This window comes from Halolamina litorea, from assembly GCF_026616205.1.
GTDB lineage: Archaea > Halobacteriota > Halobacteria > Halobacteriales > Haloferacaceae > Halolamina > Halolamina litorea.
Genome location: NZ_JANHGR010000002.1, coordinates 167,851 through 602,422 on the forward strand (window position 1 = coordinate 167,851; position 434,572 = coordinate 602,422).

The following is a 434,572-nucleotide window of genomic DNA, read 5'->3' on the forward strand; positions in this document are numbered from 1 at the left end:
TCCCGAGCTACGACGCCGCGCTCCCGGCGTGGCTGGCGGTCGCGTTCACGGAGATCGGGGCCTACATGCGCGCACGCGGCCAGAACTACTGGTTCGACGGGGGAGCCCACCCGTCGTTCGTCGCCGCGCTGGACGCGGGGCTGCGCGAGCGCGGCGAGGAACTCGGCCCGACGGTCCGCTCGACCCTGCTGTACGCAGACTACCTCACCACGGTCCTCGGCGACGAGTACTACGCGCTGGCCACCCGGGCCCGCCACGCCCTCACCGAGGAGGTGTCGGCGCTGTTCGACGACGTGGACGTGCTGGCCTCGACCGGCGTTCCCGCACTCCCGCCCGAGTGGGGGAAGGGCCACGAACTGGACGTGCTGACGGCGATGTCGAACACGAGCCCGTTCAACCTCACCGGCCACCCCGCGGCCAGCCTCCCGTGTGGGACCGTCGAGGAGCTGCCGGTCAGCCTCCAACTGGTCGCTCCGAAGTTCGAGGAGGAACGGCTGTTCCACGTCGCGTCGGCGTGGGAAGCGATCTACGGCGGCTTCGAGTAGGCGATCCCCGGGGAACGGCGGCGCCGTCGGCCCCCGCTCGCCGCGGTGGTGGTGGGCGCATAAACGTCGTGTGAATCCGTGGCACCATACTGCTCTTACTCGGCTGTCTCGGTCACCCGCTCGACCGCTTCCGGCCGGAACAGACAGAGCGCCCCGAGCATCCCGACCATGACGGCGCCGGCCAGCGAGCGGCCGCCGGCACCGACGAACGGCGTCAGCCCCAGCGCGGCCATCCCGGCGGCGACGACCAGCGCCAGCGCGCCGAAGGCTCGCGTCGACACGGAGACGTAGCTCCCGACGACCTGCGCGGCGCCGAACAGTGCCAGCATCGCGAGCGGAACGAGCACCTCGGCATCGAGTGGTTCGGGACCGACCACGGCGAGGAGCGCCCCACCCCCGACGGCGACGACGAGGGTCAGCAGGCCCGACGGGCGCTCGTCCAGTCGACGGTCGAGCAGCCGGTAGCCGACCAGCGCGCCGATCAGTCCCAGCAGCGCGAGCAGTCCCGGCTCCATCGCCCCGACGTTCACCCATCGGCGGCTTGAGGGTTCCGCGTCGCCGCGACGGAAAGTCACTTGAGCGCCGGAACCGCACCCACGCACATGGACACACTCGCCGAGGTAGTCGTCGTCGACTACGGGCTCGGCAACCTCCGCAGCGTCACCAAGGGGCTCGAACGCGCGGGGGCGTCGGTCACCATCACCGACGACCCCGACCGCTTCGCCGACGCCGACGGCGTCGTGCTCCCCGGCGTCGGCGCGTTCCGCGAGGGGATGGAGAACGCCGACCCCTACCGCGAGGCGCTCGCCGACGTGGCCGCATCCGACACGCCGCTGTTCGGCATCTGTCTCGGCATGCAGATGCTCCTCTCCGGTAGCGAGGAGGCCGAACACGCCGGTCAGGGGGCCGTCGAGGGGCTGGACCTGATCCCCGGCACGAACGTCCGCTTCCGCGGCGACCAGAAGGTGCCCCACATGGGCTGGAACGAACTCCGAGTCACCCGGAAACACCCGCTCGTGACCGGCGTCGAAGGGGGCCGCGGCGGCTCCGTCGACGGCGAGCACGCCTACTTCGTCCACTCCTACTACGCCGACCCCGACGACGCCGGCGCCGTCGTCGCTGAAACCGAGTACGGCGCCACCTTCCCCGCCGTCATCGCAAACGAGGACGGCACCGTCTTCGGCACGCAGTTCCACCCCGAGAAGAGCGGCGAGACCGGCCTGACGATCCTGAAGAACTTCGTTGACCTCTGCTGAGCGCCGGGCCGGGTCCGGCGCCGGTGTCAGTTCAGGTCCGCCCGAGTGAACAGCGCCGTCCCGACTACCAGCGGCACCACCGTCCACACCACCAGTAGCGCGGCGAACACCCACGGCTGGACGTAGACTGGAGCGGGCGGGCTGACGGTTGCCGCGATCCCCGGGTAGTCGGCGTTCGTCGCGTGGATCGTCTCCATGACGAGCGCGCTGTAGGCGCCCGAGGGGCTGAGCCCCTGCAGGAACACGAACCACGCCGGCATCGACTCACCCGGCGGCGCGCCGACGACCACGAGGTGGAGTCCCTGCGGAACGAGGTCCCAGAGCAGCGTCAGCCCGAGGTACGCCGTGATCCCGACGGTCATCGCCCGCGACCGGCTGGCCGTCGCCGCCGAGATGCCGACGGCGATGCCGACGAACGCGACCCCCAGTACGGCTGTCAGGGCGGTCACGCCGAGGAACGGCGCCAGAGGGAGGCCGCCGTAGAGCACCCACCCCACGACGCCGGCCACCAGGAAGCCAGCGACAACCCCCACCGCGACGACGGCCGCACGGCCGAGGAACTTCCCGGCGACGACCGTCCGGCGGTTCGGCTCCAGTCCGAGCAGGAGCCGCAGGCTCCCGGACTCGCGCTCGCCGGCGAGTGCGAGGTAGGCGGCGACCAGCGCGACGATCGGGACCAGGATCGCCGCGAACTCGCTGGCGGCCCCGAGCCCTTGCAGGGGGTCGCCGCCGAGCATCGGCACCAGCAGCGGTACGCCCATCGTGGCGGCGACGAGGGCGGAGACGAAGGCGATCAGCACCCAGAGGAGCCGGGAGCGCCGGGCGTCGTCGAACTCCTTCCGGGCGACGACGAGTGCGTTCATCGGGGCACCTCCGTGGCCCCGTCGGCTTCGGGGTGGACGTACGCCCGGAACAGGTCCTCGAGGGACGCCTGACGCGCCTCGAAGTCGAGCAGTTCGCTCTCGCTCTCCCGAATCGCGTCGAGGACTCGGAGCTTCGCCGCGGGCACGGTACAGGTAGCGGTGATCTCGTTCCCGTCGACGGCGACGGCGGAGACGCCGTCGATCGAACGCAGGTCCACGTCGGCGGGCGGCGCGTCGACGGTGACGGTGACCGTCGCGCCGGTCCCGAGGGCGTCGCGGAGGCCGTCGATGGTGTCGGTGGCGACCAGCCGACCGCGGCTGAGGATGCCGACCCGGTCACAGACCGCCTCGACCTGACTCAGCACGTGGCTGGAGAAGAACACGGTGCCGCCCGCCGCGGCGTGGTCCCGGGTGATCTCACGGATGTCCCGGATCCCGTCGGGATCGAGGCCCGACGAGGGCTCGTCGAGAATCAACAGCTCCGGGTCGCCCACCAGGGCCATCCCGAGGGCGAGGCGCTGGCTCATCCCCTTCGAGTAGCCCCCGGCCCGCCGCTCGGCGGCCGTCGAGTCGAGGCCCACGCGCCGGAGCAGGTCGTCCGGGTCGTCGTCGGCGCCCTTCAACTCGATGGCGTACTGGAGGTGTTCGCGTCCGGTGAGTCGGTCGTAGAGGCTGTAGCCGTCGGGGAGCACGCCGACCCGATCGTGGACCGCGTCGGCCTCGCTCTGGGCGTCGTAGCCCAACACCGTCGCCGTCCCAGCCGTCGGGCGCACGTAGTCGAGCAACACGTCGATGGTCGTCGACTTCCCGGCGCCGTTGGGGCCGAGGAAGCCGAACACCTCGCCCGCCTCGACGGTCAGGTCGAGGTCGTCGACAGCGTACACGTCGTGCCCGTAGCGCTTGGTCAGTCCCTCGACCTCGATAGCGGCCATTACCCACCACCTCGCGTCGCTCTCCGGTCCATACCTCACGGCTGGCCCGCGACGGGAAATAGCTTATCAATATTCTTATATTTTGACAGTGACGTTACTCAAAATCCGTTGAGTAGGCGTCCGGGAGCGAGACCGTGCCGTCGTCGTCGATCCTCGCGGTCAGTGTCCCGCCGTCGTGGTGGAGCGTGATCTTCAGGGCGAGCGGATCGCGCTCGACGACGTGCCGCTCGGCGTCGCCGATGAACGCCGGGAGTCGCCAGAGCGGGAGGTCCGTCACGTCGATACCTCGCTCCCAGTAGAACGCGATCACCGCCGGGTGGCCGAACAGCGCGAGTTCGACCGGGCCGTACACGCGGAGTTCACAGCGGTCACACGTCGCTACACACGCGTACTCCCCGTCCGGGCCGGCGTCGATGGTGGCCGTCGTCGTGCCGCTACAGGTCGGGCAGGTCCCGGCGACCGCCGTGTCGTACTCCCGAAGCACCCGGCGGTTGCACGAGCGCAGCGTCTCCATCGACGACCGCCCCTCGGCTTCGGCGGGCAGCAGGTCGTAGGTCACGACGGTCGTTCCACAGTCCGCACAGGCGACCGAGAGGTGGCGCTCCCGGTACGCGGCCGAGAGCGTCGTCTCCCCACACTCGGGGCAGTGGCCGTCGACGGTCGTCGGCTCGAAGGAGGGCTCCTCGGCGTAGATGCCGGACCTGATCGCCCGGACGACGCGCTCGCCGGCGCTCGTCGGGGCGTACTCGCCGTCGGACTCCGTGACGAACACGTCGGCCAGTTCCTCGAGGTGGTAGGAAAACTGGGAGCTACTGTCGATCGCCGTCCGATCGTGGAGTTCGGTAAAGGAGAGCCCGGGCTCGTCGTTCTCGACGGCCTCGACGAGCACCCGGAGGATCTCGATCCGGTGTTCGCTGCCGAGTGCGGTGAACGCGGTCCCTGTCACGGTCGCTTGTGGGTTCGTCGGCCCGCGGTTAAACGGCGCGGTGGGGCCGCGGCCCGACTCAGTCCTCGCCCGAACGTAGCGCCTCGGCGTCGATCTCGCCGGCGTCGAGTTCGGCTTCGATCTCGCGGGCCGCTTGGACCATGTTCGCCGTCTTCCCGTAGGCGACCTCGCGGGGCAGCAGCTTCAGGCCGCAGTCGGGGCTGACGGTGAGTCGTTCCGGGGGCACGACCTTCAGCCCCTGCTTGATGTTCTCCTTGATCTCCTCGACGGACTCGACCTCGGCGACGTGGGCGTCGGTGACGCCGAGTGCGAGGTCGGGCTCGAACTCGGGGTCGGTGAACACGTCGATCTGTTCGTAGTCGCCGTTGGCGAGCTCCACGTCGAACTCGTCGATGGGGAAGTCGTTGACCTCCGGATAGATCCGGGAGTAGTCGCCGTAACAGACGTGGAGCCCCACTCGCACGTCCTCGGGGATGTCCGCGACGATCCGTTCCAGACACTCCCCGACGACGGCGTGGTCGTCGGGCGTCGTCGCCAGCGCGGGCTCGTCGATCTGGATGTAGCGGGCGCCCGCCTCGACCAGTTTCGTGACCTCCTCGTTGACCAACTCCGCGAGGTCGTAGGCGAGTTCGGCCTCGTCGCCGTAGGCCTCGTCGAAGCTCCACGACGCCAGCGTGTAGGGCCCGGTGATCGGCACCTTCACGGGCCGGTTGGCGACGCCGGCGGTGAACTCGTACTCGTCGACCAGCCACGGCTCGTCGTACTCGAGTTCCTCGACGACGCTCGGCTTGTCGAAGTAGTTGTGGCCCCACACCTTCACCGGGCCGTTGAACTCGTAGCCCTCGATGCGTTCGGCGAAGAACTCCACCATCTCCTCGCGGCGCATCTCGCCGTCGACGACGGCGTCCAGCCCCGCACGCTCGTGTTCGTGGGTGATGAGTCGGCTGGCGTCGTCGGCGGCCTCCGCCCAGTCGTCGTCGTCGAAGTCGTGGTCGTGGTCCGCGTGGAGGTCGCTCGCGCGGTTCAGCCACGTCGGCTTCGGGTAGGAGCCGACGACAGTCGTGAGCAGGAAGTGTTCGTTCTCGTGGTCGTCGGGCTGGAACTGCGAGCGCGTGTCGGTCATCGCGCCACCTCCGGGTCCGCGGCGGTCGCAAGCGTCCGCAGTTTGGCCACGCACTTGTTCACCGGCAGGTGGAACAGCTCCGTGTTCGGCGTGAGGTAGGCCGCGTCGATCCCGCTGCTGGCCGCCTCGCGGAACGCCTCGACCCGGTCCCCGACGGCCGCGGGCTCCTCGACCCGCGTGTTCTGGCCGTCGACGACGCCCAGGGAGACCCGGTCGGTCGTCCCGTGCTCGCGGACGAGGTCCGTCGCCGCTTCCTCGGCGGTGACGAGGTCGTAGCCGAGCGCGTCGGCGTCCGTGTCGAGCAAGTGGCCGTGGAGCGCCTCGTCGAACGTGCCCCAGTAGCCCTGCACCACGACCTCGGCGTCAACGGCGCCGACGACGGCGTCGATGGCGTCGCGCACCCGCTCGTGCTCGCCGCTCTCGGGGGCGTCGGTCACGAGACTCGGCTCCAACAGGTACAGCGTCTCGACGGCGTCGGGGAACGCCGCGGCCTCGCCGGCGAGGAACTCGGCGACGGCGTCGAGGAACGTCGCCCGGTCGCCGTAGTACTCGTCGGTCGCGAGCGCCGACAGCGAGTAGGGACCGGGCAGCACCGCCTGCAGGTCGTCGGTCAGCCCCGCCGCCTTCCGGAGGTCCGCGGCCACGTCGCCGCTCTCGGTCAGTTCGTCGGTCACCACCGGCTCGCGGTAGAAGTTGTTGTTGTCGTAGTAGCGGACGATGCCCTCCGTCCGGACGCTCTCGTGGACACAGAGCGGATGGGCGAGGAAGTCGTCCCAGCGTGCCTGTCCTTCGACGACGCGGTCGAGGCCGGCGTCGTGCTGGTCGTCGATCAGCCGTTCGCGGGCGGCGTCGTACGTCTCGGTCAGTTCCGGGGGCTCCTCGCCGCCGATCAGGTCCTCCTTCTGGTGGCCCTTCAGGTCCGCGAGCCGATCCCGCTGGGCGTCGGGCAGCGGAAAGAGGCCGAGCGTCGACGCGATTCGTTGCATGTGGTCGAAAGGCAGGGAACGACTCGTAATAATATTTGCCTTCGCCCGTATTCTCCTCGGTTATCCTATATCGGAGGGCTAAACCCTCTCGTTGGGGCTTGTAAGTGGCTAAAACAGCGTATACTGGGGAAATCCTCCGAACCGTGGTTTGAAGTCCTCACGGTGGAGTGTGTCGGTATGGACGAGAGCGACGACGGCACGATCGGCGTCGAGTTGACCCCCGAGATGCCGGTTCGGTCGGTGGCGGACCTCGCGGTGCGTGCGGAGGAGGTCGGCTTCGACACCGTGTTCGTCTCCGCACACTACAACAACCGCGACCCGTTTCTCGCGCTCTCGCGGGTGGCGTCGGCGACGGAGTCGGTGCGGTTGGGGCCGGGCGTCGTCAACCCCTACGAGACCCACCCCGTATCGCTTGCTTCGAACGTCGCGACGCTCGACGAACTCGCCGACGGGCGGGCGGTGTTCGGTATCGGCGCGGGCGACCCCTCGACGCTCGCCAACCTCGGCATCGAACGGGAGCGCCCGCTCCGGCGCGTGTTGGAGACGGTCCGCGTCTCGAAACGGCTCTGGCGCGGCGAGCGCGTCGACCACGACGGCACGTTCACGGCGGTCGACGCCGGCCTCAACTACGAGGTCGGCCCCATCCCGGCCTACGTCGGTGGACAGGGCCCGCACATGATCCGGATGGCGGCGAAACACGCCGACGGCGTTTTGGTAAACGCCTCCCACCCGGACGACTTCGCGTGGGCCGCCGAGCAGGTCGAGACAGGCCTCGCCGACCGCCCCGACGACCACGGCCCCTTCGACTTCGCGGCGTTCGCCAGCGTGAGCGTCGCCGCCGACGCCGACGCGGCCCGCGAGGCCGCCCGGCCGCCCGTCGCGTTCGTCACTGCGGGGGCGGCCCCGCCGGTACTGGACCGACACGGGATCGACCACGACCGCGCCGAGGCCGTCGGCGACGCCATCACCGCCGGGGAGTTCTCGACGGCGTTCGACGCCGTGACCCCCGCCATGATCGACGCGTTCTGTGTCGCCGGCACGCCCGACACCGTCGCCGAGCGCATCGAGGCGGTGCTCGACTACGCCGACAGCTTCGTCGCCGGCTCGCCGCTAGGGCCCGACCGCGAGGCGGCCATCGAGATGCTCGGCTCGGTGTTCGACCGGGTGCGGGCATGAGCCGTCCGCCCGGCGCGAACGCCGAACTGGCGCTCCTGCTCGAACTCTCGGGGACGCCCAAACCGGGGAACGTCGACCGCCAGCGGGAGTACGCCGACCTCACGTTCGAGCAGTTCCTCGCCGGCGCGGTCGGGGCCCGCGCGGGTCTCGACGACGCGGCCGACGGCGCGGCCGTCGGCGACGCCTTCGAGACGGCGGTCGCAGGGATGGCCCGACAGGACGGTGGGAACACCCAGTTCGGCGCGTTGTTGCTGCTGACGCCGCTGGTCCGGGCGGCCGCGACCGACCGCCTCACGCCCGACGGCGCGGCCGCGGTGGTGGACGAAACGACCGTCGACGACGCCGCGGGGTTCTACCGCGCGTTCGACCACGTGGACGTGTTCGTCGACGAGCCACCGGACTCGATGGACGACCTCGACGTTCGCCGGGGGAGCGACGCGGTCCCCGCCCTCCGCGAGCGGGGGCTCACGCTCGCCGACGTGATGGCCGCGAGCGCGCCGGCCGACGGCGTCGCCGCCGAGTGGACGGCGGGCTTCGAGCGGACGTTCGCCGCCGCGGCGTCGCTCCTCGACGCCGACGGGCCCCTCAGCGAGCGGGTACCGACGGTCTTTCTCGACCTGCTCGCGGCCGAACCGGACAGCCTGATCGCCAAACGGCACGGGGAGAGCGTGGCCGCCGAGGTCACCGAGCGCGCCGCCGAACTCCAGGGGGCCGACCCCGAGGCCGTCACCGAGTGGGCCGACGAACTCGTCGCCGACGGTATCAACCCCGGCACCACGGCCGACGTGACTGCCGCGGCGCTGTTCGTCGCACTCGAACGAGGGCTGGCGGTATGAGCGCCGACTGGCCGGTCGAACTGCGCGGCGTCACCGAGAGCGTCGTCGCCACGCTCGGCCCGAACGGCCGCTGGAACGCCGCCGCGCTCGGCCTCCACGCCGGCTCACCGGTGACCGCGAAGACGTGGGGGAACACCCGGACCCGCAGGAACTTCCACCGACAGGGCGGCGGCGTCGTCCAGTTCACGCGCGATCCGGAGCTGTTCACCGAGGCCGCACTCACCGTTCACGAGGGTGACGAGCCGGTGTTCGACGGCGTCGACGCCTGGGTCGAGGTCGACGTCGAGCGCGTCGCCGCCGGCGAAGAGGACGGAACGGAGTGGGAGGAGTGGCGGCTGACCCCCGTCGACGCCGGCGTCGAGCGACGGGTCGTCCCGACGACGAACCGCGGGTTCGCCGCGGTCGTCGAGGCGACCGTCGCGGCCTCGCGGCTCGGCGTCGAGGCCTTCGATCAGGCGGAACTCAGATCGCGCCTCGACTACTTCACCGAGGTCGTGCGGACCTGTGGCGGCGAGGCGGAACGGGACGCCATTGACCGCGTGCTCGAACTCACGGAGGAGGCACGATGACCACACCACCGCACCCGGGGCGCCGATGACCGCCGTCACCGTCTCCGTCGGGGCGCGGCTCCACTTCGGGTTCACGAACCTCTCGCTGGCACACGAGCGCCTCTACGGGAGTCTCGGGGTCGCCCTGGAACGCCCCCGGGTCACGGTGACTGCACGACCGGCCGAGACGGTCGCGTGTTCGTACGACCCGGCACGACCAGCCGTGGCGCGGATCGTCGACCTGTTGGACGTTCCCGGAGCCAGCGTCAGCGTCGAGGAGACGCTGCCACGCCACGTCGGCCTCGGGAGCGGCACCCAGACCGCGCTGGCGACGCTCTCGGCGGTCGCCCGCGCGTACGACCGTGACCCGGCCGTCCGTGAGCGCGCGCCGGCGCTGGATCGCGGGGGCCGCAGCGGCGTCGGCGTCGCGACGTTCGAACGCGGGGGGTTCGTCCTCGACGGCGGCCACCCGACGGCGGCGTTCACCCCCACCCGCCCCGACCGCGGCGAGTGGTCGGTGCCGCCGATCACCAGCCAGCGGTCGATCCCCGACCACTGGCGGTTCCTGCTCGTGATCCCCGACGTTTCGCCCGGGACGAGCGGTGACGCTGAGGACACGAGCATGCGTGCGACGGTCGAACGCGCCGATCCCGGTATCGCCGACCGCATCGCGGGGGTCGTCGTCCGACGTGTCCTCCCGGCGCTGGCTGACGGCGACGCGACGGGGTTCGGTGCCGCCGTCGACGAGGTCGGCCGACTGAACGGCGAGTGGTACGCCGACGAGCAGGGGGGTGTCTATCGGGCGTCGATCGGTGCCGTCGTCCGCGCGTTGCGGGACGCCGACGCCGTCGCTGGCGCGGGTCAGTCCTCGTGGGGGCCGACCGTCTACGGCGTCACTACCGCTGCAGAGGCGGGCGCCGCGCGGCGGGCGGGCCAGCGAGCCCTCGACGCGGCCGGCGTCGACGGCCGCGTCTCAGTCGTCCGCCCCCGGAACGCCGGGGCCACGGTGGAGTGATCCAGGACGGCCTCGCGGCTGGATCACGTATCGCCAGCCCCGATTCGGGGCGTCCGTTACGACGACGCCGTCGCTCGTGGGCGTGTGAAAACGGGTTGTCGCCTTCCGGCGACGGGAAAACCGTTAGTTGCGGACGACGTTCGTCGCGCGGGGGCCCTTGTCGGCCTGTTCAATGTCGAATTCTACCTCCTCACCCTCCTCCAGGTCGGGGCCACCGACGTCTTCCATGTGGAAGAACACGTCGTCGTCCGCGTCCTCAGTCGAGATGAAACCGTAGCCGCCTGTGTCGTTGAAGAAATCAACCGTACCGTTTGCCATTGCATACAAACGTACAGCCTATCACGGGATAACGCTTGCGAGGGTCGTGGTACCACGGGGGTTCGTAGACGAATGTCCGCCCGTACCTCCGCACTCGGGCGATTCGCCTACGCGTCCTCGGCGTGAACCGTCAGGACGGGCACCGGACAGTTCTCGACGACTTCCTCGGCGACGCTCCCCAGTAGCCGGCGGGAGACACCCTCGCGTGCGTGGGTTCCCATCACGACGAGGTCGGCCGCCACGGCCTCGGCCTCGGCGATGATCTCGTCGCCGGGAGTTCCCTCGTGGAGGTCCGTCAGGAGTTCGACGCCGTGGGCCGCGGCGCGCTCCTCGGCGTCGGCGAACGCGCGGGCCGCGGCGTCCTCACCGACCTGCCGGAGCGCGTCCCGGACCTCGTCCTTCGAGACGACGAGCGGGTTCGTGGACGTGTCTACGACGTAGCAGACGTGGACGGTGGCGTCGTGGACCGACGCCAGTTCGAGTGCGTGTTCGAGCGCGGCGGTCGCGTGCTCGCCGCCGTCGGTCGGGACGAGGATTCGGTCGTACATTCAGCCCAACACCCCGAAGCCGTACTGCGTGTACGGCCAGAAGTAGTGCAGGCCGACGCCGACGAGGATCGCGGGGATCGTCGTGTAGATGCTGGCGACGATGGCCGCCTTGAGGTCGATGGCCATCAGCGGGAACAGCGCGTCGCCGTCCTGGCTGATCGCGTTCGCCGCTAACGCGGAGAACGGGAACGCCTGCTCGACCGCGTAGAGTTGGGCGAAGACGATGTGGGCCGCACAGCCGGGGATCAGCCCGAACAGGGCGCCGAGCACCGGCGTCATCACGCCCGCCGACTGGGCGAGCGCCTGAATGTCGAGGGCGAAGATCGCCATCCCGTACTCGTAGACCAGGTAGCCGGCGATGACCCAGACGGTGACCATCGAGGTCTCCATCGCGGTGTGCTGGAACGTCTTGTAGAGGCTCGCGAAGCCGTCCCGAACCCGGCCGGCGTCGCCGTCGCCGATGTAGTGTCGCCCCACGAAGTAGAGGTAGAACGACAGCGTGGTGCCAAGCAGGCCGGCGACGGTGAACAGCCCGTCGTAGGTGAGCGCGACCTCCCAGATCGGCTCGGCTTCGTCCAAGCCGATCGACGCACCCTGCGAGAGGTACATGATCCCGGCGATCAGCGCACCCGTCAGCATCACCCACCAGAGGACGTGGATCCCGTGGCTGACGCGCTCCATCAGTGCCGATTCCGGCAGGTAGCTCGGCAGCCTGCTGCCGCCGTGGTCGTGGCTGTGGTCGTGGCCGTCCGGGCTCTCGTACTCGGGGACGCTCGGACCGCCTTTCGCGACGCTGGTCGTACTGAAGCCGCCGTCGGTCATCGGCCGGCTGAGCCGGGCGACGGCGCTGTCGACGCGGCCGACGCCGAGGCCCCAGAGGTCGATCGAGTAGCCGAACGCCACCGAGGCGACGAACGCGAGGCCGTAGGCGTAGACCGCGGCCTCCGGCGCCAGCGCGAGAATGATGAACGCGGAGTCGCCCGCGGTCGCCCCGAGCGCGGCGACGACGGTGCCGAAGCTGACGGTGCCACGGATGTACAGCGGCATCGCGATGATGGCGCCGCCACAGCCCGGCGTCAGCCCGAGCAGCCCGCCGACCAGCGGCTGGGCGCGTTCGTGTTCCTCGAGCAACTGCGTGAGCTTCCCGTCGAAGCGGTACTGGACCAGACTGAACAGCAGGATGGTCGCGCCGACGAACCCCGAGACCTGTACGAACCCCTCGCGCCAGGAACCGATCAGGATGTTAAGCGCCTCCTGGACGACCGGGCCGAACGTCCCCGCCGGGAGCTGGAGCGGTATCACAGCGAACCACCGTCGTTCCGGTTCAGCGCACAACAGCGCGCTGACCGCATGTGTCCGTTACGCATGGTGTTGTCTATCGTAGCCTGTGGACCCGAACCATATAGTTGTTCTCTTCGCACTCTATTTTTAGACGCATCAAATTCTTTCCCCCTCGTGGGGAACTGTTTAGGCGGCGCTCGTCCCAGCGAGGGTATGGACGCAGGGTTCGACGCGACGCTTCGGGCCGACGGGGTGGCGTTCAGTCAGCGCGACGCCGAGTTGCTCCGGACCGTCGACGACGCGGGGTCGCTCAACGCCGCCGCCGAGGAGTTGGGCCGGTCCTACTCCCGGGCCCACGACCGACTCACCGAACTTGAGGGTGCGTTCGGCTCGCTCGTCGAGCGTCGCCGGGGTGGCAGCGGCGGCGGCGGCAGCACGCTGACCGACCGCGCTCACGAGCTGTTGGCGGCGTTCGACCGCCTGCGGACGGGCTACAGCGCCATCGCCGAGACCGGTGAAACGGTGCTCGAGGGCGTCGTCGTCGGCCGCGACGGTGAACTCGGAACCGTCGAAACTGCCGCCGGCACCGTCCGGGCGCTCGTCCCGGGCGACGCAGAAACCGTCGAGGTGGTGCTCCGCACCGACGCCGTGACGCTCCACGACCCCGCGGACGCGCCGGCGGGCAGCGAGACCAGCGCACGGAACCGGTTCTCGGGCGAGGTCGTCGATATCGACCGCGGCGAATCGGTCTGTCTGGTCTCGGTCGCGGTCGGCGCCGAGGAGCCGCTCTCGGCGCTGGTGACCGAGGAGAGCCGGGAACGGCTCGGCCTCGAACCCGGCCGCGAGGTGGTGGCGTCGTTCAAGGCGACGGCGACACGCGCGACACCACGGTAACGAGCAACCGTGGTGGTGTAAGCGACACCACGGTAACGACCAACCGTGGTGGTGTAAGCGACACCACGGTGAGGGGCAACCGTGGTGGTGCAAGCGCTTCTCGACGGGCGACACGGCGCTACACGCGACCCGACGGTCTCCGTTTGTCTCCCCTTACTCCGAGTAGTCCCGTCTGAACAATACGGCCGGCCGCCGTGGTCCGTTCATGTCCAGCCGAGCGATCCTTACCGTCGGAATCGCCGCGGTCGTCCTCCTCAGCAGCAGCGTCGTCGTCGCCACCATCGCCGGCCCGGCGGCGGGTGAACCGAACCCACAGACACAGATGAACGCCCAGGAACAGCCCACCGACCCGCTGTCGAGCGGCACCATCGAGGTCACGGCGAGCGCCGAGCGCACGGCGTCGCCCGACGCCGCCACGATCAGACTGGCCGTGATTGCCCGGGCTGAGTCCGCCGACGCCGCCCGGGAGGGCGTCGCGGAGAACGCCTCCCGGATGCGGGCGGCGCTCCGTGAGGCCGGCGTCGATGACGACGCCGTCCGGACCACCTACTACGACCTCGGGGAGGAGTACGAGCGGACCGAGAACGGCTCCCGGGTCGCCGGCTACCGGGCCGCACAGGGCTTCGCCGTCGAGGTCGTCGCCGACGACCTCGGCAACCGGACCGGGGCGATCCTCGACGCCGCGGTGGGCAACGGCGCTACCCGCGTCGACGGCGTCCAGTTCACGCTGAGCGAGGAGACCAGACGCGACCTCAGACAGGAGGCGCTCGGGGCCGCGATGGCCAACGCCGACCGGGACGCGAGCACGCTCGCCGACGCGGCCAACCGTACGATCGCGGGGGTCTACTCCGTCTCGACGATGGATGCCGACGTACGGCCGGTTCGGGCGGACGTTCAGTTCGAGGCCGCCACGGAGGGGACCAGCTTCGAGCCCGGCCCCGTCACCGTCTCGGCGACCGTTTCGGTGACCTACCGACTCGACTGATCCCCGACGCGTTTTTCCCCGCCCCTCGCAACGGGTGGAGTATGCAGGTCGTCACGCTCGGGCCAGCCGGGACCTACTCGCACCGTGCCGCGAGTTCGATTGCCGCCGACGGCCCGGTGGTGTTCCGGGAGTCGGTGACGGAGATCGTCGCGGCCGTCGCCGACGGGGAGTTCGAGCGGGGCGTCGTCCCCGTCGAGAACAGCATCGAGGGCTCGGTCGACGAGAGCCTCGACGCGCTGGCGGACCGCGAGGTCAGCGTCGTGCAGGAGATCGTCTCGCCGATCCGGCACGCGCTGCTGGCACAGGGCCCGGAGTTCGAGGTCGTCGCCTCCCACCCGCAGGCGCTGGCACAGTGCCGTGAGTACCTGACCGAACACTATCCCGACGTGGCCCAGGAGGCCGTGGCGTCGACGGCCCGCGGGGTCGAACGCGCCCGCGAGGATCCCTCGGTGGCGGCGATCGGGCACCCGGCCAACGCCAACGACGACGGCGACACGCTCCAGCGCATCGCCGAGAACATTCAGGACCGGGACTCGAACGCCACGCGCTTCCTCGTCGTCGCCCCCGAGAGCGAGCGCTCGACGGCGGGCGGGAAGACCAGTCTCGTCGTCTATCCCGGCGCGAACTACCCCGGCCTCCTGCTCGAACTGCTGGAGGCCTTTGCCACCCGGGACATCAACCTCTCGCGGGTGGAGTCCCGCCCGAGCGGTCGCCGACTCGGGGACTACTGCTTCCACTTCGACATCGAGGCCGGCCTCTACGAGGCCCGGACCGAGGAGGCCCTGAGCGAGATCGAAGCCGTCTGTGCCGACGGCTGGGTCCGACGGCTCGGCTCCTACGACACCCGCCACGTCGTCGAGTGATCGGCCCGCCGTCGACGCCCGCTCGTCGGCGATCCCGGTCCCCTCGGCGGATCTCTCGACGTGGCAACAATCCTTAACAGCTCGGCGACCCTCCGTTCGAACATGACTGATCGACGAGACCCGTTCAAGGAGATCGAGGAGCTGTTCGAACAGCTGAACGACGGCTTCGCGGACATGAGCCGGGAGTTCGGTGAGGAGTTCGGCGACGACCTCGCCGCGAACGTCGGCGGCCGAGCGATCCACGTCGACGTGGCCGACGCCGGCGACGAGATCGTCGTCGTCGCCGACGTGCCCGGCTTCGACGTCGAGGACATCGATGTCTCTGTCACCGACCGCCAACTCAGTATCGCGGCCGAGCACAGCGAGACGACCGAGGACGAGGAGACGGAGTACTACCGCCGCGAGCGCAGCCAGCGGGCGGTCAGTCGGACCGTCCCACTCCCCACCGACGTGGAGGAGCGCGAGGCAAACGCGAGCTACGAGAACGGCGTCCTCACGGTCACGCTCCCGAAGGCCGACGAGGACGGCGGCATCGATATCGAAGTCAGCTAACGGCGACGGGATAGCACGGCTCAGTACGTCTTTATGCCCTCAGCGAGCGTCTCTGTCTTCTGGTGAAGAACTAATGCGTACTGACACCTTCGACGACATCGACCGCCTCTTCGACCGAATGCAGCGCGTCGCCGGCTTCGAGCAGTCCGGGGGCTGGCACGGGGACGGGTCGATGCGGGTGGATCTCTCGGAGCACGACGACGACCTCGTGGTCGTCGCCGACCTCCCCGGGTTCGACCGTGAGGAGATCGACCTCTCCGTCGACGACGACCGCCTGGTCATCGGCGCCAGCCACGACGAGATGGCCGACGACGAGGGCGAGAGCTACCTCCGGCGGGAGCGCCGGTCCAGCGCCATCCGGCGCACCATCGCCCTCCCCACGACCGTCGACGCCGAGGCGGCGCACGCCAGCTACACCAACGGTGTGCTGACGGTCACGCTGCCCAAGAAGATGGCCGACGACGGCCACCGGATCGACATCGACTGACGCGGTCCGCCTCTGACAGCCCCTTGGCCCCGCCCTTCCTCACCCCTCCTCGCTGATCAGTTGTCGGTGAACCGCGCGACGGCGTAGTCGCTGGCGATCGAGAAGGCGAAGAAGAGCACCGGCACCGAGAGCGTCACGAACGGGTCGACGCCGTCCGTCGCGGCGCCGTAGACGAGCAACACCACCAACACCGCGAACGCGCGAAGCAGACGGGTCTGGAGCGGTTTCCCGACGATATCCATACCGGTCCCTCGTTCCTCGCGCCGAAGAACCCCGCGGTCGGTATCGTTTTGTCGCCCATCGCCGAAGGCCGGGCCGTGTCAGTTCCACTCACTCGGCGTGTGGTCGCGGCCGCGTTCGGAGCGGTCGCGGTCTGGCGCGCGCTGAGCGGCGTCGCCGCCATCGTCCGGTGGCTCTGGGTGGGTGAGTTCCTCGGCAACGGCTCGATGTCGCTGCTGTTGATCACGGTGCTCGTCGGCCCCATCGTCGGCGCCGTCGCGGGCGACGCCGCCCTCCGACGGGGGTTCTGGTCGCGCTCCCGGGCGGCGAACCGCCGACGGACCGCGGCGCTGGTCGGCCTCCTCCTCGGGCCGTTCGCCGCGACCACGGCGGTTCGGTGGCTCCTCGACGGAACCACGTCGCTGCCGCTCCACGGTCTCGTGACGCTCTCGGTGACGGCGTTCGTGCTGCTCGCGGCGTTCGGTTCAGGCCGCGACCAGCGAGAAGACGGCGACGGCAGCCCCGACAGCCAGCGCCGGGACGGCGGCGCCGATGGGGAGGTAGCCCGCGAGCGCACCCAGCGTGACGGGCACCATCGCCAGCAGACAGACGAGCCCAAGCCCGAACGCCAGTAGGGGGGCACCGTCACGGACGGTTTCTGACACCTCGGGGGAGCCGCTTGCGCTGGCCATACTTGTGAGAGTAGCGGACGGTTCGGTGCAAAAGGGCTTCGGTCGGGTGGTCCCCGTGCCAATGCGGGCCACGGAGTCCGAACGGCCGCTGATCGCCGTCGTTGCCGGCCGCGCCAGTCAGAACTGATGGGTATTTTTACGGCGGGACCGGCACTCACGGGTATGGACTACGACCCGCAGGAGATCGAGGAGCGCTGGCGGCAGCGCTGGCGGGAGAGCGGCCGCTACGAGGCCGATCCCGTGCCGGAGGAAGAGGGTGAGGACGCCACCTTCGTCACCGTCCCCTACCCCTACCCCAGCGGTGGGATGCACATCGGCCACGCCCGCACGTACACGGTGCCGGACGCCTACGCGCGCTACCGACGCCAGCAGGGCGACAACGTCCTGTTCCCGATGGCGTGGCACGTCACTGGCACGCCGATCATCGGCGCCGTCGAGCGCCTGAAGAAGGGCGAGGAGGAACAGCTCTCGGTGCTGCAGGACACCTACAACGTCCCCGACGAGGACCTGAGCGACCTCGAGACGCCGATGGGGTTTGCGGAGTACTTCATCGAGGAACACTACAAGAAGGGGATGCAGTCGCTGGGGCTCTCCGTCGACTGGCGCCGGGAGTTCACCACGAACGACGAGCGCTACTCGCAGTTCATCAGCTGGCAGTACCAGACGCTCAAGGAGCGGGGGCTGGTCGAGAAGGGGCTCCACCCGGTTAACTACTGCACCGAGGAGGAACAGCCAGTCACCACCCACGACCTGCTGGAGGGTGAGGACGCCGAGTTCCAGGAGTACACGCTGGTCCGCTTCCGCGGTGACAGCCCCGACGACGGCGAGGCCGTGTTCCCGATGGCCACCCTCCGCCCCGAGACGGTTCGGGGCGTGACAAACGCCTACGTCAATCCCGAGGCGACGTACGTCCGCGCGAGCGTCGACGGCGAGACGTGGGTCATCTCGGCCGACGCCGCCGAGAAGTTCGACCTGCAGGACCGCGAGGTCGAGATCGAGGCCGAGTTCGCCGGCAGCGATATCGTCGGCACGAGCGTCGAGAACCCCATCACGGGCGAGGACGTGCTGGTCCTGCCCGCCGGCTTCGTCGACGCCGACAACGCCACGGGCGTCGTGATGTCCGTCCCGGCGCACTCGCCGGACGACTACGTCGCGCTGGGGGAACTCAAAGAGCGCGCCGACGACCTGACGGAGTACGGGATCGACCCCGACGCCGTCCGGGCCATCGAGCCGATCCCGATCCTCTCCGTCGAGGGCTACGGCGAGGTGCCGGCCCGCGACGCCGTCGACTCCCGCGGGATCACGTCGAGCGACGACCCCGAACTGGAGGAGGCGACGAACGACCTCTACAACGCCGAGTTCCACTCCGGCGTGATGAACGACGAGTACGGCGAGTTCGCCGGCGAAGTCGTCGAGGACGTGCGCGAGCGCTTCCGCGAGGCCCACGCCGGCGACGCCTTCGACACGATGCAGGAGTTCTCCGAGGAGGTCGTCTGTCGCTGTGGCGGCGACGTGGAGGTGGCCTATCAGGACACCTGGTTCCTGCGCTACAACGACGAGGACTGGATGGCCAAGACCCGGAAGGCCATCGCCAACCTCGACGCCATCCCCGAGAACACCCGCGGCGAGTACGAACACACCGTCGGCTGGCTGAACGAGTGGCCCTGCATCCGGAACTACGGACTGGGCACGCGCCTGCCGTGGGACACGGACTTCGTCATCGAGCCGCTGTCGGACTCGACGCTGTACATGTCCTACTACACGGTCGCCCCGCACATTCAGGACGTGCCCGTCGAGGACCTGGACAAGGAGTTCTTCGACGCGATGTTCTACGGCGCCGAGGCCGTCGACGACGCCGACGAGCGCGCGCTGGAACTGGGTGAGGAGTGGGACTACTGGTACCCCGTCGACTACCGGTTCTCGGGCAACGACCTGATCACGAACCACTTGACGTTCTACCTCTACCACCACGCCGAGTTCTTCCCCGAGCCGAAGTGGCCACAGGGCATCGTCGTCATGGGGATGGGCCTGCTGGAGGGCCAGAAGATGTCCTCCTCGAAGGGCCACGTCGTGCTGCCCGGTGAAGCCATCTCCGAGTTCGGCGCCGACACGGTGCGGTTCTTCCTGCTGAACGCCTCCGAGCCGTGGCAGGACTACGACTGGCGCGAGGACGCCGTCGAGAGCACGCACAACCAACTGCGGCGGTTCTACAACCGCAGCCAGGAGCTGATCGAGGGGCCCGCCGGCGACGAGGAGGCCACGAACGACGTGGACCGCTGGCTGCTCTCGAAGCTCCAGTCAACCATCGAGACGGCGACCGAGGCGATGGAGGGCTCGGAGACCCGGACCGCCACGCAGGCGGCGTTCTACGGCTTCGACGAGCACCTGAAGTGGTACCGTCGCCGCGCCGACCTCGACCGGCCGGGCGCCCGCTGGACGCTCCGGCACGTCCTCGAAACCCGACTGCGCCTGCTGGCGCCGTTCACGCCGTTCCTGGCGAACGAACTCCACGAGGAGCTGACGGGTACGGCCGCCGAGGACGCGCCGTGGCCCGAGGTCGACGAGGGCCTGCAGGCCCCCGACCTGGAACTGCAGGAGGCTCGTGTCCAGACGCTCGTCGACGACATCAACGAGGTCGCCGACGTGACCGACACCGACCCCGAGGTCGTCCGCATCTACGCCGCCGCCGACTGGAAGCGGCAGGTGTTCGACGCCGTCCGCGAGGTCGGCGCCGACGTGGGTGCGGTGATGAGCGAGGTCATGAGCGACCCCGACCTGCGCGAGCGCGGGAACGAGGTCAACCAGATCGCACAGGACGCCGTCGAGTTCGCCCGCGACTACGACGAGGAGGAACTCGCGGACCTGCTCGCGATGGACGAGCGTGCCGCCTACGAGAACGCCGCGCCGTTCCTCGGCCGCGAGTTCGGCGCCGAGGTCGAAGTGTACGCGGAGGACGACGAGGACGTGGTCGACCCCGCGGACCGCGCGGGCAACGCCATCCCGTTCCGGCCGGCGATCCACCTCGAGTAAACCGCCGCGGCGCCGCTTTTTCCGTTCTTTCGACGCTTCCCACTACCCGCCAGCCTCAGCGCACGCCCCAGAAGAACGCCAGCCCGAGCGTCGTCACCACCGCCAGCAGCAACTGCAGCGGCGCACCCACCCGGACGTAGTCGCCGAACGTGTAGCCGCCGGGGCCGTACACCATGAGGTTCGTCTGGTAGCCGATCGGCGTCGTGAACGCGCTGGAGCCCGCGAACATCACACCGAGCAGGAACGTCAGTTCGTTGGCGCCGACGCGGGCGGCGGCGTCGACGGCGACGGGGATCATCAACACCACGCTCGCCGGCGGCGTGATGAGGTTGGCGAGCACCCCCGTCAGGAGGTACACCAGTCCGAGCACGACCAGCAGCGGGAGGGCGCTCGCGCTCGCGACCAACAGCCCCGCGAGCAGTTGGTCGCCGCCGGTGCGCTGCATCGCCAGCCCCAGCGGGATCACCCCCGCGAGCAGGAAGATGACGTTCCAACTCACGGCGCCGTAGGCCTCGCTCGGCCGCAGACAGTCGGTCGCCACCATCACCACCACCCCGGCCAGCGCCGCGATGACGACGGGGAGCAGGTCGAGCGCCGCGACGCCGATGACGGCGATCAGGATGCCGAGCGCGAGCGGCGTCTTCGGGTCGAGTGGCTCCGGTTCCTCCTCGGGGGGCCGCAGTTCGTCGGGGAACTGCGTGAGCACCACGTCGCCGCGCTCGCCGAGGTGTGCGACCGCCGCGGAGGTGGTCTGGAGCAGTAGCGTGTCGCCGGCCCCCAGGGTCACCTCGCTCAGCCCCTCCCGGAGCACGCCGTCGCTACGCCGCACCGCCAGCACCGTCGTCTCGAAGCGCTCGGGGAGTTCCGTCTCGGCGACGGTCCGGCCGACCAGCCGGGACTCCGCGGGGAGCACCACCTCCGCCAGCGCGCCGGGGTGGGCAGTCTCGCTCAGGTCGGCTTCGGTGACCTCCTCACGGCTCAGTTGTCGGAGGTCGAACCCCTCGCCGACGCGGTTGACGGTCTGTCGGCTGGCCTGGACCGTCAGCACGTCGTCGGCCTCGATGCGCTGGTCGCTCCGCGGGGCGAGGTACGCCTCGCCGTTGCGGGTCAGTTGGAGGAAGTGGAACCCGTCGCCCTCGGTGGCCACGTCGACCATCGCCGTCGCCTCCCGGACGGTCATCCCCACGAGCGGGGAGTCCTCCCGAACCCGAAGGCGGGCGAGGTGGTCCTCCAAGTCGAACGCCTCGGTCAGGTCAGAGGCGGGGTCGACCCGCGCCGGGGTGAGCCACCGGCCGACCGTGAGGAGGTAGGCCGTGCCGACCATCAACACGACGACGCCGAGTTTCGTGAACTCGAACATCGACAGGGGCGCCCCGAGGAGTTCGGCGGCGAGGTCGCTGGCGAGGACGTTCGTCGCCGTCCCAACGAGCGTGAGGGTGCCGCCGAGCATGGCGGCGTAGGAGAGCGGCAGGAGGAGCTTCGAGGGCGAGATGCCGTTCCGGTCGGCCAGCCCGGTGATCATCGGGATCAGCACGGCGACGACCGGCGTGTTGTTGATGACCCCTGCGGCGAGGCCGGTCGAGCCAACCGTCGCCCCGAGGATACGCCGTTCGTCGCCGCCGGTCAGCCGTTCGAGGTAGCCGCCGGCACGGCTGACGATTCCCGTCCGCTGGACGCCCTCGCTGAGCATGTACATGGCGACGATGGTGAGCGTCGCCGGACTCGAGAACCCGGAGAGCGCCTCGGTGGCGCCGATGCCGGTCCAGGGTTCGAACACCACCAACGACACCAGTACGCCGATGGCGGTGATGTCGTTGGGCAGCCACTCGGTGATAAAGAGGACCAGGGCGGCGACGATGAGCCCGAACACGAGCAGCGTTCCGGGGGTGATCGGCGCCATTTGCGCTCGCTTCGCTCGCCCCCACTAAATACCCGTCCACCGGGACCGGCGGGGTCCCGCGGCGAACCGGCCGATCAGGCCAGTCCGAGCAGGTCGAAGCTGGTGCCGTTCCCCTCGGCCTCGGCGTGCTCGTAGACGACGTGGGCGGCGGCGACGTCCTGGATCGCCAGCCCGGTCGAGTCGAAGACGGTCACGCCGTCCTCGGTGGTGCGGCCGGCCTTGTCGCCGACGATGATCTCGCCGATCTCGCCGTAGATGTCGTCGTCGTCGAGGATCCCCTGGCTCCACGGGACGTTGATCTCGCCGGAGTGGGTACACTGGGCGTAGTCGTCGATGACCAGCTTCGCGTTCTGGAGGATCTCGTCGGCGATCTCGTGTTTCCCCTCGGCGTCGGCGCCCATCCCGTTGATGTGGGTGTGCTCGCCCACGTCGTCGGGGCCGACGATCGGGTCACGAACGGGCGTGACCGTCGAGAGCACGTCACAGTGGCCGGCCTCGCTGATCGAGCCCTCGCGCACGTCGAAGCGGTCCTCGAAGGCATCGATGAAGGCGGCGACGCGGGCGTCGTCGAGGTCCGAGACGACGACCTCCTCGATATCCCGGACCTCGGAGATGGCCTCCAGTTGGGTGTAGGCCTGCACGCCCGCGCCGACGATCCCGAGCGAGGAGGCGTCGGGGTGGGCGAGTCGGTGAGTGGCGACGGCGGCGGCCGCGCCGGTGCGCTGCATCGTGAGTTCGGTACCGTCCATGATCGACAGGGGGAACGCGTTCTCCGGCTCGGAGTAGATCATCGTCCCCATCACGGTCGGCAGGTCGAACTGCTCCTCGTTGTCGGTGTGGACGTTGACCCACTTGATCCCGGCGGCGTCCCAGTCGCCGGCGTCGAGGTAGGCCGGCATCGATCGGAAGTCGCCGTTGTACTGGGGCAGGTCGATGTAGGACTTCGCGGGCATCTTCGCGTCGCCCCGCTCGTAGGCGGCAAAGGCCTCCTCGATGGCCGGGATCAGCTCCGACATCGAGGTGTTGTGGTGAACGTCCTCGCTATTGAGAAGCAGCGTTTCCATGGCCACGCGTACCGTTGGGGGCCCCTTAACTGTGTCACAATCACCGTCGAGCGGCGTCGTGTCAGCCCTCGAAACCGCCGGCCATCAGTGCGTCGTCGACGCTCGCGTCGTCGTGGATCACGGCTGACACCGCCGCCGCGATCTGTTCTGGGTCCTCGTGCTGGAAGATGCTCCGGCCCATCGAGACGCCGCTCGCGCCGGCGTCCATCGCGCCGCGGACCATCTCGACGGTCTGGCGGTTCGTCCCCTTGCTGCCGCCGGCGATCAGCACCGGCAGGTCGGTCGACTCGACGACGTGCTCGAAGCTCTCGGCGTCGCCGGAGTAGCCCGTCTTTACGAGGTCGGCACCGAGCTCCTCGCCGAGTCGGACCGCGTGGCCGAGCGCCTCGGGGTCGGTGCTGTCGACGCCCTCCCCGCGGGCGTAGGTCATCGCCAGCACGGGCACGCCGTACTCGCGTGCGTCCTTCGTGACCTCGGCGAGTTGCTCGATCTGTTTCGGTTCGTGCTGATTGCCGACGTTGAGGTGGAGAGAGACGGCGTCGGCGCCGGCCTGCACGGCCTCCTTGACGGTCCCGGTGACGCGCTTGTCGTCGGCGTCGGGGCCGATGCTGGTCGAGGCGTTCAGGTGCACGACGTAGCCCGCGCCGTTCTTGTTCGGGTGGACGCGTGGGGCGATCCCTTTCTGGGTCAGGACGGCGTCGGCGCCGCCGCGGGTGACGGCGTCGATGGTCGATTCGATGTCGGCCAGCCCCTGGACGGCCCCGAGGGTGATCCCGTGGTCCATCGGGACCATCAGGATCTTCCCGTCGGTGGAGAGGCGGTCGAGTCGTGCGGCTCTGCCGGCGTCGGTGGGTGTGTGTCGGGTCATGAGTCGGTGTGTCGCGTGCCGGCAGCGTTCGGCCGGCTGGTGGGTGTGGTAATCTGTGGCAACCGGGGGCTTGAGCGTTGCGCTCCTTCTCGCCCTATTGGCCTTCCGCTTCCGGTGATTCACGGGCGCCACGCAGCGCCCCCTGCTTCAGTTCGTGAGCCTTCTCCCGCAGGTCGCCGGCCACGTCGGCGGTGGCGCGGTCGTTCTCGACGCCGTCGGCGATGATGTCGACCAGCGCGGAGCCGACGATGATGCCGTCGGCGCCCGCCGAGACGACCCGCGCGGCGTGGTCGCCGCTGGAGATGCCGAACCCGACTGCCTTCGGCACGTCCCAGTCGGCGATCCGGGCGAGGCTCTCCGCGGTCTGGTCGGACACGTCAGCCTGAGCGCCCGTGACGCCCATGCGGGCCTGCACGTACACGTAGCCCGAGACCTGCTCGCGGATCGTGTCGAGGCGGGCCTCGGTCGTCGTCGGCGCGACGATGAACACGAGGTCGAGGTCGAACTCGTCGCAGGCCGCGCGCAGGTCGTCGGCCTCCTCGGCGGGCAGGTCCGGGATGACGAAGCCGTCGATGCCGACCTCGGCGGCGCGCTTCACGAACGGGCGCGGGCCGGGGGCCTCGTAGTCGCCCTCGCCCGCCTTGGTGCCGGAATCGGCGCCGTAGCGGAACAGGAGGTTGTAGTAGGTCATGCAGACCAGCGGCACGTCCACGTCGAGGTCCTCGACGAACTCGAAGTACGCCTCGGGGGTGATACCGCCCGACAGCGAGCGGACGACCGCCTTCTGGATCGTCGGCCCCTCGGCGATCGGCTCCGAGAAGGGCAGGCCGAGTTCGATGCAATCGGCGCCGCCCTCGACGAGGGCTTCGACGTACTGCTTCGAGGACGCGATGTCGGGGTCGCCGACGGCGAGATAGGGAATGAACGCCGGGTCGTCCGTCGCGAACGCCTCGGGGAGTCGGCTCATAGCCCCCCCGCGAACTCGCTCATGTCCGGCGCGTTCGGGATGTCGCGCTTGTCGGTCTCCTCGATGACGGTTTCGAGGTCCTTGTCGCCGCGACCGGAGAGGTTGACGACGATCCGGTCGCCGAGCGCCTCGCGGGCACCCTCGTCGGGGTCCGCGTCGGGGCCGAGTTGTTCCTCGAGGTACGCCAGCGCGTGGGAACTCTCCAATGCGGGGATGATCCCCTCCTCCTGGGAGAGCCGGTGGAACGCTTCGAGCGCGGCGTCGTCGCCGACGTTGACGGCGCCGACGCGGTCCTCGTCGACGAGATAGGCCAGTTCGGGCCCGACACCGGCGTAGTCGAGGCCGGCCGAGACGGAGTGGGACTCGACGATCTGGCCCCACTCGTCCTGTAGCACCTTCGTGCGGGCGCCGTGGAGGACGCCCTGCCCGCCCGTCGAGAGCGAGGCGGAGTTGGGTGCGACGCCCTCCTCCTCGTCGACGGCGAGCGAGGAGCCCCCGGCCTCGACGGCCAGCAGGCTCACGTTCTCGTCGTCGACGAACCGCGCGAACGCGCCCATCGTGTTCGAGCCGCCGCCGGCACAGGCGACGACCGAGTCCGGGAGCGTGCCGAACTGCTCCTCGGACTGCTTGCGCGCCTCCTCGCTGATGACCGACTGGAACTCCCGAACCATCTCCGGGAACGGCGCGGGGCCGACGACGCTGCCGACGACGTAGTGGGTGTCGTCGACGTTGGTCGCCCAGTCCCGCATCGTCTCGCTGATGGCCTCCTTGAGGGTGCCTCGCCCCGCCGTGACGGGGTTGAGCTCGGCGCCGTTGATGCGCATGCGGAAGACGTTGGGCCGCTGGCGGCCGATGTCGGTCTCTCCCATGTAGATCTCACAGGGCATGTCGAGGTGGGCCGCCGCCATCGCCGTCGCGGTGCCGTGCTGGCCCGCGCCGGTCTCGGCGACGATGCGCTCCTTGCCCATGTACTTCGCCAGCAGCACCTGCCCCAGCGCGTTGTTGAGCTTGTGGGCGCCGCCGTGGACGAGGTCCTCGCGTTTGAGGTAGACCTCCCGCCCGTAGCGTTCCGAGAGGTGTTCGGCGTGCTGGAGCGGCGTCGGCCGGCCGCCGAACTGTCGCAGACGCTCGCGGAACTCGTCCACGAAGCCGTCCTCGTTCTCCAGCACGTAGCGCTCGTAGGCGTCCCGCAGCTCCTCGATTGCGGGCATCAGCGCCTCGGGCACGTACTGGCCCCCGTACTCCCCGAACTTCCCGTCCGCGGCTGAATCAGAACTCATGCGTTGACAAAATCGCTCGTGTTCTCCCGTGGGTCGCCGTCCATGATAGCGGTGCCGATGAGCAGGCCGTCGGCGCCCGCCTCGCGCATCCGCCGGACCTCCGCGGCCGACGAGATACCCGATTCCGCGAGCAGCGTCGCCGACTCGGGCACGGCAGGCGCGACCGCCTCGAACGTCCCGAGGTCGGTCTCCAGCGCGGCCAGATCGCGGTTGTTGATCCCGATGATCTCCGCGCCGGCGTCGACGGCCGCCGCGACCTCGTCCTCGCTGTGGACTTCGACCAGTACCCCCATCCCGCGCTCCCGGGCGGCGTCGATCATCGGCGCCAGGTCGTCGCCGAGGAAGCGGGCGATCAGCAGCACCACGTCGGCCTCGACGGCGTCCAACTGGGACTCCGTCAGGAGGAAGTCCTTGCGCAGGACGGGCACGTCGACGGCCTCGCGGACGCGCTCGTAGTTCTCGACGCTCCCCCCGAAGTGCTCGGGTTCGGTGAGCACCGAGAGCGCGGCGGCGCCGCCGGCGACCATCTCCCGAGCCAGTTCGACCGGGTCGCCCTCGTTGGTCCCCTCCGTCGTGGGGCTGGTGGGCTTGACCTCGGCGACGACCGGGTTCCGGCCGTCGGCCTTGGCGGCGTCGAAGGCCGCCGGGAGCGACCGAGCGTCGTCCACGGCCACCCGCGACGACCCGCCGGGGCGCTCCCGGGCGGCGTCGAGGATGGACTGCACCGCGGGCGCCACCTCGTTGCTGCTGTTCATAGTTGTACACTAATGTACGGAACTGTTCAAAAGGCTTGCGACCCCGGGCCACACGATCGCCCGTCGCCGCCGGGTTCAAGGCCGCGAGCCACCTTCCTCCGGGCGATGGAAGACGCCGGTATCTACTCCCGCGAGTCGACGGTCCTCGGCCGCCCCCTCCAGATCGCGGTCGCCAGCGGACAGGTGATCGACGTGTCGTTCCCCGACCGGGTGCCCGACGATGCGGAGTCGGACCACGAGATCCTCGCCCGCCTGTTCGCCTACCTCGACGGCGAGCGCGACGACTTCGCGGAGGTCGAGGTGGCGATAACGGTCCCGACCGACCAGCGTGCGGTGCTCAAGGCGGTCTGCCAGATCCCCTACGGCGAGACCGGCACTGCGCGGCAGGTGGCCATGATGGCGAACCTCGACCCCGACGACGAGGACGACGCCCAGACCGTCAGGAGCGCGATCCGGGCCAACCCGGTCCCGATCCTCGTCCCCGACCACCGCGTCGAGGACGTGCCCGGGGCGACGCCGGACGACGTGGCGGCAACGCTCCGAGACCTCGAGCGGTAGGCGAGAACGGCGACGGAACCGGTGAGAACGGCGGCGACCGCGAGAACGAGGCCGATCAGTCGAGTCGGATCAGGAAGTACACGACGGCGATGGCGAACAGCGCCTGCCCAGCGGTCGCGACCGGGCCGATGTCGAAGTTCACGCCGCTCCCGTAGGCCGCCGCGGCCGCGAGGAACAGCGCGGTGTTGCCGACGGCGTTGATCCGCGGGCCGGTGTGGACCGCCATCGAGCGGTAGCCGGCGACGATCGCCACCGCGAGGAAGGCGAGCGCCAGCAGTTCCTCCATCGTTCCGGCCCCGGACCGGACGCGATACCCCCCGTAGACGACGAGCGCGACGCCGGCGAACCCCGTCAGCGCCGTGCCAGCCTGCACGAGTCGATCCCCCATATCGACTGAATCGACGGAGGGCGGCTACTTAATGTCGACGGCGGGGGCTCCCGACGGTCGAGTGGAACGAACCACACGCTTTTGGCCGATGGCGCGGAACCCCGACCGAATGGAGTTCACGGCCATCCCGGGCGTCGGGGAGAAGACGGCCGCCTCGCTGGCCGAACTCGACGACGCCGAGGCGGCGTTGCGAAGCGGCGACGTGGCGGCCATCGCCCGCGCGCCGTCGATCACCGAGGGCCGCGCGGCGGCTATCGCCCGCGCCGCCGTCCGTCGGGAGCACGACGACGACGGGGGGTTCCTCGCCACCGACCGCGCCGACGAGATATACGACCAAGCGCTCTCGCTGCTGCAGGCCCGTGCCGTCACCGACTACGGCGCCAAGCGCCTCCAGACGTTCTTCCCGAGCAGCGCCGCCTCCCGGATCGAGGAGGTCCGGGGCTTCGCGGCCGCTGCGACCGAACGCGACCCCGACCCCGACCTGCTCGACGCGCTCGCCGGCGTCGAACCGCTCGAACCGGCGGAGGGGATCCGTGTCCGAGAGCGCTGTCTCGCCACCAACGACGCCGAGCGCTACGCCGAGGCCAAGGCCGCCCTGCCCGAACTCCCCGTCGAGGTCATCGACGAACGCCGGGAACTCGGCGAACTCGGGCGCTCGTACTCGACGGTGTACGTCCTCGACGCGGAGTTCGCGGGCATCGACGTGGACGGCGACGTGCGCGTGGTCCCCGACGCGCTCGAACGGCCCGCGGAGTTCGTCCCCGAGCGCACGCTCACCTTCTTCGCCGACAACCGCGAGCGCCTCCTCGCCGCCGCAGCGGTCCACGAGACGGCTGGCACGAAACCGAGCGGCGACCTCGATTCGCTCCGCGCGGCGCTCGACCGCGTCGACGAGGACGGCGGCATCGTCGGCGACGAGGAACTCGAACGGCTCTCGGTGGCCGTCGACGACCTCGACGCCGCCGTCAGCACGGCCGAATCGGTCGGCAACGACCACCTCCGGGACGCTATCGGCGAACAGGACGTGACCATCGAGGGCACGGACTTCCTCTCGTTGGTCGAACAGGGCGCCCGCGTCGACTCCCTCCTGTCGCGGGAACTCGCTGACGACTACGACGAGGCGGTCCGGCTGGCCCGCGAGCACGTCGTCGACAGCCTCGACCTCGACTCGGGGGAGGCGGAGTTCGTCGAGCGGGTCTTCGGCGGCGAGCCCTCGTTCCCGCTCGAACACAACGAGGAGGCCGTCTCTCGGCTCAGCACCGAACTCGCCGCCGACCGGGACCGCCGGGCGAACCGACTGGAGACCGAACTGGCCGCGGAACTCCGGGACCTCCGCGAGCCAGCCGAATCGATGGTCGAGGAGGCGCTCGAACTCGACGTGGAGTTGGCGGTCGCGCGCTTCGCCGACGACTTCGACTGCACGATGCCGACCTTCGCGGGCGAGGGGTTCGAGATCGAGGGCGGGCGCTCGCCGCTGCTGGACGTGGACTTCGACGAGGTCGACCCCGTCGACTACGGCGTCGAGGGCGTCACCCTCCTCTCGGGGGTCAACTCCGGCGGGAAGACCTCGACGCTCGACCTGGTGGGGTTGATCGTCGTCCTCGCCCACATGGGCCTGCCAGTCCCGGCCGAGCGCGCCCGCGTGAGCCGTGTCTCGGAACTGCACTACTACGCCAAGTCACAGGGCACTCTCGACGCCGGCGCCTTCGAGAGCACGCTCCGGGAGTTCGGTGACCTCGTGGCGGGCGCGTCGGGGCGCCTCGTGCTGGTCGACGAACTGGAGTCCATCACCGAACCCGGCGCCTCCGCGAAGATCATCGCCGGGATTCTCGAAGAACTGGACGAACAGGGCGCGAGCGCGGTGTTCGTCTCCCACCTCGCCGACGGCATCCGTGAGGCCGCGAGCTTCGAGGTGGCCGTCGACGGCATCGAGGCGGTGGGGCTGGTCGACGGCGAACTCCGGGTCGACCGCTCGCCCAAGAAGAACCACCTCGCGCGGTCGACGCCCGAACTCATCGTCGAGAAGCTCGCCGGGGAGTCCGACGGCGGCTTCTACCGTGATCTGTTGGAGAAGTTCTGACCGTCGGAACGCTAAAACGGCTCTTTGTCTTTAGCTAACTACTTTGTCAAACGGGAGCCAAGCCGTGATTGCGATCCCCCGTTTCGGCCCTCCACTAACCCGCTGTCGTCCCCGACTTCGGCCCTCCCTCGTGCCCGTTCCGGGCACACCTCACTTCTCGACGGTGAACTGCGCGAACGTCTCGCCGCCGACGGTGCGTAGCTCCCCGGACAGCCCGCCTTCCTGCGGTTCCAGTACTGCGAACGACTGCCTCGCCCCCCGCGGGTCCGCGTGGCTCCCGGGGTTCAACAGCGTCACTTCGCCGGCCGCCTCGACGCGGGGCCGGTGGGTGTGGCCCGAAACCACGAGGTCCGCCCCGCGCTCCCGGCCGAACATGCCCAGTCCCGTGTCCCCGCCGCGCCGACGGTGGGTGGCCGCGATCCGGACGCCCTCGTACTCCAGTACGGTCGCCTCCGGCAAGCGTTCGGTTACGGCCGGACTGTCGGCGTTCCCGTGGACCGCGCGGAAGTCGTCGGTCCCGTCGTAGAACGAGTCGAGCACCGCCTCGGTCGTGAAGTCGCCGGCGTGGAGCACGAGATCGGCGTTTTCGACAGCGTCGGCAGCAGCACCGACGAGCGAACTCCCGTCGAGGGCGTGGGTGTCGGAGAGGACGACGAGCATGGTCGCCCGTCGGCGCGCGGCCGGGAAAAGCGACGCGGGCCGGCGTCGCCGCGAGCGACGGCGTGGCAAACCGATAAGTCACTCCCTCGTGACGGTCTGTCCATGGCTGGCAGCACTGGGGTCGTGTTGGCGGCGTTGGTCGCCAACGGCGCCATCGCGATCCTCAAGTTCATCGGCTTTCTGCTCACGGGGAGTCCCTCCATGCTCTCCGAGACGTATCACTCCATCTCCGACACCGGCAACCAGGTGTTCCTCCTCATCGGCATCCGCTACTCCGACAAGAGCGCGAGCCGCGAGCACCCCTTCGGCTACGGGAAGGCCCAGTTCTTCTACGCCTTCCTCGTCTCGGTGTTGCTGTTCGGGATCGCCGGCTGGGAGAGTCTTCGCCACGGGATCCACGCGATCCGGACCGCCGGCCAAACGGAGATCAGCACGTTCACCGTCCCCGTCGTCGGCGCCGAACTCGAGACGTTCTGGCTCAACGTCGCGGTGCTCTCGGCGGCGATCGTCTTCGAGACGTGGGCGCTCGCGAAGGCGAACGCGGAGCTTCAGAGCCAGATCGACCAGTTCGGCTGGTCGGGCATCCGCGAGGCGTTCGGCAAGACCAGCGACGTGACCACCCTCACCGCGTTCACCGAGGACGCCATCGCGCTCGGCGGCGCGGGGATCGCGCTGATCGGCGTCGTGCTCACGCGCTACACCGGCGACGGCATCTACGACGCCATCTCGGCGGGGGTCATCGGGCTCCTACTCATGGGCTTCGCGCTCGCGCTGGCGTGGGAGAACAAGCGCCTCCTGCTCGGCGAGAGCCTCCCGGAGGACGTCGAACGGGAGCTCCAGAACATCGTCACCAGCCACCCCAGCGTCGTCCACGCCGACCAGTTCCGAACCGTCTTCTTCGGCCCGCAGAAGGCGATGCTGACCGCACAGGTCAGCTTCGACCCCTCGCTCGCGACCGGCGACATCGACGACTCCATCTCCGAGATCGAGCGAAAGCTCGAGGAGGCCGACAGCCGGGTCAGTCTGGTCTACATCGAGCCGGAGCTCTGAGCGCCGACCGCGAGTTCTAAGGCGGGCGCCCGGTAACGACCGCCCGTGCCGCGGTTCGACTACCCCTGTCCCGACTGTCACGCCGCCAGCAGCCTCCACGACGCCGGCTGCCGGTTCGAGGGAACCGAGTGGCAGACCGTCGAGCGTGCCTACGTCGACGTGCTCGCGCCGCTTACTGCCGGCGCCCGCAACGAGGACGACCTCCGTGACCTTGCCCCCGTGTGGGACGCGCTGCATCAGGCCGCCCTCTCACACCTCCGCCGGGCCGGCCGGGTCCAGCCCGACACCAACGGCCGACTCGAACTCCTGACAGCCGACGAGTACCGCGAACAGGTCTCCGAGCCGACGACGGACCCGATGCGGACGATCTACCGCCGGGGCTCCTACCCCGGCTGCCACGACAACGCCGTCTTCGCCATGGTCGCGTGGTACGAGATGGTCGGGCTGACGTGGCCCGAGACCCGCGAGAAGGTGATCGAGTGGCTCGAGGAGTCCGGAACGTGGGCCCGCGGCGGCTTCGAGGAGACGAGCCCCGCCGAACTGGTCGACAGTAAGCGCCACGTCTACGAGGCCGGATACGGCTGGAAGGAGAAGGCCCAAGCCGCCAAACATGTCATCGAGCGTCACGCCTGAGTCCGGTTCTGGGGCCGTGGGGCGACGACGACCCGACTCCCCACCCGACCGCACCACTCTCTCTCCGATCGACTGAACCGCCCCTCCGAGTGCGCCCACAAGCTTAGGGTGACTGGGGTGTCCATTCCTGTATGGCCGTTCCGGAGGGTGCGACCGCCGAGATCCGCGGGCGGCGGCGGGCGATCGCCGTCGTCATCGGCATCGTCTTCGTCGATCTGCTCGGCTTCGGCGTCGTCATCCCGATCCTCCCCTACTACGTCCGCAGTTTCGCCGTCAGCGACGCCGTCATCGGCTTGTTGGCGGCCTCGTACTCCCTGATGCAGTTCCTCGCGGCGCCGACGCTCGGCCGCCTCTCCGACGAGCGCGGTCGGCGCCCCGTCATCCTGCTCTCGCTCGTCGGGAGCACGGTCGCGTGGACCGTCTTCGGCGTCGCCGGCGAGGTGGGCGCCATCGCCGGCACCGCGGCGGGGCTGGCGGCGCTGTTCTCCTCGCGGATGCTCGCCGGCGCGATGGGCGGCAACATCGCCGCCGCGAACGCGTACATCGCCGACGTGACGCCGGCGGAGCGCCGGGCGGGCGCGCTGGGTCTGCTGGGGGCGTCTTTCAGCCTCGGCTTCATTTTCGGCCCGGCGCTCGGGGGGTTGGCTGCCAGCGACGCCGTCGTCCGCGCCGCCGACGCCGTGCTTCCCGATCTCGTCCCGACGACGCAGTACTCGCTGCCGAGTTTCCTCGCGGCGGGGCTCTCGCTGGTGGCACTGGTGCTCGCGCTGCGGTTCCTCAAGGAACCCGACCGGCTCCGGGGGGCCGGCGAGCGCCGGACCCTGATCGACACCTTCCGGGACGCGCTCGCGGACTCGTCGCTCCGGGGGCTCGTCATCGCGTTCTTCCTCTTCTCGCTCGCGTTCTCGGGCGTGCAGGTGATGTTCATCCCCTTCGCGGCCGACGTCTACGGCTACGACGCCACGCAGGTCGCGCTGTTCCTGAGCTACCTCGGGGTCCTCGGCGCGGTGAATCAGGGCGTGCTCGTCGGGCGGCTGAGCCGTGTCGTCAGGCCCGCCCGCCTCGCCGTCGTCGGCGCCGCCCTGCTCGCGTCCGCACTCGCGATGCTGCCGTTCTCCCCGGAGTTGGGCCGGTTGCTGCTGCCGTGGGTCGATCTGGTGGCGCCGGAGTTGGCGTGGCTGCTGGTCGCCGGCGCGGTGCTCTCGCTGGGGAACGGGCTGCTTGGCGTCTCGCTGTCGACGCTGGTCTCGACCGGCGCCAGCGACGAGCGACAGGGGAGCGCGTTCGGCGTCACCCAGGGGGCGGGCAGTCTCGGCCGGACCGTCGGCCCGCCGCTCATGGGCGTGCTCTACGTCGCCACCTACTGGTCGCCGTTCGTCGTCGGCGCGCTGGTCGTGCTCCCGGTGCTCGGCCTGCTGGCACAGCGGGCTCGGTAGCGCGGCCGCAGGACCGGCGTGACATCGCCCCCGCGGTTTATGTCGGTTCCGTCGGTATCGGGAGTAATGAACTGGGGGCTCGGCTACGTCGTCCTCGCTGCCCTCAGCGGCCTCACGACCCTCGCACTCGCCGTCTACGCCGTGCGACGCGACGAACCGGGAGCGACGTACTTCGCGGCGATGATGGCCGGGGCGTCCATCTGGGCGCTCCCCTACGCGGCCTCGCTGTTGGTCCCCGACCCCGCCGTCCACGTCCTCTTCGAACTCCCCGTCGAGGTGGGAAAGGCGGTGCTCGTCCCCTCGTGGCTGCTGTTCGCGCTCGCCTACACCGGCCGCGGGGGATACATCAGTCGCCGGCTGATCGCCGGGATATTCGCCCTCCCGGCGGCGACGATGGCGCTGATCGTCACCAACGACAGCCACGGCCTCGTCTGGTCGAACTACCGGGTCGTCGAACAGTTGGGGATCTCGATCAGTTGGTACGACCCCGGCGTTTGGCACTGGATACACGTCGGCTACGGCTGGCTGCTCGTCGGCATCGGCGTCGCGCTCATCTTCGAGTTGGTGCTCTCCCGGGACTCGCTCTACCGGGATCAGGCGGTCGCGCTCGTGGTCGGCACGCTCGTCGCCACGGTCACGCAGGCCAAGGCCGCGCTGTTCGTCGGCCCCTATCCGGGACTGGACCTCACTCCCGTCGGCCTCGGCATCACCGGGCTCTCCTTCGGTTACGCGCTGTTTCGCTACCAGCTGTTCGGCGTCTCCCCAGCGGTGGGTCGGCTCGGTGCCCGTGCGGCCCTCGACGACGTCGGCGTCGGCGTCGCCATCATCACCCGCAACGGCGACGTGGCCGAACTCAACGCCGCCGCCGAGGCCGCTCTCGGCACCGATACCGACGGCGCGGTCGGCGACCCCCTCGATAGCTTCCTCCCCGTCGACCGCTTCGACCCCGCGGACCCGCCCGAGACCGTCGAGATCACCGACGACGAGCGCCGCAGCTACGAGGTGACGGTCAGCCCCGTCGACGACCAGCACAGCGAGCCGCTGGGCTACACGGTCGTGCTCTCGGACGTGACCGTCCGGGAGCGCCAGCGCCAGCGCGTGGAGGTGCTCAACCGCGTACTCCGGCACAACCTCCGGAACGACCTCACGGTCGTCCTCGGCTACGCGGGGACGCTCGCCGACCGACTCGACGGGGAGGAGCGGGAGATGGCCGAGATGATCGAGGAGAACGCCCGCGGGCTGGCCGATCTGGGGGAGAACGCCCGGCAGGTCGAGGCGTTCCTCGACGCCGAGGAGACGACGTTCGACGCCGCGGCGGCGGTCCGATCGGTGGTCGCTGACCTCGGCACCGAGTGGCCGGACGCGACCGTCGAGACGGCGATTCCCGACTCGCTAGCGCTCCAAGGGGTCGAGCGGGCCTTTGAGGCCATCGTCGAGAACCTCCTCGAGAACGCGCTGGAGCACGGCGACGACCCGGTTCGGGTCTCCTTGATCGCCGAAGACGGCGTCGCCCGCCTCGTCGTCGCCGACGCCGGGCCCGGGATCCCCGACCACGAGGTCGCCGTGCTCCGTTCCGGCGGGGAGACGGCGCTCGAACACGGCAGCGGGCTCGGCCTCTGGGCGGTCCACTGGGGGGCGACGCTCCTCGGCGCCACGACGGAGATCGAGACACCCGAGGGCGGCGGGACGCGGATCGAGGTCCGGTTCCCGATGGACGCCGATTAAGCGACCTCCGAGAGTGTGTCGAGGCCGTCGACGGTGACGACGCCCGACTCGGCCCCCGAGTCGACGTGGATCGGGAGGAACCCCGCCTCCCGCGCCGGCCGGGCGTCGTGCTCCAGCGAGTCGCCCACGTAGACGTACGCCTCGCCGGCGAGGCGCTCCCGGGCGGCGTCGAAGATCGCCGCGTCGGGCTTGTGAGCCTCGATCTCGTAGCTCGAGAGGAACGCGTCGAAGCGCTCGAACAGCCCCGCCGTTTCGAGTTTCCGGCGCTGGACCGACGTGACGCCGTTGGTCAGCACGCCCAGTGCCGTCTCGTCTCCGTCGAACGCGTCGAGCGCTGCGTGCGCACCCGCTGCGGGCGTCGACGCTGCCACCTCGGCATCGACGTAGGCGGCGGCGAGCTCGTCGGGATCGGCGTCGAGAGCCGTCGCCTCGACGGCGGCCGCCATCCCGGCTCGGTAGGGATCCGGCTCGAAACAGTCGAACGCCTCGAAGAACGCCTCGCCGTAGGCTGCCTGTGCCTCGGCGGTCGGATCGGCGTCACCAGACCACGTCGCGTTCTGGGTGCTCGCGGAGCGTTGCTCCGTGACGCCGACGGCGTCGCAGGCTCGCTCGAACAGGTCGTCGTACTCACAGTCGAGGGTGAGGAGGGTCCCGTCGCAGTCGAAGTAGACGGCGCGCATGCTCGTGGGTCGGCTGGCCGGCTGAAAAAAGCGGGGCGGGTGTGGGGCGGTCTCTCGCGGTTAGTCGCTCTGGATACGCGGCGCGAGCATGAACGTCACGTTGCCCAGCCCCTCGGCGAACTCGTAGTGAAGCTTCACCGGGAACTCCTCGCCGAGTTCGACGCGGACCTCGGCGTCGGAGGCGATGGCCTTGTTCATGTCCTTCAGGTAGTCGAGGCTGAACAGCGAGTCGGCGGGACCGGCGGTGAGGTCGATCAGGTCCGCAGCATCGAGATGCAGGTCCACGTCGTCGGTGTCGCCCTCGGCCTCGATGTGGAACGTCTCCTCGGCCTCGTCGACGCGCAGGCGGATGTGGTCGCTCACCATGTCCGCGGCGGTGATCCCGCGGTTGAGCTGTGCCCCTTCGAGCACGATCTCGGCGGGGAGGTCGAGGTCCGGGATGTCCGGCTCCTGTCGGATCGAGTCGGGGTCGATGAGCGCCAGCGTGTAGGAGAGCCCTTCGACCTCGATGTGGAGTTTGCGGGTCTCCTCGTCGAGTTCGAGGTGGATCAGGTCGTCGGCGTTGGCCATCCCCGCGACCTCCTCGAGTCGCGTGAGGTTGACGCCGATGACGCCGCCGTCGGCCTCGTAGGACTCGAACGCGGCCGCTTCGAGGGTGAGGTCGACCATGCCGACGTTCGCCGGATCGACGGCTCGGATCGACAGCTCCTCCTCGTTCAGCCGGATCTTGCACTCCTCGACCAGCACGCTCACGGCGTCGAGGGAGTCCCGGAGCGTCGACGCGCTCACGATGGCCTTGAACATGTCCGTTGGTTCCCCCCGCCACTCAAAAAGCCTCCCGATTCCGGGTGCCCCGAAGCGCCGTCGGTGCGGGGCAGGACCCGTCTCCGGACCGACTCCGCAAGCGGTATGGGCCGCTGCCGAGAGTTCCGAACGATGGACCCACGCATCCGCGAACACGCCGAGACCATCGTCGAACACTCCACCGGCATCGAGGCCGGCGACGACGTGATCGTCTACCTCCCCGGGGACGCCGAGGACCTCGCCGTTGCCCTCCACGAACTGCTTGGCGAGAAGGGTGCCAACCCCCTCCTGCTCACCTACTCCGAGCGCGCCGACCGCGCGTTCCTCCGCAACAGCGACGAGTTCGACACGCCCGAACACGAACTCGCGCTCTACGAGAACGCCGACGCGACGATCATCGCCCGCAGCGGCCCCAACCCCAGCGAGAAAGCCGACGTGCCCCCCGAGCAGACTGCGGCGTACAACCGCGCCCACGACCCCGTCAAGAAGGCCCGCCTCGATACGACGTGGTGTCTCACCCAGTACCCGAGTTCGGGCTACGCCCAACTCGCGGGCATGAGCACCGAGGCCTACGAGAACTTCGTCTACGACGCCGTCTCGCTGGACTGGGAGGCACAGCGCGAGTTCCAGCAGAACCTCGTCGAGATCCTCGACGACGCAAGCGAGGTCCGCATCCGCGCCGGCGAGGAGACCGACCTCACGATGTCCATCGAGGGCAACACCGCGGCCAACGACTACGGCGAGGCGAACCTCCCCGGCGGCGAGGTGTTCACCGCCCCCGAGAAGTACAGCGTCGAGGGTGAGGTCCACTTCGACATGCCACTCTACCGGCAGGGCCGCGAGGTCGAGGGCGTCCGCCTCACCTTCGAGGACGGCAAGGTCACCGAGTTCTCCGCCGAGCGCAACGAGGACGTGCTGCAGGGCGTCTTTGACACCGACGAGGGTGCACGCTACCTCGGCGAGCTCGGCATCGGGATGAACGACGCCATCGACCAGTTCACCTACAACATGCTGTTCGACGAGAAGATGGGCGAGACGGTCCACATGGCGGTCGGCAGCGCCTACCCGATGTGTGTCGGCGAGGGCAACGAACTCAACGACAGCGCCGAACACGTCGACATGATCCTCGACATGAGCGAGGACTCCGTCATCGAGGTCGACGGCGAGGTCGTTCAGGAGAACGGCGAGTTCATCTTCGAGTAGCCGGGCCGACACCCCCGAACGCCCTGCGGGGCTACCGCTCCGGCCTGCCCGCGCAACGTACAAAGGTAAAGTGTGTTTGCCCCGCACACCCCGGTATGAGCGACCAGGAGATCGACGACATCGATAAAGCGATCCTGTACGCACTCCAGGAGGACGCTCGAAACATGTCCTCCGGGGACATCGCCGAGCGGACCGGTACCTCGGACAGCACCGTCCGCAAGCGCATCCAGCGTCTCGAAGCCGACGGCCCGATCAAGGGGTACAGCGCCAACGTCGACTATCAGAAATCGGGCTACCCCCTCCGGATGTTGCTGTACTGTACCGCGGCCATCCCCGAACGGGCCGACCTCATCCCCGCCATCCTGGACATCGAGGGGGTCGTCTCGGTTCAGGAGTTGGTCACGGGCGAACAGAACCTCCTCGTCACCGCCGTCGGCGAGACGGACGACGACATCACGCCCGTCGCTCAGGAACTCCTCGATATGGGGCTCACCGTCGCCGACGAGGTCCTCGTTCGAAGCCACGAGACGACGCCCTTCGGCAAGTTCGACGCCGAGGCCCACGCCGACGAGGAGTCCTAAGGAAACACCGTACTCGGCCGCGAAACGGCCGACTCCCCGGTCGATGTCGCTTCTCTCTCCTCTGGACCCGTGCGTCGTCGACGACGCAACCACGGCTCAGACTCGTCCCGCCCAGACACGGCTGTCGGAGTCACAGGCACGCTCGTCCGATGACACGCCGCGGGATGGCCCGACTGACCCTCGAACGGAACCAGATTGTTCACCAATCGCCAAATCTCGAACGGATTGGGAACATAGACAGATTTATCGTTGCTTCTGTTCTCCAAGTCGAGTAAGTACGACCGAATCAGGATTACGGGGCGCGTCCCGGATGCCGGGAGCGGTCGTCCGACGCACTGAACGATGCCAGGAACCAGTTCGAACCCGACGGTCGGAGCACGCCCGGACACGACGGTCGAATCGCCGTTCGTGCCCGTTGCACTAACGTGGGGAGTGTGGTCGCTGTTCGCCGCGAGCATCGCTGTCCTCGTCGCCAACCTCCGGGCCGGTTGGACGTGGGAACTCCCCGGCCTGGTCGCCGTCGACGGGCTGACCGCCCTCATGTGGGTGGTGGTCACCTTCTTCAGCGGGATCGTTCACAGCTACTCGCGCCGGTACATGGCCGGCAGCAGCCACGAAACGCGGTTCTTCCTCGTCATGTCCGGGTTCACCGCGGCCGTGATGGCGCTCGTCGCGGCCGATCACGTCGTCCTGTTCGTGTCGCTCTGGGCGGCGATGGGGCTGTTGATGGCGGAACTCATCGGTATCAACAAGGGGTGGAACCAGGCGCGGGCGGCTGCGACGGTCGCACGCAAGTACTTCCTCGCCAGTAGCGCGCTACTGGGCGTCGCGCTGCTCGCGTTGTGGCGGGCGACCGGCGCGTCGACGGTTTCCGGCATCGGCGCGGCCGCCGACACGCTCGGCGGGCCAGTGTGGCTGGTCGCCGTGAGCGCGCTCGTGCTTGCCGCGATGATCCAGTCCGCGCTCATCCCGTTCCACGGCTGGCTGCTCTCCTCGATGACCGGCCCGACGCCGGCGTCCGCGCTGATGCACGCGGGGTTCGTGAACGCGGGCGGCATCCTGCTGACTCGCTTCGCCCCGGTCGTGACGGTCGACTCCGGACTCATGCTCGCCGTCGTCGCCGTCGGCGCGGCGAGTGCCGCCGGCGGGAAGCTCCTGAAGTCGGTCCAGACGGACATCAAGGGCAAACTCGGCTGTTCGACGGTCGGCCAGATGGGGTTCATGATCATGCAGGCCGGCCTCGGCTTCTTCGGGGCTGCGGTCACCCACCTCGTCCTGCACGGCTTCTACAAGGCCTATCAGTTCCTCAGTTCGGGCGAACAGGTCCACCGCACGAGCCCCAGCGGGGCCACAGCGGACACCGTCGGGCGCCTGACGAGCGCCGTCGGCGTCACCGTCGCGGTGCTGACCGGGATCGGTGGCGGTGTCGTGTTCACGGTCCTGACGGGGAAGGGGGCGAACGTCGACAGCGGCCTCCTGTTGACCTTCTTCGTCGTCTTCACCACGCTCCACGCGGCCCGCAGCGCGGTCCAGCACACCTCGCTCCCGCCGCTCGTCCGCTACGGCGCCGTGCCGGTGGTGTTCTTCCCGGCCATCGTCATCTACGCCGTCGTCTACGAGGGCGTCTCGGGGCTCCTGACGGTTAGCACGGCGACGACCGAACTGACCCTGCTCCACGGCCTCATCGCCGTCGGCTTCGTCTCCGTCTACGTCGCCATCGAGACGGGCGTCCACGAACAGAGCCGGCGACTCTACGTGGCACTGCTGAACGCCACCCAACCGGCGTCGGACACCCTACTGACTTCCACGGAGGAGTACAATGAGTACTGAACCAGCTATCCGCGACAGCATCGAGGAGGCAGCGACCACCGTCGGCTCCCTGTGGCCCATCCACTCGTTCGTGACGGCCAACCCCCTCGCGGGGTTCGAGGACCGACCGTTCGGGGAGGCCGTCGAGCGGGCCGCGAGCCTGTTGGGCGGGCGTGGCTACCCCAGCGCCGAGACGTTCGCGGCGGCGCTCGAACGCGGGCAGATCGACCGCGGGACCCTCGAAGCGGAACTCGCCGAGGCGGGCTACGAGGACGACCCCGAGACCCTCCTCGACCGTATCGACGACGCGGCCGACGCCGGGCGGGGCGACGGGGACGCCGCCACGGACCACGTCGACCGCGTGCTGACGAAGTGGCTGTCGGCCTTCCTCGACGAGGGGAGCGCCCACTGGTCGATGCCGAACCGCGAGGCGGGGTTCTACACCGCCTTCCGGGGCATGGCCCAGTACGACAGCGACATCCCCGACGAGGGTGTCGTCGCCGACCTACCCGACTCGCCGACAGCGGCTATCGCGACGGTCATGCAGTCGTTCCCCGAGGGCCAGTGGGCCCCCATCTTCGAGACCCAATTGGCGGCCCTCCCCGGCTGGACCGGGTTCATCAAGCAGCGCGCCGAGGACGATGGCGCGTGGCAGTCCACCCACCCGATCACGCTGGAGGGGTACCTCGCGGCGCGTCTCGCACTGGTGGACGCCGTCGACGCCCCAATCGAGCCGAACGAGGACACTGCCGACGACGTCCACCCGGCGGACGAACTCGCACAGGCGTTCCTGCGTGCGTGGGAAGCGACCTACCGCGACGACCTCGTCGGGACCGTGGCCGAAGAGAGCCGGTCGATGGCCGACGGCGACCCGTCGGGCCGCCCGGACGCCCAGTTGGTCTTCTGTATCGACACCCGCTCGGAGATCATCCGTCGCCACGTCGAGGCGACAGGCGACTACGAGACCCACGGCTACGCCGGCTTCTTCGGCGTCCCGATGGAGTACCAGGGGTACGACGCCGACACCGCAGTCGCTGCCTGCCCACCGATCGTCGACCCACAACACCACATCTCCGAGTTCCCGACCGACGACGACACACGGGCACGCCACGACCGCTGGTCCGGTATCCGTGCGGCCGCCGACAACGTCATCGAGATACTGGAGGCCAACGCCGCCACCGCCTACGGCTACGTCGAGACCGCCGGGGCCGGCTACGCGCTCTCGCTCGCGGCCCGGACGCTCGTCCCCGGACGCGTTCACGACCTGCTCGACGCGGCCGACGAGAACGTGCCCGACGAACACGAGTTCTGTGACCCGCTCGTCCACCACCAGTACAGCTACTCCGGCGACCTCCCGGTGGGACTGACCGACGAGGAGAAAGTCGAGTACGCGGCGACCGCCTTCGAGTTGATGGGCTGGGAGACGTTCGGCCGCCTCGTCGTCTTCACCGGCCACGGAAGCGAGACGGCGAACAACCCCTACGAATCCAGCCTCGACTGCGGTGCCTGTGCGGGCAACCCGGGCGGCCCGAGTGCCCGCGTCCTCGCGAAGATCTGCAACGACGAGGCCGTCAAAGCTGAACTCCGCGACCGCGGGTTCGACATCCCCGAGGACACGGTGTTCGTCGCCGGCCAACACAACACGACCACCGACGAAGTCGAGCTGTTCGCCGACGGCGTGCCAGAGAGCCACGCCGAGGACCTCACACAGCTTCGCGCGGACCTCACGACGGCCCGTGAGAACGCGGCCGCCGAGCGCGCCGAGTCGATGGGGGCCGACGGCTCGACTGGCGTCCGCGAGACCGAACGCCGTGCGGCCGACTGGGCCGAGACGCGCCCCGAGTGGGGGCTGGCGGGCAACGCCGGATTCGTCGTGGGTCCCCGCGAGTTGACGCGCGGCTACGACCTCGACGGGCGCGCGTTCCTCCACTCCTACGACTGGTCGACTGACCCCGACGGGGACGCACTCGAGGCGATCCTCACCGGCCCGATGGTCGTCACCCAGTGGATCAACGCCCAGTACTACTTCTCGACGGTCGACAACGCCGTCTACGGCGGCGGGTCGAAGGTGACACAGAACCCCGTCGGCAACGTCGGCGTCTATCAGGGCAACGGCGGCGACCTGATGGCCGGGCTCCCGCTCCAGTCAGTGATGGCCGCCGACGGCGAGCCGTACCACCAGCCGCTCCGCCTCTCGACGGTCGTCCACGCGCCGGTCGAGCGGGTCACCGAGGTCCTGGCCGGCCACGAGCAACTGGTCGAGGTTCTGGACAACGACTGGCTCTCGCTGACCGTCGTGGACCCCACGCAGGACCACCGCGCCTTCCACTACGCGGAGTCCCTGGAGTGGACGCCAGCGTCCGACCCGCCCGAGGACTCCCCGGCGATGCCGAACGCTCGCCCCGTCGCGGACGACTGACCCCTCCCGAACGGCGCCGACGGCGTCGACGCGTCGGCGACGGCTACTCCTCGTTGATCGCCAACTCGAACTGCTGGTTCTCGACGACCGCGTTCAGCACGACCGAGGTGTTCGACTCCCGCACGTCGTCGTCGGTCAGGATCCGCTTGATCCGCTCGTTCATCTCGTCGGTGTCCTCGAACTTCCCGACGGCGACGATGTCGTGGTCGCCGGTCACCTCGTACACCGACACCATCCCGCGGAGCCCCGAGAGCCGGTCGGTGATCTCAGGCAGCGCCGCACCCTCGACTTTGAGTTGGAGCACCGCGGTCACGTCGTAGCCCAGTTCGTGGTAGTTCACGTCGGGACTGTACCCCTCGATCACGCCCTGCTCCTCCAGGTCCTGTAGGTGGTTCGAGACGGTCGTCACCGACACGTCGAGCTCCTCGCCGAGGCTCCGCAGGCTCGCGCGGCCGTTCCCGAGTAGCGAGTTGATGAGGCGTGCATCGAGGTTTTCGTACGTCATGGTACCCACTCCGTCGGTGAGGTGCAAGAACTTTACGAACATCCAATTCTGCCATTTGCTCTTCGGCAAGATTGGGTTAGGAGGGGAATATTCTTGTAGTATCAGCCTCTCGACCCCGGTAGAGCATGACGGACGAACCAGTCACGGACGGCGGACTCAGCGAGGAGGAGAGCGAGGTACTCGACCGTATCGAGCGCGAGGACATCGACTTCCTCCGACTGCAGTTCACGGACATCCTCGGGACGGTCAAGAACGTCTCCGTACCCGCGGACCAGGCCGAGAAAGCGTTCACCGAGGGTATCTACTTCGACGGCTCCTCCATCGAGGGGTTCGTCCGCATTCAGGAGTCGGACATGCGCCTGAAGCCCGACGCGAGCACGTTCGCGGTGCTGCCGTGGCGCGACACCTCCGCGCGACTCATCTGTGACGTGTTCAATACGAGCACGGGCGAGGCGTTCAAGGGCGACCCGCGTGCGGTGCTGCAGGACGCCCTCGACCGCGCCGACGAGATGGGCTACGAGGTCAACGCCGCGCCCGAGCCCGAGTTCTTCCTGTTCGAGGAGGACGAGGAGGGCCGCGCGACGACGAAGACCAACGACGCCGGCGGCTACTTCGACGTGGCGCCGAAGGACCTCGCCAGCGACGTGCGCCGGGACATCATCTACGGGCTTGAGGAGATGGGCTTCGACATCGAGGCCTCCCACCACGAGGTCGCCGAGGGCCAACACGAGATCAACTTCGAGTACGACGACGCGCTCTCGACGGCCGACAACGTCGCCACGTTCCGCACGGTCGTCCGGGCCATCGCCGCCCAGCACGACCTCCACGCGACGTTCATGCCCAAGCCCATCGCGAAGGTCAACGGCTCGGGGATGCACGTCCACCTCTCGCTGTTCACCGACGACGGCGAGAACGTCTTCCACGACGAGGGCGACGAGTTCAACCTCTCGGAGACGGCCAAGCAGTTCACCGCCGGGATCCTCAACCACGCGCCGGCGCTGGCGGCCGTCACCAACCCCACCGTCAACAGCTACAAGCGACTGGTGCCCGGCTACGAGGCGCCCGTCTACGTGGCGTGGTCCGACCGCAACCGCTCGGCGCTGATCCGCAAGCCGGCCGCGCGCGTCCCCGCCGCCTCCCGTATCGAGGCGCGCTTCCCCGACCCGTCGTGTAACCCCTACCTCGCCTTCGCGGTGCTGATCCACGCGGGCCTCGACGGGATCGAGAGCGGCGCGGACTGCCCCGACCCGATCCGCGAGAACATCTACGAGTTCGACGAGGAGAAACGCGAGGAGTACGGCATCGACACGCTGCCGACCAATCTCGGCGAGGCCATCGACGCCCTGGAAGCGGACGAGATGGTGTACGACGCCCTCGGTCCCCACGTCGGCCCCAAGTTCGTCGAAGCCAAGCGCGCGGAGTTCGCCGACTACCTGGTCGACGTCTCCGACTGGGAACTCGACCGCTACCTCGAGACGTTCTGAGTCGCCGCAATCGCGCTCTTTTTCGGGTCAGGTGAAGTAGTCCGTAGTATGACCCTTCTCGTCCCGTTCGACGGGTCGACGTTAGCAGAGGCGGCACTCTCCCGCGCTGTGCAGTTCGCCGAGGCGTTCGACGAGACGGTGTTGGCCGTCGCAGTCGTGCCCCAGGGCAACACGAACTACGCCCGCGAACACGGCTGGATCGACCCCGGCGACCCCTTCGACGCCGACGCCATCGCGGCGACACTCGGCGATCAGGTCGCGGCGCTGGCGCCCGAGGCGTCGTTCCGCGCCGAGCCCGTCTCCCGCGGCGCGCGGGCCGGTTCGATCGCTCGCGTGATCCGACGGCTCGCCCGGACCGAGGACGCGCCGATGGTGTTCGTCGGCAGCGAGAACGCCGGCAGGCTGGTGACGAACCTCACGAGCGTCGGCGGCAACGTCGCCGCCGACCGGCAATACGACGTGGTGATCGTCAGGAACACCGCGCCGGTATCCGGGACGGCGTAGCGGCGCCGGGACCGCCGTGGCCGTCGCGGGCCCCGTTCGACCCCCGTCCGAGCCTCGCCACTCACGAGCGGAGCGACGGCGAAAACGAGTTACGCGACACCGGCCGCGGTTCAGCGGAAGCGCTCGGCGAAGCCGCCGGCCGTCTTCGCGGCGCCGATGACGCCGCCGAACATGACGAACAGCACGTAGAGCCCGAGCGTCGAGGTGAACGTGATCAGCATCGCGGCGACGGCGGCCCAGCCGTCGAGCCAGTAGAACGCGCCGAGGCTCAGCGCGACGCCGTAGAGCAAGACGAGATACGGCCCCCAGCCGCGTGCCTTCCCGCGGCGCATCCGCGAGCGGACGTACGCCTTCAGGTCGGCTTCGAGTTGGGGCCGGTCGACGGTCCGCTGCTCCACGTCCTCCTCGAAGCCGGCGAGCTCGGACCGGAGCTCCTCGACCTCGTCCGCGAGTTCGGCCACGTCGGGCGCGCCGCGGGGTTCGCGCTCTCCCATATGTCGGGAGGCTGGCTCCCAGTCCCCTTGGAACTGCCGGTCGGACGTCGCCGCGGCGTGGGGGTCTCCGGCAGTCGCGGGGGGCTGGCCCGCGCCGGCACCGACGGCCGCGCCGCCGGTCTCGGCGCCCGGCATCCGGTGGTCCGCGAGCACGACGTTGATGACCGCGCCCAGGATCACCACGGCCCCCGCAAGGTAGAGCCAGGTCACCAGCAGGATCACCCCGCCGACGACGCCGTAGGCAGAGGTGCTGGCGACGCCGGCGTACAGTTGGAAGCCGGCCTGCATCACGGTCCAACTCACGGCGGCGACGACGGCGCCGGGAAGCACCTCCCGGACGGTGACGGCAGTGTCGGGGAAGCGGTAGAAGATGGGGAGGAACGCCGCGGTCAGCACAGCCGGCAACGCGAGCACGCCGAGCGCCTCGACGACGACGCCGAGGTCCAGCGCCGCGAAGGCGCCGGCGAGCACGAACATGAGCGTCATCGAGGCGCCGATACCGACGACGACGACGGCGGAGTCGATCAGCTGATCGAGCAGCGTGTCCTCCCGCTCGGTGCCGTACACGTCGCCGAAGGCGGTGTCGAGCGCGCGGAACACCTTCAGGGTCCCCCAGAGCAGGAAGGCGACTCCGACGATCGTCGCGCCGCCGCGCCCCTCGTCGGCGGTCAGTGCCGTCGTCAGCACGTCCTGCCCGCTCGGGGTGAGAAAGTCCCCGGTCGACTCCAGTACGACCGCCGCCAGCTCCTCGCCGCCGAGCGTGGTGGCGACGACCAGCGCGAGCACCGCCGCCGGGATCAGCGAGACGAACGCGTAGTACGCCACCGCCGCCGCGAGGAACGTGAGGTCCTGTTCCTTCGAGACGACGGCGACGCGCTTGACCGTCCAGATGGCGGTACGGAGGCGTGACTTCACTGTCCGGCGATACACGCGGGCGCTACAAGAACCTCGGGGCCGTGACGGGACCGGCGCTCGCTCCCCGCTCGACCGCTCCGTGATCACCGCCGGCCGACGACGGAGGGCGTCGACAGCACGGGCCACGGCCGGTCACCCCGCCTCGGGACCGAACCCCGCCGCGACGCAGCAGCGCCAAGTAGCCGCGGGCCGAACCCGTCGTTCCACTTATGAATGTTCCCTCCTAACACGGACCATGGCCATCGCCCGTCACGGGAGCGGTCCCGGCGCCCTCCTCAGCGCCTACGCCTCGCAGGTCCACCCGGTGTTCATGCTGCCGCCGGTTGCGACGGCGCTGTTCGGCGCGGCGCTCGCGGGACCCTTCGACCCGCCGACCGCGCTCGTCGCCGCCGGCGCGGCCTTCTTCGCCGTCTACACCGCCCACGTGAAGGACGGCTACGTCGACTTCCACCACCGTGGCGAGGACGACGACCATCCGCTGACCGTCCGGGGCTGTCACATCGGCCTCGCCGGCGCCACAGCGGGGTTCCTCGTCTGTCTCGTCGTGCTCGCACTCCTCGCCAGCCCCGTCGCCGTCGCGTTCGCGGCGCCGATGTGGGTCATCGGCTACCTCCACGCGCCGCAGTTCGACACCAACCCCGTGACGACGACGCTGGGCTACCCCGTCGGTATCGGGCTCTGTCTGCTCACGGGATACGCGGCTCAGACCGGTGGGCTCGCCGCGCGACCGCTCGCGCTCGCGGCGGTGCTCGTGACGGTCCTCGCGGGCGTGAAGATCATCGACGACGCGCAGGACTACGACTACGACCGCTCCATCGAGAAACACACCGTCGCCGTCGTACTCGGCCCCGAGCGATCACGGTCGCTGGCGGTCGCACTGCTCGGCGTCGGCCTGTTCGCGGTGGTCCCGCTCACCATCGTCGGGACGCTCCCGCCGGCCGCGCCCGCCGCGAGTCTGGTTTTCGGCGCCGTCGCCGCCATCGCGGTGCGCCGGGACCCCCGGACGGCGACGATGCTCCTCGTCCGCGGCGCGTACCTGTTCCTCGCGGTACTCCTGATCGCGGTCTTCTTCGAACCGCTCGCGGGCGTGCCGCTGCCGGACATCACCGTCCTCGGGCCGTACACCTACCTCGCCACGGAGGTCGTCTTCGGCGCCGCCGCGGTCGCGCTGCTGGTCCGGGCGGGCGACGGTGCGCTCCGCCGGGCCGCTCGCACGATCCCAGCGCTCTACCCCATCGCGTACGTCTGGGACTGGTACACGCTGGAAGTGGGTGTGTTCGCCATCCCGATGCGGACCGGGATCGAACTGCTCGGAATCCCGCTGGAGGAGCACATCTTCATGATCGTGGTGCCGGCGCTGGTGCTGGGGATCCACGAGACGGTCAACCCGTGGGAGGACTGAACGCTACTCGGTCGTGACCGTCGTCACTCCCGTTCGCTCGCCGCGGGTGGTTCCGCCGCTTCCCGGATCTCGCTCACGTCCGCGTCGGTCTTGAAACAGGTCCCGCCGTAGTGCGCCCTGCTCGCCGAGAAGCCGGCGTCCCGCAGGTCGTCGAGGAACGTCTCCAGCTTGTTCGCCGGTGCGCCCCACTGCTTGCAGAGGCGGTGTTGGTCGTAGTGGCTCGGCGTGTCGAGTTCGCCGCTCAGCGTCTCCAGCAGTTCGCTGGCACGCTGCCACTCGCCCATGTTCGGCCGGACTTCGGCGGCGGCGGCGTCGACGAACTCGCTGTCGGCGACGGGGCCGAGCCAGATCGGTCCGGCCGCCGAACAGCGCGCCGAGCCGCAGTTCGGGCAGTCATCGGGGGGATGGGCGATCCGGCCGTACTCGTGCTCGCGGTAGAGACAGTCCTCGCAGTGGTAGACGAAGCCGAGCCACTGCAGCGCCTTGTCCGCGGCCGTCGCCCGGTGGGTCACTTCGAGGTACGTCCGGGCGTAGTGCCGCGTCGCGTGCGAACAGATCGGCTCCACCGCCACGTCCCGGCGGGCGGCGACACGTGCCATCGCGCCGATGAGGACCCGGAGGCCCATCTCGCGGTGGAAGTCGGTGTTCCGGGGGACCGTGTCGTACTTTCGTACCCCCGAGTCGAAGTGGGCGCCACAGAGCGGCGCCGTATCGGTCGCGGTCACACAGAGCAGCTTCCGGGTGCCGGCGACGGCGGCGTCGGCAAACGGCATCGGCGTCCCGAACGGGTCAAGATCGACCACGTCGAAGCGCTCCTGATGCATGAGGACGTTCGCGTCGGCCTCGACGGCCTCGCCGGGCAGGTCGTTCAGGGCGAGGTTCTCGCGGGCCAGTTCGACGGCGTCGGGGTCCACGTCGGCGGCGGTCACGTCGTAGCCGACCTTCGCCGCCCGGGCTGCACGCACGCCGGTGGCGCTCGTGGCGTCGAGGTACGAGAACGTGCGCTCGTCGGCGTCGGCGCCGAGCGCGTCGCCGTTCCGCGCCAGCCCGCTCCCGCCGAGGTTCGCCGCGCCGCCGTCGGTCCGCTCGGCGAACGCCCGCAGCACCGCGACGGTCACGTCGCGGTTCAGCTCCATCTCGGGGTTGAAGAAGACCGCGTCGCCGGCGCCCTCGCTGCTCGCGTCCCGCGGATCGGGCGCCTCGACGGTCACGTCGCCCTCGCTCACGCGCATGGGGAAATCTGGTCGGCCGGTCCGGAAAGCGGTTGCGTTCGGGGCGACGCCGCTTTGGGCCCGGGGTGCCAAGCGGTCCCATGGACGTGTTCGTCTACGGCACGCTGACCGAGCCGGAGCGGGTCGCCTCGCTCGTCGATTCGTACGCCTTCCTCGGCTCGGCGGTGCTCTCGGGCCTGCACCCCGTCCAGGGGGCGTACCCGACGCTCGCCCCCGGCGGCCAGACCGGCGGGCGACTGCTCCGCACCGACGACACCGACGCGCTCGACGCCTACGAGGGCGTCGACGACGGGCTCTACGTGCGCGTATCGGTCCCGGTCGTCTCGCCGGACGACGACGCGGGACTCCCGGAGGAGGCGGCCGTCTACGTCGGTCGACCGGACAGACTCGGCGTCGCCGACGAGGTGGACTGGCCGGCAGTCGGCGGCGGGGGCGACACGGTTGACACCGACTTCCCGGCCCGCGTGAGCGAGTACGTCCGAGCCAACGGTGTTCGTGTTCGACCACAGTAAGGTTCTCGAATACGGGCGCTTCGTCGCTCCTCTCCCCACTCTTCACTTACACCGTGGTCTGCGTATCCTTATACCGGTCCGTGGCCAAGGGGAGAGTGCACGCAGGTGACGCGCGTGCTCCCCCTTTCCCCCTTTCCCCGCTCGCACCGAAACTCCTTAGCCGCGGCCGGCGGATTCCCGGGGGTATGCTCTCACTCGCCGACGTGGAGGCGGCCCGCGACCGGGTCGACGAGGTGGCCCGCCTGACGCCCCTCGAGTTCTCCCACAGTTTCTCTCGGATGACCGGCGCCGACGTGCGGCCGAAACTGGAGAACTTCCAGCGCACCGGCTCGTTCAAGATCCGGGGGGCGATCAACCGGATCGCCACGCTCACCGAGGCCGAGAAGGAAGCCGGTGTCATCACCGCCAGCGCGGGCAACCACGCACAGGGCGTCGCACTCGCGGCGACGCGGGCGGGCGTCGACGCCAAGATCGTCATGCCCGAACACGCGCCGATCGCCAAGGTCGAAGCCACTCGGGCCTACGGCGGCGAGGTCGTGCTGTACGGGGCGGACTACAACGACGCACAGGACCGCGCCCACGAACTCGAGGCGTCGGAGGGTCGAACCTACGTCCACGCCTTCGACGACGAGTACGTGATGGCCGGCCAGGGGACGATCGGCCTCGAAATCGTCGAACAGTGTCCCGAGGTCGACACCGTCGTCGTCCCGATCGGCGGCGGCGGCCTGATCTCCGGTATCTCGACGGCGCTGAAGGAGTCACTCGACGACGTTCGCGTGATCGGTGTGCAGGCCGAGGGCGCCTCCAGCGTCGCCGACTCGCTGAAGAAGGGCGTCAGGCAGGAGATCGAGTCCGTTGACACCATCGCCGACGGGATCGCCACCCGCTCGGTCGGCGAGCGACCGTGGGAGATCATCCAGCAGCGCGTCGACGAGGTGGTGACCGTGAGCGACAACGAGATCGCGCTCGCGCTGACCTACCTGCTCGAACGGTCGAAGACCATGGTCGAGGGGGCTGGCGCGGTCGCGATGGCGGCCGTGCTCTCCGAGGCGTTCGAGTACGCGGACGACGAGGTCATCGTGCCCGCGCTCTGTGGCGGGAACATCGACCTCAACGACCTCACCACGGTGGTGATGCGCGGGCTGGTCCAGATGGGCCGCTACATCAAGATCCGCACCGAACTCAAGGACAACCCCGGCTCCCTCCAGCGGCTCGTCGGGATCGTCGCCGAGCAGAACGCGAACATCTACGGCATCAGCCACGACCGGACCTCCCGGGACATCGCGATGAACGCCGCCGAGGTCGTGATGGACTTAGAGACCCAGGGTCACGACCACGTCGACGAACTCATCGCCGCGCTCGAAGCCCACGGTTACGAAGTCGAGACGCTCGTCTAGGCGCGTTCGATCTCGTACTCCACGGTGAGGAAGGTCGCTCCGGCGAGCCACATCTCGTGAGTCGCCCGAAGGTCGGCGTCGTCGTCCCCCTCGGCCGGCCACACCTCGAACGTTTGCCCGGCCGGGGCCTCGAACGCTCCCAGCGGCGTCCGGAGGTACAGCCCCGGATCGCCCGCGGACTCAGTCGTCAGGCGGATCCCGGTTCGGTCGTCATCGTCGCTGGCGTCGATGGCCAGATGCTCCGGCCGCAACACGGTATCGACGCCGCCGACGGGGACTGGCACCGAGATGTTCACGAACCCCTCGCCGTCGCGGTGGTGGGTCGCGTAGAGCGCGACGAACACGGCCTCGGCCGTTTCGGGGTCAGTGCGGACCCACGCCCGAACGTCCTCACGGGCCGGTTCGTCGGGGTCGGCGTCGATCGTGACCGATCCCGGCTCTGCGACATCCAGAAACCGACTCTCCAGCCGATGCCAGTCCTCCTCGCCCGGGCCGGGCAGGTTCAACTGCTCGACCCGGCTCGTTAGGTGGCTCGCGGCGGCGGCGCCGGTCCGAAACGGTCGGTGCCACGTCGCCCGGTAGCGCATCTCGTAGTCGGCGGTCCGTTCGTAGAAGCGCCGCACCTCGGGGTGGAGTCGCGTCGGATCGAACGATTCGCCGGCGAAGTGGGCGGTGTCGTCGACCTCGCCGGCTGGCTCGTCGCCGGTGTGGATGCCGCGCCGTTCGACGAAGTTCGGGCCGACGTACCAGTCGGCGGTGATCGGTGAGAGCGGGACCTCGCTCCCGCGCCTCCGGGCGCGGGCGAGACCGACCGCGAGGAGGGCCAACAGGAGTGCCGCCGCCCCGGCGAGGGTTCGGCGGGCGCGGGTCGTTCGCGTCACGTCGTCAGGTGCGGCGCCATCGCACTTCAAGCGTCGCCCCGCAGCGGGTCGGGAGGAATTAAGGTCCGGCCGCGCCGAGCCCCGGGCGTGAAAGAGACCATCCACACCGACGACGCTCCCGAAGCAGTGGGCGCCTACAGCCAGGCGACGACCAACGGCGACGTGCTGTTCACGGCGGGTCAGATCCCGCTAACACCCGACGGCGAACTCCTCGACGACGAGGACATCGCCACGCAGGCCGAACAGTCGCTCTCGAACGTGCAGGCCATCGTCGAGGAGGCCGGCGCGTCGATGGGCGACGTGCTCAAGACGACGGTGTTCCTCGCGGACATCGACGATTTCGACGAGATGAACGAGACGTACGCGGGCTTCTTCGACGACGAGCCGCCGGCCCGGAGCGCCGTGCAGGCCGGCGCGCTCCCGAAGGGCGTCGGCGTCGAGATCGAGGCCGTCGTCAGCCTCGAGTGAGGTGCGGCCCCGCGTCAAGTCGGCGCTGCTGTGGGGTGCGGTCGGGCTACTGGCGTTCCTCGCGGCGGTGCAGGGCTACCAACTGCTGGCCGGGCCGCTCCCGGTCTCGATCCCCGCGGTCGCCGCCGTCGCGGTCGGCGTCGGCGCATTGACGGCCGCTACGGCGTACCTGACCGAGTACCGGCTCCAACAGAAAGGAAGGACTTAACCCCGACAGGGCGGTACGTTCGGGCGAGCCAGGATGGCCGAACGGTAAGGCGCACGCCTGGAAAGCGTGTTCCCTTCCGGGATTCTGGGTTCAAATCCCAGTCCTGGCGTTTCTGTCGATCCGCTACCTTCGAAGCCACCGCTCCGGCGACCGCGAACGTGACCGCGGAGCGAGCATGACCACTTGTGACCGCACCGCAGCGACGGTGTCGGCGCGAAACGCGAGCGGCTCCGTCCGCGAGCAGGCGCGAGGGATGGGCGACCATACGGGAGCGAATCGGCTGGGGAGGGCGTGGGCTGTACGGGGCGGTGTGGCACAATGGGCCAACGGTAGTCCTGCTGTCGCCGTCCCAAACACTCGAAAAACCGCTCAAAAACGACCGATCGAACTTACTTCTCGATGATGCTCTCCTCAACCTTCTCGCCGAAGTGCCGGCCGCCCGCCTCGTAGTAGATCAGCACTTCGTCGCCCGGCTCCAGATCGGTCACGGCCTTCCGGCCCTCCTTCGTCGGCACCTTCACCGTCTCGGCGTTCTGGAGCAGCGTCTCAACCACGTCGGGGCCGTCCTCGGTCTCGACTTCGGCCTGCACGCGGAACATCGGGCGCTTCTCGATTTTCACACGGCCGACGATGGCTTCGCGGGTGTGGCCCGCCGTGTCGGCGATTTGCACGCGGTCGCCCGACTGCAGTTCCGCGAGGTACTTCGTCTCGCCCTCGGGGGTGCGGACGTAGGCGTGAACAGCGCCGGCGTTCACGCGGAACGGTCGCGAGGCGACGTACGGCGAGTCGGCGGTTTCGCCGTGGACGAAGAAGAGACCGCGGGAGAGCGAGCCGACGAGCATCCCCTCGTCGTCCTCCAGAAGCGACCCGGTGTCGATGCAGACCCGGTCGGCGCCGCCGGTCTCCTCGACGCGCTGGATCTCGGCGTAGCGCATGTCGAGTCGTTCGCGTTCGCTGCGGTCCCGAACCTCGACGGTCTGGCGGATCACGTCCGGATCGTCGGTGTCGAGCAGCACGTCGTCGACGCCGATCTCGAGCGTCTCGAAGGCCGTCGCGGCGGCGTCGGCGTCGTCGACGCCGGCCACGAGGTTCGTCTCGTCGCCGACGCGGGCGATGAGGTTCTCGAGCGGGATGATGTCCCAGTCCTCGGTGGCGACGATGGTGTACTCGGCGTCGCGGGCGGCGGTTTCCGCGAACTCCTCGTAGTCCTCGTCGAACACGCGAACGTACGACCCCTGTGCGCGGTTGTCCGAGCGGCGCAGGGTGGTGAGGTCGGCGGAGCCAGAGAAGTCAGAAGGGAGGTCGACGGTACCGTCGCCCTCGCCCCCCTTGCCGACGACGTAGATGTCCGGATCGGTGTCGCGGCTCGCGTCGACGATCTCCTCGCCGGGTTCGCCGGCGTCCTTGAACGCGGCGACGTTCACGCTCCCCAGTTCGCGGACCCGGCCCACGTCGGCCTCGTCGACCAGCACCCAGTCGACGCCGGCCTCGAGCCCAGCGGTGATCCGTCGTTTCCGTGCCTCCCAGTCGCCGACGGTGTCGTCGGCTTTCAGCCAGACCGAACGCGTCATGTCCGGACTCTCAGAGGCAGGCGGCTTGAACGTGGCGGATGGTGTAAAGCGCGCAGGAACTACTCCGGCAGTCGCCCCGCCCGGCCGAGGGCGAGCAGGGCGACGACTACGACCCCGACAGCGAGCGCCAGGCCACGGAACGTCGTCTCGTAGGGGACGCCCGCCTCGGCGAGCGTCCCGACGAACCACGAGCCGGGGGCCTGTGCGAGCATCATGACGCCGCTGTACACCGCGTAGGCGCTGGCGCGGTTGTGCGACGGCAGCGTGTCGAGCAGATAGGTGTCCATCGCGGGGAAGAGGCTGTGGACGGTGTAGCCGAGCACCGCCGACAGCACGAGCAGCGGGGCGGTACCCGGCACGAACGTCAGCACCAACACGAGCACGACGAACGTCGCGGCGACGCCGAGCATGTACTCACGCTGTGGCAGTCGGTCGGCGAGCCAGCCGCTGATGGCGAACGCGGGCACGCCGGCGGCGAACACCAGCGTGAGGGAGTTCCGCGCGAGCGCTGACGGGACGCCGCGGGACTCCATGAACAGTTCGTAGAAGTTGAACACGCCCTGCCACGCGAAGCCGAGTGTGCCCATCACGGCGACGCCGAGCAGTACCGTCCGGTACTCCGCCCGCGCGGCACCGACGAGGTCACGGTCGTCGGCCCCGGCGTCGGGGAAGTCGACGCCCCGCGAGAGCACGAACGTGACCGCGGTGATCAACAGCCCGCTCACCGCCAGTCCGAGGAACACGACCCGCCACGCCTCGTCGGGCAGTCCCAGCGCGGTCAGTAGCGGCGTCCAGTCGACGGTCCGACCGAGTACGACCGTCACGACCGGCGCGGCGACGGCCGCGGCGACCTGGTTGGCGGTGCCGTGGATGCCGAGCATCCGCCCGACGCGGGCGGGGAACAGTTCGCTGATGAGTGTGTTGCCGGTGACGAAGTAGAGCCCGGAGGCCAGCCCCGCGAGCCCCGCGCCGAGGATCAGTAGCCCGACGCTGGTCGCCGCCGCGGCGACGGCGGCGCCGACGGCGAGGACGAGCCCCGCGGCCAGTACGACCGTCAGCCGCGAGACTTTGGTGAGCAGGTAGCCGGTCGGGATTCGGGGGAGGGCGCTGCCGATCCACGCTGCGGAGGCGACGAGACCCGCCGTCCCCTCGCCGACGCCGAAGGTGGCGATGAAGACGCTCACCAGCGGCGCGATAACGACCCGCACGAAGTTGACGAGGAACGCCTGCCCGCAGAGCGCACCGAACAGCCGGGAACGTGACACACGAGTCGGTTGGCTGTGGGGTGGTTCAAGGGTTCCGACTCCGTGCGGGGCCTTTTAGGGTTCGCTCCCCAAGCGGGGGCATGGAAAGCACTCGCAAGGGCCTGCGCGGCGGCGACCTCTACAAGGACACCTACGAACGCCTCAACTGTGCCGAGTGTGAGAAGGCGCTCGCGACGGAGAACTCCCCGGACGAGGTGTTCAACGTGCGGAAATGTCCCGACTGTGGGAGGGAGTGGAAGGAACTGCCCTGACTTGCCGGCTCGCTCGCCGTAACGGCGTACGCGCCATACCGGCAACCCGTTCTGTTTCGTCGACGCGACCGACTACGCCTCGATGATCTCGTCTTCTTCGAACTCCGGCACCGTCAGCGACCCGTCCAGCGACACGACCGCGTCGCCGCCGACCTGCACCGTCCGGCCGTCGACGCGCACGCCGACGTAGCCCGGACGGTCGAGGAAGTGCCCCTGCTCGAAGGTCATGCGCTCGGGGAACTCGTCGTCGAACGCCGCGAAGTGATCGAGGTACGCGCCACAGGCACCCGAGGCCGTCCCGGTCACGGGGTCCTCGTCGACGCCGAGGCCGGGGACGAACGCCCGCCCGTGGAGGGTGGAGTCCTGACTGCGGCCGACGGCGTCGAAGGTGAACACGTAGACGCCCTCGGTGTCGTGCTTGTCGGCCAGCGCCTCGACGGCGTCCATGTCGGGGTCCATCGACGAGAGGTGCTGGAGGAAGTTCACCGGGAGCATGAGGAACGGTAGCCCGGTCGAGGCGTACGCCGGCGGGAGGTCGGCGCCCACGTCCCGGAACGCGTCGGGGTCGATCCCGAGGGCCTCGCCGGCCTCCTCGTAGTCGAACTCGACCTCGAAGATTTGGGGGGCGTTCTGGGTCATCCACACTGCGCCCGTCTCGGTCACATCGATGTCCAGCACGCCCACCGGCGTCTCGAGGGTGTAGCTGCCGGCGTCGATGACGCCGTCGTCGAACAGGGCGCCGTGGGCGGCGATGGTCGCGTGACCACAGAGGTCGACTTCCTGTGTTGGGGTGAAGTACCGGACCTTCCGGTCGGCCTCCTCGGAGGGGAAGAGGAAGGCCGTCTCCGAGACCGATAGCTCGCGGGCGACCGCCTGCATCTGCTGTTCGCTCAGTCCGTCGGCGTCGGGCACTACCCCGGCGGCGTTGCCCGTCAACGGCTCCGTGGTGAAGGCATCGACGAGCAGCGTCCGGTAGCTCTCCATGCCCGAATCTCGGGCCGGCCCGGTTTAGTCGTGGCGGGGTGGCTCAGAGTCCGGCGAACACCACGGCGAGGGTCAGGGCGACGCCGAGGACGACGAACGCGACCCCCTCTATCGTCGGGGAGCCCGGTTCGATGGGTTCGCGTTCGGGGGGGCGCTCCCCGTCGTCGCCGAGGTCGTCGAGGCTGATCGCCCACTCCTCGTCGTCGTCGTTCGCGGCCGCGCCGCGGGAGTCGCTCATCGGTCGAACGGAGGGCGGCGCAGCGGAAAGCAGTTGTGGGTGTGACCCACCCCGTTTCGGTTACGTCGTCGCCGTCACCTCGCGTTCGCGTCGCGGCCGGGACGGGACCCGATTCCGTCACGGTACCGACGACTCCCCGCCGCGAACGGTCACCGTCGGTGTGCGCTGTGGGTCCCGGTATCACCTCGCCGAAACCTCTTTGTCCCGGAGCCACCCACTGTGATGCGTGACACGGGGAGTCGACGAGGAGAAGCGCGCGACGCTCAAGCGGTTCGCTGCCGCCGGCGCCGCCGCTCCCTTCGCCGCGCTGGGTGGCGAGCGCGGTGGCGACGCCGGCAGCGACACCCGCAACGCCATCGCCGGCTACGTCGCCGCCACCCCGGGCGCCCACTTCTCGAAACTCCGCGACGACCTGCAGTTGGGGACCGGTGAGACCCAACACCACGTCGAACGACTGCTCTCGGAGGGCACCATCGTCTCCCGACGGGACGGTGACTACCGCCGGTTCTTCCCGGCCGAGCGCTTCTCGGAGTTCGAACAGCGCGCACTCGGCTACCTCCGGCGTTCGACGCCGCGCGGGATGGTCATCGCGCTCCTCCGTGACCCCGACGCCACCGGCGCCGACCTCGCCGACGAACTCGGCGTCTCCCGAGCCACCGTCAGCAGCCACGCCGCCGCGCTCGACTCGGCCGGCTTGCTCTCCCGGGAGGACGGCTACACGCTCGCCGAACCGGAGACGCTGTTGACCCTGCTGGTCCGGTACGCCGACTCCTTCGACGCGGGCGCCGACGCGCTGGCCGCCGACGCCGCCGCGCTGATCAGCTACGACCCCTAACGAACCCGAGGCGTCCGAACGACTAAGGAGACTCACACCTATTCCCACGTATGCCAGACAACCTCGTACTCTGGCTGCTGCTCGTCGTTCCGATCGCGGCACAAGTGCCGCTGCTGTGGTTCATGATGGACCGAATCGAGATCGACGAAGCACCCGACGTGACCGGCGCGGACATCTGGGGCGGCGAGGACGACGACGGCGCGGCCTACCGACGGGAGCTCGGCGACAGCGGGCCGGCGACCGCCCGCTCTGAGTCGGCGACTGACGGGACGCTGCGCTGTCGGAACTGTGGAACGGAGAACGAACCGGCGTACCGCTACTGTCAGGGCTGCGCCCGGCGACTCTGACCTACTCGGCGGGCGTGACCTTCCACGTCGTCCCCGAGGAGTAGCCCCACTTCTCGATGTCGAGGCCGTGGTCGGCCGACAGCAGCGCCCGCATGTTCGCCCCGACCTCCTTGGCGGTCATGTCCAGGTCCTCGGCGACCAGCCGCGACTTGAAGTACGTCTGTTCGACGGCTGCCTCCCGCAGGTGGTTCAGGATACGGGCCTGTTTCTCCGAGAGGTCGACCGGCGCCGCCGACACGCCTGCGTGACTCATAGTTCTGTACTGTATCCGTTCCCCCTTCAGGCGTTTGGTACGTCGGATTAATCCCGGCGCTGTCGTGCGGTTTCGCCTCCAAAACGGGCCGTGGATCGCCCCCTGAGAGCCCGCCCCGGTACGGTCGGCTAACGCCCGCGCCGGCGCCGCGTCGACGCCCCGGAGAAGCCCCTTCAGAAGCTACTTACCCGCGCCCCGGCCAATCACGGCCATGAGCGACCCCGCCGACGGGAGCGACGCCGCCGAGTCAGCGGCGGGGGAAGACGCCGCGCCGGCCCTCGACCCCGACGCCGTCGAGGTCAGCGTCGTCCTCCCGGCGTACAACGAGGAGGCGACCATCGAGAACACGGTCCGGACCACCCTCGACACGCTCGGCGCGTTCCTCCGACCCGGTACGTTCGAAGTCATCGTCGCCGAGGACGGCTGCGACGACCGCACCCCCGAGATCGCCGACCGGCTGACAGCCGAACTGCCGGCGGTCCGGCACTTCCACAGCGACGAGCGACTGGGCCGCGGCGGCGCCCTCGAACGGGCGTTCGAGGCCGCCAACGGCGAGACGCTGGTCTACTTCGACACCGACCTCGCGACCGATATGAAGCACCTGGAGGAGCTGGTGAACACCGTCCGCACCGGCGAGGCTGACGTGGCGACTGGTTCGCGCTGGATGCCCGAGAACGTCGCCGACCGCCCCGCGAAGCGCGGCATCCCCTCACGGGGGTACAACGGCGCCGTCCGACTGTTCCTCCGGACGGGCCTCCGTGACCACCAGTGTGGGTTCAAAGCCGTCTCCCGGGAGGTCTTCGAGACCGTCCACGAGGACGTCGAGGACCGTCACTGGTTCTGGGACACTGAACTGCTCGTCCGCGCCCAGCGGGCGGGCTTCGAGGTGAAGGAGTTCCCCGTCGACTGGGAGCCGAAAGCCGACTCGAAAGTCGACCTCGTCCGGGACGTGTTCGGCATGGGGAGCCAGATCCTCCGGACGTGGTGGCAGCTTTCCGTACAGCCCCGGCTGAGTCGCCGGGTGACGCTGGCCGCGAGCGCGCTGTTGGTGTTCGTCGCGCTGGCGCTCTCGACGCAGTACCTCGACTTCGGGGAGGTGATCGAACAGATCAGCCGGACCGACCCCACGCTGCTCGCCGCCGCCACCGCCGTCTACGTCGTCTCGTGGCCGCTCAGGGGGCTCCGCTACCGAGACATCCTCGCGGAGTTGGGCTTCGACGAACGGATCGGCTTCCTGACCGGCGCGGTGTTCATCTCCCAGACCGGCAACCTCGTGTTCCCGGCCCGGGCCGGCGACGCGGTCCGAGCCTACGTGGTGAAAGCCCGGCGCGGCATCCCCTACCCCTCGGGGCTGGCGTCGCTGGCGGCCGAGCGGGTGTTCGACCTACTCACGATCACGCTGCTGGCCGGCGCGGTGCTGCTCGGCTACGCGGCCACGGGCGACCTCGCCCGGGTGGCTCAGTCGATCACCGGCGCCTCGCGGAGCGGCCGCTACGCCGTTATCGTCGCCGTCGGCGTCGCCGTCGTCGCCATCGCCGCGGTCGCGGGCATCGTGCTCTCGGCGCGTTCGGACACCAACCGCGTTCGCGCCATCGTCACGCGGTTCTCCTCTGACTCCTACGCCGACTTCGTCGCGGGCGTGCTGGAGCGCTTCGTCGGCGACGTCCAGCAGGTCGGCGGGAACCCCGCGGCGTTCGGCCGCGTCGGCGCCTCCAGCCTCGTCATCTGGACGCTCGACGTGCTCACGGCCGTGCTCGTGTTGCAGGCGTTCGACCCCGGGCTCACGACTGCGACGCTCGTGACGGTCTGTTTCTTCGCCGTCTCGGTGGGGAACCTCGCGAAGGTGATCCCGCTGACCCCCGGCGGCGTCGGGCTGTACGAGGCGGCGTTCACGCTGCTCGTCGCCGGCCTCACGCCCGTCACCACTGCCGTCGCGCTCGGCGCGGCCATCGTCGACCACTTCCTGAAAAACGCCGTCACCGTCGTCGGCGGCGTGATCTCGATGCTCGCGCTCAACGTCTCGCTCACGACCGCGGTCGAGGAGGCCGAGGACGTGGAGGACGCCGAGGAGCCGACCGCTCAGTAACGGTCAGTCTCGGTAGCGATCGGTCACGAACGGCCCCATCGCCGCCGCCGTCGCCGCCGCCAGCGCGTCGTCCCGATCCACCACGCCGGCCGAGAGCGCCCCCGCGGCGCCCTGCTTTTTGGCAACGTCGTCCTCGCCGAGCACGTCGTCCATCACCGGCCCGAGTTCCTCACCAGCGCGGACGCGGTCACCGATCCCTTCCGGGAGCCGGAACGCCGATCCCGAGCCCAGCCCGACCCGCTCGCCGTCAGTCACGGCGGCCCACATGATCAGGAACAGCCCGTCGGCGCCCTCGACCTCGGCGACGCCGCCCTCCAGCCCGACCGCGAGGTCGTACTCGCCGGCCGCGAGCGCGTTCGCCGCACGGTTCTTCGCTCCCTCGACGGTCTCGGCGCGACCGCGCGGCTGTTCGCTCACTCCGGAGTCGACCGGGACGGCCTCGATATCGGCGTCGAGGGTCGCCTCGACGGCCCGTTCGACCGCGCGGCGCTTCACCGGGTTCCCGCTCCCGACGGCGATTCGCATGGCCGAGAGGGGCGCCCCGGCGGGCCTATCGGTTTCGGTCGGCTCGTCGGAACGGCACGGTTTTGTTGGAAATGGTCGAAGTCGGGCCGATGGACGAGGGGTAGTCGCTCAAACGGATGGTGTTCGCCGCCCAGCAGACCGTCGTCGCCGTCGGCGTGCTGGTCCTCTACTGGGGCGACCCGCTGTTGATGGGCGGGTGCCTCCTGTTGCTCGCCGTCTCGCTCGTCTGGTCGGTCGTGGAACTCCGTTCCTGACTTACTCGACTCCAACACCGTGCAGAACCGCCGCCAGTCGCTCCACGCCGTCGAGCAGGGTCGGGCTGGGCTGATTGAGAAGCGAGTCGTCGACAACGTGAACCTCCGCATCCGGCGCCCAGCCACGCTCCCGGAACTCCTCGGGGTCGGCCCGATCACCCTTCCCGCAGGGGTGCAGGATCACGAAATCGGGCTCCGCGGCGGCGACTTCCTCCCGAGTCACCTCCCCCGAGCGCTCGCCCGGATCGGCGAACGGGTAGTCGCCGCCAGCGGCGTCGACGGCCTCGGGCACCCAGTTCCCGGCGGCCATCGGCGGGTCGGCCCACTCCTCGCAGTAGACCGTCGGCCGGGGTTCGTCGGCGACGGCCGCGCGCACGGCTCCCAGCCGCTCGCGGGCGCTTGCGGCCAGTTCCGCGCCAGCGTCGGCGTACCCGACCGCGCGCCCGAGGTCCGCGAACCCGTCGACAGCATCGTCGAGTGTCTCGGGTTCGCTGTGGTGGACCGCCAGCCCGCGCTCGCGGAGTTCGTCACGGGTGTCGCGTTGGAGCGGGTCGCTGGTGAGCACGAGGTCCGGCGAGAGGGCGTCGACGGCGTCGTAATCCGTATTGAGCCAGCCGCCCACGCGTTCCGGATCGGTCCCCGAACCCGGGTCGCAGTGGACGGTCACCCCGACCAGTTCGTCGGCGCCGCCCATCGCCGCCAGCGTGGCGGTCGCGCTCGGCGCGAGCGAGACGAGTCGCATTAGCGGGAGTGAGAGAGCGCCGGGGAAATACCCCGCGCCGGAGCCCGAACCGGTTTGGTCCCTCGCCCCCAGCGTCCGACCGTGTTCGACTCGTTCACCCTCGTCGCCGCCACGGCCGACCTCGACGACGAGCCGACGGCCCGCGGCGTCGCCGACCTCGTGGAGTTCCGGATGGACCTCGCGGCCGACCCGGTCCGACAGTTGGCGGCCTACGACGGCGAGCTGCCGCTGCTGGTGACCAACCGCCCGGCGTGGGAGGGCGGCGAGGTCGACGGGAGCGACGCCGATGCCGAGACCGCCCGCCTCGACGCGCTGGAGGCAGCACTCGGAAACGACGCTGTCGCGGCCGTCGACATCGAACTGGCGGCGCTCCGGCGCGAGGAACGCGCGGTCCGGGTGGCCGAAGAAGCAGAGGCGCTCGGCGTCGACGTCGTCGTCTCGGTTCACGATTTCGCCGGCACGCCCTCGGAGCGCGCGATGGTCTCGCTGCTCTCGGCGGCCGCGTCGGCCGGCGACGTGGGAAAGCTCGCAGTCACCGCCGAGGACCGCGGGGACGCGCTCTCGCTGCTGTCGGCGACAAACACCGCCGACGCCGCCGGCGAGCGCGTGGCGACGATGGCGATGGGCGAGGCCGGCCGGCACACCCGTGCGGTCGCGCCGGTCTACGGCTCCAAGATCGGCTACGCCCCCGTCGACGCCGCCGAAGCGACCGCTCCCGGACAGTACGACCTCGCGACGCTCGACGAACTGGTCGGCGAGCTATCCTCGCGGTAGCAGAGGGGACCGCTTTTGCGCGCCGGGGCCCCACCCCCGGCCATGCCGACGATCTCTGAGAAACGCGTCTTCGACGACGCGGCGGCGCCGACGCCGGTGTTCGTCGCCGCCGAGCAGGGGCTGGTGGTCGCGCGGCTCTCGGCCGACGCCGTCGGGGAGTTCTCGCTCGAACGGCGCTGTACGGCCCGCGACCTCGCGCTCGGCCCGGAGGGAACGCTCGTGCTCGCCACCGACGAGGCGACGCTGGTCGCGTCCGACGCCGATCCGTCCCGATTCCACGAGACCGGGTTCGGCCCGGCGACGGCGGTCGGCGTCGTCGAGGGCCCTGATCGTGCCGTCGTCGCTGCGGACGAGAACGGCCTGCTCGCGCGACTCCCGCTCCCGGCGGGTGCCGGCCCCGACCCGACCGCGAGCGACTGGGAAGACCTCGCCACCGTCGACGACGTGCGAGCGATCGACGGTCGACTCGTCGCGGCCGGCGACGGCGTCCACCGTGTCACCGCTACGGGACCCGTCGACGCCGGCCTCGACGACGCACGGGACGTGGCCGCCCGCGGTGCCCCGCTGGCGGCAGTCGGCTCGGGCCTCTACGAACTCGGCAACGGCTGGATGCTCGCCCGCGAGGGCGTCCACGAGACGGTCGCGACCGACGGCGAACGCGCGAACGCCGTCGGCGAGGTCGGAACCGTCCTCGGCCGCCAGCACGGCGGCGGCGAGTGGGCCGAACTGGACCTCCCGACTGACGACCGGATCGTCGACTTCGCGTACACCGACGAGGCCGTCGTCGCCGCCACCGAGTCGGGATCGCTGCTCGCCGACGCCGGCGACGGCTGGCGCTCGCGCATGATCGGCGTCACGGGGGTTCGGGCCGCCGCGGCGGGGCCCGCGCCGACGCCGGACGCCGAGTAAAACTCGGCCGCTATCGGGGCCAACGGAAACGTGTTTACCGGCGCGGGCGCGAGCCACCTCCATGATACTCCCGGGCTCGCACTCCCAGTCGCTGGCGGCACGACTGGCGGAGGCGACCGACCACGCGCTCGCGAGGGTGAGCTACGACCAGTTCCCCGACGGGGAGCGCTGCACCGCGCTCTCGGAGGCCGACGCCGAGGCGCTGACCGACGAGCCGGCGGTCGTCGTCGGCTCGACGCTCACCGCCGACGCCCACCTCGAACTGCTCCAACTCCAGGACGCCGCCCGCGAGGCCGGCGCGAGCGAGGTGATCACGGTCCTGCCCTACATGGGCTACGGCCGACAGGACCGTGCGTTCAAGCCCGGCCAGCCGGTCTCGGCCCGGGCGGTCGCCCGCGCGCTCTCGCCGGGCACCGACCGCGTGGTCCTCGTCTCGCCCCACGAGCCCGACGTGGCGGAGTTCTTCGACGCCCCCTGCGAGGTCGTCGAGGGAGCGCCCAGACTCGCCGAGCCGCTCCCGGAGGACCTCGACGACCCGGTCTTCGTCGCGCCAGACGACGGCGCCGTCGAGATCGCCGAGTCCGCCCGCGACGCCTACGGCCGCGGCGACGCCGACTACTTCGAGAAGGTACGGGACTACGACACCGGCGAGGTGACGGTCTCCCCCGGCAACGCCGACGTGGCCGACCGCGATGTGGTGCTCGTCGACGACATCGTCGCCACCGGCTCGACGATGAGCGAGGCGATCGCCGCGCTCCACGACCGCGAGGTCGGCCGCGTGTTCGTCGTCTGTGTCCACCCGATGCTGGTCGGCAACGCCCGAACCAAACTGGAGCAGGCCGGCCTCGCCGGCATCTGGGGCACCGACACGGTCGAACGCGACGTGTCGGCGATCTCGGTCGCGCCCGTCCTCACGGACCTGATCTGAATGCCTGCCGACGGCGGCGATGGCGACGACGACGCCGCGAACCCCGACGACCCCGAGTTCCCGGACCCCGACTCGGCGCTCGTCCTCGAACCGAACTGCGAGCGCTGCCCGGCGCTCGTCGAGTGTCGGAACCGGATCGCGTGGGGGAACGGCCCTTCTGACGCGGACGTGCTCGTCGTCGGCGAGGCACCCGGTGCGGGGACGCCCGACGCGGAGTCGGGTGAACCCGACGCCGGCCGACCGTCGCCGGCGTCCGACGCCTGGCGTGGCGGGAACTGGACCGGCCTCGCCTACACGGCCAGCCACTCCGGCCGCCGCATCCGCGAGACGATGGCCGCCGTGGGCCGCGAAGACGCGTTCTACACGAACGCCGTGAAGTGCTTCCCAGCCGACCTCGAGGACCCCTCGACCAACCGCGAACCGACCGCGGCGGAGCGCGAGAACTGCCGTGACCACCTCCGTGCCGAGATCGAGCACATCGAACCGGACGCCGTCGTCGCTACCGGGAAACACGCCACAGCGTCGATGCTCGCCTTCGAGGACCGGTCGCTCGACGGCTTCGTGGACGGCGTCTTGGAGCCGATCCGGATCGATTCGCTCGACCTGACGCTCGTGCCGGTCCTCCATCCGGCCTACCGGGACGTGTGGCTCTCGCGACTGGGCTACGACCGCGAGGCGTACCTCGACGACCTCCGGGCGGTCCTCGACGCGGCCGTCGACGGCTAGGCCCCCATCTTCATGGCCCGACGGGCCCAACCGCCGCGTATGGCCGAAGACTGCGTGTTCTGTGGTATCGTGACCGGCGACATCCCCGGTCGGATCGTCAAGGAGACCGACCACGCCATCGCCTTCCTCGACGCCAACCCGCTCGCGGCGGGTCACACCCTCGTGATCCCCAAGCGCCACTACGCCCGACTCAACGACGTACCCGGCGACGAGGCCGCGGAACTGTTCGGCGCGGTCCACGAACTCGCCGCTACGATCGAGGACGCCACCGACGCCGACGCGGTCTCGATCGGCATCAACGACGGCGAGGCCGCCGGACAGGAGGTCCCCCACACGCACGTCCACCTCGTCCCGCGCTTCGAGGGCGACGGCGGCGGCCCGTTCCACGCGATTAACCCCCAAAACGACCAGCCGACCGACGACGAACTCGACGCGGTCGCCGACGCGATCCGCGACGCCTGACCGACTTCGATTCACCGATCGACACAGAGTTTTTCACTCGAAGCGAGAGAAACCAACCGCATGCCAGTCACGACTGTGGCGTTCGTCGGCGCGACCGGCGGCGCGGGGACGACCCGGAGCTGTCTCGAACTCGCTACCGTGCTCGCCGCCGCCGGCGACGACGTGGCCGTCATCGACGCAGCCTACGACACGCAGGGGATCGCCCGCCACCTCTCGGGGCGGCTCGAGCCCGATGCCACCGCGCTCACGACCGACGCCGTCGACGAACCGCTCGCCGCAGGGCTCGTCGACTACGACCCCGATCCCGACCGCGCCGCGCTCGATCTGGAGGACCTTCCCGAATCGGGCCGGGTCGCGTGTCTCCCTGCACGAGCACCGTTCGAGCGCCTCGCCCGCGCGAAGACCTCCGAGGCCGCACAGGCCCTCGAACGCCGGATCGACGAGGCGGCGGGGGAGTTCGACCGCGTACTGATCGATACGCCGCCGCTCGGGTCGAACCCCGCGGTCGCCGCCGTCACGACCGCCGAGCGGGTGGCCGTCGTCACTCCGGCGACGGAGCGCGGCGTCGACGCCGCACAGATGACCCGCGGTCGGCTGCAGGACGTGGGAACGAGCGCTGATGCCGTCGTCGCCGTCGACCGGGCGGGCGAGGTAGCGATCCCCGAAAGCGACGCCGACGCCGTGATCCTGCGGTTCGACGCGGAGGCTCCGGCAGCCCTCGAAACCGACGCGGGGGCCGAGGCGCTCGCGAGGGTCGCCGACGCCGTCCTCGACCGTGAGCTAGACCTGCCGCTCGCCGAGGTCGGGATCGTCGAAACGGTCACCTCGCTCGGCGACCGTTAGAAGAACTCGTCGGCGTCGCCGATGGCGTCCGACAGTGGGTCGGCCCCGCCCGCCGGGCTTCCCACGTCGGCGACGGCGGCCGACAGTCCCGGGTCGGCGTCGTGGCTCTCGATGTAGCTCCCGAGCGCGAACTCCGCCTCGGTCGCGCCCGTCAGTTCCAGCGCGTCTGCCCGCGGGAGGTCGCCGGCCTGCCAGTCCCGAACGATCTCACGGGCCATCGGCGAGAGCGGCGTCACGCCAGAGACCCCACAGCGGTGCAGCGCCTTCGCGGCCGTGACGGGCGCGATCCCGGCCTCGCGGGCGCTCTCGCCCACGCTCGTCCCCGCCGCGTGGGTCTCGACGACCGTCGCCGCCGCCTCGGGCGTACAGGGAAGCGCGTCGACGTGGCTTCGCAACCGCTCGACGAGGTCGGCACCCGTCTCGTCGACGGCGGCGACGCCGCGGGCCTCCTGTTCGGCGGTCACCTCGATCCCGGCGGCGATCTCCGAGAGCGTCATACACGACGGTTCTTTCTGGGATAGTTTAAGACTTTTCTCCGCTGAATCATCTTCGGAAGCGATTCGGTGTGGAACGTACCGGTTACCGGTACGTTCGACCGACGGGATCGGGGTCGGAACTTCGGGAACCACCCGGGTTTATGTATCCGATCGGGACCGAGTTCCGAGTATGAGCACGACCCGCTCCACGGGCTGCCCCGAGTGTGACGGCCGACTGACCGCCGACGGCGACGAGACCGTCTGTTCGAGCTGCGGGCTGATCGTCTCCACCGACCGACTCGACCGCGGCCCCGAGTGGCGGAGCTTCGACGACGACGACCGCAACCCCGCGCGCTGTGGCGCGCCGTTGACTCGTTCCCGACACGACCGCGGGCTCTCGACGGAGATCGGCCGCAGCGGCCGTGGCAAGAGCCGCAAGTGGTCGCGCCTGCGCCGTCAGCACCGGCGCACCCAGATCCGATCGAAGCGCGAGCGTAACCAAGTGTACGGCTTCACCGAGATCCGCCGGCTGATGGGCGCGCTCTCGCTTCCCGACCGTATCCGCGACCAGTCGTGTGCGCTGTTCAAGTCCGCACAGGGTGAGGACCTGCTGCGCGGCCGCTCGATCGAGGGCTTCGCCAGCGCCGCGGTGTACGCCGCCTGCCGGGTCGCGGGCATCTCGCGCACGACCGCGGAGATCGTCGACGCCGCGAAGGCGACCGCCGACGAGCACCAAGCCGCCTACGACGCGCTGAACCGCGAACTCGGCCTGCCCGTCGCCGCCGCGGACCCGGCGGAGTTCCTCGCACGGTTCGTCAGCGAACTCGACCTCGGGCAGGCGGTCCGCCGGCGCGCCCGCGACCTGGCCGAGGAGGCGGTCGAGTCGGGCCACGCCAACGGACGCAACCCCGGCGGCGTCGCTGCGGGCGCGCTCTATCTGGCGGCCAAACAGGAGGGGACGGCGGTCACACAGGACGAGGCTGCTGCGGTCGCCGACGTGACCGCGGTGACGGTTCGGACGACGTATCAGGCGCTGCGGGACTGACGACTCCCTTCGCCGCGTTCGACCCGAGCCGCCACCGCTCGGAACGCCGCCGCCGACTCGCTGTCCGGCGCGGCGTCGACGACCGGTTGCTCCTCGGTCACGGACCGCCCCACGCGCGGGTCCGCTGGTACCGATTCGACAGGCGCCCCGAGTGCGGACCTGACGGTCGGGATCGGTGGATCGTCGACCACTCGATTCAGTGTGACTCCTGCCAGCGGCGCGTCGAGTTCCCGGGCCAACCCCCGAGTCCGGAGCGCGTCGGCCAGTGCGAACGGCTCCGGTGCGGTGACGATCACGGCGACGTCGGCGACCGCCAGCGGGACACCCACGTCCGCTCGCAGTCCCGCCGGGCAGTCGATCACGACGGTTCCGTGATCCAGTTCGACCGGCGCGAGCGCCGTTCCAAGCGCCGAGACATCGGCCGCACGGGCGCCGGCCAGCGAGCGACCACAGGGGAGAAGGGTGACCGGCCCGCCGCGGACGGCCTCGCGGGGGTCGGCGCGCCCGGCGAGGACGTCGTGTAGCGTCGGCCCTGTCCCGGCCGGGAGGTTCGCCATCGAGAGGTCGCCGTCGACGACGGCGGCGTCGAGTACGGCCGCGAGGTTGTAGGCGACAGTCGACTTCCCGACGCCGCCTTTCCCCCCGGCGACGGCGACGATCACGACAGCCTCGCGAGCGCCTCGGTCGGCGGCGTCGCCGCGTCGGCGCGATCAGCCAGCCGTTCGGCGGCCGCCGCGATCGCGCGGAGTACCCGGGCGTCCGCATGGAGGCCGGCAGCGAGCGACTCGACGCCCGTGAGTCCGCCACTCGCTTCGAGCAGGGACGCCGCGGCTGGGACGCCGACGGCGCCGAGCGCTTCCGCCGTCTCGACTCGCTCCCGGTACACCGAGAGTGGGTTGGCCTCTTCCGGAATCGCCGGAGTAGGGCCGTCCGCAGCGCCCCCCGGCGGCGTGGTTCGAGTGGCGGCGGTCGTGTCGTTGGTGCCGGTCTTGTCGGTCGTGTCGGGTCCGTCGGATTCGCCACCGCTTCTCAGTACGTCGCTCGGTGGTCGGTGATCGCCGAGGGATCTGGCCGCGTCCGTCGCCGTCGCGCTCGCCCCGTCTCCCGGGGCGCCGATCGCTTCGAGCGAAACCGGTGGTGTCGCCGCCGGTGCGGGGCAGGCGTAGCCGAGCGCGGTTGTCCCCCCGGCTGGAACGACCGTGGTCACCTCCTCACGCTCCCAGCCGGCCTCCGGTACGCCGTGTCGACGTGGTGGCAGTACGGGGCCGTCGAGTCGGTTCGCCAGACGCACTCGCCGGTCGCTCGCCCGCTCGTTACGGAGCTGGACCGTCACGAGGGTCACCCCCGCCGTGGCGGTTTGTGTCCAGTCGAGATCCATCTCCGGGTGTGGTGCGCCCTCCGCCAAAAGAGGTGGCTCACACCAGTACGACGGGATCGTCCAGTGCCGCCACAGCCGCCTCGACGTCGCCGTCGAACCGTCCGGTGGCGTCGACGACCGGCGCCCGGAGGTCCGCGACCCGCGCGGCCGCCAGTGCCGCCGTGATCGGGTCGCCGTCGACTCCGAGTGGGTCGAGCGAGAGCGAGGCCGATCCGGGGACGGCCTCGACGGCGGCCGCGAACCGTTCGCTGACGGCAGTCGCCAGCGCCCGCCGGGCGTCCCGCCGGCGGTTCGCAACCCGGTCCTGTAGCCGCAGTCGCCGCTCGCGGGCCGCGCGGGCGTCGCGTGCTCGCCGCCGGGCGGCGTCGTGGGCCTGTTCGGCGGCGATCCGCTCGGTCTCGGCTTCCGAAAGTTGGCGCGTGGCGTCGTCGAGTGCGGCCGCTGCCTCGGCGGTGTCAGCGCCCAACTCCCGGCGGCTCTCCAGTCGACCCCGTGCGGCCGCGACACGCTCTCGCAGCCGGTCAACTTCGGTGCCGGCGTCGGCGAGTCGTCGCCGCGACGCCGCCGTGTCGACCGTCTCGACACGAACACGCTGCAGGTCCCGTTGGGCTGTTGCGAGTGCGCGCTCGGCCGGTGGGTGGTGGCCCCGCGAGCGTGCGGCGTCGACGATCCGATCGAGTGCCGGCGTGCCGTCGTCGGGCCGACGAAGCGACTCCCACCACCGGCGCGGTTCGGGACAGTCGACCGTGAGCGCCGGGTGGTCCCCCGTAACCGCCATCTCCACCGCGTCGGGACCGATCGGTTGGTCCCGTAGGTCCGCCCCCTGCCCCTCGGCGAGGACGGTCCCGTCGTAAACGATCCGCATCAGAGCTCCCGACTCTGCATCGCCGCTGGCTCGGGGTGGTCGGTCCCGGCGGCGAACTTCGTGTAGGGGGTGCTCGGCTGGTCGCGGTCCTCGTAGGCTTCCGCGGCTGCTCGGACCGAGTCGGGGACTGCGGCGTACTCGTTGAGTGGGGCGGTCCGTTCTACCTGCACGTCGTCGCCGTGTTTCTCCCGCAGGCGCAACGCCAGAAACGCCCCGAACTCGGTTTCGGCCAGCAGCGCGGCCCGGCCGAACCGGCGTACGACGGCCGTCTCGTGGCTCCGACAGACGTTCCGCAGGCTCGTCCGTGCCTCACGGGAGTAGGTCGCGACCAGCAGCATTTGGTTGCTGCTGAGTGCTGAGAAAATTAAGGCTTGCGTGTCCGAACGTTCCGCTCGCCGTGCTCGTCGATCTCGACGACGGCGTCCATCAGGCTCGTGATGATCTCGACGGTCTGTTCGTCGTGTGCGTCCGGGTCCATGTGGAAATGTGCCAGCGCGTCGTTGCTGGCCATCCGGCCGCCGATGATGTGGAGGAACTCGTAGGCGGTTTCGAGTTCCACGTACTGCAACAGCGCGGTCAGCGAGTCGAAACAGACCGTGGTCCGGTTGCCGTTGCCCTTCCAGTCGTTCAGGAACTCGGTGATCCGGATACCCAGCCCCGTCAGGTCGTTCGGGCTGGCGACCGTTTCGACGGGCGTCTCGGGCAGTGACGGCTCGGTCGCGCCGCCAGTGTCGGCGGCGACCGAACGCGTCGAGTCCTCGACGCTCACCATCCCCACGTTGGCGGGGCGGCCGCTGGCACGCTTCCGCCAGCGCTGGAGCTGTTTGTCGGGCGATTTGGTGTAGGAGACCCACAGCACGTTGGTCTCGGCGGCCGCGTCCGGCTGGAGCAACTCCGTACAGTCGCTCCCGTCGGCAAACGATGGTGACAGAAGCAGCACGCTGTTCGAGTCGGTCAGGCGATCAGTCGGCTCGTCGGCTGTCTGCGTTCCTGTCACGGCCGTTTCCTCGTGAGAACCGACGATGGGAACTATCAAAGGCTTTTCGGCTTCGTGGGTTCCCGACCCGCTCACAGCGCCACGACGTCGAACGTCGCCGTCTCGGCGTCGGCGTGTTCGCGGACCCGCTCCTTGGCCGTCTCGGCGTCGGCGGCGACGACGACGACGCCGTCGGCGGGCTCCTCGCCGTGGGCCCGGTAGGGTCGGCGCTCGTCGGCCTCGAACTCCGTCGCGTAGCTCTGCAGCACGGACTGGACCCGCCGCTGGGTGGTCGTCAGGTCGGCCTCGCCGTGCTCGAACGCCCGCAGCGCCTCCTCGACGTTACGCAGCGCGGAGATGTGGTCCACGTCGGTTGTCGGTGGCGCGCCCGGGACCATAACGGTTGCCGAGAACGGCTGGCGCCGTCGGTCCCGATCAGGTCGTCCGGAGGTGGCCCTGTACGGGCTCGTACAGCTCGCCCTTCTTCCGCAGGCTCTCGATCTCGCGTTCGGCCTTGTCCTCGTCCATCCCGACCTCGCCGGCGCGGTCGAGGACCTCCTCGACGGGTGCCCCTTCGTCGTACTCCTCCTCGATGTCGCTGATGAGCGCCTTGACGCTCTTGATCCGGTCACGCTGGGTCTTGCTGGTCCCCGTCTCGACAACGTCGGCGTCGAACTCCCCGGTCTCGGGGTCGACACCGATGTTCTCCAGACAGTCCCGCACGACCTCGATGACCCGATCGGCGTCCTTCTCCTCGACGCGGTCCGAGAGCCGCACCCGCGCGGAGGCCTCCGCCAGCCGCACGAGCGCCTCCAGCTTCCGGGCGGTGACGGGGACGGGGGCGTCCTCGTCGGCGCCCTTCGACCGCAAGTCGACGTAGAAGTCCTGAATCGCCGCCTCGGCCTCCTCGGTCATCGTCGGGTAGACGTTGCGCTTGGCGTAGGCGATGTACTTCCGCAGGAGTTCGGCGTCGATGTCCGGGGCGACCTCCTGGGTGACGCTCTCGACCTCCTCGGCGGTGAACTCCGAGTTCGGCACCTTCTCGCGCTGGGTGTGGAGTTCGCCTGCGTAGTTCGTCTGCAGGATGTGTTCGGCCAGCCGGCTGTCGTGGTCGGGGTCGGGCTGGTCGGTGACGGTGAAGATCAGGTCGAACCGGGAGATCAGCGCCGGTTCGAGGTCGATCTGCTCGCCGATGGGCTCGTACTGGTCGAAGCGGCCGTACTTCGGGTTCGCGGCGCCGAGCAGCGAACAGCGGCTCTTCAGGGTGGCGTTGATCCCGGCCTTCGAGACCGAGATCTTCTGCTGTTCGAGCCCCTCGTGCATCGCCGAGCGGTCCGAACTGTCCATCTTGTCGAGTTCGTCCACCGCGGCGATGCCCTTGTCGGCGAGGACGAGCGCGCCGGCCTCCAGCGTCCACTGCTGGCCGTCGCCGAAGTCGTCGCGGACCGCGGCGGCGGTCAGACCGGCCGCGGACGAACCCTTCCCTGAGGTGTACACGGATCGCGGCGCGACCTGTTCGACGTACGAAATCATCTGGGACTTACCCGTACCGGGGTCCCCGATCAGCAGCAAGTGGAGATCGCCACGGATCCGTGACCCGTCCGGGAGGTGTTTGGTGACGCCGGAGAACAGCTGGAGCACCATCGCGAGCTTCTCCTGGTCGTAGCCGTAGATCGCCGGCGCGATGGAGCCGACCATCTTCTCGTAGATCTCGGGGTCGTTCGAGAGTTCGACGATCTCGGCGATGTCCTCGTCGGTGATCTCCATCTCCTCGAACTCCTCGTCCTCCATCTCGACGGTGACGCCGTCCATGTAGAGGTCGAACAGCGCGGTCTTCTCCTGGCCCTGCGTGACCTGCTCGATGTGGAGGACGCCCGTGACGGTGACGTGGTCGCCGGCGGTGACGTTTCCGGTGATGTCGTCCTCGATGTCCACGTCGATGCTCTGGGGCGTCTCACCGCCACGAAGCCCCTCGGGGCTCTCTTGTACCCGGAGCTTCTGGGAGTCGACGAACTCCGACTGATCGTGGTTGACCGCGAATGGGCCCTGTCGCTCACAGCCCTGACACTCGTGGGGCTCCTGGAACGCGCCGTCGGTCTGGGGGATGTAGCTCATCGTTCCACAGCGCTGGCACTCGAAGGCCGCTTCGGTCACTTTGGGCCGCACGTCAGTCGCCTTCCGCACGATCCCCTGTACCGCGACCAGCGAACCGATGTGGTCGTCCTGGACGCGCAGGTCGCGGATGTCGACGGTCTGTTCGGTCGGGAGCCCGCGCAGGCGGACGTGGGCCTGCCCGAGACTCACGTCGGCCGGGAGGTCGTAGAGCCGCAGCGCCTCCTCGGCGTACTCCTGCATCTGGTCGGGCTTCGCGAGGTAATCCTCCGCGAGATCGCGGTCGAACGTGAACAGGTCGTTGTAGTCGACGTAGAGCGACCGGCGCTCGTTGGGGTACTCCTGGGCGAGGCGCCCCACCTCGTCCCGGTAGTAGTTCCGGTAGAACTGGATGAACCGCTCGGTGAGTTCCTGTTGCCCCGTCTGAGCCATCGTAGAACACCTATTGCCTTCATGGGTTAAGAGATGTCGCCTCCGCGAGAGCCCGTCGAAATCGTGATGGCTTATCAACGTTTGGGTTCCGGAGAAAGGCTTAACTACCCGGGGTCCATGGTGACTATTATCATGGCGATCAGCGGGGACGACATCCGACGACGAACCGGCTTCGAACGCCTGCTCTCGTGGTTCGACACGGACGACGAGGAAGTCGAAAACCGAGCCGCCTATCGCACGGTCGAGGACGAGTTCCTCTACTGACCGGCGTCGGCACCGCCTCGACCGAGGGCCGACAGCCCGGCTACTCGGTCCAGCCCGCTTCTCTCACCCCCAGATCGTCACGTCCGAGCCGCGCTCCTCCATCATCTCCGCCGCACGGCCGGCCCAGCCCGTGACGTGGAACCCCGTCGCCACCACGAGTGCCATCCAGACGTAGGTGGCGCCGATGCTGACGTAGGCTCCCAGCGGCCCCCAGCCGAGGACCACGCCGAGCAGGTAGGTCAGCCCCAACTGGAGCCCGAACACGCCGCTCGTCCGCGCGACGAACGGGATACGCGTCTCGCTTGCGCCCTGTAGCCCGCCCGAGAGCACGGAGAACACCACCAGCGCCGCCCCGCAGATCCCGTACACCTGTGCGAACGCGACGGCGTAGTCGACCGTCTCGGGGTTGCTCGTGAACAGCGAGACGAACGCGTCGGCGGCGAACACGAGGCCGACGCCGATGCTGCCGACGCTGACCAGTCCCAGCCCCGCGACGGCCCACCCCCCGAAGCGCGCGCCCTCGGCGTCACCCTCCCCCAGCCGCTGGCCGACGACGACGCTCGCGGCGACGTTGTACCCCCGGGAGAGCGGCCCCGTCACCTGCTGGTACATCCGGCGGCCGATCTGGAAGCCGGCGTTGACCGGCTGGCCGAAGCCGAGCAGGATGGCGTTGAACGGGAACTCCGCGATCGTCGAGGCGAACCCCTCGGCGACCTTCGGCGCGCTGACGGCCACCAACTGCCGGGCGATCACGAAGTCAGTCGGCCACGAGAACGAGGCGCTCGACCGCCCCGTGGCGATCGCCAGACAGAGCATCACGGCGGTGAACACGTTCGCGACCGCGGTGGCGACGCCGACGCCGACGATCTCCAGTCGGGGGATCCCCAGCGGCGCGTAGCCGAAGCCGAGCGCGACGCTCCCGACGATGTTCATGCCGTTGGCGACGACGTTGACGTACATCGGCGTCCGGGTGTCGCCGGTGCCCTGCAGCGCCCGCGCGGCGATGAGTGCGACGTGGCGCGCGGGGGCGGTGGCGAAGATGATCGCGAGGTACGTCGAGCCGAGATCGACCACCCGATCGAGGTTCTCGACGCTCTGACCCGCGCCGAACACCCGGATCGCGGGCTCGCTCAGGAACGCACCCAGCAGCATGAACGGCACGCCCAGCAGCGCACCGAGCAGGATCCCCTGCGTGATCGCCTCGTCGCGGTTGGCGTCGGCGTCGGCGCCGCTGTCCTGCGAGGAGAGCGCGATTGTGCCGCCCCCGAGGCCGAGGCCGATCCGAAGCGGCATCCGGGCGTAGAGGTCCGCCAGCCCGATGGCGACGACGCTCGCGGGGTTGAACGTCGCGGTGACGATGACGTCGACGGTCCGCATCAGCGTTCGGAACGTCTGCTCGGCCATCACCGGCCACGCCAGCGCGATCACCCGCTTCCAGACCGCATGGACGCGGGGCCAGTCCATGCCCAGTGCTCTCACGGCACGGGCTTGACGATGGCGGAAGCGGGGCGGGCAGTCGGTGGCGTTTTGCCCCGGCGCGCTGAACGCTCTCGCGTGCCCGACGAGGACTGGCGCGATACGCTCGCCGACGCGGGGGAACTCACCCCGCAGGTAGTGACCGCCATCCTCGACGCCCACGGCGACCGGGGGTCTCGGGCCATCGAGGCCGTCTCTGAGGGCCGTGTCAAGGAGTACCGTGACTTCACCGTCGTCGTCGGCCACGAGGACGAGTACGTCGTCGAGGACGGCTCCTGTACCTGCGCGGACTCGGCGTACAACCTCGACAGGGAGGCGGGCGAGCGCTGTTGGCACGCCCTCGCGGTCGACATCGCCCGACGCGTCGGTGCCGTCGACCACCACGATATGTGGTACTCCGAGGTCCGGGAGTTCATCTGAGGCGCCGAGCGCGGAGTTACGCGGCCGTCCGGGAGTCAGAAACGTTTAGAGCGTCGGCTATCTAGGTTCCTGTATGCCGGACTGTCCGCTCGCCGACGACTGCCCCAGTTTCAACGAGCGAATCGATGGGATGGGCTGTCAGCACTACGGCGACAAAGGGGGTGCCGAGTGGTGCAACCATTACGATATGCCCATCAACGAGCTCAAGGAGCAGCCGGTCAAGCCCGGCGAGGAAGTCGTCGTCGAGGTCACGGACATCCACGAGAGCGGTGCCGGCGTGGGCCGCACCGAAGACGGGTTCATCGTCATGGTCGACGGACTCCTGCCCGAGTGTCGGGCCCGGGTCCGCATCGACCAGGTGATGTCGAACCACGCGAAGGCGGTCAAGGTCATCGAGAAGATGCCCCTCGAACCGGAGGCCGACGAAGACGAGGCGGCCGACGACGGTGACGACGCCGCCGACGCCGAGGCGGAGGAAGACGAAGACGACGACGACGGGCGCGGCCGACCCACCCGGGACCGCGAGCGACTCGGCTCCCGAGACAACTTCTGGGGCGGCGACGGCGCCTGAGCCGGGCGGACCGGGCGTACCTACTTTGTGCTGCAGTGTAACCCGTCTCGTGATGCCTGAAGAACAGCTTTTCAAGGCCGAGGAGGTCCTGCCCCGTGCGGAGATCGCCGACGCGCTCGTCGCCGCCGCCGAACAGATCGAGACGGGAACCGTCGAGTTGGAGAGCGAGACGGCGTCACACACGGTCGCCGTCCCGGAGAGCCCGCGCTTCGAGGTCGAACTCGAGCGGCTCACCGACTCCGAGACCGGGGAGGCGCGCTACGAACTCGAGTACGAGGTCCGGTGGACCCAGTGATCCACCCCGAACTGTAGGTTTTTCAGCGCCCAGCGCCCACGAGGTCCCATGAACGACGGCGACGCGGCGGGCGAGGGGAGCGCTGGGGGCGGTGGGGGCACCGCCGACACGGACCCCGAGTCGGACGGCACCGTCACGGCCGACGAACTGCTCGCACGGGCGGGGTTCGACGCCGCGAACAACGTCCTCACACACCGACAGGCGGAGGTACTCGCGCTCCGGGAGCGCGGGCTCCGCCAGTCCGACATCGCCGACCGACTCGGCACCTCACGCGCCAACGTCTCCAGCGTCGAAGCCAGCGCCCGCGAGAACGTCCGGAAGGCCCGCGAGACGGTCTCGTTCGCGGAGGCGCTCTCCGCACCGGTCCGGGTCCGGGTCGCCGCCAACACGGACCTCTACGACGTGCCCGAGCAGGTGTACGAGGCCTGCGACGAGGCGGGCGTGAAGGTGGGCTACGCCGCCCCGGAGCTGATGAAGATCGTCGGCGACGCCGCCGGCGACGCCGTCCACGGGCGCGAAGTGCGCGAGGAACTCCTGGTCGGCGTCACCAGCGACGGACAGGTGCGGGTGCGCCGCACCCACGACGACTAGAACGACCCTTCTTCGGACAGCAGCGAGACTAACTCCCGCACGCGCTGGGCCTCGCCTTTCGGCACCACCAACACGCGGTCGTCGTAGGCGACGACGGCGAGCCCCGAGACGCCGACCAGCGAGACGTGTTTGTCGTCGCTCACTACGACGTTGTCCGCGGCGTCAATGGTCAGGTGGTCGCCGGCCGTGACGTTGCCGTCGCCGTCCGGCTCCAGCACGCGGTCGAGGGCGTCCCACGACCCCAAGTCGTCCCACGCGAACGCGGCGTCCACCACCGCAACCTCGTCGGCGCGTTCGAGTACCGCGTAGTCCACCGACACCGGGTCGACGGCGTCGAACCCCGCCGCCGGGTCGCCCGCGTCCAACGCTTCGACCAGCGGCCCCAGCGGCGACTCCGCGGCGGCGTCGAGGAACGCCGCGGGGGTCCACGCGAACATGCCGCTGTTCCAGCGATAGCCCGCCTCGACGTACTCCCGGGCGGTCTCCGCGTCGGGTTTCTCGTGGAACGCCCCGACCTCGTGGAAGTCGTCGCCGGCGGCCGTCCGCGCGGTGCCCGGCTCGATGTAGCCGTAGCCAGTCTCGGGCCGTTCCGGCGCGACCCCGAAGGTGACGAGGCGATCCGTCTCGCGGGCCACCCGTGCGCCTGCAGCCATGGTCCCGCGGAACGCGTCGTCGTCGCCGACGTAGTGGTCGCTGGGGAGTGCGACGATCACGGCGTCGTCACCGTACGCCTCGCGGAGCCGGTGGGTCGCGTAGGTCAGCGCCGGCCCGGTGTCCTTGCCGTCCGGCTCGACCAGCACGTCAGCCCCGGGAGCGTGGTCGCCGATCTCGTCGGCGAACCGGGGCCGGGTGGCGACGACGACCTCGTCGGCGAAATCGGCGCGCTCGACGGTCCGGGCGAGCAGGGACTCCTCGCCACCGATCGGGAGGAACTGTTTGGGGCGGTCGGCGCGGCTGGCCGGGTAGAGCCGGGAGCCGATGCCGCCCGCGAGCACGAGTGCGACGGTGGTCTCGTCGCCGCTCACCACGTCTCGACGACCCCCTCGCGGATGTCCTCCGCACAGCCCCGGCAGTCGGGGTGGTCGGCGTCGAAACAGGCCGGCCGCCCCTTCCCGTCGATCCGGGCCGCGCGGCGCTCGGCGTAGCGCCGGCAGACGATCTTCGCCCGGCCGTGCTCGTCGCTCGGCAGGTCGAACTCCGCTGGCGCCCGCCCCTCGCGGTAGGCCTCGCGGGCCTCCTCGAACTGCTTGCCCGCGCTCCGGAGTTTGGTCCGGATGAACCGTTCGAGCCGCTCGTCCATAGTCGACCGTGGGAGCGCCGCCCCCAAAGAGGCGTCGGGCGTCGTTGGCCGAACGGCTCCAGCGGCCCGACCGCCGCCGTCTCCCGCGGGGGCGTCGCAGTCTGGCGGTTTTCAGTTCCGCCGCGCCGGCGGAACGTTAAATACTGTTAGGAACCAATCCCCGTGTGCCTCCCGACGAAACACAGGCGGAGGCAGGCAACCCATGAGCGAGTTAGAGACACACGCAGCGGAGATCACCGAACAGTTCTCGGACCATCTCGACGTAACCGAGGCCGACGTACAGGAGCGACTGGAGACGCTCGTCAACGAGTACCGCGTCCCCCTGGAGGAGGCGCGCCGGAGCGTCGTCAGCCACTACCTTGACGAGGCCGACCTCGAACGCGACGAACTCGGCAGCGGCGACAGCGAACTCACCCTGCTGGGCGACATCGACGAGGACGAACAGTGGGTCGACCTCGAAGTCAAGGTCGCCGACCTCTGGGAGCCCGGCCACGAGTCCATCGCGCAGGTGGGCCTGCTGGGCGACGAGAGCGGGACGATGAAGTTCGTCGCCTTCGACACCTCGGACCTCCCCGAACTTGAGGAAGGCACGAGCTACGCCCTCTCGAACGTCGTCACCGACGAGTACGAGGGGAGCTTCTCGGTCAAACTCAACAAGACCACGACGATCACCGAACTCGACGAGGAGATCGAGGTCGGCGACGACGCCATCACCGTCGAGGGCGCGCTCGTCGACGTACAGTCGGGCTCGGGCCTGATCAAGCGCTGTCCCGAGGACGACTGCACGCGCGTGCTCCAGAACGGCCGCTGTTCGGAGCACGGGCAGGTCGACGGCGAGTTCGACCTCCGGATCAAGGCCGTCCTCGACGACGGCAACGAGGTCCGCGAGGTCATCTTCGACAAGGAGACCACCGAGGAACTGACCGGGATCGACCTCGAGGAAGCCAAACAGATGGCCACCGACGCCCTCGACACGACCGTCGTCGTCGAGGAGATGCAGGGCGACCTGCTGGGCCACTACTTCGAAGTCTCTGGCCCCGTCTTCGGACGCTACGTGCTCGTCGACGAGTTCGAGCGCCTCGACACGCCGGCCGATCCGGAGAGCGTGCTGATCAAAGCGAGGTCGATCTAAATGTCCAACAACGCCCCCATGCGCGAAGTCGCCCGCCGCGTCTTCGCCGCCGAGTTCAACGACGCCAGCCATACGTTCAAGGAGTCCGACGACGAGCGCGCCCCAGCCTACCAACTCCTCCCGACGGGGGAGAAGGCCAACCGCGTGTTCTTCGTCGGCACCCTGACCGAGAAGGAGGACATCGGCGAGGACAACGAGTACTGGCGCGGTCGTATCGTCGACCCGACGGGGACGTTCTTCGTCTACGCCGGCCAGTACCAGCCCGAGGCCGCCTCCACGCTGCGTGATCTCGAACCGCCCGCCTACGTCGCCGTCGTCGGCAAACCCCGAACCTACGAGACCGACGACGGCACGGTGAACGTCTCGGTTCGCCCCGAGTCGATCACCGTCGTCGACGCCGCGACCCGGGACCGCTGGGTCGTCGAAACCGCCGAGCGAACGGTCGAGCGCGTCGCCGCATTCGACGACGAAGGGAACGAGTACGCCCGGATGGCCGCGGACCGCTACGACGACCTCGACCCCGACAACTACCGCGAGTCCGCCATCGAGGCGCTCCGGAGCATGGACGGCGCCGAGGCCGCCGACGAGGAAGAGGCCGAACCGACGCCGTAGTCGGCTTCGCCCCCTCACCAGCGGACCGGCCGACCCCGGACTCGCCTTTTTGACGACCGAGGCGCTAAGTAGCAGCGCACGCGAACGGTTCGCATGACCGGACGCTCTACCCACCGATCGCCCGTCGACCAGCCGCGGCCGGAGGGTCGATGCGCGTAGCCGTCGTCGGCGGCGGCGCCGTCGGCGTCACCGCGGCCCACGACCTCGCGGCCGCCGGCGTCGACGTGCGCCTCTACGAGCGCGATTCGGAACTGGGCGACGACCGCACCAGCCCCCGCGAGCAGGTCGAGGGAAGTTCCCACCGTGCGGCCGGGTTGCTCGCGCCCCGCCCCACCGACGCCGTGGGCGCCGAAATCGCCACGCGCTCGCTCGACCGCTTCGAGTGGCTGGCTGACCGTGATCACCGCTTCTCCGTCGAGCCGACGCCGCAGGTCACGCTCGTCGGCGCCGACGCCGAGGACAAACAGGCCGCGCTCCGCGAACAGGTCGCCGAGGCCCGCGAGCAGGGCGTCGACGTGGGCTGTCACGAGCCTGCCGAGATCGCCGACCGCTTCCCCGAGGTGGACTTCTCGGGTGTCGGCCTCGCGGCCGTGACCGAGCGCGCGGCGTACGTGACACCCGGGCCGGGCGCGTACGTCGCGGCCATGGCCGACCAAGCGCGCGAGGCCGGTGTCGACTGCTGGACGGGCGTCGAAGCCAGTCTCTCCCACGAGGGGGATGGCCCCCGTGTCGACAACGAGCGCTTCGACGCCGTGATCGTCGCCGCCGGCGGCTGGAGCAAGCGCGTGCTGGCGCCGACGGGCATCCAACTGCCGATCAAGCCATACCGCGTACAGGCGCTCGTCTCCGAGGCCGACTACGCCGGGCCGATGGTCCACGACGCCGAGGCGGGGGTCTACTTCCGCCCCCACCCCTCGGGGCTGCTGGCCGGCGACGGAACGGTCCCCGAGGAGATCGACCCCGACGGCTGGGAGCCCACCGGCGACGATTGGTTCGTCGAGGGCGCACTCGACGCCGTGCGCAGCCGAACCGGCCACGACGCCGACGCCGACGCCGCGTGGGCCGGGATCGCCACGGCGACCCCCGATCGGGAGCCGCTGCTCGGGGCCGTCGAGTCGGACCTCTACGTCGCCACGGGCTGGCAGGGCCACGGGTTCCTGCGTGCGCCGGGGACGGGCGAGGCGATCGCCGACCTCGTCCTCGGGGAGCGCGACCCGATCGAACGCTACGACCCCGGCCGGTTCACCGGGGTCCCCGAGTTCGCCGTCGAAGAAGGGATGTCGATCTGAGCTACGCGTCGCCCGCGTCGTCGGGGTCGTCCTCCGCTTCCGCCTCGTCGGCAGAGATCGGCACCTCGGTGCCGCTCGCGTCCTTGGGGATTCTGACTTCGAGGGTCCCGTTGTCGGTGAGCGTCGCGTCGGCGCCCTCGGCGTCGACCAGCGCGTCCGGCGGCAGTTTCGCGCGCCCTGACAGCGCCAGCCCGCGGCCGGGGAACCGCGTCTCGAAATCCTCGTGGAACGCCCGGAAGCGGTCCGCACGCACCTGTACCTCGCCGTCTACGAAGCGCACCTGCACGTCCGAGGGTTCGACGCCGGGGGCGTCGAAGACGACGAGGTAGGCGTCCTCGCTCTCGAGCAGGTCGTAGGGCAGGGGTTTCCGCTCTTGCATCCGGCTCACGCCGCGACCCACCCGCTCCATCACCGCGTCGACGGCCGAGCCGCCGATGTCACTCAGGTCCGTCATAGTTCGATCTCTTCGAGGCTCCCGCCGCCACAGAGGGGGCAGGAGAGGTCCTCGACGCTGTGGTCGTCGGCGATGTCGTACGTGTAGTGGTTCTCGAACATGTCCAGCTCGCAGTCGTCGCTCGTACACTTGACCTCCTTCGTGGCGGGCATCGTACCCCGACGTTGGAGCGCCGGCGGCTTAAACGGGGCGGGCACCGGAGTCGACGCGGGTGGTTCACCCACAAAGTCGAAGCCCCTGCCCGCCGAAAACCGGGGTATGGCCAAGCCGCGGATGGTGTACGACGACGACTGTGGGTTCTGTACGTGGTGTGCGGCGCTGGGCGTCCGGTTCGGCGACGTGGAGCCGGTCGGCTTCGCGGAACTCTCGCCCGACCAGAAAGCCCGACTGCCCGAGGGCTGGCAGGAGTCGGCGCACCTACTGACCGATGACGCGGTCTACTCCGGCGGGGCGGCGATCCAGGGCGTGTTGGTCAGGATGAGCGTCGTCTTCGTCGGCGCGTTCTGGCTACTGGAGAAAGTACCGGGCTACGACCGCCTTCGGGAGCGGCTCTACCGCTGGGCTGCCGACCGGCGTGACTGGTGGGGGAGGCTCGTCAGTCGGGACGGCCTATAGCTCGTCGCGCACTTCCGCGAGCACGCTCCGACAGGTCGCGCGGTCACGGAGCGGCGCCCCGGCGAGGTACTCCGAGAGCAGTTCTCGGACCAGCAGCAGCGACTCGCGGTCGAGACACAGCGCGTCCTCGCTTTCGAGTCGTGTGAGCAGCTCCACGGCGGTTTCGCTCTCCGCTTCCATCCCCGCGTCGTCGCCGACTGGCGCCGTCGACGGGCCGGCGTCGGCCCCGCCCTCGGCGCGCCGATCGAGATACTGCAGCAGCGCGGTGTGGAGGACCCACTGTTCCTCGTCGCCGAGATCGAGGCGGGCGCCATCGTCGTGTTTCGGGTCAGCCATCGGCCTTGTCCTCTGTCCGGCATCCACACGGGTATAGTTACGCATGGGGTAACTGTCAGGTCCGCTGCTCGGCGAGGCGGTCCCGGAGAGCGGTCGCCATCGTCCGGGCGCGTCGGGCGACGGCGTGAGATGGGTCCCGGTTCCCGCGCTGGAGGTGCAGCGACCGGAGGTACGAGAGGCCGTTGCAGAGGACGTACGCCTCCCGACGCCGGTCGAACCCCGCCGGCAGCGGGCGGACCGACTCGTACGCCTCCCGGAAGACGCGCTCGGGCACCCCGTGGTCGGCACCGGGACCGAAGACGGGCATGACCGTCCGGAGGTAGTCCCAGCCGGCCGGCGCCGCCAGCGCGTGTTCGAAGTCGATGACCGCCGCGATTTCGTCCCCCTCGCCGCCGAGCGCGACGTGCACGCCGTCGCCGCTGCTGCGGACGGCGACGTGCACTTGATCGGCGCCCTTGCCGATCGCGACGTGTTCCCCGAAGTAGTTCCCGTGACAGAGCACCGCGTCACCGGCCGTGTCGAACAGGTCGCGCTCCTCGCGGGCCCACGCGAGCACCTCGCCCGCGAGGCCGCCGTAGCCCACTTCCGCCAGATAGCGCGCCCGGTCTTCGAGCATCGCGAGCAGGGTGTCGCTCCAGCGCGGATCGCTGTCGATCGGTGGCGTCGCGGGGTCGTCGACGGCGCTCGCGGGCTGGAGGGCCCCCGTCCAGCCGATCTCCGCCGTCTCGGCGTGTAGCGTCGCCAGTCCCCGGCCCAACGCCCGGATACGCGCTTCGTCCCGCGGCGGCGCGTCCTCGGGGACGGCGTCCATCCAGCGCGCGACGAGGTGGTCGTCGCCGACCGCGAGGGGTTCGGGGACGGGGACGCTCGTGGCCTCGCCGACGTACTGCATCGCCGCGGCCTCGGCGCCGAGGTCCGCTTCGGGGTGCGTTTCGACCTTGCAGACCGCCCGCTCGCCCTTGAGGCGCACCTCGTAGGTGGCGTGTGGGCGGACGCGGTGCAGTTCGCGGACGATCTCGTAGTCGGTGGTGTGTGTCGTCAGGGCGTCGTGGATCGCTGTTTCGGACATGATGGCGCCGCGTGACGGGCGGCGGCCGGCCGGAACGGTGCTGCGGCTCCGGCCGGGAGAAGACGTGTGAACGGTCGGTGAACGGTTTGAAAAACGTACCGACCTACTCGAAGGCCGCGATCCCCGTCGCTGACGGCGACCGCGGCAGGGCTCGAACCGACCTACTCGAAGGCCGCGATCCCCGTCAGATCCTCGCCCAGGATGAGTGTGTGGATGTCGTGGGTGCCCTCGTAGGTGTACACCGTCTCCATGTTCGCCATGTGGCGCATCGGCGAGTGGTCGGCGACGATACCGTTGCCGCCGAGCATCTCGCGGGCGACCGGCGCCTGCTCGCGGGCCACCCGGACGTTGTTGCGCTTGGCCATCGAGACGTGCTGGGGCCGGAGGTCGCCGCGCTCTTTCAGGTCCGCCAGACGGTAGGCGAGCAACTGCGCGGTCGTGATCTGGGTCGCCATCTCCGCCAGTTTCTGCTGCTGGAGTTGGAAGCGCCCGATCGGGCCGCCGAACTGCTCGCGGTCGATGGCGTACTCCCGTGCGGTCTCGAAGCAGTCCCGCGCGGCGCCGACGGCGCCCCACGCGATGCCGTAGCGCGCTTGGGTCAGACAGGAGAGCGGCCCCTTCATCCCGGTGACGCCCGGCAGCACGGCGTCCTCGGGTACGTGGGCGTTCTGGAGCGCGATCTCGCCGGTGATCGACGCCCGCAGCGAGAGCTTCTCGTCGATCTTGTTCGTGGTCACGCCGTCGGTGTCGGTCTCGACGAGGAACCCGCGGACCGGGTTCCCCTCCGCCGAGCGGTCCTTCGCCCAGACGACCGCCACGTCGGCGATCGGGGAGTTGGTGATCCACGTCTTCGAGCCGTTGAGCACGTACTCGTCGCCCTCCTTCACCGCGTACGTCTCCATCGCGCTGGGGTTCGAGCCGTGTTCGGGCTCGGTCAGGCCGAAACAGCCCACCGCCTCGCCGGCGCCGAGTTTCGGCAGCCAGCGTTCCTTCTGGGCCTCGCTCCCGAACGCGTGGATCGGGTACATGACCAGCGCGCCCTGCACGGAGGCCATCGAGCGCAGCCCCGAGTCGGCCGCTTCGAGTTCCTGCATCAACAGGCCGTAGGCCGTCTCGGAGACGTTCGGTGAGCCGTACCCGTCGAGGTTGGGCGCGTAGAAGCCCAGCTCGCCCATCTTCGGGATCAGATCCGTCGGGAAGGTCCCGTCGAGCCAGTGCTGGCCGATGTCGCCCCGGACCTCCGAGTCGACGAAGTCACGCGCGGTGTCGCGGATGAGTCGTTCCTCCTCGCCGAGGTCCGCCTCGAGTCCGACGTAGTCGAGCATGGCGGCCGTGTGTCCGGAGTCGGCAAAAGCGGTTCGCTATCCGTGGTCACACACGGCGGCGCGTACTGCGAGTCCCGCCGCCGGTCAGGCGCTCGCTTCGGCGTCGAGGTCGTCGGCGACCCCTCGTGCGTACCGCGTGAAGTTCTCGAACAGCCGCTTGGCCTCACACGCCGCCTCGTAGTTCGCTGGCGTGATGTCGGCCAGCACGGCATCGACGCGCTCGTCGCCGATCTGATCGCGCTTGCCCTCGGTCACTTCCTCGGCGGTCGCCACGTCGTACTCGGGGTGGAACTGCACGCCCCACGCGTGGCCCGCGCGGAACGCGTGGACGCCGTACTCGTTCTCCGCGAGCAGTTCGGCCTCGGATGGGAGGTCGACGACGGCGTCGCCGTGGGTGGTGAAGGCGGTGAATTCGTCGCCGAGGTCCCCGAGCAGTTCGTCGTCGGCCGCTTCGGGCCGGCGCTCGATCGCGTTGTAGCCGATCTCGAAATCGTCCATCCCCGCCACGCGGCCGCCGAGGGCTTCGGCGAGCACCTGGTGGCCGTAACAGACCCCGAGGATCGGAACGCCGCGCTCGTGGGCCTCGGCGACCCAGTCGATCAGCGCCGGGATCCACGCCTCGTCCCAGTAGACCGACGAGCGGGAGCCGGTGATGACGACACCGTCGAAGGCGTGGTCGGCGGGCAGTTCGCCCTCGGTGGCGTCGAACTCGGCGAGGTCGGCGTCGAGTTCCCGCCGGAAGTTCCGGCTGGTGTTCTCGTCGCCGTGGGCGGCGTTGAGGAGCGCGAAACGGAGTCTGCTCATACCGGAAGCTTGGGGCGGGCGCGGAAAGAAGCTTCGCGGGCTCAGGCGTTGCCGTCCTCGGAGACGAGCCGCCACGCATCGCCCTCCTCGGCGAGGTAGCCCCGGTGGACCATCTCGTCGAGTACCTCCTCCAGCCGGTCGGGCTGGGCGATCTCCATCTCGATCCGGTCGATCCCGTGGTGCTCGGCGAGCAGCGCGCGGATCGCCTCCTCGTCGAAGACCTCGGCCCCGTCCTCCTGGGCCATCGCACCCGAGAGCAGGTCGACCATGTCCTCGATGAAGTTCCACGGGTAGACGACCCACGTCCACTCCGCCAGTCGCTCGCCGACGTAGTCCGGGTCGAACTCGGAAGTGTCGAGCAGTTGGAGCGTGGCGGTCCGGACCGAGCCGGCACCGCGCTCGCGGACGTACTCGTCGGCGCGCTTGATCGAGCCGCCGGTGTCGGCGATGTCGTCGATGATCAGCACGTCCTTGCCCTCGACGCTTCCCTCGGGCATCGGGTAGCGCACCTCGGCGCTGTCGGACTTCTGTGCGGCGCCGACGTAGTGTTCCATCTTCAGGCTCGTCAGGTCGTCGAGGCCGAGGAAGTCACAGATACACCGGCCGGCGAACCAGCCGCCGCGGGCCAGCGCGACGACTACGTCCGGCTCGAAGGAGTCCTCGCGCACGTCGTCGGCCACGTCCCGACACAGCCCGTAGATGTACTCCCAGTCGGTGATCGTACAGTCGAAATCCTCGGGGAGATCACTCATCGCTCGGCGAATCGGGCGGGCCGCAGTTAAGGGTTCAGAAGCCCGCACGAGGGGCGTGTCAGCGCGGACGACCGGACCGGCCGGAGTCGACCCCGCCCTTTTTGCGTCGGCGTGGGAACCCCCTAACAGATGTTGGAGTTGGAACACGGCTTCCGGGTCGTCGACGTCCATACCCGGTTGGACCCCGACGAGGAGGCCGTTGCCGTCCGCGGGCGCCAGGTCTCGCCCGAGCGGCTGGAGCGGGAGATGCACCAAGCGGGTGTCGAGCGCGCGGCGGCCTCGCCCGGGCGGACCCCCCGCGGGGAGGGCTACCTCCGCGCGAACAACGCCGTCGCGCGGCTGAGCATCGACCGCCCGATCATCGCGTTCGCCCGACTCGGCGGCCCGCGGAGCGTCAAGCGCGTCGTCGGCCCGCTGGTCAACGCCGTCTCGCGCCCGCGGTCCCACCACACCACCGCCGGCGACGTGGAGCAGTACGCCTACGACGACCGCTACCACGGTTTCACGCTGGACCCCGCCCACGACGGGCTCCCCACGGAGCCAGTCCTCGACGAACTCGCCGCGACCGACGACCCCGTGGTCGTCCACGGCGGCGAGCAGTACCCCCCGAGTGCCGTCGCCGAGACGCTCCTCGACCGGGGGTTCCCGGTCGTGTTGAGTTCCTTCGGTGGCTACCCGCTCAACGAGGACCTGATGCGCTCGGCGCTCGACCTGCTTGGCGAGTACGACGACCTCTACCTCGACACGGCGTACGTCCCTGACCGGGACGTGCTGGAAAAGGGGCTGCTCGAACACCCCGACCGGATCCTGTTCGGCAGCGGCGCGCCGTCGGTCCACCCGAACGTCGGCGTCATGGAGATCCTCACCCTCGACGTGCCCGAGGATGCGATGCGCCGGGCGTTCACGAAGAACCCCGCGCGGGTGGTCCCCGGGCTGTTGCCGGACCTGTGAGTCTCTGAGGCGGCTGACTATCGCCGCCATCCACTTCCGACACCGGCGGCTGCCCGTCGCCGCCATCCACTTCCGACACCGGCGGCTGCCCGTCGCCGCCATCCACTTCCGACACCGGCGGCTGCCCGTCGCCGCCATCCACTTCCGACACCGGCGGCTGCCCGTCGCCGCCTCCTACTTTCGCCAATCGTACACGGCAACCGCCCGCTCGCGCTCCAAGGAGAGTCCGTTCGGGTTTCGTGCGGGCGTCCGGTCCCGGGCCCGCGCCGTGAGGCCGTCTGCGCTCCCACGGGCCATCCCGGTCACGACGCCCCGGCCGTTGCTGAACCACGACGTCGGCGTCCCGTCGCCCCCCAACACCGCCCGTGCGGCGTCGGCGGCGTCGGCGGCCGCGTGTGAGAGGGTCCGGCGCGCGACGGTCGGCCGCGGGCCGTAGTTCTTCGTCAGCCGGTAGCTGAGCGAGCGGTACTTCCAACTCCGGTCGTGTTCGTCCGGCCCGTGGGGCTGTGGGCCCCCGGGTGCGGCGTCCTCGCTCCGTGTCGCCGCCATCGAATCGAGCCACGCGACCTCGTTTCCGGCGCCCGCGAGTCGGTGGGCGGCGTCCCGTGCGCCCCCGACAGCGAGGTACTCGTCGAAGCCGTCGAGGGTGTGACGCAGCGTCGCCGCCCGGAACGCGACGTTGTCCCCGCTGAAGTAGGTCACCTCGCGACCGGCGATCGTTCGGCGTTCCGGCTCCGTGGCCGAGTCCCCGCGTTCGCCGTGGCTGATGGGGCCGCTGACCGCACTCGCCGCCGCGAGCCCGTCCCGGATCGCGTCGGCCCAGCCCTCGGCGATCCGGAGGTCGAACCCGAGCAGGGCGATCGCGTCGCCGCTGGCGACGGCGGTCCCGGCGTTGCGGGCGACGTTGATACAGCGGTCGGCGATCTCCACCAGCACGTCCACGTCGTCGCGCTCTCGCACCATCCCGGTGGTGCCGTCCGCCGAGGGGCCGTTGACGACGACCACCTCCGCGCCGGGCGCCCGGGCCGCCAGCGAGTCGAGGCTGGCCGCGAGGCGGTCCCGGCCGTTGAGCGTCGGGACCACTACCGAGAGATCCATACCCGACTCTCACCGGGGCGAAACTTAAAACGTGGTCGGCCGCGCCTGCCGAACCCTTACGTCCTACCGGCGCGAGCGGCCGAACGTGATACCTGAGTCTCACGTCGACATCTTCGAGTCCGAATCGTTCGCGCACTTCTCGACGATCGGTCCCGACGGCGTCCCGCACGTCACCCCCGTCTGGGTCGACCACGAGGACCGTGAGTACGTGCTGGTCAACACCGCCCGCGGCCGCCGAAAGGAGAAGAACGTCCGGCACAACCCCAAAGTCGGCCTCTCGGTCACCGACCCCGACGACGGCTACCGCTACGTCGCCGTCCGCGGCGAGGCCGAGATGACCGAGGAGGGCGCCAAGGACCATATCGACAAACTCGCCCAGCGCTACTTCGGACAGGAGGAGTACCCACACCACGGTGAGGAGTCCGGCCCGCGCGTGCTCATCAAGATCCCGACCGAGCGAATCATGACGAGCGGCTGACTAGTCGACGCCCCTCGATGGGTCCCTGACGGCCTGCACGGCCAGCGCCGACCGCCCTGTCGGCGTCGCCGCCCCCGGTTCGGCAAGCAGTACGGTTTTAGTGTTCGGCCCGTGACTGCCGATAGCGTGAAAGGGAAGGAGTGGTACCAGGCCGACGATGTCGCCGAGGAGTACGACGCAAAGCGGTTCTCCCGCGGCGGCCGCCTGATCGACCGCCGGGAGAAGCAGGCAGTACTCGATGCGATCGGCCCCGTCGAGGACCGGAGCGTACTGGAGATCGCCTGCGGTACCGGCCGGTTTACCGTGATGATGGCCGAACGCGGCGCGGATATCGTCGGACTGGACATCTCCGAGGCGATGCTGGCCCAGGGGCGGGCGAAGGCCCACAAGGCCGGCGTCGACGACCACGTGGAGTTCATGCGCGGCGACGCCGCGCGGCTCCCCTTCCCCGACGATCACTTCGACACGGTGGTGGCGATGCGCTTCTTCCACCTCGCACCCACCCCGCGGAAGTTCATGGCCGAGATGGCCCGCGTCTCGAAGGAACAGGTCTTTTTCGACACGTTCAACGACTTCAGCACGCGGGTGCTCTACAACCGGCTGCTGCCGATGGGCTCACACCTCTACGGCCGCGACGAGGTCCACGATCTGCTCGACTCCGCGGGCCTCGAACTGGCCGACGCGGAACACGACTTCGTCCTGCCCTACGGCTTCTACCGCAAGATACCCGACGCGATGGCCGGGCAGTTCCGCCGCCTCGACACCGCCATCGGCGGCTCCTCGCTCGGGGAGAAGCTCTGCTCGGTCTCCTGGTGGAACGCCCGCGTCGAGTAGCTACTCCTCGAGTATCTCGCCGACCGCGAAGTTCGACTTCACTTCCGAGACCTCGATCTTCACCCGCTCGCCCACTTCCGCGCCGGGGACGATGATCACGTAGCCGCGCTCGACGCGAGCGATGCCGTCGCCCTGTTTGCCGATGTCCTCGACTTCGACGTAGCGGACCTCGCCGCGCTCGACCGGCGGCTGTGGCTCGCCATCGGCCGCCCGCTGGCTCGTCGTCGACTGCGTCGCCCCGTCGCCGTCGCCGCCGTTCGTGTCGCCGTTGATCAGGGCCACTCGGTAGGTATCCCCGGAGGAGAGCGACCCGCGCTCGATCTCGCGTTTCGGTACCTCGACGACGTACCGCTCGCCTTCTTCCCGGACCGTCGCACTGAACAGACAGAGGAGTTCGTCGGAGATTTCCATAGCTAAGACTCGGATACGACCAGTCGGCCCTGCGTAATATGTGTACCGCTCTCACGGGGCTCGTGAACGCCGCTGTCCCCCGACTACCGCCCGACCGGCGTCCCGTCGGGCCGCTTGGCGCCCTCGGAGTCGTGGACGACGACGTCGCCGTCGCCGACGCTCGCGGGCTCGTACTGCTCGCGGAGCGCGATGGCCTCCTCCAGTTCCCGGATCGCCCGCTCTTTCAGCGCGGCCGCGAGCTCCTCGGCCTCCTCGCGGGGGATGTCGCGACCCAACCCCTCACACTCGTGGGCCCGAACGAGACCCTCGCTGTCGACGGGTTCCCCGGCGGGCTCGGCGGTGCCGTCGAGGGCGACGCTGAAGGGGTAGGTCTCACAGATAAGCGGCCGGCTCTCGTGGACCGTACACGCCCCGAGCCCGTCCTCCTCGGCGTAGAACGCGCAGTCGCCGCAGGCGTCGTTCTGCAGCGCCCACTCGAACGTCTCGCCCTCGGGACCGTCCTCGCCCTCCGAGAGGCCGTAGGGCATCGGGCGGGCCACGTCGCGCCACTCCCGTTCCTCCCCCGCGCCGTCGCCGGCCTCCTGCAGCCGACGGACCTCGTCGGGAAACACTGTCGCCGTGTGGGGTTCCGTTTCGCCCGACTCGGTCTCCTCCCGCGTACAGCAGGCGCCACAGCGCGTACACTCGAAGCCGATCGACTCGATCGCGTCTGCCAACTCGGCCTCGTCGAGCGCGCGCGCCCGGTCGAGTTCCTGCGTCAGGGACACGGTCGGACTCGGCGCCCGGTTCGGAAAACGTCGTCGCCGCGTCGCGGCCCCCCCGGATCCACGGCCGCGAGCAGGTAACGCGCGGCGACCCTCGAGACGATGGTGGTCTCGCGGCCGTTCCCGGCTACGATCGCCCGACGCGACCGTGTGCTGGGTCCCACGTCACCGACCCTTCGACGGCCAGCTTCTCGACGTGAGCCAGCACGGTCGCCCGCGCGAGGTCCCGGACGCCGGTGAGGTCCTTCTCGTAGGCGGCGTCGAGCACGGCGTCGATGTCGGCGGCGCCGCCCCGGACCGCCGAACGCACCGATCGCTCCCGCCGGAGTCTGTGAGCGATCAGCCGTTCGAGGCTCTCTCGCGGCGTGGGGCCGTCGCTGCCCGTCCCCGCCACCATCGTCGGCCCGTGGCCGGGAAGCAGTCGATCGGGGTTCCGCGCCCACAGTCGCCTGAGCGCGGTGAGGTACGCCCGCAGGTCGCCCTCGGGCGCGCCGACGACGACGCTCCCCTCGGCGACGGCGAGGTCCCCGGAGATCACGCCCCCGTCGGGGAGTTCGAACGCGACGTGATCGACCGCGTGTCCGGGTGTGTCGAGCACCGTCACCGCGCCGGCGCCGGTGGTGATCTCGCTCTCCTCCCCGATCCGTCGGTCGGCGTCGACGCCCGTCGCGGCGGCGAAGCGGTCGGGTCGGCGAGCGAGTAGTTCGGCGCCCGTTTCCGCGGCGTAGTCGGCGACGGCGCCGACGTGGTCCGGGTGGGTGTGTGTCAGCGCGATCGTGCCGATTTCGCGTTCGTCGACGAGCGCGTCGAGTTCGGCAGTTCGGCCCGCAGGGTCGACCAGGAGCGCCGGGTCGTCGCCGACGAGGTAGGCGTTGGTCGCCCCCGTCGGTGCTCGGGTCTCGACAGGGACGGAGACGCGCTCGACCGGCGTTCGACCGCTCATCAGTCCGCGCGGCCGCTCGGCTCGAACGTCCGGGTCACGTCGACCTCGGCGTCGCCGACGGTAGCGAACCGGGAGAGGTCCACCTCAGCCACCTCGTCGACCTCCGCGACCGACTCGTAGGGCCGGGAGACGACGATGTCGCCCGCTCGGCCGCTGCTGACGCCCGGGATCGTCGTCAGTTCGTCCATCGACGCCGCGTTCACGTCGAGCGGGTAGGGGACGCCCGTCACCGAGCGGTAGCCGTGGTCGACGATGGCCACGTCGATGGCCCGACCCAGTTCGCGTTCGCCGGGGATGCCGACCAGCAGCGGGTAGGTACCCAACTGCCGGCCGAACGTCTTGCCGTCCTGATGGTACTCCAGATGGACGTTCGGCAGGACGGTGCCGGGCGGCGCGACGCGCTGGAGCATCGGGTTGTCGACCTGCTCCCGGACGGCCTTCTTGTAGTCCTGGAACTGCGCCTTGTGTTCCTTGGCGATATCCGCCCCCGTGTCACCCATCTCGGTGCCGGCGAAGGCCATCACCTGCCGGATGTTGATCCGGCGGAGCATCAGCCCCTCGTCGTACACCTGCCGCAAAAAGCGGCGGTTGTGGTCGTACGTCTCCGGCCGTTCCCCTTGGAGGCCGTGGACGAGGTTGATTCCCGGCAGCAGCTTCGGCAGGCGGTTCTCGGCGGGCCGCCAGCCGCCGGCTTCGTTGACGATCCGGACCGCCTCCAGACACTCCTCGGCGGTGACGAGGAGGTTGTTCTGCTCCTGCACCACGGGATCGGCGCTTTCGAGGCCGAACGCGGCGGTGTCGCCGGGCGTGTTGTGCTCGGCGATGATCTCGATGGCCTCCTTCGAGGCCTCGGGGTAGTCCGTGATCGTCACGGGGTTCATGTTGTCGAGGTGGAGCGTCCCGAGGTCGGGCGCCACCTCGCGGATGCCGCCGTAGAGCTCCTGCAGCGCGTCGGGGTTGGGGGCCTCGCCGTCGCCGCCGAACGCGAGGATGTCGGCCTGTCGGCCGAGTCGGAAGTGCTCGACGCCGTGATCGGAGAGCCGGTCGACCTCCTCGACGACGGAGCCGGGGGTCCGGAACGCGGGGTTACCGTACAGCGGCTCCGTACAGAACGAACAGCGGTACGCACAGCCCCGCGAGGTCTCGAGTTCGGCGATGAGGTAGTCGGGGTGGTTGGGGTGCTGTTCGACGACGAACGCGCCCTTGGAGGCCCAGCGGTCCAGTTCCTCGTTGTCCCGCATCCGGTTGTTGAACCCTTCGAGCCCGGAGTCGACGAGGTCGTAGGCGGCGGCCTCGATGTCGCCCTTGGCGACGAACTCGTAGTCGAGGTCCTTGCGCTCCATGTCCTGTGCGCCGGCGTTCTCCTCGCCGACGCCGAAGCGGACGGGGCCGCCCAGCAGGGTGACGCCGTCGGCGGTCCACGCCAACTCCTTCACCTCGTCTGGCTCGGCGGGGGTGCCGCCGACGTACTTCCCGGGGACGGTCATGCCGCCGACGTAGACGAACAGATCGGCGTCGGCCACGTCGCCCCACTTCATCCGGTCCTCCCGGAGTTCGTCGATGGTGTGGTAGGTGATCGACTCTTCGGGGACGCCGGCGTCGACGAGCGCGCCGGCGGTGAATCGGGGGTACGTCGAGATGTAGGGGGGTACCCCGAAGTGGGCCGGCTCGTCGACGTAGCCGTCGACGATGGTGACGGAGAGCGAACCGGGGTCGGTCATGGACGGGCTTGTCGGTGGAGGGGTAAAACGCGTGTGGTGCGGGTCGTGAGCGGTTCAGACACAGCAACAGTCCTCAGACGTAGATGTACCCCTCGCGCTCGTCGTACCGACCTCGCTCCACCGCGAACCCCGACTCGACCGCCCGCAGTGCCGCCGCCGCAGCGACGACGGCGTCCAGCGCGTCGCCGCCGGTGTTCTCGACGACGGTCTCGCGGTCCGCGTCGTCGACGGTCAGGTCCGCCGCCGCGAGCAGGCCATCGAGGTTCCGCCGTCGAGCCTCCCGTTCCGCCTCACTCGCGCCCTTGTAGTTGCGTCGCTGGAGTCCAAGCCGACCCAGCACGCCCGCCGGATAGGTCTCAAGCAGCGTCAGCGGCGCCTCGAACGACTGCTCCTGCATCGGCGCCACCGTGGCGACCGCCTCCCCGCCGTCACTCCCGCGGACCAGCGGCGCCAGCACGTCCCGGACGCCGTAGTACGTGATCGTGCTCCCGATGAAGCCGTACGGCGAACTCGCCCCGACGGGACCGTCGGTCTCGCGTTTCAGGAACGCCCGCTCGCCGCCGGTCGCCTCCCGGGTTCGCTGTTTCCCCCAATCCTCGAACCCATCGGGGTCCGCACAGTCGGCCGGCGGGAACGAATCGAGGAACGCCCCCCAGTCCGCTGGCGGGTCGTCGACGGCGTCGAGGAGCGTCGACGGCAGCCCGAAGGAGAAGTCGAGCCCCACGGCGGCGGGCTCGCGCTCGCGGAGCCAGTCGACGAGGCCGGCGTGGGTTTCTGCTTGGCCGGACACGTCGCCGTCGAGGACCGACTTCGCGGTCCCGAGCGTCCCGATGTCGAGTCCGTCGTCGGTCAGTCGGCCGCCGGCGATCCAGACGTTCCGTTCGGCGTCCGTCGCGCCGCTGAAGTCGACGCCGTAGACGAACTCGGGAGTCATAGATCTCCTTCGGCCCGCCCGCGAAAAGGGGTACCGCCCGCGTCAGTCCGCGCTCGCCGCGGTCGTGCCGTCGTCGGCGCCGACCGAGGCCAGTTCGCCCTGCGAATCGAGGGCTTCCTCCAGCAGTTCGGCCACGTCGACGATCTCGAGGTCGTCCTCGAAGCCGCCGGTCTTGCGGCCGTCCTCGAACATCGTCGTACACATCGGGCAGGCAACGACGAACTTCTCGATCTCGCCGGCCGCGGCGGTGTCCTCGACGCCCTCGCGGAGGCGCTCCTCGCTGGGTTTGGGCTCGTCGTCGAACTCCATCCAGAGGCCGCCGCCGCCGCCGCCACAGCAGAACGAGTCGTCGCGGCTGCGGGGCATCTCGTGGAGCTCACAGCCCGTCGCCTCGATCAGGCTGCGGGGTGCCTCGTACTCGCCGTTGTACCGGCCGAGGTGACACGGGTCGTGATAGGTGACGGTGTAGTCGAGGTTCGCACCCGAGAGGTCGAGCCGGCCGGCGTCGACGAGGTCCGAGACGACCTGCGTCCAGTGGAACACGCCGATCTCGCCGTCGGCGTTCCACTCCTCGTCGTAGTCAAAGGGCATCACGGGGTCGTCGGCGAACTCCGCGAAGTCGAGTTCCGGGTACTCGTTCTTGATCGTGTTGAACGAGTGGGGGTCCGTACAGACGATCTGGTCGAACTCACACTCCTCGAAGGACTCGACGTGGTGGCCCGCCAGTTCGAGGTAGAGGAACTCCTCGCCGGTCCGGCGGATGTCGTTGCCGTCGTACTTCTCGTCGTCGAACAGGATGCCGAAGCTCACGTCGGCGGCCTCGAAGACCCGGGCCAGTGCCCGGGCGACCTTCTTGTTCCGGTCGTCGAAGCTCGGGTAGTCGCCGACGTACCAGAGGTAGTCGACTTCCTCCTCGCGGGCGTCGGTGACCTCGAAGTCGAGGTCGTCGGACCAGTCGCCGCGCTTGCGGTTGGGGTCGCCGAACGTGTTGCCCTTCTGCATCACGTCCTGATACACGTCCTGCATCTCGCTGTTCACTTGGCCGGTGTCGACGAGCTGGCGGTTCATCTTCGTGAAGCTCGTCAGGTGCTCGATGTCGACGGGGCAGGCGTCCATGCAGGCCATACAGGAGAGACAGGACTCCATCGTGCCCGCGTCGATGACCGACTCGCCGCCGTCGGCGACGATGTCGATCTCCTCGCCGCCGGCGTCGAGGTCCTCGCGGTAGCTCTTCAGGTCGAGGATCACGTCGCGCGGGTCGAGGTCCCGTCCGGAGGCGTTGGCCGGACAGACCGACGAACAGCGCCCACACTTCGTACAGGCGTCCTGATCCAGCGTCTCGCTCCAGGTGAAGGAGTCGATGGACTCGGCGCCAGTGTCGGCGTCGAGGTCCGCCGGAACCGAGGGGAGGCGGGCGCCTGCCTTGTCGTCGCTGACGACGACGTTGGCGAAACTGGAGATCATGTGGAACGGCTTGGCGTAGGGGACGAACGCCACGAAGCCGAACGCGATCAGCGAGTGGGACCACCAGCCCCACCAGTAGAGCGACTCGGCGCCGGCGGCGTCGATACCGACCGCTTGGACGACCATCCCGACGAAGTAGCCGACGAAGCTCACCGTCTCGAACTCGGGGAAGCCAGTCGCGCGGATGCGCAGGCCTTCGAGCACGTAGCCGCCGACGCCCAGCACGAACAGCGTCCAGACGAAGGCGTCGTCCTCCAGACTCGTGTGTTTGCCCCAGAGCCGGCCGTCACGCTCGCCGTAGCGCCGGTAGATGGCCATACCGACGCCGACGACGAACAGCAGCCCCATCGCGTCCATCACCAGCGAGTAGGCGAGGTAGAACTCCCCCTCGAAGAAGGAGGTGCCCATCACGGTGCGGTAGACGTCGATGTCGAACCCGAGGATGGTCGTCCCGATCAGCAGCGTGAGGAACCCCCAGAGGATGAAGGCGTGCATCACGCCGGCGTAGCGGTCGCGGTCGAACTGCTTGCGGTTCGAGAGCACCGTTCCGGCGGCGTCGACGACGCGGCCCGGCAGGTCGTCGAGCCGCGGGAACGGGTCCTCCTTGGCCCGCGCGTAGCGCTGGAAACGCTCGTAGACGCCGACGGCGAACACCAGGATCGCCGCCGCCGCGAGGAAGTAGAAGGCCGCCTTCCCCGTCGGCGATATCGTCCAGAACGTCTCGCGCGTCTGTGCGATCATACCTCAGTAGCTGCGCCGCCGCCGGCAAAATGCTGCCGACTGCCGACGACCGACAGCGGGCGAACGGTGAAGTGCTCGCCGGCCGACATCCGGGCCGTGCCCCTCCACCCCCGCCGCGCGGCCGCCCCGCTACTCGCCGCGCTGTTCCCGCTCCTCTGGCTCCTGAACCGCGAACGATCTCTCGGCGCGGCAGGGATCGCACCGGACCTCCTGCGCACCGCGCTCCTCGTCGTCGCCGCCGTCGTCGTCGCCGTCACGGTCGCCGCCGTTCTCACACCGCGACTCCCCGAGCCGTCGTCGCTCCCCGGCCCCCTCCGACCGATCGTCGCCCCCGCCGACGCCGTGCTGGCCATCGTCGGAACCCTCACGGCTGCACTCGGTCTGTTCGTCCTCCTCGGCATTCTCCTCCCGTCGCCGCTCGACCCCGTCGCCGTCGCTCTGGGCGTCCTGCTCGGCTGGCCGCTCTCCCTCACGTGGAGCCTCACGGTGGTCGTCGGGAACGCCCTGCTCCCGGCGTCCGCGTACTTCCCCGCCGAACTGCTGGCCACCGTCCTCGGCACGGCCCTCTCGGCGCTGTGGCTGTTCGTGCTCGCTGGCTGGCTCGCCCGGCTCGTCGGTCGGGAGGCCGTTCAGAGGAACGTGTAGGCCGCCAACCCAACAGCCAGCGCCAGCGCCGGCGCGTCGACGCCGCCGACGGCCAGCCGGGGGAGCGTCGCGTTCCACGAGAAACAGCGCGCCGAGAGCGCCGTCGCCAGTCGGTCGGAACGGGCGAACGCTCGCCGGAGTCCCGCGGCGCCGACGCTCGTGAGTCGCTCCTGCGTCGGCCGCTGGTCGCCGAGCCGCGCTTTCTCGGCGTCGCGGATCGCCGCGAGGTCCTGTCGGAGCAACGGGAGAAAGCGGAACACCAGCCCCACGCCGGCGCCGAGCAGCCGCCCCGGCTTCCCCGGGATCGCCCACTGGACCGCCGCGCGGGACTCCCGCGCCGACGTGGTCCGCACGCAGCCCGCGGCGACGGCGACGATCAGGAGGGTTCGATAGCTCGCCAACAGCGGATCGACGGCGGCCCCCAAATCGATCCAGGGCGGCCCGAGCGTCACCAGTTCGAACAGCACCGCCGCGGCCAGCAGCGGGAGGAGGTAGCGGAAATCGTGGAGCACCGATCCGGGGTGGAGCCGTGCGCTCCAGAGCGCTGCGGCAGTCACGCCCGTCAGAACCGTCAGCCCACGCGGGTCGGTGTGGGCGAACGCTGCGGCGGCGAAGGCGAGTTGCACGCCGAGCTTGGTTCGCGGGTCGAGTCGGTGTGCGAGCGTGTCGCCAGGGGCGTAGCCGAGCATCGGTCAGGCCCGCTCGAAGCCGTCGGGCACGCGAATGCCGTACTCGGGGAGGTCGTCGACCGCCTCGGCCGGATCGGCGTCGACGACGACCACGCCGTCGTCGAGACAGACCACGCGCTCGGCGTCGCCCAGCAGGTCCCGGAGGTCGTGGGTGACGACGATCAGGCCGGTCCCGTCGGCGTGGAGGTCGCGCAGGCGGTCGAGCAGTCGGTCGCGCGCGGGTGCGTCGAGCCCGGTGAACGGCTCGTCCAGCACGAGATAGGCGGGCTCCATCGCCAGCGCGCCCGCCACCGCGAGGCGCTCGCGCTCGCCGCCCGAGAGCGTCTCGATCCGGTCGTCCTCGCGGCCGTCGAGGCCGACGGCCGAGAGCGCCCGTTCCGCCCGGCGGTCGATCTCGCCGTGGCCGAGGCCGAGGTTCTCCGGGCCGAAGCGTACGTCGCCGCCGACGGTCGCCGCGACGAACTGGTCGCGGGGGTCCTGAAACGCCATCCCGACGGTCGTGCGGGCTGCCACGGGGTCATCGCTCGCGTCGACGCCGTCGACGAGGACGCGGCCCGAGTCGGGTTCGAGCAGGCCGTTCAGGTGCCGGACGAGCGTCGACTTTCCGGAGCCGTTCGAGCCACAGAGCACGAGGAACTGGCCGTCCGGTACCGTGAGCGAGACGCCGTCGACGGCGGGGTCGGCGCGCTCGTCGCCATCGCCGTCGCCGTACCGGTGGGTCACCGAGTCGAGTTCGAGCACGTCAGGTCGCGCTGATTTCGTCCGATCGAACAATCCCCACGGCGGCGGCGACCTTCACCGCTTCAGCGGGAACGAACGCGAGGCCGGCGCCGACGACGGCGGCGACGAGGCTCGTGTCGAGGTAGTACCAGTAGACCGGAACGCCGAAGCCGTAGATGACGACCACGCCGGCGGCCATCGCGCCCACCAGCCGCGCGAGCGAGGCGCCCTCGGGATCGACGAGGCCGTCGGTGCCGTGGATCAGCGCGCCGATCAGGGCGGCGGCGACGGGGTAGGAGAGCAGGTAGCCGCCCGTCGGGCCGAACAGTTGGCCGAGGCCGGCGGCGCCGCCCGAGAAGACGGGAGCGCCGAGCACGCCGGCCAGCAGGTAGAGCGCCATCGCGAAGCCGCCCCACGCCGGGCCGAGGAAGATGCCGGCGAGGAACACGCCGAGCACCTGTGCGGTGACCGGGACCGCGGGGTTCAGCGGGTTCGGGAACGAGACGAACGCGAACGCCCCCATCAGCGCCGCCAGCAGCGCCGCGCGGGCGAGGTTCGCGGCCACGTCGTCGCCGACGAGGTCCACGGAGTCGGATGCGGTTGCCATACACGACCGTTCCCGTAAACCGACCTTAACGCTACGGTTTACAGATGGGCCCACCCACACCCTTATTCGGCCGTAGCCCCTCGTACCGGGCCGATGGACGAGCAAACCGAGGAGCTACGGGACCTGTTCGTCGAGACCACCGGCGAGGAGTCGGTGACGGAGGGGCAGACCGCCGAGCGCGGCGACCTCGCCGACGCGACGACGCCCGAGGACGCCGACGAACGGGTCCGCGAACTGATCGCCCGGATGCGTGAGCGCTACGCGTTCGAGTCGGGGCTGGATGACGAGGCGCTGGGCCGGGTCGTGACGGGCTTCTACGCCGACGAGAGCGACGCCGAGATCGCCGACGCGGTCGACGCGGACGAAGCGACGGTGTTCCTCGCCCGGGCCGACCTCCATCTGATCCGCGATTCGGACCGCGACGCGCCGTTCCCGCTCGACGACCTCCGGGCGCTGATCGTCGACGACGTGCCCATGGACGAGCGGGCCGACCGCCTCGACGTTCGCGGAAGCGACGCTTCCGCGAGCCAGACAGAAGCGGACGCTTCTGTCGCTGCCGACGCCGAGGCGACCGTCGAACACTACTCACAGGTGGTCGAGGCCGACCGCCGTTCGACCCGCGCGAACGACCGCTTCACCGACGAGTTCGCCGACCTCCTCACCGACGCCGACCTCCGGGAGAGCCACACCGGCGACGCCCACCAGTCCGGGTTGGAGGAGGCCGCCGAGGACATCGAGACGAACACCCAACTGTAGCCGCTTTTCAAGTACGATGGCGGGACCAGCCCGCCCGTGTCCGACACCGTCGCCGCAAGCGACCTCGGCCGCGCCGCGTACTGCCCGCGACAGCTCTACTACGCCCGCAACCGCGACGACCGGGAGCCACCCGTCGAGGTGATCGAGCGCCGCGAAATCGCCTTCCGCTACCCCGACCTCCGCGGGGCGAGCGACGACGTACTCGGGGACCTCCCGCTCGCAGTTACCCCCGCGGAGTACCGCGAGAACCTCGACCGCCTCGCCGCCGGCGACCTGTGGGGCCGACTCGTCGATCCCGCCGAGCGGAACGCGCTCCTGACGGGGAAGGACTGCCGCGGCGTCGCGCACAAACTGCTCGCCGGTAGCGACGCCGCCGGTTCGTCCCGGGGCGGCGCCGATCGGGCCGATGGCGACCCCCCGATACCCGTCCTCGTCTCCGGAGGTGTGCCGCCGCCCGAGGGCGTCTGGGAGCCACAGTCGGTTCGCGCGGTCGCGCTGGCGAAGGCGCTCGCGTGGGAGCGCGGCCGCGAGGTCCCCCGCGCCGTCGTCGAGTACCCCGCGGTCGGCGTGGTCCGCTCGGTCCGTCTCACTGTTCGGAAGAAAGCCCGCTACCGCGAAACCCTCCGGACGGTCCGCAGCCTCGACGGCCCGCCCTCCCGCATCCACGATGACCAGAAGTGCGGCGCCTGTGAGTACCGGGACAGTTGCGGGACGAAAACGCGCTCGCTCAAGTCGCTGCTGGGGTTCTGAGCCTCGGTCAGTGCTCGTCGAGCCACGCCTCGACCTCGTCGGCGCCCTCACCGCGACGGTGAATCTCGCCGCTGCCGGGGTCGACGACGGTGCTCTCGCCGCCCGGGAGGACGCCGCCGTCGACGACGGCGCCGACGCCCTCGCGGATCGACTCGTCGAGGTCGTCGAGGTCCGTGACGTTCGCCTCGCCGCTGGGGTTCGCGCTGGTCGCGGTGATCGGCGCGAACTCCTCCAACAGGTCGAGTGCGAGGTCGTGGTCGGGGATGCGGATGCCGACGCGGTCCCGCCCGGCCGTGAGCACGTCCGGGACGTGGCCCTGCCGCTCGAGCACGACCGTCACCGGGCCGGGGAGGAACGCCCGCATGAACTCCTCCTCGCGTTCGGTGGCGACCACGTGTTCGAGCGCCGCGTCCACGTCGGGAACCGCCATCGAGAGCGGTTCGTCACGGGAGCGGCCCTTGAGGTCGTACACCCGCTCGACGGCGTCGGCGGCGATGGCGTCGGCGCCGAGGCCGTAGACGGTGTCGGTCGGGTAGACCGCCAGTTCGCCCATCGCGAGCATACTGGTGGCCTGAATCATGTCGTCGCGCATACCCGGGCTGGGTGACGCGGGCGAAAAAAGCGCGCGGTCGGAGCCGGAACCGGCGACCCACCGACGCGGTTGACAGTCACCGCGTCGTCGGTCCTACAGCTCGTCGAGCGCAGCCTCGATCTCGTCGTAGTCGGGGAAGTCGGGCCACTCGGTGGCGACCCAGGCGTACTGGATCGTCCGGTCCCCGTCGATCAGGAAGACGGCGGGTCGGTGCTCGGTGATCCCGGCCATCCCGTCGAGGTCGTGTTCGATCCCGTACTGCTCGGCGACGCCGGCGCCGGGGTCGGAGAACAGTCGCGCGTCGACGCCACGCTCGTCGAGGAGGGTGGCGTGTTCGTACGGCGTCGAGATCGACAGGCCGACCACGTCGAGGTCGTCGGTCCAGCCGCGGTCGTCGATCTCGTTCCAGACGTAGGTGGCCGGGAACGCGCCGTCCATCGGGTGGGCGACCAGCAGCACCGGCCCGTCGTCGGTCAGGGAGGCGAGCGAGCGGTCCTCCCAGAACTCCTCGTTAACGAGCGGGCGGGTGAAGTCGGGCGCGGTCTCGCCGACGTCGGGGTGGTCGGCTGCGGGCAGGTCGACGACGTCGAACTCCATCAGGCCTCACCCCCGTAGGTCTTCTCGAGGTACTCGACGATGTTGCCCGACTCGGACATGGTGAGCCCCGTGTTCTCGTCGACGATGGCCGGGACCGAGCGCTTGCCGCTGATGCGCTTGACCACGTTCCGATCGGAGTGCATCGGCTCGACGAACCGCGACTGGTAATCGAGGTCGTACTCGTCGAGTTTGGTAACCACCCGCTCACAGAACGGACAGGCTTGCAGGCGGTAGAGCGTGATCGCTGGCTCGGACATGGGCCGTCGTTGGCGGCCCCGGCGCCTAAAGCCGTCGGCGACGGCACAGCTCGCGGGGCGGCGACGGCTCCTCGATGGCACAGACGGCCGAAAACGTGACGTATGCGGCCGGGAGGGGAACGCTTAATCCGGCCCCCGAACAAGCGAGAGTGGAAATGGGCTTGCTTCCCCCGGTCGCTTCCGCCCTTAGCAGGGGCGTTCTGCAGACTGCCTCGCGCGATGCCGACCCGCTCACCACCGCGTTGGGCGTCGCTCTCCTGATCATACTCATCGGGTTCTCCGCGTTCTTCTCCTCCTCGGAGATCGCGATGTTCTCGCTGGCGAGCCACCGCATCGACGCACTCGTCGAGGAGGGCGTCCCAGGGGCGTCGCGGGTCAAGGAACTAACCGACGACCCTCACCGGCTGCTGGTGACGATCCTCGTCGGCAACAACATCGCCAACATCGCCATGTCCTCCATCGCGACGTGGCTGTTCGGCTTCTACATGACGCAGGGACAGGCCGTGCTCGCGGCGACGTTCGGTATCACGACGGTTGTGTTGCTGTTCGGCGAGAGCGCGCCGAAGTCCTACGCCGTCGAGAACACCGAGTCGTGGGCGCTCCGGATCGCCCGGCCGCTGCGCTACAGCGAGCGCCTGCTGCTCCCGCTGATCGTCGTCTTCGACTACCTCACGCGCATGATCAACCGCGTTACCGGCGGTGGCTCGGCCATCGAGGACTCCTACGTCACCCGCGACGAGATCCAGAACATGATCCAGACCGGGGAGCGCGAAGGGGTCATCGACGAGGAGGAGCGCGAGATGCTCCAGCGCATCTTCCGGTTCAACCAGACGATCGCCAAGGAGGTCATGACCCCCCGGCTGGACATGACCGCGGTCCCGAAGGACGCCACCGTCGAGGAGGCCATCGAGGAGTGTGTCCAGTCGGACCACGAGCGCGTGCCAGTGTACGAGGGCAACCTCGACAACATCATCGGCGTCGTCAACATCCGGAACCTCGTGCGGGCAGCCCACTACGGCGAGGGCGAACCCACGCTCGCTGACCTCGTCCAGCCGACGCTGCACGTCCCCGAGTCGAAGAACGTCGACGAACTGCTCCAGGAGATCCAGGACAACCGCCTCCGGATGGTGATCGTCATCGACGAGTTCGGCACCACGGAGGGGCTGATCACGATGGAGGACATGGTCGAGGAGATCGTCGGCGACATCCTCGAGGGCGACGAGGAGGAGGCCATCGAGTTCGTCGACGACGACACCGCCATCGTTCGCGGCGAGGTCAACATCGACGAGGTCAACGAGGCGCTCGGCCTCGACCTGCCCGAAGGCGAGGAGTTCGAGACGCTCGCGGGGTTCATCTTCAACCGCGCCGGCCGACTGGTCGAGGAGGGCGAGGAGATCACCTACGACGGCGTCCGCATCCAGGTCGAGGACGTGGACACCACCCGGATCAAGCGCGCTCGGGTGACCATCACCGAGGAGCACTACGCGACCAGCGACCCCGATAACGACACCGACGAGGAGTCCGTCGACGCCGACGCCGACGCGGAGTAGTCTCTAGACTTTTATCGGTTCTCGACGTACGTCTGTTCGTGTCTTCGACCTTTCCCTCGCCCTCGGCGGTACTGGCGGCCGTCGAGGATCTCGGCCCGCCCGGCTCCCCGGTGACGGCCACGGAGGTGGCCGAGCGGCTCGACTGTGGAGCCGACCCGGCCCGCTCGCGGCTCGACGCGCTCGCCGTGGACGGCTCGTTAGCCCGTCGGACCGTCGACGGAACGCCTGTCTGGTGGCGCCCCCAGCGCTCTGCCTCCGACGAAGCGGGCTTCTCACGGGACCGTGAACGTCTCGACTTCGTCGTCGAGAACTCCCCGCTCGTCCTGTTCGGCCTCGATACGGGCCTCCGATACACGTGGGTCGAGAACCCGCACCCGGACTTCGAGGAGGCGTCCGTCGTCGGCAAACGCGACGAGGACCTGCTCCCCCCGGCGGCCGCCCGAGCGGTGTCCGCGCCCAAGCGCCGAGCACTCGAGACTGGCGAACGGGTCCGCGAGGAGGTAAGCTACGAACTCCCGAGCGGTCCGGTCACCTACGACCTGACGATCGAGCCGTTCCGGGACGAAGCCGGCGATATCGCCGGGCTCGCGTGTCTCTCCTTCGACGTGACTGAACGCAAGCAGAACGAGCGCGAACTGGAGCGTCGCACCGCGGAGTTGGAGGCGCTGAACCGGCTGATCCGTCACGACATTCGGAACGATATGGCGGTAATGCTCGGCTGGGCGGAGACGCTCGAAGACCACGTCGACGACGAGGGCCGGCAGTCACTCGACCGGATACTCCGGAGTGGGCGACACGTCGTCGACCTGACCGAGGGCGCCCGTGACGCCATCGAGGCGCTGGTCGGCGGGAGTGACGCCGATCTCGAACCGACCCCGCTCTCCCAGACGCTCCACACCGAGATCGATCTCCTCAGGGAAGCGTATCCGGCCCTGACCGTCGAAGTCGACGACGTCCCCGACGTGTCGGTCCACGCCGACGCGATGCTCGGCTCCGCGTTCAAGAACGTCCTCGACAACGCCGTCCGGCACTCAGACCGGGACCACCCCACCGTCGAGGTCGGCTGTTCGCTCGACCCGTCGCTCGTCGAACTCCGGATCAGCGACGACGGCCCGGGGATCCCGGACGACCGGAAGGAGTCGGTGTTCGAGAAAGGCAACCGAGGGGAGCACAGCACCGGCACCGGGATCGGCCTCTACGTCGTCCGAACGCTCGTCGACCGCTACGGCGGCGACGTATGGATCGAGGACAACGAGCCGCGGGGAGCGACGTTCGTGGTCAGGCTCCCGCGAGCGGACTGATCGGTCTGGTCCTCTTCGTTGGCTCCCACGCGACCTCGCCCCTTCGTCAGGGACTCAGTCGCTGTCGATCCCTCGGGAACAGAACGGCTTCACGGATGTTCTCCAGCCCGAGCATCGTCATCACCAGCCGCTCGGCGCCCATCCCCCACCCGGCGTGGGGCGGCATGCCGTACTTGAACATCTTCGTGTAGTACTCGAACTGCTCGGGGTCGAGCCCCTGCTGTTCGAACCCTTCGACCAGCTTCTCGTGGCGGTGCTCGCGCTGCCCACCCGAGACCAGCTCCATCCGGGGGTGCATCATGTCGAACCCCGTCGAGAGCGTCTCGTCGTCGTCCTCGTCCATGATGTAGAACGGCTTGACCTCGCTGGGCCAACTGGTGATGAAGTAGAACGTCCCCACGTCCTCGCCGAGCGCGCGCTCGGCCTCCGTCGAGAGGTCGTCGCCGAAGACGAGCTGTTCGTCGAGCGCGCCGGTGGCGTTGACCCGCTCGATCGCCTCCTCGTAGCTCAGCCGCGGGAAGTCGCCCGCCGGCACCTCGAACGTCTCGGCGAGGCCCAGCGCGTCCAGCTGCTCCTCGCAGTTCTCGGCGACGGCCTCGTAGACGGCGACGACGATCTCCTCGGCGGCGTCCATCGCTTCGTGCTGGTCGGCGAAGGCAGACTCGAAGTCGATCGAGGTCGCCTCGTTCAGGTGTCGCGGCGTGTTGTGCTCCTCGGCGCGGAAGATCGGCCCGATCTCGAACACCGTCTCCAGCCCGGAGCCGGCCATCAGCTGCTTGAACAGCTGCGGGCTCTGGTTCATGAACGCCTCCCTCCCGAAGTAGGTGATCGGGAACAGCTCCGTGCCGCCCTCGGTGCCGGTGGCGACGATCTTCGGCGTCGTGATCTCGGTGGCGTTCAGGTCGCGGAACGCCTCCCGAGCCGCCCGCAGCACCTCGGCGCGGATCTCGAAGATCGCCTTGACCTCGGGCTTGCGTAGGTCGAGCGTGCGGTTGTCCAACCGGGTCGGGAGTTCGGCGTCGACCTTCCCGGAGGGGTCGAGCGGCAGTTCGGGGTCGGCCTCGGAGATGACCTCGATCGACTCGGGAACGAGTTCGAACCCTGTCGGCGCGCGCGGCTCCTCTTTCACGTCGCCGGTGACGCTGACGACGGACTCGCGGTGGACGCCGAGGCCGGTCTCGACGAGGTCCTCGTCCATCTCGTCTTTCTCCAGTTTGATCTGGAGTTTGCCGCTCGTGTCCCGGAGGATGAGGAACGCGATACCGCCGAGGTCACGGATCTCGTGGACCCAGCCGGCAACCGTCGCCGACTCGCCGGCCGTTACGTCCGCCGCGTACGTTCGGTTCTGCATACACGTCAGTAGTCCCGCATAGTGCTTAAACGCCGTGTTCGGTGGGGGAAGCGGCTAGCTGTGGGGGAACACGAGCCGATACCGGGGGAGGATGCGGCTGCGGTCGACCGGGTTCGGTCCGCGTCAGGCCTCTTTCGCGCCCCGAACCGTCTCGGCGACGGCGTCGACGCCCTCGTCGTGGAGCAGGTCGCCGACGACGACGGTATCGGCGTGTTCGGCCATCCCGCGGGCGCTCTCGTAGTCGCCGATCCCGCCGCCGTAGAACAGCGTCGCGTCCTCGACTTCCTCGGCCGCGGCGGCGACGACCTCCGGGTCGCCGTAGGTGCCGGAGTACTCCAGATAGACGATGTCTTGGCCGAACATGCGCTCGGCGACGCCGGCGTAGGAGGCGACCTCCTCGGCGCTCAGGTCACAGTCGGCCTCGGTGTAGGTCGCCACGGAGGCCTCGGGGTTCAGGACGATGTAGGCCTCGGTGTGGGTGTTGGCCCAGTCGAGGTCGTCGTCGATCCGGGCCCACTCCTTGTGGGCGCCGGTGATCCAGAACGGGTCGCCCGCATTGAGCACCGTGGGGACGAGGTAGCCGTCGAGGGCGTCGTGCTCGATGACGACGCCGGGGTTCGAGGGCTCCTGGTAGATGGGCACGTCGTGGGCGGCGCAGGCGTCGACGACGCGCTGCATCTTCTCGCTGGTCATGTCCATCGTGCCGCCGATCTCGAGGGCGTCGGTGCCCGTCGCGGCCACGTCTTCGAACGTCTCGCCGTCCAGCAGTTCCTTGTCGGGGTCCACCTTCAGGACGTGGTCCCACGATGCCCACGGGCCGGTCATGGAGTGCGAATCTTCGGTGCTCGGGTAAAAAGGGCGCGGACCGCGGCTTGGTCCGTGGAACCAGGTGCGGTTCGTGGTTCGGGCCGCGTCCGCTTACGTCTCGATCACGGTGCCGCTCGCGCCGACCGCGTAGGCCTTCGTACCCCGGACGACTGCATGGAGGTTCTCGTCGGTCGGCGCCTTCGCCGCCGCCCAGTCGCTCCCCTCGAACACCGCGCCGCCGGCGCCGACGGCGACCCGCTTCCCCTCGGTCGTCACGCCGTTCAGTCGCGCGTCGCCGAGGTTCGTCTCGTCCCACATCTCGCCGTTGTAGGTCCGGACCGTCCCGCGGCCGCCGACGACCGTGACGTCGTCGCTCCCGTCGCTCGCGAGGTCGTGGTAGGTCGCATCGGCGTCCTCGATGCCGATCTCGTTCCAGGTCTCACCGTCGTCGGTGGCGAAGACGGCCCCGTTGGTGTCGATCAGGTGACCCGCCTGCGCGCCCCGCACGTCGACCGCCGGGATGGCCGACCCGCTTCCGGGGGTCGTGTCGCTCCACGTCTCGCCGCCGTCGGTCGAACGGTAGACGTGGCCCGACTGATCGGTCACGAACACGGTCGCCTCGCCGGCGTCGCCGGCCACCGCGAGGCCGTCGAAGTTGCCGGTCCGGTCGCCCGGCGCGGAGCGGTCCGTCGCGCCGTCGCCCGAGCCGAACAGCAGTTCGCCGGCCTCGACGTCGTAGACCCCCAGCGCGCCGCTGGCGCCCGCGAACCACAGCGCCCGGCCGTCGCCGGTCGCGTCGGCGGCGTAGAGGTCGTTCCCGTTCCCGCTGGGGCCGTCTTCGAGCACGGTCGCCCAACTGCCGTCGCTCCCGCGCTCCAGTACGCGGCCGTTGGTCCCGACCGCGAACGGGGCGCCGGCCGTGAGCGCCACGTCGTGGAGGTCCGCCGTCGTGTCCGTGTCGGCCGTCGTCCAACCGCCACCGGAGAGCAGGCCGTCGCCGAACAGGCTGGCGGCGCCGCCGACCGTCGCCACGCCCCCGATCCCCGCGACCGCCTGCCGTCGGCTGATCTCGATCTCGTCCATGGCTGATCGAACGCTCGATTCCCGGAAGAAAATGGCGGCCGTTCGGTCCCGGACCAGTTCGCTTATCCAGACGCCGACCACGACTGTGGGGTATGCGATCGAACTACGTGCCCTCCCGCGCGGTGCTCGCCGGCGGCGCCGCGACGGTCCTCTGGATCGGCACCGTACTGGCCGTCCACACCGCCGGCTCGGCGTCGATCGTCGAGGCGCTCAACAACGTCGAGGACGTTTCGGGCTGGCTCATGGTCGGGGGCGTCCCCGGCGGCTTCGTGACCGGCGCCGTCGCCGACGACTACGCGCCGCTGCTGAAGGAGGGCTTCATGGCCTCCGTCGGCGGCGCGGCGGCGCTGGTGACGGCCATCGGTTGCTACGGGATCGCGCTCTCGATCTCGCGGGGCTACGGCGCTGACTCGCTGCTCTCCTTTATGTTCACGGGGCCGACGACGTTCACGTTCTTCCTCCTGACGCCGCTGTTGGCGATGGAAGGCGTGCTCGGGGCGCTGGTGGCGGATGCGGTCCGTGGGCGACTCAGGAAGCGCGGCGTGGTGTAGTTCAGAAGCGACTTCCCATCGACGCTGCCCGGTCCCATACTTCGTCCCGGTTCCCGACCTCAGCAATCCTGATTCGCCCCGCTCGTCGCTCGAAGCCACAATCGGGGCATTCGTAGTAGACCGCCCAACCGTCTCCCTCGGATTTCGTTCCGAACCAGAGTCGACAGCCACAGTCCGGGCAGCCTGCCGAATCGTGTCGAACCATCTGCATGGTCGGTCTTTCCCGCGCCTTCATACCTGAGTTCCGGGCAGCCGTTCTGACGTGTGGGTTTTTCTGTCGGCCAACAGGAGGTGTGCGTAATGGGTTACGACGGGCCGGACATCTACCGGGCGCCGTTCGGGAACGACGCCGCGCTGGAGAACTTCGAGCGGACGGTTCTCGGGGGCATCGACGCCGCCGATATCGACGCGACCGTGGATCGGGAACTGACGGGGACGGTCCGACTCTGGGGGACGAAAGCGTCCGTCGAGAGTTCGTGGCGGAACGTGGACCCCGGCGACTTCCTCATCTTCTACCGCGACGGCAAGTACGAGTACGCTGCCGAAGTTCTCGATACGGAGCGGAACGAGGGGCTCGGGCGCGAAACCTGGCCGAACCACGAGGAAGGTTCCCCGTGGGTCTGCATCATCTATCTCGACGAACCGACCGAACTCGGCGTCGATTCCGCGGAGATCCACGACCTCGCGGGCTACAACATGACCCACACGATGGGGTTCAGCCCGCTCAACGACATGGGGATCGGCGGTATTCGTGGCCGCTGGGGCTCTGTTGAGGCGTTCGCTACCGGGGACAGCCCTATCGTGGCCGACAACGAGGAACCGTCGACGGTACCGGACCTCGACGTTCGATCGACGCCCGACGTGTCCATCCCGAAGTCGGTGCTCGACGACCTCTACTTCCCGGGTGAGGAAGCAGCTGAGATCGCCGATCAGGTTAGCGCCGCGGTCAACGCCGGGAAACACGTGGTCTTCACCGGCCCACCCGGGACAGGCAAAACCGAGATCGCGCGTCGCGTCGCCGACCACCTCGTGAATACCCATCCGACGCACTACTCCGGCGCCGAGATGACGACGGCGACGGCCGACTGGTCGACGTTCGAGACCGTCGGCGGCTACATGCCCGAAGAGGATGGCGACGGCGACCTCTCGTTCGTCCCGGGCCAGGTGCTCAGGCGGTTCAAACGAGACGGCGTCCAGCGGAACGAACCGCTGATCGTCGACGAGATCAACCGCGCGGACATCGACAAATCGTTCGGCCAACTGTTCACCCTGCTCTCCGGTCAAGGCGTCACGCTCCCGTACACCCGCGACGGCGAGGAGATCGAGATCGTTCCCGGTACCGAGTCCGACGGCACCCACGACGCCAACGAGTACGTCATGCCGGCCTCGTGGCGGCTGTTCGCCACCATGAACAGCTACGACAAGGCATCGCTCTACGAGATGTCCTACGCGTTCATGCGTCGGTTCGCGTTCGTTCACGTCGACGCGCCGGACCTCTCGACCGGCGCGCCGGCGGACCTCGTTCGACCCTATGCGTCGGTTTGGGGGATCGAGACCGAAGAGCGAACGCTCGCCGACGTTGGTCGTATCTGGCGGGTCATGAACACGACCGTCGACGGCCGGAAGATCGGTCCCGCGATCGTCGAGGACATGCTCCGCCACGTCTCCTACTCAGAGCTCACGCACGAGGCCGCACTCACCCGTGCAGTCGCGGACTACCTCTTCCCGCAGTTGGAGGGTGTCGCTCGACGGGAAGCCATCGTCTCGGAACTGCTCGGGCTCGACTGTCTCGACGAGGGCAGACTGGCACGGCTCGCAGGGGACGTGCTGCAGGTCAGGATCGCCGACGCACGATGAAGCGCGAGGCACTCATCGAAGGACTGTCGACGGAGATCCTCGCGTACGTGATGCACGGATCGTTCCCGGAACAACAGATCGTCGGCGAACTCCGCCCTGACGGTCTCGATGGGCGGTTCGAGGACTACGAGAGCCTGATCCGCCTCCACTTCGTACTCCGACCCGACGTGGTCCGGTTCGTCGAACGGCTTCCCCAGCGACTCCGCAGCATCAAGACCGAGACCGAGAACGTCTCCCGAACGACCCGGGGGCAGGTGGACGGACGGATCGACTGGAGCCGAACCGTCCGGGAGCGCTACGCGAGGAACCCGAACGACCGGTCGCTGTTCGTCTGTGAGAGTCGCTCGGAGGACTACGACACCGACGAGAACGTCGTTCTCAAGCGGCTGCTTGCGCTGATCAACGACACACTCGCCGACTGTGCGGACCTGTTCGAGCGGGAGTACGACTGGGTGACCGACCGTTGGCAGGAGAACCTCAACCTCGTCGACGCTCTCCGGAGTATCGTCAAGCGGAACGTCCACGTCACTCGTATCCGCGAGCCGGCGGCGTACGAACCGACCGACCGGATGCTCCAGCGGACGGCCTCTTCTCGGGGCGATGTCTATCGCGAGGCAGCCCGACTGCTCGGCGAGTACCGCCGAAGTCTCGCGGCCGACGAGGGCGCGATCGCGGACTTGCTCGAACGGACCGCCGTCACGCCCGACGACGACGAGACGCTCCTGGAACTGTACGTGCTGTTCCAGTACGTCTCGGCTATCGAGTCCCTCGACGACGAGGCGTTTACGATCCGGACGATCGAGTCGGGGTCACAGGAAGTCGCTCGGCTCGAACGGGACGACGCCGAACTGATCCTCTACCACGACAGCTCTGCCCGCGACCGGGGCCTCTCGTTCGTCCCTGAGGAGTTCGAGCGATCCCGTGGAGAGCTTTCCCGCGCTGGTCTCGTCCAGCGGGAGGCGCAGTCGGTCGCGGAGACCTACTTCGAGGACCGCGAACTTCGCCGTTCGACCGGCCGCCCGGACGTGATCGTGCTGGAAATCCGAGAGGGCGGTAGCCGGGAGTACCTCGTGACCGAGGTCAAGAACTCCACCAACTACGACACCGTCAGGTCGGGGATCAAGGAGACGCTGGAGTACCTCGCGTTCCTCCGGCAGAACGACGACCTGGTGTTCGACGACGACCGTCCGTTCGGCAGCGGCTGGAACGGCGTGCTCGTGATTCAGGACCTCGACGGCGAGGAGACCGCCGATCTCGACGATCAAGAATCGATCCGGATACTCCAAGCGTCCGAGGTCGAGGACCGGCTCACCCGAGTGTTGAAAAACGTCCTCTGAACAGCGTTCGTCTCCCTAATCCGCCTTCGCCTGCCAGTCCCGCACCGAGCCCGCACTCACTCCGTCCACGTTCTCCGCGAGGTCGTCGGGGTCGGCCTCCTTCAGCCCCTCGACGTCCTCGACGCCGGCCGCCGACAGCTTCTCGGCGGTCTTCTCGCCGATCCCCTCGACGGTCTCCAGTTCGGAGCCGGCCTCCCGGGCCTGGAACTCCCGGTAGTTGCAGATCGGACAGCCCAGATCCCACGGCTCGTCGTCGTCGCCGTGGACTTCGAGGTGCGGGAGGTCGTGTTCCTCACAGATCTCGTCGGTGACCTCGATCTCGCCGCGGCGGGGCAGCGGGAGCGAGTAGTCACAGTCGGGGTAGCGCGTACAGCCCACGAGCCGCGAGCCCGAGCGTAGTTGCTTGATCGCCAGTTCGCCGCCCTCTTCCTCGCCGCACTCGGGACAGGCGCCGATGACCCGGTCCTCCTCCTCGTCGGCTTCCTCGGCCTTACAGAGCGGGCAGCCGTGGACGAACGTCTTGCGCCCGGCGAGCATCTTCACCTCGTTCAGGCCGTGGTCCTCACACACCTCGTCGAGGATCAGCGGCTTGCCCGTCGAGGGCAGCGGCAGCGTGTACTCACAGTCGGGATAGCCGTCACAGCCGACGAAGTAGCTGCCGTAGCGGGATTTCCGCACCAGCAGGTCCTCGCCACATTCCGGACAGGGGCCGATGATCTTGTCGGCCTTCATCGACTTCCGCAGGTGGTCGCCCACGTCCTCGCGGGATTCTCGGAGTTCCTCGAAGACGACTTCGAGCATCTCGCGGGACTCCTCGGTCACCTCGTCGAACCCCTTCTCGCCGGCGGCGATGGCGCGCATGTCGGCCTCCAACTGCGCGGTCATCTCCTCGCTGACGATGCGGTCGGCGAACTCCTCGGCGGCCTCGACGACCGCACGGGCCAGTTGGGTCGGTCGGGGGGGGTCGCCCTCGACGTAGTTCCGGTCGTAGAGCTTTTCGATGGTGTTGTGCCGGGTGGACTTCGTCCCGACGCCCATCTCCTCCATCGTCTCGATCAGGCGCGACTGGCCGTAGCGACGGGGCGGCTGGGTCTGCTTGGCGTCGAGGTGGACGTTGCTGACCGCCAGTTCCTCGCCGGTCTCCACGTCGGGAACCACGGTCTCGTCGGCCGAGGAGTAGGGGTAGACCGAGTGGTACCCCTCCTCCAGCAGGCGCTTGCCGTTGGCCTTCAGCGAGAGGCCACGCTCGCCGCCCGAGGGGAGGTCGACCTCCCCATCAACACCCGCCACCACGCGCAGGTGTTCCCACGTCGCCGCGGGCGCACAGGTGGCGAAGAAGCGCCGAACGACCAGTTCGTACACCTCCCACTCGTCGTCGTCGAGGTCGGTCGGCATCTCGCCGGTCGGGTGGATCGGCGGGTGGTCGGTGGTCTCCTCGTCGCCCTCGGTCGGGGTGATCTCGTCCTGTTCGAGCAGTTCCTCGACGCTGTCGCCGAAGAACGTCTCTGAGAACGACTTCAGTAGCTCCTCGGGGTCGAGGTCGTCGGGGTAGACGGTGTTGTCCGTCCGCGGGTAGGTCATGTAGCCCGCGGTGTAGAGGTCCTCGGCGATGCTCATCGCGCGCTGAGCCGAGTAGCCGAGCGAACTCGCCGCGCGGATGAACTGCGTCGTGTTGAACGGCGCCGGTGGCTCGTCGGTCCGGGTCCGGCGGTTGACCTCCTCGACGGCCGCCGATTCGGCGTCGGCGAGTGCTTCGTTGGCGTTCTCCGCGGCGGCTTCCTCCCAGATGCGCCGGGCTTCGGTGCCGTCGTCGTCGAGGTAGAAGTACTGGGCCTCGAAGCCGGCGCCGGCCTCCTTCGTCAGGTCGGCGAACAGCTCCCAGTAGTCGTCGGGGTCGAACGCCTCGATCTCGCGCTCGCGGTCGACCAACAGCTTCAGCGTCGGCCCCTGCACCCGGCCGACGGAGATGAAGTCCTCGCCGAGTTGGCCCGCCGAGAGCGAGAGGAACCGCGTGAGTGCGGCGCCCCAGACGAGGTCGACGGTCTGTCGGGCCTCGCCGGCGGCGGCGAGGTCGAAGTCGAGTTCGCCGGTGTTGTTGAACGCCTCGGTCACCTCGCGCTCGGTGATCGAGGAGAAGCGCGCCCGCTCGATGGGCACCGACTCGTCCACGCCGCGGACGATGTCGAACGCCTCCTTCCCGATCAGTTCGCCCTCGCGGTCGTAGTCCGTGGCGATGACCACGCGGTCGGCGTCGCGGGAGAGGCGGCGGAGCGCGGCGACGATGGCCTCCTGAGTCGGTTCGGTGTCGATCGGGGCGCGGATCAGTTCGTGGGGCTCGACGTCCCGCCAGTCGTCGTACTCCGGCGGGAAGTCGACGCCGACGACGTGGCCCGAGAGGCCGATCACCCGCTTGCCCCCCCAGCCGTAGACGTTGACGCCGTTGACCCGGTCGGCGTCGGCGGTCCCGTCGCTGAGGATGTCGGCGATACGACGGGCCGCATTGTCCTTCTCGGTGACGATGAGTTCCATTCAGTACCGGAACTAGGCCGTTCCGGGGCCTAAACGTTTCGCGGTCCCCGATCGCAAGGCAGTTGCCCGCAGGCGCGAAGCCCCAGTATGAGCGATGACGACCTCTCGCGGCGGACACTCCTGAGCCGTGCGGGCGTCGCCGCGGCGGCGACGACGGCCCTCGCGGGCTGTTCGGGCGGGGAATCGACCGAGACCGAGGACTTCGACGGCGAGATCGTCGAGGTCGGCCCCGACGCGCGCAATATCTTCTCCCCGGGAACGGGTGACCCGCTCCGGATCCCGGCCGGCACCGCGGTCCGCTGGGTCTGGCGCTCGGCCAACCACAACGTCGCCGTCCGTGACCAGCCCGACGACGCCGAGTGGGGTGGCGACCCCGACATCCACCACTCCGGGCACACCTACGACTTCACCTTCGAGGTCCCCGGCGAGTACCACTACGTCTGTGAACCCCACGAGGGGATGGGGATGGTCGGCGACGTGATCGTCGAATCCAGCGAGTAACCGCCCGACGGCGAAGCCGAACTGAGCGGACCGACAGCCGTTGCGACCGGACCGATAAACCTCATAACGAGATATCGAACGCCGTTCGGACGGGTGTTCTGCGGCCGGAGGGACTTTCTCGGCGGCTCGCGTCACGTCTCCATGGAGCGACCCTCGCTCGGCCCCGTCGACCGGGAGTCCTACTGGGGCTGGGTGGCGTCGGCGCTGTTCCTGTTGCTCCCGGTCGATCTGTTCACGACGCTGCTCTGTGCGGCGGTCGTCGGCCCCGACGCCGAGTCGAACCCGTGGATGGCGTGGCTGCTGGCCCAACCGCCGTCGCTGCTGGTCGCCGTCCACGTCGCCGTCGGCGTCGCCGCCGTCGCCGGCTTCGCCGCCTACGAGGCCGTCTCGCGGCGGTCGGAGCGGTTCGGCGCCGTCATGCTCCGGGCGGCGCGGCTCTATCTGGTGCTCCTGACCACCGCAGGGTTCCTGATCTTCCTCAACAACCTCGGGGTGTTGCTGTTCCGCCGCAGTTTCCTGCCGGCGCTTGGCTGATCAGTGTTTTCGGAGTCGCCAGCGGTCGAGCAACAGCGACACTTCGCCGTTCTCGACCCGGAACTCGGCGGGCTCGCGCCGCCCCTCGCTGGTGACGTACTCGTAGCGATAGACCGTGTCCGCCCGCCGCGACTCCGCCTCGACGGGCTCTTGGGGTAACAGCGGCAGTTCGCTTTCGTTCAACGGGTGCTCGAAACTCGCCTGCAGGGCGTTCCCCGCCCGCTCGACGCTCGCGCTCATCACGCCCTCGTAGGCGCTGTACTTCCCACAGAGCCGGGCGTGGCGCCGACGCCGGCGGAAGAACGGAAGCGACTCGGGGTCCTCGCCGAGCGCCGCCGCCAGCACGCCCTCGCCGACGACGCCGAGCGGGAACGCCGGCGACGTGTTCGAGGCCAGCGCGACGCCGAGCCCCTCGTTGGGGAGGAAGCCGAGGTACGCCGAGGAGACCGTCAGCGACCCGGAGTGACCGAGCAGCGTGCGGTCGCCGAGGAACCCCTCGTCGCGGAACCAGCCGTAGCCGTACTCCCGGTCGTCGGTGCCGCCGTCGACGGCGCGGCCCGGTACGTCGACGTAGCCGACGTGGGCCCGGGCGAGCGTGTTCGCGTCGAGCAAGTGCGCTCCGTCGACCTCCCCGCCGTTCAGGTGCAGTCGGAGGTACCGCGTGAGGTCGGCGACCGAGGAGAGCACGCCGCCGGTGGCCTGGCCCAACTCCCGGGTCGGCAGCGACGACGCCACGAGCTCGCCGTCGTCGGTCCGGCGGTACTGGGTCATGTGGTCGTCGGCCATCGAGAACTCGTGGTCGTCGAACGTCGAGCGATCCATCCCCAGGGGCTCGAAGACGTGTTCGGTCACGTACTCGTCGAACGGCCGGCCGGTCAGGGTCTCGATGGCCTCGCCGAGCAGCGCGTAGCCCGCGTTGCAGTACGCGAAGCGCTCGCCCGGCGGGTCGGTGCGCTCGCCGTCGGCGCCGTCGACGTGCGCGAAGAAGTCCTCGTCGTCGCCCAGCGGGATCCCCGGGTCGGGCAGGCGCAGTCGGCGCGCGAGCAGCGTCTCGCTCACGCCGAGGGAGGGGAGTCCCGAGGAGTGGGTCAGCAGGTGATGCAGCGTCGGCTCCGGCCGGTCGAACTGGACGGGAACGTACGCGGAGATCGCGTCGTCGAGCGAGCAGATCCCGCTCTCGGCCAACTGCAGCAGGGCGACGCCGGCGAAGGATTTCGTACAGGAGGCGATCCCGTAGAGCGTCTCGGGGGTCGCCGGCCGGTTCCCCGCGAGGTCGCGGGAGCCGAAGCCGTCGGCGAAGACGACCCCGTCGGCGTCGGTCACGGCGACGCTCAGCCCGGGGAGGCCCTCCTCGCGCACGACCCGGCGACAGAGGCGGGCGATCTCGCGGTCGGCGGCGTCGTCGATAGGCATACCCCCGCTCGGGGGGCCGGGTCGAAGAATGTGGGGGTCGCCGCCTCCCGTAGCTCTTTGGCTCGGCGACACACAGCAACGGCCATGCCCGAGACCGACGACGACCTGTTCACGATGACGTGGGAGGAGGCCGAACACGCCTTCGAGGACGCCGACGCCGCGCTACTCGGCACCGGCAGCATCGAACAGCACTCCGTCCACCTGCCCGTCTCGGTGGACACCCTCCGCGCCGAACACCTGACCGAGGAACTCGTCGACGCCGCCGACGACGCCGGCCTGCAGTTCGTCCGCCTCCCCACGCTCCCCTACGGGATGAGCGAGCACCACATGAACTTCCCCGGGACGATCACGCTCGACCCGGCCACCTACGAGGACGCCATCGTCGACATCGGCGAGAGCCTCGCGCGCCACGGCGTCGAACGGTTCGTGATCGTGAACTGCCACGGCGGCAACCGCGAACCCCTCTCGCAGGCCGCCGACCGACTCGTCCGTACCCACGACCTCGCGACCCACTTCGTCCACTGGACTGACTTCGCCCGCGAGCACCTGAAGGGCGTGTTCGGCGAGGGCTGGGGCCACGCCGGCGACCACGAGACCAGCGTGATCGAACACTACCGGCCGGACCTCGTCAAGCAGGAGAAAAAGGAGCCACAGAACGCCAAGGCGATGCCCGAGACGGTGAGTTACGGCTACTTCGACCGTGTGACCGACCTCGGTGGGCTGGGCGACCCGACCAACTCCGACGCCGAGGCAATGGCCGCGGCGGTCGACCACGGCACCGAGCAGATCCTTGAGGCGCTCACGCGCGACATCGACGCCGGTTGGTAGGTACGTCGGAGCGGCGCAAGCTATCGCCGCTTGGCGATCTCGCGGACGACCAGCACCCCCACGACGGCGACACCGACCAGCAGCGCTGCGGCGCCGGCCGAGAGGCGACCCCCAGTCGCGGCCCCGTAGAGGGCGACGACGGTGAACCCCGCGACCATCGCGCCGGTGAACAGCAGCGCGAGCAGCATCAGCGCCTCCCGAACCGTCTCCGGTGGGCTCACCATCGGCTCAGACGTGCTCCTCGAGGAAGGCGGCGATGCGCTCGAACTCCTCGATCAGGTTCTCGCGGTCGGTCGTGTGGTGTCCCTCGTCCTCGAAGATGCAGGTCTCGACGGGGATCCCGCGGGCCTCGACGGCCTCGGCGATCTGTTCGGCCTCGCCGACGGGCACGCGGGGGTCGTTCGCGCCGTGCTGGATGAACAGCGGACACTGGATCCTGTCCACGTCGTGGATCGGCGAGATCCGTTCGAGCAGTTCGGGGTCGTCGAGGCTGCCGTACTCGGCGGCGCGGTGGCTGCGGCGCCACTCGCCGGTGTTCTCGAGGAACGTCTGGAAGTCGGCGATGCCGACGAAGTCCACCGCGGCGGCCCAGAGGTCGGGGTACTGCGTGATCGCCGAGAGCACCATGAAGCCGCCGTAGGAGCGACCGTAGACGACGAGGCTATCGGTGTCGGCGGCGGGCTGGTCTTCCAGCCACTCGGTGGCGTACTTGATGTCCTTCACGGAGTCGAGGCGCTGCTCCTGATCGTCGAGATGGGTGTACTCCTTGCCGTAGCCCGAAGAGCCCCGGACGTTGGGTTCGAGCACCGCGTAGCCCTGGTTCAGGAAGTACTGCTTGGTCGGGTAGAACCACGGCTGTCGCTGGTGTTCCGGACCGCCGTGGATGTCGACCATCACGGGCACTTCGCCGTCGCTGCCGTCCGCGTCGACGCCCGGCGGGAGCGTCCAGTAAGCGGGGATCTCGCGACCGTCGAACGTCTCGTAGCGGATCGTCTCCGAACGGAGGAACTGCTCCTCCGGAATGCCCAGCGTGCCGGGAGTGGTCCAGCGTTCGGTCTCGCCCGATACGGCGTCCATCGCGTAGATCGAGTGTGGGTGGTCGTCGGCGCTGAACGCGAGCGCCGCGCGCTCGCCGCCGGGCCCGAGTTCGACGCCGGCGACGACGCCCTCGGGGAGGTCGGGTTCGACCGTCTCGACGATCTCGGTCCCGTCGGCGGTGAGGGTGCCGACGTGGGTCTCCGAGTAGCCGTCGACGTTCAGCGTGTACGCCGCCCGGCCGCTCCCGGCGTCGATCCGGAGCGAGTCGACGTTCCACTCGTCCGGTCCCTGTTCGATCGTCTCCACCGTGTCCGCCCCGTCGCCCCCTTGCGCTGTGGCGTTGATCCGGCCGACGTAGGCCGTCTCGGCGCCGTAGTCGGTCACGACGTAGAGGTCGCCGTCGGGACCGAACGCGACGTGGTGGTAGCGTGCCTCCTCGCCGGTGTCGGTGAGTCGCTCGGCCTCGCCGGTGTCGATATCCAGCCAGTAGAGCACCTGGTCGGAACTGGAGTTCGACTCCTGCAGGATCAGCGCGTCGCCGTCGGGGTGCCACGCGGCGACGCCGACGAAGCCGCCCGGCCCCTCCCAGACCAGCTTTGGGGTCGGGTCGGCACGCCCCTGCACGTACACGTCGAAGGTGTCGCCCTGCCGGCGGTTCGCGGCGAAGGCGAAGCGCTCGCCGTCGGGGCCCCAGCCGCCCCAGAGGTGTTTGGCCTCGGGGTCGTTCGTGAGCGGCACCTCCTCGCCGGTGTCGAGGTCGTAGCGGTAGAGTTGATCGCGCTCGTTGCTCCCCTCGTCCATCCCGAACATCAACTCCTCCCGGGTCGGCGAGGCGTCGACGAACGAGACGCGTTCATCGTGGGCGGTCAGGCGCTCGGGCCACGCGCCCGGCTCCGAGAGCCGGTAGACCTGCGGCGTGCCGGTCGTGTCCGAGAGGAAGGCGAGGTCCCCGCCGACGGTGAACGTCGGCGTGTCGGTGCTGTCGATGCTGAGGTAGCGGGCGACGCCGTACTCCATAGCGGGTGTGGTAGCGGTTCGGCCAAAGGCGTTCGGGCACGGGCCGGCGCTGCCGGGTCGGCGACGCCGTTCACTCGGTGACGCCGCGCAGCGTCTCGGCCACCGCCGTCGGCGCCGCGAGGAACGGCGCGTGGCCGGTCTCGAGGGAGTGGACCGCGTCGCAGCCGACCGCCTCGTACATCGACCGCTGGAACGCCACCGGTAGCGCTCGGTCCTCGGTACACTCGATGTAGACCCGCGGGACCGCCCCGTAGCGCTGCTCGCTGAGGGAGACGGGGACGTGCCGCGGCGCCGCCGGCTCCGGGCGGAGCCGCGACCGGGCGAACGCGGCGTCGCGCTCGCTGCAGTCCTGGTAGAAGGTGTCGTCGGCGCCCGCCCCCTCGAACGTGACGACGCCGCGCTCGTCGTCGACGACGATGTGCTCGGGCACGGCCGAGTCGAACGCGCCGGCGTCGAGGTCGGTGAGCGACTGCCCGTCGCCCGGGAGGAACGCGGCGAGGTAGACGACGGCCGCGACGGCGTCGGCGTGGCGCTCGGCGACCTGAGTCACGACGTGGCCGCCCATGCTGTGCCCGACGAGTACGACTTCCCCGACGGCGGCGTCGACGGCCGTCCCGACCCGATCAACGTAGCGCTCGAAGGTGGCCGCCTCGACCCCTGCCGGGTCGCTGCCGTGGGCAGGGAGTTCCACCGCGACGGCCTCGTGTTCCTCCCGCAGCGCCGGGAGGACGCGCGCCCAGCACCACGCGCCGTGCCACGAGCCGTGCACCAGGACGAACGTCTTTGTATGGGTCACGTTGTCGTCCTCCAAGGTCGGTTCGCGCCCGTATTCAACGTTGGGGGACGCCGTCGGCGGGGCGGCCGGCGTTCGCTCGAGGACGCCACCGGACGGCGACCGAGAACCCCCCTGATTCGACCGCAACGGCGGGGTTTATCGGCTCCCGAACCGACCCCCGTAGCGTGAGTGGTAACGATTCCCGCGTCGACATGACGACCGGCGCGATCACCCCGAAGCTGTTCGCCCTCTCGTGGCCGTTGGTACTCGGCAACCTCGTCCAGACCGCGTACAACCTCGCGGACATGTTCTGGGTCGGCCGCGTCAACGCCGAGGCCGTCGCCGCCGTCTCGTTGATGTTCCCGACCTCGTGGATGTTCGTCTCCGTCGCCATGGGGATCACCGCAGCGTCCGTCGCGCTGGTCTCTCAGTACGTCGGGGCCGGGAAACAGCGGGAGGCCGACCACGCGGTGGGACAGACGGTCCTGCTGACGGTCGGGATGGGGCTGGCGCTCGCGGCTGTCGGCTTCCTCGTTCGGGAGCCACTCGTCAGCCTCGTCGGCGCGCGCGGGCTGGTCTACGACTACTCGTTGGCCTACCTCGAGCCGATCCTGCTGGCGATCCCCTTCACGTTCCTCTTTTTCGCCTTCCGTGCGGTCCTCCGAGCCGCCGGCGACGTGCGGACGGCGATGTGGCTGGTGGTCATCTCCGCCGGCGTCAACGTCGTCCTCGACCCGATCCTCATCCTCGGCTGGGGGCCGGCCCCGGAACTGGGCGTTCAGGGCGCCGGGATCGCGACGCTGATCTCGCGGATACTCGTCGCGCTGGTGGGACTCGGCGTGTTGCTCCACGGCGGCTGGGGGGTCAAACTCCGCGTCCCCGACCTCGCCCCCGACCGCGAGGTGCTGACGGATCTGGTCCGGATCGGCGCCCCCGGCTCCGGCGACGGGCTCGCGCGGTCGTTCGCGGCGGTGTTCTTCGCCGCACTCGTCGCCCGGTTCGGCCCGATCGCGACGGCGGCCTACGGCATCGGCATCCGGCTGATGTCGGTCTCCTGGACCGTCTCCGGCGCCGTCGGGCAGGCGACGGCCACCGGCGTCGGCCAGAACCTCGGGGCGAAAACCCCGGAGCGCGCCGAGGAGGTGGCGTGGAAGGCGACCGGCGCCACGATGGCGTTCCTGTTCGCCGCCGGCGCACTGGTGTTCGTCTTCCCCGCCGCCGCCGTTGGCGTGTTCATCGACGAACAGGCGGTGATCGACGAGGGCGTGACCCTGCTCCGGATCGTCTCGCCGTTCTGGGCGTTCATGGGCGGGCTGATGGTCGTTCAGGGGGCGTTCCGGGGTGCCGGCCAGACCACGCAGGCGATGGTGCTCTCGCTGGCCTCGCGGTGGGTGTTCCGCGTCCCCGTCGCGTGGCTGCTCGCGTACTACCTCTCGTGGGGCGTTGACGGCCTCTGGTGGGCGCTGGTGTTCTCCGGGATCGTGACGTTCGTCATCGGCGCCGCGTGGTTCAACCGTGGTCACTGGCGGGAGGGTGTCGTCGACACGGAACCAGACGTGGACGACCCAGAGATGCCCGACTCGGCCGCCGTCGCCGGCGAGGACTGAGCCGGCGCGTCGCGTCTCTGCCCAGGATTTTTCTCTCGGGGGATCGATCCGCGCGTGTGCGCCCTCCAACACGACGCCAACTCTCCGTTATCCTCGCACTCCTGCTGGTCACGGTCCCCATCTGGGCCCCGCCTCTCGACGTGACCGGTCCCGACTACCGCTACGTGGTCGCCGAACTCTCCGCCGAGCAGGACGGTGAACTGGCCGTCGACCTCCCGGACGGCGGCTACATCGCCGATATCGAGGACCTCGACTGCGTCGACCGTTCGTTCGACTTCCCCCGGCGATGCCTCTACGACGGCGGCGCCATCGACGGCAACGTGACTGGGGTGAACCCCGGAATCGTCGGCGTCACCGGGCCGTCGGCCGGCGACGAACTCACCCGCCGGTCGGGCGCCGGGTACGTCGTGCTCGGCGACACCGTCTACCGCCGATCCGCGACGTTCGTCGCCGCCAACGAGTCGGTCGGTATGACGGTCGAACTCGGCGTCGACCGCGTCGACGCGGCGACGGCGCTCGAGGACGTGGCGCGGGACCGGCAGTACGTCTCGGACGCGGCCCAGCGGGCGATCCGGGAGGGATCGATCACCACGAACGAACCGATGGCGGACGCGAACGCGGTGCTCGCCGTCGACGACGGCTACTACGTCGTCTACCGGGACGGTCGCCCGACGTCGCTCTCGGAGAAGCCGGGGGTCGAGCGTGCGCTCGAAGCCCTCTCGGTCGTCGCGGGTGCGGGGCTCCTGCTCCGGCGGGGCTAAGCGCGTTCGAGGGGGTTCGACCCTCGTCCGGGCCGGCCGAGCCGACTCAGTCCTCAGCCGGCGGCTGCTGCTCGGAGAAGCGGCGCATCGCCGCGAACCCGCGTTCCAGGTCCGCCAGCAGGTCGTCGACGGCCTCGACGCCGACGGACATTCGCACGAGCGTGTCCGTGATGCCCAGTTCCTCGCGTTCCGCTTTCGGGATGGGCTCGTGGGTCATCCCGGCCGGTAGCTCGACGAGGGACTCGACGCCGCCGAGCGACACCGCGAGCGTGAACGTCGAGAGCGCCTCGAGGAACGCCGCGGCGTCGTCCATGTCGCCCTCGAGTTCGAAGGAGAGCACCCCGCCGTAGCCCGCCATCTGCTGCTTCGCGAGTTCGTGCTGCGGGTGGCTCTCCAGCCCGGGGTAGTGGACTGTTTCGACCAGCGGGTGCCCCTCGAGGAACGTCGCGATCTCGCTGGCGTTGGCCTCGTGCTGTCGCATCCGCATCGGGAGGGTCTTGCTCCCGCGGAGGGTGAGGTAGGCGTCGAACGGCGCCATCGCGTTGCCCAGGAGGACGCGCTGGAGGTGGTAACACTCCGCCGCGAGATCGTCGTCGTCCAGCACGAGCGCGCCGCCGATGGAGTCGGAGTGGCCGTTGAGGTACTTCGTCGTGCTGTGGGCGACGACGTCCGCACCCAACTCCAACGGGTTCTGGAGGAACGGCGAGAGGAACGTGTTGTCGACACCCAACAGCGCGTCGCCCGCGTGGGCGATGTCGGCGATGGCGTCGAGGTCACAGAGCCGGAGCAGCGGGTTCGTCGGCGTCTCCATGTACACCAGCTTCGTCTCGGGTCGCATCGCGTCGGCGACGTTCCCGGCGTCGGTGGCGTCGACGAAGGACACGTCGACGCCGAGGCGGTCGCGGAACAGCGATTCGAGCATCCGTCGAGTGCCGGCGTAGAGGTCGTCGAACGCGACGATGTGGTCGCCCGGCGTCACCGTCGCGAAAAAGAGCGTCGAGATGGCAGCGGTGCCGGAGGCGAACGCGAGCCCGTGGGCGCCACCTTCCAGCGCCGCGAGCCGCTTCTCGGCGGCGTGGCGCGTCGGGTTCGAGAGCCGGCCGTAGAGGAACTCGCCCTCCTCGGGGTCGGCCTCGTCGAGTTTGAACTCCGAATCGATGCCGGGGACGGCGTACGTCGAGGTCAGGTGGATCGGCGAGACCACGTCGCCGACGTCGGAACTCGCCGGGTCCTCGCCCCACGAGACAGCCCGAGTCGCAAAGCGGTGATCGTCTCGTTCTCCCATGTTTCCGCTTCTGGCTGTATCTCGAATAAACCTTCCCGTAAGGCGGTAATACGCCCGTATAAGCGAAATAACCGGAGCGTATGACCGGTCAGGACTCCAGCTCCGTTCGAAGCAGTTCGTTCACCTGCCCCGGGTCGGCCGAGCCGCCGGTCTTGCTCATCACCTGCCCGACGAGGAAGTTCAGCGCGCCGTCGTCGCCGGACTCGTAGTCGGCGACCGCGTCGGGGTTCTCCTCGATGGCTTCGACGACGGCCTGTTCGACCTCGCCGCCGCTTGCCTTCCCGAGGTCCTCGGCCTCGATGATCTCGTCGGGGCTCTCGCCCTCGTCGAGCATCCGCCGTAGGACGACTTCCTCGGCGTTCTTCGCGGTGAGTTCGTCCTCGGCGACGAGGCGGATCAGGTGCTCGATCTCGTCGAGTCGGTCCGTCACGTCCGCGATCTCCATGTCGCGGTAGTTGAGTTCGCCGAGGAGGTTGTCGGCGACCCACGTCGCCACGAGGTCCGGGTCGAACTCCGCGGCCAACTCCTCGTAGAGGTCGGCGACGGACTTCCGGGAGGTGAGCTTCGAGGCGGCCTCCTCGCTGAGACCGTACTCCTCGCCGAAGCGCTCGCGGCGGGCGTCGGGCAGTTCCGGGATCGGGATGCGCTCCTTCCAGTCCGCCACCTGCAGGGGCGGCAGGTCGGCCTCCCGGAAGTAGCGGTAGTCCTTCTCCGCCTCCTTCGAGCGCATCGAGACGGTGACGCCGCGGTTCTCGTCCCAGTGGCGAGTCTCCTGTTCGACCTCGCGGCCGCGCTTGACCGCGTTCTTCTGGCGGGTGACCTCGTACGCCAGCGCCTGTTCGGCGCCCTTGTGGCTGGAGATGTTCTTGACCTCGGTGCGGTTGGCCTCGCCCAGCACGTCCTCGTCGATGGCGCCGTCCTCGCCGACCTCGTCGGCCGGCACGAGCGAGATGTTGGCGTCGACGCGGAGGCTGCCGTCCCGGGTGGCGTCGAAGACGCCGAGGTACTCGAGTACCTCCTCCAGTTTGGCGAGGAACGCGCGGGTCTCGGCCGGCGAGCGGAAGTCCGGCCGGGTGACGATCTCCATCAGCGGCGTGCCGGCGCGGTTGTAGTTCACCAGCGTGTAGTCGGCGGTGTCGATGTTGCCGCCCTGGTGCTGGATGCTGCCGGGGTCCTCCTCCAGGTGGGCCCGGCGGATGCTGATGGTGTTGCGCTCGCCCTCGACGCGGACTTCGAGTTCGCCGTCGGCACAGATCGGCGCGTCGTACTGGGTGAGTTGGAACCCCTTCGGCAGGTCGGGGTAGAAGTAGTTCTTCCGGTGGAACGTCGTCTCCTCGGGGATGTCGGCGTCGAGGGCCTTACCGATCTTGACGGCGGACTCGACGGCGCCCTCGTTGAGCACCGGCAGCGCGCCGGGCAGCCCCAGACAGACGGGGCAGGTTCGGCTGTTGGGCTCCTCGTCGTCGTCGGCGTCAGTCGAGCAGTTACAGAAGATCTTCGTGTCCGTCTCCAGCTGAACGTGGACCTCCAGCCCGATGACGGCCGCGAGTTCCCGGTCCGCGAGCGCCTGACTCATTACGAATCGATTCCCGTGGTTCGTGGTTAAGCGTGTCGGGACTCAAGCGCCGCAACGGGTGACCGTTCCCGTGGCGCCACTCAGTACACCAGTTCCCCGGAGATGAACTTCCGGGTGCGCTCGTCGGTGGGGTCCTCGAAGATGGTCTCCGTCGGGCCGACCTCGGTGAACCCGTCGCCGAGCAGCACGCCGACGCGGTCGGCGACGCGCTCGGCTTGGTGCATGTCGTGGGTGGCGACGACGACGCCGATACCGCGGTCGCGGGCCGCCGCGATGGCCTCCTCGATCAGCCCGGTGTTCCGGGGGTCGAGGTCGGACGTGGGCTCGTCGAGCAGCAGGAACTCCGGTTCGTACGCGAGCGCTCGCGCGAAGGAGACCCGCTGGGCCTCGCCCCCAGAGAGGGAGTCGGCTTCCTGATCCAGTTTGTCGCGCAGGCCGACCACGTCCAACGCCTCCTCGACGGCCGGCGGCGTCGGCGACGAGCGAACGACCGAACGGAGTTGCTCCCGTGCCCGCTCGGGCCACGACCGTCGGACCCGCAGGCCGTACTCGACGTTGCGTGCGACGGTGCCGTCGAACAGGCTGGCCTCTTGAAACACCATCCCGACCCGCCGGCGGAGCGCCAGCCGCTCGGCCTCGTCGACGCGCCACGCGCCCTCGCCGTCGAGTTCGACCTCGCCCTCGCTCGGTTCGAGGAACAGGGCCATGATCCGGAGCAGGGTCGTCTTCCCGACACCCGAGGGGCCGATGATTCCCACCACCTCGCCCGGCTCAACGGAGAGCGAGGCACCCTCGACGACGGGCTCGGCGTCGTAGCTGTGTGTGACGTTCGAGAGCCGGATCATCGGTTCACCGCCTCCGTGTCGCCGAGTCGGACGACGACGGCGTTGACCGTCAGCACCAGCCCTACGAGCACCGCCCCGAGCACCATCGCGGTGTCGTAGCGTCCCTGTCGGGCTTCGAGTTGGATCGCGGTCGTCAGCGTCCGGGTCTTGGAGATGCCGTCGGCGCCGGTGATGTTCCCGCCGACGATGAGCACCGAGCCGACCTCGCTGATCGCGCGGCCGAACCCCGCGAGGACGGCCGTGGCGATGCCGTAGCGGGCCTCCTTTATCACGACCAGCGCCACGTCGAGACGCGTCCCGCCGAGCGCGCGGGCGGCGTCCCGGACGTTCTCGTCGACGCCCGTGATGGCCGCGAGGCTGATGGCGGTGATCGGCGGCGTCGCCAGCACGAACTGCGAGATGATCATCGCCTCCTTCGTGAAGATGAGGTTCAGCGCACCCAGCGGCCCTTGGTTCGAGACCGCAAAGAGGACGAGCAGGCCGACGACGACGCTCGGAAAGCCCATCCCGGTGTTGATGACCGACTTCACGAACTGCTTGCCCGGGAACTCGGTAAAGCCCATGAGGATGGCGACGGGGATGCTGAACAGCGTACTCAGGGCTACCGCGATCACGCTCACGTACAGCGAGACGTAGATGATGCTCCGCACGTACCCGTCCGAGAAGGGGAGGTCGAGTAGCGGGAGTAGCTGTACCGGATCGGGCAACACGCTTACTCGCTATCGGAGTCGCTACTCCAACCTTCCGGAACGTACTGCTGGAAGTCCGGGTCCTCCGAGAGCGCCCGCGGGTAGAACAGCTGTTCGCCGTTCATCTCGTAGTTCGAGATGGCGTCCTGCGCGCCGGGGCTGGTGATCCAGCCGATGTACGCCATCGCGAGGTCGTAGTTCGCGTCCTCGTGGACGGCGGGGTTGACCGCCATGATCCCGTAGGGGTTGGCGAGAACCTCCGGCCCGCCCTCGATCGGCCCCTGTACCAGAATGGTGAGGTCGATCTCCGAGCGCTGGGAGATGTACGTCCCGCGGTCGGAAAGCGTGTAGGCGCCCTGCTGGTTCGCGTTGTTGAGCGCCTCGCCCATCCCGGCGCCGATCTCCTGGTACCAGTCGCCACCGGGCTCGACGCCCGCGGCGTCCCAGAGGTTCAGTTCCTTCGTGTGCGTCCCGGAGCTGTCGCCACGGGAGACGAACGTCGCCTCGGCCTCGGCGATGGTGGTCAGCGCCGCTGTCGCCGACTCCATCCCTTCGATCCCGGCCGGGTCGTCGTCGGGCCCGACGATGACGAAGTCGTTGAACATCAGGTCCCGGCGGTTGATCCCGTAGCCGTTGCGCATGAACTCGTCCTCGAGCCCGCGTGCGTGGACCATCACGATGTCCGAGTCACCGTTGCGCGCCGTCTCCAGCGCCGCGCCTGTCCCCTGCGCGACGGCGTCGACGGTCACGCCGTACATCTCCTCGAACTGCGGGTGGATCTCGTCGAGCAGGCCCGTGTCGTAGGTACTCGTCGTCGTCGTGAGCGTGAGCGTCTCGCCGCTGACGCCCGCGCCGCCCTCGCCCTCGGTCCCGGCCCCCGTGAGCTGTGTGCAGCCGGCGGTGCTCGCGATGGCGGCGAGTCCGACGCCCTGCAAGTACGTCCTCCGTTGCATCACTCTCGGCATAACGCCCTCGACGGAAAAGGGTTCCTCTCCCTGACACGCGTTTCGCCGGCGGCCCCCGTTGCCGGTAACGAATCCGCGGGAAGTCGGGTTGTTGAATCCGGTTGCGTTCACGAGCGAGCGGATTCCTGACGATCCGTTATCGCTCCCGCGACGTGCCGGCACGCGAACGGGAAATCCTTTAAAGCACGTGTGTGAACCAATAGCCGACTACTGATGCCACTCGATCCCGTCAGTTCGGTGTGCCGTCCGTCGGTGGGGTGGTCGCCGTGACCGGTTCGGGGCTGCTCGTGCCGGTCGCGGAGTCGGCCAGCCTCCGGGACACCGTCACGTACGCGGTGGAACAGGCGCTCGAGGGCGCCGACGAGGGCGGATCGCCGGCGTCGATCCACTTCGTCTACCCGCTCCCCGAGCGCGTCTCGTTCGGCGACCGCACCCGGCGGACCGACGACGCCAGAGCGCTGCTCGAGCGTGTCGGTTCGTGGGCCGATGCGGACGCCGGTGACGAGGAACTCGTGGTGGAGACCGCGCTGCTCGCCACCCACGAGTACCTCTCGACGCCCGACGACTACGCCGACGCGCTCGTCCGCTACGCCCAGCGCGAGGGCCTCACCCGTGCGGTGTTCGATCCGGGGTACGACCCCATCGGCTCGACGCCGCTGCTCCCGTCGCTCGAAGCGGAGGTCCGCCGTGCCGGCCTCGACGTCGACGAGGCGCCGGTCACGGCCGAACAGCAGGAGGCACAACTGGTCCGGCGCGGGACGCTCACCCAGTTCTTCGCGCTCTTCGGCACGTCCTACCTGTTCTACCTGCTGCTGGCGGGTTCGCTCAAACCGTTCGAACTCGCGACCGGCGCGATCACCGCCGGCATCGTCGCCGTCTCGCTGTGGCGCGTCTCGCTGACCTCGCCGGTCGACCCGAGTCGCTCGATCGGCCGCATCGCGCGGTTCGCGCTGTACGTCCCGTTCCTGCTCTGGGAAGTCATCAAGGCGAACTTCGAGATCGCCTACATCGTGCTCCACCCGGACCTCCCGATCGACCCGGAGGTCGTCGAACTCGACGCCGCCGTCTGGTCGGCGCTCCCGGTGACGACGCTCGCAAACAGCATCACGCTCACGCCGGGGACGCTCACCGTCGACGTGGAGCGGAGCCACCTCGTGGTCCACAGCCTCACCGGCGGCGCCCGCGAGGAACTGTTCGCCGGCACGCTCGAACGCGCGGTCCGGTTCGTCTTCTACGGCCGCGCCGCCGCCCGCATCCCGAGCCCGCTGGAGCGCCGGCAGGCCGAGGAACAGGCCGCGGAGGCCGCCGAGGAAGCCGCAGACACCGATACGGAGGAGACCGAATGATCGAACAGATACTACTGGGCGCCGCGACGGCGTTCGTGCTCGTCTCGCTGGTCGGCGTCTACCGGACCGTCACCGGGCCGACGATGCCCGACCGCGTCATCGCCATCAACTTCATCGGCTCGAACGTCGTGATCGTGATCGCGCTGATCGCCGCCGCCATCGGCGAGCCGGGCGCCCTCGACATCGCGCTGGTGTACGCCCTGCTGAACTTCCTGCTCAGCATCTCGATCTCGAAGTTCCAGGTCGACAGCGAGGAGGGGGTCCTATGACGCCACGCGAGATCCTCGTGTTGGTGCTCGCCGTCGGCGGCGTCTTCTTCGCCGTCGTCGCCGCGGTCGGGCTGATCCGGCTGCCGGACGTGTACTCGCGAGCCCACAGCTCCTCGAAGAGCGAGACGCTGGGCGCCGTCCTGGCGCTGAGCGCCGTCGCCGTCAGCTACGGGATCGGCCTCGAGGCGCTCAAAGTCGTCTTCCTGCTGACGTTCATGTTCCTGACCAACCCCACTGCCGCCCACGCGATCACCCGGGCGGCCCGCGAGCGGGGCATCGAGCCGTGGACCACGGAGGACGACCGATGACGGTCGCGCTCGAAATCGCGCTGTTGGCGCTGGTCGTCAGCGCCGCCGTCGCCACCGCCGTGCTGCGAAGCGTGTTGAGTTCCGTCGTCGCCTTCGGTGCCTACAGCCTCGGTATCGCGATCATCTGGGTGTTCCTCCGTGCTCCCGACGTGGGGCTCACCGAGGCCGCCGTCGGTGCCGGCATCATGACCGTCCTGTTCCTGCTCACTATCGTGAAAACCGACCTCCCGACCGTCGAACGGACCTTCGAACGGATCGACCTCCGGGCCGCCGGAGTCGCACTCGCGCTCGTGCTCGCGCTGTCGACAACCCTGTTCGCCCTCCCCGCGGTGGGCGACGCGGGCTCGGCGGTCGCGAGCGACGACGTGACGAACTACTACCTCGACAACGCCTACGAGGAGACCGAGGTCAAAAACGCCGTGACCGCCGTGCTCGCGGCCTACCGTGGCTTCGACACGATGGGTGAGGCCGTCGTGGTCTACTCGGCGGGCGTGGGACTGCTCGTCGTCCTCAACCGGGAGGTGTTCGGATGAGCGACGCGCCGGAGTCGACCGGCCGCCAGTCGACCTACGTCGGGAGCCCCATCATCATGGCCACCGTCCGGGTGGTGATGCCGTTCGTGTTCACGTTCGGCCTGTTCGTGATGTTCCACGGGGCCGACTCCTCCGGGGGCGGCTTCCAGGGCGGCGTCATCGTCGGCACCGTCGTGTTGATGCTCGGCATCGCGTTCGGCATCGACCCGACCCGCGAGTGGATCGGGCCGCGACTGCCGGTCGTACTGGTCGGCGTCGGTGTGCTCGCGTTCCTCTTTACGGGGTTCGGGAGCGTGCTGCTCGGCGCCGGCTTCCTCGAGTACTCGGTCTACCACGACCTCGGCATCCCCCACGCGACGAAGTACGGGATCGAGTTCGTGGAACTGGCCATCGGCGTCATCGTGGCCGGCATCGTCACCGGCCTGTTTTTCACCATCGCCGCGGGAGTCGGGGGTGACACCGAATGATCGACCTGCTCGCGTCCCGGAGCTACTTCCTCGTCGCGTTCCTGCTGTCGGGGATCGGGACGTACATGCTGATCGGCAACGGGAACCTGATCAAGAAGGTGATCGGGATGAACGTGTTCCAGACGGGGATCTTCCTCTTTTTCATCGCCTCGGCGTTCGTCAAGGGAGGGAGCCCCCCGTTGCTGACCGCACCCGAACCCTACGTCAGCCCGCTGCCACACGTGCTGATCCTGACGGCCATCGTCGTCGGGGTCAGCCTCACCGCGGTGGCGCTGGGGCTGATCGTCCGCATCTACGACGTGTACGGCTCGCTGGACGCCGCAGAGATCGAGGTGGTCGCCGATGAGTGACCTCCCCGCCATGCTGGTGGCGTTCCCGATGCTGTTCTCGGTGCTCGTCCTGCTGGCCGGGCTGGTCCGGCAGGACAGCGGCTGGCCGGTCGCGGCCGTCGGCGCCGCTGTCCAAGTCGTCGCGGCCGCCGTTCTCGCCAACCGCGCCTTCGAGGAGACCGTCACCTACGTCGTCGGCGGCTTCTCGGCACCGTTCGGCATCGAACTGGTCGTCGACGGCCTCTCGGCGACGATGGCCGTCCTCGTCGCCGTCGTCGCCCTCGCGGTGCTCGCGTACTCCCGTGTCGCTGGCCCGCGCTCGAACGCGTTCTACGCCGTCTACCTCCTGCTCGTCGGTGGGCTGACGGGCATGAGCATCACGGGGGACATCTTCAACATGTACGTGTTCCTCGAGATCACGGGGCTTGCGGCCTACGCGCTGGTCGCAAGCGGCGAGGGCGGCCGCTCGGCGCTGGCCGCGCTCAAGTACCTGATCGTGGGCACCATCGGCGCCAGCCTGTTCCTGCTCGGGATCGGCTACGCCTACGTCGCCACGGGGACCCTGAACATGGCCGACCTCTCGGCGCAGTTGCTCGAAGTCGGCTACGGCGACCCGCTCGTGCAGGCCTCCTTCGCCCTGCTGGTGATCGGCCTGTTCGTCAAGGTCGCCGTCTTCCCGCTGCACGCGTGGCAGCCGGACGCCTACGCCGGCGCGCCCGACTCCGTGAGCGCGTTCATCTCGGCGCTGGTGTCGACGGTCGCCGCCTACGCGCTGATCCGGATCGTGTTCACGGTGTTCACGATCGACTTCCTGCAGGCCAACCCCGAGGCACGCTCGCTGCTCGCTGCCGGCGCGGTGGTGAGCATCGTCTTCGGGAGCGTCCTCGCGGTCTCCCAGACGGAGATCAAACGGATGCTCGCGTACTCCTCGGTGTCCCAGTTCGGCCTCGTCGTCGGCGCCGTCGCCGTCGCGAACGAGACGGCGCTGCTCGGCGCGACGATCCACCTCGTCGGCCACGCCGTGATGAAGGGGGGACTCTTCCTCGCTGCGGGGCTGATCGCGACCGCCACGGGCGCCCGGACCGTCGACGACTACGCGGGGCTCGTCCAGCGGCTCCCCCTCGGGGCGGGTGCGTTCGGCGCGCTCGTGCTGGGGATGGTCGGCGTCCCGCCGGCGGTCGGCTTCGTCGGCAAGTGGTACGTCGCCCTCGGCGCCGTCGAGGCCGAGTCGTGGCCGCTCGCGGTCGTGATCCTCGCGAGCACGCTGCTGACGCTCGCGTACTTCGCGCGCATCCTCGAACGGATGTTCTTCCGTGAGCCCGCGAGCACCGACGCCGGGTCGGCGCAGGTCTCGCTCGGCATGAAGGCCACCGTCGTCGTCGCCGCGCTCGCGGCGGTCGTCCTCGGGATGCTCGCCTTCGAGTACGGACAGCTCCTCGAACCAACCGTCGCCGAACTACTCGCATAATGGAATCACTCAGACCTCTCGCGGCAGTGCTCGTCACGGCAGCCGCCATCATCCCGATCCTCGCGTCGCGCGGGCGGCCGAACCTCCGGGAGGGATGGACGCTGCTCGCAGCAGTCACGAACCTCGTCATCGTCGCCAGCATGGTGCCGGGCGTCCTGAACGGGACGACCTACGAGACGACGATCGGGACGTTCGTCCCCGGCGTGGAGTTCAGCCTGCAGGCCGACGCCCTCGGCGTGCTGTTCGGCCTGCTCGCCAGCCTGCTCTGGCTGGTCACGAGCTTCTACAGCATCGGGTACATGCGCGGCCTCGACGAGCACGACCAGACCCGCTACTTCGCGGCGTTCGCGGCCAGCGTCGCCTCGGCGGTCGGGATCGCCTTCGCGGCGAACCTGTTGATGCTGTTCGTGTTCTACGAACTGCTCACCGTCGCCACCTATCCGCTGGTCAGTCACGACGAGACCGACGAGGCCCGCGCGGCCGGTCGGAAGTACCTCACCTACACCTTCGGGGGCGGCGTCGCCGTCCTCGCGGGGTCGGTGATGGTCTACTGGCTGACCGGCACCACCGCGTTCACGCCCGGTGGCATCGCCGCCCTCGCCGGCGCCGATCCGCTGTACGCCCGCGTCGCGTTCGGCCTGCTGATCACCGGCTTCGGCGTCAAGGCGGCGCTGATGCCGCTGCACTCCTGGCTGCCCGACGCGATGGTTGCGCCGACGCCCGTCTCCGGCCTGCTCCACGCGGTCGCGGTCGTGAAGTCCGGCATCTTCGGGATCGCTCGCGTCATCCTCGACACCTACGGGCCCGAGACCGTCGCTCAGATCGGTATGGGCATCCCGCTGGCGGCGCTCGCCGCGTTCACGCTGGTGACCGCGAGCGTCATCGCGCTCCGGCAGGACAACCTCAAGCGCCGGCTCGCGTTCTCGACGGTGAGCCAGCTCTCCTACATCGTGCTCGGCCTGGCCGTCGGCGCCGCCGCGGCGCCCGGGGCGGCCGCCCGCTACGCGCTGATCGGCGGGCTGTTGCACATCCCCGCCCACGCGTTCATGAAGCTCACCCTGTTCTTCTGTGCGGGGGCGATCCACGTCGAGACCCACACCGACGACATCAGCGACATGGCCGGCATCGGCAAGCGGATGCCGCTGACGATGACCGCCTTCGGCGTCGCCGCGCTGGGGATGGCCGGCATCCCGGTCATCGCCGGCTTCGTCAGCAAGTACTTCCTGCTGATCGGCACCGTCTCGGCGGGATACCTCGCCTTCACGGGCGCGCTGTTGCTCTCGGGCATCCTCAACATCGCGTACTTCTGGCCGGTCGTCTACGCCGCCTTCTTCGAGTCGAAGGAGGGGACCGACGCCAAGCCGCTGATCGAGAACCCGATCGGCGGCCGCCTCTTCGGCGACGACGCCGAGGAACTGGCGACCGACGGCGGGCACGTCGACGATGACGATACCGACGACGCTGACGACCACGACGAACACGGTTACGCCGACGACCACGAGGGCGACCACGGCGACCACCACGGCCACGGCGGCGACTGGGACGTCCGCGGCTGGGCCGGGCAGGAGTCGACGTGGTTCATGCTCGGGCCCATCCTCTTTGCGGCCTCGGGCTCGATCCTCCTCGGCGTCGTTCCCGACGCCGCGGTGTTCCTCAGGATCGTCCGTGAGGTCGTCTTCGCGGTCACGGGGGTGCGGGTCTGATGGAGCCCATCGTCCCGCCCTTTGTCCCGGTGATCGTCGCCGCGCTCCTGCTGCCGTTCCTCGGCCGGAAGGCCGGCCACGCGTTCGCGGGCCTCGCCACCTTCGCGGTGGTCCCGTACGTCTGGCTCGTGGACTCAGGTGCCCACTTCACGGAGTTCGACCTGTTCGGCTTCGAGACGGTGATCTTCAACGTGGACCCGTTCTCGACGCTGATGGGGCTGATCTTCGCGTTCATCGGCGCCGCGGGGGTGCTCTACTCCTACTACAGCGACGCAGAGGCGATCCAGACGGCGTTCGCGCTCTCCTACGTCGCGAGCAGTCTCGGCGCCGTCTTCGGCGGTGACTGGCTCACGCTGATCTTCTTCTGGGAGCTGATGGCCGTCACCAGCACGCTGTTGGTCTGGCACTACGGCGGCAAGGCGGTGCGGGCCGGCTTCCGCTACGCCATCCTGCACGGCATCGGCGGCACGCTGCTGCTCGGTGCGGTGATCTGGCACTACGCGGAAGTGGGCTCGTTCCTCTTCAGCGACGCCAGCGGCCTCGCCGGTCCCGTCGCGCCGGTGCTCGGCGCCATCGGCGTCGGCGTCAACGTCGGCTTCATCGGCCTCCACGCGTGGCTGCCCGACACCTACCCGCGACCGCACATCGCGGCCAGCGTCTTCCTCTGTGTCTACACGACCAAGACCGGCGTCTACGGGATGTACCGCGTCTTCCCCGACGACGGCAACATCGCCGTCGCCTACATGGGCGGCCTGATGGCCGTCTTCGGGGCAACGATGGCGCTGTTCCAGAACGACATGCGCCGCCTGCTCTCCTACCACATCCAGTCGCAGGTGGGCTACATGGTCGCCGGCGTCGGCATCGGCGGCGCACTGGCACAGGCCGGCGCGTTCGCCCACGTGTTCAACCACATCCTCTACAAGGGGCTGCTGTTCATGGCCGCCGGCGTGGTGATCTACCGCACCGGCGAGTCGAGCCTGAAGAAGCTCGGCGGGCTCGCAAAGGAGATGCCGATCACCGCGGGGACGTTCACCGTGGCGGCGCTGTCGATCGCCGGCTTCCCCGGCTTCAACGGCTTCGTGAGCAAGGGAATCGTGATCTCGGCGAGCCACTACGACTTCGTGAAGGGCCCCCTCGTCATCGGGGACTTCTACACGCTCGAACTGCTGCTCCTGATCGGCGGCGTCGGGACGTTCATGTCGTTCATCAAGTTCGGCTACTACGCCTTCTTCCACGGCGAGTACGACGGCGAGGTGAAGGACGCCAACCGCGGCCAGTCGGTCGCGATGATCTCGGTCGCGGCGCTCTGTGTGTTCTACGGGATCTCCGACGGCTCGCTGTTCAGCCTGCTTCCCTACGACGTGACCGACGAGGCCGTCGTCTCCCACGTCTACCACACCTACACCGTCCCTCACTTGATCGAGGGGGTCGCCCTCGCCGTACTGGGGCTGATCGGCTTCCGTCTCGTCAAAAAGCCCCTCTCCGGGCTCGGGAAGGTGCCCGACGTGGACAAGCTCTACAACCCGGCGACGTTCTACGGCACGCGCTATCTGGTCGTGGGCGTCACCGAACTCTACGCCCGCGTCGACGACGCCGCGGTCGCGCTGGCCAAGCGCTCGGTCAGCACCGCAAAGAACCCCGAAGCCGCCCTCGCCGCGGCGACGGGTCGGGAGTCGATCCGGACCAAGGCTGGCATCGAGCGCAGCCTCATGCTCGTCCTGCTGGCGCTGGTCGCGGCGGTCGCGCTGCTGCTCTCGTAGCCCCCTTCGGCTCTTTCTCGGCCCTTTCCCCTCCCGACGACGCTCCCGCTCAGTCGGCGGCTTGCCCGCCGTCGATGGGGAGCGTGTGGCCGGTGATGTAGGAGGCGTCGTCAGAACAGAGGAACGCCACGGCGCCGGCCATCTCCTCGGGGTCGGCGATGCGGTCCATCGGCACCTCGCGCATCGCCGAGGTGTCGTAGTCGGCCAGCAGCGTCCGGACAACGGTCTTGAGCAGCCTCACGACCCGCCCGACCCGATCCCGGAGCGAGGAGCCACCGCCGCCGACGACTCCCGACTGGATGTTGGTCCGCGTCGGGCCGGGTGCGATGGCGTTCACCCGGACGCCCCGCGTGGCGTACTCGAGGGCGACGGACTTCGTCAGGCCGACGACGCCGTGTTTGCTCGCCGAATAGCTTGAGAGGCCGCCCATGCCGACGAGTCCGGCCTCGGAGGCCGTGTTGACGATGGCGCCGCCGCCGTTCTCGACCATGACCGGCAGTTCGGCCTTCATGCACGCCCAGACGCCCTTGAGGTTGATGTCGACGATGCGGTCCCACTGGGCCTCCTCGATGCCGGTCGTCTCAACGAAGCCCGTGAGGATGCCCGCGTTGTTGTGTGCGATGTCGAGGCCGCCGTAGCTTTCGACCGCCACGTCGACCATCTGCTCGACCGAGGCCGTATCGGACACGTCGACTTCGACGAACGTCGCTGCCCCGCCGGCGTCCTCGATCAGGTCGACCGTCTCGCGGCCGCCATCGGCGTCGATGTCGGCGACGACGACGTTCGCGCCCTCCTCAGCCAACCGCAGGGCCGACGCGCGGCCGATACCCGAGGACGCCCCGGTTACGACCGCCGTCCGCCCGTCGAACCGTTCCATGTCGTCTACATGACTCGTCCGTCGACATAGGCCTTCCCACGGGCTCCTCGCGGCGCCGACGACACCCGCTCCCGACAGCGCCCGTCAGTCCCCGCGAGGGAGTTCGACCGTGACCACCGTCCCCTCGGGTTCGCGCTCGGCGAAGTTGAGGCTCCCCCCCGAGTGGCTCACGACCAGGTAGACCAACCAGAGCCCCAGCCCCTGACCGTGGTTGACGACGGTCTCTGCGTCCGCGTCCGCGAGCACCTCGCTCTCCATCTCCGGGATGCCGGGGCCGTCGTCCGCGACGTGCACGCGGACGGCCTCCTCCCCGGCCTCGACGGTGACCTCGACGGTCGGCGACGCGCTGTCGTTGTGGATGATGGCGTTCCGGACCAGTTCCGCCAGCGCCGTCGACAGTTGGGGCACCGCCTCGACGGATACGGAACCGGGCCCCGACAGCGTCACGCTCGCGGCGGGGTACTGCTCGCGGACGTCGGCGACGGTCGACCCGAGCAGCCCCATCAGGTCCGTCGTCGTCGGCTCGGGGTCCTGCCTGAGGAAGTTCGTGATCACGTGTTCCTTCTCCATGTTCCGCAGGAGCGTCAGGCCCGTCCGTTCGATGGTGTCGGCGTAGGCGGCCACCGACGGATCTCCCTCCTCCCGGACCGAGTCAGCGAGGCCGTTCACGACGTTCATCTTGTTCCGGACGTTGTGTCTGAGGTACCGGTCCAGGATCTGGAGCTGCCGGTCCCGGACCTGCGCGTCGGTCACGTCCTGCTGGAACCCGATGTAGTTGACCACGGTTCCGTCCTCGTCGCGCACCGGGGCGACGTCGAGTCGGTTCCAGAACGCGGAGCCGTCGGCGCGGTAGTTCCGGATCGTCACCGAGACGGGCTCCTCGGCCTCGATCTTCCGGCGGAGCCTGGCGACTGTTTCCGGGTCCGTGTCCTCACCCTGTAGGAACCGACAGTTCCGGCCGATCGCTTCCTCCCGGCCGTACCCTGTCAGTTCGACGAACTGGTCGTTGACGTAGATCAGGGGGTTGTCCTCCTGTGCCGGGTCGGTCAGCGCGATCCCGACCGGCGCCTCGTCGACGGCGTTTTTCATCCGGAGCAACTGCCGTTCACGCTCCTTGCGGTCGGTGATCTCCTGGACCGTCCCCCGGATGCGAACCACCTCCCCGTCTTCACGCTGGGGCTCCCCGCGGGTGCGGATCCATCGCTGCTCGCCGTCGTCGCCGACGAGTCGGAGTTCGAGGTCGTAGGGGACGCCCTCCTCGACCGCCCGCTCGAAGGCGGCCTCTATCACCGGCCGGTCCTCCGGGTGGTAGCACTCGATGCTCCGCTCGGGGGTGAGGTCCGCGTCATCGGGGAGGCCGTGGATCCGCTTGACCTCCCGTGTCCCCCAGTGTTCCTCGGCACGAAGGTCGTACTCCCACGCGCCGACGTTCGCGATGTCCCCCGCCTTCCGGAACAGGTCGATCTGCCGTTCGAGTTCCTGCGCTTGGGTGCGCCGTACGGTGATGTCCTCGATCACGGCGACGACGTATGCGATCCCGTCGGACTCGTCCCGGATCGGCGCCATGTTCACCGACACCCACATGTCGTCGTGGTCCGGGCGCGAGACGACGTGCTCGAACCCGTAGACGGGGCTGTCGGTTTCGCGGACGCGCTTGAACGGGAGTTCCTCGGTCGGCACCGGGGTCCCGTCCGCCGACAGGGCCGTCCAGCGGTCGTTGTCGTACTTCCGGCCGATGAGGTCCGTCGGATCGAGGCCGACCACCTCCCCGGCGCGCGTGTTCGCTCGGATCACCGTGCCGTCGGGTTCGAGCACCAGCTTCGCCAGCGGGCTCGACTCGAACACCAGTTCCGTCAGCTTCCGTTCGGCCTCCAGATCCCGTGAGAACTCCCGCATCCGGAGGAGGTTCTCGATGCGGGCGGCGAGTTCGGCCTTCTGCATCGGGACGCGGAACAGGGAGTCGACGTGCTCTCGGAGCCCCGACTCGCTCGGCGCCGTCGAGGGGCCGCCCTCCAACAGCAGCGCCACCGGGGCGAACACCGGCGACTGTTCCGTGCGCCACTCCTCGAAGCGCTCGCCGGACCGTTCCACGGCGGCGGCGTCGATGATGCAGAGGTCCGTTCCGTCTGGAACGGGCCCCGAGAACTCGACGACCTCACAGTCGGTCAGGAGCTTCGTCAGCAGCTCCCGGTTCCGGTCGCGCGCGATGTCGAGGGCGATCCTCGGAGGCGACGACGTACGGCTCGGATCCATCGGTGCTACTCGCTCGGCGGGTCGTCGGCACCGGCGCCGACGGGTTCGGCGATCCCGGTCAGGATCCCGTGATAGCCGGCGAGTGGCTCACCCACCGATAGCCCGGTCCCGGACCTGATCTCGAGGCCCCGCATCGAGTTCTCGAAGTCGCTGTAGCGCTTCTTCAGGACGCCGATGGCCTTCTCGAGGCGCCCGTCGGTTTCGAGGTAGCGCAGGAAGACGATGTTGTCCGCCAGGTAGCTGATCTGGTGAGCCGTCGGCGAGAACTCGCCCGTCACGTACTGCACCTCCTCGATGAGTACGACGGTCACGCCCATCCGCTTGAGGTAGCGACAGAGCGCGTGCAGCTCCCGGGTGAGCGCCGCCGCCGAGTCGTCGCCCCGCAGTCCCTGTCGGTAGCCCACGATGCCGTCGAGCATGACGAACTCGACGCCGCGGTCCTCGACTGCCTCCCTGACGTCGGCGGCGAACTCGTCGGGGCTCCGGGTGAGCGCCTCGACTTCCTCGACCTCGAGGCCGCCGTCGGCGACGTAGCCCTCGACGTCCATGCCCAGGTTCGCCGCGCGGTAGAGGTAGTCGGGGCGGAGTTCCTCGAAGAGGTAGACGATCCCCCGCTGTCCACGCTCGGCGGCCGCCCGGACGAACTGTGTGCCCGTCGTCGTCTTCCCGACGCCGGAGGGCCCCGAGACGACCGTCACGGAGCCGCGCTCGATCCCCCCGCCGAGCAGTTCGTCGAGTTCGGGGATGTCTGACGGGAGCTGTGTCCGCTCGTAGTCCCGGTAGTGGTCGCCCGGCACGAGCTTGGGATACACCCGTCCGCCGGTACCGGGGTGGATGCGGAAGGTGTGTCTCCCGGCGGCGAACTCGGACCCTCGGTACTTCGTCACCTCGAGGGTCCGTTGGTTGGTCGTTCGCTCCACGTCGATGACGCTGTTCCCGAGGAACTGGAGGTCGTCCTCCTCGTCGGTGCCGGGCGATTGGGCGGTACAGACCGTCGTGACGCCGCGGTCGGTGAGGGCGTTGAACAGCGCGGAGATCTTCCGACGGAACTGGAAGCCGTCGGGGAGCAGCGACCGGAGCTCCGACAGCGGGTCGATGACGAGCCGGTCGACGTCGCTCGTCTCGAGTTCCCCCGCGACCCGGTCCAGCAAGTCCTCCCCGTCGACCTGTTCGGTGGGGAAGACGGTGTAGGACTCGTCGGCGAAGAACTGCTCGCCGCTCGGGCTGAGGTCGAGCACGCGGACGTCCGAGAGGTCGATGCCGAGCGCGGCCGCGTTGCGTCGGAGCTCGTGCTCCCGCTCCTCGAAGCCAACGTAGAGGCCGTCCCCGCCCGCGGCGAGGAACTGCAGGGCGAGGATCGTCTTCCCGGTTCCGTGTCCCCCGTAGACGATGGTGGTCTGTCCTTCCGGAACCCCCCCGTACAACACGTCGTCGAGCCCCGGCGTGCCGGACGGGATCTTCGAAAGATCCTCCGCGTTCATGGGGTGTCTCTCTACCGGATTAGCATAAATTGCCGGGCCATTCGGACCCGACCCCCCGGACCGGGGTAGTTCGCTATCCTCGCATGCGGTTTATCGATCGCCCCGTCCCCGTCCGTGGCTTTATACAGGTGGCCTCGGTAATCCGCCCATGAGCAACCGAGCCGACGACCTCGAGTCGCAAGTCGCGGACCTCCAAGCAACCGTCGACGGGCTGACCGAGGAACTCGTCGAGACCAAAGAGCGGGTCCGCCAACTCGAGCAGACGACCAAGGAACTCGAGGCGGAGGCCGAGGCGGCGAAGAACCAGTCCCAGCAGCGCGTGACGGCGACCCAGAGCCAAGGCGAGAGTCGGAGTACGGCACAGGAGCAGGCCGACGCCCGCGGCACCGACGAGCGACGTGACGCCGAGTTCGTCGCCAACCGCGACACCACCGAGGAGGCCGCTCAGGAGGCAGAGCCGGCCGCCACCGAGACCGAGGAGGACTCCGACGACGACGACGGCGACGACATCATCGTCGCGTAAGGTCGCATGCACATTCAGGAACTCGTTCTGGACGATTTCAAGAGCTTCGGGCGTGAGACCCACATCCCGTTCTACGAGGACTTCACCGTCATCACCGGGCCCAACGGCTCGGGGAAGTCGAACATCATCGACGGGGTGCTGTTCGCGCTGGGGCTCGCCCGTACGCGTGGCATCCGCGCGGAGAAGCTCACGGACCTGATCTACAACCCCGGCGGCGAGGGAACGACGACCGGCGGCCCCCGAGAGGCGTCGGTGACGGTCGTGCTGGACAACTCCGACGGCACCCTCACCCGCTCGCAGGTCACCACCGCCGCCGGCAGCGACAACGTCGGCGACGTGGAGGAGATCACGGTCAAACGCCGCGTGAAAGAGACCGACGACAACTACTACTCCTACTACTACCTCAACGGCCGCTCCACGAACCTCTCGGACATTCAGGACCTGCTGGCGCAGGCCGGCATCACCCCCGAGGGCTACAACGTCGTCATGCAGGGCGACGTGACCGAGATCATCAACATGACTCCCTACCAGCGGCGGGGGATCATCGACGAGATCGCCGGCGTCGCCGAGTTCGACGCGAAGAAGGAGTCGGCCCGCGAGGAACTCGAAGTCGTCGAGGAGCGCGTCGACGAGGCAGACCTCCGGATCGAGGAGAAGGAGGACCGACTCGACCAGTTGGCCGACGAGCGCGAGACAGCCCTCGAGTACCAGGAGCTCCGCGACGAGCGCGAGGAGTACGAGGGCTACCTCAGAGCCGCCGAACTGGAGGAGAAGCGCGCGGACCTCGAACGGACCGAGTCGAAGATCGACGACGCCGAGGCCGACCTCGAAGGGAAGCGGGCCGCCCTCGACGAGGCCGAGGGGAAACTCACCCGGCTCGAGGACGACCTCGACGAACTCGACTCGGAGATCGAGCGGACCGGCGAGGACGAACAGCTCCGGGTCAAAAGCGAGATCGAGGAGGTCAAAGGCGAGATCGCCCGGCTGGAGGACCGCATCGAGGCCAGCCAGGAGCGCATCGACGAGGCCGACGCCGAGCGCCGCAGCGCGTTCGTCGACATCGACCGCAAGGAAGAGGAGATCGAGGAACTGGACGACGAGATCCGGAGCCTGAAAGTCGAGAAAGCCAACGTCAAAAGCGAGATCGTCTCGAAGGAGACCGACCTCGCCGAGGTCGAAGCCGAGATCGAGAACGTCGACACCGCCTTCGACGAACTCAAAGCCGACCTCCAGACCGCGAAGGACGAACTGGAGTCCCTGCGCGAGGCGAAAAACGAGAAACAGCGCGAGAAGGACCGCCTGCTCGACGAGGCCCGTCGGCGCTCGAACCGCGTCAGCGACGCCGAGGACGAGCTACAGGAGGTCCGCGACTCGCTGCCGGACCTCAAAGCGCGGGTCTCGAACCTCCACTCGGAACTGAACAAAGCCGAGAAAAACGAGTCGACGGCCGACGGGATGGTCGAGGACCTCAAGGAGCGCAAGCAGGAACTCAAAGGCGACCTCTCGACGGTCGACGAGAAGCTCCGGACCCGGCGCAACGAGTACGCCGAACTGGAGGCCAAAGCGGGCGACACCGGCGACACCTCGTGGCCCCGCGCGGTCACGTCGATCAAGAACGCCGGCAAGCGCGGCGTCCACGGTCCCGTGGGCGAACTCGCCTCCGTCCCTCGGGAGTACGCCGAAGCCTGTGAGACCGCCGCCGGCGGCCGCCTCGCCAACGTCGTCGTCGACGACGACGGCGTCGGTTCGGAGTGTATCGACTACCTGAAGTCCCGGAACGCGGGCCGGGCGACGTTCCTCCCGATGACGGAGATGGACGACCGCAGCCTGCCCCGCGAGCCGAACGACCCCGGCGTCGTCGGCTTCGCCCGTGACCTCGTGGACTACGAGGACCGCTACTCGGGTATCTTCTCCTACGTCCTCGGCTCCACGCTGGTCGTCGAGGACATGGACACCGCCCGGCACCTGATGGGCCAGTACCGAATGGTCACGCTCTCGGGCGATCTGGTGGAGAAGTCCGGCGCCATGACCGGCGGCTCCGGCGGCGGGTCGCGGTACAGCTTCAGCAAGTCCGGCGGCGGCCGACTCGAACGGCTGGCCGAGGAGATCCACGACCTCGAGGACGAGCGCCGTTCGATCCAGAGCGACCTCGACGGCGTCGAGGACGACCTCACCGACGCCCGCGAACGCAAGACGGCGGCGACCGAGAAGGTGCGTTCGATCGAGACCGACATCGCGAGCGCCGAGGACGACGTGGCCGACGCCGAGGCCCGGATCGAGGAACTGGAGGACGAACTCGCCGACCTCCGGGAGGAGCGCGAGGAAGTCGACGCGGAGATGACGGAACTGGACGCCGAGATCGCCGACCTCGACGCCGAGATCGAGGAGACGGAGGCCGAGATCGCCGAGATCGAGGCCGAGATGGCCGACTCGGAGATCCCCGAACTCTCCGCGCGCGCCGACGAGATCCGCGAGGAGATCGAGGCGTTGGAGGACCGCAGCGACGACCTCGACGCCGACCTCGCCGACCGCCGCCGCGAACAGGAGTACGCCGAGGACGCCCTCGACGACCTCCACGAGACCGTCGAGTCCGCCCAGAACCGCAAGGCAGAACTCGAAGACGACATCGCCGAGTTCGAGGCCGCCATCGAGGAGCAGCAGGACCTGCTGGCGGAGAAACGCGAGACGGTCGAGGAGCTCGAAGAGCAGCTCGCGGACCTCAAAGCCGAGCGTGAGGAGCTCAAAGCCGAGGTACGGGACGCCAGATCGACGCGTGACGAGCGCAAGGACGCCGCGGACAAGGTCGAGTCCCGCCTCGACTCGCTGAAACGCAGCGCGGTCGCGCTGAGCGAGGAGATCTCCGACCTCAGCAGCAAAGTCGGCGACTACGACCCCAAGGAGATCCCCGACCACGACGAGGTCGAGTCGGAGATCGAGCGCCTGACCGCCGCCATGGAGGCGTTGGAGCCGGTCAACATGCTCGCCATCGACGACTACGACGAGGTCGAGGACGACCTCGAAGAACTCCGCGAACAGCGCCGCGTGCTCGTCGAGGAGCGCGACGGGATCGAGGAGCGCATCGAGGGGTTCGAACAGCGCAAGGTCGAGACGTTCATGGAGGCGTTCGAGGCCATCGACGAGCAGTTCCAGCACATCTTCTCGCGGCTCTCGGACGGCTCGGGCGAACTGGTACTCGAGAACCCCGAGGACCCCTTCGAGGAGGGGCTGACGATGAAGGCCCAGCCCGCGGACAAGCCGGTCCAGCGGCTGGACGCCATGAGCGGCGGGGAGAAGTCCCTGACCGCGCTGGCGTTCATCTTCGCGATCCAGCGCCACAACCCCGCGCCGTTCTACGCGCTCGACGAGGTGGACGCGTTCCTCGACGCCGTCAACGCCGAGCGCGTCGGGGAGATGGTCGACGACCTCGCGGGCGACGCGCAGTTCGTCGTCGTCAGCCACCGCTCGGCGCTGCTCGACCGCTCCGAGCGCGCCATCGGCGTCACGATGCAGGAGAACAACGTCTCGGCGGTCACGGGGATCGACCTCGCGGGCGGCGAGAACCCCGAGGCAGAGGTGGCGACTGATGACTAGTGGGGACCGATGAGCGAGGACGAGGAGTTCTCGTTCAGCCTCTCGCCCGACCGCCCCGAGACCGGCGACCCGGGCGTCGACGACGGCCTGCTCAGCGAGGAGGCGACGGACGACGACGCCGACGAGAGCGAGGGCGAAGTCGAACCCGTCGAAGTGCTCGTCAACCTCGCCGAGGCCGGCGAAATCGACCCGTGGGACATCGACATCGTCGCCGTCACCGACGCGTTTCTCGAGGAACTGGACTCGGCTGACCTCCGGGCCTCGGGTCGGGCGCTGTTCTACGCCTCGGTCCTACTGCGGATGAAGTCCGACGCCATGCTCGGGGAGAACGAACCCGACGAGCCGGAGCCGGACCCGTGGGAGTTGGCGATGGAGGGCGATGCGCCCCCGCCCGGCGAGGACGCCGGCTTCGACCCCGTCGATCAGTTGGAAGCGGAGATGGACCGCCGGCTGGAGCGCAAATCCACCCGCGGCACCCCCGAGACGCTGGACGAACTGGTCAGGGAACTCCGGGACGCCGAGCGCGGGACGTGGTGGAAGGAGTCCCGCAGCTACGACACGACTGACTCGCCGGGCGGGTTCGAGCGCGGCCCGCAGACGCTCGACTACCACGCCGGCGACGACTTCCGGCGCGACGCCGAGCCGACCGAGGCGGACGTGACCGACACCACTCACAGCGAGGACATCGACGCCGTCATCGCCGACGTGGACGCCGCCCTGACCGACCAGTACGACCGCGGCCGCGATGAGGTGCTGTTCGCGGAGGTCCGCGATGCCGGCGGCCGGCCGGTGATGACGTACCTCGCCCTGCTGTTCCTCTCGAACCGCGGCGACGCGCGACTCTCCCAGGACGACCTGTTCGGCGACCTCTGGGTACAGGACCCCGAAGCCGTCGATCCGGCGGGGCCGGGCGGTGCCGGTATCGTCGAGGCGGCGGACGGGGCCGAGACCGGGGCTGGGGCTGCGGGCACCGGGGCGGAGTCGACGGAACCACCGGAGGGCGACGACGGGAGCGACGACGCCTGAGCCGTCCGAAACGCCTAACCGAACCCCGGGAGAACGACCGGTATGGCTGCTCCAGCGAACATCGTCGGCGAGGCGCTCGACTTCCTCGTCTCGAACCCCCTGTTTACCGTGGTGCTGGCGGGGATGCTGGGGTTCGTTTTCTTCATGTATCTGTTAGTGCGCCGGACGCTGTTGGGACTGCGCGAAGGCTACGACAGCGGGAAGAGTCGATGACCGAGGACGGATGGTAGACCCGGCGACCATCGGGACGGCCGTCGTCGCTGCCCTCGCCAGCCTGTTCATGGCGTGGGCCATCGGCGCCGGCTCCTCGGGGTCGACGCCCTTCGCCCCCGCGGTCGGCGCCAACGCCATCTCGGTGATGCGCGCGGGGCTGGTGGTCGGGGTCCTGGGCTTTGCCGGCGCGGTGTTGCAGGGCCAGAGCGTCACCGAGGCGGTCGGCTCGGAACTCATCGGCGGCGTCTCCATTTCGGCGCTGGCGGCGACGGTCGGCCTGCTGACCGCGGCCATCCTCGTCGCGCTGGGCGTGTTCAAGGGCTACCCCATCGCCACCGCGTTCACGGTCACCGGCGCCGTCGTCGGCGTCGGCCTCGCGATGGGCGGCACGCCCGCGTGGGCGAAGTACCGACAGATCGTGACGCTGTGGGTGCTCACGCCGTTCATCGGCGGCGGGATCGCCTACGTCACCGCGCGACTGCTCCGCGCCGACTGGGTCCCCGAACGCACGCTCGTCCCCGCACTCGCGGGGCTTGTCGGCGCCATCGTCGCCAACATCCAGTTCGCGCTGCTGGGCGGGAGCGGGGGCGGCGGCTCCATCGCCGGCGAGATCGCGCGCCCGATCGGCGAGGGGCTCGCCCTTCGGGCCGGCGCGACCCTCGCCATCGCCGCGCTCGTCGCCACGACCGTCGCCGCCGACGCCAGCCGGGACGAGGAGGGCGCCCAGCGCCGGTTCCTGCTCGCTCTCGGCGGGCTGGTCGCGTTCTCCGCGGGCGGCTCGCAGGTCGGGCTGGCCATCGGCCCGCTCGTGCCGCTGCTCGACACGTTCGACTCCATCCCGGTGTTCGCGCTCCTGTTCGGCGGCGGTATCGGCCTGCTGGCCGGCTCGTGGACGGGCGCACCCCGGATGATCAAGGCACTCTCGCAGGACTACTCCAGTCTGGGGCCGCGGCGTTCCATCGCCGCGCTGATCCCGAGTTTCGCCATCGCACAGGTCGCCGTCGCCTTCGGGATCCCCGTCTCGTTCAACGAGATCATCGTCTCGGCCATCGTTGGTTCGGGTTTCGCCGCGGGCGGCGCCGGCGTGAGCCGGAAGAAGATGCTGTTCACCGTGCTCGCGTGGGTCGGATCGCTCGCGCTCTCGCTGGCGGTCAGTTTCGGCGTGATGACCGCCATCGGGGCGCTGTAGCCTCGGGCGGCCCCGTCCCTCGACACCGTTCCGGCTCCCTTACTCCCCGCCCAGTTCCGAGAGGTCCTCGGTCACGACTCCCTCGGGCAGTGTATCCAACGCCTCCGCGGGCCAGTCGTCGTGGCCCAACGTGAACGTCGTCTCGGGGTTCGCCTCGGCGAGCGCGGCGACGCCGTCGGCGGCGGCGACGTAGGCCACGTCCTCCAGTCGCTCGGGCGTCTCGGCGTGCAGGGGGTACGTCTCCGAGAGCGACGGCGGGAACGGGCCAAAGGGCGGCTCGACGCGCCAGACGGCGTCGTGGTCGTGGCCGGTGGGTTCGCCGAACTCCGTCAGCAGGGTTCGGTCGGGCGTCTCCAGCCGGGCGAGCCGTTCGTGGTGTCGGAGCACTTCGGGGCGGCGGGCGCTCTCGGGGGAGGTGTAGAAGAACGTCCCCTTCGAGACGCGGTCGCTTTCCTCCAGTTGGTCGGCGTGGTCGAGCAGCGCCCGGAAGCCGTCGGCGCTTGCGGGGTGGGCGCGGGCGCGCTCCTCGACCAGTTCGAGCAGGCTTCCCTCGCGTATCGCCTGTCGGACCCGACGGATCTCCGCGAAGGTGACGTGGAGGTTGTGCTCGGCCAGCGCGTTCTCCCGGTCGCGCTCGTCGAGTGCGCGCAGGGAGTCGGGGTCGTGTTCGGTACAGACCGGGCAGGGACAGGGGAGGTAGGAGAGCTCCTCTAGCTGTTCGGTGCCCCGAACCGTCAGGTAGCGGCCGTCGCGGGCGTAGAGCGCGTAGGCCGCGGAGTCGAACAGGTCACAGCCGACGGCGGCCGCGAGCGCGAACATCATCGGGTGGCCGGCGCCGAACAGGTGGACCGGACAGTCCGCGCCCAGTCCGCGCTTGGCGGCGGCGGTCACGTCGATCATGTCGTCGTAGCGGTAGCTGTTCAGCAGGGGGACGACGGCGCCGACGGGGAACACGTCGAGGTCGGTGCTCGCGGCGTGGGACCCGGCCTGCTCCCGGAGGTCGGTGTACGTCGATCCCTGCACGGGTGCGTTGACCAGCATCTCGCCGGTATCGACGGCTTCGGCGTCGGCCAGCGCCTCCTCGGTGGCCTCGAGTTCCTCCTCGGCCTGTTCGCGGCTCACGTCCGGCGGCGTCGGGATGTCGACGGGCGTACCGATGTCCGAGCCGATCTCGTGTTGGAAGTTCAGGATCTCCGTGGTCGTGGTGTCGATCTCGCCGTACTCCGCCAACTGGAACGATCCCGAGTCGGTGACGATGGCGCCCGGGAAGTCGAGCATCTCGTGGAGTCCCTCCGCCTCCGCGCGCTCCCGGAGGTCGTCGGTGTTGCGGATGATGTAGGAGTTCGTGATGAGGATCTCGGCGCCGAACTCGTCGTGGAGTCGGCGGGGCGAGATCGTCTGGAGGTTGGGGTTGACGACCGGCATCAGCGCCGGTGTCTCGACGGTGACCCCGGCTCGTGGCACCGTCAGCCGGCCGACGCGGGCCATCCCGTCGGTCGCCCGGATCTCGAAAGCGTCGCGCATGGCCGAACGTCGGCGTCGCGGCCTAAGGGGGTTCCGTTCGCCGACTCAGGGCAGCACGGCGACGATGGCCGCCGCCGCGTTCCCGCTCTCCTCGACGGCGCCGGTGGCGACGGCGTACAGCGCGAGGAAGATGATCGCGTCGTAGGTGCCATGGACGAGGATCGGAACCACGAGGTTCCGCGTGTACTCGTAGAGCGCGCCGAGCAGCAGGCTCGGCCCCATCAGGCCAAGCACCGAGACCAGTACCGACCAGACGTCGGGCCCGACCAACGAGGTCACGTGGATGCCGGCGAAGATCACGCTCGCGATGATCACGCCGGGGACCGCCGAGAACTCCTCGCGGAGTCGGTTCTGGACGACGCCCCGAAAGAGCAGTTCCTCGCCCGGCCCGATCAACAGGTACGCCCCCGGCAGCAGGTAGAGGACGATTTCGGGGTTCTCCATCGCCATGTTGGCGACTTGGTTGCTCGCGGCGTCGGTGCCCGTCGACTGCCGGATCATCCCGACGACCACGAGATAGACGAACGACGCCACGAGCGCGCCGATCACCAACCCGAACTCCTTGATCGTGGGGAACCGGAGTCCCAGCGAGCGGAGCGGGATCTCCCGGGATCGGAGGTAGAGCACCGCCGTTCCCATGAAGCCCAGCCCGGTCAACAACAGCAGCGAGAGCACGACCCCCAACACCGGCGTGATCTCCACGCCGGCGAGGAGCAACCCGAAGGCGGCGATGGTGGTGATCACGCTCCCGCCCGCAAAGCCGGCGATGCCGATCCCGAGGGCAACGCCGACGGCCCGTAGCCGTGAATCCATGGCCGGAACTGGGGTCCGGACGGCCAAAGCAGTTGTCCCCGCGTCAGGCGAGTTCGTAGCGACTCACCGCGAAGGCGGCCCGACCGTCCCGGATCTCGCCGTCCCGGACGGCCGCCAGGAGGTCGTCGTAGGGCACCGTCAACGCCCGGATGCTCTCGTTGCCGTCGAGGTCCTGTTCGGCCGCCGGTTCACAGCCACGCGCGACGACGGTGTGGTGGACCGAGTCCGCGATACCGTTGACCGGCTCCGTCGAGCAGAGGTGCTCGACCGACTCGGCCGTGTAGCCGGTCTCTTCGCGGAGTTCTCGGCGCGCGGCGGCTTCGAGGTCGTCGTCCTCCGGTTCGATGCCGCCGGCGGGAAGCCCGCGGTTGACCCGGTCGACGGCCTGCCGCCACTCCTCGATCAGCACGACCTCGTCGCCGCCGGGGAGAAAGGCGAGGACGACGACGGTCTCTACCTCCTCGACGTAGTGGTAGTCGGTCTCGGTGCCGTCGGGCAGTCGCACGTCGTCCTGCCGGACCTGAAAGCCCGGACAGCGGTAGTCGATCCCAGTGTCGAGGGTCTCCCACGCGAGGTCGTCGGTCATGCTCGGCAGGGCGGCCCGGTCGCGGAAAAAGGGAGTCGGTCCGGGCGCGGTGTCGCGTCGCCGTTACCGCGAGTTCCAGAGGTCGCGGGCGCCGACGCCGGCGATGCCGAGCGAGACGAGCGTCAGGCCGAGTTGGGCGCCGTTGAACCAGAACGGCAACCACGGGAAGACCCCCGGCAGCAGCGCGGCGGCCTCGTCGAGGACGGGGATGCCGCCGCCAGCGCCCTGGTTGGGTGCCTCGCCGGCGTACCACTCTCCCTCGGAGGGTTCGCCGTAGGGGACGCGGTCGGCCTCGTAGGGGACGCGCTCGGTGGTGATCGACCAGACGACGGTGCCGTTGCGGTTTATCTCGAAGATCCGCTTGCGGAGCGTGTCGGTCACGAGCGTGTTGCCGTTCTCGAGTCGGTCCGCGTCGCGGGGCCAGCGGAGGTCGATGCCGCCGGCGCGTTCGAGCGTCCACGCGACCTCCCACTCGCCGTTCTGCCGGTGGAGTTCGACCACGCGGTCGTTGTCGCTGTCGGCGACCAACACCGCGGCCTCGCCGTCGCCGGCGGGGGTGCCGCCGAGCCACTGCGGGTTGTGCTGGTGGTTGATCACGGCCGGGTCGCCACAGCGAACGTCGCCGTCCCCGTCCTGATCGGCGAGTTGGCCGCGGGTAGTACAGGTGCTGTCGTCGCCGCCGTCGTCGGTGTTGATGGTCTCGACGACGCCCTCGCCGCGCTCGACGACGAGGATCTGGTTGGCGTTACGCACCGAGACGAGGAACTGCCCCTCGCCGATAACGTCCACGTCGTTGATGTGGAGCCAGTCACGCCGGGTCTGGTCGGGCGGGGCCTCGTAGTAGTCACTCGCGTTCCAGCGCCACGTGACCTCGCCGCCCTCGACGATCCGCAGTCCCTCGTACTCCATGTCGGTGAGGAGGAACTCGCCGCTCTCGAGTCGCTCGACGTCGTGGACCTCGCTGTTACTGCTGGAGCGAACCGGGAAGGAGTACTCGTACTGGATCTCCTTCGTCTCGGGGTCGAGGATCCGGAAGCCGCTGTGAGTACACGGCGACTCGTAGGGACCACACTCCTCGTACCCGCTGTCCATGAAGCCGGCCATCACGCTGCCGTTGTCGAGCAGCGTCACGTCGAAGTAGCTGTCAGTGTCCGCCAGGCGCCACGTCACCTCGGTCCCCTCGACGTTGGCGATGCTCCCGTGTTCGTGCCAGCCCGGCCCGCCACCCTGAATACCGATCAGCGTCCGGCGCTCCTCGTTGTCGCCGGAGACGGCCGCCTCGGGTGCCATCGCCGCGCTGACGCCGAGGGTGGCGACCAGCAGCACGACGGCGGCGACCACGAGGGCGGCCCCGCGTGTCTTCGTGTCCATTACCCTACGATCCGTGGGCCCCGAGGCATAACCCTTGTGAGTGTACGACAGCGTCCTCGATTTAGGCGGTCGCCACGGCGCCGAACGCGTCGTCGACGGCTTCGAGTGTCTCAGAAAGGGGCCCGGAGTTGTCCACCACGAGGTGGTCCTCGTCCTCGATGGGTTCGAACTCGTCTTTGAGCTGTGTGTAGATGGCGAAGTCGGCGTCGCTCTCGTCGTCCTCCTCGGTCTGGCGTTCGTGGATGCGGTCGCGGACGACCGACTCCTCACAGGTGACACGGACGCGTCGGAACTCGACGCCGGTCTCCTCGGCGACGGTCGCCGCCCGCTGGCGGAGTTCGCGCCGGCGGAACGTGGCGTCGAGGACGACGTGGTCGCCCGCATCGAGCCCCTCGCGGGCGCGGGCGAGCAGTTCGTCGTACACCGCCGCGGACTCCTCGGCCGCGTACGTCGGCTCCGGGAACAGTTCCTTCCGGATCACGTCGGTCCGCAGCCGGCGCGCCGGGAGCACCTCGGCGACCCGTTCGGCGACCGTCGACTTGCCGGTGCCGGGGAGCCCGCAGACGAGGACGAGCATTCGCTCTGAGAGGGGATATCGCCGTACAAATAGTCAGCGCTTCGGCGGCGCCGGCCCCGCCCACCCGGCGTTCCGACACCGATATGTGTTCGATGCGTGTCGACGTGAACGAATGGCTCGACCCATACTGGTCCTCGTGACCGTCGGCATGCTGCTCCTCGCGGGTTGCTCCGGCGGCGGCACGGTGACCGACCCGGCGACGGACGTGACCACGAACACGACTACCGACGCGACGGCCACCGACGCGCCCGGCACCGCGACAACGACGGCGGCGGCGCCCCCCGAGAACGTCGACTTCGCGCCCGGCACCGGCGCCGAGGGGATCACCAACACCTCGGCGCTGCTCGACGCCCACATGCGGGCACTCAACGGGAGCGCCTACCGCGTCGACGCCAGCCAGGACACCGGCGACACGAGCGCCGAGATCGTCGTCGCCGAGAGCGGCGACCGCCTCCGCATCTCGACGACCGCCGGCGGGGCGACCACCGCCGGCACCGACGTCTGGTCGACGGCCGACCGCTCGGTCACCCGCCGACAGACCAACGGCTCGGTCAGCTACTCCGTCGCCGGCGATGGGACGCCCGGCGCCGGACTGGCCGCAAGCATCTCGGACCTCTACGTGCTGACCCCGCTTGCGGGGATCCAGTACGGCGAGTTCGACTACGACGGCACCGTTGAGCGCGACGGTGACCGACTCCTCCGGTTCGTGGCGACGGGCGTCAACGAGAGCGCCGTCGAGTCGGCGAACGCCTCGGCGGTCTCGAGCTACGACGCCACGGTGCTCGTGAGCGAACGCGGCGTCGTCCGCGAGGCGACCGTCGACGCGACCGAGGTCGTCGACGGCGAGTCCCGAACGGTCAACACGACCTACGAGGCGACCACCGGCGTCGAACCGACGGCCCCCTCGTGGCTCGAGGAGGTCCCGGACATCTCGGTCTCGTTGACCGCGAACGGCTCGCTGCTCGTGGTCGACCACGGCGGCGGCCCGGCCGTCGATGACGCCGCCGTCTCGGTGGGCGCGTTCGGCCCGCGCGGCACCATCGAGGGCTCGTTCGAGGCCGGCGAGACGCGCTACCTCGGCATCGATAGCGAGTCCGGCGAGGTCGTCGTCGCCGCTGAGCGCCCCGACACGGCCGGCCTCGACCAACTCGGCCCCTCGGTGACGTTCCGACTGCTGACCGACACCGTGCAGGTGTCGCTGCTCGCCGGCGACGGCGCGTAGTCCGCGACCGCAGGCTTTCCTCTTTCAGCGACGATACCGGCGTATGAGCACCGCCCTCGCGCTTGCCAGCCTGCTCACCGTCCCCATCGGGCTCTACCGGTTCCTCTGGCCGGAACACGAGGCCCGAGTCGTCACCGAGCGGTACGCAGACGGCGAGGCTACGGCTGCAGACGTGTCCCGACGGTCTACCGGTTCGGCGGGCTGCTGCTCGCGGTGTTGGGTGCCCAGTACGGGGCCCTGCCGCTGCTCGGCAGCGCTGTCGACGATACGGTGACGACTGCGAAGCGGCGACTGGGCGAGAGCCACCGCTCAGAGGTGTAGAATGCGGGAAGTGGGCCGGCGCGAATGTCGAACTCGGGAAGACTCACTCCGCTCGTCTTCCCTGCTCGAATTCGCTTGGCGACACGACTCCCCACATTCGGAACGCCTCGCTGTCGCTCGCCGTTCGTTGAATGCGGGAGAAGTGGGCCGGCGCGAATTCGAATCGCGGTTACGGCCACCCGAAGGCCGAAGGATACCAAGCTACCCCACCGGCCCGCAGTCGAGAGGAATAGCCCGGCGAGGTTAAGAGTTGCCATCTAACAGCGGCCGATCGAGTGGGGGCGCCGTCGTCAGGCGTAGTCGAAGCCCGAATCGTCGTCGAGTCGCTGGACGCCGTCGTCCTCGTCGTCGGTGCCGGCGTCGACGGCCGCGGTCTCGTTGGAGAGCTGCTGGTACGACGCCACGAGCACGCCCCACGAGAAGATCGAGAAGAACCCGGTGATCACGTACGTCACCACCGACCCGGCGACGGGACTGAAGATCGAGAGGATACCCGAGGGGATCGAGATCAGCAGGCTCATCACGACGATGATCACGCCGAGGCCGAACAGCGGGAAGCGGTTCCCCTTCGCCAGCGACCAACTCGAGGAGAGCGCCTCGAAGGGGCCCTCGTCCTCCACCGCGATGAACAGTTGCGTGAAGATCAGGCTGATCATGAGGAAGATGCCCGGGATGATCAGCGCGATGAAGCCGATGAATATCGCGACGCCTTGGACGATGCTGGCGATGACGAGGAACACGGCCGGCTTCAGGAGGCCGCTGGTCACGCCGTCGGGGATACTGCCGAGTTCGCTCGGACTGTGGGCGAGCGTCCGGAACGCCACGATGGTCAACACGAGGTTGAGTACGACCCCGAGCATCGCCAGCGCCGACCCGGCCGCGGTCCCGATGGGGAGCGAGAGGGCGGGGGCCGTCATCTCCCCGGCTCCGGGCGTCTCGATGGCGCCGACCACCGAGTTAGAGCCGACTGCGGTTAGCAGTTGGAGCACGACGTAGGCGATCCCGAGTTGGATACCTGCGGTCGTCGTGAGTTTTTCAGCACCGCTTGAGAGGGCGTCACCGATGTTCAGGGACATGCCGAAACCTGACAAGACGCGACGTATAAAGGTGCTGGTAGAAACAGACTACCACGCACGGCCCCTGCGTAGAAACTCTCTAACATCGGACACGAACGGCGTGCGCTCAGTACGGAGTTACTTATGTGCTCAAGCAGTAGCGACTGGCAATGGCTGAGGAGCAGTCCCCGTCGTTGCCGCCCGAACTCGAGGAGTGGCTCGACGACCGGGCCGCCGACACCGGTCGGGACCGGCGGGACGTGCTCGCCCGAGCGGTTGCGACCTACCGACTCGTCTCGGCGGCCGAGAACGCGACCGACGCCGCCCCCATCGACACACGGATCGCCGACCTCGAGCGGCGCCTCGACGAACTCGCCGGCGACACCGAGGACAGGATCGAGGACGTGCGTGACCGGGTCGTGCAGGTCGCCCGATCCGCGGCCGACGCGGACCACGACCACCCCGAACTGGCCGCCCTGATCGAGGAAGCCGGGACCGACTGGGCCGACGACGCCGCGGCGATCCGTCGGGCGCTCGCGGAACTCGACCGGCAGGTCGAGGGCGGGTTCGAGAACTACGAGGCGGTGCTGTCCTCGCTCGCGGACCGTGCCGACGAGGTCGACGCCAAACTCGACACGCTCGCCGGGGCAGTCGTGGACCTTCGGGAGCGCGTCGCCGCGCTGGAAGCCGCCGACGCCCGCCGGAAGGCGGTCGAGGACCTCCAGCGCGACGCCAACAGCCGGAACGTCGCCGCCGGGGACTGCGAGAACTGCGGGAAGCGCGTCCACATCGGCCTGCTGTCTGCCCCGCGCTGTCCACACTGTGAGGAGCCCTTCGAGGAGGTCCAACCCGGCGGGCGGTTCATCGGCTCGGCGACGCTGATCACCGGTGAGCGCCCGGCGCTCACCGGCGACGCGTACGAACCGGAAGCGCCCGAGGAGGTGTTCGCCGACGATGAGTGAGGACGACCCCGTGGACGAACCGGACGCTCCCGACGAGTCGGACCTCGCCGACGACCTGAGCGTCGAGTCCGAGGAACTGGACCCCGCCGACGACCCGAGCAGCGAGTCCGAGGAAGCCCTCGGGGAGGAGCGTGACCTCCCGCTCTCGGACCTCCGCAAGCGAGTGGAGGCCCGACAGGAGTCGAACGGGTCGTTCTCGGAGATCGACGCCGAGGGGACGACCGGGACGGAGTCGGACCTCTTCGAGGAGGTCGACGTGGCCGACGTGGACAGCGAAGCCGTCTGGGACGCCGTCGTCGAGGGCGACGCCGACGCCGCGGAGCTGTTGGGTGACGAACCCGGCGTCGATGGCGCCGAACCCGCCGCCGAACCCGCCGCCGACCCAGCCGAGACGGCCGACGAGCACGTGATCGACAAGCGCGAGTACTGCCAGCGCTGTGAGTTCTTCGCCGCGCCGCCCGAGGCCACCTGCACGAACGAGGGCACCGAGATCGTCGAACTGGTCGACAACGACAGCTTCCGCGTACGGGACTGTCCGAAGGTCGCCGTCGACGACGAGGCGCTCTCCGGGTTCGCCCGCGAGGAGTGAGGTTTTCGGGCCGGAGCCGTTCGGTCGGGTATGCAGTTCTGTGACGACTGTGGCTCGATGATGGTCGCAGAGGGTGACCGAATGGTCTGTACCGAGTGCGACGCGAGCCAGGCCCGCGACGCCGAGGCGGAAGCGGCGTTCGTCTCCACCGAGGAACAGACCGACGGCGACCTCATCGAGGCCGACGAGGACGCCGAGTACGAGGGGAAGCCGACCGCCTCCGACGTGACCTGTGAGGCCTGTGGCCACGGCGAGGCGTGGTACGACATCAAGCAGACCGCCTCCGCCGACGAGCCGCCGACGCGGTTCCTGCGTTGTAAGGAGTGCGGGCACACCTGGCGCGAGTACAACTGAACCGTCGGCACGCTTTTCTCCCGCGGTGCCGATTTCCGCCCGATGGCCCTCCCCGATCGGTTCGAACCGTGGCACGTGCTCCTCGTCGCCGCGTTCCTCGTCGGCGCCGGCGGCTCGCTGGCAGCGACGACCGGGATCGCTTTCGTGAACCTCGCGACGGCCGTTCTCAGCGGCCTCCTCTGGGCGTTCGCGGTGTACGTCTTCGTCGGCACGTTCCGGAACTACGTGACCAGCTACGCCGACACCGGCGGCTCGCTCTGGGACCCGCGCTTCCTCGCGCCGTTCGTCGTCGGCGCCGTCGCGGCGGTCGCGGTCCTCGCGTGGCGGCTGACCGAGTCGGCGTTCTCCGGGCCGATGGTTACGGAGGCACTCACCGTCGGCTTCTGGGCGTTCGTGCTCGCGATGGTCGTCGTACTGACCGCGAGCTACGTCGTCGCGGGCTACCGCGAGGCTCGGCCGTAGTCAGAGCGAACCGAGCAGGAACCCGCCGACGGCGTCGCCGACCTCCCCGGCCCGGCCGACGAAGAAGTGATCCGCCGATAGCGCCGTCGTTTCCCAGCCGAGGCGTTCCGCCTCTTGCACTACCGGCTCCCAGTCAGCGATGTCGTCACGCTCGCCGTACACTACGGTCGCGGGGGCGTCGATGCGCTCCATCGCCGGCACGGCGAGCAGGTCGTCGTTCAGCCGCGACGGTGGCGCGAGCGCGGCGACGGCGTCGAGGTCGGGAGTCGCTGCCGCCGAGCCGTCGACGGCGGTCCCGCCCGCCGCGAGCAGCGTCAGACAGCCCCCGAAGCTGAACCCCGTCAGGCCCACCCGTTCGTAGCGCTCGCTAACCCACTCGACTGCGGTGTAGGTGTCGCCGAGTTCGCCGTACCCCTCGTCCCAATCGCCGTAGTCGAAGCGCAGGCAGTCGACGCCGGCGCTAGTGAGGCGGTCGCTGATCGCCACGAGCCGTTCGTCGCCGCGGTGACCGCGCTGCTGGGGGTGTGGCGGGCAGGCGACGACGCAGGCCGAAGCTCCATCCTCAGCCGTCGACGCCGTATCGAGAGTCGCGCGCACGTCCCGGGCGCTCGGGAGCCGGATCGGATCGCTCACGCCGGGTGGATCGCCCGCCGGTCGCATGCGTTTTGCGGTCGAAACTGGTTGGCTTCGCGGGAAGTTTAAGGCGCTGACGGCCCCACACTCGGCTATGGGAATCCTCTCGCGCGCCTCCTACATCGTCCGGTCGAAAGTCAACGCCATACTCAACCGGGCCGAGGACCCGAACGAGACGCTCGACTACTCCTACGAGCAGATGCGTGACCGCCTCCAGGAGGTCAAACAGGGGATCGCCGACCTCACCACACAGAAGAAGCGACTGGAGATCCAGAAGCGCCGGCTCGAGGAGAACGTCGAGAAGCACAACGAACAGGCACGCGAGGCGGTCCGGCAGGACCGCGACGACCTCGCCCGGCAGGCCCTGGAGAAGAAGAAGTCCAAGATGAACGAGATCGAGGACTTGGAAGCCCAGATCGCCGACCTCCAGCAGTCCCAGGACCGGCTGGTCGAGAAGAAGGACGAACTTCAGAACCAGATCGAACAGTTCCGCACCCGCAAGGAGACGCTCAAGGCCCGCCACGACGCCGCCGAGGCCGAGACCCGCGTCTCCGAGGCGATGACCGGCGCCGGCGACGAGATGGCCGACGTGAGCCGGGCCATCGAGCGCTCCGAGGAACGCACCGAAGAGATGGAGGCCCGTGCGGAGGCGATGGACGAACTGCAGGACACCGGCGCCTTCGAGAACGCCCTCTCCGACGAGGACAGCATCGACCGCGAACTCGAACAGGGGCGAACCGACAGCGAAGTCGAGTCCGAACTGGCGACGCTGAAGGGCGAACTCGGCAAGAACGGCGGCGAGAGCGCCGAGGCCGAGTCGGCCGCGGGGAGCGAGAGCGAGAGCGAAGCCGGGAACGAGCCTGCAGACCCCGAAATCGAGAGCGAACTCGAAGAGCTCCGCGACGAGGAGTGATGGCGCCCGCCGGCGCGCCAGTCCGGCGGACGAGCCACCGGAGGGGTGGGGCCCTGTGAGCGACGGCGACGCCGACGACTCGGCGGGACAGACACAGGACACCCTCCGGGAGCGTGCCGGCGTGAGCACCGCGAAGCTCTGGTTCTACATGGGCGCCGACCGCCGACTGGTCGCGCTCGGCTTGGCCGGCCTCCTCTTTGCGGGCGTCGTCGTCGGCGGCATCGTCCACCCACAGCCCGCCTACGTGCTCATCACCGACGGCGACCCGATGGAGACGCTCGCCCAGTCGCTCGTCGGCTCGACGGTCACCGGCGTCACCGTCGTGCTGACGCTCTCGCAGTTGGTGCTCTCACAGGAACAGGGCGCCGTCGGCGACCAGCGCGGCCGGATGGAGGACGCCACCAAGTTCCGCACGGACGTCGCCGACCTGCTCGACCAGCCGGTCAGCCCGACCGAACCGTCGGCGTTCCTTCGGGCGCTCGTCGGCGCGACCGAGGAGCGTGCCGAGTCCGTCGAGTCCGCCGTCGAGGACCTCGAGGACGAGGAGCTCCGGGACCAGATCACCGAGTTCACCCGCGGGGTCAGGGAGAACGCCGAGGACGTGCGTGACGACCTCGAGGGCGCCCGGTTCGGCGAGTTCGAGGTGATCCGTGCGGCGCTCGACTTCAACTACTCGTGGAAGCTCTACACCGCCCAGCGGTTCCGGGCGGAGAACACGGACGCGCTGAGCGAGCACGCTACCGACCGACTGGCGGCGCTCGCGAGCGTTCTCGAACTGTTCGGCCCCGCCCGCGAGCACTTCAAGACGCTCTACTTCCAGTGGGAGTTGATCGACCTCTCGCGGACGATCCTCTGGGTCTCGCTGCCGTCGCTGTTGGTCTCGACGTGGGCGCTGATCTTCTTCGACGCCTCGGTCGTTCCGGGGTTCGTCCTCGGCGTGCCGACGGTGTTGCTACAGGTCGCGGCCATCGTCGCCGCCGCGTTGCTGCCCTTTGCGGTGTTGCTCTCCTACATCCTCAGGATCGTCACGGTCACCAAGCGCACCCTCTCGATCGGCCCGTTCATCCTCCGGGAGACCGACCGGGACACCGCGTTCGAGGAGTAGCTACTCCCGAACGCCGGTACCCGAACGGTCCAGTCCAGCCAGTCGGATCTCGCCCCGGGTCAGGTCCACGCCGTCGTAGGGGTCCGAGTCGAGCAACAGCGAACCGTCGAGGTCCGCGTAGTCGAGCAGCGGCCCGAGATGGGCGGCGGCGGCGATGCTCGCGTTGCTCTCGATCATGCAGCCGAGCATGACCTCCAGCCCCTCGGCACGGGCGGCGTGGACCATCCGTTTCGCTTCGAGCAGGCCGCCACACTTCATCAGCTTCAGGTTCGCGATGTCGCACTTGTCCGCGATATCGGGGATGTCCGCGAGCGTGACACAGGACTCGTCGGCGGCGATCGGGAGTTCGCTGCGCTCGTAGGCGAACTGTAGCCCGTCGGGGTTCGACGCCGGCACCGGCTGTTCGATGAACTCGACGCCGTGGTCGGCGAGCCAGCGGGAGTTCCGGACCGTCTCGCGGGGGGTCCACGCCTCGTTGGCGTCGACGCGCAGGGTGGCGTCGGGCGCCTCCGAGCGGATCGCCTCGATGATCTCGCGGTCGCGGTCGGTGCCGAGTTTGACCTTCAGCACCTCGTAGCCGGCGTCGACGGCCTCGGCGGTCTTCTCGCGGATCCGCTCGGTCGTGTCGAGACCGATGGTGAACGAACTCGTCGGCGTCGTGTCGGCGTCGAGGCCCCAGAGCCGGTAGAGCGGGAGGCCCGTGCGCTTGGCCGCGAGGTCGTGGAGCGCGATCGAGACCGCACAGCGGGCCGCGGGGTTGCGCTCGACGGTGTGGCGCATGCGTTCCTCGATCTCGGTCAGCGCGTGGGGGTCGCCCACGTCCTCGACCACGTCCAGCAGGGCCGGCATGACCGCCTCGACGGTGTCGGCGGTCTCGCCGTAGTGTGCGGAGGGGGCGGCGCCGCCCACGCCGGTCATGCCGCCCTCGTCGGTGACCTTCACGATCACGTTCTCGGCGGTCTCGGTGGTCCCCCGCGAGATGGTGAAGGCGTCGGCGAGCGGGAGCGAGACGCGCTCGAACTCGGTATCGAGGCTCATCGCAGCGCCTCCACGATCTCGTCGGCACCGAAGCGTACGGGGTCGGTCGCGTCCCCTCCGATCGCGTCGCCGAACGCCTCGACGGCCTCGCGGGCGGCCTCGTCGTCGTCGATGCTCCGTGTGTTGAGCGCGCCGGCGACGACCTCGGTCTCGTGGACCGGCGCCGCGAGCGACTCGTAGAGGTCGACGTACTCCTCGACCGGCGGGAGTTCGGTGTCCTCGTAGCCGTGGACGACCTCGCGGCCGGCCTCGTGACAGAGCACCAGTTTGTCCGCCATCGAACCGTGCAGGATGCCGCAGGTGACCGCGGAGTAGGCGGGGTGGACGATGCTCCCCTGCCCCTCGACGAACAGCACGTCGTGTTCGTCGCCCTTCTCCAGCAGCATCTCCTCGACGGCGCCGGCGGTGAAGTCCGAGACCACGCGGTCGACGGGGTTGCCCCAGCCGGCGATCATGATGCCGGTCTGTCCCGTCGGGATGAACCCGGCGTCGATGCCGGCCTCCCGTGCGGCGTCGACCAGTTCGCAGGTCGCAGTCATCTTCCCGACCGAGCAGTCGGTGCCGACGGTGAGGACGACTTCGGCGTCGATTTCGTCGGACCGGCCTTCGGCGACGCCGATCCCCTCGTGGGGTTTCCGCACGTCGTGGATCTCCGCGCCGTGTTCGGCCGCGAGCGTGGCGAACTCCTCGTCGTCGTTGAGGAAGTAGTGGAGGCCGGCGACCACGTCGACACCGGCTTCGAGCGCGGCGACCACGTCCGAGCGCCAGGACTCGTCGAAGCCACCGCCGATCGGCGCGATGCCGATGAGCAGGGCGTCGACCTCGCCGTCGATATCGGAGAAGGCGTCGACGATGGGGGCGTCGGCGACCACGTCGGTGTGGTCAGCGACCCGGTCGCCGGCGGTGTCACGGTCGATCACGGCGACGGTCTCGTCGTCGCTGTAGCGCATCACGCCCAGCGCGGTCTTTGCACGGTCCGGGAACTTCTCGTGGGCGAGGATCGCGAGGCGCCTCTGTTGCATGGTGGGTCGAAGGGGGAGGGGGATGATAAATCGGGGGCCTGTTTCGGCCGACCGGCTTTTTCCGGTTCGGTTGCGTAGCCCTGTCAACGTGGATCAGTCGCTCCCTTCCCACGGCGAACTCGAGCGGCGGCTTCGCCGACAGGAGGTCGTTGCCGACCTGGCCCAGCAGGCACTCGTGACCGACGACGTGGCGGCCCTCTTCGAAACCACCGCCGAGACGGTCGCCGACTGCCTCGACGCCGACGCTTGCGGGCTGTTCGAGCGCCAGCACAGCGGGGAACTGGTGCTCCGTGCGGGTACTGGATGGCCGGAGGACGCGGTCGGTGCGGCCGCCGCTCCCGAAGGCCCCGACTCGACGCTCGGACGTGCCCTCCGTTCGCCCGACGCGGTGGTCGTGGCCGATACGGGCGAAGAGGGCGAACCGGCCGTTCAGCCACCGCTTCCGGGCGCCGAGGTCAGGAGTACGGTCGGTGCTCCCGTCGCTCCCGACGGCGAGCGGTGGGGTGTGCTCGAACTCCGGGCGGCGGCACCGCGAGCGTTCGACGAAGCCGACGCCGCGTTCGTCGCGGACGTTGCCGACGTGCTCGCGTCGGCGCTCGCCGCGGACCGCAGACAGAGCCAGGCCGAGGAGGTGTACGGCCGCATCTCGGACGCGTTCTTCGCCCTCGACGAGGAGTGGCGCTTCACCTACCTGAACGACCGCGCTCACGAACTCATCAACCCCGGCGACGAGGACCTGGTCGGCGAGAACGTTTGGGAGCAGTTCCCGGAAGCGGTCACTCGGGAGTTCAAGTCGAAGTACGAACACGCGGTGGACGAACAGGAGAGCGTCACCTTCGAGGAGTACTACCCCGAGCCACTCGACGCGTGGTTCGAGGTGAGCGCGTACCCCTCGGAGACGGGGCTCTCGGTCTACTTCCAAGACGTCACCGAACGCAAGCGCGTCGAACAGGAACTCCGCCAGAGCGAGGCGCGGTTCCGGATGCTCGCCGAGGAACTCGAAGAGGTCGTCTGGATGACCACCGCCGATCCCACCGAGTTCGTCTACGTCAACCCCGCCTTCGGCGAGGTCTGGGGGATGGACCACGAGACGCTCTACGACCAGCCCCTCGCGTTCATCGACGCCATCCACCCCGACGACCGCGAGCAGGTCCGTGAGGCGTACCTCGCCCTCCCCGAGGAGCCCTACGACGAGGAGTACCGCGTCGTTCGCCCCGACGGGGACGTCAGGTGGGTCCACGCCCGTGGGACCTCGGCCGTCGCTCCCGACGCCGACGGGGAGATGGTCCGCGTCATCGGCATCGGCGAGGACGTGACCGAGCACAAGCGCCGCGAGGAACGCCTCGAGGAGTTGGTCGCGGAGCTCGAATCCTCGAACGAGCGCCTCGAACAGTTCGCCTACGCCGCCTCCCACGACCTCCAAGAGCCCCTGCGGATGGTCTCCTCGTACCTGCAGTTGATCGAGGACCGATACGGCGAGGAACTCGACGAGGAGGCCCGGGAGTTCTTCGACTTCGCCGTCGACGGCGCCGACCGAATGCGCGAGATGATCCAGGGGCTGCTCGCGTACTCCCGGGTCGAGACCGGCGGGAACCCGTTCGAGCCGGTGGCGTTGGACGCGGTGCTCGACGCGGTCGAAGACGACCTCCGGATACGCATCGAGGACAGCGACGCCGAGATCGACGCCGACCCGCTCCCGACCGTCGTCGGCGACGAGGGACAGCTTCGGCAGGTGTTCCAGAACCTCCTCGACAACGCCATCGAGTACAGCGGCGACGACGACCCGCGGATCCGGATCGCCGCGACGGCGACCGACGACAGCCGGTGGGAGATCACGATCCGAGACGAGGGGATCGGTATCGACCCGGAGAACGTCGACCGGGTGTTCGAGGTGTTCGAGCGGCTCCACGCCGTCGGCGACCACGCCGGCACCGGCATCGGCCTCGCGCTCGTCGAACGGATCGTCGAGCGCCACGGCGGCGAGATCCGGGTCGACTCCAAACCCGGCGAGGGAACCGCCTTCACCTTCTCGCTACCCGCCGCCGAACCGGCGGACTGAGCCGGGTCAGAGCCCGCGGACGCGGACGCTCCAGAAGTCCCGGAACGCCGTCTCCAGCGCTTCCTCGGGCTCGCCGGTGGCGTCGACGCGCGCGGTGGTGTCCGCAAGGTCACGGAGTTCGCCGAGCACGCTGCGCTCGCCGACGATCACGACCCGGTCGGCGTCGCCGGCGTGTGCCTCGACGGTCGCCGCGGCTTCCTCCAAGTGCTCCTCGATCTGGGCGTCCCGGCGGCGCTCGAAGCGGTCCTGCGAGAAGCCGCCCTTCGAGTGTTCGTTCATCACGTCGCTCTCGAACCCCGCGAACTCCACGCGCTCGCCGTCCTCGTAGACGCCGAGGGCGAACCGGTCCGAGCGGACGAGCGCGAAACAGAGCCGGCCCGTCGGGCCGACCCACTCCGGGTCAACCCGGAACCCGTCGTCCCACTCGACGAAGGGCTCGGGCTCCACCGGGAGCGAGAGCGCGGTGGCGACGAGGCCGGCGTCGTCTGCACAGACCAGACACGGCGCCGCCCGCGAGACGAGCGGCGCACGGTCGCCCAGCGTCTCCCGGACCGGGTCGGGCAGGTCGCCGTCGTCGACGAACGCCGTCAGCGCGCCCTCCCGGCCGGCGTCGACGCTCCGGAGCCGGTCGGCCACGGCGCCGACGCGGCCGCCGCTGGCGGTCTCCTCGTGCCGGTAGGTCAGGTCGGCGTCGCCGTCGCCCTCGGCCCGCGAGAGCCGGTCTTCGAGTTCGGTGATCCGGTCTTCCAGCTTGTTGACCTCGCGTTCGGCGTCCTGCCGGGCGCTGACGGCCTCCGCACGGCTCTCCTTGGCTGATTCGGCCTGTGCCTGCAGGCTCTCACACTCCTCCTCGAGTTCCTCGATTCGCTCCTTCAGGCGGGCGCGGCCCAGCAGGCGGTCGAGCATACCGAACCCGCGGAGGGGCAACGGTTTGTAGCTTCTGGGCTCACTCCTCGTCGTCGAGGTGGAGCAGCTGCATCGACTCCCGGATGTGGTACCGAACCTCCCGATCCTCGGCGAGTTCGAGCGCCGCGCGCAGTTGCCGCTCGATACTCGTGTTCACCCGTTGGCGTTTCTCCATGCCACCGAGTGGCACTCTCCTAATAAAGTAATGCGGTGCGTAACGTCCCCCGAACGACCCGTTCCCTGCGGGTCAGGCGGCGTCAGCCGGCCGCCACCCCGCGTACTTGAGCAGTTGGCCGGCGCGCTCGGGTCGCGCCAGCAGCACCTCCCGTCTGTCGGGCAGTCCGTCGTCGACCAGCGGCTCCGGTACGGTGAGCGTACCGGCCGGCACGTCCTCGGCGCCCCGGACCGGGAAGTGTGTTCCGTCGAGTTTCATCACGAGCGGGGAGTCGAGCCGTTCGATGCCCTCGCTCGCGCCGTAGAGCTGTCGGTTGACCGCCTCGTGGTCCTCGACGTTGAGCGCGGCCCGCTCCTCGCCGGGTTCGACGTACAACACGCCCAGGTAGTAGCCGCTTGAGAACTGCTCGAACATACTGTGCGTGTTAACAACTAGCGTGATTGGGCATAAGCCTTGCCGGCAACGCTTATGTGGAGCGCAAAAAGCGGGAACGGCGGCGAGTCGGCGCTACGCCACGACCGGCTAATTCGTCGATGTCGCCGGACTCCGTCCGGCTGCCAGACGAGAACTGAACGGCGTTCAGTTCTCGTCGATGTCACCGGAACGCGACGCGTTCCGGTTGACCGAAGAGAGCGACTAGTCGCTCTCTTCGATGTCGACGGACTCCAGCACCGCCTCGACCTGGGGCTGGTCGTTGCGGTCGGTCGGGACGCTCCCGAGTTCCTCGACGACGTCCATGCCGTCGATGACGCGGCCGAAGACGGCGTGGCGGCCGTCGAGGTGGGGCTGGGCGTCCAGCGTGATGAAGAACTGCGAGCCGTTCGTGTTCGGGCCGGAGTTCGCCATCGAGAGCACGCCGGGGCCGTCGTGAGTGAGCTCGTCGTGGAACTCGTCCTCGAACTGGTAGCCGGGGCCGCCGCGACCGGTCTCCGAGGGGTCGCCGCCCTGGATCATGAACCCGGTGATGATCCGGTGGAAGGCAACGTCGTCGTAGAGGGGGTCGACGCGCTTCTCGCCGTCGTCCTCCCAGGCCTCGCCCTCGGGGCCGACCTCGGCGTCCTCGTAGTCCTCTGCGTGCGTCGAGAGGGTGATGAAGTTCCGCACCGTCGTCGGCACGCGGTCCTCGAACAGCTCGACGACGATGTCGCCGTGGGTCGTGTGAATCGTTGCGACAGGGTTCTCGGGGTTCTCCATGTCGTCCTCGTAGCTCATGCCCGCGGATCGGTCGCCGCGACGGTTAACCGTTGCTGACTCCGGGCGGCACCGATGCGGCGGTTTTAGGGCCAGCGGCCCCGTCCGTCCGGCAGCTATGAACGTCGCCGCCGTCGTCGCCGCGCTCGCAGTCGGGCTGTTCACGGGCGCGTTGTTCACGTTCCTCCGACTCCCCCTCCCCGCGCCGCCGGCGCTGCCGGGCGTCGTCGCCATCCTCGGCATCTACGTCGGCTACGTCGGGATGGAGCGCCTCGGCTGGGGGTTCGACCTCCTCGATGCCCTGGGGTTCTGAACCGGCGCGCGCCCCGACCCGATAGTCACCCTCTTAATCCCGCACTCCCTCCCACGGAGGGGATGCTACTCACCGGAACCGTCGTCGTCGACGCCGAGACGGTCATCGAGGACGGCGCCGTCGTCACGGCGGGCGACCGCATCGAAGCCGTCGGCCCGGCGGCGGCCCTCCGCGACCGCTACCCGGACCACGAGCGCCGCGCGTTCGACATCGTCGCCCCCGGCCTCGTCGGCGCGCACGTCCACTCGGTCCAGTCGCTGGGCCGCGGCGTCGCCGACGACACGGAACTGCTCGACTGGCTGTTCGACCACGTACTCCCGATGGAGGCCGGCCTCGACGCCGAAGGCATGCGCCTCGCGGCCGAACTCGGCTATCTGGAGTGTCTGGCCTCGGGCACGACGACCGTCATCGACCACCTCTCGGTCCACCACGCCGACGCCGCCTTCGAGGCTGCCCGCGAGCGCGGGATCCGTGCCCGGATGGGGAAGGTGTTGATGGACAAGGAGTCGCCGGACGGCTTGGAGGAGGCCACTGAGCGGGCGCTGCGGGACAGCGAGGCGCTGATCCGCCGCCACCACGGCGCCGAGAACGGCCGGATCCAGTACGCCGTCACGCCCCGCTTCGCCGTCTCCTGTACGGAGGAATGCCTGCGCGGCGCTCGCGACCTCGCCGACGCCTACGACGGCGTGGCGATCCACACCCACGCCAGCGAGAACGAGGACGAGATCGCCGCCGTCGAGGCCGAGACGGGGATGCGCAACGTCCACTGGCTCCACGAGGTCGGGCTCACCGGCGACGACGTGGTGTTGGCCCACTGCGTCCACACCGACGAGGCCGAGCGCGAGGTGCTCGCGGACACGAACACCAACGTCACCCACTGCCCGTCCTCGAACATGAAACTCGCCTCGGGGATCGCGCCGGTCGAGGACTACCAGCGCCGCGGGATCAACGTCGCGCTGGGCAACGACGGCCCGCCCTGCAACAACACCCTCGACGCATTCACCGAGATGCGGCAGGCGAGCCTGCTCGCCAAGGTCGACGACCGCGATCCCACCGCGATCGCTGCCGAGACGGCCTTCGAGATGGCGACGGTCAACGGCGCCCGCGCCGCGAACGTCGAACGAGTCGGCACGCTCCGTGAGGGTTGGAAGGCTGACCTCGTCGGGCTGACCACCGACAACGAGCGGTCGACACCGATCCACGACCCGATCTCGCACCTCGTGTTCGCCGCCCACGGCGACGACGTGCGCTTCACCATGGTCGACGGGCAGGTCCGCTACGAGAACGGCGAACACGTCGGCGTCGACGCTGCCGCGGTCCGCGAGCGCGCCCAGACCTACGCGGAGGAGCTGTTCGCCGGGATCGACGCGGCCGCTGCCACAAGCGGTAACACGGCCGAGCGAGAGTAGCCGGATATGGCCGGACAGACCCAACGGAGCCGACTCGCTCGCCTCCGCCGCTGGGTGCTCGTCACCGGGGACCGGCAGGCGGTCACGGCGACACTCCTGCTCGCCGGCTATCTTCTCGTCGCGCCGGTCGGCCACGCGCTGTTGCCCCACGGGCCCCACCTCGGTGGCCGCGACGCGACGGTGCCGCTGTTGAACACGATGCTCTCGGGGACGTTCCTGATCTTCTCCATCGTCGTCTCGATCAACTCCCTGTTCATCTCCGGCGAACAGAGCCCGCTCGACCAGCAGTTCGGCCGGGTCCAGAGCGTCGTCGAGTTCCGTCGCCAGTTGGGGGAAGTCATCGACGCCGACCACGTGCCGGCGTCGCCGGGGCCGCTCGTGCGGACGCTCTCGGGGGAGATCCTCGAACGCGCCCAACGGCTGGAGGACGAACTCGACACCGCCGACGCCGACGTGCGCGAGAACACGTCGGCGTACGTCGCCGACCTCGCCGCCGAGACCGGGCGGATGAACGCGGGGTTGGACGACGCCTCCTCGCCGCTGTCGGTGACGGTGGCGCTGGCGGACTACAACCACGACCGCCAGATCAACGACCTCCGACGGCTGCGGGCCGACCACGCCGACGTGCTCTCGGCGGACGCCGAGGCCGCCATCGACGAACTGCTGGGGCTGTTGCAGTACTTCGCGGCCGCCCGGCAGTACTTCAAGACGCTCTACACAAAATCCGAGTTCGCCAGCCTCTCGCGCTGGCTGGTGTTGACCTCGGTGCCGGCGGTGGCGATCACCGCGACGTTCCTGCACTACCTCGCGTGGACGCCCGACAGCCACCTGCTCGTCGCCGGGATCGAGGCGGTCTCGTTCGCGCCGTTCCTGCTGGTGGCCAGCTACATCCTGCGGGTGACGACGATCTCCCGGCAGACGTGGGCTGCGGGCCAGTTCGTCGCCACCAAGGAGTCCGGGGGCGCGATCGACGGGATCGACCGGGAGTGATCTCTCGGCGTCTGACAGGACCGCCCGCGAACCAGTGGCTCTCCGAAATCGTTTTCCCGAGTGGACGGGGAGGGTCGGTATGCCGACGGACCCGCAGCGCTACGACCCCGACCTCGGCCGGAAGTTCGTCTTCGTTACCGGCGGGGTGATGTCCGGACTCGGCAAGGGCATCACCGCGGCGAGCACCGGCCGCCTGCTCAAGAACGCCGGCTTCGACGTGACCGCGGTCAAGATCGACCCGTACCTCAACGTCGACGCCGGGACGATGAACCCCTACCAGCACGGGGAGGTGTACGTCCTCAAGGACGGCGGCGAGGTCGACCTCGACCTCGGGAACTACGAACGGTTCCTCGGGGTCGACATGACCTCCGACCACAACGTCACCACCGGGAAGGTCTACCAGAACGTCATCGAGAGCGAACGCGCCGGCGACTACCTCGGGGAGACCGTCCAGGTCATCCCCCACGTCACCGACGACATCAAGCGGCGCATCCGCGAGGCCGCCGAGGGCAGCGACGTCTGCCTGATCGAGATCGGCGGCACCGTCGGCGACATCGAGGGGATGCCCTACCTCGAAGCGCTTCGGCAGTTCGCCCACGAGGAGGACGAGGAGGACCTCCTCTTCGCTCACGTCACGCTCGTCCCCTACTCGAAGAACGGCGAGCAGAAGACCAAGCCGACCCAGCACTCCGTGAAGGAACTACGTTCGATCGGCCTCCAGCCGGACATCCTCGTCGGGCGCTCGGAGAACGAACTCGACGCCCACACGAAGGAGAAGATCGCGCTGTTCTGTGACGTGCCGACCGAGGCCGTCTTCTCGAACTCCGACGTGGAGGACATCTACCACGTCCCGCTGATGGTCGAGGAGGAGGGCCTCGACGAGTACGTGATGGAGCGCTTGAACCTCACCGAGGAGGCGCTCCCGCCCGAGGAACGCTCGACGGAGTGGCGCGACCTCGTCACCCGCGAGCGAACCGAGACCGTCGACGTGGCGCTGGTCGGGAAGTACGACCTCGAGGACGCCTACATGTCCGTCCACGAGGCGCTGAAACACGCCGGTATCGAGCGTAGCGCCGAGGTCGACGTCACGTGGGTCGACGCCGACGAGATGGCCGACCGCCACACCGAGCGACTGGAGGACGCCGACGCCATCGTCGTCCCCGGCGGCTTCGGCTCCCGGGGCACCGAGGGGAAGATCGAGGCGATCCGCTACGCCCGCGAGAACGACGTCCCGTTCCTCGGGCTCTGTCTGGGCTTCCAAATGGCCGTCGTCGAACACGCCCGGAACGTCCTCGGGCTCGAGGGCGCCCACAGCGCCGAACTCGACCCCGACACGCCCCACCCCGTCATCGACCTGCTGCCCGAGCAGTACGAGGAGGAGGACATGGGCGGCACGATGCGGCTGGGCTCCCACGACACCGATATCGACGAGGGCACCCTCGCCGCGGCGGTGTACGGCGCCACGTCCTGTACCGAGCGTCACCGCCACCGCTACGAGGTCAACCCCGAGTATATCCCGGATCTCGAAGCCGACGGGCTGACGTTCTCGGGGCACGCCGGTAACCGTATGGAGATCGTCGAACGTGCCGACCACCCGTTCTTCCTCGGCACCCAGTTCCACCCGGAGTTCCGCTCGCGTCCCGACCGCGCCAGTCCGCCGTTCGTCGGCCTGATCGACGCCGTACTCGACGAGCGTAACGACGAGACCGAACAGGAGGTGAGTGCCTGATGGTCGACGCCCCCGCGTTCGTCGACGAGAAGGTCGAGGAGATCCGTGAACAGGTCGGCGACGGCAAGGCCGTCATCGCCCTCTCGGGCGGCGTCGACTCCTCGGTCGCGGCCGCGCTGGCTTACGAGGCCATCGGCGACCGCCTCATCCCCGTCTACGTCGACACCGGTCTGATGCGGAAAGGCGAGACCGAGAGCATCCGCGAGACGTTCTCGTTCATGCACTCGCTCACCGTCGTCGACGCCGAGGACCGCTTCCTCGCCGAACTCGCCGGCGTCACCGATCCCGAGGAGAAGCGTCACGTGATCGGCGAGCAGTTCATCCGCGAGTTCGAGCGCGAGGCCACCGAGGCCGACGCCGACTACCTCGTGCAGGGGACCATCTATCCCGACCGCATCGAGAGCGAGGGGAACATCAAGTCCCACCACAACGTCGGCGGGCTCCCCGAAGTCGTCGACTTCGAGGGCATCGTCGAACCGGTGCGTGACCTCTACAAGGACGAGGTCCGCGAGGTCGCCCGCGAACTCGATCTCGAGGAAGTGATCGCCGAGCGGATGCCGTTCCCCGGCCCCGGACTCGCCGTCCGCATCGTCGGCGAAGTCACGAAGGAGAAGGTCGAGGTCGCCCGCGACGCCTGTCACGTCGTCGAGGAGGAGACCGCAGAACACGAGCCCTGGCAGGCTTTCGGCGCCGTGCTCGGTAAGGCCACGGGCGTGAAAGGCGACAACCGCGTCCACGGCTGGGTCGTCGCCGTCCGCTCGGTGGAGAGCCGGGACGGGATGACCGCCCGCGCCCAGGAACTGGACTGGGACACGCTCCAGCGCATCCAGAGCCGGATCACCGGGATGAACGAGAACGTCGCCCGCGTCGTCTACGACGTGACCCACAAACCGCCGGCGACCATCGAGTACGAATGAAGGCCATCGTCGCCGGCGCCGACCCGGAAGGGATCGGCGAGGAACTCGAAGCGCAGGGCGTCGAAGTGGCTCGCGTCGACAGCCCCGTCTTCGCCGACGCCCTCGGCGAGGCCGGGATCGAGGACGCGGACCTGTTCGTCCTGACGGATCTGGACGAGGGCATCTCGGTCACGCTCGCGAAGGAAGCGAACGAGGACGTACGGGCGGTCTGCTACGGCTCCGGCGACCTCCCGGAGTCCGTCGGCGGCGTCGTCGACCTCGTCGTCGACCCGTCGCTGCTCGACGCCGAGACCGTCGCCGAAGAGCTGGTCGCCGACGCGTAGTTACTCCTCGTCAGCGGTCCTCGACGGCGTCCCGTGCGGCCGCTTTGGCGGCCTCGACGCGGACCTCGTGGTCACGGTCGTCGTACTCGTTGTACGTCTCCATGAACACGTGCGCCGCGTGGTAGGCGTTCTCGCGTCCGTGGACGAGCACGACCGGTTCGGCTTCCTCGAGGTTGTCGCGGTGACCCTTCACGAACCCCAGTCGCCAGCGGTGGGTGTCGCTGTGGGCGACGTTCGGCTCGGCGGGCAGGATGTGGACGCCGATGTCCCGGTCGGCGTACTCGAACAGCGTCGGCGCACGCGGATCGTACTTCTCGACGATGTAGTCGGGGTTGCTGACCTCCGCCCAGTCCGCCGGAACCGCCCGCTCGCTGGTGCTCTCTGTCACGGCTCCGACGTTCGCCCGGATACGTGCTAATGGTGTCGGCCGTGGCAGCCGTCTCCCGGACGGTTAAGCCGACTTAATTCGGCTTATAACGCTCCGAGCGGCCGAAATCCCCGTTCAGCGCTTACCCCTTTGAAGGGCCTTCCAGTCGTGGGGTAGGATGCGATGAACGCCACCAAGCTGTTCACGATACTGATCGCAGCGCTGACGGTCACCGCGGGGGCGGGGGCCGTCACGGCCGCACAGGCTGATGCCGAAACGACGGCGACCGTCGACGCGAGTTACGACGACGGTACCGTGACGGTAACGGTGAGCCAGAACGGCAGCGCGGTCGAGAACGTCTCGGTCGAAGCCAACGGGGAGGCCGTCGGCACGACCGACGCGAACGGCACGCTGGCGTTCACCGCGAACGCGAGCGAGAACCTCGAACTGGCCTTCGAGGGTGAGGGTGTCGACCTCGAACGCACGTACGCGGTCGAGGACGACGAGCTCGTGCTCGTCGAGGATGACGAGGAAACCGAGACTGAGACCGCGGACAACGAGACCGCGGACAACGAGACCGTGACCACGGAGAACGAAACCGTGGAGAACGAGACCGTGACCACGGAGAACGAAACCGTGGAGAACGAGACCGTGACCACGGAGAACGAAACCGTGGAGAACGAGACCGAGGACGCGGAGACCGAGTCCGCGCTCGCGGCCGACGTGAGCTTCGACAACGGCACCGTCGACGTGACGGTGAGCCAGAACGGCAGCGCCGTCGAGAACGCGACTGTCGTCGCCAACGGCGAGACCGTCGGCACGACCGACGCGAACGGCACGCTGACGTTCCAGACGAACGCGACCGAGGAGCTCGAACTGGAGATCACCGCGGGCGAACAGGAGCTCGAACGCGAGTACGCCATCGAGGACGGCGAACTCGTGCTCGAGGACGACGAGGAGAGCGAGACCGAGGACGATGCGGGTCCCGACGAGAACGCCTCCGACCGCGCACACTCGGTGTTCGCCGTGATCCAGTCGTGGATGAACGGCGACGGCGAGGGCAGTCTCGGCCAGATGATTCAGGACGCGCTGGGCAACGGTAACGACGACGCGCCGGGCAACTCGGGCGACGCGCCGGGCAACTCCGGTGATGCCGGTCCGAGCAACGACAGCGACGACAACGGCAACGCCGCGAACGGGTCCGACCGTGGCAACGGCAACAGCAACGGTAACGGGAACGCGGCGAACGCGCCCGGGCACAACGACGCTGACGACGACGAGGAAGACGACGCCGACGACGGCGCCGAGGAAGACGACGCCGACGACGACGCCGAGGAAGACGACGCCGACGACGAGGATGCGGAGGACGAGGACGGCGAGGAAGACGACGCTGACGACGACGAGGACGCCGAGGACGACGACGATGACGAGCGTCCGGGCAACGGTAACGGCAACGGGAAGGGCAACGGAAACAACTGATCGTCACTCCGCAGTGATCCGACTGTAGTGGGTTTCGGATCCGACCGCAGTGGGTTTCGAACCCGCCCATCCCCCGTCGAAGGGGGCGGCGACGACGGCACGACGGCGACGGTAGCGGACGTTGGGGATGCCCTCTGTCAGAGGCGGGGCATTCGGGATGAGCCGTCCCTACCGGCCGCCGGCGTGTGTGATCCGTACGCGACTCCGTTTTTCTCCGTGCGTTCGACCCGATCAGCGGCGCTCATCACGCGACGAACCGTTCGAGCAGCCGCCGGACCAGGGGTGGTCGACGGCTCTCCCGTGGGTGGACGGTTACCGTCGTCGCCGCGGCGCCGGTGAACTGCGGGTCGTCGTCGAACAACGCCCCGCGGAGCCGGTGGTCGACCCCGCGCCGGATCAGCAGGTCCGTCTCGGGCAGCGGCCGGTCGGCTCGGATCGACTCGGCGTCGACGGTGGTTGCGAGCGTCGACGCGAGCTCCCCGCGCCGGTCCGCCAACGCGGCCGGATCTCCGGCTTCGGACCACAGCGTGATGCCCGTCCCGCGGCCGTCGGCGACGGCCTCGGCGACGTGGATCGCCGAGGCCGGGAACACCCCGCCGTCGCCCGTCACGACCACGTCCTCCGGCGTCGTCGGGTCGGCGCTGTCGACGAGCAGCACGTCACACGGCGCGTGCCGGACCACCCAGTCGATGGGGTCGCCGAACAGCCGCGAGCGCAGTCGGAGCGGCTCGTGTTCGGCGACGACGGCGTCGACGCCGCGGCGCTTCGCGACGTTGACGATCGCGTGTTTGGTGTCGTGGCTCACGATCTCGTCGGCCTCGACCTCGACGCCGAACTCCTCGCCCAGCGCCTCGACCCGGCGCTCGAAGGAGCGGTCGGCGGTGGACTGGACGGCGGCATCCTCGGTCAGGGGGGCCTGGTCCGGTACCTCCTCGAAGCGGACGACGACCACGCGGCCGTCCTCCTCTCGCACGAGGTCGGAGGCGAGCCCGACGAGCGCCTGCTCGCGGCGCTGCTCCATCCGCTTGGTGAGCGCGACCAGCACCTCGTGGGTCGCCTCGGGCGAGCCGACCGCCGAGAGCGCCCCATCGGTGACCTGCTGGCGGATCGCGCCCGCGGCGGCACCCTCGCGGTCCACACGCGGCCGGACGTAGACGCCGTACCACAGCCCGCTCGCCACCACGATCACTGCCGCGCCCACCAGCGGGACCGTGCCCATCTGGGTCAACAGGCCGACGCTGGTCACCGCGCCGAAGACCTGCACCCACGGGTAGAGCGGCGAGGTGAACTCCGGCTCGTACTCGACGGTCCCCTCGCGGAACGCGATCACGGCGACGTTGATCAGGGCGAACACCATGATCTGGAACGCGCTCGCGAGCTTCGCGATGTCGAGGATGGGGACGAACGCGATCAGCGCCAGCAGCACCGCGCCGGTCAGCGTGATCGAGTTCACGGGCGTCCCCAGCCGATCGCTGACCGTCGAGAACGACGGCGGTGCGAGCTTGTCCCGGCTCATGGCGAAGGGGTAGCGCGAGGAGGAGAGGATCCCCGCGTTGGCCGTCGACACGAGCGCGAGAATCGCCGCGAGGATCACCGCGAACACGCCCGCGTTGCCGAGCGTGACCTCAGCGGCCACCGCGACGGGGGTTGCCGAGCCCGCGACGGCGCCGGGGTCGGTGACGCCGACGAGGACGGCGACGATGGCGACGTAGAGGAGGGTCGTGAACGCGAGCGAGCCGAGGATGCCGAGCGGGATGTTCCGACCGGGGTTCTCGACCTCCTCGGCGACGCTCGCGACTTTGGTGACGCCGGCGTAGGAGACGAACACCAGCCCCGTCGCCGCCAGCAGCCCGCCGATGCCGTCGGCGAAGAAGTTCGCGTAGTTGCCGGTCTGGACCTGCGGGGCGCTCCCGGCGGCGAACCAGCCCAGCGCCGCGAGCATCACGACGACGATGGCGACCTGCAGTCGCCCGGTCTGTTTGGCGCCCACGAGGTTCACGAGGATCAACAGCGTCGCCAGCCCCAGCGCGACCGGCTTCATCGGCAGGTCGAACAGGAGCAGCAGGTACGGGACGCCGCCGACGAGCGCCAGCGCGCCCTTGAACGACAGGGAGAACCACGTCCCGACGCCGGCGATGGTGCCCAGCAGCGGCCCCATGCCGCGCTCGATGTAGATGTAGGTCCCGCCGGCTTCCGGCATCGCGGTCGCCATCTCGGACTTCGAGAGCGCCGCGGGGACGACGAGGACGCCCGCGAGCAGGTACGCGAGGATCACTGCGGGTCCGGCGATTTCGAGCGCCAGCGCCGGCAGGATGAAGATGCCGCTGCCGATCATGGCGCCGATGCTGATGGCGAGGACCGACGGCAGGCCGAGGTCTCGTTCGAGCTCCTTCATACGCGCTCGGCCACCGCGGTCGAGACGGCGTCGGTCGCACAGACCACGTCGTGGCCCGCGTCGGCGAAGAGGTCGACCCGGTCGGGCGTGTTGACCAGGACGACGAGTCGCGGCTCCTCGAACCGGACCCGGATCGACTGGGCCAGCAGGAGGTTCCGCCGGTCGGAGGGGGTGGCGACGACCACGACCGCCGCGTCGGCGACGCCCGCCTCACGGAGCGCCCCGAAGTCCGTCGGCGAGGCGGCGACGGTCGGTACGTCGGGGGGGTCGACGGTCTCGTCGATGATGACGACGGCGTGGCCGGAAGCCCGGAGGCGTCGGGCGATGGACACCCCGAGCTCCCCGTCTCCCAGCACGTAGTGGTCGGCCGCGGATGCGTTCGTGTTCGATACGTCGGTCGGTTGGCTATCGTTGTGACTCATGGTACGGCGGACGGCCCGGTGTTCCGGGCGCTCGTCCGCCACTAGGTCCCGGATCAGGATAAATTTGCGCATTCAGATGACGAACCGTCAAAATCACCGGCCAAAATAGTGGTATCTGTCCTCATAATGTGGCCGCCCGGGCGACGGCGGTGGTCAGCCGGTCGCCCCTCCCGGCGGCGCCGGGGCCGTCGGGGCCGCTCGTCCCCGTTCCCGGCGGATCGCGGGGACTAAGGTGGCTCCCCGCCGAGAGCGGTTAGCGATGAAAGACGGAGAGCTGGACGACGTGGACCGACACATTCTCTACTACCTCCAGCAGGACGCACGCGGCACCTCCTCCAGCGAGATCGCGGAGAAGTTGGACCTCTCGGCGAGCACCGTCCGCACCCGGATCAGCAAGCTCGAAGACAGCGGTATCATCCGAGGCTACCACCTCGATATCGACTACGACCTCGCGGGCTACCCGCTCTACACCAAGATCATCTGTACCGCGCCGATCCCCGAACGCGACGAACTCGCGAACGCGGCCCGGAAGATCCGCGGCGTGACCGCGGTGCGGGAGATCATGACCGGCGAGCGGAACGTCTACGTCAACACGATCGGTCGCGACCACGACGACCTGAACCGGATCAGCGAGGACCTCGACGCGCTGGGCCTCGAGATCGTCGACGAGCAGATCATCCGCGACGAGTACGTCTGTCCGTACCACGGGTTCCTCGAAGGCGACGAGGAGTGCGAATAGCCGGCGACGGCCCGCTCACCCTCGTGCGCTCCGTCGCACGAGGTCAGAGGCTGCGCCGTCGCCGTGCAAGTAGCCACCCACGGCTCACTCCCGGCCGTGCGCTCCGTCGCACGGTGCTGGAGACTACGCCGTCGTCGTGCCAGTAGCCGGTCCCGACCGGCGTCCCGCCGACGTAGCCGGCTTTTTCCCCCCGCCGGTCCATGGGGGGGCATGGACCAACTACCCGACGTGACCCCCGACGCGGGAGAGATCGAGACCCGCGAACTGGCCGTCGACGACGCCGCCCTCGTGAAAGCGTTCTTCCTCGGCCCGGGCGCCGAACTCGACAGCCACGACCACCCCGAGAGCCTGAACGTGTTCCACGTCCTCCGGGGCACCGTCACGGTGATTCAGGACGGCGAAGAGGCGGCCATCGACGCTCCCGGCGTCGTCGTCAACGAACGCGGCGTCGCCCACGGCGCTCGCAACGAGACCGACGAGACGGTCGTGTTCACGGCGACGCTCGCGCCGCTCCCCTGATGGTCCGGTACGACTACCACACCCACTCGAACTACTCGGACGGCTACTTCATCCCCGCGATGGTCCGGGCGGCGGAGGCGGCCGGCCTCGACGGCGTCGGCTTCGCGGACCACTGCAACGTCACCGCCGAGGGTGAGGCGCGGCGGCGCCTCGACGGTCTCGGGTTCGCGCTCGACGAGACCTACCACCGGCGCCGTGAGGGGATCGAGTGGGCCCGAACCGAGACGGACATCGAGGTATTCGACGCCGTGGAGATGGACTACGTCCCGGGCCACGAGGACGACATCGCGGCGTTCCTCGAGGAGGCGCGGTTCGACTACGCCCTCGGCAGCGTCCACTCGGTCGAGGGTTCGGACGTACAGTGGTCCGAGAACTTCGTCGACCTGGACGAGGCGGCGCGCCGCGAGGTCGTCGACGGCTACTACGACATCCTCGCGACGCTGGCCGAGACGGAACTGTTCGACATCGCCGCCCACGCTGACCTCGTGGAGCGAACGCCCGAACTCCGGGGGTACTCGACGGTCGACCACTACGAGCAGGCCGCCGCGGCGTTCGCCGACTCCGCGACGGTGCCGGAGATCAACGCCGGGCGCGTACTCGACGACTACGGCGAGTTCCACCCCGCGCCGGACCTCCTCGATACGTTCCGCGACTACGGCGTCGAGTTCGTGGTCGGCAGCGACTCCCACCGTCCCGAGGAGATCGGCGGCCGGATCGACGCGCTGGAGACCCACCTCGACGACCTCGGCATCGAGCCGGCGACGATCGAGTTCTGAGCCGGCGGGCGCCGCGGGGGTGCCGACGTGTGCCATCGACCCCCGGTTACCGCCACCGCAGGGTTGACCCGTGCCCGACTCTCCTCTCTGCGTATGCAGGACATCTCCCGACTCGGCTTCGGGACCTACGAGAACGACGACCCCGAACAGTGTACCGAGAGCGTCCGGACCGCGCTGAACGTCGGCTACGAGCACGTCGACACCGCCCAGAGCTACGGGAACGAGGCCGCCGTCGGCGACGGCATCGCCGAGAGCGACGTCGACGGCGAGGACGTCTTCGTCGCGACCAAGCTCTCGACGGAGAACCTCGCCTACGACGACGCCGTCGAGAGCGCCCACGAGAGCGTCGAACGGCTGGGCGTCGACTCCATCGACCTGCTCTACGTCCACTGGCCGATCAACACCTACGACCCCGAGGGGACGATCGAGGCGCTGAACGACCTCCACGCCGACGGCGTCGTCGACGCCGTGGGGCTGTCGAACTTCCGCATCGACCAACTCGACGCCGCCATCGAGCGCCTCGACCCGCCGCTCGCGGCCCACCAGGTCGAGTGCCACCCGATGCTGCCCCAGGAGGACCTCCGCGCCCACGCCGTCGAACACGACTACGCGCTCGTGGCGTACTGCCCCATCGCCCGCAATCAGGTCGCCGACGTCCCCGAGATCCAGGCGGTCGCCGAGAAGCACGACGCCTCGCCCGCGCAGGTCAGCCTCGCGTGGCTGCTCAGCAAGGAGAACCTCGTCGCGATCCCGAAGGCGACCGGCGAGGCCCACATCCGGGACAACTGGGGCGCTCGGGACCTCGAACTCGACGCCGAGGACATCGAGACGATCGACGGGATCGACGAGCACCACCGCATCGTCGACTTCGAGGCGGCGCCGTGGAACCAGTAGCCGCCTCCACGCACCTTATCCCCGAGAACGCACAACGTCGACACATGCACTCCCCGACGGACACCCGTGACCCGACCGCTCCCGCCGGACGGCGACGGGCCGAGCCATGAGCCCGTTCGACGCGCCGGGCTCGCGCGAACCGCGGGACCGCCCCGACGCGCCGCCGGTGCCGGACGCCGACGGCGTCCCGTTCGACCCCGCGGTACTCCAGCAGGCCGCTCACCCGGAGGGCGTCGAGGCCGGTGAACTGCCGGAGCTACTCGGCCAGGTCGAGGCCCACCTCACCGACTGTCGGGAGTCCCTGCGCCGGAAGTTCGAGCGCGCCCACGCCGACGACCACCGCGAGCTGTTCTTCGTCCCGCCGGACTACTGGGAGGGCGTCGCCACCGTGCTCTCGCTGAGTTCGCGGGAGAAGGAGGCGGTCCGTCGGGCCCACGAGCGCCAACTGCTCCGCGTCGGCGCCGAGACCCGCCGCGGCATGGAGTTCGACGCCGCACTCGACATCCGGACCGCGGTCGTCGTCAGTCGGGAGTAGCGGCGTCGACCCGCCTCGCTGTTCACTCAGATCTGGTCGATGCGGTCTACGACCCGCTGTCGAGGATGCTTCGCCCGAACAGGAGGCCGAGACCCAAGACGAGCAACGCGAGGGTCAGGACGCCGCTCGCGAGGTCGATAGTCGGCGTGAGCGTGAGGAACCGACTCGGAACAAGTTCGGCGACCGCGTACGCGAGGACGAGCAGGAGCGCCCCGGTTCGCTCGGCGTCCCCGCGATCGCTGCCGTGAACGACCGCCGACCCGAGGGTCCACGCCAACCCTGCCGTGGCGAGGACCGCGATCGAGAGGACGGCGTAATCTATCACGTACCGTTCACGGCCCCTGTTGGTCTTGTCGTTGTCGAGTGCCGATCACGACTGCCCGATCTCGAAGCGTGGGCGGCGTCGACTCGGTGGCCGAGGCACGGAAGTCTCGGCAGGTCGCGAGCCGTGACCGGTCAGAGCCGCCGTTCGAGGAACTCCCCGATCAGCCCGAACGCCCGCACTTTCTGCTCGGCGTCGGAGCTACCGTGACCTTCCTCCTCCAGTTCCTCGTACTCGAAGTCGCCATCGGGCCCTTCCTCCCAGCCCCGTTCCAGCAGCGCGTCCCGGAACGTCCGAGCCTGCGAGATCGGGCAGCGCGGGTCGTTGACGCCGTGGACGACGAACACCGGCGCCTCCATGCTCCCGACGTGGGTGATCGGCGAGCGCTCTCGCCAGAGGTCTTCGTTCTCCTCGGGGTCGCCGAGTTGCTGCTCCAGCGTCGCCTTGAAGTGCGGCATCGACTCCTCGTACAGCAGTTGCAGGTCGGTGATCCCGATCCACGCGACGCCGGTCGCCCATATCTCGGGGTACATCGTGAGTTGGCAGTACGCCGAGTAGCCGCCGTAGGAGCCGCCGAACACGCCGAGTCGGTCCTCGTCGACGAACTCCCGATCGCCGAGCCAGCGCCCGCCGGCGGCGATGTCCGCCTGTTCGGCGCCGCCCCAGTCGCCGAGGATCGCCTGCTGGAACTCCCGACCGCGGCCGATCGAGCCACGGTAGTTCGGCAGCAACACCGAGTAGCCCTCGCTGACGAGGAACTGCGCGTAGAGGTCGAAAGACTGCATCGACTGGCCGTGGGGACCGCCGTGGACCTTCACCACACCCGGGGTCTCCTCGTCGGCGTCGCCCGCGGGCCGGTCCCGCGCGTCGTACAGCAGTGCGCCGATCTCCGTGCCGTCCTCGGAGTCGTAGGTGACGTACTCGGCGTCGGCGAACGCGTCGGGGTCGATATCGCCGTAGTCGGGTTCGATCAGGGTCTCCGTCGCGCCGTCGTCGTAGGCCAGCAGCGTCGAGCGCGAGGCGGGCGTCGTCTGCGTGAACACCGCGCGGCCGTCAGCGAGGTAGTGCTCGCCACCCGCCAACGAGGCGACGCCGTCCGCGAGGTCGAGCATCGCCGCGTCGCCGGTCGTGAGGTCGTAGCGAACGGGGGTCCGGCCCGCCCGCTCCGAGCGCAGGACGTACGCCGTCTCCCCGTCGGGACCGAACGCTTGGGGACTCTCCTCGGCGCTGCCGTCGCTCAGCCACGACACCGAGTCGTCGCCGAGGTCGTAGACGCCGGCGTTGGTGAAGTCCTCCGTGTCGTCGCGCACGAGGAGGCGCTCGCCGTCGGGGTGCCAGTCGACCGCGGCGGTCTGGGACCCCGTCTCGCCGATCTCGAGCCGTCGGGACTCGCCCGAGCCGAGGTCCATCACGTAGGCGTCGCGGTTCTCCATCGCCGCCGTCTCGTTGGTGGCGTAGCTGATCCGGCCGCCGTCGGGTGAGAACGCGCCGCCGCGGACCGGCTCGTCGTTCTCGGTCAGCTGTTCGGTCTCCCCGCTCTCGGGGTCGAACAGGTAGAGGTTCATCTGCTCGCCCTCGTCGCTGCCGTAGAGCAGGCGGCCGTCGTCGGCCACGTCGTTGAGCACGGCCTGGCCGGGCGTCTCGATAACCGGTTCGGCGTCGCCGTCGAGGTCGATGGCCCACACGTCGTTCTGCTCGTCGCCGCCGTCGTCGAGGTGGAAAAACACCCGTTCGCCGTCGGCGTCCCACTCGATCGGCCAGCGGGCCGCGCGCGGGACCTCGCCGTCGCTGATCCGGGTACGGTCGCCGTCGACCCTTTGGACGTACAGTTCGTTCCGGCCGGTGCCGTCGTAGTAGAACGCGATCCGCTCGCCGCCGGGCGCCACGCGCGGGTGGTGGAACTCCGGGAGTCGGGCCAGTTCCTCGGGGGTGAACCGTCTCTTGCCGCTGGTCTCGCTACTCATCGATCCACACGTCCCACGGCGCCGAGAAAATACCTGTGTCTCCGGTGAAACTATGGGCCGTCGTCGCCCGTCGCGGTGCCGTTCGGGGGGTTCTGCGCGGCAGCGATGCGCTGCTGGGCGTGGGCGATGCGCTCGACGGCGACGACGAGACGGTAGAACAGCCACAGCACGAACGCGGTGATCGCCAGCCAGATCACCGTGTAGACGGTGAAACTGATGAACCCGACGGCGCCGCCCCATCCGAGCAGGGCCAGCAACAGGACGAAGAGCACGGCGCTGACGGCGCCGGCGATCAACAGGTTCCGGTTCCCCGAGAATAGGCCGGTGGAGGAGTCGGCTCCGGACATGCCCCGCCGTTCCGTCCGTGTGTTCATAAAGCCACGCGCCACACAACCGATTTACCGCCGCCAGTACACCGCCGAGTGTGCGCTCGCGCCGCTGGCTACCCGTCGCCGTCGCCCTCGCGATCCTCGGCGCCTCGCTCGTCCCGGGGAGCGCCAGCGGCGCGGCTGGCGGCGCCGTCGGCCCGGTCGGCGTCGACAAACTCCTCCACGCCGGCGGCTACGCAGTTCTCGCGTTCGCCACCCTGTTCGCGCTTCAGGCCCGATCACTCCGGACTGCCCTCCTCGTCGTCCTCCTCGTCACCGCCTTCGGCGGCGCCGTCGAACTCCTCCAGTCGCCCGTCCCCGGCCGGCACCTCTCCGCACTCGACCTCGTCGCCGACGCGGTCGGCGCCGCGCTCGGGACGGGCTCCTGGTGGCTGTTCGGCCGGGACGCCTCGACCCCGCCCGACGGCGGCGATCAGCACTGATCCGGTTGTCACCTCCCGGTTCCGACAGGATGTCGGCTTTTTGTGGATCGACCTTCGACTATAGGGGGAATGCTGAACGGCGTTCCGGGTGGGGACCCACTGACGTTCTCGATAGCCGTCGTCGCAGCGCTGGCTGCGAGCGCGCTGGTCTACCGGGACGCCGACCGCCACGGTCACTACCACGCCGTCTCCGCCAGCGCGGCGGTAGGGGTTGCGGCGCTGGTCGGGTTCGCGGTGGCGAACCTCGTCGGACTCGTGGTGGCGACGGGCTACGTGCTGTTGCTCTACCTGCTCAGTTACCCGAGCACGCCGGGCGTCGACGGGACCGAGAAGCGCCGCACTCCCGACCGACCCGACGGGTCGCCACAGGGCGACGCCGGCGAGAACATCGCGGGCGCCGAGGACGTGGTGTCGGTGATCCGCATCGAGATCGCCAGCGAGGGGACGTTGCGTGATATCGCGGCCGGGTACGACGACGTGCCGACCGACGCGCCCGTTGGGAAGCTTCGGTCGATGCTCCGGGTGAAAGCCCTCGACACCGTCGTCTCGAACACCGACACCGAGGCCTCGTCGCTGGCCGACTGGGCCGAAGCGAGCGACGACGGCGTCGACGACTGGCACGAGGGCCAGCACGAGGAGAACGACGAGGAGGCCGAGCGACCGGCCGAGGGCGCGGCCGCGTGGAACGCCGCGCCCGCCGACGGTACGGACGACGCCGAGGGGCCGGCCGGGGACGACGGCCTCGACGACTGGAACACGGAGTCGATCGACGAGGAGGCCGAGGAGGTTTCGACCGGCAACCTCGACGATTGGGCGACCGCCAGCGACGGCGGCGAGAGCGCGGCCGACACCGACCACGACCGCGCCAGCAGCGACACCGGCGCCGCCGGGTTCGGTTGGGCCGAGGTCGAAGCCGAGGAGTAGGTGCGCTTCGAACCGTCCGCCGACCGGGCCGACCGGCGGGATCGGCGCCGGGACGGGCCTGTCGAAGCCGTTTTCCCCGTGCCCGGCGGAGTTCAGTCATGAGCAGCGAGCCGACGCCCGAAGTGTACGAACGCGGGCGGGGGATGGACGCGCACAACCAGGTGATGCGCGACATCCGAGCCGAGAACGACGCCAGCTACGACCCCCACGAGCCGACGCGGGTCTGGATCGACGAGGACAACACCCCCGACGGGGTGTACCAGAGCCTCACGATCATCCTCAACACCGGCGGCTGCCGGTGGGCCCGCGCCGGCGGCTGTACGATGTGTGGCTACGTCGCCGAATCCGTCGAGGGTGGCAGCGTGAGCCACGAGGCGCTGATGGACCAGATCCAGTACTGTCTGGACCAGGAGGCCGAGCAGGCCGACGGGAAATCCGGCCTCATCAAGATCTACACCTCCGGATCGTTCCTCGACGAGCGCGAGGTGCCCGCAGAAACGCGGCAGGCCATCGCCGAGACGTTCGCGGACCGCGAGCGCATCGTCGTCGAGTCGCTGCCGGACTTCGTCGACCGCGAGAAGGTCGCCGAGTTCACCGAACAGGGGCTCGAAACTGACGTGGCGATCGGGCTGGAGACGGCCACCGACCGCGTCCGCCACGACTGCGTGAACAAGTACTTCGACTTCGCGGACTTCGAGGACGCCTGCGCGGAGGCCCGCGCCGCCGACGGCGGCGTCAAGGCGTACCTGCTGATGAAGCCGCCGTTCCTCTCGGAGGGCGAGGCGCTTTCGGACATGCAGTCGAGCGTCCGGCGCTGTGGCGCCGTCGAGGGCTGTCACACCGTCTCGATGAACCCCTGTAACGTCCAGCGCTACACGATGGTCGACGAACTGTTCTACGAGGGCGGCTACCGGCCGCCGTGGCTCTGGTCGGTCGCGGAGGTACTGCGGACGACGACGGACGTCGACGCCATCGTCGTCTCGGATCCCGTGGGCCACGGAAGCGACCGCGGCGCGCACAACTGCGGCGAGTGCGACGATCGAGTGCAGCGCGCGATCAAGGACTTCGACCTGCGGCAGGACCCATCGGTGTTCGAGCAGGTCGAGTGTGAGTGTGAGTTCACGTGGGAGTTGGTGATCGAGGAGGAAGCGGGCTACAACACGCCGCTCTCTCGGTAGTTCGGTTCTGTGGTTCGGCGGTGGTTGCTTCGGGCTCTCCCCGGGTAGTGCCGACCAACACGACCGCGGAGTGAGGTTGGCCACTTGTACCGCACCGTTTCCGGACCGTTACTGCCTCCCCAGTCGATTCGCTCTCGGTCGGTCGATCACCCCTCTCGCTGTGGTTCGTCCGTCGACGCCCCTACTCCCCGCAAAAACCAGACGGATACTCGGAGTCTACGCGAGGCCTTCCAGCACGCCCCGACCGTCGATGCCACCGAGCTCTTCCAAGGACGCCCGCTCGGGGTGGGGCATCAGCACCGCGACGTTCGTCGACTCGCCGAGCACGCCGGCGACGTTGCCCGTCGAACCGTTGGGGTTCGCGTCGTCGGTGACGTTCCCGTCGGCGTCGCAGTAGCGAAACAGCACGCGGTCGTCAGCGACAAGTTCGTCGTAGCGTTCGGCCTCGATCTCGAACCGACCCTCGCCGTGAGCGATGGGCAGTTCGATCACTTCGCCCTCGTCGTAGGCGGCGGTCCACGGCGTGTCGGCGTTCTCGACGCGCAGGTACACGTCCTCACACTGGAAGCGCGCGCTGGCGTTCGTGGTGAACGCGCCCGGGGTGAGCCGGCTCTCACAGCCGATCTGGGCGCCGTTGCAGACGCCGAGGACGGGGACGCCCTCCTCGGCGGCCGCGCGGACCTCGTTCATGATCGGCGAGTGGGCGGCCATCGCGCCCGCCCGGAGGTAGTCGCCGTAGGAGAAGCCGCCGGGGAGGACCACGCCCTCGGTGTCCGCCGGGAGGCCGTCCTCGTGCCAGACGCGCTCGGCGTCGACGCCGATGCGGGCGAGTGCACGCACGGCGTCGCGGTCGCAGTTCGAGCCGCCGAACTGCACCACAGAGACCGTCATTCTGCCTGTTCGGCCACGACCACGTCGTAGTCGTGGAGCGTCGGGTTCGCGAGCAGGCGCTGGGCCATCTCGTCGGCGCGCTCGGCGGCGTCGTCGGCGTCGTCGGCGTCCAGATCGACCTCGAACTGGTCGGCCGACCGCAGGTCGCCGAGTTCGAAGCCGAGCCGTTCGAGGGTCTTCTGGGTCGTCTCGGCCTCGGGGTCGAGCACGCCGCGTTTCAGCCGCACCGTCACCGTCGCGGTGTAGGCGGTCATCACGTAGGTGTGTTCGTCCGTGCCTAAAAGGGGTTGTGGTCGGCCGGGACTGTACACGAACGTGGTTAGCCGACCCGGTAGACGCCGCCCTCGCCGTCCCGTTGGCCGACGAAGAACAGCGCGTCGTCGGCGAGTGCGATGGCGTGCTGGGAGAACGAATCGAGGCCGATGGTGAGCTGTTGCCGCACCTCGCCGGTCTCGCGGTCGATGCAGTCGATGGCGTCCTCGTCGGCGACGTAGACGGTCGACGGATCGAGCACGGGCCGGTCGTCGCTGCCGACGCCGAGATCGACGTCCCACAGCTCCTCGCCACTCACGGCGTCGTAGGCCCGGCAGGCATACGGTGACTCGTCGGTCGCGTAGACGACGCCGTCGGCGATCGCGGGCGGGTTCTGGGCGGCGTTGTCGAACTGGACCGACCAACGCTCGCTCCCGTCGGCGCGCGAGCGGGCCTGCAACAGCCCCTCGCTGCCCATCAGCGCGATCGTGTCCTCGCCGACGACCGGACCGGCGTAGGCGGCCTGTTCGATCTCGCTCTCCCAGTGCACCGAGCCGTCGGCAGCGTCGAGGGCGAACAGCGTCCCGTCGCTCTGGGCGTAGACGGTGTTCTCGGTCGCGGCGAGTTCGCCGGCGTGGTCCGGCACCGCGTCGGCCGTCCAGAGCCGCTCGCCGGTGACGCCGTCGAGCGCGATGAGGGACTTCCCGCCGAGGTAAAGCCGGTCGCCGACCGCAGTGGGCGTACTCGGCACCGTCCCGGCCGCGTACCGCCAGTGGACCTCGCCGGTCCGGCGGTCGACGGCCATCGTCTCGCCGGCGCGGGTCAGGAACGCCGTTTCGCCGTGGAGCGTGGGCGAAGCGGGCCCGCTCGACTCCGACCAGTCGTGGCGCCACCGGACCTCGCCGTCGAGGCCCGTGGCGACGAACCTGCGGACGTACTCGGGCTCGGCTTGGCTGTGGATCGGCGCGTACACCGCCTCGGGACCGACCATCGGCGGCCCCTCGTAGAAGTCGCCGCCGCCGGGACCGATCCGCTCGACGGTCGGCGAGTCGGGAAGGCTCGTCTCGGTGTCGCGGTAACCGGTCCGCAGCGCGTCGTGGGCGGCCGTCGGCCACGGTTCGGGCGGGTCGCCGAGTTCGGCGTCGCTGTTGTGTGTGCGGGGGTTCAGCGAATCTCGGAGTTCGTCGACGCCGCCGCAGCCGGCGAGCGCCGTCGTCGCCGCGACGGCGCTGGCCGCGAGCGCGGCGCGTCTGGTGACCGATCGGTCGGTGGCGGCTCCACTGGTGGAGCGTGAAACGTTGGAGGGCTGCATAGCCGTCGTTGATGGCCGAACCGTGAAAAATCCCGGCCGTCCGCTATAGGTCCCGAACGGCGTCGACGGCGTCCTCGATGGCGGGGGCCTCGAACCACTCCCGGCCCGTGTAGGCGTTCGTCCCGGCGGCGTACATCTCGCCGGCGACCTCCCGCACGTCGGCGGGGAGCGGTTCGGGGCTCTCCTCACAGAAGGACTTCCAGTCGGCGACGCCCTCGGCCTCGGCGACGGCTTTGGCGTCCTTCACGGCGGCGACCCAGTCGGGGTCGTACCCCTTGTAGAACTGCCGGAGCACCTCCTTCGAGAGCTCCTGGCCGTCGTAGGCGAAGCGGTTCTCGTCGAACGTGCCGGCCACGTCGGCGACGCGGACCTCGCCGTCGACCCAGAGACACTCGATCTTGCCGTCCTCGTGGACGAACCCCGTCTCCGCGGCGCGCTCGGTGATGACCTCGTTGACCGCGAGGGCGGTCTCCCGGAGGTCGTCGAGGTCGGCGCGGCCCGCGATCTCGGCGGCCGCATCGTCGTCGAGGTAGCGGTCCTGCTCTTCGAACTTCGTGGAGAACTCCACGATCGGTTCCGGCAGGGAGACGGCCTCGTCGGGCCACCGGTGGCGATCCAGTCCCACGTCCTCGGGCTCCTTCCGCGCCCGCAGGCTGGAGCCGATGGGCACCTCGTTGCGGAAGACGATCTCCAGCGGAACGAGGTAGTGGCTCCCGGCGCTCGCATGGAACTGGTCGTAGTCGTAGCCGTCCGCGCCGTGGGGGAGGTCCGGCACGACCGTGAGGTCGATGGCCATCTGCCGGGGTGGGCCGGAGACGGCATCGAGGTCGTACGTCGGGGGCGCGTCGCTGCCGGCGTCGTCGGGCGAGACGACCCCGCGGTAGTGGGTGGGGACGCCGGCGTCGGCGAGGCGCTCGAAGTTGTCCGCCCCCATCGTACAGAGGCTCCGGCCCTTCTCGGGGATCCGGTCGGGCATGCGCCCCCAGTCGAAGACGGAGTAGTCGTCGGTGAAGACGAACCGGCCCCGGCCCAGCTCGTCGTCGGTCGGCTCCCGGTCGACGCGGAACTCCTTGACGCTGGTCACGGTCGGAGCGGGGGCGCGGGAGCCCTTGAATCTTCACATCGGTGGGTAGGACCCCTCCGTTTCACGTGGAGATATGCACTTTCGTGGGATGTCGGGGCCGGTCGTGGGCGGCGACGGCGCAGCGGCGGGCGCGGCGTCGACGGTTTCCCCCACCGGACGGTTTTTGCCCTTCCACGGCCCCCTCCCTGTATGACCACGGCGGCCGACCTCGACGATGGGGCCCTCGACTTCGAGTCCGTCCCCGAGAGCGACCAGTCCTTCGAGAACGCGCTGGCGAAGGCCGCCGACGGGGAGCGACTACACGTCGACGACGCCGTCGAACTGCTGACTACCGGCACCGAGTCGCCGGGGATCGACGCCGCGCGCAAGGAGCGCGTGCTCGAACTCGCGGACCGCCGCCGCGCCGAAGTCGTCGGCGACACGGTGACGTTCGTCGCCAACCTCAACAACAACGTCACGACCGCCTGCAACACCGGCTGTCTGTTCTGCAACTTCAAGAACACCGCGAGCGCGTTCGAGGCCGACTCGACCGTCGAGCACTCGGGATTCACCAAGACGCCCGCCGAGAGCCGCGCGGCCGTCGAGGAGGGCCTCGACCGCGGCATCTACGAGGTCACCTCCGTCTCCGGGCTTCACCCCGCGTTCGCGCTGGACGACGAACACCACGAGATCCTACGGAACCACGACGACGCCGCCCGGACGGTGAACTACAAACCGCCCGAACGCTACGACACCGACCCCGGGACGTACGTCGAACAGATGGAGGCCATGTCCGTCGGCGGCGTCCACCTCCACTCGATGACGCCCGAGGAAGCGTACCACGCCCGCCGCGGGACCGAGCGCTCCTACGAGTCGATCTACGGCAAACTTCGGGATGCGGGGCTCGACTCGGCGCCGGGAACCGCCGCCGAAATCCTCGTCGACGAGGTCCGGGACGTGATCTGTCCGGGGAAGATGGACACCGGCGAGTGGGTCGACGCGATGGAGGGCGCCGCCGCCGCGGGCCTCCCCCTCACGTCGACGATGATGTACGGCCACGTCGAGAACGAGATGCACCGCGCGAAACACCTGAAAGTGATCCGGGACCTGCAGGACCGAACGGGCGCGATCACGGAGTTCGTTCCCCTCTCGTTCATCCACCAGAACACGCCGCTGTATGAGGCCGGCGTCGTCGATTCGGGGGCGACCCACGACGAGGACGAACTGCTCGTCGCCGTCGCCCGCCTCTTCCTCGACAACGTCGAGCACATCCAGTCCTCGTGGGTCAAGTCCGGCGACGAACACGGGCTGAAACTGCTGAACTGCGGCGCCGACGACTTCATGGGCACCATCCTCTCCGAGGAGATCACCAAGCGCGCCGGCGGCCAGTACGGCGAGTTCCGCAGCGTCGCCGACTACGTCGAGATGGTGGGGGCGATCGGTCGACCGCTGGCCGAGCGCTCGACTGACTACAGCGAGACCCGCCGCGTCGAGATTGACGGCGGCCCCTACGGCCCGACACTCGGCCCGCGCGCCGACGGGACGCCGCTGCTCGACTGACAGACCCCCGACCCGTCGCCGACGACGGGGCCGCCCTCGAACGGTTCCCACGGTCGAGCAAAGGCTTTCACGGGCCGCGGCGACCCTCGGGTATGGACGCCCAGCGCGACCTTCTCGCACTACTGCTCGACGACGCCAGACAGTCGACCGAGGACCTGGCGCGCCAGACTGGACTGTCCGCCGACGAGGTGGAGGCGGCCATCGACGACCTCGAAGCGGCGGGCGTCGTCCACGGCTATCAGGCCGTCGTCGACTGGGCCAACGCCGACGAGGAGCGCGTCGAGGCTCACGTCGAACTCAACGTCGAACTCGACCGTGAGACGAAGTACGAGGACATCGCTCGACGCATCGCCAACCACCCCGAAGTGGAGACGCTCCGACTGGTCTCGGGGGACTACGACTTCTCGGCGGTCGTCGTCGGCGACTCGATGCGGGACGTGTCGGCGTTCGTCGCCGACCGCATCGCCCCCATTCCGGAGGTGACCCAGACGGTGACCCACTTCGTCATGGACACGTACAAACACCGCGGCGTCGACTTCGGCGGCGGCGACGAGGACGACCGCCTCTCGGTCTCGCCATGAAGGTCGCCGAACGGGTCCGGGAGACGCCACCGTCGGGCATCCGGGAGTTCTTCGAACTGGCGGAGGCGGCCGACGACGTGATCTCGTTGGGCGTCGGCGAACCCGACTTCTCGGCGCCGTGGGCCGCCCGCGAGGCCGCCATCGACGCCCTCGAACGGGGCCGCACCTCCTACACCGCCAACCGCGGCCGGGCGGACCTCCGGCGGGGGATCACCGACCACGTCGCCCGCTACGACCTCGACTACGACCCCGAGAAGGAGGTACTCGTCACGACCGGCGCCAGCGAGGCGGTCGATCTGGCGATGCGCGCGCTCGTCGATCCGGGCGACACCGTCGCCGTCCCCCAGCCCTCCTACATCTCCTACGGGCCGACCGCGGGGTTCGCCGGCGCCGAGGTGCTCCCGGTGCCGACGCGCGCCGAGGACGGCTTCAAACTCACCGAGCGAGCCCTTCGCGAGGCCGGCGCTGCCGACGCCGACGCGCTGATCTACTGCTACCCGAACAACCCCACCGGCGCGGTGATGGACCACGCCGACCTCCGACCCGTCGCGGCGTTCGCCCGCGAGCACGACCTGACGGTGTTCGCCGACGAGATATACGCCGCGCTCACCTACGGGAGCGAACACGACTCCATCGCCACCCTGCCGGGGATGGCCGAGCGAACGGTCGTCATCGGTGGCTTCTCGAAGGCGTACGCGATGACGGGGCTGCGACTCGGCTACGCGCTCGCACCGCCGGAAGCGGTCGAGGCGATGACCCGCATCCACCAGTACACGATGCTCTCGGCGCCGACGACGGCCCAGTTCGCCGGCCTCGAGGCGCTCCGCTCGTGTGAGGGGGCCGTCTCGGAGATGCACGCCGCCTACGACCGGCGGCGACGGTACACGCTCTCGCGGTTCCGCGAGATGGGCCTCGACTGCTTCGAGGCCGAGGGGGCGTTCTACGCCTTCCCCGAGTGTCCCGGCGACGACGAGGCGTTCGCCGAGGCGCTACTGGCCGAGGAGGGCGTCGCCGTCGTCCCGGGGAGCGCGTTCGGCGAGGGCGGCGCGGGCCACCTCCGAGTCTCCTACGCGACCGGGATGGACGACCTGCGGGAGGCGACCGCGCGGATCGAGCGGTTCCTCGACTGAGCGCCGGTGATCGCTGCCTCACTGCCCTCGGGGAACACACGTCGACGCTGGTCCGACAGCACGCTGCCAAACGAACACTGAAAAAACGTCGACCGCCGCGTCTCGGCTCTGCATTCAACACACGCGAGAAAAGGAACGTTGTCGCCCGGATTTCGGCGGCTTTCACCGTGAGCCGGCTCAGTTCGCCGCGCGTTCGGTCACGTCGACCTCGCCGACCAGTTGGCGATGGACGTAGGGCATATCGATCCCCTCGTCGTCGAAGCGCTCCTTGACTCGTTGGACGGCGGTGCTCCGCACCGCGACGTAATCGCCGCGGTCGGGGTCGTCGATCCAGAAGCGCGACTGGATGCCGACCGCCGAGTCGCCCAGTTCCGTCACGCGCGTGTCGGGGGCGGGGTCGTCGAGCACGCCGTCGAGGGCGCTGATCTCCTCGACGATGGCCCGGCGAGCGAGGTCGATGTCGTCGTCGTAGCCGATCCCGAAGACGAACTTCTGGCGGAGTTTCTCGTAGGCGACGGGGTTGGTGATGGCGTTGTTCGCCAGGTCGCCGTTGGGGACGGTGATGCGCTCGTTGTCGAACGTCCGCACCGTCGAGACCCGCAGGTCGATCTCCTCGACGCGGCCGGAGTTGCCGTCCCACTCGATCCAGTCGCCCACCTCGAAGGGTTTGTCCTTGATGATGAACACGCCGGCGACGAAGTTGCCGACGAGGTCCTGTGCGGCGAAGCCGACCGCCAGCGCGAGCGCGCCCGAGAGCGTCGCCGCGGCGGTGAGGAAACTCGGGAAGCCGGCGGCCATGAACGCCACGGCGACCGCGGCGAACACGATGAGCGCGTTGGCGACGCTCTTGGTCAAACTCTGGAGCGCGTCGGTGAACCCGCGGGCTTCGAGCAGGCGAAGCAGGAGCGGGATCAACACCATCCGTCCGATCAACAGCGTGACGAGGAAGCCGGCGACGAACGCCACCGCCTTCCCGACGACCGCGGTCGCCTCCACGCCGAAGGCGCTCACGTCGCCGAGGCCGAACTGTAGGGCCGTGAGAGTATGCACGTCCCTCGCCATGACCGCCCCTCGCAAAGAGTTACTGGCCCCGGAACGGCCCGCCGTCGCCGAACGCGGTCAGTTCCCCTCGCGTTCGAGGACCGCGCCGTCGGAGTCGATCTCGGCGGTCCCGATCTGTCCGCTGATCTCGGTCTTGTTGGGGTTGATGTCGATCCCGTTCTCCATCAGGGCGGCCTTCACCGCGCGGATGAACCGCGAGCGCGTGTCGACGTACTCCAGCCGGGTCGGGTCCTGCATCCAGACCGTCGCCCGCAGCGTGACCCACGAGGGTTCGAGGTCGACCGCGCGGACCTCCGGCACCGGCTCCTCGGCGACGCCCTCGACCTCGCGGGCGGCCATCAACACCGCCTCCATCGCCGTCGAGAGGCTCTCGTCGTAGGCGATGCCGAAGTGGAACGTCTGGCGAAGCTCCTGCTGGGCCGAGCGGTTGGTGACCGGCTGTTCGTTCAGCACGCCGTTGGGGACGGTGGTGGTCTCGTTGTCGAAGGTCCGCACCGCCGTCGTCCGGACGCCGACGCGCTCGACGCGGCCCTCGACGCCGTCGACGGCGATCCAGTCGCCGCGGGCGAACGGCTGGGAGAGCAGCAAGAAAAACCCCCCAACCACGTCTCTGACGAGGTCGTCGGCCGCGATGGCGACCCCGAGGCCGGCCAGCAGTAGGACGGCTGCGAACGCGCCGGAGGCGAGGTCGAACCCGCCGGCGAGGAGGCCGACCAGCACGGCGGCCACGCCCGAGAGCACCCGCGTCAGGTTCGAAACGAACTGCTGGAGCCGGTCGTGGCCGCCGAGCCGTCGGGTCAGCACGCGCAACGCCGGAGCCGCGACGAACAGGCCGCCCCCGGCGAACACGCCCGTCACGAGGACGAACATGCCGAGGCTGACGATCGGGTCCGGCAGCCCCGCGATCGCCTCACGGAACGGGAGCCAGCCAGGGAGCGCCACGGACTGGATCGGGAACATGGTGGCCTCACACAGTCGACGGCGAAAAAGGTGGGACGTGCTCACCCCCCCCCCTCGGCGAACGAGCTATAGTCTCTCCGACGTATCCTCAGGCATGGAGTCGGAACTCAAACTGAACGAACTCCACGACGCACTGGGCGAACTCGACTACCCGCTCGATCGTTCGGCGGCCGCCGCGGCCTGCGAGGGCGTCACGCTGCTGCTTGCGGACGGCACGACGCCGCTCGCGGACGTGATCGCCGACGCCGGCGACGACCGGTTCGACTCCGTCGAGGACCTGGAGAGCGAGGTCATGAGCGGGCTCCCGCGCAACGCCGTCGGCGAACCCTATCAGTCCGAGGGCGAGGGGTAGCTCCGCGACCCCCCGGCGACTCACTCCGGAACCGAGAGCGGCCCGTCGCGCCGAGCCACCGCGCGGAAGCGCCGCCCGTGGGCGTCGTCGGCGTCGATTCGCTCCCTGATCGCGGGCGGGAGCCACGCACCGCCGTTCGACGGCTCGTCGGCGACGTGGCCGTCGAAGCTCTCCCGCCGCAGTTCGTCGGGGAGGTAGCGGTCGTACGTCGGCAGCCGTTCGTAGAGCGGGACGCCCGCGCCGCCGGCGATGTCGCCCAGTTCCCGCAGCGCCGGCCACTCGTAGTCGGGGTTGATGTAGTCGTCCGTGATCGGCGAGACGCCCCCGAGGTCGTCGACGCCGCAGTCCAGTAGCTCCCGGGCGGGCGTGAGGTTCGGTGGCACCTGTACGGAGACCTCCTCGGGCAGGGCCACGCGGGCCATCGAAACGACGCGGCGCATCGTTTCGAGGTCGGGTTTCTCGAAGGCGGAGCGCTCGTTCGGGACGACGTTCTGGACGATCACCTCCTGAATATGGTCGTAGCGTTTGTGCAGTTCCCGGATCGCCAGCAGGCTCTCCGCGCGGTCGCGCCAGTCCTCGCCGATGCCGACGAGGATGCCGGTGGTGAAGGGGACGCCCAGTTCGCCGGCGTTCCGGATCGTGTTGAGCCGTTGGCCCGGCGTCTTCCGCCGACCGCCGGAGTGGGCGCGCACGTCGGCGGTCGTCTCCAGCATCACGCCCATCGAGGCGTTCACGTCCGCCACTTCGGCCATCTGCTCGCGGGTCTGGTCACCGGGGTTGGAGTGGGGCAGCAGGCCCTCTTCGAGGGCGATCTCGCAGGCTTCGCGGAGGTACTCGTGGATCGAGTCGTGGCCCCACTCGGCCAACTGTTCGTGGATCGCGGTGTAGCGCTCGTCGGGGTCGTCGCCGAAGGTGAACAGGGCCTCCGTACAGCCGGCGTCGGCGCCGATCCGGCACTCCTCGCGGATCTCCTCGGGGCTCATCAGCGTCGCCTCGCCGGGAACGTCGTAGTAGGTGCAGTAGGTGCAGGTGTAGCGGCAGGCGGTGGTCAGCGGGATGAACACGTTCCGGGAGAACGTCAGCGCGTCGGCCGCCGGGGCGTCGTCGGGCGTGGCGTCGAGCAGGCGCTCGATCCCCGCCTCGGGGACCGAGATGTCGATGTCGTACTCGTCGGCGGCCGGGATCACGTCCGGAGGTGGCGCGTCGACGGGCAAGAAGCTTTCCAGAAGGGCGGTTCCGTGCCGGCGTCGGCGGTGGGGAGTGTAGCCGGTCAGCGCCACGATCGTTCCGCCGTGCCGGACTCGTTACCGGACGACTCCGCCGGTCGTTCGATCGTCACCTCGATCCCCACAGTCGGTTCGTTGTCGCGGAACAGATACCGGTACGTCGAGATCGACACGTTCCCGGGGGCGAGGCCCACGAACGAACTGTTCACCGACGGAGGCTCGCGTGCAGTCCGTAGCTGTGTTTCGTTCGATCCCTCCTCGACGGTCAGGTAGAGATAGACCGTCTCGCCGGGGGCGATCGTGCCGTTGAACAGGATCTGCCCGTACGCCGGCGGCGCATAGAGGAACAGCCCCGGCTCCGTCATCGACGGCCCGCCGAGGTGGGTGAGTTCGAGAACCGAGCCGTTCCCGGTGACCGAGGCGTCGACCTGCGCGACCTCCTCGGCGACCCACTCCGGGGGCGTCGTAACCGTTTCGCCGATGCCCGTCACGCGGAACGTGTGGTTCAGCGTCACCGTCTCGTTGTCGACGCTGTGGACTTCTCGGGCGCTGAAGGACTCGATGATCCCTCGTTCGTTGATCACGACGGTCGCGTTGATCGACTCGGTCGTCTCCCGGAGCGGCGTGTCGCCGAGGTTCGGCTGGGCCGTCTCGTTGATGCCCGTCGATGAGTAGGTGTAGCGCGTCCGGTTCGCGACTGATTCGGTGGCGACGAGCTCGTAGTCGAGGTCGCGGAGGTAGGGCGCCACGATGTCCGACCCGATCTGGGAGACGTACCCAAGGCGCTCGATGTACACGTACTCGCCGCGGTAGTACGTGTACATCGCCTCGGGTCCGTACTCCTGATGTGCGACTTTGGTCATCGTCGCCTCGTCGGTGAACCAGTAGCCGTTCGAGTCGTTGCCGCCGGCAATGTCGACGACGGTGCCGTTGGTCCCGTTCTCGGCCGTGATGGTGTACTGGCGAACCTCCGGCTCGGCGGGCGTCCCGTTCCGGGAGACCATCGTGAGGTCCTCCCAGACCGAGCGTTCCCGGTAGGAAACGTTGCGCAGCGCTGCCCGGTGGGCGTCCATGAGCAGGGTCGCGTTCTCGATCCCGTCGGCGGCGGCGCCGGGTGGGTAGGCCGACGGCGTCGTCTCGTTCTCCCCCGGCGCCGCGGTCTGCTGTTGGAACTGTTCTGCGGTCGCGTTCGGCTGTGGCGCCGGCTGGAACGCGCCGGCGACCCCGACGAGCGCGACGAGGACGACACACGCGAGAGCGGCGACGGTTCTGGGCATACCGGGCGTTCACCCGCGCCATGCATGACTACAGGCTCCTTACTGGCTGTACGACGGTCCTACTGGTGTGAGGGCGTCACGGAGCACGCTTTGCGCCCGCTCACTCCCGAAGCGCTTCGACCCGGCCGCCGCCGATGTCGAGTTCGAAGCCGGCGTCGACCAGCCAGTCCCGGGCGGCGCCGTCGCCGTGGAGCAGGACCTCCGCCAAATCCTCGGGCTCGTCGATGTCGACGGCGAGCAGCCGGGAGTCGACCTCGCGGACCGAGAGCCCCGCGTCCTCGGCGATCGCGAGGTGGTCGCGGTAGGAGGCGCCGTGGTAGTCGACGCGGAACGCGGGATCTCGGGCGAGGAAGGCGTTGGTGCCGCCGCCGAGCCCGGCGGCGATCGAGAGGTCCGCGGTCGAGTCGAGCAGGTCCGCGAGCGCGTCGGCGCTCGCGAGCGCGAGGTCGGCCATGACGACGGCCGTCGGCGTGCTGTCGAGGCGGTCGTTGACCGCGGTCGTCAGCGGGCGGTCGTCGACGGCAACGGTCGCATCGACCTCGACGGGACCGGTCGCCAACACGGTGGTGTCGAACGCGGCGTCGACGCCGGCCAGCGCGTCCAGCACGTCAGCCAGCATCGCGTTCGAGAACTCGCGTCGCTCGGCGGCCGAGAGCACGGCTGAGAGACGGGTCTTCGGGCGGTCGGCGGAAAACGGGACGACGACGTGCACGAGAGGGGAGCGTGCTCAGAACAGCGATTCGAGTTCGTCGTCGTCGTCGTTGACGAGCTCCTCGAGGTTGTCCTCGCTCTCCTGCTGGATGTCCTCGATGTTCTCCTGTGCCTCGATGGCGACCTGCTGGAGCTCCTTGATTCGCGGGACGTTGTTCACGCCCGACAGCAGGATCACGCTGGCGACGAAGTTCGCGCCCCGAACGGGGTAGTCGCCGCCCCGGACCTCCATCGAGCCGGTCTGCTCTTCGAGCCACTTCCGCCCGCGCTCGATGCCTTTCCGGTTCAGGTACTTCGGCGGGCCGGCCATCACGAGCAGCGCGCGTTCGGTGCCCTCGATCTCACAGGGGAGCGTGAGTCGCCCGAGCGCGGCCTTCCGGACGAGGCTGGTGATGCGGTTCGTCGTGTGGGCCGTGTCGAGTTCCTCCTCCTCGTCGCCGCCGGTGAGCCGCGATAGCAGGCCGCCGCCACCACCGCCGCCGGTGTTCTCGACTTCCTCGCGGGCGTAGCCCACCGTGGAGACGCCGCCGCCGGCCAGCGTGTTGATGATCTCCGAGGAGTCGACGACGCTTTCGGCGACCTCGCCGCCCTGTTCGACCTCGCCGGCGCCGAACAGAATGCCGAAGCGCTTGACGATCTCGTCGTTGATCTGGTCGTAGCCGCCCTGGACGGACTCTCCGGTTTTCCGCCACGCGTCGTTGTCGAACACCATGAGGTTGTCCACCTCACGGACGAACGTCTGGAACGAGCGCGCCGCGTTGAGGGTGTAGATGCCACCCTCGTCGCTGCCCGGCAGGATACCCAGCCCGTAGACGGGCTCGGTGTAGATCCGCTTGAGGTGCTTTGCGATCACCGGCGCGCCGCCGGAGCCGGTCCCGCCGCCCAGCCCGGCGATCACGAGGAAGGCGTCGACCTCGTGGACCGGGATGGAGTCGATGGCACCCTGCACTTCGTCCATGTCCTCCTCGGCGATCTCCGCGCCGAGTTCGTTGTCGGCACCGACGCCGTGGCCCTTCACCCGGGACTGCCCGATGAGCACGCGTTGGCTCTCCGGGATGTTGTCAAGCCCCATCAGGTCGGCTTTGGCCGTGTTGACTGCGACGGCGGCCCGAACGATGTTCGAGCCCTGCTCGGCGTCGTAGCCGACGAACTTGTCGACGATCTTGCCGCCGGCCTGACCGAACCCGATCATTGCCAGCTTCATGTGGACGCTCCCCTCATCATTACGCGATTCTCACGAGCATGCCGAACAAAAGGCTTGTGGGCCGAACCCACGGACACCCGCGAAACTCCGGTACAACGCCCCTTGCGTGGTCGGTTCCTTCACATCGGCCAAGGGGTTCGGCCCTTATCGACGGGCCCAGTCGAGCATTCGCTCGTAGAACGGGTCGGACGCGAGCGCCCCGGCGTCGCCGACGAGGACGAGCGACTTCTTCGCCCGCGTGAGCGCGACGTTCATCCGTCGCGGGTCGTCGTAGATCGGTCCCGAGAGGTCGTCGGTGGCGACGAAGGAGACGACGATGACCTCCTCGCTCGACCCTTGGAAGCGGTCGACCGTGTCGACGGTCGCGTCGGTGCGTCGGTTGATCTCGGCGACCTGTGCCCGGAACGGCGCGATCACGCCGATGTCGCTCTCGTCGACGCCGGCGTCGACGAACGACTCGACGATTTCGGCGACGCGGTCGGCTTCGGCGGGGTTGGTGTTCCCGTCACGAGCGCCGTCGGGGTCGACGAAGGAGACCGTATCCCGCAGGCTCTCGGGGAGCGACGCGGGGTCGACCCCGTCGAGGTCGCCGATGCGCTGGGCCGCCACCTCGCGGGTCGCGGGCCGGAGCGCGCCGTCGTAGAACTCCCGAGAGGAGAAGGCCTGAATGCGCTGGGCCATCCGGTACTGGCGGTCCAGCATCACCGACGCTTCGGGTGCGAGGTCGTGGAGGCGCTCGAACAGCGAGGTCGAGAGGTCGAGGCGTGGCGCGCGGTCGGCGGCAGCATCGACAGCCCCGTCTTCAGCCGTTGTCCCTCCATCGGTCTCAGCGGATGGCGGCGACTGTCGGCCGCCGTCGGCCGCCGCCGGACTCCCGAACCCTTCGGTCCACTTCTCGCCCCCCTCGGCCTGCACCACGGGGGGGAGCTGCTCGTGGTCGCCGACGAGCACGAAGCGCTCGGCGAGGTTGATCGCCGCCAGCGTCGCCGGCTCGGTCAGTTGGGAGGCCTCGTCGACCAGCGCCACGTCGAAGGCCTCCTCGCGCATGATCCGGGAGCCACAGGAGGCCGTCGTCGCCGCCACCAGCGAGGCGCCATTCAGCTCCGAGATTCGCTCGCCGGGGTCGCCGGCCTGCTCCAGCCGCAGGTCGGCCATGTCCGGGCGGATACCCGACTCGGTGCCGACGCGGACGATGTCGGCGTCGTCGACGCCGGCGTCGCGGACGGCTTCGAGGGCGTTGTCCACCGCGCGGTTGGTAAAGGCCGAGAGCAGCACGCGCTCGCCGTCCTCGATCATCGCCGTCACCGTCTGTGCGATGGTGTAGGTCTTCCCGGTGCCGGGCGGGCCGTGGACCAGCGCGAAGTCGTCGGCGCGGGTCGCGAGGTTCACGGCGTCGTTCTGGGCCTCGTTGTTGTCGACGTAGGTGCGCTCCTCGCCGGAGAACTCGGGTGCACGCCGGCCGAACAGCGCGTCCTTCCGGTCGGGGTCGGCAGTGAGCACGCCGTCGTGGAGCGCGGTCAGCATCCGATCGACGGAGAGCTCGGAAGGGTACACGTCGAGCCGGCACACGTCGACCGGCTCGTCGGCCTCGACGACGATCTCGGCGCCGGCCTTCCCCGAGCCGAGGCTCTGGATGCGGCAGAGTTCGGCGTGGCCCTCGACGGGGTCGCCGTCGCTCGCCAGCGCCACGTCGCCCTCGCGGAGCTTCGAGACGGCGTCGTCGGGCTTCTCGGCGCGCAGGCGCCAGCGGCCGCCGGGCAGTTCCTCGCGGCCCAGTGGTTCGAGATTCAGCAGCGCGCGGTCGTCGTCGGCCCGCTCCTGTGCGTCCTGCTCCCAGAGCTTGCGGTACTCGGCGTGGACCGCGCGGCGTTCGGCCTCGATGGACTGGTAGAACCCCTCGAAGTACGCTCGCTCCTCGGGCGGGAGGGATTGGCCGATCTGGCCGGCCTTGGACTCCTGATCGAGTCGACCCGAGACGACCATGCAGGTGTCCTGCTCGAAGCAGTACTGGCACTTCGCGTTCGCCTCGAACCCCGTGGGGACCGAGGCGTCGAACTCCATCGCCGCCAGTTCGTTGCGGGTCCGGACGACGAACTTCAGCAGGCCGCGGCCGACCGAGAACTCCTTGGCCGGCGAGAGGTCGCCGGACTCCTCGGCCCGTTCGAGCGCGGTGTTTTTCGTGTAGAGCAGCGTCCCCGTGTCGGCCTCGACGCCCTGCTCGTCGAGCATCAGGGCGTAGCAGGCCGCCTGCATCTTGTCCTGGAAGCGCGGCTCGCGTTTGGTGTTCTTCCCCGTCTTGAGTTCGACGGGCATCCCGCGTCGGAGCGCGTCGGCGCGGCCCTTGATCCCGAACGTCGGCGAGATGAGGGTGTACTCAGAGCGCCACGTGTCCTCCTCGGTCAGGGTACCCTGCTGGAGCCAGCCCTCGATGGCGGCGGCGTTGCGGCGGACCTCGTCCTCGACCTCCTCGCGGTCGTAGCCCAGCGCACCCAGTTCGAGGCCGGCCTCCTCGACGCGGTGGTCGATCGACTCCTCAAGCCCTCGGCCCCGGAGCAGGTCGCCGAACACCTCGTGGACGATGGTCCCCTTGATGACGGGGTACTTCAGCGGGACGCCCGAGAGCTTGTTCAGGTAGTACATCCGCGGGCACTGCACCCACGAGCGCACCGCGGTCACGTCGACGAGGAAGTCGGGTTCGAGCACCACCCACGACTGGGGCGTGGTCTCGTAGCCCACCTCGCCGCGGAACTCCGACTCCTCGGCGTCGGTGACGAGCAGTTCCATCCCCTCCTCGGCGTAGTCGGCGGTCTCCGACCACTTGTTCCAGAGCGTCACCCGGACCGGGTCCGCGGCGCCGCGCTCGGGCCGGATCGTGATCTCGACGAGGTCGGTGCCGCCGCCGACGGTTCGCGGCTCCGCCACGTCGACGATCGGTCCCCGGATTCGCATTGTCGGAGGCAGTGGTCGGCGGGGGTAAACGGTGTCGGTCGGGGTGATCGGGAGCCGTGACTCGCCGGCTCAGCGGTGCTCGGCCAGCCACTCGGCGCCGAAGTCCACCAGCGCCGGCTGCTCGACCAGTTTCGCCGTCGCCGCCCCGACCGCACCCGTCACGACCGCCTCGGGATGTGCCGCGTCGAACGCCGCGCCGAGTTCGGCGAAGTCGCCGTTGTCGAGGTCGATGTCGGTCCACTCCACCCACGTTCGCTCGCCGTTGTGCAGCACGGGCGCGCCCTCGGTCGTCTCCCCGGCGTCGAACGCGCCGCGGTACTCCGCGAGGTGGAGCGAGGTGTTGGCGTCGTGGCCCGTCCCGAGCATGAGCACCGAGCTGTCCCGGTCGTACACCGCCGCGAGCGGGGAGCCCTCGCCCATCCCGTTCTGGAAGCTCTGGTCCTCGACGACTGCCTCGGCGTCGGCGCCCCACGCGGCGAAGGAGTAGAGCGGGTGCTCGCTCCGGACCGTGCCGGGGTAGTTCCGGAAGCACTCGGGGACCGCGCCCATCGAGCGCGTGGGCGTCACGTCGGGACGGAACGGCGGAATCGACTCGCGGATCTGGGACACCCAGTCGTCGGGGACCGCCGGGTCCGACCACACGGTGGGATCGCTGTACTGCGTCGAGTGCGTCGGCATGACGACCGTGCCGCTTTCGGTAACGACGCGCTGCAGGGCGTCGACGACGGCTTGCGGGCCGCCGGCGACCCAGCCCAGTTCCGAGAGCGCGCTGTGGACGAGGAGGGTGTCGCCGGGCTCGACGCCCAGTCCGCGGAGGCCGGCGGCGATGCGGTCGACGGTCACGGGGTCGTCGACGGCCGCGACGGCGTCGTGTTCGCTCATAGGCCGAGGGCGATCCCCGGCCATAGGTGCTTTGTGGGTGCTACGGCAGGAACAGGGCGGCGACGTAGCCGGTGCCAACTAGCGTCATGCCGGTGCCGCCGACGATGAGGAGGCGACCCTGTCGGGCGAACCGTCGACGCACGTCTTCGAGCGCTCCGGGGAGGAGGAACCCTGACCCCTCGCCGTCGGAGACGCCCCAGAAGGCGTCTCGTGGATTGGTGACCCGTTCGTACTCGCCGACGACGGTCGCGGTGTCCCCCGGAACGAGCGGCCGGAGCAGGAGCTTGTGATCGGTGTTCGGCCGCTCGGGGGCGCCGATACCGACCGAATCGAGGAACGCCGCGGCGTCGTCGGGCACCGGCTCACCCTCGGGGAGGTCGACTGTGTACCGACCGAGGGTGTTCAGCCCCGGGCGGACGGCGACGCTCCCGCCGTCGACACGGAGTTCCCCGCTGCCGTCGTCGAGGGCCAGCGGCCGAGTGCGTTCGCCCGCGGCGACGGTGATCCACGCGTCTGACCGAAGGCTGATGCCACGGACTTTCTGGAGCGCGTACGCACAGGTGAGTGCGCCGTCACCGACGCCCGGGAGGTCGATGGTTCCGTCGACCTCGCGGAGGTCGCCGTCGGCGACGACGCGGCCGGTGTTCGGGTTCCCGGTCGGGCACTCCTCCGCCGCCTCGATCCGCGACCGGACACGGCGACCCGCGACTCCGACCACTACACCGAGCGGGCCGATAGCGCCGAAGACCGCGAACAGGCCGTCGAGGAAGCCGAACTCGCCCGCATCGGCGTTCGCGCCGACGATCCCGAACAGCAACACCAGCAGGCCGAACGCTCCCGCGCCGATCATCGCTGTCGGCGACGCGCCGGTGCGGCGCTCGAACGACTTGAGCCCGAGCAGCGCCGCCTTCGGCGGCACCACCACGAGGAACACGCCAACCAACACCAGCACGGTCAGCACCGCGAAGCCGAACACGTAGGCCGAAACCATGGGACAGCGGTGCTGTGGGGTCCCTGTTAACTGTTCCCAAATCCTTCCGCTGAACCGCCGCGTTCAAGCCCGCGAGGCCCCACTACGAGGCTATGCAACGGAGGGGAGCGCGGTGAGCGCGGGGCGACGCGGGAACAGCGGCCGCTCGCTGACGCTACCGGCGATATTCGTCCTCATCATCGGCGCCTCGGGCGCGCTGGTCTCGATACAGGCCGGCGCCAGCCTGCAGTTCGCGCTGGCGGCGGGGGTGGCCGGGCTCGTCCTCGGCGTCATCGTGACGTGGTTCGTCGTCCGGAACCTGCGGGCGGTGATGCCGGACACGCCGGACCTCTCGGACCGGGAGTGGTAGCTACTCGATCCGGGCCAGCCAGCGGCTCGGGTCGTCGAGTTCGTCGTCGCTCGGGAGGTTCCCCGGCTCGTCCCACACTTTCGCGGCCGTTTCCAGCCCCGCCGTGTCGGCGACGGCGTTGAAGAACTCCGCACCGCGCTCGTACTGGCGGCGCTTCAGCCCCAGCCCGAGGAGCCGCCGGACCAGTCGGTCCACGGGGCCGTTACCGCCCCGGCGGGCGTCGATCTTCCGGCGCAGGTCGTCGTACTCCTCGTCGAAGGCCCGATCCATCAGCAGTTCGGCGTAGCCCTCGACGGCGGTCATCGCGGCGTCGAGTTCGGAGAACGCCTCGCGGTTCAGCCCGCCCGCGGAGAGTTCGGTGATGGTGTTGCGCATCCGGGACTCCAGATACTCGGGGAGCCAGTCGGCGGCGCCGAACTCCGCGGCGTGGGTCACCTCGTGGAACGCGATCCAGCGCCGGAAGCGTGGGAACTCGACGTTCAGTTCCTTGGCGGTGCGCTCGATGTTCGGGTGGACGAAGTAGAGTTCGTGGTCGGGGCCGCCGTCCGCTTCAGCGAGCAACAGCGGGTCGTACTGCCCGAGGACGTTTCGGGCGAGGAACGCGAGCGAGAACGACATCGAGCCGGTGTTGATCACGCGGGAGGCGCCGGGTAGCAGCGGCTGCCCTACCTCCTCGGCCATCGGCGCGATCAGGCGCTGGAACGTATCGACGTTGGCGTCGATCCAGTGGTGACGGTTCTGCAGCGCGATCGTCTCGGGGACGTCGAACTCGACGCCGCCGACCTCGCGGATGCGGTCACGCGCGTCGCGCACGTCTGCGGCGTACCCCTCGCGGTCGGCCGGAGAGAGGTCGAGCGAGCCCGGCTCGGTCGCCGACTTCGCGGCCTCGGAGACGGCCGCCCAGTCGACGACGCCGTCACCGGAGGCGCCGGCGACGGCCCCGACGCTGCGGAAGAGATCCATACCGGTCCTGGGCGGGCGCCGGGCAAAAGCTTCCCCCCTACTCCTCGACGACGATTTCCTCGCTCCCGCCCAACAGCTTCCGGGCGACGAGGGCGAGCACGAGCAGGACACCGACCATCACCGCGATGGCCGCGCCGGGCACCCCGCCGGTCTCCTCGTCGGGGCTGGTGATCTCGATGGGAACGGCGTCCTCGCCCTCCACCTCGTCTTCGATGTCGTCGAGCGCGTCGAGCCCTTCCGGCTCGACCCCCGCGAGGAGCTTCCGGACCGCGTAGGCCAGCCCCGCGAGCACGCCGAGGCCGAGGAGTGGCCCGAGGACGCTGGGGCCGGACCCGCCCGACGTGTCGCTCTCGGGGGCTGACTCGGGCGCCGCCGCGGTCCTCTCGGCCACGTCGGCGTCCTCGCCGTCGCCGGTCTCGAGGCTGCTCGGGCCGAGTTGGAAGCCGTCGTGGAAGTGGAACTCGAAGAACGTGAACTGTTTGTCGGACATACACGTTCGTTGGGACGCCGGGGAAATAGCCGTTGTGGGGCCACCACCGGACGGCGGCGCCGGGCCGACCGGCTGTCACGCTCTCCCATCGTCGGACTCATGGGCCCCGCCGTCGAGCACCGGACATGGACGAGAGTCAGCGGGCGTTCCTCGACGAACTACTCACGACACCCAGTCCCTCCGGCTTCGAGACGCGTGGCCAGCGCGTCTGGGTCGACTACGTTTCCGAGTTCGCCGACCGCGTCGAGACCGACGCCTACGGTAACGCCATCGCGGTCCACGAGGGCGACCCGACCGTGGACACCGAGTTCGCCGTCGGCGGCCACGCCGACGAGATCGGCTTCATCGTGCGGGACATCGTCGACGACGGCTTCCTCCGCATCGCCCGCGTCGGCGGCTCTGACCGCACCGTCTCGAAGGGCCAGCACGTCACGGTTCACAGCGACGACGGGCCCGTGCAGGGCGTCATCGGCCAGACCGCGATCCACCTCCGAAACGGCGACGACGAGTACGAGGACATCGCCGAGCAGTTCGTCGACGTGGGCGCCGAGGACGAGGAGGACGCCGAGGACCTCGTCTCCATCGGCGACCCCGTGACGTTCTCATCGGGGATTCAGGAACTGGCCAACAGCCGCATCGCCGCCCGCGGGATGGACAACCGCGTCGGCACGTGGGTCGCCGCCGAGGCACTCCGCCGCGCGGCCGCGGCCGGCGCCGACGCGACCGTCTACGCCGTCTCGACGGTGCAGGAGGAGGTCGGTCTGAAGGGGGCCCAGATGGTGGGCTTCGACGTCAACCCCGACGCCTACATCGCCGTCGACGTGACCCACGCGACGGACAACCCCGACGTGGCCGGGAGCAACCGCGGTCCCGTCGAACTCAGCGAGGGGCCGGTGGTGGGTCGGGGCAGCGCGAACCACCCGAACCTCGTCGAACTGGCTCGTGAGGCCGGCGACGCCGACGGCGTGGACTACCAGCTACAGGCCGCCGGCAGCCGCACGGGCACCGACGCCGACGGCGTGTTCACCCAGCGCGGCGGCGTGCCGTCGCTCAACATCGGGATCCCGAACCGCTACATGCACACGCCGGTCGAAGTGGTCGACACCGAGGACCTCGACGCCGTCGCCGACCTCTGTGCGGGCATCGCCGAGCGGGCGGCTGAGAACGCGCCGTTCGCGGTCGATATCTGACGCTCGGCGTCGTCCTTCGGCCCGCGGTGACACTCTTTGGCCCGCGGTGACACTCTTTAGCCCGCGGTGACACCCTTTAGCCCCCGGCGCCGACCGATGGGGGTCGATCAGGCTTCCGCGGCGTCGCTCTCGACACGCCTCGTGTACACGATAGCCGCGGCGCTGAGCAGACAGACGACTGCGGCGGCGGCACTCACGTAGCCGTCGCGGTCGGTGATGGTGGCGACGACGATGGCGGCGCTCCCGAGCGTGATGAGGCTCCCGAGGAGCAGTCGAACGTAGCTGTCCTGATCCATGCCCCCCGGTTGGGCACCGCCCGAAAGTAGTTTTCCCCGCTCAGTCCGCCCCCGGCCGCACGTCCCAGCCCCGGAGCAGCGCGGCACAGAACCCCCCGGTTGCGAGCCCGAACAGCAGCGTCAGCCCGCGGAAGACCACGACGGCGGCGGCGGCCACTGCGGCGGGAGCACCGGTCGTGAGTGCGAGCGCGCCGCCGAGCAACACGTCGTACGTCCCGAGGCTCGCCGGGACGGGGACGACCGTGGCGGCCTGCGGCAGCGGGACGACGACGACGATGGGCGCGAGCGCGACGGCGACGCCCAGGTCCGAGAGCAGCACCCAGAGGGCGGTCGCTACGACGGCCTGTTCGATGATGCCGCCGAGCGCGATCAGTCCCACCAGCGCCGGCGCGTCGCGGAACTCGGCGACCCGGACGCCGAACCGGCCGACGGCCTCGCGGACGAACCCGTCGTCGGGGTCGACGCCGGGAACGACCGCGCTGACCGCGCGGACGACGGGTTCGAGTACGGCGACGAGGAGTCGACTGAGCAGGCCGCCGCTGAGCCCGACGGCGACGCCGAGGACGAGGATGACGACGACCGCCGCACCCAGCGTGGTCAGGACCGTCGAAGACGACGCCTGGCCGCGCAACACGAGCAGGCCGAGACTCGCCGACAGCAACACCTGCCCGCCCGCCTTCACGTACTTGGCGACGCTGCGGACGCCGAGGGCCTCGCTGTAGCTCGTCTCGGTGGCGGTGCCGACGAACTGCGCCATGATCGGCTCCGAGCTGGCGGCGCCGGCCGGGCTCACGATGTCGAAGAAGTCCCCCGCGAGGGCGAACTGGACGCTCTCGCGGCCGGTCAGCCCCTCCCCGAGCGGTCGGACGGAGGCCCAGACGCCGATCCCGTCGACGACGCCCTCGACGACGACGAGCACGGCGACGGCGACGACGATCGCGGGAGCGAGCCCGCGGAGCGTCGACGCCACGTCGCCCACGCCGACGAACCAGAGGTAGGCGAGCACGCCCCCGATACCGAGAACCCCGCCGGCGAGCAGCCGGGCCCGATTTCGCATGCCGTCACCTCGTCGGCTGGCCGGCATGAAGCTGTGGATGTCGAACGACCTCGGGGCGAGACCGTTGGTACGGGCCGCGACCCGCCGTCCCGAGCTGTCCCGGACTCTCAAACGACGCCGGCGAGGGACCACGCGGCCGCCAGCGCGACGCCCGCCAGCGCGAGCGTCCCGAGCGCGTACGCGAGCGCGAGACCACGGGTGCCGGCGTCCCACAGCCGGACCGTCTCGACCGAGAACGAGGAGAACGTCGTGAACGCGCCACAGAGGCCGGTCCCGAAGAGGAGCAGGGCGTCCTCACCCGCGCCGGCGAAGGTAAGGACCCCAAGCGTGAACGTGCCGAGGGTGTTGACCGCCAGCGTCGGCACCGGGAACGGCGTGTCCCGATCGGCGAGCGCCTCGCCGACGGCGTAGCGCAGCGTCGCCCCGAGGGCGCCGCCGAGACCGACCAGGAGCGCGGGCGACTCGGGGATCACGCCGCCTCACCCCCCGAGTCGGGGCTCGAACCGCGCAAGCGTCGACCGACGCCGAGGCCGAGCGCCGCGGCGGCGAACCCTAACGCGTACGTCGCGAGGACGTTTCCGACCAACAGCGCCGGCGTGCCGGCCGTCGCCGACTCGACGGCGAACGTCGAGTAGGTCGTGAACGAGGAGAGGAAGCCGGTGGCGACGGCGAGCCGCGTCGCGGCCGGGAGCCGGTCGTTCGCGTCGACGGCGACGACGGCGCCGAGCGTGAACGCCCCGAGGACGTTCGCGGCGAGCGTGCCCGCCAGTGCCGGGAGGACGACGGCGACGCCCCAGCGCGAGAGCGCGCCCGCAGCGCCGCCGCCGGCGACGAGCGCGAGCGTTTTGGCACGGGGCGGCATCACCGGTGCTGGGTCCGTGGGCGCCAAACCGCTGTCGCTCCGGGCCGAGGCAGGAAAGAAACCGTTTTACGGTGCGCCGGGCACGTTTCGGGTATGGCTGGAACCATCGAAGTGCTCGTCGCGGGCGGCGAGGCCGACCCTGGCCCGCCGCTCGGCCCCGAGCTGGGTCCGACGCCCGTCGACGTGCAGGCGGTCGTACAGGAGATCAACGAGGAGACCGACGCGTTCGACGGCATGGAAGTGCCCGTCACCATCGAGTACGAGGACGACGGTTCGTTCTCCATCTCGGTCGGTGTGCCGCCGACGGCGGAGCTCATCAAGGACGAGGCCGGCTTCGACACCGGCTCCGGTGAGCCCCAGGAGAACTTCGTCGCGGACCTCACGATCGAGCAGCTGAAGAAGATCGCGGAGCAGAAGTCCTCGGACCTGCTCGCCTACGACACCAAGAACGCGGCCAAGGAGGTCGCCGGCACGTGTGTCACGCTCGGTGTCACCATCGAGGGCGAGGACGCTCGAACGTTCAAGGCCCGCATCGACGGCGGCGACTACGACGACACGTTCGCCGAGGCCTGAATCGGTCTTCTCTCTCCGTTTTCCCGCTTCCGTAGCGACGGCGCTGTCAGGCGGCCCACGCCCGCCAGCGTCTCCCGAGTTCCATCGCGATCGCCCCGAACCCGAACAGCAGGAACGCCCAGGTCAGCGGTTCGCTCGTCGCGCCGTCGATGTAGCCGTTCGTCCCCGCGAGTTCGGCGACGCCGGCGATGAACACGGCGGCGGCTGCCAGCGCGCGGAGCGGCGGCTCGTCAGTCTCCGAGAACTGTCGCACTGCGAATCCGAGGAACCCGACGCCGAGGGCGGCGACGAGTCCGATCCAAAGGAGGGCGCTGTCGACCATACCGCCCAGAAACCCGACAGATACCTAACTATTCCGCCGGGTCAGCGCTCCCGAGCCCACATGACGACCAGCGTCAGCGCCGCGAGTACCGAGAGCGCTGCCATCGCCGTCGCCCGGAGCGGCCGGAAGTAGCCCCCGATCTGCCCCAGCGTGAACACGCCGGCGAACGCGGCGGCCGCACCGGCGAGGGGCAACAACGGCCGCTCGCCCGTCGCGGCGAAGCGCCACGCGGCGACGCCGATCCCGGCGACCGTGACGACGACCAGCAGTCCGACCCCGACGACGACGCTCTCAACCATACCCCGATTCCGACCGCCCCCGGAATCACGGTTCCGGTCGCTACTCGCCGCCGGCGCTGCCGCCGAGGCGTTCGGTGAGCGCCTCGGAGACGTTGCTCAGGTGAGCGGTGCCCCAGAGGCCGACAACGATCCCGCCCAACGTGTCGAACAGCAGGTCCTTCATCGTGTCCTCGATCCCGTACTGCGTGAGGATCCCGGGGGTGCCCGTCGCCGCCGCGAGCAGGCCCAGCGCGAACTCGATGACCTCCCAGAACACGCCGAAGGCGACGGTAAACAGGAGGATGAACACGAACACGAACCGCTGTGGGAACGAGATGGCCTCAGTGTGTTCGTCGATGGCCCGGACGGTGACGTAGCCCACGCCGGCGACGATGCTCGCCGAGAACGTGTGGGTCATGTGGTCCCACCACCAGATCGTCCGGTAGGGGTTCAGCACGTCGCCCGGCAGCCCGAGCGTCCCGAACGCGTGGAAGAACACCGCGAGGGTGATCCAGAGCACCAGCGCGGGGTCCATCGGGATGTCGTAGTCCCGCTCCAGTATCGCGGGGATGTAGGTGACGACGAAGCCGATCCCGGCGTTGATCATCACGCCGGGGCTCCCCTCGTAGAAGCCGACGGTGATCATGCCGAACAGCGCGTACTGCATCGCGCTGGTGATCAGGCGCTGTTGCTGGTCGCTGAAACCGATCAGGTCACGGACTCTCACGCGCCCTCACCCCCTTCGACCCGGGGCGTCCCCTTGGGGCCGCTGCCGTTGCGCCGCCGGAAGTAGTAGGTGAACAGCACCGCCGAGAGCACGCCGGCGAGCGTGGCGGCGACGAAGTCCCACATCAGCGCCTCCTCGGCGTGTGGGCGGTCGAGGAAGCCCGTGCCGAGGTAGATGTCCGAGAGCCACTGGGCGACCGCCCAGATGCCGGCGGCCGCGGTGGTGGTGATGACGACGAACACCACCGCGAACGCGTCGTTCATCCGGACGGGAGTGAAGCGGTCCAGCAGCACCGCGACCACCAGCGCGACGGCAGCCACGGCGAGATACGTCGTCACCCGCCCGGTCAGGGTGAGTTCGCCGATGGTCTGGCCCGCGACGAACACGCGGGTCGCGACCGGAAGCGCGGCCAGCGCGAGCAGTTCCCACGGCAGCATCGCCAACCGGTCGCGGTGCATCGCGGCTGGGAGGGCGGCGAGCACCACGACCGCGAGCACGAACCCCGCCCAGACGACGTCCCCCGTCAGCAGTTCGACGCCCGCGGTGCCGAGGAGGAACAGCAGGATCGCCCACGCGATCAGTGCGTTTCCCCGCTCGCCCTCGACGAGGCCGAGCCCTGAGCTACTCATGCCGAAAACAGTTCGCGGGAACGGGCAAAACGTTTCGGACCGATCAGAACCGTCGTCGGTCCGCGGCGACGCGGGTCGAGAGGTCGAACGACGGACCGCTGTCGGCTGCCCAGGACGCCGCGCAGGTGCCGTTGACCGATTGCGTACGGTCGGTGTCGCCGCGCCACTGGACTGCAACGGCGTTCTCGTCGAAACTGGTCCGCTCCGGCGCGACTCGAACGGTGCCGGAGTGGATCGGGAACGACGTCGACGGCCCGCCGATGCCCATCGCGGAGGGGCCGATGCTGGCGGGGCCTTCGGTCAGATCACTCCCGGGGGTGTACGGCCCCATCTCGGCGCCGTCGCCATCGAGGGTGACGCCGACTTCGAGCCGTCGGAGCGCGCTGGTTCGTGTGAGAGCCCCGCCGCCTTCACCACCGGTGAGGCGCCCGGCGGCCCAGAGCCAGAGCTGATAGCGTTCCTCCCCGCTTCCGTCGCCCTCGGGGGCCGTATAGGCGGCGACGGCGGCGTCGACGACGGCACGGAGATCACCTGTTTCGTCTGGTTGGGGCCGTGGCTCGCCGTCCGAACCCAACCCGACGGTGCCGGTCCACGCGCCGTCGAACCGGAGGTCGTGGTCGGGTTCGGTCCCGGCGATGCCCCAGACACCGCTGTCGCCGTAGCGGTCGCGCTGCCGTTCGACGAAGGCGTCGAACTCGTCGGCCGAGAGGGCCGTCTCAGCAGTCGCCGCCGTGCCGGCGGCCGCCGAGGGGGGCGGCGAGACGTCGTCACGAAGGTTGCCGAGACAGCCGGCGGTCGACGCGAGGCCGACCGCACCGGCGGCGCCGACGGTTCGCCGGAGGAACTCTCGTCGTGAACTCGATTCGTCGAGGGAGCTATCGGGGGTGGAGGGACCGAAACGGCGGGGCATACGCCGACCGTGTTACGACGGCACACCGATAGGCCTACCGGTCACCCCCGACTTACAAGCCCGACCCCTTCGTCGGCCCGGAGGATGCGACTCGAGCGCCGCACGCTCGCCCGTCTACTGGCCGCCGTCTTCGTCCTCAATCTCGTGGTGATGGGTGCCGGCGCGTGGTACTCCGCGCAGAACGCGCCCCCGATACCCGAGACTGTCGAGGGGCCGGAGGGGGAGACGGTCGCCACCGCCGAGTCGGTCCGGGAAGGAAAGCGGGTGTTCCAGCGGAACGGGCTGATGAACCACGGGACTGTGCTGGGCAACGGCGCCTACTTCGGCAACGACCTCACTGCCGACGCGCTCGACTTGAAGACGACCTACGTGAGACAGTTCTACGCGGTGCAGCGCTACGGCGAAGCTTACGACGACCTCGCGGCGCTCGAACGCGCGGCCGTCGACGAGCGGGCGCGCGAGGACCTCCGGAGCCGCCCCGACGACCCGGGCGAGGGGTCGCTCGCCTACTCCGCCGCGGAGGTCTACGCCCACGAACAGGTGCGCGAGGACTACGTCGCCCGCTACCACGAGGGCAACGCGTCGCTGGGGCTCCCCGCGGGCACCGTCGGCTCGGCCGACGCCGCACGGCGGCTGGCCGACTTCGCGCTCTGGACGGCGTGGTTCAGCCACACGCCGCGGCCCGGCGCCGAGCACAGCTACACGAACAACTGGCCGCCGGCGCCCGGCGCGGGCAACACCGCGCCCGTCTCGGCGCTGCTGTGGAGCGTGGCGTCGATGGTGCTGCTCGTCGGCGGCGCGGGCGTCGGTGTCTGGCTCTACAGCGCCGTCTCGCTCTCCGAACCCGACGCCGACATCGACGTGCCCCACCCGAGTGAGGTCGACGTGCTCCCTTCCCAGCGGACCGCCGCACTGTACGTTCCCGTCGCCGCAGGGCTGTTCCTGGTCCAGACCTTGTTGGGCGCGCTGTTGGCCCACTACTACGTCGAGCGCGACGCGTTCTTCGGGGTCTTCGAGGCCCTCGGCGTCGACGTGCTGGAGTGGGCGCCGTTCCTGCTCGCCCGGACCTACCACGTCGACCTCGCGATCCTCTGGGTGGCGACGCTCTGGATCGCCGCGGGGCTCTTCCTCCCGCCGCTGTTGACCGCCCACGAGCCGGCCGGGCAGGCTCGCGGGACCGCCGCGCTGCTGGGCGCGCTCGTCGTCGTGGTCGTCGGCGGCTTCGCCGGCGTCTTCCTCGGCACGCGTGGCTTCTTCGACCCGAACGGGGAACTCTGGTGGCTGCTCGGCACGGAGGGGTTGGAGTATCTGGAGGTGGGCCGCGTCTGGAAGTTCGGGCTGCTGGCCGGGTTCGTCGGCTGGGCCGTGCTCCTCTATCGCGGGCTGCGGCCGATGCTGGCCGAGGAGGAGCGCTACGGGCTGGGTCACCTGATCCTGCTGGCCGGCGGGTCGATCGCGCTGCTGTTCGTCGCCGGCCTGCTCTACACCCCGGAGACGAACATGGTGGTGACGGAGTTCTGGCGCTGGTGGGTCGTCCACATGTGGGTCGAGGGCGCCTTCGAGTTCTTCATCGTCGCCGTCGTCGGCCTCACGCTCGTCGGGATGAACCTCCTCGAACCCGAGTCGGCGGCGAAAGCCGTGTTGCTCGAAGCCCTGCTCGTGATGGGCGCGGGGATCATCGGCGTCTCACACCACTACTGGTGGATCGGCCTCCCGGACATCTGGGTGCCGGTGGGGTCGGTGTTCTCGACGCTCGAACTGCTCCCGCTGGTGATCGTGCTGTTCGAGGCCATCTCGGAGTACCGCGCGCTGGTGGCCCGTGGCGAGGCGTTCCCCTACCGCCTGCCGTTCGCGTTCATCGTCGCCTCCGGGGTCTGGAACTTCGTCGGCGCGGGGGTGCTTGGCTTCTTCATCAACCTTCCACTGATCAACTACTACGAGCACGGCACCTACCTCACGGTCGCTCACGGCCACGCGGCGATGTTCGGCGCGTTCGGGATGCTCGCGCTCGGCATCGGGATCTACGTGCTCCGGGTGACCACGGAGGGCTGGTCCGAGCGCCGCCTCTGGTGGTCGTTCTGGCTCTGGAACGTCGGGCTGGCGGTGATGGTCGGCGCGTCGCTGCTGCCCATCGGTTTCCTGCAGTTGGAGGCCGCCTTCACCGCGGGCTACGACGCCGCCCGGGGCCTCGCGTTCTACGAGCGGCCGCTGGTACAGACGTTCTTCTGGCTGCGCTTCCCGGGCGACACGCTGCTGATCGCGGGAACGGCCGTCTTCTCGGTCGACGCGGTGGCGAAAGTACGGCGGCGCCGGCCGGCGACGCCCCCCGAGGAGGCGGGACCGGGTGCGCTGGCGCGCCCGGGGCCGACGGAGGCCACCGGTGCTGCCGAGGGTGATTCCGGTGCCTCGGACGGGGAAGGTAACCGTTAAACGTCGCGCGCCCGCTTTCCGGAACATGAGCGAAGCAGAAACGACTGGGGAGCGCTCCTGTGTCTCCTGTGGGATCTCCGTCACGGGGACCAACGCGGCGCGCTTCAAGTGCCCGGAGTGTGGGACCGTCATCTTCCGCTGTGCGAAGTGCCGGAAGCAGAGCAACCTCTATGAGTGCCCGGACTGCGGGTTCCGAGGGCCCTAACGATGGGTGACGTTGCCGCCAAGATGAAGGTCATGCCGGAGAGCCCCGACGTCGACCTCGACGCGCTCGAGGACCGACTCGAGTCCGTCCTCCCCGAGGGCGCCGAGATCCGCGGCTACGACCGCGACGACGTGGCCTTCGGCCTCGTCGCGCTGCTGACGACCGTCGTCGTCCCCGACGACTCCGGCGGCACCGAAGCCGTCGAGGAGGCGTTCCGCGACGTTGACGGCGTCGAGAGCATCACCGTCGAGTCGGTCGGCCGCCTCTAAGGCCGCCACCGACGCTTCTCCGTTCGCTAGCCGGCTAGCCACGCCGCTGTTCATCTATCCCGGCTTAAACGCCCGGCTCATTCCGGGACCACTACTATATACGACTCTCGTGTTAGCCAGTTGCAGCAACTACACGCATCGGGGTGGTGGGGCACCGGTGTCGGGCGGGTTCGGACCCGCCCCGCGCGGACGCCTCCCCACGCGTCCGCGTCGAGGACCAGACGCGCCCGCCACCCCGTGTTTCCCTCACACTCGCGAGCGGCGCTACTCGCGGAACTCCTCGGCGAGATAGACGCCGAGGACGCCGCCCACTGTCGAGAGGACGACGACGTAGAGCCCGACGAACAGCGCCGCGAACAGCACCAACACGATTCCGTTGAAGACGTTCCCGAACCCGAGGAACCCCAACAGGACGCCGGCCAGCGCGACGAACATCAGCACTGGCAGCGTTGCGAGAGCACCCGAGATGGCGCCGATCCGGGCGCCGTCGCGTCGTTCGAGGTAGCCCGCGGTGGCGCCGCCCAACAGCGGCGAGACGCCCGCGAAGGAGAAGACGACGGTGACGGCCGCACCGATCACCGCGTTCAGGAGGCTGTTGTCGGTCGACATGGCCGACCGTTGGTGGGGAGGCGGGCAAAAGCTGTCGGCCGGGAAACGGCCACCCGCTTTATGTAGCCGCTCGACCAATTCCGTGACGATGGTTCACAAGAAGATCACGCTGATCGGATCGAGCACCGAGAGCTTCGACGACGCCGCCGACGACGCCATCTCCCGCGCGGAGGACACGCTTGACAACGTCAAGTGGGCCGAAGTGAAGGAGTTCGGCGTCGAGATCGCCAACGCCGAGGACCGCGAGTACCAGGCCGAAGTGGAGGTCGCGTTCAAACTCCAGGACTGAGCGGAAGCGACACCGGTTTTCTTTTCAGCCGATCGGCCCGGGCCGTACCGGTCCGAACGCCCGGTCGACGTCGGTTGACGCCCGCCGAGCGTCCGCTGCCGACGGCTTCTTGGCCGCCGACTGACTCCTCACGACTACTCAATGGTTCGTCTCCTCCACTATTCCGATATCGAGAACCTCTACGACGACGCCGAGCGGGCGGGGCGGTTCGCGGGCCGACTGCGGGAACTCGACGGCGACGACGCGCTCGTCGTCGGCACCGGCGACACCACCGCGCCGGGTGTGGTCTCGCTCGCCGCCAACGGCCGGCAGGTTCTCGACTTCGCCGACGCCGTCGGCACCGTCGCCGACACGTTCGGCAACCACGACTTCGACTACGGCCCCGACGTGACCCGGGGGATCGTCGCCGACAGCGAGTTCACCTGGGTCAGCGCCAACGCCCGCGACGAGGACGGCGAGCGCTTCGGCGCCGCCGAGGGGGTGGTGCCGTGGACGATCGCCGAAGCGGACGGCGAGCGCGTGGGTTTCTTCGGGCTGACCGACCCCGCGACCGACTCGATCAACCCCGCCGCGGCGACGCTCTCCTTCACCGACCCCTACGAGGCAGCCGAGGAAGCGGTGGCCGACCTCCGCGCCGAGGGCGTCGACTACGTCGTCGCGCTCTCGCACCTCGGCGGCGGCGACGACGAGCTCGCCCGCCGGGTCGACGTGGACGCGGTCCTCGGCGGCCACGTCCACAGCGTCCGCACCGAGTACGTCGACGGGACGCTCTGCACCCGGACCGGGGTCAACGGCCACCAGTTCGTCGAGGTCGAACTCGGCGGGGAGGCCGAGTCGGCAGCGACCGACGGCGGCACGGCCGTCAGCGCACGCGTCGTCGACCCGAGCGAGGGCCCGATGCACGAGAGCCTGACCGATGCCCTCCGCCGGCGCCGCGAGGCCGCGGGGCTGAACGAGGTCGTCGCGACCGTCGAGCAACCGCTCGAACGGACCGACGAGACGACCTTCGGCGGCGAGTCCCGGATCGGGAACTTCGTCGCCGATGCCTACCGCGCCGCCGGCGACGCCGACGTGGGGCTCCAGAACGGCGGCGGCATCCGCGAGGGCGAACCACTCGTCGGCGAGGTGACGCTCGCGGATATGGTGAGCGTGCTCCCCTTCGAGGAGCCGGTCGTCGTCGTCGAACTCACCGGCCGGGAGCTGTTGGAGGCGTTCAGCGAGGCCGACGGCGGCGAACTCGACTTCGGCGAGCCCGACTGGTGGCACGCCCACATCAGCGGCGCGAGCCTGCGCTGGGACGAGGCGAACGGCGAACTCATCGACGCCCGCGTCGACGACGAGCCGATCGACCCCAAGGCGCTCTACCGCGTCGCGACCGCCGAGTACCTGCTGCACTCCGACCACGAGTTCCCGACGATCGCCGAGCGCCACCGGGCGGGAGAGGTCGGCATCCAACACGACGTACTGGCCGACCACGCCCGTAACGGCGGCCTCGACGTGGACGTGGAGGGGCGGCTGACGTTCGAGCCCTGATCCGACCGCCCGGAGGGCCGGAAGGGGTACGCATTTGTCCGCCGACCACACAGGTCCAGGCATGACGCTGGTCGTCGTCCCGGTCCGGTACCCGCTGTCGAAACACTCCAAAGCGACGCTCCGGGAGGCCGCCCGGATCGCCGACGAGCGCGACGCCGACCTCACGGTGCTGCACGTCGACCTGTTCCAGGAGAACCGCCGCGTGAGTCGCGTGGCGCTCAAACGCGAAGTCGAGTCCGAGTTGGGCCGGATCGACCGTGCGCGCTACGTCGTCAGACAGGGCTTTCTCGTCGAGGAGACGATCATGGACGAGGTCGCCGCCGAGAACGCCGACGTGGTCGTCATCGGCTCGAAGCAGGCCGGCCGCTGGCGGCGGATGCTCAACAAACTGTTCGAGTCCCCCGACGTGGGCCAGTACCTGGAGGACCAACTCGACTGTACGGTCATCACTGTCTCCGCCGAGGGCGCCACCCAGAGTTGAAGTAGGAGAACGGGACCACTCCGGCCCGGATGTGGCCGAGCGCTCCGGTAGCACCGACACTCGCTGCGGCGACGCTCCCCTTCGGCGTCCCGACCGGCCCCGCAGTCGCCCCGCGCCTTCTCGTACCGGTCACGCTGGCGACGCTCGCTGGCTGCCTGCTCGGCACCTGCTCGGGGTTGGTGCCGGGGCTGCACGCGAACAACTTCGCCCTCCTGCTTGCGGGGGCCGCCCCCGCAGCCCCCGTCGACCCGCTCCCGCTCGGCGCGGCGATGCTCGCCGCCGGCGTCGTCCACACCTTCCTCGACATCGTCCCCTCGCTCGCCCTCGGCGTGCCCGACGGCGCGATGGCGGCCGCGGCGCTCCCCGGCCACCGACTCGTGCTGCGAGGCCGCGGGCGCGAGGCCCTCAGACTCTCCGCGCTGGGGTCGGGCGCCGCCGTGGCCGTCGCGGTGCCGCTCGCGTTCCCCGTGACGTGGGCGATGGTCCGACTGGCGCCGCTGCTGACCGCGTGGTTCCCGGCCGTCGCCGCCGCGGTGCTCGGACTCCTGCTCCTCACTGAACCGTCCCACCGTGCTCGGCTCGCCGGCCTGCTCGCGTTCGCGGCGTCGACGGCTCTCGGGGCCGTGACGCTCGACCTCTCGCTCTCCGGCCCGGTCGCCGGCGGGGTGCTCGCGCCGCTGTTCGGCGGCCTGTTCGGCGCGCCGGTCCTCCTCGACGCGCTCGACGGCGGCGGGGTCCCCGAGCAGGCCGACGCCCGGCTGGCGATCCCGCCGCGGGATTTGGGTATCTCCGCGGCTGCGGGCGGGCTCTCGGGCGCGGCGGTGGGCTACCTCCCGGGCGTCTCGGCGGGCGTCGCCGCCACCATCTCGCTCCCCGCGGTACCGGCCCGGAGCGACCTTCGGGGGTTCGTCGTCGCCACCAGCGGCGCCAACAGTTCGACGGCGGTGTTCGCCCTCTTCGCGCTGGTCGCGCTCGGGTCGCCCCGGTCGGGCGTGCTCGTGGCCGTCGACGACGCCGGTGTTCCCCCAGCGCTCTCGGTGCTCCTTCCGGCGGTCGTCGTCGCCGCCGCGGTGGGGTTCGTGCTCGTCGGCGTCCTCGGCGACGCCGCCTTCAGGGTGGTCTCACAGCTCGACCAGCGACGGCTGGCGCTCGCGGTCCTCTGCCTTCTCGTCGCGCTCTCCTCGCTCTTCGCGGGGCTCGCCGGCGTCGCGGTGTTTGCGCTCGCGACGCTCACGGGGGTGGTGGCGGTGCGGATCGGCGCGCGCCGAGTCTACCTCATGGGGGTGTTGCTCGGCCCGTTGGCGCTCGGCCTCTAAAGCAGCACGTACGCGACGGCGTAAGCGACGCCGGCGACGGTGACCGCCGTCAGCCCGGTGATCGCCGCGGAGATCGCGTCGGGGCGCTCGATGGCGATGTCGGGCAGTCGGACCCGCGGGGTGGTGCCGATCATCCCGACCGCGAGCACCGAGAACACGAACTGGTAGGAGGAGTCGATCGTCGGCGCGGGGATCGCCAGCACCGCCAGTGCGTAGCCGACGCCGGCGACCGCGCGGAAGTCGATCGCCTCCCGAACCGGCCGTTCGAGCAGCCAGAGCCCGACCAGCAGGCCGGCCCAGATCGCGGCGAGTTCGATGCCGAACGCGCCAAGCAGGTGGAGCGTCGCGTCAGTCGAGAGCGCGATCCGCTCGGTCACCAACGGCGCGTTTATCGGGTAGAGGAACGCCGGCGGCTCGCCGGTCACGAGGTCGCCGAACGGGTGTGACACCAGAGCGACGACGGCGACGGCGAACGTCATCCCGGCGTCGACGGCGCTGTAGCGGCCCGCGGCCTCGGCGACCGCGGCGGCGGCGAGGACGAACAGCGCCATCACCGCGCCGCCGAGGACGCCGCTGACCAGCGCGGTGACGGCACAGAGCCCGGCGCCGAGCAGGGCGGCGACGCCGAGCCACGCGGGGGCGTCCGTGCGCCGGCCGTGAAGCCACGCACCGGCGAGCCCGGCAGCGACGGGGGCGACGACGAGCGAGTGGGTGATCGTGCGGTGGACGGCCGTACTGGCCTCCCAGAAGGACCGAACGGTGCCCGCGGCGCCGCCCTCGGCGCCGACGAGGCCGACGAGCGCGTAGGCCATATCCACGTCAGGGGCCGCCGCGAACGCCGCCGCGAGGGCGCCGAGCAGGAGACCGGTTTCCCGGTCCCGCAGCAGCGCTGCTCCGCCGCCGACGAGCGCGAACGCCAACAGCGCGTGCCCGACGAACATTAGCCCCTCTTGGCAGTTGGGCGTGATAAGCCTCTCGGCGGCTGTGTTAGCGCTTCACTCTGTCGCATCGCGCCAGTCGCCGGCCGGCCCCTCCGACTTGCCGCCGTCGGTGCTCGCGCGCCGTCCGGCGTCCGTGCTCGCGGAGTCCGTCGACTCCCCGGCTGGCGTGTCAGTTTCCTCCTCGACCGATGCGTCGTTCCCGCCGTCGGCGGGCGTGTCACCGCCCTCACTGTCCGGGCTCTCGGCGTCCTCGAGTTTGGTCCACTTCTTCTCGATCTCGGCGTTACCCCGCACGACCGTGTCCTCGTTCTCGTCGGTGAAGCGGGTCTTTCGCAGTTCGATCGACTCGACGGTGCCGGAGATGTCGCCGACTTTCACCTCGTCGCCCGGCATGAAGTCCGGGTCCCGGAGGAGGTAGACGCCGGCGACGGCGTCGGCGATCATGTTCGACAGCGAGTACGACACCCCGAGGGCGAGAAAGCCCGCCGCGGTCCCCATCGAGGAGGCGATCTCGTCGAGACCGACGATCGAGAGGAAGGAGAGCCCGATCCCGAACCAGAGGAACGCCGCCACGACGGTGGCGGTAAAGCGGCGGTAGACGGCGTCTTCCTGGTCGAGCGTCCGGCTCAACACCGTGCGGACGACGATCATCACGAGCTTCGCGAGCACGCCCGCGAGGACGAGGAAGATCAGCCCGGCGAGGATCCGCGGGATCGCGGCGGCGATGTCGCCGACGAACCGGTCGATCCCCTCCTGAACGACCCCGAGTTGGAGCGGCAGCATACGCTGGTGGTCGGGAGTCAGACGCAAAAAGGTAGGAGCCGCAGTCGTCGCGAGCCGTCACCAGAACGTGGAGCGTTCCGGGCGGCGAACGGGCCGACCGCTCTCGTTGCCGTGGTCGCTTAGGCCGCCCGGTGAACCTCGTGGTTCCCGTCGTCGTCCACGCCGATGATCGCCCACTCGCCGTCGGGCGCCTGTTCGGTCAGCCGCTCGTCGAGTTCGTCAACGCAGTCGGTCCACGTCACGAGGCATTCGAGGCCATACTCCCCGTCGAGGGTTCCCGGTCGGGTGGCGTCCTCAGCGCAAAGTGTCCGTACCCGGACGGACCGCCACTTCCGCTGTGCGATGAACTCCGGCCCGTCGCCGGAGATCGCGTAGCCGAGGCGTTCGAACACGCTCCGTGCTTCCTCGTTCGGTGGAACCGTACGCGCCATGCACGTGAGCATTGGGTTGCAACCCTGTTAAGTGTGTGGGTAGTTCTCACGGTAGGCGTACTCAGTCGCCGGTCGACGCCGATCGTGGCGGACGGGCGACGGTTCCCTCGGCGGCGGCGGGCGGGCTGTCGCGCACGTCCTCACGTCCCTCCTCGTCGATGACGCGGCTGTAGGCGTCAGGCATCACCTTCGTGAACGCCGCGAGCGTCGCCTCCCAGTTCTCCAGTAGTTCCCGGGCGCGCTTGCTGTCGGTGTGGGCGAGGTGGTTCTCGACCAGTCGGCGGAGCACGCGCTCGTCCTTCTCGCTCAGCCCCGAGAGCGTCACCATCCCGGTGTTCGCGCAGTCCTCGACGTCGCCGTCGGGGTCGTGGACGTAGGCGACGCCGCCGGACATCCCCGCGGCGAAGTTCTTGCCGACGCCGCCGAGGACGGCGACGATGCCGCCGGTCATGTACTCACAGCCGTGGTCGCCGACGCCCTCGACGACGGCCGTGGCGCCGGAGTTCCGCACCGCGAAGCGCTCGCCGGCGGTCCCCTCGACGTACAGTTCGCCGTCTGTCGCGCCGTAGAGCGAGACGTTCCCCACGAGGGTGTTCTCGGCCGGGTCGAACGGGACGTCGTCGGGCGTCCGGACGACCAGTCGGCCCCCGGAGAGCCCCTTCCCGACGTAGTCGTTGGCAGCGCCGGTCAGCCCCAGCGTGACGCCGCGCTTGCAGAACGCCCCGAAGGACTGGCCGGCGGTACCGGTCAGGTCCGCTTGGATCGTGTCTTCGGGCAGCCCGTCCAGTCCGACGCGCTCGGCGATCTCGCCGGAGAGCATCGTTCCGACCGCGCGGTCGGCGTTGGTCACCTCGCGGTCGAGGTGGACGGGTCGACCGTCGGCGAGGGCGGCCTCGGCGGCGTCGATCAGGTCGTGGTCGTAGTGGTCCTCGATCCCCGGATGGGCCTGTTCGCGGACCTTCCGGCGCGGGCCGTCGCCCACCTCTGCGAGGATCGGCGAGAGGTCGAGTTGGCTCGCACGCGGGTGGTCGGTCTCCCCTTGGGTCAACAGGTCGGGGCGGCCGACCATCTCGTCGAGGTCGGTGAAGCCGAGTTCGGCCATGATCTCCCGGAGCTGTTTCGCGACGAACGTCACGTAGTTGATGACGTGGTCCGGTTCGCCGGGGAATCGGTCCCGGAGGTCGGGGTCCTGGGTGGCGACGCCGACCGGGCAGGTGTTCTCGTGGCACTGGCGGGCCATCACGCAGCCGGAGGTGATGAGCGACGCCGTACCGAAGACGTACTCCTCGGCGCCGAGCGCGGCGGCGACGGCCACGTCGCGGCCGGTCTTGAAGCCGCCGTCGACGCTCACCCGGATTCGGTCACGAAGCCCCGTCATCCGCAGGAACTGGGTCGCCTCGGCGAGCCCGAGCTCCCACGGCAGGCCGGCGTTCTTGATCGACGTTTTCGGCGAGGCGCCGGTGCCGCCGTCGTGGCCGGAGACGTGGAGCACGTCCGCGTTGGCCTTGGCGACGCCGGCGGCGATGGTGCCGATGCCGTCCTCCGAGACCAGCTTCACGTTCACGTCGGCGTCGGGGTTGGCCGACTTCAGGTCGAAGATGAGCTGTTTCAGGTCCTCGATGGAGTAGATGTCGTGCAGCGGCGGCGGCGAGATGAGGCCGACGCCGGGCGTCGCGTGGCGCACGTGGGCGATCATCTCGTTGACCTTGCTCCCCGGGAGGTGGCCGCCCTCGCCGGGCTTGGAGCCTTGGGCCATCTTGATCTGGATCTCGTCGGCGGCGCCGAGGTAGTCGGCGGTGACGCCGAATCGGCCGGAGGCGACCTGCTTGACCGCACAGGTGCGCTCGGTGTCGAAGCGTTCCGGCGGCTCGCCGCCCTCGCCGGTGTTTGCCTTCCCGCCGGTGCGGTTCATCGCGATGGCGTTGTTCTCGTGGGCCTCCGGCGAGAGGCTGCCCAGACTCATCGCCGCCGTCGAGAAGCGTTCGACGAGCGATTCGACCGGCTCGACCTCCTCGACGCCGACGGGGTCGCGGTCGCTGTCGAACTCAAGCAGGCCGCGCAGGCTCTGCGGGCCGCCGTCGTCGTTCTCGACCAACTCCACGAACTCCTCGTAGATGGCGTAGTCGCCCGAGCGAACGGCCTGCTGGAGGGTGCCCGTCGTCTTTCGGTTCCATCCGTGGCGGATGCCGCCGGTGCGGCTCTCGTACTCGCCCTGGCGTTCGAGGTCCGGGTCGGCGTCGCCGTCGTCGAAGCCGACCGCGTGGCGCCCGCGGAGGTCCGCCTCGATGCCGTCGAGGCCGACGCCGTCGGTGCGGATGCGGGTGCCCTCGAAGTACTCCGCGACGAGGTCCTCGTCGAGGCCGACGGCCTCGAACACCTGCGCGCCGCGGTAGCTCTCGACCGTCGAAATCCCCATCTTGGCCATCGTCTTCAGGAGGCCGTCCTCCAGCGCTTCGACGTAGGCCGCGACCGACTCGTCGAGGTCGGCGCCGTCGGGACCGGCGACGGTGTCGGCGATGGTCTGGTAGGCGAGGTAGGGGTTCACCGCGCCGGCGCCGTAGCCGATCAGCGCGGCGACGTGGTGGACCTCGCGGGGGTCGCCGGACTCGACGACGAGGCCGGAGTGGTTCCGGAGGCCGTTCCGGACCAGTTCGTGGTGGACCGCGCCGGTCGCCAGCAGGCTCGGGATGGCCAGCCGGCCGGGACCGATCGCTCGGTCCGAGAGGACGACGATGTCGGCGCCGGCCTGAATGGCTGCGGTCGCGTCGGCGCGGAGGTCCTCGACGGCCGTTTCGAGGTCGGTCTCGGGGTCGAAGGTGATGTCCACGACCGCGCTCTCGAGGCCGTCGTCGCCGCCGAGGTCCCTGATCCGCCCGGTCGCGTCGTCGGTGAGGACCGGCGAGTCGAGCACCAACTGTCGGGCGTGTTCGGGGCTCTCGTCGAGGAGATTGCGCTGGTGGCCGAGCCGGGTTTCGAGGGAGGTCACCAGTTCCTCCCGGATGTAGTCGATCGGCGGGTTCGACACCTGCGCGAACAGCTGCTTGAAGTAGCTGAACAGCGGGCGCTCGTGGTTCGCGAGCGCCGAGATCGGCGTGTCGTCGCCCATCGAGCCGACCGGGTCCTTCCCGTCGCGGGCCATCGGCTCGATCATGTGGTCCAGTTGGTCGTGGGTGTAGCCGAAGGCGGCCTGTCTGGCCCGGAGCGGGTCGGTGTCGCTCCGGGGGCTCATCGACGCCCGCTCGGGGAGCCGTCGCTGCTCCTGTTCGATCCAGTCGCCGTACTTCGCGTCGGTGAGGTCGTCGAACACCTCCTCGTCGGGGACGATTCGGCCCTCGCCGGGGTCCGCGACGAGCAGTTGGCCGGGTGCGAGTCGGTCGCGGCGCTCGATCTCGGCGGGGTCGGTGTCGAGTGCGCCGACCTCGGAGGCCATGATCAGCCGACCCTCGGTGGTCACTTCGTAGCGGCAGGGGCGCAGGCCGTTGCGATCCAACGCGGCCGCCACTTTCTCGCCGTCGGTGGCGACGACGAGCGCGGGGCCGTCCCACGGCTCGATCAGGCTGGCGTGGTAGTCGTAGAAATCAGTCCGGTCGGCCGGCATCGCGTCGTCGCCCCGGTACGCCTCCGGGATCAGCATCCGCAGGGCGTGTTCGACGCTCCGGCCCGTGTTCGTCAGCAGTTCGAGCGTGTTGTCGACGCTGGCGGTGTCGGACTGCTCGGGGTCGTCGACGATCGGTTTGAGGCTGTCGAGGTCGTCACCGAACGCCTCGTCCGCGAGGTCGGTCTCGCGGGCGCGCATCCAGTTGACGTTCCCCCGGATGGTGTTGAACTCGCCGTTGTGGACGATCCCGCGGTAGGGATGTGCGAGGTGCCACGCGCCGAGCGTGTTCGTCGAGAAGCGCGCGTGGACCAGCGCGATGGCCGAGGTCATGCGCTCGTCGCGGAGGTCGGGGAAGTAGCCGGGGAGTTGGCGGCTGGTGAGTAGTCCCTTGTAGACGACGCGCTGGCGGTCGAGTGAGCAGACGTAGAAGCGCTCGGCGGCGGTGGCGTCGATGTCGCCGTCGTCGTCGACGGCGTGTTCGATCTCCTTGCGTGCGAGGTAGAGCGCGCGGTCGAACGCCTCCGTCTCGAGGCCGTCGGGGGCGACGAAGACCTGCCACACCTCGGGTTCGGACTCGCGGGCGGTCTCGCCCAGTTCCGCGTTGTCCGTCGGGACCTCCCGCCACGCGATGTGTTCGATGTCGCGCTCGGCGAGGCCGGCCTCGAACCGGTCCATCAGCCCCCGGCGGCTGTCGGCGTCCTCGGGGAAGAACACCGTGCCGACGGCGTACGTCTCGGGCAGATCGGCGTCGACGACGGCGTCGAAGAACTCGTCGGGGCGTTGGAGCATGATGCCCGCGCCGTCGCCGGTGTCGGGTTCGGCGCCGGTCGCGCCGCGGTGTTCGAGGTTGCCCAGCAGTTCGAGCGCGTCGGCCACCGTCCGGTGGGACGCGCCGTTCTCGAGGTCGACGACCGCCCCGAGGCCGCAGTTGGCCCGCGTGTCGGCCGGATCGGCCAGCCCGGGGTGTCCATCCGTGTTACAGTTTGCCATGGTTGTATGGTGGGAACACCCCACAACTTATTACTCTGTCCCTCGTAACACTCCGAACTTTCGTGAAGAACCGCCGTAGCAGCTCGCATACCCCCGAAACGTTGATTACCGTGTGCATCGTTACCACGGTTGGAAATGCCAGACACGAAAAGTGGTCGCGAGCGGAAAGGGCGGAACAAACGCCGGCAGCTGGAGTCCCGGCTCGCTTCCCGCGACGTCGAGACGCGCGGGGAGGCCGAGGAACTCCCCGAGCCCGACGCGGCCGACGCCGAGTATCTGGATCCCGAGGGGGGTGATCTCGTCGAAAACTAACCGCCCCTCCAACGATCCCTCTACTCTTCTCTCTGCCGTCTCGCGCCCGATAGCGGTGGCGCCGGCGACAGCCTCGCCCCCGTGGGCTGATCCGGCAGCGTGACCCGTTCCGACGCGGCGGCGTCGGCGACCACCGGGGGTCCCGACGGACCCCCGTCCGTATTCCATACATAAAGGCACGAAATCACGGCAAATCGTGCCATGGCACAACAACACACAATTTTCCGGTTTCGAGGCGCAGTCGTCCGGTTTCCGTGGGTCGAGTCGGGCTCGACGCGGCCACCGACGGTCGCCACCTACGCAAGATTTATATAGAACCACCGACAATCCGTCGGTGAACATGAGTCAACGACAGCGAACCGGAGGCCAGCCGATGATCATCATGGGCGAGGACTCCCAGCGAGTGAAGGACAAGGACGCACAGGAGTACAACATCTCGGCGGCGCGTGCGGTCGCCGAGGCCGTGCGTTCCACACTCGGCCCGAAAGGGATGGACAAGATGCTCGTCGACTCGATGGGCGACGTAACCATCACCAACGACGGCGTCACCATCCTCGAGGAGATGGACATCGACAACCCGACGGCCGAGATGATCGTCGAGGTCGCCGAGACTCAGGAGGAGGAGGCCGGCGACGGGACGACGACCGCCGTCGCCATCGCGGGCGAACTCCTGAAGAACGCCGAGGAACTCCTCGAACAGGACATCCACCCGACGGCCGTCATCAAGGGGTTCCACCTCGCCTCCGAGCAGGCCCGCGAGGAGATCGGCGACATCTCGCGTGACGTGGACCCGAGCGACACCGAACTGCTGGCGAAGGTCGCCGAGACCTCGATGACCGGCAAGGGCGCGGAACTCGACAAGGAGCACCTCGCCCAGCTCATCGTCGAGGCCGTCGAGGCCGTCACCGTCGAGGCCGACGACGGCAGCCACGTCGTCGACCTCGCCAACCTCAAGATCGAGACCCAGAAGGGACGTGCGGTCTCGGAGTCCGACCTGCTCAACGGCGCGGTCGTCTCGAAGGACCCCGTCCACGACAACATGCCCCGCGAGGTCGAGGACGCCGACACGCTCCTCCTCGACGCGGCCATCGAGGTCGACGAGGCCGGCGTGGACACCAACGTCTCCATCGACTCGCCCGATCAGCTCCAGTCGTTCCTCGACCAGGAGGAAAAGGAGCTCCGCGAGAAGGTCGACGCCATCGTCGAGACCGGCGCGGACGTGGTGTTCTGCCAGAAGGGCATCGACGACCTCGCCCAGCACTACCTCGCGAAGGAGGGCGTCCTCGCGGTCCGCCGCGTGAAGTCCTCCGACATCGGCTTCCTGAAGAACGTCCTCGGGGGCAGCGTCGCCTCCAACTTCGCGGACCTCTCGGATGCGGACCTCGGCCACGGCTCGGTGCGCCGTGACGAGGGCGACGAGATGTTCTACGTCGAGGGCGACGACACCCACGGTGTCACGCTCCTGCTTCGGGGCTCCACCGACCACGTCGTCGACGAACTCGAACGCGGCGTCTCCGACGCGCTCAACGTGGTCGCCACGACCGTCTCCGACGGCCGCGTCGTCGCCGGCGGCGGTGCCATCGAGGTCGAACTCGCCAGCCGCCTGCGCGAGTACGCCGACTCCGTCACCGGTCGCGAGCAGCTCGCGGTCGAGGCGTTCGCCGACTCGCTCGAACTCGTCCCCCGCGTCCTCGCCGAGAACGCCGGGCTGGATTCCATCGACACGCTGGTCGACCTGCGCGCGGCCCACGAGGCCGGCGACGAGACTGCGGGGCTGAACGTCTTCAGCAGCGACATCGAGGACACCTACGAGGCCGGCGTCGTCGAGCCGGCCCACTCGAAGGAGCAGGCCGTCTCCAGTGCCACCGAGGCCGCGAACCTCGTGCTCAAAATCGACGACATCATCGCGGCCGGCGACCTGTCGACCTCGGGCGGTGACGACGAGGGCGGCGCCGGCGGCATGGGCGGTATGGGTGGCATGGGCGGCGCGATGTAAGATCGGCGACCGGCCACCACTCACCCCTCACTCGACCGCGTACCGCGTTTCCGACCACTCCTCCCGTTTTTTTACCCCGGTAGCGGCGCCGCCGTCACGCCGGACCCCGCGGGCTTTTCTTCACCCCCGCCACACTCCCCGAGCATGGAAGAGGCCACCCACGACGAACTCGCGGGGATCGTCGACCTGTTCGACGCGCTCAGCCGCGGGGAACTGCAACAGGCGCTGGTCGAACTCGCCTACCGCCGCGGCGCCGACGTACGCGAGGCAGTCGTCGACGAGGCCATCGCCGAAGCCGTCCGGGAGTACTACCTCGTCGAACTCGACGCCGACGCCGTCGACGGCAGCGTGGCGGCCGACGAGGCACTCATCGTCGGCCCAGCCGCGTTCCCGATGCTGCCCGCCGAGGGCGAGGACTTGCCCCACATCCTCGACGTTCCCGACCGATCGGTGGACCGTGCGGCCGCGGCGGCGCGCGTCGCCGAGCGCCTGCGGGCCGAGACCGACACGGCCGTGGAGGCGGGCGACGAGGCCCGCGCGGACACCCTGATCGACGCCACCTACGACGCCGAGGCGTGGGGTTCGGTCGATCTGACGGCGACGCGCGATCGCCTGCTCTCGCTGGTCGACTGAGACCGACGAAGCGTTTTTAGCCGGCTGGTGCCCTCCTTCAGGCATGGAACTGTCGGGGCTCGCGGGTCACGAACCGCTCACGGTCGCCGACGCCGAGCGCTGGGCCAGTGTGCTCGCGCCGGTCGTCGAGCGCGAGGGCGAGCCCGCGATCCTGTTCATCAAGCGTGCGGAGCATCTCGGCTCGCACCCGGGACAGATGGCGTTCCCCGGGGGCGGCCACGAGCCGTTCGACCCGGACCTGCTCGACACCGCCCGGCGCGAGGCGTTCGAGGAGATCGGGCTCGACCAGTCCGAGCCGTCGATCGTCGGCCAACTCGACGACACGACGACGACCTCCGGCTACGCGATCCGTCCCTTCGTCGCACAGGTGCCCGACCGGGCGTACGAACCCGACGAGCGGGAAGTCGCCGAGATCGCCACCCTTCCCGTCGCTGACCTGATCGACCCCACGAACTACGAGTCCGAGCGCCGCGAGCGCCCCGAGGTCGGCGACGTGCGCATCCACTACTTCCACGTCGGCGACTACACCGTCTGGGGCGCGACCGGCCGGATGCTCGTCCAACTGCTCGAACTCACGACCGACTGGCGCGCGCCCGAGTCCGTCGACCGCGTCGTCCCCGCCGAGGCCGAGTTCCCGGTGTGACACAAGGCGTGCTTTGTTTCTACGCTGTGTTCATGCCCTCTGCCGCCCAATTAGGGCTATGCCTTCCCGACGCGCAGTCGTCGCCGGTGCCGCCCTCATGAGCCTCTCGGGCTGTCTCTCCCGAGCCGCGGCCAACACCGAGACGCCGACCCCTGACCCCACCCCGGGACCGACCGCGACCCCCGAACCCGCCGACACGCCCGGTGACCTCCCGGAGGGCGGCGCCGGCGACGGTGATGCCGGCCAGACGCGCCTCGAAGGCACCGGCGGCCCCGCGGCCGTCCTCGCCGGCACCGACGACCAACCGGCCCTCCCGCTGGCCGTCGACGTGACCGTCACCGACGGCGTCGCGACCGAGGAACACCCGCCGCTGCTCACCGTCTCTGTCACGAACACCGGCGAGGGACCCGTCGCCGTCGGCGAGGCCCGTGCGGCCGTCTTCCAGTACGTCACCTCCGAGGGTGGCTACCTCACCCTCCTGCCCGCCGACGGCGAGTACGACGCCGAACCGGGCTGCTGGCGGCTCGACTCCCCCGTGGCGACGACGATGGAGTACCGGACCGAGACGCTCGAACCGGGCGCCTCGCTCTCTGCGGACCTCGAACTCTACGCCGCCGGCGTCGAGGACGACGCCTGCCTCCCGGTCGGCGAACACCGGTTCGGGACGACGATCACCCGCTACACGGACCCCGAGGACCTCGCCGGCGGCGAGGAGCCCATCGAGTGGGGGTTCTCGCTCCTGCTGGAGTGACTCCGACGACACGCTTATCCCCCTGAGTGGGGTACAGGGGAGTGCATGGCCGCACAGGCGATCGATCGCGTTCCGCGATCGTAGACGAACGCAGTTCTCGTACAGCCACCGCACTACCCCCCAGCGACCGCTATGACTCCCGACACTACTCACTCCGACAGCACCGCCCGACGAACCACTTCCGAGTCCGTCGGGCCGTTCCCGCGTATCGGGATCGACGCTGTCGCGCTCAAACCCACCGAGGTCGACCTCGCGCGGGCGGCCGACCTCGGGGCGTCGACGCTCGTGATCGACTACGAGGGCCGCGAGTCGTTCCCCGACGCGGGGACGCTCCGGCGCCTCGCCGAGACCGCCGCGGTCCGGGTCACCACTCCCGTCCGCGCCGACGGGCTGGACCCGCTCGGCGACGACTCGCTGGCCGCCGACCTCCCCGCCGAGGTCGGGCGCGTGCTCGTCGCGGGCCACGGCGCCTACCTCTCGGAGGCGGAAACCGGCCGCGCCATCGCGCCCCGCTTCGGCGAAGCGATCGAGCAGCACCCCGACGCGTGGGTCGGCACCGAGGGCGTCGAGCGGATCGCGCTCGCCACGGGCGCGACCCAGTTCGAACTGCTCTCGCGCTCGACCGAACGGGACGTTCGCGCGCTCCGGGCCGCCGGCTTCGACGGCGAGATCGCGGTGTACGCGCCGACGGTCCTCGCCGAGAACGAGGACGACATCCTCGATGCCGTCGGCGCCTACGTCTCCCGACGTGGCCCCGTTCGCCGGGCGCTGCCCGACGACTGCGCGACGGACTCGTCGGCGACCGGCCGGGCTCGTGAGGTGCTGCTGGCCGCGAGCACGGACTTCGCTCTTGTCGGCGACGAGGAGACGGTCGCGGCGCGCGTCGAGAGCCTCCGCGGCGTCGGCGTCGACACTGTCGTCGGCTACCCGGCGCGCGGGCTGGACGAACTGTTCGACTGACGTCGGCCTCCAGGCCCCTTCTTTTGCGGTTAGACGATCCCCAGTTCGGCGAACAGCAGCGTGATCACGGCGACGTTGTAGAGGCCGTGGACCGCCACCGGGACCAGCAGCGCGCCGGTCCGCTGATAGAGCCAGCCGAGCACGACCCCGATCAGGAGCCAGAGCGGGACCGAGACGACGCCGGCGCTCGGGTCCGCCACGAGGTTCGGCAGGTGGACCAACGCGAACAGCGTCGCGCTCCAGCCCAGTGCTCCCGCCGCCGAGAAGGAGCTTTCGAGGTAGCCCTGTATCACGCCGCGGAACAGGTACTCCTCGGCCGGCCCGACGGCGAACAGCATCACCGGGATCAGGAAGACGAGCACCGCGACGGTGAGTTCGTCGGGGGCCGAGACGGCCGTCACGGGGTCGATCCCGATCAGCGACCCGAGCCAGAAGCCGAGACGGTTGCTGACGACGAGGGCGGCGGTGGCGCCGACGATCAGCGCGGCCTCGCGGGCGCTCGGGCTGTGTTCGGCGAGCCAGTCGACGACGATGTCGGCGCCGTCGTCGCTCCGGCGGAAGGCGTAGCCGACGGCGACGAACCCCGCCTCGGAGGTGACCAACAGGAGGGCGACGAGCACGGGGACCGCCGACGCCGGATCGGCGCCGGCACCGAGTAAGGCCCCGATCAGCGTCCCGAGGAGGCCGGTGATAGTGCTCACGACGAGGCCGCCGACGGCGAGTGTCAGCGCGATCAGGAGTGCGATCGGCCGGCTTGGAGGGCTGGACACGAACGGTCGCTCGTGCGCCGCCGACATGAATCCGGGTGCCGACCGACCGCTCGGGGGCCGCCCGGACCCTTAACCGTCCCCGGGGGCAACCCACCGTCGATGGAGGTCCGCGACGCGGTCGAACGGGACGCCCCGGCGATGGCCGACCTGACCGACGCGCCGGAGTCGGTGCTACGGAACCTCGTCCACGACCGGACGGTCCGGGTCGCGGTCGAACCGGGCGCTGACGGCGAGGGCACGGTTCTGGGGTTCGTGAGCTTCGACGCCCGGGAGGGGACGGTCCACGTCACCGAGTTCGGCGGTGACCGTGAGACAGAGGAACGGTTGCTGGCCGAGCCGATCCGGTTCGCCGAGCGCGAGGGGCTGGCGGTTGAGCTGTTAGTGCGGGCGGACCACGACGACGCCATGCGGGCGGCCGTCGACGCCCGCGGCTTCGTCGACGCCGGTCCCGGCCCACGGTTCCGCGGCGAGCCGACGCGGCGCTATCGACTCGACCCCGTGCCGTCCGACAGAAACAGCCGGTAGGCCGGCGTTCAAGTAGCTCCGTACCGCCCGAACTGTCGTGAGCGACGCGACCGACGACCAGCACGAGGAACGACTGTTCAGGGGCTACTCCGGACGGCTCCTGCTCGCGGTCTCGCTCGGGTGGGCGCTGTTGCAGGCTGGGCGGCTGACGATCTCGCCGCTGCTGCCGGCGATCGGCGACGACCTGGGGATCTCCAGCGGCGCGGCGGGGTTCGCCATCACGGTGGTCTGGGGGACGTACGCGGTCCTCCAGTACCCGAGCGGCCGGCTCTCGGACCGGCTCTCGCGGACGACGCTGCTCGTCGGCGGTCTCGCCCTCGCCGCCGTCGGCTTCCTCACGCTCTCGGCGGCGCCGACCTACTCGGCGTTCCTGTTCGGTGCGGTCGTGATCGGCGTCGGCGTCGGGCTCTACCCCACTCCCGCCAGAGGGCTCGTCTCGGACCTGTTCGTCGCCAAACGGGGGCGGGCGTTCGGTCTCCACACCGCGTCGGGCGACGTGGGCGGTATCCTCGCAGCGGGGCTGGGGACGGCCGTGTTGGCGGTGGCGACGTGGCGCGCGGCCTTCGCGCCGGTCGCGGCGGCGTTGTTGCTGATCGCCCTGCTGCTCCACCTCTGGAGCCAGGAGGGCTACGAACTCGCGACGGTCGACCTCGCCATCGGCGACACGTTCCGGCGCATCCTCGGCGTCCCGCGGCTGCGCTGGCTGCTGGTCGCCTACGCGCTCTACGCGTTCACCTGGCAGGCCGCCACGGGGTTCCTCCCCACGTACCTCCGGACGAAGGAACTCTCGCCGACCGTCGCCAACGCGGGGTTGGCGGTGCTGTTCGTCGTCGGCGCCGTGGTGAAGCCGCTGGCGGGCACCCTCGGCGACCGGGTCCCTCGGGGCCTGCTCGCGCCCGGCGTGTTGCTCGTCGCCGCCACCGCGCTCGTCGCCGTGGTGCTCTCCTCGACGCCCGTCATCGCCCTCGGCGGCGTCGCCGTCTTCGCCGCGGGGCTGATGGCCTACCCGCCGGTGATGCAGGCGTACCTCATGGACTCGTTCCCGGGCGACAGCATGGGTGGCGACCTGGGCGCGATGCGGAGCGTCTACATCGGCATCGGCTCGTTGGGTGCCACCTACGTCGGCGTCGTCGGCCAGTTCCTCGACTACGACATCGCCTTCGCGGGGCTGGTGGGCTGTCTGTTGATCAGCAGTACGGTGATCGTGCTCCGCGGTCGGGAGTGACGCCGCCCTCCGGTCACGTCGGGGCCGACTGATCGGCTTGTGCGCGTTCAGCAACCGACGACGCCGCGGAAGCGGTGGCTCGACGGGTTACCGTTCCTCGATCGGCACCCACTCCGCCTCCTTCTCGCCGGTGTACTTCGCCCGCGGGCGGAAGATGCGGTTGTTCTCGACCTGCTCGCTGATGTGGGCGACCCAGCCGCCGACACGGCTCATCGCGAAGATGGGCGTGAACATGTCGACGGGGAGGCCGAGTTGGTAGTAGACGGTGCCGGAGTAGAAGTCGACGTTGGGCGCGAGGCCCTTCTCCCGGAAGCCCGCCTCCTCGATCAGGTACTCCTCGATGCGGTTGGCGTGGTCGTACCACTTGCGTTCGCCGGAGGCGTCGCCGAGGTCGCGGGACTTCTCCTCGAGGATCACGGCCCGCGGGTCCTTGACGTTGTAGACGCGGTGGCCGAAGCCGGGGATCTTGCGGCCGTTGTCGAGCGCGTCGGTGACCCACTCGACGGGGTCCTTCGCGGACTCCTCGACTTCGATCAGGGTCTCCATCACGTCCTGATTGGCGCCGCCGTGAAGCGACCCCGAGAGCGCGCCGACGCCGGCGGTCACGGAGGCGTAGGTGTCCGCGAGCGTGGAGGCGACGACCATCGACGCGAACGTCGAAGCGTTCAGCCCGTGGTCTGCGTGGAGCGTCAGCGCCATGTCCAGGGTCTCTTCGGCCACGTCGTCGGGTTCGGCGCCGGTCAGCATGTAGAGGAAGTTCCCGGCGTGGCTCAGGTCCTCGCGGGGGTCGACCGGCTCGTCGCCGTCCCGGAGGCGCTGATAGGCCGCCAGCACGGTGGGGATCTTCGCGGTGATCCGTCGGCCCTTCCGGAGGGTCGCCTCGCCGTCGGCGGGGTCGGCGTCCGACTCGGGGTCGGCCGCCGAGAGCATCGATGTCGCCGTCCGCAGCGCGGCCATCGGCTCCTCGTCGGCGGCCGCGAGGTCAGCGAGCGTCGAGAGCACGCTGTCGTCGATGGTGCGCTCCTCGGCCATCGTCGCGGTGAACTCGGAGAGTTCGTCGGCCGTCGGGAGTGAGCCGTGCCACAGCAGGTAGAGGACCTCCTCGTAGGTCGCCTCCGCGGCGAGCGTCTCGATGTCGTGGCCGCGGTAGATCAGCAGCCCTTCGTCGCCGTCGATGTAGCTCAGTTGAGACTCCGCGACGACGACTCCTTCCAGCCCTTTCTGAACCTCTCCTGACATGGCATAGGGATTCGACCGGTCGACGAAAAAGCGTTGCCGTTCCGCCCGAACGGCTCGAGGTTTTCAACCGAACCGCCGTCAGCGCCGACAACCCTTATCCCGCGCCCCGGCGAAGCGGTTCGCATGGAGCCCGACGTGGCGTACGAGCCGGTCAGCGTCAAGGACGTGTTGTCCGAGATGAAGGACACGGCCGAACTCCTGATCGACCTCTCGTACTCCGCGGTGCTGTCGGGCAGCGACGAGGTCGCACAGGAGGTCCTCGCGCTGGAGGAGCGCATGGACGTGCTCCAGCTACAGGCCCGGATGAGCGTCCTGATGGCCGCTCGGAGCCCCGAGGACGCCGAGCAGTTGGCGCCCGTCCTCGGCGTCGTCGGCGCCGCCGAGAAGATCGCCAACGCCGCCGGCGACATCGCGAAGGTCGTGATCGAGGAGATCGGCCTCCCCGACGCGATGCGGGCGGCGATCCCCGAGGCGACCGAGGCGCTCGTCCGCGCCGAGGTCACGGCCGACTCCCAGTACGCCGGCCGGACGCTGGGCGCGATCAACATGGAGACCGAGAGCGGCGTGCGGACCATCGCGGTCCGCCGATCGAGTCAGACGGGCAAGCGCGCGTGGATCACCAACCCCGACCGGGACACCGGGATCGAGGCCGGCGACGTGCTCCTGCTCCGCGGGATGGACGAGGGGCTGGCGACGGTGTACGAAGCGGCGACGGGCACCGCCTACGAGCCACCCGAACCCGTCGACAGCCCGATCGAGGACCTCGACCGGGCGGTCGACTCCATCGTGACGATGAAGGACATGAGCGAACTCGCCGTCGACCTGGCCTACGGCGCGGTACTGTTCGACAGCGAGGCCGTCGCCGAGGAAGTCGTCGAACTGGAGGCGGAGGTGGACGCGCTCAAGTCCCGGCTGGAGGCGTGGACGCTCCGGGCCGCCGCTCACGTCGAGGACCCCGTCGAACTCCGGGGACTGGTCCACCTCGCGGCCGCGACGGAGGTCATCAGCGACGCCGCGCTCGAACTCAGCGAGGGGGTGCTCCGCGGACTCGACGCCCACCCCGTCGTCGCCGCTGCCGTCGAGGAGAGCGACGAGGTGATCGTCCGGCTGATCGTCGGCGACGGCGCCGACATCGCGGGCGACACGCTCGGGGAGTTAGAACTCGGCACCGAGACGGGAACCCGCGTTATCGCGGTCCGGCGCCCCGGTGAGGAGACTGCGTGGGTCGTCTCGCCGGACGCCGACACCGCGCTCAGGGCCGGCGACGTGCTCGTCGCCAAGGGGACCCGAGCGGGTGCCGAGCGGCTCTCGACGCTGGCGGGCGACCCGCAAGCGTTCGATACGTAGCTACAGTTCCGTCCGGACGAGCAGTACCAGCGAGCCGAGCGTCAACACCGTCGTCACCAGCAGCGCCGCCGCGCTTGCCAGCACGACTGACAGCAACAGGAACCAACCGGTCTCGCCGAGCACGGGGAACTGTCGGGTGCCGGTAAAGGGGCCGGCGGCGCGGCCGAGGCGGAAGGCGTAGGCCAGCACCGCGAGCGCCAGCCCCGTGGCGGCGCCGATGGCGGCGTTTCGCCGCACCGACAGCGCCTCGATCAGCGGCGCGACGGAAGTCTCCGGTGGCTCCTCGCTCATCGGCGGCGGTTGGGGCTGGCGGGGCTTATCGGCGTCGTTCCCGGGTCACTCGGTCAGCCTCGCGCCGAACTCACGGCCCGCCCGCGCGGCTAGTCGTGCCACCCGGAGCGGTTCGGGACGGCCGCCCTCGGGGGTGAAGCCACGGACCAACTGGGCGGCCTCACAGTCCGGGGCGAGCGGCGGGATGCCGTCGCCCGCCCGGCTCTCAGCGCCGGCGCTCTCGGCCACCGGTGCGTCGACGCCGACGGCGCGGACGAACAGTCGTTCGTCGTTCACCGACAGCGACCGCCGCGGCGGAAGCGCGTCGTAGGCGTCGAGTCGCCACTCCCGGGCGGCGCCGTCGAAGTGCTCTCTGATCGCCGGGGCGAGCCCGGGGCTGCTTTCGAAGGAAATCGAGAGGGTCGGGAGCCCCGTCTCGTCGTGGATACGGACGGGGTCGAGGAGGTTGAACCACGCGGGGGCGACCCCCGCGAGCAGGAGGGCTGCAACGTCCGGTCGGTCGATACGGCCGATCAGGGTACACACCGCGTCGGTGGCGTCGTCGCCGCCGACGGCGCAGCGCTCGTAGGCGAGTCCGTCCACCACGCGGTCGGCGCGCACCACCGCGCCGGCACACGTCGAGACGGTCTCCCCGTCGGAGAACGCGACGCCGAGGGCGCGCTGCCCCGGCTTAATCGTCCTTGATCTCCTGGAGGCGGTCCAGGAGTTCGTCGTTGGAGGCCCCGTTGTCAAACTCGACGGTCCCGTCGTGGGTGCCGCCGTCGGCGTCGACCGCTTCATCGCCGTCGTTCATGTCGAGCTGCTGATTCTCCTGCTCGGATTCATCGTAGCTCCCGAAGCCCATTACATCTAAACTTTGTGGCTGAGGATGGATAAACGCTTGGACGTTCAGGTTTGTTACCAGACTGCGTGGTTTGGCGGGGATTTATCGCCCGAACGCCCCAGTAGTAGTTCATGAGCCAGCCGCCCGTATCGACGTTCACCGACGCGCTCGACGGTCTCGGCGTGGGGTGGCGCAACACGACGACCGCCGACTTCCCGGCGGCGCTCGCCGACGCCATCGAGGCGCCGGCGGTGGGAACGGCCCTCCCGTTCGAGGGCGTCTCCCTCGACGGCGCCGACGTGACCGTGCCGCCGACCCCTGCCGAACTCCGCGAGGCGACCACGGGTGTCACGCCGGTGTTCGGCGGGATCGCCCAGTACGGCTCCGTCGTCGTGGAGTCACGCCCCGAGGGCGACGAACTGGTCGCGCTCTACCCCGAGCGCCACGTCGCCGTCCTACGGGAGAGCGACCTCGTCGGCGGCGTCGACGACGCCATCGAGGACCGGCGGGCGCGGATCGCCGCCGGCCGGGACAGTGCGGTGCTCGCGACGGGCGTGAGCGCCACCGCGGACATGGGCGCCACCGTCGAGGGCGTCCACGGCCCGCGCGAAGTGCACGTGATCGTCCTCAGGGACCGATGAGCGCCGACAACGAGAGCCGCGCCGAGCGTATCCGCCGCCTGCTCGACACGGAGGGACCGACGGTCAAACAGAACGCACAGGGGTTCAACGAGGGTCGCTACGCCGCCATGGCCGACGTGGACGGCGAGAAACTGCGGAGCGAGGCCCGCCGGATCAAGGAAGACGCCATCGAGCGCCTCCCCGAACTGATCGAGACCGCCCGCGAATCGGTCGAGGAAAACGGCGGCTCCGTCTACCTCGCCGACGACGCCGCCGACGCGAACGACTACCTCGCCGAGGTCTGTGCCGACGCCGACAGCGTGGTGAAGTCGAAGTCGATGACGACCGAGGAACTCGACGTGAACGAGGGCCTCGAAGCCGCCGGCGTCGACGTGACCGAGACCGACCTCGGGGAGTTCGTCCTGCAGGTCGCCGACGAGGCGCCCTCACACCTGATCGCGCCGGGGTTCCACAAGTCGACCGACGAGATCGCCGAACTGTTCAACGCCCGGTTCGACCCCGCGGAGCCACTGGAGACGCCGGAGCAACTCACCACCTTCGCCCGCGACCACCTCGGCGACCGCATCCGGAGCGCCGACGTGGGGATGACGGGTGCGAACTTCGTGCTGGCCGAGAGCGGCACGCTCGCGCTCGTCACGAACGAGGGCAACGCCCGCAAGTGCGCGGTCACGCCCGACACGCACGTCGCCGTCGCGGGCGTGGAGAAGCTCATCCCTTCGGTCGACGAACTCGGCCCGATGGTCGAACTGCTCGCCCGCAGCGCGACCGGCCAGGAGATCTCTCAGTACCTCTCGCTGCTCACGCCGCCGACGGACTCGCCGACGATCGACTTCGACTCGACCGAGCCGATCGGCGGCGGCGCCGAGGACCGGGAGTTCCACCTCGTGCTCGTCGACAACGGCCGCTTCGAGATGCGCGATGACGAGGGCCTGCGCGAGACGCTCTACTGCGTGCGCTGTGGCGCCTGCAGCAACTCCTGTGCGAACTTCCAGCACGTTGGCGGCCACGCCTTCGGCGGCGAGACATACACCGGCGGCATCGCCACGGGCTGGGAAGCGGGCGTCGAGGGAACCGACAGCGCTGCCGAGTTCAACGACCTCTGTACCGGCTGCTCGCGCTGTGTGAACGCCTGTCCGGTGAAGATCGACATCCCGTGGATCAACACCGTCGTCCGGGACCGGATCAACCGGGGCGCCGAACCCGACGCGGTCGACAGCCTCGTCGACGGCCTCGTCCCGGACGACGAGGAACCCGGCATGGATCTCGGCAAGCGCGCGTTCGGCAACGTCGGAACGCTCGCGAAGCTGGGGAGTGCGACCGCCCCCGTCTCGAACTGGCTCGCTGACAGCGCGCCGGTCCGAGGGCTGCTGGAACGCGGCCTCGGCGTCGACGCCCGCCGGGGGCTCCCGGAGTTCCAGCGCGAAACGCTGCAGAAGTGGGACCGCAAGCGCGATGCCGCCGTCCGTGAACCCCATGACGACCGAGCGGTCGTGCTGTTCCCGGACGTGTTCACCAACTACGTCGATCCCGAGCGCGGGAAGGCGGCGGTCCGCGTGCTCGAAGCGCTCGGGGTCCCGGTTCGCGTCGCCGGCGTCGTCGGCAGCGGCCGCGCGCCGTTCTCGCAGGGGATGATCGCCACCGCCCGCGAGCAGGCCGAGGCCGTCGACGACGCGCTTTCGCCACACCTCGACGCCGGGCGGGACGCCGTCTTCGTCGAACCCTCGGACCTCGCGATGGTTCGCTCGGAGTACGAGAAACTGCTGCCCGCCAACCGCGCCGAGACGCTGGCTGGGGGGAGCTACGAGGTGCTTGAGTACGTCTACGGCCTGCTGGAGAACGGCGTCGACCCCGAGCCACTCCCCCGCGGCGACGGCGAACGGCTCACCTACCACGCCCACTGCCAGCAGCGCACGCTGGGCCTCGACGCCCACACCGAGGCGGTGTTGGGCCGACTGGGCTACGACGTGGCGACGACCGAGGCCGAGTGCTGCGGGATGGCCGGCAGTTTCGGCTACAAGGCCGACTACTACGACCTCAGCGTCGCCGTCGGCGAGTCGCTGGCCGATGAGGTTCGGGAGAGCGATGGCCCGGAAGACCGCCGGGTCGTCGCCAGCGGAACCTCCTGTGAGGAACAACTGACCGACCTGCTCGACCGGTCGGCGACGCACCCGATCGAACTGCTCGACCCCGAGCGGTAGCCGAGGTCGTGAACGGTCGTCGTCGACAGCCGCTGCTTGGGAGAGGCCGGCACCGTTTCACCACTCGGAACTACCCCGAGGACGGGCGGTGCGCACTGCGTGTCCAACGGCGCTCCCCGGGGCGTGACAGATCGGAGACGGGACCAAACCAATTTTTCGACCGGTGGCCGTACTCCGGACAGACATGCCCGCCGAGAAGCTCTGTCCGGACTGTGACGAACCGCTCGAGGAGATGGAGCTACAGGGGACCGACGTGGTCGGCGAACTCTCGATCGTCTCGAAGTCGCCCGAGGAGGGCTTCCTCAGTAGCATGCGGGCGGACGAGATTCTCACGCCGGTTCCGTACGTCTGTCCCGAGTGTCGACGGACCCTCTTCTATGCCGAGGAGTAGCTGATAGGTAGCAGCCGTCTCCCACTCGGCTCGCCATCGATACGGAGAGCGAGCCGTAGCGCTGTCGCCGTCGACGGCTGACCGCGTGCCGTCGGCTGCTGTTGCCGTCGACGGCTGACCGCGTGCCGTCGGCCGCTGCCGCCGCTGTTTTACTCCACTCGCCCGAACTCGCCGGTATGGACCCGATCAACGTCACCGCCGACGCCGAGCAGTTCACCGCCAACGTCTACCTCGTCGACGGCGTGGTCACCACGCTGGTCGACGCCGGGGCAATGCCGGGCGTCGTCGACGAGATCCGCGAGCACGTCGACGGGGTCGACCGTGTCGTCCTGACCCACCAGCACGGCGACCACGTTGAGCAGTTGGACGCCGTCCTCGACGCGTTCGGGGCGGACCTGTTCGCCTACGACGACCACCCGCGCCGGACCCACGCCATCGACGACGGCGACGAGGTCCAGATCGGCGACGAGACCCACGAGGTAGTCTACACGCCGGGCCACGCCGACGATCACGTCTCCTTCGTCGGCGAGACGGCGCTGTTCAGCGGCGACGTGGTGGTGTACAACGACGGCGCGTTCGACGACGGCAGCTTCGGGCGTACCGATCACGCAGCAGGCGACCGCGAGACGCTGATCGAGAGCCTGCGGACGGTTCTGGACCGACTCCCCGATACGGTGACGGGGCTGTACGCGGGCCACGGCGACCCCTTCGTGGCCGACGACGAGACCGTGCGGGACGTGATCGAGCGTGCGCTGGAGCGGGCCGAGCGCCGCGAGCCGAAGTACCCCGAGGAGTGACGGCGCCGCCGCTGTCGGGGCGGAGAACGTGAAAAAAACGGGTGGCGTTAGGCCGAGCGGGGCTCTTTCGCCTTGGGTCGGAGCTTCCCGTAGCCGCACTTGCGGCACTCCTCGGCGCGCGGGGGGTTGCGGGCGTTACAGCGCATACAGATCTGCTTGTTGAGGATGCGGTCCGCCGCTTTGTCGAACTTGGCCATGCGCGTGAATTCTTCCGGCGGGCGTTTAACGCTTGCCTTGCGGGCCGAGAGCGTCGTTTCGCCGGCGCTGGCGCTGTCCGAACGGCTTCGCGGAGAAAATCAGGTCTGCCGGCTTAGGCGGCCTGCTGGCCCTGGGCTTCCTTGAGCGCGTCCTCGAGCTGGTCGCGCTGGGTGACCCCGACGAAGCGCTCGACGACGCCGTCGTCGTTCTCGATCACGAGTGTCGGGAGCGAGCGGACGGAGTACTCGTTTGCGGTCTCCTGGTCCTGATCGACGTCGATCTTCTCGAAGACCACGTCGCCGTACTCCTCCTCGAGCTCCTCGAGGATCGGGTCCTGGGTCTTACACGGGCCACACCAGTCGGCGTAGAAGTCTTTGAGTCGAACCGTCATAGCGTACCACGAGGTTGACCGTGACCGCGCATAAGGGTTTCCCACGCGGCACTCCCGGCCGTCGGTGCCGCCCGCGCCGACACCTACGAGCGGGGCTGTGGCGGCCGAGTACCGGGGTTTCGGTCCTGCGTCAGTTCGCGTTTCGAGGCGATTACGTCGGTACCAGGACACCGCGTTTTTCCCCGCCTCGGGTCCGGGTCACAGTTCGCTCGCGTGACCGTTCGCCTGTCGCGGCGGTTCGTCGCTCACGCCGTTCGCGTTCGTCCACCTCGCTTCCGCAAGACTTACGCGGCTCACCGAACGACTCCTGTGTATGAGCGGCAGTAACAGCGGCGGGCTGATGTCCAGCGCGGGACTGGTCCGCTACTTCGACTCCGAGGACCAGAACGCCATCCGTCTCGACCCCCGAACCGTCGTCGCCGCGGGGATCCTCTTCGGCGTGCTGGTCATGGTCCTGCGGGCCCTCTGAGCCGGACCGAACGCACCCTTTTTGCGCGCCGCCCACCCACCTCCAGCTATGCAAGCAGGCGTCATCGCGGTTCAGGGCGACGTGAGCGAACACGCCGCCGCCATCGAGCGTGCCGCCCGGGCCCACGGCGAGGCGGCCGACGTGGTCGAGATCCGCCAGTCCGGCACCGTCCCAGAGTGTGACGTGCTCCTCATGCCCGGCGGGGAGTCGACGGCCATCTCCCGACTACTCGCCCGTGAGGGCATCGACGAGGAGATCAAGGCCCACGTCGCCGCTGGCAAGCCCGTCCTCGCCACGTGTGCCGGCCTGATCGTCGCCTCGACCGACGCCAAGGACGAGCGCGTCGAGACCCTCGACATCCTCGACGTGACGGTCGACCGCAACGCGTTCGGCCGGCAGAAGGACTCCTTCGAGGCGCCCCTCGACGTCGAGGGGCTCGACTCGCCGTTCCCGGCGGTGTTCATCCGCGCGCCGCTGATCGACGAGATCGGCGACGGCACTGGCGCCGCGAACAACGCCGGCGACGTGGAGGTGCTGGCACGCTGGGACGACGACCCCGTCGCCGTCCGGCAGGGTCCGGTCTTCGGCACGTCGTTCCACCCCGAACTCACCGCCGACTCCCGCATCCACGACCTCGCCTTCTTCGACCAGGTCGAGGTGAGCGCACAGTGAGCGACTCCGGGACTGCCGCCGACACCGAGGACGCCGACGACGCCGAAGCCGTCATCGACGCCCTGTTCGAGACGATCGAGGCCCGCAAGCGCGACCTGCCGGAGGACAGCTACACCGCCTCGCTGTTCACTCACGAGAAGGGCGAGAACGCCGTGCTGGAGAAACTGGGCGAGGAGTCGACCGAACTGATCCTCGCCGCGAAGGACGACGAGCACGAGGAACTCGCCGCCGAGTCGGCGGACTTCCTCTACCACCTGCTCGTGCTGCTCTCGATGAAGGGGATGGATCCCGATGACCTGCTGGCGGAGTTGGAGTCGCGGTTTTAGAGCGTTCTGGCGCGTCTCACGCTCGGGGGTCGCCGTGGCACGTCGGGACCCGAGCCGATGCTGTCGGCCCCTCAGTTGCCACCGTCGGTGACGGGAACGTGGACCCGGAGCGTCGTACCCGGTCGTTCGTCCTCTTTCTGCGTGATCGACCCACCCGTGATCTGGACGAGCCAGTAGGCCATCCACAGGCCGAACCCTTGGCTGTGGTTCAGCGGTTCCTCGACCGCGCCGTCGAGCACCCGTTGTTCCATCTCCGGTAACCCTGGTCCCTCGTCCCTGATCGAGAACGCGACGTGGGACGGCGATGGCCGCTCGACTGTCACGCGGACCGGACCGTTCTCGTCCCCGTGTACGAACGCGTTCTCCACCAGTTCGACCAGCGCCACCTCCACGATGTCGAGGACTGAGGCGTCCTCGCCCGAGTCACAGACGACTTCGAACTCGGCGTCAGGGAACCGCGCCGCTTCCTCGCGAAGCGTGTTGACGACCGTTCGGAGCGAGCGGTGGTCGCGGCGCTCCCGGTCGAGCAACTGTTGGAACTCGTGGACCTTCCTGCTCTCCTGAAGCAACTGCTCACAGCGTTCGTGTATCGTTTGGAGGGCTTCGTCGGTCGGCTCGTCGGAGTGTAACTCCCGAACCGTCTCGACGTACCCCATGATGATGTTCAACTCGTTGCGTATGTTGTGCCGCAGCATCCGGTTGAGAACGCTCAGTCGCTGTTGCTCGAGCAAGCGTTCGGTGATGTCGGTCGCGACGCCGAATATCCCCACCGGGTCGTCGGAGTCGGACCGCTCCCCCGTGTCGTACACCGGGACCTTGGTCGCCAGGAAGACGCGCTCTTCAGTATCGACCAGCAGGCGCTCTTCGGCCTCCACCGCCTCCCCCCGTTCGAGGACGGCTTGGTCGTTGCGCTGGACCGCGGCGGCCACCTCCGGGGGATGGAGGTCCTGATCGGTCCGGCCGATGATCTCCTCGTCCTCCAACCCGAACAGATCACGGTACTCCTGGTTGACGAAGATGTACGACCCGTCGTCGGCTTTCAAGAACATCGGCGTCGTCGTGTTCTCGAGAACGGCCTCGAACCGCCGCTGAACCGTCGTCAACTCCTGTTTCCGCTTTACTTGCTCGGAAATGTTCGTTATGAAGCCGTCGATGACCTGTTCGCCGGTGGCGGGGTTCTCGATCAGTTGCCCCTGATCGCGTATCCATCGGACGTCGCCGCCTTTGGTGATGATCCGGTACGTCGAATCGAACGTTCCGCGTTCCTCGACCGCCGCGACGTGGTCCTCCCAAAGCTGCTCACGGTCCTCCGGGTGGATGATGCTCTCAGCGCGAACGACGGTCTCCTCCAACTCCGCCGCCGTGTAGCCGGTGATCGATTCGGCGTCCCCCTTGACGAACTCGAGTGGGTACTCCGGCGCGTACTCGTGCCGGTACACGTACCCCGGAAGGTTGTTAATGATCGTCTCGAGGTGCAGTTCCCGCCCCTTTTGCTCCGTGACATCGCGGACTTGCCCGACGATCCGCGTCACGTTCCCGGCTTCGTCCACGATCGGCTGGGTGTCGCCCCGAACCCACCGTTGTTCACCGTTCGGCTGCACGACGCGATACTCGATTCGGGACGACTCCCCGTTCGCGAGTCGCTCCATCGACGCCCGAGCTTCCTCCCGATCGTCGGGGTGGACGTGCTCGATGAACGACTTCGGTTCTTCCTCCAGCCGTTCGACTGACCCGCCCCACACCTCCTCGTAGGCGGAATTGATGAACAGGAGCTCGCTCCAGTCGCGGTTGAACATGAACAGGATGTCGTCCGATCGCTCGGCCAGTTCCGAGAGCTTCCGTTCGGTCTCCTCGACGGCCCGTCGTGACCGGTGCTGTTCCACCGCGTTGCGGATCCGATTGGCGAGGACGGTGTACTGACTCGTCGTCGATTCCTTCTGGAGGTAGTCGGTCACGCCGGCAGAGATCGCCTCACTGGCGACCTCCTCGGAGCCCTTGGCCGTATAGAGGATGAACGGAACGTCGCCGTACTCATCGCGAACGCGCTCGAGGAACTCGATACCGTTCTGTTCGGGCATCTCGTAGCCCGAGACCACACAGTCGATCCTGCTCCCGTCGAACGTTTCCAACGCGTCGGCGGGGCTGGTCGCCGACTGGACGGTAATGTGGTTGTCCTCCCGTTCGAGGAACGCCGCAGCCCGCTCGACGACCTCCGGCTCGTCGTCGACGTGCAGAACGTGAATCGCCCCCTTCGATTCACTCGTGGGTTCTGTGATACCCACTGTTGAGCCGTTCCGGGGTTAAGTATATGGGGCGATTACACAACGGCAGGCGCGCACAGCCGGTGACACCACTGGTCACGGCCGGGCTCCGCTGTCGGTGCCCGTACCGTGATCGGCGGGCGGTGGTTCCGCCGGCTACTTCAACTCCAGCCCCAGGTCGTGCAGCCTGTCGTTGTGCATGGCGACGTTCACCAGCAGCGGCGTCAGCGACTCCACCTCGGCGGCGTTCGCGATGCCGCCGGCGTCGAGCGCTCGCAGGCCCTCGATCCCCTCGGCGATGTCGGTCACGATGCCTTTCGCGTCGTCGTCCTCGCCGACGACGAACGTGTCGATGCCGAGTTCGGCGTCTAAGTTCGCCAGCCGGCCGGCTGCGAGGTTGTGGAACGCGCCGACCAGTTCGACGCCATCGGGTACCGACTCCGCGGCGTGTTCGGTGACGCTCCCCGCCGGCGGCGGCGCGTAGTGGAAGCCGTCGTCGTCGCGGTCCATCCCCGTCGCGGGGGAGACGATGATGTCGCCCTCGTCGAGGCTCTCGGCGACGGCCTCGATGGTGTCGGCGACGTAGTACGGCGGGACGGCGACGACGACCACGTCCGCGTCGACGGCCACGTCGGCGTTCGCGCCGCCCCGGATCGTCGTCTCGACGGCGCGGGAGTCGAGTTCGGTCTCGTACTCCTCGGCCTTGTTGGCGGCCCGAGCAGGGTCGCGTGAGCCGATCAGCACGTCGTGGTTCGTGTGATAGGCCAGCCGCAGCGCAAGCCCCTCGCCGATGTCGCCGGTGCCGCCGAGTAGTGCGATATCCATGCAGGAAGTGAGTGCGGTTCGGTCGTAAGCGTTGGGTGCCCGGTCGACGGCTCAGTCGAGCAGCTCGGGCAGGTCGTTCACCGAGTCGACCACCGCCGCGGCGCCCTCGGCTTCGTACTTCCGGCGACCCGACTCCCCGGTCAGCCCGCCCGTGAGGACGCCGACGCCGTGGTACTCGCGTGACGGGTCTTCCTCGGCGGCGTTGACGGCGGTCCGCACGTCGTCGAGCGTGTCGCCGACGAAGACGGTCGACTCGGCGTCGAAGCGCTCGGCGAGCGTGGTCAGGGCGTGCGGGTGGGGTTTGCCCTCGTCCCAGTCGTCCATCGTGAAGCGGTGTTCCGCAGCCACCGAGAGCCCGGCCCGTTCGAGCGCGATGTCGGCCTCCGCGGCCGGGCGGCCGGTGAGTACCCCGACCGAGAAGCGCGACTGGAGCGCCTCGACCGTCGAGGCCTCGAGGATCACCGGTTCGTCGTGGATGTAGCCCGGCGCCTCGAACGGTGGCTCACCGCCCTCGATATCCCGGTACAGGTCCGCGCCGAGGTAGAGCGCCTGGAACGTCTCCCGAACGCCCTCGGGGTCCCACTGGGCCTCGACGGCATCGGCGTCGAACCCGTCCCGGTCGGCGGCCTCCCGGAGGACCGAGCGGGCGCCCGCGAGTCCGCGCTCCTCGGTGGCGGCGATGGCGTCGGTGAACTCGGCGACGTCGCCGTCGTAGCCGGCCTGCCGGGCGATGACGAACAGCGCCGCGGCGTCGGTCAGCTCCCAGTCGTTGTTGAAGCCGCCGGCGTCCTTGAAGCGCTGGATCGTTTCGCGCTCGATGGTCTCGCCGTGGCGCCGCTCGACCGTCTCGATGATCGCCCGCCGGTAGGAGTCGGCCACGTCGACGAGCACCCCGTCGACGTCGAGGACGACCGCGTCCGCGTGCATACCCCGCCTTGCGTGACGGGGGTGAAAGGCGTTTGCGGCTCGCCCCCGCCGCCGGTACGGTGATCCGCGGCGCAAGACTTATTTCTCGAAAGTGAAACGCCGAGTCGTGCTTCCGGGCATTCGCCCCGCCCGTGGCAGGCGGGCGGCGCGACTGATACTCGTTCTCTGCGTGCTGTTCGCGGGGGCCTCGCTCCCTGCCGGCCTCGCCGCGGGTGCGCCTGCGTCCCCAGCCCATCCCGCCGTAGCGGCCGCCCCCTCGTCGACCGCGCCGTCGGCCGACCTCGCCGTCACCGTCGAGCGAGACGGCCGGACGGTCCGCTTCGAAGCGACCGTCGACGCTGACCACGAGGCTGACTCCGTCCGGTTGGACGGCGCCTTCGGCGTCCTGAACGTCACCGAAACGGACGGCTTCGAGTCGGCCGGCGACGGTTATCGCCTCAGTGAGGGCCGCGAGCGAGCGACGCTCGTGGCCGGCGTTGACCTCGGCGAGACCCGATCGACGCCGCTGGGCGATATCGGTCCCGACGGCCCCTTCCAAGCCGGCGAGAACTGGGCGTTCGCCCCCTCGCCGCGGTTCCGGCTCTCGTGGGAGGCCGCCGGGACGACCCTCGAACGACGCTTCGACGCCGGCGACGAAGCGCCCGGCGGGAACGTTTCGGTCGACGCCGACGCCCCTGTCGCGGTCGGCGATCGGTTCGTCTTCGTCGGCTCCCACCGGGTCCACGTCGCGACCGGTGACTCCCCGACTCGGCTGATCGTGCCCGACGCGGCCGCGTTCACCGTCGGTGCCGACCGGGCGCTCGAACTGGCCGTCGGGAGCTATCGTGCGGCCGGGACGACGCCCGACGGCGCCGTGACCGCGTTCGTCCTTCCCCGGGCCGCACGGGCCGGCGGCGCCGCGAGCGACACCGACCTCTGGATACGTGCCGACGCGAGCGAACTCACCCTCGCTCACGAGTTCGCCCACGCAGCGCTGGCGCTACACACCAACGAACGGAGCCGGTGGCTCGGCGAGGCGAGCGCGGAGTACGTCGCCTACCGAGTCGCTGGCCCGGACGACACCGTCGGCGTCCTGACCGACCGCGTGACTCGGCCCGACGCCGTGCTCGCCGACCGTGACTCCTGGCACGGCGACCGAGTGGCCTACCGCAAGGGGGCCGCCGTGCTCGCGCTCCTCGACGAGCGGATCCGCGAGGTGACCGACGGCGAGCGCTCGGTCCGATCCGTGTTCGCCGCCCTCTCGGCGAGCGAGTACGTCGACCCCGTGGTACTCCGCAAGGCCGTCGTCGACGCTGCAGGCGAGGAGACGGCCGTCTGGCTCGCGGGCTACGTCGGCGGCGACCCGGCTACCACGGCGGGCGACGGGCCCCACCCGTCGATGACACCCGGCCTCGACCAGCGCTTCCCCGAGATGGGCGGTGACGCGGACACGCTGCCGGCCGCGGAGCTCTCCGGCTTGCTCGCGGCGGTCGCGGCGGTTCTGGTGTTGCTCTGGACGGTCGTGCGGGCCGGTTACCGGCTGTTCCGCCGGCTCCGTCCCGGCTCGGCGGTGTAGAGCGTGACCCGCTGTTCGCCGTCAGTCAGCGTCTCGCGCGCCACGGGGATCGCCGGCTCGTCGAACCCCAGCGTCGTGAAGCGGAACTCGGCACCGACGTTCCGTGCCAGTTCGTGGACCGGCCGGTGGAGGTCCGGCGGGCTGTTGAGCGCGTAGATCACGTCGACGCGGTGGAACGCGTCGGGGGTCTCGATGGCGGTCACGTCCTCGACGCGGAAGCGGACGCCGTCGGGAACGGACACCGGGACCACGTCGGTCGCGCGCACGTCGGCGCCGGCGGCGACGAGGCCCGCGGCGACGCCGGTTCGGTCGCCGATGCCGACCTCCAGCAGGCGGTCCGCATCCCGGAGCCGTCGGACGATCAGTGGGTCGGTAGTTCGGTCCATGCCGAGGGTTTATACTGGTCCTCGGCGTGGGTCCCGATATGCACGTCGACATCGTTCCGATCGGACCGGTCCCGAGCCGCGCGAAACGGGAGGCGTCAGAGGCGCTTCGGTCCGTCTACGGCTGCGAAGTCGGCGTTCGAAGCGAGCAGTCCATCCCCGAGGACGCCCTCGACCGGGGCCGCAGCCAGTACCGCGCCGAGCGGTTCATCGAGGTCGCCAGCGACGCCGGGCGCGGCGACAAGAACATCGCCATCACGACCGAGGACATCTACTACCGCCAGCGCAACTACGTTTTCGGCCTCGCGTACCTCAACGGCCGCGGCTCGGTCATCTCGACGCACCGACTCAACACCTCCTCGGACGGCGGCATCTCCACCAAACCAACCTCGGAGGTGTTCGCCGACCGGATCCGCAAGGAGGTCGTCCACGAGATGGGCCACAACTTCGGCCTCGAACACTGTGACAACAGCAAGTGCGTCATGTCGTTCTCCCCGACAGTCCGCGAAGTGGACGTGAAAGAGGAGAACCTCTGCGGTTCCTGTTCCCGACTGCTCGGGTAGCCGCCGGGCGACGACGCGACTACCGTACCGACCTGCTCCGACCCCACCCGTTTATCCCGCCGCGGCCCGCCCCGCAAGCCATGACTACGTGGACCGCAGACGAGATGGGGCCCCGGCTCGGCGAGCCCCTCGACGACCTCGAGACGCCCGTGCTCCTCGCGGATATCGACGCGATGGAAGAGAACATCCGCGAGTACGCTGCCGTCGCCGAGGAACACGACGTGGCCCTGCGCTCGCACGTCAAGACCCACAAGAACGCCGAACTGGCGGCGCTGGAGAACGACCTGACCGGCGGTGCGGGGGTCTGCTGTCAGACCCTCGGCGAGGTCGAGACGATGGCTCGTAACGGCATCGACGACATCTACCTCTCCTACCAGGTCGTCGGCGAGTCGAAACTGGACCGGCTCTGCTGGCTCGACGGCAAGGTCGACGCGCTGGCGACGACGGTGGACTCCGTGGCGACGGTCGAGATGCTCGCCGACGCCGCCGACCGGAACGACTGCACCCTCAACGCGGTGCTGGAGGTCGACATGGGGCTCAACCGAACTGGCGTCGCACCCGCCGATGCGCCCGATCTCGCCCAATCGGTCGCCGACGCCGAGGGGGTCGTCTTCGACGGGATCCTCGCCTACGACGCCCACGTCAAGGGTGAGGCGAGCACCGAGGCCGAGTTCGAGGAGGCCGCGTGGGCGGCGATGGACCTCGCGCAGTCGGTCGTCGACGACATCGAGGCCGCGGGCGTCGACGTGCCCGAGGTGAAAGTCGGTGGGACCGCGACCTCACGCTACAGCGCCCGCCACCCGGTCGTCACCGAGATCAACCCCGGGATGTACCCGTTCAACGACGTCGGCGAACTCGAACTCCGGCCGTGGGAGGTCTCGAAGGCCGACTGCACGGCGACGGTGCTGACGACGGTTATCGCGGTGCCCGACGAGGACCGACTCGTCGTCGACGGCGGGAGCAAGACGTTCTCGCTGGACAAGCCCCAGATGCCCGTGCCGAAGGACCGCGACGACATCGAGTACGTCAACGCCAGCGAGGAACACGGCTGGATCGACACCAGCGACGCCGAGGCGTCGTTCGCTGTCGGCGACCGCTTGGAGTTCATCGTCCCGCACGTCTGTACGACGATCAACCTCCACGATCTGCTCGTCGGCGTCCGCGACGGCGCGGTCGCCGACCTCTGGGAGGTGCAAGCCCGCGGGAAGGTCCGGTAGCTGGCTGGGGCCGACCGGGGAGGGGTTCCGCGACCCGCGCGGTTATCCCGACCACGCCCGAACCGCGGCCCATGGGCGAACTCATCGTTCTCAACAAGGACGAGGACACCGTTTCCTACATCGACGCCGACTCGGGCGAGACGCTCGCCACAGTCGAGACCGACTTCAACCCCCACGAGATCGCGCTCTCGCCGGACGGCGCGACCGCCTACGTCACCTGCTCGCTGGGGAACTCCCTGCTCTTCCTCGACAACGAGGCCCGCGAGGTCCGGGACCGCTTCGAACACGACCTGTTCGAGTTCCCCCACGGCCTCGCAGTCCGTGAGTCGGCGGGCGAACTCTGGCTCGTCTCGACCTACAGCAGTCAGGTGTTCGTTTTCGATTTGGAGACCGAGGACCTGCTGGAGACGTTCCCCACCCATCAGGAGCACTCCCACATGGTCACGTTCGGTCCCGATGAGGAGACGGCCTACATCGCCAACATCGGGAGCGACTCCGTCACCCTCGTCGACGCCGACGAGCGCCGCGTCGTCGCCGACCCGCCCGTCGGCGAGGGGCCGGAGGGGATTGCCGTCGACCCCGACACCGGCGAGATCTTCGTCGCCAATCAGGACGACGACCGCCTCTCCGTGCTGAACGGCGAGAGCCTCGACGAGACGAGCACCGCGCTGCTCGGCGAGACACCGGTCCGCGTCGTCTTCGACCCCGAGGGGCGCTACGCGCTGGTCGCCAACCGCGAGGGTGACGACGTGTCCGTGATCGACACCGAGTTCGTCCGCGACGGTGAGCGCCAGCCGTGGGAGGTCAAGCGGATCCCGGTCGGCATCTGGCCCGGCGGCACCGTCTTCGAGCCCTCCGGCGAGCGGGCGTTCGTCGCCAACAACAAGACCAACGACGTATCGGTGATCGACACCGACTCGTTCGAAGAAGTCGAGCGCTTCGACGCCGGGATTCACCCCGACGGCATCGCCTACCTGGAGTAGTTCTCAGTCGTCGCCGCTGGCGGCCTCGGCCGCGGGCGGGCCACTTCGGCTGTCGCGCGGCCGTCCTCGGTCGCGCTCACCCGCGTCATCGGCGCCAGCCCGACGCGGGTGTCCAGTGCAAGCGCTCCCAGCGTGACGGAGTCGAAAAGCGCCACAGCTTCGTTACGGGGTCGAGTTCGATACCGGGACGACGTACCTATCGAATGCGACGCGTTCCCGTGGTTTCAACTCACTCGGCCCGGTCGGTCGTGGGGTCGAACGGCCGCCAGTCCCGGGGCTGGTCGGGCAGGCCACGCGCCCGGAGCTCCGGGCCGTCGTCGCCGTCGCGCACGTCGATCCGGCCGCTACAGAACTGGGAGAGCGTGCTGACCGTCCGGTCGTCGTGGATCGCCGGGTCGATCAGCAACACGCCCAGCCCGTCGACGGCGTCGATGCGGCCCACCAGCGTGTGGACGAACCGCGAGACGGTTTTGAGGTCGCCGAAGGAGAGCAGCGTCGATAGCGAGAACAGTCCCGTCCTGACGTGGTCGGTATCTTCGCGGGCGAACGTCCGGTACACGTCGGAGTAGCGCATCCCGATCCCAGTCAGATCAGAGGGTCCCGAAACCGACAGCACCCGCGCTGGGACGCTCTCGTCCTCGTCGCCCACACAGTCCAGGATCGCCGCGCTCTCCCTTGACAGCGAGAGCCCGACGCGTTCGCTGTCGTCGGCGATCCGGCGCGACCGACGGTTGGTCGTGACGACGATGGCTCCTTCGTCGGCCGGGCGAGAGAGTAGTCGAAGCCCGAGGTCCCGCGTTCCCGCGTGGGCCGGCCCCGCGAGCAGGACTGTCGTCCCCGGCCGGATCGACGACAGCGAGAGCCCGTCGAAGCCGTATCGGTCCTTAGACATCCTCCCCACCCCCGTCACGGAGGCGACGGCGAAGCGTCAGTTGGTCCATCGTCTCCCCGGCGAACATGGTCAGTAGCTCCCGACCACGCTCGTCGAACTCCCGTGCGGCGTCGTCGTAGATACAGAACGTCCCGATCACCTCGCCGGCGTCGGTCTCGACGGGAGCGCTGGCGTAGAAGTGGATCCCCGCCGCGTCCAGGCCGTCGTTGTCGGCGAACCGTGGGTCCTCGCTCACGTCCTCGATCACGGTCACGTCCGAATCCAGGATCGCGTAGGTACAGATCGTGTCCTCGCGGTCGATGGGGCCGAGGCTGACCCCGCTACAGGAGAGGAAGCGCTGCTCGTGAGCGTCGATCAGACCGATCGCGGCGGCGTCGACGCCGAACGTCTCGGTCGCGATCTCGGTGAGTCGACGGAAGGAGTCCCCGAGGGACTCCGGGTCGGTGGCGTAGCGCTCCAGGGCGGTCAGCCGGGCTTCCTCGTTCTCCGGCAGCGGGTAGGCGGTCTGGCTCCCGAACGCGACCGCCTGTTCGACCAAGTCGAGCAGTTCGGACTCGGCGGCCGGGGCGTCCTTACGCAGGTACTCCGTCACCACGTCGCTGAACGCGGCCGTATCGATCTCTTCGACCGGCACGTCGGTGTAGAGGACGCAGTTGGTGTCGGGACTCGTCTCCCGGACCTGCTGGACCAGTTCGAGGCCGGTCCCATCGGGGAGTGCCTGTTCGGTGACGACGGCGTCCACGTCGCCGCCCAGTCGCTCGCGGGCGTCGGCCGCCGACGCCGCCTCGGCGACGCTGAAGCCGGCCCCCCGGAGGGTTTCCGCCGTCGCGTTCCGGACGGCGTCGTCAGCATCGACACAGAGCAGCATGACCCGCCCTTCCCCCGACGGGATTAGGAAACTATCGGCCGCGCCCGTCTCCCGCGACCTCGGTGGAATCCCCTTCATAACGAACCGTGCGACCGACCAACCGCTACAGGCTATGGCGAACCGTACGCTCTCCCCGCAGGTCGTCGTCGGCGCGGTCATCGTCGTTCTCGGCGTGCTCCTGTTCCTCGACTCGACCGGGCTCTACGAGACCGGGCCGCTGTTCCGCTACGCTCCCTCGCTGTTCGTGCTCGTGGGGCTGTACGCGCTGGTCACGAGCGGCTTCCGGAACCTGATCGGGCCGCTGGCGCTGGTTCTCGTGGCCGGCGGGGTCCAACTGGTGACGCTTGGGATCATCGAGTGGGCGAGCCTCGCGGCGCTCTGGCCGATCGTCGTGATCCTCTTCGGCCTCTCGTTGCTCGCCGGACGGTTCACCCGCGGGACGCCGACGACCGAGCAGTCGGTGATCGAGACGTTCTCGCTGTTCGGCGGCACCGATCGGCGCGCCGTCGGCGATGGCTTCGAGAGGGCGAACCTCACCGTCCTCTTCGGCGGGACGACGCTCGACCTGCGTGACGTGACGCCGGCGAGCCAGCCCGCACGCGTGAACGTGACCGCCCTGTTCGGCGGCGTGGAGATCGTCGTCCCCCGGGACTGGAACGTCGAACTCGACGTGCTCCCGGTCTTCGGCGCCGCCGAGGACAGCCGACTCCGCGTCGACGCCGACCACGAGACGGTCGATCTGGTCGTGTCCGGTTCGGTCGCGTTCGGCGGCGTGGAAGTGAAGGATTAGTCGGTGATCGGGCTGACCGTCCCGGGGTGTTCGGCTCGCTGATCCCGCCGTCGCTGGAGACATGGGCACCGAACGCCCGGGGCACGCACCGCCCGGGACCTGTAGCCTTAACTTCGCGGTACCCTCCATCAAGGTAATGAGTGTCGTGGACCGGTTCCGGATGAGCGGGCCCGAGGTGGCGGTGTTCGTCTCCGGGGTCTCGAGCATGGGGCTCGAAATCCTCGCTGGGCGGGTCATCGCCCCGCAGTTCGGCAGTTCCATCTACACGTGGGGGAGCATCATCGCCGTCTTCCTCGCCGCGTTGAGTCTGGGCTACCACGTCGGGGGACAGCGTGCGGCGACGCGAGCGACCAACGGGCGCCTCGTCTGGCTGCTCCTCGGGACGGCGGCGTACGTCGCCTTGCTCATCTTCTTCGGGGATCAGCTGTTGCTCTCGACGGCGGTGTTCCCGCTGCCGAGTCGGTTCGCCTCCCTCCCGGCCGTCATCATCATGTTCGGCCCGCCGACGTACCTGCTCGGGTTCATCAGCCCCTACACGGCCCAACTCTCGGAGAAGGAGGGCATCGGCGAGGCGTCCGGGCACGTCTACGCGCTGGGGACGATCGGGAGTATCGTCGGCGCCTTCGGGACGACGTTCTTCCTCATTCCGACCCTCTCGGTGACCTACATCTACCTCGTGTTGGGTGGCGTCGCGGTCCTCACCGCGCTGTACCTGGCGTGGCCCGACAGCGGCGTCTCGGCGCTGCCGGCCATCGGCGTGGCGCTCCTCCTGCTCACGGCGACGACGACCGGCGCGCTCGGCTACACCGCTCGCGGCGAGGTCGTCTACGAGACGCAGACGGCCTACCAGGAGTTGGAAGTGATCGACGTCGGCGACACCCGGACGCTCTACTTGGACGGCCAGCGCCACAGCGCGATGGACAAGTCGGACCCGACCCGCCACGTCTTCGAGTACACCCGCTACTTCCACCTGCCGTACCTCTTCGCGTCCGATCCCGACGATATCGACCGGGTGCTCTTCATCGGCGGCGGCGGTTTCAGCGGGCCAAAACGCTTCGCCGCCGAGTACAACGCCACCGTGGACGTGGCGGAGATCGACCCCGAGGTCGTCCGGGTCGCTCGGGAGTACTTCCGCGCCGACGAGTACGACATCACCGTCCACACCCAGGGCGGCCGGCAGTTCCTCCAAGAGACGGACAACACCTACGACCTCGTCGTGTTGGACGCCTACCGGCGGGACAAGGTCCCCTTCCAACTGACGACGAAGGAGTTCATGGACCTCGTGACCGACCGGCTCTCCCCGAACGGGATGGCCGTCGCGAACGTCATCTCCGCGCCCTCCGGCCCCGCCTCCCAGTTCTACCGCGCGGAGTACAAGACGATGAACGCCTCCTTCGGCCGGGTGTACGCCTTCCCCACCGGCGGCGCGGGCGTCGTCCAGAACATCGAACTCGTGGCGACCAAGGGCCAAAAGCGGGTCACGAAGGAGCAACTCCGCGAGCGCAATCAGCAGCGGGAGATCGGTATCGACCTCGCCGCGGCCATCGGCGGCTACACGACCGACGTTCGGACCGACGACGTGCCCGTGTTGCGCGACGACCGCGCGCCGGTCGACAGGCTACTGGACGCGATGGTCGGGCAGCGCTACGTCATCGAGGAGGCGCGTCCCGGGAACGAGACGACCCCGACCCCGGAAGGCGCTCTCCACTTCGCGGGCTGAACGCGGGGACTGCTTTACCGTTCGCTCGTCGGTTCGTGGAACGAGAAGTGGGCCCTGGCGGATTTGAACCACCGATCACCCGGTTATGAGCCGGGGGCTCTAACCAGACTAAGCTAAGGGCCCTCACTCGAACAGCGGCGCGGCTAACTATTGAGGGTACCGAAAGGATCGACGCCGTCGCCAGGGCTCGAACCTGGGACAACCACGTTAACAGCGTGGTGCTCTACCAGCTGAGCTACGACGGCCCAGTTCCACGTACCGCGGTTTCCCTGATATGGGTTTCGTTTCCCCGCGACGACGACGCGGCCGACCGACACGGTTTCCCGACGCCCCGGAGAACGGCCGTCCATGACCGACGACGCCCTCGACGCCGTGCTCACGCGTGTGAGCGAGCGCGTCACCCCCGACGCCGACGAGCGCGAGCGCCTCCGCGCCGTCGCCGCCGAACTGGCTGCCCGGGCCGACGCCGCCATCGCCGACCTCCCTGTCGACGCCGACACCGTGCAGGTCGGATCCAGCGCCCGCTCGACGTGGCTCGCCGGCGACCGGGACATCGACCTGTTCGTGTGCTTCCCCGCCGCCCTCGACCGCGAGGAACTGGAACAGTACGGCCTCGACGTGGGCCACGCCGTCCTCCCCGACGGCCACGAGGAGTACGCCGAACACCCCTACGTGAAAGGCGAGTACGAGGGGTTCGACGTGGATCTGGTCCCGTGTTACGACGTCACCTCGGCGACGGATATCCGCTCGGCCGTCGACCGCACGCCGTTCCACGACGCGTTCCTCCAAGCGAGGTTCACCCCCGAGCTCTCCGAGGCCGCTCGGCTGCTGAAGCGCTTCATGAAGGGTGTCGGCGTCTACGGGAGCGACCTCCGGACCGAGGGGTTCTCGGGCTACCTCGTCGAACTCCTGATCCTCGAACACGGCGGCTTCGTCCCGCTGGTCGAGGCTGCCGCCGACTGGCACCCGCCGGTCCGGTTCGACCCGCGCGACGAAGGCCAACCCGACGGTGCCGGCACCGACGCCGTCGAGGCCGCACAGGTCCCGCCATCCGTCGCCGACGCCGCCGAGTTCGACGATCCGCTGGTCGTCATCGATCCGACCGACCCCGACCGGAACGTCGCCGCGGTACTCTCGCCAGCCAACCTCGCGCGCTTCCAGCACTACTGCCGCGAACTGCTGAGCGACCCGCGGGAGTCGCTGTTCTTCCCGGATCCCGTCGCTCCGATCGACGCCGAGGGCGTCCGCGAGCACCTCGACCGGCGGGGGAGCCACGCCCTCGCCCTCACGTTCGACACGCCGGACGTGGTCGAGGACCAACTCTACCCGCAACTCCGCCGGTCGCTGTCGGGCGTTACGGGCGAACTCGACCGCCGGGGCTTCGACACCCTCCGGGCGACGACGTTCGCCGACGGCATCGGTGAGGAAGTGTCGGGCCGCTCGGTGCTGTTCGTCGAGGTGGGCGTCGCCGAACTCCCTGCCGTCGCGCGCCACGAGGGGCCGCCCGTCCACGTGGGCGAGCACGCCAAATCGTTCTACGACGCCTACGCCGACGACGAGTCGGCGTACGGCCCGTTCGTCGAGGGCGACCGCTACGTGGTCGAACGCCCGCGCGAGCACCGAACGCCCGAGGCGTTCCTGCGCAGCGACTCGCTGTTCGACGTGGCCCTCGGCGCGCACGTCGAGACGGCGCTCACGGGAGGGTACGAGGTACTGGTCGGCGATTCGGTGGCGACGCTGGCGGACGAGTTCGGGACGGACCTACGCGCGTACTTCGAGCCGCGGGTCTGAGGCGGGGTCGTTCGGTCGGCGGCTCAGAGGTCGTGACGCTCGCGGATCTCCTCGACGGAGTCGACCACGTCCGCGGTCGGTTCGCCCTCGTCGACGACCGGTTCCCGGCCGTCGAACGTCTCGTGGACGGTGGCGACGCTCTCCGAGAGCGTGTCGAGTCCGTAGCCACCCTCCAGGACGAACGCGAGCGCGGCGTCGATGTCGTCGGCGAGGGTCCTGACGGCGTCGGTGAACTCGGCGTACCCCTCCGTGGAGACCCGCATCCGGGAGATGGGGTCGTGTCGGTGGGCGTCGAAGCCTGCCGAGATCAACAGGAGATCGGGGCTGAAGCGCTCGATGGCGGGCGCGATGGCGTGTTCGAGGGTGTAGCGGTACTCGTCGTCGCCACAGCCGGCCGCGAGGGGGACGTTCATCGTCGTCCCCTCGGCGGCGCCCTCGCCGGTCTCGCCGACCTCGCCCGTTCCGGGGTAGAGGCCGGCCTCGTGGGTCGAGGCGTAGAACACGTCGGGGTCGTCGTAGCAGATCTCCTGTGTGCCGTTGCCGTGGTGGACGTCCCAGTCCCAGATCGCCACGCGGTCGACGCCGTTGTCGGGGGCGTCGATGACCGCGCGGGCGGCGATGGCGGCGTTGTTGAAGAAACAGAACCCCATCGCCTCGTCGGACTCGGCGTGGTGGCCCGGCGGGCGACCGATCGCGAACGGGGTCTCCCGCCCGTCGGCGCCCTCGACGGCGGCTTCGGCGGCCCAGATCGCCAGCCCGGCCGACTGCAGGGCGACCTCGTAAGTGTCCTCGCCGGCGACCGTGTCCGGGTCCCACTCCCCGCCGCCGTCGGCACAGAACTCTCGGACGGCGTCGACGTGATCGGGGTCGTGTGCGCGCTCGATGGCCGCCGCGTCGGCGGGGTCGGCGTCGACGTAGCGTACGCCGTGGCGGTCCTTGAGTGCCTCCCTGATCGCCCGCATGCGGTCGGGCGACTCGGGGTGTCGAGCGCCGGTGTCGTGGTCGAGACAGCGCTCGGAGTAGCCGAACTGCATTACTCGAACAGGGAGAAGTACGTCTCGATGTCCTCGGCTTGCACGGTTCGCCGGTCGGCGTGGCGCGCGAGTTTGGCGGCCGCGCGGGCGACGTTGTCGGCGTAGTCCTCGAGGATGTCCGCCAGCGCGATCCGGGCCTCCATGGAGACGCGGTAGCGGTCGTCGATCCGGAGTCGGGCGATGCGGTCGACGGGAGCGACCGGGAGGTCGACGGCCTCGCGGTCGACGACCTGTCCGACGCCGAAGTCACTCGCCATGAGCGTCTTTCGGCCGTCCTCGGTCGCGTGCTCGGCGGCCTCCACGGCCAGTTCGGCACCGCGGTCCTGAATGCGGGCCGCCAGTTCCTCGGCCGCGTCGGCGCTGACACGGAGTCCGTCCGCGTTGCGACGGATGATGGCGTCGACGGGGGCGAACGGCAGCTCGACGGTCATACTCGTAGGCGGGGCGTGTCGGGTAAAACGCTTCCCCTCCGCTCTCAGGCCGTAAGGAGGGCATAACGCCGGCGTCGGCGCCGTCGCTCGTGACTGATTGGTCGGCGGCGAGGCGACCGCGAGGCTGGCCCCTCGAGTCGATTCAGGATCGCGACCCACGTCGCTTCTCGGTTAGCGCGGTGAAGAACGTCCCGACGGCGATTTGAACGCCGGTCCCTGGCTCCGCAAGCCAAGAGGATAGTCCACTACCCTATCGGGACTCATTTCGACAAACGCCCGACCCGCATAAGTCGGTTCCGGTTCCCGGAGCGCGTGTGGGGGAGACACAAAGGGTCTTTTGTCCGTACCGCGAACTTATGGAACGAGCGTCCGTTCGGTCGGGTATGGAACGACGACCGTTCCTCGTCGGCACTGCGAGCGTGCTCGCGGCCACCGCCGGCTGCGTCGGCGACGCGCCGACGACGCCCGACGACGGCCCCGCGGCGACCGACACCGACACACCGCCCATGAGCCCTCCAACGATCACCGACCGATCCTTCGAACCGCGCGAGAACTGCCCGGAACCGGGGAGTGCGACCGTCTCCACCGACGACGCCCGCGTAATCGTCGAGGGCTGCATCGTCGGCCGGAACGGCTGCATGGTGGCCTCGCTGGCGTCGGCGACGTACGACGCCGTGGCCGACGAACTCTCGGTTCGCGTGACCACGGTCGACGAATCCGAACCCGACGAGATGTGTACCCAACAGCTCGTCCACCGCGGCTACCGTGCCGAGATCAGGTTCGACGGCGGCCTCCCGGCGACGACGGTGGTGACCCACGACGGCGCCGACGGCGAACGCGAGGTCGCCCGCACTGAGCACGGCGACTGACGGGACAACTAAACGCCCGGCCGTCGAACGGCGGGTATGGGTATTTTCGACTCGCTGAAGTCCGTGCTCGGGGTGCGGGCGGAGGCCGACGCCGCGAGCGCGGCCGACCCCGACGCGCTGTTCGGCATGAGTACCGCCTACATCACGATGGAGGCCGAACTCGACTACCGGTCGGCGGGGGCCGCCGCGCTCTGTTTCTCCGAGGTCGACAGCACGGCCTTCGCCGACGCCGTCGACGAGGTGGAAACGATCCTCCGTGCGGGCGAGGACGAGACCGGCACGACGTTCAGCCGCCGGAAGGACGGCCACGGCTACCACTGGGTCGTCCTCGAGGACGACGACCCGGAGGACTTGGTCACCAGCGTCCACTTCGCGGCCGACGAGTTCGTCGAGCAGGGGTTCGGCTCCCGCCTGCTCGCGGCCGTGTTCGGCTTCAAGAACGTCGACGACGCCACCGACCGCGCCTACTGGGTTTACTCGTTCCGTCGCGGTGCCTACTACCCGTTCTGTCCCAGCGGCGACCACGACCGGAACAACCGCGCCGAGTTCAAACTCCGCTCGGTGCTCGAAGGGGAACTCGACGTACAGGACGACGAGTCGCTCTGGTACCCGCTCTGGCCCGACTCACCCGGCGGGCACCCGTGGCAGTGAGATGACCGACGACCCCGCGGTGTACGACCACTACCGTCTCACTGACGGCGACGGTTCAGGGCCGACGTTCCGAGTCGTCGGGTTCGACGACGCCGACGAGCAGGTGACGCTCCTCCGAGTCACCGACGCCGGCGGGAACCGTCGGGCGACGGGCGAACTCCGACACGTCGGCCGCGAGCGACTCGCCCGCGAGTTCGAGGCCGTCGGCGATCCGGGGCCGCGCTTCGAGACGCCGGACTACCTCGGTGGACTGGCTGTCCTCGCCGGCGCCGCCGTTGCCGTCCACCCCGCAGGTGATCCCCTCGCCGGCGCGCTGCTGGTGGTGGCGGGTGGGTACGTCCTCTGGCGGCGCCACTGAGCGGCGACGATGGCGGGACCGCTCCGGGCGGCTCGTTCTGCCTTTTCAACGTTGGCCGCGCACGAACCGACAGCCCGCAGCGTCGGCGTGTTTCAGTTTCACCCTACTGTTAACGAGGGTTTATCCCCGGGGACGGACAACGATAGTGTATGCCAGAAGACGACCTCGAAAGTCTCCCCGGCGTCGGCCCCGCAACCGCAGACAAGCTCGTTGACGCGGGCTTCGAGAGTTTCCAGAGCATCGCCGTGGCAAGCCCCGGCGAGCTGTCGAACTCCGCGGACGTGGGTGACTCCACGGCGGCCGACGTGATCAACGCGGCCCGCGAGGCCGCCGACGTGGGCGGCTTCGAGACCGGCTCGACGGTGCTCGAGCGCCGCGAACGTATCGGGAAGCTCTCGTGGCAGATCGACGAAGTCGACGACCTACTCGGCGGCGGGATGGAGACCCAGTCCATCACCGAGGTGTACGGCGAGTTCGGTGCCGGGAAGTCCCAGGTGACCCACCAGATGGCGGTCAACGTCCAGCTACCGAAGGAGAACGGCGGCCTCGACGGCGGCTGTATCTTCATCGACACCGAGGACACGTTCCGTCCCGAGCGGATCGACGACATGATCCGAGGACTCGACGACGAACTCATCGCGGACGAACTCGAACGCCGCGAGATCGAGGGCGAACCCGGCGACGAGGAGACGATGGAGGCGCTCCTCGAGTCGTTCCTCGACAAGATCCACGTGGCGAAGGCGTTCAACGCCAACCACCAGATGCTGCTGGCCGAGAAGGCCCTCGAACTCGCCAAGGAACACGAGGAGACCGACTGGCCCGTCCGTCTGCTCTGTGTCGACTCCCTGACGGCGCACTTCCGTGCGGAGTACGTCGGCCGTGGCGAACTGGCCGAGCGCCAGCAGAAGCTGAACAAACACCTGCACGAACTCGACAAGGTCGGCAACCTCCACAACGTCGCCGTGCTCGTGACCAATCAGGTCGCCTCCAACCCCGACTCCTACTTCGGCGACCCGACCCAGCCGATCGGTGGGAACATCCTCGGCCACAAGTCGACGTTCCGCATCTACCTCCGCAAGTCCAAGGGCGACAAGCGTATCGTGCGCCTCGTCGACGCGCCCAACCTCGCCGACGGCGAGGCGATCATGCGCGTCCAGGACGGCGGCCTGAAGCCGGAGTAACCGACCACCGGCGCGCCGGACTCCCTTTTTTCGTACTCAGTCGTCCTGCCGAGGTAGTGCCTCGACGTCCGCCGACCTCGCGTCCCGGTCGTCGGGTAGCCGCTCGATACAGTCGAAACAGAGGAAGAACTCGGTGCCGTCGGCCAGTTCGAGGTCCATCCCCTCGGTCGGGCCGTCGTTGCTGAACGACCAGAAGTCGCCGATCCCGCCGCCGATCCGCACCCGTCGGTTACAGCCGTCACAGCGCTGGGAGGCCATCGGCGACGTTTGGAGGCGGAGGCGGTTAGGCGCTCCGGCAGCGCCGCCGCTGGCGGATTCGGACGGACGGAGAAGGGCGATTGCGGATCAGTCCTCTTTGATCTCTTGGAACTGATCGAGCAGAGCCTCCGCGGAGTCACCGGCGTCGTAGCTGACGGTCCCGCTGAACGGCTCGGGCCGCTCCTCGAACTCGGCGTCGGCCTGCGAGGTCAGCTGTTCACGGCGCTCGTGTTCGCCCTCGTCATAGGCACCAAATGACATGGTATACCATACCTTGAGGGTTACCACCAATATACGTGTCGGTTACTTTCAGTCGGTTACACGGTGGGATACCGGTTGTCGACGGATCGCATCGCAGTACGTAAACCGTCGGCCCGCCGATAGGGCGTGTGGCAAAGCCGCTTCGGTTCCGATACGCCCCCGGCTCGTGGTCCGAGGCGCGCGTCCGCAACGAGCTCCTGCAGGCCCTGCAGGCCAACATCGGCGCCACGATGGGCGATCCCTGGTACAAGGCGCCACAGGGGTTCGACGCGGTGCGCTTCGACATGGACAACGGCGACACCGCGCTGTTCTGCTGGAACGACGACGCCGGCTACTGGCTGGGCAACACTGAGACGCCCTCCTCGCTCTGGCGCACCGACAAACAGGGGTTCGACGAGGTGCCCTACGGCGTCCGCCGGTGGGCCGAGCGGGAACTGCTCGCCCAACTCACCGACGAGTCGCCGTGGCTCGAGGACTACCCGCACCTCGCGTGGTTCTTCCTCCCGGTGTTCCTCTCGAAGGACGGCCGCGAGACCACCCGCGCGTTCTTCGCGGAGTACGCCGCGGGGTTCCCCGACGCCGACCGGGACGAGGTGCTCGCGTTCTACGAGGACCTGCTCGCCGGCGGCGCCCTCGACGAGTACCGCGAGACGATGGCGGGGAAGCTCGGCACCTCAGAGACGATGGACCTCACCCGGATGTCGGCGACGATGGGGGAGTTCAACGCCGCCTACCTCCTCCTCCAAGCCGGCTACGACATCGCCCCCGAGGCCGCGGTCACCACGGGTCACTCCATCGACTACCGTGCCAGCCGTCCCGGTGACGCCGAGACGACGCTGGTCGAGGTGACCCGGCCGCTCCCGCCCAAACACCGCTCGGCGGGGTCGCCGATCACGGCGATCCGCGAGACCGCCCAGACGAAGTCCACCGGCCAACTGGAGGAACACGGCGGCGGCGTGACGCTGTTCGTCGACTGCTCGTCGTTCCCCGACGACGACTGGATGGCCATCGCCGGCGAGCAGCCGGAGGTCCGTCACCGCCCGGCGGTCGTGTTCCGGCTCCGTCCATCCGGTCGGATCGAGGCCTACCGGAAGGGCGGCCTCCCGCTCGACCTCGGGGACGCCGTCGAGTGGATCGACGGCTGAGCGGTCACATCGCAAGCGGTTTCTCTCGCGGCCGACAGATTCCCACCAATGAGCGTCGTTGCTGACCTCCACGCCCACACCACCGTCTCCGACGGTACCTTCTCGCTGCCGGCACTCGTCGACACCGCCCGCCAAGAGGGGTTGGACGCCGTCGCCGTCACCGACCACGACCGCTACCACCCCGAACTCTCGGTCCCCGTCGAGCGCCGTGACGGCCTGCTCGTCGTCCGCGGCATCGAACTCCGCGTCGACGCCGGCGAGGAGCGAGTCGACCTGCTCGGCTACGGCCTCTCCGAGACCGAGGCGCTGACCGCCGAGGTCGAGCGCCTCCAGCAGGACCGGATCGACCGCGGCCGGCGCATCGTCGAGAACGTCGAGGCCGAACTCGGCGTCGACCTCGGGATCGAGCCCCACGAGGGGCTCGGCCGACCCCACATCGCCCGCGCCGTCGTCGAGAGCGAGGCCGACTACGGCACCGTGAGCGAGGTGTTCGACGACCTGATCGGCGACGACGGCCCCTGCTTCGTCGCCCGTGAGGTCCCCGACTTCACGACCGGCCGCGAACTCTTGGAGGAGGCCTGCGCGTTCGTCGGCCTCGCCCACCCGCTGCGCTACGACGACCCCGGGGCCGCGCTCGAACTGGCCGCCGATCTGGACGCCGTCGAGCGGTACTACCCCTACGACCGCCCGGTCTCGCCGGACGACGCCGAGGCCCTCGACCCCCGCCCCGTCGAGGCCGCGATCGCCGATCACGACCTGCTGGCGACCGGCGGCACCGACGCCCACGAGACCGACTTGGCCGTCGACGGCCTGCCCCGGGGCGCGTGGGAGCGAGTACGTGCACGGCTCCCCGAACCGGTCGAACTCCCCTGAGCGTGAGGGTAACTGATTTACCCACGACCGCGGTAACGCCGGCCGTGAACGAGGGAATCGTCGCCGAGATGCCCGGTTGGCTCCAGTCGCTGCTGAACTCGGAGTGGGCGTACGTCGTCCTCTTCGGCGTGTTCGTGCTGGAGGGGGCGATGTTGATGTACTTCGTCCCGAGCGAACTGCTCGTCCCGGGATCGCTGGCGCTGTTGGGCCACGGGCCCGAGGAACTGATCCCGCTGCTCGGGGTCGCGGTGCTGGGCGCCACGGTCGGGCAGGTCGCGCTCTTTACGGTCGCCAAACGCGCCGGCCGCGAGTACCTCCTGCAGAACCGCTGGTTCCGGGTGAGCGACCGCACGCTGACCCGCTTCGACGGCTGGTTCGACCGCTGGGGGGGCCCGGCGGTCACCGGCAGTAACGCGATGCTGTTCACTCGCGGGATGCTCACGGTGCCGGCCGGCCTCGCGAAAATGGAGACGACACGGTTCGTCGTGCTCTCGGCGCTCGGGACGCTGTTGTTCGAGTCGGCGCTCGCGGCGCTGTACGTGTTCGGCGTCGACGTGCTCTGGTAGGGCTACTCGGCGCGGTCGATCTCGGTCTGCTCGCGAAGCGCTTCCAACCGCTCGTCGTCGGCGAGTTCCTCGACGCGCTGCTGGAAGTGGTCCTCACAGAGGCCGACTTTGATCCCCCCCGTCTCGGCGGCGTAGACGGCGTCGTCCTCGCAGTAATGGCACTGCATACCGCCCAATATGCGATCCAGTCGGTTAAGAACGCCGGCCGGGGTACCCGGGAGCGACGCGGTTTTGCCGCCGGGGCGTCTGCTTCCGGCATGGACCATACCCCTCGACCCGGCCGCGACGACGCCCGGCGCCCACGCCGCCTGCGGGCCGACGGCGTCCGCTCGCTCGTCGCCGAAACGAGTCTCTCTTCATCCGACCTGATCGCGCCCGTGTTCGTCGACGCCACCGCCGACGAACGCGTCCCCATCGAGACGATGCCCGGCCACGAGCGCGTCCCTGTCGAGGACGCCGTTTCCCGCGTCGAGGAGGTGCTCGCCACCGGTGTCGAGGCGGTCATGATCTTCGGGATTCCGGAGTTCAAGGACGGCCGTGGGACTCGTGCCTACGCCGAGAACGGCGTCGTCCAGCGCGCGGTCCGAGCGATCACCGAGGAGACCGACGCCTACGTCATCACCGACGTCTGTCTCTGTGAGTACACCGAGCACGGCCACTGCGGGATCGTCGAGGATGATGCCGCGGCGGACCCCCACCTCACCGTCGAGAACGACGAGAGCGTCGAACTGCTCGCCGAAACCGCCGTCTCCCACGCCGAGGCCGGCGCGGACATGGTCGCTCCCTCCGCCAGCCTCGACGGCATGGTCGGTTCGATCCGCGATGGCCTCGACGCTGCGGGGTTCCGGAACCTCCCGATCATGTCCTACGCCGCCAAGTACGAGTCCTCCTTCTACGGCCCGTTCCGCGACGCCGCCGACGGCGCGCCCAGTTTCGGCGACCGCCGACACTACCAGATGGACCCCGCCAACGCCCGGGAAGCCCGCCGCGAGGTCGCACTGGACGTCGAGGAGGGCGCCGACGTGCTGATGGTCAAGCCCGCGCTGCCGTACCTCGACGTGGTCGCCGACGTGCGCCGGGAACACGACCACCCCGTCGCCGCCTACAACGTCTCGGGGGAGTACGCGATGCTCCACGCCGCCGCCGAGAACGGGTGGCTCGACCTCGATGCGGTCGCCCACGAGTCGCTGCTGTCGATCAAGCGTGCCGGCGCGGACCTGATCCTCACCTACTTCGCCGAGGACGTGGCCGAGTCGCTCTGACTCACCGTCGACCGTTCCGCTCACGTTCCGCCCCCGCGTTGCCCCGACCTCGCACGGAAACGGTTTTGAGTGGCCGGCCGGACTCCCACCCATGAAGCCGTTCGATCTCGTGCTCGTGGCCGTCGACGGTAGCGAGGAGTCGACCCGCGCCGTCGAGTACGCGGTCGGCGTCGCCGACGCCTACGGCGCCGCGGTTCACGTCGTCTACGTGCTCCCCGAGGGCGCCACGGCGACCACCGAGACCGAGGAGTACGCCGACACCGCCGAAGAGATCGCCGCCGACGCCGGCGTCCCCATCGACACCGAGACCGTCTCGGGGTTCTCGACGGACCGCCTGAGCCAACACCCCGGGAGCGTCGTACTCGACACCGCCGAGGACGCCGGCGCGGACTTCCTCGTCGTCCCGCGCGAGCCCCAGACTGGGAGCCGTGCGGCCGTGTTGGAGAAAACCGCCGAGTACGTCCTGCGCTACGCGAGTCAGCCGGTACTCTCGGTCTGAGCCGCGGCGTCCGCGGCGTCGAGTCGGATCGCCATCTCCAACTCGAAGCTCTCGGCGTCGGTCGTCTCGAACCCGATCTTCTGGTAGAGCCCCACCGCGGGTCGGTTCCAGCGTTCCACGGTCAGCCACACCTTCGAGATACCGCGGGCGGCGCCGTGGCCGAGGATCGACTCGATCAGCGCCGTTCCGATGCCGACGCCCTGGTGTGACTGCAGGACGAAGATGGCCAGTTCGTAGGGTGACTCCGGACCGTTCTCGGGCACCAGCGTCGCGTGGCCGACCACCTCGTCGCCGTCCCACGCGAAGACGTTACAGCAGTTCGTCTGGAGGATCCGGTCGAGCCACTCGGCCAGTTTCGCCGGCCTGCTCGGGGGGATCCCCTGTGCGCGGTCGGCGGGGTCGAACGCCTCGTACATCGCCTCCAGGGCCGCACGGTCGTCCTCGCTGTCGTCGTACGCCCTGAGTTCGATGGCCCGCCCCTCGGCGTCCTCGACGGTCCGGGGCGGCGCCGGGAACTCGTCGGCGGGGTCGTCGGGGTAGCGCTCTGGTCCCGTCATGCTCACCGGATCAGCCTGACCGTCGTTCGGGCGTTCAACAGGACGAACTCCGCGATGCTGCCGACGTTGATCTTCCCCATCGGGCTGGTCTGGCCGCCGCCCAGCGCGATCTCGTCGAACCCCTCGCGCTCGGCGATGTCGACCAGTTCGCTCCCGGGGTCGCCCTCGACCTGCCGGATCTCGGCGTCGATCCCGGCGTCAGCCAACTCGGCCGCGACGCGGTCGGCGATCTCCTCGCGCGAGCGGGGCGAACGGGGGTTCTCGACGATGGCGACGGTGAGATCGTCGCCGACGGCGGCCGCGCGGGCCACGACCGCCTCCAACGCCTCGATAGAGTCGTCGCTCCCGCCGATCCCGAGCAGCACGTGCATGGCGGGGCGGACGCCCCCGCTCCTGATAAACCCCGTGGGCGACCGTGGGCCGGCGTCGCCCCGACTGCCCGGCCACGGAGGAGTAGCCCTATGTCCGTGGCTGTGTCAGGTGGGGACATGAGCGAGGACCCGACGCCACCCGGCGGCGCCGACGACGCAGCGACCGGCGAGCAGGAGTCACCGGCCGGCGACACGGCGGACCCGACGGACGAGCGCGGCAGTGACCCGGCGACCGACCGCGACGGCGGGCCCGCGACGGAGCGCGAACCCGCGGCCGAGGACGTGCCCGAGGACGTACAGGAGTACGCTCGCTTCACCAAGATGGACCGGGCGGACTACGACCGCGTCAACGAGTTCCTACGCGACCGGACGTACATCACCGCACGCGAGTGGGCCATCGCCCGACTCTGTGCGGACTTCCGCACCGAGACCGGCGTGGAGATGACCAAGATCGGCCAGAACCTCCCTCGGCTGGTGCCCTTCATGACCGACACCTACACCCCTCAAGCCGTGAACCAGGCGCGGGCCTCCTTCGAGGAGAAAGTCACCAAGGCCGGCGCAACGTTCCTCTACGGCGCGATGTCGGGCTTTTACACCGCCGAGGAACTGGACGAGACGATGTACGAGGTGACCGAGATCGCGAAGTTCCTGCTGGAGGTCGAGGGCGTCGACCTCTCCGTCGAGGAGGAACTCCAGGCCGAAGACGAGATATCGCGGGTGATGCGCGAGGTGCGGGAGGCGTCGGCGGAGGTCCGCGGCGAGGAGGTCAAGTGCCCGGAGTGCGGGCACGTCCACGAAGCCGAGTGACCGGCGACGGCCGGCCGGTCAGTGCAGTCCCAGCGCCTCGTCGTCGAGTTCGCTCTCGACGTAGTCACGACCGTGCTCGGTGATGACGTAACAGGACTCCACGTCGCTGATCGAGCGGAGGTAGTCCGCCTCCGAGAGTTCGCGGACGGCGTTCAGGACCGACGCTCTGGCGGGCGGGTCGTCCATCCGATCGTCGAGGTTGGCGGCGATGCCGCTGGGGGCGATTCCCACGCCGGACTGGTAGAGCAGTCGGAGCGTCGGCGCGATGGCGTCGGCGTCGAACTCGGGCATGGCTCGTGGTTGTGGTGTGGGCCTGAAAACGTCCATGGCCGCTGTTCGTTCGATCGGTTTCTCGGGTGAGTGTGAGTTTCGGCAGCACGGACGGCGACTGTGACGGCGACAGCACTCGACACATGGACTCTGGGACCGCAGTGCGCCGGGCACAAGGCCCGGCGCAGCGCCGATTCCCCGCCCCTCCCCCAGCGGTCGCCGATCGTCGGCGACCGCGAGGCGTCCACCACATCCACACTACGGCGGCTGTGGCGCGCGACGTGAGTGCCTCCGGGCACGAACGAGCGTGCGAGGGAGGAGCGACCGACTGGGAGCGAGTCGGTTGGGGAGGGTTGAGGGCTGTACGTCGCGGTGCGGTCCCAGAAGTCATGCTCACTCCGCGGTGCTGTTCACGGGTTCCGCGAAATACTCAGAAACAGCAGACCTCCCCGCCTATCCCTCGAACCCGTCCTCCCAGCGGAACGTCCCGTTTCGCTGAACCACTTCGCCGTCGACCTCCATCCGCGAGTCCTCGCTCACGTCCGTGATCATGTCGACGTGGACCGCCGAGTCGTTCGCCTCGTCCTCGTGGCCCGGCGGGAAGTTCGAGCCGTAGGCCCGCCCGACCGCGAGGTGGACGGTGTCGCCCATCTTCTCGTCGAAGAGGATGCTGTCGGTGAACTGGTCGATCCCGCGGTTCATCCCGATCCCGAGTTCGCCGAGTCGCTTCGCGCCCTCGTCGGTGTCGAGCACGTCGGCGATGACCGACTCGTTCTGCTCGGCGGAGAAGTCGACGACCTCGCCGTCCTCGAAGGTCAGGTGGACGTTCCGCACGCGCTGGCTGTTGATCGTCATCGGCACGTCGAAGAACACCTCGCCTTCGGTCGCGTAGGGCGCGGTGAACACCTCGCCGGAGGGGAGGTTGTGGGAGTCGTAGGCGACGCTGGCCGCGGAGTTGACCGCCGTGCGCCCCTCGATGGACATCGTGAGGTCGGTGTCCTCCTTGACCAGTCGGACCTCGCTCCCGGCGTCGAGTAGCTCCTTCATCTTCGCCATCTCGTCGGCCAGTTCCTCCCAGTCCCGGAGCACGGCCTCGTAGACGAACTCCTGGTAGGCCTCGTAGCTCATGCCGGCCTGCTGGGCCAGCGAGCGCGTCGGGTGGACCGTCGACACCCAGTCGGTGTCCATCCGGGCCTCGCGGATGCCCGACCGGGACCGGCGTTTGGCCTGGCGCTTCTCCGACGGCACGTCGGCGCTGGCTGTCGTGTTGCGGCCCCCACCGAGGCGGAGTACCGAGTCGGCGTTCTCGTAGAGGGCGCGCTCGAACTCGGGGTCCTCGTCGAACTCGCCGCCGTGGGCTCGCGTGTGAGCGCGGTCCACCTCGTCTGAGTCGTACAGCGTGAGCACGTTGGCGTCGCGGGCGCCGACCTCCTCGGCGACGGCGACGGCGAGGTCGTGGGCACCCTCCGAGACCGAGAGCACCACGTCGTCGCCGGCCTCGATCCGGGCGCTCCAGTCGACCAACGTCTTCGCGTGTTCGTGGATGCGTTCGTCCATGCCCGTGGGTCGATTGGCGGCGGCAAAATACCCGCGGGAGCGTCACGACCACCCCCCGGCTTTTTCGCCGAGTCCGGAGTAGCCCCGACGAACCGATGAGTGGGCAGGCCCAGCAGACGTACACGCCCCCGCTGGGGGTGACGGTCATCTCGGCGCTCATGGCGCTCTCGGCGCTGTTCGCCGCGCTGTTCGCCGGCCACTACCTGCTTCGCTGGCTGCTCGACGGCGACGGCATGTACACCGCCGTCATCGCGGGCGCGTTGATCGGCCTCACCGCGGCCTCCGCTGTCGTCGCACTGGGGCTGCGCCGCCTCAAACCGTGGGCGTGGTACGCCGGCGTGGGGCTGTTCGGCGCCGCCGCCGCCGTCGCTCTGTTGATCTTCGTCCTCAAACTCAGCCTGCTGTCGCTGGGCTACGTGCTGGTCAACCTCGTCACCGCGGGCTACATCTACCACCAGCGGCCGATCTACACTCCCGGTACGCAGGCCCGCTACGACGCCTACCACAAGGAGAGCGTGATCTACCGCCTCGACATGGTCACCGAGATGCGCCAGAGCGACGCCGCGCCGCTCGGCGTGAAGGTTCTCGCCGTGTTCGCCACGCTGGCGTCACTGGTGGCGTTCGTCCAGGGCATCCGGCTGATCTGGATGTCGAGTACCGCCGCGACCGTGCTCGGCCTCCTCGTGATCCTCCTTGCCGTCCTCCAGACGTACACGGTGTACGGCCTCTGGATCGTCGAGCGCTGGGCGTGGTTCGCGGGGCTGGCGCTGTTCGGCCTCGCGACGGTGTTCGCCACGTTCCGGGTCCTGCTGTTCCCGGACGTGGTCGCCGTGGTCGAGTTCCTCGTCAACGGCCTCATCGCGCTCTACCTCTACCGGCAGAAGCCGCTGTACGCGCCGCGGGTCACCATCGATCTGACGCCACGGTAGCTCTGAACCGCGGCGACGTTCCGACGCCACGGTAGTTCTGGACTGCGGCGACGTTCCGACGCCACGGTAGCTCTGAACCGCGGCGACGTTCCGACGCCACGGTAGTTCTGGACTGCGGCGACGTTCCGACGCCACGGTAGCTCTGAACCGCGGCGACGTTCCGACGCCACGGTAGCTCTGAACCGCGGCGACGTTCCGACGCCACGATAGGCCGTGGACCCCCCGCCGACCGTACGAAGATTCAGGAGGCCTCGACCCAATCGCCAGTCATGGCTCCAACCGTCCTCGCCGGCGGCACCGTCGTCACCGTCGACGCCGACCGCCGCGTCCTCGACCCGGGCGCCGTCCTCGTTGCTGACGACACAATCGTCGCCGTCGGCCCGCGCGACGACATCGTCGCCGACAACCCCGACGCCGACCGAATCGACCTCGACGACCACGTCCTCCTTCCGGGGCTGGTCGACAGCCACGGCCACGCCGGCCACAGCCTCACCAAAGGGCTCGTCGACGGCCGCGGCGACGACTGGCTCGACCTCGTCAAGCGTATCTACTTCCACGGCTCCGGCACCGATTTCTGGGCGGCCGAGAGCCGACTCGCCGCGCTCGAACGGCTCCGCGCCGGCGTCACCACCTCGCTCTCCTACGTCGGCTCGATGCCCCGCGCGGACGACCCGAAGTTCGCCGCGGCGGCGGCGACGGGCTACCGCGAGTTCGGCCTGCGCCACGTCGTCGCCGTCGGCCCGCCGGACGGCCTCCCCGTCGAGGCGACGGACCCGGACACGGGAACCGAGACGACCATCGATCTCGATCGCGCGATGGCGACCACCGAAGCCGTCGTCGACGACCTCGACGGCGCCGCCGGCGGGCGGATCCGAGTCGCCGTCGCTCCCTCCTCGCTCGTCCCGGAGATGGACGACGACGGCCAAGCGACAGACGCCAGCGTCGAGCAGATCCGGGCGGTTGCCGACCTCGCCGAACGCGAGGGCCTGCCGATTCACGCCCACGCCTACGTGGGCGAGGTCGCCGCGGCGGCCGACGTCGACGCGGATATCCTCTCCGAGCGGCTCTCGCTGGCCCACTGTGCGGGGATCAGCAGCGAGGAGGTGGCGCTCATGGCCGAGAACGGCGTCGCGGCCTCCACCGGCCCGCTGACTCACGCCTACGCGTGGGACCGCTTCCCCGTCACTGAGGCGATGGAGCAGGGCGTCACCGTCGCCGTCTCCACCGACGGCAGCGCGCCGGACCGCTCGTTCGACCTACTCTCGCAGGGCCGGATCGCCGCCCAACTCCAGCGGTCGTACCACGGCGACACCAGCCTGCTCCCGGCCGGGCGCGTGCTGGAGTCGATGACCGTCGACGCCGCGGCGGCGCTCGGGATGGCCGACGAGGTCGGCTCGCTCGCCGCCGGCACGCGCGCCGACGTGATCGCGGTGGACCGCCGCTCGGCGAAACTCGGCCCCGACCTCGGCGCCGACGGCGCCGTTCCGCGGGTGGTCAACTACGCAGACGGCGGCGACGTGTCGTTCGTCATGGCCGACGGCGTGGTCCGACTGCGCGACGGCGAGGTCGTCGCACCCGACGCGCCGGGGCTCGAAACGATCCTCGACGACGCCGCCGACGCTGCGCAGACCGCGCTCGACCGCGTCGACGCCGACGACGCGCTGGACCCGCATCCGGACCTCTGGGGGTCGGTCCGGTACGGCGAGGGTGAGGAGGGAACGGAGTAGCCGGCCGGGGGGACCGACCGGCGAGCCCCGCCACCGGACCGCAACGGCTACACCCCTCCCCTCACAGCCTCGGATATGGAACTCGGCGTCATCGGACTCGGCCGGATGGGACAGATCGTCGTCGACCGGAGCCTCGACGCGGGCCACGACGTGGTCGCGTTCGACCTGAGCGCGGAGGCGACCGCCGAAGCCGCCGAAGCCGGCGCGACGGCGGCCGACAGCGTCGCGGACCTCTGTGACCGCCTCGGCGAGGAGAAACGCATCTGGCTGATGGTGCCCGCGGGCGACCCCGTCGACGCCACGCTCGACGACCTCGAACCGCACCTCGACGCCGACGACGTGGTCGTCGACGGCGGCAACTCCCACTTCGAGGCGTCGGTGCGCCGCGCGGAGACCACCGAGGCCGCCTACCTCGACTGTGGCACTTCCGGCGGGCCCGCCGGCGCCCACCTCGGCTTCTCGCTGATGGTCGGTGGCCCCGAGTGGGCCTACGAGGAACTGGTCCCGGTGTTCGACGCCGTCGCCACCGGGAACGCCGGCCACGACCGGATGGGCCCCGCCGGCTCGGGCCACTACGTCAAGATGGTCCACAACGGCGTCGAGTACGCGCTGATGCAGACCTACGGCGAAGGGTTCGAACTGCTCGCGAACGGCCGCTACGACCTCGATCTGGAGTCGGTCGCCCGGACGTGGAACAACGGCGCCGTGATCCGCTCGTGGCTGCTCGAACTCTGTGAGGAGGCGTTCCGCGAGGAGGGCAACGACCTCGGCGACGTGGCCGACCACGTCGCCGGCGGCTCGACGGGGACGTGGACGGTGCAGGAGGCGCTGGAACAGGAAGTGCCGGTGCCGCTCATCTACCAGGCGCTCTCGGAACGCTTCGGCTCCCGTGCGCCCGCGGAGGGACGGTTCGCCCGGCGGCTCGCGAACCGTCTCCGGTACGGCTTCGGCCGCCACGACGTCGCGCGGGAGTAGCTCCCTGTCCGGGGATTCAGCTCCCGTCGGTCGTCGTTGTCGTCTCGTTACCGGCTGTTCCGTTACCCGCTGTCTCGTTGCCCATCGGTGTCTCCGTCTCGTTGCCCATGGGCGTCTCCGTCTCGTTACCCATCGGTGTCTCCGTTTCGTTGCCCATCGGTGTCTCCGTTTCGTTGCCCATCGGCGTCTCCTCGTCGGCCGGCGTTTCCGTCTCGTCGTCTCCGTCGGTCTCTTCTCCGTCCTCCTCTTCGGTCTCGGGTTCGCCGGCGATGAACCCGCTGACGGCGTCGAGAACCTCGCTCTGTGAGCTCGCGGGGTCGAACGCGTTCGGGAACGGCGAGCTACCCGCCACCGCGTTCATCATGGCGGCGTGGCGTGCCTCGACGCTGTGGATCGACAGGGCGGCACCCAGCAGGTCGGGGCTCTCGACGAACGGGGCGGCGCCCGCGTAGGCGGCGACACCGGTGTTCTCGAGCACCTGTGCCAGCGAGATGAACTCGGCGACGTCCTCGAAGCCGAAGTCGTAGTCGGCCGGGTCGGCCGGGTCCCCACCCAGGAGTGCAACGGCCTGTGTGAGCACCTCGACGTGTTGAGCCTCGTGGTCGGCGACGGTCTCGACGAAGCCGTACACCATCTGGCGGTCCTCCTCGGTGTAGTCCTCCAGCGCGTCGGCCTCGAGGAACTCGTCCTCGTCGAACGTGTCCATGGCCTCCTGGTAGAAGGCGCTCTCCAGATGTTCGAGCGACAACGCGTAGTTCAACACGTCCACGTCGGTTCCCTCGACGTCGTCGAACGTCGCGCCCGTGCCGGCGCCGTCGCCGCCGGTGTGTTCGTCGGCGAGCGCGACGCCGGCACCCCCGCCGAGGGTGAGCAGCGCGCCGCCGGTCAACGCGGATCGGGTGAGGAAGCCGCGCCTGGAGTGGTCCTGTTCGTCCGCGCTCTCGGTCGGCTTCGGTTCGGTAGTGTCAGTCATGGTTTCGCCGGATTCCGGCGGGAAACCCATGTAGGCCGCCAAGATTAGTTATGTGCGAACAACGAAACGTAGGATCGGACGAGGCTGAGTAGGCTCCGTCCCGGACCGCCCGTAACACGACTCTACACGACCCAGAGAAACGCCGCGAAGGGGGCAGTAACAGCGCCTTACAGCTCCGCGTCGCGGAACCAGACGACGCCGACAGCGAGCGGGAGGACCAACCAGAGCAGCATCGCCATCAGCACGAACGGGTCGGAGAAGACCGGCGAGAGCTCGGGCCCGAGGGCCTGTGCGGCCTGCTGGTTCGGGATCATCCCCAACAGCAGGCTGAACGTCCGGATCCGGGCCTCGAGGTCGCTCATGAACAGGCTGTCGACGAGGGTCTTGTACGCCTGGATCGGGTTCAGTAGCTTCAGCGCCAGTCGCAGGCGGAACTGCTCGGGCGTCGACAGCCCGAACAGCTCCGTCGCCGCACGGTTGACGCCGCTGACGAAGAAGTTCCAGAGGAACCAGAACAGCCCGAAGAGGCCGCCGGCGCCGACGAGCGCCTGTTGGTTGGTGTTCGCGGCCGCCGAGACACCGACGGCGATGCCGACGAAGACGACGCCCAGCAGCGCGGTCAGCAGGGCGAACTGGACGTAGACGAAGATGTCCAGCCCCGAGCCAGCGGGCAGCAACGCGAGGAAGGCCACGAGGAACCCGATCAGTACCGGGAGGGCGACGACGCCGCTCCGGCCGAGGAACTTCCCGATCACCACGTCGTCCCGGGAGTGGGGCAGCGAGAGCAGGAGCTTGATCGTTCCCGACTCGCGCTCACGGGTGATCGAGCCGTAGGCGACAACGAGCGCGGTCAGCGGGAGTAGGATCGCGGTCCCCTGTTTCAGGAAGAAGAGGAACCCCTGGACCAGCCCTTGGGTGTTCTCCACCTGGCCGCCCACGTAGAGTCGGCCGATGGCGGCGCCGGCGAACACCAGCACCGACAGCGCCGACAGCACCCAGAGCCAGCGCGAGCGCACCGCGTCACGGAAGTCCTTCCGGGCGACGGCCTCCCAACTCATCGGCCCACCTCCGACTCGGCGGCACCGTCGTCCGTGTCCCCTCCGCTACCGTGCGTCTCGGTCGGCGTCTCGCCCTCCGTGTACGCGAGGAAGAGGTCTTCGAGCGAGGACTCGCGGGTCGAGAAGTCGTCGACGACCACGCCGGCGTCCTCCAGCGCGCCGATGACGGCCGTCTTCGCCTCGGGGTCACACTGCACCGTCACAGCGTCGCCCTCGGCCGTCGCGGTGTCGACGCCGTCGAGGGCACGAACGCCCGCGAGCGCGTCGTCGTCGACGCCGGTGGCGGTAATCGACAGCGTCGCGCCGGAGCCGACCGCCTCGCGCAACCCCTCGACGGAGTCGCGGGCGACCAGCGTTCCGTCGCGCATGATGCCGACGCTGTCACAGACGGCTTCGACCTGCCCCAGCACGTGACTGGAGAAGAACACCGTCGCGCCGCGGTCGGCCTCCTCGCGGACGATGTCGCGCATCTCCTTGGCGCCGGCGGGGTCCAGCCCCGAGGAGGGTTCGTCGAGGATCAACAGGTCCGGTTCGCCGATCAGCGCCATCCCGAGCGCGAGGCGTTGGGCCATCCCCTTCGAGTAGCCGCCGGCCTTCCGGTCGCCGTCGCCGTCGAGGCCGACCCGTTCGAGTATCGCGTCGGGGTCGGCGTCGGCGGCCTTCGACTCGATGGCGAACTCCAGGTGCTCTCTGCCGGTGAGGCGCTCGTAGGTGGAGAACCCCTCAGGGAGCACGCCGGTGCGTTCCCGGACGGCCACGCTGTCGGCCTGTGGGTCCATTCCGAGCACCCGCACGGTGCCGGCCGTCGGGCGAACGAAGTCCAGCAGGAGGTTGATCGTCGTCGACTTGCCGGCGCCGTTCGGGCCGAGGAAGCCGAACACCTCGCCCTCGGGCACCGTCAGGTCCAGTCCGTCGACCGCGAGCACGTCGCCGAACCGCTTGTCGACGCCGTCGAGTTCGATGGCGGCCATGCCCGGGCTTGCCGCGGTTTCCGATAAAGGGTTTCGGCTCCGGGAGCGCGCGTCAGAGACTGTCGTCGGGGTCGTGACTGGCGGCGACGCGCTCGGCCTCCGCCGCGTAGCGTGCCGCCGTCTCGGCGTCGCCGACGGCCTCGAGGCGGTCCTCGTCCACGTCGACGGCGGCCGTTGGGCCGCCGCGCCGGGCGAGGGATTCGAGCGCGGCCTGCCGGCTGAACGTGCGCTCGCCGTCCGGGGTGGCGTAGGTGGTCGTCACGAGGTTGCGGCTGTCGACGTCCCGTTCGACCAGCCAGACGCGGGTCATGGGCCGGCGTTCGACGCGCCGGGGCTTGTAGCCGGCGGTCGGCATCCTGTGTCCCCATCAGGTCCCAACGTCGTCGGCTCGTGGCCCCGTTCGGCGCTGCATCCGGCGGTTCCCGAACCGTGTGTGGGCTGAACGGCTATTCCGTTGGCTGTGGTACACTATACCGTGCCCAAAGAGGGGCACCAACTCATGGCAACCCAACAGACTATTGACGAGATCGAGGAAACGCTCGGTCACGTACCCGGATGGATGGAGCAGATCGCGGAACCGGCCAGCGACCATAGCTGGGGCATCTTCCGTGACCTCCTCCTCGGTGACACCGAACTGACGCCGCGTGAGAAGGCACTCGTCGGCGTGAGCGCAGCGACCGCGATGAACTGCGGCTACTGTACGTACTTCCACAAGGAGGAAGCCCGGTTCGCGGGCGTCTCGGACGCTGAGCTGTCTGAGGCGGTCAACGTCGCCAGCATGACGGAGTACTTCTCGACGCTCCTGCACGGCAACGAGTACGACCACGACACGTTCGTCGCCGAGACGGACGCGGCGTTCTCCCACCTCCGTGAGCAGGGGATGGCCCACGCGGACGACTGAGTTGTCACGCGAGTGGCGACCGGCCGTGTGGCCCCTCGTCCCCAGCCGAAGCGACTCGACGACCGACCGTTTTCCAGCGTTGACCGACCCCGCGTTCTCCCGACTCACCAGCGACCCCTCACGAACACGGCCGCGGGCGTCACGCTGAAACGCGACCACACCCTACCTCGGGCAGATGGACGCGAGTGACGTGCGCGAGCGGGCGGGCGACCTCCCGCGGGAGCCCGGCATCTACCGCTTCCTCGAAGGCGGCGACGATGCCGACACCGTGCTCTACGTCGGCAAGGCCGTCGACATCCGGAGCCGTGTGCGCTCCTACGCCGACCCGCGCAGCGACCGCATCCGCCGGATGGTGGCCCGAGCGGACGCCATCGACACCGCCGTCACCGACACCGAGACCCAAGCGCTGCTGCTGGAGGCGAACCTGATCAAGCGCCACCAGCCCCGCTACAACGTCCGGCTGAAAGACGACAAGTCCTACCCGCTGGTCCAACTGACCGACCACCGCTACCCACGTATCGAGATCACCCGCGACCCCGACGACGCGGCGACGGTGTTCGGCCCGTATACCCGGAAGCGCGAGGTCGAGACGGTCGTGAAGGCCATCCGCGAGACCTACGGCCTGCGGGGCTGTTCGGATCACAAGTTCCGCAACCGCGACCGGCCCTGTCTCGACCACGAGATGGGACTCTGTTCGGCGCCCTGCGTCGACGCCATCGACGCCGAAGGGTACGCCGAGGACGTACGGAGCGCGATCCGCTTCTTCGAGGGTGAAACGGGCGTGCTCGCCGACCCGCTCCGCCGGGAGATGGAGAGCGCCGCCCAACAGCAGGAGTTCGAGCGGGCGGCCAACGCCCGGGACCGCCTCGAAGCCGTCGAGGCGTTCCACGGTGGCGGCGGCGAAGCGGTCTCCTCGCCCGGGGGCCGGCGCGAGGTCGACGTGCTCGCGGCGGTCGTCGAAGGCGACGACGCCACCGTCGCCCGACTGCACGCCGACTCCGGCCAACTGGTCGACCGCTCCCGACACCGACTCGACGCGCCCGAGGGCGAGGACCGCGTCGCCACCCTGCTGTCGGCGTTCCTGACGCAGTACTACGCCGAGCGGGACTTGCCCGACGCCATCCTGCTCTCCGAGCGCCCCGACGACGAGGACGTGCTCGACTGGCTCGACACCGCCGGTGTCGACGTGTCTGTCCCCGGCGCCGGCCGGGAGGGAAAGCTGGTCGAACTGGCGCTGAAGAACGCCCGCAGCGGCGTCGGCGGCGCCGACGATCCCGTGGGCGCGCTCGGCGCCGCTCTCGGGATCAGTCGGCCAGAGCGCATCGAGGGGTTCGACGTGAGCCACGCACAGGGGAAGGCCGTCGTCGGCAGCGACGTGTGCTTCGTTGGCGGGAGCGCCGAGAAGGCCGGCTACCGGCGGAAGAAGCTCACCGACCGCAACGACGACTACGCGAACATGCGCGAACTGCTCCGCTGGCGCGCCGAACGCGCCGTCGAGGGCCGCGACGACCGACCGGACCCGGACCTGTTGCTCATCGACGGCGGCGAGGGCCAGTTGGGCGCGGCGATGGACGCCCTCGACGAGACCGGCTGGGACGTGCCCTGCATCGCGCTGGCCAAGGCCGAGGAGTTGGTGATCACCCCAGACGGGGTAGAGCGGTTCGCCGACGACGCCCCCCACCTCCACCTACTCCAGCGCGTGCGCGACGAGGCCCACCGCTTTGCAGTCCAGTACCACCAGAGTGTCCGCGACGAGGTGGCGACGGCGCTCGACGAGGTGGCGGGTGTCGGCCCCGAGACCAGAAAGCGCCTGCTCCGGCGGTTCGGCTCCGTCGACGCCGTCCGCGAGGCCGGCGAGGAGGACCTGCTGGACGTAGCCGGCGTCGGTTCGACGACGGCCGAACGCATCCGGCGCCGGCTGTAGGTATCTAAACCGATCTTTTCACACTCCAGTAATTATTTCACGTACGCAGCGGAACAAGTTCCCGTTCGCCGCCCTCCGCCCTCCATGGCGAGTCGCCGGCGACGCCACCCATGAAACGAGTCATCCTGATCGCGTTCCTCGTCGCGCTGGCCGGCATGCCAGCCGCGGCGGCAGTCGCACCGAGCCCCGCCGTGGACACGACGACCAACCCCGCAGTCGCACAGACCACGGCCGCAGAGCAGTCAGAGACCAACTTCACCCGCCTCTACGTCGACGCGCGTGACAGCTACCTCGAGATCAAGCCCGGGGAGAGCAGTTCCTTCACCGTCACCGTCGAGAACGGCGAGGAGGAGGCTGTCGACGTGAACCCCCACCTGTTCACGTCGCCGACCGAGCGCAACCCGATCCAGGAGTCCTGGGTCGACATCTCCGGTCCTGACAGCATCGACGCCGGTGCCGAGGCCGAGTTCGAAGTGAACATCTCCGTCCCCGACGACGCCGAGATCGCTCGATACACGGGTCAGATCGCGTTCACGAACCAGACCACCCAACCGGCCGCGGGCATGCCGCCCCGTCCGATCCACGCCGCCTACACCAGCGTGAACGTCTGGAAGGAGCCGACCGTCAAGGTCCTCTCGGACACCTACATCAACACGCAGGTCGAGGCCGGCGACTCGGTCACCAAGCAGATCGTGATCGAGAACACCGGCGGCGAGGCCGTCCCGCTCAGCCCCGAGCGTGCCGAGCAGCGGGGCCACTGTTACGGCACCGGCTGCCCCGAGCAGGTCGACCAGTCTTGGATCGACATCGACGCGCCGAGCCAGATCGCACCCGGTGAGACCGCGACGGTGACCGTCACCATCTCGCCCGACGAGGACGCGGAACGCGGCCGCTACGACACCTCGATCGACCTGGGTCTGCAGGACCCCGCCCGGCCCGATCAGGGCGGCTACTGGCAGGAGGTCAACCTCAACTTCGTCGTCTGGGAACAGCCCGAGGAGCCGTTCACGACCGAGTTCACGGTCTCCGAGCGGACTGACAACGTGACCCTGTCGCTCTCGCCCCAGAGCTACCGCACGGCCGACAACGCCGACGCCGCGAGCTTCGACGTGACGTTCGTCTCGCCCGACGGCGAGCGCATCGAGGCCGAGCGCGTGCAGGTGACCGACCGCGGCTACGTCAACCTCGGCACGCAGAACGAACCCGGCGTCACGCAGGACGGCGCCTACGCGACCGAACACTCGACCAGTCAGTACGTCTACGAACTCGACGCGCCCGACGCGGGCGAGTGGACCGTCGAGATCATGCCCGAGAACACGATCGGGTTCCAGTACGAACTAACCCGCAACGAGTCCGACGAGTAACGGTCGGACCGTTCCGGAGCCAGTCTTCGCCTTTCTTTCGTCGCCGATCAGCGAGCGGCCGCTCAGTCGCTCCGCCGAACGACGACCTGATAGTCGGCCACCGCGCGGGCGTCGGCGCCACTTCCGGGGAACAGCAGTTCGACCGACCACCGCCCACCGGCGCCGATTCTGGCGGTGTCGGCTTCGGCCTGCCCGAGCAGCGTCCCCTCGTCGTCTCGGAACTCCGCCAGCACGTCGACGTTCGTGACCGCCGCGTCGCTCGTGTTCTCGACGACGACGTCGATGCCGACCAGTTCGCTGTCGCTCCCCTCGTTCGACCGCACGAGGGTGTGCTCCGCGACGGTCAGCGCGTCGCCGGGGGCCCGGGCCGCGGCTGGCGTGGCCGTCGGTGAGGGGGTCGGCGACGGCGACGGACTCGGGGACGCCGTCGGCTCGTCGGTCGCGCTCTCGCTCGGGGCATCGGTGGGTGTGTCGGTGCCGTCACCACCGAACGCCGAACAGCCGGCGAGCGCGGTCAGCGGGGTCGTCAGGAGAGCGGTGCGTGCGAGGAGGGCACGGCGTCGCATGTCGCGGGCTGTGAGCGCCGTACCCATAGCTGCTGTGACTCTTCGTTCAGTCCTCCTCCTCGTCGAGTCGCCGTTTCGCCGCGAAGGCGGCGCTGCCGAGTGCGGTCGCGGCGGCGGCGGCGCCGAAGCCGGGGCCACTCGTGTTCGTCGTCTCCGAGTCAGCGTCGCTGGGCTGGTCTGTGCCGGCTTCAGTCGACGTGTCGGTGTCGGCCTCGGTCGGTTCGGCAGTCGGTAGTTCCGTTTCGGTCGGCGCCTCGGTTTCGGCCGGGGTCTCCGTCGTCTGCTCGGCGGCGAGCGCGAACACCTGAATGCCGTCGGTGCTCGCGATCGCGACGTACTGTTTCCCTTCGACGGGGTCGTCCCACGACACCGGCGCGGCGGTAATCCCCCGGGGCGGGTCGGCCACGCTGTGCTCCCAGAGGCGCTCGCCGGACTCGGCGTCGACGGCGACGAGGTTCGCCGTCGGCGAACTCCCGAAGACGACGCCGCCCCCGGTGGCGGTCGTGCCGCCGGCACGGGACTGGAGTTCGTCCTGTTCGAGCTCCTCGCGCCAGACCTCCTCGCCGCTGGCGGGGTCGATCGCGACCAGGTGCGCCGAGATGTCCGGGAACTCCTCGTAGTCGACGAGTTCGAGGCCGCCGCCGGTGTTGACCTCCGCGACGGACTCGTCGTACTCGTAGTCGCCGTACCAGTAACGCTTGACCGTGTCGTTAGCCGCGATGTGGGCCAGCCCGGTCTGGGGGTTGTAGGAGTCCGGCGTCCACTCCGTCGAGCCCCAGTCGGAGGGCCAGACGGTGGCGGCGTTCTCCTGGCCCTTCGGCAGGATGCCCATGAAGTCGACCTCGCCGCCCTGCTTGGCGTAGGGCCGCGAGCGCTCGATCAGTTGGCCGGTCTCGATATCGAGGAAGTAGAGGTAGCCGGTCTTGTTGACGGCCTCGACGACGCGCTGTATCTCGCCGTCGACCTCCATCTCCACGACGCGGGTGTTGTAGGTGTCGTAGTCGTGCCAGTCGTGGGCGACCAACTGGGTCGTCCACTTCTCCTCGCCGGTCGCGGCGTCGAGAGCGATCACGGAGTCCGAGTGCTTGTTCGGCCCCGGCCGGACGACGCCGTTCATCATCGGCCCGGGGTTGGCCCCCGGGATGAAGATGGTGCCCGACTCGGGGTCGATCGCCGAGATGTTCCACGGCGCGGCGTCGCCGTAGCGCCAGGACTCCCCGACCCACTCGTCCTCGGGGATGACCTCGTACTGCCACTCGATCTCGCCGGTCTCGGCGTCGAGTGCGGAGTAGGCGCCCCAGCCGCCGTAGTAGCCGGTCATCCCCTTGAACACGAGGCCGTCGTACACTTCCGGCGCCTGCGTGCTCGCCATCCGCTCGGGGACGCTCATCTCCTCTTTCTGTTTGGGGGTGAGCGTCTTCGTCGTCCAGACCTCCTCGCCGGTGTAGCGGTCGATGGCGACGAGGCTGTTGTCGTGGGTGCCGAGGAACACCTTGTCCTGATACACCGACACGCCGCGGTTCGCGTGGGCCAGCCCCTTCGTATCGTCGTTGGCGTAGGCGAAGCGCCAGTACTCCTCGCCGGTGCGGGCGTTGACCGCGCGGACCTCCTGTGGGTTGGCCTGCGTGTAGTAGAGCACCGGCGGGTCGCCCGGGACGACCAGCGGCTCGGTCTGGTTGCCGGTGTAGTCGTCGATGTTGTACTCGGGGCTCAGGTCGCCGACGTTGTCGGGGGTGATCCGCGAGGCGGGCGCGAAGCCGATCTGCTCGTGGCCCTTGTTGTGGTGGAGCCAGCCGTTCGGGTTCGCGATGTCCTCCCGGAGCATCCGGTCGGTCACGTCCTCGCCGGGCACCTCCTGCTGGAACGTCCGGACGTTCTCGTCGGGCAGTTCCTCGGGCGGTACCTCCTCCTCCTCGTACTCGCGGTCGTCGACCGCGGAGCGGATGATGTCTGTTGGGTGCATCGTCTCAGTTCCCGTGGCTGGCTCGTCGCAGGTCGGTTCGTCGCTCGGCGCGCATCTCCTCGGAGATCCAGTAGGCGTCCTGCGGGAGCAGGCCCTGTGCGATGGCCTGGACCGCGAAGCCGGTCGAGAGCAGCGCCGTCAGGTCGCTCCCGCTCACGTCGGCGCCGCCGCCGAGGGCCTTGGCCCCCTCGGCCATCAGTTGGAAGCCGGCGGCCATCGACTGCCCGTGCCACGTCGCGTCGGCGACGATCTCGTCGGTCAGCAGTACCTTGTGGGTGAACAGGTGGTGATCGAGGTCCTTCAGCCAGAGCAGCGCCCCGCCGGCGGCGCCGCGGGTCATCGTCGGGATGTACTCGCCGAACTCGATCTCGGCCCGCGGGATCTCGTCGGTCGCGATCCAGTGGTGTTCGCTGAGTTCCTCGGCGTTGGCGACGACCTCGCTCAGCAGGTCGACGCCGGCGCCGTCGTCGAGGCCCATCCCCGACAGCGGCTCGGCCAGCGCCGCGGAACCGGCGAAGGCGCCGACGGCCGACTGCAGGAACGCGGGGTCGAACCCGGGCAGGTGTTCCGTGGTGCTCTCGAAGAAGCCGACCTCGACGAGGTGGTCGTAGATCGGCCGGCCCGCCTCCTCGACGGCGGCGAACTCGTAGCGCGGCTCGCCCGTCGGCAGCCCGCGTTCGGGCACCGCCGTGAGCTCACTCGCCGCCTCGGCGACTGCGGGCTGCTGGCTCGCGATCAGGTCGGCATCGATCGAGCCAGTGAGGTCGGCCCTGATCGACTCGCCCACTGCGGCGAGGTCGCTCGCCGCGTTCGCGCTCATCGCGTCCCGGACCGCTCCGAGACCTGTCCCGCCGGCCGCGACGGCGCCGCCGACGCCGAGGGCCTTGAGGAACTCCCGGCGGTCGTCGTCGTCGACGTACCGTGCATTGCTGTGTGTTACCATCGTCCCGTGCTACTTCGGTAGCGCTCTTGAAAAAACTACGGCAGAACAGACAGAGACTAAAACAGTACGTCTGAGTGTTTATTCACAACCAACAGTTAGCGCTCCCGCAGTAGCCACACCGCGAGCACCAGCCACGGGAGCGCCGCCAGCAGGCCGACCGGCGTCGGGCCGAGGAGGGTGTTCGGCTGGCCGGCGACGAACAGGGTGGCCACCCCGGCGATGGCGTTGATCGCGCCGTGGCCGATGCTGGCGGGCCAGACGCTCCCCTCGCGCTCGGTCAGCGCGGCGAGGAACGCCCCGGCGCCGACCGTGAAGCCGAGGAAGGCGAGCATCCCGGTCCACGGGAAGCCGGTGTAGCCGAAGCCGTAGTTGTAGCCCATGGCGATTATCGGCCAGTGCCAGACCCCCCAGATCACGCCGGAGAGGACGATCGCACGGCGGCGACCCAGCGGGTAGAGCTTCGGCAGCAGGTACGTCCGCCAGCCGAACTCCTCGCCGAACGCGAACAGCGCGTTGATCAGCGGCGCGATCGTGAGCGCCGACACGATCTGCACGACCGCGAGCAGCATCGGGTCCATCGGCGTCACGCCGGCGACGCCCTCGCGGAACGCCGCCATCGTCGGGTCGAACTGGTCGGGGAAGGCCGCGAAGTAGAGCGCGGCGCCGACGACCGTCAGGCCGGCCGGGGCGAACCACGCCGCCACGTACGTCCACATCGTCCCCTCGAACTCCGGCCTGATTCGGAGGGTCGCCCGTCCCTCGCCGGTCAGCAGCCGCGCGGCGACGTTGCCGACCGCGGGGCCGAACATGTACGTCGTGGGGAGCAGCACCGTCGCGAGGGTGAACCCCTGAGCGATCTCGGGGCTGTCGGTCAGCCCGCCCGTGAGCCAGATGGCCAGCGCGGTCGCCCACGAGACGCCGAACGTGACGAGGAGGAAGACGCCGATCCGTCGGCGTTCGAGCGTCTCGGGGACGGGGAACCGTTCGGTCATGCTGCCTACCTGGTAGCGCCGCCGGCAAAAACGTTCGCTAGCTGAGAGGCCGCGCCGTTACTCGATCTTCGCGTACTGGTCGCGGAGCTTCTCGGCGGCCTCGTCCATCAGGCCCGCCTCGTAGGCCGAGAGTTCCCACTCGACGACCTCCTCGACGCCGTCGGCGCCGAGTTTGACGGGGACGCCGAAGGCGGTGTCCTCGTGGCCGAACTCGCCGTCGAGGACGACGCTGCCGGGGAGCACCTCGCCGGTGTCGCGGATGACCGCCTCGGCCATGTGGGCGACGCCGGTCGCGGGCCCCCACTCGGTGGCACCCTTGCGTTCGATCACGTCCATCGCCGACTGCTGGAGGTCGCCGAGGATCTCCTCGCGTTCGTCGTCGGTGAAATCGGGGTCGCGGCCGTCGACGCGGACCTTCGAGAACACCGGCACCTGTGCGTCGCCGTGCTCGCCGAGGATGGTCGCTTCGACGTTACCGACCTGCGTGTCGAAGCGTTCGGAGAGTACGTAGCGGAAGCGCGCGGAGTCGAGTCGGCCCCCGAAGCCGATCACCTTGTTCCGGTCGCGGTCACCCGCCTCGTAGAGGTGGCGGTTGAGCAGGTCCACGGGGTTGGAGGTGGTGATGGAGACGAAGTCGTCGTTGTGTTCGGCCAGCGAGGCGCCGATGTCCGCCATGATCGGCGCGTTGTCCTCCGCGAGGTCGATCCGGGTCTGTCCGGGCTTGCGGGGGATGCCGGCGGTGATGATCACCACGTCCGAGCCGGCGGTGTCCGCGTAGGTGCCCTGCCGGACGGTCGTGTTCGAGTCGTAGGCGACGCCGTGGTTCGCGTCGGCAGCCTGCCCGACGGTCACGTCCTCCTGTTCGGGGATGTCGACGTACACCAGTTCGTCCACGATATCCCGAAGCGCGAGGTTGTAGCCCGCCGCGGCGCCGACGGTCCCGGCCGCACCGACTACGCTGACTTTCGTCATGACGCCTGCGGCTTCGGCCAGTCGGCGATTAAACCCACCGGTGGCGGCGTCGGACGGCCGGCCGGGAGCCGCCTCCGGCCCCGGAACGCCGGCGTACTGGACGGCCGTTCCGGACGGTGTCGGCTCGTTCGTCGCCGCGGACCCGCGCTTGGTGTGCCATCCCGTACCTGTCGCCGTCGTGGAACGAACAAGCTAACTGTACACCCGCATGATCGATTGGCACAAATATTCCCGACGACCCACAGGGGCCGTCCCTCGGCCGGGACGCTCCCGCACCCGGATCGCCGCCACGCCGCCGTCCGACCGAGCGCGGCCGTGTGAACCGACTGACGAACACGGATACCCATGAGCTCTACAACGGAACCCACCGAGACGACGACCGAGGAAGAATCGACGAACGCGGAACACGAGTCCGCACTCGAGACCGCAAAGCGCCAGCTCCACAGCGCGGCCGCCCACATCGACATCGACCCGAACGTCGTCGAGCGGCTCGAACACCCCAAGAAGGTCCACGAGGTGACGGTGCCCATCGAGCGCGACGACGGCTCCGTCGACGTGTTCACGGGCTACCGCGCCCAGCACGACAGCGTCCGCGGCCCGCACAAGGGCGGCCTACGCTACCACCCGGAAGTCACCCGCGACGAGTGTGTCGGGCTCGGGATGTGGATGACGTGGAAGTGCGCCGTGATGGACCTGCCTTTCGGTGGCGCCAAGGGCGGCATCGCCGTCAACCCCAAGGAACTCAGCGAGGCCGAGAGCGAGCGCCTGACCCGTCGGTTTGCCGAGGAACTCCGTGACGCCATCGGGCCGAACAAGGACATCCCCGCCCCCGACATGGGCACCAGCCCGCAGACGATGGCGTGGCTGATGGACGCCTACTCGATGCAGGAGGGTGAGACGACTCCCGGCGTCGTCACCGGGAAGCCGCCGGTCGTCGGCGGCAGCAAGGGCCGCGACGAGGCGCCCGGCCGGAGCGTCGCCATCATCACCCGCGAGGCCGCCGAGTACTACGACATGCCCCTCTCGGACACGTCCGTCGCGATTCAGGGCTACGGCAGCGTCGGCGCCAACGCGGCGCGCCTGCTCGACGAATGGGGCGCCAACGTCGTCGCCGTCAGCGACGTGAACGGCGGCATCCACGACCCGAACGGGCTGGACACGTCCTCGATCCCCAGCCACCGCGAGGAGCCCGAGGCCGTCCTGAAACACCCGGCGCCCGAGCAGGTCACCAACGAGGAACTGCTCGAACTCGACGTGGACGTGCTCGTCCCCGCCGCCATCGGGAACGTCATCACCGCCGAGAACGCCGACGCCGTGCGAGCCGATGTGGTCGTCGAGGGTGCCAACGGGCCGACGACCAGCACCGCCGGCGAGATGCTCGAGGAGCGCGGCATCCCCGTCGTCCCGGACATCCTCGCCAACGCCGGCGGCGTCACCGTGAGCTACTTCGAGTGGCTGCAGGACATCAACCGCCGCGCGTGGTCGCTCGAACGGGTCAACCGGGAACTCGAGTCCGAGATGGTCTCGGCGTGGGAGACGGTCCGCGACCGCCGCGAGGAGTACGACGTGTCGTGGCGCGACGCCGCGTACATCGTCGCGCTCGAACGGATCGCCGAGGCCCACGAGACCCGCGGCCTCTGGCCCTGACCCGGCACCACCGCTGACGCCGTCGCCGGCCGCCGGCACGGCCATCGGCGACCGACCCACCTAACCCGCCGCCGTCCAAGCCCCCGGTATGGATCAGCTGTTCGCCCCGTGGCGGATCGACTGGGTCGAGCGCGACCCCGACGAGGACACCATCGACGGCTGCCCGTTCTGTGTGTTGCCCGAACGCGACGACGACCGGGAGAGCCGAATCGTCGCCCGCAGCGAGCACTCGTTCGTGATCCTCAACAACGCCCCCTACGCGCCGGGCCACGTCATGGTCATTCCCCTCCAGCACACCGGCGAGTGGGCCGACCTCGGCGACGCCGAACTGCTCGACCACGCGAAGCTCAAAACCGCGACTATCGACGCCCTCGGCGACGCCTTCGACCCCCACGGGATCAACGCCGGCGAGAACCTCGGCGGCGACGCCGCCGGCGGGTCGATCGACGACCACCTCCACACCCACCTGATCCCGCGCTGGAACGGCGACACGAACTTCATGCCGATCGTTTCGGACACGAAGGTGATCGTCGAGGGGCTGGAGGCCAGCTACGAGAAGCTCCACGAGTCGTTCGCGGGACTGGCGGCGGCGGAAAACGGTGAAAACGGCGACGCGGTTCGGCTGCGATTCGACTAGAGGAACGGCAGCCCCGGCGACGCGTAGATCGAGGTGACGCCGAGGTAGAGCGTCACGAACACGCCGACGAACACGACCGTGCGGAGCCACCAGACCCAGAGGCGGGCGTAGCCGGCGTCCGCGTTACTGCCCTGCTGGATCTCGTCGATCGCCTCCGGACCGTACACCCAGCCGACGAAGATGACGCCGAGCAGCACCGACGCCGGCAGGAGGACGCTGTAGGCGAGCGTGTCGAACCAGCCCAGCCACGCCGTGTCCCACGCGGCGAGCGTGCCGAGCAGGAACAGCGCGCCGCCGAAGCCGAAGGCGGTCGGCATGCGGCCCCACTGGTACTTATCGACGCAGTAGGACGTGACCACTTCGAGCAGGCTGATCGCCGAGGAGATGGCGGCGATCAGGACGACGAAGAAGAACAGGGCGCCGAGGACTCGCCCGGCCATGCCGAGTTCGGTGAACGCCTGCGCGACCGAGACGAACAGCGCGCCGGGGCCGCCACCGGCGGCGGCCTCGGGCACCTCCCCGAACTGGACGAACAGCAGCGGGATGACGACCAGCCCCGCGAGCACGCCGACCGCGGTGTTGAGGCCGACGACGAGGCCGCCGTCCGCGGGCAGGCTCTCGTCCTCGCCGAGGTAGGAGGCGTAGGTGATCATCGCGCCCATACCGAGCGAGAGCGAGAAGAACGCCTGACTGACCGCGAACGGGATCACGGAGCCGAGGTTGTTCGCGAGGTAGCCCAGGTCCGGCGAGAGGTAGTAGCCGTAGGCTGGGCCGCTGCCGTCGAGGGTGAACGCGTAGACCGCCAGCCCGAGCAGCATCACGACGACGGAGGGGACCATCAGCTTGGTCGCCTTCTCGATGCCGTCCTCGATGCCGAAAGCGACGATCCCGGCGGTTACAGCCATGAACAGCCCGTGGAAGGCGATGGCCTCCCAGCCCGTCGAGACGGCGCCGAAGTACGCGCCCGTGCCGCCGAAGTAGCCGCCGGTCAGGCTGCCGATCGTGTAGCGGATCACCCAGCCGCCGACGACGCTGTAGTACGACAGGATCCACAGCCCGGTGAACAGCCCCAGTCCGCCGACGACGGTCCACGCCGGGTGGTCGAGTTTCTCGAACGCTTCGACGGCGTTGAGCTTCGCCCGCCGTCCGATGGCGAACTCGCCCAGGATCGTGGGCAGGCCGATCAGGGCCGCCGCGACCAGGTAGACGAGCACGAACGCCGCCCCCCCGTTGGTCGAGGTCTTGAACGGGAACTGCCAGATGTTGCCCAATCCGACGGCGCTACCGACCGCGGCGAGGATAAACCCCGCCCGAGTTGTCCACGTCTCTCGTTGTGCCATGCTCTCACTCGCCAGAGTCCGCCCACAAATTACTGCCGGTATCACGCGGGATTCACAACTGTGTGACAGTTCATCCGGACTGAAGGAGGTCATTCAAGTACGACCGAGCCCCCGGTTGGGTCGAATGGAGCGCAAACGCGCGGTCCGTCGGGTGGGCGTCGTCGTCCTCGCCGCCAACCTCGGGCTGGCGCTGGTCAAGGGCGCGGTGTGGCTGGATACGGGGAGTCTCGCGCTCGCCAGCGAGGCCGTCAACAGCGGGGCCGACGCGATCTACAGCGCCGTCGTCGTCGCCGGACTCTACCTGACAACACAGCCGCCGGACTTCGAGCATCCCCACGGCCACGAGCGGATCGAACCGTTCGTCTCGCTGTTCGTCGCCGCCGGGGTGCTCGCGGCCGGCGTTGGGGTGGCGTGGTCCGGCGTCAGTTCGCTGTTGTCGGGGAGTTACGCCGCTGTCCCGCCGCTCGCGGCCGTTGTCCTCGGGGGCGGCGCCGCCGCCAAGTTCGCCCTCTACCGGTACTGCCTCCGCGCCGGCGAGAACCACGGTTCACCGGCGCTCGTCGCCGCCGCGAAGGACAACCGCACCGACGTGTTGACCGCCCTTGCGGCCCTGATCGGTGCCGGCGGCGCCGCGGTCGGCTACCCGGTCCTCGACCCCATCGCCGCGCTGGTCGTCGCCGGCGGCGTTCTCCTCACCGGCGTCGACATCGTCCGGGACAACGTCGGCTACCTCGTCGGCGCCGCGCCGCCCGAGGACCTCCGGGTGGAGATCATCGAGATAGCGCTCTCACACCCCGAAGTCCGGGGCGCACACGACGTGGTCGCCCACTACGTCGGCCCCGAGGTCGACGTGAGCCTCCACATCGAGGTGGAGGGCGACATGACCGTGCGCGAGGCCCACGATATCGAGACCGAGATCGTCGAGTCCATCCGGGGGCTGAAGGAAGTCGACGACGCCTTCGTCCACGTCGACCCGAAGGAGTTGGGCGAGTGGAAGGAGGGTGACGACCGCTGGCGCGACGAACGCGTCGACTGACCGGGCGAGCGCTTATTCCCGTCCGTTCCCCAAAAGCCGCTATGACCGGCTACGCCGCGGGCTTTCAGGACCTGACCGAGGAGCTGCGGGACCACGACCTCCCGGTCGATGGGGAACTCCCGGGTTGGCTCGACGGCTCGCTCTACCGGAACGGCCCGGCGCGCTGGACCGTCGGCGACGCCGAGGCGGACCACTGGTTCGACGGTCTCGCCCACCTCACGCGCTTCGCGTTCGACGACGGCTCGGTCAGCTACACTAATCACTTCCCCCGGACCGGTGCCTACCGCGTGGCCGTCGAGGACGGGAGCTTCGCGGGGCAGTTCTCCTCGACCGACGGCTACCTCTCCCGGGTCAAGTCGCTGCTCGCCGGCGACTCGACCGACAACGCGAACGTCCACGTCGCCCGTATCGGCGGCGGCCTCGCCGCACTCACCGAGACGCCGAACTGGCTCCGGATCGACCCCGACACGCTGGAGGGCGAAGGCTCCCTCAGCTACGAGGACGACCTGACCGCCCACCACGTCACAGCGCACCTCCGACAGGACCCGGAAAGCGGCTCCCACTGGGGCTACTTCACCCGGTTCGGTCGGCAGAACGAGTACGTCCTCTTCCGGATTCCCGAGGGGACGACCCGCCGCGAGCGCGTCGGCAGCACCACCGTCGACCGCCCGGCGTACATGCACAGCTTCGCGCTGACGCCCGATCACGCCGTCCTGATCGAGCCGCCGCTGAACACCCACCCGGCGAAGTTCCTCCTGCCCGGCTCCGGCGGGTTCATCGACAACTACGACTGGCAGCCCGAACGCGGCACGCGCTTTCTGGTGTTCCGGCGTGACTCGGGTGAACTGATCGAGGAGCTCACCACGGACCCGTTCTTCACCTTCCACACCGCCAACGCCTTCGAGCGCGACGGCGCCGTCGTCGTCGATCTGGTGGCGTACGAGGACGACCGCGCGATATCGGACCTCTCGATGGACGCGCTCCGGGGCGGGGAGGGGGGCTTCCCCTCGGGCGAACTCCGGCGGTACCGGCTCCCGCTCTCCGACGCCGGCGCCGCGGTGTCGACGCTCGCGGACGACGTGGAGATGCCCCGGTTCTCCCCCGACGTTCACACCCGCGAGTACGAGCACGTCTTCGCCCAGTCGACCGACATGGACGACGGCAACGCGCTCGTCCGCGTCGACGTGGCCGACGCCGAGGGTGCGGGGGCCGACGACGACTCCGGCGTCGCCCGCCGCTGGGAGGAGTCGGGCGTATTCTCCGGCGAACCGATCTTCGTCCCCCACCCCGACGGCGAGGCCGAGAAGGACGGCGTCGTGCTCTCGCTCTGTCTGGACGCCGACGCCGAGCGGTCGCTGCTGGTGGTGCTGGACGGCGACCTCGACGAACTGGCGCGGGCGCCGCTGCCCCACGCCGTCCCCTTTGGCTTCCACGGGGAGTACTTCGAGTCGATCTGACGGTCTCTCCCTACTGTGGGGTCTCGGTCCCCCCGTCGAGGACGACCTCCCGATCGGCCTCGACGTGGCCCTCGACGCCGAGGGTGATCGGGCTCTCCTCTGCCGCGGTGTACTCGGTGTCGATAGAGAGCGACGCCGTGACCGAGTCGCCGGCGGCGACGGACTCGTCGATCAGGTGGGACTCGTCGTCGTCGGCGATACGGTGGGTCGGCCAGTGGGCCGCCGCGAGGAACCGGCCGTCGACCTCACCGGTGTTCGTGACCGTCAGTTCCACGGGAAGCGGCTCACCCTGCTGGACGGACCCGGGAACCGAGAGGGAGTTGAGGTCGAACGACGGCGACGGCGCCGCGAGGCGCTCGCGGGCCGCGTCAGGAAGCGCCCACTCCGCGGTCTCGCTGCCGTGGTCAAGGACGATCCGGGCCTCCTCCGTTTCCAGCGGCGAGTCGAGTTCGAAGACGACGTAGCGCTTCGTGTCGCTCCCGCCCGTTGCTGGCTCGCCGACGACGCCGCCCTCGTGGCCGGCGACCGAGTAGTTCCGCGCGCCGTGGTCACCCGGGTCGACCGCGGCCCACGACTCCCCGCCGGCGTCGAGGGAGAACTGATCCATCTCCAGTTCGGCGTCGCTCCGGACCGAGGCGACGACGAACTGCCGTCCCTCGGGGGCGACGACGCCGCCGGAGCCCATGACCGACTCGTAGGTGACGGCCTTCTCGGCGACGATGTCGGTGACGGCGACGCTCGCACCGCCGACGCTTCGCTGGGCAGACTCGGGAGCCGGCGTCGGGGTTGTGTCGGGCGACCCCTGCGGGGGTTCCGAGCCGTCGGGCGATTCGCCGTCGGTTCCGGGGCCGTCGCTGATACAGCCGGCGCTCGCCAGCGCGGCGGCGAGGCCGAAGCTACTCGCGATAAAGCGTCGTCTGCTGGAGGGCATCACCCGGAAAACCGGGCCGCGACCGTAACAAGCCTTGTGGGGGCGGTAGCGGCGTCCGGGCCTCAGACCGGCGTTCCGAACGCGTAGACGGTCTGGTGGCTCGTGACCTCGACCTCGGCGAAGTCGCCGGGTTCGAGGCCGTGTTCGCTGGCGTTCTGGACGACGATCTGACGGTACGCCGGGTCGCGGCACTTCACCGAGTCGCCGGTCCCCTCCTCGACGACCAGCACCTCGCGGGTCGTGCCGACCAGTTCCTCGTAGGCCTCGGCGACGACTTCCCGCTTGAGTTCGCTCATGGCCTTCGAGCGGTCCTTCTTCGTCTGGCCGCCGAGGCCCTTCATCTCCGCGGCGTCGGTGCCGGGGCGCTTCGAGAAGCGGGTGACGTTGACCTTCTCCGGGCGGACCTCGCGGAACAGCGCCATCGACTGCTCGTGGTCGGCCTCCGTCTCGGTCGGGAAGCCGACGATGAAGTCCGTCGAGAGCGTCCAGTGGTCGAGCGTGTCGTCGAACGTCTCGACGATGTCGAGGAACTTGTCGACGCGGTGTTGGCGGCGCATGTCTTCGAGCACGGTGTCGCTGCCGGACTGGACCGGCGCGTGGAGGAACGCGTAGAGCTTCTCGTTCTCGGCGAACACGTCGGCCAGTTCCTCGCGGATGCCGTGGACGCCGCCGGGGTTGGCCATGCCCACGCGGACCCGGAACTCGCCGTCGATGCCACAGATTCGGTCGAGCAGTTCCGGCAGGTCGCGCTCGCCGTCGTCCCAGCCGTAGACGCCGGTGTCCTGCCCCGTGACGCGGAGTTCCTTGGCGCCGGCGTGGATCAGCGCGCGGGCCTTCTCGACGTTCTCCTCGATGGAGGGGGAGTCGATGCGGCCGGTCGCCTGCTTGGTGATGCAGTACGAACAGTTGCTCATACAGCCCCGAGCGATGGGGAGGATGCCGACGACGCCGTCGAGGACGGGTTCGACGCCGGGGCCGGGCGTCGGGCACTCGCCGTTGGTGACGGCGCTTGGTACGTCGTCCCAGTGGAGCACTTGGGCGTCGAGGTCGGCGTTCTCGAACTCCTCGCTCTGGGCCAGCGCCATGCAGCCGGTGACGATCAGGTCCGCGGTCTGCTCGTCGAGTTCCTCGGCGCGCCGGAGCATGTTGCGCTCGGTCTTCTCGACGACCGTACAGGAGTTGAGGATGGACACGTCCGCTTTCTTCGGCCCGTCGACGCGGTAGTGGCCGGCGTCGCGCAGCGCGCTCTCGATCGACCGACTCTCACCCCGATTGGACGTACAGCCGTACGTCTCGATGTGGTAACGGGCCATATCGACGTTCGGCGAGCGGCGCGCAAAAGGGCGACGGTTCCGCGTTCCCGCGCCCCTCGCGGTGGCACCTGCTCAGTAGGCGGTGTCCTGCTCGCTGTAGGTGATCTCCCAGTCCTCCCAGTCGGTGAGCTCCCGCCCGCCGACTGTCCACTCTTCGCCGTCGGCGTCGAGCGGTCTGACCACCATCGTCGAGGCGCTGGTCGCCCACCTCAGCGGCGGTCGATCACCCCTGAGGAAGCCGAGGGAGCGTGAGACGGACCGCGGCACGGTTCCGTGGGCCATCTTGATCACGTCCGACTCCCCGTGGTCGTGACAGACCTCGGCGAGGAGCCGTCCCAGTTCGCCCTCGACGCTGGCACCCCCCATCGGGAGCGCCTCCATCACCTTCGTGAACGTACAGCCGTTGGTCCCCTCGGTCACGGCGACGATGGCCGCAACCGGGTCGCCGTCGCGGCTGGCGACGTACGTGGTGGCCGACCAGTTCGGGTTGCCCAGTCGCCACTCGAAGAAGCCCGCGTCACGTCGGGCGTGGAGGCCGGTCGGAACGTCGCGCTCGTACAGCGCCGCGAGCGTCGCCCCCGGGACCTCGTCGTGTCTGTCGACGGTGATCCCCTCGCGATCGCCGCGGTACTCGAAGGGGGCGTAGAGCGCACTCGAAACCGTCCGCGCTCCCGACTCGACCGCTCGACCGACGCTCGAGTGGCCCGTGGGGAGGAACCGGCCGGGGTTCTGGACCCGGAACTCCGTCGTCACCGCCGGCACCTCCCGCCACCCGAGCTTCCGGTAGGCGTCGACGGCCTGCTGGTTCGGGAAGTTGAACACGAACGCCGGCGCCCGCGCGGCGTAGTAGTCGAGGGCGAACTCGGTCATGCGGGTGAGCAGCCCCTGCCGGCGGTGGTCGGGGTGGACCATCGCGTCGGCCGGCTGGACCGCGAGTTCGGTACCCGCGCCCGTCTCGACGCGGAACGTGATGAACGGCTCCGCCCCGACGACGGTCCCCGCACGCTCGGCGACGATCACCTGCGGGTCGTCGACGTACGGCGTGTCGTACCGCCACTCGAACCACTCGCGACTCCGCGTTTTGTCGAAGACGGCCTCGTAGAGCGACCGGACGTCCTCGAAGTCGCTGGGGGCGTACAGCCGGACCGCGTACTCTTCGGCCTCGAACGGCGTGGTCGACGTGGCCATACCACGGGCAAGCGGAGGGTGTGCTTCGTTAGACACCGACTAGATCAGAACCGCTGTCCGCCGGCAGACCCGGCCGTAGGACGGTCCTGAGCCGGCGAGCGTTATCCGAGCCGTGGGTCGAGCGCCTCCACCAGCGCGTCGCCGACCAGTTTGAACGACACCACCGTCGCCGCCAGGACGGCCGCCGGGAACACCGAGACCCACCACTTCGCGGTCATCGGCACCTCCCCACCCATGCCGCGAGCGATCACGTTCCCGAGCGACTGGAGGTCGAACGCCTCCAGCCCCAGGAACGCCAGTCCGGCCTCCGTCAGCAGCAACACCGGTACCTGCTGGGTCGCCGTCGGGATGGCGACGACCGAGACCGCGGGGAGGACGTGTTTCCGCAGGACGTGGCGGTCGCCGCCGCCGAGCACTTCGGCGGCTTGGACGAACTCGGCGTCCCGGAGCCGACGAGCCTCGCTCCGGACGACCCGGGCGGCGCCGCCCCAGCCGAGGAAGCCAAAGAGGAGGACGATCACGAGCAGCGACTCGCCGGTGATCCAGATGACCAGCAGGTACATCACCAGCGGCGGCACCGCGTCCTGTACCTCGACGGCGCGCATCGAGAGGTCGTCGACCAGCCCGCCGTGGTAGCCCGAGACGGTGCCGACCACCAGCGCCAGCGGGACGATCAACGCCAGCGAGATGACCGCCACGTAGAGCGTGACGTGCAGGCCCTGCAACAGCAGTATCCCCATGTCGTAGCCGTTCACGTCGGTGCCGAGGGGGTACTGCCACGTCCCGTGACAGAGGCCGTCGACGACCCGGCCGCCACAGTAGTGGGGGAGCTCCTCGACCGGGATGGTCCCCCAGACCGGGGGTTGGTTCCCGTTGAGGAAGTCGAGCGTCGGCGCCGGCACGAGCAGGAGCCCGACGGTGCCGAGCAGGTAGACGGCGGCGAGCCAGCCCGCCCCGAGGATCGCCTCCGGTTTGGCCTGGAAGCGCTCCCAGAGCGTCGCTGCCCGCTCCCGGTCCTCGATGATCGGGAGCACGCCGTAGAACAGCAAGACGACGTTCGCGGCGATGAACAGCCAGTCGAGCGGCGTCGCGAGCCACGTACCGACGGTGTAGCCGTCGTCGATGCGGAGGTCGTAGAGGGCGGAGACCGCGACGGCCGCCATCACGACGGCGGAGAGCTCGATCCGGCGGCGCCGCCAGTCCACTGCGGGGACCATGGGACGCTACGCAGGTCCGGCCGGGACGATATAAACCTTGACGCCCGGCAACGTTTATCACGACTCGTCCACTGCCACTAGGCGTGTCCGTCCCCGAACGATCCCTCCACCACCCTCCTTCGGACAGATGAGCCTCCGCTCGCGCCTGGTCGCCCGCTTCGGCTTCGCCGTCGTCGCGGTGTACCTCGTGATCTCGCTGACGTTCCTCGTCGTGGTGTTCACCCCGGACACGAACCTCCGGGGGATGCTCGGCACCGCGCTCTGGTCCGGCGCCACCCCCGCCGAGATGGACCAGATGCGGGAGACGTATCTGGCCGCCCGCGGCCGGAACCAGCCGCTGCTGACGCGCTACCTCGACTGGCTGGTCAACGTCACGCTCTTTCGCTGGGGCCTCTCCGTCAGCATGGGTGAGCCGGTGACGCGGTTGGTCGCTGACGCCAGCCTCCGGACCGCGGCGTACCTCGTCCCCGGCGCGCTGGTCGCGTGGGTCTCCGGCATCGCCGCCGGCATCCGGTCGGCCCGGAACCGGGGCAGCCGCTTCGACCGGGTGGGTCGGGTCCTCACGTACGTCCTGTTCGGGCTGCCGGGGTTCTGGCTCGCGGCTGTCGCGCTCGTCGCCGTCGGCGGCGGTTCGGCGCTCCTCCGTGAAGTCGTCGTCCCCGCGGGCGTGGTCGCCGCGGCGCTGCTGGCGGGACAGGTCAGTCTGACCCGCTCGCGCAGCATCGACGAGTTCGACGCCGACTACGTGCGCTACCTCCGGGCGAAGGGGCTCTCAGAACGCGGGATCGACCGCCGGGTGCTCCGGAACGTGCTCGTGCCGGTGCTCTCGATGACCGCCGCCGAACTGTTCTCGATCCTCGTGCTCTCGGTCGTGGTGATCGAGGAACTGCTCGGCATCGACGGGGTCGGGTGGCTCACCTACCGTGCGGTCTCGGAGAACGACATCCCGCTGATCCTCGGGACGACGATGGTGCTGGTCGTCGTCGGCATCGGCGGCAGCATCGTCTGTGACCTCTCGAGTGCGTGGCTCGATCCGCGGTCGCGGGAGAGTTAGGGGACTCGGGCCAGCAGTTAGGCGTCGGGCGCGCCGCTCAGGATCTCGACGCCCGAACTCGCGCCGATCCGCTCGGCGCCGGCCTCGATCATCGCCATCGCGTCCTCGTAGCTCCCGACGCCGCCGGAGGCCTTCACCGGGAGGTACTCGCTCATCAGCTCCACGTCGGCGACTTCGGCGCCCCCGTCGGCGAACCCCGTCGAGGTTTTGACCATGTCCGCGCCCGCCGATTCGGCGGCCGCGCAGGCGGCGTGTTTCTCCTCGTCGGTGAGCAGGGCCGTCTCGATGATGACCTTCACCGGCAGGGGCGTGGCGGCGACGACGCCCGCCAAATCCTCCCCGACGGCGTCGATATCGCCCGCCTTGAGCCGGCCGACGTTGACGACAACGTCGAGTTCGTCGGCGCCCGCCTCGTCGGCGATGACCGCCTCCTCGCGCTTGGCGGCGGCGGCGTGCTGGCCGTGGGGGAACCCGATCACCGTCGCCAGCGTCACGTCGGGGGCGTACTCGGCGGCCTCGGCGACGTAGCACGGCGGGATGCAGGCGTTCATGCCGTGTTCGGCGGCCTCGTCGAGGACGCGTTCGGTGTCTCCGAGTGTCGTCTCCGGGCCGAGGACGGTGTGGTCGATGTGGGCGGCGAGGTCGTCTCGGTTCATAGCCCGGGCTGGGTGGGCCGGAGTGAAAACACCGCCGCTACGCGTCGTCGTCGCCCTCGTCGCCCCCATCACCCCGACGCCGTCGCCGATACTCCCAGCCTGCGACGGCGACGAGGGCGAGGAGCACCGGCGGGAGCACGACCCGCTGGACGGCCGCCTCGCTCACCTGTCCGGCGGTGACGAGGAGCGCGACGACACCCATCCCGGCGAACAGGAAGTACGCGACCGCGACGGCCGGACTCTCGAACCGCGCCATGGTCCGTGGGCGCCCGGCCGCTCCGTAAGCCTTTCCGCCTCACCGCCCCCCGCGGGTAGCATGGCGTTGCTCCCCGCCGGCTTCGCGCTGCCGCCGCTCCCGTACCTGCTCGCGCTCGTCCTCGCGGGCGGCGCCGTCGCCGTCGGCCTCCGTCGGCGAGACCCGGCGGTCACCGATCGGCTCGTGCTCGCGCTCGTCCCGTGGATGCTAGCGGGCGCGTGGCTCCACGTCCTCCACGTCGTCGGCGCCGTGCCGGCCGTCGTCGACCCGCTGCTCGGCACTCCCGCCGCGTACGTCACTACCGCCGTCCTCGCCGGCGCGGTCTGGCTCGCCGTCGCCGCGACGGGCCTGCCGACCGAGCGCACCTTCGCCGGCGCGGGCGCCGTCGTCGCCGCGGGGTCGCTCGCCGTCGGTCTCAGTTGGGGCCGCTCCGAGGGCGTCTTCGCCCCGGCGTGGCCCGCCGTCGCAGCCGTTCTCGGCGTTCTGCTCGGGCTGGCGGTCTGGGCCGGGGTGCGCCGTCAGTACCCCGAGGTCGCTGACACCGGCGCCGCGGGCGTGCTGGCGATCACCGCCCACAGCGTCGACGCCGTCTCGACGGCGGTCGGGATCGACCTGCTCGGGGCGACCGAGCGCACGCCGCTCTCGCGAGCGATCATCGAGATCGGCGCGGCGCTGCCGACCGCGGAGTTCGTCGGCGCGACGTGGCTGTTCGTCGTCGTGAAACTGGCTCTGGGCGCCGGGATCACGTGGCTGCTGGCCGAGTCGGTCCGCGCCTCCCCCCGCGAGGGTCGGCTGCTGCTCGCGTTCGTCGCCGCCGTCGGCCTCGGGCCGGGGGCACACAACCTCCTGCTGTTCACGATAACGGGCTGAGAAACGGCGAACCGCTCAGCGCCGGCGGCTCCGGCGCTTGCTGTACCACTCACGGTCCCGGCGCATCCGGCGCAGGCGCGCCCGGAGCCCCCCGTCGAACATCGCGTGGTCCGTGTCGTCGCTGAAGAACTGGTAGATCGTCAGCCCGAACACCGGCGCGGTGAGCGCGACGTTGAACGCGGTGAGCGCGAGGTACTGCTGGGTGACGAGGTCGACGAACAGCGCGATCGCCAGCAGTCGCAGGCCGGCGACGATCAACAGGCTCGCCAGCCGGTCGGCGAGGCGCTCGCCGACGCTCTCCCGGCCGGGTTTGCCCGAGTCGAACAGCAGCCGTTCGACCCGGTCCGGTAGCCGCGGCCGGAAGTACGCCCGCAGCGCGCGGGTCCGGCTCCGTTCGCGTCCCGACATGGCCCACGGAACGGAAGCGTCGCCCAAGAAAGCTGGGGCCCCCGGACCGCGGCGCTTTTGGCGTCGCCGCGGGCATCGGGAGTATGGCAAAGCAGCCCCACCTGCTCGTCGGCGAAGGCGACGTGAACGAGATCGCGCTCATCCCCGGCGACCCCGGCCGCGTCGACCGCATCGCCGCCCAGTGTGAGAACGTCGAGGAAGTCTCCCAGAACCGCGAGTACAAGGTCGTCAACGCGGAGTACGAGGGGACCGAGCTGACGATCTGTTCGACCGGGATCGGCTGCCCCTCCGCGGCCATCGCGATCGAGGAACTCCACAACGTCGGCGTCGAGACGGTGCTGCGCGTGGGGACGACGGGCGCGCTGCAGGAGGACATCGAGATCGGCGACATGGTCGTCGCCACCGGCGCCGCCAAGGAGGAGGGCACGAGCAAGCGCTACGAGTCCGCGACCTACCCCGCCGTCCCCGACTTCGACGTGCTCTCGAACCTCGTCGACGCCTCCGAGGCCAACGACGAGGACGTCCACGTCGGCCCCATCGTCTCCGACGACGCGTTCTACAACGAGAGCGAGGAGTTCGTCGCCGACTGGGAGGCGGCCGGCCTGCTCTGTATCGAGATGGAGGCCGCCGCCGTCTTCTCGCTGGCCCGCCGCCGCGGGATGGCCGCCGGCGCCATCTGTACCGTCGACGGCAACCTCGTGAAGGGTACCCAGAAGGGCGCGACCGACGACGAGGAACTGCCCGAGAAGGCCAAGAACAACGTCGAGCGCGCCATCAGTATCGCCCTCGACGCCGTCGCCACGCTCTGAGGATGCGGTTGCGGGAGGGACTCCAGTCGATCCACCGACGGGGTCGGGCACTCACGCGTCGCAAGCGTCGTGCGTGCCTGCGCTGGGCCGAGAACACAGACAACCTCGTCCACCTCTCGGTGCTGGTGTTCGTCCCGCTGCTGATCGCGCTGGTGACGCTGCTGTCCAACGCCGTCGAGGCGCTGCCGTACCTCCTGTTCCCGCCGCTGGCTTCGGGGGCCTACACCCTGTTCGTCCGTCCGGAGAGCCCCTACGCCTCCCCGCGGCGCTTCGTCGGCGGGATTACCATCGGCGCGCTCTGTGGCTGGGTCGCGTTCGCCGTCACCGGCCTGCTCCCGGCGGCCCCCGGTATCGGCGTGCGCCCCGGTGCCGCCGCCGGATCGCTCGCGCTCACCGCGCTGGCCACGTGGGTTCTCGATCTGGAGGAGCCGTCGGCGTTCTCCTCGGCGCTGTTGGTGCTGGTCGTGGATATGGGCACCGGCCAGTTGGTGCTCGGCCCGCTGGCGGGCGTGAGCGTCGCCGTCTCCCCCCGGACGGCGTACGTCCTGAGCGTCCTGCTCTCGACGACGCTCGTCGCGGGCGTCTTCTTCGTCTGGCACGAGGGGTTCTACGAGCGCCGGGCCACCTACCTCTACGGCACCACCCACGGCGACGACCACGTGCTCGTCCCGATGCGTGGCGAGAGCGCCACGGAGACTGCGGCCGTCGCGGCACGTATCGCCGGCGCCCACGAGGCCGGCAAAGTGGTCCTACTCGACGTGTTGACCGACATCGACGCCGACGCGCTCGCGGCCCACCGCGGGGACGTGGCCCCCGAGGCCGTCGACGAGGGTGACGCGGAACGAGTGCGGGAAGCCGTCGAGCGGCTGAACGACGTGGCCGCGACGATACACGACGACACCGGCGTCCCCTGTGAGGTCGTCGTCGCCGAGGGGGACCCGGCGGCGACGGCGTTCGACACCGCCCGCCGTGCGAACTGTGACCTGATCGTGACGCCCTACGAGACCGAGGACGGCGGGCTCTCCCCGCACGTCAACCGCATCCTCTCGGGGTCGCTCGACGCCGTCGCCCACCGCTCGACGGGTACGACCGACTGGCGGCGCGTGTTGGTCCCCGTCGCTCGCCCGGGCGACACCGCCCACGCGATGGTGGACTTCGCCACCCGTATCGCCGGCGACGACGGTCGCGTGAGCGTCTGTACCTGCATCGATAGCGAGACAGCACGGCGTGACGCAGAACACCGACTGGCGAACGTCGTCGAGACGTTCGACGCGCCGGTCGAGACACGCGTGGCTCGCGCGTCGATCACGGAGTACATCGAGGAGAACGCCCGCGCCTACGACCTCGTGATGCTCGGCTCTTCGGGCGACCGCTCGACGGCCTCGCGACTGATCTCGCCGCCGACGTTCGAGCGACTGCAGGACGTGGACTGCGACGTGGCCGTCGTCGACAGCCGACCCGAGCGGTGACTACTCCCCGAGCAGGTCGCTGGCTTCCCGCTCGCCGTCGCCCCGGCCGAGCGCCGACTCGACGAGCAGGTGGCCGCCGATGGCGGCGGGACTGATCACGGTGTCGGCGCCGGCGCGTTTGAGTTTGCTCACGTTCTCGCGCTGGGTGACCCCGGCGGCGATGTGGAGGTCGGGGTTGAGTTCCCGCGCGGTGAGGATCGCCAGCGCGTCGTCGGCGTCGTTCTGGGTCGCCGCGATGGCGGCCTGCGCCCGGTCGATCCCGGCGCTCCGCAGCGGGTCCTCGTCGCTGGGGTCGGCGGTCAACACGTGTACGTCGTGGTTCGTCAGCCGCCGGGTCGCCGTCTCGTCGTCCGTGATGACGACGAACGCCGCCTGTGTCTCTAACTCCTCGAGGATCGGTTCGGTCAGGTCGCCGTAGCCGAGAACCAACACGTGGTTCTCGAGCGTGTCTAACTGTTGTTCGGTCATGCGTCCGAGTGCTGCGGAGAACCGCGCTTCGATCATCGGCGTGAGCACGACACCCAGCGCCACCGCGAAGGAGGCCACCGAGAGCAGGATCGCCGACATGGCGAACAGCCGCGCCTGCTCGGTCTGGGCGTAGATGTCGCCGTAGCCGACCGTACTGCCGGTGACGAGCGTGTAGTAGAACGCGTCGGTGAGGCTATCGACGCCCTGGAACTCCTCACGGAGCGCGTACGTCCCGGCGGTGCCGTAGGCCTGTGCGGCCACCAACGACGCCGTCGCGGCGATCTGTGTGGTCGTCAGGTCGAGGTCGTTGTCGAACGTGCGGCGGTTGAGGGCGACGACCGGCAGCGAGACCAGCGACAGCACGACAAGCGGGTAGGAGTACTCGCTGGCCTGCAGCAGCCCTTGGACCGCCGTTAGGGGCAGCATCGTCACCGTCAGGTACCAGCCCGCCCGGTAGCGACTCCGGAGCATGAACGCCCCGGCGAGGGTCAGAAAGCCCGTCAGCGCGCCCGTGAAGCCGACGGTCTGTCGGACCATCGGGGGCACGAACTCGGCGAGCGGACCGGCGGCCGTCGTCGAGATGTTGAGGATACCGGTCCCGACGGACATCGCGGCGACGGCGAACGTCAGCGCGATGGAGGCGCGAACGCCCACCCAGTCGCGGTCCCACTCCATACCTACGGACAGGGGGCGGCGGGGTTAAAGGCCCAACCGATCCGGCAGTCGTCGGTACGTCTATGTCCCTGCCCGCGCTGCATCGCCTATGACCCCGGTACCGCTCCAGATCCTGCTCGGACTCTACCTCGGGCTGGTGACGGGCATCGTCCCCGCGCTGGTCGCGTGGGGGCTCGGCTTCACGTTCAAGTACTTCACCAGCGTCTCCATCCCCGGGTTCGGTGTCGTCGTGCTCGCGCTGGCCATCGCCGGCGTCAACGGGGGCCTGCTGGCGCTGAACGACAAGGCGATCACCGGCGGCGCCGACGGCATTGCCGTCCTCGTCGCCATCATCGTCGTGTTGATGCTGTCGCTGTACGCCCACGCGAAAGGCGACCAGATGGGGGCAGCGACGCCCAAACGGCTCACGTTGAAGCGACTCGCCGACCGGACGCTCTCGGCCGACGTGGTCGAGTTCGTCGGCAGCCGCGGGCAGGTGCGACTGAAGATCACGGGCGAGGTGGCCGACATGGAGGGCTACCCGCCGCTGCCGGCCGAACTCCGGACGGCCATCCGCGAAGCCGACGTCGCCCTCCCCGCTGACCTCCCAATCTCCGAACTCGAACGCCGTGCGGCCGACCAGCTCCGGACCGACTTCGACCTCGCGGACGTCTCGGTGAGCCTCGACGAGCGCGGCCACGCGACCGTCGCCGCGGCGCCGCCGACTGCCGGCCTCTCGAAGCGCGTGCCCACCGGCAAACGGGCCGTCTCGCTGACGACGTTGGTGCCGACCGGGCTCGCCGCCGGCGACGAGGTGCAGGTTCGGACGCCTGACCGCCGCCACGACGGGACCGTCGTGAGTGTCGCCGCCGGCAAGCCGGCGCTGGCGACCGACGGCGGGAGCGACGCCGAGCCGTCGACGCCGACGGCGCCGGCGGCCAAGACGGCGACCGGCGGGCGTGACCGTGTCACCGTCGCCGTGGGCCGCGAGGCCGCACGGGACCTCGTCGGGGCCGAGGTGACCGGGCTGAGGGTTCGCTCCCGCGGCGAGCGACAGGAGTTCGAACTGCTGTCGCTGCTGCGACGCTCGGGCAAGCGGCTCCGTCGCGTGACGGCCCGGTCCGACGGCGTCCTCGACGGCGCCAGCCTCGCCGAAGCGAGTGTCCACTCCACCTACGGCGTCGTCGTGCTCGCCGCTCGGACCGACGACGGCTGGGCGTTCGCGCCCAGTGGCTCGCACGTCCCCCACGCCGGGGACGAACTGTTCGTCGTCGGGACGCTGGCTGACCTCGACGCGTTCGCGGCGGTGGCGGCATGATCCTCCAGTCGCTGCTGGGGCCGGTGGATCCCGCCTCGGCACTCACCGGACTGATCGGGCTCTCGGTGCTCTCCTTTTTCGTCTCGGGAGTGCTGTCGGCCGCCTACCGGTGGTACTTCCGGGAGCCGATCCCCCGTGGCTTGGCGGCGCTGTTCGGCGTCGGGGCCGTCGCGCTCTACCTCAACACGGTCGGCCTGCTGGGGCGCGTCATCGGCACGCCGGGCGGCGACCCCTTCGACGCGGCCGGTATCGGGATCAACCTCCTCACGCTGTTCGGGGCGTTCGTCGCCACCGTCCCCGGCCGGCGGGTCGGCGATGGGCTCCGGTCGGAGTTCACGGCCGCCGCGGGTGCCCGTGAGCTCAACGCCGGCGTGAGCCGAGCGCTTCGAGGTGTCGCCCGGCTCTCAGCGGTCGAACTGCCCGCCGCCGAGGACATCGAGGACATGCCCAGCCACGACCCCGTTCCGGAGGCGGTGAAAGCGGAACTCGGGGGGAAGACGCTGCTGTTCCCCCGCGCGAACGCGGACTCGATCCACGACCGGCTGACGACCCGGCTGAAGGAGGACTACAACGTGGGCTACGTCGACGCCGAGATCGACGCCGACGGGACGGTGACGTTCCTCGCGCTCGGGTCGCGGCTGGCAGGCATCGGCCCGACGCTCGGGCCGGGGACCTGCGCTGTCGCCGTCGAGGCCGACCCCGCGAGTGACGCCGGCCCGGGCGACGTGGTGCAGGTGTGGACCGTCCCCGAGGCTGCCCCGATCATCCCCGAGGCCGCGGAGCCGCCGGAAGCGGTCCCCGATGGCGCTTCCGAAGCCGAGCAGCCACGCCGCGTCACGACGGCCGAACTCCGTGCGACGGCCGGCGAGACGGTCACGCTGGTCGTCGACGAGAACGACGCCGACGCGCTCTCGCCGGACCGACGCTACCGACTGCTGACCCTGCCGGTCGCCGCCGGAACCGACCGGGAGTTCGCCTCGCTGCTGCGCGCGGCCGACGAGACGCTGGGCGTGGTCGAACTCCCCGAGGGGAGCCCTCTCGCCGGCGTCACCCTCGCGGACCTCGACGCGACCGTCGTGGCGGTCCGGGACCCCGGCGGCGCACTCGATTCGCTGCCCGCCGGCGAGCGGGCTCTCGCCGTCGGCGACGCCGTCTACGCCATCGGTCGGCCCGACGTGCTCCGGTCGCTCGAGGAGCGCGCCCGGCCGGCTGATGCCGGGAGTTCATAACGGACGTTTTTGACGTATTCGCCCCCGAGGGGCTCTCTCACGGTCGTTCATGTCCTTTCTATCAATATTCTTAACTGTGTCCGGTCCGTCGGCTCAGTCGAGGAGAGACGACAGCCGACCGGTCGCGCCGACCGGACCGGCGGACTCACACACCACATGGCCACGAACACCGACGCCGTCGTCCCGCGCATCGTCGACGGCCTCCGAACGATCGCCTCGCGCTTCCGCCCACGACCGATCACCCCCACGACGCCGCCGGAAACGGTCGTCGACGACGAGGGCCGGGAGGTCCGGCTCCGCGCGTACGCCGACGACGCCGACGACTTCGCGGCGCTGGTCGAGATGTACGACACGTTCGACGGGTCCCAGCGGGCACAGGGGACACCTCCACGAACCACTGAGGGGATCCGGGCGTGGCTCGACGACATCCTCGGCGGCCCGAACGTCGTCGCGGTCCACGAGGGGCGCGTGGTCGGTCACGTCAGTTTCGTCCCGGACGGCACCGGTCGCCACGAACTCGCCATCTTCGTCCACCAGTCGTTCCAGCGGGCGGGGATCGGTAGCCGCCTGCTCGGTGCGGGGCTGGGTCACGCCCGCGAGGCGGGCGTGGGCTACGTCTGGCTCTCCGTCGAGAAGGGGAAACGTCACCTCCAGCCGTTCTACGGTCGAGCGGGGTTCTCGACGGTGAACCCGATGGGGATGACCTCGCGGATGTCCCGGACGCTGTAGGGAGCGCAACGCTCTTTGACCGGCGACGCCGACTCCGGGCCATGCAGTGGAAGCTCTTCGCTGATCTCGCGGAAGCCGCCGGTGAGCGGACCGTCTCGCTCGACGAGGACGGGACCGCGACCGTCGGCGACGCTCTCGAGGCGCTGTTCGCCGAGAAGCCGGCGCTCCGGGACCGTGCCCTCGACGAGGACGGGAACCTCCGCGAGGACGTGAACCTCCTGAAAAACGGCGAGAGCGTCGACCAAGGGGCCGGCGTCGAGGCCGGCGACGAACTCGCGCTGTTCCCGCCCGTCAGCGGCGGGTAGCTACGTCGCCGCGGCGCGTTCGACGGCGGTGGCGTCGCGCATCACCGAACTCAGCTTCGTGACGATATCGGCCTCCGACACCGCGGGGGACTCCGCGACGAACTCGTACTCGTCGCCGTCGTCCTCCGATGCAACCGTGTCGCCCTCGCTCTCCACGTCGACGGCACCGACCATCCCGCCGTCGGCGGCCGCCTTCACCGTCGCCGTATCGCCTTCGACGCTGGCCTCGGCGACTTCCTGCAAGCTGCCGGGGCCGTCGTCCGTTGCCGGCTCCGCCTCCCGTCCGCGTCCCCGGTCGAACGACGGCCACACGTCCTCACGTTCGCACTTGATCAGGAGCCGTGCGCCCGCCCGGATGAACGCCGACCGGTTCGGGTACTTCCCCTCGTCGACCAGTTCGTCGATGTCCTCGGTGGTCGACCGCGGGAGTCTGACCGTCTCCCGGTCGCGCAGCGCCTCGTCCCGCGGGTCCGGGATGGCGGCGCGCGTCATCGGTTCCCCCCGTGGGCCGAGTGGGTGGCTCGTCCCGTCATACGCGCTGCTACTCCAGCATCGACTGTAAAAACAGGGGGGTGGGTCACCAGAAGGGCTCGTCCCCGTCGTCTCCCCCCTGGTCGCTCTTCTCGGCGCTGACGGTCGTCTCCCGGCGTTCCCGCCGGCGCTCCCGACGCTTCCGTGAGCGCTCGGCCGGGCGCTCCTCCGCCGACCGGTCGCTCCCGTGGCGTTCGCGCTGGCGCTTCTCGCGTTGTTTCCGCCGGCGTTCCCGGCGCTTTCGGGACCGCTCGGCCGGCCGTTCGTCCCCGGTCTGCCCGCTCGACCGCTCGCCCGTTCGCTGTTCGCGCTGCCTGCGGCGACGTTCGCGCCGCCGCTTCGAGCGCTCGGCCGGGCGCTCGGGTTCGTCCTCGAACTGGCTCGCGCCGTCGCTGTGGTGGCGCTCGACGATGGTCCCGGCGGCGCCGACGGCGATGTCGAACCGCGGGCCGAAGGCGATCCCGTAGAGGTCCTCGGCGACTTCCGTGGGTCGCTCGCTCCAGCCGACCATCGCCTCGGGTTCGAAGACCCGGCCGTCGGCGCTGGCGGCGCCGCGCCGGCCCTCGTGCTGATCGATCGAATAGATCGTGCCGTCGCCGGCCCGGATCGGCGTCCAGTTGTCCGCGAACCGGTCGAACCGGTAGAGGACCCCGTCGTCGCCGGCGATCAGGAGGTGGCCATCGTCACAGTCGATGTCGTGGAAGTTCACCTGCGCGTTCCGGACGCCGATGGTCTCCCAGTCGCCGTCACCGGACTGCGTCCGGTTGCCAGAGGAGCTTCGCTCCTCGGCGTCCCGTTCCTGCTGGTAGGCTTTCCCGGTCGTGTCGGCGGCGTAGGCCGTCCCGTCGCTGTCGAAGTCGATGCCGGGCATCGTCGACCCGCGGCCGGGCTTGCGCACGGCCCCCCAATCGGGGAAGCCGTGCTCGTCCATCTCGGCGTCCAGCAGTTCGCCGGAGCCGTTCGCGTAGATGACGCGCTCCTCGCCCTTCTCGCCGGTGACGGCGATGGACTCCCACGTCGAGGTCTTCTCCATCGGCGCCGAGAAGTCGTACTTCCGGCCGGTCTTCACGTCGAAGGCGCCGATGATCCCCGAGTCGCCGACGAACCAGAAGCGCTCGCCGTCGTCGGTCACGTCCACGTCGTGGATGTCGTTGAACGTCACCGAGGGGCCGGCCTCGATGATGACCCGCCACGCCCCCGTCTCGGGGTCGCGGTGGAGTACCTTCCCGTCGCCGCCGGCGGCGACCGGGCCGGCGGCGGTGAAACAGACGTTGAACAGCGAGACCGACACGTCGGTGTCGACGGCCCGCCAGCCGTCGGCGCCGACGCGTTCGCGCTCGCCCTCTTCCTCGATCCCGTCGGGGTCGTCCTGCGGCGTCCGGCGGTGCCGCTCGATCGGCTCGACTCCCCCGTCGTCGCCGTCGTCGTCGGGCGACAGCGCCGCGCTGTGGCCCCCGGTGGTTGGTTCCTGACTCATGGGTCCCCCGTGGTGTCCGCCCGCACTCCTCGGAGCCAACACAAGCGACGCTTGAAACGCTTGGCCCCGTCCCATCCCTCAGTCGTCGTTGCGCTCGCTGATCGGCCGGGGCTCCGCGGCCTCGAACGTCGGGGGGAACGCCGCCGGCTCGCCGGCGTCGGGCCAGACGGCGTCGATGATCCGGTCGGCGTGCTGCATCAACAGCGTGCCGACGACGCTCATGACGAGGACGTAGCCGACCGCGAACTCGGGGATCACCGCCCCGAGCGCGCCGCCGCCGGCGCTCGCCGCCAGCGCCGCGATCACCAGCGAGAACTCCCCGCGCGGGACGATGCCGAAGCCGACCCGGAGGGACTGCGTGTCGGTCAGCCCGTACGCCCAGCCCGAGAGCACCCCCGAGAGTACCCCGGCGGCGACGGTCACGGGCAGCGAGGCCAGCACCAGCCGCCACTGGGCGACCACGCTGTCGATACCGACCGAGAGCCCGATCGAGAAGAAAAACACCGCCACGAACAGGTCCCGAACCGGCTTGATCAGCCGCTCGATACGGTCCTCGTGGCGCGTCAGACCGATCGCCCCGCCGACGATCAGCGCCGTCACCTCGGGACTCACGTCGAGGAGGTGGGCCGCCCCCGCCAGCCCCGTCGTCGCGCCGACGATCCGGAGCAGGAACAGTTCGTCGGACTCGGCGTCGAACAGCGTCTCCAGCCAGTCCGAGAACCACCAGCCCATCGCCCCGATAGCGCCGAGGAACAGGAAGCCGGTCCCGAGGTTGACGGCGACGTTGCCGGTCTCGCCGGTGCCGAGCACCACCGCGCTCAACAGCGTGAGGTAGGCCGCCATCGCCAGGTCCTCGAACACGAGGATCCCTGTGATGGGTTCGGACTCCTCCTTGAGGGCCCACCCAGTCTCCATCAGGGACTTGGTGATCACCGCCGAGGAGGAGATGTAGATGATGCCGGCGACGAACAGGCTCTCGATCGCCGAGAACCCGAAGACGATGCCGACCGCCAGCCCCGCCCCGAACGTCACCAGCAGGTCGAGCGTGCCGACCGCGAGGATCCGGCGGGGCCGCGAGAGCATCGCCTCCACGTCGACGTGCAACCCGAGGAAGAACAGCAGGACGACGATCCCCAACTCCGAGAACACGTCGATGAACTCCGTCGACTGAACGATCCCCGTCGTGATCGGGCCGATGGAGTTCGGAATCCCCGGCCCCAGCAGCACGCCGACGAGGATGTACGCCGGGATCACCGACTGGCCGAGTCGGCGGGCCAGCGCCCCCGCCAGCGCCACCGCGAGGAAGATGATCCCGACCAGCAACATCAGCGGCAGGCCCTCAACCACGCTACGCTCCCCCCGTTGGCGTCTCTACGTTCATGATCAGTCCTCGTGTGTCGGGTGTCGCACGCGCGTCTCGCGGTCGCCGCCGTTCCACAGCGGCAGGTCGTCACGGTTCTCACGGAACCAGTCCCACTCGGTGGTGTCGAGGCCGGTGTCCCGCAGGTTCCACGGGTCGTCGCCCTCGACGGGGTCGCCCTTCCGGACCGAGCGGAGCATGTTCCAGACCCAGAGCAGTTGGGCCATCCCGATGACGTAGGCGGCGATGGTGATCCACTGGTGCCACGGCGAGTACCGCGGGAAGTACGTCGCCGTCCGTCGGGGCACGCCCTCGATCCCGAGTACGAACATCAGACAGAACGCTACCACGGTGCCGGCCATCGTGAGCCAGAAGTGCAGGTGCGCGAGGTCGCGGTTGTACATCCGGCCGGTCAGCAGCGGGTACCAGTAGTACGACGCCGCGAAGGCCGCAAACACCGTCAGCCCCATCAGCATCAGGTGGAAGTGGCCGACGACGTAGTAGGTGCCGTGGTACACCTGATCGACGGGGATCGCGCCGAGGAAGACGCCGGTGACGCCGCCGACGATGAAGCAGGCGATGGCGCCGAGACAGAACAGCATCGGCGCGTTGAGCCTGATCCGGCCGTTCCAGATCGTGGCGATCCAGTTGAACGTCTTCACCGCGCTCGGGACCGCGATCGCGAGGGTGACGGCCATGAACGACGCCTGTAGCCGCGGGTCGATCCCCGTCGCGAACATGTGGTGGGCCCAGACCCCGAAGGAGAGCACGCCGATGGCCAGCGTCGAGTAGACGACGTACCGGAAGCCGAACAGTTTCCGCCCGGCGAAGCGCGGGATCACGTGGCTCATCACGCCCATCGGCGGCAGGATCAGGATGTACACCTCCGGGTGACCGAAGAACCAGAAGAGGTGCTGAAAGAGGATCGCACCGTCCCCGCCCACGAAGAAGGCCGTGTCGAAGTTCCGGTCTGCGAGCAACATCAGGAGCGTGCTCCCGAGGACGGGGAACGCGAACAGGGCGATCCCGGCGGTCGTGAGGATCGTCCACGTGAAGATGCCCAGTCGCCCCCACGTCACGTCCGGCGCGCGGTACTCGACGATGGTGACGATGAAGTTGATCGCGGCGGCGATGGTCGAGATACCGGTCAGGTGCAGCCCCAACAACAGCAGGTCCACCTCGCGGTTGCGCATCGCGATGGTCAGCGGGGTGTAGAGCGTCCAGCCCATCGCTGCCGGGTGGACGAGGTCCTGATAGCCCAGAAAGCCCATCAGCAGGTCGCCGACGACGCCCGCCCGGATCAGCAGCGCGCCGGGGATCAGTATCCAGAACGCGAAGGCGTTGATCCGCGGGAACGCCATGTCGTCGGCGCCGATGAGTGCGGGGACGAGGATGTTGCCGACGCCGAACATCGCCGGCGTCGCAAAGAGGAACAGCATCGTGATCCCGTGGGTGGTAAACAGCGCGTTGTACGTCTGTGCGGTCCAGATTTCGGTGCCGGAGGTGATCAGCTCCGTCCGGAGCATCATCGCGTCGAGTCCCCCGAGCAGCGCCGCCCCCGTGGCGAACACGAGGTACAGCACGCCGATGTCGGCGTGGTCGACGGTCGTGAGCCAGTGGGTGATCCCCGAGAGCGTGTCGCGTTCGTGCTCGGGTTTCTCTCGGTCGCCCAACCGCTGGTCGTCGTCCTCGACGGCCGCCCGCCCGCGCCGAACCGTGCGGTAGCCGCGCCGGAGCCAGCGCCGTATGGACCGCCCGATTGGACCGCTCATGGGTGTGCGTCCGGCGCCGGCGTGGCTCCTTGCCCCACCCCGGCGTCGGTCACGTCGTGTAGTGTCGACACAGAGGATTCCGAAAAGCGTTCGCCCTGTCCCCCGCTGCCGGCGGTCATTCGCCGACGAAGACGATGAACTGTCGGAGGCCGACCAGCGCCGTCGCGCCGGCGACGAAGAAGGCGATGGAGGGGCCGCCGAGGCCCATGACGATGTCCTTTGGCAACCCGTAGAGCAGGCCGGCGACGATGCCGCCCGGCACGGCGGCGGCGTCGCGGGCCAAGTGGGTCGACTGGACGACGGTGTCGAGGTCGTGGTCGACGTTCGGCACCACGTCCGACTCGATCCGTTCCCGGAACAGCGCCCGGCGGGCCGGCACGCCCGCAAAGCGCAGGCCGAAGAAGCCGAACAGCAGGCCGATCAGCACCGCGTTCGACGGTATCAACACGAGCATGATCGGAAACCCGGCCGCCGCGAGGCCGCCGATCATCACCACTCGCCTGTTCCCCAGTCGGTCCGCGACCGCGTGGCCGAACAGCACGGAGCCGAGGCCGACGATCAGTTCGGTCGCGACGAGGATGCCGAAGAAGGCCTCCGGGGGGAGCGAGAACGGCCCGATGTCGATCCCGATACCGTGGTACTGTGCGATCACGATGATCAGGAAGACGTGGATCATCGCCTCCGAGAAGTGGACCAGCGAGTCGCCGTACAGCGCCGACCGGAGGTCGTCGGTCAGCGCGCCGAGGGAGCTCCTGACCGCCTCGAACGGCGGGCGCGTGACCGAGAGGTCGGGGAACTCCGTGCTGTCGTGGAGCACCATCAGCGACGCCGCCGCGAAGAAGCCGATGCCGGCGATGAACGCCGCCATCACCTGCACGCTGGCCTCGAAGTTCCCGACGAACACCAGCACGAACGTCGCCGGAAACAGCAACAGGAACGAACCGGTGCGCTTCATCGCCTCGACGCCGGTCAGGCTCCCGCCGGCGTGGGCTTCGTCGACCTGTGACTGGATCCTGATCTCGTCGTAGAGCGCGCCCGGACCGTGGGTCTGCCACGTCATCACCAGTATCGTCCCGACGGTGATGAGCACCCACGGCGGCACGGGGACGAAGAACCCGAACTCCCCGGCGAGCACCCACAGCACCGTCCCCTTCGACGCCACCGACGCGATGGCGAGCGTCGCCCGTTTCGAACTCAGGTTCCGGAACTTTGGGTAGAGGTAGGGGTAGGCCGTCTCGACCAGCAGCGCCACGGAGGCGTAGAGACCGATGATGCCGAACCCGGCCCCGGTCCGGTTCATGTACTCCGGGATGAACCAACTGATCACGTCTATCGAGAGCGAGAAGGCGAGCGTCGATACCGAGAGCACCAACATCCCCGGCTCCATCCCGGCGAAGTCGGACAGCGAGGAGGGCCAGCGGGTGTCCGTCTCGACTTCGCCGTACAGCAGTGCGTCGAACACTACTCGGCCTCCGGATCACCGAACTCGAAGCCGCCGTCCTCGCCGGCAAACTGGAACGCGCCGGTGTCGTCGTCCTCGGCGTCGGTCCAGTCCCCGTCCTCCCAGCTATCGTCCTCGTCCCAGCCGTCGTCTCGCTCGGACGCCTCCCCGTCCCGGGCGCCGGCGACGAGGTCGTCCGAGGCCGGTTCCGCGGGTGGTTCCGCCGGGACTGGCTCCTCGGCGACGGCCGCCGACGAGCCGGTGTTTCGCGTGTTCCCGTCGGGTAGCGGCTCCGGATCGGTCGTTCTGCCGACCGAGTCCTCACTGGCGCCGCTCCCCGGCTCCGTGCCCGACGCGCGTCGGTGGTCGTAGGGTTCGCTCCCGTTGGATCCGGTGGCCGGGGTCCCGTCGGGGCCGTCGTCAGCAGCGGGTTTGAGCTTCTCCTCCTCCCGTTCGAGGGTATCCGCGGTCTCACCCGCCACGTCGCCGGCGGCGCTCGCGGCGGTGCCGAACACGTCCGACAGCGCTTCCATCACGCCCTTGAAGCGCCCGTAGTTGGCCGTCGCGGTCCCGAACGTCCGCTCGAAGCGGTAGTAGTAGCTCCCGAGGACGCCGATGGTGTCGAGAACCGTGTCGCCGATCACGTCCCGGCCGTAGGAGGCCGTCAGTTGGGCGACGAACAGCGCCGTGAAGGCGATGTTGAGCCAGACCGTGTACGTGTCGGGGGCCGTCCCCCCAGCCGTCCCCTGTACCGGGATCAGGCTCGTGAACATGAACAGGTAGTGGACGATGACGCCGGCGACGACGCTGGCCGACGCCATCGCGGCGAACAGCACCATCGCGATCCGCATCCCGTAGTACTTCCTGTAGGTGTTGACGATGGGCGGGATCACCATGTCCGCGTAGATGAACGACAGCACCGCGCCGAAGGGGAGCCCGTTGGTCCACAACACCAGCGCGAAGGGGATGTTCCCGACCGAACAGACGAACGTCACCGTCGCGATGAACACGCCGATGATGGCGCCGTAGGTCACCCAGAGCAGCCCCGAACTGTCCGCCTGGAACAGGTCCAGCCACCACGAGGAGGGGACGAAGGCGGTGACGAAGCCGGCGATGATGAAGCCGATGGCGATGTCGTCCCAGAGCATGTCCCACTCCCGGACCGAGTTGCTCGCGGCCCGTCGCCAACCGCTCTTCGAGAGGAGGCCCGGGGGCTCGTCGTCCTTGACGCGCTTTGCGTCGGCGTCGTTCATCGCCTCCCACGCGTTGAGACAGCCCCCACAGCAGAAGTAGAGCGTCTCGCCGTCGTACTCGGTCTCGACGGTCTCCTCGTCGTGGGGCGGCGCCGCCATCCCACACGCCGGACACTCCGTCTCGTCGAGTTCGAGGAGGTTCTCGTAGGCTTCGTCCCACCAGTGGTCCGGCACCCGGCGGTAGATAAGCGTCAGCAGGACGATGACGATGAGGCCGCCGACGAACTCCGCGAGGACGAACTTCCAGCCCAACAGCACCCACATCACGAGGCCGAGTTCGATCACCAAGTCCGTCGCGGCGAACATGAACGCGCCGAACGCCGCCGTCGGCGACGCACCCTTCTTGAACAGGGTCTTCGCCGTCGACACCGCGGAGTACGAACACGACGAGGAGGCGACGCCGAACAGCGTCCCGTAGCCGACCTCGCGCCAGCCATCGTCGCCGAGGTACTCCGTCATCTGCTCTTCGGTCGTGAACACCTCGATGGCGCCGGTGATGGTGAACCCCAGCACCAGCGCCCACCACGTGTCCCACGCCATACCGGTGGTTGCGCCGATGGCGTGACCGAGTGTGGTGAATATCCCCATCTGTGTCCAGTCCCCCGGCGCCCCCCGGCGCCGCTTCCGTGACTCGCTTACCCGCCTAACACAGGACTTCCCTTTAGGTCTTGGCGCCGTGCTACTCGTTCCCGTCCCCGGGTTCAGTTGGCGTCGCCGGAGGGGAACCGCTCGACGATGGCACCGCTCGCCCCGACGGCGACGTGGGGTGAGGCCTCGTTACCGTAGATGACGCTGCGCAGCGAGACGCTGTCGAAGCTCCCGACCTGCTCCCAGCGGCCGTCGGTGAGGTCGTACACCTCGCCCTCGCCGGTACAAGCCAGTCCGGTCTGGCGGTCGACGATGTCGATGCCGTAGACGCTCGCGCCGCCGGCGCTGGTGTCGGTCCACGTTCGACCGTTGTATCGGTACACTGCGCCGGCGTCGGCGCTGACGTAGACGGTGTTCTCGTCGGCGGCGCCGATGCTCTGGAGGGCGTGTTCGGCGCCCCGAACCCCGACCTTGTTCCAGCCGCCGCCGGTGTTGGTCGTGCGGTAGAGCCCGCCGGAGCTGTCGGCGAGGAAGCCGACGTTGGCGGTCGGGAACTCCATGTCGACCAGGCTGGAGCCGCCTGCCGGCTCCCGGACGTCCTGCCAGTCGATGTTCTGGCCGTCGCGCTTGCCCCGGAGCAGTTCGCCGCTGCCGTTGCCGACGAAGATCTGTTCGTTGCGCCGGGTGCCGCCGACGGCGATGGTCTCCCACGTCGAGGTCTTCTCGCCGGGGGCGGAGTAGTCGAGGATCTGCTGCTCCTTGGGTTCGTAGACGCCGATCGAACCGCTCGAACCACAGAACCAGACGTTGCTCCCGTCGGCGGGTGTCGAGGCGTCGTAAAGGGTGTTCCCGACGACCTCGAGGTCGTTACTGTCGTCGATTCGCTCCCACATCCCGTGACAGCGGCCGACGATGATGCCGTCCTCGCCGACGGCGAACACGCCGGCCCGCGAGACAACCACGTCGTACAGCGTCTTCTGGGTCGGCGACTCCGCTCGGTGCCACTCGCCGGTGGCTTGATCGGAGACCTGTTTGTCGTCGATCGGAGTCGACTCGCCCATCGAGGTGGCGGGGCCGGCGGTCGAGGTGTCCCCGCCGGTGCCGTCACCGCCGCCACTCCCCAGACAGCCCGCGAACGCGGCCGCGGTACCGAGCGCGGCGAACGCCCGGCGCGTGAATCGTCGGCGACTCATGGGCGTCCAACACAGTCGAGCCTGTTCTATGTAGGGGGTCGATCTGCGCTCCAGAAACACACCGATCGCCGCGCACTCGGGCGATTAGTGCCGGCGACGACGTCGAGCGGCTCAGTTCCCCTTCTGCGGGGTGAACGCCCCGGGTGCGGAGGTCCGCTTGATGACCGTGGCGATCCGTAGGATGTACGAGAACAGTACGGAGAACGCGAAGAACGCCGCGGTCATCCCGACGCTGACGAGGACGACGATCTCGGTGCCGTAGCTCACGTCCGGGCGCCCGTTGGCGAACACCATGATGATGAACATCGACCAGAGCAGCGCGTTGATGCCCGCGTAGGCGATGTACCGCGAGAACGCCGCCAACTCCTGCTGGAGGTACATCGTCTTGAAGTACGCCCGCGTCACGTCGAGGCTCTCCAACAGGTCCTGCATGTCCGCGAGGTCCTGCCGTGTCTCGGCCGGGATCTCGGTGTACACCCGGCGGAGCTGTTGGAGGCGGTTGATGTCCCGGGAGTAGTCGTCGTCCATCATCGGCACCAGCACGTCGATGATCGAGGGGTCGCCCTCGACGGCCCGCTCCACGTCGGCGATGGCGCTCTCGGCGTCGTTCGCGACGGCCTCGATGTCGCTTTTCGCCGGTTCGTCGATCGCGTCGACGCCGGCGCGCAGGCTCCCGATCCGGTCGTGGAGCGTGTCGGTCGCCACGTCGATGAACCCCGCGGGGTCGGTGGGCGTGACGACGGTCCTCGGCGACAGGTCGGCGACCTCACTGCGGAACTCCTCGACGCTCTCGATACGCTGTTCGATACCGCCCAGCGAACTCGACAGCCCCGTCATCGAGAGGCTGTTCACCCCGACCACGACCGGGGTAAAGGAGAACAGCCCCGCGATGATCGTCGAGAACATCTCTACCACGAAGTCGGCCTGGCTGATCCCGATCACGTCGGTCGCTCCCAACGCGAGCGAGAGCAGGAAAAACGAGACCGTCATCGTCCAGATGACCGTCCAGCGGTTCCCCGAGAGCAGCAGCCAGTGCTGGAGCGGGTCCTCCCGGTCGGTGTCGCGGGCCTTCCCCAGCAGCGCCACGAACCCCGCGAACGCGATGCGAGCGAGCACCTGAAGGAAGCGCTTGACCATCCGGCCGACGTTCTGGACCGCCTCCGGCACGCTCGACTCGCCGTTGCTGGTCGCCAGCGGGTCCGGGTCGGCCTCGGCGCTCGCACGCTCGGTACTGCTGTCGGGCGTGTCGGCCGACTCGCCGTTCCCGACCGGTTCCCAACGTTCGTCGTCGCCCGGGAGGTCGGACGGCTCCTCGCCGCCGTTCCCGTCGCCACCCCTCGGATCGTCGTGTTCGGACATGATTAGGAGAGAACCGTCTGTAGCCGCGTTTCGACGCCGGAGAGGCCCTCGGTGACGGTGGGACCGAGCAGCGAGCCGACGGTCGTTTCTGGGTGGAGCCGCGAGACGAACAGTCCGAGCACCACCGACGCGACCACGAGCGTCGCACCCCGCCGGAGCAGGACGCCCCGGACCCGGCTCCGCTCGTCGACGTCCATCGGCTGGTAGCCGAGGTACCAGAACGTCACCACGGCGACGACGTTCAGGATGGCGACGTTCATCACCGCCAGCCCCAGCGAGCCGAGCGCGGTCACGGGTCTGAGCCACGCGATGGCCACCCCGGCCGTGGCGAACGCCGGCATGATCGCCGCCGCCACCATCACGCCGACCAGTTCCGTCGAACTGTTCGTCGCCAGCGAGACCGCGCCCGCGATCCCGGCGCCGACGGCGATCGTCGCCAGCAGGTACGCCGGCGCGGTGTGCTGGCTCAGCGAGAGCACCGACGCGATGTCGAGGCTCCCGGCGAGCCCCCCGCGGGTCTTCGCGAGCCACGCGAACGCCGTCGAGCCGAGCAGCGCCATCGCCCCGCCCCGGAGTTGGTAGCTCATCCCCCGCGAGAACAGCGTCCGGTCGTCGATGGTCGTTGCCGCCCCCGTCGCGAGCACCGGGCCGAGCAGCGGTGCGATCACCATCGCCCCGATCAGAACCGAGAGCGCTTCCAACAGCACGCCAGCGGTCATCACGATCGCGCTCACGCCGGTCAAGACGGTGTAGATGACGTAGTCGGGCAGCAGTTCCGCCGCCTTCGAGTGCAGTTCCCGGCGGGAGATGCGGTCGGGCGAGAACGCGCCGCCGCTGTCGATGGCGGTGTTGGCGGTCCCGAACCGGTTCGAGACCACCGTCTCCGGATCGTAGACGATGGTGTACATCTCGCCAGTGGTCTCGACGCTGGCGAGTCGCTCCTGTACCGACTCCACCCGCGGCGCGGGGATCGGGAACGAGACTAACCCGGAGGCGTTGGGGTTGTCGGTCCGGTCAGAGACGTTGTAGTCCAGCCCCTCGGCTTCGAGCACGTCCAGCACGTCGCCACGGGCCCCCTCCGACAGCAACATCACCTCGATCAGCCGCATGTCCTGTCGGGGCATCGCTACCGCCCCTGACAGCCCCGCCGGTGTCGATACTCGGGCGGGATCAGAGTGGGTGTTCGGTCGCGCACGGTGGGTCGGCGGCCGGAAACGGCGGCCGTATCGTTCGACCGAACACGAGCGATTCTTATAAAAATGGTCGCGGGGTCGCCGACGACCCGACTACTCCGACTCCAACTGCTCGGCGAGCGTCACGGCGTCGGCGGCGACGGTGGTGTAGTCGACGCCGGCTTCGTCGGAGACCAGACGGATGTGGGAGGCGAGCAGCGAGAGCGCCTGCATCCCCTCCTGTTGGGCGTCGTCGGCCTGCTGGGCGAACGTGGAGTCGACCTCCCGACCGTCCCGGACGACGCCGACGTACAGCGCGGTGGCGTCCTCCGAGAGCAGGTCCCTGGCCTCCGCGACCCGCCGGGCGAACTCCTCGTCGTCCGTCTCGTCGACCGCTTCGGGGTCGGCGTCGGTGTCGTCGCTCACGTTACTCGGGGCGCGGGCGGGCCACGAACAGCGTCTCGACGATGCTGAACGGGTCGTACACTGACTGGTGGCAGGCACAGTAGGAGCCGTCCTCGCCGTTGAACGTCGAGGAGGACGGGTCCTGCTTGTAGCCCGGCACACAGCAGAAGTGGGTACACTTGTTGAGCCACGCGATGAACCCCTGATCGGTGCTCGCGCTCAGCCAGTCGACGATGGACTGGTCGGCGTCGGTGTTGCCGTTGGCGATGTCCTCGATGATCGGACTCCGGATCACCTGGATCGGGATGGTGTTCTCGGTGTCCTCGGAGCGCCAGCGACCGGTCGCGGGCTTCCCGAGCCCCGAATCGCCGATCCCGTTGCCCCACGACTCGTAGTCGTCGAACATCTCGACGTTGAGTCGGTCCCCGCCTTCGAGTTCGGAGCTCTGCCACTCGTAGCCCGGGCCGGAGTCCGAGCGGAAGTAGTTCTCGGACTCGTAGCTCGGGACGATCCCCTGGTAGGACTCGACGCCACAGTACTGGAACCACTCGGATGAGTAGGTCTTGCCGCCCATCTCCATCTCGGCGACTTCGACGGTCCGGCCACCCTGGTCGACCTCCTCGACCTCGGGCCAGACTCCCTTGACGTAGCCTTCGTCGTCGACCTCGACGGGAATCTGGGGCATCCCGCGCGGCGCGGGGCCCGCGGTGTTCTCGATGGCCATCGCGGTCGTCGAGCCACCACCCTCACCGGGGGAGGTGGTCGCCGTGTTGACACCGACCGCGCCGGTCATCCCGACGGCGGCCAGCCCCGCGCCGCCGACGACCCCCTTCACGAACCGCCGTCGCCCGGACTCGGCGGGATACTTGTCCTCGTCTGCGCTCATGGTTGGTAGGTCGGAACCGCGTTCTCAAAAGCATGGCGAAGCGCACGGGACCCGCCGACGCCACGGGTCGCCGCTCCTCACTGTCGGCCGGTGGTGCAAAGACCCCGGCGCTCCTCGCACCGCTATGCACGACTCCAAGCGTGTCACGCTCGCCCGACTCCCCTCGGGCGTCGAACTCGAGACGACGATCCACACGTACGGCGACGGCAACGGACCGACGCTGTACGTCCAAGCCGCCCAGCACGGACGGGAGATCAACGGCAGCGAGGTCTTACGGCGGCTCCACGCCGAACTGCTCGCCCGACAGGACGACTTCTCGGGGACGCTCGTCGCCGTTCCTGTTGCTGATCCGATCACGTTCGACCGGGTGTCCTACACCGCCCCGGAGGCGCTCGACTCGGTGAACGCCAACATGAACCGCTGCTGGCCCGGCGACGAGGACGGCACGCTCCACGAGCGCATGGCGGCGACGCTCTGGGAGTACGCCGGCGACGCCGACGCCATCGTCGACCTCCACACCGGCGGGAAGGAGATGCTGAGCCACACGGTCTACCTGAAAGGCGACGCCGAGTGCCGCGCGCTGGCGGAGTCGTTCGGTCACGACCTCCTGCTCGCGGAAGCCGCCGGCGAGGACGCCGACGCCGAGTGGGCCGACCGCGGCTTCAACGGGAAACTCCGCGTCGCGGCCACGCAGGCGGGAATCCCGACGATCACGCCCGAACTCGCCCACAACACCGAACTGGTGGAGGACGCCATCGACGCCGGCGTCGCGGGGATGCTGGATACGCTGCGGCACCTCGACATGCTACCGGGCGAGCCCGCGCCGACGAACGCCACCATCGCGCGGAACCACCTCGGCCGGGTGAAAGCCGCCGACTCGGGGCTGTTCCACGTCGACGGCGACGTGGCGCTGGGTGACTACGTCGAGCCGGGCGATCACGTCGGCGTCGTTTACGACCCGACGAGCTACGAGGTGCTGCAGGAGGTCACGGTCGACCGCGAGGGGATCGTCTACTCGCTGGAGCAGGAAGCGACGGTGACCGCGGGCGCGACGCTGATCGGCGTCGCCCTGCTGCTGGAGGAGTAGCGACCGAAACCGACTTGCCCGATAGCGGGGAAGCGTTGAGCGCGCGAGGGTGGCCGAGTGGCCAAAGGCGGCGGGCTTAAGACCCGCTTGTGTAGACATTCGTGGGTTCGAATCCCTCCCCTCGCATTTCTCTGCTCGGAGTGAACACGGAGAGCAGGAAATGCCGCGGGAGGGTTCGGACACAGCGAACGAGCGCTAGCGAGTTCGCGTGGTTCGAATCCCTCCCCGGCCGTCCTCTTCTACACCGACACCATCACCCATCGACGCCCATCGACGCCCCTTGAGGACCACAGAACCCGGCACAAGAACTTTGAGGATCTCGCTAATTACATCTAATTACCATGCTCCCGTCGTCGGCACCGGCCCGCGCCGACTTCCACCTGCTGTTCATCCCGCTGGCGCTCGTGGCCGGCCTCCTGTTCGGTATCGCCTCCCCGCTCTCGATCGGCGTCGGCGGCGCCGCCGGCTCGCTGCTCGCCGGTACCGCCGTCCTCGACGGTATCGCGTTGCACCCGCCCACGGAGAACTGACCGGCGCTGTCGCTAGTCGAACGACCCTTCGGAGACGAATCGCCGTCGCTGGCCGAGTAGTGTTAGCGAAAACGGGCCGCGGCGCCCCCGAAAAAACCGGGGCGGCGCGAGCCCGGTTGGTCCCCGCTGACGCTTCGGCCCTCCAAAGCGAAGCGTCACTACGTGCTTGTGGGTGGAACAACTTAAAGCTATTCGCCCAGGGTTTCTCCCGGAGTATCCCTATCCGCCTTCAGTCTTCACTGCCGGGCCGGGTGGTCCGCGGGGAGGCGGGACTGTCCCTCGCCGTAGAGTCGCTCTCGGACTGTCTCTCCCTCGTACTCGGTGCGGAACAGCCCGCGCTCCTGCAGTTCCGGCACCACCTGATCCACGAACTCGTCGAGGCTGCCGGTGCGGACCGCCTCCTTCACGTTGAAGCCGTCGACGCCGACCTCCTCGTGCCAGTAGACCAGTTCGTCGGCGACCTGTTCGGGCGTGCCGACGACGATGGGCGACGTGGAGCCGAGCCCGGAGAACTCCGCGACCTCGCGGACGGTCCACTCGCGGTCGGGGTCCGACTGCGTGAACGCGTTCATCGTCCCCTGGATCGCTTGGGTCTCGATGTGCTCGACCTTCTGGTCCGGATCGAGCTCGGAGAGGTCCATGTCGAGGAACCCCGAGAGCAGCGCCAGCGTCGCCTCCACGTCGATCGACTCCTTGAGCGCCTCGTACTTCGCCTCGGCCTCCTCCTCGGTGGGGGCGACGATCGGCACGACGCCGATGAAAAAGGAGATCGAGTCCTCGTCGCGGCCGGCGTCGGCGGCCCGCGCTTTCACGTCCGCCATGTACTCGACGACCCCCTCCTCGGTGGGCTGGGAGCAGAACACCGCCTCGGCGTTGCGCGCGGCGAAGTCCCGGCCGTACTCCGAGGAGCCGGCTTGGTAGATCACGGGGGTCCGCTGGGGCGAGGGCTCGGAGCCGTGCGGACCCGGGACATCGAAGAACTCCCCCTCGTGGTCGATGCTGTGGACCTTCTCGGGGTCGGTGTAGCGCCCGGCGTCGGCGTCCCGAACGACGGCGTCGTCCTCCCACGAGTCCTCCCAGAGCGCGTAGCAGACTTCGAGGAACTCGGCGGCGCGCTCGTAGCGGCTCTCCTTCTCCATGCGCTCGTCGAGGCCGAGGTTGTCGGCGGCAGACTCGAGGTAGGAGGTCACGACGTTGAACGCCACGCGGCCGTCGGTGAGGTGATCGAGCGTGGAGAACTCCCGGGCGAGCTGGTAAGGGTGGTTGTAGGTTGTCGACTTGGTGATCGCGAAGCCGAGATCGTCGGTGACCTCCGCCATCGCGGGGACGGCCAGCGCGGGGTCGTTCGAGGGCGTCTGAACGGCCTTCTCGATCGCCGTCTCGCGGTCGCCACCGTACACGTCGTAGATCCCGCGCACGTCGGCGAAGAACACGGCGTCGAACTTCCCGCGCTCGGCGGTCCGGGCCACGTCGGTCCAGTACTCGCGGTCGGTGTACTCCGCGGACCGGTCGCCGGCACGGCGCCACGTCCCCGGCGAGACGTGCTCGACGGAGTTCATCGTGAAGAGGTTGAGGTGGAGACGCTCGCTCATCTTGGTTGCTGGTCGTCGCCTGTGGCTTAGGTACTACTCGGTGCCGGCGAAAGAGTGGGGTTTCGTGGACACGTGTGAACGGTCGTGTTCGAATCTGTTCATCGGATGGGCGTCGACGGCGCCCCGGTGACTCAGTTGGGGCTCGTGGGGATCTTCGGGATGAGCCACGCGAGGAACGAACTCTCGCTGCGCGACTGGAGCCAGACTGTCCCGTCGCCGGTGAAGTTACAGACGAGTCCCTCGCCGCTGGTGAGCGTCGACTTCAGCCCGCCGACGCGCCGGACCGTGAAGTCGAGGCTCTCCTCGAAGGCGACGATGTGGCCCGTATCGACCACGAAGTCGTCGCGGTCGCTCACGTCCACCGCCTGAATGGCGCCGTAACTGGACATGAACAGCGGCCCGCTCCCCGTCACCCGCAGGAGGACCAGCCCCTCCCCGCCGAGGAAGGACTTCGCGCCGCCGAACTCCGAGTCGACGTCGAGGCTCGGATCGCCGGCGATGTAGGAGGACGACTGGACGTACACCGTTTCGTCGTCGAGTTCTCGGTGGACGATGTCGCCCGGCAGCACCGGCGCGAACTGGACGTCGCCGGGCGCCGTCGCGTGGAAGGTGTTCTGGAAGAAACTCTCGCCGCCGAGCGACCGGGTGAGTGACTTCAGGAACCCGCCGGTCGCGTTCGTCTCCATCTCGATGCTCGTGTCGTGGCTCACCATCGCGCCGGACTCGGCGCGGATGCTCTCACCCTCCTCGAGGGAGACGGTCAGTAGCGAAAACGATGGTCGGTAGGAGATGTCGTGCTCCATGTCGGCGAGATGATGTTCCCCATCTCGGTAGCTCTTCGCGTTCACTACTGTACATCTGTGTACGGAGTTGCGACGCACGCACCAACTCGGTCGAAACGCCGGCCGAGTCGCCTCAGCAGGAGCAGTAGTACTCGCGGTCGGTGAACTCCGTGTCGATCAACTGCGCCGTCGGTGCCGGATCGCTCGGACGGTACACGCCCGTCGTCAGGTCGCCGCCGCGCTCGAACGCGCCCGAGACGAGCGAGGTCCAGTCCGCGGTGTCCAGCACGTCCCAGAACGCGTCGTCGGTCGAAAGCAGCGTCAGGTAGTCACGGAGGTAGACCCAGCGGCCCTCCCCGACCTCGCTGGGGTCGAAGTCCTCGCCGACGGCGTCGGCGTACGCCGCGTACGGCAGGTCCGCGCCGACCGAGACCGGCAGCGAGATCCACTTCCAGGGCCGCGTGTTGATGTCCAGCAGCACGTACTCCTCGCGGTCGGCGTCGTAGACGAACTCCGACTCGCTGATGCCGTAGTAGCCGGCGTCCTCGATCACCGAGAGCGCCCGCGCCTCGATCTCGGGGGCGTCGACGGTCCGGACGAGACAGGAGGTGCCGAACTCCTGTGGGAACCGCACCGCGGCGTTCCCGACGACGGCGAGCGGGTCGCCAGCCTCGGGGACGTAGGAGGCCAGCGAGCGGTCCTTCCCGGTCGCGATGTTCACCTTCTCCTGCAGCATGACCTCGACCCCGGTCGCCGCCGCGGCGTCGAGCACGTCGTGGAGTTCCTCGCCGTTCGCGACCTCGACGACGTTGCTACCGATCGCCTCCTCGCCCTCGCGTTTGCGGGCCGGCTTGATCACGAGCGGGAAGCCGAGTTCGTCGGCGGCCGCGTCGGGGTCGGTCTCGCTCGGGAAGTAGGTCTCGGGGTACGGGACATCGAGTTCCTCGGCGCGCTTGTACAGTCGGCTCTTGTCGAGGACGCTGACGTGGTTCCCCCACGGGAGGATCACGTTCTCGACGCCCGCGTCGGCGAAGCCGTGGACCCACTCGTCCATACAGCCGAAGGCGACGACTTCGCCGGCGGCGTCGGCGACCGCGGCAAGGTCTTCCGCGAACCCCGCCGGATCTTCCAGCGGGTAGCGCACTTCGCCGGCGAAGTCGACGGCGTCCGATGGGGGTGCCACGCCGTCGCCGACCTGGTCGATGGCGATGACGGGTACGTCGTGGGCTGCGAGCGCGCGCGCGACGCTCAGCCCGGTGATGTGTGCGTTCGCGACCACCGCGGGCGTACGATCGAACTCGGCGTCGTCGACGGCGTCGACGAGCGCGTCGGTGTCGAGGAACTGCTCGGCCATACACCGACTTCGACGCGAGCAGGGAAAAGCCCCGCAAAACCGGCAGTCTCGCGACCGTACCGCCGTCGCTCCCGCTCAGTCCTGCTCGCCGCGGGACTGGCGGGCGACGGGGTGGTCGGCTACGGGGTTGTCGGCCGTCGTGTTCGACGCCGCGCTCTCGTCCTGTGCGGGGAACTCGAAGCCGCTCTCGGTGCGCCGGGGGTCGGCCGTATCGGCCGTCGCCGTCGGTGCCGCCGGCGTGGCGTCGCTGTCGTCGGCCCCCTTCGCGGCCTCGGCGGCGTCCCGACCCGTCGCCTCGCCCCACGTCATCCCGTTGTTGAGGTAGTAGGAGACGAACGCGACCGTCGCTGCGCTGCCGGCGACGAGGGCGTACGTCGAGGGGCTGTGGACGTCCGGCGCCGCGGCCTTCCCGAACAGGAACACCCAGAGTTTGAGGCCGAAGGGGATCATGATCGCCAGCGCGGCGAACGTCGTGATGTAGGGGTGTGTGACCGGCCCGTCGCCGGTCATCGACTCCCGGAAGGTGAGGTCGGTCGTGCTGTAGTTGGCGTAGACGCGGCTGATGAACACCGACAGCCCGAGCAGTTGGGCGGCGGTCATGTCTCCCGCCACCGCGGAGGCCGTGACCTCGATGGAGTAGCCCAGCCCCCCCGCCCCGAGCGCGGAGAGGATCGTGAACAGCTGCTCGGTGTTCGGCGTGTCGGTCTGCTCGTCGGGGATCCCGATGACCAAGTCGAACAGCGTGAGGTAGAACAGGATCCGCAAGGTGGCGATCAGCATGTCGTACTCCTGGTGGAACGCCTCCGCGCTGAGCAGCACCGCACTCATCGTGATCGCCCACGCGAGGAACACGGGGTCGGCCCACGTGAACCGCTGGCGGAGCGCGTCGATGGCGTCCCTGAACCCGGTTACGACGTTCGCCATTCGCTCCCCGAAGGCTACTCCGGACAGATACGTAAAAGGAGGACCCGTCCCCGTCACGAGGTGGCTCCGGAAGGGACGCGCTTATTCGGCACAATCGCCTCCCAACCGGTATGAGCGACCTCCCCGACCGGGCGCGACGGGCGTTCCGGGACCACGACGCGTTCGACGGCCACGAGAGCGATCGGTTCGTCGCCACCGCGACCCCCTTCGAGGGCGTCGTCGACGCCGAAAGTGCCGACGGCGGCCGGATTCGCTTCGTCGTCACCGTCCGCGTGCCGATGCTCGACGAGGTGACCGAGGACGACGTTGCGCCGGTCGTCGAGGAGGGCTGGTACGAGACGCTCGAACGCCGCCTCGGCAACATCGGCGGCGGGGTGCTCGCCGGCGGTCACGACCCCGAGCCGGCCGTCGAGACGGTCACCCACGACGGTACCCGTGTCGCCGAAGTGACGACGGCGTTCGACGAGATCGACCCCCGGCGCGGCGTGAACGACGCGGCGGCGTTCATCGACTTCGTGGAGGGAACGTACGTACAGGGCGTGATCCCGGGGTACGACTACACCGACCCGGTTGCGGGGATCATGGCCGAGGCGCGGCGGGCCGGCGGCAGCGACGGGGTCTGAAGGGGAAGGCGGCGACGGACAGCCGCCGACATCGACCGTCGAACGACGACGCGCTCGACCGACAGCGACAACGAAAAGGCCACGCGGCCCCGAACGGACGATATGGCTTCGGCGCTCTCGCTCGCCTTCCTGCTCGCGCTCGTCGCCGGCCACACGCTGGTCGCGGCGGTGCTGACCCGCTACTTCCGGATCGCGCTCGATTCGCGCGGGGGCGTCGCCGTGTTCACGGTCACCGGCATCCCGATCGTGTTGATCGCCTCGACGTACGTCTTCTCGGGCGTCTTCGGACTCGGCCCCGAACTCGGGAACCCGGCGCTCGTGCTCGCGCTGTTGGTCGCCGTCCCGGTCGGCCTCGGCGCGCTGATCGACGTGCTGTACGTTCCGCCGCCGGATGAGGTCGAACTGCCCGAGACCTGGGAGTAACGGCTTTTCGTCGCTGTCGCTGGCTTACTCTTCGTGTTCGCTTACGAGCCGATCCACGACGCCTTCGACCGTGTTGATCACGACCTCGGGCGACTGCGTGGCGTCGACGCGGACGAAGCGCTCCGGTTCGGCCTCGATCAGGCGCTCGTAGTTCGACTCCACCTGTGCGAGGAAGCCGGCCTCCTCGAACTGGTTGGTCTTGCCGCTGCGGGCCGCCGCCGTTTCGGGGTCCACGTCGAGGTAGATGGTCGCGTCGGGCTCGCGGCTGAACGCCGAGTGGATCCCGCGGATGTACTCCATCGGGCGCTTGAGGTCGCTGTCGGCGAGCGCGGCGCCCTGATAGGCGTAGCGGGAGTCGGAGTAGCGGTCGGAGATCACCAGTTCGTCGTTCTCCAGCGCGGGTCGGATCGTCTCGCTGAGGTGATTGGCGTGGTCGGCGGTGAACAGGAACAGCGTCGCCAGCGGGTCGGCGTCGTCGTCGCCGATGGCGCGGTTGACCGCGTCGCCGTACCACGACTCGGTCGGCTCCCGAGTGAACGTCGCCTCGGGCCGTGCGGCGTGGAGAGCCTCCCAGACGGTCGTCTTGCCGCTGCCGTCGAGCCCCTCCAAGGTGATGAGCATGGCCGGAGGGTGTCCGCCCCGGGATTAAGGCGCGTCGGTTCGGGCGACCGGCGAGGGTCCGGGGTACCGACGGTCGGCCGCTGCGGACCGCCGAACGGCGACCACCGGGGCCGCCTCGTTTTAAGTTAGCGTGCGCCGATGTCACGCATATGGACATACTCGTCGCCGGTGGTGACGGCTTCATCGGCCGACCCCTCTGTGCGGAGCTCGCTGACCGCGGCCACAACGTGACCGCGATGTCCCGTACCCCACCAGAGGAGTCTCTGCCCGACGGCGTGGCCCACGAGACGGGCGACGTGACGGACTACGACTCGGTCGAACCGGTCGTCGACGGCCACGACGCGGTCGTCAACCTCGTGGCGCTCTCGCCGCTGTTCAGCCCCAGCGGCGGCGAGGACACCCACTTCCGGGTCCACCTCGGTGGGACCGAGAACCTCGTCGCCGCCGCCGAGGAAACCGGCGCCGACCGGTTCCTCCAGCAGAGCGCCCTCGGCGCCGACCCCGACGGCCCGACTCACTACATCCGCGCGAAGGGACAGGCCGAGGACGTCGTCCGCGACTCCGACCTCGACTGGACGATCACCCGCCCCTCGGTCGTCTTCGGCGAGGGCGGGGAGTTCGTGAAGTTCACCAAACTGCTCGCGCCGCCGTACGTCACGCCGCTGCCGGGCGGCGGGAAGACCCGGTTCCAGCCGATCCACGTGGGCGACCTCGTACCGATGCTCGCCGACGCCGTGCTGGAGGACGAACACATCGGGAAGACCTACGACATCGGCGGGCCGGAGAAGCTCACGATGGCCGAAGTCGCCCGACTCGGCCACCGCGCCGACGGCCGGAGCGTGAACGTGCTCCCGATCCCGATGTCGCTCTCGAAGATCGGTCTCTCGACGCTCGACTACGTGCCGGGGTTCCCGTTCGGTAGCGACCAGTTCCGATCGCTACGGATGGACAACACTGTCGACGACAACGACGTGTCGGCGTTCGGCGTCGACGAGTCGGAACTCACGACGCTCTCGTCGTTCTTGGCCCTCGGCTGACACGACATCGCCGGTTCCGTTCCCGTCGGGACCCCTCGTTTTTAGTTCTACCCGCGCAGCTACCCTTCGTAAGATGGCGTGGGCCCCGGCTGTACCGTCGCTGTTGTTGTTCGCGGTCAGCGTGTTCTCGGGGCTGCTCGCGATCGCGGTCGCCTCCACCCGGCACGAACGCTACGCGAGCGGGTTCGTCGCGATCGTGGTGGTCATCGCCGCCTGGTCGCTGACCTACGGGATCCAACTCGGGTTCGATGGCGTCGCCGGCCAGTCGACGTGGTGGCGGTTCACCCTCGCCACTGCGGGGTTCCTCCCGACCGCGTGGCTGCTGTTCGCGCTCCCGTACGCCGGGAAGGGAGCGTGGCTCACTCGAACGGCGAAGTGGGCGATGGCCGGCGAGCCGATGCTGTTCGCCACGTTCGTCCTCACCAACCCTCGCCACCGCCTCATCTGGACGGAGCTGTCGGTGCCGGCCGACGCGCTGGTGACGGTGTTCGCGCCGACGTTCGCGGCTGGCTACTTCCTCCACATGGCGTACGCCTACTCGATGGTCGGCTTCGGCGTCTACCTCGTCCTGCAGACGGCGGCCCGGTCCTCGGAGCTATATCGTCGACAGGGAGTCACGCTTATCGCCTCGGTCGTCCCCCCGGTGCTGGCCCACGTCGCGTTCACGCTCGGGATCAGCCCCGTTCCCGGGCTGGATCTGACGCCGTTCACGTTCGGCGCCACGGTGGCGCTGATCAGCGTCGGCCTGTTCCGCTTCGACCTGCTCGACCGGACGCCCATCGCCCGCGAGGCCGCCCTCGACGTGGTCGGGAACGGCCTCGTCGTCCTCGACGCGGAAGGGATGGTCGTCGACGCCGAGGAGCGCGCCCGTCGAGTACTCACGCCGGCGCCCAGCCCCAGCGACCACGTCTCGGCCGTCTTCCCCGAGACAGGGCTCGAACGGCTCTCCGGGGCGACCGTCGAGGGCGAACCGGACGGGGCCCGCCGCACCTACGAGGTGCAGGTCTCGGGGCTCCGTGACGCCGAGGGGCAACTCACGGGCTACGCGCTGGTTCTCCGGGACGTGACCGACCGGCGCGCGTACGAACAGCGCCTGCAGGTCGCCAACCGGGTGCTCAGGCACAACCTCCGGAACGACATGAACGTGGTCCACGGCCTCGCCGAACGGATCGAGGCCGGCGAGGCCGACCAACCGGCGGCGGTCGCCGCCCGGATTCAGGCGAAAGTCGAGGGCGTCGTCGAGACCAGCGAGAAGGTCCGCGAGATGACCCGACTGGAGCCGTCGTCGGCCGACGACGCCGATCCGGTCGACCTCTTCGATACCGCTACGGAGGTGCTCGAGCGGTTCGACTCGAGCACCGACGCCGTCGTCGAATCGAAGCGCACGGCCCCCGCCGTCGCCGCCGTCGCCGACGAGTCCGCGCTCGGGACGGCGGTGTGGAACGTCCTCGAGAACGCGGTCGAGCACAACGCCGGCCCCGAGCCGTGGGTGGGACTGCGTGCCGGCACGGACTCGGGTGTGGCGTGGCTGGAAATCGCCGACAACGGCCCCGGCATCCCCGTCGACGAACGCGAAGTCCTCCGCCGTGAGACCGAGACGCCGCTCAAACACAGCCAAGGCTTGGGGCTCTGGCTGGCCTCGTGGAGCACCCGCGCGGCCGGCGGCGAACTCACCATCGAGTCCACCGGCTGTCAGGGGACGACGATCCGCCTGACGTTCCCAGTGGCGCACTGATCCCCCGACCGCACAGCCTTTCCCCACCGGCCGCTACCTCCCGCCCATGCGCGTCACGCTGCTGGGCACGGGAAGCGCCATGCCGCTCCCCGACCGCGTCCAGACCGGCCTGCTGCTCGAACGGGACGATCGGGCGCTGCTCGTGGACTGTGGGGCCGGCATCCTCCACCGGCTCTCGAACACCGAGGTCGGCTACGAGGGCGTCTCGACGGTCCTCCTGACCCACCACCACCTCGACCACGTCAGCGACCTGCTCGCGCTGTTGAAGGCCCGCTGGCTCGCCGGCGAGACCCACCTCGAAGTGATCGGCCCCGCGGGCACCAAGGCGCTGCTCGACGACCTGCTCGCGGTCCACGACTACCTGCAGGACCGCGTCGACCTCTCGATCCGCGAGGTGAGCGCCGCCAGCGACTTCGAGGCTGCCGGCTTCGAGATCGCGGCCCACGAGACCGTCCACTCGATGGACTGTCTTGCCTACCGGTTCGCCGGCGAGGGCGATGAGGGGACGTTCACCTTCGGCGCTGACGGCGAAGCCAGCGGCGCAATCGCCCGCTTCGCCGACGGCTCGGACACCCTGCTCCACGACTGCTCGTTCCCCGACGAGATCGACGTGGACAACCACCCGACGCCGACGCAGTTGGGCGAGGCCCTCGCGGGCACCGACATCGACCGACTCCTCCTGACCCACCTCTACCCCCACACCGAGGGGAAGCACGACGAGATGGTCGAGAGCATCGAGCGCGCCGGATTCGACGGCGAGGTGGCCGTCGCCGAGGACGGCATGCGCTTCGACGTATGAGCGACGACGCCGACACTGGTGAGGGCGACGGCGCGGCTGTCGACGCCCCCGTACCCGAGGTGGATCCCCACGACTACCTCGCCGACGACCCCTACCTCGGCCCAGTCGTCGCGGAGTTCGGGGAACTCGGACTCGACCCCGCGGCGGACGCCTTCCAGCGCCTCGTCGTCTCGATCATCCGCCAGCAGGTGTCGATGGCCTCCGCGGCGGCGACCCGCGAGCGACTCTTCGACGCCGTCGAGGTGACCCCGGAGGGGATCCGCGGCGCCGCCGACGAGACGCTCAAGGAGGCGGGCCTCTCCGGACAGAAAACGCGGTACGTCAACGAGATCGCCGACGCGTTCCACGAGCACGGCTGGACCCGCGCCGACTTCGAAGCGATGAGCGACGACGAGGTCCGGGAGACGCTGACCGCCATCACCGGCGTCGGCCCGTGGACGGCGGAGATGTTCCTCCTGTTCGTGCTGGGCCGACCGGACGTGTTCCCCGTCGGCGACCTCGGGGTCCGGGAGGGGCTGAAGACGCTGCTCGATCCGCACGCCGTCGACGCCGAGTCGATGACCCGCGGGGAGATGCGGGCGTTCGCCGAGCGCTGGGCGCCGGTCCGAAGCTACGCGACGCTGTACCTCTGGCGCGTGACCGAGGACATCGTCGCCGACGTGGGCGAAGTCGTCGAGGAGTGAGCCACGCGACCACCGCGCGGGCCAGAGCGAACGGTACAGCCCTGCTCGCGGGTGACTCGCCGTGATCGGTCACATCGAACTCGGGTCGCCCATCCCCTCTTTGACGCCGAAATGCAGCAAGCCGAGGTTGATGGGGAGCGCGGCGAGGAAGCCGAGCGAGAGCGACACCGCGAGCGACGCCCAGAACACCGGCTCACCCATCGTCGCCTCGCCGGCGAGGTAGACGTCAGAGCCGATGGCGACGGCCTCCATGGCGACGATGCTGCCGGACTCGCTGTAGGCGGCGTCAGAGACTGCCTCGCGGAAGCCCACACCCTCCTGCATCAGCGGGCCGATAGTGAACACCAGCCCGAAGAGATACGCGAACGAGAAGGTGGTGGCGATGACGCCGGCCGTGTTCAGGAGTAGGATCCCCGCAGCCAGCGTGATGCCGACCACTTCCCCGATGCCACAACCGGAGTAGCAGTGGCTCGTCGAGCGGAGCCCGCGCCGGACGAAGCTGTCCTCGCTGATCTGGGTCCGGCCGCTGTACCAGTAGACGGCGAGGCCGAGCAGTCCGGAGTAGAGCACCGTCAGTGTCCAGACGAGCTTCATCATCGACGGCAGCGCGGCGTTGTGGCGGCGCAGGTCGAGCCAGAGCACGCCGACCGAGAGCAGCGAGAGCCCGACCCACGCCACCACCAGTTCGAGCGTGACGAGATCGTGGAACGCCTGCTGGAGGCTCATCTCACGCGGGTGATAGCCGACTCGGCGGTTTCAGGCTGGTGGCCGTCAGACCGCACTCAGGCCGCCGTCGACGACCAGCCCCTCGCCGGAGACGTAGCCCGCGGCGTCGCTGGCGAGGAAGCAGACTGCGTCGGCCACGTCGCCGGGATCGCCGAAGCGCGCGAGCGGGATCTCGTCCTCGTAGCGCTCGGCACGCTCGCCGCCGACGGTCGGCACGTCCTCGCGGGTCATCGCCGTGTCGATCACGCCCGGGAGGACGCAGTTGACCCGTATCTCCGGCCCGAGCGCGTCGGCCATCGACTTCGTGAAGTTCCGCACCGCGGCCTTCGAGGCGGAGTAGATCGGGTGGTTGCCGGTGCCGTGCAGCGCGGCGATGGAACTGAGGTTCACGATGACGCCCTCGTCCATCGCGGCGGCGGCGGCCCGAGCCCCGAAGAACACGCCCTTGGCGTTGATGTCCATCACGCGGTCGTAGTCGGCCTCGTCGATCCGGTCGAACGGCATCGTCCGGAAGACGCCGGCGTTGTTGACCATCACGTCCACCCCGCCGAGGCTCTCGGCGGCCTCGACGGCGACTTCGAGGTCCGACGGCTCGCGCACATCACACTCGACGAAGTGGCCCGATCGGTCGGTTTCGGCGTCGATGTACTCGTGGGTGGGCCGCGGGTCCTGTGCACCCCCCTCGGACTCGGGAATCCGTGGTTCCTCGCGCACGTCGGCGATCACCACGTCGGCGCCGCGTTCGGCCATGCGGATCGCGGTCCGGCGACCGATGCCACTCGACCCCCCGGTGACGACGGCGACCTTGTCGGTCACGTCCATACGCGAGAGGAGGGCCGGCGCGGACGTGAAAGATGTGGCCGCCTGCTCAGGCGCCCTCCGCCAGCATCCGGGTCGCGACCCGGGCCAGCCGCGACCAGTGCTTGCCCACGGTCCACTTCTGCTCCGTCGTCCGGTCGCTCGGGTCCCAGTGGTAGAGTCGGGCCTTGTCCCGGCCGTACTGGCCCTCGATGCGCGAGACGCCGACCCACCGTGTCCGGTCGTTCCGGATCTCCGTGTACTCCCGTACGTCGAAGAAATCGCTGATCGGGAGTGCGGGCGGGCTGTCGCCACCGTACTTCCGGAACCGAGCGACCGCGTCCCGTTCGTCCGTCCAGAACTCGGAACGGACACGCCATCGGTGTGCGAGCTGGACGCCGCCCCCGTTCTCGACGTACCGCTCCAGGCGCAGGCGACTCCCGCTCCCGTGCCGAGGCCGGTAGCGAACGACGCCCGTCCACCAGTCCCCGCTGTCGTCGACGGCGACGGTTTCGAGGACGGTTCGGTTCAGGTCAACTGCTCGGGCTGGATCGTTCATGTCTGTACCGGGACCAACGTGTGGTTCTCCCTTAACCGCAATTGTGTCGGGTATACGGGCTTCTACCCAAAGTTCTGGAAAATACCCATCTGTTTATCTAACTATTCGGGTAGATTTGCCCCTCCATTCCGCGCGCCTTTCCCGGGCGCCGTCGCCCGCGCTCGCGAATCGCCCGCGCGAATGGTGCACCCTTCTGGCGGGGTGGTCGCCGGACTTCTCCGGAAACTGAGAGGACCGCCGCGGCGGGTACTTAACGGCCTCCGAGTGGACCCCATTCTCGGTCGACGATCGTGCCCATCGTGATGGGCTCGGGGTTCGTGCTTGACTGTTCTGCGGCGGCGTGGCGGCACCCTCCCGAGAGGGCGCCGACGATGGGGGTCGAGCGCCGCCGGTCGCGCCGCCGAGACGGTAAGTTCTATACCCCCTGCGACCCGAGTCATCCTGTTACATGAGTCAGTCGTACGACAGGGGTACCGTCGAGGACTTCGGGCGGTGGCGCTCGTTCACCGCCGGCATGTGGGCATGGCTGTTTCACAAGTTCACCGGCTGGGTCCTGATCGGCTACCTCTTCACACATATCGCCGTCCTCTCGACGGCCCTCGCGGGCGAGACGGCGTACGAGAACACCATCGTCGGGCTCGAGGCGCTCGCGGTCGTGCGGCTCCTCGAAGTCGGACTGCTGGCGGTCGCGGTGTTCCACATCCTCAACGGGGTCCGACTGCTGTTCGTCGACCTCGGGATGGGTCTCGAAGCACAGGAGGAGAGCTTCTACGCGTCGCTGGTGATCACCGGTGCGATCACCGTCGCCAGCGTCCCGACGTTCGTCTCGGGGGTGTTCTGAGATGGCGGAACACTACTCCTCGTTCGATCGCTCCGGCACGCGATGGCTGCTCCAGCGGCTCACGGCCGCCTTCCTGGTGGTCGTGCTCGCGTTCCACTTCTTCCTGCTCCACTTCGTGAACCACGCCGCCGACGTGACCTTCGCCGGCACGTCCGCCCGGATGAGCACGTGGACGTACTTCTCGCTGATGGTGCTGTTCCTGCTCACGGCGACGTTCCACGGCGTCAACGGCGTCTACAACACGCTGGTCGAGCGCGACGGCGTCGAGGGGCTGACGAAGACGGCGATCACCGCCGTCCTGATCGTCGCCAGCCTCGTGATGGTCGCACAGGGGCTCCGAACCGCGCTCGTCTGGACCAACCTGTTCTAACAATGAGCACACAAACCGAACCACCCGAACAAACCGACGACGAGGCCGAAACGATGCCGGAGTCGGAGCCGGAGCCGGAGCCGCCGAGCCCCGGCGACCGTCGACGCGCCGAGAAGGCCGAGCGGGAGGCCGACCGCGAGGCCGCCGAGGCCGCCGAGGAACCGGACCTCGGCGACGACGCGGTGACGCTGAAGGTGTTCCGCTACGACCCCGAGGTCGAGGCGAAGGCCGAGCCGCGCTTCGACACCTTCCGCGTCCCCTTCGAGAAGGGGATGACCGTCCTCGACGCGCTCATCGACGCCCGCGACACCTACGACTCCTCGCTCACCTTCCGGCACTCCTGCCGGCAGGCGGTCTGTGGCTCCGACGCCCTGTTCGTCAACGGGCGCCAGCGCCTCGGCTGCCAGACCCAGATCGCCGACTTGGAGGGCGACGTGGTCCGGGTCGAGCCGCTGCCCCACCAGGACGTGGTGAAGGACCTCGTCGTGGACATGGAGCACTTCTACGACCAGATGGAAGCCGTGGAGCCGTACTTCCAGACCGACGAGACGCCCGACGACGAACTGGAAGAGCAGTTCCAGACGCCGGAGAACCGCGAGAAGATCAAAATGTCCACCCGCTGTATCTGGTGTGGCGCCTGCATGTCCTCGTGCAACATCGCCGCGGGCGACAACGAGTACCTCGGCCCAGCGGCCATCAACAAGGCCTACCGCTTCGCGATGGACGAGCGCGAGGGCGAGAACATGAAGCAACACCGGATGGAGCTGATCGAACAGGAGAACGGCGTCTGGCGGTGTCAGACCCAGTTCTCGTGTACCAACGTCTGCCCCAAAGACATCCCGCTCACCGAGCACATTCAGGAGCTCAAGCGGGAGGCAGTCAAGTCCAACCTGAAGTTCTGGTAAGATGAGAGAGTACGACGTTATCGTGGTCGGTGCCGGCGGCGCTGGGCTTCGTGCGGCGATCGCCGCACAGGAGGCCGGCGCGGACGTGGCGATGGTGACCAAACTCCACCCGGTCCGTTCACACACGGGCGCGGCGGAGGGGGGCATCAACGCGGCGCTCCGCGAGGGCGACGACTGGCACGACCACGCCTACGACACGATGAAGGGCTCGGACTACCTCGGCGACGCGCCCGCGGTCGAGGCGCTCACCCGCGAGAGTCCGAAAGAGACGATCCAACTGGAGAACTGGGGGATGGCGTTCTCCCGGGACGAGGACGGCGTCGTCTCCCAGCGGCCGTTCGGCGGCCTCTCGTTCCCGCGCACCACCTACGCGGGCGCCGAGACCGGCCACCACATGCTCCACACGATGTACGAGCAGGTGGTCAAACGCGGCATCGAGGTGTACGACGAGTGGTACGTCACCCGCCTCGCCGTCACCGACGAGGACGAACCCGAGGAGCGTGACTGCCACGGCGTCGTCGCCTACGACATCAAGCGCGGCGAGATCGAGGGGTTCCGCGCCCGCGACGGCGTGATCCTCGCGACCGGCGGCCTCGGCCAGGTGTACGATCACACCACCAACGCCATCGCCAACACCGGCGACGGCGTCGCGATGGCCTACCGCGCCGGCGTCCCCATCGAGGACATGGAGATGATCCAGTTCCACCCGACGACGCTCCCGTCGACGGGGGTTCTCATCTCCGAGGGTGTCCGCGGGGAGGGCGGCATCCTCTACAACAGCGAGGGTGAGCGGTTCATGTTCGAGGGCGGCTACGCCAACAACGACGGCGAACTCGCCTCCCGGGACGTGGTGTCGCGGGCCGAACTCTCGGAGGTCAACGACGGCCGCGGCATCGAGGACGAGTACGTTCACCTCGACATGCGGCACCTCGGCGAGGACCGGATCCTCGACCGGCTGGAGAACATCCTCCACCTCGCGGAGGACTTCGAGGGTGTCGACGGGCTCGAGGAGCCGATGCCCGTCAAGCCCGGCCAGCACTACGCCATGGGCGGCGTCGAGACCAACGAGTGGGGTGCCACCTGCGTCGGTGGCCTCTACGCCGTCGGCGAGTGTGCGTGTGCGTCGGTCCACGGCGCGAACCGACTGGGCGGCAACGCGCTGCCCGAACTCGCGGTGTTCGGCGCCCGTGCCGGCCGGCACGCCGCCGGCGACGTCGACGACGAGCCGAAGATCACGACCGGCTGGAGCGCCGACAGCGAGGAGGGCGAGAACGTCTCGCCGGTCCCGCTGGGCGAGGCCGACCTCCCCTCCGCGGGGAAGGGCGCACTCGCCGACGGCGGGGCCGCGTCGGACGACACCGCCAGCGCCGTCGACGCCGACGGCGTCGTCGAGTCGGCCGTGCAGGCCGAACGGACCCGGGTCCACTACCTCCTCGAGAAGGAAGAGGGCGTCAACCACGCGGAGGTCCGCTCGGAACTGCAGGAGACGATGACCCAGAACGTCAACGTGTTCCGCGAGGAGGGCGCGCTGAAAGACGCTCTCGAGGACATCCGCGAGGCCCGCCAGGACTACCAGCACGTCACCGTCAAGGACCCCTCGCGCACCTACAACACCGACCTGATCCACACCATCGAGACGCGGAACCTCCTCGACGTGGCCGAAGCCATCACCGTCGGTGCGCTGGCCCGCGACGAGTTCCGCGGCGCCCACTGGCGCAAGGCACACCAGGAGCGAAAGGACGACGAGTGGCTCAAGCACACGATGCTGTCGTGGAACGACGGCAGCCCCGGCCTCTGGTACAAGCCCGTCGTGCTGGAGGGCGAGGACAAGACGTACGAACCGAAAGTCCGTAGCTACTGAATCGGACACCGCGGGGGAGTTCCCCCGCGTCCACAGTTCGGTTAGAAACCCAGATCCGCGTTAGTTCCCACGAGTCGACCGCGCGGCGCGCACGTCGCTGCCGTCCCTGATCTTGTCCTCACAGGAGGGGCAGACGCGAGGCGTCTCCCGTCCCTCGGGAGTGAACACCCGGACGTACCGCCGCGTCACGAACGAACTACAGTTCTGGCATTCGGGCATCGTTTCTACTTATTAGGAAGCCCACGTAAAGCTTGCCTTGCGATACTGTCCCACCCGAGAGAACACCGTTGCTGTCCGGTATCGAGATGGGTGTCCGCCTGTGGGAACGGACACCCGGTGCCGGAATGCGCGCGGTCCGCAGGTGGCGGAATCTGTGGTGAGTGCGAACCGCATCGATTGCTACGTATTCATCTGGTATAGAAATAACGGCCTGATCGGCCGCTGCCGGCCCTGAACGACCCGAAATAGACGGTATTCGGCATGAAGTGCCGGCCTATTCCGGCCGAACTCACTCGCCCCGAACGTTCGCCCCCAGTCCCGCGGTGAAGCGGTCGCCAGCGCGGCCGTCGAACACCACCGAGCCGTCGACGACGGTGAGTTGGGGGAACACCGCCTCGTGGCCCTCGAAGGGGGTCCAGTCACACTTCGTGTGGAGCGCGTCGGCGCTGATCTCCGTGGCGTCGTCGAGGTCGACCAGCGTGAAGTCGGCGTCGTAGCCGGTCTCGATCCGGCCCTTCCGGTCCAGGGAGAAGCGCTCGGCGGGGGTGGCGGCCACGAGGTCGCGGACGCGTTCGAGCGTCAGCCGACCCTCACGGACCTCCTGCAGGAGCAGCGGCAGCATAGTCTCGACGCCGGGGACGCCGGAGGGGGCCTCCCACAGTCCGGTCTCCTTCTCCGCGGCCGTGTGTGGCGCGTGGTCGGTGGCGACCACGTCCACGGTGCCGTCGGCGACCAGTTCGTACAGCTTCTCGCGGCGGGACTCGCTGCGGATCGGGGGGTTCATCCGCCCGAACGTGCCCAGTTCGTCGAGGTCGTCGCGGGAGAGCAGCAGGTGGTGGGGCGTGACCTCGGTGGTCATCCCCGCTTCGGCGGCGATTTCGGCGGCCTCCGGCGTCGAGGTGTGGGCGACGTGGATGTCGACGCCGGCGTCGGCCGCGGCCTCACAGGCTGCCTCGACGGCGTCGATTTCGGCTCCGGCGGTCCGGAACTGGCTCCAGAGGTCGGCGTTGGCCTCGGTGCCCGTTCCCCCGGCGTCGCCCTCGCGGGCCGACTCGTCGAACAGGTCGGCGTTCTCGGCGTGGACGGTCACGGTGATGCCGGCGTCGGCGGCCGCCGCGAGCGCCTCCTCGAAGCGGTCCTCGTCGATCCCCATGTCGCCGGTCGAGTCGGCGAGGAACACCTCGCCCAGCGCGAACACGGGTCTGGAGAGCAGCGACTCGGGGTCCCAGTCGTCGTTGACGCCACCGTTGATGCCGTAGTTCACCGCCGAGTTGGCCGCGAACTCGGCCTTCTCGTCGAACGCCGCGCCGTCGACGGTCGGCGGCGTGGTGTTGGGCTGGTCGACGACGGTCGTGACGCCGCCGGCCGCCGCCGAGCGGGAGCCGGTCGCCCACGTCTCCTTGTGGCCGTGGCCGGGCTGGCGGAAGTGGACGTGGACGTCGATGGCGCCGGGCAGCAGCGTCAGCCCGTCGGCGTCGATGGTCTCCTCGCCCGGGAGCGAGTGCAGCGACTGAGCGACCTCGGCGATCTGCCCCTCGTCGGTCCGTACGTCCCGAACTCTGCCGTCTGGAAGCTCCGCGCCGGTGATGAGCATACGCCCACTGGGTGTGGCCCCGTCCTAAGTTTCCCGGCCCGCGTCGACGGCTGCCGAGAGCGACTCGACGGTCCGCCCGCGCCCGTCCACGACCGCCTCCTCAAGCGCCCGCGCGACCCGTTCGGGGTCGGCTGGACCGCCCGCCGCAGCGACCGACCCCACCGATTTCGGGTCGAACGGCACATCGAGCGCGTCGTAGACCGGCTCCAGCACGTCACGGATCTCCGCTCGGTCGGCGACAGTCACCACCCCGGAGACCAGCGCCGCGCCGGCGGTCACGCGCTGAGCGATCCCGGCGAGCTTTCCGAACGCGTCGGTCTCTCCGTTTTTCGTCGGCGAACACCGCGCCTGCACCGAGTAGTCGCCGGGACAGAACGAATCGGCCGGCTCCCCGCGCTCGGCGTCGACGCCCACGGTTGCGAGGGCGTCGATCACGGTCTCGACGGCGGCTTCGTAGCGTTCGGTGATCCCTGCCCGGCTCTCGTCGGTCGGCTCCAGCGCCGCGAAGGCGACGGTCGTTCCGGTGTAGGCCACGGCTCTTCCGCCGACCGAGCGCTCGGCCGGCGGGAACCCTCGCTCGCGGGCCGCCGCGCGGGCGTCGTCGTAGCCCGGCTCGTTCGCGTCGCGCCGGCCGAACGCGAGCTGTCGGTGGAGGGGCCACGCCCGTACCGCCGGCACCCCGGAGTCGGCGACGGCGCCGAGCAGGTCACGCGTCGCCTCGCGGTCGGCCTCGGGCGTCGCCGCCTGTCCGCGGATCACGCGCATACCCGGCTTCCGGCTCCGACGTACCTAAGCGTGGCCGTCGCCACCCGTCGAGCATGACCGCGGCCGCCCGGCACGCCCCCGTCTCGCTCCCCGACTCGCTGCTCGGCCGCTACGCGCGCTTCTCCTGTTACAACTCTCCGTACCCGGCCCACGACCGGGGCTGTGCGGTGGATCTCTATCCCGACGACGGCACCGCGCCCTCGCCCGTCCCCGGCGAGGTGCTCGACACGCGAACCGTCGGCTGCCCGGACCGATCCTACGCCGTCGACCACGACCACTTGATCGTCATCGACGTGGCCGACGACTGGGCCGGCGGCCGCGGCGCGGACCTGCTCGCCCGCATCCTCCACGTCGATCCGGGCGTCTCGGCCGGCGACTGGGTTGACGCCGGCGACTCACTCGGCGAAACGGTCCGGTCGGGCTTCTTCGGTCGCTGGGTCGACGACCACCTCCACGTCGGCTTCCGGCCCGCGGACGCGAACCCCTACCGCGCGTCGGGATCGCTTCCGGTTCGCCCCGACGTGTCGGTCACGGGCACGCCGTGGGACGGCGCCGGAACGGTGATCGAGACCGGGGAGACGTTCGTCAGGCTCGACGCCCCGAGCCACCCCGATCCGGGTTCGTGGGCGACGATCGCCGACGACGACGGCACGCCGCTGGACGGCGGGCTGGCGCACTACACTGGCGGCGGCGCGTACGGTCCGGGAGCCAACGGGCCGCTCTCCCTGCTCGGGACCGAGGTCGGCACCGCGACGCCGCGGGACGGCGACGCCCGCGGCGCCGACGTGGGCTGGGGCGATATCGCGGTCTACGTCGACGCCGGCGAGGGGTCGGTTCGTGCGACCGGCCTCTCGCTGTTCGCCGCTCGGGCGGAGTTCGGCGCCAAGATCGTCTTCCACGAGGGCCACGAGTTCGCCGTCGGCGACGACGTGCAGGTCTCGGTCGATCCGGCCGAGTCGTCGATCCGGCTGGGTTAGCCCCGCTCCTCGCGCCACTCCCGTTTGCGTTCCTGGTAGGTCCCGTCGCTTCTCACGCGGTCCAGCACGTGGTCGAAGATCAGCGCGGCCTTCCGTTTCTCGGGGTCGGCCCAGTGGACCGTCTCCCGTTCGTTCCCGTCCTCGTCGTACTTCTTCCCGCCCGGGTAGTGGGCGTAGCGCATCGCCCGCGTGTAGCCCATCTGGAGGTACTTCCGAGCCATGTCCATCCCGACGAACTCGCCCTCTCGGCGGTAGCGCAGGAACCGCTCGTAGATCGCCTCGGCGGCGTCGGCGGCCGTCTCCGGGTCGGCGTAGCCCCACAACGGCAGTAGCTCGGACTTGTACGGCTGGACCTTGAACACGCCCTGCTCGCCACGGCCGACGCGGTAGGGATCCGGATCGGCCCGGAAATCGTGCTCGTACTCGCCGTCGTCGTCCTCGGGGAGGTCCGACATCGCGGGCATCGCTCTGGGTTGGACCGCGGGGATCCTGAAGCGTCCGGCCGACCGTCGTCGAACCCGGCGGCTACTTGGTCCGCCGGCGACGAACGGGCACCATGTCCGACGTTCCCCCGCTGCCCGACGAGGCCGGCGAGTTCCTCCGCTACGCCGTCGAGGAGGAGCACGGCTACCTCTCGTGGCTCGGCACCGAAGTCGGCGCCGTCGAGCGCGGCCACATCGAGCTCACGGTGCCGTTCGACGAGAAGCTCACCAACCTCGCCTCGAAGCCGACGATCCACGGCGGCGTCGCGGCGACGCTCATCGACACCGCCGGCGGACTGGCGCTCCGACTCGTCGCCGACGACCCGCTTTCGGTCGACGTGGCGACGGTGAGCCTCAACGTGAACTACCTCCGGCGGGCGACCGGTGACCTCCACGCCAGCGCCGACGTGATCCGTGCCGGCTCCACCATCGGCGTCAGCCGGGTCAACGTCACCAGCACCGTCCCCGAGGGCGTCGACGACGGCGACGACCGCGACTGGGGCGTCGAAGAAGGCGAGGAACGGTTGGTGGCGACGGGCCAGCCCTCCTACCGCCTGTTCCGGTAGCACCTCTCGCGATCGCCCCCGTCGCTTCGTTTCCGAGGCTCGCGTTACCGTCGCCGAGGTCGCTTCCGTGTCTCCTCGTTACCACCCGTTTCGGCAGTTTCAGGCCGTAAAACCCGGGTACTGCCGTAAACCAGACAATATGCTTATGGTTCGAAGACGTGATAGGGACTTATGAGTACAGGTACCAAACCACAAGGCAGTATCTCGCGACGAACCGTCCTCCGCAGGGGGGCGATCCTTTCGGCGTCCCTCGGACTGGCCTCGATGGCGACGACGGGGCAGGTGGCGGCCGCGAAGAAGCCGGAACTGATCGAGGCGATGGCGAGCGAAGCCGGGATCAGTTCCTCGGACGCACAGGGGATACTGGACGCGATCACCGGAACGGCGACGAAAGCACTGAGTGACGGGGAGAGTGTCGTCCTCGTCGGGTTCGGCTCGTTCAGCATCTCGAAGCGCTCTGCGCGGACCGGGCGTAATCCCCGATCCGGCCGTGGCGTGCGGGAGGACTCCCCGGTGACGTTCGAGGCCTGCCCCGAGTTCGCGGCCGCCCTCGACCTCAACCCCGGGAAAGGTGACGAGGCCAGCACCCGGTGCCGGGACGCCGACGTGGTGATCGACGCGGCGTTCCTCGCCCGCGCCGCGGGCCGTGAGAGTGGGCTGTCGAAGGCCGACTCGAAGCGCGCACTCGACGCCCTCGTCGGTCGGGCGACCAAGGCGCTGAAGAAGGGTGATCGCCTGTCGCTTGGCGAGCCGTTTGGCTCGTTCAGCATCTCGAAGCGCTCGGCCCGAACGGGACGGAACCCCCAGACAGGCAAGGAGATCCAGATCGCGGCCAAGAACGTGGTGAAGTTCAAGGCTGGCGCGGAACTCTCGAAGGCGGTCAACTGAGTCGGTCACGGGGGTCGTGATAGGGCCACGAGACACAGTCCGCCACGGGTGGCTGCGAACGCTCATGCTCACCGGGATCCTACTCGGACGGCATGACTCCACGCGGGATCACCCTCTACGCCGCGATGAGCGTCGACGGCTACCTCGCCGATGTCGAGGGCGGCGTCGGGTGGCTGGAGCCGTTCGAAACGGCCGCCGAGGGCGACGACGGCGGCTACTCGGCGTTCTTCGAGACGGTCGACTGCCTCGTCATGGGGTCGGTGACCTACGAACTGGTTCTCGGCTTCGGCGAGTGGCCGTACGGCGACACGCCGACGTACGTCTTCACCGGTCGAACGCTCCCGGCCGCGACGGAGGCGGTGCAGTTCGTCGACCGACCGGTCGGTGGTTTCGCCCCCGAACTCAGACGGGAGTACGACCACGTCTGGCTGGTCGGCGGCGCGGCCCTCGCCCGGTCGTTCCTCCGAGCGGACCAGGTCGATCGCCTTCGACTCTCGTTCGTGCCGGTGCTCCTCGGCGAGGGGATCCCGCTATTCTCAGGCGGCTACGACGGGCGAGAGCTCAAGCTGATCGACGTGACCACACGCGACAGCGGGATCGTGGAGCACCAGTACGAGGTCGCCAGCGAGGCGTGATCGACGGAGCCACGCCCCTCAGTTCCCGTCGAACGCGACTTCGCCCAGTTCGCTCACCTCGCCGAACAGCCAGTCGGCGTGCTCGACGGCGTACTCCTTGTGGTCTTCCTTGATGTACCCCAGCGCGTCCTTGACGATGACGGGCTTGTAGTCCCGCAGGCCCGCGCTCCCGGCGGTGTGAAGCACGCAGACGTTCGCGAGCGTTCCACAGAGCAGCAGGTCGTCGATCCCGTGGCTGTCGAGGTAGCCCTCCAGCCCGGTCTCGTAGAAGGCGTCGTAGGTGTGTTTCTCGACGACGAGGTCGTCATCGCGCACGTCGAGGTCCTCGTGGAGTTCAGCGTCCCACGTCCCCTCGACGACGTGCTCGCCCCAGCGCTCGAACTCGTCGTAGTAGTGGTTCCCCTCGAACTGCCCCTCGGGGTGGGTGTCCTTCGTGTAGACCACCCTCGCGCCGGCGTCGCGGGCGCGGGAAACGAGGTCGGTCACGGGGTCGACCGCCGACTCGCTGGCGGGCGAAAAGAGGCTGCCGTCGGGGTGACAGAAGCCGTGCTGCATGTCGACGACGACGACGGCGGTCCGCTCGGGATCGTACATGTCGGGAGCATGGACCGTCCTCGACTTAGCTGTCCCGCCGGGGTCTTTTTCCCGCTGCCTGCCCATGTCCGGCTATGCGACGAGCCTCCGTGGTGTTCCTTACCGCCGTCGTGGTCCTCGCCGGGCTCTCCCCCGTTGCGGCGGCCGCGCCGGGCGGCGCCGACGCGGTCGTGGAGCCCGCCCCCGTCGAGGCGACGATGCAGACGGCCGACAACGAGAGCGCGCCCGCCGATCCCGAGAGCGACCGGCTCGGCTGGGAGAACGGCTACTGGCACAACGAGACCATCGACGTCGACCAGAGCGACGGCCTGACCGAGGCCGAACTCAACGCGACGGTCTCTCGCTCGATGGCGCGGGTCGAAATGATCCGCGGGCTGGAGTTCGACATGGACGTGCCCGTCCGGATCATCACGCGCTCCGAGTTCGCCAGTTCGGGGAACGCCTCCTACAGCGACGACTTCCTGACCTTCGACGACACGAAGTTCGAGGCCCTGTTCCTGATCGGCGAGGACGAGGACTCCATCGAGGTGCAGGACGCTAACCGCGGTGCCTCCGTGGGCGGCTACTACAGCCCCGCCGCGGACTCCATCGTCCTCGTCACCGACAACGAGAGCACGCTGCAGGTCGACGAACTGACGCTCGGCCACGAATTGGTCCACGCCATCCAGGATCAGGAGTTCGACCTCAGCACCGTCACCAGCCAGACCCGCGACGGCGCCAACGCCAACAGCGGACTGATCGAGGGTGACGCCAACTACGTCCAGCAGCGCTACCGGGAGCGCTGCGCGGAGGGCGGCGAGTGGGCCGACACTTGCCTCTCGCCGAGCACGAACGGGAGCGGCGGCGGCGCTACCCCGCCCAACATGGGCGTCTACTTCCTGAACTACCAGCCCTACAGCGACGGGCCGACCTTCATCGGCGCCCAGCGCGCCGCCGGCGGCTGGGAGCGCGTCAACAGTCTCTACGGCGACCTGCCGGCCAGCGCCGAGCAGGTGATCCACCCCGACCGCTACAGGAGCGACGCGCCGACCGAGGTCGAACTCGCCGACGAACACGGCGAGGGCTGGGAGCGCGTCACCCCCGAGAGCCGCCTCGACTACGCCGAGGTCGGCCAGTCCGGTGTCGCCGCGATGTTCGTCTACCCGCTGTACGCCGGCGGTGGGGACGTTCAGACCTACGCCCGGAACGTCGTCGGCCCGCAGACGTGGTTGAACTACACCGAATCCGGCGAGATCAGTCAGGTCGACCCGCTGAACTACGGCTTCGACGCCGCCGCGGGCTGGGACGGCGACCGGATGCACTTCTACCGGAACGCCGACGGTGAGACCGGCTACGTCTGGCGACTCGTCTGGGACAGCCCCGAGGAGGCCACGGAGTTCCGTGCGGCCTACGAGGAGCTACTGAGCTACTGGGGCGCCGAGCAGGTCGGCACTGACACCTACCGGATCGACGAGGACGCCTCGGCGTTCGCCGACGCCTTCCACGTCACCGTCGAGGGCGACACCGTCACCGTCGTGAACGCGCCGACGGTCGATTCGCTGTCCGCGGTCCGCTCCTCGACGGACGCACAGCTATCGACGCCGACTGCAACGCCGTCACCGGCGGCGACTGATGCCGCGGGGACCGACACGGAGACACCATCCACCGAGGGCACGGGCAGTGACTCCGCGACGACCACCAGCGCGCCCGGCTTCTCCGTGGTCGCGGCCCTCGCGGGGCTACTGACCGTGGCGCTGCTGGCCGGCCGCCGGTAGCTCTTTTCCCCTCGCGCCCGGAGTTCCGTGCGTGAAACTCCGCCTCCTCGCGCTCGCTTGCTGTCTGGTGCTCGCCGGCTGTGCCGCGCCGGCGGCGCCGTCGCCGACGCCCGACGCCGAGGTCCTCGGCGAGGAGAACGGCTACGCCGCGACCGACCCCCTCGAGATCGACGAAAGCGACGGGCTGAACGAGTCGGAACTGAACGCCATCGTCGCCCGAACGATGGCCCGCGTCGAACTGATCCGCGGGCTCGAGTTCACCGAGTCGGTCCCCGTCGAGGTGATCTCCAGAGCCGAGTTCGCCGAGGGGTTCAGCCGGGACACGACCGTCGATAGCCCCGCCGAGCGCGCCCGCGAGCAGCGCTACGAGGCGTCGATGCTCGTCGGCGAGGACCGAACCGTCGGCGCGGCCTTCGAGTCGATCTACGGCGGCTCCGTGCTCGGCTACTACTCTTCGGGCCGGATCGTCCTCGTGAGTAGCAACGACAGCCTCACCGTCGACCGTGGGACGCTGGCCCACGAACTGCTCCACGCGCTGCAGGACCAGCGTCTCTCCCTGCTCGGCGGCGCCCCCAACCCCGACCGGGCCATCGCCGAGACCGGGCTGGTCGAGGGCGACGCTAACTACGTCGAGGCCCGCTACGAGCAGCGCTGTGCCGAGGAGTGGGACTGTCGCCCCCGCCCGCAGAGCAGCGCCGGCAGCCTCGAGGACCGGAACTTCGGCCTCTACCTCACCATCTACGCACCCTATAGCGAAGGGCCGTCGTTCGTCCACCGCGCCTACGAGACCGGCGGCTGGGAGGAAGTGAACGATCGCTACGCCCGCCCGCCGCGCTCCAGCGAACAGCTGATCCACCCCGCGGACTACCCCGACGACCGGCCGGCGCGGGTGATCGTCCCCGACCGCTCGACGGCCGTGTTCGACCGCGCGAGCCCGACGACGGTGGGCGAGGCGACGCTGTTCGCCATGTTCTACCAGCAGGGCGTCATCGACCGCAACGAACTGATGAGCACGCCGGGGCCGTACTCGGCGTACAACTACTCCCACCCCGCGACCACGGGCTGGGCCGGCGACAAACTGGTGCCGTACCTCGGCGAGGACGGCGACGGCTACGTCCTCCAAACGCGTTGGGAGAGCGAGGACGACGCTATCCAGTTCGCACAGGCCTACCGCGGGATGCTCCGGGGCTCGCTGAACGCGACCGCCGAGGGCGGGGGCGTCTACGTGGTCGACGATGGGCCGTACGCCGACGCCTTCCGCGTGACTCGGGACGGACGGACCGTTCGGATCGTGAACGCGCCGACGGTCCAGGAGCTCAGCGACGTTCGGCGCGGCGACTGAGTCAGGCGGTGGCGCGGCGATAGATCGCTCGGCCGGTGACACCGACGACGAGCCCGACGACGTAGACCATCGCCCCTCGTTCGAGCCAGACCCGACTCCGGTTCAGCGGGAACCACGGGCCACCGAGTTCGGTGCCCGTCCCGACCGAGATGAAGTAGCCCTGTGAGAGGAACGCCAGCGAGATCAGCCAGGGGTAGAGCGCCGAAACGGCGAGGCCCTCGACGAGCGATCGGGGGCCGATCCGTCGCTGGAGGCCACCCAACCCAAGCGGCGGGACGTACAGCAACGCGTGGAGGAGGTAGTTGTTCAGCGCCGGCCCGTTGAGCGCCAAGGTTCGGGTCAGTTCGAACGGATGCCGCTGGTCGACGATACAGATGACGTACCCGATCGTGATCGCGGCGAGAACCGGGACGTACCAGTCGATCTCGCGTCCGGCGACGTGGAGGGCCATCGTCCGTCACTCGACTGCCGTTCCGTTCAAACTGTCGACTGATCAGTCGGCCTGAATCAGCCGGTCGACCTTCGGGTGCTCGCGGGTCACTCGGATCGGCGCCTCGTCGGGGGACTGCTCGGGGTCCTTCTCGAAGAGGTACTGGGGCCACTCGCGGTCGCCGTCGACGCCCCAGTCGCCCAGATCCGGGTGGTGGGGGATCCCGTCGTAGTTCTCGATGCGGTCCTGAATCACGTCGCGGGCGGTCTGTCCCGCCTCGGTGTCGGCGGTGACGCCGACGCGCTCGAACAGCCGGCGGGGCTGGAACGTGATCTCCAGGCCGACCGGCGAGTAGCGGCTCCGCCGGTCGTCGTAGAACGGCGCCCGGCAGGTCGGGAACATCGCGTCGCCGCCGAAGCAGAACTCCCAGTGTTCGTCGTCGGGGTCGGTCGGGATCTCCTCGGGCCACGGCTCGGGGTCGTGGACGTGGAGGAACTGGAGGACGTTCCAGAGGGTCTCGTGGTACTCGGCCTCGCTGAACGCCCCCTCCGGCGGCTTGAAGAAGGCCACCAGCGACGCCCGGGCGGGGAGGTCCTCGTACCGCTCGAGGTAGGTGAGGAGGTTCTCGCCCAACTGAAACAGCGCGTCGGGGTCGGTCGTCGACGGCACGGCGGTGTAGAGCGGCTCGCCCTGTTCGACCGATTCGGAGCCGAAGTAACAGGGGAAAGGCTCGCCGCCGAACGTTCCGGTGAGGCCGTCGTCGAACGTCCGCCAGTGTTCGGCCACCCAGTCGGGGGCGTCGCCCGCCGCCACACGGGCCTCCACGGTTTCCTGCTCGACGAGGTTGCCGACGACCGGTCGCGTCATGAGCGGGCTTCGTGGCGCTCGGTGTTGAAGCCTTCTTCCCCGGACGACGGCCGCGCCGGCGCCGCTCGCCTGCGGACACCACCGCGCCATCGACGCCTGCCGCTTCGACCGGGGTTGATGTGCCGGCCACCCGATGATCGGCTATGACCGACACCACCCGCCAGTTCGCGCTCGACTACGACCCCGGCGAGATCAGGTTCGGCCGCGGCGCCGCCGCCGACCTCGGCGAGCTCCTCGGCGACCGCGGCCTCGCCACCGCGCTCGTCGTCACCGGCGAGAACGTCGGCGCCAACCGCGACGTGATGGACCCGGTCGAGGACGGCCTCGGCGACGCGCTCGTCGGCGTCTTCGACCAAACGACGCCCGCGAAAACCCTCGGCGCCGCGCTGGCTGCCGCCGAGCGCGTGCAGACCGAGGGGATCGAGGCTATCGTCGCCGTCGGCAGCGGCTCCAGCCTCGACACCGCGAAGGCCGCCAGCGCGCTGGGGAGCTACGCCGACCCCGCCGCGGCCGCCGAACACGCGCTCTCCTCCGGCTCGGCCCCGGTCGCCGACGACGGCCAGCCGACGCCCGTGATCGCCGTGCCGACGACGCTCGCCGGCGCGGACCTCTCGGTCATCGGCGGCGTCGGCCTCACGCTCGATATGGACGGCGACCCCGGAGAGATACCCAGCGGCGGCGTGAGCCACCGCCGGCTGATGCCCGCGGCGCTCTGTTACGACCCCGAACTGGTCGAGACCACCCCGCGGTCGGTGCTGACGGCGTCGGCGATGAACGGCTTCGACAAGGCCGTCGAGTGTCTCTACTCGCCCCACGCGACGCCGATCACTGACGGCACCGCCGGCCGGGGGCTGGCGTTGATGCGCGAGGGGTTCGCGGCGCTCCCCGAGACTGACCCCGACCCCGATGCCTTCGACGACGCCGTCGCCGGCGTCATCTGTGCGCAGTACGGCATCTCCACGCCGGGGGCCTACCGGGCGTCGATCATCCACGCGTTCGGCCACGGCTTCTCCCACGGCTACGACGTGCATCAGGGGACCGTCCACGGCATCCTCGCGCCCCACGTCCTCCGGTACGTCTTCGCCGAGGTCGGCGGCCGGCGGGACCTGCTGGCGGAGTCGTTGGGCGTCGCCGAACCGGGGATGACCGACGAGGACCTCGCCGCGGCAGTCGTCGACGCCGTCGCCGGCGTGCGTGACGACCTCGGCCTCCCCGACCGACTGCGCGAGATCGACGGCCTCGACCGAGCCGACCTCCCGGAGATCGCCGAGGTCATCGCGGACGACGGCCTGTTCGCGGAGGCGCCGGTCGAACCCAGTACCGCCGAGATCGAGTCGATCCTCGACGCGGCGTGGTGAGCGCGCCGCGAGCGACCCACTTTTGAGGCGTTCGGGAGAACCCGGGGCCATGACCGAGTTCGACATCGTCGGCGCCGACGCCATCCGCGAAGGGCGGGCGACCGACGCGTACTTCCTGCGGACCGAGGAGGCCCTCCGCGGCGCCGACCGGAACCCCCACGTAGCCTGCGAGGTGACCGCCGATCAGTTCCCGACCGGCGAGTTCGAACTGCTCGCCGGCCTGCAGAACGCCGCGAACCTCCTCGAAGGGCTCCCCATCGACGCCGACGCGATCCCGGAGGGGACGCTGTTCGACGGCGGCCCCGTGCTCCGGATCGAGGGGAACTACCTCGACTTCGCGCGCTACGAGAGCGCGCTGCTGGGATTTCTCTCCCACGCCTCCGCGGTCGCCACCGCGGCCCTCGAAGTTCGCCGCGCCGCCCCCGACAGCAACGTCCTCTCCTTCGGCGCGCGGCACGTCCACCCCGCGCTCGGCGGGATGATCGAGCGCTCGGCGCTCGTCGGCGGCCTCGACGGCTTCTCGAACGTCGCCGCGGGCGACCTGCTGGGGAAGGAAGCCAGCGGCACGATGCCCCACGCGCTCTCGATCTGTTTCGGTCGCGGGAACCAGGAGCGGGCGTGGCGGGCCTTCGACGACGCCGTCGACGAGTCGGTGCCCCGGATCGCGCTCTGTGACACCTACTCCGACGAGGTCGACGAGGTGCTCCGCGCCGTCGAAACGCTCGGCGACGACTTAGACGGCGTCCGCCTCGACACCACCGGCTCCCGCCGCGGCGACTTCCGACACATCGTCCGCGAGGTCACGTGGGAACTCGCCGCCCGTGACCTCCCCGAAATCGACGTGTTCCTCTCGGGGGGACTCGGCCCCGCGGACCTCCGCGACCTCCGCGATGTCGCCGACGGCTTCGGCGTCGGCGGCTACGTCTCCAACGCCGACCCCGTGGACTTCGCGCTGGACATCGTCGAAGTCGACGCCGAACCGGCCGCAAAGCGCGGCAAGCTCTCGGGAACGAAGGAGGTGTACCGAACCGACGACGGCGGCCACCACGTCGGCCTGCGCGGCCGCGAGGGACCGGAAAACGGTGAGAGCCTGATGGAGCCCCTGATCCGCGACGGCGAGGTCGTGCGGGAATTTGGCGTCGACGCCGCCGCCAAGCGCGCGCTGGCGGACGCCGGGCGAACCGGGTTCGGCGCGGAGTGATCCGTCGGTTACCCGTCGCTCGACCGCAGTAGCGAGAGTGGGTCGTACGTCCGCGAGAACAGCCGCGCGGTCAGCCGACCGTGGGCGGCGGCGAGCCAGTTCAGCAACGCGAGCCCGACCAACAGGAGGAGCACGCCGGCGCCGGCGGCGGCGAGCGCCTCGGGGAGGCTGTCCACCTGCCACGAATCGACGGTCACGACCGCCTCGAACCCGACGAGCAGGCGGTTCCAGCCGAAGTGCAGCGCCGGGTGGAGTTCGACCGGTCGATCGGTGACCAGCCCGACGTAGAGCCCCGGCTCGCCGTAGTGCAGCGGGACCGACAGCAGCGCGACGCCGGTGACGAGCGCGTTCATGAGGACGACGAACGCCACCGTCCCGACGGCGAACTTCAGCGGGACGTACAGCAGCGGTGCGTACGTCCCGGGCTCGGTCGCGAGCGAGCGGAGTCGCTCACGACGGCCCCCGCCTGCCGGGTCGGTGCCCGCGGGCACGTCGACGTCGAGCAGCCAACCGGTGAGCCGGCGTTCGACCCCGGCGACCACCAACGCGGCCGCGACGACGGCGGCGAGCAGCGGCAGCCCGACGAGGACCACCGAGAGCCCGACGCCGAGGGAGAGGCCGACGGTCAACAACACGAAGTACGCCAGCCCGAGCGGGAACGACAGCACGAGGTAGGCGAGGTTGAGATACGTTTGTGTCCGCACCGGTGCGGCGAGGAACGACCGCAGGCGGCCGTCACGCGCCGGGTCGGCCGCGGTCGTGGAGGACATGTCAGCCGATGCTGGCGGCCGTGCCCGAATAAGGGTTCGGGTCGAGTTGGCGAGCTGACGACTCGGCGCGGTGGGTTTCATCCCTCGTTCCCGACTTGTCACTCGTGGGAACCCCGTGGATATTTCGATGGCGACTTCTACACCCCATCCGATGAGCGACGGCGAGGACGTGGTCGACCTCATCGGCGACGACTACGTCCGCACGATCCTCGCGGAGACCCGCGAGAGCCCGAAGTCCGTCGAGGCACTCAGCGAGGCGTGCGACGCCGACCCGTCGACGATCTACCGCCGGGTCGAGCGCCTCGAGGAGGCCGGGCTGTTGACGGACGAGCAGCGACTCGACCCCGGCGGCCACCACTACAAGGAGTACGACGCCGCCCTCGACGCCGTCCACGTCCACGTCCGCGCGGAGGGGTATCGGGTCGACATCGACTTCACCGAGGAAGAGGAGCCCGCCGACCGCTTCACTCGACTGTACGAGGGGTTCAAATGATCACGTTGCTTCCAGCCCACGGCGTCGCGCCGGCCGCGCCGCTGCTGCCACTCCAAACCGTCACCGGGGGCTCGACTGTCGTCGTGCTCGCCGCCCTGCTGGCGCTGCTGGTCGCGACGGTGCTCTCGCTGGCCGTCGCCGCGAGACTCTACGGCGGCTACCGTCGTGGCGGCGGCCGGGCGATGTTGGGCCTCCTCGTCGGCCTCGTGTTGCTGACGACGGTGCCGTTCGTGCTCCGGATGGTGCTGACGAACGTCGGCGACGTGTCGGCGACGACGCGGGCGCTCGCGGCGACGAGCAGCCAACTCGCCGGCCTCCTGATCGTACTCACGGTGGTGTTCGACCGTGGCTGACGCCGCCACCCTCCTGACGTTCGCCTCCGGGGCGACCGCGGCCGCGGGCAGCCTCGTCGCGTGGCTGGCCTACCAGGGCTACCGCCGCAACGATAGCCGGGCGATGCGCTTTCTCGCGGTCGGGGTCGCCTGCATCGCGGTCGTCCCGTTCCCGATCACCTACGGGATCGGGCCGCTGCTCGCGCTCTCGGACGCGGCAACGCTGCTGGGCGTGCTGCTCGCGAACGTCGCCGGCCTGCTCGCCGTGCTCTACTCGCTGGAGGGCACCTGACTCGTTTTTGAACGTTTCGCCGGGCTGTTCGCTCGCCGAACCGGGATCGGGGTATACCGTTCGGGGGGCGCCACGCTCCGGGTGTGGTGATCACGAGATGACGACTGAAACCCCCGGTCTCCTACCGGCGATCGACGCACCGCTCGACACGGACACCTACCGACGGCTCGCGTACCTCCTAGTGACCGTGCCGCTCGGGTTCTGCTACTTCCTCGTCCTGACCGTGACGGTCTCCACGACGCTCGGCTTGGCGGTCACCCTCGCCGGCCCGATTGCGTTCGTCGTTACGCTCCTGATGGTGTTGGCACTCTCCCGGGCCGACCTGTGGCTCACGAACGCCGTCCTCGGCACGAACGCGCCGGGCCCCCGGTTCCCCGACACCGACGACGGGGCCGTCGACGCGTTTACGGAACTGGTCCTGGGTCGCGACACCTGGGTCGGCGGGCTCTATCTCGTCTGGCGGTCGCTACTGGGCCTGATCGCGTTCGTCCTGCTCACGGTCGGCGCAGCCGTCTCGCTCGACCTCCTGCTCGCGCCGCTGGGCTACGGCGACGCGCTGGTCGTGTACTACGGCTACGGCGTGGTCGCGGTCGACACGCTCCCGCGGGCGGTCGCGGCGGCGGCCGGCGGCGTCGGCGTGGCCCTCGTCACGCTGTTCGCGGTCGATCTGCTCGGCCGGTTTTCGGCGCTCGTCGCCGCCGCCACGTTCGCCGAGGAGAACTGAGCCGACAGAACCACCTACATATACCTTTCGTCGGCTGGACGACTCGACAGGCAGCGAACACGGTTGAAGTAGGACGCACCCAACTGTTGGATTGTGAACCGAAGCCCCACCAGACGACGACTGCTCGGCGGAATCGGCGCGGCCGTGCTGGCCGGGCTCTCCGGCTGCACCGGTGCCACGCCGTTCGTCGGCAAACGTATCGAGGACGACCGAACCATCGCCGTCGAGGACGCGACTGCGCTGGCGATCGACGCCCGAGTCGGCGACGTGACCGTCCGCGGCGAGACGCGTGACGATGTCGCCGTCCACATGGTCAAGCAGTCCAGTTCCGTCGGCGGCGACCTCTCGAAGCTCGACCTCGCGGCCGAACGCCGGGGGGACCGGCTCACACTCGCGACCCGCTACACCGGCGAAAACTCCCTACTCGGCGGTTCGCCGACGATGGACCTCACGATCCGCGTCCCGGACTCGCTCCGGGTCGCCGACATCGGTGCGAGCGTTGGCGACGTGCGCATCGAGGGTGTGACGGGTGACCTCCACGTGGACTCCTCGGTCGGTGACGTGACCGTCGAGGGTGTCGACGGCGCCGTCTCCGCCCAAGCCAGCACCGGCGATGTGACCGTCCGGGGTGCCTCGGTGGTCGGCGACGTCCGGGCCGACGTCGGCGATCTCGATCTCGACGTCTCGGGCATCGACGGCGACACGAGGGTCGAAACCTCGACGGGCGACATCGAGGTCGCGATCGCCTCGGGGCTCGATGCCGAACTCCTCGCGGAGGCGAGCGTCGGCGACGTGACCGTCGAGGGGCTCACGCTGGAGAACAGCACGCAGACCGAGCGATCCGCCTCGGGGACGCTCGGCGACGGCGGCCCGACGCTCCGGGTGGAGACGAGCACCGGCGACGTGACTCTCACCGCGCTCTGAGCAGACGGCGGAAGCTACTGTCCCCGCTGACGCCCTCTCCCCGCTGACGCCTCCTCCGACCGCCCTCGGGCCACCGAACCGCTTAACCCCGGCAGCGGCCTACTCGTAATCGGCAGAGAGAGCCCGGTTCCCGCGCCCCGGCCCGCAAGCAAGGGGCGTGAGGAAAGTCCCCCCACCGTCCGGACGGGCGACCGGGCGCAAGCCCGGAGTCGGAGACGGCTGGCTCTGGAACAGAAACGAGACCCCCCGTCCCGACCGATGACTCGCGCGAACCGACCCGTAAGGGGAGGGAGCTAACCCGACGAGGATCGACGGACGGGAACGGATGGAACGGCGAACCCTCGCCGGTGCAAGCCCGTGCCCGAAGGTAGTCCGGACAGCCGGCAACGGCAGGGCGCGGGTGCTCAGCGGAATGCCGGGTCGAAACAGAAGGGGGCTTACTCCTCTCGGCCGCCCACCCCCCGAGCGACTGCGTTAGCCGCCCGGCGTCGGCCGACTGGCCGGAACGCCTTTCCTGTCCGCCATCCCCTCCCCAATACGGATGAGTGTCCGGCCCGCTCTCGCGTTCGCCCTCCTCGTCGTGACCGCGGGCTGTGTCGCCCCAGTCCCCGGCGACACGACGCTTGACGAGGGAACACCTGTCGTGACCCAAGACGGCCCGGAGACACCCGTCTCGACCGCTGAACCGCGGCCGAACCCGTGGAACGAGTCGACCCTCACCGTGGCTGTCGACGCCGGCCCGCTCGCCGACCGCGAAGCGGCCGCCCACGTCCGCGCCGCGGCGGCGTTCTGGTCGGACCACGGCGACCTGTTCGCGGGCTACGACGCCGACTTCGCCGTCGATCCGGACGCCGCCGAGCCTGATGCGGTCGTCCAGTTCGTGGGGAACGTCACCGCGTGTGACGACGTGAGCCACGCCGCCGGCTGTGCGCCGCTGATCCACGAGTCCGGCGATATCGACCGCCCCGAGACGGTGACCGTCGAGGCCGGTCTCTCGAACGCCTCGACCGAACACGTCGTCCGCCACGAACTCGGCCACCTGCTCGGCATCGAACACGGCGAGGCGCCGCGGGAGGTGATGCGGGCCAACGCAACTCTCGAAACCGTCCCGCGACCCGACGCCACCGAGCGGGCGTTCCCCTGGCCCGACCGCTCGCTCTCGGTGTTCCTCGCCGTCGACGGCGACACCGACCGGCGGCAGGTCGGCCACGCACTCGACTACTACGAGCGCGGCCCCGACGGCGTGCCGGCGAACCTGAGCCTCACCACCACCGACAACCGCTCAGCGGCCGATATCGTCGTCCGTCGGGGCGACTGCGGCGGTACCGCGGCCTCCTGTTTCACCGTCCGCGGCCCCGACCCCGACGGCGACGACACGGTCGAGCAGTACCACCGTGCGGTGATCACCCTCGACGGCGTGCCCGCCGACGCCGTCGGCTGGCACGTCGGGAACTGGCTGGCGTACCTGTTCGGCGCCGAGGAGCCCGCCGAACGCCCGGAGCCGTTCCGCAACGCCAGCCCAGAGGACCGGCGGGACCGGTGGTGGGAGGATGGCTGAGGACCCAACGGTCGGCGAGGCCGACTTCGACCAGCCGACGTTGGCCGAGGCGCTCGCACGCTTCGGCGGCACGCCACAGGAGCGCCGCACCGTCGCCCGACAGGCCGTCGACCTGGCCGACGCCGGGGAGTACCGGCGTGACAGCGGCCGGACGCTGACGGTGTCGCTCATCCTCGACGAGCTCGACGACGCCGGCGAGGGGTCGCCGGCCGAGCGCTGGAACTGGTGGATGGGCGTGCTCTCCTTCGCCTACGGCGGCTACGAACAGTTCGTGGTGCGGCGCTACCCCGGCTCCGGAACCTGAGCGTCGGCGGGCCGCGGCGGGTGAGCGGCGGCCCCGGGACCGCCGCGTGTCACACGTTTATCGTGTCGGCGAGCGTGTGTGGGCTATGGACGAACGGCTCCGCAGTTTCCTCCTCGTCGGAATCGGCCTCGTCGTCGGCCTCGCCGTCGGCGTCCTGCTCGGCGTCCTACTCGGCACCCTGACCGCTGGCGCCGGCAGTCCGGTCGGGGGTACGACCGTCCCCTCCCACGGCGTCAGCACCGTGACCGGCTGTGCCGGCGACGAGCCGCGAGCGTGGGTCGCCACGACGCCGGACTCCGACCACCGGAGCGTCTACCTCGCGAACTACTCGTTCACCCACGACAGCCCCGGCGTCGACGTGCGGTCGACGCTGCGCGAGGGCGACGACGGCGCGTGGACGCTCGCACTCGCCACGACGCCGTCGGAGACCGACCGCGAGGTCCCCGCCGACTGCCGACCCCGAACCACCGTCGACGCGACGGTCGCGCTCCCGACCGGGGCGGACTCGCTGACCATCACCCTCGACGGCGAGCCTCTCGCGACCGTCGAGGTTGCCACCAACCGACCGCGGTTTCGCTACCTCGAGGAGTGAGCACCCGCTCCCGGCCGGCCACGACCCCCGGCAGCTATTTGCTGTCCGGGGCGAAACCGTCGGACAGGTATGCTCTCTAACAAGACTGTCATCGTGACTGGCGGGACGACCGGGATCGGGAAGGCCATCGCCGCGCGGTTCGTCGACGCCGGCGCGAACGTGGTCATCGCCGGCCGAACCGTCGAGACCGGCGAGGCGGCCGCCGAGGAACTCGACTGTACGTTCCACCGGTGTGACGTCTCCGAGTACGACCAGGTGGAGGCGCTGGTCGACGCCGTCGTCGCCGAGCACGGTCGGCTGGACACCATCGTCAACAACGCCGGCATCGGCGCCGTCGGGACTATCGAGGACCTGACCGTCGAGGACTGGCACCGCGTGCTCTCGGTGAACCTCTCGGGGGTGATGTACGGCTCCCGGGCGGCGATGCCGTTCCTCAAACAGAGCGACGGTTCGATCATCAACGTCGCTTCGATCTACGGGCTGGTCGGTGCGCCGGCGGCGTCGGCCTACGCCGCGGCCAAGGGCGGGGTCGTGAACCTCACCCGGAGCCTCGCGGTGGACTACGCCGGCGACGGCGTCCGGGTCAACAGCGTCTGTCCCGGCTTCGTCGAGACGCCGATGACCGACGAGTACCTCGATCAGGAGCAGTTCTACGAGTTCGTGCGCGGCCAGACGCCCATGGGGCGGGTGGCTCAGCCCGAGGAAATCGCGGGTATCGTCGCCTTCCTCGCCTCCGAGGACGCCTCCTACATCACCGGCGTCAACGTCCCCGTCGACGGCGGCTGGACGGCCCACTGAGGCGCCGTCTCCCCGTCAGAACACGACCGGCCAGAGGAGCGCGAACGACCCGAGCAGCATCGCCGTCGAGATGCCGATCATCAGCAGGTCGAGGCGACTCCCCGCCCGGAGCATCTCCCGGCGCCCGAGCGCGCCCGTGCCGAACGCGATGGCGTTGGGCGGCGTCGCCACCGGGAGCGCGAACCCGAGACTGGCGGCGACCCCCACCGTGACCGCGAGAAAGACCGCGGCGAGGTCCGGCGTCGTCCCGAGGGCGCCGGCGTAGCGCGGCCCGACGCCGAGCAGGACGGGGGCGAACACCGCCACGACCGCCGTGTTCGAGGCGAGTTCGCTGAGCAGCACCGTGACGGTGACGAGCGTGAGCACCACGGCGACCACCGGCGCTCCCGCGAGGCCGCCGAAGACGCCGGCGGCGAGCCACTCGGTCGCGTCAGTCGCCGCCAGCCCGTCCGCGAGGGCGAGGCCGCCGCCGAGCAACAACAGCGTCCCCCAGTCGATACCCTCCACGTCGTCCCACTCGATGCAGTCCCAGTACAGCAGCGCGGGCACGGCGGCGAGGCCGACCAGCACGTAGAACAATAGCCCCTGATGGGTCGCGCCGACGACGCTCCCGGCGCCGCCAAAGAGCGTCGCGTACCACCCCGGCGGGAGCACACCCTCGAACAGGAAGTCGAGGCCGCCGAGCACCCACAGGCTCGCCGTGGTGCCGGCGATAGCCAGCGTCCGGCGACCGGCCGGTGAGACCGACCCAGCGGCCGCGAGTTCGCGCCGGGCGTGTGCCCGTGCGGCGCCGGCGTCGCCCACCTCGGGCGGGTAGAGGCGAACCAGCAGCAGCCACGCCGCCGGGAGCGATATCGCCACCAGCGGCAGCCCGATGGCCAGCCAGTCGACGAAGCCGACACGGACCCCGACCTCGCTCTCGATCAGCGAGACGACGATGGCGTTAGTCGGCGTCCCGATCAGCGTCCCCATCCCGCCGATACTGGCGGCGTACGCGGTTCCGAGCAACAGCGCGGTCTCGATGTTCGACTGCACGCCGCCGTCGGTCGCGACGTCCTCCGTCCCCGGCTTCCCCGTCGCCGCGTCGCTCGCCGCCACACGGTCCGTCGCCCCGTTCCCCATCGCGCCGGCGACGCCGAGGGCGACAGGGATCATCATCGCCGTCGTCGCCGAGTTCGAGACGATCATCGAGAGCGTCGCCGTCGCCGTCATCACGGCCAGCACGAGCCGTCGGGGCGAGGTGCCGAGCCGTGCGATCAGGTGGAAGGCGATACGCCGGTCCAGCCCGTGTTTCTGCAGCGCCGCCGCGAGGGCAAAGCCCGCGAGCAACAGGAAGATCACCGGGTCGGCGAAGCCCGCGAGCGCCTCGGCCATCGTGGGGACCACCCCGAACGCCGTGAGCAGGACCGGCACACAGAGCGCCGTCGCCGGCAGCGGCACCCCCTCGGTGATCCACAGCACCGCGGCGAACGCCGCCGTGGCGAGCGCGAACGACCCCGGGCGGGAGAGCCCCGGCAGCGGGGCGAGCGCGACAGCCGCCAGCACGGCGAACGCCAGCGCCACCGCCCGGGACCGACGCACGTCAGGCCCCCCAGGCCAGCGCCACGCCCGCGGCGGCCCCCTCGCGCCACCCGTCGTACCAGTTGCTGAACATGCCCCGACGTGTGCCAGCAGGGCGATAGTCGTTTCGGCGCTCCCCGCCCCCGGAAGGGATATGTTCACTCGGACGAACGTTTTGGCTACATGATCGCGGATCGGCAGCCCTCACGACGGCGGTTTCTCGCCGGTGTCGCCGCCGGCACCGTACTCGGCCTCGCGGGGTGTTCGACGCCCGGCACGAACTTCGCCAGCTACAGTACGGTCGGCGACAGCGTCGACGGCCTCGACTACGCCGGGACCCTCGACCGCGCCCGGTCGGCGGGCTACACGGTCGAGGCACCGTTCTACGTCAACGCGCGGCTCCGGATCGGCCTGCCCGCCGACGCGCCCGCGTTGACCAGCCGCTTCGGCGACGACGCCCGGGTCGTCCTGACGCAGTTCCGTTACTCCGAGACGCGGTTCGTCGAGGCGGACTTCACCGGCAGCGAGGCGCCGCGGCTGGTGATCTTCGACGAGGAACTGGGCTTCGAGCAGCCGTTCCGCCCGACGAACCTCCCGCCCGACGACTGGCTCCGCGAGCAGTTCGCGCTGCTGTTCCCCGACGGCGACGCCGCGGCGTTCGTCGCCGACGCGAAGGAGGTCGCCTCCAGGGCCGAGGAGAACTACGTCTCCGTGAGCGTCGAGGGGACGCCGGACTTCGAGGCCGTCACCACGGCGTTCGAGGCACGGGCGGCGGCGACGACGACCTCCGAGACACAGGGCGACGGCTGGATCACCCTCACGTACGCCGCCGACGGCGCCGAATTCGGCTCGTTCGCGGTCGTCGTCCCGAGCGCACAGATCGGTACCCGGGACTCGGGCCACCGCTACGAGATCAAACTCGACCGCGCCGGCGGCTTCCGGCTACAGGTACGACTCCCGGCCGGCGAGGAGATGCCCGAGTCGGAGTACCGCGCCGTGTTCCGCGAGATGTTCGAGGCGCTCGGACTGCCAGCCGACCGCGTCGCCGGCTACGAGTTCGAGTACAGCCCGAGCGTCTGGTGAGGGCGAACCGACGGAGGGAAACCCCGGGACCGCCGAAGGCGGACGAATGCAGCTACGCTTCCTCGGCGGCGCCGGCGAGGTCGGCCGCAGCGCCGTCCTCGTCGACGACTCCCTGCTGCTCGACTTCGGCCTGCTGACCGCCGAGCCGCCCCAGTACCCCGTCGGGGCGCCCGACCCCGACGCGGTCGTCGTCTCCCACGGCCACCTCGACCACGTCGGAACGATCCCCGCCCTCCTCTCGGGGTCGAACCGGCCGCCGATCCACTGGACGCCGCCGACCCGGGAGCTGGCGCTCACGCTCGCCCGGGACACGCTCAAACTCCACGGTCACTCCCCACACTGCCCGTTCACCGAGAACGACGTGAAACGCGTCACCGAGGTCTCACGGACCCACGGCTACCGCGAGACGTTCGACGCGGCGGGCTACGAGGTGACCTTCTACAACGCCGGCCACATCCCCGGCAGCGCGCACGTCCTCGTCGACGATGGGGAGACACGCCTCCTCTACACCGCCGACTTCCACCTCGACGAGCAGTCCGCCGCGGACCCGCCCGCGGGCTTCGACGCCGGCCGGCCGCCGGCCGGTCAGCGCCTCGTTCCCGGGTCGACGGCGCGGCCAGAGGCCGACGCGGTGATCTGTGAGAGCACCTACTCCGACGTCGACCACGAACCCCGCGCGACAGTCGAACACCGGTTCGCCCAGAGCGTGAAGACGACCCTGTGGGAGGGCGGCACCGTCGTCGTCCCCGCGTTCGCCATCGGCCGAACCCAAGAGATGCTCATGATCTGCGAGGCCCACGACATCCCCTGCTACGTCGACGGGATGGGGACGGACGTGACCGAGATGCTGCGCCGCCACCCCGAGTTCGTCCGCGACGCCGACGCGCTGCGCCGGGCGAAGTCCCACGCCCGGTTCGTGACGGGGCGGGACGGCCAGCGCAAACGGATCGCCGACCAGAAGGCCGCGATCATCACCACCAGCGGGATGCTCTCGGGCGGCCCGGCGATGACGTACATCCCCGAGATCCGGGCCAATCCGGTGAACAAGATCGCCATGACCGGCTACCAGGTCGAGGGCACCCCGGGCCGGGAGCTACTGGAGACGGGTCGGGCCGAGATCGACGGCCGCGTGACGCCCGTCAGCGCGCAGGTCGAGCAGTACGACTTCTCGGCTCACGCCGACCACGACGGCCTGCGGCGCTTCCTCGAGGGCTACGACGACGCGACGGTGCTCGTGAACCACGGCGACCGCTGTGGCGACTTCGCGGCGGAGCTCCGCGACGACGGCTACGACGCCGCGGCGCCCGAACTGGGCGCGACCGTCGAGGTCTGACTACGCGCCGAGGGAGCGTCCCGGGACCGGAAGCACGCCGAGCAACCACAGCGAGAGCGGCCCGACCGCGTAGGCGGCGGCGAACTCCCACCCGAGTGCGCCGCGGCTCCGGAGGAACGCCGACAGCACCACGAACGGGACGACCACGACCGCCCACGCCGCGAGCGCCCGCTGTTGGGCCTCGTCCATACCCGGACGTGTCGTCGGGGAGACGTAATTCCCCCGGGAACGGTTCCTTGACGTAACCCGGTTACGAGCAGTAACCCTAAACCCCTCGCGCCGCAGGGGCGAGCATGAGCGACGACCGCGGGGAGAAACTGCAGGTCTGGTGTGCGGGCGAGGAGTGGTGTCCGGTGACGGCGACGGCGTCGCTGGTCGGCAAGAAGTGGCACCCGGTGGTGATCCAGCGGCTGCTACGGCAGGGTCCGAGCGGCTTCAGCGAACTCGAAGAGAGCGTCGACGGCATCTCGAGCAAGGTGCTCTCGGACGTGCTCGGCGATCTGGAGGAGAAACTGCTCGTCAACCGCGAGATCGTGAACGAGAAGCCCGTCCGAACGGAGTACTCCCTGACCGACCACGGCGAGTCCCTCGAACCGGTCATCGTCGCCATGCGCGACTGGGGGGAACGGCACATCACCGAGGCCGAGGACCCGGACGCCTCGCTGGCCTGATCAGCCCTCTATCGACCCGTTCAGCACCTTCGCCGCGACGAGCACCGGGTCCCAGACCGGGCTGAACGGCGGCGCGTACGCCAGATCCAGCCGTTCGAGTTCCGCGACCGTCGCGTCGCCCTCGAGCGCCGTCGCCAGCGTGTCGATACGGATCGCGGCGCGGTCCTCGCCGACGATGGCGCCCCCGAGCAGTCGGCCCGTCCCCCGGTCGGCGGTCAGCGTCACCGTCGTGTCGGCGCCACCGGGGTAGTAGCCCGAGCGGGACCCGGCGGTGATCGTCTCGCTGACCGGATCGAAGCCGGCCTCGCGGGCCCGTTCGTGATCGATGATCCCGGTCCGGCCACACTCTGCCTCGAACGCTTTCACCACCGCGGTGCCCGCGATGTCGCCGACCGGCGTCGGCGTCCCGGCGACGGTCCGTCCGATGGCTCGGCCGGCGCGGTTCGCGGTCAGCCCCAGCGGCACCCAGTCGGGGTCGCCGGTCACGGCGTGGCGGTCCTCCGCACAGTCGCCCGCCGCGTAGACCCCCTCGCGGTTGGTTCGGCCGTACTCGTCGACGGCGACAGCGCCCGACGCGCCGAGTTCGACCCCGCTCCCGTCGAGCAGTTCGGTGTTGGGTTCGACCCCGACCCCGACGACGGCAGCGTCCACGGGCACTCGCTCGCTATCGGTGACGACGGCCTCGACGCTGTCACCCCCGTCGAGTCGCTCGACTTCGCTGTTCAGGTGGAGCGTGACCCCGTGGTCCCGGAGCGTCTCGGCGACGTGTTCGCCGACGGCTTCGCCGAACGTCGGCAGCGGGAACTCGGAGCGCTGGAACAGGTGTACGTCGAGGCCGCGTGCGCCGAGGGCCTCGGCCATCTCGACGCCGACGTAGCCGCCGCCGACGATTGCTGCCGACGCCGGCGGCTCGCGGTCGGCGTACGCGGCGACCCGTTCGTGATCGACGGGGAGATCGCCGAAATCGTCCGGTTCCTCGCCCGGCGGGGTCAGGAACGCCCGGAGCGCCGCGGCGGCGTCCATGCTGTGGATCGTGAAGACGCCATCGCGGTCGGCGCCGTCGACGGAGTCGTCGATCGCGTGGGCACCCGTCGCCACGAGCAGGTCGCCGTAGGGCTGCTCGACGCGTTCCCCGTCGCTCTCGACGGTGACGGTCCCCGCGTCGGCGTCGACGGCGACGACTTCGTGGCTCCGGCGGAGGTCGATCCCCCGGTCGGCGACGTCTCCCGGCGAGAGCGAGAGGAGGTCCCCGAGCGACTCGACTTCGCCTTTCACGTAGTAGGGCATGCCGCAGTGGGCAAAGGAGATCCAGCGCCCCTTCTCGAAGACGATCACCTCGCGGTCGGGCGCCTCGCGCTTGCATTTGCTGGCCGCGCTCAGCCCCGCGGCGTCACCACCGACGACGACGAACGGATCGGACATACGCTCGCCATCGGCGCCCGGCCACGTAACTCCCCCAGTGAGCCCGTGGTAACTGGCGTTTGATTACCCGGGCGCCCCTACCGACGGGCATGGACGAGTTCGACTTCCTGGTCATCGGCTCCGGGTCGGGCCTCGACGTGGCCAACGTCGCCGTGAACCGGGGTGAGTCCGTCGCCGTCGTCGAGAAGGGACCGCTCGGCGGGACCTGCCTCAACCGCGGCTGTATCCCCTCGAAACAGTTGCTCTACCACGCCGACGTCTACGAGACGGTCGAGCGCGCCGGGGAGTTCCACATCGACGCCGAGGTCGGAGGGGTGGAGTTCGCAGAGATAGTCAGCGAGGTCAACGCCGACGTGTCCGAGTCGGCCGAGTCGATCCGGCGGGGGCTCCGCGCTTCGCACCAGCACCGCCTCTACGAGGGTGAGGGGCGGTTCGTCGACGACCACACCGTCGAGATCCACGGCGGCGCGGACGACGGCGCCCGGGCCCGCGCGGAGACGGTACTGATCGCCGCGGGCACCCGGCCGGCGGTTCCACCCATCGACGGCATCGAGGACGTTGACTTCCTCACGAGCACCGACGCGCTCCAGTTGGCGGACCCGCCGGATCGGCTGGTGATCGTCGGCGGCGGCTACATCGCCGCCGAACTCGGCCACTTCTTCGGTACGTTCGGCAGCGACGTGACCATCATCGGCCGGCGGCCGAACCTCCTCCCAGAGGCTGACGAGGAGGTCGCCGCGGCGTTCACCGAGACCTACGGCGAGCGGTTCGCGGTCCAGACGGGCTATGCGGCCACCGAGGTTACGGCGGAGAACGGCGAGGTCACTGTCGAGGCACTCCCCTACAGCTACGGCGACGACGGCGGCGACGGAGCCGGGATCATCGAGGGCGGGGAGGCACTCAGCGTCACGGCCGACGAACTCCTCCTCGCCGCCGGTAGGGTCCCCAACACCGACACGCTCGACCTGGAGAACACCGGCGTCGAAACCGACGAGGCGGGGTTCGTCGAGACCGACGAGTACCTCCGGACCGACGCCGAGGGCGTCTGGGCGCTCGGCGACATCGTCGGCGAGTACCTGTTGAAACACAGCGCGAACCACGAAGCACGCGCGGTGATGCGGAACATGTTCGGCGAGGAGCCGGAGCCGGTCGACTACAGCGCGATGCCGTTCGCGGTGTTCGGCTCGCCGGAGGTCGCCGGCGTCGGCGCGACCGAGGAGGAGCTCCGGGCGGAGGGCGCCGACTACGCGACGAACACCTACCGCTACGACGACACCGCCCGGGGGAAGGCGATGCACGCCGACGGGTTCGTCAAGGTCATCGTCGACTTGGAGGGGGAGATACTCGGCTGTCACATCGTCGGGCCCGACGCCTCGACGCTGATTCAGGAGGTGGTGACGGCGATGACCGCCGGCAGCGGCACCGTGCGGGACATCCGGGAGTCGATCCACGTCCACCCGGCGCTGCCGGAGGTCGTCCAGCGGGCGTTCTCGGGGCAGTTCTCGCGGGGCGGCGACGGCGGCCACGAGCACCACCACCACTGAGGCGAGCCGTCAGTCCCCGGCGCGGGAGGCTTTTCCCCGCCGGCGTCGAACCGGGGACTGATGCCACCTACCGACCCCGCCGCGGACGACGACGGCGACGAGCGAGTCGCCTCGACGGACCGGCGCTCGCGGGTCGGGGAACCGGTCGTTCGTGCGGACCCCGAAGTCACCGGCGAGCGCGCCGACGAAGCCATCGACTTCGACCCCGACGACCCCGAGAGCGTCGCTCGGGCCGCCGACGTGCTCGAAGCGTTCGCGGCCGGCGAGAGCCCGGACGACTACCTCGACATGCTCCGCGGCGCGGCGGCGTGTGCGGCACTCGTCCGCGGCGTCGGCTCCTACCGCGAGGCCGCCGAGCGCGCCGGCGGCGTTTCGGTGTCGTTCATCCGAACGTGGGCGCGGGTCCACGACCTCCCGCAGTCGGTGCGCCGGCACGTCGCTCGCGGGGAGATCGCCCCCTCGGCGGCGAAACACCTCGCCCGCGTCGACGGCGCCGCGCGGCTCGATCTGGCGTGGGCGCTGCTCGACCACGACCTCACGGTCAGGGAGATACGTGCGCTCGCCAGCCGGGTCAACGACGGGGAACCGGCCCGCGAGGCGCTCCGATCGGTGGGGGTTGAACTCGGCGACCTCGAACTCTCGTTGCCGCCGGAAACGTACCGCGAACTGCGACGGGAAGCGTCGATGCGCAACACGACGCCGGGTGAGGTCGTCGCCGAGGCGCTCGCGGAACGCTACGACTGAAGGAACTGCACTGCGGTTTCGCCGATCGTTTCCCGGGCCTGCTCCACGTCCGCCCAGTCGATGGTCTCGTCGGGGAAGTGGGCCTGTTCGATCGTTCCGGGGCCGAACACGACCGTCGGGATGCCGGCGGCGACGTAGTGCCGGGAGTCGGCGCCGTAGGTCGCGCCCCGTGGCTCCGTCTCTGGGAGTCCGGTCTCCGCCATCGCCGCCTGTAGGGTCCGAACGATCGGTTCGTCGGCGTCGATCTCGGCAGAGTCGAACTGGATGCTGAACCGTTCGAACGTCGGCGGGTGCTCGGAGAGCCACTCGTCGTCGTCGACGACCGCTTGGAGGGCCGCCTCGTACTGTGCCTCCACTTCGTCGACGGTCTCGCCGGGGGCGACGCCGAAGCGCATCTCGGCGGTCAGCGAACTCGCGACCGAGGAGGCCCAGTTGCCGGCCTCGACGATGCCGATGACGATGGGCCACGGGACGGGGTACTCCTCGTACAGGGGGTGGGTGACGGTCTCGCCACGCTCGGCTTCGAGCTCCGAAAAGGCCGCACGGATGCGCTCGAAGCGCGGGAGCGGGTCCTCGCCGCGCCAGCGCGTGGCCGCGTGAGCCGCCCGGCCCGGTATCTCGAGGCGCTTCATCACGGTCCCCTCGACGGCCGTGACGGCGGTGAGTTCGGTCGGCTCGGCGACGATGGCGGCGTCGCGCTCGAAGGGGTATGGGTTCGACAGCGCCGCGGCGGCGGCGCCGATACCCCCCTCCTCCTCGCCGGCGACGGCTTCGACGACGAGGCGGCCGTTCAGGTCGGCCTCCTCGACCCGCTCGGCCACGTCCAGCGCGGCGAACACGCAGGCGGCGACGGGGGCCTTCATGTCGACGGCGCCGCGGGCGGTCAGGGTCTCCCCGCCCTCGTCGTTCTCACCCCACGTCGGCTCGAACGGCGGCGACGACCACGTGTCCTCGTCGGCGGGCACCACGTCGAGGTGGCCGTTGAGGACGAGCGTCGGCCCCGCGTCGGGGTCGCCGAACTCCAGCACGCCGGCGACGCTCGGCCGGCCGTCGGTGTCGATCAGCGCGGGGTCGTCGGGGAAGGAGTGGTGGGCCGCGAGTTCCTCGGCGTCGGCCTCCCACTCGTAGGTCTCGAACCCGAGTTCGTCGAGGCGCTCGCGGGTCCACGCTGCCGCCTCGGCTTCGTCGCCACCGACGGTCTCGAACTCGATTAGCCGCTCGGTGAGGTCGCGCATATCCATACCGGGGCGTCGGTGGCACACGGTTTAGCTCCACGGGAACCGTAAACGCTTACCCGGTGCTCTTCCTGGGTTCCGGTGAGGGCTGATAGCTCAGTTTGGGAGAGCGTCTGGCTTTTAACCAGACGGTCGGGGGTTCAAGTCCCTCTCAGCCCGTATAGGCCACCGAGCGACAGCGAGGTGTGCCGGTCGCCGTGGGAGGGACTGAACGCTGCCAGTCGCGCGCAGCGTAAGCGAGCACGTCTGGCCCCGTTCAACTCCCTCTCAGCCCACCTCCAAGCCCTCAGTTCTCCCCTTGATACGCCCCGTCGTAGGTCCCCTCGTGGTCGGCGTCGGCGACGACGAACTGGCCGATCCGGGCGCCCTGCTCGATCTCGATCTCGTGGCCCACCTGCAACAGCCCCTCGCCGCGGCCCTCGTAGCCGGCGTCCCAGACCGCGGTGTTCAGGGTACACGAGTTCCGAAGGAGCGTCGAGCGCGGGAGGACGAAGCCGACGCTGTCCTCCGGCACCGCGAGTCGCTCGCCGTAGCGGACCACGTAATCGCCCGGTTCGAGCCGGTAGACCGGCGGGTCGCCGCCGTGGGGGTCGACCTCCGAGCGGTCGCCGACCGACTTGTCGTCGCGCCCGACGTAGCCGGGGGAGGTCTGTTCGAACACCGCGGCGACGGTGAGGTCGACGCCGTTCGGCTGGACCGCGTCGTCGTCGGCGCCGTCGATGTCGTCGGCGACGCTGGCTCCGGAGCGGAACATACTGGGGGGTGTGGAGTCGTCGCCATAACCCTGCCGGAGGCGCGTGAGGGCGTCTCCGTCCCGTCCCCGACACTCTCGCCGACTGATCCGACTCTCGCCGGATTTATCACCGCTCCGAGCCCATCTGGGGACGATATGGGAAAGACAATCACGGAGAAAGTCCTTGACGATCACCTCGTCGAGGGCGAGCTGACCCCCGGCGAGGAGATCGGGATCGAGATCGATCAGGTGCTGACCCAGGACACCACCGGGACGATGGTGTGGCTGCAGTTCGAGGCGCTCGGCCTCGACGAGGTCCAGACCGAACTCGCCGCGCAGTACTGCGACCACCAGACCTACCAGTTCGACTTCAAGAACACCGACGACCACCGTTTCCTCCGCTCGGCGGCCGGTACCTACGGCGCGCACTTCTCTCGGCCCGGCAACGGTATCTGTCACAACGTCCACAAGGAGAACTTCGCCGCGCCCGGCAAGACGCTGCTCGGCTCGGACTCCCACACGCCCACGCCCGGTGGGCTGGGCCAGCTCGCGATCGGCGCGGGTGGCCTCGACATCACCGTCGCCATGGGCGGCGGCGCCTACTACGTCGACATGCCCGAGGTCGTCAACATCCGACTCGAGGGTGAACTCGGCGAGTGGGCTTCCGCGAAGGACGTGATCCTCGAACTGCTGCGACGCCTGAGCGTCAAGGGCGGCGTCGGCAAGGTGTTCGAGTACACCGGCCCCGGCGTGGAGACCCTCTCGGTGCCGGAGCGGACCACCATCACCAACATGGGGACCGAACTCGGCGCCACCTCCTCCATCTTCGGCACCGACGAGCGCACGAAGGAGTGGCTCGAGGAGGTCGACCGCCCCGAGGACTACGTCGAGCTCCAGCCCGACGAGGACGCCGAGTACGCCGACGAGATCGTCGTCGACCTCTCGGAGATCGAGCCCCTCATCGCCGAGCCGTCGATGCCCGACAACGTCGTGCCGGTCCGCGAGGCCGCGGGCCAGTCCGTCGAGCAGGTCATGATCGGCTCCTGTACCAACGGCGCCTACGAGGACATCCTCCCCGCCGCGAAGATGCTCGAGGGCCGCGAGGTCAACAAGAAGACCGAGATGATCATCGCGCCCGCCTCCAAGCAGGCCTCCGAGATGCTGGCCCGTGAGGGCTGGACGGCCGAACTGATGGCCGCCGGCGTGAACTTCTCCGAGGCGACCTGTGGTGCCTGTATCGGCATCGGCCACGTCCCCGGCAGCGACACCGTCTCGCTGCGTACCTTCAACCGCAACTTCGAGGGCCGCTCGGGCATCGAGGACGACTCCGTCTTCCTCTGCTCGCCGGAGGTCGCCACCGCCGCGGCGATCAAGGGCGAGATCATCGACCCGCGTGACCTCGCCGACGAACTCGGCGACCTCGAGGACCCCGGCTTCGAGATGGGGACCGGCTACGACCGCGAGGACGCCGACCTCATCGCCCCCGACGAGGCCGTCGACGACGAACTCGTCAAGGGCCCCAACATCGGCGACGTGCCGCTGAAGGACCCCCTTCAGTCGAACCTCAAGGGTGAGGTCCTCCTCCGGATGGACGACAACATCACGACCGACCACATCATCCCGGCGACGTCGGACATCCTGAAGTTCCGTTCGAACGTGCCCAAGCTCTCGGAGTTCACACTCTCGCGGGTCGACGACACGTTCGCCCAGCGCGCGCTGGACGCCGATGGCGGCTTCCTCGTCGCCGGCGAGAACTACGGACAGGGCTCCTCGCGTGAACACGCGGCCCTCTGTCCGATGTACCTCGGGATCGAGGGTGTGCTCGCACAGAGCTTTGCCCGCATCCACAAGGCAAACCTGTTCAACTTCGGCCTCGTCCCGCTGACGATCGACGAGGACGACTACGAGAAGATCGAGCAGGGCGACGACGTCCAGATCGTCGACGACGTGGGCGAGGGTGTCCGCTCGGGCGCGACCGAGTTCACCTTCCGCGTCAACGACGAGTGGGAGGGGACCGCCCACCTCGACGCCTCCGAGCGCGAGCGCGAGATCCTCGCGGCCGGTGGGAAGCTCTCCTGGACCCGCCAGCAGTACGACGAGAGCAGCGGCGCAGCGCCCGCCGACGACTGAACGACAGACCGGTGAGCGGCGACCGCCGCCGGGCGGTCGCCCCGTTCCCGTCGCCGTGACGGTGGCGACACCGCCCGCCGTGATCGGACGACCCTGATTACGGCCGGTGACCGTCTCTCTTCGCTTCTCCGCTCCCGATAGCGCCGTCGCCACCCAGCCGCCCTCCGGGGACGTACCGACAGTCGGCCCCGTCCCGGCCCGTCGGTTCGTCCTGTATGGCCACGCCGCTTATGCCCGCAAAGACCCTATCAGGCGTACGTGACTTCCAGCCCCCACGCGTCGGATGCGGAGGACCTCACCATCCGCGAGGCGGGGCAAGCGGACCTGCTCGCGGTGTTCCGCATCGAGAAAGCGGTGTTCCCCCAGCCGTGGCCATTCGCGTCGTTCGAGCAGTTCCTCGGCAAGCCCGGCTTTCTGGTGGCGACCGAGGACGGCGCCGTAGTCGGATACGCCATCGCCGACGTGACGACGAGCGCGGGGCGGGACCTCGGCCACCTGAAGGACATCGCCGTCCACCCGACGGCACAGGGTCGCGGTATCGGCCGGGCGCTGTTGCGGCGCGTGTTGCTCTCGATGGCCGTCGCCGGCGCGAGTGTCGTCAAACTCGAAGTGCGGGAGAGCAACGATATCGCCCAGTCGCTATACGACGACGTGGGGTTCGAGCGCGTTCGACGGGTCCCCGGCTACTACGACGACGGCGAGGACGCGTACGTCATGGTGTTGGACGTGGCCGACTGGCGGGGTTAGAGCACGCCGAGCAGGTCGGCGGCGAGATAGCGTTGAGCGAGGCCGGCGACGATCATCACCACACCCGCAGCCTGCTTGATGCGCCCGGTGTACCCGCCGACGGAGCGCCAGATGTCGACGCCGACGCCGGCGAGTGCCCGCCGTCGGTTCATGCCTCTCGCAGCGTGGTCAGGTCCTCGATGATCGTCTGCTGGTTGGGGGAGGAGGTCTGGTACGCCCGTTCGACGTAGCCGTCGGCGTTGACGAGCAGCGTCAGCGAGGTGTGGGCGAACATGTACATCTCCATGTCCTCGGGCTCGGTGCGCCGGAAGTCGACGCCGAACGCTTCCTGGACGACCGTCTTCGCCCGCGATTCGGACTCCGGGCGGAGGAACTGCCAGCCGTCCTCGGCGGTGGTGACGTTCATCTTCTCGCCGTAGCTCTCCAGTCGGTCAGCGGTGTCTCGGGCGGGGTCGAACGTCACCGGCGCGAACGCTACCTCGCCGGCGTAGTCGTTCGACTGGGCGTGGGCCTGGACGTTCCGGAGCGTGCTGATGAGGACGGGACAGACGGTCTGACAGTGGGAGTAGAAAAACGTGAGCAGGGTCGGCTTTCCGGGGTCCTGAAGCGCCAGTGAGCCACCGGCGAGCGGTGCGGGAAGCGTCACGTCGGCGACCTGCTGGCCCCACGCGGGGTAGGGAACGTCCTCGCTCTCGAACGGGCGGTCGGGCTCGCGCAGCGTCACGTCGGAGTTGCCCCCCAGCCCGACGGTGTCGAGACAGCCAGCCGTTGCACCGATGGCGGCGGCGGCGCCGGTCGATCTGATGAACGTCCGTCGATCCATACCCGTCGTTGGCGTGCTGTTCGGTTAGGCGGTCTGGTGCAAGCGTCGAAACGCCCGGTGCCCCCGTCGAGCGGTAGTGAACACATCTGTTTTGCCCCTTCGGGCCGACTCCCCGGTATGGGATACAGCTGTCCGGTCTGTGGCGCGCCCCAGCACGACGACGAGCACCTGGCGAACCACCTCGCGATGACGGCGATGCTCCACGGCGAGGACCACGAAGCGTGGCTCGACGACCACGTCGCCGAGTGGAGCGAACACACCCCACCAGAACTCGCCGCGGAGATCGTCGACGACGCCGAGGAAGTCGACTACGACGAGGCCACCGACGCCCGCGCCGACATCCCCACCGAAACGACCGACAGCCACGACCACGCCCACGACCACAGCCACGCCGACGGGAGCCACCCGACCGAGGAGTTGGCCGACCCCGCCGAGGTCCCCGACTCCGGCTTCATCGACGAGGCCGCCGAAGCCGCCGTCGCCGAGGCCCGCGAGATGACCCGCAAACGGCGAGAGAACGCCGCCGGTGAGGACGACGGCTCACCGACGCGAGCAGCCGGTGAGGACGACGGCTCGCCGACGCGAGCAGCCGGCGAGGACGGCCGCCCGGAAGGGTCCGCGCCCGAGGAAGAGGACGCCTGACTGGCCGGCACCGCCAGCGGTAAGCCGCTTCGCTCGGAGGTCGAACCATGCGAACGGAAGGCGTCTTCGCCCCCGAAACCCGGACCGAGGCGGCCGACTCCTTCGAGGCTGTCGGCCCGGCAGCACAGACCGTCGTCCGAGAGACGGCCAAGGCCATGGAGTTCGACCGTGAGGAGTACGACCAACGCGTCACCGGCGAGGTCGTCGAGACCGCCCGCGACGCCCTCTTTGCCTCTATGCTGGTCGTCACCGTCGCCGACCGCGAGACCTACGAGGAGTGGGTCGAATCCCACCCCGACTACGAGGTCCACGAAACCGGCGCCGAGAACGTCGATAACGTCGTCTGGCACGCGTCGCCGGCCACCGAAACCGTCGTCGCGGCGACGTTCCAGTCCGAACCCGACGCCGCCGTCGCCACCCTCCGGCGACAGGCGTTCGGCCGGATCTACCGCCCGATGCTGAAAGACGACGCCGGCGTCACGACCGAGTAGCGCCGTGAGCGACTACCCGCCCGAGGACGGCCGCCGACACGAATCGCTGCCGGTCCCGCACCCCGACTGGCCCGTCATCGAGAGCGTCCCCGAGTACGAGACGGGCTGGTTCGTCGGCGGCTACGACCTGGTCGAACAGCCGGACGGTAGCCGGAAGCGCTACTACTGGGCTGAGCTCCCGACGGCGGTGGTGGTCACCGCCGTCACCGACGATCAGGTACTGTTCGTCGAGCAGTATCGACCGACGATCCGCCACGAACAGCTCGAACTCCCCGCCGGCGTCGTCGAGGCGGGGGAGTCGTTCACTGCTGCAGCCCAGCGAGAACTGGAGGAGGAGACCGGGTTCCACGCGTCGTCGCTCTCGCTCATGCAGGAGGTCTGGGTCGCCACGGGGCTGCTCAGACACAAGCGCGCCTACGTGTTCGCCGAGGGCCTCGAACCGACCGAACAGGACCTCGACGACAACGAGTTCCTCACGCCCCGCTCGGTGCCCGTCGACGAGGCCATCCCGACGGTCCGCTCGCGGCCGACCAACGAGGCCACCCTACAGGGGCTGACGCTGGCCGACGAGGACGGCCTGCTCTAAACCGTCTCGTTCAGCGCCTCACGGACCCGTTCCGGGTCGATCCCAACGTCCTCGGCGATCTCCATCAACACGGCCTCGACGATCTCCGAGCCCTGCTCGGCGGCCTCGGCCACGTCGACGGCTTCGAGGTCGGTCCGCTCGGCGATGGCGACGAGCACGTTCTCCTTCGTTTCCGGGTCCGTCCACGACTCCGCATCTGTATCGGCGTCAGCGCCAGCGTCGGATTCCGTGTCGGCATCGGCCTCCGCACCGGCGTCGGCACCGACCCCGGCATCCGTTTCTTCGCTCCCCGAGTCGGCAGTTTCTGCGTCGTTGCTCACCTCGACGCTCGACCGGCCGTCGGCTGTCGCGCTCCCGGCGTCCTCGTCGTCGGCGGTACTCGACGCCGCCGCGGCCGTCGCCGCTGCGGCCGTCCCCCCGGACACGTCGTTCCAGCTCCCGATACCGTCGTCGGTGGTCGTCGCCTCCGGGTCGTCCCCGCTGCCGGTGGCGTCGTCGTCGAAGTTCTCGCCGCGGCCGTCGAACTGGTCGCCGTCGGCCGACGATCCGGCGGTGGGCCGACTGCCCCGCGGGCGTTCGATGACGACGCCGCTTTTGCCAACACCCACGTCCGGATCGCCGAGGGTGAGGTCGGTCAGCCCCGATCTGGTCGGTGACGGGACCTCCTCCCAGCGCTCCGTCCCGGTTCGCTGGAAGATGCTTCCGTCTGCGCCCAGTGCCACCATCTCCCGGGTGCCGTCCTCGTCACGGTAGACGTCGAGCGCCTGCAGGGACGTGCCGTCGGTGACGCCGATGGGCGTCCAGTTGTTGTAGGAGTCGTCGTAGCGGTAGAGCCGGCCGTCGCCGGCGGCCACGTACACCTCCTGGTTCGCCCCGGCGTAGATGTCGTAGAACTTCACCTGCGCGTTGACGATGCCGATGTCGACCCAGCCCTCCGTGGCGGTCGTCTTGAACGCGTTGCCGGAAGTGTCGACGCCGAAGCCGACGCCGTCGGGAGTGGCCGCGAGCGCGGCCATCTTCGACCCCTTCCCCGCCGGCTTCGCCAACTGCCCCCAGTCCACGTCGAAGCCGTCGATGGTGAACGGGAGCACCGCTCCCGAACCGTTCGCGGCCAGCGCCTTCTCGGCGCCGCGGTCCCCCGAGACAGCGATCCCTTCCCACGTCGAGGTCATCTCGTTGGGGTAGGAGTAGTCGAACTTCTTTCGCTCCTCCACGTCGTAGCAGGCCATCGCCCCCGACGAGCCGAGCATCCAGACGCGTTCGCCGTCGTCGGTGGCGTCGACCGCACGCAGTTGGTTGTCCCGCGTCGACGGGCCGTCGTCGAAGACGACCTCCCATCCGTCCCCCCGATCAGCGACCAGATGCCCCCCGGCCCCGACCGCGTACGGACCCTCGACGGTCTGTACGACCCCGAACAGCGGCACGTCGAACGGCGTCTCGGTGACACGCCACTCCGGCTCCGCCCCGTCATCGCCCAGTCTCCACATGCTTCGATCTCTCGGTCGATACGGATATATTCCCGACGTGGGGTGACCGTGGCGTTCAACTCCACGAGGCCGGTAGCGGGGGTATGGACGAGATTTCGCCCGAGCGCGTCGCCGATCTGCTGGAAAACGACGCGCCGCCGACGGTCGTCGATATCCGCGAGCCAGTCGCGTTCCGTCGAGGTCACATCCCCGGCAGCGAGAACGTGCCGTTCCGTCGGCTCCCCGAGCACGTCGCCGACCTCACCGACGCCGACCACGTCGTCACCGTCTGTCCCCACGGGAAATCGAGCGTGCAGGCCGCGAAGCTGATCGAGTCCTACGAGGGGATCGACGCGCCCGTCGAGAGCATGGCCGGCGGGCTGAGTGAGTGGGACGGAGCGATAGAGTCGGGCGCGGAGGACGGCCGCGCCGAACCCGACGAGGGGCCGTCGGCGCCGTTCTAAGCCGACCGGGTCGCCGTCGCGGTGCTTCGCTCGCCGCCCCCGCCATCGTCGTGGTGGCCCTCGATGATCGTCCCGTTCTTACAGACGGCCACGTCGGCCTGTCCGTCCTTCCCGAACGTGATGCCGCGAACCGTCGTGCCGCCGTTCCAGGGCACTCGGCCCCACTTGCTGTTGTTCTCGCGGTAGACGAGGTTGCCGGCGCCGCCGGCGAGCATCTCGCCGTCCCGGCGGGCCATGGCGCGAACCGTGAACCCACCGAGGTTGTGTGGCGTCCAGCGGCCGTCCGCCTCGCGCTCGTAGAGGAAGCCGCCGCCGCCGCCGACGAGGATCACCTCGCCGTCGATCTCGGCGGAGTACATAGAGTTGTCGGCGTCGAAGATGCCGATCTGCTCCCAGCCCTCGTCGGCGGTCGTCTCGTAGATGCGGCCGTTGTTGTCGACGGCGTAGCCGACGCCGGCGGTGTTCGACTCGATGGCTTTGATCGCGGTGTCGCCGGAGGGGCTGGAACTGAAGTTCCAGTCCATCTGGAGGTTGTTCTCCCCCTCGGCCTCGTCCATGTACGCCGGGAGGATGAGGCCGCTGGTGTCGGCGAACAGGAGCTTCTCGCGGCCGCGGTCACCGGCGACGGTCAGGGCGCCGATGGTGCCACTGAGGTTGCCCGACCCGGGGTTCCCCGCCAGCGTGTCGACGTTCGTGTAGTCGTTTCGCTCGCCGGACTCCAGGTCGTAGTAGCCGATGCTCTTGCCGTCGCCGGCGAACCAGATCCGCTTCCCGTCGTCGGTCGTCTCGACGGTCCGGAGCGCCCGGCCCTTGCCCGAGGGGCCGTTCTCGATCAGTACGCCCCACTCGCCGTCGGGCTTGCGACCGATGACCTTGCCCTTCCCACCGACCGCCGCGGGGCCGTTTTGGGTGCTCACCACGTCGTACAGCGGCGTGTTGACGGGAGACTCGACCTCCCTCCACTCCCCGGGATAGACCCCTTCGTCGAAATCCCACATGCGTTGTCCCCCGAACACAGTCGACGTACTTGGTGTTTGGCCCCGCCGCTACGGCCCGGATCGGCGCCGTCCTGCGATCGCCGCCCCGATCGCGACGAGTGCGACGACGGCCCCGAACCCGGGGATGCTCGTCCGCGTCGTGTCCGGTGTGTCGGACGCCCGTTCACCGACCCGTACGTCGATTTCGGTCCCCGCGACGCTGACGTGGTGGGAACCGGTTTCGGGCATCGTGACCTCGCTCGTGACGACCACTTGCTCGCCCGGGCCGACGGTGACCGTCCGCGTCGTCACCTGCTCGCCGTTGCGGCCGAACGTGAGGGTCGCGTTGCCCGGCACCGCGTCGTCGTTGGTCACCGTCGCGATCACGGTCACCTGCCCCCCGCGTTGGACGCTCGCCGGTTCGACGGTCACGTCGGTCACGGTCGGCGTCGCCGGCTCCCCGACGCGGACCTCGAACCGCTCGCCGCCGACGGAGACGACGTACCGGCCGGGTTCGCTGAACCGGTGGACGAGCGAAACGGTCTCGGTCTCGCCGGGTGCCAGCGTCCCGTTGTCGCTCGCGACGGGGGCGTCGTCGACGCGGAGTCCGATATCGTAGTCGCCGGTGGCGCTGCCGAGGTTCTCCACGGTCGTTCGGACCGCGAGCCGCTCACCGGCCGCGAGTGTCACCGGCGGACTCACGCCCCGGTCGCGGTACGGGCCGGTCGCGTACACGTCGCCAGCCGGGTCGACCTCGGCCCGGATGAGCGCGGCCCCGCCGCCGAACGCGTCGCGGTGGATCGATTGGTTCCAGACCTCCGGGGTCTCGTCGGTCCCCGTGTAGCGGTCGGCCGCCGCGCGCTGGTCGGCCGTCGCCACGTCCGCGACCGTGGCGAGCAGGTCCCGGTTCGTCACTGGCGTGGTCCGGTCGTTGAGCGCGGCGACGACCCGCTGGAGCGTGGCCCCGCCGTCTGTCGCCAGCCGGATCCGCCGGTCGATATCGCCGCTCACCAGCGCCCCCTTCCAGTAGTTCGCGTTGTTCTCCCAGCTCGCCGGGTCGGTCAGGACGGAGTCGCTCTGGGGCCTCGCGGTCCCCCGGGCGAGGTACTGCGAGAACTCCCGGTAGGCGCTCCCCGACTCCCGGTAGCCGAGCAGGGCGGCGTACCACGTCGCGCTGGCCTCGGTGAACCAGCGGGCCGACTCGGTGGTCCGAAACGCCTGTCTGGTGTGGACGTACTCGTGGAGCCACGTGCTGCCGACGCCGTCGACGGGTCGGCTCGCCCGCGCCCAGAAGTCGGCTTCGCCGGTCTGGAGCCCCTGTACCGCCCAGCCGACCTCGCCTGTCGGCGCGGCGACGGCGAACACCGACGGGTCGCGGTCGCCGACCCGTAGCGCCCGTGAGGCGTTCCCGAGTCCGTCGAGCACCGTCGCGGGCGGGTCGGCGAGGTCGGCGGCGGCGGGCACGACGAGCCGGATTTCCTGTCCGGCCACCTGCCGCGTGTGGAGTTCGTGGGCGCCGAGGAACGCCATCGTCCCGCCGACGGCGCCCTCGCCGTCGACGCGGGTCGTCCGGTTCACGTCGACCGTATCCCTTGCCCACCACTCGAGTCGGACGTTCGGCTGGCGGACGAGTGCCCACTCGCCCGTATCAACGAAGAGGTACGACCCGTCGGCACCCATCGGGCCGGACCCCGAAACGGTTCGGTTGGCCGCCTTGTCGTATCGGAGCCGCGGTTCGGCGGTCTCGCCGTCCCACGCCCACGTTCGCTCGTCGACCCTCTGGAAGCCGACCGTCGCCGTGACCGTCGATTCGGCGTCGAGGGTCACCCGGAGTTCGCTCACCTCGTCGGGCGTCCGGAACGTCTGGACGACGCCGATCGAGCCCGGGTCGTCGGGGGTCAGCGAGAGAGCGGTGTCCACGCTGATGGTGGGCGACGACGCCACGGCGGCCGTGGCGGCATCGGGCATCGGTGCGGCTGTCTCGGGGCTCTCGTCGACGCCGGCGGGCGCGCCCGGTGCCGAGAGCGCGACGGCCGGCTGTGCGACGAGGACCAGTACCAACACGATGGCGGCGGCGCTGCGCACGCTCGGTGCTTGTCGCGAGAAACCATAAGTGCGGCCGTCAGCACGGCCGCTAGCGATACTCGAAAGTCAGGCCGGCGGGGGAGGTCAGGCCACGTTGAAGCCTTTCTCGCGGAGGAAGTCCTCCACGCGGCCGCTGTGGTTGCCCTGGAGTTCGATGGAGCCGTCCTCGACGGTTCCGCCACACGCGAACTTGGACTTCAGGTCAGAGGACAGGCTGTCCACGTCCACGTCCTTCGGATCGAACCCCTCGATGATCGTTACCTCCTTGCCGTACCTGCGCTCGTCGATGCGGATGCTGATCTGCTGGGACTCCTTCGCGACGTCTTCGCAGACGCAGAGTTCCTCAGGCAGCCCGCACGTCGAGCAGACTTCGCCCATTACGGCTGGAAATTAGCTCCCCGCAGTACAAAACAGTATCGGGGCGACGACGCGACCAGTCCACGGCGCCGCCGGTTTCACCCCCCGAAATCGGGGCGGGATGGACAGGACCGGCCACCGGTCGACGATCCCGCCGACTCAGAGTGTGACTCGGACGCCCGCCCGGACCAGGATCGCCAGCCCCACGAGCGCGGTGACGCCGCCCGCGATCTGGGCCACGTCGATCTCCCACTCCTCGGCAACGTCCGCCTCGTTACCGGACTCCATCGCCGCCTTGCGAGCGGCCTGGTAGGGCGCGAATACCTGCGTTCCCCCCGCGATGAACAGGAACAGCCCGGCGAACAACGGCTGCCACAGTTCGTAGGCCATGCGGTCGGATTGTCACCGGACGTGGATATGGGTTCCGTCGTCGCCATCGTCGTCGCCTTCCACACCCACCGAAGAGTGATTACGACGCTGCGTGCAGGGTGGTCAATGAGCGAGTCACCGGCGGCGGCGATCAGGGCGGCAGTCGACCGCGAGACGACCGCGTGGGACGAGCGGGACGTGGAGACCCTGCTCGACCTGTTCCACCGGGATATGGTCTGGGCGTGGCCGCCGACCGCATACGACCACGACCCCGAGGAGTGGGACCTCGAGTTCGGTCGCTACGACCGGGAGCGCTGGCGCGAGAACTGGCAGACGCTGTTCGACACGCACGAACTCGCCCACAACGACCGGGAGACCCGTCGGGTCGCCGTCGACGACGGCGGGACCGGCGGGTTCGCCGTCGTGGACATCGACACCCGCTGGATCGACGAGGCCTCGGGCGAGGTGTTCCACTGGAAGGGGCGAACGACCAAACTGTACGCGCTCGTCGACGCGGGCTGGAAGATGACTGCCCAGTGGGGGGCACTGGCGTTCGACGAGGACGGCAGGCCACTCACCGGACCCGACGACGGCTGAGAACGCCTGCAGGAAGCCTGGACCGGGAGTCGAACCCGGGAAGTCTCGATTACAAGTCGAGTGCATGAACCACCCATGCTCTCCAGGCGCGACCGGCTCTACTCAGTCCTCCTTTGAGTGCGTGTCGCTTTCGGGCGCTTTCTCCATCTCGACTCGATGCTCGCCGTAGCCCTGCCGCTCGTAGAACCGACGGGCGGCCTCGTTCTCGGCCAGCACTTCGAGGCTGATCCGCTCGGCGCCCGCGGCGATCAACTCCTCCTCGGCGGCGACCAAGAGCGCCTCGCCGACCCCGTCGCCGCGGTGGGAGGGCCGCACGTAGATGTTCTCGATCAGCCCCCGTTCAACGTCCTGCCGGTAGCCGCCGGTCTCGGGGGCGAACTCGACGAAGCCGGCGATCGAGCCGTCGCTGAGGCGGGCGACGAACACCCCCTCGGTGACGATCGAGCGCGCCAGCCCCTCCCGAACCGACCCGCGGTTGGGTTCGGCCAACAGGTGCGAGCCGTGTGCGCGCTGGTCGCGTGCGAGGTCGACCCACAGCGCCGCCAGCCGGTCGGCGTCGTCCATCGTCGCCGCCTCGATCTCCATACTCGCAAACCTTGGACCTCCGCCGGGTAAGAGCTACCGGCTCCCGCCCGTGACCGCCGGCCGGCGCCGTGTCACCAGCCCGCCGCGGCCCATCCCGGCGTGATCCGTCTTCTCCCCGCCGAGACCACGCTGAACAACCCCGAGACAGTTCCTGACACGGCAGAGGGAAACGTTCAACCACCGGCCGGCCGACGGGAGCGGCATGGATATCGAGGAGATCGAGCGGATCGCGGTACTCGGCGCCGGAAACATGGGCCACGGCATCGCGGAGGTCGCCGCCCTGGCCGGCTACGACGTGACGATGCGGGACATCAACGAGGAGTTCGTCCGGAACGGCTACGAACAGATCGAGTGGAGCCTCGACAAACTGGCCGAGAAGGACCAGATCAGTCAGGCCGACGCCGACGGCGCACTCGAACGGGTCACGCCCGTCGTCGACCTCGACGTGGCGGTCGGCGACGCCGACGTGGTCATCGAGGCCGTCCCCGAGAAGATGGACATCAAAAAGCAGGTGTACCGCGACGTGGTCGAACACGCGCCCCCCGAGGCGATCTTCGCCACCAACACCTCCAGCCTCTCGGTGACGGAGCTCTCGGAGGTCAGCGACCGGCCCGAGCAGTTCTGCGGGATGCACTTCTTCAACCCGCCCGTGCGCATGCAGCTCGTCGAGGTCATCTCCGGCGCCCACACCGCCGACGAGACGATGGACACCATCGAGGCGCTCGCAGAGTCGATGGGCAAGACGCCGGTCCGCGTCCGTAAGGACTCGCCTGGCTTCATCGTCAACCGCATCCTCGTCCCGTTGATGAACGAGGCCGCGTGGATCGTTTCCGCCGACGACGCCACCATCGAGGAGGTCGACTCCACGACGAAGTTCGACATCGGCCTCCCGATGGGCTCGTTCGAACTCGCCGACCAGGTCGGCGTCGACGTGGGCTACCACGTGCTGGAGTACATGTACCAGGAGCTCGGCGACGCCTACCGACCCTGCCCGCTGCTGGCGGAGAAAGTCGAGAAGGAGGAACTCGGGAAGAAGACCGGTCAGGGCTTCTACAACTACGAGAACGGCGGCGTCCAGATCCCGACCGACGCCGGCCGTGAGGACGTCCACGAGCGCCTGCTCGCCGTGATGGCCAACGAGGTCGCCGGGCTGGTCGCCGAGGACGTGGCCGACCCCGCCGACATCGACCGCGCGGTGAAGCTGGGCGGCGGCTTCCCCGACGGCCCGGCGAAGATGGCCGACGACTACGGCCTCGCGCCGCTGGTCGAGACGCTCGACGACCTGTTCGAGGAGACCGACGAGGCCCGCTACATCGCCGAGGACACCCTGCGTGACCTCGCGGAGTCCGGCGACGGCTTCTACGGCCCCGCCGAGACGTCGACGGCCCCCGAGTACGAGACGCTGAACGTCGAGGTCGACGGCCACGTTGGCCACATCGAACTATCGCGGCCCCACCGCATGAACACGATCAGCGACGGGCTGCTCGAGGAGCTCTCGACGGCGATCGACGAACTCGATGAGGAGGACGTTCGCGCGCTCCTGATCACGGGCGAGGGCGACCGCGCGTTCTCCGCCGGCGCCGACGTACAGTCGATGGCCGGCGGCGGCGGCAACCCCATTGAGGCGGTCGAGCTCTCGAAGCTCGGCCAGGACACGTTCGGCAAGCTCGAAGCGTTCGACGCGCCGGTCGTCGCCGGCATCGACGGCTACTGCCTCGGCGGCGCGATGGAGCTGGCGACCTGTGCGGACATGCGCATCGCCAGCCGCCGCAGCGAACTCGGCCAGCCCGAACACAACCTCGGCCTGCTGCCGGGCTGGGGCGGCACCCAGCGCCTGCGCCACATCGTCGGCGAGGGGCGCGCCAAGGAGATCATCTTCACGGCCGACCGCTACAGCGCCGAGGAGATGGAGTCCTACGGCTTCGTCAACGAGGTCACCGAGGACAGCGAACTCCTCGACCGCGCCTGGGAGTTGGCCCGCGACCTCGCCGGCGGCCCGCCGATCGCCCAGATGTACACCAAGCGCGCCATGCTCGCCGGACGCGACGCGACCGAGGCCGGCCTCGAGATCGAGAACCAGGCGTTCGGCCACCTGATGAACACCGAGGACCTCATGACCGGCATGGCGGCGTTCATGAGCGACGAGGAGCCGGATTTCGACGGGAAGTAAGCCGAGACGTCCCCGACTCCCCCCTGCCTGACAGAGGCTCCCGAGGCCGATCGGAAAAGTAGGCTTTATACAGCCCCGACGAGCATATTCAGATGCGCTCGGTTGGTGTAGTCCGGCCAATCATTTCGGCCTTTCGAGCCGATGACCGGGGTTCAAATCCCCGACCGAGCATTCCTGCGGCGAGCAACGGTCCCGAGCGGCGGCCACGTGTCGTCGGGGGTTCTGAATCAGGGAGTGGCGCAACGCAGAACGACCGTAGTCAAACCCCCCGAATGAGCGTTCTTGCGGCGAGCAAGGGTCGCGAGCCGTTGCCTCGTGTCACGCCCGTCTTCGAGACGCAGCGCTCACGAGTGTTCTCCCGGTAGAACCGTGCCGTATCGAGGGCTGTACGTTCCGGACCGGTCGTCACCCACGGGACCGTCTCGAGCGGCCGCCTCTGACAGTCTCGAGCGGCCCGGAACGCGCGTCGCGGGGACCGTCCCGCCGACGAGCGTGTCGACGCCGGCGACCGTCGGTATCGGCACTCGGACCCACATCCGTCCCCGAACGGACGGAACCGAGACCTTCCGCTGGCTGACGATCGCCACCGTCGACGTCCCTTCCCGCGTGCTCGTCTCGACGCCGTCGCATCGCTCTCAGCATCGCCGGATCGAAGTCGTGACGGTCGTCAGCTTCCGGCTGGCGCCGTCTGACGGGCCATCCCTGTCCCGTCCGGTAGGGAGAATCGGCGTTCCCCCCCCACCCCGAACATCGCTCCCGTGTACCCGTGGTCCTCCGGAACGTCTCACCGTCCCACCGCAGCGGTCGCTCATCCTTCGACCACCATCGGCCGGTGCCCACGAACGCTCCATCGACCGTCGAGTCCACTCACACCCCGGCGCATTACGTCCCAATCCGGGGTGATCGGGAGTCGGTCGTCGCGGATCTCCTTCCGCACCCAGACGGACACGAGCGATCCCCTTTACATCGACTATCGCCCGTCTGTGGGGCTCCTGACGACGGTCTCACGACCTGACGAGCGCTTCAGGTACTGACGATCTCTGCAGGGGTTGCGTCGCACGGCCGAACGGACAAGGATTAACGGCCGAAACGTGGACGTTGCATCGAATGCGCCGATCGGGTACGGGCGGGCACGGGGAGCGACTCCGGGCAGTCGCGGTCGTGAGCCGCCTGTCCGCCACCGTCGGCTACAACGCTGCGTCGGTACTGCTCGCGGTCGGCCTCGGCGTCCACACCGGCGGCCCCCCGGGAACGGCGGCGCTCCTGGCCGCCGGCGGCTACGCGCTCGCGACCATGTTCGGGAAGCTCCAAGCGTCGGTCGCCGACGCCATCCACGACCGCGCCGCCGACGCCGCCAATCCCGAGAAGAGCACCATCGCTGCCGCGGTGGAGACGCTCGGCCTCCGCGGTGCGTGGGCCCTCCTCGTCGCTTACCTCCTCGCGGCGGTCGCGTTCTACGGCGTCGTCGCCGCACGCACCGGCGGCTGGGTGCTGGCCGCGGGGGCCGCCGTCATCGCGTTCGGCTTCACCTACTCCTACCCGCCGCGGTTCAAGGAGTGGGGCATCTGGAACCACGTCGTCACCACCGGCGTCGACGCCGGCCTGCTCGTCCTCCCGGTCGCCGTGTTGGTCGCGGGGGTGGTCGCGCCGGCCACCCTCGTCGCCGTCGGCGTCGTCGCCTGCTACAGCTTCGGCTACCACGTGCTCCACCAGGCGGCCGACGTGCACTTCGACCGGCAGGCCGGGATCGAGACGTTCGCGACGGCGCTGGGCGTCGCTGACTCGGTCAAGGTGGGCGCGCTCGCCACCGGCGCGGCTACCGGCTTCTCGCTCGCACTCGGCTACCCCATCGCCGCGGTCGTGCTCGGCGCCATCACGGCGTTCTACGTCGACACCTACTACGCGGTGCAGGGGACCGACCCGGAATCGGCGTCACGGGTGCTCTCCTCACGGTTCAACATCGCGTGGGTCGCGACGGTCGCCAACGGCGCACTCGCGGCAGCGGTCTGGCGACGTGCCCTCGGTGTCGGATTCGTGACGTTCTGAGGCTCCCGCGGCGGGAAACCGATTTACCACCGCGTTCCCGACTACCGGGTATGAACTCCGACGGCGTCGACGGAAAGCGCGTCCGAGACGTCCTCCGTAAGCGTGGTGACGTGCTCGCTGCACTCTCGGCCGGGCGACTCGACAAACGCGGGCTGGTCGACACGGTCGGGGTCTCCCGCTCGACGGTGGACCGCGCCATCGCCGACCTGACCGAGGCGGGGCTCGTCCGACAGGTCGGCGGCCGGTTCGAGCCGACACACGCCGGCCAGTTGGCACTCGAAACCCACAACGGCTACCGGGAGGTGACCGACACGCTCGGGGCCGCCGAGCCGTTGCTCGCCTCCATCCCGGACGACGCACCGATCAGCACCGAGATCCTCGACGGCGGCACGGTGACCTACGCCGACCCGTCGCTCCCCGAGGCCGCGCTCACGGAGGTGCTCTCCCGGCTACCCGAGGCCGAGACGCTCCGCGGGTTCGCGCCGGTCGTGAAGACAAACTACGCCTCGATGCTGGAGGACGCCGTCTTCGACGAGGGGCTGTCGGTCGAAATCATCGTGACGGCGGCCACACTCGACTCCCTCAAGCGGAGTACGGCCGCCCGCGCGGGCGTCGCCGATTTCTTCGCCGCCGACAACGTCGAGGTGTTCGTGACCGACGAGGAACTGCCCTACGCGCTCTGGCTGCTGAACGGGCCGTCGATGGAACACGCCGGCATCACCGTCCACGAGGGCGGCGCCGTGGTCGGCGTCCTGAGCAACGACCGCCCCGAGGCCGTCGCCAACTACCACGAGCAGTACGAGTCGATCCGCGAACGGGCGACCACCCTCGATACCGACGCGCTCACCGGGTAACCGACCCTCGCTTCCGCGGCCGTCGGCGTCTCCTCTTCCGACGCGTCGGATGCTCTCACCTACCGGCAGTTCTCTCCCGATCCGTGGTGCGTGTCGGTGCCGCTGTGGTCGCCGTGGTGCGACCAGCCCCCGCCGTGGTGCGTTTCGTTCCCACCGCTCCCGTGGCCGTGACAGCAGTCACAGTCCCCGCGCGGGCGCAGTTCCACGTCCGTGCCGGAACGCTCGACGTTGGGGACGAGCACGTAGCCGCCGTCGCGCTCTCGGACGACGGCGTCGACGACGAACGCGGTCGACTCGTCCCCGCCGACGGTGAACGGCTTCCGGACGGTCAGTCGCTCGTCCGGGAGCACCACGTCCGCGGACTCGCCCCCTTCCAGCGTGGCGTTCACGTCCGCGACGGTCACCGAGACGGCGTCGTACTCGCCGGCCGGGACGCCAACCGCGTGCAACAGCGACGCGTTCGCCCCGCGGAGTTCGGTCAGATCGACCGTCGTCGCGTTCAGGTCGTAGCTGGTCCAGTTCCCCCGGTGGCGGTGTCGATGGCGTCCGTCGTCGTCGTGTTCGTCGGGTGCCGTCGCCGACCGAACCGACAGTTGGGTGATCGTCACGTTCACGTGTTCGAACCGGTCGATCGCGCCCGGATCGTCGCTCACGTAGACGTGGAGGCTCGATCCGTCGGCCTCGGTCGTGTCCGCCACGCCGCCGGGCACCGATCCGGTACAGCCCGCGAGGACGATCAGCGTCGCGACCGCAAGCAGGCTCGTCGTTCGCATACCGACCCGACACACCCCATCGGTTTGGAACTGTGGGCCGGGCACTTTTCGCGGCGGCGGCCATCGGCGCCGACGATGGACCACCGGTCGTTCCAGTGGGACCGCATCGGCGCGTTCCTCCTCGGCGCGGTGACCCTCACCGGCCTGTTGTGGGCCACCCCCGACCTCCCGGATCCGATCGCCTACGGCGTCGTGGCGGTGCCGCTCGGGCTCTGTTACCACGGGTTCACGAGCAAGTCGGCGCGGTCGGTCGCTCGCTTGGCCGCGCTCGTCGCCGTCGGCCTCACGCTCGGGTCGTGGCTGGCCGACGCCGGCGTCCTCTAGTGGAACTTCTCGTAGGTCGCGTCGAGGTCGACCATCGGCTCGGGGTAGTCCTCGCCCAGCACGACGCCGTACTCCGCCTGTGTCGCCCGGTTCAGCTCCCACGGCTCGTGGACCTGTGCGGCCGGTAGCGGCTCCAGTTCCGGCAGCCAGTGGGTAACGTACTCGCCGTCGCTGTCGTACTTCTTCGCTTGCCCGACGACGTCGAAGTAGCTGTTCCGGCTGTCGTTGCCGACGCCGGCGATGTAGGCCCAGTTGCCGTAGTTCGACCCCGGGGCGTAGTCGATGAGCCGCGTCTCGAAGTAGGCGGCGCCGCGGCGCCAGTCGACCCGCAGGCTGTTGGCGAGGAAGGAGGCGGCGTTCTGTCGGCCGCGGTTGCTCATGTAGCCCGTCGCGTTGAGTTCGCGCATGGTGGCGTCGACAAAGGGGATGCCCGTCTCGCCGCGCGCCCAGCGTTCGAACTGTTCGCGGGCGGCCGGGTCGTGGTCGGGGCGCTGCCAGTCGATGTCGTCGCGCTCGCGGATGCCGCCGAGGCTGAAGAACTGCCCGCCGTGTTTGGCCGTCTGGAACGCCATGAAGTCCCGCCAGCGCAGTTCGAACAGCAGCCAGTAGGTGGAGTCGTTCGAGACCCGCTCGGCCTCGTACTCCTCGACCTCGGCGGCGACCCGCCGCGGCGAGAGACAGCCGGCGTTGAGCCACGGCGAGAGCTTCGAGGAGTAGTCCGGGCCGAGCATCCCGTTCCGGGTCTGTTTGTACTCCCGGAGGTGGTCGCCCTCCCAGAGGTAGTGATCCAGCCGGTCGAGCCCGGCCGCCTCACCGCCCTCGAACGCGAGCACGCCGCGGTCGTCGTGTGCCGGCTCAGGGAGGCCCAGTTCGTTGAGCGTCGGGAACGAGCCGAGGTCGCTCCCAGAGTCGTCGACGCCATCGAGGCGCGCGAGGTCCGGCGTCTCGGGGAGATCGGGTTCGGGGACCGGGTCCCGGACGCGGCTGTCGCGCTCGACGGACTGCCGGAACGGCGTGAACGTGTCGTCGATGCCCGAAATCCTGTCCGGGAGGTCGGCGACGTGGTGTAGCGTGTGGGTCCAGTGGCTCCGAGTGGTGACGCCCGCGTCCGAGAGCGCGCTCACGACCGCGCCCGCGGCGTCGCGCTCCTCGGGCGCCGGCAGCGCTTGGAAGTGGACCGCGTCAGCGTCGACGGCGTCGGCGACCTCGGGGAGCACGTCGTCGGGACGGCCCTCGCGGACGAGCAGGGCGGAGCCGGCGTCGTCCAGCGAGCCGCGGAGGTCGTCGACGGTCTCCTGCAGGAACCGCGTGCGGAACGCCCCGGTCTTCTCGAAGTCGAAGGAGTTCCGGCCGTCGTAGGGCTGCTCGCCGTAGCCCCGCGGGTCGACGACGTACACCGGGAGCAGTCGGTCGGCGTCGGCGGCGGCCGCGAGGGCGGCGTTGTCGTGCAGGCGGGCGTCGTTGCGGACCCACCAGAGCGCAGTCTCCATGCCGGAGGGTCGGTCGGGAGCAGTATGGTGGTTCGGGCCGCGGCCCGTGGGCGTTGGGGGCGCCGGCGGGGCGTCGACGGCCACCGGCGCCGACGGCGAGCGAGGGGTCTATCCCGCCGGCGCGCCGACGGGAGCGTATGGGACTGGACGCCCTGCCGGAGTCGTGGACCGTCTGGAACGAACAGCCCGGCGGCCGCGTCATCCTCGCCTACCGCCCGGACGTGTTCGACGCCGACGCGTTCCCGGCGCCGTGTCTCCCGACCATCTACGTCACCAACGGCTCGCGGGCGAACCGCCCCGGCGCGGGCCAGTACCGGACCGAGCAGTGGCACGCGACCCTCTTCGCCGAACCCGAGGTCGAACTGGCCAACGAGACCCGCGAGGACCGCGACGCCGCCGTCGACGCCGCCGTCGAGGTGGCCGAACGGTTCGCGGCCGGCGAGGTCGACTACCGCGCCGCCTACCGCCACCCCCGTGACGGCTTCCTCGAGGAACTCGACGCGCTGACCGGCCGGGACGCTTGAGCCGTCCGCTGGGCGGCGGGCGGGAGCCTTAACCCCGCCGCGTGGCTACTGACAACTATGTCTACCGTCACCCTCGTCGGCGCTCGCCTCGCCGAACCCGGCGAGGAGTTCGTCTACCAGAGCGAATCGTCGGCCTGTGAGGGCTGCCCGTACCGGAGCCAGTGTCTGAACCTCACCGAGGGGACCCGCTACCGGGTCACCGACGTCCGGGAGAACACCCAAGTGCTCGACTGTGCGGTCCACGACGTGGGCGTCCGCGCCGTCGAGGTCGAACCGGCACCGGTGCCCGCGAACGTCCCCTCGAAGTCCGCCTACTCCGGCAGCAAAGCCAAACTCGCGGGCGAGTGTCCTCATACGGAGTGCCCCTCCCACCCGTTCTGCGTGCCGCTGGGCGCCGACTTCGACGCCGAGTACCAGATCCAGGAAGTCGTCGGCGACCCGCCCCACGAGACCTGCAAACTCGACCGGGACCTGACGAAGGTGGAGTTGGCACCGACGGAGTGACGGCGACGCCGGCGGGAACCGACCCGTGAACCCCGGCACGTACTTCTCGCGGTTCGCGTAGAGTACGCGACGTTCGAGGCATCGAGCAGCAGGATCAGCACCGAGACGAGGGCCCCCGCCACGATCACGTGGTAGGCGGCGGTCGCCGTTACCAGCGAACAGAGCGACGAGCGGAACCATCCCCGACGCGGCCGAGCCAGAGCCCGGAGGACGCTCGGGCCGCCAGCGGCGAAACGATCCGCCCGCCGGCGGCGCGTTACCGCGCCGGCCGGTAGTCGTTGATCGCCGCCCGAACCCGCTCCCACGCCACCGGCGGTTCGGTCTCCCCGACTGCCGCTTCGAGGTCGGCCACCGTCTCCCCTGCCGTCGCCTCGACCCGCTCGCCGAGTGCCTCTCGCCGCGTCGCCAGCCGATCGAGGCGGTCTGCCGGTTCCTCCCAGTCCACCCCATCGTCCCCGGGCCAGTCACGCAGCGTCGAGAGTTCGGCACGGAGGTCCGCGATCAGCAGGCCGCTCACGACGTGGCTCGCGGCGGCGTCGATGGCCGCTCCATCGCCGTCGCCCGTCGCGTCGCCGTAGTCGGCGTCGCCGTCGAGTCGCTTTAGCGCCGTCTCGGTGCCGTCGATCGTCGAGGCCAGCGCGTCGAGGTCCGAGCTGAACTCCCGACGGCGCCGGTCGGCGCTCTCCAGCCACGCCTCCACCGTCTCGGCCTCGTCGATGAGTTCGTCGGCGGCGATCTGCTGGTCGTTGGCCCGCTCCCTGAGCTGCCGGAGGTCGGCGGCCACGCCGTAGAGTTCGCCCGGCTCGCCGGTTCGGTCGGCGACGTCGCTCAGCGCCGGCGCCAGCTCCGACACGCTCTCGGAGACGGTGGCGAGCCGGTCGTCCAGCGCGCCGAGCCGGCGAACGACGGTCGGCTCGTCGGCGACGCCCGCCGCGGCCTCGTGTGCGTCGTCGACGGCCGCAGTCGCGAGTTCGAGTCGCGTCTCGGGGGTGGCGACGACTTTCGACACCGTCGCCAACTCCGCCTCCACGGCCTCCCAACTGACGGTCTCCTCATCGGCGGCGAGCCGGAGGGCCGACTCGACTGTCTCACGGTCGTCGTCGCCGGCAGCACGCTCGATCGCCGTTTCGAGTGGGAGGCCGTCGAGCGCGTCGTCGCCGTCCCGGTTCGTCACGCCGTCGCGTGTCCCGTCCATGTGCGCCGACTGTCGAGCCTCGGAGATACCTTTTTCGGCACGCTACGGGCTTCTGGGTCGGTTCTGGGGCATACCCAACAGTACCGCTATATAGCCCACCGTACGCCCACCGATCGATGGGGAGGTGACAGTTCTCGTATCTCCGTATATCGGGCGTTCTGAGGCCTCATAGTCGCCTATTATAAACGGCCTTTAGGTGCTACTCCGACGACTCAGTTGATGTCCAAGGACGCAGGCGGAGACACGATCGTATCGCGGCGACAGTTCATCGCGGCTTCGGGCGCCGTCGGCGCCGCGGGGCTCGCGGGCTGTTCGGGCGGGAGCGGGACCGACACCGAGGCGGGAAACGAGGGCGGTTCCGACGACACCGACTCCGGCAGCTCCGGCGACGACGGCGGTGACTCCTCGCCGACGATGCTGACCGCCGAGGGGTCGTCGACGGTCTACCCGATCGCCAACACCGGCGCCTCCTACTGGGCCTCGAACGCGCCGCCCAGCGACGGCGAGTACTGGGGCTCCAACGACGAGAACACCGTCCCCGGCTGGGACGAGATCGACACGGACATGCGACTCGCCGACTACTTCGCCAGCCGCTACGGCTTCGAGCCGACCGAGAAGCAGGCGAACCCGCCCTTCGCGGCCAGCATCGGCCTGAGCCACTCCGGGACCGGCTGTGAGTCGGTCCGGGACGGGCTCGTCGACATCGGGAACTCCTCGGGCCCGATCACGGCCGAACTCGGCATCAGCGAGTCCGAGGCCAAAGAGCAGTTCGTCGACCACGTCGTCGGCCGCGACGGCCAGCCGGTCGTCGTCAGCAGCGACATCTACGACGCCGGCGTCGAACAGCTGACCGGTGAGGAGGTCCGCGGCATCTACCAGGGCGACATCACCAACTGGAGCGAGGTCGGTGGCCCCGACCAGGAGATCTACGCCATCGGCCGCGCCGAGGGCTCGGGTACCGACACCGCGTTCCGCCTGAACATGCTCGGGAGCGCCGACGCCTCGATGGACGGCGTCGACACCCGCTTCGGCCAGAACCAGCAGGTCGCACAGGCCGTCCAGCAGAACGAGGGGGCCATCGCCTACATGGCGCTCGCGTTCACGGGCAACGGCGTGCTCCCGATCGGGATCAACTTCGAGGGGACGCTCTACGAGCCCGACCGCGACGCCGAGAACACCATCTTCGACAGCGCCTACCCGCTGAACCGCGACCTCCACCAGTACACGCTGATCACCGACGACGAGCCCAACGGCACGGACATGCGGGAGGCCGCGTTCATCAACATGTTCCTGACGACGTTCGGCCAGACCGTCTTCGTCGAGTCGAACAACTACATCCCGCTGCCGACCAAGGACATCGAGAACGAGAAGTCGAAGCTGCCCGACCAGGCCTGATCGGACCCGCGGTACTCCATTTTTATCTATGGCACACCTGCTCGACAGAAGCCGAACCGAACTGACGCGGCTGTCCCGGCGCTGGCGGGAGTTCGTCGCCACGACGCCGGCCGACGCGCTGTTGGCCGTCGCCGTCATCGCTTTGGGGCTCCTCGCGGGGCTCGCCGGGTTCCTGCTGGTCTCCCCGCTGACGGCGGTCCCGCTGGTCGCCGCGGGCGTCGCCACCGGCTACGGCTGGTGGCGCTACGAGGCGCTCACCGCGAAGACGCTGGCCCTGACCGCGACGGTCCTCACGGTGCTGGTGTTGTTGCTGATCGCGGTGTTCATCATCGCCGAGGCGATCCCGGTGATCAACTACGCCACCGTCGAGGCGTTCGGGATCCCGATCCCGGGACTGCGACTCCTCACCGAGACCGTCTGGTCGCCGGTGTCACAGCCGAACCGCTTCTCGATGGTGCCGCTGATCCACGGTACCGTGCTGGTGACGCTGATCGCGACCGCGGTCGCGGCGCCGCTGGGCATCGCCGCCGCGCTGTTCGTCTCCGAGATCGCGCCGCCGACGGTCCGTGAGTTCGTCAAGCCGGGCATCGAGATCCTCGCGGGGATCCCCTCGATCGTCTACGGCTTCATCGGCTTCACGGTCCTCAGCCCGTGGGCCTCCGACCAGTTCCGCATCGTCGGGCAGGGAACGTACCTGTTCGTCGGCATCGTCGTCGGCCTGATGGCGCTACCGACGGTCGTCTCCGTCGCCGAGGACGCCATCGACGCCGTCCCGGAGTCCATGAAGCAGGGCTCGCTCGCGATGGGGACGACCGACTGGCAGACCATGACCTCGATCACCCTCCCCGCGGCGTTCTCCGGCGTCTCCGCGGCCGTCCTGCTCGGTGTGGGCCGGGCGATCGGCGAGACGATGGCCGCGACGGTGATGCTCCGGGGAGTCCCCCGGCTCACCGAGCCGCTGTTCAACGTCTTCTACGGACAGGAGACGCTGACCTCGCTGATCGCGGCCCGCTACGGCGACGCCGACGGCCTCCAGATGAGCGCCCTGTTCGTCGCCGGCGCGATCCTGTTCGTGACGGTGCTCGCGCTCTCGATCACCTCACAGTACATCGAGGCCCGCATGAAGCGACAGCTCGGGGGTGAGGAGTGATGGCGGGCGCGACCCAGCCGTCACTCAGCGTCGACACGACCGACCGCACCCGCACGTTCGCCGGCGTCACCGTTGCCCTCTGTACGCTGCTGTTCGTCGCGGCGCTGGCCGCGCTGTTCGGCCAGATCAGCCTGACCGACCCCATCGCGGGCGTCCCTGCCCTGACGGTCATCGGCAGCACGCTCCTGCTGGTCGGCGGCGCGGTCGTCGGGCTGGGAGTCGCCTCCCGGACCGGCTACACCGTGACCGACCCGCGGCCGAGCGCCGGCGTGACCGTCGGACTCCTACTCGGCGCCGTCGGCGCGACCGTCGGCGGCGTCCTCGGGGGCGTCGTGCTCGGCCTCTCGGGGGCCTCCGTCTTCGCCGTCACGCTCCTGACGGGGTTCGCGTGCCTCGCGGCGACGGTGCTCCCGCGCGGCGACGTCGGGACGACGCTCGCTCCCGGCGTACTGACCGCGCTGGTCGGGCTGGTGTTCCTCTCCGGAATCATCGGGCCCGAGTGGGCGTGGTCGCTCGGCTGGGAGCAACAGGCCTCGCTCACCGCGGGCATCATCGTCCCGACGGCGACGCTGACCTGTGCCCTGCTCGGCGGCTGGGCCGCCGCAGTCGCCTCCCGCGGCTTCGGCGCCCGCGGCCGCCACGCCGGCGCCTACCTGCTCGTCTATCTCAACGCCAGCGCCATCATCGGCGTGCTGCTGGTCCTGGTCGCCTTCGTCGTCTACAAGGGGCTTCCCGGGCTGTTCCGTGGCGCCGCCGTCGGCCTCGGCGTCGGCCCTGACGTCTTCGGCGTGGCGCTGCCGGTCGACGTCCCCTTCGCGATGAACGGCGTCGCGCTGATGAACGACGTCAACGGCGTGCTCCCGGCCATCGTCGGCACGATCTGGCTGGTCGTCGGTGCGGTGCTGCTGGCGGTCCCCCTCGGCGTCGGTGCCGCGGTGTTCCTCACCGAATACGCGCCGCAGGGCCGGTTCACGCAGGTCGTCGAGGTCGCCACGAACGGCCTCTGGAGCACCCCCAGCATCGTCTTCGGCCTGTTCGGCTTCGCCTTCCTCGTGCCGCGCTTTGGCAACCAGAAGTCGCTGCTCGCCGGTGCGATCACGCTCGGGTTCATGCTGCTGCCGCTGGTGATCATCACCAGCCGCGAGGCGATGCTCTCGGTGCCCGACGAGTACCGCGACGCCAGCGCGGCGCTCGGCGTTTCGAAGTGGCAGACGATCCGCAGCGTCGTCCTCCCGGCGGCCGCGCCGGGCGTCGTCACGGGCGTCATCCTCGGCGTCGGCCGGATCGCCGGCGAGACGGCCCCGATCCTGCTGACGATGGCTGGCGGGGTGTTCGTCCCCGGCAGCCAGACCGTCGACGTGATCGGCGGCTTCCAGTTCACCGCCGCCCCGCCGTTCGTCTCGAACCCAGAACTGCTGCAGGCGACCTCGGCGCTGCCCTACCAGCTCTATGCCCTGATCACTGCCGGCGTGGGCGCCTCGGGCAACGTCGGCGACGCCGACGCCTTCCGCTGGGCGACCGCGCTGGTGTTGCTGGTGGTCGTCCTCAGCTTCTACGCGATCGGTATCGCCGCGCGACAGTACTTCCGACGGAAGATTCAGCGATGAGTAAGTCAACACAGACCACCGACGACAGCATCGACGCCGCGGCCGACGCCGGGACCGACCCGGCCTCGCCGTCGACGACGGCCGCCGGCGAGACCGAAGAACAGGTCCAGGAGTCGTGGCGCGACTACGCCTTCGAGGGCGAGCCCAAACTCAGCGTCTCGGACTTGGACGTGTTCTACGGCGACGACCACGCGCTGGACGGCGTCTCGATGGAGATCCCCGAGAACAGCGTCACCGCGCTGATCGGCCCCTCCGGTTGTGGGAAGTCGACGTTCCTCCGGTGTCTGAACCGGATGAACGACCGAATCCGCGTCGCCCGCGTCGACGGCTCGGTCCGACTCGACGGCGAGGAGATCTACGACGACGACACGGACCTCGTCTCGCTGCGCAAGCGCATCGGGATGGTGTTCCAGCAGCCCAACCCCTTCCCGAAGTCGATCCGGGACAACGTCTCCTACGGCCCGCGCAAGCACGGCGACCTCGACACCGGCCTGCTCGCGCGGCTGCTCGGCCGCGACGACACCGAGGAGGAGGCCGAACTGGTCGAGCGCGCGCTCCGGCAGGCCGCCCTCTGGGAGGAGGTCTCGGGGCGACTCGACGACAACGCCCTCGGCCTCTCGGGCGGGCAACAGCAGCGACTCTGCATCGCTCGGGCGCTCACCACCGACCCCGACGTGCTGCTCATGGACGAGCCCGCGTCGGCGCTCGACCCGGTGGCGACCGCGAAGATCGAGGATCTGATCGACGACCTCCGGGAGCAGTACACCGTGGTCGTCGTCACCCACAACATGCAGCAGGCAGCCCGCATCTCCGACCAGACCGCCGTCTTCCTCACCGGCGGCGAACTCGTCGAGTACGGCGCCACCGATCAGGTGTTCGAGGACCCGAAGAGCCAGCGCGTCGAGGACTACATCAGCGGGAAGTTCGGGTGATCGCGGGTGGAGACGCGTAAACTCCAGCGCGTCGGTGGGGGGACGATCACCGTCTCGCTCCCGAAGGAGTGGGCCGACCGCCACGGCCTCGACGCCGGCGACACCGTCGACGTGCACGGCCACGTCGAGGACGTGCTGACGATCCAGCCCGACGGGCTCCCCGCCGAGGACGGCGTGTCGCCGACGGTCCGCGTCGTCGACGACTGCACGCCCGAGAGCCTGCGCCGGACGCTTCAGGCCGCCTACGCTGCTGGCGCAGCCAGCGTCACGTTCCGGGCCGAGAACACGCTCCGGGAGGACCAGCGTCGCGCCGTCGAGTCCACGGCCCGGGCCCGATCTGGTCTCACCGTGGACGCGGCGAGCGCGGAGGCACTGACCGTCCGCTGCCTGCTCGACCCGGCCGAACTCTCGATCCAACAGTCGGTCCGACAGCTACAGTTCGTCGCCCTCTCCTCGGTCCGGCGTGCGGCTGAGGCGATCCGGGCGGGCGAGGAGGGCGTCACCGTCGAGGACGGCCAACCCGACCGCATCCGGGCGGCCGTCGAGCGGTCGTTCCGGCGGGGGCTGACCCGCCTCGACGAACTCGACACGCTGGGGGTCGACCGAACGACGCTGTTCGAGCTCCGGGAGACCGCCCGCTCGCTCGCGACGGTCGCCGAGGCAGCCGAGGATCTCGCTGCGGCGGCGGGGGCCGAGGGGGCGGCCACGCTCACGGACTCGGTCAGCTTGGCCGTCGAGGTCGTCGAGGACGCCGTCGCCGTCGTGCTCGACGACGGGCCGGCACGGGAGGCCCACCGCGCGCTGGCTGCTCGCGAGGCGCTCGCCGACGAACTCGGACGGGTCGAGGACTCGCTGGGTGACCGGGTCGATCCGCGACTGATCCGTGCTATCGACGCCGTCGACACGGTCGCGGCTGCCGGGGCGACTATCGCACGAGAAGGGCTGGGAAGCGCGGTCAGAAACGGAACCGTTGACGGCTCGGTCCCGGCCGTCACCGACGCCGCCGAGCGAGTGCCGGATCGGGAAGACGCCGACTCGTAGCCGGTCTACTCCAGGACGACCAGCACGTCGCCCATGTCGACGCTCTCGCCCTCGGAGACGAGGACCTGCGAGACCGTGCCGCCGCGCTCGGCGTCGATGTCGTTCTCCATCTTCATCGCTTCGAGCACCGCGACGGTGTCACCCGGCGCGACCTCGTCGCCCACCTCGACGTCGACGGAGAGGACGGTGCCCTGCATGTCGACGGCGACGGACTCGCCGCCCTCCGGGACCTCCGGGCCGTCGTCGCCGGCGCCGTCGTCGCTGCTGCCGGCCTGCGGGGGCCGCGAGCGGCCGCCGCTGCTCGTCTCGGGCGTCGGGATCGCGGGGGCGCCCTCCTCTTCGAGGTTCACTTCGAAGCGCTTGCCGTTGACCTCGACGGTGAACTCCCGCTGGGTGCTCTCGCCGTCGTCGCTTTCCCCGCCGGTATCCTCGGTGCCCCACTTCTCCTGTGCCGCCTCGATCCGGGCCGGGTCGAGTTCGTTGTCGAGGTACTTCGTGGTGTGCTCGCCGGCGACGAACGCGTCGTCCTCGAGCATCAGGCGGTGGAACGGGACGATGGTGACGACGCCCTCGATGTCGTACTCCGCGAGGGCCCGCTTCGAGCGGGCGATACACTCCTCGCGGTCGCTGCCGTGGACGATCAGCTTCGCGATCATCGAGTCGTAGTCGGTCACCAGGTCGTCGCCCTGCGAGAGCGCGTCGTCCATCCGGACGCCGATGCCGCCCGGCGGGTCGTACGTCGTGAGGGTGCCGCCGGTGGCGGGCTGGAACTCCTGGGCGGCGTTCTCGGCGTTGATCCGGAACTCCATCGCGTGGCCCGAGAGGTCGACCTCCTCCTGTGCGAAGTCGAGTTCCTCGCCGGCGGCGACCCGTAGCTGCCACTTCACGATGTCGATGCCCGTCAGTTCCTCCGTGACAGTGTGTTCGACCTGGATCCGGGTGTTGACCTCGAGGAAGTAGAAGTTCGCGTCGGGGCCGAGCAGTTCGCCGGCGTCGGCGTCGCGGTCCTCCTCCTCGACGAGGAACTCGAAGGTGCCGGCGTTGTAGTAGCCGGCGGCGTCGGCGCCGCGGCGGGCGGCCGCGCCGATCTCCTCGCGGAGTTCGTCGGTGAGTGCGGGGCTCGGTCCCTCCTCGATCACCTTCTGGTGACGCCGCTGGAGCGAGCAGTCACGCTCGCCGAGGTGCCGGACGTTGCCGTGCTCGTCGGCGAGGATCTGGACCTCGATGTGCCGAGGGTTCTCCAGATAGCGCTCGAGGTAGACGTTCGCGTTGTCGAAGTACGCCTCGCCCTCGCGTTTGGCGCTCTCGAACTGGCTTTCCGCCTCGTCGGCGCTCTCGACGATCTTCATCCCGCGGCCGCCGCCGCCGCCCTCGGCCTTGATGGCGACGGGGTAGCCGTACTCGTCGCCGAACTGCTTCACTTCCTCGGCGCTCTCGGCGGGTTCGGTCGTCCCGGGAACGATGGGCACGTCGGCCTCGTTCATCGTCTGGCGGGCCTTCGTCTTCTCGCCGAGTTGCTCCATCGCGTCGGCGGCCGGGCCGACCCACGTGATGTCGTCGTGGGCCTCGACCGTGCCGGCGAACTCGGCGTTCTCCGCGAGGAAGCCGTAGCCGGGGTGGATCGCGTCGGCGCCGGCCTTCTCGGCGGCCTCGATCACGGCCTCGTGGTCGAGGTAGGAGTCTGCTGCACGGGCGGGGCCGACGTTGTACGCCTCGTCGGCGTGGCGGACGTGGCCGCCGTGTTTGTCGGCCTCCGAGTAGACGGCGACGGTGTCGACGCCGAGTTCCTCACAGGCGCGCATGACTCGCACCGCGATTTCGCCGCGGTTAGCGACGAGCACCTTCTCGAACATTCTTGGAGGCCGTTCCCGTGGGCGGGACGTGATTCTGTCGGTCCGGGGCGAGCCTCAGTGGTCGTGGCCGTCGTCGCCGTGGCTGTGGTCGTGGTCGCCGTGTTTGTGCTCGCCTTCGCCGTGGCTGTGGCCGTCCTCGTCCCGACCCGCAAGCCCCGCCAGGTGGCCGGCCGTGGAGACGATCAGCTCTGCGCCCAGCGCGGCGGCGTTCTCGCTGCCCGGGAGACAGAAGACCGGGACGCCATCGGCGACGCCCGCGGTCGCTCGCGTGGCGACGACCATCGTGCCGATCTCCTCGTAGGAGCGCTGCCGGAACAGTTCGCCGAAACCGGGCAGTTCCTTCGCCAGCAGCGGCTTGACGGCCTCGACGGTCACGTCGTCGGGCGTGACGCCGGTGCCGCCGGTGGTGACGACGATATCCGTGTCCTTCCGGTCGACGAACCGCTCGACCGTGCCCTGAACGGCGTCGTAGTCATCGGGGACCAGATCCCGGGTGGCGACCTCGTGGCCCGCGTCCTGCATCGCCGACGCGATCCGGTCGCCCGCGGCGTCGTCGTCGAGGCTCCGCGAGGAGGAGACCGTGAGGATCGACACGCCGAGTTCGTCGCGGTCGTGGTGGTGGTGCTCGTGGGTGCCGGGCTCGCCGTGGTCGTGATCGTGGCTGTGCTCGCCGTCGTTCCCGTGCTCGCTCATGGCTCCCCCTGCGGGCGGGGGGAACAAAACTCCGGGCGCTCCGGCCTCCCGGCTGCGGGCGCCCCTGTGACTCAGTCGTCGGTCTCCTCGGCTTCTCTCCGGACCAGGTCACGTTCCTCCCACACGTCCACGCCGAACCAGATCAGCGCGGCCGCAACGATGATGATCACGCCGAGGACCGACGTGGCCGGCTCCGGGAAGAAAAACAGGACGATCCCGAGGATGATCGCGCCGGCGATGCCGATGCCGTCCCACCACTGCTGTGCTCTGGTCGCCATCTCAGCGAGCCTCCGCCGGGGACTGCTCGTTCGTTGTTGTCGACATATGCATCGACTCGTAGGCGTGATTTCCGTATTGTTACACGGCTCATTCACCCGCGATAGGGTCCGGGCAACGCGGCGCCAACCGTTATCCCGGACCCGCGTGAACCGCGGGCCATGAAGGCTGTCCAGTTCCACGGCCACGGCGGCCACGACGTGATCCAGTACGACGAAGTGCCCGAGCAGCCGCCGGGTCCCGACGAGGTCCGCTTCCGCGTGAAAGCCGCGGCGCTGAACCACCTCGACGTATGGACCCGGCGGGGGATGCCCGGGATCGACCTCGAGATGCCCCACACACCCGGCAGCGACGCCGCCGGCGTCGTCGTCGACGTCGGCGAGAACGTCGAGCGCTTCGAACAGAACGACCGCGTCGCCGTCTCGGCGGGCGTCGCCTGCGGCCGCTGTGAGTTCTGCCGCGACGGCGAGGAGTCGATGTGCGTGCGCTACCAGATCATCGGCGAGCACCGCCCCGGCGTCCACGCCGAGTACGCGACAGTCCCCGCCGACAACCTCGTGCCCGTGCCCGAGGGCGTCGACTGGGAGGTCGCCGGCTCTGCCTCGCTCGTCTTCCAGACCGCGTGGCGGATGCTGGTCAGTCGCGCCGACCTGTCGCCGACCGACTCGGTGCTCGTGCTGGGCGCCTCCGGCGGCGTCGGCCACGCGGCGGTCCAGATCGCCCACCACGTCGGCGGGGAGGTGTACGCCACCGCCTCAAGCGAGGAGAAACTCGGCTACGCCGCCGACTGCGGCGCCGACCACGTCATCGACTACACCGAGAAGAACTACGCCGAGGAGATCCGGTCGCTGACGGGCAAGCGCGGCGTCGACGTGGTGGTCGACCACGTCGCCGGCGAGTCGTGGTCGGACTCGCTGGGGTCGCTGGCAAAGGGTGGGAAACTGGTGACCTGCGGCGCCACGGCCGGCGGCCAGCCCCACACCGACGTGAACCGGATCTTCTGGAACCAACTCTCCGTCCTCGGGTCGACGATGGCCACCCCCGGCGAGGTCGACGACGCCCTCTCGCTGGTCTGGGACGGCACCTTCGAGCCCCGGGTCCGGGAGGTCGTCCCGATGTCCGAGGCGGCACGCGGCCACCGCATGCTGGAGGACCGGGAAGGCTTTGGGAAAGTGGTGCTTAAGCCGGATAGTGAGCTCTGAGAACGCCAGCGGGGACGACGCGTACGTCCACACCCCCGACAGCGTCGAGGACCCGGCGGACGACGCGAGCGCCGACGAGACGGAGTCGGGCGGCCCGAGCGGGCCGCTCCTCGTCGGCGTCGTCACGCTGGCGACGCTGGTGATCCCGGGGGTAATCTACCTCTACCCGACGCTGTTGGCCGACCACGTGCCGTTCCTCGTGGCGATGCTGGCGCTGCCGTTCATCCCGGCGCTGTTGCTGGGCGGGATGGGTGTCTGGGCGATGAAGGAGTAGTAGACGGCTTTCTCGCCCGGTTTTGTGCCTTCCGCGCCCGCATCAGCGACGGCGACAGGTCTCGGTGCATGGCCTCTGGACCGCCGTGTGCCGGACACAGGGTCCGGCACAGTACCGAGTCCCCACTCCTCCCCCCGCGGTCGTCGACAGTCGACGACCGCGAGGCGTCCACCGCTACTGCACGGTGGCGGTGGATCGGTGCGGTCACCAGCGGCCAACGATCGAGACGCTGTCGGTGGTCGCTCCCCGTTATCGTCGATCCCGCGAAAAGAACCGTCTCGCCCCCGATTACCGCTCGAAACCGACGCTGCCGTCGGCGACGGTGTTGCCCTCCTGATCGCGGCGCATCGCGATCTCGAACCACGGGCAGAGTCGAAGCTGGCGGTACCACTCGGGGTTCTCGTAGAGCAGGTCGTAGTCCGCCCAGAGCAGCCCCTCGATCTCCTCGGTGTCGGGGTCGAGGTCGGTGTCGGTCAGCGTGACCTTGAGGACGGCACAGACCTCCCACTCCAGGCCCTCGCGCTCGTAGCGCTGCTTGTACTCGAAGCGGTCGGTGACGCGGAGGTCGTCGTACTGGTCGGGCGTGACGCCCAGTTCCTCCTCCAGTCGCTGCTCGGTGGCGTCGACCTGACTCTGGCCCTCGATGGGGTGGGAGGCGACGGTGCCGTCCCAGCAGGTGTCCCAGAGGCGCTTGTTGGCGGCGCGCTGGGCGAGCAGAATGCGGTCGTCCTCGTCGAACACGAGCGCGGTGAAGGCCCGGTGGCGCTGGCCCTCGCCCGTGTGGGCGTCGAGGCGGTTGGCGAGTCCGGTCGGCTCGTCGTCGCCGTCGACGGCGACCACGTCCTGTGCGGCGTTGGGGTGGGGTTCGGCGTCGTCGCCGGCGCCCGTGTCGGCGTTCTCGGTGCTCATACGGGACCCATCGGCCACCGGGGGTAAGGTCGCTTCGATGCCGAGCGTGTCAGTCCGCTGGCGCGCCGATCAGGCGTCGACGGCCAGTTCGTCGAGCAGCGTCGTCGCCGCCGCGTGCGAGGAACCCGGGCCACGCGCCGTGACGAGGTCGCCGTCGACGGTCACGGAGGTCTCGGCGTCGAGTTCTGCGTCCCAGTTCCCGCCGGCGGCGACGACCTCGTCCTCGACCCAGTAGGGGAGCTTCCGGCCGTCGGGCAGGATGTCGTTCTCGTCGACGATCCCTTCCTCCCACGCGTTCGGGAAGCCGGTCACGTCCCGGCCGTCGACGAGCATCCCTCCCTCGGAGTCGCGCGTGAACGCGAGGATGCCGACGGTGTGACAGACGACGAGCGCGGTGCCGTCCTCGCCCTCGACGGCGGTGCGGAGCGCGGCGCGGGCGTGGCTGTCCTGCGTGAGGTCCCACTCGGCGCCGTGGCCGCCGGGGAAGACGACGGCGTCGTAGCTCCCGGGCTCGGCGGCGCCCAGCGCGATCGGATCGTTCAGTCGCTCGTCGCTCTCGTGGATCTCGCGGAGGCGCTCGGCCTCCGCCTCGCCGATGTCCTCGGGGTCGAGCGAGCGCTCGTCGACGACCGGCGGGCTCCCCGTCGGCGTCGCCACCGTGATGTCGACGCCCGCCTCGGTGAGCGTGGTGAGCGGCTCGATACACTCCTCGGCCCAGTAGCCTTCCTCGCTGACGATGAACATCGCGTCGGTCATTACACTCCACGGTCGGGGACTCGACGGCAAAAGGCCTCCCGCCGCGGCACGATCACGGGCGGTCGACGGACTCTTCCCTACGAGCCCAGCCGTTCGTCCAGAATGAGCCGCGTGGTGCTCTCCTCGACCTCCGCCTGCTCGCGGGCGCGGGAGATCAGTTCGTTCACCGCGCGGGTGTCGACGCAGTCGACGACGAGCACGATGTCGTCCTCGCCGGAGACCTGCCAGACGAAGTCGACCTCCTCCCACTCGGCCAGTCGGCTGCCGACCTCGTCGGTGTTGACGTCCATCGCCACCGATATCTCGATCATCGCCTTCACGTTCCCCGTTCGGGTGGTGACGGTGAACCGCTCGATGACGCCGTCTTCCACCATCCCCTCGACGCGGTTGCGGACCGTCCCCTCGCTGGTGCCGACCTGCTCGGCGATCTCGGTGTAGGGCGTCCGGGCGTCCCGCCGGAGGATGTTCAGGATCTCCCGATCCAGTTCGTCCATACAGCCCCGTGACGCTGAGTCGCCATACTCGTTACGAATTTCGTAAGAACACTTCGAACGACACAGTTATTACGCTCGCAAAGTTCGTATCTCGTAATGAGCGCGTACATCGCGCTGGCCGACGGTCGTGTCGTGGAGGGACGTTCGCGTGCCCCCGGCACGGGCCGAGGCGAGCTGGTGTTCACCACCGCCTACACCGGGTACGAGGAGAGTCTGACCGACCCCTCCTACGCCGAGCAGGTACTGACCTTCTCCTACCCGCTGATCGGGAACTACGGCGTGCGGGACGACCGCTTCGAGTCCGAGTCGGTTCAACCGCGCGTGGCGGTCGCCCGGGAGTTCACCGAGGACGTCGCGGAGTGGCTCGAAAGCGAGGGTATCCCGGCGGTCGACGGCGTCGACACGCGGGACCTCGTCACCGGGATCCGTGAGCAGGGGGCGATGCGCTGTGGCGTCGCCGCCGGTCCGGACGCCACGCCCGAGCAGGCCCGCGAACAGTTAGAGCAGTGTGTCGGCATGAGCGACCACGTCGACATCGGCGCGCAGGTCAGCGTCGACGGCCCCGAGGTCTACGACGGGACCGGCCCGCGCGTCACCCTGATCGACTGCGGCGCCAAGAAGTCGATAATCGACGCGCTGGTCGAGCGTGGCGCCGAGGTCCACCGCCTGCCTTACGACGCCACGCCGGCGGAGGTGGCCGACACCGATCCCGACGTCGTGTTCATCTCGAACGGCCCGGGCGACCCGGCGAACTTCACCGCCGCGGGTGCGGTCGTGGACCACTTCGCCGGCGAGGTGCCCATCGCGGGCATCTGTCTGGGACAGCAGGTCGTCGCCCGCTCGCTGGGCGGCGAGACCGAGAAGATGGAGTTCGGCCACCGCGGACTGAACCAGCCGGTGCGTGACTTGGAGACCGACCGCGTCATCATGACTACCCAGAACCACGGCTACAGCGTCGCCGACCCCGGCGAGCTTTCGGTCACGCAGGTCAACGTCAACGACGACACCGCCGAGGGGCTGGAGGGCGTCGGCATCGACGTACTCACCCGCCAGTACCACCCCGAGGCGAACCCCGGGCCCCACGACTCGCTGGGCTTCTTCGACGACGTGCTGGCGATGGCCGAGAGCCCCACGCCGCCGGTCACGTCGGACTGAGCCGCCGCTTCTCCCGTTTTCACGTCCGGTCTTTATTGCTCTCGCTCGCGAACTGTGACGAAAATGGCGTATCCGATGATCGCGCTGACGGCCGACGGCACGACGTTCGCCGCCGCGGGGATCTCGTTGACCGAGACGGGCATCGCCGTGCTCGACGAAGGGGGGAGCCGGCAGGGGTTCGTCCCGTACGACTCGCTCGCCTACGTCGCGCCGAGCGCCGACGCCGCGGTGACGGAGCGCTCGCGGACGGTCGTGACGACCGACGGATCGGAGTTCGGCGCCGCCTCCACCTCCCAGACCGGCGCCGGCGTCGCCGTGCTCGACGAGAGCGGCGCGCGGATCGGCTTCGTCCCGCACGACTCGCTGGCCCACGTTCTCCCGCGCTCGAAGATGGGCGGATCGCTCCCGGCGAAGACGAAGCCCGCCGCGGGTATCGCGTTCGCCGACGACGGCGAGGCGGACCCCAATGCCGCACCGATATGGGACGAGGAGGACGACGAGCGGGACGAGAACGGGAACGACAACGACTCGGACCCTGATGGGTACGACCCCAGCGGGAACGACAACGACTCGGACCCGGACGGGGACGAGACGGAACCCAGCGAGCAACCGGCCGACGACGCCGACCGCGATGTCGGCAGCGACGACCCCGTCTGGGGCGGTGAGCCGGCCGCGGAGTCAGAGCGTGGCGACGACGAGCCGACCGACGACGGCGCCCCGGAGTCCCCCCGCGAGTCGGCTGCCGAGGGTGAAACGGGTGCCGACGACGGGCCGACCGACGACGCCGGCGAGCGCGAGGAGGCCGAGGAGTCCGAACTCGTCGTCGAGTGGTCCTTCGGCGACGAGTAGGGGAGACGGCGCGCGATTCGGCCGTTGAGCCGGCGCACAACCTTTTTCACCCCGTTTCACGTCGGATACGTATGAGCTACGACGCGGTCGTGTTCGACAACGACGGCGTTCTGGTGGACACCACCGACTACGACGTGCTGCACGAAGCGGGCTGGCAGGCCTTCGAGGAGGCCGGGATCGAGGATCCCGACCCCGAACACGTCGAGGAGATCGTCGTCGGTGTGACCCCCGAATCGCTGTCTACGATCTGTGAGTTGTACGACCTCTCCGTCGAGGAGTTCTGGGAGATCCGCGACCGGACCGCCCACGAGGCCCAGCGCGAGCACGTCCGCGCCGGCGGGAAGCCGCTGTTCGAGGACGTCTCGACGCTTTCGGACCTCGACCTCCCGATGGGTGTGGTGAGTTCGAACCAGCAGGCCACGGTCGACTTCCTGCTCGATCACTTCGGCGTCTCGGGGCTGTTCGAGACGGCCTACGGCCGCCAGCCGACGATGCTCGACCTCGAACGCAAGAAGCCCGACCCGCACTTCCTCGAGCAGGCGCTCGCGGACCTGGACGCCGACGACGCCCTCTACGTCGGCGATCGGGAGAGCGACGTGACCGCGGCGTTCAACGCCGGCGTGGACTCGGCGTTCATCCGCCGACCGCACCGCCGACACCACGAACTGTCCGTCCAGCCGACCCACGTCGTCGACGACCTCCACGACGTGCGCGCGCTCTGTCGGTAACGCTCGACCGTTCGCGTTCTGTGGCCGACCGGCGGAAGCGTTAGCCCCCCGCAGCCCCAACAACGACCATGAGCGAGTCCAAGCCCGAGAAGTCCGACGCGGAGTGGCGCGAAGAGCTCACCGACGAGGAGTACGAGGTCATGCGCGAGCGCGGGACCGAGGCCCGCTTCAGCGGCGAACACGTCGACCGCGACGACGACGGCGTCTACCGCTGTAAGGGCTGTGGCGAGGTGCTGTTCGAGTCCGAGACGAAGTACGACTCGGGCTGTGGCTGGCCCAGCTTCTACGCCGCCGAGAACGACGCCGTCGCCACCCGCGAGGACAACCGCCACGGCATGAAGCGCATCGAGGTTGTCTGTGCCAACTGTGAGAGCCACCTCGGCCACGTCTTCGACGACGGCCCCGAGCCGACTGGCAAGCGGTTCTGTATCAACTCGGTCGCGTTGGAGTTCGAGGACGAGTAGCCACCTCGACCACGCCTTCGACAGTGGTCATGCGGGCGGGGCGACCGTGACCTTGCCGGGCTGCGACGCTGACGGCGCCGGCCGCTGCGTGCAACGGTTCCGCACGCTGGTTCCATTTTTACATACTTCGACTGTGTGCGTTCAGGTAGATGGGGGAATCGAGCGACGACGCCGGAACGTTCGAGTTCGATCAGCTATCGGACTCCGGCGACGACCCCCCCGACCAACCAGACCCCCCTGACGGGGCCGGTGACCGGAACGCCCCTAGCCGGTCACAGAACCACGACGGCCGAGGAGCCACGGCGAGGAAGGGAGCGAGTAGTGAACGCGACGAGGAGTTCGACTTCGACTCCGTGCCGGAGGACACCCCGCCGGATGGAGCCACTGGCCCCGAATCGGGTGCCGAGGCGGCAGTGAGTAACGAGCCGACAGCCAAGGACGGGTGGGGCGACGGCGAGGCCGCCGGCGGCGACGACAGCCCCGGCGACGGCGAGGAGGCCAGCGGATCGAGTGCCGGAAGCGACGACCCGGACCCGCCGGACCCCTCCGACGGCAGCGGTGAGTCGGGATCCGGCTTCGAGTTCGACCCGGTAACCGAGTCCCGGAAGGCGTTCCACTTCGCGGAGAAGCAGTCGCGTGCGGCCGCCGAGACGGCCTACAGCCGAGTCAAGGGGACGTGGCTGTGGAACCTCGTCAAGCGGTACACCAGTCCGGAGGTCCGAAAGCGGCTGGACGAGGTGTTCAGCCGCCGGATGCTCGGCTCCGTCCTCGTCGGCGGGGCGTTCACCCAGATCATCACGGTCACCATCGACGCCGTACTCCACGACACGGCGTGGTGGGAGATATTCGTCTGGGTGGGCGTCTTCTTCGCCTCGCTGATCATCTTCGTCTGGTGGGAGCGGCTGGCTCACAGCGCCTCCGAAGCGGCCGCACAGGCCGCCGAGAAGGCGACCGAGACCGCCGAGAAAGCCAGCGAGGCGGCGAGTCAGGCGGCCGAGAAAGCCAGCGAGGCGGCGGACGAAGCGACCGACGACACCCCGGAGCAACACACCGCCGAGGTGGTCGGTGCCGGCGTCCGTCGGGCGTCAGACCGCCGCGATGGCGGCGGGACGAAGCCGTCGAACGGCGCCAACGGGGCGAAGCCGATGGGTGCGACCGCCGCCACGCGTGCCGGTGGCAAGCGCCCTTCGGCGGTCCGTAGCCGGGCACGGGGCCCCGAGCGCCAGCCGAACAAACGCTACGAGACCGAGCGCGTCACCGACGGGGTCGCCGGTCGCGACCCCCCGGCGGTGTTCGAAGGTGGGAAGTTCGCCAACCCCGGCGACGACGATTAGGGCAGGTATCGAACGCTGACGACGCCCGGCTCCGACCGGATCTCGACCCGGTTCACGCCGAGGCGGGCCGCCCGGCCCAGCGTCGCCTCGCGGTCCTCGAGCACGTCCTCGACAGCCGCTTCGGTCTGTTCTTCGGGCACGGTGATGATGTGGAGTTCGCCGATGCCGGCGCGCTCGGTTCGGGTGAGTTCGCCGACCGGCTGGTCGGCGGCGATCTCCCGCTCCTGTTTCGTCGGCGGCTCCTCGCTCGCCCGGATGGAGAGCGAGCGGCGCTCCTCGACCTCGACCAGTTCCGCGGTCACTTCGAGCGGCGGCTCCGGCGCGACGACGCCCTCGACGGCGTCGTCCACGGAGAGCCCGGGGTTCGAGGAGAGGGTGTGGACCTGTCCGCGCTCTACGTCCCGGAGCACCGCGCTGTCGTCGTCGGCGTGGGTGACGAGGAAGACGCCCTCGCTCGCGCCGTCGATGGTGTCGCTCATACCCGGTCTGGGCGCCGGAGGCCTTTCCGGATTTCGCCCGCGGCCGAGCGCCGCCGTCAGCGCAGCCAGCGGTGGATCACGACGATCAGCGCCGCCGCCCCGGCCGGGATCAGCGGCGACGCGGTCGGCGGAACGGCGTACAGTGCGGCGACGACCGGCGCGAACAGCCCCGAGGCTTCGGGCCGCGTGACCGTCTCGCCGTCGAGGGTGAACGTCTCGGGCATCGACGCCACCAGCCCGAGGTAGAGCGAGAGCAAGAAGAGGTACCCCCCGACAGCGAGCAGCGGCTCGTACCCCCGCGGCGGCTCGAAGCGGTCGTCCTCGGCCACCCCCCGGCGGCGGGTCCGGGCGGCCAACAGCACCGGCGCGACCACCGGCACGACCGCCAGCAGCCCCAGTAGCGCGATGAACGACCGCGAGAGCGTGAAGTTCCCGCCGCGGGCCCCGGCGGTCTGACCGAACACCACGACCACCGCGAGGACACAGACCAGCGCTAGCAGGACCGTCGCGAGTCCGCCGACGAGGACGTACGACCTGAACAGCCGCGAGTCGCTCCGCCGGAACGCGTAGGGGAACGCACCGAGGATGCCGCCGTAGTCGTCTGCCATCGTTCGGGGTTGTCGCCGGCGAGAGTTAAACGCCGCGAGGTTCGGCTCTGACCTCCCACCTCTCGATGGCTCGACGGCCCATCGCTGCCGAAAACACGTACAGCGCCCGACACGGTCGCGCTCGCGGGGCTGTTGTTGCAGGCGGTCTCGCCGCCGTGGCTGATCCGCGCACTCGACGTCGGCGCCGGGCGGAGCGAGTTCGAGTGGGCCGAGCCGGAGGCCTGAGCCGAGAAACGCTTTTGCTCGCCCGGCGGACAGTTCAACCGAGCCGATGGTCTCGCTCCCCGACTCACTCGACGACCTCTCGCGACGGAACCGCTATATCGTCTACTACGCCGTCGGGCTGGTGGCGGTCGTCCTGCTCTACGCGACCGTCTACTTCTACGGGATGCGGACGCTCGAGGGGGCGACCACGGACTACACCTTCTTCAACGCGTTCCAGACGGTCGTCGAGACGATGACGACGACGGGCTACGGCGCCGACTCGCCGTGGTCCCACCCACTGATGAACCTCTTCATGGTGTTCATCCAACTGACCGGCATCGCTGTCGGCTTCTTCACCCTCCGGCTGGTGGTGATCCCCCTGTTCAACGAGGCGGAGGTCGACCTCGACAGCCGGCTTTCGCCCAAGCGCGACCACGTCATCATCTGTGAGTACAGCCGTGACTCGGCGGTGCTGCTCGACGAACTCCGCGAACTGGACGTGGACTACGTGCTGATCTCCTCGGACGAGGAGAACGCCAGGGCGCTCGCCGACGACGGCTACGCGGCGATCCACGGCTCCCCGCAGGACGCCGAGGCGTTCGAACGTGCGAGCATCGGCGCCGCGCGGGCGGTGATCACCGACGCCGGCGACGCCACCGTCAACACGATCCTCACGGTGCGCTCCATCGACGAGGAGATCGAGGTGATCGCGCTGACCGACGAGGGCGACATGTCCGAGGTGCTGGGCTCTGTCGGCGCCGACACGGTCCTCTCGCCCCACGCCGTGCTCGGCCAGCGGCTGGCCGCGAAGGCCGTCGACTCCTTCACCGCAGAGATCCGGGACACCGTCGACCTCGGGGGCGACATCGAGGTCGCGGAGGTGCCCGTCCCCCACGGCAGCGCGCTGGTCGGCCGCCCGATCCGGGAGTCGGGGCTCGGCGAACGCACCGGCGTCAACGTCATCGGCGCGTGGATCGACGGCGAACTCCAACTGCCGCCGGACCCCGACGCGGAGATCCGTGACAACACCGTCCTGCTGGTGTCGGGGACCACCGAGAGCATCGAGTCCCTGGCGGCGTTCTCCCGTCCCCCCCGGGCGGTCCGCCGACACGACCGCATCGTGATCGCCGGCCTCGGCGAGGTCGGGCGGGCCGCCCGCGAGACGATCGAAGCGGCGGGGATCGAGACGGTCACGGTGGACGTGGCCGACGCCGAGGGCGTCGACGTGGTCGCCGACGCGAGCACGCGCGAGGGCCTCACGGCGGCCGGGACCGACAGCGCCGACGCCATCGTGATCGGGCTTCCCGACGACTCGAAGTCGCTGCTCGCGGCGGTGCTCGCCCAGGAGATGAACCCCGACCTCGAGGTGCTCGTCCGGGTGACCGACACCGACGCGACCCGGAAGGCCCTGAGTGCCGGTGCCGACTACGTGCTCTCGGTGCCGCGGGTGAGCGCCCGGATGATCGCCAAAGAACTGCGCGAGGAGGAGATCCTCGACCCCGGCGGGCAGGGCCGGCTGATCCGCGTGCCAGCGGCGCCCTTTGCGGGCGCGACCATCGCCGAGACCGACATCGCGGCGACCGGCTGTCGCGTCATCGCCGTCAAGGACGCCGCGGGGCGGACGACCGTCGTCGACCCTGGCCGGGAGCTCTCGGCGGACGACGAACTGACGCTGGTGGGGACCGACGAGTCGGTCCAGCGGTTCCTGAGTCGCTACGACGTGACGCCGACCGAGGAAGCGAGCGCCTGACTACTCGGCGCGGGGGAACTCCCCGATCGTGTCCTCGCGGAACGCGTCCTCGTCGAACTCGGCGTCCTCGAGGAAGTCGACGACCGTGTGGGCGTCCCGCATCGCGTTTTTCAGGCAGGTCGAGGCGCCCGGCGAGGGCGTGATGTTGAAGATCACGTCGTCGCCGACGATCTTCGCCTCGCCCATGTCCAGCGATTTGGCCTCCGTGTCGACGATCTGCGGGCGGACGCCGCCGTAGCCCTTCGCACGCTCGATGTCGTCGAGGCCGACGCTCGGGACGACCTTCTGGACCTGCGGGAGGAACTTCCGGGGACCGACCTCGGGCACGTCGTAGACGAGGTTCCGCAGCACGTACGGCAGGAGGATCCGGTCGGCGAGGATGTTGGCGTAGCTCGCGAAGGAGGCGACGTTCAGCCCGAACACGTCGAAGAAGTCGCCGACGGTGGAGAGGCGGCCGCGTTCGAGTGCGGGCACGAGCTTCGCCGTCGGGCCGAAGCGAGTGACGCTGGCGTCGTGGACGTCGGCGTCGCCGTGGATCGCGGCGAAGGGGAGCTTCTTCATCTGGAGGGTGTACACCTTCCCGTTCAGCAGGTCGTCCGCGAGGAAGAAGCTCCCCGCGACCGGCAGCAGCGCCTTGTTCTCGCCGTAGCCCAGTTCCTTGGCGATCTGGAGGCTGTGAGAGCCGGCGGCGACGACGGTCGCGGGCGCCTCGAAGCGGCCCGCGTCGGTGGCGATGGTGTGGCCGTCGAGCGTCGGCGTGATGTCGCTGACTTTCGTCCCCGTGTGTACGTCGACGCCGTCCTCGTCCTTCGCGGCCTCGACGAACGACTTGGCGACCTCGCCGTAGTCGACGACGTAGCCGTCGGGGGTCTGGAGCGCGAGCAGGTCCGTCTCGGGGTCACGACCCTCGACGACCTTGGGTTCGAGTTCGCCGATCTCCTCGCGCTCGATGGGGCGCAGTTTGGGGAACAGGTCGCCGAACCCGTTCTCCTCGTAGCGGCGTTCGAGCTTCCTGACCTCCTCGTCGCCGACGCCGAGGACCATCTTGCTGCGCTTTGCGTGCATCTCGCGGTCCGGGTCGTGGTTCTCGAGGTAGCCCGCGAGCAGTTCGGCGCCCTCCTTGACGGACTCGGCTTTCTCGAGCGTGTAGTTGGTCTCGATGTCGCCGAAGTGCAGCGTCTGGGAGTTGTTCGTGTGGTGGGAGTTGATCGCGCCGATCTCGGGCTCCTTCTCGATCAGGGCGATCGAGTCGATGTCGGTGAACTTCGCGGTCGTGTAAAGCAGCGACGCGCCGCTGATGCCGCCGCCGACGATGACGAGGTCGTACTTGCCGGACATTGCTCTTGGCCCCACGCTCGTGCTCCGCACTGATAACCGGTCTTCTTCGTCCGCCGAGTTCGACGATCGACGTAAGAGATATCGACGCTACTTGCGGGTTTCGGCGGTTTCAGGCGTTAGAGGGTGCCCGTCGACCGAACGATCGCTTCCACGATCGGGACGAACAGTCGCAGGTCGAGTGCGACGACGAGCACGGTGCCGACGGCGTCGAACACCAGGTCGAGGGCGGTGTCGCGGCGCCCGTAGTGGACGAGCACCGGTTCGATGTCGTAGCGACTGGCGACTTCCCGAGCGAGCAACTCCCCGATCTCCCAGACGACGCCCAGCGTCAGCGTTACCACGACCGTTCCGACGACGGCGACGCCCGGGGCGACGACGAGCAGGCTCGCGTACAGCAGCGCCGCGAGGAGCGCGGCCGAGAGCGTGTGGGTGAGGTGGTCCCACCACCACACCGACTCGTAGCGCCCGAGCATCCCGAGACTGTGGAGGAAGCCGGCGACGGCGACCCAGAACGTGGCGACGAGGAACCCGTCACCCTCGGCGCCGACGACGCCGGCGACGGCCGGCGGCACGAGCGTGAGCACGGCGGCGCCGGCCGTGTTGGCCACTGCTGGGGTGTTCTCCCGGCGGTAGCCGACGTAGAGGAGTGCGAGCAGGGCCGCTTCGACGAGGACCACGCCGACCGTTACGGCGTTCATGCCCCCTAGGAGGCCCACCGGAAGCAAGTAGCTTCTGCCGAGTTACGACTCGTCGTCCTCGGCGTCTTCCTCGTCGTCGCGGTCCGCTTCGTCCGCGGCTTTCTCCTCTGCCTCGGTCTTCTTGACGGTCTCTTCGACGGTCTGTTCGACCTTTTCGGACACCTCCTCGGAGACCTTCTCGGAGACCTCCTCCGAGACTTTCTCCGAGACTTCCTCGGTGACCTTCTCGGAGACCTCCTCGGTCACTTCCTCGCTCACCGTCTCGCTGACCTCCTCGCTGACGGTGTCGGAGACCTTGTCGGCGACCTCGTCGACCTCCTTGCTGACTGTCTCCTCGACTTCCTTGCTCACCGTCTGTTCGACCTCCTCGCTGACGGTCTGTTCGACCTCCTTGCTGACTGTCTCCTCGACCTTCTCGGAGACCTCCTCGGTGACCTTCTCGGAGACCTCCTCGGTGACCTCCTCGCTGACGGCTTCGGTCACCTGATCGACCTCCTTGCTGACGGTCTGTTCGACCTCCTGGCTGACGGTGTCGGAGACCTTTTCGGTGACTTCCTCGCTCACCGTGTCGGAGACTTTCTCGGTGACCTCCTCGCTGACGGTCTCCTCGACTTGTTGGGCGACCTCCTGGGTCATCCAGTCGGGGTCGAACCGCGCCATCTTCCACGCGATGTGGATGACGTAGGAGAGCAACACCCCGAGGCCGAAGGCGACGCCCACCAGCGTCCCCACTTCGAGCATCAACACGATCGCGATGAAGATGGTGACGCCGTAGGCGAGGTCGGTCACGAAGTCCACGCGCGACGGGTTCATCGACCCACCTCCCGCTGTCGAGATTCGTCCATACGGGAGAACGTGGTTCCACACAGGTATACCCACCTCTCCCGGTGGCGCCGGCCGGGTTCGGCCGAAACCGTCAAATAACTTAAGAACTGGCCGTCCGACCTCCCCGCATGGTCGAGGCGCTCCTGCTCGTCGGGATCGCGGTGGCCCTCTTCGTCGGCTTCAACATCGGTGGGTCGACGACGGGGCCGGCGTTCGGCCCGGCGGTCGGCGCCGACGCGATCTCGAAAGCCGGCGCCGCGGCGCTGATGGCGGTCTGTTTCGCGGTCGGCGCGTGGACGCTCGGCAGGCGCGTCGTCGACAAACTCGGCGGGGAGCTACTGGCCGACCCCGGCGTGTTCACCGTCGAGACGAGCATCGTCGTGCTCTTTTTCGTCGGTGGCGCGCTGTTCGTGGGCAACTACGTCGGCGTCCCCGCCTCCACGTCGATGACTGCGGTCGGGTCGATCGCGGGGCTGGGTGTCGCGGCCGGCGAACTCGACTGGACCGTCATGGGTGAAATCGCGCTCTGGTGGATCGTCGCCCCCGTCGTCGGCTTCTGGCTCTCTGGGACCATCGGTCGGTACTTCTACCCGCGGATCGATCGGTGGGTGGCGATCGACAGCACCGACGGGCCGCTGTTCGTCCTCGACCGCTCCGGGACGCTCCCCCGACCGGCCGCCGGCCCGAACACGACACGCCGGGAGATGGCCGGCAGCGCCGTCGTCGTCGCCATCGGTTGCCTGATGGCGTTCTCCTCGGGCACGTCGAACGTCGCCAACGCCATCGCGCCGCTGGTCGGCGCCGGCGTCGACGTGGACACGATGATCCTGCTCGGCTGTGGCGCCGTCGCGGTCGGCGCGTTCACCATCGCCCGCCGTACCCTCGACACGCTGGGCAACGACATCACCGACCTGCCCCTCACCGCCGCCATCGTCGTCGCGGTCGTCTCCTCGACCATCGTGATCGGGCTCTCGGCCATCGGTATCCCGGCCTCGTTCGTCATCATCGCCACCACCTCGATCATCGGTCTCGGCTGGGGACGGGCGACCCGCACGGTGACGGTCTCGGCCGGCGTCCGCGGCGAGGCGGAACCGGCAGTCTCGGTCGGCGCGTTGGCCGCCGACGAGGAGGGTGAACCGGTGCCAGAGATCGGCGAGGAGGACCCTGCGGACATCCCGCCGGCCGCGGACCTGTTCGACCCGTCGACGACCGCGCGGGTGCTCCTGATGCAGAACGTGGTACCCGTACTTTCGACGGTCGGGGCTTACGTCGGGTTCACGGTGTTGTTCCGCTTCGTCTGGTGACGCCGGCTCCGGGAGCGCCCGGTCCAGAAATCAGTCGGCGTCGTCGGCCGACGGCTGCCCGGCCGCGGGACGTCCGCCGTCGCCGGCGTCGATGCTGCCCGTCTCTGGGATCACCTCCTCGCCCACTGCGGCCTGACCTTTCCGGCGACGACGGCGAGCGCGTAGATGCCGGCTGCGACGAGCACCACGATGCCGCCGGCGGTCGCGCCGACGTAGTAGGAGTTCGCGATGCCCAACAGCACTGCGAGTTCGGCCATCACCACGGAGAGCAGCAGCGACTCGGTGAAGCTCCGGGGAGACCTGCGCCGCGCCGGCGACCGGCACCACCAGCATCGTCGCAACGAGGATCACGCCCATGATCTGCATGGCGCCGCCGCCGACCACCGTGAGGTAGGGGCTCACCCCGAGGTCGATGACCGCGTTCAGGAACAGACCGACGGCGACGCCCGCGAACGCCGTGTGCGCGCGCGGCCGATCAGCGCCAGTTGGCGGTGGACGAGGAACGTCCCGATCAGCGACGCGATGATGCCGACACAGAGGCCGACCACCTTGCGGACGGTGATGGGAATCTCCTTCGAGGCGCCCGCGTGCTGGGCGACGTAGCCCAGTCGCGACCTCTCGTCGAACTCGTGGGCCGGTTCGCCGAACAGGCGGGCCGTCCCCGAGTCGGGGCGGAGCAAACCGAGCATCAGCTTCATCAGCGTCGACTGACCAGGGCTATGGAACCGACCGGGACCGATCTCCGGCCCGACTGCCCCCGTTCGCCGAAAAACTCTTGGTGTGTTTCTTGTTGGGTAGGACCATGGACTACGGACTCTCTCCAGAGCAAGAGCAGCTCCGCGACGAAGTGCGGCGGTTCGCGGAGAACGAGATCGCACCTGTCGCGAGCGAGTACGACCGCGAGGAGAAGTACCCCGCCGCGATCGTCGAGAAGGCGTCGGAGATGGGGCTGACCGGCGCACACTTCCCGATGGAGTACGGCGGCGTCGGCTACTCGACGCTCGACATGGCCATTGTGACCGAGGAGCTGTTCGCGGTCGACCCCGGGATCGGGCTCTGTGTCACCAGCGCCGGCTTCGGCGCGGAGGCGATCATGGAGTTCGGCACCGAGGAGCAGAAAGCGGAGTACCTCCCGCCGATCGCGAACGGCGAGGCGGTGATGGGCGCGGCGATCAGCGAACCCCACGCCGGTTCGGACGTGAGTTCGCTCTCTACCCGGGCCGAGAAGGACGGCGACGAGTGGGTGCTCAACGGCTCGAAGATGTGGATCACCAACGGTTCGGTCGGGGACTACTTCGTCGTGATGTGTGAGACCGACCCCGACGTGGGCGACCGCTACACCGGCTTCTCCCAGATCCTCGTCGAGCGCGAGCGCGACGGGTTCGAGAGCGAGAAGATCACCGGGAAGATGGGCATCCGCGCGAGCGACACCGCCGAACTCCGGTTCGACGACGTGCGCGTCCCCGAGGAGAACCTCGTCGGCCAGCGCGGGATGGGGTTCCCCCAACTGATGCAGTTCTTCGACGAGACCCGGACGATGGTCGCCGCACAGGCGGTCGGGATCGCCAAGGGCGCCGCCGAGCGCGCGCTGTCCTACGCCGAGGAACGCGAGCAGTTCGGCCGCGAGATCTCGGAGTTCCAAGCGATCCGCCACAAACTGTCGGACATGCACACCCGGACCGAGGCGGCGCGCCAACTCACCTACAAGTCGGCATGGAGCGTCGACAACGCCGAGGAGGACCTGACGATGTTGGCTTCGATGGCCAAGGAGTTCGCCTCGGACGTGGCGACCGACGCCGCCGACGAGGCGGTCCAAATTCACGGCGGCGCGGGGTTCGTCGACGACTTCGACGTCGAGCGGCTCTACCGCGACTCGAAGATCACCCAGATCTACGAGGGTACCACCGAGATCCAGAAGAACATCGTCGCGCGGGAACTGTTGGACGAGGGGTACTGAACACCGCGGGGCCGGCTGCTCGGAGCGCGCGAACCGCGGCCGACCACGCAGTCAGCCCGTACGACCCTTTTCGTGGGCGCCCCACGGCCCGCCGGCGGTTATCTGCCCCGAACGCGGGACTAATCGAGTTAAATGCGGGTGAATCGAGGTTGGGCGTGCCCCCGCTTTTCCCGGGTCCAGTTCGTTCGGGGTGAGTGCATGAGCGACACAACGACGACACGGCGGAACTATCTCAGAGCGGCGGGCGCGGTCGGCCTCGCCGGGATAACCGGGCTCGCGGGCTGCTCAGGCGGGACGGCCACGGGTACGCTCGCGACGGTCGTGAAGGACGCGCCCGGGGACATCGCCGATTTCGAGCGCTGCGTCGTCACCGTCGAGGGGTTCTGGCTGGCGGAGGGCGGCGAGGGCGGCGACGACGGCGGGGACGGCGACGACGGCGGGGAGAACACCGCCACGACCGACGAGGACGCCGTCACCACACAGAACGAGGAAGACGTTGACCAGAGCGACGACCGGACGTACTACGAGTACGACGAGCCACAGGAGGCCGACCTCGTCCAACTCCAGGACGGGGAGACGAAACTGGTCGACGAACACGAGATCGAGACGGGCACGTACGCCTACCTCCAACTCGACGTGTCCGGCGTCGACGCGACGCTCACCGGCGGCGACTCGGCGGAGGTCGTGACGCCCGGGGAGGCGCCGCTGCAGTTCAACGAGTCCTTCGAGGTGCGCGCCGACCAGCGAACGACGTTCACCGCTGACTTCACGCCGGTCCAGCGCGGCGGCTCCAACGGGTACATCCTCCAGCCAGTCGCCTCCGGCACCGAGGTCTCCTACGAGGCCACGGAGACCGAGACCGACGCAGAGTAACCCAGCGCGCTGCTGCCCCGGGGACCCTCCACTCTTTCCCCGGCGGCGCAGCCGACTGGTGACGCAGGTCCCCGCTGACGCTCGCCCGGCCCAACGTTTTCTCCCGCGAACCCCTACCGGCCACGGATGGACGCCGAACGCTGGTGGTCGCCGTTCGTCGGGGTGGCGACGGCCGTCTGGATCGCGCTGTTCGCCGTCGACCTCGCGGTCACGTTCGACGTTCTCGCTCTCGCGCCGCCGACCGTCGACGCCGTCCGTCGAGCCCTCCGAGGGCTGTTGGCCGTGTTCCTCATCGATCTGGCGTTGCTCTACCGGTGGTCCGAGCAGCGCCCGCTGGTGTTCCTCCGCGAGAACTGGTTTCTCGTCCTCACGGCGGTCCCGTGGTTCCGGCCGCTCCGACTGCTCCGTGCCGGCCGGTCGGTCCGTGCGCTCCGCCTCCTCGCGCGCTCGCGGCGCGTCGGCGCGCTGCTCACCAAACTCCGCCGGACCGCCCGAGTGCTCTGGCAACGACTACGCGAGTGAGCCGGGCGCCGTCAGCAGCGGCCAGCCGTCGAAGGGCCACCACGTGAACGGCCACCAGCCGCCCGACCTCGCCCCGGCGTCCTGGGCCGGCGCGCGCTGGTAGTCGACGAACCGAACGTCGACCCGGACCGGTCGCCCCGTTCGGTCGTCGATCGCAGCCCGGAGGGCCATCGCCAGCCTCTCGTGTTCGCGGTCGGTCGTCCGCCCGACGGTCACCGTCACCGCGATCTCGTCGCTGAAGGCGCCGGCGTCGTTGTACTCGGTCTCGACGCCCTCGAGTTCGAGCGACCGGTACTGCTCCTCGGCCAGCACCGTCTGGATCGCGTCGTTGGCCCGCTGTTCGAACACGAGGTGTTGGTACGTCCCCGCGACGGTCCCGCCGGCGACGACGAGAAAGAGGAGGACGATCACGGCGTACCCCCCGGTTCGTAACGAGACGGTCCCCCCGCGCAGGCCGCGGAACACCGACGTTCGGTAGCCAAGCGCGACGAACGCGAGGTACGCGGTGAGGTTGATGAAGACGATGTTCATCAGGAGCAGGACGGTCGCGCCGGCGACGATGAGCGGCTCCCCCCACGCCGTCCCGATGCCGGCCACGGCGGCGGCGGGGACGATGGCCGCGGCGACGGCGACGCCGGCGATGGAGACCGGCAGGTCGGTCGCCAGCGCGAGCGCACCGGCGAGTCCGGCCGAGATGGCGATGGCGAGGGCCAGGAGGTTCGGCGTGACGAACGCCCCTACCTGCCCGATGTTTCCCACGTCGAGCGTCGACGGCACGAAGCCGCTCCACTGGAGGAAGCGGCTCATCGCCACCCCGCCGACGTAGGCGACGACCAGCCCCGTGATCTGCGACGTGGCGCTGTCGACGACCATCTCCCGGTCGCTCGTCACGGCGCCGACGCTGGCCGAGAGCGTCGACCCGGCGAACGGGGCGATCACCATCGCGCCCACGATGACGATGGCGGAGTCGAGCAACAGTCCACCCACGGCGACGACGGCGCTGGTGAGCGCGAACGCGAGGTACGTCGCCGTGTCGGGTGTCAGGTCCGCCGCCCGTTCCCGGATCTCGGCGTTCGACGCGCCACGCCCGCGCGGCCCCTCGACGTAGCGGTCCGTGAGGGTATCGACGTTCTGGACGGTCGCGCGGTCGACGTCGGTGACGACGGTGTAGGTGTCCCGCGGGAGTCCGGCCTCGTGCAGTCGGCCGAGAACTGTATCGACGGCGCCGGTCGGCACCGGTATCGACGCCAGCGTCCCCTCGCGGTGTCCGTTGGCCTCGGTGAACACGAACTCGACCCCCATCTCCGAGAGCGTCTCCCGAACCGCGTCTCGGTCGTCGCCGGGGACGAACACCTGGACGAGGCGCATACCGCCCGCTCGGCGTGCGCTCCTTTCACTACAAACCGACTACTCGCGTCTAACACGGCCATACCCGTCCGTGACCGCTGCAGCCTGCACCTGTGGCGTTTCGGGGAGGCGCTGGCCCTGCCCGACTGCTCCTGCGCTGGGCGGCGCCGGTACAGCGGTTTCACCCTCCGAGCACGGCTTCGACGGGGGTGGTTATGAACTCCTTTCCCCCCCGTTGCTCGTTCATACTAAACCCGGCCAAGAGCCAAGGCTGTCGGTACGAAGATGACGGACACCCACTCCACGAACGAACGGGCCCTGATCCCCACGGGACACGACGCGGCCAGTTACACCTGTGTTCGGTCGCTCGCCCGGCGAGGGATCGGGTCGATCATCGCGTCGGAGAAAGATGGGGTGCCCGCCGCTTCCTCCCGCTACTGCGACGAGTCGGTGTCGGTTCCGGACCCCCGCGAGGGACTCCTGGCGTACCGTGACGAACTCCTCGAACTGGCGGCGCGGCCGGACGTGCGGACGGTGATCCCGGTCCGCCCGGAGGACTCCTACCTGCTCTCGCGGTACCGGGAGGCGTTCGCCGAACACGTCTCGCTGGTCGTACCGACGATGGAGCAACTGCTAGCCGCCACCGACCGACTGCAGTTGGCTGCCGCCGCCGACGCCGCGGGCGTACCGGTCCCCGAGACCCGACTGCTCGCCGACGTGGGCGACTGGAGCGAGGACCTGCTGATCAAGTCACGGTACAACTTCCTCACCGACGACTCCCTCGAACACCTGACGCCCGACGACATGGACGTGGTCAAGGAGATCCACCACGTCGTCCATGAGGACCCCCCGGACCCGGAGGCGGTTCGGCGCTCGATGGGTCACGACCCCATCGTTCAGGAGTTCATCCACACCGACGACGAGTTCATGTTCACCGGGCTGTACGACCACGGCGAACCGCTGGCGACGTTCCAACACCGCCAGATCCGCGGCAACTCCTACACCGGCGGCGGCGGCGTCTACCGCCGATCCATCTACGAACCCGAGTTGGAGCGCGTCGGCCGGGCGCTGCTGGCCGAACTCGACTGGCACGGCCTCGCCTGTATCGAGTACATGCGGGACGCAGCGACCGGCGAGTACGTGCTCACCGAGATCAACCCCCGAATGTGGCAGTCGCTCCCCTCGACGGTCCGGGCGGGCGCCGACTACCCCTACTACTACTGGCTGGCGGCGACGGGGCGCGCCGACGAGATCGACTGCACGTACGAACTGGGCGTCGGGACGCACATGCTCCACGGGGAGTTGGGCTACCTACTGAGCGTGCTCACCGAGGAGTCACCGTACGTCGAGCGGCCGTCCGTGCCCGGTACGGTCTGGGAGATCGGTCGTTCCATCGTCCGGGAACCGCGCTTTGACTACCTCGCGCTCGACGACCCCGGCCCGTTCCTCGCGGGCCTCCGAACCGTGCTCCCCGGCAGCGTCGCCGACCGGCTTCCGGTGCATCGGCTCGCCGACGTGGTGAGTCGCCGGCCGCGGCGCTCCTGACCGCTGCCGGCCGCCGACATCGCGGTAGCGCCGGCTTCGTTCGGGGTCGGCCGATCAGTCACTTTCCACGCGCTCGACCTGTACCATGGCTGCCGGCTCGGACCAGTCGTAGACGTCCGGGTCGAGGTCGCCCGTCCCCTGGATACCGGGGTGAGGCGTGATGACCCCGTCCTCGGCGAGGTCCGGGTCGCTCTCGACCGTCCCCTCGGCCTCGCCGCCGACGATGAGCGTCTTCGCCGGCGGGACGAGGTCGGCGAACTCCTCGGTGTTCTCCTCGGTGCCGACGTCGTAGCCGTTCGCGTAGTACGTCCGGGACTCGTTGACCGCCTCCGGCAGCGGGACCGTGTCCAGCCCCACGATGCCGTCGTTCGTGGCCACAAGCATGCTCACGAAGGTGAGGTGGGTCGCGCTGGCGTCGGCCGCCAGGTCGAGCGTCGTGAAGTAGGGGTTCCCGGTGTCGCCCGGGTCGTCTTTCGGCACCAGCGGCGCCTCGCCGACGGCGGCGCCACGGATCGCGTTCGTCTCCTCGATCAGCTGTGCCAGCGGCCCGAGGTTCCCGTTCTCGGCGAGTTGCTGTGTCGCCTCGTTCGCGGGGTCGCCGACCGAGAACACCTCGACGCTGGGTTGGTGGGCGGCGACGGCCGGCGGCGTGAACGGCTGTCCGGGCGTGTTGTTCATCACCGTGACCCGATAGTTGCGTGCGGCGTTGCCGCCGTTGCCACCGTTGCCGTCGCCGTTCCCGTCCCCGTTCTCGTCGCCGTTGCCGTTCTCCTGTGAGGCCGCCACGACGCCCGTGCCGAGGGCGCCGCCGGCCAGTGTCAGCCCGCCGGCAGCGAGTGCGCCACGCCGTGTGAGGCTGCTGCGGTCGTTCGTCGTCGGTACGTCGTCCCGTCGGTCGTCAGTGTCGTTCGGTTGTTGGGTCATGTCTCTCCCCCCGTCAGAGGGGGAGACTACCCTACGACTCCCACGCGCTTTGTTACGAAGCGAGCCGTCGACCCCGCCGTCTCCGCAGGAGCGATCCTACTCGGCGGGCGCTCTGTTGTCCCACCGCCTCCCCCGATCTCGGCCTCCGCTCCCGGTACGGCGGGATTTCGGCTCGGTTGGGCGGTCTTACGGACCCTCGCCATCGACCCGGTCCGCACGGGTCGAGGCCGAGCGTTTAGCCCCTCCGGCCCCAACGCCGACACGATCCATGTCGACGGACGACCGACAGTACGACCTCGTCGTGTGGGGTGCCACGGGCTTCGCGGGCCGCTTGACCGCCGAGTACCTCACTGAACGGTACGGACCGTCCACGCTCTCGCTGGCGCTCGGTGGCCGGGACCCCGACCGACTCGATTCGGTCGCGGCCGACCTCGCGGCCCGGAGCGAGTGGGACGACCTGCCGACGGTCGTCGGCGACGCGACTGAGCCGGAGAGCCTCGGCGATATCGCCCGCAGCACTCGGGTCGTCTGTACGACCGTCGGCCCGTACACGCGCTACGGCACGCCACTGGTCGAGGCGTGCGTCGAGGCCGGCACCGACTACTGCGATCTGACCGGCGAGGTGAACTGGATGCGCGAGACGATCGACCGCTACCACGACGAGGCGGTCGAGGCTGGGGCACGGATCGTCCACGGCTGCGGCTTCGACTCCGTGCCCGCGGACATCGGCACCCTGCTCGTGCAGTCCCACGCGCTCGACGCGTTCGACGCCCCCTGTGAGTCCGTCCGGATCTACGTCGACGACGCCAGCGGCGGCGTCAGCGGCGGGACGCTTTCGAGCATGGCGGAGGTGTTCGAGGCGGCGTCGACGGACCCGCTGGCCCGGGAGACGCTCCGAAATCCCTACTCTCTGGCCCCCGCGGGGGAGCGCGACGGCGTCGACGCCGGCGCGGGACCGTGGCCCCAGAAGGACCGGCTCAGAGGCGTCTGGACCGCACCGTCGCCGATGGCGCAGGTGAACGAGCGCGTGGTCCGGCGCAGTAACGCGCTGCTGGGCTACCCGTGGGGGCGCGAGTTCCGCTGTTCGGAGGTCGTCACCACCGGTCGCGGCGCCGAGGGGGCGGTGACTGCGGCCCTCCTCACCGGCGGACTCGGCTTGTTCACGGCGGCGATGACTGTCGCCCCGCTGCGGTCGGCGATCCGTCGGCACGTGTTTCCCGATCCCGGCGAGGGCCCGAGCCGTGACCGGATCGAGAACGGCCACTTCACCGTTCGTGTCGTCGGCCGAGGGACGGCCAGGGAGGGATCGTTCACCGTCGAGGCCGAGTTCGGCACCGACCTCGACCCGGGCTACGGCGCGGCCGCACGGATGCTCGGGGAGTCGGCGGTCTGTCTCGTCCGCGGCGACGTGGACTCGTCGCTCGACGGCGGCGTGCTGACGCCGGCCTCGGGGATCGGGATGCCGCTCGTCGAACGGCTCCGGGATGCGGGCTTCACGGCGGCCGTCAGCGACACGGAGACGCCGCCCGGAGACGCTGGTGCGGATCACGGCTGAGGTGCCCCGACGCCGAGGTGTCCCTAACGTGTCCCGAACGGGGCGAGACCTATCGACAACTGGGAGATACTGCCTTATTGCTGTGTGCCGACAGGTCGGATATGTCCGAGTCCTCAGTGACCGAGGCGGAGATGGACGAGACGTCGACGTGGCCGGAACTGGCGGTCGGCCTCTACGACAAACTGACCGGCCGCGGCGCCGAGATCACCTACGAGTTCGAGGAGATGACCGTCGACGTGCCGAGCAAGGTCGGTGAGGACGCCGACCACGCCCGGTGGCAACTCGACGGCACGCTCCGCATCAGCACCCGCGAGCGTGAGTAACGTTGCCGAGGGCGGTACGGCGCCGCTCACGGTCGCTGCCGACCTGACGCTGACCGTCGGCGGGACGGAGGCGCCGCTGCGCTCGACGGGCGAGCGGCTGTTTCTCGAGTTCCCCTCGCTCGTCTCGGCGGTGCGAGCGCTCCGGGGCCTGCCGCCCTCGGAGCGCCGCCGACTCCACACGGTGCTGACGGCGGCCGACCTCGCGGTGGAAATCCGGGCCCGGGACCGCACGCTCGTCGCGCTCGGTGCCGGAACCCGGTCGGGCCCCCTGGCGCGTTGGATCGGCGCCGACCCGGCGGAGATCAGACCCTGTGGCGCCGTCGCGGCGGCCAGAGCCGGAGTCGCGGCGACAATCGATCGGTTCCGGTAGCGACGTGCGGCGCCGGCGGCCTCGGTACCGTCGCCGACCACGACACCGATTTTCCCGACTCACTCCAACTGGTGGTAGTCGAGTTCGTAGCCGGCGTCGAGCGCTTCCTGCACGGCCTCGCTGGGGCTCCCGACTGGCTCGGTCGACAGCCGCGCGGCGCCGACGCTGTCCCGTTCGACGAGGACGTTCCGCCGCCACTCGGCGTCGGTGTCGGGGTAGTCGGTACGGAAGTGAGCCCCGCGGGACTCCGTCCGCTCCCGGGCGGCCCGAAGGACGGTGTCCGCAACCGTCACCCCGAAGCCAAGGTTCAGGGCGAACTCGTAGCTCCGACTCGTCGTGCCGTTGACGGCGAGGTCGGTCGCCCGGGCCCGGAGTTCTTCGAGTCGCTCCAACCCCGCCGCGAGCCCGTCGTCGTCACGGAGGATGCCCGCGTGTTCCCGGAGGAGCGAGCGCAGGTCCTCCAGCAGCGCCGCCGGATCGTTCGCCCCGTCACTGTTCGCGAGCGCGGACAGGCCCTGCAGGTGGGCCACCGCGGCGTCGTGGAGTGCGTTGTCGGCTGGCTCGCGCTCGCCCGCCATCAGGCGCTCGGCGATCGCCGCGCCGGCCACCTCGCCGAAGGCGATGGTCTCCGCCAGCGAGTTGCCGCCGAGGCGGTTCGCCCCGTGGACGCCCGCCATCGTCTCCCCGATAGCGTAGAGGCCATCGACCGCCGTCTCCCCCTCGTCGTCGACGGCGACGCCACCCATGCCGTAGTGGGCCGTCGGCGCCACCTCGACCGGCTCCTCGGCCATGTCGACTCCCAACTCCGCGAAGCGCTCGTACATCCGCGGGAGTCGCTCCTCGATGAACGACCGCTCCCGGTGGGAGATGTCGAGGTAGACGCCGCCGGAGTCGGTGCCGCGGCCGGCCTCGATCTCCTCGGCGATGGCCCGGGCGACCACGTCCCGCGCGTCGAGTTCCATCTGGTCGGGCGAGTAGCGCTCCATGAACCGCTCGCCAGCGGCGTTGTAGAGCCGGCCCCCCTCGCCTCGGACCGCCTCGGTGACCAGTCGGCCGTCCCAGTCCTCCCCGTAGCGATCGCCGACCATCCCCGTCGGGTGGAACTGGACGAACTCAACGTCCATCAGTGACGCGCCGGCTTCGACGGCCAGCGCGAGGCCGTCGCCAGTGTTCTCGTCGTCACGCGAGGAGTGGCGCTCGAACAGGCCGGTGTAGCCGCCGGCGGCCAGCACCACCACGTCGGCGTCGAAGACGACGAACTCCCCCGTGTCGAGGTCGGTCCCGGCAGCCCCGAGGACGCGGTTCTCGTCCGTGAGCAGCTGCGAGAGGAAGACGTTCTCCCGCTTGGGGACCGAGCGCGCTCGGGCCTCTTCGACGAGCGTGTCGAGCAGCGCCTCGCCGGTGTAGTCGCCGGCGAAGGCGGTCCGGCGGAACGACTGCGCGCCGAAGTAGCGCTGGTCGATCTCGCCGTCGTCGGTCCGGCTGTAGTCCATCCCCCACTCGTCGAGTTGGCGGAGCAGTCGCGGCATCCGCCGGGTGACGGTCTCGACCTTCCCGGGGTCGTTGACGTGGTGGCCCTCGTTGAGTGTGTCCGCGGCGTGGATCGTCCAGTCGTCCTCCGGGTCGAGCGTTCCGAGCGCCCCGTTGACCCCGCCGCGGGCCCACGTCGTGTGGGCATCGCCGTGCTGGCGCTTGCCGACGACCAGCACGTCCTCGGGGTCGACGCCGCGGTCGACCAACTCGATCGCTGCCCGGGCTCCCGCAGCCCCCGCACCGATCACGAGCACGTCGACCTCGACGGTGTCGTACTCGACTGCCGCAGCCGACTCACCTGTGGCTGTCGGGGGTACGTCCCTCATGTTCTAAGGGAGGCGCTCTGGAGGATTACCTTCATTGTCGGTGGCAGCTCTGGAGGGCACCGATACGTGGATAGGGACGGCGCTCCTACTTCGATGGTCTCAGGAAACGACGCTGCTGACGGCGTCCTCGAAGGGGCGACCGACTACTCGACGCGTCGCTGCATCGACGAGAGGTACGCCGCCGCGGCGGCGTAGTCGTCGTTGTCCCCGTCCTCCAGCAGCGCTCGGACCCGCTCACAGCCGTGCTGGAGGCGCCGCCGCTGTTCGCTCTCCGGCAGCTTGTTCGACGCGACCTCGTCGACGCTGTCGACGGCGGTACGGGCGGCCTCGTGGTCCCGCTCGCCGATGGCCACCTGGGCCTCCGCCAGGAGCTGTCCGAGGACCGCGTGCACGTCCGACGGGAGGTCGTCCATGGGCCGTCGCTAGGGCGCACGGGGCATCAGGGCGTCGGTGGCCGCCGTCCGAGCAGCCCGGTCCACTCCCGTGGTCGCTGTGAACCGCCTCGCCTACAACTGCACGACGGACAGGTACGTCGAGACCCGACTCCCCCCGATACGGAGTTGACTGTCCTCGTACTGTTCGACCTCCAGGTGGAACGAGTCGCCGCTACCAACGCCCAGGACGGGACGGCTCGCTTGGAGCTGCAGGCCGTTCGGACCCTGTGCGAACGCCTGCGCGACCCCGATGTTGTCGTTCCTCTTGATGGTGAACCAGTGGTTCGTTCCGGACGAGGGCTCGTCGCGCCAGAAGACACCGCCGGAGACCAGATAGTTCCCCGGCTCGGTGACTTCGACGGTGTAGTTCGAACTGTCCCACTGGCTCCGCTGGTCGGTCTCGACGTTCTGGAACTCGATCGTCGTCTGCGTTCCGGACGGGATCGACTGGCCGTAGGCGCCCCAGACGGTCGTACCGGCGTCGCTCGCGACGACCGTATCGGCCTCGACTCGATTGGCGCTGACCGTGTTCGGGGAGATATCGTCGCCGGAGTGCGAGTGGACCGAGTCGGCCTTGTCGGAGAGTTCGGACTGCCGAACGACGTCTTTGTTCGAACTCGGCGCGTTCTCGACGCGCAGCGAATTGAACGTCGGGTTCTCCCCCGTCGTCGCCAGCCGATTCCAGTTGCTCCCGTCACCGATGTAGGCTGCCCCCGTGTCGGTCGCGAAAAACTTCGCGCCGGCTTTGGCAACGTAGTCCCCGCGGTTCGCCTCGCGGTCGCGGACCTCGACGTCGCCGTCGAGTCGTTCGAAGTTGTCGTTCAACGGTGCGTGCCACTCTGTCGCCCCCTTCGTCGGTGTGTTGTAGCTGTGATTATCGGTCATGATGCAGTCAGCGGGTTCCCCCGTAGCCGTACTGTCCGTAGCCCTGCTCCCCGTAGTCGTCTTCCGGCACGGACGTCCCCGTTCGGGTCGCTGCGTCCGTCGCGGTCCGCGTGCCGGTCCGTGTGGTCGTGGAAGTGGGTCTACTCGTTCGGGTTTCACTCGCGGTTGGCGTGGCGGTGCTCTCGGGCGTCGGAGTTCCACCGTAGCCGTAGGTGGGCGTGGCGTCCCCGGCATCGTCGCCGTCGAAGAAGCTCTCGACCCGACTGCAACCGGCGAGACTGGTTAGGCCCGTCGCCGAAGCGAGCCGTAGCAGCCCACGCCGGTCGAGCACCGACATTCGGGTCGACCCATCGCTCGCCGTCGAGGGGTCTGACCCCTCCACCGGTGTCTCTTCCGGCCGATTACCTGTCACCATTCGACAAGTGGTAACATACGACAGTATATAGTGGTGTCGGAGATCTAACGTACCGTTGAGGCGGGTCTGATGCCGGATTCTGGTCCACTTCCGATTTTCGGCGTTGCACTTCCCCAGATCACGAATGTAACGGAGGGCCGAGTTAGCGGTCCGAACCCGTCTGGGACGAACAAGACCGGTGCCCGAAAAGTCGTCAGTCGCGTTCAGCTGACCATTCTGCACCGGCTGGGGACGTCTCTCGTTGCGAGGAAAGGGACTGTCAGCGGCACACGGTCGGGTCGAAAGTCGGCCTCGGCACTCATAGGGCTCGTCGTCGCCGGATGCCGAGTCCGGCTCGGCCCGGTGCCGTCGTCATCGGCCGGTCGTCGATAGCCCCCGCCCCCGGAAGGCCGTTACTGTTCCAGCCGGTCGAGCACGTCCGAGAGCGTCGCCGCCGCCGCTGCTACCGACTCGTCGTCGTGGCGCTCGGCGGCTTCTCGCCGACGGCGACGACTCGGAGCGGATCGGACATGCCCAGTTCGTCCGCCCCCGCGGCGGTGTAGCTTCCGGCCCGTGTCGTCGCGTTCATCTCTCCCCGGGGCCACCGTCGGGTATGGCCACTACGTTCGAAGGCACGATCCTCCGGGGGGAGTCGTTCGATCCCGTCGAGGGCCGCGTCGTCGTCGAGGACGGAACGATCACGGCAGTCGAGGAGGCTCCCACGGACTCGACGGACATCGTCCTGCCAGCCTTTGTCAACGCCCACACCCACATCGGCGACTCGATCGCCAAGGAGGCCGGCGGCGGCCTCTCGCTCGACGACCTCGTGGCGCCGCCGGACGGCCTCAAGCACCGCCTCCTCCGCGCGGCCAGCCGCGAGGAGAAAGTCGAGGCGATGGCCCGGAGCCTCCGGTTCATGGAGACCTCCGGCACGGCGGCGTTCATGGAGTTCCGCGAGGGCGGCGTCGAGGGCGTCGAAGCGATCCGCGACGCGCTCGCCGACCGCGAGATCGACCCGGTGATCTTCGGCCGCGAGAGCGCCGACGCCATGCGGGCCGCCGACGGCTTCGGCGCCAGCGGCGCCCGCGACAGCGAGTTCGGCGACCTGTGCGAGGCCTGCCGCGAGGAAGGCAAGCCATTCGCCATTCACGCCGGCGAGCGCGATCCTCACGACCTCACGCCGGCGATGGACCTCGACCCGGCGTACCTGATCCACGTCGTTCACCCTCGGGACGAGCACCTCGACAGGATCGAGGCCGAGGAACTGCCGGTCGTGGTCTGCCCGCGCTCGAACCTCGTGACCAACGTCGGCGTTGCCCCCATTCGGGAACTGACCGATCGCACGACCGTCGCGCTCGGCACCGACAACGTGATGCTGAACTCCCCGTCGATGTTCCGCGAGATGGAGTTCACCGCCAAACTTGCCGACGTGTCCGCGGAGACGGTGCTCCGGATGGCGACCCGCAACGGAGCCGAAATCGCGGGCAAGGAGTACGGCCTGATCGAGGCGGGCCGGCCCGCGAAGCTGTTGACCATGGACGGCGACTCGGACAACCTCACGGGCGCCGAGGACCCCGTTCGGGCGGTCGTTCGACGGGCCGGCGTGGCCGACGTAAAGGACGTGACGCTATAGCGATCCGACGTCGTCGGCCGAGTCTGTCGAAGCCGAGTAGTCCCCGACGAACGCTACGGGAACGGGTGGTACGCCCGCCCGGGCTTCGCCTCGTACCCCATCGACGCCGCCACCCGAGCCAGGCGGTCGCCGAAGAACGGCTCGCCGGTGAACAGCGGCTGGGCCTTCGGCACCACCACGCGGACGCCCTCGAAGCCCAGCCCCGCCACGTCGCGGGTCGTCGTCCGTGCGGCGTAAGCGCTCAGGCCAGCGTCGTCGGCACGCTCGATGAGCGCGTCGAGGGCCGCCTCGCCGCTGCGGTCCGCGGCGTCGTCGGCGACCGAGTCGGCCGGAATCGTCGTCTCCGGGTGGGTGAGCTCCCGGGCGCGCCGGGGGAAGTCGGCGTACTCGCCGATGGCGCCGCCCTCCTCGCTCGCCTGTTCGGGGCCCATGTCCCGGAGTTCGATCCAGTTCTGGAGCGCCTCCGCGAGCGCGCCGGTGGCGGCCGCCACGGGGTCGAGGTCGGCGCCGGAGCCGGCGGCGAAGCGGGGCCACGCACCGCCCTCGCGGTGGACCG

General features: G+C 69.4%; 465 protein-coding genes, 9 tRNA genes, 1 other RNA gene and 2 pseudogenes (2 of these 477 running past the window's edge). 243 read left to right on the plus strand and 234 right to left on the minus strand.

The annotated features are described in order from the left end of the window. A protein-coding gene (locus tag NO998_RS11705) for an amidase (protein ID WP_267647381.1) crosses the window boundary here: on the plus strand, nt 1–545 show its end. The gene continues 949 nt to the left of window position 1, outside the view; the window shows 545 of its 1,494 coding nt (coding positions 950–1,494); its start codon lies beyond the left edge, outside the window; the stop codon is at nt 543–545. 95 nt (nt 546–640) lie between these two features. Here the strand turns inward: NO998_RS11705 and NO998_RS11710 are convergent, their stop codons facing one another. Continuing rightward, nucleotides 641–1,060: a hypothetical protein gene (locus NO998_RS11710; protein ID WP_267647382.1), complete on the minus strand. Its 420-nt coding sequence runs from the start codon at nt 1,058–1,060 to the stop codon at nt 641–643. A gap of 87 nt (nt 1,061–1,147) precedes the next feature. Here NO998_RS11710 and hisH point away from each other — a divergent pair, with 87 nt between their 5' ends. Beyond that, the gene (gene hisH / locus NO998_RS11715) at nt 1,148–1,801 is read left to right on the plus strand and encodes an imidazole glycerol phosphate synthase subunit HisH (RefSeq protein ID WP_267647383.1); all 654 of its coding nucleotides are present in this window, start codon (nt 1,148–1,150) and stop codon (nt 1,799–1,801) included. Nucleotides 1,802–1,827: 26 nt separating this feature from the next. Here hisH and NO998_RS11720 read toward each other — a convergent pair whose 3' ends face one another. The 5 genes from NO998_RS11720 to NO998_RS11740 form a co-directional block, all read right to left on the minus strand. Continuing rightward, nucleotides 1,828–2,664: an ABC transporter permease gene (locus NO998_RS11720; protein WP_267647384.1), complete on the minus strand. Its 837-nt coding sequence runs from the start codon at nt 2,662–2,664 to the stop codon at nt 1,828–1,830. Then, nucleotides 2,661–3,596, minus strand: a complete 936-nt coding sequence (locus tag NO998_RS11725) for an ABC transporter ATP-binding protein (RefSeq protein WP_267647385.1) — start codon at nt 3,594–3,596, stop codon at nt 2,661–2,663. Before NO998_RS11725 ends, NO998_RS11720 begins: the two co-directional genes overlap by 4 nt. A 94-nt stretch (nt 3,597–3,690) precedes the next feature. Beyond that, the gene (locus tag NO998_RS11730; RefSeq protein ID WP_267647386.1) at nt 3,691–4,542 is read right to left on the minus strand and encodes a winged helix-turn-helix domain-containing protein; all 852 of its coding nucleotides are present in this window, start codon (nt 4,540–4,542) and stop codon (nt 3,691–3,693) included. Nucleotides 4,543–4,600: 58 nt separating this feature from the next. Continuing rightward, nucleotides 4,601–5,665: a methionine synthase gene (locus NO998_RS11735; protein WP_267647387.1), complete on the minus strand. Its 1,065-nt coding sequence runs from the start codon at nt 5,663–5,665 to the stop codon at nt 4,601–4,603. Further along, nucleotides 5,662–6,651 carry a 5-methyltetrahydropteroyltriglutamate--homocysteine methyltransferase gene (locus NO998_RS11740; protein ID WP_267647388.1) on the minus strand — a complete coding sequence of 330 codons (990 nt, stop codon included), beginning with the start codon at nt 6,649–6,651 and terminating at the stop codon, nt 5,662–5,664. The genes NO998_RS11735 and NO998_RS11740 overlap by 4 nt, the downstream gene beginning before the upstream one ends. Before the next feature lie 177 nt (nt 6,652–6,828). Between NO998_RS11740 and NO998_RS11745 the strand changes: the two genes are divergently transcribed. Genes NO998_RS11745 through NO998_RS11760 form a run of 4 tightly spaced genes read left to right on the plus strand, consistent with a single transcriptional unit; the run spans nt 6,829 to nt 10,226 of the window. Next, entirely contained in the window at nt 6,829–7,827 is a 999-nt protein-coding gene (locus NO998_RS11745; protein ID WP_267647389.1) for a 5,10-methylenetetrahydromethanopterin reductase, read from the plus strand. Next, the gene (locus NO998_RS11750; protein ID WP_267647390.1) at nt 7,824–8,663 is read left to right on the plus strand and encodes a triphosphoribosyl-dephospho-CoA synthase; all 840 of its coding nucleotides are present in this window, start codon (nt 7,824–7,826) and stop codon (nt 8,661–8,663) included. The genes NO998_RS11745 and NO998_RS11750 overlap by 4 nt, the downstream gene beginning before the upstream one ends. Further along, entirely contained in the window at nt 8,660–9,232 is a 573-nt protein-coding gene (locus tag NO998_RS11755) for a DUF447 domain-containing protein (RefSeq protein ID WP_267647392.1), read from the plus strand. The genes NO998_RS11750 and NO998_RS11755 overlap by 4 nt, the downstream gene beginning before the upstream one ends. A gap of 25 nt (nt 9,233–9,257) precedes the next feature. Continuing rightward, complete coding sequence (locus NO998_RS11760; protein ID WP_267647393.1) at nt 9,258–10,226, plus strand: beta-ribofuranosylaminobenzene 5'-phosphate synthase family protein; 969 nt, start codon at nt 9,258–9,260, stop codon at nt 10,224–10,226. A 123-nt stretch (nt 10,227–10,349) separates the two neighbouring features. Here the strand turns inward: NO998_RS11760 and NO998_RS11765 are convergent, their stop codons facing one another. From NO998_RS11765 to NO998_RS11775, 3 genes are all read right to left on the minus strand, one after another. Next, nucleotides 10,350–10,544 carry a cold-shock protein gene (locus NO998_RS11765; RefSeq protein ID WP_267647394.1) on the minus strand — a complete coding sequence of 65 codons (195 nt, stop codon included), beginning with the start codon at nt 10,542–10,544 and terminating at the stop codon, nt 10,350–10,352. A gap of 107 nt (nt 10,545–10,651) precedes the next feature. Then, a complete protein-coding gene (locus tag NO998_RS11770) occupies nt 10,652–11,092 on the minus strand; it encodes a universal stress protein (RefSeq protein ID WP_267647395.1) in 441 nt (146 codons plus the stop codon). Continuing rightward, the gene (locus NO998_RS11775) at nt 11,093–12,394 is read right to left on the minus strand and encodes a putative manganese transporter (RefSeq protein WP_267647396.1); all 1,302 of its coding nucleotides are present in this window, start codon (nt 12,392–12,394) and stop codon (nt 11,093–11,095) included. Nucleotides 12,395–12,586: 192 nt separating this feature from the next. Here NO998_RS11775 and NO998_RS11780 point away from each other — a divergent pair, with 192 nt between their 5' ends. From NO998_RS11780 to NO998_RS11800, 5 genes are all read left to right on the plus strand, one after another. Further along, nucleotides 12,587–13,267: a TOBE domain-containing protein gene (locus NO998_RS11780; RefSeq protein WP_267647397.1), complete on the plus strand. Its 681-nt coding sequence runs from the start codon at nt 12,587–12,589 to the stop codon at nt 13,265–13,267. A 205-nt stretch (nt 13,268–13,472) separates the two neighbouring features. Then, nucleotides 13,473–14,252, plus strand: a complete 780-nt coding sequence (locus NO998_RS11785; RefSeq protein WP_267647398.1) for an SIMPL domain-containing protein — start codon at nt 13,473–13,475, stop codon at nt 14,250–14,252. A gap of 41 nt (nt 14,253–14,293) precedes the next feature. Next, nucleotides 14,294–15,115: a prephenate dehydratase gene (gene pheA, locus NO998_RS11790; protein WP_267647399.1), complete on the plus strand. Its 822-nt coding sequence runs from the start codon at nt 14,294–14,296 to the stop codon at nt 15,113–15,115. Nucleotides 15,116–15,217: 102 nt separating this feature from the next. Next, nucleotides 15,218–15,667, plus strand: a complete 450-nt coding sequence (locus NO998_RS11795; RefSeq protein WP_267647401.1) for an Hsp20/alpha crystallin family protein — start codon at nt 15,218–15,220, stop codon at nt 15,665–15,667. A gap of 73 nt (nt 15,668–15,740) precedes the next feature. Next, nucleotides 15,741–16,154, plus strand: a complete 414-nt coding sequence (locus NO998_RS11800) for an Hsp20/alpha crystallin family protein (RefSeq protein ID WP_267647402.1) — start codon at nt 15,741–15,743, stop codon at nt 16,152–16,154. Nucleotides 16,155–16,210: 56 nt separating this feature from the next. On the opposite strand, the gene NO998_RS11805 is transcribed toward NO998_RS11800, so the two are convergent. Further along, nucleotides 16,211–16,396 carry a hypothetical protein gene (locus tag NO998_RS11805; protein WP_267647403.1) on the minus strand — a complete coding sequence of 62 codons (186 nt, stop codon included), beginning with the start codon at nt 16,394–16,396 and terminating at the stop codon, nt 16,211–16,213. Between the two features lie 75 nt (nt 16,397–16,471). Here NO998_RS11805 and NO998_RS11810 point away from each other — a divergent pair, with 75 nt between their 5' ends. After that, nucleotides 16,472–17,008 carry a hypothetical protein gene (locus NO998_RS11810; protein WP_267647404.1) on the plus strand — a complete coding sequence of 179 codons (537 nt, stop codon included), beginning with the start codon at nt 16,472–16,474 and terminating at the stop codon, nt 17,006–17,008. Between the two features lie 219 nt (nt 17,009–17,227). Beyond that, nucleotides 17,228–20,095 (plus strand): leucine--tRNA ligase, encoded by a 2,868-nt coding sequence (gene leuS / locus NO998_RS11815; protein WP_267647405.1) that lies wholly within the window; start codon nt 17,228–17,230, stop codon nt 20,093–20,095. Between the two features lie 55 nt (nt 20,096–20,150). On the opposite strand, the gene NO998_RS11820 is transcribed toward leuS, so the two are convergent. From NO998_RS11820 to trpC, 6 genes are all read right to left on the minus strand, one after another. Then, a complete protein-coding gene (locus tag NO998_RS11820) occupies nt 20,151–21,995 on the minus strand; it encodes an SLC13 family permease (protein WP_267647406.1) in 1,845 nt (614 codons plus the stop codon). Between the two features lie 74 nt (nt 21,996–22,069). Then, complete coding sequence (locus NO998_RS11825; protein WP_267647408.1) at nt 22,070–23,059, minus strand: ornithine cyclodeaminase family protein; 990 nt, start codon at nt 23,057–23,059, stop codon at nt 22,070–22,072. Between the two features lie 61 nt (nt 23,060–23,120). Next, nucleotides 23,121–23,927: a 2-amino-3,7-dideoxy-D-threo-hept-6-ulosonate synthase gene (locus tag NO998_RS11830; protein ID WP_267647409.1), complete on the minus strand. Its 807-nt coding sequence runs from the start codon at nt 23,925–23,927 to the stop codon at nt 23,121–23,123. A gap of 94 nt (nt 23,928–24,021) precedes the next feature. Further along, nucleotides 24,022–24,894: a tryptophan synthase subunit alpha gene (gene trpA / locus NO998_RS11835; protein WP_267647410.1), complete on the minus strand. Its 873-nt coding sequence runs from the start codon at nt 24,892–24,894 to the stop codon at nt 24,022–24,024. Beyond that, a complete protein-coding gene (gene trpB, locus NO998_RS11840) occupies nt 24,891–26,174 on the minus strand; it encodes a tryptophan synthase subunit beta (protein WP_267647411.1) in 1,284 nt (427 codons plus the stop codon). The genes trpA and trpB overlap by 4 nt, the downstream gene beginning before the upstream one ends. After that, nucleotides 26,171–26,929, minus strand: coding sequence for an indole-3-glycerol phosphate synthase (trpC, locus tag NO998_RS11845; RefSeq protein WP_267647412.1), 759 nt, complete (start codon nt 26,927–26,929; stop codon nt 26,171–26,173). Before trpC ends, trpB begins: the two co-directional genes overlap by 4 nt. 105 nt (nt 26,930–27,034) lie before the next feature. Here trpC and NO998_RS11850 point away from each other — a divergent pair, with 105 nt between their 5' ends. Then, a complete protein-coding gene (locus NO998_RS11850; RefSeq protein ID WP_267647413.1) occupies nt 27,035–27,487 on the plus strand; it encodes a methylated-DNA--[protein]-cysteine S-methyltransferase in 453 nt (150 codons plus the stop codon). Nucleotides 27,488–27,542: 55 nt separating this feature from the next. Here the strand turns inward: NO998_RS11850 and NO998_RS11855 are convergent, their stop codons facing one another. Next, on the minus strand, nt 27,543–27,875 hold the full coding sequence (locus NO998_RS11855; protein WP_267647414.1) for a hypothetical protein: 333 nt from the start codon (nt 27,873–27,875) through the stop codon (nt 27,543–27,545). Between the two features lie 109 nt (nt 27,876–27,984). Here NO998_RS11855 and NO998_RS11860 point away from each other — a divergent pair, with 109 nt between their 5' ends. Then, on the plus strand, nt 27,985–29,955 hold the full coding sequence (locus tag NO998_RS11860) for a MutS-related protein (protein WP_267647415.1): 1,971 nt from the start codon (nt 27,985–27,987) through the stop codon (nt 29,953–29,955). Nucleotides 29,956–30,105: 150 nt separating this feature from the next. Here the strand turns inward: NO998_RS11860 and NO998_RS11865 are convergent, their stop codons facing one another. Continuing rightward, nucleotides 30,106–30,615: a metallophosphoesterase gene (locus tag NO998_RS11865; RefSeq protein ID WP_267647417.1), complete on the minus strand. Its 510-nt coding sequence runs from the start codon at nt 30,613–30,615 to the stop codon at nt 30,106–30,108. Nucleotides 30,616–30,717: 102 nt separating this feature from the next. On the opposite strand from NO998_RS11865, the gene NO998_RS11870 reads away from it, so the two are divergent. The 4 genes from NO998_RS11870 (at nt 30,718) to NO998_RS11885 (ending at nt 35,459) form a co-directional block, all read left to right on the plus strand. Then, entirely contained in the window at nt 30,718–31,665 is a 948-nt protein-coding gene (locus tag NO998_RS11870) for a cation diffusion facilitator family transporter (RefSeq protein WP_267647418.1), read from the plus strand. Nucleotides 31,666–31,710: 45 nt separating this feature from the next. Beyond that, the gene (locus NO998_RS11875) at nt 31,711–32,298 is read left to right on the plus strand and encodes a DUF7474 family protein (protein WP_267647419.1); all 588 of its coding nucleotides are present in this window, start codon (nt 31,711–31,713) and stop codon (nt 32,296–32,298) included. A gap of 131 nt (nt 32,299–32,429) precedes the next feature. Then, the gene (locus tag NO998_RS11880) at nt 32,430–33,734 is read left to right on the plus strand and encodes an MFS transporter (protein WP_267647421.1); all 1,305 of its coding nucleotides are present in this window, start codon (nt 32,430–32,432) and stop codon (nt 33,732–33,734) included. 66 nt (nt 33,735–33,800) lie between these two features. Continuing rightward, the gene (locus tag NO998_RS11885; RefSeq protein ID WP_267647422.1) at nt 33,801–35,459 is read left to right on the plus strand and encodes a sensor histidine kinase; all 1,659 of its coding nucleotides are present in this window, start codon (nt 33,801–33,803) and stop codon (nt 35,457–35,459) included. Here NO998_RS11885 and NO998_RS11890 read toward each other — a convergent pair. Both NO998_RS11890 and NO998_RS11895 read right to left on the minus strand, forming a co-directional pair. Continuing rightward, the gene (locus NO998_RS11890) at nt 35,456–36,139 is read right to left on the minus strand and encodes an HAD family hydrolase (protein ID WP_267647423.1); all 684 of its coding nucleotides are present in this window, start codon (nt 36,137–36,139) and stop codon (nt 35,456–35,458) included. The genes NO998_RS11885 and NO998_RS11890 overlap by 4 nt on opposite strands. Before the next feature lie 60 nt (nt 36,140–36,199). After that, on the minus strand, nt 36,200–36,943 hold the full coding sequence (locus NO998_RS11895; RefSeq protein WP_267647424.1) for a DNA polymerase sliding clamp: 744 nt from the start codon (nt 36,941–36,943) through the stop codon (nt 36,200–36,202). Between the two features lie 132 nt (nt 36,944–37,075). Between NO998_RS11895 and NO998_RS11900 the strand changes: the two genes are divergently transcribed. The 4 genes from NO998_RS11900 to NO998_RS11915 all read left to right on the plus strand — a co-directional run bounded on the left by NO998_RS11900 (nt 37,076) and on the right by NO998_RS11915 (nt 42,955). After that, nucleotides 37,076–38,146 (plus strand): aminopeptidase, encoded by a 1,071-nt coding sequence (locus NO998_RS11900; RefSeq protein ID WP_267647426.1) that lies wholly within the window; start codon nt 37,076–37,078, stop codon nt 38,144–38,146. Nucleotides 38,147–38,241: 95 nt separating this feature from the next. Next, entirely contained in the window at nt 38,242–38,727 is a 486-nt protein-coding gene (locus NO998_RS11905; RefSeq protein WP_267647427.1) for an Lrp/AsnC family transcriptional regulator, read from the plus strand. Between the two features lie 342 nt (nt 38,728–39,069). Further along, nucleotides 39,070–40,557, plus strand: coding sequence for a proton-conducting transporter transmembrane domain-containing protein (locus NO998_RS11910; RefSeq protein ID WP_267647428.1), 1,488 nt, complete (start codon nt 39,070–39,072; stop codon nt 40,555–40,557). Beyond that, the gene (locus tag NO998_RS11915; RefSeq protein ID WP_267647429.1) at nt 40,547–42,955 is read left to right on the plus strand and encodes a DUF2309 domain-containing protein; all 2,409 of its coding nucleotides are present in this window, start codon (nt 40,547–40,549) and stop codon (nt 42,953–42,955) included. Before NO998_RS11910 ends, NO998_RS11915 begins: the two co-directional genes overlap by 11 nt. A 43-nt stretch (nt 42,956–42,998) precedes the next feature. On the opposite strand, the gene lrp is transcribed toward NO998_RS11915, so the two are convergent. Beyond that, complete coding sequence (lrp, locus tag NO998_RS11920; RefSeq protein ID WP_267647430.1) at nt 42,999–43,460, minus strand: HTH-type transcriptional regulator Lrp; 462 nt, start codon at nt 43,458–43,460, stop codon at nt 42,999–43,001. 125 nt (nt 43,461–43,585) lie between these two features. Between lrp and glnA the strand changes: the two genes are divergently transcribed. Together glnA and NO998_RS11930 are read left to right on the plus strand one after the other, a co-directional pair. Next, entirely contained in the window at nt 43,586–44,944 is a 1,359-nt protein-coding gene (gene glnA / locus NO998_RS11925) for a type I glutamate--ammonia ligase (RefSeq protein ID WP_267647431.1), read from the plus strand. A 48-nt stretch (nt 44,945–44,992) separates the two neighbouring features. After that, nucleotides 44,993–45,448: a universal stress protein gene (locus NO998_RS11930; RefSeq protein WP_267647433.1), complete on the plus strand. Its 456-nt coding sequence runs from the start codon at nt 44,993–44,995 to the stop codon at nt 45,446–45,448. Nucleotides 45,449–45,558: 110 nt separating this feature from the next. Here the strand turns inward: NO998_RS11930 and NO998_RS11935 are convergent, their stop codons facing one another. After that, entirely contained in the window at nt 45,559–46,857 is a 1,299-nt protein-coding gene (locus NO998_RS11935; protein WP_267647434.1) for a YihY/virulence factor BrkB family protein, read from the minus strand. Between the two features lie 235 nt (nt 46,858–47,092). Between NO998_RS11935 and NO998_RS11940 the strand changes: the two genes are divergently transcribed. Continuing rightward, a complete protein-coding gene (locus tag NO998_RS11940) occupies nt 47,093–48,259 on the plus strand; it encodes a lycopene cyclase domain-containing protein (RefSeq protein WP_267647435.1) in 1,167 nt (388 codons plus the stop codon). 23 nt (nt 48,260–48,282) lie between these two features. On the opposite strand, the gene NO998_RS11945 is transcribed toward NO998_RS11940, so the two are convergent. Continuing rightward, a complete protein-coding gene (locus tag NO998_RS11945) occupies nt 48,283–49,491 on the minus strand; it encodes a tRNA (guanine(10)-N(2))-dimethyltransferase (RefSeq protein ID WP_267647436.1) in 1,209 nt (402 codons plus the stop codon). 80 nt (nt 49,492–49,571) lie between these two features. Here NO998_RS11945 and NO998_RS11950 point away from each other — a divergent pair, with 80 nt between their 5' ends. Next, the gene (locus NO998_RS11950; protein ID WP_267647438.1) at nt 49,572–50,003 is read left to right on the plus strand and encodes a gamma-glutamylcyclotransferase family protein; all 432 of its coding nucleotides are present in this window, start codon (nt 49,572–49,574) and stop codon (nt 50,001–50,003) included. 185 nt (nt 50,004–50,188) lie between these two features. Continuing rightward, on the plus strand, nt 50,189–51,400 hold the full coding sequence (gene ilvA, locus NO998_RS11955) for a threonine ammonia-lyase (RefSeq protein WP_267647439.1): 1,212 nt from the start codon (nt 50,189–50,191) through the stop codon (nt 51,398–51,400). Here the strand turns inward: ilvA and NO998_RS11960 are convergent. Beyond that, the gene (locus NO998_RS11960) at nt 51,397–52,281 is read right to left on the minus strand and encodes a hypothetical protein (protein ID WP_267647440.1); all 885 of its coding nucleotides are present in this window, start codon (nt 52,279–52,281) and stop codon (nt 51,397–51,399) included. The two genes, ilvA and NO998_RS11960, sit on opposite strands and share 4 nt — an antisense overlap. A gap of 87 nt (nt 52,282–52,368) precedes the next feature. On the opposite strand from NO998_RS11960, the gene NO998_RS11965 reads away from it, so the two are divergent. The 3 genes from NO998_RS11965 to NO998_RS11975 all read left to right on the plus strand — a co-directional run bounded on the left by NO998_RS11965 (nt 52,369) and on the right by NO998_RS11975 (nt 53,066). Beyond that, nucleotides 52,369–52,749 carry a Rid family detoxifying hydrolase gene (locus NO998_RS11965; RefSeq protein WP_267647441.1) on the plus strand — a complete coding sequence of 127 codons (381 nt, stop codon included), beginning with the start codon at nt 52,369–52,371 and terminating at the stop codon, nt 52,747–52,749. 1 nt (nt 52,750) lies between these two features. Continuing rightward, nucleotides 52,751–52,957 carry a DUF7981 family protein gene (locus tag NO998_RS11970; RefSeq protein ID WP_267647442.1) on the plus strand — a complete coding sequence of 69 codons (207 nt, stop codon included), beginning with the start codon at nt 52,751–52,753 and terminating at the stop codon, nt 52,955–52,957. Between the two features lie 27 nt (nt 52,958–52,984). After that, nucleotides 52,985–53,066, plus strand: a tRNA-Ser gene (locus tag NO998_RS11975). A 280-nt stretch (nt 53,067–53,346) separates the two neighbouring features. Here NO998_RS11975 and NO998_RS11980 read toward each other — a convergent pair. Beyond that, complete coding sequence (locus NO998_RS11980) at nt 53,347–54,528, minus strand: 3-dehydroquinate synthase II (RefSeq protein WP_267647443.1); 1,182 nt, start codon at nt 54,526–54,528, stop codon at nt 53,347–53,349. A 59-nt stretch (nt 54,529–54,587) separates the two neighbouring features. After that, nucleotides 54,588–55,793 carry an MFS transporter gene (locus tag NO998_RS11985; RefSeq protein WP_267647444.1) on the minus strand — a complete coding sequence of 402 codons (1,206 nt, stop codon included), beginning with the start codon at nt 55,791–55,793 and terminating at the stop codon, nt 54,588–54,590. 80 nt (nt 55,794–55,873) lie between these two features. Between NO998_RS11985 and NO998_RS11990 the strand changes: the two genes are divergently transcribed. After that, complete coding sequence (locus NO998_RS11990) at nt 55,874–56,044, plus strand: HVO_0758 family zinc finger protein (RefSeq protein ID WP_267647445.1); 171 nt, start codon at nt 55,874–55,876, stop codon at nt 56,042–56,044. Between the two features lie 72 nt (nt 56,045–56,116). On the opposite strand, the gene NO998_RS11995 is transcribed toward NO998_RS11990, so the two are convergent. Beyond that, nucleotides 56,117–57,028, minus strand: a complete 912-nt coding sequence (locus NO998_RS11995) for a PhzF family phenazine biosynthesis protein (RefSeq protein WP_267647446.1) — start codon at nt 57,026–57,028, stop codon at nt 56,117–56,119. A gap of 43 nt (nt 57,029–57,071) precedes the next feature. Further along, nucleotides 57,072–57,266: a DUF7312 domain-containing protein gene (locus NO998_RS12000; protein ID WP_267647448.1), complete on the minus strand. Its 195-nt coding sequence runs from the start codon at nt 57,264–57,266 to the stop codon at nt 57,072–57,074. Between the two features lie 226 nt (nt 57,267–57,492). On the opposite strand from NO998_RS12000, the gene NO998_RS12005 reads away from it, so the two are divergent. Both NO998_RS12005 and NO998_RS12010 read left to right on the plus strand, forming a co-directional pair. After that, nucleotides 57,493–58,101, plus strand: a complete 609-nt coding sequence (locus NO998_RS12005; RefSeq protein ID WP_267647449.1) for a winged helix-turn-helix transcriptional regulator — start codon at nt 57,493–57,495, stop codon at nt 58,099–58,101. Nucleotides 58,102–58,151: 50 nt separating this feature from the next. Beyond that, nucleotides 58,152–58,448: a DUF7577 domain-containing protein gene (locus NO998_RS12010; protein ID WP_267647450.1), complete on the plus strand. Its 297-nt coding sequence runs from the start codon at nt 58,152–58,154 to the stop codon at nt 58,446–58,448. 1 nt (nt 58,449) lies between these two features. Here the strand turns inward: NO998_RS12010 and NO998_RS12015 are convergent, their stop codons facing one another. Next, on the minus strand, nt 58,450–58,701 hold the full coding sequence (locus tag NO998_RS12015; RefSeq protein ID WP_267647451.1) for a DUF7123 family protein: 252 nt from the start codon (nt 58,699–58,701) through the stop codon (nt 58,450–58,452). Between the two features lie 211 nt (nt 58,702–58,912). Between NO998_RS12015 and NO998_RS12020 the strand changes: the two genes are divergently transcribed. Further along, the gene (locus NO998_RS12020; protein ID WP_267647453.1) at nt 58,913–60,787 is read left to right on the plus strand and encodes a flippase-like domain-containing protein; all 1,875 of its coding nucleotides are present in this window, start codon (nt 58,913–58,915) and stop codon (nt 60,785–60,787) included. Between the two features lie 3 nt (nt 60,788–60,790). Here the strand turns inward: NO998_RS12020 and yjjX are convergent, their stop codons facing one another. After that, complete coding sequence (yjjX, locus tag NO998_RS12025; protein WP_267647454.1) at nt 60,791–61,312, minus strand: inosine/xanthosine triphosphatase; 522 nt, start codon at nt 61,310–61,312, stop codon at nt 60,791–60,793. Between the two features lie 116 nt (nt 61,313–61,428). Between yjjX and NO998_RS12030 the strand changes: the two genes are divergently transcribed. After that, nucleotides 61,429–61,566, plus strand: a complete 138-nt coding sequence (locus tag NO998_RS12030; protein WP_267647455.1) for a hypothetical protein — start codon at nt 61,429–61,431, stop codon at nt 61,564–61,566. Between the two features lies 1 nt (nt 61,567). On the opposite strand, the gene NO998_RS12035 is transcribed toward NO998_RS12030, so the two are convergent. After that, nucleotides 61,568–62,308 carry a cobalamin-binding protein gene (locus tag NO998_RS12035; protein WP_267647456.1) on the minus strand — a complete coding sequence of 247 codons (741 nt, stop codon included), beginning with the start codon at nt 62,306–62,308 and terminating at the stop codon, nt 61,568–61,570. Between the two features lie 81 nt (nt 62,309–62,389). Between NO998_RS12035 and NO998_RS12040 the strand changes: the two genes are divergently transcribed. The 6 genes from NO998_RS12040 (at nt 62,390) to NO998_RS12065 (ending at nt 66,950) form a co-directional block, all read left to right on the plus strand. After that, nucleotides 62,390–63,082 carry a type I 3-dehydroquinate dehydratase gene (locus NO998_RS12040; RefSeq protein ID WP_267647457.1) on the plus strand — a complete coding sequence of 231 codons (693 nt, stop codon included), beginning with the start codon at nt 62,390–62,392 and terminating at the stop codon, nt 63,080–63,082. 42 nt (nt 63,083–63,124) lie between these two features. Next, nucleotides 63,125–63,991 (plus strand): HVO_0234 family beta-propeller protein, encoded by an 867-nt coding sequence (locus NO998_RS12045; RefSeq protein WP_267647458.1) that lies wholly within the window; start codon nt 63,125–63,127, stop codon nt 63,989–63,991. A 61-nt stretch (nt 63,992–64,052) separates the two neighbouring features. Further along, nucleotides 64,053–64,919, plus strand: a complete 867-nt coding sequence (gene prs / locus NO998_RS12050) for a ribose-phosphate diphosphokinase (RefSeq protein ID WP_267647460.1) — start codon at nt 64,053–64,055, stop codon at nt 64,917–64,919. Continuing rightward, on the plus strand, nt 64,920–65,645 hold the full coding sequence (locus NO998_RS12055) for a uracil-DNA glycosylase (protein ID WP_267647461.1): 726 nt from the start codon (nt 64,920–64,922) through the stop codon (nt 65,643–65,645). Nucleotides 65,646–65,684: 39 nt separating this feature from the next. Next, nucleotides 65,685–66,107: an HIT family protein gene (locus NO998_RS12060; RefSeq protein ID WP_267647462.1), complete on the plus strand. Its 423-nt coding sequence runs from the start codon at nt 65,685–65,687 to the stop codon at nt 66,105–66,107. 60 nt (nt 66,108–66,167) lie between these two features. Then, nucleotides 66,168–66,950 carry an AAA family ATPase gene (locus NO998_RS12065; protein ID WP_267647463.1) on the plus strand — a complete coding sequence of 261 codons (783 nt, stop codon included), beginning with the start codon at nt 66,168–66,170 and terminating at the stop codon, nt 66,948–66,950. Here the strand turns inward: NO998_RS12065 and NO998_RS12070 are convergent. Beyond that, a complete protein-coding gene (locus NO998_RS12070) occupies nt 66,947–67,447 on the minus strand; it encodes a DUF7858 family protein (RefSeq protein WP_267647464.1) in 501 nt (166 codons plus the stop codon). The genes NO998_RS12065 and NO998_RS12070 overlap by 4 nt on opposite strands. A 169-nt stretch (nt 67,448–67,616) precedes the next feature. Between NO998_RS12070 and NO998_RS12075 the strand changes: the two genes are divergently transcribed. Continuing rightward, entirely contained in the window at nt 67,617–68,471 is an 855-nt protein-coding gene (locus NO998_RS12075; protein ID WP_267647465.1) for a transcription initiation factor IIB, read from the plus strand. Here the strand turns inward: NO998_RS12075 and NO998_RS12080 are convergent. From NO998_RS12080 to NO998_RS12110, 7 genes are all read right to left on the minus strand, one after another. Then, the gene (locus NO998_RS12080; RefSeq protein WP_267647467.1) at nt 68,453–69,133 is read right to left on the minus strand and encodes a P-loop NTPase; all 681 of its coding nucleotides are present in this window, start codon (nt 69,131–69,133) and stop codon (nt 68,453–68,455) included. The two genes, NO998_RS12075 and NO998_RS12080, sit on opposite strands and share 19 nt — an antisense overlap. Then, nucleotides 69,130–69,849 (minus strand): DUF7857 domain-containing protein, encoded by a 720-nt coding sequence (locus NO998_RS12085; RefSeq protein WP_267647469.1) that lies wholly within the window; start codon nt 69,847–69,849, stop codon nt 69,130–69,132. Before NO998_RS12085 ends, NO998_RS12080 begins: the two co-directional genes overlap by 4 nt. 37 nt (nt 69,850–69,886) lie before the next feature. Beyond that, entirely contained in the window at nt 69,887–70,714 is an 828-nt protein-coding gene (locus NO998_RS12090) for a DUF7856 family protein (protein ID WP_267647470.1), read from the minus strand. Continuing rightward, a complete protein-coding gene (locus NO998_RS12095; RefSeq protein WP_267647471.1) occupies nt 70,714–71,052 on the minus strand; it encodes a DUF7855 family protein in 339 nt (112 codons plus the stop codon). Before NO998_RS12095 ends, NO998_RS12090 begins: the two co-directional genes overlap by 1 nt. A gap of 26 nt (nt 71,053–71,078) precedes the next feature. Further along, nucleotides 71,079–71,711: a DUF7504 family protein gene (locus tag NO998_RS12100; protein ID WP_267647472.1), complete on the minus strand. Its 633-nt coding sequence runs from the start codon at nt 71,709–71,711 to the stop codon at nt 71,079–71,081. Between the two features lie 71 nt (nt 71,712–71,782). Beyond that, a complete protein-coding gene (locus tag NO998_RS12105; RefSeq protein WP_267647473.1) occupies nt 71,783–72,058 on the minus strand; it encodes a DUF7854 family protein in 276 nt (91 codons plus the stop codon). A 67-nt stretch (nt 72,059–72,125) separates the two neighbouring features. Then, nucleotides 72,126–74,234, minus strand: a complete 2,109-nt coding sequence (locus NO998_RS12110; RefSeq protein WP_267647474.1) for a minichromosome maintenance protein MCM — start codon at nt 74,232–74,234, stop codon at nt 72,126–72,128. A gap of 132 nt (nt 74,235–74,366) precedes the next feature. Between NO998_RS12110 and NO998_RS12115 the strand changes: the two genes are divergently transcribed. Beyond that, nucleotides 74,367–74,498 (plus strand): hypothetical protein, encoded by a 132-nt coding sequence (locus NO998_RS12115; protein ID WP_267647475.1) that lies wholly within the window; start codon nt 74,367–74,369, stop codon nt 74,496–74,498. Between the two features lie 63 nt (nt 74,499–74,561). Here NO998_RS12115 and NO998_RS12120 read toward each other — a convergent pair whose 3' ends face one another. Then, on the minus strand, nt 74,562–75,962 hold the full coding sequence (locus NO998_RS12120) for an MATE family efflux transporter (protein WP_267647476.1): 1,401 nt from the start codon (nt 75,960–75,962) through the stop codon (nt 74,562–74,564). A 90-nt stretch (nt 75,963–76,052) separates the two neighbouring features. Here NO998_RS12120 and NO998_RS12125 point away from each other — a divergent pair, with 90 nt between their 5' ends. The 4 genes from NO998_RS12125 (at nt 76,053) to NO998_RS12140 (ending at nt 77,851) form a co-directional block, all read left to right on the plus strand. Then, nucleotides 76,053–76,394 (plus strand): SWIM zinc finger family protein, encoded by a 342-nt coding sequence (locus NO998_RS12125; protein ID WP_267647477.1) that lies wholly within the window; start codon nt 76,053–76,055, stop codon nt 76,392–76,394. Nucleotides 76,395–76,467: 73 nt separating this feature from the next. Further along, nucleotides 76,468–76,965 carry a TRAM domain-containing protein gene (locus tag NO998_RS12130; RefSeq protein WP_267647478.1) on the plus strand — a complete coding sequence of 166 codons (498 nt, stop codon included), beginning with the start codon at nt 76,468–76,470 and terminating at the stop codon, nt 76,963–76,965. A gap of 52 nt (nt 76,966–77,017) precedes the next feature. Next, the gene (locus NO998_RS12135; RefSeq protein ID WP_267647479.1) at nt 77,018–77,260 is read left to right on the plus strand and encodes an amphi-Trp domain-containing protein; all 243 of its coding nucleotides are present in this window, start codon (nt 77,018–77,020) and stop codon (nt 77,258–77,260) included. Nucleotides 77,261–77,308: 48 nt separating this feature from the next. Further along, nucleotides 77,309–77,851, plus strand: a complete 543-nt coding sequence (locus tag NO998_RS12140) for a Tfx family DNA-binding protein (protein WP_267647480.1) — start codon at nt 77,309–77,311, stop codon at nt 77,849–77,851. Here NO998_RS12140 and NO998_RS12145 read toward each other — a convergent pair. Together NO998_RS12145 and NO998_RS12150 are read right to left on the minus strand one after the other, a co-directional pair. Further along, nucleotides 77,848–78,879 (minus strand): mannose-1-phosphate guanylyltransferase, encoded by a 1,032-nt coding sequence (locus NO998_RS12145; RefSeq protein ID WP_267647481.1) that lies wholly within the window; start codon nt 78,877–78,879, stop codon nt 77,848–77,850. The two genes, NO998_RS12140 and NO998_RS12145, sit on opposite strands and share 4 nt — an antisense overlap. Next, the gene (locus NO998_RS12150) at nt 78,873–79,151 is read right to left on the minus strand and encodes a DUF7091 family protein (RefSeq protein ID WP_267647482.1); all 279 of its coding nucleotides are present in this window, start codon (nt 79,149–79,151) and stop codon (nt 78,873–78,875) included. Before NO998_RS12150 ends, NO998_RS12145 begins: the two co-directional genes overlap by 7 nt. Before the next feature lie 202 nt (nt 79,152–79,353). Here NO998_RS12150 and NO998_RS12155 point away from each other — a divergent pair, with 202 nt between their 5' ends. The 3 genes from NO998_RS12155 (at nt 79,354) to NO998_RS12165 (ending at nt 82,184) form a co-directional block, all read left to right on the plus strand. Next, nucleotides 79,354–80,283, plus strand: coding sequence for a replication factor A (locus tag NO998_RS12155; RefSeq protein ID WP_267647483.1), 930 nt, complete (start codon nt 79,354–79,356; stop codon nt 80,281–80,283). Further along, nucleotides 80,284–80,895 carry an RPA family protein gene (locus NO998_RS12160; RefSeq protein ID WP_267647484.1) on the plus strand — a complete coding sequence of 204 codons (612 nt, stop codon included), beginning with the start codon at nt 80,284–80,286 and terminating at the stop codon, nt 80,893–80,895. Nucleotides 80,896–81,044: 149 nt separating this feature from the next. After that, nucleotides 81,045–82,184 carry an NAD(P)/FAD-dependent oxidoreductase gene (locus NO998_RS12165; RefSeq protein ID WP_267647485.1) on the plus strand — a complete coding sequence of 380 codons (1,140 nt, stop codon included), beginning with the start codon at nt 81,045–81,047 and terminating at the stop codon, nt 82,182–82,184. Nucleotide 82,185: 1 nt separating this feature from the next. Here NO998_RS12165 and NO998_RS12170 read toward each other — a convergent pair whose 3' ends face one another. Together NO998_RS12170 and NO998_RS12175 are read right to left on the minus strand one after the other, a co-directional pair. Next, on the minus strand, nt 82,186–82,638 hold the full coding sequence (locus tag NO998_RS12170) for an Hsp20/alpha crystallin family protein (RefSeq protein WP_267647486.1): 453 nt from the start codon (nt 82,636–82,638) through the stop codon (nt 82,186–82,188). After that, nucleotides 82,635–82,790, minus strand: coding sequence for a DUF7559 family protein (locus NO998_RS12175; protein ID WP_267647487.1), 156 nt, complete (start codon nt 82,788–82,790; stop codon nt 82,635–82,637). Before NO998_RS12175 ends, NO998_RS12170 begins: the two co-directional genes overlap by 4 nt. A gap of 106 nt (nt 82,791–82,896) precedes the next feature. On the opposite strand from NO998_RS12175, the gene NO998_RS12180 reads away from it, so the two are divergent. Continuing rightward, the gene (locus NO998_RS12180; RefSeq protein ID WP_267647489.1) at nt 82,897–83,253 is read left to right on the plus strand and encodes a DCC1-like thiol-disulfide oxidoreductase family protein; all 357 of its coding nucleotides are present in this window, start codon (nt 82,897–82,899) and stop codon (nt 83,251–83,253) included. On the opposite strand, the gene NO998_RS12185 is transcribed toward NO998_RS12180, so the two are convergent. From NO998_RS12185 to NO998_RS12205, 5 genes are all read right to left on the minus strand, one after another. Then, nucleotides 83,248–83,589 (minus strand): DUF7853 family protein, encoded by a 342-nt coding sequence (locus tag NO998_RS12185; RefSeq protein ID WP_267647491.1) that lies wholly within the window; start codon nt 83,587–83,589, stop codon nt 83,248–83,250. The genes NO998_RS12180 and NO998_RS12185 overlap by 6 nt on opposite strands. Nucleotides 83,590–83,644: 55 nt before the next feature. Continuing rightward, entirely contained in the window at nt 83,645–84,658 is a 1,014-nt protein-coding gene (locus tag NO998_RS12190; protein WP_267647492.1) for an aminoglycoside phosphotransferase family protein, read from the minus strand. 161 nt (nt 84,659–84,819) lie between these two features. Next, nucleotides 84,820–85,983 carry an acyl-CoA dehydrogenase family protein gene (locus tag NO998_RS12195; protein ID WP_267647493.1) on the minus strand — a complete coding sequence of 388 codons (1,164 nt, stop codon included), beginning with the start codon at nt 85,981–85,983 and terminating at the stop codon, nt 84,820–84,822. 84 nt (nt 85,984–86,067) lie between these two features. After that, nucleotides 86,068–86,787, minus strand: a complete 720-nt coding sequence (locus NO998_RS12200) for a type 1 glutamine amidotransferase (RefSeq protein ID WP_267647494.1) — start codon at nt 86,785–86,787, stop codon at nt 86,068–86,070. Between the two features lie 41 nt (nt 86,788–86,828). Further along, complete coding sequence (locus NO998_RS12205) at nt 86,829–87,539, minus strand: phosphoribosyltransferase (RefSeq protein ID WP_267647495.1); 711 nt, start codon at nt 87,537–87,539, stop codon at nt 86,829–86,831. Nucleotides 87,540–87,668: 129 nt separating this feature from the next. Between NO998_RS12205 and NO998_RS12210 the strand changes: the two genes are divergently transcribed. After that, on the plus strand, nt 87,669–88,490 hold the full coding sequence (locus tag NO998_RS12210) for an amidohydrolase family protein (RefSeq protein ID WP_267647496.1): 822 nt from the start codon (nt 87,669–87,671) through the stop codon (nt 88,488–88,490). Between the two features lie 174 nt (nt 88,491–88,664). Here the strand turns inward: NO998_RS12210 and NO998_RS12215 are convergent, their stop codons facing one another. Beyond that, a complete protein-coding gene (locus tag NO998_RS12215; RefSeq protein WP_267647497.1) occupies nt 88,665–89,588 on the minus strand; it encodes a glycosyltransferase family 2 protein in 924 nt (307 codons plus the stop codon). Between the two features lie 85 nt (nt 89,589–89,673). Between NO998_RS12215 and NO998_RS12220 the strand changes: the two genes are divergently transcribed. Together NO998_RS12220 and NO998_RS12225 are read left to right on the plus strand one after the other, a co-directional pair. Beyond that, nucleotides 89,674–90,066, plus strand: coding sequence for a PPOX class F420-dependent oxidoreductase (locus tag NO998_RS12220; RefSeq protein WP_267647498.1), 393 nt, complete (start codon nt 89,674–89,676; stop codon nt 90,064–90,066). A 126-nt stretch (nt 90,067–90,192) separates the two neighbouring features. Next, entirely contained in the window at nt 90,193–90,900 is a 708-nt protein-coding gene (locus tag NO998_RS12225) for a class I SAM-dependent methyltransferase (RefSeq protein ID WP_267647961.1), read from the plus strand. Here the strand turns inward: NO998_RS12225 and NO998_RS12230 are convergent, their stop codons facing one another. From NO998_RS12230 to NO998_RS12255, 6 genes are all read right to left on the minus strand, one after another. Further along, nucleotides 90,901–91,311 carry a TRAM domain-containing protein gene (locus NO998_RS12230; protein WP_267647500.1) on the minus strand — a complete coding sequence of 137 codons (411 nt, stop codon included), beginning with the start codon at nt 91,309–91,311 and terminating at the stop codon, nt 90,901–90,903. Between the two features lie 83 nt (nt 91,312–91,394). Next, nucleotides 91,395–92,078 carry a YkgJ family cysteine cluster protein gene (locus tag NO998_RS12235; protein WP_267647501.1) on the minus strand — a complete coding sequence of 228 codons (684 nt, stop codon included), beginning with the start codon at nt 92,076–92,078 and terminating at the stop codon, nt 91,395–91,397. Nucleotides 92,079–92,202: 124 nt separating this feature from the next. Then, nucleotides 92,203–93,018, minus strand: a complete 816-nt coding sequence (locus NO998_RS12240; RefSeq protein ID WP_267647502.1) for an MBL fold metallo-hydrolase — start codon at nt 93,016–93,018, stop codon at nt 92,203–92,205. Next, complete coding sequence (locus NO998_RS12245) at nt 93,018–94,739, minus strand: radical SAM protein (protein WP_267647503.1); 1,722 nt, start codon at nt 94,737–94,739, stop codon at nt 93,018–93,020. Before NO998_RS12245 ends, NO998_RS12240 begins: the two co-directional genes overlap by 1 nt. Nucleotides 94,740–94,812: 73 nt before the next feature. Continuing rightward, nucleotides 94,813–95,673, minus strand: coding sequence for a DUF429 domain-containing protein (locus tag NO998_RS12250; protein WP_267647504.1), 861 nt, complete (start codon nt 95,671–95,673; stop codon nt 94,813–94,815). A gap of 42 nt (nt 95,674–95,715) precedes the next feature. Then, nucleotides 95,716–97,878, minus strand: a complete 2,163-nt coding sequence (locus NO998_RS12255; protein WP_267647505.1) for a (Fe-S)-binding protein — start codon at nt 97,876–97,878, stop codon at nt 95,716–95,718. A 96-nt stretch (nt 97,879–97,974) separates the two neighbouring features. On the opposite strand from NO998_RS12255, the gene NO998_RS12260 reads away from it, so the two are divergent. Beyond that, nucleotides 97,975–98,523 (plus strand): hypothetical protein, encoded by a 549-nt coding sequence (locus NO998_RS12260; RefSeq protein WP_267647506.1) that lies wholly within the window; start codon nt 97,975–97,977, stop codon nt 98,521–98,523. On the opposite strand, the gene NO998_RS12265 is transcribed toward NO998_RS12260, so the two are convergent. Genes NO998_RS12265 through NO998_RS12275 form a run of 3 tightly spaced genes read right to left on the minus strand, consistent with a single transcriptional unit; the run spans nt 98,508 to nt 100,539 of the window. Then, a complete protein-coding gene (locus tag NO998_RS12265; RefSeq protein ID WP_267647508.1) occupies nt 98,508–99,212 on the minus strand; it encodes an energy-coupling factor transporter transmembrane component T family protein in 705 nt (234 codons plus the stop codon). The two genes, NO998_RS12260 and NO998_RS12265, sit on opposite strands and share 16 nt — an antisense overlap. Nucleotides 99,213–99,215: 3 nt before the next feature. Continuing rightward, complete coding sequence (locus tag NO998_RS12270) at nt 99,216–99,953, minus strand: energy-coupling factor ABC transporter ATP-binding protein (RefSeq protein WP_267647509.1); 738 nt, start codon at nt 99,951–99,953, stop codon at nt 99,216–99,218. Nucleotide 99,954: 1 nt separating this feature from the next. Further along, nucleotides 99,955–100,539 (minus strand): biotin transporter BioY, encoded by a 585-nt coding sequence (locus NO998_RS12275; protein ID WP_267647510.1) that lies wholly within the window; start codon nt 100,537–100,539, stop codon nt 99,955–99,957. A 93-nt stretch (nt 100,540–100,632) separates the two neighbouring features. Here NO998_RS12275 and NO998_RS12280 point away from each other — a divergent pair, with 93 nt between their 5' ends. After that, the gene (locus tag NO998_RS12280) at nt 100,633–101,295 is read left to right on the plus strand and encodes a conditioned medium-induced protein 4 (protein ID WP_267647511.1); all 663 of its coding nucleotides are present in this window, start codon (nt 100,633–100,635) and stop codon (nt 101,293–101,295) included. Between the two features lie 36 nt (nt 101,296–101,331). Continuing rightward, nucleotides 101,332–102,045, plus strand: a complete 714-nt coding sequence (locus NO998_RS12285; RefSeq protein ID WP_267647512.1) for a CRISPR-associated protein Cas4 — start codon at nt 101,332–101,334, stop codon at nt 102,043–102,045. A gap of 7 nt (nt 102,046–102,052) precedes the next feature. Here NO998_RS12285 and NO998_RS12290 read toward each other — a convergent pair whose 3' ends face one another. The 3 genes from NO998_RS12290 to NO998_RS12300 form a co-directional block, all read right to left on the minus strand. Next, nucleotides 102,053–102,637, minus strand: a complete 585-nt coding sequence (locus NO998_RS12290; protein ID WP_267647513.1) for an L-threonylcarbamoyladenylate synthase — start codon at nt 102,635–102,637, stop codon at nt 102,053–102,055. Between the two features lie 93 nt (nt 102,638–102,730). Next, on the minus strand, nt 102,731–103,237 hold the full coding sequence (locus NO998_RS12295; RefSeq protein ID WP_267647962.1) for a redoxin domain-containing protein: 507 nt from the start codon (nt 103,235–103,237) through the stop codon (nt 102,731–102,733). Continuing rightward, nucleotides 103,234–103,491 (minus strand): glutathione S-transferase N-terminal domain-containing protein, encoded by a 258-nt coding sequence (locus NO998_RS12300; RefSeq protein ID WP_267647514.1) that lies wholly within the window; start codon nt 103,489–103,491, stop codon nt 103,234–103,236. The genes NO998_RS12295 and NO998_RS12300 overlap by 4 nt, the downstream gene beginning before the upstream one ends. A 155-nt stretch (nt 103,492–103,646) precedes the next feature. Between NO998_RS12300 and NO998_RS12305 the strand changes: the two genes are divergently transcribed. Both NO998_RS12305 and NO998_RS12310 read left to right on the plus strand, forming a co-directional pair. After that, nucleotides 103,647–105,041: a hemolysin family protein gene (locus NO998_RS12305; protein ID WP_267647515.1), complete on the plus strand. Its 1,395-nt coding sequence runs from the start codon at nt 103,647–103,649 to the stop codon at nt 105,039–105,041. Between the two features lie 38 nt (nt 105,042–105,079). Beyond that, complete coding sequence (locus tag NO998_RS12310; protein WP_267647516.1) at nt 105,080–106,342, plus strand: PAS domain-containing sensor histidine kinase; 1,263 nt, start codon at nt 105,080–105,082, stop codon at nt 106,340–106,342. A gap of 46 nt (nt 106,343–106,388) precedes the next feature. On the opposite strand, the gene aspS is transcribed toward NO998_RS12310, so the two are convergent. The 3 genes from aspS to NO998_RS12325 all read right to left on the minus strand — a co-directional run bounded on the left by aspS (nt 106,389) and on the right by NO998_RS12325 (nt 109,583). Continuing rightward, a complete protein-coding gene (aspS, locus tag NO998_RS12315) occupies nt 106,389–107,693 on the minus strand; it encodes an aspartate--tRNA(Asn) ligase (protein ID WP_267647517.1) in 1,305 nt (434 codons plus the stop codon). Nucleotides 107,694–107,816: 123 nt separating this feature from the next. Beyond that, nucleotides 107,817–108,518, minus strand: coding sequence for a phosphoglycerol geranylgeranyltransferase (locus NO998_RS12320; protein WP_267647518.1), 702 nt, complete (start codon nt 108,516–108,518; stop codon nt 107,817–107,819). Between the two features lie 93 nt (nt 108,519–108,611). After that, entirely contained in the window at nt 108,612–109,583 is a 972-nt protein-coding gene (locus NO998_RS12325; protein WP_267647519.1) for a WD40/YVTN/BNR-like repeat-containing protein, read from the minus strand. Nucleotides 109,584–109,675: 92 nt separating this feature from the next. Here NO998_RS12325 and NO998_RS12330 point away from each other — a divergent pair, with 92 nt between their 5' ends. From NO998_RS12330 to NO998_RS12340, 3 genes are all read left to right on the plus strand, one after another. Further along, the gene (locus NO998_RS12330; RefSeq protein ID WP_267647520.1) at nt 109,676–110,134 is read left to right on the plus strand and encodes a hypothetical protein; all 459 of its coding nucleotides are present in this window, start codon (nt 109,676–109,678) and stop codon (nt 110,132–110,134) included. Between the two features lie 300 nt (nt 110,135–110,434). Further along, entirely contained in the window at nt 110,435–111,991 is a 1,557-nt protein-coding gene (locus NO998_RS12335; RefSeq protein WP_267647521.1) for an AAA family ATPase, read from the plus strand. Next, a complete protein-coding gene (locus tag NO998_RS12340; RefSeq protein ID WP_267647522.1) occupies nt 111,988–113,328 on the plus strand; it encodes a hypothetical protein in 1,341 nt (446 codons plus the stop codon). The genes NO998_RS12335 and NO998_RS12340 overlap by 4 nt, the downstream gene beginning before the upstream one ends. A 15-nt stretch (nt 113,329–113,343) precedes the next feature. Here the strand turns inward: NO998_RS12340 and NO998_RS12345 are convergent, their stop codons facing one another. Further along, nucleotides 113,344–115,857 (minus strand): DNA topoisomerase I, encoded by a 2,514-nt coding sequence (locus NO998_RS12345; protein ID WP_267647523.1) that lies wholly within the window; start codon nt 115,855–115,857, stop codon nt 113,344–113,346. 87 nt (nt 115,858–115,944) lie between these two features. Between NO998_RS12345 and NO998_RS12350 the strand changes: the two genes are divergently transcribed. After that, nucleotides 115,945–116,358: a plastocyanin/azurin family copper-binding protein gene (locus NO998_RS12350; protein ID WP_267647524.1), complete on the plus strand. Its 414-nt coding sequence runs from the start codon at nt 115,945–115,947 to the stop codon at nt 116,356–116,358. 141 nt (nt 116,359–116,499) lie between these two features. Continuing rightward, the gene (locus tag NO998_RS12355) at nt 116,500–116,892 is read left to right on the plus strand and encodes a hypothetical protein (protein ID WP_267647525.1); all 393 of its coding nucleotides are present in this window, start codon (nt 116,500–116,502) and stop codon (nt 116,890–116,892) included. On the opposite strand, the gene NO998_RS12360 is transcribed toward NO998_RS12355, so the two are convergent. Continuing rightward, the gene (locus tag NO998_RS12360; RefSeq protein ID WP_267647526.1) at nt 116,893–118,305 is read right to left on the minus strand and encodes a serine hydrolase domain-containing protein; all 1,413 of its coding nucleotides are present in this window, start codon (nt 118,303–118,305) and stop codon (nt 116,893–116,895) included. It lies immediately after the preceding gene. A gap of 84 nt (nt 118,306–118,389) precedes the next feature. Here NO998_RS12360 and NO998_RS12365 point away from each other — a divergent pair, with 84 nt between their 5' ends. Continuing rightward, complete coding sequence (locus tag NO998_RS12365) at nt 118,390–119,133, plus strand: creatininase family protein (RefSeq protein ID WP_267647527.1); 744 nt, start codon at nt 118,390–118,392, stop codon at nt 119,131–119,133. A 20-nt stretch (nt 119,134–119,153) separates the two neighbouring features. Here NO998_RS12365 and NO998_RS12370 read toward each other — a convergent pair whose 3' ends face one another. The 3 genes from NO998_RS12370 to NO998_RS12380 all read right to left on the minus strand — a co-directional run bounded on the left by NO998_RS12370 (nt 119,154) and on the right by NO998_RS12380 (nt 121,984). Continuing rightward, a complete protein-coding gene (locus tag NO998_RS12370; RefSeq protein WP_267647528.1) occupies nt 119,154–119,357 on the minus strand; it encodes a hypothetical protein in 204 nt (67 codons plus the stop codon). Nucleotides 119,358–119,361: 4 nt separating this feature from the next. Continuing rightward, nucleotides 119,362–121,188 carry a S9 family peptidase gene (locus NO998_RS12375; protein ID WP_267647529.1) on the minus strand — a complete coding sequence of 609 codons (1,827 nt, stop codon included), beginning with the start codon at nt 121,186–121,188 and terminating at the stop codon, nt 119,362–119,364. Nucleotides 121,189–121,258: 70 nt separating this feature from the next. After that, nucleotides 121,259–121,984, minus strand: a complete 726-nt coding sequence (locus tag NO998_RS12380) for an alpha/beta fold hydrolase (RefSeq protein WP_267647530.1) — start codon at nt 121,982–121,984, stop codon at nt 121,259–121,261. Nucleotides 121,985–122,175: 191 nt separating this feature from the next. On the opposite strand from NO998_RS12380, the gene NO998_RS12385 reads away from it, so the two are divergent. Continuing rightward, nucleotides 122,176–123,570: an MATE family efflux transporter gene (locus tag NO998_RS12385; RefSeq protein WP_267647963.1), complete on the plus strand. Its 1,395-nt coding sequence runs from the start codon at nt 122,176–122,178 to the stop codon at nt 123,568–123,570. Between the two features lie 56 nt (nt 123,571–123,626). Continuing rightward, the gene (locus NO998_RS12390; RefSeq protein ID WP_267647531.1) at nt 123,627–124,331 is read left to right on the plus strand and encodes a DUF8127 domain-containing protein; all 705 of its coding nucleotides are present in this window, start codon (nt 123,627–123,629) and stop codon (nt 124,329–124,331) included. A gap of 46 nt (nt 124,332–124,377) precedes the next feature. On the opposite strand, the gene NO998_RS12395 is transcribed toward NO998_RS12390, so the two are convergent. The 5 genes from NO998_RS12395 to NO998_RS12415 all read right to left on the minus strand — a co-directional run bounded on the left by NO998_RS12395 (nt 124,378) and on the right by NO998_RS12415 (nt 129,679). Beyond that, nucleotides 124,378–125,616 (minus strand): trans-sulfuration enzyme family protein, encoded by a 1,239-nt coding sequence (locus tag NO998_RS12395; protein ID WP_267647532.1) that lies wholly within the window; start codon nt 125,614–125,616, stop codon nt 124,378–124,380. An 88-nt stretch (nt 125,617–125,704) separates the two neighbouring features. Further along, nucleotides 125,705–127,192 carry an Asp-tRNA(Asn)/Glu-tRNA(Gln) amidotransferase subunit GatB gene (gatB, locus tag NO998_RS12400; RefSeq protein WP_267647533.1) on the minus strand — a complete coding sequence of 496 codons (1,488 nt, stop codon included), beginning with the start codon at nt 127,190–127,192 and terminating at the stop codon, nt 125,705–125,707. A gap of 80 nt (nt 127,193–127,272) precedes the next feature. Beyond that, nucleotides 127,273–128,037 (minus strand): ABC transporter ATP-binding protein, encoded by a 765-nt coding sequence (locus NO998_RS12405; protein ID WP_267647534.1) that lies wholly within the window; start codon nt 128,035–128,037, stop codon nt 127,273–127,275. Next, entirely contained in the window at nt 128,034–128,747 is a 714-nt protein-coding gene (locus tag NO998_RS12410; RefSeq protein WP_379822485.1) for an ABC transporter permease, read from the minus strand. The genes NO998_RS12405 and NO998_RS12410 overlap by 4 nt, the downstream gene beginning before the upstream one ends. A 2-nt stretch (nt 128,748–128,749) precedes the next feature. Then, a complete protein-coding gene (locus NO998_RS12415) occupies nt 128,750–129,679 on the minus strand; it encodes an ABC transporter substrate-binding protein (RefSeq protein ID WP_379822483.1) in 930 nt (309 codons plus the stop codon). A 251-nt stretch (nt 129,680–129,930) separates the two neighbouring features. On the opposite strand from NO998_RS12415, the gene NO998_RS12420 reads away from it, so the two are divergent. From NO998_RS12420 to NO998_RS12460, 9 genes are read left to right on the plus strand one after another with little or no spacing between them, the layout of a single operon-like run. After that, nucleotides 129,931–131,037, plus strand: a complete 1,107-nt coding sequence (locus tag NO998_RS12420; protein ID WP_267647537.1) for a monovalent cation/H+ antiporter subunit E — start codon at nt 129,931–129,933, stop codon at nt 131,035–131,037. Beyond that, nucleotides 131,034–131,306 (plus strand): monovalent cation/H+ antiporter complex subunit F, encoded by a 273-nt coding sequence (locus NO998_RS12425; protein ID WP_267647538.1) that lies wholly within the window; start codon nt 131,034–131,036, stop codon nt 131,304–131,306. The genes NO998_RS12420 and NO998_RS12425 overlap by 4 nt, the downstream gene beginning before the upstream one ends. Further along, nucleotides 131,303–131,614 carry a monovalent cation/H(+) antiporter subunit G gene (mnhG, locus tag NO998_RS12430; RefSeq protein WP_267647539.1) on the plus strand — a complete coding sequence of 104 codons (312 nt, stop codon included), beginning with the start codon at nt 131,303–131,305 and terminating at the stop codon, nt 131,612–131,614. The genes NO998_RS12425 and mnhG overlap by 4 nt, the downstream gene beginning before the upstream one ends. Further along, nucleotides 131,611–132,147: a DUF4040 domain-containing protein gene (locus NO998_RS12435; protein ID WP_267647540.1), complete on the plus strand. Its 537-nt coding sequence runs from the start codon at nt 131,611–131,613 to the stop codon at nt 132,145–132,147. Before mnhG ends, NO998_RS12435 begins: the two co-directional genes overlap by 4 nt. Beyond that, nucleotides 132,144–132,614: an MnhB domain-containing protein gene (locus NO998_RS12440; RefSeq protein WP_267647541.1), complete on the plus strand. Its 471-nt coding sequence runs from the start codon at nt 132,144–132,146 to the stop codon at nt 132,612–132,614. Before NO998_RS12435 ends, NO998_RS12440 begins: the two co-directional genes overlap by 4 nt. Further along, nucleotides 132,611–132,964, plus strand: a complete 354-nt coding sequence (locus NO998_RS12445; protein ID WP_267647542.1) for a cation:proton antiporter subunit C — start codon at nt 132,611–132,613, stop codon at nt 132,962–132,964. Before NO998_RS12440 ends, NO998_RS12445 begins: the two co-directional genes overlap by 4 nt. Beyond that, on the plus strand, nt 132,957–134,411 hold the full coding sequence (locus tag NO998_RS12450; protein ID WP_267647543.1) for a monovalent cation/H+ antiporter subunit D family protein: 1,455 nt from the start codon (nt 132,957–132,959) through the stop codon (nt 134,409–134,411). Before NO998_RS12445 ends, NO998_RS12450 begins: the two co-directional genes overlap by 8 nt. After that, the gene (locus tag NO998_RS12455; protein ID WP_267647545.1) at nt 134,411–136,114 is read left to right on the plus strand and encodes a cation:proton antiporter; all 1,704 of its coding nucleotides are present in this window, start codon (nt 134,411–134,413) and stop codon (nt 136,112–136,114) included. Before NO998_RS12450 ends, NO998_RS12455 begins: the two co-directional genes overlap by 1 nt. Beyond that, complete coding sequence (locus NO998_RS12460; RefSeq protein ID WP_267647546.1) at nt 136,114–137,874, plus strand: Na(+)/H(+) antiporter subunit D; 1,761 nt, start codon at nt 136,114–136,116, stop codon at nt 137,872–137,874. Before NO998_RS12455 ends, NO998_RS12460 begins: the two co-directional genes overlap by 1 nt. Nucleotides 137,875–137,923: 49 nt before the next feature. Here the strand turns inward: NO998_RS12460 and NO998_RS12465 are convergent, their stop codons facing one another. From NO998_RS12465 to NO998_RS12475, 3 genes are all read right to left on the minus strand, one after another. Further along, nucleotides 137,924–138,751: an SDR family NAD(P)-dependent oxidoreductase gene (locus NO998_RS12465; protein ID WP_267647547.1), complete on the minus strand. Its 828-nt coding sequence runs from the start codon at nt 138,749–138,751 to the stop codon at nt 137,924–137,926. Nucleotides 138,752–138,835: 84 nt separating this feature from the next. Further along, nucleotides 138,836–141,004, minus strand: a complete 2,169-nt coding sequence (locus NO998_RS12470) for a PAS domain S-box protein (RefSeq protein WP_267647548.1) — start codon at nt 141,002–141,004, stop codon at nt 138,836–138,838. A 5-nt stretch (nt 141,005–141,009) separates the two neighbouring features. Next, nucleotides 141,010–142,485: an ATPase domain-containing protein gene (locus NO998_RS12475; protein WP_267647549.1), complete on the minus strand. Its 1,476-nt coding sequence runs from the start codon at nt 142,483–142,485 to the stop codon at nt 141,010–141,012. A 148-nt stretch (nt 142,486–142,633) separates the two neighbouring features. On the opposite strand from NO998_RS12475, the gene NO998_RS12480 reads away from it, so the two are divergent. From NO998_RS12480 to NO998_RS12500, 5 genes are read left to right on the plus strand one after another with little or no spacing between them, the layout of a single operon-like run. Further along, on the plus strand, nt 142,634–143,008 hold the full coding sequence (locus NO998_RS12480) for a DUF7518 family protein (RefSeq protein ID WP_267647550.1): 375 nt from the start codon (nt 142,634–142,636) through the stop codon (nt 143,006–143,008). Nucleotides 143,009–143,014: 6 nt separating this feature from the next. Next, nucleotides 143,015–146,599, plus strand: coding sequence for a chromosome segregation protein SMC (smc, locus tag NO998_RS12485; RefSeq protein ID WP_267647551.1), 3,585 nt, complete (start codon nt 143,015–143,017; stop codon nt 146,597–146,599). A gap of 9 nt (nt 146,600–146,608) precedes the next feature. Continuing rightward, the gene (locus NO998_RS12490; RefSeq protein WP_267647552.1) at nt 146,609–147,625 is read left to right on the plus strand and encodes a segregation/condensation protein A; all 1,017 of its coding nucleotides are present in this window, start codon (nt 146,609–146,611) and stop codon (nt 147,623–147,625) included. 42 nt (nt 147,626–147,667) lie between these two features. Next, nucleotides 147,668–147,838, plus strand: coding sequence for a DUF7859 family protein (locus NO998_RS12495; protein ID WP_267647553.1), 171 nt, complete (start codon nt 147,668–147,670; stop codon nt 147,836–147,838). Between the two features lie 10 nt (nt 147,839–147,848). After that, nucleotides 147,849–149,027 carry an inorganic phosphate transporter gene (locus NO998_RS12500; protein ID WP_267647554.1) on the plus strand — a complete coding sequence of 393 codons (1,179 nt, stop codon included), beginning with the start codon at nt 147,849–147,851 and terminating at the stop codon, nt 149,025–149,027. A gap of 39 nt (nt 149,028–149,066) precedes the next feature. Here the strand turns inward: NO998_RS12500 and tgtA are convergent, their stop codons facing one another. From tgtA to NO998_RS12525, 5 genes are all read right to left on the minus strand, one after another. Continuing rightward, complete coding sequence (gene tgtA / locus NO998_RS12505) at nt 149,067–150,551, minus strand: tRNA guanosine(15) transglycosylase TgtA (protein WP_267647555.1); 1,485 nt, start codon at nt 150,549–150,551, stop codon at nt 149,067–149,069. A 45-nt stretch (nt 150,552–150,596) separates the two neighbouring features. Next, on the minus strand, nt 150,597–151,364 hold the full coding sequence (locus NO998_RS12510; protein WP_267647556.1) for a CPBP family intramembrane glutamic endopeptidase: 768 nt from the start codon (nt 151,362–151,364) through the stop codon (nt 150,597–150,599). Nucleotides 151,365–151,407: 43 nt separating this feature from the next. Next, the gene (locus NO998_RS12515) at nt 151,408–151,950 is read right to left on the minus strand and encodes an NUDIX hydrolase (RefSeq protein ID WP_267647557.1); all 543 of its coding nucleotides are present in this window, start codon (nt 151,948–151,950) and stop codon (nt 151,408–151,410) included. A 63-nt stretch (nt 151,951–152,013) separates the two neighbouring features. After that, nucleotides 152,014–153,321 carry an arylsulfotransferase family protein gene (locus tag NO998_RS12520; protein WP_267647558.1) on the minus strand — a complete coding sequence of 436 codons (1,308 nt, stop codon included), beginning with the start codon at nt 153,319–153,321 and terminating at the stop codon, nt 152,014–152,016. Between the two features lie 61 nt (nt 153,322–153,382). Continuing rightward, entirely contained in the window at nt 153,383–153,898 is a 516-nt protein-coding gene (locus NO998_RS12525) for a P-loop nucleotide/nucleoside kinase family protein (protein WP_267647559.1), read from the minus strand. A 112-nt stretch (nt 153,899–154,010) separates the two neighbouring features. Between NO998_RS12525 and NO998_RS12530 the strand changes: the two genes are divergently transcribed. Continuing rightward, nucleotides 154,011–155,120 (plus strand): hypothetical protein, encoded by a 1,110-nt coding sequence (locus tag NO998_RS12530; RefSeq protein ID WP_267647560.1) that lies wholly within the window; start codon nt 154,011–154,013, stop codon nt 155,118–155,120. A 464-nt stretch (nt 155,121–155,584) separates the two neighbouring features. Here the strand turns inward: NO998_RS12530 and NO998_RS12535 are convergent. Continuing rightward, nucleotides 155,585–155,657 (minus strand) — tRNA-Pro (locus NO998_RS12535). A 74-nt stretch (nt 155,658–155,731) separates the two neighbouring features. Next, on the minus strand, nt 155,732–156,517 hold the full coding sequence (locus tag NO998_RS12540) for a DUF7847 domain-containing protein (protein ID WP_267647562.1): 786 nt from the start codon (nt 156,515–156,517) through the stop codon (nt 155,732–155,734). Between the two features lie 149 nt (nt 156,518–156,666). On the opposite strand from NO998_RS12540, the gene NO998_RS12545 reads away from it, so the two are divergent. The 4 genes from NO998_RS12545 to NO998_RS12560 are packed head-to-tail and all read left to right on the plus strand — an operon-like array spanning nt 156,667 to nt 158,863. Next, on the plus strand, nt 156,667–157,458 hold the full coding sequence (locus tag NO998_RS12545) for a CopG family transcriptional regulator (protein ID WP_267647563.1): 792 nt from the start codon (nt 156,667–156,669) through the stop codon (nt 157,456–157,458). Then, on the plus strand, nt 157,451–158,047 hold the full coding sequence (locus tag NO998_RS12550) for a DUF8135 domain-containing protein (protein WP_267647564.1): 597 nt from the start codon (nt 157,451–157,453) through the stop codon (nt 158,045–158,047). Before NO998_RS12545 ends, NO998_RS12550 begins: the two co-directional genes overlap by 8 nt. Before the next feature lie 30 nt (nt 158,048–158,077). After that, on the plus strand, nt 158,078–158,401 hold the full coding sequence (locus NO998_RS12555) for a transcription factor S (protein ID WP_267647565.1): 324 nt from the start codon (nt 158,078–158,080) through the stop codon (nt 158,399–158,401). A 42-nt stretch (nt 158,402–158,443) separates the two neighbouring features. Continuing rightward, nucleotides 158,444–158,863, plus strand: a complete 420-nt coding sequence (locus NO998_RS12560) for a hypothetical protein (RefSeq protein WP_267647566.1) — start codon at nt 158,444–158,446, stop codon at nt 158,861–158,863. On the opposite strand, the gene NO998_RS12565 is transcribed toward NO998_RS12560, so the two are convergent. After that, a complete protein-coding gene (locus NO998_RS12565; RefSeq protein WP_267647567.1) occupies nt 158,864–159,496 on the minus strand; it encodes a dienelactone hydrolase family protein in 633 nt (210 codons plus the stop codon). 94 nt (nt 159,497–159,590) lie between these two features. On the opposite strand from NO998_RS12565, the gene NO998_RS12570 reads away from it, so the two are divergent. Continuing rightward, nucleotides 159,591–160,409 carry a PspA/IM30 family protein gene (locus NO998_RS12570; RefSeq protein WP_267647568.1) on the plus strand — a complete coding sequence of 273 codons (819 nt, stop codon included), beginning with the start codon at nt 159,591–159,593 and terminating at the stop codon, nt 160,407–160,409. Nucleotides 160,410–160,464: 55 nt separating this feature from the next. Beyond that, on the plus strand, nt 160,465–161,514 hold the full coding sequence (locus NO998_RS12575) for a DUF7972 family membrane protein (protein ID WP_267647569.1): 1,050 nt from the start codon (nt 160,465–160,467) through the stop codon (nt 161,512–161,514). On the opposite strand, the gene NO998_RS12580 is transcribed toward NO998_RS12575, so the two are convergent. Both NO998_RS12580 and NO998_RS12585 read right to left on the minus strand, forming a co-directional pair. Further along, nucleotides 161,515–162,552, minus strand: coding sequence for a dipeptide epimerase (locus NO998_RS12580; protein ID WP_267647570.1), 1,038 nt, complete (start codon nt 162,550–162,552; stop codon nt 161,515–161,517). It abuts the gene before it with no gap. Next, nucleotides 162,549–163,574, minus strand: a complete 1,026-nt coding sequence (locus tag NO998_RS12585) for an N-acetyltransferase DgcN family protein (protein ID WP_267647571.1) — start codon at nt 163,572–163,574, stop codon at nt 162,549–162,551. The genes NO998_RS12580 and NO998_RS12585 overlap by 4 nt, the downstream gene beginning before the upstream one ends. An 88-nt stretch (nt 163,575–163,662) precedes the next feature. Between NO998_RS12585 and NO998_RS12590 the strand changes: the two genes are divergently transcribed. Further along, nucleotides 163,663–165,633: an ATP-binding protein gene (locus NO998_RS12590; RefSeq protein ID WP_267647572.1), complete on the plus strand. Its 1,971-nt coding sequence runs from the start codon at nt 163,663–163,665 to the stop codon at nt 165,631–165,633. 6 nt (nt 165,634–165,639) lie between these two features. Here NO998_RS12590 and NO998_RS12595 read toward each other — a convergent pair whose 3' ends face one another. The 4 genes from NO998_RS12595 to NO998_RS12610 all read right to left on the minus strand — a co-directional run bounded on the left by NO998_RS12595 (nt 165,640) and on the right by NO998_RS12610 (nt 167,926). Beyond that, nucleotides 165,640–166,539 (minus strand): Vms1/Ankzf1 family peptidyl-tRNA hydrolase, encoded by a 900-nt coding sequence (locus tag NO998_RS12595; RefSeq protein ID WP_267647573.1) that lies wholly within the window; start codon nt 166,537–166,539, stop codon nt 165,640–165,642. Nucleotides 166,540–166,579: 40 nt separating this feature from the next. Beyond that, on the minus strand, nt 166,580–166,714 hold the full coding sequence (locus NO998_RS12600) for a hypothetical protein (protein ID WP_267647574.1): 135 nt from the start codon (nt 166,712–166,714) through the stop codon (nt 166,580–166,582). A gap of 72 nt (nt 166,715–166,786) precedes the next feature. Then, on the minus strand, nt 166,787–167,128 hold the full coding sequence (locus NO998_RS12605; protein WP_267647575.1) for a DUF5802 family protein: 342 nt from the start codon (nt 167,126–167,128) through the stop codon (nt 166,787–166,789). Between the two features lie 222 nt (nt 167,129–167,350). Beyond that, nucleotides 167,351–167,926, minus strand: coding sequence for a peptidylprolyl isomerase (locus NO998_RS12610; protein WP_267647576.1), 576 nt, complete (start codon nt 167,924–167,926; stop codon nt 167,351–167,353). Nucleotides 167,927–168,023: 97 nt separating this feature from the next. Between NO998_RS12610 and NO998_RS12615 the strand changes: the two genes are divergently transcribed. The 6 genes from NO998_RS12615 to NO998_RS12640 all read left to right on the plus strand — a co-directional run bounded on the left by NO998_RS12615 (nt 168,024) and on the right by NO998_RS12640 (nt 173,586). After that, complete coding sequence (locus NO998_RS12615; RefSeq protein ID WP_267647577.1) at nt 168,024–168,218, plus strand: XapX domain-containing protein; 195 nt, start codon at nt 168,024–168,026, stop codon at nt 168,216–168,218. Nucleotides 168,219–168,280: 62 nt separating this feature from the next. After that, complete coding sequence (locus NO998_RS12620; RefSeq protein WP_267647578.1) at nt 168,281–169,627, plus strand: 5'-deoxyadenosine deaminase; 1,347 nt, start codon at nt 168,281–168,283, stop codon at nt 169,625–169,627. Between the two features lie 6 nt (nt 169,628–169,633). After that, entirely contained in the window at nt 169,634–170,617 is a 984-nt protein-coding gene (locus NO998_RS12625; RefSeq protein WP_267647579.1) for a DUF7972 family membrane protein, read from the plus strand. A 79-nt stretch (nt 170,618–170,696) separates the two neighbouring features. Beyond that, nucleotides 170,697–172,346: a CTP synthase gene (gene pyrG, locus NO998_RS12630; RefSeq protein ID WP_267647581.1), complete on the plus strand. Its 1,650-nt coding sequence runs from the start codon at nt 170,697–170,699 to the stop codon at nt 172,344–172,346. Further along, nucleotides 172,346–173,263, plus strand: a complete 918-nt coding sequence (gene guaA / locus NO998_RS12635) for a glutamine-hydrolyzing GMP synthase (protein ID WP_267647582.1) — start codon at nt 172,346–172,348, stop codon at nt 173,261–173,263. The genes pyrG and guaA overlap by 1 nt, the downstream gene beginning before the upstream one ends. After that, nucleotides 173,260–173,586: a DUF7126 family protein gene (locus NO998_RS12640; protein WP_267647583.1), complete on the plus strand. Its 327-nt coding sequence runs from the start codon at nt 173,260–173,262 to the stop codon at nt 173,584–173,586. Before guaA ends, NO998_RS12640 begins: the two co-directional genes overlap by 4 nt. A 10-nt stretch (nt 173,587–173,596) precedes the next feature. Here NO998_RS12640 and NO998_RS12645 read toward each other — a convergent pair whose 3' ends face one another. Continuing rightward, nucleotides 173,597–173,974: a hypothetical protein gene (locus NO998_RS12645; protein WP_267647584.1), complete on the minus strand. Its 378-nt coding sequence runs from the start codon at nt 173,972–173,974 to the stop codon at nt 173,597–173,599. A gap of 162 nt (nt 173,975–174,136) precedes the next feature. Between NO998_RS12645 and NO998_RS12650 the strand changes: the two genes are divergently transcribed. Continuing rightward, complete coding sequence (locus NO998_RS12650) at nt 174,137–175,432, plus strand: hypothetical protein (RefSeq protein ID WP_267647585.1); 1,296 nt, start codon at nt 174,137–174,139, stop codon at nt 175,430–175,432. 244 nt (nt 175,433–175,676) lie between these two features. On the opposite strand, the gene NO998_RS12655 is transcribed toward NO998_RS12650, so the two are convergent. Together NO998_RS12655 and NO998_RS12660 are read right to left on the minus strand one after the other, a co-directional pair. Beyond that, nucleotides 175,677–177,827, minus strand: coding sequence for an amino acid permease (locus NO998_RS12655; protein WP_267647586.1), 2,151 nt, complete (start codon nt 177,825–177,827; stop codon nt 175,677–175,679). Beyond that, nucleotides 177,824–178,249, minus strand: coding sequence for an NAD-binding protein (locus NO998_RS12660; RefSeq protein ID WP_267647587.1), 426 nt, complete (start codon nt 178,247–178,249; stop codon nt 177,824–177,826). Before NO998_RS12660 ends, NO998_RS12655 begins: the two co-directional genes overlap by 4 nt. A 259-nt stretch (nt 178,250–178,508) precedes the next feature. Between NO998_RS12660 and NO998_RS12665 the strand changes: the two genes are divergently transcribed. From NO998_RS12665 to NO998_RS12685, 5 genes are all read left to right on the plus strand, one after another. After that, nucleotides 178,509–178,988: an Lrp/AsnC family transcriptional regulator gene (locus tag NO998_RS12665; protein WP_267647588.1), complete on the plus strand. Its 480-nt coding sequence runs from the start codon at nt 178,509–178,511 to the stop codon at nt 178,986–178,988. Nucleotides 178,989–179,198: 210 nt separating this feature from the next. Further along, the gene (locus NO998_RS12670; RefSeq protein ID WP_267647589.1) at nt 179,199–179,507 is read left to right on the plus strand and encodes a cupin domain-containing protein; all 309 of its coding nucleotides are present in this window, start codon (nt 179,199–179,201) and stop codon (nt 179,505–179,507) included. Further along, a complete protein-coding gene (locus NO998_RS12675) occupies nt 179,507–180,283 on the plus strand; it encodes a PHP domain-containing protein (RefSeq protein WP_267647591.1) in 777 nt (258 codons plus the stop codon). The genes NO998_RS12670 and NO998_RS12675 overlap by 1 nt, the downstream gene beginning before the upstream one ends. Before the next feature lie 93 nt (nt 180,284–180,376). Further along, on the plus strand, nt 180,377–181,177 hold the full coding sequence (locus NO998_RS12680) for an aldo/keto reductase (protein ID WP_267647592.1): 801 nt from the start codon (nt 180,377–180,379) through the stop codon (nt 181,175–181,177). A gap of 106 nt (nt 181,178–181,283) precedes the next feature. Further along, nucleotides 181,284–181,712, plus strand: a complete 429-nt coding sequence (locus NO998_RS12685) for a DUF8048 family protein (protein ID WP_267647593.1) — start codon at nt 181,284–181,286, stop codon at nt 181,710–181,712. Nucleotides 181,713–181,758: 46 nt separating this feature from the next. Here the strand turns inward: NO998_RS12685 and NO998_RS12690 are convergent, their stop codons facing one another. The 3 genes from NO998_RS12690 to NO998_RS12700 all read right to left on the minus strand — a co-directional run bounded on the left by NO998_RS12690 (nt 181,759) and on the right by NO998_RS12700 (nt 184,345). Beyond that, nucleotides 181,759–182,037, minus strand: a complete 279-nt coding sequence (locus NO998_RS12690) for a hypothetical protein (RefSeq protein ID WP_267647594.1) — start codon at nt 182,035–182,037, stop codon at nt 181,759–181,761. Between the two features lie 131 nt (nt 182,038–182,168). Beyond that, the gene (locus NO998_RS12695; protein WP_267647595.1) at nt 182,169–183,998 is read right to left on the minus strand and encodes a S9 family peptidase; all 1,830 of its coding nucleotides are present in this window, start codon (nt 183,996–183,998) and stop codon (nt 182,169–182,171) included. 50 nt (nt 183,999–184,048) lie between these two features. Then, complete coding sequence (locus NO998_RS12700; protein ID WP_267647596.1) at nt 184,049–184,345, minus strand: DUF8066 domain-containing protein; 297 nt, start codon at nt 184,343–184,345, stop codon at nt 184,049–184,051. A gap of 77 nt (nt 184,346–184,422) precedes the next feature. Here NO998_RS12700 and NO998_RS12705 point away from each other — a divergent pair, with 77 nt between their 5' ends. From NO998_RS12705 to NO998_RS12715, 3 genes are all read left to right on the plus strand, one after another. Then, a complete protein-coding gene (locus NO998_RS12705; RefSeq protein WP_267647597.1) occupies nt 184,423–184,809 on the plus strand; it encodes a VanZ family protein in 387 nt (128 codons plus the stop codon). A 69-nt stretch (nt 184,810–184,878) separates the two neighbouring features. Beyond that, entirely contained in the window at nt 184,879–185,733 is an 855-nt protein-coding gene (locus NO998_RS12710; RefSeq protein ID WP_267647598.1) for an ICP22 family protein, read from the plus strand. Nucleotides 185,734–185,831: 98 nt separating this feature from the next. After that, nucleotides 185,832–186,911, plus strand: a complete 1,080-nt coding sequence (locus NO998_RS12715; RefSeq protein WP_267647599.1) for an archaeosine biosynthesis radical SAM protein RaSEA — start codon at nt 185,832–185,834, stop codon at nt 186,909–186,911. A 216-nt stretch (nt 186,912–187,127) separates the two neighbouring features. Here NO998_RS12715 and purQ read toward each other — a convergent pair whose 3' ends face one another. The 4 genes from purQ to NO998_RS12735 form a co-directional block, all read right to left on the minus strand. Beyond that, the gene (purQ, locus tag NO998_RS12720) at nt 187,128–187,802 is read right to left on the minus strand and encodes a phosphoribosylformylglycinamidine synthase I (RefSeq protein WP_267647600.1); all 675 of its coding nucleotides are present in this window, start codon (nt 187,800–187,802) and stop codon (nt 187,128–187,130) included. After that, nucleotides 187,799–188,056, minus strand: a complete 258-nt coding sequence (gene purS / locus NO998_RS12725; protein ID WP_267647602.1) for a phosphoribosylformylglycinamidine synthase subunit PurS — start codon at nt 188,054–188,056, stop codon at nt 187,799–187,801. Before purS ends, purQ begins: the two co-directional genes overlap by 4 nt. Before the next feature lie 65 nt (nt 188,057–188,121). After that, the gene (locus tag NO998_RS12730; protein WP_267647603.1) at nt 188,122–189,366 is read right to left on the minus strand and encodes a PQQ-binding-like beta-propeller repeat protein; all 1,245 of its coding nucleotides are present in this window, start codon (nt 189,364–189,366) and stop codon (nt 188,122–188,124) included. A gap of 43 nt (nt 189,367–189,409) precedes the next feature. Next, nucleotides 189,410–190,450, minus strand: coding sequence for a phosphoribosylaminoimidazolesuccinocarboxamide synthase (locus NO998_RS12735; protein WP_267647604.1), 1,041 nt, complete (start codon nt 190,448–190,450; stop codon nt 189,410–189,412). A 189-nt stretch (nt 190,451–190,639) separates the two neighbouring features. On the opposite strand from NO998_RS12735, the gene cofH reads away from it, so the two are divergent. The 3 genes from cofH (at nt 190,640) to NO998_RS12750 (ending at nt 193,700) form a co-directional block, all read left to right on the plus strand. Beyond that, the gene (gene cofH / locus NO998_RS12740) at nt 190,640–191,989 is read left to right on the plus strand and encodes a 7,8-didemethyl-8-hydroxy-5-deazariboflavin synthase subunit CofH (protein ID WP_267647605.1); all 1,350 of its coding nucleotides are present in this window, start codon (nt 190,640–190,642) and stop codon (nt 191,987–191,989) included. Between the two features lie 92 nt (nt 191,990–192,081). Next, nucleotides 192,082–192,570, plus strand: coding sequence for an Lrp/AsnC family transcriptional regulator (locus tag NO998_RS12745; RefSeq protein ID WP_267647606.1), 489 nt, complete (start codon nt 192,082–192,084; stop codon nt 192,568–192,570). Continuing rightward, nucleotides 192,567–193,700, plus strand: coding sequence for a pyridoxal phosphate-dependent aminotransferase (locus tag NO998_RS12750; RefSeq protein ID WP_267647607.1), 1,134 nt, complete (start codon nt 192,567–192,569; stop codon nt 193,698–193,700). The genes NO998_RS12745 and NO998_RS12750 overlap by 4 nt, the downstream gene beginning before the upstream one ends. A gap of 177 nt (nt 193,701–193,877) precedes the next feature. Here the strand turns inward: NO998_RS12750 and NO998_RS12755 are convergent, their stop codons facing one another. Continuing rightward, on the minus strand, nt 193,878–194,750 hold the full coding sequence (locus NO998_RS12755) for a mechanosensitive ion channel family protein (RefSeq protein ID WP_379822451.1): 873 nt from the start codon (nt 194,748–194,750) through the stop codon (nt 193,878–193,880). Nucleotides 194,751–194,819: 69 nt separating this feature from the next. Beyond that, nucleotides 194,820–195,722 (minus strand): mechanosensitive ion channel family protein, encoded by a 903-nt coding sequence (locus NO998_RS12760; RefSeq protein ID WP_267647608.1) that lies wholly within the window; start codon nt 195,720–195,722, stop codon nt 194,820–194,822. 94 nt (nt 195,723–195,816) lie between these two features. Between NO998_RS12760 and NO998_RS12765 the strand changes: the two genes are divergently transcribed. Further along, nucleotides 195,817–196,074, plus strand: a complete 258-nt coding sequence (locus NO998_RS12765; protein ID WP_267647609.1) for a DUF5789 family protein — start codon at nt 195,817–195,819, stop codon at nt 196,072–196,074. A 20-nt stretch (nt 196,075–196,094) separates the two neighbouring features. Here NO998_RS12765 and cofG read toward each other — a convergent pair whose 3' ends face one another. The 7 genes from cofG to NO998_RS12800 form a co-directional block, all read right to left on the minus strand. Then, a complete protein-coding gene (gene cofG / locus NO998_RS12770) occupies nt 196,095–197,261 on the minus strand; it encodes a 7,8-didemethyl-8-hydroxy-5-deazariboflavin synthase subunit CofG (RefSeq protein WP_267647610.1) in 1,167 nt (388 codons plus the stop codon). Nucleotides 197,262–197,344: 83 nt separating this feature from the next. Next, nucleotides 197,345–198,577, minus strand: coding sequence for a hypothetical protein (locus NO998_RS12775; protein WP_267647612.1), 1,233 nt, complete (start codon nt 198,575–198,577; stop codon nt 197,345–197,347). 100 nt (nt 198,578–198,677) lie between these two features. Beyond that, the gene (gene cofC / locus NO998_RS12780; protein WP_267647613.1) at nt 198,678–199,289 is read right to left on the minus strand and encodes a 2-phospho-L-lactate guanylyltransferase; all 612 of its coding nucleotides are present in this window, start codon (nt 199,287–199,289) and stop codon (nt 198,678–198,680) included. 15 nt (nt 199,290–199,304) lie between these two features. After that, on the minus strand, nt 199,305–200,492 hold the full coding sequence (locus tag NO998_RS12785; RefSeq protein WP_267647614.1) for a tubulin/FtsZ family protein: 1,188 nt from the start codon (nt 200,490–200,492) through the stop codon (nt 199,305–199,307). Between the two features lie 144 nt (nt 200,493–200,636). Then, on the minus strand, nt 200,637–203,441 hold the full coding sequence (locus NO998_RS12790) for an AAA domain-containing protein (RefSeq protein WP_267647616.1): 2,805 nt from the start codon (nt 203,439–203,441) through the stop codon (nt 200,637–200,639). Between the two features lie 69 nt (nt 203,442–203,510). Continuing rightward, a complete protein-coding gene (locus NO998_RS12795; protein WP_267647617.1) occupies nt 203,511–204,323 on the minus strand; it encodes an AAC(3) family N-acetyltransferase in 813 nt (270 codons plus the stop codon). A 40-nt stretch (nt 204,324–204,363) separates the two neighbouring features. After that, nucleotides 204,364–205,314 (minus strand): hypothetical protein, encoded by a 951-nt coding sequence (locus NO998_RS12800; protein WP_267647619.1) that lies wholly within the window; start codon nt 205,312–205,314, stop codon nt 204,364–204,366. A gap of 112 nt (nt 205,315–205,426) precedes the next feature. Between NO998_RS12800 and NO998_RS12805 the strand changes: the two genes are divergently transcribed. Beyond that, complete coding sequence (locus tag NO998_RS12805) at nt 205,427–205,663, plus strand: hypothetical protein (RefSeq protein ID WP_267647620.1); 237 nt, start codon at nt 205,427–205,429, stop codon at nt 205,661–205,663. On the opposite strand, the gene NO998_RS12810 is transcribed toward NO998_RS12805, so the two are convergent. Together NO998_RS12810 and NO998_RS12815 are read right to left on the minus strand one after the other, a co-directional pair. Then, entirely contained in the window at nt 205,664–206,626 is a 963-nt protein-coding gene (locus tag NO998_RS12810; RefSeq protein ID WP_267647621.1) for a zinc-dependent metalloprotease, read from the minus strand. Between the two features lie 37 nt (nt 206,627–206,663). Continuing rightward, nucleotides 206,664–207,116: a hypothetical protein gene (locus NO998_RS12815; RefSeq protein ID WP_267647622.1), complete on the minus strand. Its 453-nt coding sequence runs from the start codon at nt 207,114–207,116 to the stop codon at nt 206,664–206,666. A gap of 125 nt (nt 207,117–207,241) precedes the next feature. Between NO998_RS12815 and NO998_RS12820 the strand changes: the two genes are divergently transcribed. Beyond that, complete coding sequence (locus tag NO998_RS12820) at nt 207,242–208,306, plus strand: M20/M25/M40 family metallo-hydrolase (protein ID WP_267647623.1); 1,065 nt, start codon at nt 207,242–207,244, stop codon at nt 208,304–208,306. 107 nt (nt 208,307–208,413) lie between these two features. Here the strand turns inward: NO998_RS12820 and NO998_RS12825 are convergent, their stop codons facing one another. The 4 genes from NO998_RS12825 to NO998_RS12840 form a co-directional block, all read right to left on the minus strand. Beyond that, nucleotides 208,414–208,602, minus strand: coding sequence for a hypothetical protein (locus NO998_RS12825; protein WP_267647625.1), 189 nt, complete (start codon nt 208,600–208,602; stop codon nt 208,414–208,416). A 40-nt stretch (nt 208,603–208,642) separates the two neighbouring features. Further along, nucleotides 208,643–209,659, minus strand: a complete 1,017-nt coding sequence (locus NO998_RS12830; RefSeq protein ID WP_267647627.1) for a lysylphosphatidylglycerol synthase domain-containing protein — start codon at nt 209,657–209,659, stop codon at nt 208,643–208,645. A 107-nt stretch (nt 209,660–209,766) separates the two neighbouring features. Beyond that, entirely contained in the window at nt 209,767–210,132 is a 366-nt protein-coding gene (crcB, locus tag NO998_RS12835) for a fluoride efflux transporter CrcB (protein ID WP_267647628.1), read from the minus strand. Then, nucleotides 210,129–210,521, minus strand: coding sequence for a fluoride efflux transporter FluC (locus tag NO998_RS12840; protein WP_267647630.1), 393 nt, complete (start codon nt 210,519–210,521; stop codon nt 210,129–210,131). Before NO998_RS12840 ends, crcB begins: the two co-directional genes overlap by 4 nt. A 93-nt stretch (nt 210,522–210,614) precedes the next feature. On the opposite strand from NO998_RS12840, the gene NO998_RS12845 reads away from it, so the two are divergent. Next, nucleotides 210,615–211,094, plus strand: coding sequence for a 50S ribosomal protein L11 (locus NO998_RS12845; RefSeq protein ID WP_267647632.1), 480 nt, complete (start codon nt 210,615–210,617; stop codon nt 211,092–211,094). A 46-nt stretch (nt 211,095–211,140) separates the two neighbouring features. Here the strand turns inward: NO998_RS12845 and NO998_RS12850 are convergent, their stop codons facing one another. Genes NO998_RS12850 through NO998_RS12870 form a run of 5 tightly spaced genes read right to left on the minus strand, consistent with a single transcriptional unit; the run spans nt 211,141 to nt 213,960 of the window. Then, a complete protein-coding gene (locus tag NO998_RS12850; protein WP_267647633.1) occupies nt 211,141–211,416 on the minus strand; it encodes a hypothetical protein in 276 nt (91 codons plus the stop codon). Nucleotides 211,417–211,457: 41 nt separating this feature from the next. Beyond that, nucleotides 211,458–211,715 (minus strand): hypothetical protein, encoded by a 258-nt coding sequence (locus tag NO998_RS12855; protein ID WP_267647634.1) that lies wholly within the window; start codon nt 211,713–211,715, stop codon nt 211,458–211,460. A gap of 40 nt (nt 211,716–211,755) precedes the next feature. Beyond that, entirely contained in the window at nt 211,756–212,421 is a 666-nt protein-coding gene (locus NO998_RS12860) for a DUF2238 domain-containing protein (RefSeq protein ID WP_267647635.1), read from the minus strand. Further along, nucleotides 212,418–213,050, minus strand: coding sequence for a hypothetical protein (locus tag NO998_RS12865; protein WP_267647636.1), 633 nt, complete (start codon nt 213,048–213,050; stop codon nt 212,418–212,420). Before NO998_RS12865 ends, NO998_RS12860 begins: the two co-directional genes overlap by 4 nt. 43 nt (nt 213,051–213,093) lie before the next feature. Next, on the minus strand, nt 213,094–213,960 hold the full coding sequence (locus tag NO998_RS12870) for a hypothetical protein (RefSeq protein ID WP_267647637.1): 867 nt from the start codon (nt 213,958–213,960) through the stop codon (nt 213,094–213,096). 84 nt (nt 213,961–214,044) lie between these two features. Between NO998_RS12870 and NO998_RS12875 the strand changes: the two genes are divergently transcribed. Genes NO998_RS12875 through NO998_RS12885 form a run of 3 tightly spaced genes read left to right on the plus strand, consistent with a single transcriptional unit; the run spans nt 214,045 to nt 216,864 of the window. Further along, nucleotides 214,045–216,390, plus strand: a complete 2,346-nt coding sequence (locus tag NO998_RS12875) for a nitric-oxide reductase large subunit (protein ID WP_267647638.1) — start codon at nt 214,045–214,047, stop codon at nt 216,388–216,390. A 25-nt stretch (nt 216,391–216,415) separates the two neighbouring features. Then, nucleotides 216,416–216,595 (plus strand): HVO_2753 family zinc finger protein, encoded by a 180-nt coding sequence (locus tag NO998_RS12880; RefSeq protein ID WP_267647639.1) that lies wholly within the window; start codon nt 216,416–216,418, stop codon nt 216,593–216,595. A gap of 2 nt (nt 216,596–216,597) precedes the next feature. After that, the gene (locus NO998_RS12885; protein WP_267647640.1) at nt 216,598–216,864 is read left to right on the plus strand and encodes an elongation factor 1-beta; all 267 of its coding nucleotides are present in this window, start codon (nt 216,598–216,600) and stop codon (nt 216,862–216,864) included. 264 nt (nt 216,865–217,128) lie between these two features. On the opposite strand, the gene NO998_RS12890 is transcribed toward NO998_RS12885, so the two are convergent. Next, a complete protein-coding gene (locus tag NO998_RS12890; RefSeq protein ID WP_267647641.1) occupies nt 217,129–217,473 on the minus strand; it encodes a DUF5518 domain-containing protein in 345 nt (114 codons plus the stop codon). An 88-nt stretch (nt 217,474–217,561) separates the two neighbouring features. Here NO998_RS12890 and NO998_RS12895 point away from each other — a divergent pair, with 88 nt between their 5' ends. The 4 genes from NO998_RS12895 to NO998_RS12910 all read left to right on the plus strand — a co-directional run bounded on the left by NO998_RS12895 (nt 217,562) and on the right by NO998_RS12910 (nt 221,092). Next, complete coding sequence (locus tag NO998_RS12895) at nt 217,562–217,762, plus strand: dodecin (RefSeq protein ID WP_267647642.1); 201 nt, start codon at nt 217,562–217,564, stop codon at nt 217,760–217,762. Between the two features lie 141 nt (nt 217,763–217,903). Beyond that, on the plus strand, nt 217,904–219,295 hold the full coding sequence (locus tag NO998_RS12900; RefSeq protein ID WP_267647643.1) for a bifunctional metallophosphatase/5'-nucleotidase: 1,392 nt from the start codon (nt 217,904–217,906) through the stop codon (nt 219,293–219,295). Nucleotides 219,296–219,356: 61 nt separating this feature from the next. Next, nucleotides 219,357–219,776 carry a universal stress protein gene (locus tag NO998_RS12905; RefSeq protein ID WP_267647644.1) on the plus strand — a complete coding sequence of 140 codons (420 nt, stop codon included), beginning with the start codon at nt 219,357–219,359 and terminating at the stop codon, nt 219,774–219,776. 29 nt (nt 219,777–219,805) lie between these two features. Continuing rightward, the gene (locus NO998_RS12910) at nt 219,806–221,092 is read left to right on the plus strand and encodes a tripartite tricarboxylate transporter permease (protein ID WP_267647645.1); all 1,287 of its coding nucleotides are present in this window, start codon (nt 219,806–219,808) and stop codon (nt 221,090–221,092) included. Here NO998_RS12910 and NO998_RS12915 read toward each other — a convergent pair. The 4 genes from NO998_RS12915 to gltB all read right to left on the minus strand — a co-directional run bounded on the left by NO998_RS12915 (nt 221,089) and on the right by gltB (nt 227,835). Beyond that, nucleotides 221,089–222,033, minus strand: coding sequence for a metal-dependent hydrolase (locus tag NO998_RS12915; protein ID WP_267647646.1), 945 nt, complete (start codon nt 222,031–222,033; stop codon nt 221,089–221,091). The two genes, NO998_RS12910 and NO998_RS12915, sit on opposite strands and share 4 nt — an antisense overlap. A gap of 54 nt (nt 222,034–222,087) precedes the next feature. Then, nucleotides 222,088–222,816 carry a mechanosensitive ion channel domain-containing protein gene (locus NO998_RS12920; protein WP_267647647.1) on the minus strand — a complete coding sequence of 243 codons (729 nt, stop codon included), beginning with the start codon at nt 222,814–222,816 and terminating at the stop codon, nt 222,088–222,090. Between the two features lie 119 nt (nt 222,817–222,935). Beyond that, entirely contained in the window at nt 222,936–223,247 is a 312-nt protein-coding gene (locus tag NO998_RS12925) for a DUF7116 family protein (protein WP_267647649.1), read from the minus strand. 61 nt (nt 223,248–223,308) lie between these two features. Further along, nucleotides 223,309–227,835, minus strand: a complete 4,527-nt coding sequence (gene gltB / locus NO998_RS12930; RefSeq protein ID WP_267647650.1) for a glutamate synthase large subunit — start codon at nt 227,833–227,835, stop codon at nt 223,309–223,311. 135 nt (nt 227,836–227,970) lie between these two features. Here gltB and NO998_RS12935 point away from each other — a divergent pair, with 135 nt between their 5' ends. From NO998_RS12935 to NO998_RS12960, 6 genes are all read left to right on the plus strand, one after another. After that, nucleotides 227,971–228,147: a hypothetical protein gene (locus NO998_RS12935; RefSeq protein ID WP_267647651.1), complete on the plus strand. Its 177-nt coding sequence runs from the start codon at nt 227,971–227,973 to the stop codon at nt 228,145–228,147. Between the two features lie 340 nt (nt 228,148–228,487). After that, the gene (thsB, locus tag NO998_RS12940) at nt 228,488–230,143 is read left to right on the plus strand and encodes a thermosome subunit beta (RefSeq protein ID WP_345781135.1); all 1,656 of its coding nucleotides are present in this window, start codon (nt 228,488–228,490) and stop codon (nt 230,141–230,143) included. Nucleotides 230,144–230,287: 144 nt separating this feature from the next. After that, nucleotides 230,288–230,776 (plus strand): DUF7109 family protein, encoded by a 489-nt coding sequence (locus NO998_RS12945; RefSeq protein ID WP_267647653.1) that lies wholly within the window; start codon nt 230,288–230,290, stop codon nt 230,774–230,776. Between the two features lie 43 nt (nt 230,777–230,819). Beyond that, nucleotides 230,820–231,419, plus strand: coding sequence for an NUDIX hydrolase (locus NO998_RS12950; protein WP_267647654.1), 600 nt, complete (start codon nt 230,820–230,822; stop codon nt 231,417–231,419). A gap of 58 nt (nt 231,420–231,477) precedes the next feature. Continuing rightward, nucleotides 231,478–232,170: a hypothetical protein gene (locus NO998_RS12955; protein WP_267647655.1), complete on the plus strand. Its 693-nt coding sequence runs from the start codon at nt 231,478–231,480 to the stop codon at nt 232,168–232,170. A 132-nt stretch (nt 232,171–232,302) separates the two neighbouring features. Continuing rightward, nucleotides 232,303–233,130, plus strand: coding sequence for a DUF7388 family protein (locus tag NO998_RS12960; RefSeq protein WP_267647656.1), 828 nt, complete (start codon nt 232,303–232,305; stop codon nt 233,128–233,130). 29 nt (nt 233,131–233,159) lie between these two features. Here the strand turns inward: NO998_RS12960 and NO998_RS12965 are convergent, their stop codons facing one another. After that, complete coding sequence (locus NO998_RS12965; RefSeq protein ID WP_267647657.1) at nt 233,160–233,900, minus strand: CPBP family intramembrane glutamic endopeptidase; 741 nt, start codon at nt 233,898–233,900, stop codon at nt 233,160–233,162. A 99-nt stretch (nt 233,901–233,999) separates the two neighbouring features. Here NO998_RS12965 and NO998_RS12970 point away from each other — a divergent pair, with 99 nt between their 5' ends. Both NO998_RS12970 and NO998_RS12975 read left to right on the plus strand, forming a co-directional pair. Continuing rightward, nucleotides 234,000–234,425: a hypothetical protein gene (locus tag NO998_RS12970; RefSeq protein ID WP_267647658.1), complete on the plus strand. Its 426-nt coding sequence runs from the start codon at nt 234,000–234,002 to the stop codon at nt 234,423–234,425. A 37-nt stretch (nt 234,426–234,462) separates the two neighbouring features. After that, nucleotides 234,463–235,650: an MFS transporter gene (locus NO998_RS12975; RefSeq protein WP_267647659.1), complete on the plus strand. Its 1,188-nt coding sequence runs from the start codon at nt 234,463–234,465 to the stop codon at nt 235,648–235,650. An 87-nt stretch (nt 235,651–235,737) separates the two neighbouring features. Here the strand turns inward: NO998_RS12975 and citZ are convergent, their stop codons facing one another. Beyond that, nucleotides 235,738–236,889, minus strand: coding sequence for a citrate synthase (gene citZ, locus NO998_RS12980; protein WP_267647660.1), 1,152 nt, complete (start codon nt 236,887–236,889; stop codon nt 235,738–235,740). Nucleotides 236,890–237,012: 123 nt separating this feature from the next. Between citZ and NO998_RS12985 the strand changes: the two genes are divergently transcribed. Further along, nucleotides 237,013–238,236 (plus strand): potassium channel family protein, encoded by a 1,224-nt coding sequence (locus tag NO998_RS12985; protein ID WP_267647662.1) that lies wholly within the window; start codon nt 237,013–237,015, stop codon nt 238,234–238,236. Here NO998_RS12985 and NO998_RS12990 read toward each other — a convergent pair whose 3' ends face one another. Genes NO998_RS12990 through NO998_RS13000 form a run of 3 tightly spaced genes read right to left on the minus strand, consistent with a single transcriptional unit; the run spans nt 238,237 to nt 239,371 of the window. Continuing rightward, a complete protein-coding gene (locus NO998_RS12990) occupies nt 238,237–238,527 on the minus strand; it encodes a DUF7536 family protein (protein WP_267647663.1) in 291 nt (96 codons plus the stop codon). It abuts the gene before it with no gap. A 45-nt stretch (nt 238,528–238,572) separates the two neighbouring features. Further along, complete coding sequence (locus tag NO998_RS12995) at nt 238,573–239,202, minus strand: endonuclease dU (protein ID WP_267647967.1); 630 nt, start codon at nt 239,200–239,202, stop codon at nt 238,573–238,575. Then, nucleotides 239,198–239,371, minus strand: a complete 174-nt coding sequence (locus NO998_RS13000; protein ID WP_267647665.1) for a DUF5786 family protein — start codon at nt 239,369–239,371, stop codon at nt 239,198–239,200. The genes NO998_RS12995 and NO998_RS13000 overlap by 5 nt, the downstream gene beginning before the upstream one ends. Before the next feature lie 110 nt (nt 239,372–239,481). Here NO998_RS13000 and NO998_RS13005 point away from each other — a divergent pair, with 110 nt between their 5' ends. From NO998_RS13005 to NO998_RS13020, 4 genes are all read left to right on the plus strand, one after another. Further along, nucleotides 239,482–239,991, plus strand: coding sequence for an LUD domain-containing protein (locus tag NO998_RS13005; protein WP_267647666.1), 510 nt, complete (start codon nt 239,482–239,484; stop codon nt 239,989–239,991). Next, on the plus strand, nt 239,988–242,189 hold the full coding sequence (locus NO998_RS13010) for an LUD domain-containing protein (RefSeq protein ID WP_267647667.1): 2,202 nt from the start codon (nt 239,988–239,990) through the stop codon (nt 242,187–242,189). Before NO998_RS13005 ends, NO998_RS13010 begins: the two co-directional genes overlap by 4 nt. A 184-nt stretch (nt 242,190–242,373) precedes the next feature. Continuing rightward, nucleotides 242,374–242,580 (plus strand): hypothetical protein, encoded by a 207-nt coding sequence (locus NO998_RS13015; RefSeq protein ID WP_267647668.1) that lies wholly within the window; start codon nt 242,374–242,376, stop codon nt 242,578–242,580. A 176-nt stretch (nt 242,581–242,756) separates the two neighbouring features. Beyond that, nucleotides 242,757–243,377, plus strand: a complete 621-nt coding sequence (locus NO998_RS13020) for an MBL fold metallo-hydrolase (RefSeq protein ID WP_267647669.1) — start codon at nt 242,757–242,759, stop codon at nt 243,375–243,377. Nucleotides 243,378–243,424: 47 nt separating this feature from the next. Here the strand turns inward: NO998_RS13020 and NO998_RS13025 are convergent, their stop codons facing one another. Further along, nucleotides 243,425–243,574: a 50S ribosomal protein L40e gene (locus NO998_RS13025; protein ID WP_267647670.1), complete on the minus strand. Its 150-nt coding sequence runs from the start codon at nt 243,572–243,574 to the stop codon at nt 243,425–243,427. Between the two features lie 113 nt (nt 243,575–243,687). Beyond that, a complete protein-coding gene (locus tag NO998_RS13030) occupies nt 243,688–243,966 on the minus strand; it encodes a thioredoxin domain-containing protein (protein ID WP_267647671.1) in 279 nt (92 codons plus the stop codon). 313 nt (nt 243,967–244,279) lie between these two features. Here NO998_RS13030 and NO998_RS13035 point away from each other — a divergent pair, with 313 nt between their 5' ends. The 3 genes from NO998_RS13035 to hisE are packed head-to-tail and all read left to right on the plus strand — an operon-like array spanning nt 244,280 to nt 245,433. Continuing rightward, nucleotides 244,280–244,435: a preprotein translocase subunit Sec61beta gene (locus NO998_RS13035; RefSeq protein WP_267647673.1), complete on the plus strand. Its 156-nt coding sequence runs from the start codon at nt 244,280–244,282 to the stop codon at nt 244,433–244,435. 48 nt (nt 244,436–244,483) lie between these two features. After that, on the plus strand, nt 244,484–245,107 hold the full coding sequence (gene pdxT / locus NO998_RS13040; RefSeq protein ID WP_267647676.1) for a pyridoxal 5'-phosphate synthase glutaminase subunit PdxT: 624 nt from the start codon (nt 244,484–244,486) through the stop codon (nt 245,105–245,107). Nucleotides 245,108–245,160: 53 nt separating this feature from the next. Further along, entirely contained in the window at nt 245,161–245,433 is a 273-nt protein-coding gene (gene hisE / locus NO998_RS13045) for a phosphoribosyl-ATP diphosphatase (RefSeq protein WP_267647968.1), read from the plus strand. A gap of 71 nt (nt 245,434–245,504) precedes the next feature. Here the strand turns inward: hisE and NO998_RS13050 are convergent, their stop codons facing one another. The 3 genes from NO998_RS13050 to NO998_RS13060 all read right to left on the minus strand — a co-directional run bounded on the left by NO998_RS13050 (nt 245,505) and on the right by NO998_RS13060 (nt 249,446). Further along, nucleotides 245,505–247,715 (minus strand): PAS domain-containing protein, encoded by a 2,211-nt coding sequence (locus tag NO998_RS13050; protein WP_267647678.1) that lies wholly within the window; start codon nt 247,713–247,715, stop codon nt 245,505–245,507. A 135-nt stretch (nt 247,716–247,850) separates the two neighbouring features. Then, nucleotides 247,851–248,519 (minus strand): NADPH-dependent F420 reductase, encoded by a 669-nt coding sequence (gene npdG / locus NO998_RS13055; protein ID WP_267647680.1) that lies wholly within the window; start codon nt 248,517–248,519, stop codon nt 247,851–247,853. A 51-nt stretch (nt 248,520–248,570) separates the two neighbouring features. Continuing rightward, nucleotides 248,571–249,446: a TIGR01548 family HAD-type hydrolase gene (locus NO998_RS13060; protein WP_267647681.1), complete on the minus strand. Its 876-nt coding sequence runs from the start codon at nt 249,444–249,446 to the stop codon at nt 248,571–248,573. A gap of 106 nt (nt 249,447–249,552) precedes the next feature. Here NO998_RS13060 and NO998_RS13065 point away from each other — a divergent pair, with 106 nt between their 5' ends. Continuing rightward, nucleotides 249,553–251,001, plus strand: coding sequence for a hypothetical protein (locus NO998_RS13065; protein ID WP_267647682.1), 1,449 nt, complete (start codon nt 249,553–249,555; stop codon nt 250,999–251,001). Here NO998_RS13065 and NO998_RS13070 read toward each other — a convergent pair. After that, nucleotides 250,959–251,387, minus strand: coding sequence for a UPF0146 family protein (locus NO998_RS13070; RefSeq protein ID WP_267647684.1), 429 nt, complete (start codon nt 251,385–251,387; stop codon nt 250,959–250,961). The genes NO998_RS13065 and NO998_RS13070 overlap by 43 nt on opposite strands. A gap of 38 nt (nt 251,388–251,425) precedes the next feature. On the opposite strand from NO998_RS13070, the gene NO998_RS13075 reads away from it, so the two are divergent. The 3 genes from NO998_RS13075 to NO998_RS13085 all read left to right on the plus strand — a co-directional run bounded on the left by NO998_RS13075 (nt 251,426) and on the right by NO998_RS13085 (nt 254,147). Next, on the plus strand, nt 251,426–251,947 hold the full coding sequence (locus NO998_RS13075; RefSeq protein ID WP_267647686.1) for an archaemetzincin family Zn-dependent metalloprotease: 522 nt from the start codon (nt 251,426–251,428) through the stop codon (nt 251,945–251,947). Nucleotides 251,948–252,027: 80 nt separating this feature from the next. Next, entirely contained in the window at nt 252,028–253,164 is a 1,137-nt protein-coding gene (locus NO998_RS13080; protein ID WP_267647687.1) for an alanine racemase, read from the plus strand. Between the two features lie 71 nt (nt 253,165–253,235). Beyond that, entirely contained in the window at nt 253,236–254,147 is a 912-nt protein-coding gene (locus tag NO998_RS13085; RefSeq protein ID WP_267647688.1) for a YncE family protein, read from the plus strand. Between the two features lie 35 nt (nt 254,148–254,182). On the opposite strand, the pseudogene NO998_RS15790 reads toward NO998_RS13085, so the two are convergent. The 3 genes and pseudogenes from NO998_RS15790 to NO998_RS13100 all read right to left on the minus strand — a co-directional run. Beyond that, nucleotides 254,183–254,302 (minus strand): annotated as a pseudogene (locus NO998_RS15790) (NADH:flavin oxidoreductase); the annotation flags it as partial. A gap of 74 nt (nt 254,303–254,376) precedes the next feature. Continuing rightward, nucleotides 254,377–255,039, minus strand: a complete 663-nt coding sequence (locus NO998_RS13095) for a DUF7504 family protein (protein ID WP_267647690.1) — start codon at nt 255,037–255,039, stop codon at nt 254,377–254,379. Beyond that, a complete protein-coding gene (locus NO998_RS13100; protein ID WP_267647691.1) occupies nt 255,032–255,907 on the minus strand; it encodes a GAF domain-containing protein in 876 nt (291 codons plus the stop codon). Before NO998_RS13100 ends, NO998_RS13095 begins: the two co-directional genes overlap by 8 nt. 112 nt (nt 255,908–256,019) lie before the next feature. Here NO998_RS13100 and NO998_RS13105 point away from each other — a divergent pair, with 112 nt between their 5' ends. Further along, a complete protein-coding gene (locus tag NO998_RS13105) occupies nt 256,020–256,697 on the plus strand; it encodes a LiaF transmembrane domain-containing protein (RefSeq protein ID WP_267647692.1) in 678 nt (225 codons plus the stop codon). Nucleotides 256,698–256,833: 136 nt separating this feature from the next. Then, a complete protein-coding gene (locus NO998_RS13110; RefSeq protein WP_267647693.1) occupies nt 256,834–258,417 on the plus strand; it encodes a spermidine synthase in 1,584 nt (527 codons plus the stop codon). Between the two features lie 48 nt (nt 258,418–258,465). On the opposite strand, the gene NO998_RS13115 is transcribed toward NO998_RS13110, so the two are convergent. Together NO998_RS13115 and NO998_RS13120 are read right to left on the minus strand one after the other, a co-directional pair. Continuing rightward, nucleotides 258,466–258,540: transfer RNA gene (locus NO998_RS13115), tRNA-Ile, on the minus strand. A 49-nt stretch (nt 258,541–258,589) separates the two neighbouring features. Further along, nucleotides 258,590–258,662 (minus strand) — tRNA-Asn (locus NO998_RS13120). 103 nt (nt 258,663–258,765) lie between these two features. Here NO998_RS13120 and cca point away from each other — a divergent pair. Continuing rightward, nucleotides 258,766–260,208 (plus strand): CCA tRNA nucleotidyltransferase, encoded by a 1,443-nt coding sequence (gene cca, locus NO998_RS13125; protein WP_267647695.1) that lies wholly within the window; start codon nt 258,766–258,768, stop codon nt 260,206–260,208. Between the two features lie 23 nt (nt 260,209–260,231). Here cca and NO998_RS13130 read toward each other — a convergent pair whose 3' ends face one another. The 3 genes from NO998_RS13130 to NO998_RS13140 form a co-directional block, all read right to left on the minus strand. Further along, nucleotides 260,232–261,242 carry a histone deacetylase family protein gene (locus NO998_RS13130; RefSeq protein WP_267647697.1) on the minus strand — a complete coding sequence of 337 codons (1,011 nt, stop codon included), beginning with the start codon at nt 261,240–261,242 and terminating at the stop codon, nt 260,232–260,234. Next, nucleotides 261,242–261,673, minus strand: coding sequence for a histone (locus NO998_RS13135; RefSeq protein ID WP_267647698.1), 432 nt, complete (start codon nt 261,671–261,673; stop codon nt 261,242–261,244). Before NO998_RS13135 ends, NO998_RS13130 begins: the two co-directional genes overlap by 1 nt. A 187-nt stretch (nt 261,674–261,860) precedes the next feature. Continuing rightward, nucleotides 261,861–261,933 (minus strand) — tRNA-Arg (locus NO998_RS13140). A 123-nt stretch (nt 261,934–262,056) separates the two neighbouring features. On the opposite strand from NO998_RS13140, the gene NO998_RS13145 reads away from it, so the two are divergent. The 4 genes from NO998_RS13145 to radA all read left to right on the plus strand — a co-directional run bounded on the left by NO998_RS13145 (nt 262,057) and on the right by radA (nt 264,732). Continuing rightward, entirely contained in the window at nt 262,057–262,542 is a 486-nt protein-coding gene (locus NO998_RS13145) for a hypothetical protein (protein WP_267647699.1), read from the plus strand. A gap of 36 nt (nt 262,543–262,578) precedes the next feature. After that, nucleotides 262,579–263,193, plus strand: a complete 615-nt coding sequence (pspAB, locus tag NO998_RS13150; RefSeq protein WP_267647700.1) for a PspA-associated protein PspAB — start codon at nt 262,579–262,581, stop codon at nt 263,191–263,193. 1 nt (nt 263,194) lies between these two features. Beyond that, nucleotides 263,195–263,551, plus strand: coding sequence for a hypothetical protein (locus tag NO998_RS13155; protein WP_267647701.1), 357 nt, complete (start codon nt 263,195–263,197; stop codon nt 263,549–263,551). Between the two features lie 149 nt (nt 263,552–263,700). Further along, nucleotides 263,701–264,732: a DNA repair and recombination protein RadA gene (gene radA / locus NO998_RS13160; protein WP_267647702.1), complete on the plus strand. Its 1,032-nt coding sequence runs from the start codon at nt 263,701–263,703 to the stop codon at nt 264,730–264,732. Nucleotides 264,733–264,768: 36 nt separating this feature from the next. Here the strand turns inward: radA and NO998_RS13165 are convergent, their stop codons facing one another. Continuing rightward, nucleotides 264,769–264,990 (minus strand): DUF7561 family protein, encoded by a 222-nt coding sequence (locus NO998_RS13165; RefSeq protein WP_267647703.1) that lies wholly within the window; start codon nt 264,988–264,990, stop codon nt 264,769–264,771. Between the two features lie 87 nt (nt 264,991–265,077). Next, on the minus strand, nt 265,078–265,251 hold the full coding sequence (locus tag NO998_RS13170) for a DUF5786 family protein (RefSeq protein ID WP_267647704.1): 174 nt from the start codon (nt 265,249–265,251) through the stop codon (nt 265,078–265,080). Between the two features lie 128 nt (nt 265,252–265,379). Here NO998_RS13170 and NO998_RS13175 point away from each other — a divergent pair, with 128 nt between their 5' ends. From NO998_RS13175 to NO998_RS13185, 3 genes are all read left to right on the plus strand, one after another. Further along, nucleotides 265,380–266,396, plus strand: a complete 1,017-nt coding sequence (locus NO998_RS13175; protein WP_267647705.1) for a DUF5784 family protein — start codon at nt 265,380–265,382, stop codon at nt 266,394–266,396. Between the two features lie 48 nt (nt 266,397–266,444). Further along, nucleotides 266,445–267,269 carry a PHP domain-containing protein gene (locus NO998_RS13180; RefSeq protein WP_267647706.1) on the plus strand — a complete coding sequence of 275 codons (825 nt, stop codon included), beginning with the start codon at nt 266,445–266,447 and terminating at the stop codon, nt 267,267–267,269. A gap of 68 nt (nt 267,270–267,337) precedes the next feature. Further along, entirely contained in the window at nt 267,338–267,835 is a 498-nt protein-coding gene (locus NO998_RS13185) for a DedA family protein (protein ID WP_267647969.1), read from the plus strand. Nucleotides 267,836–267,837: 2 nt separating this feature from the next. Here NO998_RS13185 and NO998_RS13190 read toward each other — a convergent pair whose 3' ends face one another. Beyond that, on the minus strand, nt 267,838–268,002 hold the full coding sequence (locus tag NO998_RS13190; protein WP_267647708.1) for a DUF6757 family protein: 165 nt from the start codon (nt 268,000–268,002) through the stop codon (nt 267,838–267,840). Between the two features lie 90 nt (nt 268,003–268,092). Between NO998_RS13190 and hemB the strand changes: the two genes are divergently transcribed. After that, a complete protein-coding gene (gene hemB / locus NO998_RS13195; protein WP_267647709.1) occupies nt 268,093–269,097 on the plus strand; it encodes a porphobilinogen synthase in 1,005 nt (334 codons plus the stop codon). Nucleotides 269,098–269,188: 91 nt separating this feature from the next. After that, the gene (locus tag NO998_RS13200; protein ID WP_267647710.1) at nt 269,189–269,596 is read left to right on the plus strand and encodes a universal stress protein; all 408 of its coding nucleotides are present in this window, start codon (nt 269,189–269,191) and stop codon (nt 269,594–269,596) included. On the opposite strand, the gene NO998_RS13205 is transcribed toward NO998_RS13200, so the two are convergent. Further along, nucleotides 269,575–270,153, minus strand: a complete 579-nt coding sequence (locus tag NO998_RS13205) for a GNAT family N-acetyltransferase (protein ID WP_267647711.1) — start codon at nt 270,151–270,153, stop codon at nt 269,575–269,577. The two genes, NO998_RS13200 and NO998_RS13205, sit on opposite strands and share 22 nt — an antisense overlap. Nucleotides 270,154–270,155: 2 nt before the next feature. Continuing rightward, nucleotides 270,156–270,524 (minus strand): universal stress protein, encoded by a 369-nt coding sequence (locus NO998_RS13210; RefSeq protein WP_267647712.1) that lies wholly within the window; start codon nt 270,522–270,524, stop codon nt 270,156–270,158. 117 nt (nt 270,525–270,641) lie between these two features. Here NO998_RS13210 and NO998_RS13215 point away from each other — a divergent pair, with 117 nt between their 5' ends. Continuing rightward, nucleotides 270,642–271,331 carry a DUF5806 family protein gene (locus NO998_RS13215; RefSeq protein ID WP_267647713.1) on the plus strand — a complete coding sequence of 230 codons (690 nt, stop codon included), beginning with the start codon at nt 270,642–270,644 and terminating at the stop codon, nt 271,329–271,331. Between the two features lie 18 nt (nt 271,332–271,349). Here NO998_RS13215 and NO998_RS13220 read toward each other — a convergent pair whose 3' ends face one another. Both NO998_RS13220 and NO998_RS13225 read right to left on the minus strand, forming a co-directional pair. Then, a complete protein-coding gene (locus NO998_RS13220; RefSeq protein ID WP_267647714.1) occupies nt 271,350–271,622 on the minus strand; it encodes a hypothetical protein in 273 nt (90 codons plus the stop codon). A gap of 432 nt (nt 271,623–272,054) precedes the next feature. After that, nucleotides 272,055–273,158 carry an aminopeptidase gene (locus tag NO998_RS13225; protein WP_267647716.1) on the minus strand — a complete coding sequence of 368 codons (1,104 nt, stop codon included), beginning with the start codon at nt 273,156–273,158 and terminating at the stop codon, nt 272,055–272,057. A gap of 95 nt (nt 273,159–273,253) precedes the next feature. Here NO998_RS13225 and NO998_RS13230 point away from each other — a divergent pair, with 95 nt between their 5' ends. The 3 genes from NO998_RS13230 (at nt 273,254) to gnd (ending at nt 276,789) form a co-directional block, all read left to right on the plus strand. Continuing rightward, on the plus strand, nt 273,254–274,087 hold the full coding sequence (locus NO998_RS13230) for a hypothetical protein (RefSeq protein WP_267647717.1): 834 nt from the start codon (nt 273,254–273,256) through the stop codon (nt 274,085–274,087). Between the two features lie 269 nt (nt 274,088–274,356). Next, a complete protein-coding gene (locus NO998_RS13235; RefSeq protein WP_267647718.1) occupies nt 274,357–275,814 on the plus strand; it encodes an amidohydrolase family protein in 1,458 nt (485 codons plus the stop codon). A 75-nt stretch (nt 275,815–275,889) separates the two neighbouring features. Beyond that, nucleotides 275,890–276,789 (plus strand): phosphogluconate dehydrogenase (NAD(+)-dependent, decarboxylating), encoded by a 900-nt coding sequence (gnd, locus tag NO998_RS13240; protein WP_267647719.1) that lies wholly within the window; start codon nt 275,890–275,892, stop codon nt 276,787–276,789. 16 nt (nt 276,790–276,805) lie between these two features. Here gnd and NO998_RS13245 read toward each other — a convergent pair whose 3' ends face one another. The 4 genes from NO998_RS13245 to NO998_RS13260 form a co-directional block, all read right to left on the minus strand. Continuing rightward, the gene (locus tag NO998_RS13245) at nt 276,806–277,762 is read right to left on the minus strand and encodes a ferritin-like domain-containing protein (protein ID WP_267647720.1); all 957 of its coding nucleotides are present in this window, start codon (nt 277,760–277,762) and stop codon (nt 276,806–276,808) included. Nucleotides 277,763–277,929: 167 nt separating this feature from the next. Continuing rightward, nucleotides 277,930–278,820 (minus strand): ABC transporter permease, encoded by an 891-nt coding sequence (locus NO998_RS13250; protein WP_267647721.1) that lies wholly within the window; start codon nt 278,818–278,820, stop codon nt 277,930–277,932. Continuing rightward, on the minus strand, nt 278,817–279,791 hold the full coding sequence (locus NO998_RS13255; protein WP_267647722.1) for an ABC transporter ATP-binding protein: 975 nt from the start codon (nt 279,789–279,791) through the stop codon (nt 278,817–278,819). The genes NO998_RS13250 and NO998_RS13255 overlap by 4 nt, the downstream gene beginning before the upstream one ends. 52 nt (nt 279,792–279,843) lie before the next feature. Further along, nucleotides 279,844–280,101, minus strand: a complete 258-nt coding sequence (locus NO998_RS13260; protein ID WP_267647723.1) for a DUF7967 family protein — start codon at nt 280,099–280,101, stop codon at nt 279,844–279,846. A 189-nt stretch (nt 280,102–280,290) separates the two neighbouring features. Here NO998_RS13260 and NO998_RS13265 point away from each other — a divergent pair, with 189 nt between their 5' ends. The 3 genes from NO998_RS13265 (at nt 280,291) to NO998_RS13275 (ending at nt 283,980) form a co-directional block, all read left to right on the plus strand. After that, a complete protein-coding gene (locus tag NO998_RS13265; protein ID WP_345781138.1) occupies nt 280,291–280,692 on the plus strand; it encodes a carboxymuconolactone decarboxylase family protein in 402 nt (133 codons plus the stop codon). Nucleotides 280,693–280,867: 175 nt separating this feature from the next. After that, on the plus strand, nt 280,868–282,616 hold the full coding sequence (locus tag NO998_RS13270) for an excinuclease ABC subunit C (protein ID WP_267647725.1): 1,749 nt from the start codon (nt 280,868–280,870) through the stop codon (nt 282,614–282,616). Between the two features lie 110 nt (nt 282,617–282,726). Then, nucleotides 282,727–283,980 (plus strand): COG1470 family protein, encoded by a 1,254-nt coding sequence (locus NO998_RS13275; RefSeq protein ID WP_267647726.1) that lies wholly within the window; start codon nt 282,727–282,729, stop codon nt 283,978–283,980. Nucleotides 283,981–284,042: 62 nt separating this feature from the next. Here the strand turns inward: NO998_RS13275 and NO998_RS13280 are convergent, their stop codons facing one another. The 5 genes from NO998_RS13280 to mdh form a co-directional block, all read right to left on the minus strand. After that, nucleotides 284,043–284,546 (minus strand): FxLYD domain-containing protein, encoded by a 504-nt coding sequence (locus NO998_RS13280; RefSeq protein WP_267647727.1) that lies wholly within the window; start codon nt 284,544–284,546, stop codon nt 284,043–284,045. 46 nt (nt 284,547–284,592) lie between these two features. Then, nucleotides 284,593–286,509, minus strand: a complete 1,917-nt coding sequence (locus NO998_RS13285) for an outer membrane protein assembly factor BamB family protein (protein WP_267647728.1) — start codon at nt 286,507–286,509, stop codon at nt 284,593–284,595. A 4-nt stretch (nt 286,510–286,513) separates the two neighbouring features. Next, a complete protein-coding gene (locus NO998_RS13290) occupies nt 286,514–287,452 on the minus strand; it encodes a twin-arginine translocation signal domain-containing protein (protein WP_267647729.1) in 939 nt (312 codons plus the stop codon). A gap of 95 nt (nt 287,453–287,547) precedes the next feature. Beyond that, the gene (locus NO998_RS13295) at nt 287,548–288,444 is read right to left on the minus strand and encodes a CPBP family intramembrane glutamic endopeptidase (RefSeq protein WP_267647730.1); all 897 of its coding nucleotides are present in this window, start codon (nt 288,442–288,444) and stop codon (nt 287,548–287,550) included. Between the two features lie 57 nt (nt 288,445–288,501). Next, nucleotides 288,502–289,416, minus strand: a complete 915-nt coding sequence (gene mdh, locus NO998_RS13300) for a malate dehydrogenase (RefSeq protein ID WP_267647731.1) — start codon at nt 289,414–289,416, stop codon at nt 288,502–288,504. A gap of 345 nt (nt 289,417–289,761) precedes the next feature. Here mdh and gdhB point away from each other — a divergent pair, with 345 nt between their 5' ends. Together gdhB and NO998_RS13310 are read left to right on the plus strand one after the other, a co-directional pair. Then, nucleotides 289,762–291,063 carry a glutamate dehydrogenase GdhB gene (gene gdhB, locus NO998_RS13305; RefSeq protein WP_267647732.1) on the plus strand — a complete coding sequence of 434 codons (1,302 nt, stop codon included), beginning with the start codon at nt 289,762–289,764 and terminating at the stop codon, nt 291,061–291,063. 88 nt (nt 291,064–291,151) lie between these two features. After that, complete coding sequence (locus NO998_RS13310) at nt 291,152–291,700, plus strand: HIT family protein (RefSeq protein ID WP_267647733.1); 549 nt, start codon at nt 291,152–291,154, stop codon at nt 291,698–291,700. Here NO998_RS13310 and NO998_RS13315 read toward each other — a convergent pair. Then, nucleotides 291,697–293,040 carry a sodium-dependent transporter gene (locus NO998_RS13315; RefSeq protein WP_267647734.1) on the minus strand — a complete coding sequence of 448 codons (1,344 nt, stop codon included), beginning with the start codon at nt 293,038–293,040 and terminating at the stop codon, nt 291,697–291,699. The genes NO998_RS13310 and NO998_RS13315 overlap by 4 nt on opposite strands. 124 nt (nt 293,041–293,164) lie before the next feature. Between NO998_RS13315 and NO998_RS13320 the strand changes: the two genes are divergently transcribed. Further along, the gene (locus NO998_RS13320; protein WP_267647736.1) at nt 293,165–294,076 is read left to right on the plus strand and encodes a cation diffusion facilitator family transporter; all 912 of its coding nucleotides are present in this window, start codon (nt 293,165–293,167) and stop codon (nt 294,074–294,076) included. Nucleotides 294,077–294,117: 41 nt separating this feature from the next. Continuing rightward, the gene (locus NO998_RS13325) at nt 294,118–295,533 is read left to right on the plus strand and encodes a carotenoid oxygenase family protein (RefSeq protein ID WP_267647737.1); all 1,416 of its coding nucleotides are present in this window, start codon (nt 294,118–294,120) and stop codon (nt 295,531–295,533) included. A 10-nt stretch (nt 295,534–295,543) separates the two neighbouring features. Here the strand turns inward: NO998_RS13325 and NO998_RS13330 are convergent, their stop codons facing one another. The 4 genes from NO998_RS13330 to NO998_RS13345 form a co-directional block, all read right to left on the minus strand. Further along, on the minus strand, nt 295,544–296,464 hold the full coding sequence (locus tag NO998_RS13330) for a COG1361 family protein (protein WP_267647738.1): 921 nt from the start codon (nt 296,462–296,464) through the stop codon (nt 295,544–295,546). A 62-nt stretch (nt 296,465–296,526) separates the two neighbouring features. Beyond that, nucleotides 296,527–297,777, minus strand: coding sequence for a tRNA (N(6)-L-threonylcarbamoyladenosine(37)-C(2))-methylthiotransferase (locus NO998_RS13335; RefSeq protein WP_267647740.1), 1,251 nt, complete (start codon nt 297,775–297,777; stop codon nt 296,527–296,529). A gap of 72 nt (nt 297,778–297,849) precedes the next feature. Next, nucleotides 297,850–298,965: a GNAT family N-acetyltransferase gene (locus tag NO998_RS13340; RefSeq protein ID WP_267647741.1), complete on the minus strand. Its 1,116-nt coding sequence runs from the start codon at nt 298,963–298,965 to the stop codon at nt 297,850–297,852. Nucleotides 298,966–299,066: 101 nt separating this feature from the next. Further along, nucleotides 299,067–300,182: an ABC transporter permease gene (locus NO998_RS13345; RefSeq protein WP_267647742.1), complete on the minus strand. Its 1,116-nt coding sequence runs from the start codon at nt 300,180–300,182 to the stop codon at nt 299,067–299,069. A 127-nt stretch (nt 300,183–300,309) separates the two neighbouring features. Here NO998_RS13345 and NO998_RS13350 point away from each other — a divergent pair, with 127 nt between their 5' ends. Beyond that, the gene (locus NO998_RS13350; RefSeq protein WP_267647743.1) at nt 300,310–301,236 is read left to right on the plus strand and encodes an ABC transporter permease; all 927 of its coding nucleotides are present in this window, start codon (nt 300,310–300,312) and stop codon (nt 301,234–301,236) included. Nucleotides 301,237–301,253: 17 nt separating this feature from the next. Here the strand turns inward: NO998_RS13350 and deoC are convergent, their stop codons facing one another. Both deoC and NO998_RS13360 read right to left on the minus strand, forming a co-directional pair. Then, complete coding sequence (gene deoC / locus NO998_RS13355) at nt 301,254–301,892, minus strand: deoxyribose-phosphate aldolase (RefSeq protein WP_267647744.1); 639 nt, start codon at nt 301,890–301,892, stop codon at nt 301,254–301,256. Nucleotides 301,893–301,929: 37 nt separating this feature from the next. After that, nucleotides 301,930–302,148 carry a hypothetical protein gene (locus NO998_RS13360; protein WP_267647746.1) on the minus strand — a complete coding sequence of 73 codons (219 nt, stop codon included), beginning with the start codon at nt 302,146–302,148 and terminating at the stop codon, nt 301,930–301,932. A 60-nt stretch (nt 302,149–302,208) separates the two neighbouring features. On the opposite strand from NO998_RS13360, the gene NO998_RS13365 reads away from it, so the two are divergent. Continuing rightward, nucleotides 302,209–303,018, plus strand: coding sequence for a DUF63 family protein (locus NO998_RS13365; protein WP_267647747.1), 810 nt, complete (start codon nt 302,209–302,211; stop codon nt 303,016–303,018). Between the two features lie 15 nt (nt 303,019–303,033). On the opposite strand, the gene NO998_RS13370 is transcribed toward NO998_RS13365, so the two are convergent. After that, complete coding sequence (locus NO998_RS13370) at nt 303,034–303,426, minus strand: hypothetical protein (protein ID WP_267647748.1); 393 nt, start codon at nt 303,424–303,426, stop codon at nt 303,034–303,036. Nucleotides 303,427–303,509: 83 nt separating this feature from the next. On the opposite strand from NO998_RS13370, the gene NO998_RS13375 reads away from it, so the two are divergent. Together NO998_RS13375 and NO998_RS13380 are read left to right on the plus strand one after the other, a co-directional pair. Continuing rightward, complete coding sequence (locus tag NO998_RS13375; RefSeq protein WP_267647749.1) at nt 303,510–304,235, plus strand: guanosine phosphorylase; 726 nt, start codon at nt 303,510–303,512, stop codon at nt 304,233–304,235. 2 nt (nt 304,236–304,237) lie between these two features. Next, nucleotides 304,238–305,704, plus strand: a complete 1,467-nt coding sequence (locus NO998_RS13380; protein ID WP_267647750.1) for a universal stress protein — start codon at nt 304,238–304,240, stop codon at nt 305,702–305,704. Here the strand turns inward: NO998_RS13380 and NO998_RS13385 are convergent, their stop codons facing one another. Then, nucleotides 305,705–306,847 carry an NAD-binding protein gene (locus NO998_RS13385; RefSeq protein ID WP_267647752.1) on the minus strand — a complete coding sequence of 381 codons (1,143 nt, stop codon included), beginning with the start codon at nt 306,845–306,847 and terminating at the stop codon, nt 305,705–305,707. A gap of 88 nt (nt 306,848–306,935) precedes the next feature. Between NO998_RS13385 and NO998_RS13390 the strand changes: the two genes are divergently transcribed. The 4 genes from NO998_RS13390 (at nt 306,936) to NO998_RS13405 (ending at nt 310,407) form a co-directional block, all read left to right on the plus strand. Then, a complete protein-coding gene (locus tag NO998_RS13390) occupies nt 306,936–308,144 on the plus strand; it encodes a potassium channel family protein (protein WP_267647753.1) in 1,209 nt (402 codons plus the stop codon). Further along, nucleotides 308,141–309,373, plus strand: a complete 1,233-nt coding sequence (locus tag NO998_RS13395; RefSeq protein ID WP_267647754.1) for a cation:proton antiporter regulatory subunit — start codon at nt 308,141–308,143, stop codon at nt 309,371–309,373. Before NO998_RS13390 ends, NO998_RS13395 begins: the two co-directional genes overlap by 4 nt. Before the next feature lie 156 nt (nt 309,374–309,529). Continuing rightward, nucleotides 309,530–310,102 (plus strand): GNAT family N-acetyltransferase, encoded by a 573-nt coding sequence (locus tag NO998_RS13400; protein WP_267647755.1) that lies wholly within the window; start codon nt 309,530–309,532, stop codon nt 310,100–310,102. Between the two features lie 41 nt (nt 310,103–310,143). Then, nucleotides 310,144–310,407, plus strand: coding sequence for a ubiquitin-like small modifier protein 1 (locus NO998_RS13405; protein ID WP_267647756.1), 264 nt, complete (start codon nt 310,144–310,146; stop codon nt 310,405–310,407). On the opposite strand, the gene NO998_RS13410 is transcribed toward NO998_RS13405, so the two are convergent. The 11 genes from NO998_RS13410 to NO998_RS13460 all read right to left on the minus strand — a co-directional run bounded on the left by NO998_RS13410 (nt 310,408) and on the right by NO998_RS13460 (nt 323,844). Further along, a complete protein-coding gene (locus tag NO998_RS13410) occupies nt 310,408–310,899 on the minus strand; it encodes a ribbon-helix-helix domain-containing protein (protein WP_267647757.1) in 492 nt (163 codons plus the stop codon). 85 nt (nt 310,900–310,984) lie between these two features. After that, entirely contained in the window at nt 310,985–312,415 is a 1,431-nt protein-coding gene (locus tag NO998_RS13415; RefSeq protein WP_267647759.1) for a beta propeller repeat protein, read from the minus strand. 78 nt (nt 312,416–312,493) lie between these two features. Next, nucleotides 312,494–313,762, minus strand: coding sequence for a cation:proton antiporter (locus NO998_RS13420; protein WP_267647760.1), 1,269 nt, complete (start codon nt 313,760–313,762; stop codon nt 312,494–312,496). A 36-nt stretch (nt 313,763–313,798) separates the two neighbouring features. Next, nucleotides 313,799–315,547 (minus strand): cbb3-type cytochrome c oxidase subunit I, encoded by a 1,749-nt coding sequence (locus NO998_RS13425; RefSeq protein ID WP_267647761.1) that lies wholly within the window; start codon nt 315,545–315,547, stop codon nt 313,799–313,801. 115 nt (nt 315,548–315,662) lie between these two features. Then, entirely contained in the window at nt 315,663–317,009 is a 1,347-nt protein-coding gene (locus tag NO998_RS13430) for an MFS transporter (RefSeq protein ID WP_267647762.1), read from the minus strand. After that, nucleotides 317,009–318,829: a permease gene (locus NO998_RS13435; protein WP_267647764.1), complete on the minus strand. Its 1,821-nt coding sequence runs from the start codon at nt 318,827–318,829 to the stop codon at nt 317,009–317,011. The genes NO998_RS13430 and NO998_RS13435 overlap by 1 nt, the downstream gene beginning before the upstream one ends. Nucleotides 318,830–318,942: 113 nt before the next feature. Further along, nucleotides 318,943–320,022: a WD40/YVTN/BNR-like repeat-containing protein gene (locus NO998_RS13440; RefSeq protein WP_267647765.1), complete on the minus strand. Its 1,080-nt coding sequence runs from the start codon at nt 320,020–320,022 to the stop codon at nt 318,943–318,945. Nucleotides 320,023–320,133: 111 nt separating this feature from the next. Next, nucleotides 320,134–321,381 (minus strand): DUF7972 family membrane protein, encoded by a 1,248-nt coding sequence (locus NO998_RS13445; RefSeq protein ID WP_267647766.1) that lies wholly within the window; start codon nt 321,379–321,381, stop codon nt 320,134–320,136. 2 nt (nt 321,382–321,383) lie between these two features. Next, complete coding sequence (locus NO998_RS13450; RefSeq protein ID WP_267647767.1) at nt 321,384–322,505, minus strand: TIGR00341 family protein; 1,122 nt, start codon at nt 322,503–322,505, stop codon at nt 321,384–321,386. Between the two features lie 162 nt (nt 322,506–322,667). Then, nucleotides 322,668–322,979: a DUF8113 family protein gene (locus NO998_RS13455; RefSeq protein ID WP_267647768.1), complete on the minus strand. Its 312-nt coding sequence runs from the start codon at nt 322,977–322,979 to the stop codon at nt 322,668–322,670. Between the two features lies 1 nt (nt 322,980). Beyond that, nucleotides 322,981–323,844, minus strand: a complete 864-nt coding sequence (locus NO998_RS13460; protein ID WP_267647769.1) for a ubiquinol-cytochrome c reductase iron-sulfur subunit — start codon at nt 323,842–323,844, stop codon at nt 322,981–322,983. A 124-nt stretch (nt 323,845–323,968) separates the two neighbouring features. Between NO998_RS13460 and NO998_RS13465 the strand changes: the two genes are divergently transcribed. From NO998_RS13465 to NO998_RS13475, 3 genes are all read left to right on the plus strand, one after another. Then, nucleotides 323,969–324,931, plus strand: a complete 963-nt coding sequence (locus tag NO998_RS13465; protein WP_267647770.1) for a succinylglutamate desuccinylase/aspartoacylase family protein — start codon at nt 323,969–323,971, stop codon at nt 324,929–324,931. Between the two features lie 43 nt (nt 324,932–324,974). Then, nucleotides 324,975–325,057 (plus strand) — tRNA-Leu (locus NO998_RS13470). Nucleotides 325,058–325,272: 215 nt separating this feature from the next. Continuing rightward, the gene (locus NO998_RS13475) at nt 325,273–325,461 is read left to right on the plus strand and encodes a DUF8015 family protein (protein WP_267647772.1); all 189 of its coding nucleotides are present in this window, start codon (nt 325,273–325,275) and stop codon (nt 325,459–325,461) included. A gap of 236 nt (nt 325,462–325,697) precedes the next feature. Here NO998_RS13475 and NO998_RS13480 read toward each other — a convergent pair whose 3' ends face one another. The 4 genes from NO998_RS13480 to NO998_RS13495 all read right to left on the minus strand — a co-directional run bounded on the left by NO998_RS13480 (nt 325,698) and on the right by NO998_RS13495 (nt 330,113). Continuing rightward, nucleotides 325,698–327,053, minus strand: coding sequence for an LLM class flavin-dependent oxidoreductase (locus NO998_RS13480; RefSeq protein WP_267647774.1), 1,356 nt, complete (start codon nt 327,051–327,053; stop codon nt 325,698–325,700). 131 nt (nt 327,054–327,184) lie between these two features. Further along, on the minus strand, nt 327,185–327,856 hold the full coding sequence (locus tag NO998_RS13485; protein ID WP_267647775.1) for a TIGR00266 family protein: 672 nt from the start codon (nt 327,854–327,856) through the stop codon (nt 327,185–327,187). A 112-nt stretch (nt 327,857–327,968) separates the two neighbouring features. Next, a complete protein-coding gene (locus NO998_RS13490; protein ID WP_267647776.1) occupies nt 327,969–329,189 on the minus strand; it encodes a carboxylate--amine ligase in 1,221 nt (406 codons plus the stop codon). Nucleotides 329,190–329,264: 75 nt separating this feature from the next. Then, on the minus strand, nt 329,265–330,113 hold the full coding sequence (locus NO998_RS13495; RefSeq protein ID WP_267647777.1) for a hypothetical protein: 849 nt from the start codon (nt 330,111–330,113) through the stop codon (nt 329,265–329,267). Between the two features lie 110 nt (nt 330,114–330,223). Between NO998_RS13495 and NO998_RS13500 the strand changes: the two genes are divergently transcribed. Beyond that, nucleotides 330,224–330,736, plus strand: coding sequence for a DUF5813 family protein (locus NO998_RS13500; RefSeq protein WP_267647778.1), 513 nt, complete (start codon nt 330,224–330,226; stop codon nt 330,734–330,736). Nucleotides 330,737–330,838: 102 nt separating this feature from the next. Next, nucleotides 330,839–331,159: a DUF7991 family protein gene (locus tag NO998_RS13505; protein WP_267647779.1), complete on the plus strand. Its 321-nt coding sequence runs from the start codon at nt 330,839–330,841 to the stop codon at nt 331,157–331,159. Nucleotides 331,160–331,183: 24 nt separating this feature from the next. On the opposite strand, the gene tmk is transcribed toward NO998_RS13505, so the two are convergent. After that, a complete protein-coding gene (tmk, locus tag NO998_RS13510; protein ID WP_267647780.1) occupies nt 331,184–331,780 on the minus strand; it encodes a dTMP kinase in 597 nt (198 codons plus the stop codon). Nucleotides 331,781–331,929: 149 nt separating this feature from the next. Here tmk and NO998_RS13515 point away from each other — a divergent pair, with 149 nt between their 5' ends. From NO998_RS13515 to NO998_RS13530, 4 genes are all read left to right on the plus strand, one after another. Next, complete coding sequence (locus NO998_RS13515) at nt 331,930–332,817, plus strand: complex I NDUFA9 subunit family protein (RefSeq protein WP_267647781.1); 888 nt, start codon at nt 331,930–331,932, stop codon at nt 332,815–332,817. Nucleotides 332,818–332,890: 73 nt separating this feature from the next. Continuing rightward, nucleotides 332,891–334,552, plus strand: coding sequence for a sensor histidine kinase (locus NO998_RS13520; RefSeq protein WP_267647782.1), 1,662 nt, complete (start codon nt 332,891–332,893; stop codon nt 334,550–334,552). A 46-nt stretch (nt 334,553–334,598) separates the two neighbouring features. Beyond that, nucleotides 334,599–335,351: an MBL fold metallo-hydrolase gene (locus tag NO998_RS13525; protein WP_267647784.1), complete on the plus strand. Its 753-nt coding sequence runs from the start codon at nt 334,599–334,601 to the stop codon at nt 335,349–335,351. After that, entirely contained in the window at nt 335,348–336,034 is a 687-nt protein-coding gene (locus NO998_RS13530; protein ID WP_267647785.1) for a DNA-3-methyladenine glycosylase family protein, read from the plus strand. The genes NO998_RS13525 and NO998_RS13530 overlap by 4 nt, the downstream gene beginning before the upstream one ends. Nucleotides 336,035–336,103: 69 nt before the next feature. On the opposite strand, the gene NO998_RS13535 is transcribed toward NO998_RS13530, so the two are convergent. The 3 genes from NO998_RS13535 to NO998_RS13545 are packed head-to-tail and all read right to left on the minus strand — an operon-like array spanning nt 336,104 to nt 338,117. After that, a complete protein-coding gene (locus tag NO998_RS13535) occupies nt 336,104–336,760 on the minus strand; it encodes a DUF4396 domain-containing protein (RefSeq protein ID WP_267647786.1) in 657 nt (218 codons plus the stop codon). Nucleotides 336,761–336,805: 45 nt separating this feature from the next. Beyond that, entirely contained in the window at nt 336,806–337,582 is a 777-nt protein-coding gene (locus NO998_RS13540) for an SDR family oxidoreductase (protein WP_267647788.1), read from the minus strand. Between the two features lie 46 nt (nt 337,583–337,628). Continuing rightward, the gene (locus NO998_RS13545) at nt 337,629–338,117 is read right to left on the minus strand and encodes a hypothetical protein (RefSeq protein WP_267647789.1); all 489 of its coding nucleotides are present in this window, start codon (nt 338,115–338,117) and stop codon (nt 337,629–337,631) included. A gap of 448 nt (nt 338,118–338,565) precedes the next feature. On the opposite strand from NO998_RS13545, the gene sdhC reads away from it, so the two are divergent. From sdhC to NO998_RS13565, 4 genes are read left to right on the plus strand one after another with little or no spacing between them, the layout of a single operon-like run. Further along, nucleotides 338,566–338,958, plus strand: a complete 393-nt coding sequence (sdhC, locus tag NO998_RS13550; protein WP_267647791.1) for a succinate dehydrogenase, cytochrome b556 subunit — start codon at nt 338,566–338,568, stop codon at nt 338,956–338,958. Between the two features lies 1 nt (nt 338,959). Continuing rightward, nucleotides 338,960–339,328: a succinate dehydrogenase/fumarate reductase transmembrane subunit gene (locus tag NO998_RS13555; protein WP_267647792.1), complete on the plus strand. Its 369-nt coding sequence runs from the start codon at nt 338,960–338,962 to the stop codon at nt 339,326–339,328. A gap of 2 nt (nt 339,329–339,330) precedes the next feature. After that, nucleotides 339,331–340,233 (plus strand): succinate dehydrogenase/fumarate reductase iron-sulfur subunit, encoded by a 903-nt coding sequence (locus NO998_RS13560; RefSeq protein WP_267647793.1) that lies wholly within the window; start codon nt 339,331–339,333, stop codon nt 340,231–340,233. A gap of 1 nt (nt 340,234) precedes the next feature. Further along, a complete protein-coding gene (locus NO998_RS13565) occupies nt 340,235–342,094 on the plus strand; it encodes an FAD-binding protein (RefSeq protein WP_267647794.1) in 1,860 nt (619 codons plus the stop codon). A gap of 60 nt (nt 342,095–342,154) precedes the next feature. On the opposite strand, the gene NO998_RS13570 is transcribed toward NO998_RS13565, so the two are convergent. From NO998_RS13570 to NO998_RS13580, 3 genes are all read right to left on the minus strand, one after another. Beyond that, nucleotides 342,155–342,313: a DUF7563 family protein gene (locus NO998_RS13570; protein ID WP_267647795.1), complete on the minus strand. Its 159-nt coding sequence runs from the start codon at nt 342,311–342,313 to the stop codon at nt 342,155–342,157. Nucleotides 342,314–342,602: 289 nt separating this feature from the next. Then, complete coding sequence (locus NO998_RS13575) at nt 342,603–343,907, minus strand: dihydroorotase (protein ID WP_267647796.1); 1,305 nt, start codon at nt 343,905–343,907, stop codon at nt 342,603–342,605. Nucleotides 343,908–343,931: 24 nt separating this feature from the next. Continuing rightward, nucleotides 343,932–344,672 carry a lipoyl protein ligase domain-containing protein gene (locus NO998_RS13580; RefSeq protein ID WP_267647797.1) on the minus strand — a complete coding sequence of 247 codons (741 nt, stop codon included), beginning with the start codon at nt 344,670–344,672 and terminating at the stop codon, nt 343,932–343,934. A 53-nt stretch (nt 344,673–344,725) separates the two neighbouring features. Here NO998_RS13580 and NO998_RS13585 point away from each other — a divergent pair, with 53 nt between their 5' ends. Next, a complete protein-coding gene (locus tag NO998_RS13585) occupies nt 344,726–345,649 on the plus strand; it encodes a DUF8155 domain-containing protein (protein ID WP_267647798.1) in 924 nt (307 codons plus the stop codon). On the opposite strand, the gene NO998_RS13590 is transcribed toward NO998_RS13585, so the two are convergent. Next, entirely contained in the window at nt 345,646–346,104 is a 459-nt protein-coding gene (locus NO998_RS13590) for a DUF4385 domain-containing protein (protein WP_345781139.1), read from the minus strand. The two genes, NO998_RS13585 and NO998_RS13590, sit on opposite strands and share 4 nt — an antisense overlap. Before the next feature lie 101 nt (nt 346,105–346,205). On the opposite strand from NO998_RS13590, the gene NO998_RS13595 reads away from it, so the two are divergent. The 3 genes from NO998_RS13595 (at nt 346,206) to NO998_RS13605 (ending at nt 348,220) form a co-directional block, all read left to right on the plus strand. Beyond that, on the plus strand, nt 346,206–346,697 hold the full coding sequence (locus tag NO998_RS13595; protein WP_267647800.1) for a PaaI family thioesterase: 492 nt from the start codon (nt 346,206–346,208) through the stop codon (nt 346,695–346,697). A 171-nt stretch (nt 346,698–346,868) separates the two neighbouring features. Beyond that, a complete protein-coding gene (locus NO998_RS15855; RefSeq protein ID WP_267647801.1) occupies nt 346,869–347,585 on the plus strand; it encodes an HU family DNA-binding protein in 717 nt (238 codons plus the stop codon). A 92-nt stretch (nt 347,586–347,677) separates the two neighbouring features. After that, entirely contained in the window at nt 347,678–348,220 is a 543-nt protein-coding gene (locus NO998_RS13605; protein ID WP_267647802.1) for a dihydrofolate reductase family protein, read from the plus strand. An 18-nt stretch (nt 348,221–348,238) separates the two neighbouring features. On the opposite strand, the gene NO998_RS13610 is transcribed toward NO998_RS13605, so the two are convergent. Continuing rightward, entirely contained in the window at nt 348,239–348,814 is a 576-nt protein-coding gene (locus NO998_RS13610) for a cysteine hydrolase family protein (protein WP_267647803.1), read from the minus strand. 74 nt (nt 348,815–348,888) lie between these two features. Here NO998_RS13610 and NO998_RS13615 point away from each other — a divergent pair, with 74 nt between their 5' ends. Next, on the plus strand, nt 348,889–350,568 hold the full coding sequence (locus NO998_RS13615) for an Hvo_1808 family surface protein (protein WP_267647804.1): 1,680 nt from the start codon (nt 348,889–348,891) through the stop codon (nt 350,566–350,568). Nucleotides 350,569–350,599: 31 nt separating this feature from the next. Then, nucleotides 350,600–351,910 (plus strand): Hvo_1808 family surface protein, encoded by a 1,311-nt coding sequence (locus NO998_RS13620; protein WP_267647806.1) that lies wholly within the window; start codon nt 350,600–350,602, stop codon nt 351,908–351,910. 1 nt (nt 351,911) lies between these two features. Here the strand turns inward: NO998_RS13620 and NO998_RS13625 are convergent, their stop codons facing one another. Both NO998_RS13625 and NO998_RS13630 read right to left on the minus strand, forming a co-directional pair. Next, nucleotides 351,912–352,361, minus strand: a complete 450-nt coding sequence (locus NO998_RS13625) for a hypothetical protein (RefSeq protein WP_267647807.1) — start codon at nt 352,359–352,361, stop codon at nt 351,912–351,914. A 42-nt stretch (nt 352,362–352,403) separates the two neighbouring features. After that, nucleotides 352,404–353,207 carry a YqcI/YcgG family protein gene (locus NO998_RS13630; RefSeq protein ID WP_267647808.1) on the minus strand — a complete coding sequence of 268 codons (804 nt, stop codon included), beginning with the start codon at nt 353,205–353,207 and terminating at the stop codon, nt 352,404–352,406. Nucleotides 353,208–353,350: 143 nt separating this feature from the next. Between NO998_RS13630 and NO998_RS13635 the strand changes: the two genes are divergently transcribed. Continuing rightward, a complete protein-coding gene (locus tag NO998_RS13635; RefSeq protein ID WP_267647809.1) occupies nt 353,351–354,565 on the plus strand; it encodes an iron-containing alcohol dehydrogenase family protein in 1,215 nt (404 codons plus the stop codon). 49 nt (nt 354,566–354,614) lie between these two features. Beyond that, nucleotides 354,615–355,766: a nicotinate phosphoribosyltransferase gene (locus tag NO998_RS13640; protein ID WP_267647811.1), complete on the plus strand. Its 1,152-nt coding sequence runs from the start codon at nt 354,615–354,617 to the stop codon at nt 355,764–355,766. 8 nt (nt 355,767–355,774) lie between these two features. On the opposite strand, the gene NO998_RS13645 is transcribed toward NO998_RS13640, so the two are convergent. Continuing rightward, nucleotides 355,775–356,536 (minus strand): sensor domain-containing protein, encoded by a 762-nt coding sequence (locus NO998_RS13645; protein ID WP_267647812.1) that lies wholly within the window; start codon nt 356,534–356,536, stop codon nt 355,775–355,777. A gap of 151 nt (nt 356,537–356,687) precedes the next feature. On the opposite strand from NO998_RS13645, the gene NO998_RS13650 reads away from it, so the two are divergent. The 10 genes from NO998_RS13650 (at nt 356,688) to budC (ending at nt 362,553) form a co-directional block, all read left to right on the plus strand. After that, nucleotides 356,688–357,029 (plus strand): winged helix-turn-helix domain-containing protein, encoded by a 342-nt coding sequence (locus tag NO998_RS13650; RefSeq protein ID WP_267647813.1) that lies wholly within the window; start codon nt 356,688–356,690, stop codon nt 357,027–357,029. Next, a complete protein-coding gene (locus tag NO998_RS13655) occupies nt 357,026–357,382 on the plus strand; it encodes a hypothetical protein (RefSeq protein WP_267647814.1) in 357 nt (118 codons plus the stop codon). The genes NO998_RS13650 and NO998_RS13655 overlap by 4 nt, the downstream gene beginning before the upstream one ends. After that, nucleotides 357,375–357,653, plus strand: coding sequence for a DUF7521 family protein (locus tag NO998_RS13660; RefSeq protein ID WP_267647815.1), 279 nt, complete (start codon nt 357,375–357,377; stop codon nt 357,651–357,653). The genes NO998_RS13655 and NO998_RS13660 overlap by 8 nt, the downstream gene beginning before the upstream one ends. A 97-nt stretch (nt 357,654–357,750) precedes the next feature. Next, nucleotides 357,751–358,377, plus strand: coding sequence for a sensor domain-containing protein (locus NO998_RS13665; protein WP_267647816.1), 627 nt, complete (start codon nt 357,751–357,753; stop codon nt 358,375–358,377). Nucleotides 358,378–358,470: 93 nt separating this feature from the next. Then, nucleotides 358,471–359,301 carry a DUF4097 family beta strand repeat-containing protein gene (locus NO998_RS15795; RefSeq protein WP_267647818.1) on the plus strand — a complete coding sequence of 277 codons (831 nt, stop codon included), beginning with the start codon at nt 358,471–358,473 and terminating at the stop codon, nt 359,299–359,301. Between the two features lie 111 nt (nt 359,302–359,412). Next, nucleotides 359,413–359,753: RNase P RNA component (gene rnpB, locus NO998_RS13675), an RNA gene on the plus strand. Between the two features lie 89 nt (nt 359,754–359,842). Then, entirely contained in the window at nt 359,843–360,859 is a 1,017-nt protein-coding gene (locus NO998_RS13680) for a matrixin family metalloprotease (RefSeq protein ID WP_267647819.1), read from the plus strand. After that, nucleotides 360,852–361,163 (plus strand): WNWW family protein, encoded by a 312-nt coding sequence (locus NO998_RS13685; protein WP_267647820.1) that lies wholly within the window; start codon nt 360,852–360,854, stop codon nt 361,161–361,163. Before NO998_RS13680 ends, NO998_RS13685 begins: the two co-directional genes overlap by 8 nt. An 85-nt stretch (nt 361,164–361,248) precedes the next feature. Further along, complete coding sequence (locus NO998_RS13690; RefSeq protein ID WP_267647821.1) at nt 361,249–361,755, plus strand: hypothetical protein; 507 nt, start codon at nt 361,249–361,251, stop codon at nt 361,753–361,755. A gap of 69 nt (nt 361,756–361,824) precedes the next feature. Further along, nucleotides 361,825–362,553 carry a meso-2,3-butanediol dehydrogenase gene (budC, locus tag NO998_RS13695; protein ID WP_267647822.1) on the plus strand — a complete coding sequence of 243 codons (729 nt, stop codon included), beginning with the start codon at nt 361,825–361,827 and terminating at the stop codon, nt 362,551–362,553. Nucleotides 362,554–362,568: 15 nt separating this feature from the next. On the opposite strand, the gene NO998_RS13700 is transcribed toward budC, so the two are convergent. Beyond that, complete coding sequence (locus tag NO998_RS13700) at nt 362,569–364,134, minus strand: SLC13 family permease (protein ID WP_267647823.1); 1,566 nt, start codon at nt 364,132–364,134, stop codon at nt 362,569–362,571. A gap of 162 nt (nt 364,135–364,296) precedes the next feature. Between NO998_RS13700 and NO998_RS13705 the strand changes: the two genes are divergently transcribed. Further along, nucleotides 364,297–365,196 carry a twin-arginine translocation signal domain-containing protein gene (locus tag NO998_RS13705; RefSeq protein ID WP_267647824.1) on the plus strand — a complete coding sequence of 300 codons (900 nt, stop codon included), beginning with the start codon at nt 364,297–364,299 and terminating at the stop codon, nt 365,194–365,196. A 46-nt stretch (nt 365,197–365,242) separates the two neighbouring features. Continuing rightward, entirely contained in the window at nt 365,243–366,529 is a 1,287-nt protein-coding gene (locus tag NO998_RS13710) for an MBL fold metallo-hydrolase (RefSeq protein WP_267647825.1), read from the plus strand. Here the strand turns inward: NO998_RS13710 and NO998_RS13715 are convergent, their stop codons facing one another. Beyond that, nucleotides 366,530–366,718, minus strand: a complete 189-nt coding sequence (locus NO998_RS13715; protein ID WP_267647826.1) for a hypothetical protein — start codon at nt 366,716–366,718, stop codon at nt 366,530–366,532. Between the two features lie 104 nt (nt 366,719–366,822). Between NO998_RS13715 and NO998_RS13720 the strand changes: the two genes are divergently transcribed. Continuing rightward, the gene (locus NO998_RS13720; RefSeq protein ID WP_267647828.1) at nt 366,823–367,200 is read left to right on the plus strand and encodes a winged helix-turn-helix transcriptional regulator; all 378 of its coding nucleotides are present in this window, start codon (nt 366,823–366,825) and stop codon (nt 367,198–367,200) included. Here NO998_RS13720 and NO998_RS13725 read toward each other — a convergent pair whose 3' ends face one another. Beyond that, nucleotides 367,201–368,622: an FAD-dependent oxidoreductase gene (locus NO998_RS13725; RefSeq protein WP_267647833.1), complete on the minus strand. Its 1,422-nt coding sequence runs from the start codon at nt 368,620–368,622 to the stop codon at nt 367,201–367,203. A gap of 89 nt (nt 368,623–368,711) precedes the next feature. Between NO998_RS13725 and NO998_RS13730 the strand changes: the two genes are divergently transcribed. Together NO998_RS13730 and NO998_RS13735 are read left to right on the plus strand one after the other, a co-directional pair. Next, complete coding sequence (locus NO998_RS13730; RefSeq protein WP_267647834.1) at nt 368,712–370,166, plus strand: dihydrolipoyl dehydrogenase; 1,455 nt, start codon at nt 368,712–368,714, stop codon at nt 370,164–370,166. A gap of 60 nt (nt 370,167–370,226) precedes the next feature. Then, the gene (locus tag NO998_RS13735; protein ID WP_267647835.1) at nt 370,227–370,910 is read left to right on the plus strand and encodes a DUF7119 family protein; all 684 of its coding nucleotides are present in this window, start codon (nt 370,227–370,229) and stop codon (nt 370,908–370,910) included. Here the strand turns inward: NO998_RS13735 and NO998_RS13740 are convergent. After that, complete coding sequence (locus tag NO998_RS13740; RefSeq protein WP_267647836.1) at nt 370,901–372,151, minus strand: M20/M25/M40 family metallo-hydrolase; 1,251 nt, start codon at nt 372,149–372,151, stop codon at nt 370,901–370,903. The two genes, NO998_RS13735 and NO998_RS13740, sit on opposite strands and share 10 nt — an antisense overlap. Before the next feature lie 79 nt (nt 372,152–372,230). Between NO998_RS13740 and NO998_RS13745 the strand changes: the two genes are divergently transcribed. Next, nucleotides 372,231–372,304 (plus strand) — tRNA-Lys (locus tag NO998_RS13745). Nucleotides 372,305–372,431: 127 nt separating this feature from the next. Here the strand turns inward: NO998_RS13745 and NO998_RS13750 are convergent. Then, nucleotides 372,432–372,899 carry a deoxyuridine 5'-triphosphate nucleotidohydrolase gene (locus NO998_RS13750; protein WP_267647837.1) on the minus strand — a complete coding sequence of 156 codons (468 nt, stop codon included), beginning with the start codon at nt 372,897–372,899 and terminating at the stop codon, nt 372,432–372,434. A 135-nt stretch (nt 372,900–373,034) separates the two neighbouring features. Between NO998_RS13750 and NO998_RS13755 the strand changes: the two genes are divergently transcribed. Both NO998_RS13755 and rimI read left to right on the plus strand, forming a co-directional pair. Next, on the plus strand, nt 373,035–375,008 hold the full coding sequence (locus NO998_RS13755) for an aconitate hydratase (protein ID WP_267647839.1): 1,974 nt from the start codon (nt 373,035–373,037) through the stop codon (nt 375,006–375,008). A gap of 258 nt (nt 375,009–375,266) precedes the next feature. After that, entirely contained in the window at nt 375,267–375,755 is a 489-nt protein-coding gene (gene rimI, locus NO998_RS13760; protein ID WP_267647840.1) for a ribosomal protein S18-alanine N-acetyltransferase, read from the plus strand. Here rimI and NO998_RS13765 read toward each other — a convergent pair. Further along, nucleotides 375,752–375,907 (minus strand): hypothetical protein, encoded by a 156-nt coding sequence (locus NO998_RS13765; RefSeq protein ID WP_267647842.1) that lies wholly within the window; start codon nt 375,905–375,907, stop codon nt 375,752–375,754. The genes rimI and NO998_RS13765 overlap by 4 nt on opposite strands. Further along, a complete protein-coding gene (locus NO998_RS13770) occupies nt 375,904–376,578 on the minus strand; it encodes an SCO family protein (RefSeq protein WP_267647844.1) in 675 nt (224 codons plus the stop codon). Before NO998_RS13770 ends, NO998_RS13765 begins: the two co-directional genes overlap by 4 nt. Nucleotides 376,579–376,695: 117 nt before the next feature. On the opposite strand from NO998_RS13770, the gene NO998_RS13775 reads away from it, so the two are divergent. The 3 genes from NO998_RS13775 to NO998_RS13785 are packed head-to-tail and all read left to right on the plus strand — an operon-like array spanning nt 376,696 to nt 378,297. Next, nucleotides 376,696–377,220: a DUF5810 domain-containing protein gene (locus tag NO998_RS13775; RefSeq protein ID WP_267647846.1), complete on the plus strand. Its 525-nt coding sequence runs from the start codon at nt 376,696–376,698 to the stop codon at nt 377,218–377,220. Nucleotides 377,221–377,267: 47 nt separating this feature from the next. Next, complete coding sequence (locus NO998_RS13780; RefSeq protein WP_267647847.1) at nt 377,268–377,711, plus strand: DUF5809 family protein; 444 nt, start codon at nt 377,268–377,270, stop codon at nt 377,709–377,711. 4 nt (nt 377,712–377,715) lie between these two features. Then, on the plus strand, nt 377,716–378,297 hold the full coding sequence (locus NO998_RS13785) for an NUDIX hydrolase (protein WP_267647848.1): 582 nt from the start codon (nt 377,716–377,718) through the stop codon (nt 378,295–378,297). Here NO998_RS13785 and NO998_RS13790 read toward each other — a convergent pair. Further along, complete coding sequence (locus NO998_RS13790; protein ID WP_267647850.1) at nt 378,294–379,784, minus strand: beta propeller repeat protein; 1,491 nt, start codon at nt 379,782–379,784, stop codon at nt 378,294–378,296. The two genes, NO998_RS13785 and NO998_RS13790, sit on opposite strands and share 4 nt — an antisense overlap. Nucleotides 379,785–379,867: 83 nt before the next feature. On the opposite strand from NO998_RS13790, the gene NO998_RS13795 reads away from it, so the two are divergent. Continuing rightward, nucleotides 379,868–380,227: a rhodanese-like domain-containing protein gene (locus NO998_RS13795; protein WP_267647851.1), complete on the plus strand. Its 360-nt coding sequence runs from the start codon at nt 379,868–379,870 to the stop codon at nt 380,225–380,227. Here NO998_RS13795 and NO998_RS13800 read toward each other — a convergent pair. The 4 genes from NO998_RS13800 to NO998_RS13815 form a co-directional block, all read right to left on the minus strand. Then, nucleotides 380,224–381,225: a beta propeller repeat protein gene (locus NO998_RS13800; protein WP_267647852.1), complete on the minus strand. Its 1,002-nt coding sequence runs from the start codon at nt 381,223–381,225 to the stop codon at nt 380,224–380,226. The two genes, NO998_RS13795 and NO998_RS13800, sit on opposite strands and share 4 nt — an antisense overlap. A gap of 48 nt (nt 381,226–381,273) precedes the next feature. Further along, nucleotides 381,274–383,289: a PGF-CTERM sorting domain-containing protein gene (locus NO998_RS15800; RefSeq protein WP_267647854.1), complete on the minus strand. Its 2,016-nt coding sequence runs from the start codon at nt 383,287–383,289 to the stop codon at nt 381,274–381,276. 84 nt (nt 383,290–383,373) lie between these two features. Continuing rightward, entirely contained in the window at nt 383,374–383,667 is a 294-nt protein-coding gene (gene yciH / locus NO998_RS13810) for a stress response translation initiation inhibitor YciH (protein ID WP_267647856.1), read from the minus strand. Nucleotides 383,668–383,805: 138 nt separating this feature from the next. After that, the gene (locus tag NO998_RS13815) at nt 383,806–384,036 is read right to left on the minus strand and encodes a hypothetical protein (RefSeq protein ID WP_267647857.1); all 231 of its coding nucleotides are present in this window, start codon (nt 384,034–384,036) and stop codon (nt 383,806–383,808) included. A gap of 105 nt (nt 384,037–384,141) precedes the next feature. On the opposite strand from NO998_RS13815, the gene NO998_RS13820 reads away from it, so the two are divergent. Next, on the plus strand, nt 384,142–384,612 hold the full coding sequence (locus NO998_RS13820; protein WP_267647859.1) for a Cif family virulence factor: 471 nt from the start codon (nt 384,142–384,144) through the stop codon (nt 384,610–384,612). 14 nt (nt 384,613–384,626) lie between these two features. On the opposite strand, the gene NO998_RS13825 is transcribed toward NO998_RS13820, so the two are convergent. Both NO998_RS13825 and NO998_RS13830 read right to left on the minus strand, forming a co-directional pair. Then, nucleotides 384,627–384,700: transfer RNA gene (locus NO998_RS13825), tRNA-Thr, on the minus strand. 14 nt (nt 384,701–384,714) lie between these two features. Then, a complete protein-coding gene (locus NO998_RS13830; RefSeq protein ID WP_267647861.1) occupies nt 384,715–385,197 on the minus strand; it encodes a GNAT family N-acetyltransferase in 483 nt (160 codons plus the stop codon). A gap of 202 nt (nt 385,198–385,399) precedes the next feature. Between NO998_RS13830 and NO998_RS13835 the strand changes: the two genes are divergently transcribed. The 4 genes from NO998_RS13835 (at nt 385,400) to NO998_RS13850 (ending at nt 390,267) form a co-directional block, all read left to right on the plus strand. Next, nucleotides 385,400–387,367 (plus strand): 3-hydroxyacyl-CoA dehydrogenase/enoyl-CoA hydratase family protein, encoded by a 1,968-nt coding sequence (locus NO998_RS13835; protein ID WP_267647863.1) that lies wholly within the window; start codon nt 385,400–385,402, stop codon nt 387,365–387,367. Nucleotides 387,368–387,463: 96 nt separating this feature from the next. Next, nucleotides 387,464–387,538: transfer RNA gene (locus NO998_RS13840), tRNA-Glu, on the plus strand. A gap of 936 nt (nt 387,539–388,474) precedes the next feature. Then, nucleotides 388,475–389,413, plus strand: a complete 939-nt coding sequence (locus NO998_RS13845) for a UbiA family prenyltransferase (protein ID WP_267647864.1) — start codon at nt 388,475–388,477, stop codon at nt 389,411–389,413. Nucleotides 389,414–389,463: 50 nt separating this feature from the next. Next, entirely contained in the window at nt 389,464–390,267 is an 804-nt protein-coding gene (locus tag NO998_RS13850) for a helix-turn-helix transcriptional regulator (RefSeq protein ID WP_267647865.1), read from the plus strand. Nucleotides 390,268–390,326: 59 nt separating this feature from the next. Here NO998_RS13850 and NO998_RS13855 read toward each other — a convergent pair whose 3' ends face one another. Further along, on the minus strand, nt 390,327–391,040 hold the full coding sequence (locus NO998_RS13855; protein WP_267647866.1) for a DUF4382 domain-containing protein: 714 nt from the start codon (nt 391,038–391,040) through the stop codon (nt 390,327–390,329). 75 nt (nt 391,041–391,115) lie between these two features. Between NO998_RS13855 and NO998_RS13860 the strand changes: the two genes are divergently transcribed. After that, nucleotides 391,116–391,364 carry a hypothetical protein gene (locus NO998_RS13860; RefSeq protein WP_267647867.1) on the plus strand — a complete coding sequence of 83 codons (249 nt, stop codon included), beginning with the start codon at nt 391,116–391,118 and terminating at the stop codon, nt 391,362–391,364. Here the strand turns inward: NO998_RS13860 and NO998_RS13865 are convergent. Beyond that, nucleotides 391,361–392,854, minus strand: a complete 1,494-nt coding sequence (locus tag NO998_RS13865) for a DASH family cryptochrome (RefSeq protein ID WP_267647868.1) — start codon at nt 392,852–392,854, stop codon at nt 391,361–391,363. The two genes, NO998_RS13860 and NO998_RS13865, sit on opposite strands and share 4 nt — an antisense overlap. A 143-nt stretch (nt 392,855–392,997) precedes the next feature. Between NO998_RS13865 and NO998_RS13870 the strand changes: the two genes are divergently transcribed. Further along, the gene (locus tag NO998_RS13870) at nt 392,998–393,378 is read left to right on the plus strand and encodes a DUF5820 family protein (protein ID WP_345781141.1); all 381 of its coding nucleotides are present in this window, start codon (nt 392,998–393,000) and stop codon (nt 393,376–393,378) included. A gap of 57 nt (nt 393,379–393,435) precedes the next feature. Then, nucleotides 393,436–393,882: a UPF0179 family protein gene (locus NO998_RS13875; protein WP_267647870.1), complete on the plus strand. Its 447-nt coding sequence runs from the start codon at nt 393,436–393,438 to the stop codon at nt 393,880–393,882. 256 nt (nt 393,883–394,138) lie between these two features. On the opposite strand, the gene NO998_RS13880 is transcribed toward NO998_RS13875, so the two are convergent. Further along, nucleotides 394,139–395,077 carry a hypothetical protein gene (locus NO998_RS13880; RefSeq protein ID WP_267647871.1) on the minus strand — a complete coding sequence of 313 codons (939 nt, stop codon included), beginning with the start codon at nt 395,075–395,077 and terminating at the stop codon, nt 394,139–394,141. Nucleotides 395,078–395,296: 219 nt separating this feature from the next. Between NO998_RS13880 and NO998_RS13885 the strand changes: the two genes are divergently transcribed. The 5 genes from NO998_RS13885 to NO998_RS13905 are packed head-to-tail and all read left to right on the plus strand — an operon-like array spanning nt 395,297 to nt 401,202. Beyond that, entirely contained in the window at nt 395,297–396,472 is a 1,176-nt protein-coding gene (locus NO998_RS13885; protein ID WP_267647872.1) for a substrate-binding domain-containing protein, read from the plus strand. Between the two features lie 28 nt (nt 396,473–396,500). Beyond that, complete coding sequence (pstC, locus tag NO998_RS13890; protein WP_267647873.1) at nt 396,501–397,622, plus strand: phosphate ABC transporter permease subunit PstC; 1,122 nt, start codon at nt 396,501–396,503, stop codon at nt 397,620–397,622. Then, the gene (gene pstA, locus NO998_RS13895) at nt 397,622–399,229 is read left to right on the plus strand and encodes a phosphate ABC transporter permease PstA (RefSeq protein ID WP_267647874.1); all 1,608 of its coding nucleotides are present in this window, start codon (nt 397,622–397,624) and stop codon (nt 399,227–399,229) included. Before pstC ends, pstA begins: the two co-directional genes overlap by 1 nt. Continuing rightward, on the plus strand, nt 399,226–400,161 hold the full coding sequence (gene pstB / locus NO998_RS13900; protein ID WP_267647875.1) for a phosphate ABC transporter ATP-binding protein PstB: 936 nt from the start codon (nt 399,226–399,228) through the stop codon (nt 400,159–400,161). The genes pstA and pstB overlap by 4 nt, the downstream gene beginning before the upstream one ends. A gap of 6 nt (nt 400,162–400,167) precedes the next feature. After that, nucleotides 400,168–401,202, plus strand: coding sequence for an AbrB/MazE/SpoVT family DNA-binding domain-containing protein (locus tag NO998_RS13905; protein ID WP_267647876.1), 1,035 nt, complete (start codon nt 400,168–400,170; stop codon nt 401,200–401,202). 5 nt (nt 401,203–401,207) lie between these two features. On the opposite strand, the gene NO998_RS13910 is transcribed toward NO998_RS13905, so the two are convergent. From NO998_RS13910 to NO998_RS13920, 3 genes are all read right to left on the minus strand, one after another. After that, nucleotides 401,208–403,055 carry an acetyl-CoA carboxylase biotin carboxylase subunit gene (locus tag NO998_RS13910; RefSeq protein ID WP_267647877.1) on the minus strand — a complete coding sequence of 616 codons (1,848 nt, stop codon included), beginning with the start codon at nt 403,053–403,055 and terminating at the stop codon, nt 401,208–401,210. Between the two features lie 54 nt (nt 403,056–403,109). Then, nucleotides 403,110–403,748, minus strand: a complete 639-nt coding sequence (locus NO998_RS13915; protein ID WP_267647878.1) for a MogA/MoaB family molybdenum cofactor biosynthesis protein — start codon at nt 403,746–403,748, stop codon at nt 403,110–403,112. 71 nt (nt 403,749–403,819) lie between these two features. Then, complete coding sequence (locus NO998_RS13920; protein ID WP_267647879.1) at nt 403,820–404,026, minus strand: hypothetical protein; 207 nt, start codon at nt 404,024–404,026, stop codon at nt 403,820–403,822. 159 nt (nt 404,027–404,185) lie between these two features. On the opposite strand from NO998_RS13920, the gene NO998_RS13925 reads away from it, so the two are divergent. After that, the gene (locus tag NO998_RS13925) at nt 404,186–405,226 is read left to right on the plus strand and encodes a zinc-binding dehydrogenase (RefSeq protein ID WP_267647880.1); all 1,041 of its coding nucleotides are present in this window, start codon (nt 404,186–404,188) and stop codon (nt 405,224–405,226) included. Then, the gene (locus tag NO998_RS13930) at nt 405,216–405,500 is read left to right on the plus strand and encodes a DUF7977 family protein (RefSeq protein ID WP_267647881.1); all 285 of its coding nucleotides are present in this window, start codon (nt 405,216–405,218) and stop codon (nt 405,498–405,500) included. The genes NO998_RS13925 and NO998_RS13930 overlap by 11 nt, the downstream gene beginning before the upstream one ends. A 288-nt stretch (nt 405,501–405,788) precedes the next feature. Here NO998_RS13930 and NO998_RS13935 read toward each other — a convergent pair whose 3' ends face one another. From NO998_RS13935 to NO998_RS13945, 3 genes are all read right to left on the minus strand, one after another. Next, nucleotides 405,789–406,409: an NUDIX hydrolase gene (locus tag NO998_RS13935; RefSeq protein WP_267647882.1), complete on the minus strand. Its 621-nt coding sequence runs from the start codon at nt 406,407–406,409 to the stop codon at nt 405,789–405,791. Nucleotides 406,410–406,478: 69 nt separating this feature from the next. After that, nucleotides 406,479–407,165 carry a type 1 glutamine amidotransferase domain-containing protein gene (locus NO998_RS13940; protein WP_267647883.1) on the minus strand — a complete coding sequence of 229 codons (687 nt, stop codon included), beginning with the start codon at nt 407,163–407,165 and terminating at the stop codon, nt 406,479–406,481. Between the two features lie 77 nt (nt 407,166–407,242). After that, on the minus strand, nt 407,243–407,659 hold the full coding sequence (locus tag NO998_RS13945) for an Lrp/AsnC family transcriptional regulator (RefSeq protein ID WP_267647884.1): 417 nt from the start codon (nt 407,657–407,659) through the stop codon (nt 407,243–407,245). Between the two features lie 96 nt (nt 407,660–407,755). Here NO998_RS13945 and carA point away from each other — a divergent pair, with 96 nt between their 5' ends. The 5 genes from carA to NO998_RS13970 all read left to right on the plus strand — a co-directional run bounded on the left by carA (nt 407,756) and on the right by NO998_RS13970 (nt 412,189). Beyond that, entirely contained in the window at nt 407,756–408,814 is a 1,059-nt protein-coding gene (gene carA / locus NO998_RS13950) for a glutamine-hydrolyzing carbamoyl-phosphate synthase small subunit (protein ID WP_267647885.1), read from the plus strand. Nucleotides 408,815–408,877: 63 nt separating this feature from the next. Then, nucleotides 408,878–409,663: an ICP22 family protein gene (locus NO998_RS13955; protein WP_267647886.1), complete on the plus strand. Its 786-nt coding sequence runs from the start codon at nt 408,878–408,880 to the stop codon at nt 409,661–409,663. A gap of 71 nt (nt 409,664–409,734) precedes the next feature. Next, entirely contained in the window at nt 409,735–410,391 is a 657-nt protein-coding gene (locus tag NO998_RS13960) for an HAD family hydrolase (protein ID WP_267647887.1), read from the plus strand. Nucleotides 410,392–410,459: 68 nt separating this feature from the next. Continuing rightward, entirely contained in the window at nt 410,460–410,855 is a 396-nt protein-coding gene (gene msrB, locus NO998_RS13965) for a peptide-methionine (R)-S-oxide reductase MsrB (RefSeq protein WP_267647888.1), read from the plus strand. Between the two features lie 149 nt (nt 410,856–411,004). Further along, complete coding sequence (locus NO998_RS13970) at nt 411,005–412,189, plus strand: hypothetical protein (RefSeq protein WP_267647889.1); 1,185 nt, start codon at nt 411,005–411,007, stop codon at nt 412,187–412,189. Here the strand turns inward: NO998_RS13970 and NO998_RS13975 are convergent. Then, on the minus strand, nt 412,186–412,668 hold the full coding sequence (locus tag NO998_RS13975; RefSeq protein WP_267647890.1) for a DUF5812 family protein: 483 nt from the start codon (nt 412,666–412,668) through the stop codon (nt 412,186–412,188). The two genes, NO998_RS13970 and NO998_RS13975, sit on opposite strands and share 4 nt — an antisense overlap. Nucleotides 412,669–412,724: 56 nt before the next feature. Then, nucleotides 412,725–413,276, minus strand: a complete 552-nt coding sequence (locus tag NO998_RS13980) for a DUF8056 family protein (protein WP_267647891.1) — start codon at nt 413,274–413,276, stop codon at nt 412,725–412,727. Between the two features lie 271 nt (nt 413,277–413,547). Here NO998_RS13980 and NO998_RS13985 point away from each other — a divergent pair, with 271 nt between their 5' ends. Beyond that, nucleotides 413,548–415,230: a potassium channel family protein gene (locus tag NO998_RS13985; RefSeq protein ID WP_267647892.1), complete on the plus strand. Its 1,683-nt coding sequence runs from the start codon at nt 413,548–413,550 to the stop codon at nt 415,228–415,230. Here NO998_RS13985 and NO998_RS13990 read toward each other — a convergent pair whose 3' ends face one another. The 3 genes from NO998_RS13990 to NO998_RS14000 all read right to left on the minus strand — a co-directional run bounded on the left by NO998_RS13990 (nt 415,231) and on the right by NO998_RS14000 (nt 418,079). Continuing rightward, nucleotides 415,231–416,568 carry an FAD-dependent oxidoreductase gene (locus tag NO998_RS13990; protein WP_267647893.1) on the minus strand — a complete coding sequence of 446 codons (1,338 nt, stop codon included), beginning with the start codon at nt 416,566–416,568 and terminating at the stop codon, nt 415,231–415,233. A gap of 116 nt (nt 416,569–416,684) precedes the next feature. Then, complete coding sequence (locus tag NO998_RS13995) at nt 416,685–417,266, minus strand: DUF2238 domain-containing protein (protein WP_267647894.1); 582 nt, start codon at nt 417,264–417,266, stop codon at nt 416,685–416,687. Between the two features lie 42 nt (nt 417,267–417,308). Then, nucleotides 417,309–418,079, minus strand: coding sequence for a hypothetical protein (locus NO998_RS14000; protein WP_267647895.1), 771 nt, complete (start codon nt 418,077–418,079; stop codon nt 417,309–417,311). A 140-nt stretch (nt 418,080–418,219) separates the two neighbouring features. On the opposite strand from NO998_RS14000, the gene NO998_RS14005 reads away from it, so the two are divergent. Beyond that, nucleotides 418,220–419,395, plus strand: a complete 1,176-nt coding sequence (locus NO998_RS14005) for an inorganic phosphate transporter (RefSeq protein ID WP_267647896.1) — start codon at nt 418,220–418,222, stop codon at nt 419,393–419,395. Between the two features lie 30 nt (nt 419,396–419,425). On the opposite strand, the pseudogene NO998_RS14010 reads toward NO998_RS14005, so the two are convergent. Further along, nucleotides 419,426–420,093: pseudogene (locus tag NO998_RS14010) on the minus strand (metal ABC transporter permease). 104 nt (nt 420,094–420,197) lie between these two features. On the opposite strand from NO998_RS14010, the gene NO998_RS14015 reads away from it, so the two are divergent. The 3 genes from NO998_RS14015 (at nt 420,198) to NO998_RS14025 (ending at nt 422,747) form a co-directional block, all read left to right on the plus strand. Further along, entirely contained in the window at nt 420,198–421,352 is a 1,155-nt protein-coding gene (locus NO998_RS14015) for an acyl-CoA dehydrogenase family protein (RefSeq protein WP_267647897.1), read from the plus strand. A gap of 198 nt (nt 421,353–421,550) precedes the next feature. After that, nucleotides 421,551–422,225, plus strand: a complete 675-nt coding sequence (locus NO998_RS14020; protein ID WP_267647898.1) for a DUF4382 domain-containing protein — start codon at nt 421,551–421,553, stop codon at nt 422,223–422,225. A gap of 126 nt (nt 422,226–422,351) precedes the next feature. Next, nucleotides 422,352–422,747, plus strand: a complete 396-nt coding sequence (locus tag NO998_RS14025; RefSeq protein WP_267647899.1) for a hypothetical protein — start codon at nt 422,352–422,354, stop codon at nt 422,745–422,747. On the opposite strand, the gene NO998_RS14030 is transcribed toward NO998_RS14025, so the two are convergent. After that, the gene (locus NO998_RS14030) at nt 422,736–424,115 is read right to left on the minus strand and encodes a DUF389 domain-containing protein (RefSeq protein ID WP_267647900.1); all 1,380 of its coding nucleotides are present in this window, start codon (nt 424,113–424,115) and stop codon (nt 422,736–422,738) included. The two genes, NO998_RS14025 and NO998_RS14030, sit on opposite strands and share 12 nt — an antisense overlap. Before the next feature lie 264 nt (nt 424,116–424,379). On the opposite strand from NO998_RS14030, the gene NO998_RS14035 reads away from it, so the two are divergent. Continuing rightward, on the plus strand, nt 424,380–425,639 hold the full coding sequence (locus NO998_RS14035; RefSeq protein WP_267647901.1) for a carboxylate--amine ligase: 1,260 nt from the start codon (nt 424,380–424,382) through the stop codon (nt 425,637–425,639). A 54-nt stretch (nt 425,640–425,693) separates the two neighbouring features. Here the strand turns inward: NO998_RS14035 and NO998_RS14040 are convergent, their stop codons facing one another. Then, nucleotides 425,694–426,563, minus strand: a complete 870-nt coding sequence (locus tag NO998_RS14040) for a spondin domain-containing protein (RefSeq protein WP_267647902.1) — start codon at nt 426,561–426,563, stop codon at nt 425,694–425,696. 268 nt (nt 426,564–426,831) lie between these two features. Here NO998_RS14040 and NO998_RS14045 point away from each other — a divergent pair, with 268 nt between their 5' ends. The 3 genes from NO998_RS14045 to NO998_RS14055 all read left to right on the plus strand — a co-directional run bounded on the left by NO998_RS14045 (nt 426,832) and on the right by NO998_RS14055 (nt 428,811). Beyond that, entirely contained in the window at nt 426,832–428,118 is a 1,287-nt protein-coding gene (locus NO998_RS14045) for a saccharopine dehydrogenase family protein (protein WP_267647903.1), read from the plus strand. Nucleotides 428,119–428,219: 101 nt separating this feature from the next. Then, the gene (locus NO998_RS14050; RefSeq protein WP_267647904.1) at nt 428,220–428,441 is read left to right on the plus strand and encodes a hypothetical protein; all 222 of its coding nucleotides are present in this window, start codon (nt 428,220–428,222) and stop codon (nt 428,439–428,441) included. Continuing rightward, on the plus strand, nt 428,434–428,811 hold the full coding sequence (locus NO998_RS14055) for a peptide ABC transporter ATP-binding protein (protein WP_267647905.1): 378 nt from the start codon (nt 428,434–428,436) through the stop codon (nt 428,809–428,811). Before NO998_RS14050 ends, NO998_RS14055 begins: the two co-directional genes overlap by 8 nt. A gap of 59 nt (nt 428,812–428,870) precedes the next feature. Here the strand turns inward: NO998_RS14055 and NO998_RS14060 are convergent, their stop codons facing one another. The 4 genes from NO998_RS14060 to NO998_RS14075 all read right to left on the minus strand — a co-directional run bounded on the left by NO998_RS14060 (nt 428,871) and on the right by NO998_RS14075 (nt 432,972). Further along, a complete protein-coding gene (locus tag NO998_RS14060; protein ID WP_267647906.1) occupies nt 428,871–430,670 on the minus strand; it encodes an L-aspartate oxidase in 1,800 nt (599 codons plus the stop codon). Nucleotides 430,671–430,813: 143 nt separating this feature from the next. Beyond that, nucleotides 430,814–431,083, minus strand: coding sequence for a DUF8101 family protein (locus NO998_RS14065; protein ID WP_267647907.1), 270 nt, complete (start codon nt 431,081–431,083; stop codon nt 430,814–430,816). Nucleotides 431,084–431,176: 93 nt separating this feature from the next. After that, entirely contained in the window at nt 431,177–431,989 is an 813-nt protein-coding gene (locus NO998_RS14070; protein WP_267647908.1) for a hypothetical protein, read from the minus strand. A gap of 857 nt (nt 431,990–432,846) precedes the next feature. After that, nucleotides 432,847–432,972 (minus strand): hypothetical protein, encoded by a 126-nt coding sequence (locus NO998_RS14075; RefSeq protein WP_267647909.1) that lies wholly within the window; start codon nt 432,970–432,972, stop codon nt 432,847–432,849. A gap of 24 nt (nt 432,973–432,996) precedes the next feature. On the opposite strand from NO998_RS14075, the gene NO998_RS14080 reads away from it, so the two are divergent. Continuing rightward, nucleotides 432,997–434,016, plus strand: coding sequence for an amidohydrolase family protein (locus NO998_RS14080; protein ID WP_267647910.1), 1,020 nt, complete (start codon nt 432,997–432,999; stop codon nt 434,014–434,016). Between the two features lie 53 nt (nt 434,017–434,069). Here the strand turns inward: NO998_RS14080 and NO998_RS14085 are convergent, their stop codons facing one another. After that, a protein-coding gene (locus tag NO998_RS14085; RefSeq protein ID WP_267647911.1) for a YcaO-like family protein crosses the window boundary here: on the minus strand, nt 434,070–434,572 show its 3' portion. Its footprint extends 1,207 nt past the window's final position; the window shows 503 of its 1,710 coding nt (coding positions 1,208–1,710); its start codon lies off the right edge, out of view — the gene reads right to left on this strand; it ends in the stop codon at nt 434,070–434,072.

What these genes read in the sequence shown, in the direction of transcription:
- NO998_RS11710 (WP_267647382.1), bottom strand. Translation starts at nt 1,060, where the DNA reads ATGGAGCCGGGACTGCTCGCGCTGCTGGGACTGATCGGCGCGCTGGTC.
- hisH (WP_267647383.1), top strand. Translation starts at nt 1,148, where the DNA reads ATGGACACACTCGCCGAGGTAGTCGTCGTCGACTACGGGCTCGGCAAC.
- NO998_RS11720 (WP_267647384.1), bottom strand. Translation starts at nt 2,664, where the DNA reads ATGAACGCACTCGTCGTCGCCCGGAAGGAGTTCGACGACGCCCGGCGC.
- NO998_RS11725 (WP_267647385.1), bottom strand. Translation starts at nt 3,596, where the DNA reads ATGGCCGCTATCGAGGTCGAGGGACTGACCAAGCGCTACGGGCACGAC.
- NO998_RS11735 (WP_267647387.1), bottom strand. Translation starts at nt 5,665, where the DNA reads ATGACCGACACGCGCTCGCAGTTCCAGCCCGACGACCACGAGAACGAA.
- NO998_RS11740 (WP_267647388.1), bottom strand. Translation starts at nt 6,651, where the DNA reads ATGCAACGAATCGCGTCGACGCTCGGCCTCTTTCCGCTGCCCGACGCC.
- NO998_RS11745 (WP_267647389.1), top strand. Translation starts at nt 6,829, where the DNA reads ATGGACGAGAGCGACGACGGCACGATCGGCGTCGAGTTGACCCCCGAG.
- NO998_RS11750 (WP_267647390.1), top strand. Translation starts at nt 7,824, where the DNA reads ATGAGCCGTCCGCCCGGCGCGAACGCCGAACTGGCGCTCCTGCTCGAA.
- NO998_RS11755 (WP_267647392.1), top strand. Translation starts at nt 8,660, where the DNA reads ATGAGCGCCGACTGGCCGGTCGAACTGCGCGGCGTCACCGAGAGCGTC.
- NO998_RS11760 (WP_267647393.1), top strand. Translation starts at nt 9,258, where the DNA reads ATGACCGCCGTCACCGTCTCCGTCGGGGCGCGGCTCCACTTCGGGTTC.
- NO998_RS11765 (WP_267647394.1), bottom strand. Translation starts at nt 10,544, where the DNA reads ATGGCAAACGGTACGGTTGATTTCTTCAACGACACAGGCGGCTACGGT.
- NO998_RS11770 (WP_267647395.1), bottom strand. Translation starts at nt 11,092, where the DNA reads ATGTACGACCGAATCCTCGTCCCGACCGACGGCGGCGAGCACGCGACC.
- NO998_RS11780 (WP_267647397.1), top strand. Translation starts at nt 12,587, where the DNA reads ATGGACGCAGGGTTCGACGCGACGCTTCGGGCCGACGGGGTGGCGTTC.
- NO998_RS11785 (WP_267647398.1), top strand. Translation starts at nt 13,473, where the DNA reads ATGTCCAGCCGAGCGATCCTTACCGTCGGAATCGCCGCGGTCGTCCTC.
- pheA (WP_267647399.1), top strand. Translation starts at nt 14,294, where the DNA reads ATGCAGGTCGTCACGCTCGGGCCAGCCGGGACCTACTCGCACCGTGCC.
- NO998_RS11795 (WP_267647401.1), top strand. Translation starts at nt 15,218, where the DNA reads ATGACTGATCGACGAGACCCGTTCAAGGAGATCGAGGAGCTGTTCGAA.
- NO998_RS11800 (WP_267647402.1), top strand. Translation starts at nt 15,741, where the DNA reads ATGCGTACTGACACCTTCGACGACATCGACCGCCTCTTCGACCGAATG.
- NO998_RS11805 (WP_267647403.1), bottom strand. Translation starts at nt 16,396, where the DNA reads ATGGATATCGTCGGGAAACCGCTCCAGACCCGTCTGCTTCGCGCGTTC.
- leuS (WP_267647405.1), top strand. Translation starts at nt 17,228, where the DNA reads ATGGACTACGACCCGCAGGAGATCGAGGAGCGCTGGCGGCAGCGCTGG.
- NO998_RS11820 (WP_267647406.1), bottom strand. Translation starts at nt 21,995, where the DNA reads ATGGCGCCGATCACCCCCGGAACGCTGCTCGTGTTCGGGCTCATCGTC.
- NO998_RS11825 (WP_267647408.1), bottom strand. Translation starts at nt 23,059, where the DNA reads ATGGAAACGCTGCTTCTCAATAGCGAGGACGTTCACCACAACACCTCG.
- NO998_RS11830 (WP_267647409.1), bottom strand. Translation starts at nt 23,927, where the DNA reads ATGACCCGACACACACCCACCGACGCCGGCAGAGCCGCACGACTCGAC.
- trpA (WP_267647410.1), bottom strand. Translation starts at nt 24,894, where the DNA reads ATGAGCCGACTCCCCGAGGCGTTCGCGACGGACGACCCGGCGTTCATT.
- trpB (WP_267647411.1), bottom strand. Translation starts at nt 26,174, where the DNA reads ATGAGTTCTGATTCAGCCGCGGACGGGAAGTTCGGGGAGTACGGGGGC.
- trpC (WP_267647412.1), bottom strand. Translation starts at nt 26,929, where the DNA reads ATGAACAGCAGCAACGAGGTGGCGCCCGCGGTGCAGTCCATCCTCGAC.
- NO998_RS11850 (WP_267647413.1), top strand. Translation starts at nt 27,035, where the DNA reads ATGGAAGACGCCGGTATCTACTCCCGCGAGTCGACGGTCCTCGGCCGC.
- NO998_RS11855 (WP_267647414.1), bottom strand. Translation starts at nt 27,875, where the DNA reads ATGGGGGATCGACTCGTGCAGGCTGGCACGGCGCTGACGGGGTTCGCC.
- NO998_RS11860 (WP_267647415.1), top strand. Translation starts at nt 27,985, where the DNA reads ATGGAGTTCACGGCCATCCCGGGCGTCGGGGAGAAGACGGCCGCCTCG.
- NO998_RS11865 (WP_267647417.1), bottom strand. Translation starts at nt 30,615, where the DNA reads ATGCTCGTCGTCCTCTCCGACACCCACGCCCTCGACGGGAGTTCGCTC.
- NO998_RS11870 (WP_267647418.1), top strand. Translation starts at nt 30,718, where the DNA reads ATGGCTGGCAGCACTGGGGTCGTGTTGGCGGCGTTGGTCGCCAACGGC.
- NO998_RS11880 (WP_267647421.1), top strand. Translation starts at nt 32,430, where the DNA reads ATGGCCGTTCCGGAGGGTGCGACCGCCGAGATCCGCGGGCGGCGGCGG.
- NO998_RS11885 (WP_267647422.1), top strand. Translation starts at nt 33,801, where the DNA reads ATGAACTGGGGGCTCGGCTACGTCGTCCTCGCTGCCCTCAGCGGCCTC.
- NO998_RS11890 (WP_267647423.1), bottom strand. Translation starts at nt 36,139, where the DNA reads ATGCGCGCCGTCTACTTCGACTGCGACGGGACCCTCCTCACCCTCGAC.
- NO998_RS11895 (WP_267647424.1), bottom strand. Translation starts at nt 36,943, where the DNA reads ATGTTCAAGGCCATCGTGAGCGCGTCGACGCTCCGGGACTCCCTCGAC.
- NO998_RS11900 (WP_267647426.1), top strand. Translation starts at nt 37,076, where the DNA reads ATGGACCCACGCATCCGCGAACACGCCGAGACCATCGTCGAACACTCC.
- NO998_RS11905 (WP_267647427.1), top strand. Translation starts at nt 38,242, where the DNA reads ATGAGCGACCAGGAGATCGACGACATCGATAAAGCGATCCTGTACGCA.
- NO998_RS11910 (WP_267647428.1), top strand. Translation starts at nt 39,070, where the DNA reads ATGCCAGGAACCAGTTCGAACCCGACGGTCGGAGCACGCCCGGACACG.
- NO998_RS11915 (WP_267647429.1), top strand. Translation starts at nt 40,547, where the DNA reads ATGAGTACTGAACCAGCTATCCGCGACAGCATCGAGGAGGCAGCGACC.
- lrp (WP_267647430.1), bottom strand. Translation starts at nt 43,460, where the DNA reads ATGACGTACGAAAACCTCGATGCACGCCTCATCAACTCGCTACTCGGG.
- glnA (WP_267647431.1), top strand. Translation starts at nt 43,586, where the DNA reads ATGACGGACGAACCAGTCACGGACGGCGGACTCAGCGAGGAGGAGAGC.
- NO998_RS11930 (WP_267647433.1), top strand. Translation starts at nt 44,993, where the DNA reads ATGACCCTTCTCGTCCCGTTCGACGGGTCGACGTTAGCAGAGGCGGCA.
- NO998_RS11940 (WP_267647435.1), top strand. Translation starts at nt 47,093, where the DNA reads ATGGCCATCGCCCGTCACGGGAGCGGTCCCGGCGCCCTCCTCAGCGCC.
- NO998_RS11945 (WP_267647436.1), bottom strand. Translation starts at nt 49,491, where the DNA reads ATGCGCGTGAGCGAGGGCGACGTGACCGTCGAGGCGCCCGATCCGCGG.
- NO998_RS11950 (WP_267647438.1), top strand. Translation starts at nt 49,572, where the DNA reads ATGGACGTGTTCGTCTACGGCACGCTGACCGAGCCGGAGCGGGTCGCC.
- ilvA (WP_267647439.1), top strand. Translation starts at nt 50,189, where the DNA reads ATGCTCTCACTCGCCGACGTGGAGGCGGCCCGCGACCGGGTCGACGAG.
- NO998_RS11980 (WP_267647443.1), bottom strand. Translation starts at nt 54,528, where the DNA reads ATGACGCGTTCGGTCTGGCTGAAAGCCGACGACACCGTCGGCGACTGG.
- NO998_RS11990 (WP_267647445.1), top strand. Translation starts at nt 55,874, where the DNA reads ATGGAAAGCACTCGCAAGGGCCTGCGCGGCGGCGACCTCTACAAGGAC.
- NO998_RS11995 (WP_267647446.1), bottom strand. Translation starts at nt 57,028, where the DNA reads ATGGAGAGCTACCGGACGCTGCTCGTCGATGCCTTCACCACGGAGCCG.
- NO998_RS12000 (WP_267647448.1), bottom strand. Translation starts at nt 57,266, where the DNA reads ATGAGCGACTCCCGCGGCGCGGCCGCGAACGACGACGACGAGGAGTGG.
- NO998_RS12010 (WP_267647450.1), top strand. Translation starts at nt 58,152, where the DNA reads ATGCCAGACAACCTCGTACTCTGGCTGCTGCTCGTCGTTCCGATCGCG.
- NO998_RS12015 (WP_267647451.1), bottom strand. Translation starts at nt 58,701, where the DNA reads ATGAGTCACGCAGGCGTGTCGGCGGCGCCGGTCGACCTCTCGGAGAAA.
- NO998_RS12020 (WP_267647453.1), top strand. Translation starts at nt 58,913, where the DNA reads ATGAGCGACCCCGCCGACGGGAGCGACGCCGCCGAGTCAGCGGCGGGG.
- yjjX (WP_267647454.1), bottom strand. Translation starts at nt 61,312, where the DNA reads ATGCGAATCGCCGTCGGGAGCGGGAACCCGGTGAAGCGCCGCGCGGTC.
- NO998_RS12030 (WP_267647455.1), top strand. Translation starts at nt 61,429, where the DNA reads ATGGTGTTCGCCGCCCAGCAGACCGTCGTCGCCGTCGGCGTGCTGGTC.
- NO998_RS12035 (WP_267647456.1), bottom strand. Translation starts at nt 62,308, where the DNA reads ATGCGACTCGTCTCGCTCGCGCCGAGCGCGACCGCCACGCTGGCGGCG.
- NO998_RS12045 (WP_267647458.1), top strand. Translation starts at nt 63,125, where the DNA reads ATGCCGACGATCTCTGAGAAACGCGTCTTCGACGACGCGGCGGCGCCG.
- prs (WP_267647460.1), top strand. Translation starts at nt 64,053, where the DNA reads ATGATACTCCCGGGCTCGCACTCCCAGTCGCTGGCGGCACGACTGGCG.
- NO998_RS12055 (WP_267647461.1), top strand. Translation starts at nt 64,920, where the DNA reads ATGCCTGCCGACGGCGGCGATGGCGACGACGACGCCGCGAACCCCGAC.
- NO998_RS12060 (WP_267647462.1), top strand. Translation starts at nt 65,685, where the DNA reads ATGGCCGAAGACTGCGTGTTCTGTGGTATCGTGACCGGCGACATCCCC.
- NO998_RS12065 (WP_267647463.1), top strand. Translation starts at nt 66,168, where the DNA reads ATGCCAGTCACGACTGTGGCGTTCGTCGGCGCGACCGGCGGCGCGGGG.
- NO998_RS12070 (WP_267647464.1), bottom strand. Translation starts at nt 67,447, where the DNA reads ATGACGCTCTCGGAGATCGCCGCCGGGATCGAGGTGACCGCCGAACAG.
- NO998_RS12075 (WP_267647465.1), top strand. Translation starts at nt 67,617, where the DNA reads ATGAGCACGACCCGCTCCACGGGCTGCCCCGAGTGTGACGGCCGACTG.
- NO998_RS12085 (WP_267647469.1), bottom strand. Translation starts at nt 69,849, where the DNA reads ATGGATCTCGACTGGACACAAACCGCCACGGCGGGGGTGACCCTCGTG.
- NO998_RS12090 (WP_267647470.1), bottom strand. Translation starts at nt 70,714, where the DNA reads ATGCGGATCGTTTACGACGGGACCGTCCTCGCCGAGGGGCAGGGGGCG.
- NO998_RS12095 (WP_267647471.1), bottom strand. Translation starts at nt 71,052, where the DNA reads ATGCTGCTGGTCGCGACCTACTCCCGTGAGGCACGGACGAGCCTGCGG.
- NO998_RS12110 (WP_267647474.1), bottom strand. Translation starts at nt 74,234, where the DNA reads ATGGCTCAGACGGGGCAACAGGAACTCACCGAGCGGTTCATCCAGTTC.
- NO998_RS12115 (WP_267647475.1), top strand. Translation starts at nt 74,367, where the DNA reads ATGGCGATCAGCGGGGACGACATCCGACGACGAACCGGCTTCGAACGC.
- NO998_RS12120 (WP_267647476.1), bottom strand. Translation starts at nt 75,962, where the DNA reads ATGGACTGGCCCCGCGTCCATGCGGTCTGGAAGCGGGTGATCGCGCTG.
- NO998_RS12130 (WP_267647478.1), top strand. Translation starts at nt 76,468, where the DNA reads ATGCCGGACTGTCCGCTCGCCGACGACTGCCCCAGTTTCAACGAGCGA.
- NO998_RS12135 (WP_267647479.1), top strand. Translation starts at nt 77,018, where the DNA reads ATGCCTGAAGAACAGCTTTTCAAGGCCGAGGAGGTCCTGCCCCGTGCG.
- NO998_RS12140 (WP_267647480.1), top strand. Translation starts at nt 77,309, where the DNA reads ATGAACGACGGCGACGCGGCGGGCGAGGGGAGCGCTGGGGGCGGTGGG.
- NO998_RS12150 (WP_267647482.1), bottom strand. Translation starts at nt 79,151, where the DNA reads ATGGACGAGCGGCTCGAACGGTTCATCCGGACCAAACTCCGGAGCGCG.
- NO998_RS12155 (WP_267647483.1), top strand. Translation starts at nt 79,354, where the DNA reads ATGAGCGAGTTAGAGACACACGCAGCGGAGATCACCGAACAGTTCTCG.
- NO998_RS12160 (WP_267647484.1), top strand. Translation starts at nt 80,284, where the DNA reads ATGTCCAACAACGCCCCCATGCGCGAAGTCGCCCGCCGCGTCTTCGCC.
- NO998_RS12165 (WP_267647485.1), top strand. Translation starts at nt 81,045, where the DNA reads ATGCGCGTAGCCGTCGTCGGCGGCGGCGCCGTCGGCGTCACCGCGGCC.
- NO998_RS12170 (WP_267647486.1), bottom strand. Translation starts at nt 82,638, where the DNA reads ATGACGGACCTGAGTGACATCGGCGGCTCGGCCGTCGACGCGGTGATG.
- NO998_RS12175 (WP_267647487.1), bottom strand. Translation starts at nt 82,790, where the DNA reads ATGCCCGCCACGAAGGAGGTCAAGTGTACGAGCGACGACTGCGAGCTG.
- NO998_RS12180 (WP_267647489.1), top strand. Translation starts at nt 82,897, where the DNA reads ATGGCCAAGCCGCGGATGGTGTACGACGACGACTGTGGGTTCTGTACG.
- NO998_RS12185 (WP_267647491.1), bottom strand. Translation starts at nt 83,589, where the DNA reads ATGGCTGACCCGAAACACGACGATGGCGCCCGCCTCGATCTCGGCGAC.
- NO998_RS12190 (WP_267647492.1), bottom strand. Translation starts at nt 84,658, where the DNA reads ATGTCCGAAACAGCGATCCACGACGCCCTGACGACACACACCACCGAC.
- NO998_RS12195 (WP_267647493.1), bottom strand. Translation starts at nt 85,983, where the DNA reads ATGCTCGACTACGTCGGACTCGAGGCGGACCTCGGCGAGGAGGAACGA.
- NO998_RS12200 (WP_267647494.1), bottom strand. Translation starts at nt 86,787, where the DNA reads ATGAGCAGACTCCGTTTCGCGCTCCTCAACGCCGCCCACGGCGACGAG.
- NO998_RS12205 (WP_267647495.1), bottom strand. Translation starts at nt 87,539, where the DNA reads ATGAGTGATCTCCCCGAGGATTTCGACTGTACGATCACCGACTGGGAG.
- NO998_RS12210 (WP_267647496.1), top strand. Translation starts at nt 87,669, where the DNA reads ATGTTGGAGTTGGAACACGGCTTCCGGGTCGTCGACGTCCATACCCGG.
- NO998_RS12215 (WP_267647497.1), bottom strand. Translation starts at nt 89,588, where the DNA reads ATGGATCTCTCGGTAGTGGTCCCGACGCTCAACGGCCGGGACCGCCTC.
- NO998_RS12230 (WP_267647500.1), bottom strand. Translation starts at nt 91,311, where the DNA reads ATGGAAATCTCCGACGAACTCCTCTGTCTGTTCAGTGCGACGGTCCGG.
- NO998_RS12240 (WP_267647502.1), bottom strand. Translation starts at nt 93,018, where the DNA reads ATGAGCGGTCGAACGCCGGTCGAGCGCGTCTCCGTCCCTGTCGAGACC.
- NO998_RS12245 (WP_267647503.1), bottom strand. Translation starts at nt 94,739, where the DNA reads ATGACCGACCCCGGTTCGCTCTCCGTCACCATCGTCGACGGCTACGTC.
- NO998_RS12250 (WP_267647504.1), bottom strand. Translation starts at nt 95,673, where the DNA reads ATGACTCCCGAGTTCGTCTACGGCGTCGACTTCAGCGGCGCGACGGAC.
- NO998_RS12255 (WP_267647505.1), bottom strand. Translation starts at nt 97,878, where the DNA reads ATGATCGCACAGACGCGCGAGACGTTCTGGACGATATCGCCGACGGGG.
- NO998_RS12265 (WP_267647508.1), bottom strand. Translation starts at nt 99,212, where the DNA reads ATGCTCGGCTACGCCCCTGGCGACACGCTCGCACACCGACTCGACCCG.
- NO998_RS12275 (WP_267647510.1), bottom strand. Translation starts at nt 100,539, where the DNA reads ATGGCAACCGCATCCGACTCCGTGGACCTCGTCGGCGACGACGTGGCC.
- NO998_RS12280 (WP_267647511.1), top strand. Translation starts at nt 100,633, where the DNA reads ATGGACGAGCAAACCGAGGAGCTACGGGACCTGTTCGTCGAGACCACC.
- NO998_RS12290 (WP_267647513.1), bottom strand. Translation starts at nt 102,637, where the DNA reads ATGCGCGACGACATGATTCAGGCCACCAGTATGCTCGCGATGGGCGAA.
- NO998_RS12300 (WP_267647514.1), bottom strand. Translation starts at nt 103,491, where the DNA reads ATGTCCGAGCCAGCGATCACGCTCTACCGCCTGCAAGCCTGTCCGTTC.
- NO998_RS12305 (WP_267647515.1), top strand. Translation starts at nt 103,647, where the DNA reads ATGGGCTTGCTTCCCCCGGTCGCTTCCGCCCTTAGCAGGGGCGTTCTG.
- aspS (WP_267647517.1), bottom strand. Translation starts at nt 107,693, where the DNA reads ATGCAGAACCGAACGTACGCGGCGGACGTAACGGCCGGCGAGTCGGCG.
- NO998_RS12320 (WP_267647518.1), bottom strand. Translation starts at nt 108,518, where the DNA reads ATGACCGGCCCGTGGGCATCGTGGGACCACGTCCTGAAGGTGGACCCC.
- NO998_RS12325 (WP_267647519.1), bottom strand. Translation starts at nt 109,583, where the DNA reads ATGGACGAGATCGAGATCAGCCGACGGCAGGCGGTCGCGGGGATCGGG.
- NO998_RS12330 (WP_267647520.1), top strand. Translation starts at nt 109,676, where the DNA reads ATGCGATCGAACTACGTGCCCTCCCGCGCGGTGCTCGCCGGCGGCGCC.
- NO998_RS12335 (WP_267647521.1), top strand. Translation starts at nt 110,435, where the DNA reads ATGGGTTACGACGGGCCGGACATCTACCGGGCGCCGTTCGGGAACGAC.
- NO998_RS12340 (WP_267647522.1), top strand. Translation starts at nt 111,988, where the DNA reads ATGAAGCGCGAGGCACTCATCGAAGGACTGTCGACGGAGATCCTCGCG.
- NO998_RS12345 (WP_267647523.1), bottom strand. Translation starts at nt 115,857, where the DNA reads ATGGAACTCATCGTCACCGAGAAGGACAATGCGGCCCGTCGTATCGCC.
- NO998_RS12350 (WP_267647524.1), top strand. Translation starts at nt 115,945, where the DNA reads ATGAGCGATGACGACCTCTCGCGGCGGACACTCCTGAGCCGTGCGGGC.
- NO998_RS12355 (WP_267647525.1), top strand. Translation starts at nt 116,500, where the DNA reads ATGGAGCGACCCTCGCTCGGCCCCGTCGACCGGGAGTCCTACTGGGGC.
- NO998_RS12360 (WP_267647526.1), bottom strand. Translation starts at nt 118,305, where the DNA reads ATGCCTATCGACGACGCCGCCGACCGCGAGATCGCCCGCCTCTGTCGC.
- NO998_RS12365 (WP_267647527.1), top strand. Translation starts at nt 118,390, where the DNA reads ATGCCCGAGACCGACGACGACCTGTTCACGATGACGTGGGAGGAGGCC.
- NO998_RS12370 (WP_267647528.1), bottom strand. Translation starts at nt 119,357, where the DNA reads ATGGTGAGCCCACCGGAGACGGTTCGGGAGGCGCTGATGCTGCTCGCG.
- NO998_RS12375 (WP_267647529.1), bottom strand. Translation starts at nt 121,188, where the DNA reads ATGGAGTACGGCGTCGCCCGCTACCTCAGCATCGACAGCACCGACACG.
- NO998_RS12385 (WP_267647963.1), top strand. Translation starts at nt 122,176, where the DNA reads ATGACGACCGGCGCGATCACCCCGAAGCTGTTCGCCCTCTCGTGGCCG.
- NO998_RS12395 (WP_267647532.1), bottom strand. Translation starts at nt 125,616, where the DNA reads ATGGGAGAACGAGACGATCACCGCTTTGCGACTCGGGCTGTCTCGTGG.
- gatB (WP_267647533.1), bottom strand. Translation starts at nt 127,192, where the DNA reads ATGAGTCAGGCGCTCGCGGACCGGGAACTCGCGGCCGTCATCGGGCTG.
- NO998_RS12405 (WP_267647534.1), bottom strand. Translation starts at nt 128,037, where the DNA reads ATGATCCGGCTCTCGAACGTCACACACAGCTACGACGCCGAGCCCGTC.
- NO998_RS12415 (WP_379822483.1), bottom strand. Translation starts at nt 129,679, where the DNA reads ATGCAACGGAGGACGTACTTGCAGGGCGTCGGACTCGCCGCCATCGCG.
- NO998_RS12425 (WP_267647538.1), top strand. Translation starts at nt 131,034, where the DNA reads ATGATCGAACAGATACTACTGGGCGCCGCGACGGCGTTCGTGCTCGTC.
- mnhG (WP_267647539.1), top strand. Translation starts at nt 131,303, where the DNA reads ATGACGCCACGCGAGATCCTCGTGTTGGTGCTCGCCGTCGGCGGCGTC.
- NO998_RS12435 (WP_267647540.1), top strand. Translation starts at nt 131,611, where the DNA reads ATGACGGTCGCGCTCGAAATCGCGCTGTTGGCGCTGGTCGTCAGCGCC.
- NO998_RS12440 (WP_267647541.1), top strand. Translation starts at nt 132,144, where the DNA reads ATGAGCGACGCGCCGGAGTCGACCGGCCGCCAGTCGACCTACGTCGGG.
- NO998_RS12445 (WP_267647542.1), top strand. Translation starts at nt 132,611, where the DNA reads ATGATCGACCTGCTCGCGTCCCGGAGCTACTTCCTCGTCGCGTTCCTG.
- NO998_RS12450 (WP_267647543.1), top strand. Translation starts at nt 132,957, where the DNA reads ATGAGTGACCTCCCCGCCATGCTGGTGGCGTTCCCGATGCTGTTCTCG.
- NO998_RS12455 (WP_267647545.1), top strand. Translation starts at nt 134,411, where the DNA reads ATGGAATCACTCAGACCTCTCGCGGCAGTGCTCGTCACGGCAGCCGCC.
- NO998_RS12460 (WP_267647546.1), top strand. Translation starts at nt 136,114, where the DNA reads ATGGAGCCCATCGTCCCGCCCTTTGTCCCGGTGATCGTCGCCGCGCTC.
- NO998_RS12465 (WP_267647547.1), bottom strand. Translation starts at nt 138,751, where the DNA reads ATGGAACGGTTCGACGGGCGGACGGCGGTCGTAACCGGGGCGTCCTCG.
- NO998_RS12470 (WP_267647548.1), bottom strand. Translation starts at nt 141,004, where the DNA reads ATGGATCCGAGCCGTACGTCGTCGCCTCCGAGGATCGCCCTCGACATC.
- NO998_RS12475 (WP_267647549.1), bottom strand. Translation starts at nt 142,485, where the DNA reads ATGAACGCGGAGGATCTTTCGAAGATCCCGTCCGGCACGCCGGGGCTC.
- NO998_RS12480 (WP_267647550.1), top strand. Translation starts at nt 142,634, where the DNA reads ATGAGCAACCGAGCCGACGACCTCGAGTCGCAAGTCGCGGACCTCCAA.
- smc (WP_267647551.1), top strand. Translation starts at nt 143,015, where the DNA reads ATGCACATTCAGGAACTCGTTCTGGACGATTTCAAGAGCTTCGGGCGT.
- NO998_RS12490 (WP_267647552.1), top strand. Translation starts at nt 146,609, where the DNA reads ATGAGCGAGGACGAGGAGTTCTCGTTCAGCCTCTCGCCCGACCGCCCC.
- NO998_RS12495 (WP_267647553.1), top strand. Translation starts at nt 147,668, where the DNA reads ATGGCTGCTCCAGCGAACATCGTCGGCGAGGCGCTCGACTTCCTCGTC.
- NO998_RS12500 (WP_267647554.1), top strand. Translation starts at nt 147,849, where the DNA reads ATGGTAGACCCGGCGACCATCGGGACGGCCGTCGTCGCTGCCCTCGCC.
- tgtA (WP_267647555.1), bottom strand. Translation starts at nt 150,551, where the DNA reads ATGCGCGACGCTTTCGAGATCCGGGCGACCGACGGGATGGCCCGCGTC.
- NO998_RS12510 (WP_267647556.1), bottom strand. Translation starts at nt 151,364, where the DNA reads ATGGATTCACGGCTACGGGCCGTCGGCGTTGCCCTCGGGATCGGCATC.
- NO998_RS12515 (WP_267647557.1), bottom strand. Translation starts at nt 151,950, where the DNA reads ATGACCGACGACCTCGCGTGGGAGACCCTCGACACTGGGATCGACTAC.
- NO998_RS12520 (WP_267647558.1), bottom strand. Translation starts at nt 153,321, where the DNA reads ATGGACACGAAGACACGCGGGGCCGCCCTCGTGGTCGCCGCCGTCGTG.
- NO998_RS12525 (WP_267647559.1), bottom strand. Translation starts at nt 153,898, where the DNA reads ATGCTCGTCCTCGTCTGCGGGCTCCCCGGCACCGGCAAGTCGACGGTC.
- NO998_RS12530 (WP_267647560.1), top strand. Translation starts at nt 154,011, where the DNA reads ATGGCTCGACCCATACTGGTCCTCGTGACCGTCGGCATGCTGCTCCTC.
- NO998_RS12540 (WP_267647562.1), bottom strand. Translation starts at nt 156,517, where the DNA reads ATGTCCCTGAACATCGGTGACGCCCTCTCAAGCGGTGCTGAAAAACTC.
- NO998_RS12545 (WP_267647563.1), top strand. Translation starts at nt 156,667, where the DNA reads ATGGCTGAGGAGCAGTCCCCGTCGTTGCCGCCCGAACTCGAGGAGTGG.
- NO998_RS12550 (WP_267647564.1), top strand. Translation starts at nt 157,451, where the DNA reads ATGAGTGAGGACGACCCCGTGGACGAACCGGACGCTCCCGACGAGTCG.
- NO998_RS12555 (WP_267647565.1), top strand. Translation starts at nt 158,078, where the DNA reads ATGCAGTTCTGTGACGACTGTGGCTCGATGATGGTCGCAGAGGGTGAC.
- NO998_RS12560 (WP_267647566.1), top strand. Translation starts at nt 158,444, where the DNA reads ATGGCCCTCCCCGATCGGTTCGAACCGTGGCACGTGCTCCTCGTCGCC.
- NO998_RS12570 (WP_267647568.1), top strand. Translation starts at nt 159,591, where the DNA reads ATGGGAATCCTCTCGCGCGCCTCCTACATCGTCCGGTCGAAAGTCAAC.
- NO998_RS12580 (WP_267647570.1), bottom strand. Translation starts at nt 162,552, where the DNA reads ATGAGCCTCGATACCGAGTTCGAGCGCGTCTCGCTCCCGCTCGCCGAC.
- NO998_RS12585 (WP_267647571.1), bottom strand. Translation starts at nt 163,574, where the DNA reads ATGCAACAGAGGCGCCTCGCGATCCTCGCCCACGAGAAGTTCCCGGAC.
- NO998_RS12595 (WP_267647573.1), bottom strand. Translation starts at nt 166,539, where the DNA reads ATGCTCGACCGCCTGCTGGGCCGCGCCCGCCTGAAGGAGCGAATCGAG.
- NO998_RS12600 (WP_267647574.1), bottom strand. Translation starts at nt 166,714, where the DNA reads ATGGAGAAACGCCAACGGGTGAACACGAGTATCGAGCGGCAACTGCGC.
- NO998_RS12605 (WP_267647575.1), bottom strand. Translation starts at nt 167,128, where the DNA reads ATGTTCGAGCAGTTCTCAAGCGGCTACTACCTGGGCGTGTTGTACGTC.
- NO998_RS12610 (WP_267647576.1), bottom strand. Translation starts at nt 167,926, where the DNA reads ATGAGCTACGAGGACGACATGGAGAACCCCGAGAACCCTGTCGCAACG.
- NO998_RS12615 (WP_267647577.1), top strand. Translation starts at nt 168,024, where the DNA reads ATGAACGTCGCCGCCGTCGTCGCCGCGCTCGCAGTCGGGCTGTTCACG.
- NO998_RS12620 (WP_267647578.1), top strand. Translation starts at nt 168,281, where the DNA reads ATGCTACTCACCGGAACCGTCGTCGTCGACGCCGAGACGGTCATCGAG.
- NO998_RS12625 (WP_267647579.1), top strand. Translation starts at nt 169,634, where the DNA reads ATGGCCGGACAGACCCAACGGAGCCGACTCGCTCGCCTCCGCCGCTGG.
- pyrG (WP_267647581.1), top strand. Translation starts at nt 170,697, where the DNA reads ATGCCGACGGACCCGCAGCGCTACGACCCCGACCTCGGCCGGAAGTTC.
- guaA (WP_267647582.1), top strand. Translation starts at nt 172,346, where the DNA reads ATGGTCGACGCCCCCGCGTTCGTCGACGAGAAGGTCGAGGAGATCCGT.
- NO998_RS12640 (WP_267647583.1), top strand. Translation starts at nt 173,260, where the DNA reads ATGAAGGCCATCGTCGCCGGCGCCGACCCGGAAGGGATCGGCGAGGAA.
- NO998_RS12650 (WP_267647585.1), top strand. Translation starts at nt 174,137, where the DNA reads ATGAACGCCACCAAGCTGTTCACGATACTGATCGCAGCGCTGACGGTC.
- NO998_RS12655 (WP_267647586.1), bottom strand. Translation starts at nt 177,827, where the DNA reads ATGAAGGAGCTCGAACGAGACCTCGGCCTGCCGTCGGTCCTCGCCATC.
- NO998_RS12660 (WP_267647587.1), bottom strand. Translation starts at nt 178,249, where the DNA reads ATGAGTCACAACGATAGCCAACCGACCGACGTATCGAACACGAACGCA.
- NO998_RS12665 (WP_267647588.1), top strand. Translation starts at nt 178,509, where the DNA reads ATGAAAGACGGAGAGCTGGACGACGTGGACCGACACATTCTCTACTAC.
- NO998_RS12670 (WP_267647589.1), top strand. Translation starts at nt 179,199, where the DNA reads ATGGACCAACTACCCGACGTGACCCCCGACGCGGGAGAGATCGAGACC.
- NO998_RS12675 (WP_267647591.1), top strand. Translation starts at nt 179,507, where the DNA reads ATGGTCCGGTACGACTACCACACCCACTCGAACTACTCGGACGGCTAC.
- NO998_RS12680 (WP_267647592.1), top strand. Translation starts at nt 180,377, where the DNA reads ATGCAGGACATCTCCCGACTCGGCTTCGGGACCTACGAGAACGACGAC.
- NO998_RS12685 (WP_267647593.1), top strand. Translation starts at nt 181,284, where the DNA reads ATGAGCCCGTTCGACGCGCCGGGCTCGCGCGAACCGCGGGACCGCCCC.
- NO998_RS12695 (WP_267647595.1), bottom strand. Translation starts at nt 183,998, where the DNA reads ATGAGTAGCGAGACCAGCGGCAAGAGACGGTTCACCCCCGAGGAACTG.
- NO998_RS12700 (WP_267647596.1), bottom strand. Translation starts at nt 184,345, where the DNA reads ATGTCCGGAGCCGACTCCTCCACCGGCCTATTCTCGGGGAACCGGAAC.
- NO998_RS12710 (WP_267647598.1), top strand. Translation starts at nt 184,879, where the DNA reads ATGCTGAACGGCGTTCCGGGTGGGGACCCACTGACGTTCTCGATAGCC.
- NO998_RS12715 (WP_267647599.1), top strand. Translation starts at nt 185,832, where the DNA reads ATGAGCAGCGAGCCGACGCCCGAAGTGTACGAACGCGGGCGGGGGATG.
- purQ (WP_267647600.1), bottom strand. Translation starts at nt 187,802, where the DNA reads ATGACGGTCTCTGTGGTGCAGTTCGGCGGCTCGAACTGCGACCGCGAC.
- purS (WP_267647602.1), bottom strand. Translation starts at nt 188,056, where the DNA reads ATGACCGCCTACACCGCGACGGTGACGGTGCGGCTGAAACGCGGCGTG.
- NO998_RS12730 (WP_267647603.1), bottom strand. Translation starts at nt 189,366, where the DNA reads ATGCAGCCCTCCAACGTTTCACGCTCCACCAGTGGAGCCGCCACCGAC.
- cofH (WP_267647605.1), top strand. Translation starts at nt 190,640, where the DNA reads ATGACCACGGCGGCCGACCTCGACGATGGGGCCCTCGACTTCGAGTCC.
- NO998_RS12745 (WP_267647606.1), top strand. Translation starts at nt 192,082, where the DNA reads ATGGACGCCCAGCGCGACCTTCTCGCACTACTGCTCGACGACGCCAGA.
- NO998_RS12750 (WP_267647607.1), top strand. Translation starts at nt 192,567, where the DNA reads ATGAAGGTCGCCGAACGGGTCCGGGAGACGCCACCGTCGGGCATCCGG.
- NO998_RS12760 (WP_267647608.1), bottom strand. Translation starts at nt 195,722, where the DNA reads ATGTTCCCGATCCAGTCCGTGGCGCTCCCTGGCTGGCTCCCGTTCCGT.
- NO998_RS12765 (WP_267647609.1), top strand. Translation starts at nt 195,817, where the DNA reads ATGGAGTCGGAACTCAAACTGAACGAACTCCACGACGCACTGGGCGAA.
- NO998_RS12775 (WP_267647612.1), bottom strand. Translation starts at nt 198,577, where the DNA reads ATGCCCAGAACCGTCGCCGCTCTCGCGTGTGTCGTCCTCGTCGCGCTC.
- NO998_RS12785 (WP_267647614.1), bottom strand. Translation starts at nt 200,492, where the DNA reads ATGAAGCTGGCAATGATCGGGTTCGGTCAGGCCGGCGGCAAGATCGTC.
- NO998_RS12790 (WP_267647616.1), bottom strand. Translation starts at nt 203,441, where the DNA reads ATGCGAATCCGGGGACCGATCGTCGACGTGGCGGAGCCGCGAACCGTC.
- NO998_RS12795 (WP_267647617.1), bottom strand. Translation starts at nt 204,323, where the DNA reads ATGAGCGAACACGACGCCGTCGCGGCCGTCGACGACCCCGTGACCGTC.
- NO998_RS12800 (WP_267647619.1), bottom strand. Translation starts at nt 205,314, where the DNA reads ATGGTTTCGGCCTACGTGTTCGGCTTCGCGGTGCTGACCGTGCTGGTG.
- NO998_RS12810 (WP_267647621.1), bottom strand. Translation starts at nt 206,626, where the DNA reads ATGGATCTCTTCCGCAGCGTCGGGGCCGTCGCCGGCGCCTCCGGTGAC.
- NO998_RS12815 (WP_267647622.1), bottom strand. Translation starts at nt 207,116, where the DNA reads ATGTCCGACAAACAGTTCACGTTCTTCGAGTTCCACTTCCACGACGGC.
- NO998_RS12820 (WP_267647623.1), top strand. Translation starts at nt 207,242, where the DNA reads ATGGACGAGAGTCAGCGGGCGTTCCTCGACGAACTACTCACGACACCC.
- NO998_RS12825 (WP_267647625.1), bottom strand. Translation starts at nt 208,602, where the DNA reads ATGGATCAGGACAGCTACGTTCGACTGCTCCTCGGGAGCCTCATCACG.
- NO998_RS12830 (WP_267647627.1), bottom strand. Translation starts at nt 209,659, where the DNA reads ATGCGAAATCGGGCCCGGCTGCTCGCCGGCGGGGTTCTCGGTATCGGG.
- NO998_RS12840 (WP_267647630.1), bottom strand. Translation starts at nt 210,521, where the DNA reads ATGCCGCCCCGTGCCAAAACGCTCGCGCTCGTCGCCGGCGGCGGCGCT.
- NO998_RS12845 (WP_267647632.1), top strand. Translation starts at nt 210,615, where the DNA reads ATGGCTGGAACCATCGAAGTGCTCGTCGCGGGCGGCGAGGCCGACCCT.
- NO998_RS12850 (WP_267647633.1), bottom strand. Translation starts at nt 211,416, where the DNA reads ATGGTCGACAGCGCCCTCCTTTGGATCGGACTCGTCGCCGCCCTCGGC.
- NO998_RS12855 (WP_267647634.1), bottom strand. Translation starts at nt 211,715, where the DNA reads ATGGTTGAGAGCGTCGTCGTCGGGGTCGGACTGCTGGTCGTCGTCACG.
- NO998_RS12865 (WP_267647636.1), bottom strand. Translation starts at nt 213,050, where the DNA reads ATGAGTAGCTCAGGGCTCGGCCTCGTCGAGGGCGAGCGGGGAAACGCA.
- NO998_RS12870 (WP_267647637.1), bottom strand. Translation starts at nt 213,960, where the DNA reads ATGCCCCGCCGTTTCGGTCCCTCCACCCCCGATAGCTCCCTCGACGAA.
- NO998_RS12875 (WP_267647638.1), top strand. Translation starts at nt 214,045, where the DNA reads ATGCGACTCGAGCGCCGCACGCTCGCCCGTCTACTGGCCGCCGTCTTC.
- NO998_RS12880 (WP_267647639.1), top strand. Translation starts at nt 216,416, where the DNA reads ATGAGCGAAGCAGAAACGACTGGGGAGCGCTCCTGTGTCTCCTGTGGG.
- NO998_RS12885 (WP_267647640.1), top strand. Translation starts at nt 216,598, where the DNA reads ATGGGTGACGTTGCCGCCAAGATGAAGGTCATGCCGGAGAGCCCCGAC.
- NO998_RS12890 (WP_267647641.1), bottom strand. Translation starts at nt 217,473, where the DNA reads ATGTCGACCGACAACAGCCTCCTGAACGCGGTGATCGGTGCGGCCGTC.
- NO998_RS12895 (WP_267647642.1), top strand. Translation starts at nt 217,562, where the DNA reads ATGGTTCACAAGAAGATCACGCTGATCGGATCGAGCACCGAGAGCTTC.
- NO998_RS12900 (WP_267647643.1), top strand. Translation starts at nt 217,904, where the DNA reads ATGGTTCGTCTCCTCCACTATTCCGATATCGAGAACCTCTACGACGAC.
- NO998_RS12905 (WP_267647644.1), top strand. Translation starts at nt 219,357, where the DNA reads ATGACGCTGGTCGTCGTCCCGGTCCGGTACCCGCTGTCGAAACACTCC.
- NO998_RS12910 (WP_267647645.1), top strand. Translation starts at nt 219,806, where the DNA reads ATGTGGCCGAGCGCTCCGGTAGCACCGACACTCGCTGCGGCGACGCTC.
- NO998_RS12915 (WP_267647646.1), bottom strand. Translation starts at nt 222,033, where the DNA reads ATGTTCGTCGGGCACGCGCTGTTGGCGTTCGCGCTCGTCGGCGGCGGA.
- NO998_RS12920 (WP_267647647.1), bottom strand. Translation starts at nt 222,816, where the DNA reads ATGCTGCCGCTCCAACTCGGGGTCGTTCAGGAGGGGATCGACCGGTTC.
- NO998_RS12925 (WP_267647649.1), bottom strand. Translation starts at nt 223,247, where the DNA reads ATGGCGCGTACGGTTCCACCGAACGAGGAAGCACGGAGCGTGTTCGAA.
- gltB (WP_267647650.1), bottom strand. Translation starts at nt 227,835, where the DNA reads ATGGCAAACTGTAACACGGATGGACACCCCGGGCTGGCCGATCCGGCC.
- NO998_RS12935 (WP_267647651.1), top strand. Translation starts at nt 227,971, where the DNA reads ATGCCAGACACGAAAAGTGGTCGCGAGCGGAAAGGGCGGAACAAACGC.
- thsB (WP_345781135.1), top strand. Translation starts at nt 228,488, where the DNA reads ATGAGTCAACGACAGCGAACCGGAGGCCAGCCGATGATCATCATGGGC.
- NO998_RS12945 (WP_267647653.1), top strand. Translation starts at nt 230,288, where the DNA reads ATGGAAGAGGCCACCCACGACGAACTCGCGGGGATCGTCGACCTGTTC.
- NO998_RS12950 (WP_267647654.1), top strand. Translation starts at nt 230,820, where the DNA reads ATGGAACTGTCGGGGCTCGCGGGTCACGAACCGCTCACGGTCGCCGAC.
- NO998_RS12955 (WP_267647655.1), top strand. Translation starts at nt 231,478, where the DNA reads ATGCCTTCCCGACGCGCAGTCGTCGCCGGTGCCGCCCTCATGAGCCTC.
- NO998_RS12960 (WP_267647656.1), top strand. Translation starts at nt 232,303, where the DNA reads ATGACTCCCGACACTACTCACTCCGACAGCACCGCCCGACGAACCACT.
- NO998_RS12970 (WP_267647658.1), top strand. Translation starts at nt 234,000, where the DNA reads ATGGAGGTCCGCGACGCGGTCGAACGGGACGCCCCGGCGATGGCCGAC.
- citZ (WP_267647660.1), bottom strand. Translation starts at nt 236,889, where the DNA reads ATGTCAGGAGAGGTTCAGAAAGGGCTGGAAGGAGTCGTCGTCGCGGAG.
- NO998_RS12985 (WP_267647662.1), top strand. Translation starts at nt 237,013, where the DNA reads ATGGAGCCCGACGTGGCGTACGAGCCGGTCAGCGTCAAGGACGTGTTG.
- NO998_RS12990 (WP_267647663.1), bottom strand. Translation starts at nt 238,527, where the DNA reads ATGAGCGAGGAGCCACCGGAGACTTCCGTCGCGCCGCTGATCGAGGCG.
- NO998_RS13000 (WP_267647665.1), bottom strand. Translation starts at nt 239,371, where the DNA reads ATGGGCTTCGGGAGCTACGATGAATCCGAGCAGGAGAATCAGCAGCTC.
- NO998_RS13005 (WP_267647666.1), top strand. Translation starts at nt 239,482, where the DNA reads ATGAGCCAGCCGCCCGTATCGACGTTCACCGACGCGCTCGACGGTCTC.
- NO998_RS13010 (WP_267647667.1), top strand. Translation starts at nt 239,988, where the DNA reads ATGAGCGCCGACAACGAGAGCCGCGCCGAGCGTATCCGCCGCCTGCTC.
- NO998_RS13015 (WP_267647668.1), top strand. Translation starts at nt 242,374, where the DNA reads ATGCCCGCCGAGAAGCTCTGTCCGGACTGTGACGAACCGCTCGAGGAG.
- NO998_RS13020 (WP_267647669.1), top strand. Translation starts at nt 242,757, where the DNA reads ATGGACCCGATCAACGTCACCGCCGACGCCGAGCAGTTCACCGCCAAC.
- NO998_RS13025 (WP_267647670.1), bottom strand. Translation starts at nt 243,574, where the DNA reads ATGGCCAAGTTCGACAAAGCGGCGGACCGCATCCTCAACAAGCAGATC.
- NO998_RS13030 (WP_267647671.1), bottom strand. Translation starts at nt 243,966, where the DNA reads ATGACGGTTCGACTCAAAGACTTCTACGCCGACTGGTGTGGCCCGTGT.
- NO998_RS13035 (WP_267647673.1), top strand. Translation starts at nt 244,280, where the DNA reads ATGAGCGGCAGTAACAGCGGCGGGCTGATGTCCAGCGCGGGACTGGTC.
- pdxT (WP_267647676.1), top strand. Translation starts at nt 244,484, where the DNA reads ATGCAAGCAGGCGTCATCGCGGTTCAGGGCGACGTGAGCGAACACGCC.
- npdG (WP_267647680.1), bottom strand. Translation starts at nt 248,519, where the DNA reads ATGGATATCGCACTACTCGGCGGCACCGGCGACATCGGCGAGGGGCTT.
- NO998_RS13060 (WP_267647681.1), bottom strand. Translation starts at nt 249,446, where the DNA reads ATGCACGCGGACGCGGTCGTCCTCGACGTCGACGGGGTGCTCGTCGAC.
- NO998_RS13070 (WP_267647684.1), bottom strand. Translation starts at nt 251,387, where the DNA reads ATGGACCGAACTACCGACCCACTGATCGTCCGACGGCTCCGGGATGCG.
- NO998_RS13075 (WP_267647686.1), top strand. Translation starts at nt 251,426, where the DNA reads ATGCACGTCGACATCGTTCCGATCGGACCGGTCCCGAGCCGCGCGAAA.
- NO998_RS13080 (WP_267647687.1), top strand. Translation starts at nt 252,028, where the DNA reads ATGACTACGTGGACCGCAGACGAGATGGGGCCCCGGCTCGGCGAGCCC.
- NO998_RS13085 (WP_267647688.1), top strand. Translation starts at nt 253,236, where the DNA reads ATGGGCGAACTCATCGTTCTCAACAAGGACGAGGACACCGTTTCCTAC.
- NO998_RS13095 (WP_267647690.1), bottom strand. Translation starts at nt 255,039, where the DNA reads ATGTCTAAGGACCGATACGGCTTCGACGGGCTCTCGCTGTCGTCGATC.
- NO998_RS13100 (WP_267647691.1), bottom strand. Translation starts at nt 255,907, where the DNA reads ATGCTGCTCTGTGTCGATGCTGACGACGCCGTCCGGAACGCGACGGCG.
- NO998_RS13105 (WP_267647692.1), top strand. Translation starts at nt 256,020, where the DNA reads ATGGCGAACCGTACGCTCTCCCCGCAGGTCGTCGTCGGCGCGGTCATC.
- NO998_RS13110 (WP_267647693.1), top strand. Translation starts at nt 256,834, where the DNA reads ATGAGTGTCGTGGACCGGTTCCGGATGAGCGGGCCCGAGGTGGCGGTG.
- cca (WP_267647695.1), top strand. Translation starts at nt 258,766, where the DNA reads ATGACCGACGACGCCCTCGACGCCGTGCTCACGCGTGTGAGCGAGCGC.
- NO998_RS13130 (WP_267647697.1), bottom strand. Translation starts at nt 261,242, where the DNA reads ATGCAGTTCGGCTACTCCGAGCGCTGTCTCGACCACGACACCGGCGCT.
- NO998_RS13135 (WP_267647698.1), bottom strand. Translation starts at nt 261,673, where the DNA reads ATGACCGTCGAGCTGCCGTTCGCCCCCGTCGACGCCATCATCCGTCGC.
- NO998_RS13145 (WP_267647699.1), top strand. Translation starts at nt 262,057, where the DNA reads ATGGAACGACGACCGTTCCTCGTCGGCACTGCGAGCGTGCTCGCGGCC.
- pspAB (WP_267647700.1), top strand. Translation starts at nt 262,579, where the DNA reads ATGGGTATTTTCGACTCGCTGAAGTCCGTGCTCGGGGTGCGGGCGGAG.
- NO998_RS13155 (WP_267647701.1), top strand. Translation starts at nt 263,195, where the DNA reads ATGACCGACGACCCCGCGGTGTACGACCACTACCGTCTCACTGACGGC.
- radA (WP_267647702.1), top strand. Translation starts at nt 263,701, where the DNA reads ATGCCAGAAGACGACCTCGAAAGTCTCCCCGGCGTCGGCCCCGCAACC.
- NO998_RS13165 (WP_267647703.1), bottom strand. Translation starts at nt 264,990, where the DNA reads ATGGCCTCCCAGCGCTGTGACGGCTGTAACCGACGGGTGCGGATCGGC.
- NO998_RS13170 (WP_267647704.1), bottom strand. Translation starts at nt 265,251, where the DNA reads ATGTCATTTGGTGCCTATGACGAGGGCGAACACGAGCGCCGTGAACAG.
- NO998_RS13180 (WP_267647706.1), top strand. Translation starts at nt 266,445, where the DNA reads ATGAGCGTCGTTGCTGACCTCCACGCCCACACCACCGTCTCCGACGGT.
- NO998_RS13185 (WP_267647969.1), top strand. Translation starts at nt 267,338, where the DNA reads ATGCCCGGTTGGCTCCAGTCGCTGCTGAACTCGGAGTGGGCGTACGTC.
- NO998_RS13190 (WP_267647708.1), bottom strand. Translation starts at nt 268,002, where the DNA reads ATGCAGTGCCATTACTGCGAGGACGACGCCGTCTACGCCGCCGAGACG.
- hemB (WP_267647709.1), top strand. Translation starts at nt 268,093, where the DNA reads ATGGACCATACCCCTCGACCCGGCCGCGACGACGCCCGGCGCCCACGC.
- NO998_RS13200 (WP_267647710.1), top strand. Translation starts at nt 269,189, where the DNA reads ATGAAGCCGTTCGATCTCGTGCTCGTGGCCGTCGACGGTAGCGAGGAG.
- NO998_RS13205 (WP_267647711.1), bottom strand. Translation starts at nt 270,153, where the DNA reads ATGACGGGACCAGAGCGCTACCCCGACGACCCCGCCGACGAGTTCCCG.
- NO998_RS13210 (WP_267647712.1), bottom strand. Translation starts at nt 270,524, where the DNA reads ATGCACGTGCTGCTCGGGATCGGCGGGAGCGACGACTCTATCGAGGCG.
- NO998_RS13215 (WP_267647713.1), top strand. Translation starts at nt 270,642, where the DNA reads ATGAGCGAGGACCCGACGCCACCCGGCGGCGCCGACGACGCAGCGACC.
- NO998_RS13220 (WP_267647714.1), bottom strand. Translation starts at nt 271,622, where the DNA reads ATGCCCGAGTTCGACGCCGACGCCATCGCGCCGACGCTCCGACTGCTC.
- NO998_RS13225 (WP_267647716.1), bottom strand. Translation starts at nt 273,158, where the DNA reads ATGGACGAACGCATCCACGAACACGCGAAGACGTTGGTCGACTGGAGC.
- NO998_RS13230 (WP_267647717.1), top strand. Translation starts at nt 273,254, where the DNA reads ATGAGTGGGCAGGCCCAGCAGACGTACACGCCCCCGCTGGGGGTGACG.
- NO998_RS13235 (WP_267647718.1), top strand. Translation starts at nt 274,357, where the DNA reads ATGGCTCCAACCGTCCTCGCCGGCGGCACCGTCGTCACCGTCGACGCC.
- gnd (WP_267647719.1), top strand. Translation starts at nt 275,890, where the DNA reads ATGGAACTCGGCGTCATCGGACTCGGCCGGATGGGACAGATCGTCGTC.
- NO998_RS13245 (WP_267647720.1), bottom strand. Translation starts at nt 277,762, where the DNA reads ATGACTGACACTACCGAACCGAAGCCGACCGAGAGCGCGGACGAACAG.
- NO998_RS13250 (WP_267647721.1), bottom strand. Translation starts at nt 278,820, where the DNA reads ATGAGTTGGGAGGCCGTCGCCCGGAAGGACTTCCGTGACGCGGTGCGC.
- NO998_RS13255 (WP_267647722.1), bottom strand. Translation starts at nt 279,791, where the DNA reads ATGGCCGCCATCGAACTCGACGGCGTCGACAAGCGGTTCGGCGACGTG.
- NO998_RS13260 (WP_267647723.1), bottom strand. Translation starts at nt 280,101, where the DNA reads ATGACCCGCGTCTGGCTGGTCGAACGGGACGTCGACAGCCGCAACCTC.
- NO998_RS13265 (WP_345781138.1), top strand. Translation starts at nt 280,291, where the DNA reads ATGGCAACCCAACAGACTATTGACGAGATCGAGGAAACGCTCGGTCAC.
- NO998_RS13270 (WP_267647725.1), top strand. Translation starts at nt 280,868, where the DNA reads ATGGACGCGAGTGACGTGCGCGAGCGGGCGGGCGACCTCCCGCGGGAG.
- NO998_RS13275 (WP_267647726.1), top strand. Translation starts at nt 282,727, where the DNA reads ATGAAACGAGTCATCCTGATCGCGTTCCTCGTCGCGCTGGCCGGCATG.
- NO998_RS13280 (WP_267647727.1), bottom strand. Translation starts at nt 284,546, where the DNA reads ATGCGACGCCGTGCCCTCCTCGCACGCACCGCTCTCCTGACGACCCCG.
- NO998_RS13285 (WP_267647728.1), bottom strand. Translation starts at nt 286,509, where the DNA reads ATGCACCCAACAGACATCATCCGCTCCGCGGTCGACGACCGCGAGTAC.
- NO998_RS13290 (WP_267647729.1), bottom strand. Translation starts at nt 287,452, where the DNA reads ATGGTAACACACAGCAATGCACGGTACGTCGACGACGACGACCGCCGG.
- NO998_RS13295 (WP_267647730.1), bottom strand. Translation starts at nt 288,444, where the DNA reads ATGACCGAACGGTTCCCCGTCCCCGAGACGCTCGAACGCCGACGGATC.
- mdh (WP_267647731.1), bottom strand. Translation starts at nt 289,416, where the DNA reads ATGACGAAAGTCAGCGTAGTCGGTGCGGCCGGGACCGTCGGCGCCGCG.
- gdhB (WP_267647732.1), top strand. Translation starts at nt 289,762, where the DNA reads ATGAGCTCTACAACGGAACCCACCGAGACGACGACCGAGGAAGAATCG.
- NO998_RS13310 (WP_267647733.1), top strand. Translation starts at nt 291,152, where the DNA reads ATGGATCAGCTGTTCGCCCCGTGGCGGATCGACTGGGTCGAGCGCGAC.
- NO998_RS13315 (WP_267647734.1), bottom strand. Translation starts at nt 293,040, where the DNA reads ATGGCACAACGAGAGACGTGGACAACTCGGGCGGGGTTTATCCTCGCC.
- NO998_RS13320 (WP_267647736.1), top strand. Translation starts at nt 293,165, where the DNA reads ATGGAGCGCAAACGCGCGGTCCGTCGGGTGGGCGTCGTCGTCCTCGCC.
- NO998_RS13325 (WP_267647737.1), top strand. Translation starts at nt 294,118, where the DNA reads ATGACCGGCTACGCCGCGGGCTTTCAGGACCTGACCGAGGAGCTGCGG.
- NO998_RS13330 (WP_267647738.1), bottom strand. Translation starts at nt 296,464, where the DNA reads ATGCCCTCCAGCAGACGACGCTTTATCGCGAGTAGCTTCGGCCTCGCC.
- NO998_RS13335 (WP_267647740.1), bottom strand. Translation starts at nt 297,777, where the DNA reads ATGGCCCGTTACCACATCGAGACGTACGGCTGTACGTCCAATCGGGGT.
- NO998_RS13340 (WP_267647741.1), bottom strand. Translation starts at nt 298,965, where the DNA reads ATGGCCACGTCGACCACGCCGTTCGAGGCCGAAGAGTACGCGGTCCGG.
- NO998_RS13345 (WP_267647742.1), bottom strand. Translation starts at nt 300,182, where the DNA reads ATGGTCCCCGCAGTGGACTGGCGGCGCCGCCGGATCGAGCTCTCCGCC.
- NO998_RS13350 (WP_267647743.1), top strand. Translation starts at nt 300,310, where the DNA reads ATGAGCCTCCGCTCGCGCCTGGTCGCCCGCTTCGGCTTCGCCGTCGTC.
- deoC (WP_267647744.1), bottom strand. Translation starts at nt 301,892, where the DNA reads ATGAACCGAGACGACCTCGCCGCCCACATCGACCACACCGTCCTCGGC.
- NO998_RS13360 (WP_267647746.1), bottom strand. Translation starts at nt 302,148, where the DNA reads ATGGCGCGGTTCGAGAGTCCGGCCGTCGCGGTCGCGTACTTCCTGTTC.
- NO998_RS13365 (WP_267647747.1), top strand. Translation starts at nt 302,209, where the DNA reads ATGGCGTTGCTCCCCGCCGGCTTCGCGCTGCCGCCGCTCCCGTACCTG.
- NO998_RS13370 (WP_267647748.1), bottom strand. Translation starts at nt 303,426, where the DNA reads ATGTCGGGACGCGAACGGAGCCGGACCCGCGCGCTGCGGGCGTACTTC.
- NO998_RS13375 (WP_267647749.1), top strand. Translation starts at nt 303,510, where the DNA reads ATGGCAAAGCAGCCCCACCTGCTCGTCGGCGAAGGCGACGTGAACGAG.
- NO998_RS13380 (WP_267647750.1), top strand. Translation starts at nt 304,238, where the DNA reads ATGCGGTTGCGGGAGGGACTCCAGTCGATCCACCGACGGGGTCGGGCA.
- NO998_RS13385 (WP_267647752.1), bottom strand. Translation starts at nt 306,847, where the DNA reads ATGGAGTGGGACCGCGACTGGGTGGGCGTTCGCGCCTCCATCGCGCTG.
- NO998_RS13390 (WP_267647753.1), top strand. Translation starts at nt 306,936, where the DNA reads ATGACCCCGGTACCGCTCCAGATCCTGCTCGGACTCTACCTCGGGCTG.
- NO998_RS13395 (WP_267647754.1), top strand. Translation starts at nt 308,141, where the DNA reads ATGATCCTCCAGTCGCTGCTGGGGCCGGTGGATCCCGCCTCGGCACTC.
- NO998_RS13400 (WP_267647755.1), top strand. Translation starts at nt 309,530, where the DNA reads ATGGCCACGAACACCGACGCCGTCGTCCCGCGCATCGTCGACGGCCTC.
- NO998_RS13405 (WP_267647756.1), top strand. Translation starts at nt 310,144, where the DNA reads ATGCAGTGGAAGCTCTTCGCTGATCTCGCGGAAGCCGCCGGTGAGCGG.
- NO998_RS13410 (WP_267647757.1), bottom strand. Translation starts at nt 310,899, where the DNA reads ATGACGCGCGCCGCCATCCCGGACCCGCGGGACGAGGCGCTGCGCGAC.
- NO998_RS13415 (WP_267647759.1), bottom strand. Translation starts at nt 312,415, where the DNA reads ATGAGTCAGGAACCAACCACCGGGGGCCACAGCGCGGCGCTGTCGCCC.
- NO998_RS13425 (WP_267647761.1), bottom strand. Translation starts at nt 315,547, where the DNA reads ATGAGCGGTCCAATCGGGCGGTCCATACGGCGCTGGCTCCGGCGCGGC.
- NO998_RS13435 (WP_267647764.1), bottom strand. Translation starts at nt 318,829, where the DNA reads ATGGGGATATTCACCACACTCGGTCACGCCATCGGCGCAACCACCGGT.
- NO998_RS13440 (WP_267647765.1), bottom strand. Translation starts at nt 320,022, where the DNA reads ATGAGTCGCCGACGATTCACGCGCCGGGCGTTCGCCGCGCTCGGTACC.
- NO998_RS13445 (WP_267647766.1), bottom strand. Translation starts at nt 321,381, where the DNA reads ATGTCCGAACACGACGATCCGAGGGGTGGCGACGGGAACGGCGGCGAG.
- NO998_RS13450 (WP_267647767.1), bottom strand. Translation starts at nt 322,505, where the DNA reads ATGCCCCGACAGGACATGCGGCTGATCGAGGTGATGTTGCTGTCGGAG.
- NO998_RS13460 (WP_267647769.1), bottom strand. Translation starts at nt 323,844, where the DNA reads ATGAGCGCAGACGAGGACAAGTATCCCGCCGAGTCCGGGCGACGGCGG.
- NO998_RS13465 (WP_267647770.1), top strand. Translation starts at nt 323,969, where the DNA reads ATGCACGACTCCAAGCGTGTCACGCTCGCCCGACTCCCCTCGGGCGTC.
- NO998_RS13475 (WP_267647772.1), top strand. Translation starts at nt 325,273, where the DNA reads ATGCTCCCGTCGTCGGCACCGGCCCGCGCCGACTTCCACCTGCTGTTC.
- NO998_RS13480 (WP_267647774.1), bottom strand. Translation starts at nt 327,053, where the DNA reads ATGAGCGAGCGTCTCCACCTCAACCTCTTCACGATGAACTCCGTCGAG.
- NO998_RS13485 (WP_267647775.1), bottom strand. Translation starts at nt 327,856, where the DNA reads ATGGAGCACGACATCTCCTACCGACCATCGTTTTCGCTACTGACCGTC.
- NO998_RS13490 (WP_267647776.1), bottom strand. Translation starts at nt 329,189, where the DNA reads ATGGCCGAGCAGTTCCTCGACACCGACGCGCTCGTCGACGCCGTCGAC.
- NO998_RS13495 (WP_267647777.1), bottom strand. Translation starts at nt 330,113, where the DNA reads ATGGCGAACGTCGTAACCGGGTTCAGGGACGCCATCGACGCGCTCCGC.
- NO998_RS13500 (WP_267647778.1), top strand. Translation starts at nt 330,224, where the DNA reads ATGAGCGACCTCCCCGACCGGGCGCGACGGGCGTTCCGGGACCACGAC.
- NO998_RS13505 (WP_267647779.1), top strand. Translation starts at nt 330,839, where the DNA reads ATGGCTTCGGCGCTCTCGCTCGCCTTCCTGCTCGCGCTCGTCGCCGGC.
- tmk (WP_267647780.1), bottom strand. Translation starts at nt 331,780, where the DNA reads ATGCTCATCACCTTGGAGGGGCTCGACGGCAGCGGCAAGACGACCGTC.
- NO998_RS13515 (WP_267647781.1), top strand. Translation starts at nt 331,930, where the DNA reads ATGGACATACTCGTCGCCGGTGGTGACGGCTTCATCGGCCGACCCCTC.
- NO998_RS13520 (WP_267647782.1), top strand. Translation starts at nt 332,891, where the DNA reads ATGGCGTGGGCCCCGGCTGTACCGTCGCTGTTGTTGTTCGCGGTCAGC.
- NO998_RS13525 (WP_267647784.1), top strand. Translation starts at nt 334,599, where the DNA reads ATGCGCGTCACGCTGCTGGGCACGGGAAGCGCCATGCCGCTCCCCGAC.
- NO998_RS13530 (WP_267647785.1), top strand. Translation starts at nt 335,348, where the DNA reads ATGAGCGACGACGCCGACACTGGTGAGGGCGACGGCGCGGCTGTCGAC.
- NO998_RS13535 (WP_267647786.1), bottom strand. Translation starts at nt 336,760, where the DNA reads ATGAGCCTCCAGCAGGCGTTCCACGATCTCGTCACGCTCGAACTGGTG.
- NO998_RS13540 (WP_267647788.1), bottom strand. Translation starts at nt 337,582, where the DNA reads ATGGACGTGACCGACAAGGTCGCCGTCGTCACCGGGGGGTCGAGTGGC.
- NO998_RS13545 (WP_267647789.1), bottom strand. Translation starts at nt 338,117, where the DNA reads ATGAACGATCCAGCCCGAGCAGTTGACCTGAACCGAACCGTCCTCGAA.
- sdhC (WP_267647791.1), top strand. Translation starts at nt 338,566, where the DNA reads ATGAGTCAGTCGTACGACAGGGGTACCGTCGAGGACTTCGGGCGGTGG.
- NO998_RS13555 (WP_267647792.1), top strand. Translation starts at nt 338,960, where the DNA reads ATGGCGGAACACTACTCCTCGTTCGATCGCTCCGGCACGCGATGGCTG.
- NO998_RS13560 (WP_267647793.1), top strand. Translation starts at nt 339,331, where the DNA reads ATGAGCACACAAACCGAACCACCCGAACAAACCGACGACGAGGCCGAA.
- NO998_RS13565 (WP_267647794.1), top strand. Translation starts at nt 340,235, where the DNA reads ATGAGAGAGTACGACGTTATCGTGGTCGGTGCCGGCGGCGCTGGGCTT.
- NO998_RS13570 (WP_267647795.1), bottom strand. Translation starts at nt 342,313, where the DNA reads ATGCCCGAATGCCAGAACTGTAGTTCGTTCGTGACGCGGCGGTACGTC.
- NO998_RS13575 (WP_267647796.1), bottom strand. Translation starts at nt 343,907, where the DNA reads ATGCTCATCACCGGCGCGGAGCTTCCAGACGGCAGAGTTCGGGACGTA.
- NO998_RS13580 (WP_267647797.1), bottom strand. Translation starts at nt 344,672, where the DNA reads ATGCGCGTGATCCGCGGACAGGCGGCGACGCCCGAGGCCGACCGCGAG.
- NO998_RS13585 (WP_267647798.1), top strand. Translation starts at nt 344,726, where the DNA reads ATGACCGCGGCCGCCCGGCACGCCCCCGTCTCGCTCCCCGACTCGCTG.
- NO998_RS13590 (WP_345781139.1), bottom strand. Translation starts at nt 346,104, where the DNA reads ATGTCGGACCTCCCCGAGGACGACGACGGCGAGTACGAGCACGATTTC.
- NO998_RS13595 (WP_267647800.1), top strand. Translation starts at nt 346,206, where the DNA reads ATGTCCGACGTTCCCCCGCTGCCCGACGAGGCCGGCGAGTTCCTCCGC.
- NO998_RS15855 (WP_267647801.1), top strand. Translation starts at nt 346,869, where the DNA reads ATGAGTACAGGTACCAAACCACAAGGCAGTATCTCGCGACGAACCGTC.
- NO998_RS13605 (WP_267647802.1), top strand. Translation starts at nt 347,678, where the DNA reads ATGACTCCACGCGGGATCACCCTCTACGCCGCGATGAGCGTCGACGGC.
- NO998_RS13610 (WP_267647803.1), bottom strand. Translation starts at nt 348,814, where the DNA reads ATGTACGATCCCGAGCGGACCGCCGTCGTCGTCGTCGACATGCAGCAC.
- NO998_RS13615 (WP_267647804.1), top strand. Translation starts at nt 348,889, where the DNA reads ATGCGACGAGCCTCCGTGGTGTTCCTTACCGCCGTCGTGGTCCTCGCC.
- NO998_RS13625 (WP_267647807.1), bottom strand. Translation starts at nt 352,361, where the DNA reads ATGGCCCTCCACGTCGCCGGACGCGAGATCGACTGGTACGTCCCGGTT.
- NO998_RS13630 (WP_267647808.1), bottom strand. Translation starts at nt 353,207, where the DNA reads ATGACGCGACCGGTCGTCGGCAACCTCGTCGAGCAGGAAACCGTGGAG.
- NO998_RS13635 (WP_267647809.1), top strand. Translation starts at nt 353,351, where the DNA reads ATGACCGACACCACCCGCCAGTTCGCGCTCGACTACGACCCCGGCGAG.
- NO998_RS13640 (WP_267647811.1), top strand. Translation starts at nt 354,615, where the DNA reads ATGACCGAGTTCGACATCGTCGGCGCCGACGCCATCCGCGAAGGGCGG.
- NO998_RS13645 (WP_267647812.1), bottom strand. Translation starts at nt 356,536, where the DNA reads ATGTCCTCCACGACCGCGGCCGACCCGGCGCGTGACGGCCGCCTGCGG.
- NO998_RS13650 (WP_267647813.1), top strand. Translation starts at nt 356,688, where the DNA reads ATGAGCGACGGCGAGGACGTGGTCGACCTCATCGGCGACGACTACGTC.
- NO998_RS13655 (WP_267647814.1), top strand. Translation starts at nt 357,026, where the DNA reads ATGATCACGTTGCTTCCAGCCCACGGCGTCGCGCCGGCCGCGCCGCTG.
- NO998_RS13665 (WP_267647816.1), top strand. Translation starts at nt 357,751, where the DNA reads ATGACGACTGAAACCCCCGGTCTCCTACCGGCGATCGACGCACCGCTC.
- NO998_RS13680 (WP_267647819.1), top strand. Translation starts at nt 359,843, where the DNA reads ATGAGTGTCCGGCCCGCTCTCGCGTTCGCCCTCCTCGTCGTGACCGCG.
- NO998_RS13685 (WP_267647820.1), top strand. Translation starts at nt 360,852, where the DNA reads ATGGCTGAGGACCCAACGGTCGGCGAGGCCGACTTCGACCAGCCGACG.
- NO998_RS13690 (WP_267647821.1), top strand. Translation starts at nt 361,249, where the DNA reads ATGGACGAACGGCTCCGCAGTTTCCTCCTCGTCGGAATCGGCCTCGTC.
- budC (WP_267647822.1), top strand. Translation starts at nt 361,825, where the DNA reads ATGCTCTCTAACAAGACTGTCATCGTGACTGGCGGGACGACCGGGATC.
- NO998_RS13705 (WP_267647824.1), top strand. Translation starts at nt 364,297, where the DNA reads ATGATCGCGGATCGGCAGCCCTCACGACGGCGGTTTCTCGCCGGTGTC.
- NO998_RS13710 (WP_267647825.1), top strand. Translation starts at nt 365,243, where the DNA reads ATGCAGCTACGCTTCCTCGGCGGCGCCGGCGAGGTCGGCCGCAGCGCC.
- NO998_RS13715 (WP_267647826.1), bottom strand. Translation starts at nt 366,718, where the DNA reads ATGGACGAGGCCCAACAGCGGGCGCTCGCGGCGTGGGCGGTCGTGGTC.
- NO998_RS13720 (WP_267647828.1), top strand. Translation starts at nt 366,823, where the DNA reads ATGAGCGACGACCGCGGGGAGAAACTGCAGGTCTGGTGTGCGGGCGAG.
- NO998_RS13725 (WP_267647833.1), bottom strand. Translation starts at nt 368,622, where the DNA reads ATGTCCGATCCGTTCGTCGTCGTCGGTGGTGACGCCGCGGGGCTGAGC.
- NO998_RS13730 (WP_267647834.1), top strand. Translation starts at nt 368,712, where the DNA reads ATGGACGAGTTCGACTTCCTGGTCATCGGCTCCGGGTCGGGCCTCGAC.
- NO998_RS13735 (WP_267647835.1), top strand. Translation starts at nt 370,227, where the DNA reads ATGCCACCTACCGACCCCGCCGCGGACGACGACGGCGACGAGCGAGTC.
- NO998_RS13740 (WP_267647836.1), bottom strand. Translation starts at nt 372,151, where the DNA reads ATGGATATGCGCGACCTCACCGAGCGGCTAATCGAGTTCGAGACCGTC.
- NO998_RS13750 (WP_267647837.1), bottom strand. Translation starts at nt 372,899, where the DNA reads ATGTTCCGCTCCGGAGCCAGCGTCGCCGACGACATCGACGGCGCCGAC.
- NO998_RS13755 (WP_267647839.1), top strand. Translation starts at nt 373,035, where the DNA reads ATGGGAAAGACAATCACGGAGAAAGTCCTTGACGATCACCTCGTCGAG.
- NO998_RS13765 (WP_267647842.1), bottom strand. Translation starts at nt 375,907, where the DNA reads ATGAACCGACGGCGGGCACTCGCCGGCGTCGGCGTCGACATCTGGCGC.
- NO998_RS13770 (WP_267647844.1), bottom strand. Translation starts at nt 376,578, where the DNA reads ATGGATCGACGGACGTTCATCAGATCGACCGGCGCCGCCGCCGCCATC.
- NO998_RS13775 (WP_267647846.1), top strand. Translation starts at nt 376,696, where the DNA reads ATGGGATACAGCTGTCCGGTCTGTGGCGCGCCCCAGCACGACGACGAG.
- NO998_RS13780 (WP_267647847.1), top strand. Translation starts at nt 377,268, where the DNA reads ATGCGAACGGAAGGCGTCTTCGCCCCCGAAACCCGGACCGAGGCGGCC.
- NO998_RS13790 (WP_267647850.1), bottom strand. Translation starts at nt 379,784, where the DNA reads ATGTGGAGACTGGGCGATGACGGGGCGGAGCCGGAGTGGCGTGTCACC.
- NO998_RS13795 (WP_267647851.1), top strand. Translation starts at nt 379,868, where the DNA reads ATGGACGAGATTTCGCCCGAGCGCGTCGCCGATCTGCTGGAAAACGAC.
- NO998_RS13800 (WP_267647852.1), bottom strand. Translation starts at nt 381,225, where the DNA reads ATGTGGGATTTCGACGAAGGGGTCTATCCCGGGGAGTGGAGGGAGGTC.
- yciH (WP_267647856.1), bottom strand. Translation starts at nt 383,667, where the DNA reads ATGGGCGAAGTCTGCTCGACGTGCGGGCTGCCTGAGGAACTCTGCGTC.
- NO998_RS13815 (WP_267647857.1), bottom strand. Translation starts at nt 384,036, where the DNA reads ATGGCCTACGAACTGTGGCAGCCGTTGTTCGCCGGGCTGTTCCTGTTC.
- NO998_RS13820 (WP_267647859.1), top strand. Translation starts at nt 384,142, where the DNA reads ATGAGCGAGTCACCGGCGGCGGCGATCAGGGCGGCAGTCGACCGCGAG.
- NO998_RS13830 (WP_267647861.1), bottom strand. Translation starts at nt 385,197, where the DNA reads ATGGAGATCGAGGCGGCGACGATGGACGACGCCGACCGGCTGGCGGCG.
- NO998_RS13835 (WP_267647863.1), top strand. Translation starts at nt 385,400, where the DNA reads ATGGATATCGAGGAGATCGAGCGGATCGCGGTACTCGGCGCCGGAAAC.
- NO998_RS13845 (WP_267647864.1), top strand. Translation starts at nt 388,475, where the DNA reads ATGCGCCGATCGGGTACGGGCGGGCACGGGGAGCGACTCCGGGCAGTC.
- NO998_RS13850 (WP_267647865.1), top strand. Translation starts at nt 389,464, where the DNA reads ATGAACTCCGACGGCGTCGACGGAAAGCGCGTCCGAGACGTCCTCCGT.
- NO998_RS13855 (WP_267647866.1), bottom strand. Translation starts at nt 391,040, where the DNA reads ATGCGAACGACGAGCCTGCTTGCGGTCGCGACGCTGATCGTCCTCGCG.
- NO998_RS13860 (WP_267647867.1), top strand. Translation starts at nt 391,116, where the DNA reads ATGGACCACCGGTCGTTCCAGTGGGACCGCATCGGCGCGTTCCTCCTC.
- NO998_RS13865 (WP_267647868.1), bottom strand. Translation starts at nt 392,854, where the DNA reads ATGGAGACTGCGCTCTGGTGGGTCCGCAACGACGCCCGCCTGCACGAC.
- NO998_RS13875 (WP_267647870.1), top strand. Translation starts at nt 393,436, where the DNA reads ATGTCTACCGTCACCCTCGTCGGCGCTCGCCTCGCCGAACCCGGCGAG.
- NO998_RS13880 (WP_267647871.1), bottom strand. Translation starts at nt 395,077, where the DNA reads ATGGACGGGACACGCGACGGCGTGACGAACCGGGACGGCGACGACGCG.
- NO998_RS13885 (WP_267647872.1), top strand. Translation starts at nt 395,297, where the DNA reads ATGTCCAAGGACGCAGGCGGAGACACGATCGTATCGCGGCGACAGTTC.
- pstC (WP_267647873.1), top strand. Translation starts at nt 396,501, where the DNA reads ATGGCACACCTGCTCGACAGAAGCCGAACCGAACTGACGCGGCTGTCC.
- pstA (WP_267647874.1), top strand. Translation starts at nt 397,622, where the DNA reads ATGGCGGGCGCGACCCAGCCGTCACTCAGCGTCGACACGACCGACCGC.
- pstB (WP_267647875.1), top strand. Translation starts at nt 399,226, where the DNA reads ATGAGTAAGTCAACACAGACCACCGACGACAGCATCGACGCCGCGGCC.
- NO998_RS13910 (WP_267647877.1), bottom strand. Translation starts at nt 403,055, where the DNA reads ATGTTCGAGAAGGTGCTCGTCGCTAACCGCGGCGAAATCGCGGTGCGA.
- NO998_RS13915 (WP_267647878.1), bottom strand. Translation starts at nt 403,748, where the DNA reads ATGAGCGAGCACGGGAACGACGGCGAGCACAGCCACGATCACGACCAC.
- NO998_RS13920 (WP_267647879.1), bottom strand. Translation starts at nt 404,026, where the DNA reads ATGGCGACCAGAGCACAGCAGTGGTGGGACGGCATCGGCATCGCCGGC.
- NO998_RS13925 (WP_267647880.1), top strand. Translation starts at nt 404,186, where the DNA reads ATGAAGGCTGTCCAGTTCCACGGCCACGGCGGCCACGACGTGATCCAG.
- NO998_RS13935 (WP_267647882.1), bottom strand. Translation starts at nt 406,409, where the DNA reads ATGAGCACCGAGAACGCCGACACGGGCGCCGGCGACGACGCCGAACCC.
- NO998_RS13940 (WP_267647883.1), bottom strand. Translation starts at nt 407,165, where the DNA reads ATGACCGACGCGATGTTCATCGTCAGCGAGGAAGGCTACTGGGCCGAG.
- NO998_RS13945 (WP_267647884.1), bottom strand. Translation starts at nt 407,659, where the DNA reads ATGGACGAACTGGATCGGGAGATCCTGAACATCCTCCGGCGGGACGCC.
- carA (WP_267647885.1), top strand. Translation starts at nt 407,756, where the DNA reads ATGAGCGCGTACATCGCGCTGGCCGACGGTCGTGTCGTGGAGGGACGT.
- NO998_RS13955 (WP_267647886.1), top strand. Translation starts at nt 408,878, where the DNA reads ATGGCGTATCCGATGATCGCGCTGACGGCCGACGGCACGACGTTCGCC.
- NO998_RS13960 (WP_267647887.1), top strand. Translation starts at nt 409,735, where the DNA reads ATGAGCTACGACGCGGTCGTGTTCGACAACGACGGCGTTCTGGTGGAC.
- msrB (WP_267647888.1), top strand. Translation starts at nt 410,460, where the DNA reads ATGAGCGAGTCCAAGCCCGAGAAGTCCGACGCGGAGTGGCGCGAAGAG.
- NO998_RS13970 (WP_267647889.1), top strand. Translation starts at nt 411,005, where the DNA reads ATGGGGGAATCGAGCGACGACGCCGGAACGTTCGAGTTCGATCAGCTA.
- NO998_RS13975 (WP_267647890.1), bottom strand. Translation starts at nt 412,668, where the DNA reads ATGAGCGACACCATCGACGGCGCGAGCGAGGGCGTCTTCCTCGTCACC.
- NO998_RS13980 (WP_267647891.1), bottom strand. Translation starts at nt 413,276, where the DNA reads ATGGCAGACGACTACGGCGGCATCCTCGGTGCGTTCCCCTACGCGTTC.
- NO998_RS13985 (WP_267647892.1), top strand. Translation starts at nt 413,548, where the DNA reads ATGGTCTCGCTCCCCGACTCACTCGACGACCTCTCGCGACGGAACCGC.
- NO998_RS13990 (WP_267647893.1), bottom strand. Translation starts at nt 416,568, where the DNA reads ATGTCCGGCAAGTACGACCTCGTCATCGTCGGCGGCGGCATCAGCGGC.
- NO998_RS13995 (WP_267647894.1), bottom strand. Translation starts at nt 417,266, where the DNA reads ATGAACGCCGTAACGGTCGGCGTGGTCCTCGTCGAAGCGGCCCTGCTC.
- NO998_RS14000 (WP_267647895.1), bottom strand. Translation starts at nt 418,079, where the DNA reads ATGAACCCGTCGCGCGTGGACTTCGTGACCGACCTCGCCTACGGCGTC.
- NO998_RS14005 (WP_267647896.1), top strand. Translation starts at nt 418,220, where the DNA reads ATGGTCGAGGCGCTCCTGCTCGTCGGGATCGCGGTGGCCCTCTTCGTC.
- NO998_RS14015 (WP_267647897.1), top strand. Translation starts at nt 420,198, where the DNA reads ATGGACTACGGACTCTCTCCAGAGCAAGAGCAGCTCCGCGACGAAGTG.
- NO998_RS14020 (WP_267647898.1), top strand. Translation starts at nt 421,551, where the DNA reads ATGAGCGACACAACGACGACACGGCGGAACTATCTCAGAGCGGCGGGC.
- NO998_RS14025 (WP_267647899.1), top strand. Translation starts at nt 422,352, where the DNA reads ATGGACGCCGAACGCTGGTGGTCGCCGTTCGTCGGGGTGGCGACGGCC.
- NO998_RS14030 (WP_267647900.1), bottom strand. Translation starts at nt 424,115, where the DNA reads ATGCGCCTCGTCCAGGTGTTCGTCCCCGGCGACGACCGAGACGCGGTT.
- NO998_RS14035 (WP_267647901.1), top strand. Translation starts at nt 424,380, where the DNA reads ATGACGGACACCCACTCCACGAACGAACGGGCCCTGATCCCCACGGGA.
- NO998_RS14040 (WP_267647902.1), bottom strand. Translation starts at nt 426,563, where the DNA reads ATGACCCAACAACCGAACGACACTGACGACCGACGGGACGACGTACCG.
- NO998_RS14045 (WP_267647903.1), top strand. Translation starts at nt 426,832, where the DNA reads ATGTCGACGGACGACCGACAGTACGACCTCGTCGTGTGGGGTGCCACG.
- NO998_RS14050 (WP_267647904.1), top strand. Translation starts at nt 428,220, where the DNA reads ATGTCCGAGTCCTCAGTGACCGAGGCGGAGATGGACGAGACGTCGACG.
- NO998_RS14060 (WP_267647906.1), bottom strand. Translation starts at nt 430,670, where the DNA reads ATGAGGGACGTACCCCCGACAGCCACAGGTGAGTCGGCTGCGGCAGTC.
- NO998_RS14065 (WP_267647907.1), bottom strand. Translation starts at nt 431,083, where the DNA reads ATGGACGACCTCCCGTCGGACGTGCACGCGGTCCTCGGACAGCTCCTG.
- NO998_RS14070 (WP_267647908.1), bottom strand. Translation starts at nt 431,989, where the DNA reads ATGACCGATAATCACAGCTACAACACACCGACGAAGGGGGCGACAGAG.
- NO998_RS14075 (WP_267647909.1), bottom strand. Translation starts at nt 432,972, where the DNA reads ATGAACGCGACGACACGGGCCGGAAGCTACACCGCCGCGGGGGCGGAC.
- NO998_RS14080 (WP_267647910.1), top strand. Translation starts at nt 432,997, where the DNA reads ATGGCCACTACGTTCGAAGGCACGATCCTCCGGGGGGAGTCGTTCGAT.